Source organism: Pseudomonas sp. GM30 (assembly GCF_000282275.2).
In the GTDB taxonomy this organism is placed as follows: Bacteria; Pseudomonadota; Gammaproteobacteria; order Pseudomonadales; family Pseudomonadaceae; genus Aquipseudomonas.
In genome coordinates, this window is the sequence record NZ_AKJP02000030.1 from 1 (window position 1) to 323978 (window position 323978).

The 323978-nt window shown below is 60.5% G+C and carries 309 protein-coding genes, 10 tRNA genes and 3 pseudogenes; 158 read left to right on the forward strand and 164 right to left on the reverse strand.

The window, feature by feature from the left end:
- Positions 1–91 precede the first annotated feature (91 nt).
- Positions 92–167: transfer RNA gene (locus PMI25_RS23455), tRNA-Asn, on the reverse strand.
- A 219-nt stretch (positions 168–386) separates the two neighbouring features.
- Here PMI25_RS23455 and PMI25_RS23460 point away from each other — a divergent pair.
- Positions 387–617, forward strand: coding sequence for a hypothetical protein (locus PMI25_RS23460; RefSeq protein ID WP_007969215.1), 231 nt, complete (start codon positions 387–389; stop codon positions 615–617).
- On the opposite strand, the gene PMI25_RS23465 is transcribed toward PMI25_RS23460, so the two are convergent.
- Together PMI25_RS23465 and PMI25_RS23470 are read right to left on the reverse strand one after the other, a co-directional pair.
- Entirely contained in the window at positions 614–814 is a 201-nt protein-coding gene (locus PMI25_RS23465; RefSeq protein ID WP_007969217.1) for a hypothetical protein, read from the reverse strand. The genes PMI25_RS23460 and PMI25_RS23465 overlap by 4 nt on opposite strands.
- 225 nt (positions 815–1039) lie before the next feature.
- Entirely contained in the window at positions 1040–2236 is a 1197-nt protein-coding gene (locus PMI25_RS23470; protein WP_007969220.1) for an amino acid aminotransferase, read from the reverse strand.
- A 337-nt stretch (positions 2237–2573) separates the two neighbouring features.
- Here PMI25_RS23470 and uvrB point away from each other — a divergent pair, with 337 nt between their 5' ends.
- Entirely contained in the window at positions 2574–4589 is a 2016-nt protein-coding gene (gene uvrB, locus PMI25_RS23475; RefSeq protein WP_007969222.1) for an excinuclease ABC subunit UvrB, read from the forward strand.
- Between the two features lie 116 nt (positions 4590–4705).
- Here uvrB and PMI25_RS23480 read toward each other — a convergent pair whose 3' ends face one another.
- Entirely contained in the window at positions 4706–6196 is a 1491-nt protein-coding gene (locus PMI25_RS23480) for an MDR family MFS transporter (protein WP_177325742.1), read from the reverse strand.
- A 49-nt stretch (positions 6197–6245) separates the two neighbouring features.
- Positions 6246–7295, reverse strand: coding sequence for an HlyD family secretion protein (locus PMI25_RS23485; RefSeq protein ID WP_007969224.1), 1050 nt, complete (start codon positions 7293–7295; stop codon positions 6246–6248).
- 228 nt (positions 7296–7523) lie between these two features.
- Here PMI25_RS23485 and gltX point away from each other — a divergent pair, with 228 nt between their 5' ends.
- From gltX to PMI25_RS23535, 10 genes are all read left to right on the forward strand, one after another.
- Positions 7524–9005, forward strand: coding sequence for a glutamate--tRNA ligase (gene gltX / locus PMI25_RS23490; RefSeq protein WP_003226448.1), 1482 nt, complete (start codon positions 7524–7526; stop codon positions 9003–9005).
- Positions 9006–9208: 203 nt separating this feature from the next.
- Positions 9209–9284: transfer RNA gene (locus PMI25_RS23495), tRNA-Ala, on the forward strand.
- Positions 9285–9363: 79 nt separating this feature from the next.
- Positions 9364–9439: transfer RNA gene (locus PMI25_RS23500), tRNA-Glu, on the forward strand.
- A 53-nt stretch (positions 9440–9492) separates the two neighbouring features.
- Positions 9493–9568, forward strand: a tRNA-Ala gene (locus PMI25_RS23505).
- Between the two features lie 81 nt (positions 9569–9649).
- Positions 9650–9725: transfer RNA gene (locus PMI25_RS23510), tRNA-Glu, on the forward strand.
- A gap of 181 nt (positions 9726–9906) precedes the next feature.
- The gene (locus tag PMI25_RS23515) at positions 9907–10446 is read left to right on the forward strand and encodes a TetR/AcrR family transcriptional regulator (protein ID WP_007969225.1); all 540 of its coding nucleotides are present in this window, start codon (positions 9907–9909) and stop codon (positions 10444–10446) included.
- A gap of 30 nt (positions 10447–10476) precedes the next feature.
- Positions 10477–11310, forward strand: coding sequence for an alpha/beta fold hydrolase (locus PMI25_RS23520; RefSeq protein ID WP_007969226.1), 834 nt, complete (start codon positions 10477–10479; stop codon positions 11308–11310).
- Between the two features lie 46 nt (positions 11311–11356).
- Complete coding sequence (locus PMI25_RS23525; RefSeq protein WP_007969227.1) at positions 11357–11806, forward strand: acyl-CoA thioesterase; 450 nt, start codon at positions 11357–11359, stop codon at positions 11804–11806.
- A 162-nt stretch (positions 11807–11968) separates the two neighbouring features.
- On the forward strand, positions 11969–12928 hold the full coding sequence (locus tag PMI25_RS23530; protein WP_007969228.1) for a tRNA dihydrouridine synthase: 960 nt from the start codon (positions 11969–11971) through the stop codon (positions 12926–12928).
- A gap of 121 nt (positions 12929–13049) precedes the next feature.
- On the forward strand, positions 13050–13493 hold the full coding sequence (locus tag PMI25_RS23535; RefSeq protein ID WP_007969230.1) for an Hsp20 family protein: 444 nt from the start codon (positions 13050–13052) through the stop codon (positions 13491–13493).
- Positions 13494–13541: 48 nt separating this feature from the next.
- Here PMI25_RS23535 and PMI25_RS23540 read toward each other — a convergent pair whose 3' ends face one another.
- Together PMI25_RS23540 and PMI25_RS23545 are read right to left on the reverse strand one after the other, a co-directional pair.
- Positions 13542–16820 carry a sensor domain-containing protein gene (locus tag PMI25_RS23540; RefSeq protein WP_007969231.1) on the reverse strand — a complete coding sequence of 1093 codons (3279 nt, stop codon included), beginning with the start codon at positions 16818–16820 and terminating at the stop codon, positions 13542–13544.
- A 68-nt stretch (positions 16821–16888) separates the two neighbouring features.
- Positions 16889–17779, reverse strand: coding sequence for a LysR family transcriptional regulator (locus PMI25_RS23545; protein WP_007969232.1), 891 nt, complete (start codon positions 17777–17779; stop codon positions 16889–16891).
- Positions 17780–17920: 141 nt separating this feature from the next.
- Between PMI25_RS23545 and leuC the strand changes: the two genes are divergently transcribed.
- The 23 genes from leuC (at position 17921) to PMI25_RS23660 (ending at position 43103) form a co-directional block, all read left to right on the forward strand.
- Entirely contained in the window at positions 17921–19339 is a 1419-nt protein-coding gene (leuC, locus tag PMI25_RS23550; protein WP_007969233.1) for a 3-isopropylmalate dehydratase large subunit, read from the forward strand.
- A 13-nt stretch (positions 19340–19352) separates the two neighbouring features.
- On the forward strand, positions 19353–19997 hold the full coding sequence (gene leuD, locus PMI25_RS23555) for a 3-isopropylmalate dehydratase small subunit (RefSeq protein ID WP_007969234.1): 645 nt from the start codon (positions 19353–19355) through the stop codon (positions 19995–19997).
- Between the two features lie 145 nt (positions 19998–20142).
- Positions 20143–20910, forward strand: coding sequence for a class I SAM-dependent methyltransferase (locus PMI25_RS23560; protein ID WP_007969235.1), 768 nt, complete (start codon positions 20143–20145; stop codon positions 20908–20910).
- Between the two features lie 55 nt (positions 20911–20965).
- A complete protein-coding gene (gene leuB / locus PMI25_RS23565; protein ID WP_007969236.1) occupies positions 20966–22048 on the forward strand; it encodes a 3-isopropylmalate dehydrogenase in 1083 nt (360 codons plus the stop codon).
- A gap of 66 nt (positions 22049–22114) precedes the next feature.
- Positions 22115–23227, forward strand: coding sequence for an aspartate-semialdehyde dehydrogenase (gene asd / locus PMI25_RS23570; protein WP_003226428.1), 1113 nt, complete (start codon positions 22115–22117; stop codon positions 23225–23227).
- A gap of 247 nt (positions 23228–23474) precedes the next feature.
- Positions 23475–24485 carry an aspartate-semialdehyde dehydrogenase gene (locus PMI25_RS23575; RefSeq protein WP_007962197.1) on the forward strand — a complete coding sequence of 337 codons (1011 nt, stop codon included), beginning with the start codon at positions 23475–23477 and terminating at the stop codon, positions 24483–24485.
- A gap of 209 nt (positions 24486–24694) precedes the next feature.
- Positions 24695–27331: a FimV/HubP family polar landmark protein gene (locus tag PMI25_RS23580; RefSeq protein WP_024164490.1), complete on the forward strand. Its 2637-nt coding sequence runs from the start codon at positions 24695–24697 to the stop codon at positions 27329–27331.
- Positions 27332–27608: 277 nt separating this feature from the next.
- Positions 27609–28433, forward strand: a complete 825-nt coding sequence (gene truA, locus PMI25_RS23585) for a tRNA pseudouridine(38-40) synthase TruA (RefSeq protein ID WP_045122178.1) — start codon at positions 27609–27611, stop codon at positions 28431–28433.
- 65 nt (positions 28434–28498) lie between these two features.
- On the forward strand, positions 28499–29143 hold the full coding sequence (locus PMI25_RS23590; protein WP_007962209.1) for a phosphoribosylanthranilate isomerase: 645 nt from the start codon (positions 28499–28501) through the stop codon (positions 29141–29143).
- A gap of 200 nt (positions 29144–29343) precedes the next feature.
- Positions 29344–30264, forward strand: a complete 921-nt coding sequence (gene accD, locus PMI25_RS23595) for an acetyl-CoA carboxylase, carboxyltransferase subunit beta (protein WP_007962210.1) — start codon at positions 29344–29346, stop codon at positions 30262–30264.
- Complete coding sequence (gene folC, locus PMI25_RS23600) at positions 30261–31568, forward strand: bifunctional tetrahydrofolate synthase/dihydrofolate synthase (protein WP_007962211.1); 1308 nt, start codon at positions 30261–30263, stop codon at positions 31566–31568. The genes accD and folC overlap by 4 nt, the downstream gene beginning before the upstream one ends.
- Positions 31552–32205, forward strand: a complete 654-nt coding sequence (locus tag PMI25_RS23605; protein ID WP_024164491.1) for an SPOR domain-containing protein — start codon at positions 31552–31554, stop codon at positions 32203–32205. Before folC ends, PMI25_RS23605 begins: the two co-directional genes overlap by 17 nt.
- A 98-nt stretch (positions 32206–32303) precedes the next feature.
- Positions 32304–32864 (forward strand): CvpA family protein, encoded by a 561-nt coding sequence (locus tag PMI25_RS23610; protein WP_007961197.1) that lies wholly within the window; start codon positions 32304–32306, stop codon positions 32862–32864.
- Positions 32865–32905: 41 nt separating this feature from the next.
- Complete coding sequence (purF, locus tag PMI25_RS23615; protein WP_003226416.1) at positions 32906–34411, forward strand: amidophosphoribosyltransferase; 1506 nt, start codon at positions 32906–32908, stop codon at positions 34409–34411.
- Between the two features lie 80 nt (positions 34412–34491).
- Positions 34492–35703, forward strand: a complete 1212-nt coding sequence (locus tag PMI25_RS23620) for an O-succinylhomoserine sulfhydrylase (RefSeq protein WP_007961199.1) — start codon at positions 34492–34494, stop codon at positions 35701–35703.
- The gene (locus PMI25_RS23625; protein ID WP_007961201.1) at positions 35700–36476 is read left to right on the forward strand and encodes an SDR family oxidoreductase; all 777 of its coding nucleotides are present in this window, start codon (positions 35700–35702) and stop codon (positions 36474–36476) included. Before PMI25_RS23620 ends, PMI25_RS23625 begins: the two co-directional genes overlap by 4 nt.
- 168 nt (positions 36477–36644) lie before the next feature.
- Positions 36645–36720 (forward strand) — tRNA-Val (locus PMI25_RS23630).
- Positions 36721–36776: 56 nt separating this feature from the next.
- A tRNA-Asp gene (locus PMI25_RS23635) sits at positions 36777–36853 on the forward strand.
- 94 nt (positions 36854–36947) lie between these two features.
- Positions 36948–37024, forward strand: a tRNA-Asp gene (locus PMI25_RS23640).
- 504 nt (positions 37025–37528) lie between these two features.
- Positions 37529–40360 (forward strand): xanthine dehydrogenase family protein molybdopterin-binding subunit, encoded by a 2832-nt coding sequence (locus PMI25_RS23645; RefSeq protein ID WP_007961204.1) that lies wholly within the window; start codon positions 37529–37531, stop codon positions 40358–40360.
- Entirely contained in the window at positions 40353–40892 is a 540-nt protein-coding gene (locus PMI25_RS23650) for a (2Fe-2S)-binding protein (RefSeq protein ID WP_007961206.1), read from the forward strand. The genes PMI25_RS23645 and PMI25_RS23650 overlap by 8 nt, the downstream gene beginning before the upstream one ends.
- A 2-nt stretch (positions 40893–40894) precedes the next feature.
- A complete protein-coding gene (locus PMI25_RS23655; protein ID WP_007961208.1) occupies positions 40895–42130 on the forward strand; it encodes a cytochrome c in 1236 nt (411 codons plus the stop codon).
- 1 nt (position 42131) lies between these two features.
- Positions 42132–43103 (forward strand): XdhC family protein, encoded by a 972-nt coding sequence (locus tag PMI25_RS23660; protein ID WP_007961209.1) that lies wholly within the window; start codon positions 42132–42134, stop codon positions 43101–43103.
- Between the two features lie 147 nt (positions 43104–43250).
- On the opposite strand, the gene PMI25_RS23665 is transcribed toward PMI25_RS23660, so the two are convergent.
- The gene (locus PMI25_RS23665) at positions 43251–44534 is read right to left on the reverse strand and encodes an NAD(P)/FAD-dependent oxidoreductase (RefSeq protein WP_007961210.1); all 1284 of its coding nucleotides are present in this window, start codon (positions 44532–44534) and stop codon (positions 43251–43253) included.
- A gap of 185 nt (positions 44535–44719) precedes the next feature.
- Here PMI25_RS23665 and PMI25_RS23670 point away from each other — a divergent pair.
- The 3 genes from PMI25_RS23670 (at position 44720) to PMI25_RS23675 (ending at position 45758) form a co-directional block, all read left to right on the forward strand.
- Positions 44720–44796, forward strand: a tRNA-Val gene (locus tag PMI25_RS23670).
- Between the two features lie 205 nt (positions 44797–45001).
- Positions 45002–45265: a hypothetical protein gene (locus tag PMI25_RS29240; RefSeq protein ID WP_150113667.1), complete on the forward strand. Its 264-nt coding sequence runs from the start codon at positions 45002–45004 to the stop codon at positions 45263–45265.
- Between the two features lie 37 nt (positions 45266–45302).
- Positions 45303–45758 carry a DUF2214 family protein gene (locus PMI25_RS23675; protein WP_007961211.1) on the forward strand — a complete coding sequence of 152 codons (456 nt, stop codon included), beginning with the start codon at positions 45303–45305 and terminating at the stop codon, positions 45756–45758.
- Positions 45759–45982: 224 nt separating this feature from the next.
- Here the strand turns inward: PMI25_RS23675 and csrA are convergent, their stop codons facing one another.
- Complete coding sequence (gene csrA, locus PMI25_RS23680) at positions 45983–46177, reverse strand: carbon storage regulator CsrA (RefSeq protein ID WP_003179932.1); 195 nt, start codon at positions 46175–46177, stop codon at positions 45983–45985.
- A 250-nt stretch (positions 46178–46427) separates the two neighbouring features.
- On the opposite strand from csrA, the gene PMI25_RS23685 reads away from it, so the two are divergent.
- Positions 46428–46796: an SPOR domain-containing protein gene (locus PMI25_RS23685; protein ID WP_007961212.1), complete on the forward strand. Its 369-nt coding sequence runs from the start codon at positions 46428–46430 to the stop codon at positions 46794–46796.
- A gap of 86 nt (positions 46797–46882) precedes the next feature.
- On the forward strand, positions 46883–47794 hold the full coding sequence (locus PMI25_RS23690; RefSeq protein WP_007961214.1) for a siderophore-interacting protein: 912 nt from the start codon (positions 46883–46885) through the stop codon (positions 47792–47794).
- A gap of 54 nt (positions 47795–47848) precedes the next feature.
- On the opposite strand, the gene PMI25_RS23695 is transcribed toward PMI25_RS23690, so the two are convergent.
- The 3 genes from PMI25_RS23695 to PMI25_RS23705 all read right to left on the reverse strand — a co-directional run bounded on the left by PMI25_RS23695 (position 47849) and on the right by PMI25_RS23705 (position 50100).
- Positions 47849–48538, reverse strand: a complete 690-nt coding sequence (locus PMI25_RS23695) for an endonuclease (protein WP_007961223.1) — start codon at positions 48536–48538, stop codon at positions 47849–47851.
- 4 nt (positions 48539–48542) lie between these two features.
- Complete coding sequence (locus PMI25_RS23700; RefSeq protein WP_371917862.1) at positions 48543–48812, reverse strand: DUF1654 domain-containing protein; 270 nt, start codon at positions 48810–48812, stop codon at positions 48543–48545.
- Between the two features lie 199 nt (positions 48813–49011).
- The gene (locus PMI25_RS23705) at positions 49012–50100 is read right to left on the reverse strand and encodes an asparaginase (protein ID WP_007961231.1); all 1089 of its coding nucleotides are present in this window, start codon (positions 50098–50100) and stop codon (positions 49012–49014) included.
- 349 nt (positions 50101–50449) lie between these two features.
- Between PMI25_RS23705 and PMI25_RS23710 the strand changes: the two genes are divergently transcribed.
- The 8 genes from PMI25_RS23710 to PMI25_RS23745 all read left to right on the forward strand — a co-directional run bounded on the left by PMI25_RS23710 (position 50450) and on the right by PMI25_RS23745 (position 58089).
- Positions 50450–50905: a hypothetical protein gene (locus PMI25_RS23710; protein WP_007961233.1), complete on the forward strand. Its 456-nt coding sequence runs from the start codon at positions 50450–50452 to the stop codon at positions 50903–50905.
- 201 nt (positions 50906–51106) lie between these two features.
- Positions 51107–52063, forward strand: a complete 957-nt coding sequence (locus PMI25_RS23715) for a sugar ABC transporter substrate-binding protein (protein WP_007961235.1) — start codon at positions 51107–51109, stop codon at positions 52061–52063.
- 58 nt (positions 52064–52121) lie between these two features.
- On the forward strand, positions 52122–53675 hold the full coding sequence (locus PMI25_RS23720; protein WP_007961237.1) for a sugar ABC transporter ATP-binding protein: 1554 nt from the start codon (positions 52122–52124) through the stop codon (positions 53673–53675).
- Positions 53672–54649, forward strand: coding sequence for an ABC transporter permease (locus PMI25_RS23725; protein WP_007961238.1), 978 nt, complete (start codon positions 53672–53674; stop codon positions 54647–54649). Before PMI25_RS23720 ends, PMI25_RS23725 begins: the two co-directional genes overlap by 4 nt.
- 3 nt (positions 54650–54652) lie before the next feature.
- The gene (locus tag PMI25_RS23730) at positions 54653–55672 is read left to right on the forward strand and encodes a LacI family DNA-binding transcriptional regulator (RefSeq protein WP_007961240.1); all 1020 of its coding nucleotides are present in this window, start codon (positions 54653–54655) and stop codon (positions 55670–55672) included.
- 24 nt (positions 55673–55696) lie between these two features.
- Positions 55697–56614: a ribokinase gene (gene rbsK, locus PMI25_RS23735; RefSeq protein WP_007961241.1), complete on the forward strand. Its 918-nt coding sequence runs from the start codon at positions 55697–55699 to the stop codon at positions 56612–56614.
- Positions 56611–57015, forward strand: a complete 405-nt coding sequence (gene rbsD / locus PMI25_RS23740) for a D-ribose pyranase (protein ID WP_007961243.1) — start codon at positions 56611–56613, stop codon at positions 57013–57015. The genes rbsK and rbsD overlap by 4 nt, the downstream gene beginning before the upstream one ends.
- Before the next feature lie 45 nt (positions 57016–57060).
- On the forward strand, positions 57061–58089 hold the full coding sequence (locus tag PMI25_RS23745; RefSeq protein WP_007961245.1) for a nucleoside hydrolase: 1029 nt from the start codon (positions 57061–57063) through the stop codon (positions 58087–58089).
- Between the two features lie 33 nt (positions 58090–58122).
- On the opposite strand, the gene PMI25_RS23750 is transcribed toward PMI25_RS23745, so the two are convergent.
- A complete protein-coding gene (locus PMI25_RS23750) occupies positions 58123–58335 on the reverse strand; it encodes a hypothetical protein (protein ID WP_007961246.1) in 213 nt (70 codons plus the stop codon).
- A 132-nt stretch (positions 58336–58467) separates the two neighbouring features.
- On the opposite strand from PMI25_RS23750, the gene PMI25_RS23755 reads away from it, so the two are divergent.
- Positions 58468–58773 carry a hypothetical protein gene (locus PMI25_RS23755; RefSeq protein ID WP_007961247.1) on the forward strand — a complete coding sequence of 102 codons (306 nt, stop codon included), beginning with the start codon at positions 58468–58470 and terminating at the stop codon, positions 58771–58773.
- A gap of 168 nt (positions 58774–58941) precedes the next feature.
- Positions 58942–59259 (forward strand): I78 family peptidase inhibitor, encoded by a 318-nt coding sequence (locus PMI25_RS23760; RefSeq protein ID WP_007961248.1) that lies wholly within the window; start codon positions 58942–58944, stop codon positions 59257–59259.
- A gap of 72 nt (positions 59260–59331) precedes the next feature.
- On the opposite strand, the gene PMI25_RS23765 is transcribed toward PMI25_RS23760, so the two are convergent.
- Both PMI25_RS23765 and PMI25_RS23770 read right to left on the reverse strand, forming a co-directional pair.
- Positions 59332–59544, reverse strand: coding sequence for a cold-shock protein (locus tag PMI25_RS23765; protein ID WP_003179963.1), 213 nt, complete (start codon positions 59542–59544; stop codon positions 59332–59334).
- Between the two features lie 292 nt (positions 59545–59836).
- Positions 59837–60136, reverse strand: coding sequence for a hypothetical protein (locus PMI25_RS23770; RefSeq protein ID WP_007961249.1), 300 nt, complete (start codon positions 60134–60136; stop codon positions 59837–59839).
- Between the two features lie 382 nt (positions 60137–60518).
- Between PMI25_RS23770 and thrS the strand changes: the two genes are divergently transcribed.
- The 10 genes from thrS (at position 60519) to PMI25_RS27735 (ending at position 69385) form a co-directional block, all read left to right on the forward strand.
- On the forward strand, positions 60519–62441 hold the full coding sequence (gene thrS, locus PMI25_RS23775; protein ID WP_007961251.1) for a threonine--tRNA ligase: 1923 nt from the start codon (positions 60519–60521) through the stop codon (positions 62439–62441).
- Positions 62441–62992 (forward strand): translation initiation factor IF-3, encoded by a 552-nt coding sequence (infC, locus tag PMI25_RS23780; protein WP_170929410.1) that lies wholly within the window; start codon positions 62441–62443, stop codon positions 62990–62992. Before thrS ends, infC begins: the two co-directional genes overlap by 1 nt.
- 60 nt (positions 62993–63052) lie before the next feature.
- Positions 63053–63247, forward strand: a complete 195-nt coding sequence (gene rpmI, locus PMI25_RS23785; RefSeq protein WP_002553160.1) for a 50S ribosomal protein L35 — start codon at positions 63053–63055, stop codon at positions 63245–63247.
- A gap of 28 nt (positions 63248–63275) precedes the next feature.
- Entirely contained in the window at positions 63276–63632 is a 357-nt protein-coding gene (gene rplT, locus PMI25_RS23790; protein ID WP_002553161.1) for a 50S ribosomal protein L20, read from the forward strand.
- Between the two features lie 109 nt (positions 63633–63741).
- A complete protein-coding gene (gene pheS / locus PMI25_RS23795; RefSeq protein ID WP_003226365.1) occupies positions 63742–64758 on the forward strand; it encodes a phenylalanine--tRNA ligase subunit alpha in 1017 nt (338 codons plus the stop codon).
- A gap of 26 nt (positions 64759–64784) precedes the next feature.
- Entirely contained in the window at positions 64785–67163 is a 2379-nt protein-coding gene (gene pheT / locus PMI25_RS23800; RefSeq protein ID WP_007961255.1) for a phenylalanine--tRNA ligase subunit beta, read from the forward strand.
- Between the two features lie 3 nt (positions 67164–67166).
- A complete protein-coding gene (gene ihfA / locus PMI25_RS23805) occupies positions 67167–67469 on the forward strand; it encodes an integration host factor subunit alpha (protein WP_002553164.1) in 303 nt (100 codons plus the stop codon).
- The gene (locus PMI25_RS23810) at positions 67450–67806 is read left to right on the forward strand and encodes a MerR family transcriptional regulator (protein WP_003179985.1); all 357 of its coding nucleotides are present in this window, start codon (positions 67450–67452) and stop codon (positions 67804–67806) included. The genes ihfA and PMI25_RS23810 overlap by 20 nt, the downstream gene beginning before the upstream one ends.
- Before the next feature lie 87 nt (positions 67807–67893).
- Positions 67894–67970: transfer RNA gene (locus PMI25_RS23815), tRNA-Pro, on the forward strand.
- A gap of 353 nt (positions 67971–68323) precedes the next feature.
- Positions 68324–69385 (forward strand): acyltransferase family protein, encoded by a 1062-nt coding sequence (locus PMI25_RS27735; RefSeq protein WP_007961257.1) that lies wholly within the window; start codon positions 68324–68326, stop codon positions 69383–69385.
- A gap of 70 nt (positions 69386–69455) precedes the next feature.
- Here PMI25_RS27735 and PMI25_RS23825 read toward each other — a convergent pair whose 3' ends face one another.
- Together PMI25_RS23825 and PMI25_RS23830 are read right to left on the reverse strand one after the other, a co-directional pair.
- Positions 69456–69659 (reverse strand): hypothetical protein, encoded by a 204-nt coding sequence (locus PMI25_RS23825; RefSeq protein WP_045122186.1) that lies wholly within the window; start codon positions 69657–69659, stop codon positions 69456–69458.
- Between the two features lie 70 nt (positions 69660–69729).
- Positions 69730–70005 (reverse strand): hypothetical protein, encoded by a 276-nt coding sequence (locus PMI25_RS23830; RefSeq protein ID WP_007961259.1) that lies wholly within the window; start codon positions 70003–70005, stop codon positions 69730–69732.
- Positions 70006–70172: 167 nt separating this feature from the next.
- Between PMI25_RS23830 and PMI25_RS23835 the strand changes: the two genes are divergently transcribed.
- The gene (locus PMI25_RS23835; protein ID WP_007961262.1) at positions 70173–70502 is read left to right on the forward strand and encodes a hypothetical protein; all 330 of its coding nucleotides are present in this window, start codon (positions 70173–70175) and stop codon (positions 70500–70502) included.
- Positions 70503–70559: 57 nt separating this feature from the next.
- On the opposite strand, the gene PMI25_RS23840 is transcribed toward PMI25_RS23835, so the two are convergent.
- A complete protein-coding gene (locus PMI25_RS23840) occupies positions 70560–70973 on the reverse strand; it encodes a VOC family protein (protein WP_007961264.1) in 414 nt (137 codons plus the stop codon).
- Positions 70974–71174: 201 nt separating this feature from the next.
- On the opposite strand from PMI25_RS23840, the gene PMI25_RS23845 reads away from it, so the two are divergent.
- Positions 71175–72986 (forward strand): ABC transporter ATP-binding protein, encoded by a 1812-nt coding sequence (locus PMI25_RS23845; RefSeq protein WP_007961266.1) that lies wholly within the window; start codon positions 71175–71177, stop codon positions 72984–72986.
- Here PMI25_RS23845 and PMI25_RS23850 read toward each other — a convergent pair.
- Both PMI25_RS23850 and PMI25_RS23855 read right to left on the reverse strand, forming a co-directional pair.
- A complete protein-coding gene (locus tag PMI25_RS23850) occupies positions 72983–73927 on the reverse strand; it encodes an alpha/beta hydrolase (RefSeq protein ID WP_007961267.1) in 945 nt (314 codons plus the stop codon). The genes PMI25_RS23845 and PMI25_RS23850 overlap by 4 nt on opposite strands.
- Before the next feature lie 109 nt (positions 73928–74036).
- Entirely contained in the window at positions 74037–75035 is a 999-nt protein-coding gene (locus tag PMI25_RS23855) for an NAD(P)H-quinone oxidoreductase (protein ID WP_007961269.1), read from the reverse strand.
- Between the two features lie 173 nt (positions 75036–75208).
- Here PMI25_RS23855 and PMI25_RS23860 point away from each other — a divergent pair, with 173 nt between their 5' ends.
- Together PMI25_RS23860 and PMI25_RS23865 are read left to right on the forward strand one after the other, a co-directional pair.
- The gene (locus PMI25_RS23860; RefSeq protein WP_007961270.1) at positions 75209–76084 is read left to right on the forward strand and encodes a LysR family transcriptional regulator; all 876 of its coding nucleotides are present in this window, start codon (positions 75209–75211) and stop codon (positions 76082–76084) included.
- 180 nt (positions 76085–76264) lie between these two features.
- The gene (locus PMI25_RS23865; protein WP_238547099.1) at positions 76265–76750 is read left to right on the forward strand and encodes a hypothetical protein; all 486 of its coding nucleotides are present in this window, start codon (positions 76265–76267) and stop codon (positions 76748–76750) included.
- Positions 76751–76799: 49 nt separating this feature from the next.
- Here the strand turns inward: PMI25_RS23865 and PMI25_RS23870 are convergent, their stop codons facing one another.
- Positions 76800–77522 carry a pirin family protein gene (locus PMI25_RS23870; protein WP_007961274.1) on the reverse strand — a complete coding sequence of 241 codons (723 nt, stop codon included), beginning with the start codon at positions 77520–77522 and terminating at the stop codon, positions 76800–76802.
- Between the two features lie 212 nt (positions 77523–77734).
- Between PMI25_RS23870 and PMI25_RS23875 the strand changes: the two genes are divergently transcribed.
- Positions 77735–78685, forward strand: coding sequence for a GlxA family transcriptional regulator (locus PMI25_RS23875; protein WP_007961276.1), 951 nt, complete (start codon positions 77735–77737; stop codon positions 78683–78685).
- A 160-nt stretch (positions 78686–78845) separates the two neighbouring features.
- Entirely contained in the window at positions 78846–80303 is a 1458-nt protein-coding gene (locus PMI25_RS23880) for an ATP-binding protein (RefSeq protein ID WP_007961279.1), read from the forward strand.
- Here the strand turns inward: PMI25_RS23880 and PMI25_RS23885 are convergent.
- Together PMI25_RS23885 and PMI25_RS23890 are read right to left on the reverse strand one after the other, a co-directional pair.
- The gene (locus PMI25_RS23885; protein ID WP_007961280.1) at positions 80259–83075 is read right to left on the reverse strand and encodes an ATP-binding protein; all 2817 of its coding nucleotides are present in this window, start codon (positions 83073–83075) and stop codon (positions 80259–80261) included. The genes PMI25_RS23880 and PMI25_RS23885 overlap by 45 nt on opposite strands.
- Positions 83076–83209: 134 nt before the next feature.
- Entirely contained in the window at positions 83210–83641 is a 432-nt protein-coding gene (locus PMI25_RS23890) for a helix-turn-helix domain-containing protein (protein ID WP_007961281.1), read from the reverse strand.
- A 181-nt stretch (positions 83642–83822) separates the two neighbouring features.
- Here PMI25_RS23890 and PMI25_RS23895 point away from each other — a divergent pair, with 181 nt between their 5' ends.
- From PMI25_RS23895 to ycaC, 5 genes are all read left to right on the forward strand, one after another.
- Positions 83823–84746: a LysR family transcriptional regulator gene (locus PMI25_RS23895; protein ID WP_007961282.1), complete on the forward strand. Its 924-nt coding sequence runs from the start codon at positions 83823–83825 to the stop codon at positions 84744–84746.
- 201 nt (positions 84747–84947) lie between these two features.
- Positions 84948–85364: a DoxX family protein gene (locus PMI25_RS23900; RefSeq protein ID WP_007961283.1), complete on the forward strand. Its 417-nt coding sequence runs from the start codon at positions 84948–84950 to the stop codon at positions 85362–85364.
- Entirely contained in the window at positions 85357–85983 is a 627-nt protein-coding gene (locus tag PMI25_RS23905; protein WP_007961284.1) for an antibiotic biosynthesis monooxygenase, read from the forward strand. Before PMI25_RS23900 ends, PMI25_RS23905 begins: the two co-directional genes overlap by 8 nt.
- Before the next feature lie 30 nt (positions 85984–86013).
- Positions 86014–87852, forward strand: a complete 1839-nt coding sequence (locus PMI25_RS23910) for an amidohydrolase (protein ID WP_007961285.1) — start codon at positions 86014–86016, stop codon at positions 87850–87852.
- A gap of 66 nt (positions 87853–87918) precedes the next feature.
- Positions 87919–88542 (forward strand): isochorismate family cysteine hydrolase YcaC, encoded by a 624-nt coding sequence (gene ycaC / locus PMI25_RS23915; protein WP_007961287.1) that lies wholly within the window; start codon positions 87919–87921, stop codon positions 88540–88542.
- Between the two features lie 199 nt (positions 88543–88741).
- Here ycaC and PMI25_RS23920 read toward each other — a convergent pair whose 3' ends face one another.
- Together PMI25_RS23920 and PMI25_RS23925 are read right to left on the reverse strand one after the other, a co-directional pair.
- On the reverse strand, positions 88742–90169 hold the full coding sequence (locus PMI25_RS23920; RefSeq protein WP_007961289.1) for a mechanosensitive ion channel domain-containing protein: 1428 nt from the start codon (positions 90167–90169) through the stop codon (positions 88742–88744).
- Between the two features lie 177 nt (positions 90170–90346).
- Positions 90347–91363: an alpha/beta hydrolase gene (locus tag PMI25_RS23925; protein WP_007961291.1), complete on the reverse strand. Its 1017-nt coding sequence runs from the start codon at positions 91361–91363 to the stop codon at positions 90347–90349.
- 129 nt (positions 91364–91492) lie between these two features.
- Here PMI25_RS23925 and PMI25_RS23930 point away from each other — a divergent pair, with 129 nt between their 5' ends.
- Complete coding sequence (locus PMI25_RS23930) at positions 91493–92380, forward strand: LysR family transcriptional regulator (protein WP_007961294.1); 888 nt, start codon at positions 91493–91495, stop codon at positions 92378–92380.
- Between the two features lie 200 nt (positions 92381–92580).
- Positions 92581–93387, forward strand: a complete 807-nt coding sequence (locus PMI25_RS23935; RefSeq protein ID WP_007961296.1) for a class I SAM-dependent methyltransferase — start codon at positions 92581–92583, stop codon at positions 93385–93387.
- 115 nt (positions 93388–93502) lie between these two features.
- Here the strand turns inward: PMI25_RS23935 and PMI25_RS23940 are convergent, their stop codons facing one another.
- The 18 genes from PMI25_RS23940 to PMI25_RS24025 form a co-directional block, all read right to left on the reverse strand.
- Positions 93503–93703 (reverse strand): hypothetical protein, encoded by a 201-nt coding sequence (locus PMI25_RS23940; RefSeq protein ID WP_007961298.1) that lies wholly within the window; start codon positions 93701–93703, stop codon positions 93503–93505.
- 261 nt (positions 93704–93964) lie between these two features.
- A complete protein-coding gene (locus PMI25_RS23945; protein ID WP_007961300.1) occupies positions 93965–94657 on the reverse strand; it encodes a GNAT family N-acetyltransferase in 693 nt (230 codons plus the stop codon).
- A 104-nt stretch (positions 94658–94761) separates the two neighbouring features.
- Positions 94762–95562, reverse strand: coding sequence for a ChbG/HpnK family deacetylase (locus PMI25_RS23950; protein ID WP_007961302.1), 801 nt, complete (start codon positions 95560–95562; stop codon positions 94762–94764).
- On the reverse strand, positions 95534–96718 hold the full coding sequence (locus tag PMI25_RS23955) for a GNAT family N-acetyltransferase (RefSeq protein WP_007961303.1): 1185 nt from the start codon (positions 96716–96718) through the stop codon (positions 95534–95536). Before PMI25_RS23955 ends, PMI25_RS23950 begins: the two co-directional genes overlap by 29 nt.
- 4 nt (positions 96719–96722) lie before the next feature.
- Positions 96723–97412, reverse strand: a complete 690-nt coding sequence (locus PMI25_RS23960; protein WP_007961305.1) for a GNAT family N-acetyltransferase — start codon at positions 97410–97412, stop codon at positions 96723–96725.
- Positions 97413–97588: 176 nt separating this feature from the next.
- Positions 97589–99508 carry a hypothetical protein gene (locus PMI25_RS23965; protein ID WP_007961307.1) on the reverse strand — a complete coding sequence of 640 codons (1920 nt, stop codon included), beginning with the start codon at positions 99506–99508 and terminating at the stop codon, positions 97589–97591.
- Complete coding sequence (locus PMI25_RS23970; RefSeq protein ID WP_007961315.1) at positions 99505–100809, reverse strand: lipopolysaccharide biosynthesis protein; 1305 nt, start codon at positions 100807–100809, stop codon at positions 99505–99507. Before PMI25_RS23970 ends, PMI25_RS23965 begins: the two co-directional genes overlap by 4 nt.
- On the reverse strand, positions 100806–101807 hold the full coding sequence (locus PMI25_RS23975; protein WP_007961316.1) for a polysaccharide deacetylase family protein: 1002 nt from the start codon (positions 101805–101807) through the stop codon (positions 100806–100808). Before PMI25_RS23975 ends, PMI25_RS23970 begins: the two co-directional genes overlap by 4 nt.
- Positions 101808–101820: 13 nt before the next feature.
- On the reverse strand, positions 101821–102957 hold the full coding sequence (locus PMI25_RS23980) for a glycosyltransferase family 2 protein (RefSeq protein ID WP_007961318.1): 1137 nt from the start codon (positions 102955–102957) through the stop codon (positions 101821–101823).
- Positions 102950–103918: a glycosyltransferase gene (locus PMI25_RS23985; RefSeq protein WP_007961320.1), complete on the reverse strand. Its 969-nt coding sequence runs from the start codon at positions 103916–103918 to the stop codon at positions 102950–102952. Before PMI25_RS23985 ends, PMI25_RS23980 begins: the two co-directional genes overlap by 8 nt.
- Positions 103915–105285, reverse strand: coding sequence for an O-antigen ligase family protein (locus PMI25_RS23990; RefSeq protein WP_007961322.1), 1371 nt, complete (start codon positions 105283–105285; stop codon positions 103915–103917). The genes PMI25_RS23985 and PMI25_RS23990 overlap by 4 nt, the downstream gene beginning before the upstream one ends.
- Positions 105282–106373: a glycosyltransferase family 4 protein gene (locus tag PMI25_RS23995; protein ID WP_007961324.1), complete on the reverse strand. Its 1092-nt coding sequence runs from the start codon at positions 106371–106373 to the stop codon at positions 105282–105284. Before PMI25_RS23995 ends, PMI25_RS23990 begins: the two co-directional genes overlap by 4 nt.
- A complete protein-coding gene (locus PMI25_RS24000) occupies positions 106370–107962 on the reverse strand; it encodes a GumC family protein (RefSeq protein ID WP_007961331.1) in 1593 nt (530 codons plus the stop codon). Before PMI25_RS24000 ends, PMI25_RS23995 begins: the two co-directional genes overlap by 4 nt.
- 17 nt (positions 107963–107979) lie before the next feature.
- A complete protein-coding gene (locus tag PMI25_RS24005; protein WP_007961333.1) occupies positions 107980–109005 on the reverse strand; it encodes a polysaccharide biosynthesis/export family protein in 1026 nt (341 codons plus the stop codon).
- Between the two features lie 21 nt (positions 109006–109026).
- Positions 109027–109674, reverse strand: coding sequence for a CpsD/CapB family tyrosine-protein kinase (locus PMI25_RS24010; protein ID WP_007961335.1), 648 nt, complete (start codon positions 109672–109674; stop codon positions 109027–109029).
- Positions 109674–110420, reverse strand: coding sequence for a sugar transferase (locus PMI25_RS24015; RefSeq protein ID WP_007961338.1), 747 nt, complete (start codon positions 110418–110420; stop codon positions 109674–109676). Before PMI25_RS24015 ends, PMI25_RS24010 begins: the two co-directional genes overlap by 1 nt.
- 18 nt (positions 110421–110438) lie before the next feature.
- Positions 110439–111476, reverse strand: a complete 1038-nt coding sequence (locus PMI25_RS24020; protein ID WP_007961340.1) for an NAD-dependent epimerase — start codon at positions 111474–111476, stop codon at positions 110439–110441.
- A complete protein-coding gene (locus PMI25_RS24025) occupies positions 111473–112825 on the reverse strand; it encodes a UDP-glucose dehydrogenase family protein (RefSeq protein WP_007961342.1) in 1353 nt (450 codons plus the stop codon). The genes PMI25_RS24020 and PMI25_RS24025 overlap by 4 nt, the downstream gene beginning before the upstream one ends.
- A 389-nt stretch (positions 112826–113214) precedes the next feature.
- On the opposite strand from PMI25_RS24025, the gene PMI25_RS24030 reads away from it, so the two are divergent.
- The 7 genes from PMI25_RS24030 (at position 113215) to PMI25_RS24060 (ending at position 120563) form a co-directional block, all read left to right on the forward strand.
- Entirely contained in the window at positions 113215–114912 is a 1698-nt protein-coding gene (locus PMI25_RS24030; protein WP_007961344.1) for a sulfatase-like hydrolase/transferase, read from the forward strand.
- A 195-nt stretch (positions 114913–115107) separates the two neighbouring features.
- Positions 115108–115761, forward strand: coding sequence for an ABC transporter ATP-binding protein (locus tag PMI25_RS24035; protein ID WP_007961352.1), 654 nt, complete (start codon positions 115108–115110; stop codon positions 115759–115761).
- Complete coding sequence (locus PMI25_RS24040; protein ID WP_007961354.1) at positions 115758–118229, forward strand: ABC transporter permease; 2472 nt, start codon at positions 115758–115760, stop codon at positions 118227–118229. Before PMI25_RS24035 ends, PMI25_RS24040 begins: the two co-directional genes overlap by 4 nt.
- Positions 118219–119289: a lipocalin-like domain-containing protein gene (locus PMI25_RS24045; protein WP_007961356.1), complete on the forward strand. Its 1071-nt coding sequence runs from the start codon at positions 118219–118221 to the stop codon at positions 119287–119289. Before PMI25_RS24040 ends, PMI25_RS24045 begins: the two co-directional genes overlap by 11 nt.
- A gap of 167 nt (positions 119290–119456) precedes the next feature.
- On the forward strand, positions 119457–119699 hold the full coding sequence (locus PMI25_RS24050) for a hypothetical protein (protein WP_007961359.1): 243 nt from the start codon (positions 119457–119459) through the stop codon (positions 119697–119699).
- 11 nt (positions 119700–119710) lie between these two features.
- Positions 119711–119893, forward strand: a complete 183-nt coding sequence (locus PMI25_RS24055) for a hypothetical protein (RefSeq protein ID WP_007961361.1) — start codon at positions 119711–119713, stop codon at positions 119891–119893.
- Between the two features lie 85 nt (positions 119894–119978).
- Positions 119979–120563, forward strand: coding sequence for a hypothetical protein (locus PMI25_RS24060; protein WP_007961363.1), 585 nt, complete (start codon positions 119979–119981; stop codon positions 120561–120563).
- 329 nt (positions 120564–120892) lie between these two features.
- Here the strand turns inward: PMI25_RS24060 and PMI25_RS24065 are convergent, their stop codons facing one another.
- Complete coding sequence (locus PMI25_RS24065) at positions 120893–121699, reverse strand: glycosyltransferase family 2 protein (RefSeq protein WP_007961365.1); 807 nt, start codon at positions 121697–121699, stop codon at positions 120893–120895.
- Between the two features lie 215 nt (positions 121700–121914).
- Between PMI25_RS24065 and PMI25_RS24070 the strand changes: the two genes are divergently transcribed.
- Complete coding sequence (locus tag PMI25_RS24070; RefSeq protein WP_007961367.1) at positions 121915–122727, forward strand: VanW family protein; 813 nt, start codon at positions 121915–121917, stop codon at positions 122725–122727.
- A 38-nt stretch (positions 122728–122765) separates the two neighbouring features.
- Here the strand turns inward: PMI25_RS24070 and PMI25_RS24075 are convergent, their stop codons facing one another.
- The 15 genes from PMI25_RS24075 to PMI25_RS24140 form a co-directional block, all read right to left on the reverse strand.
- Positions 122766–123263: a hypothetical protein gene (locus tag PMI25_RS24075; RefSeq protein WP_007961369.1), complete on the reverse strand. Its 498-nt coding sequence runs from the start codon at positions 123261–123263 to the stop codon at positions 122766–122768.
- A gap of 203 nt (positions 123264–123466) precedes the next feature.
- Positions 123467–123853 carry an Imm50 family immunity protein gene (locus tag PMI25_RS30025; protein WP_081755233.1) on the reverse strand — a complete coding sequence of 129 codons (387 nt, stop codon included), beginning with the start codon at positions 123851–123853 and terminating at the stop codon, positions 123467–123469.
- A gap of 265 nt (positions 123854–124118) precedes the next feature.
- Positions 124119–124589: a hypothetical protein gene (locus PMI25_RS24085; RefSeq protein ID WP_045122180.1), complete on the reverse strand. Its 471-nt coding sequence runs from the start codon at positions 124587–124589 to the stop codon at positions 124119–124121.
- 305 nt (positions 124590–124894) lie between these two features.
- The gene (locus PMI25_RS29260; RefSeq protein ID WP_150113670.1) at positions 124895–125251 is read right to left on the reverse strand and encodes a hypothetical protein; all 357 of its coding nucleotides are present in this window, start codon (positions 125249–125251) and stop codon (positions 124895–124897) included.
- A 462-nt stretch (positions 125252–125713) separates the two neighbouring features.
- Complete coding sequence (locus PMI25_RS24090; protein ID WP_007961371.1) at positions 125714–126022, reverse strand: hypothetical protein; 309 nt, start codon at positions 126020–126022, stop codon at positions 125714–125716.
- Positions 126023–126025: 3 nt separating this feature from the next.
- Entirely contained in the window at positions 126026–130678 is a 4653-nt protein-coding gene (locus PMI25_RS24095) for an RHS repeat-associated core domain-containing protein (protein WP_007961372.1), read from the reverse strand.
- On the reverse strand, positions 130678–131415 hold the full coding sequence (locus PMI25_RS24100; protein ID WP_007961373.1) for a DUF4123 domain-containing protein: 738 nt from the start codon (positions 131413–131415) through the stop codon (positions 130678–130680). The genes PMI25_RS24095 and PMI25_RS24100 overlap by 1 nt, the downstream gene beginning before the upstream one ends.
- A complete protein-coding gene (tssI, locus tag PMI25_RS24105; RefSeq protein WP_024164493.1) occupies positions 131405–133447 on the reverse strand; it encodes a type VI secretion system Vgr family protein in 2043 nt (680 codons plus the stop codon). The genes PMI25_RS24100 and tssI overlap by 11 nt, the downstream gene beginning before the upstream one ends.
- A 135-nt stretch (positions 133448–133582) precedes the next feature.
- Complete coding sequence (locus PMI25_RS24110) at positions 133583–134098, reverse strand: Hcp family type VI secretion system effector (protein ID WP_003226246.1); 516 nt, start codon at positions 134096–134098, stop codon at positions 133583–133585.
- 457 nt (positions 134099–134555) lie between these two features.
- A complete protein-coding gene (gene hglS / locus PMI25_RS24115) occupies positions 134556–135944 on the reverse strand; it encodes a 2-oxoadipate dioxygenase/decarboxylase HglS (protein WP_007968893.1) in 1389 nt (462 codons plus the stop codon).
- 88 nt (positions 135945–136032) lie between these two features.
- Positions 136033–137253, reverse strand: a complete 1221-nt coding sequence (gene glcF, locus PMI25_RS24120; RefSeq protein WP_007968895.1) for a glycolate oxidase subunit GlcF — start codon at positions 137251–137253, stop codon at positions 136033–136035.
- 2 nt (positions 137254–137255) lie between these two features.
- The gene (gene glcE, locus PMI25_RS24125; RefSeq protein WP_007968899.1) at positions 137256–138305 is read right to left on the reverse strand and encodes a glycolate oxidase subunit GlcE; all 1050 of its coding nucleotides are present in this window, start codon (positions 138303–138305) and stop codon (positions 137256–137258) included.
- Positions 138305–139804, reverse strand: coding sequence for a glycolate oxidase subunit GlcD (gene glcD, locus PMI25_RS24130; protein ID WP_007968900.1), 1500 nt, complete (start codon positions 139802–139804; stop codon positions 138305–138307). The genes glcE and glcD overlap by 1 nt, the downstream gene beginning before the upstream one ends.
- A 184-nt stretch (positions 139805–139988) precedes the next feature.
- Positions 139989–140915, reverse strand: a complete 927-nt coding sequence (locus PMI25_RS24135) for an alpha/beta fold hydrolase (protein ID WP_007968901.1) — start codon at positions 140913–140915, stop codon at positions 139989–139991.
- Between the two features lie 21 nt (positions 140916–140936).
- A complete protein-coding gene (locus tag PMI25_RS24140) occupies positions 140937–142388 on the reverse strand; it encodes a flavin-containing monooxygenase (protein ID WP_007968902.1) in 1452 nt (483 codons plus the stop codon).
- A gap of 283 nt (positions 142389–142671) precedes the next feature.
- On the opposite strand from PMI25_RS24140, the gene PMI25_RS24145 reads away from it, so the two are divergent.
- Both PMI25_RS24145 and PMI25_RS24150 read left to right on the forward strand, forming a co-directional pair.
- Positions 142672–143745 (forward strand): diguanylate cyclase, encoded by a 1074-nt coding sequence (locus PMI25_RS24145; protein WP_007968903.1) that lies wholly within the window; start codon positions 142672–142674, stop codon positions 143743–143745.
- Positions 143746–143952: 207 nt separating this feature from the next.
- Positions 143953–145188: a M20/M25/M40 family metallo-hydrolase gene (locus tag PMI25_RS24150; RefSeq protein WP_007968904.1), complete on the forward strand. Its 1236-nt coding sequence runs from the start codon at positions 143953–143955 to the stop codon at positions 145186–145188.
- 552 nt (positions 145189–145740) lie between these two features.
- On the opposite strand, the gene PMI25_RS24155 is transcribed toward PMI25_RS24150, so the two are convergent.
- The 8 genes from PMI25_RS24155 to PMI25_RS24190 form a co-directional block, all read right to left on the reverse strand.
- Complete coding sequence (locus PMI25_RS24155) at positions 145741–146610, reverse strand: isocitrate lyase/PEP mutase family protein (RefSeq protein WP_007968750.1); 870 nt, start codon at positions 146608–146610, stop codon at positions 145741–145743.
- Positions 146611–146795: 185 nt separating this feature from the next.
- Positions 146796–147830 carry an arginine N-succinyltransferase gene (astA, locus tag PMI25_RS24160; RefSeq protein WP_007968752.1) on the reverse strand — a complete coding sequence of 345 codons (1035 nt, stop codon included), beginning with the start codon at positions 147828–147830 and terminating at the stop codon, positions 146796–146798.
- A gap of 61 nt (positions 147831–147891) precedes the next feature.
- Positions 147892–148908: an arginine N-succinyltransferase gene (locus tag PMI25_RS24165; protein ID WP_007968754.1), complete on the reverse strand. Its 1017-nt coding sequence runs from the start codon at positions 148906–148908 to the stop codon at positions 147892–147894.
- Between the two features lie 119 nt (positions 148909–149027).
- Complete coding sequence (locus PMI25_RS24170; protein WP_007968756.1) at positions 149028–150377, reverse strand: APC family permease; 1350 nt, start codon at positions 150375–150377, stop codon at positions 149028–149030.
- A gap of 85 nt (positions 150378–150462) precedes the next feature.
- Positions 150463–151215 carry an N-formylglutamate amidohydrolase gene (locus tag PMI25_RS24175; RefSeq protein ID WP_007968758.1) on the reverse strand — a complete coding sequence of 251 codons (753 nt, stop codon included), beginning with the start codon at positions 151213–151215 and terminating at the stop codon, positions 150463–150465.
- Positions 151199–152530, reverse strand: a complete 1332-nt coding sequence (locus tag PMI25_RS24180) for a glutamine synthetase (RefSeq protein WP_007968760.1) — start codon at positions 152528–152530, stop codon at positions 151199–151201. Before PMI25_RS24180 ends, PMI25_RS24175 begins: the two co-directional genes overlap by 17 nt.
- Positions 152527–153171 (reverse strand): isochorismatase family cysteine hydrolase, encoded by a 645-nt coding sequence (locus tag PMI25_RS24185; protein ID WP_007968761.1) that lies wholly within the window; start codon positions 153169–153171, stop codon positions 152527–152529. Before PMI25_RS24185 ends, PMI25_RS24180 begins: the two co-directional genes overlap by 4 nt.
- Positions 153172–153173: 2 nt before the next feature.
- Complete coding sequence (locus tag PMI25_RS24190; RefSeq protein WP_007968763.1) at positions 153174–154028, reverse strand: MurR/RpiR family transcriptional regulator; 855 nt, start codon at positions 154026–154028, stop codon at positions 153174–153176.
- A gap of 315 nt (positions 154029–154343) precedes the next feature.
- Here PMI25_RS24190 and PMI25_RS24195 point away from each other — a divergent pair, with 315 nt between their 5' ends.
- Both PMI25_RS24195 and cobF read left to right on the forward strand, forming a co-directional pair.
- Positions 154344–154934: a histidine phosphatase family protein gene (locus PMI25_RS24195; protein WP_177325740.1), complete on the forward strand. Its 591-nt coding sequence runs from the start codon at positions 154344–154346 to the stop codon at positions 154932–154934.
- Positions 154934–155689 (forward strand): precorrin-6A synthase (deacetylating), encoded by a 756-nt coding sequence (cobF, locus tag PMI25_RS24200; protein WP_007968767.1) that lies wholly within the window; start codon positions 154934–154936, stop codon positions 155687–155689. Before PMI25_RS24195 ends, cobF begins: the two co-directional genes overlap by 1 nt.
- A gap of 107 nt (positions 155690–155796) precedes the next feature.
- Here cobF and ftrA read toward each other — a convergent pair whose 3' ends face one another.
- On the reverse strand, positions 155797–156771 hold the full coding sequence (gene ftrA / locus PMI25_RS24205; protein ID WP_007968769.1) for a transcriptional regulator FtrA: 975 nt from the start codon (positions 156769–156771) through the stop codon (positions 155797–155799).
- 102 nt (positions 156772–156873) lie between these two features.
- On the opposite strand from ftrA, the gene PMI25_RS24210 reads away from it, so the two are divergent.
- The 4 genes from PMI25_RS24210 (at position 156874) to PMI25_RS24225 (ending at position 160545) form a co-directional block, all read left to right on the forward strand.
- Positions 156874–157302 (forward strand): rhodanese-like domain-containing protein, encoded by a 429-nt coding sequence (locus PMI25_RS24210; RefSeq protein WP_007968771.1) that lies wholly within the window; start codon positions 156874–156876, stop codon positions 157300–157302.
- A 246-nt stretch (positions 157303–157548) separates the two neighbouring features.
- On the forward strand, positions 157549–158328 hold the full coding sequence (locus tag PMI25_RS24215) for an ABC transporter substrate-binding protein (protein WP_007968774.1): 780 nt from the start codon (positions 157549–157551) through the stop codon (positions 158326–158328).
- A gap of 211 nt (positions 158329–158539) precedes the next feature.
- Complete coding sequence (locus PMI25_RS24220; protein ID WP_007968776.1) at positions 158540–159652, forward strand: succinylglutamate desuccinylase/aspartoacylase family protein; 1113 nt, start codon at positions 158540–158542, stop codon at positions 159650–159652.
- 176 nt (positions 159653–159828) lie between these two features.
- Entirely contained in the window at positions 159829–160545 is a 717-nt protein-coding gene (locus PMI25_RS24225) for an alpha/beta hydrolase (protein WP_007968777.1), read from the forward strand.
- 3 nt (positions 160546–160548) lie between these two features.
- On the opposite strand, the gene PMI25_RS24230 is transcribed toward PMI25_RS24225, so the two are convergent.
- Both PMI25_RS24230 and PMI25_RS24235 read right to left on the reverse strand, forming a co-directional pair.
- Positions 160549–161115 carry a hypothetical protein gene (locus PMI25_RS24230; RefSeq protein WP_007968780.1) on the reverse strand — a complete coding sequence of 189 codons (567 nt, stop codon included), beginning with the start codon at positions 161113–161115 and terminating at the stop codon, positions 160549–160551.
- Positions 161116–161323: 208 nt separating this feature from the next.
- On the reverse strand, positions 161324–162106 hold the full coding sequence (locus tag PMI25_RS24235; RefSeq protein ID WP_007968781.1) for a hypothetical protein: 783 nt from the start codon (positions 162104–162106) through the stop codon (positions 161324–161326).
- Positions 162107–162238: 132 nt separating this feature from the next.
- Here PMI25_RS24235 and PMI25_RS24240 point away from each other — a divergent pair, with 132 nt between their 5' ends.
- Both PMI25_RS24240 and PMI25_RS24245 read left to right on the forward strand, forming a co-directional pair.
- Entirely contained in the window at positions 162239–162775 is a 537-nt protein-coding gene (locus PMI25_RS24240; RefSeq protein WP_007968783.1) for a chalcone isomerase family protein, read from the forward strand.
- A 71-nt stretch (positions 162776–162846) separates the two neighbouring features.
- Positions 162847–164166: an Nramp family divalent metal transporter gene (locus PMI25_RS24245; protein WP_045122190.1), complete on the forward strand. Its 1320-nt coding sequence runs from the start codon at positions 162847–162849 to the stop codon at positions 164164–164166.
- A gap of 194 nt (positions 164167–164360) precedes the next feature.
- Here the strand turns inward: PMI25_RS24245 and PMI25_RS24250 are convergent, their stop codons facing one another.
- The 3 genes from PMI25_RS24250 to PMI25_RS24260 are packed head-to-tail and all read right to left on the reverse strand — an operon-like array spanning position 164361 to position 166942.
- Positions 164361–165542, reverse strand: a complete 1182-nt coding sequence (locus PMI25_RS24250; RefSeq protein WP_007968788.1) for an acetyl-CoA C-acetyltransferase — start codon at positions 165540–165542, stop codon at positions 164361–164363.
- An 11-nt stretch (positions 165543–165553) separates the two neighbouring features.
- On the reverse strand, positions 165554–166219 hold the full coding sequence (locus tag PMI25_RS24255) for a CoA transferase subunit B (protein WP_003226176.1): 666 nt from the start codon (positions 166217–166219) through the stop codon (positions 165554–165556).
- Positions 166220–166243: 24 nt separating this feature from the next.
- Positions 166244–166942 (reverse strand): CoA transferase subunit A, encoded by a 699-nt coding sequence (locus PMI25_RS24260; RefSeq protein ID WP_003226174.1) that lies wholly within the window; start codon positions 166940–166942, stop codon positions 166244–166246.
- A gap of 150 nt (positions 166943–167092) precedes the next feature.
- On the opposite strand from PMI25_RS24260, the gene PMI25_RS24265 reads away from it, so the two are divergent.
- On the forward strand, positions 167093–167968 hold the full coding sequence (locus PMI25_RS24265) for a LysR family transcriptional regulator (RefSeq protein ID WP_007968791.1): 876 nt from the start codon (positions 167093–167095) through the stop codon (positions 167966–167968).
- 124 nt (positions 167969–168092) lie between these two features.
- On the opposite strand, the gene PMI25_RS24270 is transcribed toward PMI25_RS24265, so the two are convergent.
- From PMI25_RS24270 to PMI25_RS24285, 4 genes are all read right to left on the reverse strand, one after another.
- Positions 168093–168935 carry an NAD-dependent protein deacetylase gene (locus PMI25_RS24270; protein ID WP_007962402.1) on the reverse strand — a complete coding sequence of 281 codons (843 nt, stop codon included), beginning with the start codon at positions 168933–168935 and terminating at the stop codon, positions 168093–168095.
- 153 nt (positions 168936–169088) lie between these two features.
- Positions 169089–170135 (reverse strand): class I SAM-dependent methyltransferase, encoded by a 1047-nt coding sequence (locus PMI25_RS24275; protein ID WP_007962403.1) that lies wholly within the window; start codon positions 170133–170135, stop codon positions 169089–169091.
- A gap of 195 nt (positions 170136–170330) precedes the next feature.
- Entirely contained in the window at positions 170331–171632 is a 1302-nt protein-coding gene (locus tag PMI25_RS24280; RefSeq protein ID WP_007962405.1) for an ATP-binding protein, read from the reverse strand.
- Positions 171629–172369, reverse strand: a complete 741-nt coding sequence (locus tag PMI25_RS24285; RefSeq protein ID WP_007962407.1) for a response regulator — start codon at positions 172367–172369, stop codon at positions 171629–171631. The genes PMI25_RS24280 and PMI25_RS24285 overlap by 4 nt, the downstream gene beginning before the upstream one ends.
- A 298-nt stretch (positions 172370–172667) precedes the next feature.
- Here PMI25_RS24285 and PMI25_RS24290 point away from each other — a divergent pair, with 298 nt between their 5' ends.
- On the forward strand, positions 172668–172931 hold the full coding sequence (locus PMI25_RS24290; protein WP_007962410.1) for a DUF2790 domain-containing protein: 264 nt from the start codon (positions 172668–172670) through the stop codon (positions 172929–172931).
- A gap of 43 nt (positions 172932–172974) precedes the next feature.
- Here the strand turns inward: PMI25_RS24290 and PMI25_RS24295 are convergent, their stop codons facing one another.
- Complete coding sequence (locus tag PMI25_RS24295) at positions 172975–173436, reverse strand: GNAT family N-acetyltransferase (RefSeq protein WP_007962414.1); 462 nt, start codon at positions 173434–173436, stop codon at positions 172975–172977.
- Positions 173437–173664: 228 nt separating this feature from the next.
- On the opposite strand from PMI25_RS24295, the gene PMI25_RS24300 reads away from it, so the two are divergent.
- Positions 173665–173937 (forward strand): DUF4242 domain-containing protein, encoded by a 273-nt coding sequence (locus PMI25_RS24300; RefSeq protein ID WP_007962415.1) that lies wholly within the window; start codon positions 173665–173667, stop codon positions 173935–173937.
- Positions 173938–173967: 30 nt separating this feature from the next.
- Entirely contained in the window at positions 173968–174780 is an 813-nt protein-coding gene (locus tag PMI25_RS24305) for a class I SAM-dependent methyltransferase (protein ID WP_007962416.1), read from the forward strand.
- Between the two features lie 120 nt (positions 174781–174900).
- Here the strand turns inward: PMI25_RS24305 and PMI25_RS24310 are convergent.
- Together PMI25_RS24310 and pcsA are read right to left on the reverse strand one after the other, a co-directional pair.
- Positions 174901–175476: pseudogene (locus PMI25_RS24310) on the reverse strand (EF-Tu/IF-2/RF-3 family GTPase); the annotation flags it as partial.
- A 246-nt stretch (positions 175477–175722) separates the two neighbouring features.
- Entirely contained in the window at positions 175723–176445 is a 723-nt protein-coding gene (gene pcsA, locus PMI25_RS24315) for a phosphatidylcholine synthase (protein ID WP_007962418.1), read from the reverse strand.
- A 250-nt stretch (positions 176446–176695) separates the two neighbouring features.
- On the opposite strand from pcsA, the gene PMI25_RS24320 reads away from it, so the two are divergent.
- The 4 genes from PMI25_RS24320 (at position 176696) to ligD (ending at position 182608) form a co-directional block, all read left to right on the forward strand.
- Positions 176696–177463, forward strand: a complete 768-nt coding sequence (locus tag PMI25_RS24320; protein ID WP_007962419.1) for a tellurite resistance TerB family protein — start codon at positions 176696–176698, stop codon at positions 177461–177463.
- 165 nt (positions 177464–177628) lie between these two features.
- Positions 177629–179008: an iron-containing redox enzyme family protein gene (locus tag PMI25_RS24325; RefSeq protein ID WP_007962420.1), complete on the forward strand. Its 1380-nt coding sequence runs from the start codon at positions 177629–177631 to the stop codon at positions 179006–179008.
- Between the two features lie 10 nt (positions 179009–179018).
- Positions 179019–179972, forward strand: a complete 954-nt coding sequence (locus tag PMI25_RS24330; protein WP_007962421.1) for a methyltransferase — start codon at positions 179019–179021, stop codon at positions 179970–179972.
- Positions 179973–179989: 17 nt separating this feature from the next.
- The gene (gene ligD / locus PMI25_RS24335; RefSeq protein ID WP_007962422.1) at positions 179990–182608 is read left to right on the forward strand and encodes a DNA ligase D; all 2619 of its coding nucleotides are present in this window, start codon (positions 179990–179992) and stop codon (positions 182606–182608) included.
- On the opposite strand, the gene PMI25_RS24340 is transcribed toward ligD, so the two are convergent.
- Both PMI25_RS24340 and PMI25_RS24345 read right to left on the reverse strand, forming a co-directional pair.
- The gene (locus tag PMI25_RS24340; protein ID WP_007962424.1) at positions 182609–183031 is read right to left on the reverse strand and encodes a hypothetical protein; all 423 of its coding nucleotides are present in this window, start codon (positions 183029–183031) and stop codon (positions 182609–182611) included.
- Positions 183032–183099: 68 nt separating this feature from the next.
- Positions 183100–183414: a DUF2388 domain-containing protein gene (locus PMI25_RS24345; RefSeq protein WP_007962425.1), complete on the reverse strand. Its 315-nt coding sequence runs from the start codon at positions 183412–183414 to the stop codon at positions 183100–183102.
- 189 nt (positions 183415–183603) lie between these two features.
- Between PMI25_RS24345 and PMI25_RS30030 the strand changes: the two are divergent.
- The 3 genes and pseudogenes from PMI25_RS30030 to mqo form a co-directional block, all read left to right on the forward strand.
- Positions 183604–184359: pseudogene (locus PMI25_RS30030) on the forward strand (MCP four helix bundle domain-containing protein); the annotation flags it as partial.
- A gap of 132 nt (positions 184360–184491) precedes the next feature.
- On the forward strand, positions 184492–185217 hold the full coding sequence (locus PMI25_RS30035; RefSeq protein WP_443200894.1) for a methyl-accepting chemotaxis protein: 726 nt from the start codon (positions 184492–184494) through the stop codon (positions 185215–185217).
- Positions 185218–185663: 446 nt separating this feature from the next.
- Positions 185664–187310 carry a malate dehydrogenase (quinone) gene (gene mqo / locus PMI25_RS24355; RefSeq protein WP_007962427.1) on the forward strand — a complete coding sequence of 549 codons (1647 nt, stop codon included), beginning with the start codon at positions 185664–185666 and terminating at the stop codon, positions 187308–187310.
- Positions 187311–187380: 70 nt separating this feature from the next.
- On the opposite strand, the gene PMI25_RS24360 is transcribed toward mqo, so the two are convergent.
- A complete protein-coding gene (locus tag PMI25_RS24360) occupies positions 187381–187812 on the reverse strand; it encodes a nuclear transport factor 2 family protein (RefSeq protein WP_007962428.1) in 432 nt (143 codons plus the stop codon).
- A 184-nt stretch (positions 187813–187996) separates the two neighbouring features.
- Between PMI25_RS24360 and PMI25_RS29520 the strand changes: the two genes are divergently transcribed.
- Both PMI25_RS29520 and PMI25_RS24365 read left to right on the forward strand, forming a co-directional pair.
- Complete coding sequence (locus PMI25_RS29520) at positions 187997–188164, forward strand: hypothetical protein (protein ID WP_007962429.1); 168 nt, start codon at positions 187997–187999, stop codon at positions 188162–188164.
- A gap of 88 nt (positions 188165–188252) precedes the next feature.
- On the forward strand, positions 188253–188699 hold the full coding sequence (locus tag PMI25_RS24365) for an NUDIX hydrolase (RefSeq protein WP_007962430.1): 447 nt from the start codon (positions 188253–188255) through the stop codon (positions 188697–188699).
- Positions 188700–188883: 184 nt separating this feature from the next.
- Here PMI25_RS24365 and PMI25_RS24370 read toward each other — a convergent pair whose 3' ends face one another.
- Positions 188884–189750: a CAP domain-containing protein gene (locus PMI25_RS24370; protein WP_007962431.1), complete on the reverse strand. Its 867-nt coding sequence runs from the start codon at positions 189748–189750 to the stop codon at positions 188884–188886.
- 349 nt (positions 189751–190099) lie between these two features.
- Complete coding sequence (locus tag PMI25_RS24375) at positions 190100–190873, reverse strand: alpha/beta hydrolase (RefSeq protein WP_045122182.1); 774 nt, start codon at positions 190871–190873, stop codon at positions 190100–190102.
- A gap of 112 nt (positions 190874–190985) precedes the next feature.
- Here PMI25_RS24375 and PMI25_RS24380 point away from each other — a divergent pair, with 112 nt between their 5' ends.
- On the forward strand, positions 190986–191945 hold the full coding sequence (locus PMI25_RS24380) for an aldo/keto reductase (protein ID WP_007962435.1): 960 nt from the start codon (positions 190986–190988) through the stop codon (positions 191943–191945).
- A gap of 359 nt (positions 191946–192304) precedes the next feature.
- Here PMI25_RS24380 and PMI25_RS24385 read toward each other — a convergent pair whose 3' ends face one another.
- Entirely contained in the window at positions 192305–193198 is an 894-nt protein-coding gene (locus tag PMI25_RS24385; RefSeq protein WP_007962439.1) for a LysR family transcriptional regulator, read from the reverse strand.
- Between the two features lie 97 nt (positions 193199–193295).
- On the opposite strand from PMI25_RS24385, the gene PMI25_RS24390 reads away from it, so the two are divergent.
- Entirely contained in the window at positions 193296–193772 is a 477-nt protein-coding gene (locus PMI25_RS24390) for a (R)-mandelonitrile lyase (protein ID WP_007962440.1), read from the forward strand.
- Between the two features lie 94 nt (positions 193773–193866).
- Here PMI25_RS24390 and paoC read toward each other — a convergent pair whose 3' ends face one another.
- The 4 genes from paoC to PMI25_RS24410 all read right to left on the reverse strand — a co-directional run bounded on the left by paoC (position 193867) and on the right by PMI25_RS24410 (position 199666).
- Positions 193867–196062: an aldehyde oxidoreductase molybdenum-binding subunit PaoC gene (gene paoC, locus PMI25_RS24395; protein WP_007962441.1), complete on the reverse strand. Its 2196-nt coding sequence runs from the start codon at positions 196060–196062 to the stop codon at positions 193867–193869.
- Positions 196059–197015 carry an FAD binding domain-containing protein gene (locus tag PMI25_RS24400; protein ID WP_007962442.1) on the reverse strand — a complete coding sequence of 319 codons (957 nt, stop codon included), beginning with the start codon at positions 197013–197015 and terminating at the stop codon, positions 196059–196061. Before PMI25_RS24400 ends, paoC begins: the two co-directional genes overlap by 4 nt.
- Positions 197012–197635, reverse strand: coding sequence for an aldehyde dehydrogenase iron-sulfur subunit PaoA (gene paoA / locus PMI25_RS24405; RefSeq protein WP_007962443.1), 624 nt, complete (start codon positions 197633–197635; stop codon positions 197012–197014). Before paoA ends, PMI25_RS24400 begins: the two co-directional genes overlap by 4 nt.
- A gap of 276 nt (positions 197636–197911) precedes the next feature.
- On the reverse strand, positions 197912–199666 hold the full coding sequence (locus PMI25_RS24410) for an L-lactate permease (protein WP_007962445.1): 1755 nt from the start codon (positions 199664–199666) through the stop codon (positions 197912–197914).
- 241 nt (positions 199667–199907) lie between these two features.
- Here PMI25_RS24410 and PMI25_RS28315 point away from each other — a divergent pair, with 241 nt between their 5' ends.
- Positions 199908–200114, forward strand: a complete 207-nt coding sequence (locus PMI25_RS28315) for a hypothetical protein (protein ID WP_081755234.1) — start codon at positions 199908–199910, stop codon at positions 200112–200114.
- 45 nt (positions 200115–200159) lie between these two features.
- Here PMI25_RS28315 and PMI25_RS24415 read toward each other — a convergent pair whose 3' ends face one another.
- Positions 200160–200432: a hypothetical protein gene (locus PMI25_RS24415; RefSeq protein WP_007962447.1), complete on the reverse strand. Its 273-nt coding sequence runs from the start codon at positions 200430–200432 to the stop codon at positions 200160–200162.
- A gap of 312 nt (positions 200433–200744) precedes the next feature.
- Between PMI25_RS24415 and PMI25_RS24420 the strand changes: the two genes are divergently transcribed.
- Entirely contained in the window at positions 200745–201824 is a 1080-nt protein-coding gene (locus PMI25_RS24420) for a hypothetical protein (protein WP_007962448.1), read from the forward strand.
- A gap of 2 nt (positions 201825–201826) precedes the next feature.
- The gene (locus tag PMI25_RS24425) at positions 201827–202180 is read left to right on the forward strand and encodes a DUF1428 domain-containing protein (protein ID WP_007962449.1); all 354 of its coding nucleotides are present in this window, start codon (positions 201827–201829) and stop codon (positions 202178–202180) included.
- Positions 202181–202430: 250 nt separating this feature from the next.
- On the opposite strand, the gene PMI25_RS24430 is transcribed toward PMI25_RS24425, so the two are convergent.
- Complete coding sequence (locus tag PMI25_RS24430) at positions 202431–202625, reverse strand: hypothetical protein (protein ID WP_007962450.1); 195 nt, start codon at positions 202623–202625, stop codon at positions 202431–202433.
- 105 nt (positions 202626–202730) lie between these two features.
- On the opposite strand from PMI25_RS24430, the gene thpR reads away from it, so the two are divergent.
- On the forward strand, positions 202731–203270 hold the full coding sequence (thpR, locus tag PMI25_RS24435; RefSeq protein ID WP_007962452.1) for an RNA 2',3'-cyclic phosphodiesterase: 540 nt from the start codon (positions 202731–202733) through the stop codon (positions 203268–203270).
- A gap of 248 nt (positions 203271–203518) precedes the next feature.
- Here thpR and PMI25_RS24440 read toward each other — a convergent pair whose 3' ends face one another.
- From PMI25_RS24440 to PMI25_RS24460, 5 genes are all read right to left on the reverse strand, one after another.
- Positions 203519–204616: a polyamine ABC transporter substrate-binding protein gene (locus tag PMI25_RS24440; protein ID WP_007962454.1), complete on the reverse strand. Its 1098-nt coding sequence runs from the start codon at positions 204614–204616 to the stop codon at positions 203519–203521.
- A 222-nt stretch (positions 204617–204838) separates the two neighbouring features.
- On the reverse strand, positions 204839–205714 hold the full coding sequence (locus PMI25_RS24445) for an ABC transporter permease subunit (protein WP_007962456.1): 876 nt from the start codon (positions 205712–205714) through the stop codon (positions 204839–204841).
- Positions 205711–206592, reverse strand: coding sequence for an ABC transporter permease subunit (locus tag PMI25_RS24450; protein ID WP_371260449.1), 882 nt, complete (start codon positions 206590–206592; stop codon positions 205711–205713). Before PMI25_RS24450 ends, PMI25_RS24445 begins: the two co-directional genes overlap by 4 nt.
- Before the next feature lie 29 nt (positions 206593–206621).
- Complete coding sequence (gene potA, locus PMI25_RS24455) at positions 206622–207764, reverse strand: polyamine ABC transporter ATP-binding protein (protein ID WP_007962457.1); 1143 nt, start codon at positions 207762–207764, stop codon at positions 206622–206624.
- A 367-nt stretch (positions 207765–208131) separates the two neighbouring features.
- Positions 208132–208893 (reverse strand): gamma-glutamyl-gamma-aminobutyrate hydrolase family protein, encoded by a 762-nt coding sequence (locus tag PMI25_RS24460; protein ID WP_007962458.1) that lies wholly within the window; start codon positions 208891–208893, stop codon positions 208132–208134.
- Positions 208894–209175: 282 nt separating this feature from the next.
- On the opposite strand from PMI25_RS24460, the gene PMI25_RS24465 reads away from it, so the two are divergent.
- From PMI25_RS24465 to PMI25_RS24485, 5 genes are all read left to right on the forward strand, one after another.
- Positions 209176–210552, forward strand: coding sequence for a glutamine synthetase family protein (locus PMI25_RS24465; RefSeq protein WP_007962459.1), 1377 nt, complete (start codon positions 209176–209178; stop codon positions 210550–210552).
- A gap of 163 nt (positions 210553–210715) precedes the next feature.
- Positions 210716–212206: an aldehyde dehydrogenase gene (locus tag PMI25_RS24470; RefSeq protein WP_007962460.1), complete on the forward strand. Its 1491-nt coding sequence runs from the start codon at positions 210716–210718 to the stop codon at positions 212204–212206.
- Positions 212207–212257: 51 nt separating this feature from the next.
- Positions 212258–213541 (forward strand): NAD(P)/FAD-dependent oxidoreductase, encoded by a 1284-nt coding sequence (locus PMI25_RS24475; protein WP_007962461.1) that lies wholly within the window; start codon positions 212258–212260, stop codon positions 213539–213541.
- A 360-nt stretch (positions 213542–213901) separates the two neighbouring features.
- Entirely contained in the window at positions 213902–214450 is a 549-nt protein-coding gene (locus PMI25_RS24480) for a cupin domain-containing protein (RefSeq protein WP_003226097.1), read from the forward strand.
- A gap of 313 nt (positions 214451–214763) precedes the next feature.
- Positions 214764–215048 (forward strand): hypothetical protein, encoded by a 285-nt coding sequence (locus tag PMI25_RS24485; protein ID WP_007962462.1) that lies wholly within the window; start codon positions 214764–214766, stop codon positions 215046–215048.
- A 77-nt stretch (positions 215049–215125) separates the two neighbouring features.
- Here the strand turns inward: PMI25_RS24485 and PMI25_RS24490 are convergent, their stop codons facing one another.
- Positions 215126–215557: a hypothetical protein gene (locus PMI25_RS24490; RefSeq protein ID WP_007962464.1), complete on the reverse strand. Its 432-nt coding sequence runs from the start codon at positions 215555–215557 to the stop codon at positions 215126–215128.
- A gap of 166 nt (positions 215558–215723) precedes the next feature.
- Here PMI25_RS24490 and PMI25_RS24495 point away from each other — a divergent pair, with 166 nt between their 5' ends.
- From PMI25_RS24495 to PMI25_RS24505, 3 genes are all read left to right on the forward strand, one after another.
- A complete protein-coding gene (locus PMI25_RS24495; RefSeq protein WP_007962465.1) occupies positions 215724–216113 on the forward strand; it encodes a hypothetical protein in 390 nt (129 codons plus the stop codon).
- A 15-nt stretch (positions 216114–216128) separates the two neighbouring features.
- Positions 216129–216551, forward strand: coding sequence for an HD domain-containing protein (locus tag PMI25_RS24500; RefSeq protein ID WP_007962466.1), 423 nt, complete (start codon positions 216129–216131; stop codon positions 216549–216551).
- Positions 216552–216693: 142 nt separating this feature from the next.
- A complete protein-coding gene (locus tag PMI25_RS24505; RefSeq protein WP_007964905.1) occupies positions 216694–217713 on the forward strand; it encodes an AbrB family transcriptional regulator in 1020 nt (339 codons plus the stop codon).
- Positions 217714–217872: 159 nt separating this feature from the next.
- On the opposite strand, the gene PMI25_RS24510 is transcribed toward PMI25_RS24505, so the two are convergent.
- Positions 217873–218649 (reverse strand): NAD(P)H-dependent oxidoreductase, encoded by a 777-nt coding sequence (locus tag PMI25_RS24510; protein ID WP_007964904.1) that lies wholly within the window; start codon positions 218647–218649, stop codon positions 217873–217875.
- Between the two features lie 84 nt (positions 218650–218733).
- Between PMI25_RS24510 and PMI25_RS24515 the strand changes: the two genes are divergently transcribed.
- Together PMI25_RS24515 and PMI25_RS24520 are read left to right on the forward strand one after the other, a co-directional pair.
- Complete coding sequence (locus PMI25_RS24515) at positions 218734–219627, forward strand: LysR family transcriptional regulator (RefSeq protein ID WP_007964903.1); 894 nt, start codon at positions 218734–218736, stop codon at positions 219625–219627.
- A gap of 252 nt (positions 219628–219879) precedes the next feature.
- Entirely contained in the window at positions 219880–220665 is a 786-nt protein-coding gene (locus PMI25_RS24520; protein WP_007964902.1) for a DeoR/GlpR family DNA-binding transcription regulator, read from the forward strand.
- 105 nt (positions 220666–220770) lie between these two features.
- On the opposite strand, the gene PMI25_RS24525 is transcribed toward PMI25_RS24520, so the two are convergent.
- The 8 genes from PMI25_RS24525 to PMI25_RS24560 all read right to left on the reverse strand — a co-directional run bounded on the left by PMI25_RS24525 (position 220771) and on the right by PMI25_RS24560 (position 228751).
- On the reverse strand, positions 220771–222054 hold the full coding sequence (locus PMI25_RS24525; RefSeq protein WP_007964901.1) for an NAD(P)/FAD-dependent oxidoreductase: 1284 nt from the start codon (positions 222052–222054) through the stop codon (positions 220771–220773).
- A gap of 148 nt (positions 222055–222202) precedes the next feature.
- Complete coding sequence (locus PMI25_RS24530) at positions 222203–223567, reverse strand: glutamine synthetase family protein (protein WP_007964900.1); 1365 nt, start codon at positions 223565–223567, stop codon at positions 222203–222205.
- 499 nt (positions 223568–224066) lie between these two features.
- Entirely contained in the window at positions 224067–225410 is a 1344-nt protein-coding gene (gene chrA / locus PMI25_RS24535; RefSeq protein WP_007964899.1) for a chromate efflux transporter, read from the reverse strand.
- A gap of 188 nt (positions 225411–225598) precedes the next feature.
- Complete coding sequence (gene moaE / locus PMI25_RS24540) at positions 225599–226060, reverse strand: molybdopterin synthase catalytic subunit MoaE (protein WP_007964898.1); 462 nt, start codon at positions 226058–226060, stop codon at positions 225599–225601.
- Between the two features lie 2 nt (positions 226061–226062).
- Entirely contained in the window at positions 226063–226314 is a 252-nt protein-coding gene (locus PMI25_RS24545; protein WP_007964896.1) for a MoaD/ThiS family protein, read from the reverse strand.
- Positions 226305–226796, reverse strand: a complete 492-nt coding sequence (gene moaC / locus PMI25_RS24550) for a cyclic pyranopterin monophosphate synthase MoaC (RefSeq protein WP_007964893.1) — start codon at positions 226794–226796, stop codon at positions 226305–226307. Before moaC ends, PMI25_RS24545 begins: the two co-directional genes overlap by 10 nt.
- Positions 226793–227638 (reverse strand): formate dehydrogenase accessory sulfurtransferase FdhD, encoded by an 846-nt coding sequence (fdhD, locus tag PMI25_RS24555; RefSeq protein WP_007964891.1) that lies wholly within the window; start codon positions 227636–227638, stop codon positions 226793–226795. The genes moaC and fdhD overlap by 4 nt, the downstream gene beginning before the upstream one ends.
- 219 nt (positions 227639–227857) lie before the next feature.
- Complete coding sequence (locus PMI25_RS24560; RefSeq protein ID WP_007964889.1) at positions 227858–228751, reverse strand: LysR family transcriptional regulator; 894 nt, start codon at positions 228749–228751, stop codon at positions 227858–227860.
- Between the two features lie 285 nt (positions 228752–229036).
- Here PMI25_RS24560 and moaB point away from each other — a divergent pair, with 285 nt between their 5' ends.
- Positions 229037–229576, forward strand: coding sequence for a molybdenum cofactor biosynthesis protein B (moaB, locus tag PMI25_RS24565; RefSeq protein WP_007964888.1), 540 nt, complete (start codon positions 229037–229039; stop codon positions 229574–229576).
- Positions 229573–230778, forward strand: coding sequence for a molybdopterin molybdotransferase MoeA (locus PMI25_RS24570; RefSeq protein ID WP_007964887.1), 1206 nt, complete (start codon positions 229573–229575; stop codon positions 230776–230778). The genes moaB and PMI25_RS24570 overlap by 4 nt, the downstream gene beginning before the upstream one ends.
- Before the next feature lie 139 nt (positions 230779–230917).
- Here PMI25_RS24570 and PMI25_RS24575 read toward each other — a convergent pair whose 3' ends face one another.
- Entirely contained in the window at positions 230918–231817 is a 900-nt protein-coding gene (locus PMI25_RS24575) for a bestrophin family protein (RefSeq protein ID WP_007964886.1), read from the reverse strand.
- A gap of 36 nt (positions 231818–231853) precedes the next feature.
- A complete protein-coding gene (gene moaA, locus PMI25_RS24580; RefSeq protein ID WP_007964884.1) occupies positions 231854–232852 on the reverse strand; it encodes a GTP 3',8-cyclase MoaA in 999 nt (332 codons plus the stop codon).
- A 357-nt stretch (positions 232853–233209) separates the two neighbouring features.
- Here moaA and PMI25_RS24585 point away from each other — a divergent pair, with 357 nt between their 5' ends.
- From PMI25_RS24585 to PMI25_RS28320, 4 genes are all read left to right on the forward strand, one after another.
- Complete coding sequence (locus PMI25_RS24585) at positions 233210–235534, forward strand: FdhF/YdeP family oxidoreductase (protein ID WP_007964881.1); 2325 nt, start codon at positions 233210–233212, stop codon at positions 235532–235534.
- 106 nt (positions 235535–235640) lie between these two features.
- On the forward strand, positions 235641–237044 hold the full coding sequence (locus tag PMI25_RS24590; protein ID WP_007964879.1) for a cytochrome ubiquinol oxidase subunit I: 1404 nt from the start codon (positions 235641–235643) through the stop codon (positions 237042–237044).
- Between the two features lie 3 nt (positions 237045–237047).
- A complete protein-coding gene (gene cydB, locus PMI25_RS24595; protein WP_007964876.1) occupies positions 237048–238064 on the forward strand; it encodes a cytochrome d ubiquinol oxidase subunit II in 1017 nt (338 codons plus the stop codon).
- Positions 238051–238206, forward strand: coding sequence for a DUF2474 family protein (locus PMI25_RS28320; protein WP_007964874.1), 156 nt, complete (start codon positions 238051–238053; stop codon positions 238204–238206). Before cydB ends, PMI25_RS28320 begins: the two co-directional genes overlap by 14 nt.
- A 184-nt stretch (positions 238207–238390) precedes the next feature.
- Here the strand turns inward: PMI25_RS28320 and PMI25_RS24600 are convergent, their stop codons facing one another.
- The 3 genes from PMI25_RS24600 to PMI25_RS24610 all read right to left on the reverse strand — a co-directional run bounded on the left by PMI25_RS24600 (position 238391) and on the right by PMI25_RS24610 (position 240544).
- The gene (locus tag PMI25_RS24600) at positions 238391–239716 is read right to left on the reverse strand and encodes an OprD family porin (RefSeq protein WP_007964872.1); all 1326 of its coding nucleotides are present in this window, start codon (positions 239714–239716) and stop codon (positions 238391–238393) included.
- Between the two features lie 173 nt (positions 239717–239889).
- On the reverse strand, positions 239890–240204 hold the full coding sequence (locus PMI25_RS24605; protein ID WP_007964870.1) for a helix-turn-helix domain-containing protein: 315 nt from the start codon (positions 240202–240204) through the stop codon (positions 239890–239892).
- A complete protein-coding gene (locus tag PMI25_RS24610; RefSeq protein ID WP_007964869.1) occupies positions 240194–240544 on the reverse strand; it encodes a toxin in 351 nt (116 codons plus the stop codon). The genes PMI25_RS24605 and PMI25_RS24610 overlap by 11 nt, the downstream gene beginning before the upstream one ends.
- 369 nt (positions 240545–240913) lie before the next feature.
- Here PMI25_RS24610 and PMI25_RS24615 point away from each other — a divergent pair, with 369 nt between their 5' ends.
- Positions 240914–241378, forward strand: a complete 465-nt coding sequence (locus PMI25_RS24615) for a GNAT family N-acetyltransferase (protein WP_007964867.1) — start codon at positions 240914–240916, stop codon at positions 241376–241378.
- Between the two features lie 191 nt (positions 241379–241569).
- Here PMI25_RS24615 and nuoN read toward each other — a convergent pair whose 3' ends face one another.
- The 22 genes from nuoN to PMI25_RS24725 all read right to left on the reverse strand — a co-directional run bounded on the left by nuoN (position 241570) and on the right by PMI25_RS24725 (position 267792).
- Complete coding sequence (gene nuoN, locus PMI25_RS24620) at positions 241570–243033, reverse strand: NADH-quinone oxidoreductase subunit NuoN (protein ID WP_007964865.1); 1464 nt, start codon at positions 243031–243033, stop codon at positions 241570–241572.
- A 7-nt stretch (positions 243034–243040) separates the two neighbouring features.
- On the reverse strand, positions 243041–244573 hold the full coding sequence (gene nuoM, locus PMI25_RS24625; RefSeq protein WP_007964863.1) for an NADH-quinone oxidoreductase subunit M: 1533 nt from the start codon (positions 244571–244573) through the stop codon (positions 243041–243043).
- Positions 244574–244612: 39 nt separating this feature from the next.
- Positions 244613–246466, reverse strand: a complete 1854-nt coding sequence (gene nuoL / locus PMI25_RS24630) for an NADH-quinone oxidoreductase subunit L (protein WP_007964862.1) — start codon at positions 246464–246466, stop codon at positions 244613–244615.
- The gene (gene nuoK / locus PMI25_RS24635) at positions 246463–246771 is read right to left on the reverse strand and encodes an NADH-quinone oxidoreductase subunit NuoK (protein ID WP_003180046.1); all 309 of its coding nucleotides are present in this window, start codon (positions 246769–246771) and stop codon (positions 246463–246465) included. The genes nuoL and nuoK overlap by 4 nt, the downstream gene beginning before the upstream one ends.
- A 3-nt stretch (positions 246772–246774) precedes the next feature.
- The gene (nuoJ, locus tag PMI25_RS24640) at positions 246775–247275 is read right to left on the reverse strand and encodes an NADH-quinone oxidoreductase subunit J (protein ID WP_003223793.1); all 501 of its coding nucleotides are present in this window, start codon (positions 247273–247275) and stop codon (positions 246775–246777) included.
- A 9-nt stretch (positions 247276–247284) separates the two neighbouring features.
- Positions 247285–247833 carry an NADH-quinone oxidoreductase subunit NuoI gene (nuoI, locus tag PMI25_RS24645; protein WP_003223795.1) on the reverse strand — a complete coding sequence of 183 codons (549 nt, stop codon included), beginning with the start codon at positions 247831–247833 and terminating at the stop codon, positions 247285–247287.
- 11 nt (positions 247834–247844) lie between these two features.
- On the reverse strand, positions 247845–248852 hold the full coding sequence (gene nuoH / locus PMI25_RS24650; RefSeq protein ID WP_007964859.1) for an NADH-quinone oxidoreductase subunit NuoH: 1008 nt from the start codon (positions 248850–248852) through the stop codon (positions 247845–247847).
- Positions 248849–251563, reverse strand: coding sequence for an NADH-quinone oxidoreductase subunit NuoG (nuoG, locus tag PMI25_RS24655; protein ID WP_007964856.1), 2715 nt, complete (start codon positions 251561–251563; stop codon positions 248849–248851). The genes nuoH and nuoG overlap by 4 nt, the downstream gene beginning before the upstream one ends.
- Before the next feature lie 136 nt (positions 251564–251699).
- Positions 251700–253055: an NADH-quinone oxidoreductase subunit NuoF gene (gene nuoF, locus PMI25_RS24660; protein ID WP_007964854.1), complete on the reverse strand. Its 1356-nt coding sequence runs from the start codon at positions 253053–253055 to the stop codon at positions 251700–251702.
- Positions 253052–253549, reverse strand: a complete 498-nt coding sequence (gene nuoE, locus PMI25_RS24665) for an NADH-quinone oxidoreductase subunit NuoE (protein WP_003223804.1) — start codon at positions 253547–253549, stop codon at positions 253052–253054. The genes nuoF and nuoE overlap by 4 nt, the downstream gene beginning before the upstream one ends.
- 2 nt (positions 253550–253551) lie before the next feature.
- Complete coding sequence (gene nuoC, locus PMI25_RS24670) at positions 253552–255336, reverse strand: NADH-quinone oxidoreductase subunit C/D (protein ID WP_007964852.1); 1785 nt, start codon at positions 255334–255336, stop codon at positions 253552–253554.
- 69 nt (positions 255337–255405) lie between these two features.
- Complete coding sequence (locus PMI25_RS24675) at positions 255406–256080, reverse strand: NuoB/complex I 20 kDa subunit family protein (RefSeq protein WP_003223809.1); 675 nt, start codon at positions 256078–256080, stop codon at positions 255406–255408.
- A gap of 10 nt (positions 256081–256090) precedes the next feature.
- Positions 256091–256504: an NADH-quinone oxidoreductase subunit A gene (locus tag PMI25_RS24680; RefSeq protein ID WP_003223812.1), complete on the reverse strand. Its 414-nt coding sequence runs from the start codon at positions 256502–256504 to the stop codon at positions 256091–256093.
- Positions 256505–257147: 643 nt separating this feature from the next.
- Positions 257148–258473: an isocitrate lyase gene (gene aceA / locus PMI25_RS24685; protein ID WP_003223815.1), complete on the reverse strand. Its 1326-nt coding sequence runs from the start codon at positions 258471–258473 to the stop codon at positions 257148–257150.
- A 474-nt stretch (positions 258474–258947) separates the two neighbouring features.
- The gene (locus PMI25_RS24690) at positions 258948–259685 is read right to left on the reverse strand and encodes a secretin N-terminal domain-containing protein (RefSeq protein WP_007964850.1); all 738 of its coding nucleotides are present in this window, start codon (positions 259683–259685) and stop codon (positions 258948–258950) included.
- Between the two features lie 262 nt (positions 259686–259947).
- Complete coding sequence (locus PMI25_RS24695) at positions 259948–260373, reverse strand: GNAT family N-acetyltransferase (protein ID WP_007964849.1); 426 nt, start codon at positions 260371–260373, stop codon at positions 259948–259950.
- Entirely contained in the window at positions 260366–261538 is a 1173-nt protein-coding gene (locus PMI25_RS24700) for a ribosomal protein uL16 3-hydroxylase (protein ID WP_007964848.1), read from the reverse strand. The genes PMI25_RS24695 and PMI25_RS24700 overlap by 8 nt, the downstream gene beginning before the upstream one ends.
- 86 nt (positions 261539–261624) lie before the next feature.
- Positions 261625–262995 (reverse strand): adenylosuccinate lyase, encoded by a 1371-nt coding sequence (gene purB, locus PMI25_RS24705; RefSeq protein WP_007964847.1) that lies wholly within the window; start codon positions 262993–262995, stop codon positions 261625–261627.
- Between the two features lie 127 nt (positions 262996–263122).
- A complete protein-coding gene (hflD, locus tag PMI25_RS24710) occupies positions 263123–263746 on the reverse strand; it encodes a high frequency lysogenization protein HflD (RefSeq protein ID WP_003223824.1) in 624 nt (207 codons plus the stop codon).
- Positions 263743–264867, reverse strand: coding sequence for a tRNA 2-thiouridine(34) synthase MnmA (gene mnmA / locus PMI25_RS24715; protein ID WP_007951446.1), 1125 nt, complete (start codon positions 264865–264867; stop codon positions 263743–263745). Before mnmA ends, hflD begins: the two co-directional genes overlap by 4 nt.
- 59 nt (positions 264868–264926) lie before the next feature.
- The gene (locus tag PMI25_RS24720) at positions 264927–265373 is read right to left on the reverse strand and encodes an NUDIX hydrolase (protein WP_007964846.1); all 447 of its coding nucleotides are present in this window, start codon (positions 265371–265373) and stop codon (positions 264927–264929) included.
- Between the two features lie 193 nt (positions 265374–265566).
- Positions 265567–267792 (reverse strand): NADP-dependent isocitrate dehydrogenase, encoded by a 2226-nt coding sequence (locus tag PMI25_RS24725; protein ID WP_007964845.1) that lies wholly within the window; start codon positions 267790–267792, stop codon positions 265567–265569.
- Positions 267793–268273: 481 nt separating this feature from the next.
- On the opposite strand from PMI25_RS24725, the gene icd reads away from it, so the two are divergent.
- Positions 268274–269530 carry an NADP-dependent isocitrate dehydrogenase gene (gene icd, locus PMI25_RS24730; RefSeq protein ID WP_007964844.1) on the forward strand — a complete coding sequence of 419 codons (1257 nt, stop codon included), beginning with the start codon at positions 268274–268276 and terminating at the stop codon, positions 269528–269530.
- 62 nt (positions 269531–269592) lie between these two features.
- On the opposite strand, the gene PMI25_RS24735 is transcribed toward icd, so the two are convergent.
- Positions 269593–269874, reverse strand: a complete 282-nt coding sequence (locus PMI25_RS24735; RefSeq protein ID WP_007964843.1) for a cold shock domain-containing protein — start codon at positions 269872–269874, stop codon at positions 269593–269595.
- Positions 269875–270098: 224 nt separating this feature from the next.
- Here PMI25_RS24735 and clpS point away from each other — a divergent pair, with 224 nt between their 5' ends.
- The gene (gene clpS, locus PMI25_RS24740) at positions 270099–270482 is read left to right on the forward strand and encodes an ATP-dependent Clp protease adapter ClpS (RefSeq protein ID WP_027614670.1); all 384 of its coding nucleotides are present in this window, start codon (positions 270099–270101) and stop codon (positions 270480–270482) included.
- 30 nt (positions 270483–270512) lie between these two features.
- Complete coding sequence (gene clpA, locus PMI25_RS24745; RefSeq protein WP_007964841.1) at positions 270513–272783, forward strand: ATP-dependent Clp protease ATP-binding subunit ClpA; 2271 nt, start codon at positions 270513–270515, stop codon at positions 272781–272783.
- Between the two features lie 1029 nt (positions 272784–273812).
- Here the strand turns inward: clpA and infA are convergent.
- From infA to trxB, 4 genes are all read right to left on the reverse strand, one after another.
- Positions 273813–274031 carry a translation initiation factor IF-1 gene (gene infA, locus PMI25_RS24750; protein ID WP_002553999.1) on the reverse strand — a complete coding sequence of 73 codons (219 nt, stop codon included), beginning with the start codon at positions 274029–274031 and terminating at the stop codon, positions 273813–273815.
- Positions 274032–274143: 112 nt separating this feature from the next.
- On the reverse strand, positions 274144–274851 hold the full coding sequence (locus PMI25_RS24755) for an arginyltransferase (RefSeq protein WP_007966617.1): 708 nt from the start codon (positions 274849–274851) through the stop codon (positions 274144–274146).
- 57 nt (positions 274852–274908) lie between these two features.
- The gene (aat, locus tag PMI25_RS24760; RefSeq protein WP_045122183.1) at positions 274909–275589 is read right to left on the reverse strand and encodes a leucyl/phenylalanyl-tRNA--protein transferase; all 681 of its coding nucleotides are present in this window, start codon (positions 275587–275589) and stop codon (positions 274909–274911) included.
- A gap of 62 nt (positions 275590–275651) precedes the next feature.
- Positions 275652–276611, reverse strand: coding sequence for a thioredoxin-disulfide reductase (gene trxB / locus PMI25_RS24765; protein ID WP_007966614.1), 960 nt, complete (start codon positions 276609–276611; stop codon positions 275652–275654).
- Positions 276612–276920: 309 nt separating this feature from the next.
- Here trxB and PMI25_RS24770 point away from each other — a divergent pair, with 309 nt between their 5' ends.
- The 6 genes from PMI25_RS24770 (at position 276921) to cysG (ending at position 284596) form a co-directional block, all read left to right on the forward strand.
- Positions 276921–279329 carry a DNA translocase FtsK gene (locus PMI25_RS24770; protein WP_081755236.1) on the forward strand — a complete coding sequence of 803 codons (2409 nt, stop codon included), beginning with the start codon at positions 276921–276923 and terminating at the stop codon, positions 279327–279329.
- A 67-nt stretch (positions 279330–279396) separates the two neighbouring features.
- Entirely contained in the window at positions 279397–280017 is a 621-nt protein-coding gene (gene lolA / locus PMI25_RS24775; RefSeq protein WP_007966612.1) for an outer membrane lipoprotein chaperone LolA, read from the forward strand.
- Between the two features lie 191 nt (positions 280018–280208).
- Positions 280209–281531 (forward strand): replication-associated recombination protein A, encoded by a 1323-nt coding sequence (locus PMI25_RS24780; RefSeq protein ID WP_003223849.1) that lies wholly within the window; start codon positions 280209–280211, stop codon positions 281529–281531.
- Positions 281531–281905 carry a fluoride efflux transporter CrcB gene (gene crcB / locus PMI25_RS24785; RefSeq protein WP_007966609.1) on the forward strand — a complete coding sequence of 125 codons (375 nt, stop codon included), beginning with the start codon at positions 281531–281533 and terminating at the stop codon, positions 281903–281905. The genes PMI25_RS24780 and crcB overlap by 1 nt, the downstream gene beginning before the upstream one ends.
- A gap of 15 nt (positions 281906–281920) precedes the next feature.
- A complete protein-coding gene (serS, locus tag PMI25_RS24790; protein ID WP_007966608.1) occupies positions 281921–283201 on the forward strand; it encodes a serine--tRNA ligase in 1281 nt (426 codons plus the stop codon).
- Positions 283202–284596 carry a siroheme synthase CysG gene (gene cysG / locus PMI25_RS24795; RefSeq protein WP_007966606.1) on the forward strand — a complete coding sequence of 465 codons (1395 nt, stop codon included), beginning with the start codon at positions 283202–283204 and terminating at the stop codon, positions 284594–284596.
- A gap of 116 nt (positions 284597–284712) precedes the next feature.
- Here the strand turns inward: cysG and PMI25_RS24800 are convergent, their stop codons facing one another.
- The 8 genes from PMI25_RS24800 to PMI25_RS24840 all read right to left on the reverse strand — a co-directional run bounded on the left by PMI25_RS24800 (position 284713) and on the right by PMI25_RS24840 (position 289477).
- Positions 284713–285714: a glutathione S-transferase family protein gene (locus tag PMI25_RS24800; RefSeq protein ID WP_007966605.1), complete on the reverse strand. Its 1002-nt coding sequence runs from the start codon at positions 285712–285714 to the stop codon at positions 284713–284715.
- A 91-nt stretch (positions 285715–285805) separates the two neighbouring features.
- Positions 285806–286807, reverse strand: coding sequence for a glycosyl transferase family protein (locus tag PMI25_RS24805; protein WP_007966603.1), 1002 nt, complete (start codon positions 286805–286807; stop codon positions 285806–285808).
- Positions 286804–287139 carry a TusE/DsrC/DsvC family sulfur relay protein gene (locus tag PMI25_RS24810; protein ID WP_007966601.1) on the reverse strand — a complete coding sequence of 112 codons (336 nt, stop codon included), beginning with the start codon at positions 287137–287139 and terminating at the stop codon, positions 286804–286806. Before PMI25_RS24810 ends, PMI25_RS24805 begins: the two co-directional genes overlap by 4 nt.
- The gene (gene tusB, locus PMI25_RS24815) at positions 287136–287429 is read right to left on the reverse strand and encodes a sulfurtransferase complex subunit TusB (RefSeq protein WP_007966599.1); all 294 of its coding nucleotides are present in this window, start codon (positions 287427–287429) and stop codon (positions 287136–287138) included. Before tusB ends, PMI25_RS24810 begins: the two co-directional genes overlap by 4 nt.
- Positions 287429–287785 carry a sulfurtransferase complex subunit TusC gene (tusC, locus tag PMI25_RS24820; protein ID WP_007966597.1) on the reverse strand — a complete coding sequence of 119 codons (357 nt, stop codon included), beginning with the start codon at positions 287783–287785 and terminating at the stop codon, positions 287429–287431. The genes tusB and tusC overlap by 1 nt, the downstream gene beginning before the upstream one ends.
- A gap of 1 nt (position 287786) precedes the next feature.
- On the reverse strand, positions 287787–288179 hold the full coding sequence (gene tusD / locus PMI25_RS24825) for a sulfurtransferase complex subunit TusD (protein ID WP_007966595.1): 393 nt from the start codon (positions 288177–288179) through the stop codon (positions 287787–287789).
- A 238-nt stretch (positions 288180–288417) separates the two neighbouring features.
- Complete coding sequence (locus PMI25_RS24835; protein WP_007966593.1) at positions 288418–289122, reverse strand: YoaK family protein; 705 nt, start codon at positions 289120–289122, stop codon at positions 288418–288420.
- Between the two features lie 25 nt (positions 289123–289147).
- Entirely contained in the window at positions 289148–289477 is a 330-nt protein-coding gene (locus PMI25_RS24840) for a DUF6388 family protein (protein ID WP_007966592.1), read from the reverse strand.
- Positions 289478–289611: 134 nt separating this feature from the next.
- Here PMI25_RS24840 and PMI25_RS24845 point away from each other — a divergent pair, with 134 nt between their 5' ends.
- Complete coding sequence (locus PMI25_RS24845) at positions 289612–289962, forward strand: hypothetical protein (protein ID WP_007966590.1); 351 nt, start codon at positions 289612–289614, stop codon at positions 289960–289962.
- Positions 289963–290072: 110 nt separating this feature from the next.
- On the opposite strand, the gene PMI25_RS24850 is transcribed toward PMI25_RS24845, so the two are convergent.
- Positions 290073–290498, reverse strand: coding sequence for a GNAT family N-acetyltransferase (locus PMI25_RS24850; RefSeq protein ID WP_007966588.1), 426 nt, complete (start codon positions 290496–290498; stop codon positions 290073–290075).
- Between the two features lie 147 nt (positions 290499–290645).
- On the opposite strand from PMI25_RS24850, the gene PMI25_RS24855 reads away from it, so the two are divergent.
- The 4 genes and pseudogenes from PMI25_RS24855 (at position 290646) to PMI25_RS24870 (ending at position 293728) form a co-directional block, all read left to right on the forward strand.
- Entirely contained in the window at positions 290646–291083 is a 438-nt protein-coding gene (locus PMI25_RS24855) for a hemerythrin domain-containing protein (protein ID WP_007966586.1), read from the forward strand.
- Between the two features lie 223 nt (positions 291084–291306).
- Positions 291307–291942 carry a lytic polysaccharide monooxygenase auxiliary activity family 9 protein gene (locus PMI25_RS24860; protein WP_007966584.1) on the forward strand — a complete coding sequence of 212 codons (636 nt, stop codon included), beginning with the start codon at positions 291307–291309 and terminating at the stop codon, positions 291940–291942.
- A gap of 40 nt (positions 291943–291982) precedes the next feature.
- A pseudogene (locus PMI25_RS24865) lies at positions 291983–293005 on the forward strand (chitinase); the annotation flags it as partial.
- A gap of 132 nt (positions 293006–293137) precedes the next feature.
- On the forward strand, positions 293138–293728 hold the full coding sequence (locus tag PMI25_RS24870; RefSeq protein ID WP_007966580.1) for an NUDIX domain-containing protein: 591 nt from the start codon (positions 293138–293140) through the stop codon (positions 293726–293728).
- Positions 293729–293855: 127 nt separating this feature from the next.
- Here PMI25_RS24870 and PMI25_RS24875 read toward each other — a convergent pair whose 3' ends face one another.
- On the reverse strand, positions 293856–294371 hold the full coding sequence (locus tag PMI25_RS24875) for a methylated-DNA--[protein]-cysteine S-methyltransferase (protein ID WP_007966578.1): 516 nt from the start codon (positions 294369–294371) through the stop codon (positions 293856–293858).
- 150 nt (positions 294372–294521) lie between these two features.
- On the opposite strand from PMI25_RS24875, the gene ggt reads away from it, so the two are divergent.
- The 3 genes from ggt (at position 294522) to PMI25_RS24890 (ending at position 298115) form a co-directional block, all read left to right on the forward strand.
- Positions 294522–296249: a gamma-glutamyltransferase gene (ggt, locus tag PMI25_RS24880; protein WP_007966577.1), complete on the forward strand. Its 1728-nt coding sequence runs from the start codon at positions 294522–294524 to the stop codon at positions 296247–296249.
- A 67-nt stretch (positions 296250–296316) separates the two neighbouring features.
- Positions 296317–296850, forward strand: coding sequence for a cysteine hydrolase family protein (locus PMI25_RS24885; protein WP_007966575.1), 534 nt, complete (start codon positions 296317–296319; stop codon positions 296848–296850).
- 251 nt (positions 296851–297101) lie between these two features.
- Entirely contained in the window at positions 297102–298115 is a 1014-nt protein-coding gene (locus PMI25_RS24890; protein ID WP_007966572.1) for a lysozyme inhibitor LprI family protein, read from the forward strand.
- Positions 298116–298119: 4 nt separating this feature from the next.
- Here PMI25_RS24890 and PMI25_RS24895 read toward each other — a convergent pair whose 3' ends face one another.
- Complete coding sequence (locus PMI25_RS24895; protein WP_007966570.1) at positions 298120–298761, reverse strand: TetR/AcrR family transcriptional regulator; 642 nt, start codon at positions 298759–298761, stop codon at positions 298120–298122.
- Positions 298762–298904: 143 nt separating this feature from the next.
- Between PMI25_RS24895 and PMI25_RS24900 the strand changes: the two genes are divergently transcribed.
- Together PMI25_RS24900 and PMI25_RS24905 are read left to right on the forward strand one after the other, a co-directional pair.
- Entirely contained in the window at positions 298905–299363 is a 459-nt protein-coding gene (locus tag PMI25_RS24900; protein ID WP_007966568.1) for a GNAT family N-acetyltransferase, read from the forward strand.
- Between the two features lie 126 nt (positions 299364–299489).
- Positions 299490–300125: a hypothetical protein gene (locus PMI25_RS24905; RefSeq protein ID WP_007966566.1), complete on the forward strand. Its 636-nt coding sequence runs from the start codon at positions 299490–299492 to the stop codon at positions 300123–300125.
- A gap of 41 nt (positions 300126–300166) precedes the next feature.
- Here PMI25_RS24905 and PMI25_RS24910 read toward each other — a convergent pair whose 3' ends face one another.
- Both PMI25_RS24910 and PMI25_RS24915 read right to left on the reverse strand, forming a co-directional pair.
- Positions 300167–300712 carry a hypothetical protein gene (locus PMI25_RS24910; RefSeq protein ID WP_007966565.1) on the reverse strand — a complete coding sequence of 182 codons (546 nt, stop codon included), beginning with the start codon at positions 300710–300712 and terminating at the stop codon, positions 300167–300169.
- Positions 300713–300795: 83 nt separating this feature from the next.
- Entirely contained in the window at positions 300796–301086 is a 291-nt protein-coding gene (locus PMI25_RS24915) for a DUF7693 family protein (RefSeq protein ID WP_007966562.1), read from the reverse strand.
- A gap of 157 nt (positions 301087–301243) precedes the next feature.
- On the opposite strand from PMI25_RS24915, the gene PMI25_RS24920 reads away from it, so the two are divergent.
- Positions 301244–302689, forward strand: coding sequence for a SulP family inorganic anion transporter (locus PMI25_RS24920; protein WP_007966559.1), 1446 nt, complete (start codon positions 301244–301246; stop codon positions 302687–302689).
- Positions 302690–302793: 104 nt separating this feature from the next.
- On the opposite strand, the gene PMI25_RS24925 is transcribed toward PMI25_RS24920, so the two are convergent.
- On the reverse strand, positions 302794–303687 hold the full coding sequence (locus PMI25_RS24925) for a DMT family transporter (RefSeq protein WP_024164494.1): 894 nt from the start codon (positions 303685–303687) through the stop codon (positions 302794–302796).
- Between the two features lie 93 nt (positions 303688–303780).
- Between PMI25_RS24925 and PMI25_RS24930 the strand changes: the two genes are divergently transcribed.
- Positions 303781–305112 carry an aminotransferase-like domain-containing protein gene (locus PMI25_RS24930; RefSeq protein WP_007962182.1) on the forward strand — a complete coding sequence of 444 codons (1332 nt, stop codon included), beginning with the start codon at positions 303781–303783 and terminating at the stop codon, positions 305110–305112.
- Positions 305113–305273: 161 nt separating this feature from the next.
- Positions 305274–305660 (forward strand): c-type cytochrome, encoded by a 387-nt coding sequence (locus tag PMI25_RS24935; RefSeq protein WP_007962183.1) that lies wholly within the window; start codon positions 305274–305276, stop codon positions 305658–305660.
- Here PMI25_RS24935 and PMI25_RS24940 read toward each other — a convergent pair.
- Positions 305657–306541: a LysR substrate-binding domain-containing protein gene (locus tag PMI25_RS24940; protein ID WP_024164495.1), complete on the reverse strand. Its 885-nt coding sequence runs from the start codon at positions 306539–306541 to the stop codon at positions 305657–305659. The genes PMI25_RS24935 and PMI25_RS24940 overlap by 4 nt on opposite strands.
- 160 nt (positions 306542–306701) lie before the next feature.
- Between PMI25_RS24940 and PMI25_RS24945 the strand changes: the two genes are divergently transcribed.
- Positions 306702–308003 (forward strand): NAD(P)/FAD-dependent oxidoreductase, encoded by a 1302-nt coding sequence (locus PMI25_RS24945; protein ID WP_007969698.1) that lies wholly within the window; start codon positions 306702–306704, stop codon positions 308001–308003.
- A gap of 51 nt (positions 308004–308054) precedes the next feature.
- Positions 308055–309140: a polyamine ABC transporter substrate-binding protein gene (locus tag PMI25_RS24950; protein ID WP_007969700.1), complete on the forward strand. Its 1086-nt coding sequence runs from the start codon at positions 308055–308057 to the stop codon at positions 309138–309140.
- Between the two features lie 23 nt (positions 309141–309163).
- On the opposite strand, the gene PMI25_RS24955 is transcribed toward PMI25_RS24950, so the two are convergent.
- The 3 genes from PMI25_RS24955 to PMI25_RS24965 all read right to left on the reverse strand — a co-directional run bounded on the left by PMI25_RS24955 (position 309164) and on the right by PMI25_RS24965 (position 312092).
- The gene (locus PMI25_RS24955) at positions 309164–310807 is read right to left on the reverse strand and encodes a sensor domain-containing diguanylate cyclase (protein ID WP_007969701.1); all 1644 of its coding nucleotides are present in this window, start codon (positions 310805–310807) and stop codon (positions 309164–309166) included.
- A 228-nt stretch (positions 310808–311035) separates the two neighbouring features.
- Entirely contained in the window at positions 311036–311398 is a 363-nt protein-coding gene (locus PMI25_RS24960; RefSeq protein WP_024164496.1) for a hypothetical protein, read from the reverse strand.
- 124 nt (positions 311399–311522) lie between these two features.
- Positions 311523–312092: a chorismate mutase gene (locus tag PMI25_RS24965; RefSeq protein WP_007965932.1), complete on the reverse strand. Its 570-nt coding sequence runs from the start codon at positions 312090–312092 to the stop codon at positions 311523–311525.
- Positions 312093–312218: 126 nt separating this feature from the next.
- On the opposite strand from PMI25_RS24965, the gene PMI25_RS24970 reads away from it, so the two are divergent.
- Complete coding sequence (locus PMI25_RS24970) at positions 312219–313577, forward strand: MATE family efflux transporter (protein WP_007965933.1); 1359 nt, start codon at positions 312219–312221, stop codon at positions 313575–313577.
- Positions 313578–313675: 98 nt separating this feature from the next.
- Positions 313676–314236, forward strand: a complete 561-nt coding sequence (locus PMI25_RS24975) for a YceI family protein (protein ID WP_007965934.1) — start codon at positions 313676–313678, stop codon at positions 314234–314236.
- Positions 314237–314251: 15 nt separating this feature from the next.
- Here the strand turns inward: PMI25_RS24975 and PMI25_RS24980 are convergent, their stop codons facing one another.
- A complete protein-coding gene (locus PMI25_RS24980) occupies positions 314252–314464 on the reverse strand; it encodes a YXWGXW repeat-containing protein (RefSeq protein WP_007965935.1) in 213 nt (70 codons plus the stop codon).
- A 41-nt stretch (positions 314465–314505) separates the two neighbouring features.
- On the reverse strand, positions 314506–314829 hold the full coding sequence (locus PMI25_RS24985; protein WP_007965936.1) for a YXWGXW repeat-containing protein: 324 nt from the start codon (positions 314827–314829) through the stop codon (positions 314506–314508).
- Between the two features lie 243 nt (positions 314830–315072).
- On the opposite strand from PMI25_RS24985, the gene PMI25_RS24990 reads away from it, so the two are divergent.
- Complete coding sequence (locus PMI25_RS24990; protein ID WP_007965937.1) at positions 315073–315759, forward strand: GNAT family N-acetyltransferase; 687 nt, start codon at positions 315073–315075, stop codon at positions 315757–315759.
- A gap of 192 nt (positions 315760–315951) precedes the next feature.
- Here PMI25_RS24990 and PMI25_RS24995 read toward each other — a convergent pair whose 3' ends face one another.
- Entirely contained in the window at positions 315952–316590 is a 639-nt protein-coding gene (locus tag PMI25_RS24995) for a TetR/AcrR family transcriptional regulator (protein ID WP_045122185.1), read from the reverse strand.
- 86 nt (positions 316591–316676) lie between these two features.
- Between PMI25_RS24995 and PMI25_RS25000 the strand changes: the two genes are divergently transcribed.
- Complete coding sequence (locus PMI25_RS25000) at positions 316677–317264, forward strand: NAD(P)H-dependent oxidoreductase (protein WP_007965939.1); 588 nt, start codon at positions 316677–316679, stop codon at positions 317262–317264.
- Positions 317265–317355: 91 nt separating this feature from the next.
- On the opposite strand, the gene PMI25_RS25005 is transcribed toward PMI25_RS25000, so the two are convergent.
- Both PMI25_RS25005 and PMI25_RS25010 read right to left on the reverse strand, forming a co-directional pair.
- On the reverse strand, positions 317356–318474 hold the full coding sequence (locus tag PMI25_RS25005) for a DmpA family aminopeptidase (protein ID WP_007965940.1): 1119 nt from the start codon (positions 318472–318474) through the stop codon (positions 317356–317358).
- A gap of 164 nt (positions 318475–318638) precedes the next feature.
- The gene (locus PMI25_RS25010; protein WP_007965942.1) at positions 318639–319754 is read right to left on the reverse strand and encodes an extracellular solute-binding protein; all 1116 of its coding nucleotides are present in this window, start codon (positions 319752–319754) and stop codon (positions 318639–318641) included.
- Between the two features lie 111 nt (positions 319755–319865).
- Between PMI25_RS25010 and PMI25_RS25015 the strand changes: the two genes are divergently transcribed.
- Entirely contained in the window at positions 319866–320645 is a 780-nt protein-coding gene (locus PMI25_RS25015) for a helix-turn-helix transcriptional regulator (protein ID WP_007965944.1), read from the forward strand.
- A 131-nt stretch (positions 320646–320776) separates the two neighbouring features.
- Here the strand turns inward: PMI25_RS25015 and PMI25_RS25020 are convergent, their stop codons facing one another.
- Positions 320777–321718 carry a class I SAM-dependent methyltransferase gene (locus PMI25_RS25020; protein WP_007965946.1) on the reverse strand — a complete coding sequence of 314 codons (942 nt, stop codon included), beginning with the start codon at positions 321716–321718 and terminating at the stop codon, positions 320777–320779.
- A gap of 199 nt (positions 321719–321917) precedes the next feature.
- On the opposite strand from PMI25_RS25020, the gene PMI25_RS25025 reads away from it, so the two are divergent.
- Complete coding sequence (locus PMI25_RS25025; RefSeq protein WP_007965948.1) at positions 321918–322331, forward strand: response regulator; 414 nt, start codon at positions 321918–321920, stop codon at positions 322329–322331.
- Between the two features lie 79 nt (positions 322332–322410).
- Positions 322411–323079 carry an HAD-IA family hydrolase gene (locus PMI25_RS25030; RefSeq protein ID WP_007965950.1) on the forward strand — a complete coding sequence of 223 codons (669 nt, stop codon included), beginning with the start codon at positions 322411–322413 and terminating at the stop codon, positions 323077–323079.
- Between the two features lie 111 nt (positions 323080–323190).
- On the opposite strand, the gene PMI25_RS25035 is transcribed toward PMI25_RS25030, so the two are convergent.
- Positions 323191–323850: a methyltransferase family protein gene (locus tag PMI25_RS25035; RefSeq protein ID WP_007968989.1), complete on the reverse strand. Its 660-nt coding sequence runs from the start codon at positions 323848–323850 to the stop codon at positions 323191–323193.
- Between the last annotated feature and the right edge of the window lie 128 nt (positions 323851–323978).

Genomic DNA, 323978 nt, shown 5'->3' on the forward strand with positions numbered 1-323978 from the left:
AAGGCTGCGATCCTTTGATCTTTTGATCTTTTGACTTTTCGAACGCCCACAAAAAAGCCCCTGAATCTTTCAATTCAGGGGCTTTGCTATTTGGCTCCACAACCTGGACTCGAACCAGGGACCCAATGATTAACAGTCATTTGCTCTACCAACTGAGCTATTGCGGAATTGGTGCGTATGTTACTGATTCAAAAAGAGAAGTCAAGCATCGGGTGTAAAATTTCTGCTGTCAGCAGGACGGACGGTGATTTGTCAGCGATTGGCGATTACCAGAACCGCCTCACAGGTCTACCATGGCTGCCCGGAAGTGGTCACACGCGCTGCCGGCCATTCGCCGAAAAGGTACGCGCCATGAAGCCTGCAATCCGCAACAACGAGGTGCTCGCATGAGCATCGCGCAAATCAGTCTGCCCAAGGGCGTTGGCCCCCACGCCGAGAAACTCTTCGACGCAATCACTCAGGCCGGCACGGCTGAGGAACTCAATCGCGCTGGCGGTAAAGCCGAAGGTTTCGTGCTCGGCCTGGAAAGCACCAAGGCGATCAAAAGCCAGATTGCCGAATCGCTCTACGTCGCCTATGACGATGCCGCGAGTCAGCGCGCGAGCGAACTGGCTTAACTGCCGAAGGTAATCGTTCCGAGCAGCAATTTGGCGTACGCTGCGGTGGCCGCCAGTTGCACCAGCCACAGGGCGAGACCGCCGAGAAACACCCCGGCGGCGACTTGCAGCACCAGGTTTTTTTCGCGTTTGGCCGTAGTGCGCGGAATGAAATCATCCAGGTCGTCACGGTCGGCGCGCAGGTTGTCGTTTTTCATTTGGGTTCTCACAGAATTCTTGGATAAACACAAAACTCTGTAGGCCTTCGCCTGCTCGCGATAGCGTCTTGTCAGCCGAAGCATCATTGCTTGACCCACCGCTATTGCGAGCAGGCTCACTCCTACAGGTTGATTTGTGTGCAGTCTAGAGGGTGTGGACATCATTCCGGGACAAATAAAAAACGGGAAGCCCCAAGGCTTCCCGTTTTTCATTGCCAGGCGAAATCAGATGACCTGAACGATCGCATCCGTTACCGCTTTGATGTTGCTCTGGTTCAGTGCCGCGACGCAGATGCGGCCGGTGTCCAGGGCGTAGATGCCGAACTCGTTGCGCAGGCGGTGCACCTGTTCGGTGGTCAGGCCGGAGTAGGAGAACATGCCGCGCTGACGGCCGACGAAGCTGAAGTCACGCTGCGGGGCTTTTTCGGCCAGCAGGGCGACCATCTGCTCGCGCATGCCGCGAATGCGCAGGCGCATTTCTGCCAGTTCGGCTTCCCACTGGGCGCGCAGTTCCGGGCTGTTCAACACGGCGGCGACGATGCTGGCACCGTGAGTTGGCGGGTTGGAGTAGTTGGTGCGGATCACACGCTTGACCTGCGACAGCACGCGCGCGCTTTCTTCTTTCGATTCGCTGACGATCGACAGGGCACCAACGCGCTCGCCGTACAGCGAGAACGACTTGGAGAACGAGCTCGAAACGAAGAAGGTCAGGCCCGATTCAGCGAACAGACGCACGGCTGCGGCGTCTTCATCGATGCCGTCGCCGAAACCCTGGTAAGCCATGTCGAGGAACGGCACGTGACCTTTGGCCTTGACCACGTCCAGCACGTTTTTCCAGTCGGCCGGGGTCAGGTCGACGCCGGTCGGGTTGTGGCAGCAGGCGTGCAGCACAACAATCGAGCCGTTCGGCAGGGCGTTAAGGTCGTCGAGCATGCCGGCACGGTTCACGTCGTGGGTGGCGGCGTCATAGTAACGGTAGTTCTGCACCGGGAAGCCAGCGGTTTTGAACAGCGCGCGGTGGTTTTCCCAGCTCGGGTCGCTGATCGCCACGACGGCGTTCGGCAGCAGTTGCTTGAGGAAGTCGGCACCGATTTTCAGCGCGCCGGTACCGCCGACGGCCTGAGTGGTGACGATGCGACCGGCAGCGATCAGCGGCGAGTCGTTACCGAACAGCAGCTTTTGCACCGCCTGGTCGTAGGCGGCGATGCCGTCGATCGGCAGGTAGCCACGGGAGGCGTGCTGAGCAGCGCGAATGGTTTCGGCTTCGATCACCGCGCGCAGCAGGGGAATTCGCCCCTCTTCGTTGCAGTAAACACCTACACCCAGGTTGACCTTGGTGGTCCGGGTATCGGCGTTGAATGCTTCGTTGAGGCCCAGGATTGGATCGCGGGGTGCCATTTCGACAGCGGAGAACAGGCTCATTATTACGGCGGCTCTGAATGGAGAGTGGAGGGACGTGTCGCGCTCCAGCCGAATGCACTAGAGCGGTGCACAAACGGGGAGCTAGTATAGAGGCCATCACTGAGCAATGGCGACAGGCGATTCAGCTTTTCAGGCAAGTTTTTCCGATTATTTCTTGACCGTTAGTCGATTGACTCTGTCAGAGACTTTACCGGATGTAGGACGTTTGCCTTGAAAGGCGAGGCAATCGGCTCCACATTGAGCACAATCTTCGTTTTTCCTTGGGCGACAACGGTCGTTTGCGGTCATCCCCGCGGCTCGGCTGTTTTCTGCGCGAGCCGCGATCCCAGAGGTGTGTATGTCCGAATTCCAGCTAGTCACCCGCTTCGAGCCCGCCGGCGATCAGCCAGAAGCGATCCGCCAATTGGTCGAGGGCATCGAAGCCGGGCTGGCGCACCAGACGCTGCTCGGTGTGACCGGCTCGGGCAAGACCTTCAGCATCGCCAATGTCATCTCGCAGGTACAGCGCCCGACGCTGGTGCTGGCGCCAAACAAGACCCTCGCCGCGCAACTGTATGGCGAGTTCAAGGCGTTCTTCCCGAACAACGCGGTCGAGTATTTCGTTTCCTACTACGACTACTACCAGCCCGAAGCCTATGTGCCGTCGTCCGACACCTTCATCGAGAAGGACGCGTCGATCAACGACCACATCGAACAGATGCGCCTGTCCGCGACCAAAGCGTTGCTCGAACGCAAGGACGCGATCATCGTCACCACGGTGTCGTGCATCTACGGTCTCGGTAGCCCGGAAACCTATTTGAAGATGGTGCTGCACGTCGATCGCGGCGACAAACTCGATCAGCGCGCCTTGCTGCGGCGTCTGGCCGACCTGCAATACACCCGCAACGACATGGATTTTGCCCGGGCGACGTTCCGCGTGCGCGGCGACGTGATCGACATCTATCCGGCGGAATCCGATCTGGAAGCGATCCGCATCGAGCTGTTCGATGACGAAGTCGAAAGCATCTCCGCGTTCGACCCGCTGACCGGCGAAGTCATCCGCAAAATGCCGCGCTTCACCTTCTACCCGAAGAGTCACTACGTGACACCGCGCGAGACCCTGCTCGACGCCATCGAACACATCAAAGTCGAATTGCAGGAACGTCTCGAATACCTGCGCAGCAACAACAAACTGGTGGAAGCCCAGCGTCTGGAGCAGCGCACCCGTTTCGATCTGGAAATGATCCTCGAACTGGGTTACTGCAACGGCATCGAAAACTACTCGCGCTACCTGTCCGGACGTCCGGCCGGTGCCGCGCCGCCAACGCTGTATGACTATCTGCCGGCCGACGCCTTGCTGGTGATCGACGAATCCCACGTCAGCGTGCCGCAAGTCGGCGCGATGTATAAGGGCGACCGTTCGCGTAAAGAAACCCTGGTCGAATATGGCTTCCGCTTGCCGTCGGCGCTGGACAACCGGCCAATGCGTTTTGACGAGTGGGAAGGGGTCAGCCCGCAGACCATTTTCGTCTCGGCGACGCCGGGCAATTACGAGGCCGAACACGCCGGGCGCGTGGTCGAGCAAGTGGTGCGTCCGACCGGTCTGGTCGACCCGCAGGTTGAAGTGCGTCCGGCGCTGACTCAGGTCGACGATTTGCTCTCGGAAATCACCAAGCGCGTGGCGGTCGAGGAGCGGGTGCTGGTCACCACGCTGACCAAACGCATGGCCGAAGACCTCACCGATTACCTCGCCGACCACGGCGTGCGCGTGCGTTACTTGCACTCGGACATCGACACCGTCGAACGGGTCGAGATCATCCGCGACCTGCGTCTGGGCACCTTCGATGTGCTGGTGGGGATCAACCTGCTGCGTGAAGGTCTGGACATGCCGGAAGTGTCGCTGGTGGCGATTCTCGACGCGGACAAGGAGGGCTTCTTGCGTTCCGAGCGCTCACTGATCCAGACCATTGGCCGGGCCGCGCGGAACCTCAATGGCCGGGCGATTCTCTACGCCGACCGGATTACCGGCTCGATGGAGCGGGCGATTGGCGAGACCGAGCGTCGTCGCGACAAGCAGATCGCCTTCAACCTGGAAAACGGCATCACCCCGAAGGGCGTGTTCAAAGACGTCGCCGACATCATGGAAGGCGCCACTGTACCTGGCTCGCGCAGCAAGAAGCGCAAGGGCATGGCCAAGGCCGCCGAAGAAAACGCCAAGTACGAAGCCGAACTGCGTTCGCCAAGCGAAATCACCAAACGCATTCGCGCGCTGGAAGAGAAGATGTACCAGTTGGCGCGGGATCTGGAATTTGAGGCAGCGGCGCAGATGCGCGATGAGATTGCCAAGTTGCGTGAGCGGCTTTTGGCTGTCTGAAGATTTGCAGTGTTTGGTCGGACCTCTTCGCGAGCAAGCTCGCTCCCACATTGGAATTGTGTCGTTCACAAAACCCCTGTGGGAGCGAGCTTGCTCGCGAATGGGGCGACTCGCTCTTAATGAGATTCCCCAGCCTTCAGCCCTTGAGGCAATTTCCTGGTCAACAAGATCGCCAGCATGCTGACCCCCAGTGCAATCCCGACAAAGTGAAACGCATCGTTGTAGGCCATGATCAGCGCCTGCTGATGCACGATCTCACTCAACTTGCCGAGCGCCGCCGTGTCACTGCCAAAGCGGTCGGTCATCGACGCCAGCCGCTCGGCTACCTGCGGATTGGTCGGCACCACCGCTTCACGCAAATAATCGAAGTAAGTCTTGGTCCGAGCATCCAATAGCGTGGCGAGCAGGGCGATGCCGATCGCGCCGCCGAGGTTGCGCAGGATGTTGAACAGGCTCGACGCCGACCCCGCGTCCTGCGGCAGGATGTATGCGGTGGCGATCAGCGAAATGGTCACCATGATCAGCGGCTGACCCAGCGCCCGGATGATCTGGATCTGATTGAACTGCGGCCCGGCGAAATCCGGGTTGAGCACCCCCGACGAAAAACTCGCCAGCCCGAACAGCCCGAAGCCCAGGGTGCACAGCCACTTCGGCGAGACGAATTTCATCAGCTTGGGCACCAGCGGGATCAGGAACAGCTGCGGCACGCCCATCCACATGATCACTTCGCCGATCTGCAGGGCGTTGTAGTTCTGGATCTGCGCCAGGTACAGCGGCAGCAGATAAATCGAGCCATACAGCCCGACGCCCATGCCGAGGCTGGAAATGCTCGACAAACCGAAGTTGCGATTGCGCAGGATGCCGAGGTTGATCAGCGGGTTGGGTTTGGAAATCTGCACGATGACGAAGGTGATCAGGCTGAGCAGGGCAATGCTGCCCAAGGTCACGATCAGGTTTGATTCGAGCCAGTCCTTGCGATGGCCTTCTTCGAGAAATACCTGTAGGCAACCGAGGCCGACACCGAGGGTGAGAATCCCGGTGTAGTCGGTGCTTTTCAGCAGTTCCCAGTGCGCTTCCTTCTTCTCCAGCCCGTACATCAGCCCGGCGATCATGATCAGCCCCGGCGGAATGTTGATGTAGAAGATGTATTCCCAGCCCCAGTTTTCCGTGAGCCAGCCGCCGAGGGTCGGGCCGATGGACGGGGCGAAGGTCGCGGTCATGGCGAACATCGCCATGCCCTTGGCGCGATGGTGTTCGGGGAGTTTGATCAGGGTCAGGGTGAACGCCAGCGGAATCAGCGCGCCGCCGGTGAAGCCCTGCATGGCGCGAAAGACGATCATGCTTTCGAGGCTCCAGGCCATCGAACACAGCAAGGACGAAATCAGAAAACCCAGGGAAACCCACACCGCCAGCCGACGCGCCGAGAGCAGCTGCACCAGCCATGCGGTCAGCGGGATCATGATGATTTCCGCGACCAGATACGACGTGGAAATCCACGAGCCTTCTTCCAGCGTCGCCGACAGCGCGCCCTGAATGTCCTTGAGTGAAGAGTTGGTGATCTGGATATCGAGCACCGCCATGAAGGCGCCGAGCATCACGCTCATCACCGCGATCCAGTCCCGCCGGGTCGGTTCGCCGACCGGGCGGATCAGCGAATCACCGGCCATTGTCTGGGGCGTCTTTGATGTTCACGGTGGCGGTGACCGACATGCCTGGGCGAATCTTGCCGTGCAGCGGGTTGTCGGCATTGAAGGTGAGTTTCACCGGAATCCGCTGCACGACTTTGGTGAAGTTGCCGGTGGCGTTGTCCGGCGGCAGCAGGCTGAACTGTGCGCCCGAGGCGGCGAACAGGCTGTCGACCCGCGCTTCGATCGGCGTGTCGCTGTAGGCATCGAAGGTCAGCTCGGCTTTTTGTCCGGGCTGCATGTGGCCGATCTGGGTTTCTTTGAAGTTGGCCTGCACCCAGATGTCTTCGTCCGGGACGATCGACAGCAGATACGCGCCGGCCTGCACCACCTGACCGTTGCGCGCGGCACGCTGGCCGACCAGGCCGCTGATCGGTGCGTGGATTTCGCTGCGGGTCAGGTTGAGCTCGGCTTGCGCCAGATCGGCGCGGGCGTTGGCGATCTGTGCGTCGAGGCGTTTGATCTCGGCCGTCAGTGCGTTGACCTGCTGGCGCTGGCTCTGCGCATCGGCCTGGGCCTTGGCCACTTGCGAGCGGGCAATGTGGGCGTCAGCGGAGAGGGTGGTCACCCGTTCTTCGGAAACGTAACCGGGTTTGCGCAAGGTTTCGGCTCGCGACAAATCCATCTGCGAACGGCCAAGCGTGGCCTGGGTGGTCGCCACTTGCGCGTCGCTGGCGGCGATCAGGCTCGATTGTTGGGTCAATTTGCTTTGTGCCTGCAAACGCTCGGCTTCGCGGGTGGCGAGGGCGGCATTGGCGCGGTCGACGGCGAGGCGGAAATCATTGGGTTCAAGGCGCACCAGCAACTGGCCTTTTTCCACGTGCTGGTTGTCCTGCACCAACACTTCGTCGATGCGCGCGCTCAACTGGCTGGAGACGCGGGTGATCTCGCCCTGGACATAGGCGTTATCGGTGCTTTCATAAAAACGGCCCTTGAAAAACCAGTGGGCGAAGAAGCCCCCGGCAATCAACAGAACCAGGAGCAGGAAAATAAACAGGCGACGCTTGAGTTGGGCAGGCATGGGCAAACTGTAGTCGAGGAATTGTAAGGAAAGTTATCTGCGGCTGAATCTGGCATACCGCCGATAAACGGTAAATGCCAATGGCTGATATTCGGCCCGTCACCACGGTCTATGGGCGTTCCAGCCGCAAACTTGGCTTAAATGCCCTGCCCGCTGGAGCGGGGCGGGTGTCGCCTGTTACCATTCGCCGCTTGATTGTTTTGCTTTTCATTCTTTTCGAGACATGCCATGACCACCGTCCGCACTCGCATCGCGCCATCGCCTACCGGGGACCCCCACGTAGGTACCGCTTACATCGCATTGTTCAACTACTGCTTTGCCAAGCAGCATGGCGGTGAGTTCATCCTGCGCATCGAAGACACCGACCAGTTGCGTTCGACCCGCGAGTCGGAACAGCAGATCTTCGACGCCCTGCGCTGGCTGGGTATCGACTGGAGCGAAGGCCCGGACGTCGGCGGCCCGCACGGCCCGTACCGGCAGAGCGAGCGTGGCGATATCTATCAGAAGTATTGCCAGCAACTGGTCGACATGGGCCACGCGTTCCCGTGCTTCTGCACTGCTGAAGAGCTGGATCAGATGCGCGCCGAGCAGATGGCGCGCGGCGAAACCCCGCGTTATGACGGCCGCGCACTGTTGCTGTCGAAGGAAGAGGTCGCCGCTCGTCTGGCCGCCGGCGAACCGCACGTGATCCGCATGAAAGTGCCGACCGAAGGCGTCTGCGTGGTGCCGGACATGCTGCGTGGCGATGTCGAGATCCCGTGGGATCGCATGGACATGCAAGTGCTGATGAAGACCGACGGCCTGCCGACGTACTTCCTCGCCAACGTGGTCGACGACCACCTGATGGGCATCACCCACGTGCTGCGTGGCGAAGAATGGCTGCCATCGGCACCGAAACTGATTCTGCTGTACGAATACTTCGGCTGGGAACAACCGGAGCTGTGCTACATGCCGCTGCTGCGTAACCCGGACAAGAGCAAGCTGTCCAAGCGCAAGAACCCGACCTCGGTGACTTTCTACGAGCGCATGGGCTTCATGCCGGAGGCTATGCTCAACTACCTCGGTCGCATGGGCTGGTCGATGCCCGACGAGCGCGAGAAGTTCTCGCTGCAGGAAATGGTCGACAACTTCGACCTCAAGCGTGTGTCCCTCGGCGGGCCGATCTTCGACATCGAGAAACTGTCGTGGCTCAACGGCCAGTGGTTGCGAGATCTGCCGGTGGAAGAATTCGCCGCGCGAGTGCAAAAGTGGGCGTTCAACTCCGAATACATGATGAAGATCGCGCCGCTGGTTCAGGGCCGCGTTGAAACCTTCAGCCAGGTTGCACCGCTGGGCGGCTTCTTCTTTGCCGGTGGCGTAAACCCGGATGCCAAGCTGTTCGAATCGAAAAAGCTTTCCGGTGATCAGGTGCGTCAGTTGATGCAATTGATCCTGTGGAAGCTGGAAAGCCTGCGTCAGTGGGAGAAGGACAGCATCACTGCGACGATTCAGGCGGTGGTCGAGTCCCTTGAACTGAAGCTGCGCGATGCGATGCCATTGATGTTTGCCGCGATTACCGGGCAGGCCAGTTCGGTGTCGGTGCTCGATGCGATGGAAATCCTCGGTCCGGACCTGACTCGTTTCCGTCTGCGCCAGGCGATCGACCTACTGGGCGGCGTGTCGAAGAAAGAAAACAAAGAGTGGGAAAAGCTGCTGGGCGCGATTGCCTGAGCACGTCTGACTCTGCGGTAACCGCCGAAGGCCGGGATCGTTTGATTCCGGCCTTCGGCGTTTTTCCCCCGGATTTTCGGGGGGAGGGCGGTAAGTGATTGTTATGCCGACAAAAAACTTTGAAATTTTTCAAAAATAAGTTTGACAGGCTTTCGATACGCCCTTAAGATTCGCCCCGTCCTCAGCGATGACATCAACGATGAGGGGCTATAGCTCAGCTGGGAGAGCGCTTGCATGGCATGCAAGAGGTCGACGGTTCGATCCCGTCTAGCTCCACCAATTTACACTTCGAAGCCTGGCCACACCGGCTCCGAAGCGATCAACACTCAGCGTTGATCAGTTGTATAGAAGGGTTTGCGTCCCCTTCGTCTAGTGGCCTAGGACACCGCCCTTTCACGGCGGTAACAGGGGTTCGAGTCCCCTAGGGGACGCCAGTTTTACAGAAGTGATGTTGCAAGATGTCACTCCGCCGCGAGGCGAAAAATCCGGGGCTATAGCTCAGCTGGGAGAGCGCCTGCATGGCATGCAGGAGGTCAGCGGTTCGATCCCGCTTAGCTCCACCAATTTTACAGTTCAAGGTCTGGCCACACCGGCCTTGAATCAGATCAGATCTCAGCACTGATCAGCTGTATAGAAGGGTTTGTGTCCCCTTCGTCTAGTGGCCTAGGACACCGCCCTTTCACGGCGGTAACAGGGGTTCGAGTCCCCTAGGGGACGCCACGATTACCCGCTCTGCGGGATTTATAAGGGTCATTCAATTATTGAATGGCCCTTTTGTTTGTCTGGCGTTTGGCCAATTCTCCTTTTTCCTTACACTGTGCTTCAGACCAGCGGTCATATCCTCGACTTGCGGAATATTATTATGCGAATAATATTCTAGTCGTAATATTCGGAGGCAACGATGAACGATAAAAAAGCTCAAACCCGCGAACGCATCCTCAAGGCTGCCAGCGCCGCACTCATGCAGCGTGGCCCGGCGGATCCCAGCGTGGGCGAAGTGATGGGCGCCGCCGGCCTGACCGTCGGTGGTTTCTACGCGCACTTCGAAAGCAAGGACGCGATGATGCTCGAGGCGTTCAAGCAACTGCTCAGCCGGCGGCGCGACCTGATTGCCGACATGGACTCCGAGCTGACCGGTGAAGAGCGTCGCGCCCTGGTTGCTGCGTTCTATCTGTCGCGCAAACACCGTGATTCCAGCGACGCCGCATGTCCGATTCCGGCGTCCATTGGCGAATTGGGGCGTCTGCCGGAATCCTTCCGCATCGCGCTGAACGAACACCTGGAACTGATGATCGCGCAGTTGGCGTCCAGCCCCGAGGACACCGACAAAGCGTTGGCCGATGTGGCGTTGATGGTGGGTGGTCTGGCGCTGGCAAGAGCGCTGGGCCCGGGCGATTTATCCGATCGATTGCTGCGCGCCGCCAAGTCGGCGGTGCGTTGACCTGAAGGCAACAGGCCTTGGGAGAGAGCGATGAACACGTTGAAGTGGGTTCGTGGCGTTAATGGCACCTTGGGCTGGATTGCACCAAAGCAGGTAGCGAGCAAAATGCGCACAGCGTTCATGACGCCGCGCGCGCTGCCGCTGCGAGATTGGGAGTTGCCATTGCTGGCGAGTTCCGAGCGGATTACCCTGCGCTTCGGCCTGTCGGCGCTGCGCTGGGGGCAGGGCCCGGCGGTGTTGCTGATGCACGGCTGGGAGGGGCGGCCCACCCAGTTTGCAGCGTTGATCACCGCACTGGTCGAGGCCGGTTACACGGTCGTTGCCCTCGATGGTCCGGCCCATGGTCGTTCACCGGGGCGTGAAGCCAACGTCGTGCTGTTCGCTCGCGCCATGCTTGAGGCCGCAGCCGAGCTGCCACCGCTTCAAGCCGTCATCGGCCACTCCATGGGCGGCGCCAGTGCCATGCTCGCGGTGCAACTGGGCCTGCGCACAGAAACCCTGGTCAGCATCGCTGCTCCCGCGCGGATTCTCGGCGTACTGCGCGGTTTCGCTCGCTACGTCGGCATGCCGCCGCGGGCGCGCTCGGCATTCATCCGCCAGGTCGAGCAGGACGTCGGCATGCGCGCCGCGACCCTTGATGTCGCGCACTATCAGCTGGATATGCCGGGCCTGATCGTGCATGCCGAGGACGATACCTTCGTCTCGGTCAAGGAATCGCAATTGATCCACGAATCCTGGTTCGACAGCCGCCTGATGCGCCTGGAGAGCGGCGGCCACCAGCGGGTGCTGGCTGACCCTCGGGTGGTTGATGGTGTGTTATCACTGTTGGCGGGGCGCAGCCTTCAAGCGCGGCAATCGGCCTGACATCCGTTACACTGCCCCGGTTGAATAATCTGACCGGGAGTGGGGCATGGGCTGGGATCGGGCAACGCCGTTCACCATTGATCTGCAAGTAGGCGCCGAAGACATCGACGGGCTGGGCCACGCGAACAACGCGGTGTACGTGACCTGGCTCGAACGCTGCGCCTGGCGCCACTCGCAGCGTCTGGGGCTGGATCTGGTCGAGTACCGGCGTCTGGATCGGGCGATGGCCGTCGTGCGTCACGAAATCGATTATCTGGCGGCGGCCTACGAAGGTGATGAGCTGCAACTGGCGACCTGGATCGTCGATTGGGACCAGCGCCTGAAAATGACCCGGCACTTCCAGCTGATCCGCCCGAGCGACAACGCCACCCTGCTGCGTGCCCAGACCACCTTCGTCTGCATCGAACTGTCCAGCGGCAAGCCCAAGCGCATGCCGGCGGAGTTCATCGAGGGTTACGGCCCGGCAATCCAAAGTTCAGAAACAACTCAAATCTAAACTGTAGGAGTGAGCCTGCTCGCGATAGCGGTGTGTCAGTCAGCATCCATCTATCTGACCCACCGTTATCGCGAGCAGGCTCACTCCTACAAGGGATCTGCGGTTTCTTGCGATATCCAGTAAACTGCCGCACGTTTTTTCTTCCTGAGTAGTGTTTTCCCCATGCAAATTGCCCTGGCGCCCATGGAGGGGTTGGTCGACGACATCCTGCGCGACGTGCTGACCCGCGTTGGCGGCATCGACTGGTGCGTGACCGAGTTCATTCGGATCAACGATCAGTTGCTCACCCCGGCTTACTTCCACAAGTTCGGCCCGGAGCTGCTCAACGGCGCCCGCACCCGTGCCGGCGTGCCGCTGCGCGTGCAATTGCTCGGCTCTGATCCGGTGTGCCTGGCGGAAAACGCCGCACTGGCCTGCGAGCTCGGCTCGCAAGTCATCGATCTGAACTTCGGCTGCCCGGCCAAAACCGTCAACAAGTCCCGGGGCGGGGCGGTGCTGCTCAAGGAGCCGGAGCTGCTCAACTCCATCGTCGAGCACGTGCGCCGCGCCGTGCCGGCACACATCCCGGTCACCGCGAAGATGCGCCTGGGTTTCGACAGCCCGGATGGCTCGCTGGTCTGCGCCACCGCGCTGGCCGAGGGCGGCGCCGAGCACATCGTGGTGCATGCCCGGACCAAGGTTGATGGCTACAAGCCGCCGGCGCATTGGGAGTGGATCCCGCGGGTGCAGGACGTGGTCAAGGTGCCGGTGTTCGCCAATGGCGATATCTGGAGCGTCGAAGACTGGCGCCGTTGCCGCGAGATCAGCGGCGTCGAAGACATCATGCTCGGGCGCGGCCTGGTGTCACGTCCCGATCTGGCGAAACAGATCGCTGCCGCACGGGCCGGCGAAGACGTGGTCGAGATGACCTGGGCCGAGTTGCTGCCGCTGATTCAGGACTTCTGGCTGCAAGCCAAGGCGCAGATGACTGCACGCCAATCGCCCGGTCGCTTGAAGCAATGGCTGGCGATGCTGACGCGCAATTATCCCGAAGCCACCGAGCTGTTTACCGTGCTGCGTCGCGAGACAGAGCCGTATCAAGTCTCGCGTTTACTGGGTTTGCCGGTTGCCGAAGCAGCCTGAAAAAAATCTGCAAATAATCTCTTGAAATCATTTTGGCGGCCCCTATCTAAGGGGTACGCGATGCCGAATTCGGGTCGCGGAGACACAAAAACTTGCTGATTGTTTTCAGGAGATTTGAACCATGAGTACTGCATTTTCCCTGGCACCACTGTTCCGTTCCTCGGTGGGTTTCGACCGTTTCAACGACCTGTTCGAAACCGCGTTGCGCAACGAGCCAGGCAGCACCTACCCACCCTACAACGTGGAAAAACACGGTGACGATCAATACCGCATCGTCGTAGCGGCCGCCGGTTTCCAGGAGGAAGACCTGGAGCTGCAAGTCGAGAAGGGTGTGCTGACCATCAGTGGCGGCAAGCGTGATGCCAACGAAGGCGTGACCTTCCTGCATCAAGGCATTGCCCAGCGGGCTTTCAAGCTGTCCTTCCGCCTGGCCGATCACATCGAAATCAAGGCCGCCGATCTGAGCAACGGTCTGCTGAGCATCGACCTGTTGCGCGTGATCCCGGAAGAAGCGAAAGCCAAGCGCATCCCGATCAACGGAGCGCAGAAGCCGGTTCTGCAATAAGGCCGAGCAAGAAAAAAGGGCGCCACTGGCGCCCTTTTTTTGTGCCCGTCATTCGAGCATCTTTTTCAGCTCATCCAGTGCCACCGGCCGACTGTGCAGGTAACCCTGATACAAATGGCAGCCCAGCCCCTGCAGGAACGCCAGTTGCTCCGGTGTCTCCACGCCTTCGGCAATCACTTCCAGTTCCAGGCTGCGGGCCATGGCGACGATGGCGCGGATGATTTCGGCGTCGTTGGGATCGGTGGTCGCGTCGCGGATGAACGACTGGTCGATTTTCAGGGTGTCGACCGGCAGGCGCTTGAGGTAGGTCAGCGATGAATAGCCGGTGCCGAAATCGTCCATGGCGAAGCTCACGCCGAGTTTTTTCAGACGCCGCATTTTGATGATGGTGTCATCCAGGTTCTGGATGACGATGCCTTCGGTGATCTCCAGTTTCAGCAGCGAGCAGGGCAGGCCGTGGCTGATCATGCTGTGTTCGATGCGTTCGACGAAGTCGTTCTGGCGGAATTGTCGTGGGCTGATGTTCACGCACAGGCTGAAGTTGAGCGGATCGACCAGTTTCAGCGCGATCAATTGTTTGAACGCCTCGCAGGCCTCGTCGAGGATCCAGGTGCCGACCTCCAGAATCAGGCCGCTGTCTTCCAGCACCTTGATGAACTCAGTGGGCGATTGCGCGCCGAGTTCCGGGTGATTCCAGCGCACCAGCGCCTCGGCGCCAATGATGCGGTTGTCCTGCGCATCGACCTGCGGCTGGTAATGCACGTTGAACTCGCCGCGCGACAACGCCAGGCGCAGATCGGTCTCCATGCGCAGCCGTTCGCTGGCCGCTTTCTGCATGGTGTTGTGGTACATCTGCGTGGTGTTGCGCCCGGAATCCTTGGCCCGGTACAGGGCGATGTCGGCGCGTTTGAGCAGGTCGGTCGGGGTCGAGCCGTGATCGGGAATCAGTGCCACGCCGATGCTCGGTGTCACCTGCAGGCGCTGGCCGTCGAGGAACATCGGCTCCGAGAGCAGCTCGCGAATGGTGTCGGCCAGTTCCCGCACTTGTGCGCTGACCTCGTTGCGCGTGCCTTCGAGGCCACTGAGCAGCACCACGAACTCATCGCCGCCGAGACGCGCCACCGTGTCCTCCATGCGCACGCTGGCTTCGAGTCGCGCGGTGATGATTTTCAGCACCGTGTCGCCGACCGGGTGGCCCAGCGAGTCGTTGATGTGCTTGAAGTGGTCAAGGTCGAGGAACAGCAGCGCACCGCGCAGGTTGTGGCGCTTGAGCAGGGCGATCTGCTGGCTCAGGCGATCCATCAGCAAGGCGCGGTTGGGCAGATTGGTCAGCGGATCGTGATAGGCCAGATGGCGGATCTGCGCTTCGGCGTTTTTCAGCAGGCTCACATCCCGGGCGGTCAGCAGCAGGCACGCGGTTTCGTTGAGGGTGATCGGTTCGATCGACACTTCCACCGTCAGCAGTTCGCCGCGTTTGTTGCGCCCGAGCATTTCCTGATGGTGCACGCGGCCCTTGATCTGCAGTTCGGCAAGCAGCGCCGAGCGTTGTTTCTCTTCGGCCCAGATGCCGATCTGGTACACGGTCTTGCCCACCACTTCTTCGGCACGATAGCCGGTGAGGCGGCAGAAACCGTCGTTGACTTCCAGATAGCGCCCGGTGTCACGTTCGGTGATGGTGATCGCGTCGGGGCTGGAGTGAAACGCCTTGGCGAATTTCTCTTCGCTGGCCTTGAGTGCGGCTTCGGAGCGCTGTTGCTGGGTGATGTCGCGCAAGGTGGTGACGATGCACGGCTGATTGCCGACGCTGATCTGCCGGCTGGAAATCACGCAGGTCAACGACTGGCCGTCCTTGTGCTGGACGATGATTGCCACATTGCTCAGGCCCTGTTCGCGGATCACCCGCTCGATGCGTTGCAGGCTTTTTGCCGAAGCATCCCACAGGCCGATGTCTTCAGCGGTGCGGCCGATCACGTCGGCAGCGCTCCAGCCGAAGGTCTGGGTGAAGCTGTTGTTGATTTCGATGAACTCGCCGCTGTCCTGGCGGGTGACGCAGATCGGGTCGGGGCTGACCTGGAACAGGGTGGCAAATTTCTCTTCCGAGGCGACCAGACGCTGCTCGCGTTCGACCTGATCGGTGATGTCCAGCAGGGTTCCGGCCATGCGCAGCGGCGCGCCGTTTTCGTCACGGTAGAGGCGGGCGCGGCTTTCCAGATAACGCGAACTGCCATCCGCCAGCTGCACGCGATAAGTCAGTTGATAGTTGCCCGCCGGGCCTTCACGCAGGCTGCGGTAGGCGTCGCGCATGCTGTCGCGCTCCTCGCCGGGCACGCCTTCGAAGAACTCCTCGAACGATTCGTGAAACGGAATCGGCTCCAGCCCGTGCAATTGCGCGGCCCGCGCCGAGCCGTAGAGCATGCCGCTGGGGATGTGCCAGTCCCAGGTGCCGAGTTGCGCCGAGTCCAGCGCCAGATCAAGGCGTTCCTGGCTGTCTTTCAAGGCGTGTTCGGCGACTTTGCGTTCGGTGGTGTCGAGAAACGTGCTGAGCAGATACGGCTGGCCTTCGAGTTCGACCTTTTGCGCACTGAGGATACCGTCATGAATCTGCCCGTTGCTGGCGCGGAACTGCACTTCCATGCTGATCAATTCGCCTTTGGCCTTGGTCTTTTTCACCAGCTCTGCGCGTTGCTCGGGGTGTACCCACAGGCCCAGTTCCAGTGTGGTGCGGCCAATGGCGCTCTGCACCGGCCAGCCGAACAGGCTTTCGAAATACTGGTTGGCCTCGCTGATCAGGCCGTCTTCCTGGCGCGTCAGCAGCACCATGTTCGGGCACAGGTGAAAGAGTGTGGCGAAACGTTTCTCCGAACTGCTCAGGGCCTGTTCGCGCTGGCGCTGGTGGGTGATTTCGCGAATCACCCCGATCATTCGGGGACGGCCGTGTTTGTCCGGCAGCAGGCTGCCGCTGATTTCCAGCCAGTGCAGGCTGCCGTCGGGCCAGCGGATGCGGTGGTGCATCGCCTGTTCCAGCGGGGCGCCGGCAATCACCGCGTGGAAGGCGCGCACGGTTTTCGCCCGGTCCTCGGGCGGCAGCAGGTCGAGATATTCCAGATCCTGGGGCAGCGGTTGCCGAGGATCGAAGCCGAACAGCGCCTGGGTGCCCCGAGACCAGCTGATCTGCCCGCGCTCGATGTCCCAATACCAGGCGCCGAGCCGGGCGCCGTTGAGTGCGGCGAGCAATTGCGGCGCACTCTCCCAGCTCTGCTCGGAACGTCGCGGATCAATGGCCTGAATACGCGGCATCGGCGGAATTCGGTCAACAGATTTCGGCATTGTTAACGGGCCTTGAGCTGATGGTGGCGTTAGGCACAGGGACAGCGGCTCTATAGGAGTAGCACAAGTTAGCCTGGAGTCCCTGGCAGATCGATTTGCGCATCCAGCAAGGCCATGAAAGCCCTTGCCGCATTCGACAGCGTCCGTTCGGTGTGCACGATATAGCCTAGCTGGCGACTGAGCTGTATGCCCGGCAAAGGTATGCGCGCGACCTGTTCATCGAGCATGGTGCGTGGCAGAACACTCCAGGCCAGACCAATGGAGACCATCATCTTGATGGTTTCCAGGTAGTTGGTGCTCATGGCGATGTTCGGCGTCAGCCCCTGGGCCTCGAATAAGCGTTGGACAATATGGTGGGTAAAGGTGTTGCCTCCGGGAAAAACCGCCGGATGGCCGGCAATGTCCGCCAGGCTCACGGCGCCATTGCTGATCAGCGAATGCTCCGGTGCCACCACGAAGTCCAGCGGGTCGTCCCACACGGGCGTGGCTTTGACCAGCGTGTGCGGCTCCGGCGCCAGGGTGATCACGGCCAGTTCTGCACGGCCATGGAGGATTTCTTCGTAGGCCACTTCCGAATCGAGGAACTGAATATCCAGCGCCACTTGTGGGTAGCGACGGGTGAATTCCCTCAAGAGTGGCGGCAGGCGGTGCAGGCCGATGTGGTGACTGGTGGCCAGGGTCAGCCGGCCGCTGACTTCGCCGGTCAGGTTGGTCAGGGCGCGGCGGGTGTCGTCCAGCACGTTGAGAATCTGGTAGGCCCGGGGCAGCAGGGCGCGTCCAGCCTCGGTCAGGCCGACTTCACGACCGAGTCGGTCGAACAGTCGCACCTTCAATTGTTGCTCCAGTCCGGCGATGCGTTTGCTGATCGCCGGTTGCGTCAGATGCAGGCGTTCCCCGGCGCCGGAGAAGCTGCCGGTCTCGGCGATGGCGATAAAAGCGTTGAGGTTGGCCAGATCCATGAATCGTATTCCAGTTGGTTATCCAAAGCATAAAAAATATGAATTTGAGTTATTTAATCTAACCCCATAGGATCGGCCTCACAAGCCAAAGGGTTATTGATAAGCCCAGGGCATAGAAACAAGCTGATGAGGAACCGTCTGATGGCCGGCAAAACGCTCTACGACAAGCTCTGGGATTCGCATTTGGTCAAACAGCGCGACGATGGCTCTGCGCTGATCTACATCGATCGTCACATCATCCACGAAGTGACCTCGCCGCAAGCCTTCGAAGGCCTGCGTCTGGCCGGGCGCAAGCCGTGGCGCATCGATGCCAACATCGCGACCCCGGACCACAACGTACCGACCACGCCGGAGCGCAAGGGCGGCATCGCAGCCATTGCCGACCAGGTCTCGCGTTTGCAGGTTCAGACCCTCGATGACAACTGTGATGAGTACGGCATTGTCGAGTTCAAGATGAACGACATCCGTCAGGGCATCGTCCACGTGATCAGCCCGGAGCAGGGCGCAACCTTGCCGGGCATGACCGTGGTCTGCGGCGACTCGCACACCTCGACCCACGGCGCTTTCGGTGCCTTGGCACACGGGATCGGCACTTCCGAAGTCGAGCATGTGCTCGCCACCCAGTGCCTGGTCGCAAAGAAAATGAAGAACATGATGGTGCGCGTGGAAGGCCAGTTGCCGTTCGGCGTGACCGCCAAGGACATCGTCCTCGCGGTGATCGGCAAGATCGGCACCGCCGGCGGTAACGGCCATGCCATCGAATTCGCCGGCAGCGCGATTCGCGACCTGTCCGTCGAAGGCCGCATGACCATCTGCAACATGTCCATCGAGGCCGGCGCCCGCGTGGGGCTGGTGGCAGCGGATGAAAAGACCGTCGAGTACGTCAAGGGCCGTCCGTTCGCGCCAAAAGGCGCGCAGTGGGATCAGGCGGTTGAAGCCTGGAAAGACCTGGTCTCCGACGCAGACGCCACGTTCGACACCGTAGTCGAACTCGACGCCGCGCAGATCAAGCCGCAAGTCAGCTGGGGCACTTCGCCTGAAATGGTCCTGGCCGTTGATCAGAACGTGCCGGATCCGGCCAAAGAGATGGATCTGGTCAAGCGCGACTCGATCGTCCGCGCCTTGAAATACATGGGTTTGAGCGCCAATCAGGCGATCACCGACATCCAGCTGGATCGCGTGTTCATCGGCTCCTGCACCAACTCGCGCATCGAAGACTTGCGCGCTGCGGCCGTGATCGCCAAGGGCCGCAAGGTCGCTTCGACGATCAAGCAGGCCATCGTGGTGCCGGGTTCGGGTCTGGTGAAGGCGCAGGCGGAGGCCGAAGGTCTGGACAAGATCTTCCTCGAAGCCGGTTTCGAATGGCGTGAGCCGGGTTGCTCGATGTGCCTGGCGATGAACCCGGACCGTTTGGAGTCCGGCGAGCATTGCGCCTCGACCTCCAACCGTAACTTCGAAGGCCGTCAGGGCGCCGGTGGTCGTACCCACCTCGTGAGCCCGGCCATGGCCGCTGCGGCGGCGGTGAACGGTCGTTTCATCGACGTTCGTGAATTGATCTGAAGGAGAGCGCAGCATGAAAGCTTTTACCCAGCACACTGGTCTTGTCGCGCCTCTGGATCGTGCCAACGTCGACACCGACCAGATCATCCCGAAGCAGTTTTTGAAGTCGATCAAGCGTACCGGTTTCGGTCCGAACCTGTTCGACGAGTGGCGTTACCTGGATGTCGGCCAGCCGTATCAGGACAACTCCAAGCGCCCGTTGAACAAGGAGTTCGTGCTCAACGCCGAGCGTTATCAAGGCGCCAGCGTATTGCTGGCCCGCGAGAACTTCGGTTGCGGCTCCAGCCGTGAACACGCGCCATGGGCACTGGAAGAATACGGTTTCCGCAGCATCATCGCGCCGAGCTACGCCGACATCTTCTTCAACAACAGCTTCAAGAACGGCTTGCTGCCGATCATCCTGAGCGACGCTGAAGTCGATGAATTGTTCAAGCAGGTCGAGGCCGAGCCGGGCTATCAATTGCAGATCGATCTGCACGAGCAGACCGTGACCAGCCCGAACGGCAAGGTGTACCGCTTCGAGATCGACGCGTTCCGCAAGCATTGCCTGCTCAATGGGCTGGACGATATCGGCCTGACCTTGCAGGACGGTGATGCGATTGCCGCGTTCGAGGCCAAGCATCGTGTGAGTCAGCCGTGGTTGTTCCGCGATGCGTAATGATTCGAAGCTGATGTAGTCAGAGCTGGCCCCATCGCTGGCAAGCCAGCTCCCACAGGTATTTGCGGTGTTCACAAAACCTGTGGGAGCTGGCTTGCCAGCGATGAGGCCGGAACAGGCATCCCAAGATCAAAAGGAAGTCCCCATGACCAGCACCGCCCAGCACACCCAGGTTGTACAAAAGCAATTCGGTGAACAGGCCGCCGCCTACCTGAGCAGCGCCGTTCACGCGCAAGGCACCGAATTCGCGCTGCTACAGGCTGAGCTGGCAGGGCAGAGCGATGCCCGGGTGCTGGATCTGGGTTGTGGCGCCGGTCATGTGAGTTTTCATGTGGCGCCGCTGGTCAAGGAAGTGGTGGCTTACGACCTGTCGCAGCAAATGCTCGACGTGGTCGCTGCTGCGGCTGTGGATCGTGGGTTTGCCAACATCTCCACGGTCAACGGCGCCGCCGAGCGCCTGCCGTTTGCCGATGGCGAATTCGATTTCGTGTTCAGCCGTTATTCGGCGCACCATTGGAGCGACCTCGCAGTGGCCCTGCGTGAAGTGCGCCGGGTGCTGAAACCGGGTGGTGTGGCAGCGTTCATCGACGTGTTGTCACCGGGCAGCCCATTGTTCGACACCTATCTGCAAAGCGTTGAAGTGCTGCGCGACACCAGCCACGTGCGTGACTATTCCGCCGGCGAGTGGCTGCGTCAGGTCAGCGAGGCCGGGCTGCATACCCGCAGCACCACCCGTCAGCGCCTGCGTCTGGAATACAGCAGTTGGGTCGAGCGCATGCGCACGCCCGAGGTGATGCGTGCGGCGATCCGCCAGTTGCAGCAGTCGATGGGCAACGAAGTGCGCGAATATTTTGAGATTGATGCCGATGGCTCGTTCAGTACAGATGTGATTGTGCTGATGGCCGAACGATAAGAATTTTTCCCGGCGCGCCCGTTATAAGCGTACCGATTGAAGACACGAGGAAAGCATGAGCAAGCAGATTCTGATTCTCCCAGGTGACGGTATTGGTCCGGAAATCATGGCCGAAGCGGTCAAGGTGCTGGAGCTGGCCAACGACAAGTACAGCCTGGGCTTCGAGCTGAGCCATGACGTGATCGGTGGTGCCGCCATCGACAAGCACGGCGTGCCGCTGGCCGACGAAACCCTCGAGCGTGCCCGTGCTGCCGACGCAGTCCTGCTGGGCGCCGTGGGCGGCCCGAAATGGGACACCATCGAGCGTGACATCCGCCCTGAGCGCGGTCTGCTGAAGATCCGTGCGCAACTGGGCCTGTTCGGCAACCTGCGTCCGGCGATCCTCTACCCGCAACTGGCCGACGCTTCGAGCCTGAAGCCGGAAATTGTTGCCGGTCTGGATATCCTGATCGTCCGTGAGCTGACCGGCGGCATCTACTTCGGCGCGCCACGCGGCACCCGTACTCTGGACAACGGCGAGCGTCAGTCCTACGACACCCTGCCATACAGCGAGAGTGAAATCCGCCGCATTGCCCGCGTCGGTTTCGACATGGCCATGGTTCGCGGCAAGAAGCTGTGCTCGGTGGACAAGGCCAACGTGCTGGCGTCCAGCCAACTGTGGCGTGAAGTGGTCGAGCAGGTTGCCAAGGATTACCCTGAAGTCGAACTGAGCCACATGTACGTCGACAACGCCGCCATGCAACTGGTGCGCGCACCGAAGCAGTTCGACGTGATCGTCACCGACAACATGTTCGGCGACATCCTCTCCGACGAAGCGTCGATGCTCACCGGCTCCATCGGCATGCTGCCGTCGGCCTCGCTGGATTCGAACAACAAGGGCATGTACGAGCCTTGCCACGGTTCGGCGCCGGACATCGCCGGCAAAGGCATTGCCAACCCGTTGGCGACCATTCTGTCGGTGTCGATGATGCTGCGTTACAGCTTCAATCTGCACGATGCGGCCGATGCCATCGAGAAAGCCGTCAGCGTGGTGCTGGATCAAGGTCTGCGTACCGGTGATATCCATTCGGCCGGTTGCACTAAAGTCGGAACGCAGGAAATGGGTGACGCAGTAGTCGCCGCGCTGCGGAATCTGTAATCTCTCGGGCCCGCTGCGAAATTCAATACAAAGCAGCGGCCCACTTTTCAAGAAGGTGTAGTTGCGATGAAACGTGTAGGTCTGATCGGTTGGCGCGGCATGGTCGGTTCCGTGCTCATGCAGCGGATGCTGGAAGAGCAGGATTTCGATCTTATCGAGCCGGTGTTTTTCACCACTTCCAATGTCGGTGGCCAAGGCCCGTCCGTGGGTAAGGACATTGCTCCGCTCAAGGACGCTTACAGCATTGAAGAGCTGAAAACCCTCGACGTGATCCTGACCTGCCAGGGCGGCGACTACACCAGCGAAGTGTTCCCGAAGCTGCGCGAGGCCGGCTGGCAGGGTTACTGGATCGACGCGGCTTCCAGCCTGCGCATGAACGATGATGCGGTGATCATTCTCGACCCGGTCAACCGCAAGGTCATCGACCAGCAGCTGGACGCGGGCACCAAGAACTACATCGGCGGCAATTGCACCGTCAGCCTGATGCTGATGGGTCTGGGCGGTCTGTTCGAAGCCGGTCTGGTCGAGTGGATGAGTGCCATGACTTATCAGGCGGCCTCCGGTGCCGGTGCGCAGAACATGCGTGAACTGATCAAGCAGATGGGCGCGACTCACGCCGCTGTCGCCGATCAACTGGCCGACCCGGCCAGCGCGATCCTCGACATCGACCGTCGCGTGGCCGAAGCCATGCGCAGCGACGCGTACCCGACTGAAAACTTCGGCGTACCGCTGGCCGGCAGCCTGATCCCGTGGATCGACAAGGAACTGCCGAACGGCCAGAGCCGCGAAGAGTGGAAGGCCCAGGCCGAGACCAACAAGATCCTCGGTCGCTTCAAGAGCCCGATCCCGGTCGATGGCATCTGCGTGCGCATCGGCGCCATGCGCTGCCACAGCCAGGCACTGACCATCAAGCTGAACAAAGACGTGCCGATCGCCGATATCGAAGGGCTGATCAGCCAGCACAACCCTTGGGTCAAACTGGTGCCGAACAACCGCGACATCAGCATGCAGGAGCTGAGCCCGACCAAGGTTACCGGCACCCTGAACGTACCGGTAGGTCGTCTGCGCAAGCTGAACATGGGGTCGCAATTCGTCGGTGCCTTCACCGTCGGCGATCAGTTGCTATGGGGCGCGGCCGAACCGCTGCGCCGTATGCTGCGGATTTTGCTGGAGCGTTGATCGCTTGATGCAATGAAAGAACCCGTGCCTTGTGAGAGGTGCGGGTTTTTTTATGCCTCAGGTTTCCCGTTGTCTGTTCTGACGCCTTCGCGAGCAAGCTCGCTCCCACATTAGAAATGCATTCCCCTGTGGGAGCGAGCTTGCTCGCGAAGGGGCCGGTACAGGCGCTACAAATTCCGACAGAAATTGCCTGCATGCCAGTCACCCGGTAAAGTGCCGCTCCCCCCGTTTCGCCAGAGGTAGAACCATGACCCAGACCCTAGATATTGCCGTAATCGGCGCCACCGGTACTGTCGGCGAAACCCTCGTACAGATTCTCGAAGAACGCGACTTCCCGGTTGGTAACCTGCATCTGCTCGCCAGCAGCGAATCCGCCGGCAGCTCGGTGCTGTTTCGCAACAAGAACGTGCGCGTGCGTGAAGTTGACGAGTTCGATTTCAGCAAGGTCAAACTGGTGTTCTTCGCCGCAGGCGCTGCCGTTTCCCTGAGCTACGCGGCGCGTGCTCATGCCGCCGGTTGCTCGCTGATCGATCTGTCCGGCGCATTGCCGGCCGAGCAGGCGCCGCAAGTGGTGCCGGAAGCCAATGCCGAGGTCATTGCCGGTCTGAAAGCGCCGTTCCAGGTCAGCAGCCCAAGCCCGTCGGCGACGACGCTGGCGGTGGTGCTGGCACCGTTGCTTGAGCTGATCGAGCTGCAATACGTCAACGTCACCGCCAATCTGGCCGTGTCCGCGCAAGGTCGCGAAGCTGTGACCGAGCTGGCGCGACAGACCGCCGAGTTGCTGAACATGCGTCCGCTGGAGCCGACCTTCTTCGACCGGCAGATGGCCTTCAACCTGCTGGCCCAGGTCGGCATGCCCGACGCTCAGGGCCACACGCTGCTGGAAAAACGCCTGGTGCGCGAGTTGCGTCAGGTACTGAAGCAGCCTTTATTAAAGATTTCCGCCACTTGCGTTCAAGCCCCGGTGTTTTTTGGCGATAGCTATAGCGTGACCTTGCAGTCAGCGAGCGCGGTCGACCTGGCAAAAGTCAACGCGGCCCTTGAAGACGCACCCGGTATCGAGCTGGTCGAAGCCGGCGATTATCCGACCGCAGTGGGTGACGCGGTGGGGCAGGACGTTGTCTATGTCGGTCGGGTGCGCAACGGCGTTGACGACATGGCGGAACTTAATCTGTGGCTGACGTCAGATAACGTACGCAAAGGCGCAGCCCTGAATGCTGTGCAGGTCGCTGAATTGTTGATAAAAGACCTGCTGTAAAAGATACTTGGCAACAATTTGTCGACTGATTCTAGGTGAGCGCTATGCTTGCTCGGAGCACTCGATAACGTGTCACCCTCCGGGACTTTCCGGGGCATCAAAGAAATGATCGCGCGCGGCAGTCTGTCGTCGTCGCGCGCAATGCCTTACGGCAGCGGCAATCAACATCTTCTCGCTGGCCGAGGAACGTTCAAACAAAGGATGAGGCTATGGTTCAAGTTCGCAAACTGGTGTTAGCAATAGCGGCCGCCTCGGCGCTGTCCTCCGGTATGGCGCATGCCCTCGGGCTCGGGGAGCTGACCCTGAAGTCGACCCTGAACCAGCCGCTGGTGGCCGAGATCGAGTTGCTCGACGTCAAGGATCTCACCGCTGCCGAAGTGGTGCCGAGCCTGGCTTCACCCGAAGATTTCGCCAAGGCCGGCGTTGATCGCCAGGCCTTCCTCAATGACCTGACGTTCACTCCGGTGCTCAACGCCAACGGCAAAAGCGTGCTGCGCGTGACGTCGAGCAAGCCGCTGTCGGAACCGATGGTGAAATTCCTCGTGCAGGTGATGTGGCCCAACGGCCGTCTGCTGCGCGATTACAGCGTGCTGCTGGATCCGTCGAAGTTCTCGCCGCAGACCGCTGATGCCGCCGCACAACCGGCGCCGTCGCAGACCATCACCGCACCGACCACCGGCGCCACGCACCCGTCGCAATACACCACCACGCCGCGCGACACCCTGTGGGAAATCGCCGCGAAGGCGCGCACCGGCGGTTCCGTGCAGCAGACCATGCTCGCGATTCAGGCACTCAACCCGGATGCGTTCATCGACGGCAACATCAACCGGCTGAAAACCGGTCAGGTGCTGCGTCTGCCGGACTCGGTGGAAAGCACCGCGCTGCCGCAGTCCAAAGCCATTGCCGAAGTTGCGGCGCAGAACGAAGCCTGGCGTCAGGGCCGTCGTTATGTGGCCAAGCCTGGCACTGGTCAGCAGCAGCTCGACGCGACCAAGCGTGGCAGCAGCAATGTCGGCGCCGGGCAGAACGCCAAGGACAACCTGAGTCTGGTCTCTGCCGAAAACGCCAAGGGTCGTGGCAAAGGCCCGGCCGGCGATGCCAAGGCCTTGAGCAACAAGCTGGCGGTCACTCAGGAAAGCCTCGACACGACCCGTCGTGACAACGAGGAACTGAAAAGCCGCATGGCCGATCTGCAAAGTCAGCTGGACAAGCTGCAACGCCTGATCGAGCTGAAGAACAACCAATTGGCGAAGATGCAGGCAGAAGGCCCGGGCACCGCGCCAGCCGCCACCGCTGCGGTGCCGGCGATCACTGCCGAACTGGCTGCAACTCCTCCAGCCACTCCGGCAGAAGCGGCACCCACGCCAGAGTCGGCGATTGCCCCTCCGGTCGATACGCCTGCCGAGACGCCTGTCGTCGCGCCTAAGCCGGTTGTCGACGAAGACAAAACCTTCAACGAGCTGCTGACCAATCCGATCCTGCTGGGTCTGATCGGTGGCGGTGCGGTGGTGCTGCTGCTTCTTCTGTTGCTGCTGGCCCGTCGCCGCAAAGCCCAGCAGGAGGCCGAGAAACACCTGCGCATGGCTCGTGCGCTGGCGGAAGAGCAAGAGTTCTCCGCCGAGCAGGATCTGCCGGAAAGCAGCTTCGAAGGTCTGGAAACCCCTGCCGCCAGCGTCAAGCTCAACACCCCAGCACCTGCGCCAGCGCCTGCTGCGGTCGTGGCGCCGGTGGTGATGGCTGAGCCGATTGCCGCGCCATTGGTCGCGCCATCCGCCGAGCGTTCCGATGACGTGCTGGACAAGGCGCAGTCGCACATCAATGCCGGCCGCCTGAATCAGGCCGCAGCGTTGCTGGAAGAGGGCGTCAGCCTTGAGCCACAACGCAGTGATCTGCGTCTGAAACTGATGGAAGTCTACGGCCAGCAGGGCGACCGTGATGCATTCGTCGGTCAGGAGCGTCAGCTGGTGGCCAACGGCGATAACTTCGCCAAGGTCGAAGAGCTGAAAAAACGCTTCCCGGCCATGGCGGTCGTCGCTGTCGCGGGTCTGGCCGCGGCGGCAGCCGCCGCCGAGCTCGATGCGCAATACGTCAAGGAGCTGCTGCTCGACGAGCCGGAGGCGCCTGCACCTGAGCCTGCGGCAGACGACCTCGACAGCGCGTTCGACCTGAGCCTGGACGATCTCGACAACATCACCCCGGTTGAACCTGCCCCTGTCGTCGCACCTGAAGCGCCGGTGGAGCTGGATGAATTCCCGGCCGACGACGATCTGAGCTTCGAATCGGTGCTGCAACAGCAGACCGAGATCAAAGACAATCTCGACGACCTGTCGGACTTCGACCTCGATCTGGACCTGGGTGCCGAGCCTGCGCCAGCCCCGGGGGCGGATCTGGCGGATGATGATTTCCTGCTGGACCTGGACGAGGGCGTGAAAGACCTGTCGCCGGTCGAGCCTGCAGTGGTGAACGAAGCGCCACAGGACGATCTGGAGCTGCCGGCGGATTTCGATCTGTCCCTGGCCGACGAAATGGACAGCAACCCCGCAGCCGAGCCTGACGCATTCGCAGCGGAACTGAATGACGTCAACGCCGAGCTGGATCGCCTGTCGCAGAGCATCGCCGAGCCGACCTTCACCGAAGCCGATGCGGCCTTGGGTGATGATCTGGGTGAAGACGACTTCGATTTCCTCGCCGGCACCGACGAAGCTGCAACCAAACTCGATCTGGCCCAGGCCTACATCGACATGGGCGACAGCGACGGCGCACGCGACATCCTCAATGAAGTGTTGACCGAGGGTGACGAAAAGCAGCGTGGCGAAGCCAAGGAAATGCTTTCGCACCTGGCTTGATTCGGCGTCAGCAGTAAACAGAACGGCAGCCCATCGAGGCTGCCGTTTTTGTTTGGGCTGGATTTTGTAGCGGCAATGCTATCGCCATCGCTGGCAAGCCAGCTCCCACAGGTATTGCATGCGCTGCAGAAACTGTGGGAGCTGGCTTGCCAGCGATGGGGCCGGATCGGTCAACACAGAACTGACTGGCATCCCCGACTCACAGCCTTATAATGCCCGCCTTTGTACCTCAGCAGGCTGTCCCACCTTGGCAAACATAGATAACCCGGTCGCCGAAATGGCGCCTGAAGGCTTTTACCGCGTGGCACTGGGCCTCGAGTACAAAGGCTCGCGCTACAGCGGCTGGCAGCGTCAGTTGACGGGTGTCGCAACCGTGCAGGAAGAGCTTGAAAAAGCCTTGTCGAAAGTCGCCAATTCGCCGGTCTCCCTGCAATGCGCCGGTCGTACCGATGCCGGGGTGCATGCCTGCGGGCAGGTGGTGCATTTCGACACGCAGGTCGATCGTTCGCTGAAAGCCTGGGTGATGGGCGCCAACATCAATCTGCCCCACGACATCAGTGTCAGTTGGGCGCGGGTGATGCCGGCGCATTTTCATGCGCGGTTCAAAGCCATCGCCCGGCGTTATCGCTATGTCATCTACAACGATCAGATTCGTCCGGCGCATCTCAACGAAGAAATCACCTGGAACCACCGCCCACTCGACGTCGAGCGCATGGCGCAAGCTGCGCAATACCTGATTGGCACCCACGATTTCAGTGCGTTCCGCGCCGGCCAGTGTCAGGCCAAGTCGCCGATCAAGAAGATGCATCATCTGCGCGTGACCCGTCACGGCAAGATGATCGTGCTCGATATCCGTGCCAATGCATTCCTGCACCACATGGTGCGCAACATTGCCGGCGTGCTGATGACGATTGGCGCCGGCGAGCGCCCGGTGGAGTGGATGAAGGAAGTTCTTGAAAGCCGCGAGCGCCGCTCCGGTGGTGTCACAGCGCATCCGTACGGGCTGTACCTGGTGCAGGTCGAGTATCACGATGAGTTTCCGTTGCCTGAGCGTTTTATCGGGCCACATTTCCTTACGGGTTTCTCGGGCCTTGACGGCTGACGCCCTCGGAAGCTTTTGTTACCATCCGGGACTTTCCCGGTGTTTACCCTGAGGTTTTTATCGACATGTCGGCCGTTCGCAGCAAGATTTGCGGGATCACCCGCTTAGAAGATGCGTTGGCAGCGGTCGAAGCCGGGGCCGATGCGATCGGTTTCGTTTTTTACGCCAAGAGTCCACGGGCGGTAAGCGTGCAGCAGGCGAGGGCGATCATCCGCGCCTTGCCGCCGTTTGTGACCACCGTTGGCCTGTTCGTCAACGCCAGCCGCTGTGAGTTGGGGGAAATCCTCGATGCCGTGCCGCTGGATCTGTTGCAGTTTCATGGCGACGAGACCGCTGAAGACTGCGAAGGCTGGCATCGTCCGTACATCAAGGCGTTGCGGGTCAAGGCTGGCGACGACATTGCCGCCGCCGTCGATGCCTATCCGAGTGCCAGTGGCGTGCTGCTCGACACCTATGTCGAAGGCGTGCCTGGGGGAACCGGTGAGGCGTTCGACTGGTCATTGATTCCGCAGCAGTTGAGCAAGCCGCTGATCTTGGCCGGTGGGCTGACGCCGGAAAACGTCGCCGACGCCGTGGCCCGGGTCAAACCGTACGCCGTCGATGTCAGTGGTGGGGTAGAGGCGAGCAAGGGCATCAAGGATCATGCGAAGATCCGCGCGTTCATCAATGCCGTACGTAGCAGCTCGCAGGGAGCGTCTACTTCGATGTGACGGCTGGCGAACTGCCGCCGTCCATCAATGCACTTGCACAAAGCAGGCGAGGCTGAGGGTTTCTGGAGTTGCACGCAGGTCATGTTTCGCGCTGACCGCGGCGTTCCACCGACCATCGCCACACACATGAATTTAGCTGAAGGGCATACGCGGGGCTGCGAACCAGAGCGTTCGGGCCGCCGGTACTGGAGAAAGAAAGCATGAGCAACTGGTTAGTAGACAAACTGATCCCTTCGATCATGCGTTCGGAGGTCAAGAAGAGCTCGGTGCCTGAAGGTCTGTGGCACAAATGCCCGTCCTGCGAGGCTGTGCTGTATCGCCCTGAGCTGGAAAAGACCCTGGACGTTTGCCCCAAGTGCAACCACCACATGCGCATCGGTGCACGGGCACGCATCGATATCTTCCTGGACGCCGAAGGTCGCAACGAACTGGGTGCCGATCTGGAGCCGGTTGACCGTCTGAAATTCCGCGACGGCAAGAAGTACAAGGACCGTCTGGTCGCTGCACAGAAGCAGACCGGCGAAAAAGACGCACTGATCTCGGTCAGTGGCACCCTGCTGGGCATGCCGGTGGTGGTATCGGCGTTCGAATTCAACTTCATGGGCGGTTCCATGGGCGCCATCGTCGGTGAGCGCTTCGTGCGCGCCGCCAACTACGCCCTGGAAAACCGTTGCCCGATGATCTGCTTCGCCGCTTCCGGCGGTGCGCGCATGCAGGAAGCGCTGATCTCGCTGATGCAGATGGCCAAGACGTCGGCTGTGCTGGCGCGTCTGCGTGAAGAAGGCATTCCGTTCATCTCGGTGCTGACCGATCCGGTCTACGGCGGCGTTTCCGCCAGCCTGGCGATGCTCGGCGACGTGATCGTCGGTGAGCCGAAAGCCCTGATCGGCTTCGCCGGCCCGCGCGTGATCGAGCAGACCGTGCGGGAAAAACTGCCGGAAGGCTTCCAGCGCAGCGAGTTCCTGCTGGAGCATGGCGCGATCGACCTGATCATCGATCGTCGTGAACTGCGTCCACGCCTGGGCAATCTGCTGGCGCAACTGACCGGCCAGCCGACACCGACCTACGTCGCCGCGCCTGTCGAGCCAATCATTGTTCCACCGGTGCCTGCCAACGTATGACCGAGCGCACCCTTGGCGAGTGGCTCGCCTACCTTGAACAGTTGCATCCATCGGCCATCGACATGGGGCTGGAGCGTTCGCAACAGGTAGCGTCCCGCATGGGACTGGGCCAGCCGGCGCCTCGGGTGATTACGGTCACCGGCACCAACGGCAAGGGTTCGACCTGCGCATTCGTGGCTTCATTGCTGCGCGCGCAGGGCCTGAGCGTGGGTGTCTACAATTCTCCGCACCTGCTGCGTTACAACGAGCGGGTGCAGCTCAATGGCGTCGAAGCCACTGATGCGCAACTGTGCGAAGCCTTCGCTGCGGTGGAGGCCGGGCGCGGCGACACTTCCCTGACTTACTTCGAAATGGGCACCCTGGCGGCGTTCTGGCTGTTTCAACAGGCAAAACTTGACGCTGTGGTGCTGGAAGTCGGGCTGGGGGGGCGTCTGGACACGGTCAATGTGGTGGACGCCGATATCGCGCTGGTCACCAGCATTGGCGTCGATCATGCCGAATACCTGGGCAATACCCGCGAATCCGTGGCCTTCGAGAAGGCCGGGATTTTCCGTCAGGGCAAGCCCGCCTTGTGCGGCGATCTGAATCCTCCGCAACCGTTGCTCGACAAGGCCCGTGAACTGGCGTGCCCGTTGTCTCTGCGTGGGCGCGACTTCGATCTGGGAATCACCGATCACCACTGGCAGTGGCGCGGCACTGACGCGCAAGGTCAGCCTGTCGAGTTGCATGATTTGCCACTGCTCGACCTGCCGATGGAAAATGCGGCGCTGGCATTGCAGGCGTATCTGCTGCTCGGTTTGCCGTGGAATCGGTCGCAAATTGTTGCTGCCTTGCAGGCCACGCGTGTGATCGGGCGTCTGGATCGCCGTTCGTTCGAGTTCAATGGCAAGCGCCTGAACCTGCTGCTGGACGTGGGGCATAACCCGCACGCAGCGCAGTATCTGGCGCGGCGTCTGGCCAGTCGGCCGCCGGTGGGCAAGCGTCTGGCGGTGTTCGGCCTGTTGGCGGACAAGGATCTGGATGGTGTTGTCGGCGAATTGAATGCTAGTGTCCAGCACTGGGCGGTAGCGCCGCTGGATTCGCCGCGCGCACGTCCGGTCAGTGAATTACACGCGGCATTGCAGAACCTTGGCGCGTCCGTCACGTCCTATGACAGTGTCGCGGCGGCGCTGGAAGGGCAGTGCGCGATCGCAACCAGCGACGATGAGATTCTGTTGTTCGGATCATTTTATTGTGTCGCCGAGGCCCTTGAATGGCTGGCCCGGCGCTCCACGGAGGAAGCGGCAAATGGCTTTGCTGGATAAAGCGTACAAGCAGCGCATGGTTGGCGCCCTGGTGCTGGTGGCACTGGCGGTGATTTTCCTGCCGATGCTGTTTTCCCGCCAGGACGAGCAACGTCAAGTGACGGTCGAGGCGCCCGCCGCGCCGCAGGCGCCTGCTGTGCCGCAAGTACAGCTTGAACCGGTGGCCGTGCCCGAGCCGCAAACGCTGCCGCAAGAACCGGTGCTGAGCGATGATGAGGTGGACGAGCAATCGGCGCCGGCGATGCCGATTGCACCGGCTCCAGCGCCTGCTCCTGTCGCCAAGCCGGTTGCTCCGGCGCCGGCGCCAGCGGCCAAGCCGACAACGGCACCGGCTCAGCCGATCGCTGCGGCCCCGACCAAGCCTGACACCACGCAAAGCCGTGTCGACGCCAACGGTCTGTCGGTCAGCTGGTCGGTGCAGTTGGCCAGTCTGTCGAGTCGCGCCAGCGCTGAAAGCCTGCAGAAAACTCTGCGCAGTCAGGGTTACAACGCTTACATTCGTTCCGCCGACGGCAAGAATCGGGTGTTCGTCGGCCCGCTGATCGAGCGTGCCGAGGCCGATCGTCTGCGCGATCTGTTGAGTCGTCAGCAGAACCTCAAGGGTTTTGTCGTGCGCTTCCAGCCCGAGCGCGGCTAGGATCTATCGATTCGATTGAAATGCACTGAAAATCGCAGCTTACCGACAGCGGTGCGCTCTGCTAAAATGCGCCGCCTTATCCGTCTGTAGGCTGCACTGTGCCATTTACCCTGGTTGACTGGGCGATCGTTGCAATCATCGCCATCTCCGCTTTGATCAGTTTGAGCCGCGGCTTCGTCAAGGAAGCATTATCGCTGGTGACCTGGATCATTGCAGGAGCGGTTGCCTGGATGTTCGGTGGCTCATTGTCCGAGTACCTCGCCGGATATATCGAAACCCCATCGGCTCGCGTGATCGCGGGCTGTGCCATCATGTTTGTCGCCACGCTGATCGTGGGCGCAATGATCAATTATCTTATCGGCGAGTTGGTGCGCGTGACCGGATTGTCCGGCACCGACCGATTCCTGGGCATGGCCTTCGGCGCAGCGCGTGGCGTGTTGCTGGTGGTCGTGGCAGTCGGGCTGTTGAGCCTGGGGCCGGTACAGCAGGACGGGTGGTGGAAAGAATCACAGCTCGTGCCAAAGTTTCTATTGGTCGCCGACTGGTCCAAAAACCTGATTCTCGGGTGGAGCAGTCAGTGGCTTGCCAGCGGAATCAGCGTACCCGCTGATATTCCGTTCAAGGAGCAACTCTTGCCGTCGGCCAAAACGCCTCAGTGAGTGTTGTTCAGTTCAGATCCATTAAGTAGGGGTTGCGTCGCATGTGTGGCATCGTCGGTATCGTCGGTAAGTCGAACGTCAATCAGGCGCTGTATGACGCGCTAACCGTGCTCCAGCACCGCGGCCAGGACGCTGCCGGTATCGTGACCAGCCATGATGGCCGGTTGTTCCTGCGCAAGGACAATGGCCTGGTGCGTGACGTGTTTCAGCAGCGTCACATGCAGCGCCTGGTCGGCCACATGGGGATCGGCCACGTCCGTTACCCGACCGCCGGCAGCTCGACCTCGGCCGAAGCGCAGCCGTTCTACGTCAACTCGCCTTACGGCATCACCCTGGCGCACAACGGCAACCTGACCAACGTCGAACAGTTGGCCAAGGAGATCTACGAATCCGACCTGCGTCACGTCAACACCAGTTCCGACTCGGAAGTGCTGCTCAACGTGTTCGCCCATGAGCTGGCCCAGCGCGGCAAGCTGCAACCGACCGAAGAAGACGTGTTTGCCGCCGTAACCGACGTGCACAACCGTTGCGTCGGCGGTTATGCGGTGGTGGCGATGATCACCGGTTACGGCATCGTCGGTTTCCGTGACCCGCACGGCATCCGTCCGATCGTGTTCGGCCAGCGTCACACCGACGAAGGCGTCGAGTACATGATCGCTTCCGAAAGCGTCTCGCTGGACGTGCTCGGTTTCACCCTGATCCGCGATCTGGCGCCGGGCGAAGCGGTCTACATCACCGAAGACGGCAAGCTGCACACCCGTCAGTGCGCAACCAACCCGTCGCTGACCCCGTGCATTTTCGAACACGTCTACCTGGCGCGTCCGGATTCGATCATCGACGGCGTGTCGGTGTACAAGGCGCGTCTGCGCATGGGCGAAAAACTCGCCGAGAAGATCCTGCGCGAGCGTCCGGAACACGACATCGACGTGGTCATCCCGATTCCGGACACCAGCCGCACCGCCGCGCTGGAGCTGGCGAACCACCTGGGCGTGAAATTCCGCGAAGGCTTCGTCAAGAACCGTTATATCGGCCGGACCTTCATCATGCCGGGCCAGGCGGCGCGCAAGAAGTCAGTTCGCCAGAAGCTCAACGCCATCGAACTGGAATTCCGCGGCAAGAACGTGATGCTGGTCGACGACTCGATCGTGCGCGGCACCACCTGCAAGCAGATCATCCAGATGGCCCGCGAAGCCGGCGCGAAAAACGTCTACTTCTGCTCGGCGGCCCCGGCCGTGCGCTTCCCGAACGTTTACGGCATCGACATGCCGAGCGCTCACGAACTGATCGCCCACAATCGTTCGACTCAGGACGTGGCGGATCTGATCGGCGCTGACTGGCTGATCTACCAGGACCTGCCTGACTTGATCGAAGCGGTGGGTGGCGGCAAGATCAAGATCGAGAACTTCGACTGCGCGGTGTTCGACGGCAAGTACGTCACCGGCGACGTCGACGAGGCTTACCTGGACAAGATCGAGCAGGCACGCAACGATGCCTCCAAGGTCAAGACCCAGGCGGTCAGTGCGATCATCGATCTGTACAACAACTGAGTTTCTACCGGCCCTGAGGGGCCGGTTTTGTATCTGGCAAAAGACTTTCATTTATTCAGAACAGGGCAAGGAGTGACAGCATGAGTCAGGAATGGGATGCCGGTCGGCTGGACAGCGACCTCGAAGGCGTAGCGTTCGATACCCTGGCCGTACGTGCCGGTCAGCACCGTACGCCGGAAGGCGAGCACGGTGATCCGATGTTCTTCACTTCCAGCTACGTGTTCCGCACCGCTGCCGACGCGGCTGCGCGGTTTGCCGGGGAAGTGCCGGGCAACGTGTACTCGCGCTACACCAACCCGACCGTGCGTGCGTTCGAAGAGCGCATCGCTGCGCTGGAAGGCGCCGAGCAAGCGGTCGCTACCGCTACGGGCATGGCCGCGATCATGGCGGTGGTGATGAGCCTGTGCAGTGCCGGCGATCACGTGCTGGTGTCGCGCAGCGTGTTCGGTTCGACCATCAGCCTGTTCGAGAAGTACTTCAAGCGTTTCGGTGTGCAAGTCGACTACGTGCCGCTGGCCGATCTGTCGGGTTGGGATGCGGCAATCAAGCCGAACACCAAGCTGCTGTTCGTCGAGTCGCCGTCCAACCCGCTGGCCGAGCTGGTCGACATCACCGCGCTGGCAGAAATCGCTCACGCCAAAGGCGCGATGCTGGTGGTCGACAACTGCTTCTGCACGCCTGCCTTGCAGCAGCCGCTGAAACTCGGTGCGGACATTGTCGTGCACTCGGCAACCAAGTTCATCGACGGCCAGGGCCGCTGCATGGGCGGTGTGGTGGCCGGTCGTAGCGAACAGATGAAAGAAGTCGTCGGCTTCCTGCGCACCGCCGGGCCGACCCTGAGCCCGTTCAACGCGTGGATTTTCCTCAAAGGTCTGGAAACCCTGAACCTGCGGATGAAGGCGCACTGCGCCAACGCCCAGCAATTGGCCGAATGGCTGGAGCAGCAGGACGGTATCGAGAAAGTCCATTACGCCGGTCTCAAGAGCCATCCGCAGCACGACCTGGCCCAGCGTCAGCAGAAGGGCTTCGGTGCGGTGGTGAGTTTCGAGGTCAGGGGCGGCAAAGAGGGCGCGTGGCGCTTTATCGATGCCACTCGCTTGATTTCGATTACCGCCAATCTCGGTGACAGCAAAACCACCATCACCCATCCAAGCACCACCTCCCATGGCCGTCTGGCGCCGCAGGAGCGTGAAGCAGCAGGGATTCGTGACAGCCTGATCCGCATCGCGGTCGGTCTGGAGGACGTGGCGGATCTGCAGGCCGATCTGTCGCGCGGTCTGGCGGCGTTGTGATCGAGTTGTCTACGCCGACCGCAGGCACCCATGGCCGCGTGGCGCTGGTTACCGGCGCTGCGCGCGGTATCGGTCTGGGCATTGCGGCCTGGCTGATCAGCGAAGGCTGGCAAGTGGTGCTGACCGATCTGGATCGCGCGCGTGGTTCGAAAGTGGCGAAGGTGCTGGGCGAGAATGCCTGGTTCATTGCCATGGACGTTGCTGATGAGGGGCAGGTCGCGCTGGGTGTCGCCGAGGTGTTGGGGCAGTTCGGTCGCCTGGATGCGCTGGTGTGCAATGCGGCGGTGGCCGATCCGCACAACATCACCCTGGAAAGTCTCGATCTGGCCTACTGGAATCGGGTGCTGGCGGTGAACCTCAGCGGGCCGATGCTGCTGGCCAAGCACTGTGCGCCGTATCTGCGCGCGCACAACGGTTCGATCGTCAATCTGGCCTCGACCCGTGCTCGGCAATCGGAGGCCGATTCCGAGGCGTATGCGGCGAGCAAGGGCGGGTTGTTGGCGCTTACGCATGCGTTGGCGATCAGCCTTGGGCCGGAGATTCGCGTTAATGCGGTCAGCCCTGGCTGGATCGATGCCCGTGATCCTTCTGCGCGTCGAGCCGAGCCTTTGGCCGATGCCGATCATGCGCAGCATCCGGCGGGCAGGGTAGGGACGGTCGAAGACGTTGCGGCGATGGTGGCGTGGCTGCTGTCGCGCAATGCCGGGTTTGTGACCGGGCAGGAATTTGTCGTGGATGGCGGCATGACCAAGAAGATGATTTACACGGACTAAGAAGCGAAGCCGCAAACCTGTAGGAGTGAGCCTGCTCGCGATAGCGGTTTCAGGGTTGTTGCTTTCTTCAGGGAATGAAGCAATTTTGTCTTTTTCAGAAAAACTTCAATCCTGCTATTGACTTAGGTTCGCTACCTGCGTAAATTTCGCGGCCTCGGAGATGCAAACGGGTGATTAGCTCAGCTGGGAGAGCGTCTGCCTTACAAGCAGAATGTCGGCGGTTCGATCCCGTCATCACCCACCACTCCCCGAGAGACTTGCGAAAGCAAGAGCGTAGGCTGAAAGTGCCTGCACCGACGCGCAGCGGTAGTTCAGTCGGTTAGAATACCGGCCTGTCACGCCGGGGGTCGCGGGTTCGAGTCCCGTCCGCTGCGCCATATTTTACGAGTCAGGCAATGTCTGGTTCGCGATTGCAAAGCACCGAAGCTTTCAATCAAAAAGAGTTACTTGAGCGCAAGCTCAAAGCGATACGCAGCGGTAGTTCAGTCGGTTAGAATACCGGCCTGTCACGCCGGGGGTCGCGGGTTCGAGTCCCGTCCGCTGCGCCATATCTGTTTCAAGGACCACTGAACGCCTTGAAACTCCGAAAGCAACCGCTGGTTGGTTCGGAATCGATAACAAAGACCCTGGTCGAAAGACCGGGGTTTTTTGTGTCTGAAATTTGACCCTCTCTCCCTTCATTACCCAGCCCTGCACAAATCCCTGTAGGAGCTGCGGCACGCTGCGATCTTTTGATTTTGATCGTAGAAGCAGGAGCAAAAGATCGCAGCCTCGTTTCACTCGACAGCTCCTACATGGAGTAGGCAACCGCATTCGAATAGGTATGGCGGATTGATCTCATGCGGTGCCACGTCGCATTGATTTTTTGATTCTTTAGTCAAATTTTTGTAACTGGTTGTTTGCTGCGAGCCCAGAAACCTTTAAAGTTAACCTTTCGGTCAGCTTTGCACTGTCAACACGCCCTTTGTTTAGCCAAAAAGGGCTTCTGCAAGACTCGAGATTCCCAGTAGATAACCAGAAGGGCGGACACATAACCGCCCAGAGGATGATTCATGTCCAACCGTGATATATCCCGGCGCTCGTTCCTCCAGGGCGGGCTGGTGGCGGGTGTGAGCGTCACGCTCACGCCACTCAGCAGTCAGGCGCTGGCTGCCTTGATGGAAAACAGCGTAACCGTGCCGTCCGAGAAGTGGCTCGGCAACAACGGCAAGGCACGCCAGCGTAACGATGCCCTGTCCAAAGTCTGCGGCAGCAAAGTCTTTGCCCGCGACATTCGCTCCAAGGACATGCCGGGCTGGCCTGAACAGCAAGGCCACGCCATGCTGCTGAAAACCATCAAGGCCGACCGTATCTACGCCGGCTACGATCTGTCGTGGCTCGGTGCCGACTTGCAGCCTGACCGCATCGTCACCGCAGCTGACCTGGACAAGGACGGTATCGTCTTCCCCGAAGAACACGCGCCAGACCCATTGCTGCCGGAAGGCAAAGTGCCGATGTTCATCGGCCACCCGGTGGCGATCCTGATCTGGAACGATTTCGAGCGTTTCCGTCAGGCCAAGAACAAACTCAAATTCAACGACAAGGCGATTCGTTACGGTGCACAAGTGCCGTACTACGAAGGCGACCCCTATGGCAGCTTCCGCTACGTGCGCGTGGGTGGCCCGACCTCGGCCGACGAAGACGAATTCGCCAGCCTGAAAGACTCGATCCTGTTCCCGATGCTGAAAAACCGGCGTCCGGTGTGGAATTCCCAGCCGAACCTGCACGGCAACCTGACCGAGCGCGGTCTGTTCTACGCTGACCGCATGAAGCAGCAGATCGACACACCGCCGGACAACTGGCTGGTGTTCGATGAGCGCTACAAGACCCCGTCGATCGAACCGGCCGCCATGGAGCCGGACAACGGCAACGGCTGGTACGACCCGAAAACCAAGACCCTGCACTTCGTGGTCGCCACCCAGTGCCCGCTGGAAGCGGCGACCGAGACCGCGAAAATGATCGCGCCGTCGCGCTTCGGCCTGGACAACCTGAACATGCACCCGGGTTACACCGTGGGCTACGGTTCCAAAGACCATAACATCTTCGTCTACTACGCGGCCCTCGCTGCGCTGTATGGCGCCGGTGTGCCGATCCGTCTGGCCAACGACCGCTACGAGCAGTTCCAGAGCGGCATCAAGCGCCACCCGTTCGATATCCGCTATCAACTGGCGGTGGACAAGAACGACTACAGCTTCAAGATTTTCCGCGCAGAAATGAGCGTCGATGGCGGCGGTCGCATCAACTACAGCCCGTCAGTGGCGGCGGTGGGTGCCACGGCGGCGCAGTCGATCTACTACATGCCGCAGAACGATCTGCAGGTCACTGCTTACCACTCGCGTGGCGTTGAAGCGGGTTCGATGCGCGGTTACGGCACCCTGCAAAGCATGGCCTCGACCGAAATGATGGTCGACGAAATCGCCAACCGCCTTGGTGTTGACGCGATTGATCTGCGTCGCAAGAACGCCTTGCGTTCGGGCATGAAAAACACCCAGGGTGCGATCCCGGCCGGCGCTCTGCGACTGCACGAAATTCTCGACAAGGCCTCGGTGCACGAAGTCTGGAAAAATCGCGACGCGATCAAGAAACAGCGCGAAGCCGCCGACCCGGACAACTGGTATGGCGTCGGTTTTGCCATTTGCCAGAAAGACTTCGGCACTGGCTCCGAAGCGCCGATGGCCAGCATCGAATTCACCGCTGAAGGGCGCATCACCCTGCGCCACATCGGTATCGAAATTGGCACCGGCATGTCCACTTCGCAAGCACTGGTCGTCGCCGATTTCCTCGGCAGCCCGGCGCATGACGTGAAGACTGGCGAAACCGAATGGAAGGAAATGCAGCTGATCACCAGCGGCAACCCTTACATCATGAGCCAGGCCGAGCAGGACAACCTGCTGCGCAACCCGCGTTGGGTTGGCAAGCTGGCCTCCGCTTCGTCCGCGACCAACTCGGCTTACTACTTCAGCCACGCCACCCGTGAAGCGGCGCGCGTGCTATTCAACAACGGCTTGTGGCCGGCGGCCATGGAAATCTGGCGGCAGGGCCCTTACGGCGGTCAAGCCAACCCTTATGTGGTGCGTCGTGAAGATGCGCATTGGGTCGACGGCAAACTCACTGCCAACGGTATGCAGCCGCTGACTTTCGAAGAGCTGGCCAAGCGCGCTCACGAACGTGGTCTGGTCACCGGCGCCACCGTTCACGCGTTCAACCGCTGGAGCTGGGCCGAGGCCGAATACAGCATCGACGGCGTGCGCGAGCGTCTGCCGCTCGACGGTCTGGCCGTGAAGTACGGCGATGGCGCGCCAAAGGCGAAGAAAGCGCTGATGAACACGGCGGGTTTCCACCTGCTGGATCGCCAGAACATCAACTACCCGGTTGTTCAGTTGAACAACGCCGCGGTGACTTACTACAGCCCGGTCGCGACGCTGGTGGAATTGAAGGTCAACAAAGGTTCGGCGCAAGTCGAAGTGCTCAACCACCATTCGTGGGTCGAGTGCGGTCGGGTGCTGGTCGAAGAACTGGTCAAGGGCCAGCTCGAAGGCGGGATCGCCATGGGCATCGGTCACGCGCTGATGGAAGAGATGCCGCTGTATGAAGGCGGGCCGGGGGAGGGTGACTGGAACTTCAACCGTTATCGCCTGCCGATGGCCCGCCACGTGGCGGTGTGGAAGCAGACTGCGGAGATTCTGCCGCCGCTGTCGCCAAGCGATCCGTCCAAAGGCATCGCCGAAGTGGTGATGATCCCGGTGGTCGGTGCCATCGGTAACGCCGTGGCGCACGCCATCGGTAAACGTGTTCGCGATCTGCCAATCACTGCTGCGCGCATCAAGGAGGCCCTCAATGGCTAACCGTCCGCTTCAACTGACCCTCAATGGTCAATCCGTCGGCCCGGTGGACATCCCTGATGACCTGCCGATGATCGATTACCTGCACGAATACAAGAACCTCACCGGCTCGCGCCTGGGCTGCGGCCAGGGCATCTGCCACGCCTGCGTGGTGATCGTCGACAACCCGGACGGCACCAGCGAAGAAGTGCGCACCTGCATCACCGGCGCGCATTACTTCGAGGGCAAGAAAGTGCGCACCATCGAAGCCCACGCCAAGCGCGATGAGAGCGGTCAGGTCACTGAGCTGAACCCGATCCAGCAGCGCTTCGTCGACGAATTCGCCTTCCAGTGCAGCTACTGCGCACCGGGCTTCGTCAACGCCGCGACGGTGCTGGTGGAGAAGCTGCAGCGCCAGCCGATCGCCAAAAGCAAACTGGAACAGGTCATCGAGGACAGCCTCGGCCATCACGTCTGCCGTTGCACCGGGTACGTGCGTTACTACAATGCCACCCGCAACGTGCTGACCGATCTCGGCCTGGTCAAGGAGGGTTGAGCATGAAGCATCTACTGATCCGCCTGACCCTGGCGGTCGGGCTGGCTGCGCCGCTGTTGTCGGCCCATGCCGACGATCAGGTCAAGCGCGGCGAATACCTCGCCCGCGCCGCCGACTGCATGGCGTGCCACACCGCGCCGGGCGGCGCGCCGTTTGCCGGCGGGCTGCCGATCGTCTCGCCGTTCGGCACGATCTACGGCACCAACATCACCCCGAGCAAAGAGCACGGCATCGGCCAATACAGCGATGACGAGTTCTTCGCTGCGCTGACTGAGGGCAAGCGTCGCGACGGCGCCAATCTGTACCCGGCGATGCCTTACACCTCGTATCACTTGATGCCTCGGGAAGATTCGGACGCGATTCATGCGTACCTGAAAACCATCGAGCCGATCGAGCGCGCCGCGCCGGTCACCAGTTTGAGCTTTCCGTTCAACGTGCGTCCGGGCCTGATCGCCTGGAACTTGATGTACGGCAAGGCCCTGAAGCTGGAGCCGGTCGAAGGCAAAAGCGAGGCCTGGAAACGCGGCCAGTACATGGTCGAAGTGCTCGGTCACTGCGGCGAATGCCACACGCCACGCGGCCTGCCGGGCGCGATGCAACTGGACAAGCGCCTGACCGGCGGCATCCTCAACGGTTATCTGGCTCCGAGCCTGCTCGCCACCGATCTGGCGGCGCGCGGCTGGAATCAGCAGGACCTGAGCACGTTCCTCAAGCACGGCATGAGCGCGCAGGGCACGATGTTCAACGAGATGTTCCCGGTGTTCCACAACAGCACCCAAGGCCTGAACGATCAGGATTTGGCGGCGATGGCGACCTTCCTGCTCGGCGACAAGCCGCCAGCGGCAAAAGAGCTGAGCGAAGTGCCAGTGGAAAAACTCAGTGCCAGTGCGCAACGCGGCCGTCAGGAATATTTGAACGTCTGCGCCGGTTGCCACGCTGCCGGCGGCGAAGGCAAACCGCACATCGCCGTAGCCATGCGCGGCAACACCACGCTGCGTCTGGAAGATCCGCGCAACCTGGTGCGGGTGATCGAGGACGGTATCGGCGAGCAGAAATTCGCCGGGTTCGAACACATGCAGCCGATGCCGGGTTTTGCTGACAAGCTCAGCGCAGAACAGCTGACCGATCTGCTGAATTACCTGCGTCAAGGCTGGGGCGGTCAATCGGCGGAGCTGGCAGTCAGCGACGTGCAGAAACTGCAGGCTGACGCTCCGGCCATCGAGCACAAGGCGCACTGACATGCAGCATCTCGATCTACAGGTTGTGCGGCGGGCACTGGAGTGGTCGGTAGCGGGGCAGCGCATTTGGCTCTGCACTGTGCTGACCACCTACGGCTCGGCGCCGCGTGCGCCGGGTTCGCTGCTGGCGGTGAACGATAGCGGCCAGTGGATCGGGTCGCTGTCCGGTGGCTGTGTTGAGGAAGACTTTCTCGAGCGCGTGGCTGAGGGCGCGTTTCTCGATGCGGTCAGCGTCGTGCGTTATGGCGAAGGTGATGATCCGCGCTCGCGGGTCAGCCTTCCCTGTGGCGGAATTCTCGACGTGCTGGTTGAGAAATTTGACGCCGATTGCGAGGTGCAGGCGCATCTGCGTGAGCTGGAATCGGCGTTGCTTGGTCAGCGCCGTTTGATTCGCGAAGTTGATCTGGCCAGTGGTGCGCGCAGTCTGTTCGCTGATCGCGAGCAGGGTGCGCGCATCGAGCGCGAGATTGATCGGGTGCGGATTCGCGTCGGTGCCGCTCAGCGCTTGCTGCTGGCGGGTTACTCCAGCGTGGCGCAGGCCTGTGCCGAGTTTGCGGTGGGTCTTGGTTTCGAAGTGATTCTCTGCGATCCGCGCGATGAAGTGCTCGAAGGCGTGGTGCTCAACGGCGTGGAGATTCGTCGACAGTTGCCGTCGGTGTTCATCGCCGATGGCGGTTGTCATCGCGATACCGCAGTGGTGGCGTTGACCCACGACCCGCGTATCGATGATCTGGCGATGATGGAAGCGGTGCGCACCGAGGCGTTTTACATCGGCGTCATGGGCTCGCAGCAGACTTCGCAGAAGCGCTTCGAGCGCTTGCGCAGGATTGGTGGGCTGGGGGAGGTCGAGCTGGCGCGGATTCATGCGCCGATCGGGCTTAACCTGGGCAGCAAGACACCGGCGGAGATCGCCTTGGCGGTGCTGGCGGATATCTTGCGGATCCGTAGTGGAATTGCCCGAGACCAGCTCTGATCTGAATTCTGCAAATATTTGTGGCGAGGGAGCTTGCTCCCGCTGGACTGCGCAGCAGGCCTTCTTTCTAGATAAAAGAGGGGCCGCTGCGCGACCCGGCGGGAGCAAGCTCCCTCGCCACAGTTGTTTGTCAGTCAAGAAAACTGATCAGAAACCCAGTTTGTCACGCAGTCCGTAATACCACGCACCCAACGCCGCAAACGGCGTACGCAACATCTGTCCGCCCGGGAACGGGTAGTGCGGCAAATCGGCAAACGCATCAAAACGTTCAGCCTGACCGCGCAACGCCTCGGCCAGTACCTTGCCGGCCAGATGCGTGTAAGTCACGCCGTGGCCGCTGCAGCCTTGCGAATAGTAGATGTTATCGCCCAGGCGCCCAACCTGCGGCAGGCGCGACAGGGTCAGCAGGAAGTTGCCCGTCCACGCGTAGTCGATCTTCACGTCCTTCAGTTGCGGGAACGCCTTGAGCATTTTCGGGCGGATGATCGCTTCGATGTTCGCCGGATCTCGCGCCCCGTAAACCACACCACCACCGAAGATCAGGCGCTTGTCGCCGGTCAGTCGGTAGTAGTCGAGCAGGTAGTTGCAGTCTTCGACGCAGTAATCCTGCGGCAACAGAGTTTTCGCCAGCTCATCGCTCAATGGTTCGGTGGTGATGACCTGAGTGCCGCACGGCATCGATTTGGCCGCCAGTTCCGGCACCAGATTGCCGAGGTAGGCGTTGCCGGCGACGATGATGAACTTGGCCCTGACCTTGCCCTGCGGCGTGTGCACCACCGGGTTGGCGCCGCGCTCGATGCGCACGGCTGGCGATTGCTCATAGATGGTGCCGCCGAGGGACTCGACCGCAGCGGCTTCACCGAGCGCCAGGTTCAGCGGATGAATGTGGCCGCCGCTCATGTCGAGCATGCCGCCGACGTATTGATCGCAGGCCACCACTTCGCGAATGCGGCGCTGATCGAGCAGTTCCAGTTGGGTGTGGCCGAAGCGCTCCCACAGGCGCTTCTGCGATTCCAGGTGACCCATCTGTTTGGCGGAGAGGGCGGCGAACACGCCGCCGTCCTTCAGGTCGCACTGGATGTTGTACTTGGCCACGCGCTCACGAATGATCCGGCCGCCTTCGAAGGCCATCTGCCCGAGCAGTTGCGCCTGCTTCGGGCCAACCGTGCGTTCGATGACATCGATGTCGCGGCTATAGCTGTTGACGATCTGCCCGCCATTACGCCCCGACGCACCGAAGCCGACCTTGGCCGCTTCCAGCACCGTCACGCGAAAACCGTTCTCCAAGAGAAACAACGCCGACGACAGCCCGGTATACCCGGCGCCGATCACACAGACATCCGTCTCCACATCATCCTGCAGGGCCGGACGTGGCGGTGCGGCATTGGCCGACGCAGCGTAATAAGACTCTGGGTAAGGGGTGTTCGCCATCCTGCAGCCTCTGTTTAATATATTTTACGAGTACGCCGATCCTACCCGAGTTGAAAAACCTCCGCCAGCCACCGGAAAAATCTTCTTCACCGGCCCGAAATTAAATATTTTGCATATTCATAGGGTTAGGTGAAAAAAAAGGTGTTGACACCCCTCCGGAATTCCGTAGAATGCCGCCTCACAGCAGGCACGTAGCTCAGTTGGTTAGAGCACCACCTTGACATGGTGGGGGTCGTTGGTTCGAGTCCAATCGCGCCTACCAAACAAAATCCGCTCTGCTGGGCGGTCTAGAAGGGCTCACCGAAAGGTGGGCCCTTTTTTGTTGTCTGCGATTTGCCGGAGCCGTGGTTCAGGCGCTTGCCTCGGTATCTTCAGATCGTTCGTTACCCTGGGTGCTTAGCGTGTTTCGAAATAACACGAACTGCTGATATGGCGTTCTGTTCTCTTATTGGATCCGTCGAAAAAGTGTGGATATTGAACGGGTTACCCGCATTTTTAACCGACCGGTTATCAAAAAAATGTTGTTGCTGATCGTGAACTTCAGTAACATCTGCCCCGCGTTCACCACCACGGTTTATGCATTTTTAAATCCCAAGCTTCCATCAGCTGCTTGGGATTTTTTTTGCCTGCGATTTGGCGGATTCCCCGCTCTGTCTCCTTGCTTCCTGCGCGAAGCTTTCCAGTCCCACAGTTGTGTGCGGGCGAAACCGGTTTTTTTCGACTACTACTGACTGGCGTTTTCCAGGGCTTTCTCAAAGGAGTTCGTCGATGCTGGTTCACTGGTTGCTTGCCGCTATTCATCTATTGGCTTTTGCCTTGGGCTTCTGGGCTGTGTTGACCCGTGGCACGGCGTTCAGTCGTCTGGCTGCTGGCGTCGGTGAGGCGAAGCGAGTACTGCTTGCGGATAATCTGTGGGGGATTGCCGCGCTGACTCTGCTGATCACTGGCGGTATGCGTGCTTTTGGCGGATTTGAAAAGGGCACTGACTACTATCTGCATCAGCCGCTGTTCCATTTGAAGATGACGTTGTTCGTGCTGATTCTTCTGGCAGAGCTGGCGCCGATGATCACGTTGGTCAAATGGCGGATAGCATTGGCGCGGGGCAAGGCGTTCGATATCGGGCGTGCAAAGCTGTATGCACGGATCAGTCACGTCGAGGCGCTGCTGTTGGTATTGATGGTGATTGCAGCCACCGGCATGGCGCGCGGCGTGACCTTCGGCTAGCAGGGAGCAATTCTCTGTGTTCTCTCGGAAATGTCTGACAGCCAGGCTTGGCAGTCGCAGGTAGTATCGCGCTGCAGGAGAGGGGGCGGGAGCGCATGAAGCGGAGAGAGGGATGTGTCAGGCGCCGTGCCCAGCGGACTGGGGAGCGGATGGCAGTACGGCGCGTGAATCTTTAGCCAGTCTTGCGCGAAGGCAAACGGACTGGCTACTGACGGCGGGGTGGCTCAGGGCGTTTGTGGCTTGTCCGGGGCGGTCAGGCCAGCCTGAATGCGCTGATAGATCTCTTCACGGTGCACGGCGACGTTTTTCGGGGCGTTGATGCCGATACGGACTTGCTGACCGCTTACGCCGAGGATGGTGATCGTAATGTCATCACCAATATTTATGCTTTCACCGACTTTGCGGGTGAGTATCAGCATGGTCTTCTCCTTGATTGCTTTGTAGGGCACCTGATTCAGACAGTGCAGAGGTCGGTGGTACGTATAGATTAGTGCGAAGTCTCACGGTTTGGGTGCCTCTTTCTGACGCGCAGATGCGGCATTAATTCCCAGGGCGTAACTATACAGAGGCTGCAATCATCAATCTCGTTGTTTTGTGCCCATTTTGCGGGCCTCGCCAAGTATTTATGAATGTTAAGATCGCCGCTTTGTGATTTTCGAGGAAAGCGTTGTGCGCAAACTGGTCTGGATGGTCGCGGCACTGGCATTGGCGGGATGTGGTGAAGGCAAAAGTGTAGACGTGCAGAAGCCGAAAACGGCAGTCGCGGCCGCACCTGCGGCGGCGTCCGCCCCGCAATGGGACCTCGAAGTACGCGGTGAAACACCTCAGGCTGTCAGTGACCTGAGTGGCTGGTTGATCGAGCATGCGTTCGTGCCGACCGTGATCAAGGACACCGGCGGCAAGACCCGGATCCTGATTGGCCCGTTCAACTCTCAGGCCGAGGCGCAAGCACGCAAAGTAGAGGTGGATGCGGCATTGGTGAAAGCCAAAAAGCAGAACGTCGAATCGGTGCTTGTCGAGCATCCGCTCGCGCCGTAAGTAGTACTTTCAGCGGAGCGGCCTAAAGGACATCGCAGGCGATTCGTCTTATACGAGTCAATCACGATTTCTCGAAGGAGCTCCGCATGGCCTCCGCCGCTCCCTACAAACTCTTCAATGCGGTTCTGCACCGCAAGACGCTGTTGAGTCCGCACATGATGCGGATCACGCTCGCCGACCCTTCGATAGGTGGCATGGCCACCTGGGCGCCGGATCAGCGGGTCAAACTGTTCTTTCCTGCTGAGGATGGATCGCCTGCAAGTCTTGCGCAGGAGGAGGGCTGGTACGCGCGTTTTCGTTCGATGCTGGCGAGCCGGCGGCCAGCAATGCGCACCTACACCATTCGTCATTTGCGCGCCGATCAGGGCGAGGTCGACATCGATTTTGTCCTGCATGGCGAGACCGGTCCCGCATCGCGCTGGGCGCTGCGTGCGCAGCCGGGAGCGTCGATGCAGATTCTTGCTCCCGACAGTAATTTCTCGGCACAGGACGCCGGAGGGTTCGAATGGAAACCGCCGCAGCTGCTCAAGGAGGTTTTGCTGGTGGCGGATGCCACGGCGTTACCGGCCGCCATGGGTATTCTTGACGAGTTGGCGGCCATGGCTGAACCGCCTCAGACTCGGGCGTACTTTGAAGTAGACAGCGCGTCAGACATGCTCTCGGTGCCGGATTGGCCTGGGCTGTCGGTGCAGTGGCTGGTTCGCGATCAGGCGCCAGAAGTAGTGGCTGGAGCGCTGATGGTAGAGGCGGTGCAACAGGCTTTCCTGCCGGCAGAGGATTCCTCGGTCGGGCAAGCCGCCGAACTCGCCGAAGTCGATATCGACAAAGACATCCTCTGGGAGATCGCCAACACGGCTCCTGAAGGATTTTATGCCTGGATTGCCGGAGAAAGCGCGGCAGTCATGCGTCTGCGCAAATACCTGATCAAGGAGTGCGGTATCCCCCGCGAGTCACTCAATCTGATGGGCTACTGGCGCTACAACAAGGCTGGCAGCTAAAAATAAAAAAGGCCTCGAACATCACGTTCGAGGCCTTTTCTTTTGGCTGAAGAATCAGCCGCAGGCTTTGAGGTTTACCGGGCCGACAAATTCATTGCCGCGCCCCATCACGCACGCCACGCTCTGATTGCGTTGACGTTCCCAGTCCTGCACCGGGTAAGTCTTGTCCCACGCTTCGTACAACTGCCGATCCTGTTTCGACAGGCGCAATCCGTACTGCTTGCTCATGTAGAAATAGGTGCGCGCGATCATGCCGCGAATCGACGGGCGCGGCATGACCTTCTTGGCCTTGAAGTCGACCTGAGTCAGGCACGAGCCGTACTGCCCGGATTGCACCGGTAGCCAGCCATAACTGAAATTGCTGCGATCACCGTTGACCTCGCCAATGCTTGGCACCAGGTTGTGCAGGTCGGCTTCGGCTTTCTGATAGCTCGGGTCATAGCGGGTGCAGTTCTTGCGCCCGCCCGATTGCCAGCATTGACGCTGGTGACCGAACTCCCACGCCGGGACGATGTGCTCCCATTCGATGCGCGAGGCGCGCTTGGCATTTTTGCGCGGCACGTAACCGCATGCCTTCAAGTCCACCTTGTTGCCGGTGTACTTGCACCCGCAGTAAAACTCGGTGGACTGCGGTGCATAGAGTTTCCAGGCGACTTTCTTGGCCTCGGTAAAAGTACGGGGCGCGCCCGCCTGGGCGCCACAGGCGATGAACAACAACAGCAAAGCAAAACAGCGGACACTCATTGAATCAATCTTCCTTCGGCACAACCCAAAAAATCTGCACGCCGCCATCGTCGCGATAGGCGAGGGTGACGTTGTCGTTCTCGTCGATTTCCTCGAGCAGTTGCTCCCATGCATCCACAGGCTCGTCCGGCAGACGGAAGATCAAGGCGGCTTTGGCTTTTTGTGCGGTAGGGGAATTGATGATTTTCTGAACGCGCATGCCCATGCGTTCGTAAGCGTCAGGAGCATCAGGAGAGGTGGCCACGAGGTTATCCTTATTAAGCTGTACGGGCATACAGTATTTAACTGTAAGCATTTTCGCAACTGCTTAAAATTCAAGAAAATCCTCTGACAGCGCTTTTCCGATTTTGGTGTAAGTCGGGTCGATTATTTTGTGCGAAAAAGTCGCGCATGGCGTAGGTGGCAGCACCACCCGCCGTGCGGGCGAGTGGTGAGCAGGTTGCCCGAAACGGAAAGGCTCAGGCGAAGGTCAATCAATATTCCCAGAACATCCGTTGCAGCTCTTTGCTGTCGTTGGTTTTGGTCAGGGCGACCATGACCAGGATGCGGGCCTTCTGCGGATTCAGGTCGTGAGCGACCACCCAGTCGTACTTGTCGTCAGGCTGCTCGGCGTTACGCAGGACGAAACCGCCGGCGTTGACGTGGGACGAACGGATGATCTGCACGCCGTCTTTACGCAGGGCTTGCAGGCTCGGTACTACGCGCGAAGACACCGAACCGTTGCCGGTACCCGCGTGGATGACGGCTTTGGCGCCGGCCTGGGCCAGGGCCTTGTAGGCGGTGTCGTCGACGTTGCCGTAGGAGTAGGCGATTTCTACGTCAGGCAGGCTTTTGATGTTCTTGATGTCGAATTCCGAATCCATGGTGTGACGCTTGGCTGGCAAGCGGAACCAGTAGGATTTGCCTTCAACCACCATGCCCAGCGGACCCCAAGGGCTTTTGAACGCCTCGGTCTTGATGTTGATCATTTTGCTGACGTCGCGACCGGACTGGATCTCGTCGTTCATGGTCACCAGCACGCCTTTGCCGTGCGCTTCTTTGCTGCTGGCCACGGCGACGGCGTTGTACAGGTTGAGCATGCCGTCCGCCGACATGGCGGTGCCCGGACGCATCGAGCCGACCACGATGATCGGCTTGTCGGTCTTCTCGACCAGGTTCAGGAAGTACGCGGTTTCTTCCAGGGTATCGGTACCGTGGGTGATGACGATGCCATCGACGTCCTTGCTGTCGGCCAGTTCCGAGACACGCCGACCCAGTTGCAGCAAGTTGTCGTTGGTGATGCTTTCCGAAGCGATCTGCATGACTTGTTCGCCACGCACGTTCGCCAGTTTGCTCAGTTCGGGGATGCCGGCGATCAGCTGTTCAATCCCGACTTTGGCCGCTTGATAGGTGGCGCTGTTGGCTGCATTGGCGCCGGCACCGGCAATAGTGCCGCCCGTGGCAAGCACTACGACGTTGGCGAGTTTGGTCTGGGTTTCGACTTCTTTTGCCTGAAGAGCGGTAGGCAGGAGCAGGAGGAGGGCCAAAGCGCCCGGAACCAAGGTGTTGAAAGCAGATTTCATTATTTTTCTCTCTAGTAGTGAGACGGTGCTGATGCAGGTTCATCTAGATGCGCCCCGAGCCGATCTGAATGCCCGGGGTGCAGGCTAGGGAGCAGGATCTATACCAGCGCTACTTTGCTTTAGAGAAATGTTTAACTTCATGATTTACATCAAGATTTTATGAATTGTCCATCGATGCGGCGAATGATGTGGCCGGGTTTCCGAACAAAGGAAGTTTTCGCGTTCGGTTCACCGAAAGGGACTACGCCTCCTGTCGAACGAAACGTCTTGTCGGTTTCAGGTTTTCTGCTAAAGAAACCCGTGAGCAAGCCGATGGCTGTTGAAGGAAACGTTCATTTAGGGAGTTCACATGTCACTGACGATCGGTTTTTCCAATCCCGGCTCAGTCACCATCGGCGGTAAAACCGCAGCGACAATCAATGCAATGAGCCAAGCGGAAGCGGACGCGTCCGACAAGGCGCTTGGCGTTGAAAAAGAACCGAGCAATCAGGTCCGAACCGGTGGTCCCGCGCAAGAAGCCAGCCAGGCGGATAGCGCTGACAGCGGCGATAATCTGAGCGTCACCGTGAAAATGTTGCTCAAGCGCATGCAGGAATTGCAGAAGCAACTGCAGGAGCAGCAACAGCAACTGGCGGCGGCTCAGGCTGCGAGCTATCCGACACCGGAGGCCAAGTCGCAGGCGGTCATGTCCGTCCAGGGACAGATTGCGCAAACCAGCGGAGAGCTGATGCAAGTGGCGGCGGCGCTGGTCAAGGAAATGACCAAGGATTCCACCAGCGGCAACCTGGTCAGCACTACGGCGTAAGCAGCAAGGGGCGAATCAGATGATTCGCCCCGCAACTCAACGACGATTTCTGATTGTTGACAAATGGCGGCGGGATTCGCATAGTTCGGTCTACGCAAACGTTTGCGCGGCTTCTCCGGTGCATCATTATCCGAAAGACGGCGCTGAAGCTTACGCCAGCGCGAGCGTTGCTCACAATAATCATAAGATCGGAGTGAACCCATGAAGCTGCCATTCGCTGGACGTCTTCTTGCTGTCGCTATGCTGGCTGCCGCAGCCGCCGCACTACCTGTCTCTTCGGCCTTCGCCGAGTCCCCGGAAAAACCCAAAGTTGCACTGGTCATGAAATCCCTGGCCAACGAATTCTTCCTGACCATGGAAGACGGCGCCAAGGCCTATCAAAAAGAACACTCCGCCGACTTCGACCTGATCTCCAACGGCATCAAGGACGAGACCGATACCGCTGGCCAGACCCGTATCGTCGAGCAGATGATTCTGGCCAAGGTCAACGCGCTGGTCATCGCCCCGTCCGATTCCAAAGCCATGGTGCCGGTGATCAAGAAAGCCGTCGATGCCGGCATCACCGTGATCAACATCGACAATCAGCTCGATCCGCAGATCGTCAAAAGCAAGAACATCAGCGTGCCCTTCGTAGGCCCGGACAACCGCAAAGGTGCGCGTCTGGTCGGCGAATATCTGGCCAAGCAACTGAAGGCCGGTGACCAAGTCGGCATCATCGAAGGCGTGTCCACCACCACCAACGCCCAGCAACGCACCGCAGGCTTCAAGGATGCGATGGACGCGGCACAGATCAAAGTTGTTTCTTTGCAATCCGGTGACTGGGAGATCGACAAGGGCAACAAGGTTGCTGCTTCGATTCTCAGCGAATACCCGGATGTAAAGGCGCTGCTGGCGGGTAACGACAGCATGGCCGTTGGCGCTGTTTCCGCTGTGCGTGCTGCCGGCAAGGCGGGCAAGGTACAAGTGGTCGGTTACGACAACATCAATGCGATCAAGCCGATGCTCAAGGATGGTCGTGTGCTGGCGACGGCCGATCAGTTCGCTGCCAAGCAAGCCGTGTTCGGTATCGAGACCGCGCTGAAAATCCTCAAGGGCGAAAAAGTCGACAGCGGCGTCAATGGCGTGATCGAAACGCCAGTCGAGCTGGTCACCAAGTAAGTCTTCCGGCGACACAACGGCGCTCGTCCGTCCGGGCGAGCGCATGGAGAATTTTTTTATGTCAGTTTCCGCCCCGAACGCTGTCCTCTCGGTCAGCGGTATCGGTAAGACCTATGCGCAGCCGGTGCTCACGGGCATCGACTTGACGTTGATGCGCGGTGAAGTGCTGGCGCTGACCGGTGAGAATGGCGCCGGTAAAAGTACGCTGTCGAAGATCATTGGTGGTCTGGTTACGCCTACCACCGGTCAGATGCAATTCCAGGGCAAGGACTACCGTCCGGGCAGTCGCACCCAGGCCGAAGAGCTTGGCGTGCGCATGGTCATGCAAGAACTCAACCTGCTGCCGACCCTGTCGGTGGCGGAAAACCTGTTTCTCGACAACCTGCCGAGCAATGGTGGCTGGATCAGTCGCAAGCAATTGCGCAAAGCCGCGATCGAAGCCATGGCGCAGGTCGGTCTCGATGCCATTGACCCGGACACTCTGGTGGGTGAACTGGGGATCGGGCACCAGCAAATGGTCGAGATCGCACGCAACCTGATCGGCGATTGCCATGTGCTGATCCTCGATGAGCCGACTGCGATGCTCACCGCCCGCGAGGTGGAAATGCTCTTCGAGCAGATCACCCGCCTGCAGGCGCGTGGCGTCTCGATCATCTATATCTCGCACCGCCTCGAAGAGCTGGCGCGCGTCGCGCAACGCATTGCTGTGCTGCGCGACGGCAATCTGGTCTGCGTCGAACCGATGGTCAACTACAACAGTGAGCAACTGGTCACCTTGATGGTCGGTCGCGAACTGGGCGAACACATCGACATGGGCCCACGCAAGATCGGCGCCCCGGCACTGACGGTCAAGGGCCTGAGCCGTTCCGACAAGGTGCGCGATGTTTCCTTCGAAGTGCGTGCCGGCGAGATCTTCGGGATTTCCGGGCTGATCGGGGCAGGGCGCACGGAATTGCTGCGACTGATCTTCGGCGCCGATCTGGCCGACAGCGGCACGATTGCGCTGGGTTCGCCGGCGCAGGTGGTCAGTGTGCGTTCGCCGGTGGATGCAGTGAACCATGGCATTGCCTTGATCACCGAAGACCGAAAAGGTGAAGGCCTGCTGCTCAGTCAGTCGATCAGCGCCAACATCGCCCTGGGCAACATGCCGGAGATTTCCAGGGCAGGAATCGTCAATGCCAGCGACGAAATTTCCCTGGCGCAGCGTCAGATCGACGCCATGCGTATCCGCAGTTCCAGTCCCACTCAACTAGTGTCGGAATTGTCCGGCGGCAACCAGCAGAAAGTGGTGATCGGCCGCTGGCTGGAGCGTGATTGCTCGGTGCTGTTGTTCGACGAACCGACCCGCGGCATCGACGTCGGTGCCAAGTTCGATATCTACGCCTTGCTGGGCGAGTTGACGCGTCAGGGCAAGGCGCTGGTAGTGGTGTCCAGTGACCTGCGCGAACTGATGCTGATCTGCGACCGGATCGGTGTGCTGTCGGCAGGGCGTTTGATCGATACCTTCGAGCGCGACAGCTGGACCCAGGATGATTTGCTTGCCGCCGCGTTCGCCGGCTACCAAAAACGTGATGCGTTGCTCAATGAAGCGGCGCCTAGGGATCTCCCATGAAAACTGCATCTTCCGCCGGCAAACGTAGTGGCAATTTCTACGGTCTGGGCACCTATCTGGGCCTGGCCGGCGCCCTGTTGGCGATGGTGGCGCTGTTCTCGATGATGAGCAGCCACTTTCTGTCTTATGACACTTTCAGCACGCTGGCCAACCAGATCCCCGATCTGATGGTGCTGGCGGTGGGCATGACCTTTGTACTGATCATCGGCGGCATCGACCTGTCGGTCGGTTCGGTGCTGGCACTTGCCGCCTCGACAGTCAGCGTGGCGATTCTCGGCTGGGGCTGGAGCGTGTTGCCGGCCGCGTTGCTGGGTATGGCGGTGGCGGCACTGGCGGGTACGGTGACCGGTTCGATCACTGTGGCGTGGCGCATTCCGTCGTTCATCGTTTCGCTCGGTGTGCTGGAAATGGCCCGTGGCCTGGCGTATCAGATGACCGGTTCGCGCACCGCGTACATTGGTGATTCGTTCGCCTGGCTGTCGAACCCGATCGCGTTCGGTATCTCGCCGTCGTTCATCATTGCCTTGCTGGTGATCTTCATCGCGCAAGCGGTGCTGACCCGCACCGTGTTCGGTCGTTACCTGATCGGTATCGGCACCAACGAAGAGGCGGTGCGTCTGGCCGGGATCAATCCAAAACCGTACAAGATTCTGGTGTTCAGCCTGATGGGGCTACTCGCGGGGATCGCCGCGCTGTTCCAGATTTCCCGTCTGGAAGCGGCGGATCCGAATGCTGGCTCCGGCCTGGAGCTGCAAGTGATTGCCGCTGTGGTTATCGGTGGTACCAGCCTGATGGGTGGCCGTGGTTCGGTGATCAGTACCTTCTTTGGTGTGCTGATCATTTCGGTACTGGCCGCCGGTCTGGCGCAGATCGGGGCGACCGAGCCAACCAAGCGCATTATCACCGGTGCGGTGATTGTCATCGCGGTGGTACTCGATACCTATCGCAGCCAACGCGCCAGTCGACGGGGCTGACAGATGGCAACGATCAAGGATGTGGCGGCGCTCGCGGGAATTTCCTACACCACGGTTTCTCACGTGGTGAACAAGACGCGCCCGGTCAGTCAGGAAGTGCGGTTGAAGGTCGAGGCGGCCATCAAAAGCCTCGACTACGTGCCGAGTGCGGTGGCGCGTTCGCTGAAAGCCAAGACCACTGCGACCATTGGCTTATTGGTACCGAACAGCCTCAACCCGTATTTTGCCGAGTTGGCGCGGGGCATCGAGGATTACTGCGAGCGTAACGGCTACTGCGTGATCCTCTGCAACTCTGACGACAATCCGGAAAAACAGCGCAGCTATTTGCGCGTGCTGCTGGAGAAGCGCATTGACGGTCTGATCGTCGCCTCTGCGGGTGGCGACATCGGGCTCGCGCAAGGGCTGGCCGGGGTGAAAACGCCGATGGTCATCGTCGACCGCGGGCTGGATGGCGTCGACGCCGATCTGGTGCGCATCGACCACGAATATGGCGCTTATCTGGCGACGCGGCACCTGTTGGAGCTGGGCCATCGGGACATCGCCACCATCGGTGGTCCGTCGAGCACCAGCGTGGCGCAAATGCGTCAGGCCGGTTTTTGTCGGGCGCTGCAGGAGGCGGGCATCAAGGTACGGGCCGAGCGCATGCTGGAAAGCGATTTCACCAGCACCGGTGGTTACAGCGCGGCAGCGATCCTGCTTGAAAGCAATCCGCCGAGTGCGATCTTCGCCGGTAACGACATGATCGGTATCGGTGTACTGCGCGCGGCGGCCGAGCGCAATGTGCGCGTGCCAAGCGAGCTGTCGGTGATCGGCTTCGATGACATCCAGATGAGTCGCTACGTGTACCCGGCGCTGACCACCGTTGGCCAGTCGATCCTGCAGTTGGGTGAGATGGCGGCCGAAGTGTTGCTGCGAAGGATTGCTACCCCGAGTCTGGCCACCGATCAACGGATCGTGACCCCGAGTATTGTCTTGCGCGAATCGACTGCGCCGCTGTCCGGCGTGTTTACCGAGTACCGCTGAAACCGAATTGACGAGTAGCGATGTATGCCAGCAAATGTAGTGGTAATAGGCAGCCTGAACATGGACCTGGTGACCCGGGCGCCACGGCTGCCCAAGGGCGGAGAAACGCTGATCGGTCATTCCTTTGCCACCGTGTCCGGCGGCAAGGGCGCCAATCAGGCTGTCGCTGCTGCGCGCCTCGGGGCGCAGGTGGCAATGGTCGGCTGTGTTGGCAACGATGACTACGGCGTGCAATTGCGCGACGCATTGCTGGCCGAGCAGATCGATTGTCAGGCGGTGAGCACGGTCGAAGATTCCAGTGGCGTGGCGCTGATTGTGGTCGATGACAACAGTCAGAACGCCATTGTGATCGTTGCCGGCGCCAACGGTGCAATGACCCCGGCGGTGATCGACCGCTTTGATGCAGTGCTGCAGGCGGCCGACGTGATTATCTGCCAGCTCGAGATCCCGGATGCAACGGTAGGGCATGCGCTCAAGCGTGCACGTGCGTTGGGCAAGACGGTGATCCTCAATCCGGCGCCGGCCAGTCGTCCGCTACCGGCAGACTGGTTTGCCGCCATCGACTACCTGATCCCCAACGAAAGTGAAGCATCCGCGTTGAGCGGGTTGCCGGTCGATTCGCTGCAAAGCGCAGAAAGCGCTGCCAACCAGTTGATCGCAATGGGCGCGGGCAAGGTCATCATTACCCTCGGTGCGCAAGGTTCACTGTTTGCCAATGGCAAAGGTTTCGAGCACTTCCCGGCGCCAAAGGTGCAGGCGGTCGATACCACCGCCGCGGGCGATACCTTCGTCGGCGGGTTTGCCGCGGCGCTCGCCAGTGGCAAATCCGAGGCCGAGGCGATCCGGTACGGGCAAATCGCTGCAGCGCTGTCTGTGACCCGGGCCGGCGCACAACCTTCCATTCCAACCATGTCCGACGTACAGGCGTTCAAACCCGCATGAAAAAGACTCCTCTGCTCAACGTCGCGTTGTCGCGTCTGATCGCCTCCCTGGGCCATGGTGACATGGTGGTTATCGGTGACGCCGGACTGCCGGTGCCACCGGGTGTTGAATTGATTGATCTGGCGCTGACCCACGGCGTTCCGGATTTTGTCAGTACCCTGAAAGTCGTGCTCAGCGAGATGCAGGTGGAAAGCCATGTGCTGGCCAACGAAATTCTCGACAAGCAGCCGACCGCCCTGGTCGCGCTGGACGAGCTGCAGGAAGAGGGTGCCCTCGGTCGGCGCGATCTGCTGACGCATGAGCAATTCAAGGTTCTCAGCCGACAGGCGCGGGCGATTGTTCGTACAGGCGAATGTCAGCCGTACTGCAACGTCGTGCTGGTAGCCGGCGTTACGTTTTAACCGGGTTTTCGACCCTTACATTTTCATCAGCACAAGGAATGCGCCATGCACCGCTATGCTCAAAAACTGCATCAATTGCTTCGGAGTCTGCTGCTTTTGTCTTTTATCTCCGCCACCGGCGCTCAGGCCGCTGAAAAGATCGACCTGATCATCGACACCGACCCAGGTGCCGACGACGTGGTCGCTTTGCTGTTCGCCCTGGCTTCGCCGGACGAACTGAACATTCGTGCACTGACTACCGTGGCCGGCAACGTGCGCCTCGACAAGACTTCGCGTAACGCGCGTCTGGCCCGCGAGTGGGCAGGGCGCGAAGACGTTCCGGTGTATGCCGGTGCACCAAAGCCACTGATGCGCACGCCGATCTATGCCGAGAACATCCATGGCAAGGAAGGCCTGTCGGGTGTCACTGTGCATGAGCCGAAAAAGGGCCTGGCCGAAGGCAATGCAGTCAACTACCTGATCGACACCCTGAAAAAAGCCAAGCCGCACAGCATCACCATCGCCATGCTTGGCCCACAGACCAACCTGGCGCTGGCGCTGATCCAGGAGCCGGAGATCGTTAACGGCATCAAGGAAGTGGTGGTCATGGGTGGTGCGCACTTCAATGGCGGCAACATCACCCCGGTGGCCGAGTTCAACCTGTTTGCCGACCCGCAAGCGGCAGAAGTGGTGCTCAAGAGTGGCGTGAAACTGACCTACCTGCCACTGGACGTGACTCACAAGATCCTCACCAGCGACGCACGCCTGAAGCAGATTGCCGCGCTGAACAACAACGCAAGCAAGATTGTTGGCGACATCCTCAACGAGTACATCAAGGGCGACATGGAGCATTACGGCATCCCGGGTGGCCCGGTACATGATGCTACCGTCATTGCGTACCTGCTCAAGCCTGAGCTGTTCACCGGTCGCTCGGTCAACGTTGAGGTGGATAGTCGCGAAGGTCCGACTTTCGGCCAGACCATCGTTGACTGGTATGACGGTCTGAAGGCGCCGAAGAACGCCTTCTGGGTGGAAAATGGGGATGCTCAAGGCTTCTTCGATCTGCTAACCGAGCGTCTGAAGCGCTTGAAGTAAGGCTGTGACCCGCAGGTGCCAGCCTGCGGGTTTTTATTTTCTCTCGGTGTCCTGCGTGCTCTCGTCGTCATGCTGGTACCGCTCGAACACTTGGGCGATAAACGTTTGTGCGCCCTGGGTTCCCATCGTCTTGACCAGCAAGTCGATACTGATCAAAGCCAACTCTTCCGGACTGCCCGGGCTATACGAACTGTGCCCTTTAGGCCAAAGAACCTTGATATCGGCGTTGATGCTTACGGTGCTCATGAGTGCGCTCGAAAAGTCGGGAATGTCTGCGTCCGAGTTAACCACTTTGGCGGGCGTTTGGCACTGCGACTTAGGCATGAGCGCGTCGCTATGCGACACTTGGTCTTTTCTGGCTGATCCAAGGAATGTGCTGTGCAGATCGATTTGAACACCCCCGACGGCCTCACACTCGACGCTGTGCGCCAGTTGCTGGCGTCGGCCAGCGATGATGTGCACACGCAGCTGCGTGTGACCAAGGGTGGGATTGCCTATATTTCTTCCGGTGTGACCGGCGGTCAGGATATTGATGGCCTGCTGTTTCGCCTGGAGACCTGGGCCAAGGGCTCGGGGTATGTCGGCAATGTCGCGGCCAGTGATGAAGTCTGGGTGATGCAGATTTTCAACGCGCTGAAAGACAATTGGCCGAATCCACCGCTCGATTACATCGACGTCTATTGAGCTTCGTTAATATTCGGTGACGATTGCGTGAGGATGCGATGCGCGCACTTCAGGCAGACTCAGCGCTTTTCTGGATCGTGGGGCAGGGTGACAGCACTGGTTGTGAAACCAAACGCCGAATTGGCGGTCGCACGATCTCAGCTTAACCATTTGAAAGAAGGAGGCTTCATGCCTTTGAAGTTCGCGTCTCTGGGTGCACTTATGGCCGTTGCCATGTTGGCCGGTTGCAGCACAACCTCCAGCGAGTCGGCAAAGGATCCTGTGGCGACCGATGCCGGTCATAGCCGCTGTGAAGCAAAGGCAGCGGAATTTGCCATCGGTAAAAAGGCTTCGCCGGAACTGCTCGATCAGGCTCGTGCCAAGGCTGGCGCGCAAAACGCCCGCTTCCTCAAGCCAACCGACATGATCACTCTGGAGTACCGTTCCGATCGCTTGAATCTGAACACCGACAACAACCTGGTGGTCACCCGCGTCAACTGCGGCTGATCACACAGCGCTTTTGTTGCAGGCATAAAAAACCCCGTCACATGGACGGGGTTTTTTTAGTGCGCCGGGAAATTACTCTGGGCGAACTTGTGCAGCTTGCATACCCTTTTGGCCTTTCTCAGCCACGAAGGAGACGGTCTGGCCTTCTTTCAGGCTTTTGAAACCGTCGGATTCGATAGCTTTGAAGTGTACGAACAGGTCGTCACCGCCACCTTGAGGAGTGATGAAGCCGAAGCCTTTTTCATCGTTGAACCATTTAACGGTGCCGGTTTGGCGATTAGACATGGTGTATCTCCAAGAAACATATATTTTCAGTAGTACTGTGCTGCTCAGGCCAACTGGGCACACCGGAGTATCATAGTCGAAATGTTCGCTTTGGTAGCCCCCCGGACGTGCTGTTTGCTTTCATATTGCATCGATTTCAACCTCTGAAATGTCTGCAAGCCCCGGTTTCAGTGGCTTTCAGCCGAATGAAGAGGGTGTAAAAAAAGCTATAAAACCTGCGTAAATTATCGATTTCGGGGTCTTTTTGGCGGTTTTCAGCCTGCTGGACGCCCGAAAAAACATTCGTCAGCGTTTATTTCTGTACTCGGCAAACCGAGATTTCTTTCAGTGCGCGCTGACCCAATTCTGTAGTCGGCGGCGTTTTTGGATCCATGAGTTGGGAGATTTCTTCGGTTGTGAACTTCTTCTCTAGAACATCAGCGCCGCACGCGCAGTGCTTGTTCGCTTCAGCCGGGTTGACGCTTTTGCTGGCTGCGCTGGTGCAGTCGCTCATGTACTTGGCTTTGACGCCAGCAGGCCAGGCTGCGTTAGCGCTCAATGGCAGCAACAAGGCCAGAGGGGCGGCGAAAGCAAAAAGTCGGATGAGGCGCATGTCGGAAACTCCTTGGGTTGATATCGGCGACGATTCTCAGCCTATTTGAGGCAAAGCGTATATCCCAAGTTCACTTCGCGCCGCAAAAATGCGCAAATCAGCAACACCTCAATTCGATGACGTCGATGACCACTCATCTGTGCTAGCATGCCGGGCTCAAGCGTTCTCAGGCTCCGGATGGCCTTCAGCCCCGGCAGCGGTCAGCGTGCGAAAAATTCTGATTTGAATCCCAGTCACTCTGGTTCGGTTTTCCGGTTGGCCGCAAGGCTCCTGCCGCTGTAAGGCAGGCGTTCGTCATTGAATGGCCTGGATCGGATCTTGTACTGGCTCATCCCAACCCACGTGACCTTTGGTAGGGGTCACCACTAGGAGAGGAGGCGCCATGCCAACTATTACTCTTCCCGACGGCAGTCAACGTTCATTCGATCACCCGGTTTCCGTAGCCGAGGTCGCCGCATCCATTGGTGCAGGCCTGGCCAAGGCCACCGTGGCCGGCAAGGTCAACGGCAAGCTGGTCGACGCCTGCGACATCATCGACAGCGACGCGACGCTGCAAATCATCACGCCAAAGGATGAAGAGGGGCTGGAGATCATTCGCCACTCTTGCGCGCACCTGGTTGGCCACGCGGTCAAGCAACTGTACCCGACTGCGAAGATGGTCATCGGGCCGGTCATCGACGAAGGCTTCTATTACGACATCGCCTTCGAGCGTCCTTTTACGCCGGACGACATGGCCGCCATCGAACAGCGCATGCATCAGCTGATCGACAAGGATTACGACGTCATCAAGAAAGTCACTCCGCGTGCCGAAGTGATCGAAGTGTTCAAGGCCCGCGGCGAAGACTACAAGCTGCGTCTGGTCGAAGACATGCCGAACGAGCAGGCCATGGGCCTGTACTACCACGAAGAATACGTCGACATGTGCCGTGGTCCGCACGTGCCGAACACCCGCTTCCTGAAATCCTTCAAGCTGACCAAGTTGTCCGGCGCCTACTGGCGCGGTGATGCCAAGAACGAGCAACTGCAGCGCGTTTACGGTACTGCCTGGGCTGACAAGAAGCAGCTGGCGGCTTACATCCAGCGCATCGAAGAAGCGGAAAAACGCGATCACCGCAAGATCGGCAAGCGCCTGGGCCTGTTCCACACCCAGGAAGAAGCGCCGGGCATGGTGTTCTGGCACCCGAACGGCTGGACCCTGTATCAGGTGCTCGAGCAGTACATGCGCAAGGTGCAGCGCGACAACGGCTACCTCGAGATCAAGACCCCGCAAGTGGTCGATCGCAGCCTGTGGGAGAAATCCGGGCACTGGGCCAACTACGCCGACAACATGTTCACCACCGAGTCGGAAAGCCGCGACTACGCCATCAAGCCGATGAACTGCCCGTGCCATGTGCAGGTGTTCAACCAGGGCCTGAAGAGCTACCGCGAGCTGCCGATGCGTCTGGCCGAGTTCGGTGCTTGCCACCGTAACGAGCCATCGGGTGCGCTGCACGGCATCATGCGTGTACGTGCGTTCACTCAGGACGATGCCCACATTTTCTGCACCGAAGAGCAGATGCAGGCCGAATCCGCGGCGTTCATCAAGCTGACCATGGACGTTTACCGCGATTTCGGCTTCACCGACGTCGAGATGAAACTGTCCACTCGTCCGGAAAAGCGCGTGGGTTCCGACGAACTGTGGGATCGCGCCGAAGCGGCACTGGCTGCAGCCCTCGATTCTGCGGGTCTGCCGTATGATCTGCAGCCGGGTGAAGGTGCGTTCTACGGTCCGAAAATCGAGTTCTCGCTGAAAGATTGCCTCGGTCGCGTCTGGCAGTGTGGTACCTTGCAGCTCGATTTCAACCTGCCAGTCCGTCTCGGCGCCGAATACGTCTCCGAAGACAACAGCCGCAAGCACCCAGTGATGCTGCACCGGGCGATCCTCGGTTCGTTCGAGCGTTTCGTCGGGATTTTGATCGAGCATTACGAAGGTGCATTCCCTGCGTGGCTCGCGCCAACCCAGGCAGTGATCATGAATATCACTGATAAACAGGCAGATTTCGTCGCTCAGGTTGAAAAAACTCTCAACGAAAGCGGATTTCGTGCCAAGTCCGACTTGAGAAATGAAAAGATCGGCTTTAAAATCCGCGAGCATACTTTGCTCAAGGTTCCCTATCTTTTGGTTATCGGAGATAAGGAAGTCGAGATGCAGACTGTCGCTGTGCGTACTCGTGAAGGTGCTGACCTGGGCTCGATGCCCGTCGCCCAGTTCGCTGAGTTTCTCGCGCAAGCGGTTTCCCGGCGTGGTCGCCCAGATTCGGAGTAATTATTATTAAGCGTGAAATGAGACAAGATAAACGAGCTGCACCGAAAGCCCCGATCAACGAGAATATCTCGGCACGCGAGGTTCGGTTAATTGGCGCTGATGGCGAGCAGATTGGCATCGTCTCGATTGATGAAGCGCTTCGTATTGCTGAAGAAGCAAAGCTTGATCTGGTTGAAATCTCTGCTGACGCAGTCCCACCGGTTTGCCGGGTGATGGACTACGGCAAATCGATCTTCGAAAAGAAGAAGCAGATTGCAGCAGCGAAGAAAAACCAGAAGCAGATTCAGGTAAAAGAAATCAAGTTTCGTCCAGGGACGGAGGAAGGGGATTACCAGGTAAAACTGCGCAACCTGGTACGTTTCCTGAGTGACGGGGACAGGGCCAAGGTATCCTTGCGATTCCGCGGCCGTGAGATGGCCCACCAGGAGCTGGGGATGGAACTCCTCAAGCGGGTTGAAGCTGACCTGCTCGAGTACGGTTCGGTCGAACAGCATCCTAAGATGGAAGGACGCCAGCTGATCATGGTCATCGCCCCGAAAAAGAAGAAGTAATCAACAGGGCACGGCAGGCCTTCTGATTATGTTTATCAACTGAATGCGGAGTATCCGAACATGCCAAAAATGAAAACCAAAAGTGGTGCTGCTAAGCGGTTTCTGAAAACTGCTAACGGTATCAAGCACAAGCACGCTTTCAAGAGCCACATCCTGACCAAAATGTCGACCAAGCGTAAGCGTCAACTGCGCGGTAGCAGCTTGCTGCATCCGTCTGACGTGGCAAAAGTCGAGCGCATGCTGCGCCTTCGTTAATTTTAGTCAAGAATAGAGGAAGTAACTCATGGCTCGTGTAAAGCGTGGCGTCATTGCCCGTAAGCGTCACAAAAAAATTCTGAAACTTGCTAAAGGCTACTACGGCGCACGCTCCCGCGTATTCCGTGTTGCCAAGCAAGCGGTAATCAAGGCAGGCCAATACGCCTACCGTGACCGTCGTCAGAAAAAACGTCAGTTCCGCGCTCTGTGGATCGCTCGTATCAACGCTGGTGCTCGTGTTAACGGTCTGTCCTACAGCCGTTTCATCGCTGGCCTGAAAAAAGCGTCCATCGAGATCGACCGTAAGGTTCTGGCTGATCTGGCAGTGAACGAAAAAGCGGCGTTTGCTGCGATTGTCGAGAAAGCTAAAGCCACCTTGGCTTAAGTACCCCCGACAGTCACCCGGCCTCACCTCTGTGGGGCCAGGTGTTAAACGTCATAAATAGGGGAAGAGCCTTCAAGCTCTTCCCCTATTTTGTATCTGGAGTCTGTACATGGAAAACCTGGATGCGCTGGTCTCTCAAGCTCTAGAGGCTGTGCAAAGCGCTGAAGATATCAATGCCCTGGAGCAAATCCGGGTTCAATACCTTGGCAAAAAGGGTGAATTGACTCAGGTGATGAAGACCCTGGGGAATTTGCCGGCAGAAGAGCGTCCGCAAGTCGGCGCCCTGATCAACGTTGCCAAGGAACGTGTCACAGGCGTTCTCAATGCGCGCATGGCTCTGTTTGAAGAAGCCGAACTGGCTGCCAAACTGTCTGCCGAATCCATTGATGTGACGTTGCCGGGCCGTGGCCAGACCTCCGGTGGTCTGCATCCGGTGACCCGGACTCTGGAACGAGTCGAGCAGTTCTTCACCCGCATCGGCTACGGCATCGCCGAAGGCCCTGAGGTCGAAGACGACTATCACAACTTCGAAGCGCTCAACATCCCAGGCCATCACCCGGCCCGGTCGATGCATGACACCTTCTATTTCAACGCGAACATGTTGCTGCGCACCCATACCTCACCGGTACAGGTCCGCACCATGGAGTCCAAGCAACCACCGATCCGCATCGTCTGCCCAGGTCGTGTGTATCGCAGCGACTCCGATATCACCCACTCGCCGATGTTCCACCAGGTCGAAGGCCTGCTGGTCGATCGCGACATCAATTTCGCCGATCTCAAAGGCACCATCGAAGAATTCCTGCGGGTGTTCTTCGAGAAAGAGCTGGCCGTACGTTTCCGTCCTTCGTACTTCCCGTTCACCGAGCCATCCGCTGAAGTCGACATGGAATGCGTGATGTGCAGCGGTAAAGGCTGCCGCGTCTGCAAGCAGACCGGCTGGCTGGAAGTCATGGGCTGCGGCATGGTTCACCCGAACGTGCTGCGCATGTCCGGCATCGATCCGGAAGAGTTCTCCGGCTTTGCCTTCGGCATGGGCGTCGAACGTCTGGCAATGCTCCGTTACGGCGTGAACGACTTGCGTCTGTTCTTCGACAACGACTTGCGGTTCCTCGCGCAATTTCGCTAGTCGTAACGAATTCTTAGGAGAGCAGGATGAAATTCAGTGAACAATGGCTGCGTGGCTGGGTTAGCCCGCAGGTAAGTCGCGACGAGCTGGTTGCTCGTCTGTCGATGGCAGGTCTGGAGGTCGATAGCGTGACCCCGGCCGCCGGTGTATTCAGCGGCGTGGTCGTGGGCGAGGTGCTGAGCACCGAGCAGCACCCTGATGCCGACAAGTTGCGTGTGTGCCAGGTCAGCAATGGCGCGGAAACCTTCCAGGTCGTGTGCGGTGCGCCTAACGTGCGTCCGGGCCTGAAGATTCCGTTCGCCATGATCGGTGCCGAACTGCCGGGCGACTTCAAGATAAAGAAGGCCAAGCTGCGCGGCGTCGAATCCAACGGCATGCTGTGCTCGCAAGCCGAGCTGCAGGTCGGTGAAGGCAATGACGGTCTGATGGAGCTGCCGGCCGACGCACCAGTGGGCGAAGATTTCCGTGTGTATCTGGATCTGGAAGACGCCAGCATCGAGGTCGACCTGACCCCGAACCGTGGCGACTGCCTGTCGCTGGCCGGTCTGGCCCGTGAGGTTGGCGCTCTGTACGCCGTTCCGGTCACCCGTCCGGTGGTCATGACCATTCCGGCTGTGCACGACGAAGTGCGTCCGGTCGAAGTGCTGGCGCCTGCCGCTTGCCCGCGTTATCTGGGTCGTGTCATCCGTAACGTTGATCTGTCCAAACCAACCCCGCTGTGGATGGTTGAACGTCTGCGCCGCGCCGATGTGCGCAGCATCGACGCTGCGGTCGATATCACCAACTATGTGATGCTCGAACTGGGCCAGCCGCTGCACGCCTTCGATCTCGCCGAAATCAATGGCGGCATCCGTGTGCGCATGGCGGAAGAGGGCGAGAAACTGGTGCTGCTCGACGGTCAGGAAGTCAGCCTGCGTAGCGATACGCTGGTGATCGCCGACCACACCCGCGCTCTGGCGATTGCCGGCGTGATGGGTGGCGAGCACAGCGGTGTGTCCGCAACCACTCGCGACGTTTTCCTGGAGAGTGCGTTCTTCGACCAGATCGCTGTGGCTGGCAAGGCTCGTTCCTACGGCCTGCACACCGACGCTTCGCACCGTTACGAGCGTGGCGTGGACTGGCAACTGGCCCGTGAAGCCATGGAGCGCGCCACCGGCCTGCTGCTGGAAATCACCGGTGGTGAAGCCGGCCCGATCATCGAGACCGTCAGCGAGCAACATCTGCCGTCGATCGCGCCGATCACCCTGCGTGCGCAGCGCATCACCCAGATGCTGGGGATGGAAATGGATTCGGCGCAGGTCGAGCGTCTGCTCAGCGCGCTGGGTCTGAAGATTTCCGCTGACGGAGCAGGGCAGTGGCGCGTAGAAGTGCCAAGCCATCGCTTCGACATCAGCCTGGAAGTCGATCTGATCGAAGAGCTGGCGCGTCTGTATGGCTACAACCGTCTGCCGGTTCGCTACCCGCAAGCGCGTTTGGCCCCACAGGCCAAGGCTGAAGCGCGCAGCGAACTGCCTGAACTGCGCCGTCTGTTGGTTGCCCGTGGTTATCAGGAAGCGATCACTTACAGCTTCATCGATCCGAAACAGTTCGAACTGTTCAACCCGGGCGTCGAGCCGCTGTTGCTGGCCAACCCGATCTCCAATGACATGGCGGCCATGCGTTCTTCGCTGTGGCCGGGTCTGGTCAAAGCGTTGCAGCACAACCTGAACCGTCAGCAGGATCGCGTGCGTCTGTTCGAAAGCGGTCTGCGCTTCGTCGGTCAGCTGGAAGGTCTGAAGCAAGAGCCGATGCTGTCGGGTGTGGTTTGCGGCAGCCGTCTGCCGGAGGGCTGGGCACAGGGTCGCGACACCGTCGATTTCTTCGATGTGAAAGCTGACGTTGAAGCGGTGCTGGGCTTTGCCGGTGCGCTGGATACCTTCACTTTCGCTCCGGGCAAACACCCGGCGCTGCACCCGGGTCAAACCGCGCGCATTGAACGTGACGGGCGTGAAGTCGGCTTTATCGGTGCAATCCACCCTGAGCTGTCCAAGGCTCTGGGGCTGGATCGTCCGGTCTTCGTCTTCGAGCTGGTTCTGGCTGAAGTCGCTTCCGGAAAAATGCCGCAATTCCATGAGTTGTCGCGTTTTCCTGAAGTGCGTCGTGACCTCGCACTGATCGCGCACAAAGACGTCGCGGCCTCGGCTGTATTGGACGTAATCCGTGAAAATGCAGGCGAATGGCTCACGGATCTCAGGTTGTTTGACGTGTATCAGGGTAAAGGCATTGATCCTGATAGAAAAAGCCTTGCAGTTGGCTTGACCTGGCAGCATCCATCGCGCACTCTTAATGACGATGAGGTGAATTCGACGACGCAAAATATCCTCACCTCGCTCGAACAAAGGTTGAACGCCACGTTAAGGAAGTGACGTATGGGGGCTTTGACGAAAGCTGAGATGGCGGAACGTCTGTATGAAGAGCTGGGCCTGAACAAGCGGGAAGCCAAGGAATTGGTTGAACTGTTTTTCGAGGAAATCAGGCACGCTCTTGAAGACAACGAGCAAGTCAAATTGTCCGGTTTCGGCAATTTCGACCTTCGGGACAAACGCCAGCGGCCTGGCCGCAACCCGAAAACGGGGGAAGAAATCCCGATCACGGCTCGCCGTGTGGTCACCTTTCGTCCAGGGCAGAAGTTGAAGGCCCGAGTTGAGGCTTATGCTGGAACCAAGTCATAACGACGAACTACCCGTCATCCCGGGCAAACGCTACTTCACCATTGGTGAAGTCAGCGAGCTGTGTGCGGTAAAGCCACACGTGCTGCGCTACTGGGAGCAGGAGTTTCCTCAACTCAACCCCGTCAAACGCCGCGGAAACCGCCGGTATTATCAGCGCCAGGACGTGCTGATGATCCGGCAGATCCGTGCGCTTCTTTACGATCAGGGGTTCACCATCGGCGGCGCACGCTTGCGTTTGTCCGGCGATGAAGCCAAAGACGACACCACCCAATACAAGCAAATGATCCGCCAGATGATCGCTGAGCTTGAAGATGTACTGGTGGTGCTCAAGAAATAAAAAGCTGCGTTTGAATACTTCCAGTTTTCAAAAGCTTGCGATATATTCTTGAGCGCTCTTCGAGACGAAGGGCGGTTTCAAACCAGTCGGGGCGTAGCGCAGTCCGGTAGCGCACTAGCATGGGGTGCTAGGGGTCGAGTGTTCGAATCACTCCGTCCCGACCATTATTCCTGATTAAAATCAGACACTTAAGCCGATCATCTAGATCGGCTTTTTTGTGCCTGCGCAAAACCCACGCAAGACTACCCGGTGATTTCGCTGATGTTGAGGTCTGGAACGCACCCGGCCACGCGAGTAGTGACCGGTGATGCTGCCGTTCTCATGACCAGCCTTGAACCATTCGAATGCCTCTGTCGGCTCACCCTGATGCAGGATCATCTGCTCGGAGGGTCTTCCGGCCTGGTCGAGTCCCGCCATTCCTGGGGCAAGTCCGGCGTCAGCACCACCGGGGGGCCAATAGTTGGAGGATATATACGGTTGTGGATATGATTGCGCGCAATAAAAAAAGGATCAGGGAATGAAATTCTACAACCTCCAGGCCATGCGCGGCGTTGCGGCTTGCATGGTCTTTCTAATTCATCTGCTCAGCACCAAGCACGGCTTGGGCGCCGACTGGTTTCTTTTCAAATGGTGGTGGGTGGGCCCGGCTGGCGTGGATCTGTTCTTCGTCATATCGGGCTTCATCATCTGCTACACGGCGGCGAAGGCCGGGCGGGAGGATGTTGCCCCAATCACGGCAGCAACTCGCTTCGGCATTAAACGCCTGTTCCGGGTGTACCCCGTCTACTGGATCGTATTGGCAGTATCCTTTGCCCTGGCGCCATACGTGCAGACTGCTGACCCAGGCATGGCAGCCGAACGCGTTTGGCGGCTGGTGACGCTGGCCACCACGAACAACAACCGTGTGGTACTGGCCTGGACACTTTGTTACGAGCTGTTCTTCTATCTGGTGCTGGCGCTGATCATCCTGATTCGGCCCAAGCAGGTGTATGAGCTGGTGCTTGGATGGATCGCTTTACAGATCGGCCTGACCATCTGGGCCAGTGGCGGCGGCTTGCAAATGTTCAACTACGTGCCACTGAGCCCGCTGATTCTTGAGTTCGGCGCTGGATGCATTCTGGCCTTCATGGTGGATCGTGGTGTAAAGGCGTATGGCTGGCAATCCCTGGTGGCTGGCGTGGCGCTGTTTTGCGTTGCGGTCTGGGCTCACTCTCAAAATGGTAACTGGGCACCTTGGTGGCGCTCGCTGTACTTCACTATCCCTTGCGCGCTGATCGTTTATGGCGCCATCGCCATCGAAATATCCAGCGGTGTGACACTACCGGCCTGGTTGCAGAAAGTGGGCGACTCTTCCTACTCGATCTACATCTGGCACCAACTGGTGCTGGCGATATTGCTCAAGCTGACCGAAATATCAGGCCTTTTTGATATGTTGCCCGGCCTGCTGATCTTGTTCATCTGGGGCGTGATCGCCCTGGCTTTTGGGTTCCTGAGCTATCAGGTGATCGAGAAACCAAGCCAGAACTGGATCCACCACGTGATGAAGCGCCCAGAGCGCAGAGAGCTTTCTCACATTTAGGCTGGATAGGCCCGCTGCTGAGCGGGCCTTTTCATGCGCGTGAGTTTTGAGCGCAGCCAGCGGCCACGGCTCAATGCAGAACCCTGCGGCTCTCGCCAATCCTGATCCGGTCCAGCGCCCGGTTCAATGCGTCCAGTGCATCTAGAAGCGCCTTTGCTTCTGCCTCTCGGCCATCGCCCCATAAACGTTCCGCCATTTTGTTCAGGGCCTGGATCGAGCGTTCGATGTCAGCGGCAGTCGCTGGTGTCTGGGGTTGCGCTTCTTTACTGGGCATACAGTCATTCATCTGCAGGGTATTGGCAATTCCCGGCATGATCGGTGTTCACTGCCTTTCAATCCAGTGGTTACTGTTTCGGCTTGCTTTGAATATCTTCTGAGTCGCTGGAGGTTGCCGCGTCTTTCTCGGTTTCTTTCGATTCTGCACCCGAATTCGAACCCGAGGCTTCTTCACCTTTCTTGTTGGCTTTTTCTTCGTTGGATTCCGCCTTGTTGCTGGACTGATTCACGCCCGGGATGGCAGTGGGCGGGGCGGCTGATCCTGCTTTCTCGCTTGCCAGAGTCAAGCCAGAGCCAGCCAGCATCAGGCATGCAAGCGTCAGGGTTGCGATCTTCTTGTTCATTTTTTCGGCCTTGCGCTGAGGGGTGTACCGCATTGGAGGCGTCAGTCACGCCAAGGTGCTGGCGGTTGGACGAACGGTTGTCTCTGCGCAAATGCGGCAAATTGCTGGCCCCCAGGTTTTTCCTTACCGGGCAAAATCGCCTTTTTTCAAAAGGTTAGGTTGGCTATATGCGGACGATTGTCATAACCGTTGCAACGCTTTCCCTGGCTGCCTTCGCTTCGGCCATTGAAGCGAGGGAGTTGAGCAAGAGTCACCGGTTCGCCTGTACCTGGGGCTCGGACATCGCTGCCGGGGCGCAGCAGTCGAAACTGTCGGGGATCTCGTTGTATGGCGCGCGCAAGCAGTTGCAGGTACGCAAGTTCCAGCAGCCGTGGATGCGCATGACGGCGATGGGGATTACCGAGCAGACCTACAACAGTACGTCGAAGCTCAAGCCGGCGGCGGTCAAACAAACCTATTACGAACAATGCGTGCGGCATGAGCTGGCCCAGCGATAAACCAAAAAGCCCAACCTGAAGCGGTTGGGCTTTTTCATGCCGGACGAAACGTCGGCGCTACTTGTCTGTCTCGCAATTGACCATCCACGACACGCCAAAGCGATCGACCAGCATACCGAAGCGGGCGGCCCAGAACGTCGCTTCCAGCGGCATGTCGACGCGACCGTCCTTGGCCAGCGCATTGAATACCCGCTCGGCTTCGGCAACGCTGTCGACGTTAAGCGATATTGAACAACCGCTCATGCCGCCGGTTGGCCGGTCGGGCGTGGTGTCCGAGGCCATGATCATCTGGGCGCCGACTTTCAGGCAGGTGTGGATCACTAGATGATGATGCTCTTTCGGTACGTGTTCGGCGGCGGGTGTTTCGCCGAAGGTCATGATTGCTTCGAGTTTTCCTTGCAGCGCTTGCTCATAAAAGGTGAAGGCTTCACGGCAGTTGCCGTTGAAGATCAGGTAGGGATTGATTCGCATGATGGCGTTCCTGGCAGTAGGCGCGGAGAGAGGCGATGTTCGCCAGGTTCCGCGAAAGGCGGTTAAACCATAGCAAAGCATTGGACGCCGCAACGGCCAGAGTTTTTCCAGATGTTTTTCTTCTGAAAACGCCGCGCTTCAGCACGGATAAAACCTGCGGAGTACCATGGCACCTGTATGACCTTTCGAGCTTAATCTGCCATGCCTTTGATTTCCCGCTTCCACGCTTTGTTTGATCAGGCCCGGCGCGCCTTGCTGTTGGTCTGGGCGACTTCACGCGGGTTATTTCTGGGCCTGGTGCTGGCGACCCTGATAGCGGGTGTCCTGCCGGCGCTGGCCGCATGGCTGGGTCAGCGCATCGTCGATGCGGTGGTGACGGCGATGCAGTTGCACGCGCAACAGGGCGATGCAGCGCTGTGGCCGGTGTTGCGTTACGTGCTGATGGAAGCGGGGGTGTTAGCGCTGTTGTCCGGTACACAACGGGCGTTGTCGGTGCAGCAGTCGCTGTTGCGGGTGCAGTTGGGGCAAAAGGTCAACACGCTGATTCTGCAAAAGGCGCAGACCCTGTCGCTGGTGCAGTTCGAGAATTCCGAGTTCTACGACAAACTGGTGCGCGTACGCCGCGAAGCCTCGACCCGGCCGCTGGCGTTGGTGATGAATTCGCTGGGGTTGATCCAGAACCTGATCATGCTGATCAGCTTCGCTGTGCTGCTGGTGCATTTTTCGCCGTGGGCACTGCTGTTGCTGGTGATCGGCGCGTTGCCGGTGTTCTTTGCCGAGGCGCATTTCTCCGGCGACGCTTTCCGCCTGTTCACCCGCCGGGCCCCGGAGAGTCGGCAGCAAAATTACATCGAAACCTTGCTGTCCCATGAGGCCTACATCAAAGAGGTCAAGCTGTTCGGCTTTGCGCCGTTGCTGCTGCAGCGTTATCGGGACACTTTTGCCAAGCTCTACGCCGAGGATCGGCGCCTGACATTGCGTCGTGATGGCTGGGGTTTCGGTCTCGGCTTGCTCGGTACAGGGGCGTTCTATCTGGCTTATGCCTGGGTGGTGATCGATGCGGTGCACGGCAATATCAGTCTCGGTCAGATGACCATGTACCTGGTGTTGTTCAAGCAGGGGCAGAGTGCGGTCAGCAGCAGTCTGAGCGCGATCAGCGGCCTGTACGAAGATGGTTTGTATCTGTCGAATCTGTACGAATATCTGGCCGAACCGGTTCTGGCCGATTCCGGCCATCTCACCGCCGGCGCGCAACCGGGCGATGGCCTGCGCTTTGAAAACGTCGGTTTCCGTTATCCTGGGGCCAGCCGTTCTGCACTGGAAGGCATCGACCTGCACCTGGTGCCGGGCAAGAGTGTGGCGCTGGTGGGGGAGAACGGCTCAGGCAAGACCACGCTGATCAAATTGCTGACCCGCCTGTATCGGCCCGATCAGGGTCGGATTCTACTTGATGGCAGCGATTTGCAGGATTGGGATGAGAACACGTTGCGGCGGCGCATCGGGGTGATTTTTCAGGACTACATTCGCTATCAGTTCACCGTGGGCGAAAACATCGGCGTGGGCGATACCTCGGCGTTCAACGATGAAGCGCGCTGGCACGCTGCGGCGGCCGAGGGCATGGCCGCGCCGTTCATTGAAGGCCTCGACCGTGGCTATGCAACGCAGCTGGGCCGATGGTTCGCTGGCGGTCAGGAGTTATCGGGCGGGCAATGGCAGAAGATTGCCTTGTCCCGGGCTTACATGCGCCGCGATGCCGACATCCTGATTCTCGACGAACCGACCTCGGCGCTGGATCCGGCAGCGGAAGCGGCAGTGTTCGAGCATTTCAGCCAGCACACCGAAGGGCGCATGACCCTGCTGATTTCCCATCGTTTTTCCAGTGTGCGCAACGCCGATCAGATCATGGTGCTGGAAGGCGGACGGATACTCGAGCAGGGCGGTCACGACAGCCTGATCGCCGCCAATGGACACTACGCCAAACTGTTCGATCTGCAGGCTCGCGGCTATCGCTAGGAGTCCTGCGCGCTGCGCACCAGCGCGGGGCCGGCCACGCGCGGCGCGGGTTTGCTCTGCATCAGCGCGTCGATCGCCTTGCGATAATTCTGCCCGCCCAGCGCCATGCTGTTGTTGTGGGTGGCTCCTGGCACCAAGAGCAGTCGCTTTGGTTGTTGGGCGGCGTTGAACAGCTGCTCGCTGAAGCGCGGCGGCACGAACGCGTCGGCCATGCCGTGCACCACCAGCAGTGGCATGTGAATTTCGGCGATCTTGTCGATGGAGTCGAATTTCTGCGATAGCAGCCAGCGCACCGGCAGCGAAGTGTTGGCCACGGCGGCGGCCACATCGGCGAGAGAGGTGAACGTCGACTCGATCACCAGGCCTTTGACCGGCAGCGGGGTATGGTCCCGAGCAGCGTCCTGGCCGAGTTCGGCGGCCAGATCAATCGCCACGGCACCGCCCAGGGAATGACCGTAGATCAGGCGTTTGCTCGGGTCGGGCTGCAGCAGTTTGAAGCGTTCCCACGCTACACGGGCATCTTCGTACACGCTGCTTTCTGAAGGCAGGTCACCCTTGCTCTGGCCGAAACCACGGTAGTCGATGGCCAGTACCGAGTAGCCGGCCGCGCGCAACTGCTCGATGCGGAACAGCTGTCCGGTGAGGTTCCAGCGCACGCCGTGCAGATAGAGAATCGCTGGAGCGTTTGGCCGTTCTGCGGGCCACCACCAGGCATGAATATTCTGCCCGGCCTTGAAGCGCTTGGGCTGCAAGTCGAGTTCCTGCACGCTGCCCGGCAAGCCGTGATACCAGCCGGCCGTGCCCGGTTCGATGCGAAACAGCAGTTTGCGCTCGGTGTGTTCGAGCACCGCACAACTCGTCGGCACGCCAATGATCAGCGCAGCCATGCAGGCGAACGCCAGACGGCGACGACGCAAACGGGTCATGAAGGACAGGAACATTAAACGGTTCACCACAGCGCAGACAAAGAAGGCTTTTTACCAGAAGGCTCGGTCTGCGCGTGACTTTTTCGACCACCGTGCGCCCTTAACGATTACAAAATGCTGCGGCTCAATTCACCCGCAGGACGATTTTGCCGATGTGGTCGCCACCTTCCATGCGCGCATGCGCCTGGGCCGCATCGTTCAGCGAATAAACCTTGTCGATGATCGGCAAGCAGCGTCCGGCGGTCAGCGCCGGCCACACGTGTTCGCGCAATTGCTCGGCAATTTCGGCTTTTTCCTCTGCGGTGCGCGCTCGCAGCAACGAGCCAGTGATCACCGCACGCTTGGCCATGATCGCCAGCAGGTCGATGTCGTTGGCTTTGCCGCCACCGAGAAAACCCAGCATCACCAATCGGCCATCCATCGCCAGCGCGCTGACATTCCCGTTGAGGTATGAGGCGCCCATGATGTCGAGGATCGCGTTAACGCCTTGGCCAGCCGTTTTTTCGGCGATGACCCTGGCGAAATCCTGCTCGCGATAATTGATTGGCTGCCCACCCAGTTTGCTGATTGCCGCGCATTTATCGACGCTGCCGGCGGTGGCAAAGGCTTCGATGCCGAACTCGCGGCAGAGCATCAGCGCGGTGGTGCCGATGCCGCTGGTGCCGCCGTGAATCAGCACGCGCTGACCGCGCTGAGCGTCGCCGAGGCCGAACAGGTTGGCCCACACGGTAAAGAAGGTTTCCGGGATAGCGGCGGCCTGCACCCAATCCAGTCCTTCGGGGATCGGCAGGGTTTGCCCGGCGGGGACGCTGCAATATTCGGCGTAACCGCCACCGTTGGTCAGTGCGCAGACCTTGTCCCCCAGTGCAAACTGACTGACACCGGCACCCAGCGCCACCACTTCGCCGGCCACTTCCAGACCGGGGATCGGGTTCATGCCCGGCTTCATCGGATACTTGCCGGCCCGTTGCAGGGCATCGGGACGATTGATCCCGGCAGCATGCACGCAGATCAGCACTTCACCGGCTGCAGCGACGGGCAGGGGCACGTGTTTGGCCTGCAAGACTTCGGGGCCACCGGGTTGAGTGATTTCGATACGGGTCATTTCGCTGGGCAGTGTCATATCCGGTCCTGTTGCGTAGGAGGTCTGTAGGTGGGAGTTCAAAGGGGGAGCATTGATTCCCTGCAAAAACAGTCAAGGCTTGAGAACAGTGGTGAGGATATCGGCTATTGTTGCCGCTTTAACGCAGCGATTTGGCGGCATAGTGATGCACATTTGCATCGGCAGGAGATCAGATGAATTGGGATGACGCTCGGGTGTTTCTCGCCGTCTGTCGCGAGTCGACACTGCGCGGGGCCGCGCGAGTGTTGAATGTGGATCAAGCCACCGTCGGGCGGCGGATCACTGCGCTGGAAAAGTCCCTCGGCGCGACGCTGTTCCTGCGCACTTCCGAGGGCTATGCGCTGACTGCAGTAGGCGAAGCGGCGCACAGGTCGGTGGAGAAAATGGAACACTCGGCGCTTGAGCTTGAGCGGCAGATTCAGGGCCTGGATGATCGCCTGACCGGCACGGTGCGGGTCAGCACCACCGATTCGCTGGCCATCGATTTCCTGATCCCGGCCATCGCCCGCCTGCACGAACTGCATCCGGACGTGCGCGTGCAACTGGACGCTTCCACGCAGATCCTCAGTCTGGCCAAGCGCGAGGCGGATATCGCCGTACGCAACACCCGGCCCGACAATCCGGACCTGATCGCCCGGCGAATCGCGCGCTGGCCAACCGGGTTATTCGCTTCAAAGGCTTACGTCGACGCCAATGGCGAACCCGAGCCCGGCAGTGCTTTCGCCGGGCATGACCTGGTGGTTTATCAACCGTATCTGCAGAGCAAACGGGACCTGAACCTGGTGGGGGAGCCGATAAGTCGCGGGCGAATCGTCGCCAGCCTCGGTTCCAGCCTGTTGATGCGGCGCTCGATTGCGGCGGGTATTGGTGTAGGAGAAATTCCGGTGTACATGGGCGAGCGCGACGGTCTGGTCAGGCTCTGGCGACAGCGTACCCGCCCGCAACCGTACGAAGTGTGGTTGGTGACCCATGCGGATCTGCGCCATACGGCGCGGGTGAGGGCGGTGATCGAGCAGATCGTCGAAGTGTTTGCGTCGGAAAACGAGTAAGGCGCGTTTTCGAGGCGAACTCACAAGGTCTGACGAAATGGCCTACGCCGGACGCAGAATTCGCTGGCTTGTAGGCCGAAGGACCGGGGGCTATCGTTGCCAAAGGCTGGTGCGAGGCCGCACGCTTGCACTGGAGTGACATACCACGGACGGTATCGGTAGCCCGATAAAGGTGTCGAATTGGAAGCCAGGGAATTCAGTCATTTTCAAAGCAGTGACATAACGGGTAACGGTCAGAGTACGCAAGTCATGGGCGCCATCAGTCGAGAAGAATTCAATGCCAGGATCGAGACCATCGAGACACGAATGGATGCTCGACTGGACGCTGTATCAATGAAAATTGACGGGTTTTTATCTGTTCAGGGAGAACGGGACAAAACTCAAGTCGAACGAGACAAACGCTACGACTTGATTACGCAAGAGATGCGCAGAATTGCCGACGGCGCGCAGGATGCAGCAAGGCAGGGCGCCACCGTCAAGGCCAACGTCTGGGCAGCAACGGCCGTCCAGTTACTTGGAATAGTCGCCATCGTCGTTGGGGCCTATTACGCCAATCAAGCCAACATGTACGTAGCTATACAAACCACCTTCGCGGCGGTCCAGGCGGGCAAGGATGCCCACACGCCCAAATCGCCGGAATTGCCTACGCCACTGCCACCGCAATAAAAAACGGCCTTCACATGAAGGCCGTTTTTGCAGGCGTTAAACCCGTGCCTTATGGCATTTGCGGCAACTCCTGCGGCCGCAGATCGAACACCAGCACTTCGGCATCCACGCCATTGCTCAGGGTCAGTGCCTGTTCTTCACGAACTCGCACGCCGTCACCTTCCTGCAGTTGCACGCCGTTGAGCTCTACGCTGCCACGCGCCACATGCACGTAGGCATAACGATTGGCCGGCAGTTTCAGCGTCGCGCTTTCCTGGCCGTCGAACAGGCCGGCGTAGACACGCGCGTCCTGACGTACTTTCAGCGAGCCATCAGCGCCGTCCGGCGAGATGATCAGTTGCAGGCGACCGCGTTTTTTCTGCGCACTGAAGTGCTCTTGCTGGTAGCGCGGCTTGGCGCCGGCCACTTCCGGCACGATCCAGATCTGCAGAAAGTGCACCGGCCGGGTGGCCGAATGGTTGAATTCGCTGTGGGCCACGCCACTGCCGGCGCTCATCAGTTGCACGTCACCGGGGCGGATCACCGAACCGGTGCCCAAGGTGTCTTTATGCTCCAGCGCGCCTTCAAGCACGTAGGAAAAGATCTCCATGTCACGATGCGGATGCTGGCCGAAACCCTTGCCGGCCGCCACGCGGTCATCGTTGATCACCAGCAGGTCGGAAAAACCCTGTTCACGCGGGTCGCGGTAGCTGGCAAAGGAAAAGGTGTGGAAGGATTTCAACCAGCCATGATTGGCGAGGCCGCGGTCGGAAGCTTTGCGAAGGGTCAGCATGATGAATTCTCCTTGCAGGACGTTGATTCGTCCGAGTGAGGAGAAGGTTACTGTTAATCGTTTGGGGCAATAAGTAGGTGGAAATTGAAATACTGTCCTGCTCAGGTTGACAGTTTTGCGGAGTCGATCACGCATTCTTTTCGCCGCTCTCTACGCACTTGGCCATAATGCGAGGCTTGCTTCCTTTTCCTTGATTTCAGTGATGTTCACCCATGAAAACCGTGGCAATGGTGCTGTTTCCCGACTTTCTTCTGCTCGACATGGCCGGCCCCATGGAGGTGTTTTCGGTCGCCAATCGCTACTTGAAAGCCGAAGATCACTACCAACTGATCACCTTGGGTACCGAACGCGGGATGCTGCGGGCTTCCAATGGCGTACAGGTACAGACCGACTCTCATATCGACGACCCGGCCCAGGCCTTCGACCTGCTGCTGGTACCGGGTGGACCGGGCGCCTATAACGAAAAACATCCGGCGCTGCTCGCCTGGTTGCAACGCTCGGTGGGGCAGGCCGGTTGCTACGGCTCGATCTGCACCGGGGCTTTTGTGCTCGGGCATGCCGGGCTGCTCGACGGTTATCGCGTGACCACCCACTGGAATTACACCGAGCGGCTGATCAAGGCGTTCCCCGAGGCGCGGGTGGAGACCGATCAGATTTACACCGAAGACCGCAATCTGATCACTTCGGGAGGCGTGACCGCCGGCATCGATCTGGCGTTGGCCGTGGTTGCCCGGGATCACGGGAAAAGAGTCGCCCAGGACGTGGCCAAGGTCCTGCTGGTGGTGATGAAACGGCAGGGCGGGCAAGCGCAGTTCAGTCCGTTGATGGCCGCGGTGGCACCACAGGAAACCGCGATCACCCGGGTGCAGAACCATGTCTTGGAACACCTCGACGAAGCGTTTACGGTCGAGCGCATGGCGGGGCTGGCGAACATGAGCACCCGGCACTTTGCGCGGCTGTTCGCGCGGGATGTGAACATGACGCCGATGGAGTTTCTGCAAAACGCCCGCATTGATTGCGCGCGTAATCTGCTGGAAACCACCGAGCTGCCGTTGAAGACCGTGGCCTACAAAAGTGGTTTCGGCAGTGTACGCCACATGCGTTTTCTGTTCGCTGAAAAGCTCGGTCTGACCCCGGCACAATACCGCGAGCAGTTCAGCTAGAGCGGTTGTGTCCGTGCGGTGCATCCGGATGTCCGTGTTGCGCCCCGTACGGAGGTTGTGCCGTCACCTGCAGCTGCCAAGATAAACGGCAACGCTTGGAAGGGAGAAGTGCTGGACGCCGAGGGCATGCTGCCCGCGCGCGCTGGCGCTGGAAAACGGCATGCACAGCCACAACGACTTACCCGCTGCATCGGTGTTGTATTTTGGGCCATACGCCTTTCATCTGCGCCAACGGTTGATCCTCGACGGGGATCGACAGTTGCGCATGGGCGGGCGCGCCCTCGATCTTTTGCAGGTGCTGGTCGAACACGCCGGTCGCGTGGTGCGCAAGGAACAGTTGATCGCCTGGGTGTGGCCGGACAGTGTGGTTGAAGAGATCAACTTGCGGGTGCACATCGCCGCGTTGCGCCGGGCGTTGGGCGATGGTGAGAACGGCCAGTGCTATATCGTCAACGTGCCGCAGTGTGGTTATAGCTTTATCGCCCCGGTGCACGGCGACAGCGTCGCGCAAGTGGTGTTCGAAACCCTGCAGGCGCCGCAACACAACCTGCCCGCACGCTTGACCCCGGTCATCGGCCGCGATTCGCTGGTCGGCAGTCTGGTGCGACAACTGCCGCTGTGTCGCCTGATGACGCTGACGGGCCCGGCCGGCATCGGCAAATCCACGGTGGCGCTGCGGGTGGCCGAGTTGCTGTTGCAGCATTACCGCGACGGTGTCTGGTACATCGACCTGTCCATTGCCGAGGATGCGCCTTCGTTGCTCGACTACCTGCTGCACACCCTCGACACCTCGTTCGAGACGTTAGCCTCGCGTCATGCCTTGCTGGTGCTGGATAACGGCGAGCGGCGTCGTGAATCGTGCCGGGCGCTGGTGGAGCGGTTGCTGCTGGCGGCGCCGCGACTGGCGCTACTGGTCACCAGCCGTGAACCGCTGCAGGCCAATCTCGAAACCCTGCAACCGATTGCGTCATTGACCTTCCCCAAGGCGTCGGTGCCAACCAGTGTCGACGAGCTCATGGGCTATTCGGCGGTGCAATTGCTGATCAGCCGCGCGCGTGCCCGGCAGCACGATTTCAGCCTGCGCGAGCAGGATCTGCACACCGTGTGCGCGATCTGTCGGCGGCTGGACGGTTTACCGCTGGCCATCGAACTGGCGGCGGCGCAGATCGATGCGCTGGCGCTGGTGGGGTTGCAAGCGCAGCTGGACAACGGCCTGCGCCTGCTCAGTCATGGCCGACGCACCGCGATGCCCCGGCATCAATCCATGAGCGCAGCGCTGGACTGGAGCTATCAGGATCTGCGCCCCTGTGAACGCCGGGTATTGCAGCGCCTGTCGGTATTCAAGATGGCCTTCACCGAGGAAGCCGCGCTGCGGGTCATTGACGGCGTGCATCTGCAGGCGGTGATCGAACGCCTGGCCACCAAATCATGGTTGACGATCGAGCGGGGTGGCGACTCGCTGCGCTACCGCATGCTCAACACCCTTCGCTGTTATGTCCGCGAACAGTGGGAAACCAGCGCTGAACGGGTGGATAACCTGCAGCGCCTTGTCCGGTACAACGGGCGCAATCGATCAGGCGCGGGCGGACAACTGGTCACGCAACGCCTCGAGCAATAAGCGCACGTTGCGCAGGTCGGGGGTGGCGTAACCTTCGGTGAAGCGCTGATAGATCGGGGTCAGCAGCTCCAGTGCCTGGCGGTGGCGTGATTGACGCTGCCACAGTCGGGCCAAAGATGTGGCGCTGCGTAGCTCCCAGGCCAGCGCGCCTTGAGAGCGGGCGATCGCGAGAGCGTTTTGCAGGAGATGTTCTGCCTGCTCGCTGAGGCGTCCCTGTGGACAATCCGCCTCACTCGCCAATAACCGCTCAGCCTCGGCCCGCAACACCTCGGCCGTGCTCCAACCTGCCGCGCCACTGCGCGCCCGCTCCAGCAACGCGTCATCGATATGGCGAGCGTCGAGCGTGACCATCAGCTCCTTGATCAGCCCGTTATCCGCCGGAGCGTCGGGCTGGGCCAGGCGCTCATCGATCACCTGCGCATAGTGCCGTCCCCAGCGATAGAACAGCAGCACCGAGTGCTTCTGGGCCTGCTCCAGCAACAGCTGCAACAGTTCACGGGCAGTCTTGGTATCGCCGTTGTAATGGGCGATCAGACAGCTGGCCAGCGCCAGGGTGTAGCAGATCGAAGTGCCGTGGTTGATCTGCACGGCGATGTCCAGCGCTTGCCGAGCGGTGCGCCATGCCTGTTCCGCAAAGCCCTGCAGCCACAAAACACGGGCGAGAATGGTCAGCGAAGCCACGCTTTGGTCGTACTGCACGCCGAAACCGTGGGTGAAGCGGTTGCGGTAGCCACTGTGGGCCATGCGCTGGATCACTTGCTCGGCACTGACCCGAGCTTGCGGCTGGTCGCCGGCAAAGTGCAGGGCGAGGACGCGCAAGCGGTGAATGCTCAATGACAGCAGTGGGTCGCCGTGGCCGCCGAGACGGTCGAACTGTTCGCTTTGCAGCAATGCCGCCTGGTAATGCCCGCAACTGAGATTGACCGCCAAATGCCCGGAAATAGCGCGCAATTGCCCGGCGATATCGTGGTGCTGTTGCGCCAGTGCATTGGCCTGGGTGAACGCCTTGATGGTCTCCGGCGAACCGCCCCAGGTGTGGTAGCAGGCGCTGCCGAGTGCCAGTTGCAGAGCAATCTCCAGGCGCGGGCAGGGTTGTTCGGCGCTTTCAAGCAGGGTCAACGCCTGGTGCACATGAGCGCCATATTCCTTGAGCAATGACAGCTCTTGCCACAGCGCGGCCGACGCCGCCGTCAGGCGGATGCCGAGATGGCGCGAGCCGTTGCCGTGCAAGCTCCAGTCGAGGGCAGCGCGCAGATCTTCCAGACTTCGGGCATAGCGCTCGATCCACTTCACGGTCGGGGTGCTTTCCCACTCGGTCCGCGCCTGCTCCATCAGGGCCAGACAACGCTCGGCATGACGTTCGCGAAGGGTTTCACGTTCGCCGCTGTGTTCGAGTTTTTCCAGTGCGTAATGGCGGGTAGTGTCGAGCAGGCGATAAAACACTTCTTCATCGCCGACATCCACATTCAGCAGCGATTTAGCCACCAGTTGCGTGATCGACGCGAGTACCTGGGTGGGGTCGATGTGCTGACCGACGATCACCGCCGCGGCCGATGTCAGGCTGAAGCTGCCGCGAAACACCCCGAGGCGGCGCAGGCAAGTCTGCTCGCAAGGGGTGAGCAGGTTGAAACTCCAGTCCAGCGTGGCGTGTAGCGTCTGGTGTCGCGCATGGCGCTGGTGATTGCCCGCCGCCAGTGGGTGCAGCTGATCCTGCCATTGCTGCAGCAAGCCGCTCAGGCCGAGACTTTCGACCTGTGCTGCCGCCAGTTCCAGGGCCAGCGGAATACCGTCCAGACGCCGGCAGATCTCCATGACCAGCGGTAAGTCGGCGTCGCTCAATTCAAAGTGTTCATGGGCGACCATCGCCCGTTCGACAAACAGTTGCAGGGCGGCAAAAGCCATCGCCTGTTCGCGATCGAGAACACTCGTCGCAGGCGGGCAGTCGAGGGATTCCAGACGCTGCACGAACTCGCCTTCAGCGCGCAGGCTTTCGCGGCTGGTGGCCAGGATGTGCACCTGCGGCGCCCCGCGCAGGAGGCTCTCGACGAGCAGTGCCACGGCATCGATCAGGTGTTCGCAGTTGTCGATGACCAGCAGCATCTGGCGCTCGCGCAAATGGTTGATCACCCCTGCCAGCGGATCGCCGTCGTGCACTGCCAGATCCAGCAGGGTAGCCAGTTGCGAACCGATCAGCGCCGGGTCGTTGAGCGGCGCCAGATCCAGCAGGCGGATGCCGTCGCGATAGCGTCCGAGCAACTGCTCGGCGACGCGCAGGGCGACGGTGGTCTTGCCGATTCCACCGGGGCCGACCAGAGTGATGCAGCGCTGTCGCGGCAGTTGCTGCATCAAGCTGTCGACCAGCGGCTGGCGACCGATCATCCGGGTGTGGCGCAGCGGCAAGTTGTGGCGACCGGGAGCCGCCTCCAGCGGCCGCTGTCCGTTGGCTTGCACCGTCAGCGGGGCAACGAAACTGTAGCCGCGCTGGGCCACGGTGACGATATAGCGCTGGCCGGCCTGACCGTCGCCCAGCGCCTTGCGCAGGGCGGCCATGTGCACCCGCAGATTGATGTCCTCGACGACACTGTCCGGCCATACACCGGCGAGCAGTTGTTGCTTGCTCACCACTTCCCCGGCATGCGCCAGCAACATCAGCAGAATATCCATGGCGCGCCGACCCAGACGCAGCGGCTGGTCACCTTCCATGACCAGCCGCTGCCCGGTGTAGATCCGATAGGGGCCGAAGCCGATGGCCTGATTCGGGGAAAGACTCAACAGCACACTCCTGCGGTGATGCGGCAATCCTGGCAAATGGACGCTGCGTGAAGATGCAGATCGTCGGGTGCAAGGTATCGCAGCATATTCCTCAGGTTTAGCCATCAGTGCAACGCCAGGCGCCTGCGTACCGCTCAAAAGGTCATGGACCGGGTCCGGGTGTCCTTGTTTTCACGCATGACCTGACAGCGCCAGGCGAATGGATTGATCCCTTCGCTGCGAGTAAACATGTGACAGAAATGTGCCTGATCGCAGAAGCCGCATTCCAGGCTGATCTGCGTCAGGCTCAGGCCTGTGTGGCGGATCAGCAGCTTGGCGCGGGCGATGCGCTGTTCGCGGATCCAGTCCTGGGGTGCCTGGCCGGTGCTGGCCTTGAACGCCCGGGAGAAATGGCTGCGTGACAGCGAGCAGGCGCGTGCCAGCTCGGCCACTTCCAGGCTTTCTCCGAGGCGTTCGAGGATCAGTTGTTTGACCTGCCGCTCCCGTTGCGGGCTGAGGCCGCCGATGAGCGGCTTGCGGGTTTCGGTGGCAGGGGCGAGGGCGACTGATTGCTGTAAAAGAGCCATGGCCAAAGTCCGTGTCGTGGGGGCAAAAACAACGCTGCGCAGAGGCCTTCATTGTTAAGACGGGAGAGGCAGGCTGACGAGTTAATCGTTGTTAATTCGCAGGCCTGACCCGGATGCAAACCGCCGTTGATCGGGTAAAGTGCTCAGCACTTGCGACTGGTCAGTGAAGGAATTGCAGCCTATGAACCGTAACGATCTGCGTCGCGTCGACATGAACCTGCTGGTGATTTTCGAAGCGCTGATGTTCGAAAAGAACCTGACCCGCGTCGCCGAAAAACTGTTCATGGGCCAACCGGCAGTCAGCGCCGCGCTGGGGCGTTTGCGCGACCTGTTCGATGATCCGTTGCTGCTGCGCAACGGTCGCAGCATGGAGCCGACCGCCCGCGCGCTGGCGATTCTGCAGGAGCTGCAACCGGCGATGGATGTGATCTCCGGCGCGGTCAGCCGGGCCAAGGAGTTCGACCCGGCCAGCAGTTGCGACGTGTTCCGCATCGGCCTGTCGGATGACGCCGAGTTCGGTCTGTTTCCGCCGCTGCTGCGACAGCTTCAGCAGGAAGCACCGGGGATTGTCGTGGTGGTGCGCCGTGCCAATTATCTGTTGATGCCGGCGCTGCTGGCGTCCGGGGAAATCTCGGTCGGCGTCAGTTACACCACCGATCTGCCGGCCAACGCCAAGCGCAAAAAACTGCGCGACATTCCCTGCAAAGTGCTGCGAGGTGATGATCGCCCGGGGCCGCTGACGCTGGACGAATACTGCGAGCGCCCGCACGCCATGGTCTCGTTCTCCGGCGACCTGAGCGGCAACATCGACCTGGATCTGGCCAAGGTTGGCCGGCGTCGGCGCGTGGTGCTCGGCGTGCCGCAGTTCAGCGGTTTGCGTGCGTTGCTCGCCGGCACTGAAATGATTGCCACCGTGCCGGACTATGCCGCGTGTGCGCTGGTCGAAGGCTGCGCCTTGCGCGCTGAAGATCCACCGTTCCCGATCGACGCCGCCCAGCTGTCGATGGCCTGGAGCGGGGTGCACGACAACGACCCGGCGGAGCGCTGGCTGCGCTCGCGAATCAGCCAGTTCATGGCGGCGCCGCTGGAGATCCCGCCTGCTTGAACACACCGCAAAACCCCTGTAGGAGTGAGCCTGCTCGCGAAGATACCTCCATAGTCACCATTGTTGGCGCCTGACACACCGCATCGCGAGCAGGCTCACTCCTACAGAAGTCCGGATGGCCTGAAAGAGAGCACATCCATTCAATTTTCTGCCGCCCGCACCGAGCATGATTCAACCCGATAAGGATTAAAGGGTAGGGTCATGAGCGCATCACCACGCGATGAACAGGCACAGGATATCGGTCTGCTGTTTCTGCGGGTCAGCGGTGGACTGTTCCTGCTGTGGGTCCACGGTTTGCCCAAGCTGCTGGACTTCAACGCGCAATTGCAGCAGATCGAAGACCCGTTCCACCTCGGCGCGCACCTCACGCTCTGTCTGGCGATTTTCGCTGAAGTCCTCTGTCCGCTACTGATCGTCGCCGGGGTGCTGGCGCGATTGGCCTGCTTGCCTATTCTTTTTGTTCTGCTGGTGGCGCTGCTGGTCGTGCATCCGCAATGGAGTGTGGCTGAGGGGCAATTCGGCTGGTTGTTGTTGATCCTGTTCGCCACTGTGTTTATCGCTGGGCCGGGACGCCTGGCGCTCAATGTTCGTCTGCCCGGAGTGTTGCGTTATGCCTGAAGCCCTGAGTCCAAAAGCACCGGGGGTCGGTGAAACCGTGACCCTGATCGTCAAGCACCGGGTCAAGGCCGGATTCGAACAGCCTTACGAGGCCTGGTTGCGCAACATCGTCAGGGTCGCCGGACAGCGCGACGGCCACCTCGGGGTCGACGTGGTGCGCGGCAAACTGGCCGGTCTCGACACCTACACCTGCGTCCTGCGCTTTTGCTCCACCGAGGCCATGCAGCTGTGGCTGGAATCGCCGCAGCGCCAGGCGCTGGTGGATGAAGCGGCGCCGATGCTCGCCGATGGCGACCAGACTGAGGTCGCACCGGTCAACGAATTCTGGTTTGCGCCGCTGGCCGATGCCGCGAAGCCGCCGCCGCGCTGGAAGCAAGCGGTGATCACCCTGTTGGTGATCCTGCCGCACACGCTGCTGGTGCCACTGATCTGGGGGCCGCTGCTCAAGCTGCATCCGCTGCTTTCCAACTACGTGGTCGCCACGTTCCTGATCACCCTGACCATCGTCCTGTCGGTGGTGTACGTGTTCATGCCGCGCGTAACCCGGTTGTTCGCACCGTGGCTGGAGGCCGGTCAGGCCCATGCCCACCTCGAACCGGCGAAACAGCCGTCACGCTGACACCCATTCATCTACTCGAAAGGAACTGCGATGAACGCCGATCTGATTCTGTTCAATGGCCAATTTCATACCGTAGACCGCAGCAAGCCGCTGGCCAGTGCGGTGGCGATCAAGGACGGCCGCTTTGTCGTCGTTGGTAACGACACTCAGGCCATGGCCCTGCGTGGTTCGGCCACGCAAGTGATCGACCTGCACGGGCGCTGCGTGATCCCCGGCCTCAACGACTCGCACCTGCACCTGATCCGTGGCGGCCTCAACTACAATCTCGAACTGCGTTGGGAAGGCGTGCCGTCGCTGGCCGATGCACTGCGCATGCTCAAGGAACAGGCCGACCGTACGCCGACTCCGCAATGGGTGCGTGTGGTCGGTGGCTGGAACGAATTCCAGTTCGCCGAAAAACGCATGCCGACCCTTGAAGAACTCAACCAGGCGGCGCCGGACACCCCGGTGTTCGTTCTGCACCTGTACGACCGCGCGCTGCTCAACCGCGCCGCACTGCGCGTCGCCGGTTACACCCGCGACACGCCGAACCCGCCGGGCGGCGAGATCGTGCGTGATGCCAACGGCAACCCGACCGGCATGCTGGTGGCAAAACCCAACGCGATGATTCTGTACTCGACGCTGGCCAAGGGGCCGAAGCTGCCGCTGGAATATCAGGTCAACTCGACCCGCCAGTTCATGCGCGAACTCAATCGCCTCGGCCTGACCAGCGCGATCGATGCCGGCGGGGGGTTCCAGAACTATCCCGACGACTATCAGGTGATCGAGCAACTGGCCAAGGACGACCAGTTGACCGTGCGCATCGCCTACAACCTGTTCACCCAGAAGCCGAAAGAAGAACTGACCGATTTCCAGAACTGGACCGGCAGCGTCAAGTTGCACCAGGGCGACGATTACCTGCGGCACAACGGCGCCGGCGAGATGCTGGTGTTCTCTGCGGCCGACTTCGAAGACTTCCTCGAACCGCGCCCGGACCTGCCGCAGACCATGGAGCAGGAGCTGGAACCGGTGGTGCGCCATCTGGTCGAGCAGCGCTGGCCGTTCCGTTTGCACGCCACGTACAACGAGTCGATCAGCCGCATGCTCGACGTGTTCGAGAAGGTCAATCGCGACATTCCGTTCAACGGTCTGCCGTGGTTCTTCGACCACGCCGAAACCATCACCCCGCAGAACATCGAGCGGGTGAGGGCGCTGGGCGGTGGCATCGCGATTCAGGATCGCATGGCGTTCCAGGGCGAATACTTCGTCGACCGCTACGGCGCGAAAGCCGCCGAAGCCACGCCACCGATCAAACGCATGCTCGCCGAAGGAGTGCCGGTGGGTGCCGGCACCGATGCCACGCGGGTGTCCAGCTACAACCCGTGGACCTCGCTGTACTGGATGGTCAGCGGCCGCACCGTCGGCGGTCTGGCGTTGTACGAGGAAGGACTGCCACGCACCACTGCGCTGGAACTGTTCACCCACGGCAGCGCCTGGTTTTCCTCCGAGCAGGGCAACAAGGGCCAGATCAAGGTCGGGCAACTGGCGGACCTGGCGGCGCTGAGCGCGGACTTCTTCCACGTCGAGGAAGAAGCGATCAAGTGGATCGAGTCGGTGCTGACCGTGGTCGGCGGCAAGATCGTCTACGCCGCCGGCGATTTCGAAGACCTCGGCCCACGCTCGATCCCCGTGCTGCCGGACTGGTCGCCGGTGGTCAAGGTGCCGGGCCACTGGCGTTCGAACTCGCCTTTGCAGGCGCAAGTGCACCAGTGCGTCGGTGCCTGCGCGGTGCACGCGCACAGCCATGAAAAAGCCCGACTGTCGACCGCACCGGTCAGCGACTTCGCCGGTTTCTGGGGCGCGTTCGGCTGTTCCTGTTTCGCTTTCTGATCCCTACAAAAAAGCGCCGGCCAACCGGCACGGCGCTTCCTGCAACATCCATCCAAGGAGTTTCCCATGAGCGTTCCCTACAAGCGTCTGAACAAAGATGATGCGGTCGTGCTGCTGGTCGATCACCAGACCGGTCTGATCTCGCTGGTGCAGGACTTCACCCCCAACGAGTTCAAGAACAACGTGCTGGCGCTGGGCGACATCGCCAAGTTCTTCAAGCTGCCGACCATCCTCACCACCAGCTTCGACGCCGGCCCCAACGGCCCGATCGTGCCTGAGCTGCGCGAGCAATTCCCCGATGCCCCGTTCATTCAGCGCCCGGGCCAGATCAATGCGTGGGACAACGAAGACTTCGTCAAAGCGATCAAGGCCACCGGCCGCAAGCAACTGATCATCGCCGGTGTGGTGACGGACGTGTGCGTGGCATTCCCGACCCTGTCGGCCATTGCCGAGGGTTTTGAAGTGTTCGTGGTCACCGACTCGTCCGGCACCTTCAACACCACCGTGCAACAAGCGGCGTGGGCGCGGATGTCGGCTGCCGGTGCACACCTGCTGAACTGGTTCTCGGTGGCGTGCGAGCTGCAAGGTGACTGGCGCAACGACATGGAAGGCCTGGCGCATCTGCTGTCCGAACGCCTGCCGAACTATCGCAATCTGATCAACAGCTACACAAAGTTCACTGCCAAGTAATTGCTTGAACTGAAAGTGCCCGCTTGATTGCGGGCATTTTCATGTGCAGTAAAAAGTGGCGCAATCCACCATCCTCTGTGGCGAGGGAGCTTGCTCCCGCTGGGCTGCGCAGCAGTCCCCGAAATCTTGTGAGCGCTGCGCACTCAAGCGGGAGTAAGCTCCCTCGCCACAAGGTTCGGCGTTCACCTGTTTGACAGGGCTAGCGCTTTTGCAGCCAACCCAGAAAACCACCCTTGCGCACCGCCACCGGTTTGGCCATCAACGCCAGTCGGCTGTTCTGCTGTCGCACGGCCTGCAATTTGTTCAACGCCTGGCCGACTTCGCTGCGCTGTTCCATGCACTGGCGGGTCAGGGCTTTGTCGAGGCGGTAGATGATGCTTGATGTCAGTGCGGTGAACGTCGCTTGCGACGGCGTATCGGCGAGGATGCTCTGTTCGCCCATGACCTCGCTCGGCCCCATGCGTCCGGCCTCGGTCTGGCCGTTGCCGTCGGGCACGGTCGCACTGATCACACCAGTGGCGATGACAAACAGACTGTCGGGCACTTCATCCAGATCCAGCACCACCTGACCGGCCGCGTACTGCTGCGCGACCATCGATTCGGCGAGGCGATCACGTTCTTCATGGCTCAGCGAGCGGAAAACTTTCACTTCATCGAGCAACGCCCGGGCGCGGGTCGAGGGTTCGATCACGCCATCAGGGTGCCGGGAAATACCTGCCGCTTCGAGATGCCGGTGGGCGAGGTCGAACAGTTGATTGCGCACTTCGCCTTTCTTGCCCAGTTCACTGATGAAGCCGCTGGCAACGTATTCGGACATCTCTTCACCGGCCTCTTTCAACACGGCTTTGGGCGGCGGATTGAGCAGCAGGCTGCTGCTGCCCTGCAAGGTGCGGTCGAGGGCGTCGAGCACCCGTCGTGGGCGAATGTGATTCGGCACCTTGATGCTGATCGAGACCCCGTGCAGGTTGCTCGGGCGACTGAGATTGACGATCTTTGCCTTGGCCGCCACCGAGTTCGGCACCACGGCCAGCGTGCCGCTGCTGGTCAGCAAGTGCGTGGCGCGCCAGTCGATGTCGATGACCTTGCCCTCGACACCGTCGATCACCACGAAATCGTCGACCTGATACGGCTTGGTGGTGTTGAGCACGATCCCCGAGAACACGTCGCTCAAGGTGCTTTGCAGCGCCAGACCGACGACGATCGCCACCACTCCGGAAGTCGCCAGCAAGCCTTTGACCGGCAGCTCCAGCACATAGCCGGCGGCCGCGACGATCGCCGCCAGAAACACCAGCGCGCCGATCACGTCCTGCAACAGCCGACCGCTGTGGCCGATGCGCCGCATCAGGATCAGGCCGATCACCTCGGTGAGCACCCGCGCAGCGTACAGCCACCAGACAATCCCCAGCACCGTCGCGCCCAGTTGCATCACCCGGTCATCGGCGAACAGCGGCGCCTGCAACGGGCTGATCTCGGCGTTGATGATCAATGCGCTGAACGCCAGAAACAGCGCCAGGCGAATGCCGACTCTCGGTGCGCGATGCTTGAACGGGGCGAGGTGCCAGAGCAACGCGTCGAGCAGCAGCAGGGCGGCGCTCCAGGACAATGGGTGGGTGAGGAGGAAGGACATGATGTGCTCCACGATGATGAGCGCTGTTGTGGCGAGGGAGCTTGCTCCCGCTTGAGTGCGCAGCACTCACAAAAACTTGGGGCCGCTGCGCAGCCCAGCGGGAGCAAGCTCCCTCGCCACAGAATGTGGTCGGGCGAAAAACTCGCCACACCGTCAGGTGTGGCGAGGGAGGGGACCTCACTTCAGATGCGTCTTCAGCTCCGCCGCGGCCTGGCGCATGGCCGCTTTCACTTCGGGAATCTGACTCAGCGGATTGAGCAAGCCAAAGTCATGAATCATCCCGTTGTAGCGCACCGAGGTCACCGCCACCCCGGCCGCATCCAGATGCCGCGCGTAGCCTTCGCCTTCATCACGCAACACGTCGAATTCGGCGGTTTGTATCAGCGCGGCAGGCAGGCCCTTGAGCTGTTCGCTGCTGGCGTTGAGCGGCGAGGCGTGGATCTGCGCACGCTCGGCCGGGTTGGTGGTGTAGTTATCCCAGAACCACTGCATCATGCCTTTGGTGAGGAAATGGCCCTCGGCAAACTGCTGGTACGACGCATCGTCGAACTGCGCGTTGGTCACTGGCCACATCAGCAGTTGGAAGCGCAGGGCCGGGGTTTGCTGTTCCTTGGCCATCAGCGCCACGACCGCCGCCATGTTGCCGCCGACGCTGTTGCCGGCCACCGCCAGACGCTTGCCGTCGACGCCAATGTCCTTGCCATGCTCAGCCACCCATTTGGTCGCCGCATAGGCCTGGTTGATCGCTGTCGGGTACTGTGCTTCCGGCGACGGCGTGTAATCGACGTACACCGCGACCGCTCCAGAGCCGACCACCAGATCGCGAATCAGGCGCTGGTGGGTCGGGTAATCGCCCAACACCCAACCGCCGCCGTGGAAGAACATGAACACCGGCAATTCACCTTTGACCTTGGCCGGCCGCACCACTTTGAGGTTGATCGTCTGGCCATCGACCTTGATTGCCTTGTCGCTGACTTCAACTCCGGACAGGTCGACTTGTACCGACGCTTGCGCACCGGTCAGCACCGCACGAGCATCCTTCGGGCTCAGTTGTTCCAGCGGTTTGCCGCCGCCGGCGGCGAGGGCTTCGAGGAAGGCCTGGGTGTTGTGTTCGACACCCGGGCTGCCGGCGGCGAATGCGTTGCCGATGGACAGGGCGAGGAGGGATGCGGTCAGGGTTTTTTTGATGTTCATGCTCAATTCCATTTTCGAAAGTTATTGGTGTTATGTCGGGCTGTTTTCAAACCGTGAACACAGATTAATGAGCTGTCGAAAAGTGAAAAAGCGGCTATAAAGCGTTTGACTGTCTACCAGAGAGTGACAATGAACCCGTTCGAAGACATGCGTATTTTTTGCCAGGTCATGGACTCCGGCAGCTTCACCGCTGCGGCCGATCAGTTGGGCCTGTCCAAGCAGTTCGTCAGCCGCCGTTTGATGCAGCTCGAAGAGCGCCTCGGTGTGCGCTTGTTGAACCGCTCCACCCGACGCCTCGACGTCACGCCACTGGGCCAGAGCTACTACGAGTCGGCGCTGCGTCTGCTGGGCGAAGTCGAACAGGTCGAGCAGGGCATCGCCGGGCAGACCGCCGAGCCGCGCGGGACGATTCGCGTCAGTGCACCGCTGTCGTTTGCCGTGGCGCATCTGGGGTGTCTGCTGCCGCTGTTCCTGCAGCGCTATCGCGATGTCACCGTGGAAGTGGATTTGAGCGACCGCCCGGTGGACCTGCTGGGCGAAGGTTATGACTTGGCGCTGCGCATCGGCGTGCTGGAAGACTCGACGTTGATCGCCCGACGCATCGCCGCCATCGAACGGGTGTATTGTGCAAGCCCCGCGTATCTGGCCGAACGCGGCACACCGCTCAATCCCGAAGACCTGCACAGCCACGATTGCCTGCCGTATGGCCACGGTCGTTCGGTGCAATGGCGCTTCAACGCGGGGCAGGGCAAGCCGCTGCTGGTCAACGTCACCGGGCGCATGCGCGTGAACAATGGCGAGCTGCTGCGTGATGCGGCGGTGCAGGGGATGGGGATTACCTATCTGCCGACGTTCATCGTTGGCGCGGCGCTGAAGGACGGGCGACTGGTGCCAGTGCTCGACGACTACCGCCCCGAACCGCTGACCCTGTCGGCGGTGTACCCGCAGCATCGCCAGGCCTCGCGCCCGGTGCAGGCACTGGTCGAATTCCTGCGCGAACGCCTGAATCAGATGTAAGCGCTTCGAACTGTAGGAGCGAGCTTGCTCGCGAAAGCGTTGGTTCAGGCAATGAAGATGTTGGCCGAACCGACGCCTTCGCGAGCAAGCTCGCTCCCACAGTGGAACGGCGGTGTGGCTTACAAAGTCGCAACAACCGTCCTGATCGGGCTGTTCTAGACTCGGAGCCGCTCAATCACGAGCATCGCCCGGAGTGCGCCATGGAAGTGCCCGACAATAAAACCGCCATCGACAGCAATCGACAGGCGTGGAACGATTCTGCTCGCCATCATCGTGAATCGGCGGAATGGCAAGCGCTGTTGAACGACGTATCAAAGGCTGATTTCTCCTGCCTCGACGACACCTTGCGTGGCGTGCTGGAGCAGGTCGGCGTCGACGGTAAAGCGCTGATTCAGCTCGGTTGCAACAACGGCCGCGAAAGCCTGTCGCTGTACGCCCTCGGTGCGCGCAGTGTGGTCGGCGTCGATCAATCGGAAGCGTTTCTCGAACAGGCCCGCGAGTTGAACCAGCGCTCGCCACACCACGCCGAATTCATCGAAAGCGATATCCATCACCTGCCGGCCGCACTGCACAACCGCTTCGACGTGGCACTGATCACCATCGGCGTGCTGAACTGGATGCCCGACATCGGCGAGTTCTTTCGCCATGTCGCGCTGACCCTCAAACCGGGCGGCAAACTGGTGATCTACGAAACCCATCCGTTTCTGGAAATGGTCGACCCCGACGCCGAAGACCCGTACCGCCTCGCCAGCTCCTACTTCCGCGCCGAGCCATTCGTGCAGGAAGAACCGATCGTCTACGTCGGCAAGGTCGAGCAGCTGGCTGCCAAGTCCTACTGGTTCGTGCACACCCTCGGCGCCATTTTCAGCGGTGCCATCGCCGCCGGCCTGAACATCGCGCATTTCAGGGAATATGCACATTCGAACCGGGAAGAGGTGTACGACCAGTACCTGAATCAGCCAGCGCAGATGCCGCTGTGCTTTACCCTTGTCGCCAGCAAGGCCTGAAGCTTTCCATCGCTGCAACCGGCCTCATCGCTGGCAAGCCAGACTCCCACAGGTTTTTGGGTCTTGCACAACACCCTGTGGGAGCTGGCTTGCCAGCGAAGGCGTCGATAAGGTCTCAAGTCTGGCTGAAAGAATCTGAACCAACTTTGCCCGTTTGACCCTTCTGAATGTTCGAGCAAGCCTCTGCCACATAGCCGATGGCTCGAAGCAACTCTTCATCGTCGTCATCGCTTAGCACTTGTTTCAGATATTCACGAATGGCCGCGACATCTACGAGTAATGACGGCAACTCCAGGCTGATGAGTTTGTGGCTCAACGTTCTGCTCCCTTGTGTTTTTGCGCCAATTTACTTGATCACGCCATTGGCAACAGTCAGGCATAGCCTTTAGGTCAGGAGGGCGATTCTTTTTCGGGTGTGGGCAAAGTCCTGTGTTACGCACAAAACATAGCGAACAGCTACCTGCCTCATCGCGAGCAGGCTCACTCCTACATTTGATCGGTGTCGTACACAAATCCACTGTAGGAGCGAGCCTGCTCGCGAAGGCGGCCAAATGGCCGCCACACCTCTAACGATTGATCAAGCCTGCGCCGTCGCACTCACCACCGGCCGCCCGGGTTTGCGCAGGGGTTCCAGGCGTGAGCCGTCGTAGCGGGTTTCGCGGTAGAAGCGCCAGCGGCCGAACAGGCCGTAGACGTGGGTGACGCGGCCCTGTTCGTGGTAGCCCATGCGGATGTGCAGTTTCAGTGCCGGGATGTTGTGGGTTTCGCAGACGTCGACGACTTTGTCGCAGCCTTGGGCGGCCATCGCTTCCCACAGCGCGACTTGCACGTCCACCGACAGGCTGGTGCCGAAATACGGCCGGGCCATTTCGCCGCCGAACTCGAAGAACTCGCCCGGTTTGACCGGGAACCAGCAGCCGTAATAGTGACGATCGTGATAGTCACGAATACTGCCCCAGATGAACGCCACCGCGTGGCCGTCGGCATCCAGGTACATGTGCCCGGTGTGGCCTTCGGCGGCGAGTTCGGCCATGGTCTCGACGCGGTCGCCGAAGTGTTTGGCGAAGGCGCCAGTGTTGAGCTGGGTGATATCGACTTTGCGCAAACCTTCGTACGGACGCAGCTTGTGCGGTGGCACCGGGGAGACCAGATCGCGCTCCATCCACAGCAGTTCCCAGTGGAAGAACACGTAGCGTTTCCACAGGGTGGCGAAGAGACGGCCGAGGCCTTTTTGACGAATGCGTTCGCGCAGTTTTTCGATAACACTCATGTTGCCCTCCGTGGCCGAGGCCCGGTGTGGTGGATGTTGCTTTTGTGGGTATAGATCACACCTGCAACGCCGTTTCGAAGTGCCATCTTCGAAAGTATTGCAAGTTATGTAGGTCGATCGAGTGCCGCGGCACCGCGTAGAAAATCCTTGTTCAGATCGGCGTAGGAAACCCGTGGAACGCCCGGCAGCCGCTGCTCTAGCACGCGGCTCAGGGATTCTCCGGGATTGAGGTAGGCATCCCCGAAATCGCTCCCGTGCTGATTGGGGTGGGCAACGATTTCCAGTACACCGTCGGTCGGCGCGGGATCGTTGCGCAGGTCTACCGGGGTACACACATAGTCCGCCGTCGCTGCGGCCAGACGCTGCAAACGCCAGTTGAGCAGACCTTTGAACACACGTTTGGGCAGGCTGAGGTTCTGCCCCAGGTTGCGCGCCAGACGAATCGGCACGCCTTGCTGAGCGGCAAACCGCGCGACGATTTCACCGATCGGCCAGATGTTGTGTACGTGCTGATGCGAGTCGATATGGCTCGGTCGCACGCCATGCTCGACGCAGCGCTGCCACTGCGCCTGCAACTCTTCACGCACCGCTTCGCGATCTTCGCGACCGAGCCAAACGCTGTGCCGTGGCAGGCTCAGGTCGAACACGCCGTGGCTATCGCAGAAGGTGCGACTGCGCAGGATTGAGCTGCTCAGCGGCCGCCCGTAGGTCAGGTTGAAATGCAACCCGACCCGACCTTGCAGCGACGGATGCCGGGCCATCGCGCAGGCTGCTTCGAACGCTGGCATGTTGGCCATGGCCGTGGCCGAGCTAATGACCCCGGCCTGAAACGCGGCGAAGATCGTCGCGTTTTCGTTCGGGCTCAAACCGAAATCGTCAGCGTTGACTATGACTTGGCGAGGCATGATCGCCCTCCGTGGTGATGGCGACAGGTGTGGACACAGGGGCAGGTTTGGCCGCGCGTCGCGCCCGCCATTGCTGCACTGATGGTTTGATTCGCTGCCAGAGCCGCAAGCCAAGCCCCAACAGGATCCCGCTGGGGCGCCAGGAATAGAAACTCCAGCGCCAGTGTTCCAGTTGTCCGGTCATGCGTTCGTGCAGTTGGTGGCTGGAGTTTTCCAGGCTGACCCGCGAGGCATCGATCCAGCGCCAATGCTCGTCCAGCCCCCAGCGAATCCATTCCTCCAGCAGCACCCGGCCGCTGCCCAGATCGGCGTATTGCGGCAGGAACGCGAGGTTGTAATCGTAGAGTCGGCCCTGCTCCAGCAAGCCGAGGCGATAGCTGATGCAACGCCCGTTGAGTTCCAGCGTCACCACCCGCACCAGGCCCTGGCCGGCGAGGGCGGTGAAGGCGCGTTCGATCCATTGCCGACTGCGTTCGCTGGCAAAGATCCCCACGCCTTCGTCGCCTTTCCAGCTCACCGCTTCGACTTCGCTGATCGCCTGCAACAGTGGACCCATGCTCAGCGCATCGGGGCTGATGCGCCGCACCTGGGCGCCACACGCGGCAATTCGTTTGCGTGCGCGTCGCAGCTTGTAGCGTGGGTCGCCGGAGACCTCCTGATGATCGGCGTCGCTGATCAGATGCACCGGCACCCGGCAACTGAGGCGGCGTTCGCCCGCAGAACTGTGAGCCATCCATGCGGTGAGGGCGCTTTCCTCACCCGCCGGCTCGGACAATTCGTTGAGCTGCAGTAGCGCGTGCGGCAGCTGTCGGCGGATCAGGCGCAAGGCTTCGCGCATGTCTTCGCCCTTGAGTAATGACAGCAGCGCCAGCCGGTCCGCCAACGGATAGCCCAAGTGATGCAGCATGCGGAATGGCACGCCGGCAAAACGCTCGCGGCCCGCCACCAGTGGCAGACACAAGCGCAATTCGTCCGCATCCCAACCGAGCAGGATGTGCAGGCGCTCACCCGCGCCCAGTGCCTGCTCCGCCGCGCACAACCAGCCCAGGTGGTTGAACGGTGTGTGATCCGTCACCCGCAGGCGCAGCGCTTCATAGGCGGCTGCCGGGAAGTCGGCCGCGCACAGTGAAGTGCGCCATTCGAATCGCGCCGTCATGGGCTCAGGCCGCCGTGGCTGTGACAGGTGGACGGGACGGTTTGCGCAGCGCATCCAGTCGCGAACCGCTGTAGCGGGTTTCGCGGTAGAAGCGCCAGCGCCCGAACAGGGTGTAGACGTTCATGATCCGGCCTTGCTCGGTGTATCCCATGCGCAGGTGCAGCTTGAGCGCCGGGATGTTGTGGAACTCGCAGACGTCCACCACCTTGTCGCAGCCTTGGGCGGCCATGGCTTTCCACAGTTCCAGTTGCAGGTCCACCGACAGTTCGCTGCCCCAGTAGGCACGGGTCAGTTCGCCGCCGAATTCGAAGAACTCGCCGGGTTTCACCGGGAACAGGCAGCCGTAGTAATGCCGGTCGAAATAGTCCCGCGCGCTGCCCCAGATGAACGCCACGGCATCGCCCTGATCGTCCAGGTGCATGTGCCCGGTGTGGCCTTCGTTGGCCAGCTCGGCCATGGTCCCGACGCGGTCGCCGAAGTAGCGGGCGAAGGCGCTGGCGTTGTCGGCGGTGATCTTCACCACCCGCAGTGGCGGATACGGTTTGAGGCTGTGCGGTGGTACCGGACTGACCAGATCGCGCTCCATCCACAGCAATTCCTGATGGAAAAACACGTAGTGCTTCCACGCCTTGGCGAGGGTGGCGCGCAGGCCTTTTTGTTTGATGTGCTGGCTGAGTTTGCTGACGGTACCCATGTTCTGTACTCCGGCGATATCGCAGGGCGAACGACTGTGGCGAGGGAGCTTGCTCCCGCTCGGCTGCGCAGCAGTCGCCAATGGGGGCGCAAGTATTGGGGCCGCTTCGCAGCCCGGCGGGAGCAAGCTCCCTCGCCACAATTTTGTTTTCGCCATGCATTGTCTGAAATTGGGGTTCATGACGCGCTCCAGCTCAGGGCGAACAGGGTTTCCCCCGGCAACTCGAAGCTGACGCGTCCGTCGCGGCAGGCAAACGGCGCGTCGCGGCTGCGGTTGTCTGCGCCGAAGTAACGCAACGCGCCGCTGTTCAGCGGGCATCTGGCGCCGCTCAGGTCGACACGCTGCAACCGCGTGCCTTTGTTCACGCCGAGCAGGCCACGCTGGTCGTCACCGGCCATCGCCAGCACATCGACTTCAAACGCATCGTTCTCCAGCCACAGTACTTGGTGCAGCCAATGCTGAGCGATGAACTGCTGGGCCAGACCCACCGGTTTCAGCTCGAAACGCTCAGCGCCCAAAACCCGGATCATGCCCTTGGGGTACTGCGGCTCGTCGGCGGCCTGAAACCAGTTGAGCATCGTCAGCAAGCCGTCCTGCGAAGCGTTGATCACCACCGAGGCCCACCACAGCGAGGCGTAGTGGGTTTCCTGATCGTAGGGGCTGAGGCTGGAGCCGCTGGACATATTGGTCTGATCCAGCAGCAAGGCCTTGCGCGGCTGGCCGTGGCCATCGAGGCCGACCAGTTCGGCGGCGCGGCGCACGCTGTCGCGGTAGACCCGGGTGGCGAGCAGGTCGCGGATCATCCATTCGTGCCACGCCAGTGCGTCGATCTGCTCGGCGGATTCGCCGAGCAGGCGCCGCGCCCAGTCGATGCCGCGCTTGTCTGCCGCGTTATCGGCAAACGGCCCGTTGACCAGCCGTGAACTGGCCGGCATGGCGATGCGCACCCCGGCCCTGGCATTCGCCGGATCACTGCGCACCTGTCTGGCCATGCTGGCGAAAATCGCCCGGTATTGTTCGAAGCTCGAATAGTTGAGGTTCGGCTCATCAGCAAAACCGATGTAGTGCGTGCCTTTACCGCCCAAGGCGCGGGTACCGGCCAGCCACGCGTCGAGCCCGCCATTGCTTTGCACGTCGGCGCGCAGATCGGCCTGACGCTGGCTGCCGGCGAGCAGGGTGATGTCCTGACGGATGCCGAAGCGCTCCTGATAAGCCTGGCGGAACGCGTCTTCGAAGTGCGGATTCTTCGCCGTGACATCGACAAAACTGTAGTAGCTGGCGGCGGTGGGTTTCAGCGCATCCAGCACCGCATGGCTGGCGGCGGGCGGCATCACGTAGGGGAGGGCGATGCCCAGATCCGGGGTGCGGCCAAGGATTTTGTCGTGCAGGGTCAGGTGGATCTGGCCGGTCTCTTCGCGCACAGGTTTGAGTTGCTGCGGAGTTTGCGCAAACCGATTGGCCGTGCCGTCGAGCCAGAACGCCGCTTTGCCGCTGCCTTGCAGACGCAGGCGCCAGACCTGTTCGCGCTCGCTGACCGGCAACGCCAGTTGATCGAACTGCCAATAGGCGCGATAGGGTTTGAGCGTTAACGTCAGTGGCTTATCGTCGCCGAACCGTTGCGCTTGCAGAGCGTTCACTCCGCCATGGAACTTGCCGGCGAGCACCGCGTGTTCCCCCGGCGCCACCTTGAAATACAACTCGTCGCCGTTCTGCGTCTGCGCGCTGAAATGCACCTTGGCCGGCTCGAACAGCGCTACCGTGTGCTCATCGTGTTCGACCCGATAATTGCGGAAGCTGTAGCCGGGAATTTCCAGACGATAACTGGCGGCGCTCGGCAACAACGGCCAGCTCTGGCTGCCACGGGTTTCGCTGGTCTTGATCCAGCGCTCGCCCTGCAACTTGCCCCGGCCATCGAGTAGGTACAGATGCTCTTCGTTGGCGTCGGCCTGCCACGCCGGGGTCCAGCGCACCGTCACGCTGTCCGGGCGATCGGTTTGCAGGTACAGGCTGCCGTCGCGGATCTCGCCCCAGCGCATCGACGCGGCAAAGGCGTCCAGCGACAGGCCGAGACCGAGCAGCAGGACCAGGCGTTTCATGCGGCCTTCCGTTGCAGCATCTGCCACAGCGGCGCGATGTCGCTGGGCAGGATGATCAGGGTTTGCCAGAACGCCACGCCGCTCAAACGGCAGTACAACACCAGCATCGCCACCGTCACGGCCAGATAGGCAATCGACGAAGCCGCTGCTGCGCCGACGATGCCGTAATCCGGAATCAACACCAGGTTCAGCGCCAGATTGAGCAGGGCGCCGAGGCCCATCAGCAACGACACAGTGCCGGGGCGGTTTTTTCCCAGCAGGTCCAGGCGCAGGATGCTCGCGTAGCACAGGCCGAGCAGCCCCGGCAGCAAGGCGAGCAGCGCCGGATACGCCGGTTGGTAGGCGATGCCGAACAGGGTGACGATCAGCCAGTTGCCGATCACTGCCATGCTCAGGCATGCGCCGAGCATCACCGTGGCGGTCAGGCGCAGGGCCAGCGGAGTGACCTTGTCCATGCCTTCGTCCTGTTGCAGTAGGCGTTTCATCAGCGGCGTGGTCACTGCTTCCGGCACGATCAGCAGCAGTTCGGCGGCGGCGCTGGCCATCGCGTAATGACCCAGCGCGGTGCTGCCGAGCAGGGCGCCGATGAACAGGTAATCCGAGCGCAGAATCACTTGCTGGAACAGCAGGTCCGGATGGCTGCGGGCGCTGTAGCGCAGCAGTTCGTTCTGGCTGGCGCGATCCCACTGCAACTGCAGCGGTTGTGCGCGTTTCAGCCAGACCCAACCGGCCAGCACCACCAGGCTGATCCCGGCCAGCCAACTGATCAGCGCCGCTTCCAGCGCCGCGCTTTTCCACATCCAGAACAGCGCGAGAAACAGCAGCAGTGGCGCCAGTGATTCGGTCAGGCGCAAGGCGTTGAACGCGACCACGCCGCCGGAGGCGTTGTGCAGAGTCAGCAGGCCGCTTTTCAGCACCGTCAGCGGCACCGCCAGCAGCAACAGCCACGCCAGCAGACCGAGCTGCACGGTGACATCCAGTTCACTGCCGAACTCGCGCACCAGCGCCACCACCAGCAGGGTCAGCAGACCGGCGAGCAGGCAACCGAACACCAGCACCTGACTCAGCAGCAGGCCCATGGGCCGTTGTTTGGCGGCCTGATAGCCCACGGCCGAGTTCAAACCGCCACTGGTGGCGGCGCTGATCAGATCGGGCAAGGTGCTGAGCAGCGCGAACAACCCGCGTTCACTGGGGCCGAGGATCCGCGCCAGCAACACGTTGCGCAGCAAACGCAGGGCGATCATCGCCAGTTTGGTGCCCATGCTCAGCGCCAGGTGCTTGAGGTAATGGCTGCGGCTCATGGCCGGTTTCCGCGAAAGATGCGCCACGACAACAACTCGGGATTGCGCGCGGTGCGCTGGCTGACGCCGAAGCGCGGCAGGTTCAGTGGGTCACCTTCGCCGCGATAGATGCCGGTGCCGGTGCCCAGGGCGAACGGGTAATCGTGCGCGGCAATCTGCTTGCGCACGCGCTCGTCGTTGTTGCCGTTGGGGTAGCAATACACTGGCAGCGGCCGGTTGCAGCCGTTGTACAAGGCATCGCGGCTGCGGCTGATTTCTTCGCTCAGGCGCACATCGTCCAGTTCAGTGAGGATCGCGTGGCTGGCGCCGTGCGGGCCGAAACGCACCAGCCCGGAAGCTTCCATCGCGCGCACCTGATGCCAGTCCAGCGCTTGGGGCTGCGCTTCGGGCGGACATTCGTCGGTGAGGCGTTCGAGCATCGCCGGTTCAAGGGTTTTCAGGCCTTGCAGGTAATGCAGCAGCGACAGGCTGCGGCGGTCGACGTCGATGTCGTCGACCAGCACCGGCACCGGGTGATGAATCGCGTGCAGGCATTCGATCAAGTGCATGCGGGCCTTTTCGCCGTGGCTGCCCCACAGGGTTTCGCCGAGGGTTTCCCACCAGAAGCGCTGACGGCTGCCGATGAAATCGGTGGAGAGAAAAATACTCGCCGGCACCTGGTGTTTTTGCAGCAGCGGGAACGCATTGACCGCGTTGTCGCGCCAGCCGTCGTCGAAGGTCAGCGCCACCCGTGGGCGTTCGCTGCGCAGGGAAGTGGGCGTCAGGATGTCCATCAGCGGCACGCAATCGAAGTGCCGGCGTAGCCACACCAGCAGGTGTTCGAAGGCTTTCGGCCCGACACACAGCTCATTGCGGTGCGGCAGGTCGGCGGCGCGGTCGTTGGCCAGCACCCGGTGCAACATCAGGATCACTCCGGCACCGTGCAACTGGTTTCGTCCCACGGAGGAGTTGAGGTAAAGCCAGCCACTGGTGCGTTTTATCAGTTGTTTGATCGCCATGGCTTCGCTCCTCTCAACGGTTTTGTTCAGGGTTCCACTGGGCGTAACGGTGGCCGCGCAGGAACTGCCACAGGCCGATGCTCATGCCTGCCAGTGTCACCAGCAGGAAAGCCGCCAGGCGGAACGGTTTGGGTAACCGGTGTTGTGAATCCAGCAGTCCGGCAATCGCCACGGCGTAGCCGAACAGTTGGGCGATCAGGGCCAGTCGATAGAAACCGTGGTCGTCCCACAGCCAGAAATTGCTCAGCAGCAACGGCAGCAGGAGGATCGGTGCCAGGCGCCGGATCAGCTTGTGGCTGATCAGCGCAATCGAATACAGGCCATGTTTGAGTGGGTTGAGCAGCTCACTGCGCTGGGCGAGGCTTTGCAGGCCACCGACGGTGACGCGTTGACGGCGGCGGAACTGTTTGTCCGCTTCGTCGACACCGTGGTCGATCACTTGCGCCTCGGGCACGTACACAATGCGCTTGAACGCCACCGGTGCACAGGTGCTGAGAAAGAAGTCGTCGTTGACCTCCGCCGGCACGCTCTGGAACAGCTCGCGGCGCAGGGCGAGCAGGGCGCCGTCGGCCGAGACCATGCAACCGGTGCGGTTCTCGACCCGGCGCAGCCAGCCTTCGTAATGCCGGTACAGGCTATCGCCGACGCTCAAGCCGCCGCCGGTCACCGGAATCACCATGTGCCCGGCGCAGGCGCCGACGCTCGGGTCACTCAGCGGAGCGAGCAGGTAGCCGAGGGTTTCTCGCGACCATTGGTTGTCGGCGTCGGTGAACACCAGAATATCGCCAGTCGCCAGCGCCACGCCGGCATTCAGCGTCGCGGCTTTGCCCTGGCGCGGCAGGTCGAGCACGGTGATGCGCGCATCGACCACCTTGTGCGCGCAGGCCACGGTGTCGTCAGTGGAGCCGTCGCTGGCAAGGATGATCTGCAGCGTCGCCGGCTGATAATCCTGTGCCAGCAGCGTGCGCAACTTGTGCTCGATGTGCCGCGCCTCGTTGTGCGCGGCGATCACGATGCTGATGTTCAGCGGCGGTGCCGGGCTGTGGCGCCAGGCCGGGAACAGCGGCGCCAGCACGGTCAGCAGCAGCGGGTAACCCAGATAGGCGTACGCCGGCAGCAGCAGGCACAGCCAGAAAATGAATTCAGCCACGGGCAGGCCTCCTGGCGTTCCAATGACACAGACTGAGAATGAACGCCGCCCCGGCCAGGTGCAGACGCAGCCAGTGCAGGCCCCACAGTTGCAGGGTCAGGCCGATGTCGTGGTGTTTGATACTCTGCCGCACGCTCAGCACCAGCCCCGGCAGGAGGGTCAACGCGACCATGAACGCGGCGTGATGCGGGAAGCCGTCGAGCAACGCTGAAATCGCCAGAAAATCGAGAATCCACACCGCAATCGACAGCAGCGGAAAGCGCAGCAAGCGCAGGCTGAAACCGTGAGTGCGCAGCAGTTGCAGATGACTGCCCTGACGCCACATTTCCTTGCCCATCCACTCGCGCCAGTTCATCTCGTAGCCCCAGTGCAGGGCGACGTTGTTGTTGATCGAGAGCAATACGGCGCCGTTGTCGCGCAGGCGCAGAGTGAATTCCTTGTCTTCGCCAGTGCGCAGGTGTTCGTTGAAGCCACCGACCTTCTCGAACCAGCGCCGGCGCATCAGCAGGTTGGAGCTGGGCAGCCAGTCCACCGGGTGCGATGCCTGACTCGACGGGCGCAGCGTGCGCCGCTGCCAGGCAGCGGCGTACCACGGCGCGGCAGCGGGGGTGTGCAGGTCGAGACCGAAGACGTCGGCCTGACCCTCGGCTTGCAGTTCGAACAAGGGCTTGAGCCAGTCTTCGGGCATTTCGACGTCGGCATCGATAAACGCGATCCACTCGCCGCTTGCCAGCAGCGCGCCGCGATTGCGCAGCGCACCAATCAGCAGGCCTGGCAGCACCAGCACTTGCGCGCCGAACTGGCGGGCGATGTGCGGGCCGTCGTCGCTCGAACCGTTGTCGACCACGATCAACTCGCAGTCGACATCGGCCGCATGTGCGGCTTTTTGAGCCGCCAGCAGCGTGCGGCCGATGTGCCGGGCCTCGTTGTACATCGGGATGATGATGCTGATCCGGCTCATGTTCTGGCCTCGGTCAGTGGCGCCTGTTCGGCCTTGAGGCGCAGCACACTGGTCAGCGCGAGCATGATCCACAGGTATTTCTGGTTCGGTGCGCTGAGGAACATCAGGAACAGGGTCAGCGACAGGAAGCTCACCCCGAGGTGGGTCATCAGGTCCGCCTGTTGCCAGTCGCGCCGCAGCATCCACGCGGCGCGCGCGCGGATCAGGTTGTACAGGCCGAGACCGAGCATGCCGACAAACAGCAGGCCGGCGGGAATCCCCAGTTCACTGAAGATTTCCAGGTAGGTGTTGTGGGCACGGCGGTACAGGTCGCCGATCTTGCGGTTGGCGGAAAACGCCTTGGCGTAGCCAGTGGTCGCGTAGTGCAACGGGAAGGTGCCGGGGCCGGAGCCAAGCAGCGGGTTCTCGCGGATCATCTGCCCGCCGACCACGATGTACGAGGCGCGGCGGCCGAGGGATTCGTCATCGTGGCCCTTGGCCCCGGCGCTCAACACGCTCAGGGACTGAATGCGCGCGAGGTAACCGGCGGGCATTGCGTAGATCGCCAGCGGAATCACGATGGCCGCGCCGAGCATGGCAAAGCCCAGGTGCCGTGGACGAATGCGGGTCAGTTGCGTGCGGTAGTGCCAGCAGCCGATCAACAGACTCAAGGCCACCACCACCAGCCCCGAGCGCGACTCGGTCTTGGTCATGCCGCCCAGCAGCAACAGGCAGCAAGCGCCCCAGAACAACCGATGCAGCAGATTCGGCCCGCGAATCACCAGCAGCAGCGCCAGCGGAATGGCGAAGGCGATCAGCAGCGCGAAGGCGTTGGGGTCTTCCAGCAGCCCGGCGGCACGCCCCTGATCCTGGAATTTGGTCGAGAACATCGCCATGGCACAGGTGGCGCTGACACTCAGGGTCACCAGACGGGCGAACAGGTCGAGGTTCAGTTCGCGGCCGATCAGCAGGGTGATGACAAACAGGATCAGGCCGACGCTCAGTTCACGCAGATGCCCCAGCGACATGCCCAAGTCATCGGTGTTGAGCAGACTGAGGAAATACAGCACCAGAAACCACAGCAGAAACCGCCAGATATTGCTGCGCAGACGCTCGGACGGAATCTGGTGCATGGCCAGTTGCAGCATCAGGATCACTGCCAGCGAAGCGCCGATCAGTTTGCTTCCGGACAGCGCGCTGTCCTTGAAGAAACCCTCGAACGGCACCAGCGCGGCAATGCCCAGCAGGCCCCAGGTCGGCTTGCGATACAACACCGTGAAACCCACCAGACCAATGACCGCGCCGGGTGCCAGAAACGGATAGGGGCTGGCGAGCAGACCGATGCAGACCATGCCGAGCAGCGTGACGATCGAGAGCGGGAAAATCATGCGCGTGCCTCCCGTGCCGTGCGGATGTACAGCTGCGACCAGCGTTCGGCCAGGGCCTTGAGGTCGTAGCGATCCTGTTGCGTACGCTTTGCGTTGTCGCACAAATGCCGGGCCAGCTTCGGCTCGCTCAGCAGGTTGTCGAGCTGACGGGCGAGGTCGGCGCTGTCGGCGGGTGTCGCCAGCAGACCGTTATGTCGGTGCTCGAGCACATCGGGAATGCCACCGACGGCGAACGCCACCACCGGTACGCCGGCCTGCATCGCTTCAAGCAGAATCATCGGTGTGCCTTCGGTGCGTGAGCTGATCACCAGCGCATCCAGTTGCTGCCACCACGGCTGCATGGCGGTCTGGTAACCGGGCAGACGAATCCGCTGGGTCAGATCGGCGGCGTCGATTCGCGCTTGCAGCACTTCGCGCTCCGGGCCGTCGCCGAGCATCACTGCATCCAGTTGCGGATGCTGGTGACACAGCGGAATCAGCGCATCGAGAAACAGGTCCGGGCCTTTCTCGCTGCTCAGGCGTCCGACGTAACCGGCCAGCCAGCGCTGGCTGTCAGTGGTGCTGATCAGCGCGTCGGCGGCGGGCAATCCGTTGGGAATCACCTGGAGTTTTTCCGCCTGCACGCTGGCCTGACGATGCAGCACAGCGATGCTTTCGGCCACGCACACCACCCGATCCACCGACGCGGTGCGGCACAACTGCAGACTCAACCAGGTGTAGAACTTCTGTTTGCGGCTGCGCGGGGTGAAGCCGTGTTGAGTAATGACCAGCGGCAAACGCAACAGCGTCGCCGCGACCCAACCGAACAACAGCCCTTTGAAATTGTGCGTGTTGATCAGCGGCCGTTCGCTGCGCCGGGCCCGCAGGTGGCGCAACAACTCGCCGAGCCCGGAGCAGCCACGGCAGTCCACCCCGGCCGCGCGAAAGCGCGCGATCAACGCCGGCGGTGCATCGAGGAACAGCACCTGGTGCTGCCCCGGTGTCGCCAGGCAGTGATCGAGCAACATGCGCTCGGCCCCATAGAAGCCGCCGCTGCTGAGCAAATGAATGATCGGCAGCGCGGCATTCGGGGTGGAGGGCGTGTTCAATTGCGCACCCAGTGCACGAAGCTTGGCACGGTCCAGTTCTTGTGCGGATTGCTCGGCAGCACGTTCTCGTCGTTGATCACCAGCAACACTGGCAGGCCCAGTTCGTGGGTGATTTGCGCCGGATGCTTGAAGCGGTGATCGAAGAACTCACGCACATAGACCAGGGCAATCGCCAGCAGCAGGCCGGTGAACAGTCCGAACGGGATGATCAGCAGCGGTTTGGGGAACGCTGGCTCTGTCGGCTCGAACGGCGGGCTGAGCACCTTGGCGTTCGACAGGTCATCGTTGAGCGAACCGGCGGTGCTGCTTTCGGCAAAGCGCTGAGCGTAGGTCGAAAACGCCGTGTGCAGTGCGTCGATTTCCGTGTCCATCTGCCGCAGCTTGCTCTGGGTCTGCTGCAAGGTGTGGATGCGGTTCTTGAACTCGGCGATGCGCGCGGTTTTCTGATCGATCACCTGTTGCACCACGGCCAGGTCGTTGGTGCGTTCCTGAATGCGGTTGCTCACCACTTTGAGGAACTGCTGGCGGGTGCGGGCAATCTGCTCGCGGGTCAGCAGCATCGGCTCACTGCCGGGCTGGAACACCGCGAGGTCATTCATGTAGCGGCTGACCTGGGTGGTCAGTTGCTCGCCCAACTGTTTGATTTCCCGATCCTCGAACGCCACGTTATCGACGGTGGTGGTGAAGGTGAAGGGGAAGGTGTAATCGTTGAGCTTGTTGCTGCTGGCAGCGGTCAGCGCGGTTTTCAGGTATTCGAGCCAGCGCTGGCTCTGTAGCAGACGATCCTGGTACAGGTTCAGGGCTTGCTCTTCGGTGTTGATCGCGTTCAGGCGGAAGGTGATTTCTTCCTTCGGATCGGACGAAGCAACACTTTCCAGCAGCGCTTGCCGATTGCCTTCCAGCCCGTCGAGTCGCACCTGATACAGGTGCTTCTTGGTTTCGTAGAAAGACTGCGGCAGGTCGATCGATTGCAGCGCTTGACGGCTACCCAGATAGTTTTGCAGCAGGGTGGCGACGAACGTCGTGCCCTGATGCGGATCGGGGAAGCTGTAGACGATCGAGATCACGTTGGAACCGGGCAGGGTCTCGATCTTCAGGCTGTTGATCGCATCTTGCGTGAGGCCGTCGAGCACGGTGTCACGCACCGGATCGGTTTGCAGCCCGAGCATGTTGCGCAGCGGATTGATCAGGTACTGCCGCAGCGGCGACGTGACATACCGGCGGAACGGTTCGCTCACCAGTTTGGCGAACACGCCCACCGGCGGGTTGTACTCGCCCTTGTCGCGCAGCTCGCTGATGGTCTGGCGGATCAGCGCCGGCGACCGGAGGATGTTGCTTTCGGTTTCCATGTCCGCCAGCGACGGCGGAATGAAGGTGGCGTTATCGACCGTCAGTGACGTGGTGGCGTCACCCTGGGAGAGTTTTTTCGACTGCACGATCACCTGGGCGGTGATATCGAAGCTCTGTTTGAGCACCAGCGGCAGTAGCAACGCGATGACTGCAAAGATCAGGAAGACCCGTTTCACCAATTGCTTGTTGGCGAAGAAGATCCTGAAGAACTCATGCAGGTAGTTTTCCTTTGGATTCATGATCGGTCACCTGAGAGTCAGTTGTTGTTACTGTCTTTGTTGTCGACGCGGTAGCCGAAGCTGAAGCCCACGCCCTGGAACAGCACCACGTCGGCCAGTTGCCTGGCGAGTTCACCGGCGCTGGCCAGTTTGGTTTTCGGCACGAACAGCATGTCGTCCGGTTGCAGGTAGGCGATCTGCGACGCATCGCCCGACAGGGCTTTTTCCACGTCGTAGTGCACGGCCTGCACCTGGTTGCCGTTGCGCCGCATGATCACCACCGAGTCCAGCCGCGCCTTGACGTTGGTGCCGCGCGCCAGGGTCAGCGCTTCAAGCACCGACACCGGACGGCGGATCGGGTAGGAACCCGGTTGGCCGACTTCGCCGAGCACGTAGATCTCGTTGCCGGCGGTGGACTTGAGCATCACATCGACGCTCATCCGCCCCGGCAATTGCGCATATTTCTGGTTAAGGAAGGTTTCCAGTTGATTGATGGTCATGCCTTGCAGCGGCACGGCGCCGATTTCCGGAAAACTCGCATAACCGTCATTGCCCACGGTGATCTCGCGGCTCATGCCGGTGGCCGGGTGATTCAAGGCGCTTTTCAGGTTCTGCTCATTGGTCAGCGGGCTGATGACTTGCACCGTCAGCTGATTACGGTTGGGCTGGAACAGTTGTTTGCGCTGGTAGGCACGCTGGATTTCATCGCGCGCCTCATCGGCGGTCAGGCCGGCGATTTTCACCGAGGTGTTGGCGCCCGGCAGGTTGATCGTGCCGTCAGGCAGCACCAACTGGTTGCCGTTGAGCTGGCTGGCGGCGGTGAAGTTCAGGCCGATCTGGTCACCCGACTGCACGCGGTAGGCGTCCGAACCGCTGGTGCTGATGTGGAAGATCACATCCAGCACGTCTTGCGGGCGCAGGGTCTGTTCGACCTTCGGCATGTCGGTGGCCTGGGCGTTGGCCGGGGTGGCGGTGAGAATGTTCACCGGCATGTTCTGGGTTTCGGAGTTGCTGGAGCAGCCTGCAAGCGGCAGCATCAGCAGAACAAGTATCTTGGCGTTCATGGCGTCATCCTTCGCGTTTGCTTACAGGTTTTTGTAGAGCCACTTGGGCATGTAGTACTTGCGCCGGTTGAACACGCTACCGACCACTTTTGCCCCGGCCTGGGTCAGGCGTTGCACGGCGGCCTGGGCGACTTCCCAGCGGGTGTCCTCGGCGCGCACCACGAACACCACGCCGTCGACCTGAGTGGCGAGCACCAGCGTGTCGGCGGCGGAATACACCGCGTCGCCGTCGATCACCACGAAGCGATACTGGGTGCCAAGTCGGTCGAGCAGCGGGCTCAGGCGCTCGGCGGTCAGGTGTTCCAGGGTGCGGATCGGCCGGCCATTGGGCAGCACATGAAAAGGCAGGCTCGAGACCTGCACCACGCAGTCCTGCAACAGCGGCGGGTTGTCCGGGTTGAACAGCAGGTCGCGCAGGCCGCGCTCCTTGCCCAGGTTCAATTGCTGCGTGAGGTTGCCTGCCGACTGGCTGGCATCGACCAGCAGCACCTGGCCGCTGCTCATCTGCGCCAGTTGGCTGGCCAGCGCCAGCGCGCTGGTGGTGGTGCCCGCGCCGGGGTTGGCGGCGGTCAGGAACAGGATCCGCAGATCCAGATCCAGCACGGTCGAAATCAGGTTCGATTCGCTGGGGTTGGCAATGCTCAGGCTTTTGTTGGTTGAACCGTCCATTAGCTTGCTCCGTGGCCGCTGAATACTTTGAAGGGGGTTTTCAACAAGATCTTCAGATCAAGCAAAAGGCTTTGCTCGGCGATATAGCTGAGGTCCAACTCAACGCGCTGGTCGAAGTCGATGTTGCTGCGCCCGGAGATCTGCCACAGGCCGGTCATGCCGGGGTAGATGCTCAGGCGCGCGAGGTGACTGTCCTTGTAGCGGTAGGCGTTGAACGAGGTCGGCCGCGGGCCGACCAGGCGCATGTCACCGCTCACCACGTTGAACAGGTTGGGCAGTTCGTCGAGGCTGGTGCGCCGCAGGAAACCGCCGATGCCGGTGATGCGTGGATCCTTGTCGATCTTGAAATCGATGGCGTCAACCCCGTGCTTGTTGAGGTGGCGCAGCGATTCCTTCAATTCTTCGGCGTTGCAGACCATGGTGCGGAACTTGTACATGCCGAAGGCGCGACCGCGATAACCGGTGCGTTTCTGCACGAACATCACCGGCCCCGGGCTGGTGAATTTGATCGCCAGTGCCAGGCCCAGCAGCAGCGGCGAGAACACCACCAGCAGCACCAGCGCGCCGAAGCAGGCCAGCACCCGGTTGGTGCGCGACAGGGTCCATGGCCGGCCACCGTCACGGCCGGTCAGCCAGCCACGGCCCTGCCGGTGGATGGCGCTATCGAGGCGCATTCGGTGCTCGGGATCCATGCGCTTGTCGCGGCGCATCTGATTGATCGGTACACCTTGTTCATGTCCAGTCATGGGGTCCTCCGCTGATGTTCAGCCGCGAGCGGCGCGTGGGCGACAGGCAGTGGGGTAGTAGTCGCGAAACCAGGCGATGAACCGCCCCAGTCCTTCATCCAGCTCGATCCGGGGCTGGAACCCGGTGGCCTGGGCCAGATCATCGGTCTCGGCACAGGTGTTGAGCACATCGCCCGGTTGCAGGGGCAAGAGCTCGACAATGGCTTTCTGGCCGAGGTGTTTTTCCATCAGCGCCAGATAGGTTTTCAGCTCCACCGGGTGGTGGCCGCCGATGTTGAACAGGCACCACGGCGCCATGCTGCTGCCCGCGTCGGGATGTTCACGATCCCACTCCGGGTGGCTGTGCGGCGGATGATCGGTGAGCCGGGCGATGCTTTCGACGATGTCGTCGATGTAAGTGAAGTCGCGCTGGTGCTCGCCGTAGTTGAACAGCTTCAGCGGCGTGCCTTCGGTGATCGCGCGGGCGAACTGGATCGGCGACATGTCTGGCCGGCCCCATGGCCCGTAAACGGTGAAAAAGCGCAAGCCGGTGCTGGGAATGCCGAACAGGTGGCTATAACTGTGGGCCATCAGCTCGTTGGCTTTTTTGGTCGCGGCGTACAGCGACAGCGGGTGATTCACCCCGTCATGCACCGAATACGGCGTGTGCTGGTTGGCGCCATACACCGAGCTCGACGAGGCGTAAATCAGGTGCTCCACCGGATGGTGGCGGCAGCCTTCGAGAATGTTCAGGAAACCGCAGAGGTTACTGTCGAGGTAGGCCTTCGGATTTTCCAGCGAGTAACGCACCCCGGCCTGCGCCGCGAGGTGGATCACCACTTGCGGTTGCTCGCGGACAAACAGCGCTTCAATGGCGGCGGCATCGGCCAGATCAATCCGCGCCAGCGGGAAATGCCCGACCTGATCACGTACCCATTGCACCCGATCGTGTTTGAGCTGCGGGTCGTAGTAGCCGTTGAAGTTATCCAGGCCGACCACCGCATGCCCGTCGCGCATCAGCCGCAACACACAATGGGCGCCAATGAAGCCGGCTGCGCCGGTGACCAGGATTTTCATGGGCGCAATCCTTCCGGAGCGATGTGGCGCAGGCCGATGCCGCTGTAATGCAGGCCGGCGGCGGCCACGTGTTCCGGGTTGTAGAGGTTGCGACCGTCGACAATCACCTTCGAGCGCAGCTTGCTCGCCAGCAGTTCGAAATCCACCACGCGAAAATTCTTCCACTCGGTGCAGATCACCAGCGCATCGGCATCTTCCAGGGTGTCGTCGCGGGTGGCGCACAGGTGCAGGTCGTTGCGATAGCCGTACAGGCGCCGGCATTCGGACATGGCTTCCGGATCGTAGGCCTGCACGCTGGCGCCTTCGGCCCACAGCGCGTCCATCAGATAGCGGCTGGGGGCTTCGCGCATGTCATCGGTATTGGGTTTGAACGCCAGCCCCCAAATCGCGATCGACTTGCCGGCCAGACCTTGCGGAAATTGCGCCTTGAGTTTGCCGAAGAGGATGTGCCGCTGGCTGTCGTTGACGTCGGTGACGCTGCGCAGCAGTTTCAGCGGCATGCCGTTGTGTTCGGCGGTGTGCAGCAGGGCACGCAGATCCTTGGGGAAGCACGAGCCGCCAAAACCGCAACCGGGATAGATGAAGTGATAGCCGATGCGCGGATCGGAGCCGATGCCTTTGCGTACCGCTTCAATGTCGGCGCCGAGCAGTTCGGTGAGGTTGGCCAGTTCATTCATGAAGCTGATGCGCGTGGCGAGCATTGCGTTGGCCGCATACTTGGTCAGTTCGGCGCTGCGGTTGTCCATGAACATCAGTTTTTCGCGGTTGCGGCAGAACGGCGCGTACAACTCGCTCATCTGCTCACGGGCGGCTTCATCGCGGGTGCCGACGATGATCCGGTCCGGGCGCATGCAATCGGCGAGGGCGCTGCCTTCCTTGAGGAATTCGGGGTTGGACACCACGCGGACCTTGAGGCTGCTGCGGCCACGGCGCTGCAACTCTTCAGTGGCCTTGGCGGCGACCTGATCCGCCGTACCGACCGGCACCGTGGACTTGATGATCAGGGTGCGATCAGCCTCCATGTGCGAAGCGATCTCACGGGCGACGTTGAGCACGTGGGTCAGGTCGGCGGAGCCGTCTTCATCGGCCGGCGTGCCCACGGCGATGAAAATCAGCTCGGCATGCTCCACCGCGTCGCTGGCCTGGGTGCTAAAGAGCAAGCGGCCGGCCTTGATGTTTTCTTCAAGGGTGCTGGAAAGACCTGGCTCACTTATAGGTGGCACAGCTTGTTGCAGTTGCTTGATCTTGTTGGGGTCAATATCGACACATAAAACCCGATGCCCTACATCTGCAAGTGCGGCGGCTTGAATTAATCCGACATAGCCGGTGCCAAATACGCTCACGTCCATCTGCGCACCCTCGATAGAGCAAAAAGAAGAAGTTCGGAAGAAGACTGTAAAAGGGGTATAGCGCAGCGTTTGGAAAGCGTGTCAGCAAAATGACATGTTGCACCTGTATAACACTTGAGCGTTTTTTGGCGATTGGCCATCAAGTCATTGCTGCGATTGGATTTGTTGTTTTTCTGCAGATTTGTTCAGATTTAAAATAAGCGATAAACGGTTGTAAGCCGCTAATTTAAGGGCTTGCAGCGTTCGGTGTGTGTCAGATTTGAGTCACCGGTTTTTTGACGCTTTCTGAAGAAAACAGTCAATTCTTGCGCTTTGATGGCTGGGTGCTAGTGTCAGGTTCTGACCGACAAACCTTTGACTCCCTGCCGTTTTGCACGAGCGGTATCGCCATGTTCAGATATGCCAAAGAAGTACTTTTAATTGTTTATTTGCTGCTTTATTCCGAATATTACATTGACCGGTTAAATGCTATCGGCGTCGGTTTTGCTGTACTTCTTTTTGGCGCGATGTTTTTGGCGCTTACTTTAGCGTTATATCTAACGGCTTATATTCGTCAGGCTCTCATTCGCCACTTGTTCGCAATAACACTGTTTGTCTCGGCGGTGTTTTTCGATGTGTATACCCGGGTCACCGCGGATTACCTGAGCTACAGCAGTTTTGTCTCGCTGGTGTACTCCGGCGGCTTCATCCAGGAAGCCGCCTACCAGTATCGCGACGCGATCATTCATGGCGCGCTCAGTGGGCTTTTATTGCTGTTCGGGGTCGGGCTCAAGCCGCGCCATGCGCTGGCGGTGCCCAATGCAGTGCGGGTGGCGGCGCCAGTGTGTGGCGTGTTGCTGTTGAGCGCGGTGCTGTTCCTGCGGGCGGGCGAGGGCGCGCGTGGTTTGCCGATCATGTACACGCCGCTGGCCTATCTGAACCTGTTCGCCTATGAAGCACTGCACAACACGGTCGGCCCGCGCGAGCCGGTGACGCTGGCGCGCAATGCAGTGGCGGTCAATCACGACATCGTGCTGATCATCGATGAAAGCATTTCCGGCAATTACCTGGACATCAACGCGCCGTTCGGAGTGCACAGCAACCTTAATCAGGCGCATCCGGGCGTCGACATCTTCAATTACGGCTACGCCGCGTCGATTGCCAATTGCAGCGCCGACACCAACGTCACCCTGCGCTACGGCGGCACCCGTGCCGATTACATGCGGATCAACAGCACGCTGCCGTCGATCTGGCAGTACGCGAAAAAGGCCGGGTTGCGCACGGTGTACATCGACGCTCAGCGCACTGCCGGCAATCTGCAGAACCTGATGACCGACACCGAGAAAAAGGACATCGACGAGTTCGTCCAGTTTGACCAGACCAGCGTGCGTGATCGCGACATGGCCGCCGCCGCCAAGCTGATCGAACTGCTCAACGACGATCAGCCGGAGCTGGTGGTGATCAACAAGGTCGGCGCGCATTTCCCGGTGCACGACAAATACCCGGACGCGTTCATGGCCTATCGGCCGACGCTGCCGCGCGGGCAGTTCACCGAAGTGGCGGATACCGGCAAACGCGATGGTTTCAACGGCCAGCCGGATGACTGGGTGCTGTACCGCAACGCTTACAAGAACACGGTGTTATGGAACGTCGGCGAGTTCTTCGCCCGGGTGTTTGCCCAGGCCAATTTGCACAATGCACTGCTGATCTACACCTCCGATCACGGCCAGGACCTGCATGAACGCGGTAACCCCGGGCTCAATACCCACTGCGGCGGCGATCCGGTGGAGGAAGAAGGACTGGTGCCGCTGGTGGTGATTCAGGGCGATCAACTGCACGGCCCGGACTGGGCGCAAGCGCTGCCGACGAACAAGGACCGCTCCAGCCACTACAACATTTTTCCGACGCTGCTGCAGTTGATGGGTTATGACCTGGCGGGAGTCGAGGCGCTGTACGGCAAACCGTTGACGCTGCCGACGGCGGACGACTTCACCTTCAACTACCGCTTCAATGCACGGCTGGGCGCCAAGCCTGAGTGGAAGCACATTGATCTGAAAACCATTGTGACGCCGGGGGAGGCTGCGACCAGTGTGGCGACCGGGGATTGAGATTTGTGTTGGATTCACTGCCCTCATCGCTGGCAAGCCAGCTCCCACAGTGTTTGATGGTGAAGCTGATATTTGTGGACAACCTCAATCCCTGTGGGAGCTGGCTTGTCAGCGATGGGGCCAGTGCAAACAGCACTGATCTGCTCAGGCCGCAATCCGCTATCCTTGCCCCACATTGACCCAACGGATGGCGGCATGCTTCAGGTTCAAGGCGTGTTCAAAAGTTACCTCACTCCCCAAGGCTCGCTTGCGGTGCTGCAAGGCGTCGACCTGACGCTCGAACCCGGCAGCAGTCTGGCGCTGATGGGCGAATCGGGCAGTGGCAAAAGCACCTTGCTGCATCTGATCGCCGGCCTGGACAAGCCTGATCGCGGCAGCATCCACAGCGGCGAGCATCGGCTGGAGCAGATGAACGAGGCGCAACTGGCCAATTGGCGCCGCACGGAAATCGGTCTGGTGTTCCAGCAGTTCAACCTGATCGGCAGCCTGCGGGTCGAGGATAATCTGGCGTTTCAGGCACGTCTGGCCGGGCGCCATGAACCGCGCTGGCAGGCGCATCTGGTGCAGCGTCTGGGCTTGGGCGATTTGCTCAAGCGTTATCCCGAACAGTTGTCGGGTGGCCAGCAGCAGCGGGTCGCGCTGGGTCGGGCCTTGGCATCACGGCCGAAATTGCTGCTGGCCGACGAACCCACCGGCAGCCTCGACGAAGCCACCAGTGATGAAGTGCTGCGCCTATTGCTCGAGTTGCTCGACGATACGCCGACCACGCTGCTGATGGTCACGCACAGCCCGCGCGTGGCGGCGCGACTGGCGCAGCGGGTGGTGTTGTCCAATGGCCGCCTGACGTGAACGTGTTCTGGCAAACCCTGCGTGCGCTGCTCAGCCACTGGCGGCGGCATCCGGTGCAGTTTTTCAGTGTGCTGACCGGGTTGTGGCTGGCCACCAGTCTGCTGACCGGGGTCGAGGCACTGAACAGTCAGGCCCGCGACAGTTACGCCCGGGCGAGCCAGATGATTGGCGGCGAACCACAGGCCAGCCTCGGCACGCCCAATGGCGCGACGTTTCCCCAACAATGGTTCGTTGATCTGCGCCGTGCAGGCTGGCCGGTTTCCCCGCTGCTTCAGGGCCGGCTCGTACTCAAGGATCACCCGGATCAGCGCCTGCAACTGATGGGCATCGAGCCGGTGTCACTGCCGGCGGATGCCGCGGTGGCCGGGCAAGCGATGCCGATCGAACGCATCGGCGCGTTCTTCTCGCCGCCGGGCAGCACCTGGATTTCACCGGAAACCCTGCACGCCTTGGGCCTGAGCGAAGGCGCCACGCCGCAGACCGCCAGCGGCCAGGCGCTGCCGCCGCTGCACGCGCAAAAGGACATGGCACCGGGCGTGTTGCTGGTCGACATCGGTGTCGCGCAAACCGTGCTCGAACAGCCCGGGCAACTGTCACGTTTGCTACTGGCGAAGGATTTTCATGCCGAGCTGCCGGCCGCATTCAATGGCCGGCTGCAGCTCAAAAGCAGCGCCGAGGAAAACAATCTGGCGCGCCTGACCGAGAGCTTTCACCTCAATCTCGATGCCTTGGGATTTCTGTCGTTCGTGGTCGGGCTGTTCATCGTGCACGCGGCCATCGGCCTGGCGCTGGAGCAGCGTCGTGGCCTGCTGCGCACGTTGCGCGCCTGCGGGGTCAGTGCGCGGATGCTGATCGGCAGCCTGATCGTCGAGTTGGGCGTGCTGGCTCTGGTTGGCGGGGTGTTCGGGGTCATCAGCGGTTACTGGCTGGCGAGCGTGTTGCTGCCGGATGTCGCCGCCAGCCTGCGCGGTCTGTACGGCGCGGAAGTGGCGGGGCAGTTGCGCCTGAGTCCATGGTGGTGGTTCAGCGGTATTGGCTTGAGCCTGTTCGGTGCGTTGCTGGCCGGTGCCAACAGTCTGCTGCGTGCGGCTCGTTTGCCGCTGTTGGCGGTGGCAGATCCGCAGGCCTGGCATCAGCAACATGCGCGCTGGTTGCGCCGTCAGGGTTGGCTGGCGGCGCTACTGGGCTTGATTGCGCTGCTGGCGTTGCTGTTCGGCGACAGCCTGAGCAGTGGTTTTGTGTTGATGGCCGGGTTGCTGCTCGGTGCCGCGCTGGCGTTGCCGGTGGTGCTCAGCGCAGTGCTTACTCCTTTGCTCGGGCGCAGCCGTTCGGTACTCGGGCAGTGGTTTCTCGCCGATTGCCGCCAGCAACTGCCAGCGCTGAGTCTGGCATTGATGGCGTTGTTGCTCGCACTGGCGGCCAACATCGGCGCTGGCAGCATGACCGCCGGTTTTCGCCAGACCTTCGACGACTGGCTCGAACAACGCCTCAGTGCCGAGCTGTACCTCAACCCGGTGAATCCGGCGCAGTCGCGCGAAATGTACGCCTGGTTGAAACAACAGCCGACTATCAGCGCGGTGCTGCCCAACTGGCAGGTAACGGTGACCCTGCAGGGCTGGCCGGCGGATGTGTTCGGGGTGATCGATCATCCGCACTATCGCCAGCACTGGCCGTTGCTCGAGGCGATTGCCGGTGATCCGTGGGCGCATCTGGCAACGGACGACGCGGTGATGCTCAGCGAACAACTGGCACGGCGCCTGAAGGTACGTGCAGGGGATCACCTGACCCTGCCGACACCCGCAGGGACATGGTCGCCGCGCATCGTCGGAATCTACGCCGACTACGGCAATCCCAAGGGACACGTGCTGGTCAACAGCAATCATCTGCTGCGGCTATGGCCGTCGCTGACACCGAACCGTTTCAACCTGCGCATCGCGCCGCCCGATATCCCGCCGTTTTTGTCTGCGCTGCAGACGCGCTTTCAGCTCGATGACAGTCGCATCGTCGATCAGGCGCGGCTCAAGGGTTGGTCGGTGCAGGTTTTCGAACGCACTTTCGCCGCCACCGCCGCGTTGAACAGTCTGACCCTGGCGGTGGCCGGTGTGGCGCTGTTCATCAGCCTGCTGACCCAGAGCCAGAGCCGCCTCGGACAACTGGCGCCGCTGTGGGCCTTGGGCGTGACGCGCCGCCAGTTGATGCTGCTCAACCTCGGTCAGACCTGGCTGCTGGCGGTGTTGACGCTGGTGCTGGCGTTGCCGTTGGGGATCGCGTTGGCCTGGTGTCTGGACGCGGTGATCAATGTGCAGGCATTCGGCTGGCGTTTGCCGTTGCGGGTTTTCCCGCTGCAATTGCTGCAGTTGCTCGGGCTGGCGCTGCTGGCGACGCTGTTGGCCTCGGCGTGGCCGCTGTATTCGTTGTACCGCACGCGACCGGCGGATCTGCTGAGGACGTTTGCTCATGAGGATTAACCGGGTTGGGCTTCTGTTCGCGCTGCTGCTGTTGGCCGGTTGCGATCAGCCTGTGCCTGAGCAGAAGGGCTTCGCCGGGCTCGGCGATCAGGCCGCGCAGTTCACACCGGTGGTGCCGGGGCGGGTGTTCAGCTTCCCGGCAGATCACGGCGCACATGATGGTTTTCGTATCGAGTGGTGGTATGTCACCGCCAATCTCAAGGATCAGCAGGGCCACGACTTCGGTGTGCAATGGACGCTGTTTCGCAGTGCGTTAAAGCCTGCGGCAGAGCAGCCGGGCTGGGGCAATCAGACGATCTGGCTCGGGCATGCCGCGGTGACGTCGGCCACCGCGCACCATGCCGCCGAGCGCTATGCCCGGGGCGGAGTGGGGCAGGCCGGGGTGAACGTGGCGCCGTTCGAGGCGTGGATCGATGATTGGCGCTTCGCCAGCCAGGCGCAGGATCCGCTGACCGATCTGCAACTCAGCGCCCGCGACAAAGCCTTCAGCTATCAACTGCACCTCACCTCCAGTCGGCCGCTGGTTTTGCAGGGTGACAACGGTTTCAGCCGCAAATCCGAACAGGGCCAGGCCTCGTATTACTACAGTCAGCCGTTTTTTCGGGCCAGCGGCACCCTGCAAATCGACGGCCAGACCTACACCGTCAGCGGCCCGGCGTGGCTGGATCGTGAATGGAGCAGCCAGCCGTTGGCGGCCAATCAGACCGGGTGGGACTGGTTTTCCCTGCACCTGGACAACGGCGAATCGCTGATGCTGTTTCGCACCCGCCAGACCGATGGTGCGCCGTTTCTGACCGGCACCTGGATCAACGCCAACGGCCAGACCGAAACCTTGAAGGGCGAGCAGATCAAACTCACCCCCCAGGACACCGCCAAAGTCGCCGGACGCCAGATGCCGGTGCGCTGGTCGATCAGCATTCCCGACAAACACCTCGACATCAGCCTCGACGCGCTCAATCCCGACGCCTGGATGAACCTGCGCATCCCGTACTGGGAAGGGCCGGTGCGAATCAGCGGCAGCCTCGGCGGGCGCGGCTATCTGGAAATGACCGGGTACTGACTGCTGACTGCCATTCATGTAGGAGCTGCCGCAGGCTGCGATCTTTTGCTCCTGTTTGTAAAAATCAAAGTCAAAAGATCGCAGCCTTCGGCAGTTCCTACAGGGATTGGGTTGAACTCCGTTTCGTCGCGCAGCCTCTACAACGTAATACCTGCGGAGGATTGACCATGAGCGACGACCTGCAACCCCCAGACCTCACCACCTGGCAGCGCCTGTTCGACGATCAGACCTACTGGCAGCAATCCCCCGATGCTCACTATTTCGACCTGCAACGCATCGCCGACGACCTGCTCGGCCAGGGCGCGATCGATCTGGAGCAGTGGCAGATCCTGCGTGCCAAGGCTGATGACTTGCACAAGGATTCACCCGCCGTGAACGTCGCCAATGAACTGGATGACCCTGAAGCCTGAGGAGCCCCGCCATGAAACCCGTATCCCCCAGCGAACACCCCGACGAACCTCGGCCACCGGGAGAAACCGAGCGCGACAACGACGCCCTGCGCCCGACTGACCCCAAACAGCGCAAGGACAGCGGCAAGGGCACCGCCAGTGGCGAATCCACCGCGCAGGAGACCGCCGCGGCAGAAACGAAAGCCAAGCCCTGAACAGCGTCTATGCTCAGTGGCACATTCGGCGCCAAACACACGTTGGCGCCGGTTGCTGCCATTCATTACAGGGAAAGTACCGCTTATGAAGCTCCACGCTCTGGCCAAGGCCATCACCCTCGCAACCGTTCTGTCCGCCACCAGCTTCGGCGTAATGGCGGCCGATATACCGCTGTCTGCCACCGTCGAGGCCGATCAGGTCACCACCAAAGTGCTGGCCGTCGATGCGGCCAACCATCAGGTCGTGCTGGAAGGCGCCGAAGGTCGTCAGGTTCACGTTCAGCTCAGCGACAAGGCGAAAAACCTCGCCAACCTCCAGGTCGGCGATCTGGTAAAAGTCGAAGTGCAGCGCTCGGTGGCGGCTTACCTCGATACCGATGTGGATAAAGGTCTGCCTGGTACCGTCGAGCGTAGCGGCGAACTGCGCAAGGCGCCGGGCAGCGAAAACCCGGGCGGGGAGGCTTACCGGCAGATTCAGGTGCAACTGAAAATCACCAAAATTGATTTGAAGAATAATCAGGTGACCCTGGAAAACCCTCAAGGTAAGTCGAAAATCCTCGATGTCAAAAAGCCTGAAATTCAGGCCAAGCTGAAAGATCTGAAAGTCGGGCAGAGCGTAGTTGTCACTTATACCGATGTATTAAAAGTGACCAGTCAGCATGAAAGCTGAGTATTAACTCTACAAGATGATTGTTCCTGTACAGATTATTGTATGAGAACAATCATCTGAAATGAGCTGAGCCGTGCTTTGAAAGTTTCAAGAAAGGATTTCGTCGATAAATATCTATTAACTTCTTCGTACATAAAATTTACCTTTGTGTATGACGACATATCCGCCAACTTCTATTAAAATCCTTCCCGTTCGCCCAGTGTCAGGGCTCTTTACCGGTGCATGGATTGCCAGGCCATTACACTGGGCGAACACCTCTTCGGAGCGAATGTATACAATTTCAGATAAAAAAAGGGCGACTTTGCAGTCGCCCTTTTTTGTGTTCGCGATTATACCGACGCCTGACCCGCAAAGCGTTTGAGAGTGGCTTCATACATCTTGGTGCGGCGGTGGTTTTTGCCGTACGTGCCGGCAGCGGCGACGGTTCCTGCCTGGATGTGATCCAGATAGCGGAAAATCTTGCGCGGTGACAGCAGCTTGATGACGTAGCCCAGAGCGACCATTCGATCCTGCAGGGTATAACCGGGAACTCGGTCATCCATGCAAAAGTGCAGTCCATGGGATTTCATCAACTTGGCGTTCCACAAGGTGCAAAAACTTTTGAGATGAGTTTCCCGATAAGGTTTCGGCTCTTTACTGCGCAAACCCAACGCAGTTTTCACCCGGCGAATATAGTGTTTGCAAAACCGCGAAGTAAGTCGCCAGGTATCTCTGACAATCCCTCGGTTTATTTGCTCGACACACCCGACTGCGGCGATTTCCGCAGACTTTGTACACTCACGCAGCATCATCGCGAAGACTTCCTTGTCGTAGACAAAGGTGTCGGTGTGCAGCAGAAACAGATAGTCGGTTTCAACTTTCCCCAGCGCCAGATCCAGCGCCTTGCCATGGGCAATATGTCCCGCTTCTTTACCGAGGGAGGGGCGCTCGATCAGATTGATCCAGTCCAGCGAGCGCAAGTAATCCAGGCTGGCATCCGCCGAATCATTGTCCACCACCCAAACCGGAATGCGCTGTTCCTGGACATGCTGGCGCAACAACTCCAGGCACATCCGGGTGATGTCCGGGGTTTTGTAATTTACCAATACAAGACTGAAATTCGACTGCGTAACGGCTGGTAAATCAAACTGGCTCATTCGGGAAGCTCATCCGCGGTTGATCGGCGACAGGTGTCTCTCGGGCCGGGATGCTAGCGACGCAAGCTTAGTTGAAGCTTAATTTGCCGTTCAGGAAGTGAGGCGAGGTGTGTCGAGTCAAGACATCTCGCGCACGACGCAAGCCGGCCCACAGGCTAAACTGCGCGCCCCTCAGATGCTTCAAGGAAGAAACGGCACCTGCCGTCGCCCCACGGATGAAACCTCTTTCCCTCTACCACCCGGCCCTGTACTGGCTGCGCGTGTGGCAAAAAAGACTGTTCCGCCAGATCGCCTGGCGCTGCTCCAGCAAACGCTACGCAACCCTTGTTGCCGGCGCTGATCGCCTGCCATTCCGCTACCTCAAACACACCTCGAAACTCATCCGCAAACTCGGTGACTCCGACCTCGCCCTGCAACACAACAAAGTCATCAACCTCAAACTCGCCGTCGCCGCCATCGACGGCCTCATCATCGCCCCCGGCGAACACTTCTCCTTCTGCCGCCTCGTCGGCCGCCCAACCCGCAAACGCGGCTACGTCGAAGGCATGGAACTGTCCTTCGGCGAAGCACGACGTGGTATCGGCGGCGGAATCTGCCAACTGAGCAACCTGATCCACTGGATGGCGATTCACTCACCGCTGGTCGTGGTCGAGCGCTCCAACCACAGCTTCGATCCATTCCCGGATGAGGGGCGGGTGCTGCCATTCGGCTCTGGCGCGGCGATTTTCTACAACTACGTTGATCTGGTACTGCACAACCCGACGGATCGGAGTTTTCAGTTGAAGTTGAATGTGGGGGAGACGCAGTTGGAGGGGGAATTGTTGTGCGATCGGGTGCGGGAGTATCGGTATCACGTGTTTCAGGAAGGGCACCGGTTTGTGCGCGAGGGCGAGCGGGTGTATCGGGAGAATGAAATCTGGCGGGAAGTGCGGGAGAAGGGGCAGGTGGGGGAGTTGGTGGAGAGGGGGAGATTGTATCGGAATCGGGTGGTGGTTAAGTATGAGGTGATGGACGAGTTGATCGGGTAGGGCGCACAAATAGCTACGATGATATTGGCGCCCACTGATCAGTTTCTGAAATAGAGCTCATCCAGTTGGCGTTTGCGTATGGATAGATACTCTTCCCATACTGTGGGGAAGTCTTCATCTTTGGTCAGCGGGAAGGTCAGATAGATGTACCTTCCAACCACACTGATGTATTGCCTCACACGCTTGAAGGCGGGCTGTTCGTAAGCTGCCACGCTTTCGTCATAGGCGTCATGGTAGTGATGGATGCTCACTCGGTGCGGGGCGATCATGCACCGCGAGAAATCGACCACCCAGCAGCTGTCAACTGCTGTGCTCAAATAACCGTAGACACCGTCGCTGGATAGACGAATGCACGAATTAGCCTGGGTGCCGTCGTCATCGTTGACCAAAATGATCTTGTCCGCGAAGTAATTGATATTTCTGCCGTCAGGTCCTTGCAGGAGCAAGCTCCAGCCTTCGGCTCCCATGCGGAACTCACCGTTGTTTTCGAAGGTGGCGGTCCAGTTATTGGTGAGTGTGATTTGATGTTTATTCATGGGTGCTCATGTAAACCGAAGGGCCGCAAAGTAATGGGTATAGTTTCTGCCTAAAACCAAGGAGCTCACGAGACAGATTTATGAAAGCGTTTAGGTTGTAAGATAATCACATCTATGTAATAAGAAACTGTGATCTGTTCCCGACATCGTCGGTAGTGTCTGAATGCACTACTGTCTATAAAAGTGTCAGTGAGCGCATTGCGCTACACTGCGCCGTCATTATTGTATGCCGTAATATTGGCTATGCTAATATTTTTTGCTTGGCATGTGGCTATACAGTTATTTTCAAATTCAATTGTGACTTTGTAGTCTGAGGATTTTCCCTCGATTGTTAAGGTGGTGGTGCCGCTGAAGTTGAAATTCTCTACATTAAAATTTTCTATGTCTACTATGTAGAGCTGAAACGCATACTCGTTGTAATTCTTTGCCAGCCACTTTTTAGGGGCTGCTTGCTCTATTTTGCTGGATAATTTTATGCATATAGAGTTTCCGTCCAGCATTACGTATGACGTACGCATGCTTGAGGGGGAATATGTTTCTCCGAAAATAGACGTCCACTGCTTTTTGTTCGATACTGATGATATCCACATTCTAAATTGCTCGAAATATGTAGTGGGCTTTACCAGGTGCTTTGCCTGTTCTAGAGTTTTTAATTGGTCGTTGATTGAAGTGGTAAGAGGGCGACCGATCGATTTTTAATCCCTTTTAAATCGAGAGGAAAGCGAACCGCTAAATAAATCTGTCCCCTTAACCCACTAATTTAATGCGGTATTTATGGGAATAGAAGAATTTTAGATTTTGAATTGTTTTAAATATCTATCCTCAGCTATGCCGAAGTCGTGATCTGCAGGTTTCTCAAAGCTGTTCAAGACTAAGAGTGCATCCCTTGAGTCTTAATCGTTTAATTTCCTCATCAAATGTGTACTTTGGCAGATCCTTGTTTTTTAAATCATATTGCTGCCTAAGCAGACGAAATGGTTTTCCTATATTTTTCTTGCTTCTCTCGTCAAGACTTTCGATTAGGTCGTAACTATTGCTCGATAAAAAGGCTATTTTGTTTTTGAGTGTGTAGTAGGCGCTTATATTGGAGAATAATCCTTCGGCATCTGAATAATCTTCCTTTAAATATTTTGCATAATCTTCAAATATCGATGTAAGTAAGTTTTGTGCGGCTTTCTGGTTCTTTAAAACGCTGCACATTTCCTGCCAGTTGCTAATAAAAAGATGGTCTCTCCAGTCTGAGCCTCGAGCAAAATATTGTCCATTTCCTTTAAAGAAATCAGATATTTCGTGAAGGTCTAAAGCAGTTTCAAAAGTGGTCTTCATTGAAGCTTTTCCCAGTCATCGAAATTTTGCAATGAAAAAGGGGCCGGATTTATTTTCTGAAAAGAAGGCCAAAGGGAGGGCGTTCAATCCCTTTTGATCAAAAAGTGGCAAGCTGAAGCAGTATAGGTATGCTCAGTTTTTTGGTGAGTGATTTCACCAGAAATAGAAATCCATTATTTTTTATAAATTGAAAGCGTTTATGTGTTTATGTCATTCAGTTATGTTGAGTTGCTATTTTTATCGAATAAAGAGTGGTTTTTTCGATTTCTTTGAGTTGAGTATTAAATATGGATTTGTAGTTTTTATCAATTTATATATTTCTGGAAAAATTCAGAAGTAAAAAACAATCCGGTATCATGTTTTATTGCTGATTGATTAAGCTTTAAGATTTTGTTTATTATTTCAGTGTTGGTGGTTTTTAATGCTTCTTGGAATATGTTGAGGGATGTTTGTAATTCTGAGATTCCTTGTATTTTTTCGTCTTCGTACTCGTCTATAAGTATTCCTAGTGTTGAGTTAATTTTTTCAATTGCTCCGGTCTTTACAAGGGTTGAGAATTCATCTTCGGAAAGAAAAATTTCTTCCAGATCTCCCGGTAAACATGCATCAAAGTCTAATCGATTCATTGCTTCCACGGTTACTGGCACTGAAATTGTTTTCACTTCTATGGTTCCTTGTTAAAGTGCGTAACTTCGTTGTATTCGCTTTGCGATCTGCCTGCTTGCTTTCCGTTCGGAAGCGTTTTGTTGCTAGGTACAATTAAGTCAAGGTTCAGATATTTACGTTTTCCGGGAAGTGAGGGGTCGTAAACTCTAAAATAGTTTCCATTCATGTCTTCTACTACTTCTACTCCGTCTTGAGGGTTTTTGTATATTTTCTTACTCTAAACAGTTTGCTAATTATAAGGTTGTTGCCGGCGAATTTTTCAGCAGCATTATTTAAATTTGCTTTAGAAAAAGGAAGCGGATTTATTTTCTGAAAAGGGGCCAAAGGAGAGCTTCAGTCTCTTTTGATCAAAAAGTGGCAAGCTCGAAATAAATCCGCCACCATTTTCGTTGTCCCATTTTCGTTTTTGTGATTTTTCTAAGGGATTTTTAAGTTTTTGAATAGTTAATTTCTATTCGTTATTCTGTTTGTACTTTTTTCAAAGTATTTTTGATTGCATTTTTCAGCTCGGTCCAGTCTTTTGCTTTTTCGCTATGGATGGGCTCTTCCCAGTTGTAATTTGAGATTAATGATACTTTGAATGCGCCGTGTTCACTAAACTCCGGATACCAACCAATATCAATTATTTGCTGGAAAGGAAGAGTGGCTTGAAATAGATCTTCTTTGAGTTCATCCAATATGATGGATATATCAGCGGACTGATCCAGCTGAGAAATATCATCGAATGTTACAGTTCCACCTAGTTTTTCTATTTCTGTAATAAGCATGTTTTATTTCTTCTTTTTCGTGAGTTTTTTAAATGCATCTTCGGAAATTGGATGTCCATGAATTGTATTTGCACTGAGCTCAACCCTCATGAATCGAGTTTCTTTTCCATCGTTTGCGCCGATTGTTCGTCCCATGTCGATCACTTTCCAAGGTTTCCCGTTGTTAACCTCTTGGCCATGCTCAAAAGCATGTCGTTCTAAAGCTTCAATGTCTGTGCCTGGTGCATACTTGGCTGCTCCGCCATTTGCTGTTGACTTTACAACCGATGGCCAAGGAGCCTTGGGAGCTACGTGTTTATTTCCGTGGTTGGTCCATTGAACATCTGGAGATTTTGGTGCTCCGTCATCCACGTTTGCTTTACGTGAGGGATCTTCTATTTTTCCGGGCTTGCAGTTTGGTCCTCCGGGGCAATCGGAACTCAATCCCAGTGGGTCGATCCATCCAGTAGGGTTAGGCACGTACTGATAGTTGTTCAACCCACCCGCGAGCTTGATCGGATCCGGCGTCAAAAACCGCCCAGTGCCCGGATTGTAGTAGCGGTGCCGGTTGTAATGTAACCCCGTCTCGGCATCGAAGTACTGACCTTGGAAGCGCAGCGGATTATCAATCTCGCTGACGTCCAGCGCGGCGAGGTTACCGTAGGCGCGGTACTTCGCCGACCACATGATCTCGCCGCTGTAATCTGTGAGTTCTTGCGGCGTGCCGAGGTGATCAAGCTGATAGTAGAACGGCGTAGCTTTGCGTGGACCTTCGCCGTCGAGCATTGCCAGAGGGCGGAAGCTGCCAGGTTCGTAAATGTAGCTGCGGTAGCGGTTTTCCGCGCTTTCAGCGATCAATCGTTCGCCTTGCCACAGAAACTCGGTAGTGTGGCCGTCGACGGTTTTTTCGATACGGCGACCAAAGGCGTCGTATTTGTAGGATGCGGTACTGCCGCCCGGCAGGCTGACGCCGATGAGGCGGTGCTGGCAGTCGTAGCGGTATTCGGTGACGAGTTTCTGGCCGGCACCACGGCGTTCGCGGATCAGGTTGCCGTAGGCATCGTAGTCGTAATGGCGGTCGCCCTGCATCAGCAGGCGGTTGCCTTTGACGTTGGCCAGGTTCGCTGTGCCTTCGTTGTTTTGACCCAGCAGGTTACCGGCCGGATCATGGGCGAAGCTTTCCGGTGTGGCGCCGCGCACGCTGATGAGTCGGTCGAGCGGGTCGTAGTGGTAGCTGCGCTTGCCTTTGCGGCTGTCATCGATACCGGCGAGATTGCCGTTGGCGTCGTAGTTGTATCGACGCTGAAACAGGTTCTTGTCTCGCTGGCCGACTGTGTGGGCTTGCAAGCGACCCTGCTCATCGTACTGGTATTGGCTGAGCAGCAGACCTTGTTGGCGTTGCTGTTCGCGTCCGGCGCTGAACTGGTGAGCGGTCAGGCGAGAGCCATTGAGGTCGATGCTGCTCAGACGTCCGCCGGGCAGGTGACGGTAGTCAAGTTTGCTGCCATCGGGCAGGCGGCAGTGGTTCAGTTGGCCGACGCTGTCATATTCGTAACGTGTGGTGCCCCAGCCTTGGTGTTCAGTGATCAGGCGATCTTGCACATCGTATTCGTAGGCGAGTGGCCAATTGCCGTCGTCGACATTTACCAGACGACCCAGTCCGTCGTAGCTGTAGTGAATCTCTTCGCCATCGGCGAGGATTTTTACCAACAGGCGGCCAGAAGCATCGCGCTGGTATTCGGTAACGAGTTCGCTGCCGTCATCGCCGAATTCGGTTTTCTTGACCAACTGGCTGTTGAGGTCGTACTCGTAGGCAGTGCGACGACCGTCGAAGCCGGTTTCCTGTTGGATCAGGCCGTTGGCGTAGTAGTCGAGGTGATATTGCTCGCCGCGCTCGTTCTCTATTTCGGTAAGCAGCAGTCCCGCATTGTCGTAGCGGTAGCGCAGTTGGCTGCCGTCCGGATTGATGCGACGACTGACAAGATGCAGGTTGTCAGCATATTCGTACTGGGTAATGCGCCCAAGTTCGTCTCGCTCGGCGGTGACGCGACCATACGGGTTATAGGTGAAGGCACGGCTGGCGCCACCGGGTAGGATCACCTGAATCAGACGGTCAACGGCATCCCATTGGTATTGAGTAATGGCGCCCGTTTCATCTTGGCGAGTGATTTGCCGCCCAAGTGCATCGTAACGGTATTTACGTTTCCCACCATCCGGTAACTGCTCTTCAAGCAATTCGCCGAGGTTGTTCCAACCTAACCTATGGCGGCTGCCATCCTGGTTTAGAATCTCTAAAAGACGACCTTGATCATCGTAAGAGTAATACGTTGAATTACCGTCGGGATCAATTTGTTGAGTGATATCACCTTGTTTGTTTCGTATATATTTCCAGATTGCATCGCCACGACGAACTTCGGACACAAAGCCGAATTTGTAGTCGTAAAGTGTAGGTGTATCCTCTGGCGGAATTACTGCTTCCAATCGACCCGCGTCGTTGTACTGGTATTCCGTGATTGCGCCTAATGGATTCTTTTCGGCAACAAGACGGCCCTTTTCGTCGTAGATGTTGCTGTGTTCCGCTCCACCCGGTTCGACTTTGCTGATGAGTCTGGCGTGATCGTCATGAGTGTAGATTTCCTCACTGCCATCAGCGTTAGTAACAGTGACGCTTCCATTATCGTCCCAAGTATAGCGGGCATCCATCTGTGTAAAGTTTGCCCAATGATGGATGCATCGAGAGGATTTTCCTTCGTTTTCCCATTCCCAGAAGAAGCTCGCACCACCAGCTAGTTGCCTTTCGAGAATTACGTTTTGGTGGTTATAGGAATAAAGCTCACTTTCACCCGCGGCGTTTTTCGCTTCTACGAGGCGACTGTGCTCGTCGTATCGATAAGTGACAAGTGTTTGAATGGTGGCCCAAGCATCTTCCAGGTTGTCTGCAGGGATGAACTGCTGATAATCGACAGATACAATATGCTTGCGATCATAGCGAATTAATAATGCTCGTCCCGCACCGTTATCTACACGTTTGATTCGTCCATGAATATCGCGAGTAATATGAAGCCGATTACGATACCGGTCAGTAATTGCAATAAGTGTTGCGCCTTCGCTGTTGTACCTGAAGTGATAGAACAGCGGGCGCTCGCCTGCCTGGGTCAGAATGAGTTCAGATGGATCATCACCAATAAAGATAGCCGCTTTTGCTAGGCTATTGGTTATTGCTGACCGTTGTTCGCTAGGAAGCGGAAGGTTGGTGATGCGATTTTCATGATCTGTCCAGACAATCCCGTCGTCATTCACTTGGACTCGCTGCGCAAGAGCGTGACTCCACCCGTAGCCTAGTCCACAGTCTACTTCTGCTGCGCTAGTACGATATAGGCGGGTCCACTCGAATGGAAACAGTCCATTTAACTGGCCGTCAGTAAGCGTTAGCAGTTCCTCCCCTGTAACCATCGATACTGGGCAGCCGTTAACACAAGTTTCCCTGGTGCAGGCGACGTTTTTATCGTCGTGGTTGGTTGACTGTTTTGATTTGTCATCAACATGCTCTGAACTGCCAACTTTTGCATGGTCTTGTCGGTCCCAGCCAAGTTTGACCTTGCCCTTTTCAAAAGTCCCAGCGATCGCCCTTGTAGCGAGTTTTTTGTAGTGCTCGATCGCTTCCATGAACTTTTTAACAATACTGAATATGGATTTTACAAACCCAGAGACAGCTTCGATAACTCTTGCACCGTAGTTAACCAAGCGCACGCCGAGATAGGCAATACCTGAGCCCTCTGCAGCGAACGTGAGAACGATCGCCAGAAGAATATCTATTAAAATAGTTACGATGGCGCTGGATATTTGTTCTGCGGTTTTTCCGGATGTTACGCTGGGAGGGAGTTGTAGTAGCCAGATTCCTGACGCCTTCAGAATAAGAAAAAGTGCCGCTTGGTCGCTGGCTAGCAACATCAGCTTTTCCATCATCGCTGGTGTTTCTTTCGCTAGTCTCAACAAATCGCTCGCGCTTTCTCCCAATTCCTTTGCGAATTGTTTCGGATCCTTCAGGATCTCAAAGATTCGCTTAATGCCGTCAAATGCTGCCTTGATCGCCTCCCAACTTCCAATGAGCGTTCCCTTCATCTGGGCGAGGTAGGGGGAGGCAAGTGTTTCCTTCGGCCAAAGTGGTCTGTATTTTCTCCATTCTAAGTCGAGCCAGTCTTTTAACTGTGCGGTGAACCCGTCGTAGGAGCTAAATAGCTGATTTAGCTGATTTTTTGTTACTGAGCTTTGTACCCGAACGAAGTATTTTTTTCCTGGTACGCCCTTGTAAACACCTTTTCCATCAGCATCGAGAGTGATAGAAGTTGCTGTGCCGCCTTCTTTGGGAGTGACCTCGACCGTTATATTGCCAACGGGAATGTCGTTGACGGAGACAAACTTACTTTCGATCAGCAGTCTGCCATCCTTGGGGCACTGTGCAACCGTGGATTCGAACTCATCGTCTTTCACACTGACAGTAGCGTTCGCGCTCCCGAGCTTGATGGATCTGCTCAACCCAAAAAATGCTGGTCTATCGAGAAATTGAGGCCCCTTGTCCAGCCATTCCGCATATTTGCTTTCAGTCAGTTCTCGGTAGTCCTTCAAACTGTCCGGGAAGGTAGAGAGTTGTTTATCAACAAAGGCAACGCGATCCATCAGCCTTGCTCCAGAATCAGGTGGTTTAACAGTGCTTCTTTAAGGTTTTTCGGCGCATCCGGGCGGCGCACGAAACGGCTGACTTTCAGCTTCAGGTTGTTCTCAGGCCAAGCGTTGTAAATATCCGGGCGGTCTTCTTCCAGCCACTGCATCAGGTTGCTGATCAGTGTCGTCGGGTTGTCCTTGGCTAAGCCATCCAGCAAATCCTTCGGCACCTCCCACCACGGCCAATCCTTCACCTTCGGCAACACCCGTGTCCCAACCTCCAGCGTCTGACCATTAATCAGATACCGCTCAAACATCGGCATTACTTCCCCAGCCTTCTCCCCAAGCCCCTTCAGAATCGGGTAAATATGCCGCCCATCCCAGAAGCGGAAAAACACCTCAGTCCCGTCCGGCATCTTCACCTGCGTCAGGCTGCGTAGATGCTCGAACACGTCGTTCGGTTCGGCGCGTGAGACCGCCAGCCAGCCCCAGTCGAGGGCGTCGGTTTCGGCGATCCACGGCAGGAATGCCGAGTTGGGTTTGAGTTCGGTGACGTAGGGCATCACCGGTTGCCAGGTGGAGTAGGGCGTGCCGCCCCAGATTGGCAGGAGTTGGGCGGTGGGTTCGGTCAGGTACAGGGTTTTCAGCGCGTCGGCATCGCTCGCTGCGCTGACGATCAGGTACAGGCGCTCGCCACTCTGCAGCGGCTGTTGTGCCAGCCAGTCCTTGGGTGTCAGTCGATCAGATGGCACAGGCACCTGCCTTGCATTTTTCGCATTCTTCACAGAACGGCGCGTTACGTTTGAGGGTGTTGATCTGGGCCGGGGTCAGGACCTGGCCGGCCTTGTCGGCGTCGGCCTGTTTCAGCACGCCGGGCATCAGCGGGGCGGCGGGAGTGCCGCTGCCGGGGCTGCCGCCGGAGTTGATGTTGATCGTCGGGCCGCTCATGGTCACGCCGCCGGCGTCGATCTTGATGAAGCTGCCGCCGCCGACCAGCGTCAGCTCGGCGCCGGCTTCGAGCACGACTTTCATGCCGCTGCTGAGGTGGATTTCCTGGCCGGCATCAATGAATTGGCCGGTGCCGATCTTGATGTGCTGGTTCACGCCCACGGTCAGGTGGTCGTTGGCGCGGGCTTCGACTTTGCGGTCGGCGTAGACGGTGTGGTGTTCCTCGGCTTTGAATTCCGTGTAGCTGTTCTGCTCGACGGTGTCGTGGCGTTCGTTGCCGACGCGGATCTTCTGGTCGTGCTCGATGTTCTCGTCCCAGTCACGCTGGGCGTGGAGGAAGATCTGCTCCTGACCTTTCTTGTCTTCGATGCGCAGTTCGTTGTAACCGCTGCCGCCCATGGAACTCAGGGTCTTGAAGGTGCTGCGGGTCTTGTTTGCCGGCAGATCGTACGGGACGGTGTTTTCCTTGTGGTACAGGCAGCCGCTGATCAGTGGTTGATCGGGGTCGCCTTCAAGGAAGGTGACCAGCACTTCCATGCCGATGCGCGGGATGGCGATGCCGCCGTATTGGGCGCCGGCCCAGGCGCTGGAGACGCGCAGCCAGCAACTGGTTTTGTCGTCGGCCTGGCCTTCGCGATCCCAATGGAACTGGACTTTGACGCGGCCGTACTGGTCGCAGTGGATCTCTTCACCTTTGGGGCCGGTGACCACGGCGCTCTGGCTGCCGAGGATGCGCGGTTTCGGGTGGCGCAGCGGTGGACGGTTGGGCACGTCCCATGGCGTGGCCTGAAAGCGGTTGCGGTAGCCTTGATGGAAATCGTCTTTGAGGGCGGTGCTGTCGCTGGTCACCGATTCTTCCAGCACTTGCGGCTGCTTGCCTTCGTGCAGCACTTCGGTCAGCAGCCACAGGTCGTTCCACTTGGCCTTCGAGTGTTCGGTCAGGGCGAGGAAATGGCCGCTGACCAGCAGCGGCTGATCGCTCTTGCCTTCGGCGAGCTGGAAGTCGCTGCGGTGGCGTTCGAGGGCACGTTTGGCCAGGTGTTTGCCGCGCTCACGGTCGATGAAACGGCCCGGGTAGTCGTAGTCTTCGAGGTCGGGCAGGGCGTCGCCACGGTTTTCGCTTTCCAGGGTCAGGCGTGGTTTTTCAAAGTCGTAATCGCGGCGCGTGGTACGGCTAGTGCGGGTTTCCAGACGCAGGTCGAAACGCTTGATCACCGGGTTGCTGGCGACCATGCCGGAGTCTTGCTGGTAGGCCACAGGCTGGAGTTTCGGGAACACTGTCTGGTCATCGCCGAAGACCAGCTTGTGCGCCGTGGCGCTGTGCTGGAAGTGATAGTGAATACCTTCTTCCTCGCACAGGCGCTGGATGAAATGCAGGTCCGATTCATCGTATTGCACGCAGTAGATGCGCTCGGGATAGATCGAACCGGTCTTGAATTCGTAGGCGTTGCTTTGAATGCCGTGCTCTTCGAGAACCATGCCGATGATTTTCGGCACCGTGAGGTTCTGGAAGATGCGTTGGTTGACGCGGTGCGCCAGGTACGACAGTTGCGGGCGCAGGGTCACCGAATAACGCGTCAGGCGCTTGCCGGAATCGCCTTGCGCGGCGCGGTAGATCTGGCCGTGGATGCCGCTGCCATCGGGCGACAGCTGCAGGAAGGCCGGTTTGTGCAGCAGGGTTTCGAGGTCCAGCGACGGCTGCTCACTGACCAGCTCCACCTCAAAGACAAAAGGCTGGCTGATGGCTTCCCGGCCGGTCAGGGTGAATACCTGAAAATCGGCGGAGAGCCCTTCGATGGTCAGGGCAAAGTGGGTTTCATTGGCCGGCGCGAACATCCCTTGTTCCTCGTGCTGTACAGCGGCGCTCGTCGACGGCCGCAAAAAAAGCGGCTCAACGTACGCGAAATTCTGGAGGGGCGTAAACAACATCGACCAGCAGGGCTGGTCGATGCTTGTAACGATCAGCCGTAATTAAACGACTGGAGCACGCCAGTCATCGGAACCCGAAGTACCGGATACTTCGTGGGTCCAGGTGATTTTGCGGTAGGTGAACTGCACTTCTTCCAGGTGGGTGAAGTGCGAGTTGCCTGGATCCTGGCAGTTGTGCATTTTATTGTTGATGGCGACGATGATCGCGTCTTCCAGTTTGGTGGTGTAGTAGTGCTCTTGAGTACCTTGAGCAGAAGTACGGTACCACTGGATTACGATTTCGCTCATACGCTCGCCGGAGGTCAGAGCAGCTTGCAGCAGAGGCGAAGCCTTGTCGTAGACCTTGGTGATGATCACTGGCTTGTGCACGCGCTGACCGGTTGGCTGACCGGATTGTGGGTCACGCGGGATGATTACGTCGTGGCTGAAAGCCTGAACCATGACCTGGTCTTCGTGGCCTTCCTGGTAAGTGTTGCCAACGGAGTCGGCGGTGAAGGCGCCGGCAGTGATCAGGCCTTGTTTTTCGCCGGTAACCGACATGTACGCTGGTGTTGCCATGGGGTGCTCTCCTTGCGGATAAATTTAGGGTGCCCGGGAGGCGAAATCGCCCGGTGGGTGCCTGACTGTTATCAAGGAGCGTGCCAGGTTTGTCGAAGGTCCCGGCAACCGGGGGTGAAGTGGCTCTAGGCTGCGGTTTCGCCGATGTTTATTGCTGAATCGAGAGGGAAAGTGCGCAACTTCTTGCGCAGTACTGCGCAAGAAGTTGCGCACTTGGCTGTGAGCCACGCCAGTCAAGGCCTGCAGCGAGATGATCAGGTTTTTTTGCTGAACAAGTGCGCAAGAAGTTGCGCAGTAAGGCCAAGTGCCAGCGTCGAGCGTTTCGCGTTGTTGTCACGATTGCGCTAGAGGCAGCATTTGATTCTGTGGCGAGGGAGCTTGCTCCCGCTGGAGTGCGCAGCGCTCCCAAAACGAGGGCCGCTTCGCAGCCCAGCGGGAGCAAGCTCCCTCGCCACAGTCAGAACAGTTTCAGGTCCAAAACCTGGGCACACTCCTCAATTGAACGCCGCTGCGTCTCGGCATACAACCCCAATTCATTAATGGTCGCACGCCCCAGCGCCTGTTCAAACGCCTGGCGGTTCGAGTGTTCGCTATAGTGCGTCTGCGCGGCATCCCCAAGGTTCGACTGAAAAATCCCCGCCGCACTCACCGGCAGGAAATCTTCGTACACCAACGGTTCAGCTTTCACATGGCCCTCGCGGAGCAAATCCTCCAGCGATGCCGACTTAAGGCTACCCGCCGCCAAGCCTTTTTCCGTAGGGAAATACCGAAAGTACGCCAGCTCCTGTGCGCGCATGCCCTCGACGCTGTCAGGAAATTCGCCAAAGTGCTGAGTCATCAGCGCGTTGTAGCGTGCGGCGTTGCCTTCGTTGGGGAAGTCGCCGAGTTCATCGCGTGCTGCATTCAGCAAGCGGTCATACAGCGCCCGACCCTTGGGCGTCAGCGCCGCGCCACGTTGTTCGATCTCGCCGAAGCGCGCGCTGTGGCTGCCTTGAGTGCCAATCTGGTCAGTGAAGGCAATCGGCTCGTCGAGCGCCTTGAAACTGGTCTGGCGCAGCAGGATCGGACATTGCCGGCGCGGTGGCCCTTCGATTACCGCTTTCGGGGTGATGCCGTGCACCGGCATTTGCGCCTGAACCCTGTCGATGTCCAGCGTGCGCGGGGTCAGGTGATTGATGTGCGGGCCTTTGAACGCCACCACATCGGCGATCAGACGGTGCTGAGCGCTGAGGGTCTGGTACTGCGCGGCGGTGACGGTTGCGCTGTGATGCCAGCGAAAGGTTTCCAGTGCCTGCAGGACAAATTCCTCCGCTTCATCCTCATTCAGCCCACCGGCTGACTCAGCCTGCTCGATCAGACGCAATGCCGCAGGGGTGAAGATCGAACGCTGATTCAGTACCGATTCGGCAAACGCCCGCAGTTCGGGATCCTCGATCAGTTCCAGGCGCAGCAACGAGGTGAACACCCGAAACGGACTGACCTGCAGCGCCGCTTCATGCACCGCGCGAAACGCCGTGGAGTGCACCGGCACGCCCGCCGGGGTCAGGTCGTAATAACCCACCGGTTGCATGCCCATCACCGCGAACAAACGGGCGAGGGTCGCCAGCTCTGTAGCCGTGCCGACGCGGATGGCGCCGTGGCGCTCCATGTCCAGGCGCGCGATTTCACCGGTGCTGTCGAGCTGCCGTGCGATGTCCGGCTGAGCGGCCAGCACTTCGCGGTTGGTCTGTTCCACCAACTCCATCAGCGCGCCGTACAACGGCACTTCTTCGCGGTACATGTCGGACATCGCTCTGGAGAAGCGCTGGCGGATCAGGTCGGGGCTGACGAAAGGCTGCACGGTCATGAAAAAAATTCCTGCCACGGTCACGTAATGGATGGAGGAAAAGATCGCAGCCTTCGCTGGCGGCGGCAAACGAAGAATCCTACGAACTTCATTCTGCCAACGACTGATCCACCAGTTCGATCCAGTGCAGAACTTGCGTGCGTCCGGCGCCGGCCAGATGATTCTGGCAGCCGATGTTGGAGGTGACGATCAAGTCTGGACGATCGCTTTCCAAGGCGTTGAGGCGGTTGTCGCGCAGTTGCCGGGCGAGGGTCGGTTGGGTCAGCGAATAGGTGCCGGCCGAACCACAGCACAGATGCCCGTCCGGCACCGCCGTGAGGTTAAAACCCAGGCGGGTCAGCAGCGCCTCCACCGCGCCGCCCAGTTTCAGCGCATGTTGCAGGGTGCAGGGGCAATGCACGGCGATCCGCCGCTGGCTGGCAGCACACACTGTCTCCAGGGGTTCCTGCGCGAGAATCTGCACCAGATCCAGCGTCCGTTCGCTGATCTGCCGCGCCTTGTCGGCGTAGCGCGGATCCTTTGCCAGCAGATGCCCATAATCCTTGATGAACGCGCCGCAACCGCTGGCCGTCTGCACGATCGCTTCGGCACCGTTTTCCAGGTGTGGCCACCAGGCGTCGATGTTTTGCCGGGCGCGGTCGAGGCCTTTGGCCTGGGCGTCGAGGTGATAGTCCAAGGCACCACAACAACCGGCCTCGGCCACCGGCGTGACGCTGATCCCCAACCGATCGAGCACCCGCGCCGTTGCATCATTGGTGTTCGGCGACAGGCCCGGTTGCACGCAGCCTTCGAGCAGCAACACCCGACGCGCATGGCGCGGGGCAGGGCGTGTACCGGACGCTGGCGAGCGCTGCGGCAATTTGCTTTCGAACATTCGCGGCAGCAAGGGGCGGAACGTTGTACCAACGCGCAGCAAACCCTTGAACACGCCGGGATTTGGCGCCAGTGCGCGCAAGCCCTCGCGCAGCAGGCGTTGGGCGGCAGGGCGCGGCACGGCCTTGTCGACCACTGCCCGGCCGATGTCGAGCAGGTTGTGATAATCGACGCCGGAAGGGCAGGTGGTTTCGCAATTGCGGCAGGACAGGCAGCGATCCAGATGCAGTTGTGTCTGCTCGGTAGCGGGTGCGCCTTCTAGCACTTGCTTGATCAGATAGATGCGTCCGCGCGGCCCGTCGAGTTCATCGCCGAGCAATTGATACGTTGGGCAGGTGGCGTTGCAGAACCCGCAATGCACGCAGGTGCGGAGGATTTTTTCCGCCTCGGCGGCACGCGGCAGTTGTCGGGCTTGTTCGCTGAGGGTGGTTTGCATGGCTAGAACTCCGCGTACATCCGGCCGGGGTTGAACAGCCCTTGCGGGTCGAGTTGCGCCTTGAGTTGCCGGTGATAACGCATGAGCGCCGGGGCTAGCGGCTGGAACGGCGTGTCGCTGGCGCCATGGGTAAAGCAGGTGGCGTGGCCGCCGAGTTCCTGAGCAAGAATCTGGATGTGCTCGTGATCGGACTTCAGCCAGCGTTGCGCGCCGGCCCAGTCGATCAGTTGCTGGCCGGGCAAATCCTGTGGCCCGAGATTGTTCGGCAGCGACAGGCGCCACAGCGGCAGGCCCTCATCGAAAAAGCTCAGGCGTTGCTCGTTCAAGTCACGCCAGAACGTCGAATCCAGTGGGTCGCCGCCAAGCCGTTGATGCGCGGCGGTGACCGAGCCTTCGCCGCCCTCAAGGCGCAGATACAGGCTTTGCCCGTCATGACAGGCGCCGCTGATCGGCAACGGTTGCTGGCCCCATTCGGCCAACCTGGCCAGCGCCCGCGCGCAATCGATATCGAGGCGGATGCTCAGGCATTGACGCGGTTTCGGCAGGACTTTCAGCGAAACTTCGGTCAGCACGCCGAGGCAACCGAAACTGCCGGTCAACAGGCGCGACAGGTCGTAGCCGGCGACGTTTTTCATCACTTCGCCACCGAAGCGCAAGTGCTCGCCGAGACCGGTGATGACCCGGGTGCCGAGGACAAAATCGCGCACCGAACCGGACCATGGCCGCCGTGGCCCGGACAGTCCGCTGGCGATCATCCCGCCGACAGTGGCGCCTTCACCGAAGGCCGGCGGCTCGCACGGCAGCATCTGCCCGGCCGCGTCGAGCGCCGCGAGCAGCTCGCGCAACGGCGTGCCGGCGCGCACGCTGACCACCAGCTCGGTCGGTTCATAGCGCACGATGCCGCGATGCGCGCGGACGTCGAGCACTTCACCGGCCACTTCGCGGCCGAGAAACGCCTTGCTGTTGCCGCCCTGGATTTTCAGCGGCGTGGCGTTGGCCCGGGCCTGGTTGACCTGCTCGAGCAGCGCGCCGCTGGCGTCGACGTCAACCATCAGAAACGCTCCAGTTCGGGGAATGGCAGTTGCCCGGCATGAATGTGCATCGCGCCGAATTCGGCGCAGCGATGCAGGGTCGGGATGTTCTTGCCGGGGTTGAGCAGGCCTTGCGGGTCGAACGCGGCTTTGACCGCGTGGAACAGGCTCAGCTCAGCGCTGTTGAACTGCGCGCACATCTGATTGATTTTCTCGCGGCCGACCCCGTGTTCACCGGTGATGCTGCCGCCAACCTGCACGCACAGTTCGAGAATCTTCCCGCCTAACGCTTCGGCGCGATGCAGTTCGCCGGGCTGGTTGGCGTCGAACAGAATCAGCGGGTGCATGTTGCCGTCGCCGGCATGAAACACGTTGGCCACGCGCAAGCCGTATTCGGCGCCGAGGCGGGCGATGCCGTGCAACACGCCGGGCAATTCGCGGCGCGGGATGGTGCCGTCCATGCAGTAGTAATCCGGCGACAAGCGACCAATGGCCGGAAAGGCGTTTTTGCGCCCGGCCCAGAAGCGCACACGCTCGGCTTCATCGCGGGCCTGCCGCACTTCGCTGGCGCCGGCCTGAAGCATGACCTCGCGCACCCGCAGGCAATCGTCGTGGACATCGGCTTCGACGCCATCGAGTTCGCACAGCAGGATCGCCTCGGCATCCACCGGGTAACCGGCGTGGATGAAGTCTTCAGCGGCGCGGATCGCCAGGTTGTCCATCATCTCCAGGCCGCCGGGAATGATCCCCGCGGCGATGATGTCGGCCACGGCGCGGCCCGCCTTTTCCACCGAGTCGAAACTGGCCAGCAAGACTTTGGCGAGCTGCGGTTTGGGCAGCAATTTGACCGTGACTTCGGTGATGATCCCCAGCAGACCTTCGGAGCCGGTAAACAGCGCAAGCAGATCGAAACCCGGCGCATCGAGCGCCTCGCTGCCCAGCGTCAGGCGTTCGCCTTCGATGGTCAGCACTTCGATTTTCAGCAGATTGTGCACGGTCAGACCGTACTTGAGGCAATGCACGCCACCGGCGTTTTCCGCGACGTTGCCGCCGATCGAGCAGGCAATCTGCGACGACGGATCCGGCGCGTAATACAGGCCGTACGGCGCAGCGGCCTGGGAGATCGCCAGATTGCGCACCCCGGGCTGAACCCGCGCGGTACGGGCCGCCGGGTCGATGTGCAGGATGTTGTTGAAGCGCGCCATCACCAGCAGCAGGCCTTTTTCCAGCGGCAGCGCGCCGCCCGACAACCCGGTGCCGGCACCACGGGCCACCACCGGTACGTTGTGTTGATGGCAGAGCTTGAGCAGGGGTTGTACCTGATCGAGTCGCCGGGGCAGGGCCACCAGCATCGGCGTGGTGCGATAGGCCGACAGACCGTCGCATTCGTACGGCTTGAGTTCGTCTTCGCGCCAGAGCAGGTCGAGATCCGGGAGGGCGCGCTGCAGGGTTTTCAGCAGCTCGGCCTTGTTCACTTCCGGTAGCGGACCGTCGAGGCGTTCGTCGTAGAGAATGTTCATTTCGACCTTCCGAACCTATGCCGCCAAGAGAGCTTTTTGTGGCGAGGGAGCTTGCTCCCGCTGGGCTGCGCAGCAGACCTGAGATCGATGCCGTGTCGAGACAGGCTAGTCGCATTCGCAGGATCAAGGCCGCTTCGTGCCCCAGCGGGAGCAAGCTCCCTCGCCACAATGACTGCTGTGGGTTTCATCGCTGATTACCCAGAAACTCCCGATACAACCGCGCGGTATTCCCCGGTTGTTCGACCATCGGCATGTGTCCGACACCGTCCCACACTTCGACCCGCAAATTGGCGATGCCCTTGCTCCACACCGGCACGCTGCTGACGTCGATCAAGCGGTCCTTGCGCCCCCACAGCAGTAGCGCCGGGCATTTGATCTCGGCCAGTTTCGGCTCCATGGGTGGGCTGGCGCGAAAGTCGCGGAAGATCTCTTCCAGTTCGTCACGCTGGCGTTCGTATCGCTGGGCGATGGCGTCCAGCACCAGCCCGGGCACCCACGGTGGCGAGGCCATGGTCATCGCGTAAAACTGGCGGAATTCCTCCCGGGAGTTGATCAGGAACGGGTTATGCCCACGGGCCAGATGGCGCTCCATGTCGCTGGCCTGCGGAGCAGTGACGCCGGCCGGGTCGATCAGCGCCACCGAGGCAATCCGCTCCGGATAAGTCGCTGCCAGCCATGCCGCGATGTAGCCACCCATCGAGTTGCCAATCACATGCACTTTCTCCACGCCGCAGACATCGAGCAACTGGATCATGCGCTTGGCCTGCAGCGCAATGTCGTAGCCGCCACCGGCCTTGAACCCGGTTTCCCCATGGCCGGCGATGTCCGGAATGATCACCCGGTACTGGCGGACAAAGTGCCTGGCGAAGCGCAGCCACAGGTTTTTTTCGGCGCTGAAGCCGTGCAGCATCAGAATCGCGCTGGCCGCCTCATAAGGGCCTCCTTGCCAGGTCGACACCGTCATTTCGGCAATCGGCACCTCGATTTTGTGCAACTTGTATAACTTGGCCTCAAGCGCCGTGCTCAGGTCATACAGCCAATGCCCGACCGCCGGGTAACTCAACCAGCTCCAGGCCACGAAAACCGCGAGAGCGACAAACAGCACAAGCATCGACGTCTTCCTTTTACGTGTTCAGGACAGAATGTGGTCAGCCGGTTTCAGCGCCCGGGTCAACCGGTAGTAGCTGAAACTGAAGCCCGGAAATATCGCGATCACATGACCGCTCTTGCTCTGATACCAACTGTGACAGCCGCCGGACTTCCACACCGTGCGTTCCATCTCACGGTGGATCATTGCAGTGTAGGTACGTTCCGCTTCGGGGCGCACTTCGATACTGCGCAGGCCTTTTGACTGCAGGGTGTGGATGCAGTCGAGGATGTAGTTCATCTGCGCTTCGATGATGAACAGTGCCGAGGTATGGCCGATGCCGGTGTTCGGGCCGGTGACGATAAACAGGTTGGGAAAGTCCGGCAGGCTGGTGCCCAGATAAGCGCGCGGGTACTGCGCCCAGACGTCCTTGAGTTGCACGCCGTGCTTGCCGGTCACCGGGTAGGAGACCACGCCGTCGGTGGCGTCATAGCCGGTCGACCAGACAATCAAATCGACGTCGATGTGCTGGCCGTCCGTGGTGGTGATCCCGGTTTCATCGATTTCGGCGATGCCTTGTTCGCGGCTGTGCAGCGTGACATTGGGCCGGGTCAGCGCCGGGTAATAGGTGCTGGAGAGCAGGATGCGCTTGCAGCCGATGGTGAAGTCCGGGGTGAGTTTTACGCGCAGTACCGGGTCCGGCACTTGTTGCTTGAGAAAACGCAGCGCCTGACGCTGAACCAGGTGAATTGCCGGTTTCGAATATTTGAAGGCGATCACCCGGGTTTCGAATTGCCAGTAGAGCAGCCAGCGCAGCAGCTTGTACGCCGGTTTGACACCCAGCAGCCAGCGCTGGAAAGGCCCGAACGTGCGATCGGCACGCGGCAGCACCCAATGTGGCGTGCGCTGGAACACGTGCAATTGCTCGACCTCGGCGGCAATCGCCGGAATCACCTGCGCGGCACTGGCGCCGCTGCCGACGATGGCCACGCGTTTACCGCGGTAGTCGTAGCTGTGATCCCAATTGTTGGTATGAAAAGTCTTGCCTTCAAAGCGATCCAGGCCGGGGAAGGAGGGGATCACCGGTTGGCTCAACGGCCCGGAGGCGTTGATCACGAACTGCGCGTAGAAAATCCCTTTGCTGGAGTGCACCGCCCAGCGCTTTTCGACGTCGTCCCATTCGATGCGTTCGACGTTGGTTTGCAGCTCCACGCGCTCGCGCAGGCCGAAGCGCTCGATGACGTGTTCGGTGTAGCGATGCAGTTCGGCCTGGGCGGCGAACATCTGTGTCCAGGGAAATGGCGCAAACGACAACGAGTAAAGCGGCGACGGCACATCCACCGCCGCACCGGGGTAGGTGTTCTGGCACCAGGTGCCGCCGAAAAAATCCCTTCTTTCCAGCAAGAGAAAATCGTCGATCCCGGCCTTGAGCAAGTTGACCGCCGCGCATTGGCCGCCAAATCCGCTGCCGATGATCAACACTCGGTAGGTCTGCATGGGCCTCCTTCTTATAGTCGTTTTTCCGTTTTCGTCCTTTCAGGTATAGCTAAAAATTTGCCGGGTGGGAGCGGGTTTGCTCCGGGCTACGTTCCGACGAAAGCGGAGTGTCAGACACAGGGATGTCTACTGGACGACCGCTTTCGCGAGCAAGCCCGCTCCCACAGTGGGATAAGTGGAGGCGGGTGGCTGGCCGGCGATAGCTATTTAACGGCTGCCTGTTAGACTTCCAGCACATCCGTCTGAGGGTGTGCGCAGGTTCCGTTGAGTGGTCGAGGCCCTTATGCGAAACAAGGGGGGAAAGGGACTTTCATTGGCCAGGAGGCTTTATACATCGCGAACCCTCGGGCTGGTGCTGGGGCTGTTGTGCGTGAGCGCGGCGATGTACCCGCTCGATCCGCCGCTGTGGGTCTGGGCGTTGATGCTGTTCAATGGCCTGCTCTGGCCACACCTGGCGTTTCAATGGGCCCGTCGTGCCAGCGTTCCTTACCATGCGGAACACCGCAATCTGTTGGTTGACGCCTTTATGGGCGGCTTCTGGGTCGCCGCCATGCACTTCAATCCATTGCCCAGTGCCACCACCGTTTCGATGATGGCGATGAATAATGTCGCCATCGGCGGTTTGCGTTTTCTCGCCGCAGGCCTGGCGGCGCAGATCCTCGGTATCGGCGTCGGCCTGGTGGTTTTCGCCCCGGCGTTCATCCCGCAAACTTCGCCTCTGCAGCTGTATGCGTGTCTGCCGTTGCTGATGCTGTACCCGCTGGCGCTGGGCTGGATCTGCTTTCGCCAGGCCTACACGCTGGGTCTGCACAAGCGTGAACTGCTGGCGCTGAGCCGCACCGACAGCCTTACCGGGCTGCTCAACCACGGCGCGTGGAAGGATCAACTGGAAATCGCCTTTCAACGTTGCCGCCGGCAGAAGCAGGGCGCAGCGATCGCGTTGATCGACATCGATCACTTCAAGGCGATCAACGACACCTACGGGCATGTGGCGGGTGACATCGTGCTGCGCCAGTTGAGCAAAATGCTCAAGCAGAACCTGCGCGCTGCGGACGTCGCCGGGCGCTATGGCGGCGACGAGTTTTGCGTGATCCTGCCCGACCTGCCGCTGTTCAATGCCGCGCAGGCGATGGAGGCCTTGCGCGAACGTTTTGCCACCCTGGGTTACGAGCAGAACCCGGCGCTCAAGGTCAGCCTGAGCATTGGTCTGGCGGCTTACGAACCGGCGCACGGCGATGCGACCCGTTGGCTCAATGATGCGGATCAGGCGCTGTATGAGGCCAAGGCGAGCGGGCGCAATCGGGTGATCTGCAACAGTGATGATCTGCCGAAGCAGGAACTGCTCGATTCGGTCTGACTGCTCACCACAATTCCCTGTGGGAGCGGGCTTGCTCGCGAAGGCATTCTGTCAGTGGCATTGATGTCGGCTGACACTTCGCTTTCGCGAGCAGGCTCGCTCCCACAGGTGTTCGGTGTCGGCGGCTCAGGTGTCGCATCCGCTATAGAGCCTTGCGTCGATGTAAGGTACGGTTCAATCCCCCCGACGCGAAACAAGGATCGATTCATGACGTTCTCATTTTCCCGCTCGCTGCTGGCCGCCAGTCTCGGCCTGTCCCTCGCCCTAAGTTCCGCCGGCGCCTTCGCCGAACCGCACAAGCAAGTGCTGGCCGACGCCGAGCAGTATCAACCCGAAGCCCTGAAACTGCTGGAACGGCTGGTCAACATCGACTCCGGTTCCGGTTATGAACCGGGCCTGAAACAAGTCAGCGAGATCGCCATCGATGAGCTGAAAAAGCTCGGCGCCACCATCGAACTGGTGCCCAATACCCCGGAAAAATCCAATCATGTGCTGGCCACCTTCAAAGGCACTGGCAAGGCAAAAATCCTTTTGATGGCGCACATGGACACGGTGTTCAAGGAAGGTTCCGCCGCCGAGCGCCCGTTTCACATCAAGGACGGTCGCGCCTACGGGCCGGGGGTGATGGACGACAAGGGCGGCATCGTCGCCGGGATCTACGCGCTGAAGATTCTGAAGAATCTGGACTTCAAGGACTACGCGCAAATCACCTTCCTGCTCGACGCCAGCGAAGAAACCGGTTCGGACGTCGCCACCGACCTGATCAAGAAAACCGCCAAGGCCCACGACGTGACCCTCAACCTCGAACCGGGGCGTCCGGCCGATGGCTTGGTGGTGTGGCGCAAGGGCAGCGCGACGGCGCTGGTCGAAGTCAAAGGCAAGGCTGCACACGCCGGGGTCGCGCCGGAACTGGGGCGTAACGCGGCGATGGAAGCGGCGCACCAGATTCTGCAATTGGGCAAACTCGGCGACGAAGCGAAGAAAACCACCATCAACTTCACCGTGCTCCAGGCCGGTGACCGCACCAACGTGATCCCGGATCACGCCACCGCCAAGGCTGACGTACGTGCGGCGGTGCCGGAAGAGTTCGACCGGATCGAGAAAGACTTGGCGCGAGTGTCGCAGGACAAGCTGATCGCCGAAACCGAAGTTACCACCAGCCTCAAACGCGGGCTGCCACCCATGCCACAAACGGCGGAGTCGGATCGCTTGATGGCCATGGCGCAAGGGATTTACGGCGAAATCGGCCGCAAGCTGACCGAAGAGGGCAGCGGTGGTGCGGCGGATGCCAGCCTGTCAGCCGGCGTGGGCACGCCGACGCTGGACGGTTTCGGGATTGTCGGCGGCAATATTCATACGCCGGAAGAATACGCCGAAGTGGCGAGCGTGACGCCGCGGATTTATCTGTTGTCGCGGATGATCATGGAGCTGGCCAAGCGCTGACTCCCTCGGATTGGCGGTGCTGCAACTGACGCCTTCGCGAGCAAGCTCGCTCCCACAATGGATCTGTGCCGAACACCAATGCTGTGTTCACTGAAGATCCACTGGGGGAGCGAGCTTGCTCGCGAAGGCGGCGGGTCAGGCTAAATGGATGTTGAATGTGCCGACGTCATCGCGAGCAGGCTCACTCCTACATGGGATCTGTGCCGAACACCAATGCTGTGTTCACTGAAGACCCACTGTGGGAGCGAGCTTGCTCGCGAAGGCGGCGGGTCAGGCTAAATGGGTGTTGAATGTGCCGACATCATCGCGAGCAGGCTCACTCCTACATGGGATCTGTGTTCAACACCATTGCTGTGTTCACTGAAGATCCACTGTGGGAGCGAGCTTGCTCGCGAAGGCGGCGGGTCAGGCTAAATGGATGTTGAATGTGCCGACGTCATCGCGAGCAGGCTCACTCCTACATGGGATCTGTGTTCAACACCAATACTGTGTTCACTGAAGATCCACTGTGGGAGCGAGCCTGCTCGCGAAGAGGCCAGTCCTGACCGCAGCTTATTCCTTGACGCTCATGTATTCCTTCGCCCAGAGAATGTAATCCTCAGGCTGGGTATAGGTGTGCGTCAGTTCGGTGGCGCTCAGGTCCGAGGCCTGGGTGAAGATCTGGCGTTGTTCGCGCAGGCTGTCGTAGGTGGCCTTGATCGCCGCGAAGTACGCGCCATGGCCGTCGATGGTCACGCGTACGCCGAGTTCGGCCAGGCGCTTGTCGTCGCGCAGCGCAGGGTTGCCGTAGGTGACCAGCATCAGCGGCACCGTCAGGTGTTCGGCGATTTGCTCGAGCTGATCGAAGTCCTGCACCCCGACCATGCAGATGCCATCGGCACCAGCGGCCTGGTATTGCTTGGTGCGGCTGATGATTTCCTGATTCGGCAGGATCCCGGCGTTGGTGCGGGCGATGATTGCCATTTCCGAATCGACCCGGGCTTCCAGCGCCGCGCGGATCTTGCCGACGCCTTCAGCGACCGAAATCAGGTCTGTGGATTTGCGGCCGAATTGCGCCGGCAGCAGGGTGTCTTCGATGGTCAGGGCGGCGACGCCGGCGCGTTCCAGTTCAACGATGGTGCGCATCACGTTGAGGGCGTTGCCGTAGCCGTGGTCGGCGTCGGCGATCACTGGCAGTTGGGCGACGCGGCCGATGCGGGTGGCCTGTTCGGCGAACTCGCTGAGGGTGATCAGGGCAAAGTCGGGGGCGCCGAGCACCTGCAATGAGGCCACGGAGCCGCCGAGGATCCCCACTTCAAAACCCAGGTCGGCGGCAATGCGCGCGGACATCGGGTCGAACACCGAGGCGGTGTGGTAGCAGGTGTCGGAAGCCAGCAATTGACGGAAGTTACGGCGCAAATCTTGATGGGAAAGCCTGGTCATACGAGTTCCACCAATACAAAGGAATGGAACGGCTTGAGCAAAGGTGTCAACGCCGAAGAATGAAAAGGCTATCACGCGAATGGGTCAAGGTTCATGACGAATTTGCGAGTGAGGCGTTGATGAAGGATCCAGCGGCTGAAAGGTTTCATCGGCAGTCAGCGGATTTTCACTGGCAAAACCGCGGATCAGGCGGCTACCGCCTGTTGCTGTTGCCTGGGCAGCAGCACCGCGCGTACCGAATTGCCCGGTTGCAACTGCAAGCGCTTGGCGGTGAGGCGATCGACCACCAGGCTATTGCCGACCAGACGACCGGGGGCCACGGTGATGCGGCAGTTCTCCAGGCGCCGGTTATGGATCAGCCACAACGGTGCCTGATCGTCCGGTGTGCCGAGGCTCAGGGTCAGCGCCAGGCTGTCGCGCACGGTACGAATGCTGCCGATCGGCGCCTCGATCACCGGGCCACCGTCGAAGATGTCGATGTAGCCCTTATGCGTGAAGCCTTCTGCACGCAGGATCTTCAGCGCCGGTTCGGTGTTGGGGTGCGGCTGGCCGATGACGGCTTGTGCCTGCTCGGTGAGCATGCAGGTGTACAACGGCTGGCGCGGCATCAGCTCAGCGATGAACGACTTGTTGCCCAGCCCCGACAAGTGGTCGGCATGGCTGAAGTCCATCTTGAAAAAGTGTCGGCCCAGGCTGTCCCAGAACGGCGAGCAGCCGAGTTCATCGGCACTGCCACGCAGTTCGGCAATCATCTTTTCGCCAAACAACTGCGGGAATTCGGCCACGAACAGCAGGCGCCCCAACGACAGGAGCCGACCATTGCTGCCTTGGCGGTGTTGCGGGTGCAGGAACAGCGAACACAGCTCCGACTGGCCGGTCAGTTCATTGTTGAGAAACAGTGTGGGGATCTGCCGCGAAATGCCGAGATCCGGTGCCGAACTCACAGTCAGACCGACCCGGTAGTTGTACCACGGCTCGCGCAGGCCTACTGCGCCGGTCAGGGCGCTGACACCGACCACCCGCAGGTCGTCGTCTTCGAGCACGAACAGATAATCGGCGTCGGCCCGTTCAACCTGTTCGGCGAACGCGCGCTGAGCCCAGCGCACCCGGTGGGCGAGGCGATCCTCATTGGCCGGCAGGGTCGTAAACCCCGGACCGGCCTGTTGCACCAGGGTCATCAGCGCTGGCAGGTCGCTGACTTTGACCGGACGGACGATCATGCGGGAACTCCTTGTACGCGCCTGTTCGGGCACTGTCGTTGGGTAGGCAACCGGGCGCGGTTCACAGGGCTGTCAGCCTGACCGTGCTGCCATCGGTGACTTTCAGCGCCGCGCACAGTGCCGGCGTCAGCGACAGCGGTTGATCGGGCTGGTAGTCCAGTTCGGCGACGATGGCCCGGAATCCGTGCAGGGCGTCGTTGCTCAGCAGGTAATGGCCACGGGCGTCGATCTGCGCTTGCTGGCGGACGGTGACGGTCTGGCTGCGGGCGATCGAACGGATGTTCGCGGTGCGCGCATACAGGGTCGGACCGGCGTCGAACAGGTCGATGTAGCTGTTGGTTTCAAAGCCTTCGCGTTCGAGGATGTCGAAGGCTTCCTGGCCGTCCGGGTGAATCCGGCCAATGCATTCCTGCGCTGCCAGAGGCAGCATCGGTACGTAAATCGGGTATTGCGGCATCAGTTCGGCGAGAAACGTGCGGCTTTGCAGACCGCACAGGCGCTCGGCCTCGACGTAGGGCAGATCGAAGAAGTGCTTGCCCAGTGCGTCCCAGAACGGCGAATGACCGTTCTCATCGCTGTAGCCGACGATCTCGGTGATCACCGCCTCGGCGAAACGTTGTGCATGAGCGGCGATGAACAGCAGCCGCGCCCGTGACAGCAATTCGGAAAAGGCGCTGCGCACCAACGCGTTGTCGATGTGAAAACCGCGCAGCAGGGTGTGGTCGTTGAGGTCGTGACACAACGACAGCGCCGGCACCCCGTGTTCAATGTTCAACTCCCGCGAGGCACTGGTGAAGTGGCGGTTGCGCAGGCTGTAGAACGGTTCGTTGAAACCGGCAGTAGCGAGGATCTCCGAGCAGCCGACCAGCCGCTGAGTGTCGAGGTCTTCCAGCACGAAGAAGTAGTTCTCCGGGCCTTGCGCCTGAATGTCGCTGGCGAACGAGGCGCAGGAGCCGGCGATTTTATCCCGCAGGCGCTCGCTGTCATCCGGCAGCGACGTGACGCCGACCAGGCTGTCGCGGGCCAGCTGCTGCAATTGCGGCAGGTCGGTTGTCTCGACTGGGCGTAAGACCAGCATGGATGCACTCCTGTATCAAAGGGTCCGGTGATCCCCACCGAACCTGACTATCACTGTCGGTTGCCACGCTTTAAAGCGGCGGTCGCCTGATTTGTTGTCAGACGCCGCTCTTTTTCTTGTCAGCCATTGCTCGGGTCAGGCAGCGCGGTGCTGGCGCCGAGCTTGTTCAGGAAGAACAGATACACCAGACCCAGTGCGATCCAGATCAGGCCGAGTTTCTGCGCATCGACGCCCATGTTGTACATGATGGCGGCGACGATGATGAAGCCGATCACCGGGCAGATCAGATGGCGCACGACCTGACCGGACTTCTGCCGACGCCAGTAGTAGTTGATCACTGTCAGGTGCAGCAGCATGAAACCGCTGAGGGCACCGAAGTTGACCAGCGAGGTCAGGGTGTCGACCGAATTGATGAACAGGTAGCAGATCACCAGCGACAGCACCGCCACCAGATAAATGCTCAGGTACGGGGTGTTGTGCTTCGGGTGCACCTTGGCCAGCACTTTCGGCAACTTGCCATCGCGAGCCATGCCGAACAGCAGGCGCGACACCGCGGCCTGCGAGGTGATCGCCACGGCGACGCCCCAGGCCAACGCGGTCGCCACGCCGGTTAATGTCGCCAGCCAGTTGCCGGCAGCGATTTCGGCGATTTCATAGAACGCGGTGTCGGCGGACTTGAAGCCCATGCCGGCGGCCAGATCGGTGGCGATCCAGGTCTGCACGACGAAAATCACCCCCATCACCACCAGAGTGATCAGCGCTGCGCGGCCGACGCTTTTGCCCGGATCGCCCTTGATTTCTTCGGCGAGGGTCGAGATCGCATCGAAGCCAAGGAACGACAGCACCGCAATCGACACCGCTTGCATCAGCAGGGCGAAGTTGAACGTTTCCGGGTGATACAGGGGCGCCAGGGTCAGCTCGCCGTTGCCGCCGCCGTTGTGCAGGGCGTTCCAGGCGTAGAACAGGAAGATTCCCAGTACCACCAGCTGTGCCAGCAGGAAGATGATGTTCATCCGCGCGGTGAAGGTGATCCCGCGCAGGTTGACGAACGTCGCGCTGACCAGGAACGCCAGAATGAAGCCGACCTTCGGAATGTCCGGGTACAGATGGTTCAGCGCCATCGCCGCGTAGACGTACAGCAGCGGTGGAATCAGCAGGTAGTCGAGCAGCATCAGCCAGCCGGCGATGAAACCGACGTGTTGATTGAGGCCGCGTTGCGCGTAGGAATACACCGAGCCTGCGATCGGAAACGCCTTGGCCATGCTGCCATAGCTCAGCGCGGTGAACAGCATCGCCACCATGCCGATGATGTAGGCCAGCGGCACCATCCCGGGTGCCTCGGCATTCACGTAGCCATACACGCCAAACGGGGCGATGGGGATCATGAAGATCATCCCGTACACCACCAGATCGGTCAGCGTCAGGCTACGTTTCAACTCCTGTTTGTAGCCGAACTCTTCTATTTCCATGAAGCGCAACTCCTTGTCAGCCTATCCAGCGTTTTAGTTGTTATGTCGATCCATCGTTACAGCGTCAGCAGTCTTGCAGCATTCTTTACAGCAGCGGCGCCAGGCGCCCGGCCCACAACGATACCGCTTCGGGGCTGCGCAGCAGGTCGTTGCGCACCTCGATCAACACCGATTCCAGCCCCCGGGCATCGCCGTGCACCGGCACGGTCATGTCGCCCAGCGGGTCAACCCGGTACGGCTGGTTGCCCGCGACTTTCAGCGGGTGCTGACCGAGGCCATCGATCACCCGTTGCGCATAGGCGCTGGCCTGACCAAACAGCACGCCGACTTCCAGCGGGCGCGGCTGGCCGTAATACACCGGGGTAAAACTGTGAATCCCGACTACCCGTACTGCCTGGCCTTGCGCAACGCGCTGGTCGATCAGGGTCTGCAGCCGGGCGTGAAACGGTTTGAACAGGGTCTGGCGCCGGTATTCGCGAGTGGCTTCGTCCAGCTCGCGGTTACCCGGCACCTGATAAATCTCGCTCTGCGCCGGAATGCTGTCGGGGGCATGTCGGGGCCGATTGAGGTCGATCAGCAGCCGTGAATAGTTGGCGCTCAACAGTGTCGCGCCGAGTGTCTCCGAGAGCTTTTCAGCCAGTTGCAGCGCGCCGATGTCCCAGGCGATGTGCTCGCGCGCGGCCGCATCGTCCAGGCCCAGATTGTTCAGGGCCTCGGGGATGTAGCGGCTGGCGTGCTCGCACACCAGGATCACCGGATGCGATGAATCTTCGCGGCTCAGGTTGTAGACCGGGCGGGTGTACAACCCCAGCTCGGCGGATTCAGTACAGGCGTGCATAGTGCTCACACAGGTCAGCGGGCGAGAGCTGTTCCGTCAGCGCCAGTTCCTCGGTTTTAAGGGCGTGGTAAGTGTCGAGCAGCGGCTTGGGCAGCCATTGATTGAAGGCTGCACTGTCACGCAGGCAATCCAGCGCCTGGGCCAGCGAGGCGGGCAGGGCAACGATGCCCCGAGCCTTGCGTTGCTCGTCGTTGAGTGAATCGGGAATTTCATCGGTGATCGCGTTCAGCGCCAGACGCTGTTCGATGCCCAGCCGTCCGGCGATCAGCAGCGCGGCCATTGCCAGATGCGGCGAGGCGGTGGCGTCCATGGCGCGGAATTCCAGGTTGTACTGCGCCGCCACGGATTTGCCGCCCAGGCTCACGGTCGGGCAAATGCGCAGCGCCGCTTCCCGGTTCTGCTGCCCCAGACAGGCGTACGACGCGCTCCAGTGGTGCGGCTGTAAACGCTCATACGACACCGGCGTCGGTGCGGTGAACGCACACAGCGCCGGCAGGTAATGCAGGATCCCTGCGGCCCAATGCTGGCCGAGGGTCGACAGACCGTTGCTGGTGCCGGCGTCGTAAAGCAGCGGCAGACCTTGCAGGTCGAGCAGGCTGACGTGCAGGTGCACACCGTTGCACACCGCGTCGGCCTTGGTTTTCGGCGCGAAGCTGACGTCGACGCCCATTTGCCGGGCGATTTCGCGGGTGATCTCGCGCACGTTGACCGCACGATCCGCCGCCGCCACGCCGAGGGTCGGCCGGCAGGTGATTTCGTATTGGTGCTTGCCGTATTCGGGCAGGAACATTTCCGGCTCGACACCGCCGGCGCGCAGGGCGCTGAGCAGCCAGCCGCCGAATTCGGCACCCTGACGCTGGGCTTCGAGGGAGAATGCCAGGTGTTCGGCGAATCCGGCGTGCAGGTTGAATTCGTGTTCGAACGCCGCGTTGACCTGCAAGCCGAGGTCGTCGCGATAGCGCTCGATTTCATCGCGCAGCAGCGTGCGCGGGCAGGTGCTCCACGGCTGGCCATCGGTCTCGCGGATGTCGCCATGGATGAAGTCCAGCGCCGGTGCTGCGGCGTCCGGGCCGTTGCCGACGGTGACGCGACTGGCCAGATCAGGAATCAGCCGCAAATCGCCGTATGCGCCCCACGGGTTGGTCGAGGCGATGATGTCCTGGGGCGTCAACGCGCTGTTGGCCGGGACCCAGCCGCACCCGGCGGCTTGATAATGCTCCAGCTGATCGGTGGGAAACGAGCGGCCACGGGTAATGCCGATCAGGTCGGTGGTGACGATGGTGGTCATCGGCAACGGCGTCAGGCGCTCGCTCATGGACGCATCTCCTGCAAGCGGCCGAGCACGGTTTGCGTGTCAGTGATCCAGCAGTAGCCTTTGATCGCGTTCAGGCAGGCGTCATGCCGCGCCGGGGTGTAGGTGGCGCAGGCGTCTTCGACCAGTGTTACCAGATAGCCGCGGTCGGCGGCATCCCGCACGGCCATGTCGACGCACTGATCGGTGACGATGCCGGCAATGATCAGGTGGCGGGTTTCGAGGTTGCGCAGCACGTAATCGATGTTGGTCGAGTTGAACACCCCGGACGAGGTTTTCGGCAGGACGATCTCGTTTTCCACCGGGGTCAGGTCGTCGATGATCCGCGCCTGGGTGCTGCCCTTGGGCAGGTGCATGTCCGACAGTTTGTGATCCAGCGAGCGGTCGCGACCGTCGGCGGTCAGGCTTTCGATAATCGTGTGCAGCACGTTCTGCCGCGCTTCGCGAAAGGCACTGAGCAAACGGCGCTGGTTGGGCACCACCTGCATGTGCGCGCGGGTCAGGAAATACTCGGCGTCCGGGCCGTTCAGGTGCGGGTCGAACTGCGGTTCGAGCCAGGCACGCTGCATGTCCACCAGCAGCAACGCGGTGTGGTCGGTGACGAACGGCAAATCCCGCGGCGAGCGGTGGGGAAGACTGAACATCCTTATTTATCCTCCAGCAGATGGGTGTTGAAGTCGTTGCGCAGGGCGTCGATGCCTTCCAGGCGATCGGCCAGATCGGGGCTGCGCAGGGTCAGGCAGGCAATCAGCGCCTCGACCTGGGCCAGCGCCGGCACCATGGTGTCGAACGGCGAGGCCGATTCCACCGGAGCACTGATGATCAGGTCCGCGAGTTCGCGAAGCGGCGAGGCATAGATGTCGGTGAATAACACCACCCGCGCGTTGTTGTTCTTCGCCGCCGAGGCCACCCGCAGGGCCTGGGACTGGTAGCGCCGATAGTCAAACAGCAGCACCACGTCCTGGCGTTGCAGATCGAACAGGCGGTCGGGCAGTTGCGCGTTGTCTTCCAGGGCAAAGCAGCCGGGTCGCAGCAGGCGCAAGTGATTGAGCAGGTAGTTGGCCATCAGGCTGCTGAAGCGCCCGCCGAAGCAGTAGATCTGGTGCCGGGTGTCGAGCAGCCAGTCGAGCAGAATGCGCACGTCTTCAGGTTGCGTCAGGGCTTGGGTTTCCACCATCAGCCGTTGGCTGTCGGCCAGATAATGGCCCCAGGCATCGTCCTTGTTCAGGTGCGAACGGGGCTGCAACAGGGTGCGCGGCGAACGCAGGCGGTGATCCATGTCGCTGAGCAGGGCGTCCTGAAACTCGGCATAACCGCCGAATCCGAGCTTCTTCACCAGCCGTACGATGGTCGGATCACTGACGCCAGCGTGTTCGGCCAGACGCGCCATCGGACCCAGGCCATTGCGTGGATACTGGTCGAGCAGGGCGCGAATCACTTTGCGCTCAGACGGCGTCAGCTCCAGGCCGGGATCGGTGATCAAGTCTCTGAGAGGCGGCATCCGGGCTCCTGCTGGATGAAGGGGAAGGGTGTTGAATTCGTTTCATAATCCGTTAAAACAGTATTTATGTAACTCAGGTTACATGTCTAGTGAATTTTTAGCGGTAGCGATTCAGCGTTTAAATAACCTGAGAGCCATGTGCAACAAGGCCTACACAGTTGTCGCCGATCCTTGTAGTCCATTGCCCATCGGCGTGTCAGACATTGCCGTTTTTTCGCCTTCAACATGTCAGACCAGAAATTCCCGGGATCCCCTGCAGCGCCCGGTTTACGGCACAATTGCCGCAAGACCGGCCGTTTGCCGCCGATTTACCGGATGTCCATCGAGTGCAATACCGTGCAATCCACCCGTTTGACTTTGATTTGCCACGCTCGAACCGTCGCACAGAAATTGTCGCGTTTTCCTACGAACGAGCCTGTTGAACATCTGCCATTGGCGCCCGGTGCGTTGGCCACACAATTCGCCAGCGCCAACCGTGTGTTGTGCGGGCCGGAATTGCGCACCCGCCAGACTGCCGAGTGGTTCGGTGCGGCGCCGCAAGTGGACGAAGCGCTGCGCGATTGCGATTGGGGGCGCTGGCACGGGCAAGCGATCAAGGATCTGCAACGGCGCGAGGCCGAGGCTTTGCAGGCGTGGATCAGTGATCCGCAGGCGGCACCCCATCGTGGCGAGTCGGTGATGCAATTGGGCGAACGTGTGGCGGCATGGCTGACCAGTCTGCAAGGTGCGCCGGGGCATATCGTCGCCATCACCCATCCGTTTGTGGTGCGCGCAGCATTGCTGCAGGTGGTGCAGGGCGCAGCGTTCAACGCGATTGATGTTGAACCGTTGTCAGTCGTTGAACTGCGGTTCAACGGCATCTGGCGGCTACGCTTGGCGGGTATCGATCTTGCGAGAGCACTGTAATGAAACGACTGCTGGTCATCGGCATCGGCGCCGGAAACCCCGACTACATCACGATGCAGGCGGTGAAGGCACTCAATCAGGTGGACGTGTTCTTTCTGATGGACAAAGGCCCGAGCAAGGACAAACTGATCGATCTGCGGCGCGACATCTGTGCGCGCTACATCACCGATCCTGCGTATCGCTTCGTCGAAGCCCACAGCCCGGAGCGCGAACGCGGCGAAGTGGACTACACCCGCGCGGTCGATGATCTGAATCGCGCCAAGCAAGAAACCTTCGAACAACTGATCAATGAAGAATTGGCTGACGAGCAGTGCGGCGGATTCCTCGTGTGGGGCGACCCGGCGCTGTACGACAGCACCGTTCGTATCCTGCAGGCGATTCTCGCGTCGGGCCGCTGTGCTTTCGAGTTTGAAGTGATCCCCGGGATAACCAGCGTTCAGGCGTTGGCGGCGCAGCATAAAGTGCCGTTGAACAGCATTGGCCGGTCAGTCGAAATCACCACGGGCCGGCGTCTGGCGGCGGGGCAGGTGAGTGACACGGACAGCCTGGTGGTGATGCTCGATGCGGAAAATTCCTACCACCATGTGGCGGATCAGCAGACCGAGATTTACTGGGGCGCTTACCTCGGCACGCCGGATGAGATTCTGATCAGCGGCAAGCTCAAGGATGTTGCGGATCAAATCGAGCGCACGCGCAAAGCGGCGCGGGCCGAGCATGGGTGGATCATGGATACCTATTTGTTGCGCAAGCCGTAGGTTTTTTGTGGCTGGACTGGCCTCTTCGCGAGCAAGCTCGCTCCCACAGGGGTGCCCATTTCAAATATGGGAGCGAGCTTGCTCGCGAAGGGGTCATCACAGTCAACTCAAGAAATGGCTTTGACCCCACGCCCAAACCGCTCCCGATACACCGACGGCGGCACCCCGACCACGCTGCGAAACGCCACGCGAAAACTTTCCACCGAGCGATAACCGCAGCGCTGGGCGATCTGCTCGGTGTTGTACACGCTGCTCTCCAGCAACTCCCGCGCCCGGGCCAGTCGCTCGTGTTGCAGCCACGCCTTGGGCGATTGCCCGCTGGCCTCGGTGAAACGGCGCAAAAAGGTGCGCTCGCTCATCGCCGCTTCGCTGGCCAGATCGCGCACTTCCAGTGGTTGGTGCAAGCGCTCGCGGGCCCACTGCATCACCCGCGACAAGTCGTTGCGCGGTGTCGCGCTGACTGGCATGGGGATGAACTGCGCCTGACCGCCGGTGCGTTGCGGCGACATCACCAGGCGCCGGGCCACTGAATTGGCGACCTGGGTGCCAAAGTCCCGCGCCAGCAGATGCAGGCAGGCATCGATCCCGGCGGCGCTGCCCGCCGAGGTGATCAACTGGCCGGAGTCGACGTAAAGCACATCCGGATCCACCGCAATCGTCGGGAAGCGCCGCGCCAGTTCCTCGGTGTAGCGCCAGTGCGTGGTCGCGCCGTGACCGTCGAGCAAGCCACTGGCGGCCAGCACAAACACCCCGGAGCAGATCGACAGCAACCGCGCACCCTGGGCGTGGGCCTGTCGCAAGGCGTCGATCAATGCCGGCGGCACCGGGGCCGCGCGGTCGCGCCAACCGGGAATGATGATGGTGCGCGCCTGCGCCAACAGCTCCAGACCGCCGTCGGCCAGTACGTGAATCCCGCCCATGGCGCGCATCGGCCCTTGATCGACGGCGACGATGCGGTGCTCGTACCACGGGAAATCGAACTCCGGCCGGGGCAGGCCGAAAATCTCCACGGCGATGCCGAACTCGAAGGTACAGAGGCCGTCGTAGGCCAGAATCGCAACCAATCCAGGTGAGTCAGGCATTTGGCGGAAAATTCCCGGTGAGTGTCTTGCGCGCCACTGTAGCGCCAAGTGTCGGCCCGATAAAGTCTGCTCACACCTCAACTGACGTAGGAGTTAAACAGCATGACCAGCCTGGTTCGCGATATTCCTGCCGCACCGTCGGCCATTGCCCTGATGCATTTCAGCAACCGTCTGACGTTTGAAACCGATTGTTCTGACGTCTTCAGCAGCCAGGAGGCCGGTGAAGTCGATTTTGTCCTGGTCGATGTGCGCGGTCGTTTGGCGTTCGAGCGCGGTCACGTGCCGGGCGCGATCAACATTCCGACCCGCTCGCTGACCGCCGAAGGCCTGGCGGAGTATTCGACGAGCACGTTGTTCGTGGTCTATTGCGCCGGCCCGCACTGCAACGGCGCCAACAAGGCTGCGGTGAAACTGGCGGCGTTGGGTTACCCGGTCAAGGAGATGATTGGCGGTGTGACTGGCTGGCTGGATGAGGGGTTTTCGCTCAGCGTCGAACAGCCCGCCAAAACCCCCATTGCCTGCGAATGCTGACAGTTTTTTCAGCCATTTCCTGAGCAGAATCGGAGTTTGTCCTACAGCCTTTGCACCATGTCGGCGCAGCGTTGATCCCGGTCAACGCGTGCGCCGGTTTTCTGTAAGTATTTGTCGCCTAAACACAATTTGCCCTGTGCGCGCCGCCATAGACTGCCGGCCACGTCGGTTTTTGCCGCTAATTGGCCATGACCGAACGCCCAATCGAAAGCTGCCAATAAAAGCCTCCGCACACAGGAGTAATAAATGAAGAAGCTAGTGATGTTCGGTGCCCTGGCACTGTCGATGTTGTCCCTGACCGCTGTGGCCGAAGACGCCAAACCGATTCGTCTGGGGATTGAAGCCGCTTACCCGCCATTCTCGATGAAAACCGCTGACGGCAAACTCACCGGGTTCGACGTCGATATCGGCGATGCCCTGTGCAAACAGATGGACGTCAAATGCGTGTGGGTCGAGCAGGAATTCGATGGCCTGATCCCGGCACTCAAAGTGAAGAAGATCGACGCGATCCTGTCCTCGATGACCATCACCGACGACCGCAAGAAAAACGTCGATTTCACCATCAAGTACTACCACACCCCGGCGCGCTTCGTGATGAAGGAAGGCTCGGGCATCACTGATCCGCTGACCCAGCTCAAGGGCAAGAAGGTCGGCGTGCTGCGCGCCAGTACCCACGACCGTTATGCCACCGACATGGCCAAGGACGCCGGGTTTGAAGTGGTGCGCTACGGCTCGCAACAGGAAGCCAACCTGGATATGAAATCCGGTCGTCTCGACGCGATGCTGGCCGACTCGGTCAACCTCAGCGACGGTTTCCTGAAGACCGACGCCGGTAAAGGCTTCGAATTCGTCGGCCCGACCTACGAAGACGCCAAGTACTTCGGTGGCGGTGCCGGCATCGCCGTGCGCAAGGGCGATACCGAGCTGGCCGAGAAATTCAACAAGGCCATCACCGAAATCCGCGCCAATGGCGAGTACAAGAAAGTCCAGGACAAGTACTTCGACTTTGACGTGTACGGCCATTAATACGCTGTAGAAAAAAGTGGTCCCGTTTGCGCGGTGGCCACTTTTTTTGTGCTCTCTTTCTACTGATGGAGATTCACTGTGGGAGCGAGCTTGCTCGCGAATGCGGTTTAACATTCAACATCTTTATTGACTGTCAGATTGCATTCGCGAGCAAGCTCGCTCCCACAGGGATCTCATCGATCCAGATCTACCAGACTGCAGGAGTTTTCCCATGCAACGCATCGACCATGTCCTGCCCTGGAGCCATCTGGGCAGCGAACGTTCCCTCAGCGTCTTCCGTTACGGCGCCGGCAGTCGCAAGGTGTACATCCAGGCCAGTCTGCACGCCGACGAGCTGCCGGGCATGCGCACCGCGTGGGAACTCAAGCAGCGCCTCAGCGAACTGGAACAGCAGGGTCGCCTGCAAGGGGTGATCGAGCTGGTGCCGGTGGCCAATCCGATCGGCCTCGACCAGCATCTGCAAGGCAGTCACATGGGGCGCTTCGAGCTGGGCAGCGGGAAGAATTTCAACCGCTCGTTCGTTGAACTCAGCGCGCCAGTGGCGGCGCGAATCGGCGAGCGGCTGGGCAGTGATGCCGAAGCCAATATCGCGCTGATCCGCCAGACCATGGGTCAGGTGCTCGACGAACTGCCGGCCCCGGCCTCGCAACTGGAAGCGCTGCACCGCTTGCTGCTGCGCCATGCCTGCGACGCCGACATCACCCTTGATCTGCATTGCGATTTCGACGCGGCGATTCACATTTATGCATTGCCGCAACACTGGCCGCGCTGGCAATCACTGGCGGCGCGCCTGAAGGCTGGCGTGGCCTTGCTGTGTGAAGACTCCGGCGGCAGTTCGTTCGACGAATCGTGCTCGTCGCCGTGGCTGCGTCTGGCGCGGGCGTTCCCGAACGCGGCGATTCCTCCGGCGAATCTTGCCACCACCCTGGAACTGGGCAGCATGGGCGACACCCGGGTTGATCAGGCGCAGGCCAATTGTGAAGCGATTCTCGGCTTTCTCGCCGAGCAGGGTTTCATCAGCGGCGAATGGCCGGCGGCACCGCAGGAATGCTGTGAAGGCATGCCGTTCGAAGGCACCGAATATCTGTTCGCCCCGCACCATGGCGTGGTCAGTTTCCTGCGCAATGCCGGGGAATGGGTGGAGAAGGGCGATGCGTTGTTCGAGGTGGTGGATCCGTTGAATGACCGCCTCACCACCGTGCGCGCCGGCACCAGCGGCGTGCTGTTTGCGATTGATCGTGGGCGTTACACCCAACCGGGGATCTGGCAGGCCAAGGTGGCAGGGCGTGAGCCGATTCGGGTGGGCAAGCTGATCAACGACTGACAGATCTTCGGTGTTTTTGCTGGCCTCATCGCTGGCAAGCCAGCTCCCACAGTGATCGGTGGTGCTCACAAAACCTGTGGGAGCTGGCTTGCCAGCGATGGCGGCATCCGCGACACCACACCTTTCAGACAATGTTAGGCTGTCTCCGAACCCGACACTCCGCGAAGGAAGGCTTTATGTTGAAGGCGTTTGCTCTGTTGACCCTCCTGGCGTCCAGCGCCGTTCACGCGCAAACCACGCTGCAAAGCGATTTGCCACTGAACTACATCGAACAGGTTCACCCGGACGCGAACACCCGGCCGCTGGTGATTTTCCTGCACGGTTACGGCAGTAACGAAGCCGATCTGATCGGTATGAAGTTCCAGTTGCCGGCGCAGTACAACTACCTGTCGGTGCAGGCACCGCTGGCGCTGGGCGAAGGGCGTTTCCAGTGGTTTCGCAAGAAAGGCGAAGGTGCCTACAACGGCGAGACCGATGATCTGCAGGCCAGCGGCCAGAAGTTGCGGGCGTTTGTCGCGCAGGCGGCGCAGAAATATCACACCAGCCCGGACAAGGTGTACCTGATCGGTTTCAGCCAGGGCGCGATGATGACCTACGAGGTCGGCTTGCGTCCGCCGGTGACGGTCGGCGGCATTGCGGCGTTGAGCGGACGGCTGTTGCCGGTGTTGAAAGCCGAACTCAAGGCGCAGCAGCAACCGTTGCCCCTGCACATCTTCATCGGCCATGGCACCGCCGATGATCGAGTGCCGTACCACGACGGCACCGAGGCCGATGCGCTGCTGCAGAAACTCGCCTACACCCCCGAGTTTCACGCCTATCCCGGCGTCGGCCACAGCATCAGCACGGCCGAGCTGCGCGACTTGAATGCCTGGCTGCAGCAGCTCAACCCGTGACGATCACTTGTCCTTGAGGATGGTTTTCACCAGCGCATCGTGACCGCTCTTGTCGCTGGCCCGGGAAATCACCTGGACCAGCGCCATGCGCTTGCCGGACGCGGCGAGCAGGGTGGTGTTCAGAGTCTGGCCGCCGCCCTGGGTGGCAGTGCTGTCGACCTGACGCACACCGAGGCCGCTGCTTTTCTGGGTCAGGCTTTTTTCGCTGAGCTTGTTGAAATCGGGCAGGGCCTTGCGCTGGTCATCGATGAAACTCGCCAGGCTGCCATCGAGAAATTCGTTGTCGTTGTCCTTGACGCTGGTGCCCCCGGCGATCTGGTTTTCCGCGGCGATGACCACGGTTTTGGTCGCCTGATTGGTATACATCGTGCCTTTGGCACCAGTCGGCCCGGCCGGCAGCGGGTCGGCGGTAAAACCTTTGGGCAGGACGAAGGTGAACTTGCCGTCGAGCATCGACACGCTATTGGTCGCCGCTTTTTCCTTGGCCTTGGCGGCCTGGGCATTGATGGCGCCGAGGCCGGCGACCGCCGCCAGCAACAGGACGACGGCTTTCTTGCTGAACAATGACATGTAAATCTCCGGAGGGGGGTTGGTCGCGCCAGGGCGGCGATGATCCCACGGAGCGTGCCTGGCATTCCAGCGCGGTTTGTCGAACATTTGTGGCGAGGGAGCTTGTCGGATCGCCGCACCGTCCCGCTCGGCTGCGCAGCAGTCGTAAAAATCATAGGGGCGCTGCGCACGCCCGCGGGAGCAAGCTCCCTTGCCACAGTGAATTGCGTCAGCCTTGGGGTTGTGGGCTTTTGGCTGGCGCTGGGCGGGCCAGCAGTTTGCGGGTAACGCCGAGCATCGCCACCGACACCGCGACACCGGCGATGAATCCGCTGAGGCCCAGGGTTGGCAGGGTCAGCGCCGACACCAGGCAAAATGCCGAGAACGAGTACATGCCGATCGCCGTCGCCCGCAGCAATGCCGCGGTAAACGCCGGGCCACGAGTCTGCTGAGAGAACACCGCCATCACACTGCCCAGTACCGGAAACACCGCGAGCAGACCGCTCCAGCGCTCGCCGACGGTGCTGGCGAGCAGGGTCACCAGCACCGTCAGCGCCGCCCCGGCAATCATGCGCCAGAGCAGTTTGTCCGACTTCGGTGCCGGGCCGTTCAGCACCGGCTGCACGTTGGGGAACAGGTACGGCGCGGCGAGCAGGGCAGTGGCTGCCGCCGCGACCGAGAACGTCAGTGACGACGGAAGCAGCGACAACACCAGCGCCAGTCCCGCCCACACCGACAGTGACGCCGTCAGCGCCAACGGCCAGTTCGCCCGCTGTGCCACCTGCGCATAGGTGACGCAGAACGCAATCATGGCAAACATCGCCGACAGCGCCGCGACCGCCGATTCCGCTGCAAATTGCGGCCCCTGTTCGATGGCGAGGAAAAACAGGATCGGCCCGACCACCACCGGCAGCCCCGACAGCCAACCGGCCACGCTCGGCCCCCAGCGCTTGCCAGCGAGGGAAATCAGCAGCAGAAATCCGGGGATCAGCAGTAATTTGAGGATCAGCACGCGGGAGGCCTCCGGGGATGGAATGGCCAAGGTAACCGATTGCTGCATTGATCGACAATTTTTGTATACAAAGTGTGCGAGTGATATCCGCTATGCTCTGAAGATCAGGGGTTTACCGGAGTCGATGCCGCAATGAGCAAACCATCGAAGTTGCTGCGTGGGTGCTGTGGCATCGGCTTGTGGGCGTTGTTACTCACGCCGACCTGGGCCAATTGGCAGGACGCCGTGCCCGGCGCGCAAATCATCGGCACCGGCGATTTCAGTGTGTTCGGCTTCGACGTCTACAACGCCCGGTTGTGGAGCGCGGCACGCCCGTTGTCCACCGAACAGCCCTTCGCTCTGGAGCTGATCTATCGGCGCAAGATCTCCCGCGATGATCTGGTGCAGGCCAGTGTCGATGAAATCAAACGGCTGGCAGGCTCGGGAGTCAGTCCGGCACAACTGGCCGCGTGGCAAGGGCAAATGGAGCAATCGTTCGTCGATGTGCAGGCCGGCACGCGGATCACGGGCGTGTATCTGCCGGGGCAGGGCGCGCGGTTTTTTGTCGGTCAGCAGTTGCAGCATGAAATCGATGATCCGCAATTTGCCCGGGCGTTTTTCGATATCTGGCTGGATCCGCGTACGCGCAATCCCGAACTGCGTGAGCAACTGTTGGGCATGAGCCGATAGAGTTTTTGTTCTTCAAGGCGCTGACTGAAACCTCTAAGCTGCGTCTTTCGAACTTGTTTCTGGATGTGTGCGTGAAATTCAGCTTACCCAAAATCGCCACCGCGCCGTTCTGCCCGCCGGAAGTGGCCGGCAGTGTCGCGGTGGATCCGAACGCTTCGTTCTTCAAACGCGTGCTGCGTTTTGCCGGGCCTGGCTTGCTGGTGTCGATCGGCTACATGGATCCGGGCAACTGGGCGACCGCGATCGAGGCCGGTTCGCGTTTTGGTTACAGCCTGCTGTTTGTGGTGTTGCTCGCAAGTCTGGCGGGGATGGTCGTGCAGTGCCTGTGTTCGCGTCTGGGCATCGCCACCGGCCGCGATCTGGCGCAATTGTCCCGCGACCGCTACAGCACCCCGACCGCGCGCCTGCAATGGGTGCTGGCGGAAATCTCGATCATCGCCACCGACCTGGCCGAAGTGCTCGGCTGCGCACTGGCGTTTCACTTGTTGCTTGGTTGCTCGCTGACCTTCGGCATTGCCCTGACCGCCTTCGACACGCTGCTGGTGCTGGCCCTGCAGAACCGTGGCTTCCGCCGGCTGGAGGCGATCATGCTGGTGCTGGTGGCGACCATCGGCGTGTGTTTCTTCGTCGAACTGGTGCTGATCAAACCCTATTGGCCGGACGTGTTCGCCGGATTCAAACCATCACTCTCGGCCATCAGCGATGCCGCGCCGCTGTATCTGGCGATCGGCATCCTTGGCGCCACGGTGATGCCGCACAACCTCTACCTGCATACCTCGATCGTGCAGACGCGGATGATCGGCACGGATCTGGCGAGCAAGCAGGACGCGGTGAATCTGGCGCGCATCGACACCATCGGTTCGCTGGCGCTGGCGCTGCTGGTCAACGCGGCGATCCTGATTCTGGCGGCGGCTGCGTTTCACCAGTCCGGGCATACCGACGTGGTCGACATTCAGGACGCCTATCACCTGCTCGACCCGTTGGTCGGTGGCGCGCTGGCCAGTGTGCTGTTCGGCGTGGCGTTGCTGGCGTCGGGGCAGAGCTCGACGTTCACCGGGACCATCGCCGGGCAGGTGATCATGGAGGGTTACCTGAACCTGCGGATTCCCTGCTGGCAGCGGCGTTTGATCACCCGTGGGCTGGCGCTGATCCCGGCGTTCATCGGCGTGTGGCTGATGGGCGACAACGCGGTGGGCAAGTTGCTGGTGTTGAGTCAGGTGGTGTTGAGCCTGCAACTGCCGTTTGCGTTGTACCCGCTGATCCGCATGACCAGTGACAAGCAATTGATGGGACCGTTTGTGAATCGGCTGCCGACCCGGCTGTTGGCGTGGGGATTGTTTGCGGTGATCAGTGGGGCGAATGCGTGGTTGATTCTGCAGATGGTGGTGTGATTTCAAAGCACCCTGTGGCGAGGGGATTTATCCCCGATCCAGTGCGAAGCGCTGGCAAAGATGTGTGTCGAGGCAATAAAAACTGGGGCTGCTGCGCATCCCATCGGGGATAAATCCCCTCGCCACAAAAGCGATGAAACCAGACAGCGAGCGGATGTCGTGGATCCGTCCGCCGCCTGTATTGCTCCTTTGGGTTAAGCGCGTTCCAGCGCCAGCGCCACACCTTGACCGCCGCCGATGCACAGGGTCGCCAGACCTTTCTTCGCATCACGCTTGATCATTTCGTGCAGCAGCGTCACCAGCACGCGGCAGCCCGACGCACCGATCGGGTGTCCTAGGGCGATGGCGCCGCCGTTGACGTTGACCTTGTCCAGATCCCATTGCAGGTCCTTGGCCACGGCCAGCGATTGCGCGGCGAACGCTTCGTTGGCTTCGATCAGGTCCAGTTGACCGATATTCCAGCCCGCCTTGTCCAGGCAGCGACGGGTGGCCGACACCGGGCCAATGCCCATGATCGCCGGGTCCACGCCTGCGTTGGCATACGCGGCGATTTTTGCCAGCACCGGCAGGCCCAGGGCCTTGGCTTTCTCGGCGCTCATCAGGATGACGGCGGCGGCGCCATCGTTCAGCGACGAAGCATTGCCGGCGGTGACGCTGCCGTCCTTCTTGAACGCCGGACGCAGTTTCGCCAGCGATTCGGCGGTGGTGTCGCCACGTGGTTGTTCGTCGACCTTGAACGCGACCGGGTCACCTTTGCGCTGCGGGATCAGAATCGGGGTGATCTCATCGACAAAGCGTCCGGCCTCAATGGCCGCAGCGGCTTTGCGCTGCGAGGCGGCGGCGAAGGCGTCCTGCTGTTCGCGGCTGATCGCATATTTATCGACCAGATTCTCGGCAGTGATGCCCATGTGGTAATCGTTGAACGCATCCCACAGGCCATCGCTGATCATGGTGTCGACGATTTGCGCGTGACCCATGCGCAGACCGGTGCGTGCGCCCGGCATCACATAGTTGGACAGGCTCATGTTCTCCTGACCGCCGGCGATGATCACCTCGGCATCGCCGCAACGGATCGCTTGCGCGCCCAGGTGCAGGGCTTTCAGGCCCGAGCCGCAGACCTTGTTCAGGGTCATGGCCGGCACGGCGTGGGGCAGGCCGGCCTTGATCGCGGCCTGACGCGCCGGGTTCTGGCCGGCGCCGGCCGTCAGCACCTGGCCCATGATCACTTCATCGACCTGCGCACCGTCCAGACCGGTCTGTTCGAGCAACTGGCGAATCACCGCAGCGCCCAGATCCACTGCGGACACGCTGGCCAGCGAACCCTGGAAACTGCCGATCGCGGTGCGGGTGGCGGCAACAATTACGACGTCTTGCATTTTCGAATTCCTCACTGGGCAGCGAACTGCATTTCCGGTACGTGATCCGGGACGATCAGTTTACCAGCGGTTTTGGCGACGATTTCCTCGACGCTGACGCCAGGTGCGCGTTCCTTGAGGACAAAAGCGCCATTTTCGATTTCCAGGTAGGCGAGGTCGGTCAGCACACGCTTGATGCAACCGGCGCCGGTCAGAGGCAGGCTGCACTTGGCCAACAGTTTGGACTCACCGTCTTTGGAGGCGTGGGTCATGATCACGATGATGTTGTCGGCGCCGGCCACCAGATCCATCGCGCCGCCCATGCCCTTGACCAGTTTGCCGGGAATCATCCACGAAGCGATGTTGCCTTCGACGTCGACTTCGAACGCGCCGAGCACGGTCAGGTCGACATGCCCGCCGCGAATCATTGCGAAGGATTCGGCGGAGTTGAAAATCGATGCGCCGATGCGCGCGGTGACGGTCTGTTTGCCGGCGTTGATCATGTCGGCATCGATCGTGTCCTCAGTCGGAAACGGGCCCATGCCGAGCAGGCCGTTTTCCGATTGCAGCATGACTTCCATGCCTTCGGGAATGTAGTTGGCGACCAGGGTCGGAATGCCGATGCCGAGGTTCACGTAGTAGCCGTCCTGCATTTCGCGGGCGACGCGCTGAGCCATTTGTTCGCGGGTAAGTGCCATGTTGTTATTCTCCGTCAGCCTGAATTATTTGCGGATGGTGCGCTGTTCGATGCGCTTTTCGAACGTGCCGCAAATGACCCGGTCGACGTAGATGCCAGGGGTGTGGATCTGCGACGGATCCAGCTCGCCGGGCTCGACGATTTCTTCGACTTCCACCACGGTGATCTTGCCGGCGGTGGCGGCCAGCGGGTTGAAGTTCTGCGCGGTGTGACGGTAGATGACGTTGCCGAAATGGTCGGCTTTCCAGCCTTTGACGATGGCGAAGTCGCCGGTGATGGACTCTTCCATCAGGTACTTGCGCCCATTGAATTCACGCACTTCCTTGCCTTCGGCGACCGGGGTGCCGACGCCGGTGGCGGTGAAGAAGGCCGGGATGCCGGCACCGCCTGCGCGCATTTTCTCGGCGAGGGTGCCTTGCGGGGTCAGGATGACTTCAATGTCGCCCTTGAGCAGTTGCTCTTCGAACAGTTTGTTTTCGCCGACGTAGGAGGCAATCACCTTGCTGATCTGGCGGTCGGTCAGCAGCACACCGAGGCCGAAACCGTCGACGCCGCAGTTGTTGGAAACCACGGTGAGGTCGCGGGTGCCCTTGCGCTTGATCTCGGCGATCAGGTTTTCCGGGATGCCGCACAGGCCGAAGCCGCCGGCGATCACGGTCATGCCGTCTTCGAGACCGGCCAGAGCTTCCTCGTAGGAACTCACGCGCTTGTCGAAACCTGCCATATGCACCTCTTTTATTGTTGGTCGGGCGGCTGGCTAGCCGAATGACTGGAGTGTCGCGCTGGAGGATATATTTGTTAAGTTGATTTTTAAGGTTGATTGATTGATAAAGCTCAACAATTGACTGATTGCAGATACGGAAGCATAGCGCTCATGACCATCAAACAGATCCGTGCTTTCCTCGCTGTGGCCCAGAGCCTGAGCTTCGCCGTGGCCTGTGAGCGCTTGCACCTGTCGCAATCGGCGCTGAGCCTGACCATCAAGGCGCTGGAGGAGGGCCTCGGCGGGCGGCTGTTCAGTCGCAACACGCGCAACGTGGCACTGACTGCCGAGGGCGAATCGTTGCTGCCGCTGGCCCGGCGTCTGATCGCCGACTGGGACAACGCTGAAGACGAAATGCGTCAGCGCTTCAGCCTGCAACGCGGGCGGGTGACGCTGGCGGCGATGCCGTCGTTTGCCGGCAACCTGCTGCCGCCGATCCTCAAGACCTTTCGCGCGCGCTATCCGAACGTCAATGTCACGGTAAACGACGTGATCAACGAGCAAGTGCTGGAAATGGTTCGCGACCGCCAGGTGGAATTGGGTGTGGCATTCGAACCGATGCAAAACACCTCGCTGACGTTTACCCCGCTGTACATCGATCGCTTTGTCGCGGTGGTGCCGCAGGATTCCACGTTGGCCGGGCGCACGGAGATCGACTGGCAGACCCTGCTGCAGGAACCGTTCATCACCCTGCAACGGCCGTCGACAGTGCGGGTGATGCTCGAAGAGCACTTGCAGGCCCGGGGCATGAAACTGCCGGTGGAATTTGAAAGCCATCAACTGGCAACCGTCGGGCGCATGGTCGCCAGCGGGCTGGGGGTGAGTGCGGTGCCAGCGTTGTGTGCCGAACAGATGCTGGAGCTGGGCGCGCATTGCCTGACGTTGAATGATTCGGTTGAGCGGGCGATTGGTGTGCTGACTGAGCCGGGCAATGAACTGTCGGCGGCGGCGCAGGCACTGTTCGACATCCTCAAAGCCGAACACTGAACCCTGAACTGCGGCCCCATCCCTGTAGGAGCTGCCGCAGGCTGCGATCTTTTGACTTTGATTTTAAAAAAACAAAGATCAAAAGATCGCAGCCTGCGGCAGCTCCTACAGGGGATTTTTGGGTTCAGGTGGTCAGGCGTTGCACCAGCAACGGCAGCAGTTGTTCGCATGACGCCTCGATCTTCAGATCCAGCAGATCATCGGCGCGGGTCTTGCCCAGATTGATTGCCAGCAACGGCTTGCCCCGATCGGCAATCACCCGGCACAGACGAAACGCCGAATACGCCATCAGCGACGAACCCACCACCAGCAAGCCCTCGGCACTTTCCGCTGCGGCCATGGCCCGCGCTGCTGTCGGCTGGGCCACGTTCTCGCCGAAGAACACCACGTCCGGTTTCATCCGCTCACCGGCGCAGTAGGGGCATTGTGGAGTCTGAAAACGCGCTTCGAAGGCCGGATCGAGCAGGGTATCGCCGTCCGGCGCCTGCACCGCATCGACCCCGGCCAGATAGGGATTCTGCTCGACCATCCGCTGCTGAATGTCGTCACGCGCGCTGCGCTGGCCGCAGTCCAGGCACACCACCCGGTGCAGGCTGCCGTGCAATTCGATCACGTCCTGGCTCCCGGCCTGATCGTGCAGGGTGTCGACGTTCTGCGTGATCAAGGCGCTGATCAGACCCCGGCGCTGCAAATCGGCCAGTGCCTGATGCGCGGCATTGGGCCGCGCCTGACGCACCCGCGGCCAGCCAAGCATGGCCCGTGCCCAATAGCGACGACGGGATTCCGGAGCGGCGAGAAATTCCTGATACATCATCGGCTGTCGGCCACGGCGTACACCCTCACTGTCGCGGTAATCCGGGATGCCCGACGGCGTGCTGATGCCCGCGCCAGTCAGCACCACAAAGCCGCCATCGGCCATGGCCTGGTACAGAGTGTCGAAGTGTTCGCGGATCGGGCTGTCGAGCATGGTCAGCACTCCGGGGAGGACGATGCCCGCAGGTTAGCATTAACCCTGTGGCGAGGGAGCTTGCTCCCGCTGGACTGCGCAGCAGGCCTGTTTTCAGGGTCGCTTCGCAAACCGACGGGAGCAAGCTCCCTCGCCACAGGTGCCAACGGTGGTTTATTTGCGCGCCTCCAGAATCAGATTGAACGGCGTCTGCGTCGCCCGGCGGAAGTGCTTGAACCCGGCCTCGGCAAACACCTTGCGCAAACGCATTTCACCGGCCTGCGCACCCAGCCCCAGGCCAACTTCCTGGGACAGCGAATTCGGCGTGCAGATAAAGGTCGAGGCCGCGTAAAACAGGCGTCCGACCGGGGTGATGTTGTCGTCCAGCGCGTCGTTGGCAAACGGCTCGACCAGCAGCACCGTGCCGTCGTCCTTCAATGATTTGAATGCATGCCGGGCGGCGCCGACCGGGTCGCCCATGTCGTGCAGGCAGTCGAAGTAACAGATCAGGTCATAGTCGTCATCGGGGTAGCTTTTGGCATTGCTCTGGAAGAATTTCGCCCGGCTGCTGACGCCTCCTTCTTCGGCGCGCTGGGTGGCGACGGTGATCGACGGCGCGTGGTAATCGAAGCCGACGAAGCGCGAGTTGGGAAACGCCTGAGCCATGATCACCGTCGAGGCACCGTGGCCGCAGCCGATGTCGGCGACTTTGGCGCCTTTTTCGAGTTTGGCGACCACACCTTCCAGCGCCGGCAGCCATTCCGCGATCAAGTGACCTTTATAGCCGGGACGAAAGAAGCGTTCGGTACCGCTGAACATGCACGGATGGTGATCGCCCCAGGGCAGGGCGCCGTTGCCGCGCATGGCTTTGACCAGTTTGTCCTTGTCATGGAAAAACGAGGCCACCACGCCGAGCCCGCCGGCGACGTACACCGGCGAATCCTCGACCGCCAGCGCCAGCGCCTGTTCTTCCGGCAAACGAAACTGGCCATCGTGATGTTCCATGTAGCCGGACGCGACATGCGCGCTGAGCCATTCGCGGACCAGGCGCGGGTTGCAGGTGGTTTTTTCGGCGAGGGCTTGCGGGGTGATTGGCTGACTGTCGGCCATCGCCCGGTACAGCCCGAGTTCTTCGCCAACGATGACGTTCGCCAGCATCGCGGCGCCGCCCATGTCGTTGACCAGTTTGCCCATGAATGCGTTGAGTCGTGTTTCGTCCATCACGAGTGCTCCTGATACAGGATCACCGTCCGGTGGCAAAACGTTGTCGAGGCATGGGCCGCAGGGCGGTGGTCACAAAAGTGGGCAGGGCACAGCTGACGTCGTCCTGCATTCCCCCTCGACCGGGTAATGAATCAGTCTAGTCGGGCTGGGACAAGATGCAGCGTTTGTCCCATGCAGATTCCAGTGTGGGGATCAGCGCAGTGGCAGTTTCAGCTCCGCACACAGGCCTCCGCCCTCGCGGTTGCTCAGGGTCAGCGAGCCACCGAGGGCCATGGCCAGTTGCTGGGCGATGGCCAGGCCCAGGCCGGTGCCGCCGGTGCTGCGGTTGCGCGAGTTTTCCACCCGGTAGAACGGCTGCATGACCTGTTGCAACTCGGCTTCGGCAATGCCTGGCCCGCGATCGAGGATTTTGATGCAAAGACCGTCGTCGATATCGACCTGCAACTGCGCGGCACCGGCGAATTTCAGTGCGTTGTCGGTCAGGTTCACCAGCACCCGGCGCAGGGCCTGGGGACGGGTATCGATCACCGCCACGCTCTTGCCGCTCAGTTGCACGTCCTGGCCCATGTCCTGATAGTCGAACACCAGGCTGTCGAGGAACGAGTCGAGGTCGATGCGCCGGCTTTCCTCGGTCGAGCCGTGGATGCTGCGGGCATACGCTACGCCCTCGCGCACCAGATGTTCCATCTCGCCGAGGTCATTCCACAGTTTGTCTTTCTCGACCGAGTCGTCCATGAGCTCTGCGCGCAGCTTCATGCGGGTGATCGGGGTTTGCAGGTCATGGGAAATCGCTGCCAGCAGTTGCATGCGCTCCTTCAGGTATGCAGCGATGCGCGCCTGCATCGCGTTGAAGGCCCGTGCGGCGTAGGCCACTTCGGTCGGACCGCGTTCGTCGAGCATTACCGGGTGTGCGTTGGGGTCGAGGCTTTCCACGGCGTTGGCGAGCCGCGCGAGGGGGCGGATCGCGATGCGCACCGCCAGCCAGGTGCAGGCGATCAACAGCGCCAGTTGCCCGAGCAGTACCCCCGGCAGCCACGGCGACAGCGGCGGCATGGCCGGACGCACATCGATGGTCAGCGGGCTGCCGTCGCTGAGGCGCAAATGGGCCTGGAAGTGTTTTTTCTCCGCGGGAAAACGGCTGAAGGACAGCGGATGGGCGCCACCGATCGCACTGCTGATCGAGGTCGCGGCCACCGGGACCTCCTCGGCGTCGAGGGGGTCGCCGGGGTCGCCGTTGTCCAACCGATAATCGTAATTGGTGCGAGCCAGTCGTGGCAGCCAGGCGGGGCGCTCCTGCGCGGGCAAGCGGTCAAGGATCGCAACCGACGTCGAAACGTCGTTTTGCATATTGCTGAGCATGGTGCTTCTGGCGCTTTGGAAACGCTCGTAATACTGCGCGCCAAACGACAGGGCCTGGGCCAGGATCAGTCCGACCAGAAAGATCAGCGACAACCGCGAAGCCAGGGTGCGTGGCCAATGCAGCTTGAGACTCATGCCGAGGCTCCGAGGATCTCCACCGGCAGCGAGAACACATAACCCTCGCTGCGCACGGTCTTGATGTAGGCCGGTTCACGCGCATCATCGAGCAGGCGCTGGCGCAAACGGCTGACCAGCAGATCAATCGAACGGTCGAACAGATCGGCCTCGCGGCCCTGGGTCAGGTTGAGCAATTGATCACGGCTGAGCACCCGCTGCGGATGATCGAGAAACACCCGCAGCAAACGATATTCGGCGCCACTGAGGGCGACCAGCGTGCCGTCCTTGTCCAGCAGATGCCGGGCCGAGGTGTCCAGTTGCCAACGGCCGAAGGCCAGCAAGCGGCCGCTTTCGCTGACCACCAGATTCGGCGGCAGCATCCGTGTGCGCCGCAGCACGGCGTTGATTCGCGCCAGCAATTCACGGGCGGCGAACGGCTTGGTCAGGTAATCGTCGGCGCCCATTTCCAGGCCGATGATGCGGTCGGTTTCATCGTTGCGCGCCGTGAGCATCAGCACCGGCGTGGCCTTGTGTTTGCCCACGCGCAATTCGCGGCACAGCTGCAGGCCATCGTCGCCGGGCATCATGATGTCGAGCACAATCAGGTCGACGGTGTTGGCTTCGAGAAAACTGCGCATCTGCCGACCATCGGCGACCACGGTGGTGCGCAGGCCGTTCTTCTTCAGGTAATTGCCGACCAGCTCGCGGATCTCGCGGTCGTCGTCGACGATGAGAATGTGATCGACATGTTCCATCGGTGCAGAACCTCTATCAAAGGGCAATGCCGTGCAGTCTATCGAGCCTGCGCCGGCTTGCCTGCCCGGGTTTGTATTGCAGTGTATCTGGCGTAATGGCGGATACACACACACATGCAAAAACGCGATTTTTTCAGGGTTTTGTATCGCTGTGTATCTCCGGGCGGCGGGGATACACAGCGATTGATAACGGGCGTTTCCTGACATAGACGCGATACCTCACGCGCCTCAAATAGGCTCCATCGAGGCCTGCACAGCTTGCCTCGGCTCAACCCATACAAGCCTTGAGGAAACCACCATGACGCACAAAACCGTTGTCGCCGCCTGCCTGTTCGCCGCCCTGAACATCTGCACCCTGTCGGCCCGGGCCGAAGCCGATGTCAGCCCGCACACCTACACCTACGGCACGCACCTGGACATTCAGAAAGTGCTGTCGATGACCGAGGACAACGCGGTGACCTGCGGCGTTGTCGATGCGCGCATGACGTACCTGGATTCGGCCGGAAAAACCCAGGTGCTGGATTACCGCAAATTCGCCGACGGCTGCAACAACCAGAACTGAGTGCTCAGATGCATCGACAGTCACCGCCGCACACATCAATGGCTCACAGGTCGCGCACCATGAGCCATTGCTCGTTGTCCCACGCGTGAAAGCGCTCCAGCACTGTCCAGCCGCGTTTGGCGTAATAGTCCTGCTTGCTCTGGGTGTGCAGATAGAAACGTGCGAAGCCACGCTGTTTCGCCGCCTGGCTGATGCCGTCGATCAACCGTTCTGCCAGCCCTTGGCCGCGAGCTTCCGGGCGGACAAACACACATGCCAGCCACGGGCCGAGATCCGGACGCAGGGCCAGGTCCGCCCGGGCCAGTGCCGCACCGCCGAGCAGACGTTCGCCGTCCAGCGCAATCAGGCATGACCAGTCGCCATTGCTCTGGCCGGCAGCGAACTCGCGTTGCCATTCGGCCAAGGGTTGCTCGGCATATTCGTAGGCGAACTGGCGGTGAATCCACGCAGCGTAAGTGTCGCTGTGCTGTGGGTGATCGACGAGCCATTCAAGACGCAGGGACATGATGGAATCCATTCACGGAACACGGGAAGGCATAAAAGCCGATTGCCCCATGCAATGGCAATCTCGGAGTGTCTCGAGGCCTTTACAAAAAATCGCCACTCATCGGCCAGGCCGCGGTTTTCCGGGCTCTTCGGACGATTGGCAGGGACGCCATCGACCCTCGGCGCGATAGTGGATGAGCAGGGCCACTGCCGGCCCTGTCACTGATAAAAAGAACGCGAGGTTGCCATGCCGAAATTCGTGATTGAACGCGAGATTCCAGGGGCCGGAAAGCTGTCGCCGCAAGAACTTCAAGCCGTATCGCAAACCTCCTGCCAGGTGTTGCGTGAACTCGGGCCACAGGTGCAGTGGCTGCAGAGTTACGTCACCGCCGACAAAATCTATTGCGTCTACATCGCCCCTGACGAAGAGCAGGTGCGCGAGCACGCCAGGCTGGGTGGATTCCCGGCCAACAGTGTGGCGCGGGTGATGACGGTCATTGACCCGACCACGGCCGAGTGAAGCCCTCCAACCTGCTGCGGAGCACGATTGATGAGTACCCCCATTGATCTGACGGGTCTGAAAGAGCGCCAGAAAGTCGCGTGGGCCAGCGGCGATTACGCGGTGATCGGTACCACCTTGCAGATCGTCGGCGAAAACCTCGCCGAGGCCTGCGACCTGCACTGCGACGAGGAGGTGCTGGATGTCGCGGCTGGTAACGGTAATGCGACTCTGGCGGCGGCGCGACGTGGTTGTCAGGTGACCTCGACCGACTATGTCGCGGCGCTGCTGGAGCGGGGACAGGATCGGGCGCGGGCCGAGCATCTGGAGGTGATTTTTCAGGTCGCCGATGCCGAAGCATTGCCGTTTGCCGATGAGAGTTACGATGTGGTGCTGTCGACCTTCGGCGTGATGTTCGCCCCGGATCAGGCCACTGCAGCTGCAGAACTGGCGCGGGTCTGCCGAAGGGGCGGGCGCATCGGTCTGGCGAACTGGACACCGGAAGGCTTCGTCGGCCAGATGTTCAAGGTTCTCGGACGCCACGTCCCGCCCCCCGCCGTGGCCCAGCCGCCGTCGAACTGGGGCACTGAAGCGTGGTTGCACAGCCACTTCAATGAGCGCGAGTTTCTGCTGCAGGTCACCCGCCGCACCTTCAATTTTCGCTATCGCTCGGCGGCGCATTTCATCGACATTTTCCGCCATTGGTACGGGCCGGTGCACAAGGCCTTTGCGGCATTGCCACCGGAAAGCGCGCAGGCGCTGGAGAGTGATCTGGCGGATCTGCTGACCCGCTCGAACCGCGTGGGAGAGAAGTCGCTGGTGGTGCCGAGCGAGTATCTGGAGGTGGTCATCAGCAAACGCTGAATGGCGGAACACCGCCAAACCCTGTGGGAGCGAGCTTGCTCGCGAAGGCGGTGCGGCAGCCGAATATTGCTCTGCTGATACACCGCCATCGAGAACAGGCGCAAGCCTGCAGAAAACGTTTCACTCTATGATTTCGGTCACTACGCCCGAGCCGACTGTTCGCCCGCCTTCATGGATCGCGAAACGCAGACCTTGCTCCATTGCGATTGGCTCGGTCAGTGCAACGTTGAGTGTCACATTGTCCCCCGGCATTACCATTTCGACGCCATCAGGCAATTCGATCGATCCGGTTACATCAGCCGTACGGAAATAGAACCGAGGGCGATAACCCCTATAGAACGGTGTATCGCGACCACCCACATCCTTGGTCAGCACATAAATTTTTGCGCTGAATGTTTTGTGCGCCTGAATCGTTCCAGGTTTGGCCAAGACCTGGCCGCGTACAACATCTTCACGATTGATTCCACGCAGTAATATGCCTACGTTGTCGCCGGCATTCCCTTCATCAAGCAATTTGCTGAACAGTTCGATCCCGACACAGACAGTTTTTTTAGTTGCACTTAAGCCTACGATCTCTATCTCTTCATTAACTTTGATACGGCCTCGTTCAATTCGACCGGTCACCGTAATTCCTCTGCCAGTAATTGAAGAAACATTTTCGATCGGCATGAGAAATGGTTGATCCATGATTTTCACTCCTTTGAGTAGTGCGCCTGCGCAAGGTTAACCGGCAAGGAGTTATGAGGCTGCGCGCAAAATCAGAAGGTGTGAACTGTCAGAGTTGACAGGTTACAGGGGCAGGGAAGTGTGGATCACGCGTGATTGAATTTCTGGAGGCGTTGCTGGCGATAGTCGTTTCACAGTCGAGCACATTATGAACTGACCAGGACTATCGCGAGCAGGCTCACTCCTACAGGGGAAGGGGGGTTGGCAGGTCTGGCGCTATTTCAGGTGCGACCGATCAAACCACTCCTGCGCCGTACGCCAGATGCAGATCCCCAGAAAGTACGCCGACGCCAGCAACCACAAACCCATCACCAGCGGATTGATCACCGGGTGATTGAGTACCAGCGACAGGCTGCACAGCAGCCAGATTGCCGTCACCGCGATGTTGATCGGCATGAACCGGCGTACGCGGAACGGGTGCAGGAACTTCATGCGGGTCACGGTCAGCAGCGCCAGACCGATAATGGTCAAAAAGGTGATCCACGGCCCTGGATCGATGATGTACAGGCACAGGGCAACCACGTTCCACGCGGCGGGGAAGCCGACGAAGTAGTTGTCCTTGCTCTTCATGTTGACGTTGCAGAAACAGAACAGCGACGACACCAGAATCAGCGACACGCTCAGCAGCAGGGTGTAGTCGGGCAGGGGAATGTAGCGATAGATGAACAGCGCCGGGATGAACACGTAGGTCAGATAGTCGATGACCAGATCGAGGATCGAACCGTCGAAACTCGGCAGTACCGACTGCACATTGACCTTGCGCGCCAGTGCGCCGTCGAGACCGTCGACGATTAGCGCCACGCCCAGCCACATCAGGCAGTGGGTCGGCTGGTTCTCCAGCAGGGCGAGGGTCGCCAGAAAGGCTGTGACCACGCCGGTCGCGGTAAAACCATGGGCGCCCCATGCTTTGAGCCTGGCGATGTGTACGGTCGATATCACAGGGGCGTTCTCCAGAAAAATGAAGCATGCCGGGTATCACCCTCGGGCAAAGGGCGCCGGCAAACCGGGTCGGGGTTGCAGCTATCGACCGGTTTGGCCGGGTTAAGGTTCACCACCTTTGAATCTTAGCTGCCCGCACAAAAAATACCTCGGCGAAATCTGCCAGCGTCAGCCAAACGGTGCTGGCGCGCCGGCGTTGGCGGTCTATTGTTGCCTGACGCATTTATTGCCAATGGCTGAGGACGAGATCATGAACACCAGCGATTTGCTTGAACAACTGCTACGGGGTCAGGCCTCGGCGGGACAACAAGGTGCTGGTTCGGCCGGCGCTGGGCTGGGTGGATTGGGCGGTTTGCTAGGCGGTCTGTTGGGTGGCGGTGCAGGCCCCGGCGGCAGTGCGGTGCAGTCCGGAGGGCTGGGCGGTTTGGGCGGTTTGCTCGGTGGCCTGCTCGGCGGCAGTAGCGGTGGTGGCTTGGGCGGCGCGCTGGGTGGGGCACTCGGTGGCGGCGGAACACAAAGTCGTTCCGGCGGCACCAATTATGCGGCGCTGGCCTCATTGGGAATGATGGCGTTCCAGGCGTATCAGGCCTGGCAACGTAGTCAGGCCTCGGCGGCGCCACAACAGATCCCGCAAACGGCCAATCTGCTCGCCGGGCCCGAAGTCGAGGAACACAGTCATGCTGTGCTGCGGGCGCTGATCGCGGCGGCCAAGGCTGATGGTGAGATCGATGACCGGGAACGGCAGATGATCAATGGTGAAATCAGCAAACACACCGACGATCCGCAATTGCAGCAGTGGTTTGACACTGAAGTTGCGAAACCACTGGTCGCTGATGAAGTCGCCCAAGCCGCCCACGGCGACCCGGCCATGGCCGCCGAAATGTACCTGGTCAGCGTGATCCTGGTCGACGACCAGCAGGACGCCGAACGCAACTACCTGGATGAACTGGCTGCCGCGCTGCAGATCGACCCGCAGTTGCAGGTGCATCTGGAGGCTCAGGCCAAAGGTCAGGCCTGAAGCAACGTCAAAAATCGCGGTCTCGGGCAGCCCGTGCCGGGACCGCGATGCTCCGTCCGTCAGGGCAATTTTCATGTCGATTGAATTTTTCTCCGTAGCGGTTGCTCTGCTGATGTAGAGGCGTGAAACAACGCCCTGACCGGCCAACCGAACGAGAACACTGACATGACTGCCCTGACCCCTCTGCATGCGCCGAGCGCGCGGCAACAGCCCATCACTGCCGACGGTGACCTGCGGCGTATTTATGAGGCACTGTTGCTTGAGGATGCGCCTGAAACCCTCGCGCTGGATTTTCTCGCCGAGCAGTTGCAACGTGCCGCGCTGTTGCCCGAAGAACTTCCGCAGGATCCGTCGGCGTGGCAAAACTGGGTCGCCGGGCACTGCACGGAAGTTGCCCGCCAGTACGCCGATTACCTGCAACAGCGTCAGGCCGGCGGACCGCGTCAGTTCTTCAGCAACAAAGCCCATGCGCTGTACTTTCTGCAGGCTGTGGCACCGACCAAACTGGTCGATGGCGCGTGGCTGTACGGCTTGTTGTCGCAATGGCGCGACCCGCGTTTCGATGGGTTGCTGTGTACTTATCTGGAAGAACTGGGCGACGGTAATCCGGCGCAAAACCACGTGGTGATCTACCGCAAATTGCTCGCCGAACACGGCCTGCAGGACGCCAGCACCATCGCTGACGAGCGCTATCTGCAAGGCGCGCTGCAACTGGCGCTCGGCGCCTGTGGCGAAAGCTTGTTGCCGGAGGTGATTGGCTACAACCTCGGCTACGAACAATTGCCGCTGCACTTGCTGATCAGTGCCTATGAACTCAGCGAGTTGGGCATCGATCCGTACTACTTCACCTTGCATGTGACCATCGATAATGCCAGCACCGGCCATGCGCAAAAAGCCGTCCAGTCGGTGCTCGACCTGCTGCCGCTGGAAGCTGATCGCGACGAATTTCTGCGCCGGGTATCGCTAGGCTATCGACTCAACGACCTGGGGCAGGGCAGCCGCGCGATCATCGAAGGTTTCAACCTAGAGCAGGAAGTGCTGGCGATGCTCGAACGCAAGCGCCCGTTCGGTCAGCACATGCACTCCGACTACTGCCGCTTCGAAGGCAAAACCGTCAATCAGTGGCTGGCCACTCCCGAACAATTGCCTGGTTTCCTGCAGGCAATGCAAGACAAGGGCTGGATCAAACGCAACGAAGATCCGCAGGCCAGCCGTTTCTGGCAGTTGATCGACGGCGACGGCGCGGCAATGTTCGGCGTGTTCAGCCCCTATGAAAAGCAGCTGCTGCACGACTGGATCGCGGGTGACTGGACACCGGCCGAGCAACGCAAAGCACCACGTCGCAGCCGTCAGGTCGCCACCCCGGACGCCGCCGTGCCCGAACACGATCCCGATGTGCAGCGCCTGACATCAGCGCTGCAAGGTCAGGACGGACACGCGCAAATGGCCACGTTGATCCCGTGGCTGGCACCGGCCCGCCATGCTCACCCGGCGGGGCTGCTGGCGACACGTCGCTTCATCGAACTCAAATCCAGTCTGCGCTAAGGAAATCTCCATGAATCAGGAAGAACAACTGTCCGCCGATGACCTGACGCTGCTGCAGCTCGGCCGGCGCTTGCAGGCCGACGGCTACCGTTTCATCACGCCGACGCCCCTGACCCATCAGCGGGTCAATCAGCGTGACGAAGGGCAGGTGGCCGATACCCTGCGCGACGTGTTCGGCTGGTCGCGCCCGTTTGAACCGGGGTTACTGTCCGCCGATGAACAGCGGCAATTGCAGGAGGCCCAAGTGATTGACGTCTACGACGGCCGCTTGAAGAGCCGGGTGCGCTGGTCGAGCCTGGATGACTTGTTGTTCGTGCATTCCGGCTTTCCCACCGATGCCGCCGATTCGGTGTTTTTCGGCCCGGACACCTACCGTTTTGCGCAACTGATTCACGCGCATCTGCAACAAAGCTTTGCGCCGATTCAGCGCGCGGTGGATATCGGTTGCGGTGCCGGCGTTGGCGCGATTCTGATTGCCCGCGCACGGCGTGAAGCGCAGGTGCTGGCGGTGGACATCAATCCCGCCGCGCTGCGCCTGACCGCGATCAATGCGGCATTGGCCGAGGTTGCCAATGTCGAGGTGCAGGCCAGTGATGTACTGCAGGGCACCGAAGGCAACTTCGACCTGATTGTCGCTAACCCGCCGTATATGGCTGATCCGGCCGGGCGTGCCTATCGGCATGGCGGTGGCTCGCTCGGCGCCGGGCTGTCGCTGCGCATCGTCGAGCAGGCGCTCAATCGGCTGGCGCCCGGTGGCTCGTTGCTGCTCTACACCGGCGTGGCGATGGTCGATGGCCGCGATCCGTTTTTCGACACCGTGGTGCCGCGCCTGGATTCGACGCGATTCGGCTGGACCTATCGCGAACTGGATCCCGACGTGTTCGGTGAAGAGTTGTTGAACCCCGGTTACCAGCGCGTGGACCGGATCGCCGTGGTCGCGCTGACCGTGACCCGCATTGGCTGACACAAGGCAGGTGCGCCATGACCAGGAACCTTGACGACTACAACCGCATGCGTGACTTTTCCGCGACGTCGGAACCCGCCGCGGTCAGGCGCCGTGGCCGCAGCAAGGCCACTGAGCATGCGCTGCAGTTTTGCATCCAGAAGCACGACGCTTCGCACCTGCATTACGACTTTCGCCTCGAACTCGATGGTGCGCTGAAAAGCTGGGCGGTGCCCAAGGGGCCGTCGCTCGACCCCAAGGTCAAACGCCTGGCGGTGCATGTCGAAGACCATCCGCTGGATTACGCGACGTTCGAGGGCAGCATTCCTGAAGGTCACTACGGCGCCGGCGATGTGATCGTCTGGGATCGTGGCGTGTGGATTCCGCAAGAGGATCCGGCCAAGGCTTACGCCAAGGGCAAACTCAAGTTCGAGCTGCAAGGCGAAAAGCTCTCCGGGATGTGGAATCTGGTGCGCACGCACATGCCGGGCAAGAAGGAAAACTGGTTTCTGATCAAACATCAGGACAGCGCCGCGCGCCCGCAAGACGACTACGATGTGCTCAGCGCGGAGCCGCACAGCGTGCTCAGCGAACGCACCCTGATCAGCAAACCCAAGCTCGCCGCCGAGCAAGTCAAGCCGGTGAAAAAGGCCCCGGCCAAACCGCGCAAAGCGGCGTCCGGGACGCTCACCGGTGCGCGCAAGGCCAAACTGCCGGCGCAGCTCAAGCCGGAACTGGCGACGCTGGTCGACAGCGCACCGGAAGGGCAGTGGAGCTACGAGATCAAGTTCGATGGCTACCGGATCCTGGCGCGCATCGATCACGATCAGGTGCAACTGTTCACCCGCAACGGTCACGACTGGACACACAAGCTGCCGCAACAGGCGCAAGCCCTGGCCGAGTTGGGACTGGAATCGGCATGGCTGGACGGCGAAGTGGTGGTCACCAACGAGCAGGGTGTACCGGACTTTCAGGCGCTGCAAAACGCTTTCGAAGCCGGGCGCAGCGCCAGCATCATGTACTACCTGTTCGACATGCCGTATCTCAACGGCGTCGACCTGCGCGAAGTGCCGGTCGAGGAGCGTCGCGCGGCGTTGTCCACGGTACTCGGCGGGCATGAGCAGCCGTCGCTGCGCTTCTCCGAAGCCTTCGATGAAACCGCGGACGCACTGCTCAACAGCGCCTGCCAGATGCAGATGGAAGGGTTGATCGGCAAACGTCTCGGCTCACCTTACGTGTCGCGGCGCAGCAGCGACTGGATCAAGCTCAAGTGCAAGCATCGGCAGGAATTCGTGGTCGTCGGCTATACCGATCCGAAAGGCGCGCGCAGTGCCTTCGGCGCGTTGTTGTTGGGTCTGCACGATCGCGACAGTGGCGAGTTGCGCTATGCCGGCAAGGTCGGCACCGGTTTCAACGAAACCACACTGAAAAGCATCCTGGCCCAGCTCAAGCCGTTGCAGGTCAAGAAGGCGGCGGTGGTCAATCCGCCGAGCGGCTTCGAGGCCAAAGGCGTGCACTGGCTCAAACCGAATCTGTTGGCAGAAGTGGCGTTCGCCGAAATGACCAAGGATGGCTCGGTACGTCACGCCGTATTCCATGGTCTGCGCAATGACAAACCGGCCAGGTCGATTACCGAGGAGCGCGCGAAACCCGTGAAGACTTCAGCGAAAGCCACCCCGTCGAAAAAAGCTGCCTCGTCGAAGAAAACAGCAGAATCAAAGAAAGCCACTGAGCCGAAGAAAGCCGAAGCGGCGCCGTCCCAGCTGGGTCTCGCCAGCGGCAAAGTGCGCATCACCCACCCCGACCGGGTGATCGATGCGGTCAGCGGCACCACCAAGATGCAATTGGCCGAGTATTACGCCAGCGTCGCCGAGTGGATTCTGCCGCAGCTCAAGGATCGCCCGGTCGCACTGGTGCGGGCACCGGATGGCATCGCCGGCGAACTGTTTTTCCAGAAAAACGCCGAGCGCCTGGCGATTCCCGGCATCACCACGCTGGACAAGGACGTCACCGGCCAACCGGTGATGCTGATCAACAACGCTGAAGCCTTGATCGGCGCAGTGCAGATGAGCACGGTCGAATTGCACACCTGGAACGCCACCACGGTCGATCTGGACAAGCCTGACCGTTTCGTCCTCGACCTTGACCCGGACCCTGCGCTGCCGTGGAAAAGCATGGTCGAAGCCACCGCGCTGACGCTGACAGTGCTGGATGAACTGGGGCTCAAAGCCTTTCTCAAGACCAGTGGCGGCAAGGGTATTCACCTGGTGGTGCCGTTGACCCGCAAGCATGGCTGGGACGAGGTCAAGGACTTCAGCCATGCGATCGTCAGCCATATGGCCAAGCTGTTGCCGGAACGCTTTTCCGCGGTGTCCGGGCCGAAAAACCGTGTCGGGCGGATCTTTATCGATTACCTGCGCAACGGTCTGGGCGCCACCACCATTTGTGCCTATGCGGCGCGCACCCGTGAGGGACTGCCAGTGTCAGTACCGCTGTTTCGTGAAGAGGTGGCCGAGATCAAGGGCGGCAATCAGTGGAACATCAGCAATGTCCATGAGCGTCTGAACGAGGTCGGCGACGAGCCGTGGGCCGACCTGAAGAAAACCCGCCAGAGCATCACCGCAGAGATGCGCAAGCGGGTTGGCATGAAGAGATGATCAGGTGTCGCGCAGCAAGTCGTGGGCGTTGAGTAGTTCGAAAGCGATTTCTGGATGGTTGTTCAGCCCCCGGCGAATGGCCGCCGGGATCGACTTGCGTGTCTTGCGGCACAGCCCCGGCAGGTCTTCGATCTGAATCTCGATGCCGAGCATGCTGCGCACCTCATGAAACCCCGGAGCGATTTCCACGCGCAGGCCCAATTGCTCGTGCATGCGCTGTTGCAGATGCCGCAAATCCGCGAGGTCTTTGAGTTGTTCCAGACGGGCGAGGAGGATTTTTTCCTGCTCGCGGGTCAGGCGCAGAATGCGCAGATCCGTGCCCGGCGCTTCCAGCAACGCGTCGCGCCCGCAATCGCAGGCGCCGGGCGGGCAGGGTGAGCGCAAAGGCGCAGGAGGCGCAAGAGTCGTCATGGCCCCCATCATAGAGGCCGTCAGACGGTTTTGCCTATGCGCCCTCAGCTGCCGTCCATCGGCCGCTGCGTCCCTGGCAACTACTGATTCAGGCCTTCGTAATGCACCAGAATCGCATTGGCGAGGTCTTCATCGCTGGCATTGAGGCCGGGGTTGTCGTGTCGCACCTGTTGCAGCACCGACTCCAGATAAACCCCACGGATGGCCCCGCCGCTGGCGACGAACGCTGACAGGTCGTCGCGCGCCGGGATCACCATTTTGTGATCCTTGAAGGTCGAGTACAGCGACGCGGAAACGCCCGCCGAGGTGGCGACATCGCCAGCATCGACGCGGGCCAGCGCCGAGCCGACAGGGAGGCAGAGCAGGAGAGAAGAAATGAGCACTAACTTGCGCATGACGATGTTCCTCCACAAGCGCGAAGCAAAAAGGAAGGACTACATAATCTCAGAGGTGCGACCTTTGCCGGAGTTCCGTTTGAACACGCGGATACTTGTTGAAACGCTCTGAAGCGGCACATCTGCACAAATAAGCTTAACTGAAATCCTGAAAGGCGCATTCGGCGCGCCTCAGGGGAGGAACCCACGGTGTCGATCAAATTGCGTTTGCTGCTGCTGATTGCAACCAGTCTGTTGACGGCGCTGATCGTGAGTCTGGTCAGCTATGTGGGGAATACGCGCATGTCCGCAGCGGTGAACGACAACGCGGTGAGCATGACCGCGCTGCGCAATCACATGGAAGCCGACATGATGCACGATGCACTGCGAGCCGACGTGTATTCGGCGATGCTGGTGGGCCTGGGCAAAAGTACCGGCACGGCAGCCGAAGTGCGTGATTCGATCAACGAACACGCCACGCATTTTCGCGAAGTGCTGGAAGAAAACCTCAAATTGCCGGTCAACCCGACGATCAAGTCTGCGCTGGAACACGTCAAGCCCAGCCTGGATACCTACATCGCGGCGGCTGAACGCATCGTCGGCCTGGCATTGGACAACCCGGACAGCGCGCAACGGGAGCTGGGCACGTTCAATGCGGCCTTCAGTCAGCTCGAAGAGCAGATGGCGGCCCTCAGCGAACTGATCGAAAGCAACACCCGTAATACCAGCCAGGCGACCGAAAGCGCCATTCGCAACGCCAACATCGCCCTCGGCGTGGTGTTGCTCGCCAGTCTGCTGCTGTTATTGGCGCAAGGGCGCTGGGTGACCCGCAGCATCATGGGGCCGCTGAAATCCGCCAACTATATTGCGCAAAGCATCGCCCACGGCAATCTCAGCGAGCCGATCAGCGAACCGCGCGGCAAGGATGAGGCCAGCACGCTCATCCGCAGTCTGGCGACCATGCAGCGCGACCTGCGCAACATGATCGACGTCGTTCGGCGCAATGCCCATGGGGTCAGCGGCATGAGCGAGCAACTGAGCCACGGCTGCCATCAGGTCGCCGACAGCAGTCAGCAGCAAAGCGCCGCCGCCGGCACCATGGCCGCCGCCGCAAGCCAGATGACCGCCAGTATCGAGGAAATCACTCGTCATGCCGAACGCGCGCTGGGCATGGCCAATCAGGCCGAATCGCTGGCCAAGAGCGGCGGGCAGGTGATCCATCAGGTGGTCAGCGACATGGACGACATCGCCCGCTCGGCGCAACAGTCGGCGCAGGTGATCCGTACGCTGGATCAGGAATCCGAAGGCATCTTCAACATCATTCAGGTGATCAAGAGCATTGCCGACCAGACCAACCTGCTGGCACTCAACGCGGCCATCGAAGCGGCGCGGGCCGGCGAGCAGGGCAGAGGCTTTGCCGTGGTTGCCGACGAAGTGCGCAGCCTGGCGGCACGCACCAGCGCCTCAACCCAGGAAATCGCTGCGATGGTCGCACGCATCCAGCACAGTACCCGCGAAGCGGTCAGCAGCATGGAAGCCGGCGTGGCCCAGGTCGACAAGGGCATGGCGGTCACCGCTGAAGTCGAACGGGCGATTCGCGAAATCCTCGACGCCACCCTCAGCACCACGCAACTGGTCAACGACATCACCCGCACCATTGGCGAGCAAAGTCATGCCAGCAACGAAATCGCCCATCAGGTGGAAATGATCGCCGGGATGTCCGAGGGCAACAGCAAAGTGATCGGGCAGACGGCCAATACTACCGATGAGCTGTCAAGCCTGGCGGGGGCGCTGGCGCAATCGGTGGATCGGTTTCGGTTGTAGTGCCGCCATCGCGAGCTGCCCATTCCCTGTAGGATTGAGCCTGCTCGCGATGGGGCCAGTCCAGCAACCACAGGTTTGCGGATCATGTTCAGCCCAAACCGGCCGATAACGCCCACAGCGGAAAAAGACTCTCAAGTCGGGAACAGACGCGCGGGTTTGCCCTGACGTGATATTCTTCGCGCCAACTTGGTTTGACCTTATTCAGTTTGCTTGCCGTTTGGCAGGCTGACGGAATCCCTGTCGCTCAAGTAGCTGAAGCCAATAATGATAAAAAGTCAGTTCAGAAGGGACATTAACTGAGGTCGATGCGGTACGTCGGCCTTGTGTGCCCACCCGTCAAAATTGCAGTGTGAAGGTGTCCGCGACCCTGGCCTGAGTGTCGCGACAAAAGGCCCTCATACCCACAACAGCGGCGGGCGGAAGGCGTTTTATCATAGGTGCAACGGATGTTTAAGAAAGTGAACACAGCCTTGCTCGGGCTGGCTTTGGCGATGGGGATGTCGTCCGCCAATGCTGCAGAAGCAAAGAAAGTCGACGTTCTGCTGATCGGCGGCGGCATCATGAGCACCACCCTGGGTGTGTGGATCAATGAGCTGGAACCGAGCTGGTCGATGGAAATGGTCGAACGTCTCGATGGCGTCGCCCTGGAAAGCTCCAACGGCTGGAACAACGCCGGTACTGGTCACTCCGCCCTGGCTGAGCTGAACTACACCCCGGAAGACGACAAAGGCAACGTGACGATCCCGAAAGCCGTCGAGATCAACGAAGCGTTCCAGGTCTCCCGTCAGTTCTGGGCCTGGCAGGTTCAGCAAGGCGTTCTGAAGAACCCTCGCTCGTTCATCAACACCACGCCGCACATGAGCTTCGTGTGGGGTGATGACAACATCAAGTTCCTGAAAAAGCGCTACGAAGCCCTGCAAGCGAGCCCGCTGTTCGCCGGCATGCAGTACTCCGAAGACCCGGCTGTGATCAAGAAGTGGGTCCCGCTGATGATGGAAGGGCGTGACCCGAACCAGAAAATCGCGGCCACCTGGAGCCCGCTGGGCACCGACATGAACTTCGGCGAAATCACCCGCCAGTTCGCCGGTTACCTGCAGACCAAGCCTAACTTCGACCTGAAGCTGTCGAGTGAAGTCGAAGACATCACCAAGAACGCCGACGGCACCTGGCGCGTCAGCTACAAAAACCTGAAAGACGGCACCAAGACCGAAACCGACGCCAAGTTCGTGTTCATCGGCGCGGGTGGCGGCGCTCTGCACCTGCTGCAGAAGTCGGGCATTCCTGAAGCCAAGGAATACGCTGGCTTCCCCGTTGGCGGCTCGTTCCTGGTGACCGATAACCCGGCCATCGCCGAGCAGCACCTGGCCAAGGCCTACGGTAAGGCTTCGGTTGGCGCACCACCGATGTCGGTTCCGCACCTGGACACCCGTGTTCTGGACGGCAAGCGCGTCATCCTGTTTGGCCCGTTCGCGACCTTCAGCACCAAGTTCCTCAAAGAAGGCTCGTACCTGGACCTGCTGACCAGCACCACCACCCACAACATCTGGCCGATGACCAAGGTCGGCATCAAGGAATACCCGCTGGTCGAGTACCTGGCCGGTCAACTGATGCTGTCGGATGAAGACCGTCTGAACGCGCTGAAGGAATACTTCCCGAACGCCAAAGCCGAAGACTGGCGCCTGTGGCAGGCCGGCCAACGCGTGCAAATCATCAAGCGTGATGAAGCCGCTGGCGGCGTGCTGAAACTGGGCACCGAAATCGTTGCTGCACAAGACGGCTCCATCGCCGGCCTGCTGGGCGCATCGCCAGGCGCGTCGACCGCTGCACCGATCATGCTGAGCGTGCTGCAGAAAGTCTTCAAAGACAAAGTCGCCACCCCTGAGTGGCAAGCCAAGCTGCACCAGATCGTGCCAAGCTACGGCACCCAGCTGAACAACGATCCGGCCAAAGTGGCACAAGAGTGGGCGTACACCGCCAAGATCCTCGAACTGCCAACCCCTCCGGTGATTGGTCAGGCTGCTGCTCCGGCCGCACCTGCAGCTGAAAAAGCTGAAGCACCGAAGGAAAATGCTGCACGTGACATGGCGCTGTAACTAGACGCCAGATACGCAAAAGCCCACTGAACCGGTAATGGTCAGTGGGCTTTTTTTGGGGCGCCTGATCCTACTGTGGTTTCGCGCTTGCCAGGTAGGCGCCAAGCCGCCGCCCCATCTCTTCGCCGAGAGCCTGCAATCCGCTCAATGGCCGCACCATCACCTCGAACTCGACAATTTTCCCGCTCTCATCAAAGCGAATCATGTCGATGCCTTTCAACTCTTTCGTCCCTACCCTGGCACTGAACTCCAGCACCACATTCAAGCCATCGGCAGTCACCAGTTCACGGTGGTATCTGAAATCTTCAAATACGTTGAACACGGTGTTGAGGATCATCGTCACCACTGACGCGCCGGGGTAAGGCGAGTGGGCCATGGGCGAGCGGAATACCGCGTTCGGGTCGAGCAGTTCGGGCAAGGCCTTGAGATTGCCGGTGCGGATCATCTCGTGCCAGCGCTTCAGGGATTCGGCGGCGTTGGGGTGCAGGTTCAGTTCGGACATTGACCACTCCTGGGTTGTTTTTGTTCTTCACGCGACGGCAATCACTCTAGTTCAAAGCGGCGGATTACGAACCTTCGTGTGCCGATCTGAATACCGGGCTATGGGCAGAGCGGATCAGATGGGCATCTGATCCGTATATTTCTGTTGGATCTGCCTCTGTTTCCGGTTCAGTCAGGCGATCAAAATGGCCCTGCAGTCCGGTCACCTGCGGCAGTCCTTCATCCCGAAGCGCCCGGTGCACCGCAAGCTCGGTATTGAGGAGAGCAGCATGAACAAGATGGCGATTTTCCTGGGTGGGTTTCTGACGTTGACCATTCTGATCGGAATGCTCGCGACGATCTCTCCGGTCTGAGGTGACCTGCTGCATTAGGCGTCCACAGATGTGCAGCGCGAATCGTGGTTAAATTCTGCGCCTCACATCTGTAAACGGACCTCATCCCATGGACGAACGACGTATTCGCGCGCTCGCAATCTGTGTTTTTCACCATAACGGCAAAATTCTGGTCAACGAATTTCGTGACCCGGTCAGCCAGCAAATCTGTTTTCGGCCTGTTGGCGGTGGTATCGAATTCGGCGAGACCAGTGCCGAGGCTATTGTGCGTGAAGTCCAGGAGGAGCTGGGCCTGTCCATGTCCGACTTACGACTGCTCGGCACACTTGAAAGTCTGTTCGTCTACAACGGCAAACCGGGGCATGAGATTGTCCAGGTCTACGATGCGACGTTTGCCGATCCTCGCACGTATGAACGTGCGCAAATTCATGGCCATGAAAGCGACGGGGCTCCCTTCATCATCCGTTGGCATGACAGTGCAAGTTTCAGCGAGCACGGGTCATTGGTTCCAAAGGGATTGCATGAGCTGCTGAAGAGCGCCGGATTGCTTGTTTGAGATCCGGCGAAGGTCTCGATTTCATACTTTTCCGATTACAAATAGTGCGGCGGCCCGAGTGATTGATGTTGTCCGTACCGACCCCTTCGCGAGTAGGCTCGCTCCCACATTGGGTCCGGTTTACGCTGAACCAATGTGGGAGCGAGCTTGCTCGCGAAGGGGCCAGCCGCATCAACCCCGAAAATCAAGGCGCACCAAACACCATCGTCCAGTAAACCCCTTCATCACTGCGCGCCTCACTGGCGAATCCGGCACCGACCTGAGTGAACATCGGGTTCATCAGGTTGGCGCAATGCCCGGGGCTGGCCAGCCATCCAGCCATCGCCTTGCCCGGTGAACTCTGGCCGGCGGCGATGTTTTCGCCGATCTGCCGCCCCCGATAACCCGCCGCCCGGGCGCGATCCGCCGGGAGGTCGCCGTCCGGGTCGCGGTGGGCGAAGTAGTTGCCGTAGGCCATGGCCTTGCTGTGTCCTTGCGCGGCGGCGCCCAGCGCGGGGTTCCAGCTCAGCGGACGGGCGGCGGCGAAGCGTTGGCGTCCGCACATCCGTGGGCGTGCACGGGCAGCGTTGACCTCGGCGAGCAGCGCCTTGCCGACGCTGCGGTTGTCGCCGACACGGCTGTCGAGCACCGGTTGCGCCAACACCACTTGCCATTCACCGCGCGAATGGCTGACGCCGATGTCGGCGTACTGGGCGTCGAGCAGCGCGCTGCAGTGGCGGTCTTGCAACTGTTCGAAGGCTTCCTCGGCGTCCCCGGCACCGATAATGCGGATACTGCGCACTGCCACCGCCGAATACCCCGAGGACTTCAAGGTCTCGCGCAAGCCACCGCCGTAGCCATAGCCGATCGGCAGCACCAGATTCGATTTCAGCGCCAGTGGTGCCAGGCGCTGGACCGGGCGGCGTTCGCAGCGTTGCGGGTGGGCGCGGTAGTCGTTGATCGCGGCCACCAATTGTCGGTCTTCGCTGGCGTGGGCGGTCTCGGTGAACAGTGGGGCAAGGATCAGCAGGCACAGCGAAACGAAGCGTGATGAGCGAACGGCATGGCGCATGGGACGGCAGGCTCTGGGAAAAGGACAGTGCTGAAGTGGGCAGTCGCGAATTGCGGCGCCACTAGGACTGGGCTTTTCGGACTTGGTTCATGCTGGCCACCTGGCTTTTTTGCGGGGCTGATGCGGGGCAGGCGAGCCGGATTTTGTGCTGTCTGCACTGACCCCTTCGCGAGCAAGCTCGCTCCCACAGGGGATCGCATTTTAAAAAGGAGGGCAGGGCAATCCTGGATTGGGGTTGTCTGCACTGGCGTCTTCGCGAGCAGGCTCGCTTCCACCTTTGCAATGCGTTCGTCTGTGGGAGCGAGCCTGCTCGCGAAGGGGCCAGTCCAGACAATGCAATAAACAGCCATCAGCGATGAAGCACTTCCTGCATCCACCGCAGATACTGCACCCGCTCGGAAATCGAGTTGTGCCCCGAATCCGGCACCACCCGCAGGGTCGCCACGCCTTTGGGGAAACTCTCCAGCAGCCGCTGTGTGCTGGCCCGTGGAATCACCTCGTCATCGCTGGCCGCCAGCAGCAAGGTCGGTACGCGAACGTGCGCGGCGTAGCGGCCCGATTCGAAACGATCCCGGAGCAGCCACTTCACCGGCACCCACGGGTATTGCCGGACGGCGAGTTCTTCGAGGCTGTTGTACGGCGTTACCAGAATCAGCTGTGTCGCCGGGCGCTGACTGGCCAATCGCACCGCCACCCCCGATCCCAGGCTGCGTCCGATCACGGCGATCTGCGGATGGCTGGCGTACACCTGATCGAACAACGCCAGCGCATCTTCGGCAATCGCTTCTTCGGAGGGTGAACCACCACTGCCGCCGAACCCCCGGTAGTTGAGCAAAAACACCGCGTAATCGGGAAAGGCCTCACTGAACGACGGCAGATTGCGCGACACGTCCTCGGCATTGCCGCCGAAGTAGATCAGCGCTTTCGGCCCGGCATGCTCGCGAACGGTCACCCAGACATCTGCATCCGGCATCGCCAGTTTCATCCGGGAATCCGGCGCGGTAACGGCGTTGCCGGATTGGGGAAAGTAGATCAGCGAGCGCTGAAAAATGAACAGCGCTGCGCACAGCAACAGGTAGAGGGCGATGAGCAAGGCGACGAGTGACATCAGCGTTCTGGACATTCGGCTAACTTTAACGGGGCGCGGGTGTTCGCTGTCGCAGTGTAGTCCAGCGCAGCGGACGGGCAGGCGTCGCACACAACGTGCAACAGATTCACGCAGCAGGGGAACCAGCATGAGCCACACTGAGGGTTGCTCCCGTCGCCGATTGCTCACGCTGGCTGCCGGGGTTTCGGCGGTCTTCACCTTCGACCGGGCGCTGGCCACCGCCACGCCGCCGACTGCCACTACGCCGAGCCAGGCAGGAGACCAGACCATGCAGACCCGCGCCATCCCTTCAAGCTCCGAGCGGCTGCCCATGGTGGGCCTGGGCACGTATCGCGGCTTCGACGTCGCGCCCGGCGACACCGCCTACAAGCAATTGCCGGCAGTGCTCGACGAGCTGTTCAAAAAGGGCGGCACGCTGATCGACAGCTCACCGATGTACGGCCGCGCCGAGCAAACCACTGGCGAGTTGTTGTCGATCCACGAACCACGCTCGCCGGCCTTTCTGGCGACCAAGGTGTGGACACGCGGGCGCCAGGAGGGCATCGCGCAGATGGAGCAATCCTTCAGCCTGCTGCGCACCGAACGCATCGACCTGATGCAGATCCACAACCTGCTGGACTGGCAAACCCATCTGCCAACCCTGCGCGAGTGGAAAGCCCAGGGCCGCATCCGCTACATCGGCATCACCCATTACACGCCGTCGGCCTACGATGAAGTCGAAGCTGCACTCAAGGCCGAACAGCTCGACTTTTTGCAGATCAACTACGCCCTCGACGACCGTGGCGTGGAAAAACGCATTCTGCCGCTGTGCCGCGAGCGCGGGGTGGCGGTGATCTGCAATCGGCCGTTTGGTGGAGGCGGGTTGCTCGCGCGGCTCAAGGGCAAGCCGCTGCCGGCGTGGGTGTCAGACGTGCAGGTCAACAGCTGGGCACAACTGGCGCTGAAGTTTCTACTGTCGCACCCAGCGGTGACCTGCGTGATTCCCGGCACCGGCAATCCGCGTTACATGGCCGACAACGCCGGGGCCGGATTCGGGCCGATGCTCACCGATGCGCAGCGGCATCAGTTGATTGCGCTGTTGGGCTGATCCATCTGTGACAGATCAAGGCTTTAACGCGCAGCTTTATCGCGAACGCGTCTGAAAGACTGTCAGGTCTGACAGTTGGAAGGGCGACCTCAGCACATGATCATGCAGATTCACTGGCTTGAATAAAGCAGGCAGATCATGAACGCTTCAGCCAACAGGCTCGTCGGTCGCGTTGCGGTATGCTTTCTGTTGATGTCATTGGGCGCTTACGCCGCGAGTGCCGAATACATCTGTCTTGGAATGCAGCGCGGGCAAAATACTACTGTCACCGCCAGCTCTCTGGAGGCCGCGAACAAAAAGGCGAAAGCCCAGTGGGGGGCGGCGGGTTGCTATAAAAATGATAGGTCCCGTCAGGTTTTTCACCCGCGATACCGCAACGCCTCCACCAACAGCGCAAACGCGGGCGCGGCTTGGCGTCGGCTCGGGTAGTACAGGTGGTAACCGGCAAACGTCGGGCACCAGTCTGCCAGCACTTGCACCAGGCTCCCGTCGGCGAGATACGGCGCGACGATGTTTTCCGGGATGTAACTCAGACCAAAACCGTCGAGTGCGGCGTCGAGCAGCGGGTAGACGCCGTTCAGGGTGACTTGCCCGGCCACCCGCACCTTGAGGTTTTCGTCACCCTTCTCGAATTCCCAGGTGTAGAGCCCGCCGTTGGTGGGCAGGCGCAGGTTGTTGCAGGCATGGTCAGTCAAATCTCTTGGTGTTACCGGGCGAGTGCGGTTGGCGAAGTAGGCCGGGGAGCCGACCACCGCCATGCGCATGTCCGGACCAATGCGCGTGGCGATCATGCCTTGGGCCACGTCTTCGCCCAGGCGTATGCCGGCGTCGAAGCCTTGTCCGGCGATGTCGACGAAACCGTAATCGCAGATCACCTCGACGGCGATGTCCGGGTATTGGGGCAGAAATTCCTTGAGCACCGGGCGCAGCAGCCAGTTCAGCGAATGATCGGTGGCACTGATGCGGATCCGGCCGGCCGGAGTTTCGCGCAGGTTGCTCAGGGCCGCCAGTTCCTGTTCGATCTCTTCGAAGCGCGGGCCGATGGTTTGCAGTAAATGTTCGCCGGCCTCGGTAGGGGAGACGCTGCGGGTGGTGCGGGTCAGCAGGCGCAGGCCCAGACGCGCTTCAAGGGCGCGAATGGTATGGCTGAGCGCCGATTGCGAGACGCCGAGTCTGGCTGCCGCTTTGGTGAAACTGCGCTCGCGGGCCACCGCGAGGAAGGCGAGCAGGTCACTGGCGTTTTCTCGAAGCATTAATGAGTGTCCTGCATAAGTTTTTTTGAATTCTAGTCGATTATCTGAAGAGTTCGGCTCGGTAAAGTGCGGCTATTGATCACCGGAGACCATCGCCATGAATCCGATTGCCGCTTCTGCACTGACCCTGTCCTTACTTGCGGGTGAGGCCCAGGCCAACGAATCCCCGCGCGTCATTGTTACTCCCAACGGCTCGCAACCCTCGGCCCAAGGCCCGGCAGACTGGTTCACTGGCACTGTGCGTGTTGACGCGCCGTTCAAGGGCAGCGATGCCGCGCGTGTCAGCGGCGCAACGGTGACCTTCGAGCCCGGCGCACGTACGGCGTGGCATACCCATCCGTTGGGTCAGACGCTGATCGTCACCGCCGGTTCAGGTTTTGTGCAGGAGTGGGGTCAGCCGGTTCGGCAGATCCGCCCTGGCGATACGGTGTGGATTGCGCCGCAGGTGAAGCACTGGCATGGCGCCGCGCCGACCACGGCGATGACGCACATTGCGATTGCCGAGGTGCTGGAGGGTGAAGTGGTGGAGTGGATGGAGCAGGTGAGTGCGGCACAATACCCAAGATCGGAGTAACTTCCGCATCCTCGACACCTAGCACCCCATGCTAGTGCGCTACCGAAGCCCTCACCCCATATCGATTGGGGAGAGGGCTTGAATGTGCAGATGACTAGATCATCGGCGGCAAGGAAGAGAGAATCTTGTCCAGCGTAATCGGATACTCACGCACCCGCGCCCCGGTGGCGTTGTAGATCGCATTCGCCACCGCCGCACTCACGCCGCAAATTCCCAGTTCACCCACACCCTTGGCTTTCATCGGCGATGAAATCGGGTCGGTCTCATCGAGGAAAATCACTTCCTGATGCGGGATGTCGGCGTGTACCGGCACCTCGTATCCGGCCAGGTCGTGATTGACGAAGAAGCCCAGCCGTTTGTCCACCGCCAGCTCTTCCATCAATGCGGCGCCGACGCCCATGGTCATCGCGCCGATCACCTGGCTGCGTGCGGCTTTCGGGTTGAGAATCCGTCCCGCCGCGCACACCGCCAGCATGCGCCGCACGCGGACTTCGCCGGTCGCTGCATCCACCGCAACTTCAACGAAATGCGCGCCGAAAGTCGACTGCTGATACTGCTTGGCGAGGTCGGCGAATTCGATGCTGTCCTCGGCCTCGACCACGCCATCTTTTGCTGCATCACGCAGCGGCAGGGCCTTGCCGCCAGCGCGCACCTGACCGTCGGCGAACTCGACGTCACCACCGCTCATGCCCAGCTTCGTCGCCACCGCTTCACGCAGTTTCATGCACGCGGCATACACCCCGGCAGTCGAGCAATTGCCGCCGAACTGGCCGCCGGAGCCGGACGACACCGGGAAGTTCGAATCGCCCAGATGCACCGCCACATCCGCCAGAGGTACGCCCATCATCTCGGCCGCGGTCTGGGCGATGATGGTGTAGCTGCCGGTGCCGATGTCGGTCATGTCGGTTTCCACCGTGACCTTGCCGTCGCGCTCCAGCCGCACCCGCGCGCCGGATTTCAGCAGCAAATTGTTGCGAAACGCGGCGGCGACGCCCATACCGATCAGCCAGCGACCCTCACGACGACTGCCGGGTGTGGCGTTGCGCTGGTTCCAGCCGAATTTCTCGGCACCGGTCTGCAAGCACTCGATCAGGCGCCGCTGGGAGAACGGACGCTCGGTTTTCACCGGATCGACCTGGGTGTCATTGAGGATGCGGAACTGCACCGGGTCGAGCTTGAGCTGCTCGGCCATTTCGTCCATGGCGATCTCCAGCGCCATCAACCCCGGCGCTTCACCCGGCGCGCGCATGGAGTTGCCTTCGGGCAGATCCAGTGGCGCCCGGCGCATGGTCACCCGGCGGTTTTCCCCGGCATAAAGCAACTGGCTCGGCTGCGCGGCGACTTCGACCTTGCCGTCCTTGAGGTTGCCCGACCAGCCTTCGTGAGCGATGGCGCTGAGCTTGCCGTCCGCCGTCGCGCCCATCCGAATGCGCTGGATCGTGGCCGGGCGGTGGGTGGTGTTGTTGGCCATTTGCGGGCGGGCGAGGGCGACTTTCACCGGGCGGTTGGCCAGGCGCGCACCGAGGGCGGCGAGGATCGCGTCGGCGCGAATGAACAGTTTGCCGCCGAAGCCGCCGCCAATGTAAGGCGAGATCAGGCGCACGTTTTCCTTGGGCAGGCCGAGGGTGGTGGCGACGTCGCCGACGCTCCAGGCGATCATCTGGTTGGAGGTCCACAACGTCAGATGATCACCTTTCCACGCGGCCAGGGTCGCGTGCGGCTCCATCATCGCGTGGGACTGGTCCGGGGTGGTGTAGGTCTGGTCGAACTGCACCGGCGCGGCGGCGAAGGCCTTGTCGAAATCGCCGTGGGTGACGTCAGGCAACTCGTCGTCTTCGACACCCTGGTCGCGCACGTTGGCCAGCTCGAACTCGCCTTTGGCCGCGACGTAATCGACCTTGACCAATTGCGCTGCGGCACGGGCCTGTTCGAAGGTTTCGGCGACCACCAGCGCCACGGCCTGGTGATAGTGCTGCACCTCTGGCCCGGCCAGCAGCGGTGCCGCGTTGTATTTGCCCTTGCCGAGCTTGCCGGCATTGGCGGCGGTGACGATTGCAAGCACGCCGGGCGCGGCTTCGGCGGCGTTCAGATCGATGTGGCTGATGCGGCCCTTGGCGATGGCCGAGCCGACCATGAAACCGTAAGCCTGATTCGCCACGGCCTCGTGCTGCTCGTAGGCATATGGCGCCTGACCGCTGGTTTTCAGCGGGCCTTCGATGCGGTCGGTGGGTTTGCCGACGACCTTGAGCTGGTCAATCGGGTTGGTGGTGGCGGGCGTGTCGAACTTCATGCTTCATCCCTCGCTTGCGCCAACACCGAGCCGAGCGTGCGCTCGACCAGGGTCAGTTTGAATTGGTTGTCGTGGGTCGGCGTGGCGCCGTCGAGCAAGCGTTCGCTGACGGCTTCTGCGCCTTTGGGCAGCAACGCGTCGGCGTCTTCGACCCGCCACGGTTTCGGCGCAATGCCACCGACCGCCACACGGCCGCTGCCGTCCTTTTGCAGGATCAGACCGACCGACACCAGCGCGAAGGCATACGACGAGCGATCGCGCACCTTGTGGTAAATGTGCGTGCCACCGACTGGCGCGGGCAGGGTCACCGCCGTAATGAACTCGCCGGCAGTCAGGCTGGTTTCGACATTGGGTGTGTTGCCCGGCAATTGATGGAAATCGGCGATGGCAATGCTGCGCGTGCTGCCATCGGGTTTGACCGTTTCTATCTGCGCATCGAGGGCGCGCATCGCAATCGCCATGTCGCTGGGATGGGTGGCGATGCACGCATCGCTGACGCCGATCAGCCCCAGTTGCCGACTGACTCCGCCAATCGCCGCGCAACCACTGCCGGGCTGGCGTTTGTTGCAGGCCTGATTGAGGTCATAGAAATACGGGCAACGAGTGCGTTGCAGCAGGTTGCCGGCGGTGCTCGCCATGTTGCGCAACTGGCCGGAAGCGCCGGCGAGCAGGGCGCGGGAGAGCAACGCGTAATCCTTGCGCACGCGGCTGTCGGCGGCCAGATCGGTGTTGCGCACCAGCGCGCCGATGCGCAACCCGCCTTCCTGCGTGGCTTCGATCTGATCAAGCCCCAGGTGGTTGACGTCGATCAGGTGCAGCGGGGTTTCGATGTCGAGTTTCATCAGGTCCAGCAGGTTGGTGCCGCCGGCGATGAACTTCGCGCCTTCGACCTGCGCCGCCAGCGTGGCGGCTGCGGCGGGGGAGTCGGCGCGGCTGTAATTGAACGCTCTCATGCTGGCACCTGCGCGACTTCAGTGATGGCTTCGATGATGTTGGAGTAGGCGCCGCAGCGGCAGATGTTGCCGCTCATGCGTTCCTGGAATTCGCTGGCAATCAGTTGCGGCGCTTCGGTCAGGCTCGGGCTGGCGTGGCTGGGAATGCCCTCGCGAATTTCTTTGAGCACTGCCACTGCCGAACAGATCTGCCCCGGCGTGCAATAGCCGCACTGGTAGCCGTCATGCTTGATGAATGCGGCCTGCATCGGGTGCAGCGTGTCGGGCATGCCGAGGCCTTCGATGGTGGTGATTTCACTGCCTTCGTGCATGACCGCCAGCGTCAGGCAGGAATTGATCCGCCGGCCGTCGGCGATCACCGTGCAGGCGCCGCACTGGCCGTGGTCGCAGCCTTTTTTGCTGCCGGTCAGGTGCAAGTGTTCGCGCAGGGCATCGAGCAGGGTGGTGCGGTTGTCGACCTCAAGGGCTTGGGGTTTACCGTTGACGTTGATCGTCAGTTTGGCCATGGCGGGTTGCTCCAGACTGGCCGCGTAGGCCTTGAGGCTGATGAAGGGGGGCATTGCAAACGCGGCGGCGGTCACCGCGCCGAGGATCAGGAATCTTCGTCGGGAAATCGTCATGCTTCGATTCCTCTCTGGCTTAATCAGGACGGCAGGGATTGAAGGGCCCATAGGGGCGCGCCGGCATGTTTGCCGGTCTCGTTCTTGGAATGACCTGCGAGGAGGGGAAAAGGTTTTTGCGGATTTGCGCTATAGAGTTATGCGTATGGCTCATCAATTGGCTGGCGATGATTAACCTTGTGGGAGCTGGCTTGCCAGCGATGAGGTCGTGTCAGTCAGCATTGCCTGAATGACACACCGCCATCGCGGGCAAGCCCGCTCCCACAGGGATTGTGTTTAATGCCCGCCAACCACCATGTGCGTGAACGGCGCCACATACGCCTGCAGGGTGACAAGCCCGCCCACCAGCACCGCCAGCACGATCGAGTGGAAGAACACGTAGCGCAGAATCTCGCCCTCATGCCCATACCAGCGAGTGGCGGTGGAGGCGACCACGATCGATTGCGCATCGACCATTTTTCCCATGACCCCGCCGGAGCTGTTGGCCGCTGCCATCAGCACCGGGCTGATGCCCAGCTGTTCCGAGGTCACCCGTTGCAGCCCGCCGAACAGTACGTTCGAGGCCGTGTCCGAGCCAGTCAATGCCACGCCGAGCCAGCCGAGCAGGGTGCCAAACATCGGGTAAAACACTCCCGTCGCGGCAAACGCCAGACCCATGGTGGCGTCCAGTCCGGAATAACGCGTGAGAAACCCCAGCGCCAGCATCGCGGCAATGGTGATCAGCGAAAACCGCACCACCCAAAGCGTGCGCAGGTATTGCTTGATCAACTGCGGAATCGAATAGCCCATCAGCAGCCCACCGACAATCGCCGCCAGCAGGATGCCGCTGCCGGTGGCAGTGAACCAGGTGAACTTGTAGATCGCTTCCTCGGCTTTCGGCGCCGGCACCACCGGTGGGACTTTCTGCACTTGCAGGTGCAGGGTGGTGAAGGTCAGCGCCGGCGAGAAAATCGGGTTGGCCTCGCTCAACGGCTTGCCTTGCGGATCGAGCTTCACCGAATGCGTCACCGGGTCCAGCGCCGGGCGCACGTCGAAGATGTTCTTGAAGCCCTGGGTGCCCCAGGCAAACACGAACACGGTGAGGATGATCCACGGCATCCACGCACGCATCACCGCCGGGCGCGCCTGATCGCTGAAGGCGGCGCTGGCGGTGACTGTTTCTTCCTCGACCCTGGAGTTGTCGACCCGCCCGGACAGGGCGGCCGAGGTGTACACCGTCGCCGGTTTCCAGACCCGCAGAAACAGGGTCAGGCAGGCCATGGAAATCAGCGCGGCGATCACGTCCACCAGCATCGGCCCGTGATAGTTCGACACGAGGAATTGCGGCACGGCGAAGCTGACTCCGGCCACCAGAATCGCCGGCCAGATCTCCAGCATCTTGCGCCACCCGGCAAACGCCCAGATCAGCCAGAACGGCACCAGCACCGAGAAAAACGGCAACTGCCGACCGACCATCATCGACAGCTCCATCTCGTCCAGCCCGGTGACCTTGGCCAGGGTGATGATTGGCGTGCCGAGGGCGCCGAACGCCACCGGGGCGGTGTTGGCAATCAGCGCCAGACCCGAGGCGGCCAACGGCGAAAAACCGAGGCCGATCAGAATCGCCCCGGTCACCGCCACCGGCGTACCGAACCCGGCCGCGCCTTCGAAAAATGCACCGAAGCAGAACGCGATCAACAGCAACTGCAAACGCCGGTCATCGGTGATCCGCGCCAGAGAATCCTGCAGCACTTTGAACGAGCCGTTCTCGGTGGTCAGGCGGTGCAGAAAGATGATGTTGAGCACGATCCAGCCGATCGGCAGCAAACCATTGGCGGCGCCGAACAGCGCCGCCGAACCGGCCATGCTCGCCGGCATGCCAAAGGCGAAGATCGAAATCAGCAACGCTGAAGCAAGGGCGAGCAACGCAGCCAGATGCGCCTTGACGTGAAAGAACGCCAGCGCCGCGAGCATCACCACCACCGGCACCGCGGCCATGAGCGTGGAGATCAACGGGTTGCCGAACGGGTCGTAAATTTGCTGCCAGACCATGGTCCACCTCTGCTTGTTGTTATCGAGGCGCAGATCCGTTGCGTGGGAGTCGCTAAGCAGCAGTATAGGTGGCATTTCGCCGCTGCCCGGATGCAGGCGGCGGGCCGATCAACGGTCGTGCCCGGGCAGTGAATCAAAGTCCGTTTGTCCGGTCGTATCAGCGGCTGCGCGCACTGCGTCCTGAAGGCGCGGGCAGTGACAGCCGTTCCGTGGTCAAGACCTTGGTGTTAGGGAAGTTTGAATGAAGCGTGCAACAACCTTGCTGTTGACGATATCCGCCGCTGTTTTGCTGGCTGGCTGTGTGGCGGATTTTGATGATGATCATCGCCACGGACGACATTACGACCGTGATCATGGGCGCTATGACGACCACGACCGACGTTGGGATGACCGCGACGATGGTCGTCGCGACGGGCGTCGTTACTATCGTGATCGCGACGATGACTGAGTAGGAATCAAAAGGGCGTTCCCGCAACGGGAACGCCCTCGGTGATTAAAAATGAGCGCTCGCCCGGACGCTGGTTTGCGCAGGCGCGGTGGCCTCGAGATCCAGCAAATGGGTGGCGAGTATGTCGCTCAGAAAGCGGAACTGATCGTTGATGCCGACCACTTCATTGCTGAAGTGATTGCTTGCGGCGGGCATCAGCACATCGTCGAAATCTTCGTTGAACAGCAGCACTTGGGACTTGCGCGAGACGACCTGCTGGTCGTAGTAGTTGCTGCCGAACACCGGGAAGCTCACGGAGAGGGTGATGGTGCGAATCATGATGGTTACTCCTCGTTGCGTCTCGGATGGGTGAATCGTGCCTTCGCCGGGCGGCGGGCGGAAGGCAAACGTGGCGATGGTGAATATCGATGGCGTTGATGGTTGATGTTCCCCCCGGTGGGAGCGGGCTTGCTCGCGAATGCGTCGTTTCAGTCGACATGGTTGTTGCCTGATACACCGTTTTCGCGAGCAAGCTCGCTCCCACAAGGGGATGGCATTTCAAAGTGGGACCAGTCGGCCACAACCGACAAGCGGCCCAATACCCGCACCTATACTCAAATCTGTTTTCCTCCATTCAAGGACCTCACCACCGTGAACCTGCGTGCGCTGGTCGTCGCCGCACTGTGTCTGCTGGCTGGCTGCGCCACCTCGGCCAAGGCCCCGGTGGCGCCGTCGGCCGTGGTGGTGTCACCCGCCACCTGGCAGCAGATCGACCGCGACATCCTCAGCGCCTCGCAGCAATCCACCGAGCAAGTCAAAGTATTTGCCCGTGGCTCGATGGAACATTGGCGTACTCGCGTCTATCAGCAAACTGAAGAAAATTTCATTCCGTGGTTCAGCAGCTACTGGACCCAGGAATGGCTGTCGATGAAGGTCAGCTGGTACACCATCAGTGCCGGCGGCGAGCAGGATGCGTCGGCCAAGCGCCTGGCGAGCTATCTGCTTGAGCAATATCAGGAAAGAGTGCTGGCGCCGGTGGCGGTGGAGATCGATCCGGACGCGATCCTCGGGCAGGCCACGGCGTTCTATGCGCAACTGATGGCCCAGCAGATGCCGCTCATCGCCCAGCGCTATGGCGTGCCGGTTGCGCAACTCAACGGACAGCTGCAGAAGGTTCCGGCCATCGCCCTCGGGCCGCCGCCGGCGCGTGATGCTTCGCTGTATCAGGTCATCAGCACCGAGCCGCTGAACACCTTGCCGGCGTATGCCGCGCTGATCGACAAGATCCACACCGAGGGCGGCAGCAAGGGCATCGCCTCGACCGACGCCGGCATGGCGCCTGTGGCCAAGCGCGCCAGCCAGCGGATGGAAGCGGAAATGGCCCCGCGCGGTGCCGCCAGTGCCGTGGCGGCCGCAGCGGGCAAGTTGGTCGGCGGGGTGATCTCGATCGGCGTGGCGGGCATCCGCGCGATCATCCAGGCCAACGACCGGCCCGACAGCGAAGCGCTGATTCGCAGCAGCCTGGGCAGCACCTTCGACAAGGCCTGGGCGAAACTGCTGCAGAACCCGACCACCGGGGTCATGGCCGGTACGTTGCATATTGCCGGGCAAGTCGAGGGCAGCCTTGGTGGTACAGAGCAACCGTCGGTCGGGCTGGGTGTGAATCGTGTCGAATGGCAGCCGCCGCAATCGACTACCCGGCAGATCGAACCCAACGTACAAGGAGAATGAACATGTCTTACATCGATATCTTTGTCGCGCCTGTGCCGAATGCCAACCGCGAGCAGTACAAAAAACATTGTGAGATCGCAGAGAAACTGTTCAAGGAATACGGAGCGAAGGAGGTGGTGCAGTGCTGGGGCGATGACGTGCCGGAGGGCAAAGTCACGTCATTTCCGATGGCGGTAAAACTCAAGGAGGGCGAGACGGTTTCGGCCGGCTGGCTGATCTGGCCCGACAAGGCCACCCGCGATGCCGGCATGGCGAAAATGATGGAAGACCCGCGCATGCAACCGGACGTCAACCCGATGGGGTTTGATGGTCAGCGCATGATCTTTGGGGGCTTCAAGAACCTTCTTCAATCCTGAAACCCACCCGATTCCGTGTGGGAGTGAGCCTGCTCGCGATGGCGTCAGCACAGCCAATATCTCCATTGCTGACCCACCGCTTTCGCGAGCAAGCTCGCTCCCACCCTGGAGCTGTGGTGTGCGCACGATTGTCGTCATCCTGCGAAACCCTGTGGGAGCGGGCTTGCCCGCGAAGAGGTCGGTACAGCCAATATCTTCATGGCTGACCCACCGCCATCGCGAGCAGGCTCACTCCTACAGGAAATTGTGGTCACTCTGCAGAGGGGGTGATCCGGCAGCCTTTGCGGTTGCGGATTTGTTCTTCCGTCGGCCGTTCGCGGACGAATTCGAAACGCGGTTCACCCTCGCTGTAATGCACCAGCCAGCCCCATTCCAGTTCGGTTTCATCTTGCCCGGGGCTGGGTGGCCTGGCCCACCACGGTTCTTTGCTGAGGATCTCGCGCATGGCGGTCTCCGGTTCGATGGCAATCCTTGAACTATAGCCGGGTGTCGCCAGTCGTCAGAGAAGGCTGTGTAGAATCGGCTGATCGATGAGCGAAGGAGCAGGGCCATGACCGATGATGCGCGCAGGGATGAACCGTTCAAGCGACTGTTTTTCGCCCTCGACTGTGCGCCACCGCAGCGCAAGGCCATAGCCCAATGGCGCGGCGATCTGGGCCTGCGCACTGGTAAACCGGTGCCGGCGGATAACTTTCATCTGACGCTGTTGTTCCTCGGCGCCGTGCCGCTGGCGCGGATCCATGAGGTCTGCGAGGCCGCCGGCAAGGTGCGTACGCCGGGTGAGCCGTTGCGGATTGCGCTGGATCGGCTGCAGGTCTGGCATCGCGCCGGGATTCTGTCTTTGGCGCCGGAGCAGGCCCCGCCGGCCTTGTTGCGTCTGGTGTATGCGCTGGAGCAGGCAATGCTGCCGTTCGGTTTCGAAGAATCACCACGCGAGTTTCGCCCGCACCTGACCTTGGCTCGGGACTATCGGGCAGAAGAGCCGGAATCCACCACGCCGCCGGAATTCTTCCTGCGTGCCGAGCGCTTCGCCCTGTTCGAATCGCACAAGGGCCGCTACCGGATTCTGCAGGATTGGCCACTGATCTGAGCCACAAAAAAAGGCGCCCGAGGGCGCCTGAAATTCACCTGAGCCGAGGGAGCCAGGTGAGGCCGTTCATTGCAGGGTGCAGCGGTGGTAAGGCGCTGCGTGAACGGGAAACCAATGATTCTGCGAGTGAACACCGCCCCTGTGGGAGCGAGCTTGCTCGCGAAGGCGTCGGCTCATTCAACATCTGTGTGGCTTGACGCACCGCTTTCGCGAGCAAGCTCGCTCCCACATTTGGATCTGCGCTTGGCCTATTTACCGAGCTTCACCCGGGTCCAGCCGCGGGTCATGATCCGCTGGGTGGCAATCGGCTGATCCGGCACCGCATACAACGTCGCCATTACCGCCTGCGACGGATACGAACCCGGATCGTTGCGGATCGCTTCGTCCACCAGCGGCGTGGCGGCCGCGTTGGCGTTGCTGTAACCGTTGCTGTTGGTGATCTCGGCGATGATGTCGGGGCGCATCAGGAAGTTCATGAACAGGTAGGCGTTGTCGACGTTCGCCGCATCACGCGGGATGGCGACCATGTCGTAGAAGCTGCCGGCACCTTCCTTCGGAATGCTGTAGTCGATCTGCACCTTGTTACCGGCCTCCACCGCGCGGGCCTTGGCCTGCAGCACGTCACCGGAGTAACCGACCGCCACGCAGATATTGCCGTTGGCCAGGTCCGAGATGTACTTCGAGGAATGGAAGTACGCCACGTACGGGCGGATCTTCATGAACAGCGCTTCGGCTTCGAGGATGTGCGCCTTGTCCTTGTCGTTCACCGGGTAGCCCAGGTAGTGCAGGGCGGCCGGAATCATTTCGGTCGGCGAATCGAGGAAGCTGATGCCGCAGGCTTTGAGCTTCTCGGCGTTCTCCGGTTTGAACAGCAGGTCCCAGGAGTTGGTCGGGGCGTTGGCGCCGAGCACTTCCTTGACCTTGTCCGGGTTGTAGCCGATGCCGATCGAGCCCCACATGTACGGGAACGCGTGGGCGTTGTCCGGATCACTGGCGGCGGCGTTTTTCAACAGCACCGGGTTGAGATTCTTCCAGTTCGACAGCTTGGATTTGTCGAGCGGCTGATAGACCCCGGCCTTGATCTGCTTGGCCAGGAAACTGTTGGACGGCACGACGATGTCGTAGCCGGATTTACCCGCCAGCAAACGCGCCTCGAGGGTCTCGTTGCTGTCGAACACGTCGTAGGTCACGCGGATGCCGGTCTCGTCTTCGAACTTCTTGACGGTGTCCGGCGCGATGTAATCGGACCAGTTGTAAACACGCAGCACCTTGTCGTTGGCCTGGACGCCCGTGGCGATTGCGCCCATTAAGGACAGTGTCAGCAGAGTCCTGCCAAACATTTTCATCGGTGAAACTCCATTCTTTTTATTCAAAAACACACATCGGGTGTACGTAAAACCTGTGGCGAGGGAGCTTGCTGTGGTGAGTGTATTTATCCCCGATGGGTCGCGAAGCGGCCCCAAGCCAGGCACTTGCGGTGTAACAGGGACACCGCATGCAATGGTTTGGCGACTGCTTCGCAGCCGATCGGGGATGAATCCCCTCACCACAGTGTTCATCGTTGTTGCTTAGGCGGTGGCGGCGCGTTGCGGCTGCTGCCACGCCTCATTCGCCGTCTGATCCATCGCTTCCTGAATCGCTTTCTTGCGGCTGGCTTCTGCCTTGCGGCCGAAGTACCAGACGAGGAAAGTCACCAGCGACACCGCCAGCAGAATCAGGCTCGCAACAGCGTTGATCTCAGGCTTCACGCCCAGACGCACCGCCGAGAACACCTCCATCGGCAGCGTGGTCGAACCCGGGCCGGAGACGAAGCTCGCCAGCACCAGATCGTCCAGCGACAGGGCGAACGACATCATCCCGCCAGCTGCCAGCGACGGCGCGATCATCGGAATGGTGATCAGGAAAAACACCTTGAACGGCTTGGCCCCCAGATCCATCGCGGCTTCTTCGATCGACAGATCCAGTTCACGCAGGCGGGCGGAGACTACCACCGCCACATAGGCTGCACAAAACGTGGTGTGAGCGATCCAGATGGTGACGATGCCACGCTCCTGCGGCCAGCCGATCAACTGCGCCATCGCCACGAACAGCAGCAACAGCGACAGACCGGTAATCACCTCAGGCATTACCAGCGGCGCCGTCACCAGACCACCGAACAGCGTACGCCCCTTGAAGCGTGTCACGCGGGTCAGCACGAAGGCGGCGAGGGTGCCCAGCGCGACCGCGGCAATCGCGGTGTAGCAGGCGATTTCCAGCGAGCGCACCACCGAGCCCATCAGTTGCGTGTTGTCGAGCAGGCCGACGTACCACTTCACCGACCAGCCGCCCCACACCGTCACCAGTTTCGAGGCGTTGAACGAGTAGATCACCAGAATCAGCATCGGCAGATAAATGAACATCAGGCCGAAGATCAACATGAACTTGGAAAAACCGAAGCGTTTCATCCCCGTGCCTCCATCTCTTTGGCCTGGCTGCGGTTGAACAGCAGAATCGGCACAATCAGGATCAACAGCATCACCACCGCCAGGGCAGACGCCACCGGCCAGTCGCGGTTATTGAAGAACTCTTGCCACAGCACGCGACCGATCATCAGCGTCTCCGGGCCACCCAGCAGTTCCGGAATCACGAACTCGCCGACCACCGGAATGAACACCAGCATGCAGCCGGCAATGATGCCGTTCTTGGCCAGCGGCACGGTGATTTTCCAGAAGTTGTTGAAGTTGCTCGAACCCAGATCCGACGCCGCTTCCAACAGGCTGCCATCGTGCTTCACCAGGTTGGCGTACAACGGCAGCACCATGAATGGCAGGTAGGCATACACCACGCCGATATACACCGCGGTGTTGGTGTTGAGGATCTCGATCGGGTGATCGGTCAGCCCCGTCCACATCAGAAACGCATTGAGCAGACCGTTGTTGCTGAGGATGCCCATCCACGCGTAAACGCGGATCAGGATCGCGGTCCAGGTCGGCATCATGATCAACAGCAGCAGGACGTTTTGCGCTTCCTTGCTCGCTTTGGTGATCGCGTAGGCCATCGGGAAACCGATCACCAGGCACATCATCGTGCTCAGTGCCGCGACCTTCAGCGAACCGAGGTAGGCCGACAGGTACAGCTCGTCTTCGCCGAGCATGGTGTAGTTGCCGATGTTGAGCATCAGCTGGAATTTCTGTTCGGCGTAGGTGTAGATCTCCGAGTACGGCGGGATCGACAGCGCGGCTTCCGAGAAGCTGATCTTCATCACCAGGAAGAACGGCAGCATGAAGAACAGGAACAGCCAGATGAACGGGATGCCGATGACGAACTTTCGCCCGCTGGGCACCAGGCGCAGGAATTGCTGATTGAAGGTTCTCATGAGCGCAGTACCACGCCGCTGTCGTCTTCCCACCAGACGTAGACCTTGTCGTCCCAGGTCGGACGCGCGCCACGGCGTTCGGCGTTGGCCATGAACGACTGGACGATCTTGCCGCCGGGCAGCTCGACGTAGAACACCGAGTGGCCGCCGAGGTAGGCGATGTCATGCACCTTGCCTTCGGACCAGTTGTAGCGGACTTCGGGTTTGATGGTGCTGACGAGCATTTTTTCCGGACGGATCGCGTAGGTGATCGACTTGTCCTGCACCGAAGTGCTGACGCCGTGACCGACATAGATCTTCTGCTGCAGGTCCGGGCTGTGGATGATCGCGTGACCCTCAAGGTCTTCCACCACGGTGCCGTCGAAAGCGTTCACGTTGCCGATGAATTCGCAAACCATGCGGCTGACCGGCGCTTCATAGATGTCCACCGGGCTGCCGATCTGGGCGATCCAGCCGAGGTGCATGATCGCGATGCGCTCAGCCATGGTCATGGCTTCTTCCTGGTCGTGGGTCACCATCACGCAGGTCACGCCAACGCGCTCGATGATCTCCACCAGTTCCAGCTGCATCTGTGAGCGCAGTTTTTTATCCAGTGCGCCCATCGGTTCGTCGAGCAGCAACAGCTTCGGACGTTTCGCCAGGGAGCGGGCGAGGGCAACGCGCTGGCGCTGACCGCCGGACAACTGATGGGGTTTGCGCTTGGCGTATTGGGTCATGTGCACCAGGCGCAGCATCTCTTCGACGCGGGCGTCGATTTCGCTGGCCGGCAAACGGTCCTGCTTGAGGCCGAAGGCAATGTTCTGCGCCACAGTCATGTGCGGGAACAGCGCGTAGGACTGGAACATCATGTTGATCGGCCGCTCGTACGGCGGCATGTCGGTGATGTCCACACCGTCGAGCAGAATCCGCCCTTCAGTCGGCCGTTCGAAACCGGCGAGCATGCGCAGCAGGGTCGATTTGCCCGAACCGGAGCCACCGAGCAGGGCAAAGATTTCGCCCTGATGGATCTCCAGGGACACATCGTCCACAGCCGTGGTTTCGTCGAACTTCTTGGTGACACGATCGACTTTCACCAGAACCTTTTTCGGTTGCTGGTGGCCTTCAAGTGCCTTCCGGTAAGTGCTGGAGGCGTTTGCCATGTGAAACTCCCAACAGGTTTCGTTCGCTCGGCCAACGTGGCCGGGCTTAAGTGGATTGCAAGCCTGCAGGTGCATTCCCGGTTGGATCACATCCCCCTGTGGGAGCGAGCTTGCTCGCGAAGACGTCGTGTCAGCCGACATCGTTGTTACCTGACACACCGCTTTCGCGAGCAAGCTCGCTCCCACAGGGTTTTGCATTGATCTGACGGTCTTGCTCCTGCCATCCGGCTTGGTCGGCGCCGCCGTCCTGGCTGCCTGGGTCGTACTTGTTGTTATTACGGTTGTTGTTTTCACGGATGACGGATGCGCACGCGCGCCGCCGCCGACCCCGTGGGGGCAGTAAACAGTTTTGAAATCCTGGGTGGTGTCAGCGCTGGTTGCGTCGCGCCGCCCGTTGCCGGCAAGCCGCGCCGAACGCCTGGAAAATCTTCAGGTAGTTCGGGTTGTCCAGCACCTGCCATTCCGGGTGCCATTGCACGCCAAGGGCAAAGGTCGGGCTGTGCTCGACCGAGATCGCCTCGATCAGGCCATCCGGCGCCACGGCTTCGGCACGCAGGCCGGGCGCGAGGCGGTCGATGCCCTGACTGTGAATCGAGTTGACCTGGAACTCGCCCGGCAACGCCAGCGCTTCGAACACGCCACCGGCCAGCACCGTGACGGCATGCGCCGGTGCGTATTGCACGGCTACGTCCGGGCTGTCGGCTTCGCGGTGATCGAGCATGCCCGGCAACTCATGCACCTTCTGGTGCAGGCTGCCGCCGAAGGCCACGTTCATTTCCTGGAAGCCACGGCAGATGCCGAGTACCGGAACGCCCGCCGCAATGGCTGCACGCAATAAAGGAAGGGTAGTGGCGTCCCGCGCCGGATCGTGATCCGTACCGGGTTCGCTGGCCGGACCTTGATAGTGGAAGGGCTCCACGTTCGAGGGTGAGCCGGTCAGCAACAGACCGTCGAGTTGACCGAGCAGGTCTTCGATTTCAGTCAGTTTGCCAAGGGAAGGAATGACCACTGGAAGACCCTGAGCGCCAACGCTGACAGCACGTACGTACTTGTCGCCGCTGATGTGATAAGGGTGCAGGCCAATCTGTTTGACGCACGCAGTAACGCCGATCAATGGCTTGAATGCCATTTTTATTCACCTCGAAGTTTGACACTTGAACGAGCTTTTCCGGAGCTTAGCCTCGTTGATTTTAATTAACAACTGCCATGTAAAAAATTCTAAACGCCGTTCATCAAATCTTCATGATTCCAGGCCTTGTGGCGCCTGCATTGGCACGCAAGTGTTAAAAAAAGCCTGAAAAATAAACGCTGAGCGGCTACGTGTTCGCTATTGACTTCACTTTGCCTTTCGGATTGACTGGCTCGGCGAAACAGCGGTGAACATAATAATTAACAGCTAAATAGGTGCATCATGTCGGTCCCTCTGCGTGCCGTTCAACTCAACGAAGCAAACGCATTCCTTAAGAAACATCCTGAGGTTTTGTACGTCGACCTTCTGATTGCAGACATGAACGGTGTGGTGCGCGGCAAGCGCATCGAGCGCACCAGTCTTCACAAGGTTTACGAGAAAGGCATCAATCTGCCGGCCTCGCTCTTCGCTCTCGACATCAATGGCTCCACGGTGGAAAGCACCGGCCTGGGTCTGGACATCGGCGACGCCGACCGCATCTGCTACCCGATCCCGGGGACTCTGAGCATCGAGCCGTGGCAGAAGCGCCCGACCGCACAACTGTTGATGACCATGCACGAACTGGAAGGCGAGCCGTTCTTCGCCGACCCGCGTGAAGTGCTGGCCAACGTCGTGCGCAAATTCGACGAACTGGGCCTGACCATCTGCGCCGCGTTCGAACTTGAGTTCTATCTGATCGACCAGGACAACGTGAACGGCCGTCCGCAGTCGCCACGTTCGCCGGTGTCCGGCAAGCGTCCGGTGTCGACTCAGGTGTACCTGATCGACGATCTCGACGAATACGTCGACTGCCTGCAAGACATTCTCGAAGGCGCGAAAGAGCAGGGCATCCCGGCTGACGCGATCGTCAAGGAAAGCGCCCCGGCGCAATTCGAAGTCAACCTGCATCACGTCTCCGACCCGATCAAGGCCTGCGACTACGCCGTTCTGCTCAAGCGTCTGGTGAAGAACATCGCCTATGACCACGAGATGGACACCACCTTCATGGCCAAGCCGTATCCGGGCCAGGCGGGCAACGGTCTGCACGTACACATTTCGATCCTGGACAAAGAAGGCAACAACATCTTCGCCAGCGAGGATCCCGAGCAGAACGCCGCGCTGCGACACGCGATCGGCGGTGTGCTGGAGACCCTGCCTGCGCAAATGGCGTTCCTCTGCCCGAACGTCAACTCGTACCGCCGCTTCGGCGCGCAGTTCTACGTGCCGAACTCGCCGAGCTGGGGCATCGACAACCGCACCGTTGCAGTCCGTGTGCCGACCGGTTCGGCCGACGCCGTGCGCATCGAACATCGCGTGGCCGGTGCCGACGCCAACCCGTACCTGCTGATGGCTTCGGTGCTGGCCGGCATTCACCACGGCCTGACCAACCGCATCGAGCCAGGCGCGCCAGTTGAAGGCAACAGCTACGAGCAGAACGAACAGAGCCTGCCGAACAACCTGCGTGATGCACTGCGCGAGCTGGACGACAGCGAAGTCATGGCCAAGTACATCGACCCGATGTACATCGACGTGTTCGTCGCGTGCAAGGAAAGCGAGTTGGCCGAGTTCGAGAACTCGATTTCCGACCTTGAGTACAACTGGTATCTGCATACCGTCTGACGCTCAAGCACGATCTCGCTAACACCGCAAAACCTGTGGGAGCGGGCTTGCCCGCGAAGAGGCCATCACCTTCAACATTGAAGGTGACTGACCCACCGTATTCGCGAGCAAGCTCGCTCCCACAGGGATATCGGTCACTAATTTTCCTGTGTGAGTCACCCCCATGACCATGACCCGCAACGACTGGGAACAACGCTTCCAGTCCCTGACCATCGAATCCCGCGCGTTCATCAACGGTGAATACCGCCCTGCGATCAGTGGCGATACCTTCGAGTGCCTGAGCCCTGTCGATGGCCGTTTCCTCGCCTCCGTGGCCAGCACCGATGAGGCCGACGCCAACCTTGCCGTCGAAGCCGCACGCCAGTCGTTCAACTCCGGCGTGTGGGCGCACAAAGCCCCGGCCGAGCGCAAACGCATCCTGATCCGCTTCGCCGATCTGATCCTGCAACACCAGGAAGAACTGGCGCTGCTGGAAACCCTCGACATGGGCAAACCGATCAGCGACTCGATGAGCATCGACATCCCGGCGACCGCCAACGCGATCCGCTGGAGTGCCGAAGCGATCGACAAGATCTACGACGAAGTCGCCGCCACCCCGCACGACCAACTCGGTCTGGTGACCCGCGAGCCATCCGGCGTAGTCGCTGCGATCGTGCCGTGGAACTTCCCGCTGATCATGGCCAGCTGGAAATTCGCTCCGGCGCTGGCAGCGGGCAACTCGTTCATCCTCAAGCCTTCGGAAAAATCGCCGCTGACCGCGATCCGCATCGCGCAGCTTGGACTGGACGCGGGCATCCCGAAAGGCGTGTTCAACGTGCTGCCGGGCTTCGGCCACACCGTCGGCAAGGCGCTGGCGCTGCACATGGACGTCGACGTGCTGGCCTTCACCGGCTCCACGGCGATTGCCAAGCAACTGATGATTTATGCCGGCCAAAGCAACATGAAACGCGTCTGGCTCGAAGCGGGGGGCAAGAGCCCGAACGTGGTGTTTGCCGACGCCCCGGACTTGCGCGCGGCAGCCCAGGCTGCGGCCGGCGCCATCGCTTTCAACCAGGGCGAAGTGTGCACCGCCGGTTCGCGCCTGCTGGTCGAACGTTCGATCCGCGAGCAATTCATTCCGCTGCTGGTGGAAGCGCTGCAAGCGTGGAAACCGGGGCATGCACTTGATCCTGCGACCACCGTCGGCGCGGTGGTCGATCAGCGTCAACTGGACAATGTGCTGCGCTACATCAGCATCGGCCGCGAGCAGGGCGCCGAGCTGATTGCCGGTGGCCGACGCACCCTCGAAGAAACCGGCGGCACTTACATCGAGCCGACGATTTTCGACGGCGTGACCAACGCCATGACCATCGCCAAGGAAGAAATCTTCGGCCCGGTGCTGTCGCTGATCACCTTCGACACCGTTGAAGAGGCGCTGCAGATCGCCAACGACAGCATCTTCGGCCTCGCCGCGGGTGTCTGGACCAGCAACCTGAGCAAGGCGCACACCTTCGCCCGTGGCCTGCGGGCCGGCAGCGTGTGGGTCAACCAGTACGACGGCGGCGACATGACCGCACCGTTCGGCGGCTTCAAACAGTCGGGCAACGGTCGCGACAAATCGCTGCACGCGTTCGACAAGTACACCGGGCTGAAAGCGACCTGGATCAAGCTCTGATTTTCTACAGCGGCGGTCGCTCCTGATGAGCGACCCTCGGAGAACAATAAAATGAAGCAACAACACGTCAACAGCTACTACGCCGCCACCCGCAACGAAGTCATCGACTTCCCGACCCTTGAAGAGTCGGTCGAGTGCGACGTCTGCATCATCGGCGCCGGCTACACCGGCCTGTCCTCGGCGCTGTTTCTGAGCGAGGCCGGTTATAAAGTCACGGTGCTGGAAGCGGCGAAAGTCGGCTACGGCGCCAGCGGTCGCAACGGCGGGCAACTGGTCAACTCCTACAGTCGCGACGTCGATGTGATCGAAGAACGCTACGGCGACAAGACGGCAGAAATCCTCGGCAGCATGATCTTCGAAGGCGCCGACATCATCCGTTCGCGCATCAAGGAATACGACATCAAATGCGACTACCGCCCGGGCGGCATCTTCGCAGCGATGAACAAGAAACAACTCAACGGTCTGGTTGAGCAGAAGCGCAGCTGGGAACGTTACGGCAACAAAAACCTGAAGATGCTCGACGCCGCTGACATTCGTCGCGAAGTCGGCTCCGATGCCTATGTTGGCGGCCTGCTGGACCTGCAGGGCGGTCACGTGCATCCGCTGAACCTGGCCCTCGGTGAAGCCGCGGCCATCGTGCGTCTGGGCGGCAAGATTTACGAGCAATCGGCTGCGGTGGAAATCAAATACGGCGAGCCGAACGTGGTGCGCACCGCCAAAGGCCAGGTGCGCGCCAAGTACCTGCTGATCGCCGGCAACGCCTACCTGCCGCAAGGTCTGGACAACCGCGTGACCGCGAAAAGCATGCCGTGCGGCTCGCAGATCGTCGTCACCGAGCCACTGACCGAGAAGCAGGCGCGCAGCCTGATCACCAACAACTACTGCGTCGAAGACTGCAACTATCTGCTGGATTACTACCGCCTGACGGCCGACAACCGTCTGCTGTACGGCGGCGGCGTGGTCTACGGTGCACGGGAACCGGACGACATCGAACAACTGATCCGGCCGAAGATCCTCAAGACCTTTCCGCAGCTCAAGGACGTGAAAATCGACTACCGCTGGACCGGCAACTTCCTGCTGACCATGTCACGCATGCCGCAATTCGGCCGCATCGAGAAAAACGCCTACTACATGCAGGGCTACAGCGGCCACGGCGTCACCTGCTCGCACCTGGCCGGCAAACTGATCTCGGAAATGATCCGCGGCGACGCCGAACGCTTCGACGCCTTCGCCTCGCTGCCACACATGCCAATGATCGGCGGCCGCACCTTCTCCGCCCCATTGACCGCCCTCGGCGCCGTCTACTACTCGCTGCGCGACCGTTTCGGCATCTAAGTTACCTCCCCGGCGGCGGTCCCGCACAGGCGCCGCCGGTTTTTTCACATGACCGGCAACACCACAAACCCTGTGGGAGCGAGCTTGCTCGCGAAAGCGGCCTATCAGCAAAAGGGACGTTGAATGTGCCGCCCATTCGCGAGCAAGCTCGCTCCCACAGGCCTTGTGCCTGACCCGCAATTACCCCCAGCAGGCTCATTTCACCCACCGTCCATCGAACCTGCTGAGCAACATCTGCAAACGTGATTTAATAGCCGCCTTTCACGGTTCCGGGACACGGGAGCAACGTGATCCGCGCCCTCGGCGCGTCACCCGCCACCCACCCCCATCGCCCTTAAGTCGTTCTCACATAAGGCTGTCATGGATACGGGTTCTCGACTCAAACTAGTACGCGAAAGCTACAAACTCTCCCAGCGCGAGCTGGCCCGGCGTAGCGGCGTGACCAATGCCACCATCTCCCTGATCGAACAGAATCGCGTGAGTCCTTCCGTCAGCTCGCTGAAAAAGCTGCTCGAAGGCATCCCGATGTCCCTGGCCGACTTCTTCACCTTCGACCAGCCCCCGCGCGAACACCAATACGTGTTCCGCGCCAACGAACAACCCGATCTGGGCCGCCACGGCCTGCGCCTGCTGCTCATTGGCGCCTCCGTCCCCAGTCGCCAGATGCGCTTGCTTCGCGAGCAATACGCACCGGGTGCGAGCTCCGGGGAAGAGCCGATTGTGCATGCGGAAGGCGAGGAGTGTGGGTTGGTGACGCGTGGCACGGTGGAGTTGACGGTGGACGGGCAGGTGAGCGTGTTGAATGCCGGGGATGGGTATTATTTTCCGACGACGCTGCCGCATAAGTTCCGGAATATTGGGGCGGATGAGGCGGAGATTATTAGTGCGAATACGCCGGCGAACTTCTGATCGCTGTTTGGATTAGGTGTACGTTGTAAATGAATCCGACCCTGTGGCGAGGGAGCTTGCTCCCGCTCGGCGACGCAGTCGGCGTAATTCGTGGCGTCCGGGGTATATAGGAGAAACGGATTATCCGGTTATGGGGCCGCTTCGCAGCCCAGCGGGAGCAAGCTCCCTCGCCACATGAAGTGTTTTCCTACGAAGTTTTCGGATGTCGATATTGCTCGGGTGTTTCAGGCGATAACCATTCGTCCGACACACCGCACCTTCGCCGCGCACCTTCTTCCAATGCTGTAACTCACCACGCAAAGGAAGAGCCACCATGCTGAACCATAAAATCGCGGTGTTTACCCTCGCAGCGTTGCTGTCCGGCAGTTCGCTGTACGCGATCGCGGCCGGCGAGACGCCGACCCCGACGGCGAACGACGGCAACAGCCAGACTCGCGACCCGGCGTCTCCAGCCACCAATGCCGACCCGGATGCCAATTCGCTGCCCAAGGGTGGTGATGGTGGCAAGACCGACAATGGGCCGGTGCCTTCTGCCTCCAAGCCCAGCCCTGCGGGTCAACCGACCGGTAGCAGCAGTGGGGGTAACGGCGGTGGTTAACGGATGTCGCGCACTTAAAAGCCCGGTCTTTAGAGCCGGGCTTTTCTTTGCCTGTCGCAAACACAGATATCAAACGCTTACTTTGCCTTCCATTGCCCGCCACCATTCTCACAATCAATTCGCGCTTGAGCCAGATGCTCCGCGTCGTAGTAATACGTGGTCACTTGGGCGTTATCGGGGATGTTCAGCGCCTTGGCGTTTTTGTCTTTGCTGGTGGAGTGCGGGTTGGCCAGGGATTCCTGGGTGATCGTGGCGATACACGTGGCCTGATAGTGGTCGGCACAGTGCTCGACCTTGGTTTTCGTACTGCTGAGCATGTCTTTGCTTTCATTGCTGCACGACCAGTCGATGGAACTGACGGGCATGCCTTCGTATTCGTAGCAGCTGTGGGTTTCCACCGCTGGCACCGAGGCGCTGGAGGATTGGGTCTGAACGTCGCAGCCCTCGGCCATGACGCAGGTGGGGATGACGGCGAAGGTGGCGATCAGAAGCAGGAAGCGAGTGTTCATCGGGGTTTCCTCTTCAGGGGCGCCGGGTCTGATCGAAGCTTTTGGCGCTTTATAGTTTCGAGATGGCGTGGAGGAGGGAGGTTCCATCGGGTTTTTGATTTGCTCCCGTGGCACACACTGCGAAACAATCGGAAACATTCAGCGCCCAAGGATTGGAACATTGCCCATGATCGAAATCGGCAGCCGCAATAACGCGCTCCCCTCGCAACACCCATTCCACGACATCTATCTGTTTCACATTGACCCTGCAAAGCCAGACACGCCTTTCTGTTTCGAGCAGTCGATGTCCGGCGGGCACATGGAACACGGCGGTGCGCGATGGTTGGCGCTGAATGAGCTGGATGCTTGGCCGGGCAAGTGGCGTGAACACCTGAGGAAGGCTGACTGCGCGTGGGTTGCCGAGTTGATCGATGCCCATCCAAATGCCGATCAGTTCACCGTAGTCTCGCTGATTCTTCAACGTCATTCCGGGCCTGCGAAGCCAACCGGACGGCTTGAAGCGATCCGCAACTGGCTCAAACGCAACATCCACGTTGGCGGCCGCTATGGCGTTTAAACCACGGAGACTTCCATGACCCAGACCCTCGAACGCGCTATCGCCATCGCTGCCACGGCCCACGCCGGGCAGGTCGACAAGGGCGGTGCGCCGTACATTCTGCATCCGTTGAAAGTCATGTTGCGCATGAGTTCGCTGGAAGAGCGCATCGTCGCCGTGTTGCACGACGTGGTCGAGGATTGCGGCATCAGCCTCGATGATTTGCGCAAGGAAGGTTTCAGTGAAGAGGTGCTGAGCGCTATCGAATCCGTGACCAAAATGCCGGGCGAATCCTACGAGGATTTCGTCGAGCGCGCGGCGCAGAACCCGATTGGCCGGGTGGTGAAACTGGCGGATCTGGAAGAGAACAGCGACCTGTCGCGGATTACCTCGCCAAGTTGGGAGGATCTGGAACGGGTCGAGAAGTATCGGCGGGCGATTGGGCGGTTGCGCACGTAAAAACGAATACCCCCCTGTAGGAGCTGCCGCAGGCTGCGATCTTTTGACTTTGATTTTCTAAAGGCAAGATCAAAAGATCGCAGCCTGCGGCAGCTCCTACAGGGGAGTGGAATATCTCGGGGAAATAGCCAGGAAGGCGAATATGAAATCCATTCTGTGTTTGTTGATCGCGGCCGCTGTTGGCGCTGCGTTGCAGGTTAGCGGTGTCCCTCATGGCTTGTTGCTGGGGGCGATTCTTGTCACCGCATTGGTCACCACGCGCAGCGGTTTTGCCCCGGCAACCCCTCATGGCCTGGGCTACATCCAGGTCACGCTGGGCATCGCCACCGGGCTGATGTTCGAAGCGTGGGACAGTGCGACGGCTTCGGCGATGTTGCCAAGCCTTGGCGTGTTGCTGCTGTGTCTGACGGTGCAGATCGCCCTCGCCGGATGGTGGCTGACTCGCGGCGCAGGCTGGAATCGCACCGATGCGCTGCTGGCGGTGTATCCCGGTGCATTGGCGGCGGTGTTCGATTTGCTGGAGTCGGAAAAGGCCTCAAGCAAAGTCATCATCGTGCACCTGATGCGCTTGCTGTTGATCACGGTGCTGGTGAGTTTTTTGATTCCCGGGCAGGCCTCGGTGGCGGTGGTTGAAAGCGCTCCGTTGAGCACGGGCATGGCACTGACCGTGTTGGCGCTGATCGGCTTGAGCATCGTCATCGGGCGCTTGCTGTTGGTGATCGGCGTGCCGGCGCCGTTCATGTTGACGGCGATTCTGCTGACTGCGGTGTTTGTGAAATCGGGATGGCTGCATGGCTTTCACATGCCGGACTGGAGCCTGAACCTGGCGGCGCTGATTCTCGGCGTGCGGATCGGCTCGCGCTTTCAGGGACTCGGCCTTGCGGAGCTGGGCCGGCATGGCCGCACGGCGCTGGTGTCGGTGGGACTGATGGTTGTGGTCGCGGCGGCGTTTGCCGAAGTGGCGGCGCGCTGGCTGAACAGTGATCCGCTGTCGCTGTGGCTGGCGTACATGCCAGGGGCGATCGAGACGATTGCGATTGTCGCGTTTGCCGGCGGGCTGAATGTGGTGTTCATCCTGACTCACCATCTGGCGCGGATGGTGCTGTTGCATTTTGCGCCGGCGTTGCTGGTGCAGGTGCGGCGGGTGCGGGAGGAAGTCTAAGCACATCCCCCTGTGGCGAGGGAGCTTGCTCCCGCCGGGCTGCGAAGCGGCCCAAAACCCCGATGCCACGGTGTTTCAGGTGCACCGAAATCGCAGGTTTTGCGACGACTGCGTCGCCGAGCGGGAGCAAGCTCCCTCGCCACAAAGGTTCAGTGATCTTTACCGAGTGTGTGCGGCGAAGCCTTCCTCACCGGGGGCGACATCGTCCTTGAGCGTCAACGCCGGAATCTCGTAATCCCCGGCATTCTGCTGCCGATACGCGATCGGCCGCGTGCTCCACAACTCATCCAGACGCGTGCCGAGCGCCTCGCAGGTCTCGGCAAACCGCGCTTGATCCATGCGGCTGGCGCGGTACACCAGGAAGGGCGGCACCACGTCGAAACCGGGGTAGAACAACACGCCGTGCTGAATCGGAAACAGCAAATCATCAATCGGCCCATTGATTCCGCGTGGGCTGTAGTGAGAATCCCAGCCTCCGGTGGTGACCAGCAGCATCGCGCGTTTGCCTTTCATCTTGCCTTCGCCGTAGCGCTCGCCCCAGCGCGCATCGGAATGTTCGCCGACACCGTAGGCAAACCCGTAGGCGTACACGCGCTCGACCCAGCCCTTGAGGATCGCCGGCATGGTGAACCACCACAGCGGAAACTGCAGGATCAGTGCGTCGGCCCACAGCAGTTTATCCTGCTCGCGGGCGATGTCGGCGGACTGCCGGCCCTGTTGGTAAGCCAGTTTTGAATCGATCGAGGCGTGGAAGGGGCGGCTCTCATCGCGACCGGGGGCGTCATCGGCGTCGATCGTGGTTTTCCAGTTCATCGCATACAGGTCGGAAACCTGCACGGTGTGGCCGGCGGCTTGCAGACGCTGGACGGTAAAGTCCCTGAGCGAGCCGTTGAGCGAAGTGGGTTCGGGGTGGGCGTAGACCAGTAGCACATTCATGTGGCAACTCCTTGGTTGAATGCAGGCAGGATCAATCCTTGATCGGTATATTGGAAATGAATGTCTGATATGTCAGGTATAGCCATGAATAATTTACGACGTCTGGATATCAACTTGCTGTTGACCCTAGACGTGTTGTTGGCAGAACACAACGTAACCCGCGCCGCAGAGCGGTTGAGCCTGTCGCAGCCGTCGGTCAGTGTGCACTTGGCCAAGCTGCGTGAGATCTTCGGCGACCCGCTGTTGCTGCCCGGACCACGGGGCATGCGCCCGACGGCGCGGGCCGATGAACTGCGCGAACCGTTGCGCGAGGCGCTGGAAGCACTGGAGCGGGCAGTCGCGCCGGCCAGTGCTTTCGATCCGGTGCAGGCCCGCCACATCTGGAAAGTCGCGGCGACCGATTACGGCGAGTCGACGGTGGTGCTGCCCGCGCTCAGCGGTTTGCGCACTCAAGCACCCGGCACCCGGCTGGCGGTGCTCGACCTGATGCCGGCGCAGCTAGTGAAGCAGGCGGAGCAGGGCGTGTTTGACCTGGCGCTGCACATCACCGAAGAGGCGCCGCTGGATCTGCATCAGCGGGCGCTGTTCACCGAGCATTACGTGTTGGCCGGTCGCGTCGGGCATCCGGGGTTGAAGCGTAAGCCGACTCGCGAACAATTCTGCGCGCTGGAACACGTGATGGTGTCGCGTGAGGGCGGGGGCTTTTTCGGGGTGACCGACAAGGCGCTGGCCGAGGTTGGCTTGTCACGCAAGGTGGTGCTGTCGGTGCCGCACTTTCTGATGGTGATGTCGGTACTCGCCAGTACCGATCTGGTGGCGATGCTGCCGTCACGGCTGGTGCGCGGCAACCCGGCGTTGCAGGTGGTCGATGCGCCATTGCAGGTGCCGGGCTACGAAATGGCGATGTTCTGGGGCGAGCGCGCGCATCGCGATCCGGCACACAAATGGTTGCGTGAGCATCTCGCGGCATCGGTGTGACCTATCAGGCGTGACCCAAGGCAATCGCAAAAGACACCACGATCATGCAAGCAAACGCAAAATTGAGATTCATCAGCTGTTCATCCTGAGCCTTTTTAAAGTGAGGCCATTCTGAACAGACGCACTGCAAAGAAAAAATTCGGCATGTTGATTCCAATGATCGAAACAATTGATACCGGCCGGTTTGTGTTTGCCCGAGGCTTTCGCTAGTCTCGGCAAAACCTGCAACTACAAGCATAAACAGGCAAAACCATGCACGATCATTCGATCACCGAACTGCCGTCCCTGCGTCGGCAGAAAATCCTCCTGATCCTCGAACGCGACGGCAAGGTCATGGCCTGCGAGTTGAGCCAGCACTTCGCCGTGTCCGAAGACACCATCCGCCGTGATCTCGCCGAACTGGACCACGCCGGCCTGGTGCAGCGGGTGCATGGCGGAGCGCTGCCAAGGCCCAAGGACAGTGGCAAGGATTACTTCACCCGGCTGGAAGAGACTGACGAGGTGAAAGTGCGGCTGGCGCAACGGGCGGCGCGAGAGGTCGAGGACGGGCAGATTGTGCTGTTCGATTCCGGTTCGACCGCGTTGCAGGTGGCGCGCTCGTTGCGGGCGGACATCCAGATCACTGCGGTGACCGCCGCGCCGATGACGGCCATCGCTCTGTCCGAGTACAAGGGCGTGAAAGTGATTCTGGCCGGTGGGCAACTGAACCCGCGCACGATGTCGGCCGGTGGGCACGAGGCGGTGCGCATGCTGGCCGGGATAAAGGCGGATCTGGCGTTTACCGGTGTCTGTGCGATTCACCCGGAAGTGGGTATCACCTCGTTGCATTTCGATGAAGTGCCGGTGAAACAGGCGCTTCTCGACAGCGCGACGCGGGTGATTGCGGTGACCACGGCGGACAAGCTGGGGGCGGTGGAGCCGTTTGTGGTGGCCGCGTGCACGCGCCTGCATACGCTGATTACCGAGCGGCATCTGGCGTCGGGGAGTGTCGAGGATTATCGGCGGTTGGGGATTGTGGTGGAGCAGTTACCTGATTGAGATTTTGCGTTGCGGCTGACGGCCTCATCGCGAGCAGGCTCACTCCTACAGTTGGACCGCGTTTCCCTTGTAGGAGTGAGCCTGCTCGCGATAGGGCCGGTGCGATCAACGCAACTTTTCAAGCATCTGGTAATACCACATCCCCGCCGCCAGCAACGGATTGCCCAGCAAATCCCCCATCGGCACGCGAATGTGCTGGCACTGCGCAAAGGTGTCGAACTGTTCCAGCTGCCCGGTGATCGCGCGGCTCATGATTTCGCCCATGATGTGCGTCGTCGCGATGCCGTGTCCCGAGTAGCCCTGGCAATACCAGACGTTATCCGAAAGCTTGCCCAGTTGCGGGATGCGGTTGATCACGATGCCCATCGCGCAGCTCCACTGGTAGTCGATCTGCACCCCTTTAAGCGCGGGGAAGGTCTGCTCGATGCACGGGCGCAGTTCGGCGGCGATGTCCCGTGAATCTTTGCCGCTGTAGTTCGCACCGCCGCCGAACAGCAGACGTCCGTCGGCCGTGAGGCGGTAGTAGTCGAGGACGAAACGGCAGTCGTACACCGCGAGGTCTTCGGGGTTGATCTGCCGCGCCAGATCACCCAGCGGCGCGGTAGTGACGATGCCGCCCATGGCCGGGAAAATCTTGCCCTTGAGCTGGCCCGGTTCGAGCTTGTGATAGACGTCGCCGGCGAGCATCACCTGATTGGCGTCGATCTGGCCGTGGGCGGTGCGCACGCCTGGGGTTTTGCCGTGAATGATTTCCAGCACTTCACTGTTTTCGAAGATCAGCGCACCAAGACTTTCCGCCGCCCGCGCTTCGCCGATGCACAGGTTGAGTGGGTGCAGGTGCATGTTGCGGGTGTTCTTGATCGCGCCGTGGTAGAGGTCGCTTTGCAGCAGGTCGCGTACCTGACTGCGGTCGAGCAGACTGACTTCATCACCCAGGCCGCGGCGCACGGCTTCCTCGTAATCCTGGCGCAAACCGTCCATGTGGCTCGGCTTGTAGGCGGCGTGCAGGTGGCCATGTTTGAGGTCGCACTGGATGCCATATTTCGCCACGCGTTCTTGGATGATTTGATGCCCGCGCCAGCGCAGGTGCCAGATGAAATCGTCGACTTCATCACCGAGTTTCGGGCGCATCTGTTTGCGCATTGCGCCGTCGCCGGAAAGGCTGCCGGTGACTTGTCCGCCATTGCGCCCAGTGGCGCCCCAGCCGATCTTGTTGCTCTCGACGATGGCGACTTTCAGGCCTTTTTCGGCGAGTTCGACGGCGGTGGCAACGCCGGTGAAACCGCCGCCGATGATCACCACATCGACTTGATGTCGGCCTTGCAGGGTCGGGTAGTCGGTGTCCTGGTTGAGGGTGGCGGTGTAGTAGGAATTGCAGCGTTGAGTCATGTCGGTGTCCACACAAATTCTTCGGTTGTACGCGGTCCCCTGTAGGAGTGAGCCTGCTCGCGATGAGGCCATGTCAGACACATTATTGCCGACTGACACACCGCGATCGCGAGCAGGCTCACTCCTACAGGGGTTAGGGGGTGAGGCTTCAGGCTTCGGTCAGATACCAACGCCAATCCTGCTCACCCACCTCGGCCATGAACTGCCGGTACTCGGCACGTTTCACCGCCAGATACACCCCGAGAAATGCCTGGCCCAGGGCATCCCGCGCCCACACCGAGTTTTCCAGCGCCTGCAGCGAGGTCAGCCAATCGGTCGGCAGCAACTCCTTGGCCTGCGCATAGCCGTTGCCCTCGACCGGCGCGCCCGGATCCAGATCCTCGCGGATGCCACGATGGATCCCGGCAAGGATCGCTGCCGCCGCCAGATACGGGTTGGCATCGGCGCCGCAGATCCGGTGTTCAATGTGCCGGGTATTGGCCGGGCCGCCCGGTACGCGCAGGCTGACGGTGCGGTTGTCGACACCCCAGGTCGGCGCCAATGGCGCGTAGCTGTTGGCCTGGAAGCGCCGGTAGGAGTTGGCGTTGGGGCAGAACAGCAGCAGCGTATCGAGCAGTGAAGCGAGCATGCCGCCAATCGCCGTACGCAGCAGCGGGGTGCCCGCCGGCTCCTCGGCGGCAAACAGATTGCGCCCCTCGCCATCGGCAAGGCTGACGTGCATGTGCATGCCGGTGCCGGCCAGATCATCAAACGGCTTGGCCATGAATGTCGCCTGCATGCCGTGCTTGTGTGCCACGGCTTTGACCAGACGTTTGTAGCGCACCGCCTGATCCATCGCGAGCAACGCGTCGCCGTGTTCGAGGGTGATTTCCACCTGGCCCGGGGCGTATTCCGAGATCGCCGTGCGTGCCGGAATGCCGTGCAGTTTGCAGGCGCTGTAGAGGTCGGCGAGGAACGGTTCGATCTGCTCCAGTTCACGCAAACCGTAGACCTGCGTGTGTCGCGGTCGGCCACCATCGGCGTCCAGCGCCGGTTGCGGACGGCCGTTGTGATCGCGTCTGGCGTCGAGCAGATAGAACTCCAGCTCGCAGGCCATGACCGGGTGATAACCCTCGGCTTTGAGGCCGTCGATCACCTTGATCAGCAGATGGCGCGGGTCGGCGATGCTCGCCGGCATTCCCTCGGTCGGGTGCATGCTGACCTGCACCGCCGCGGTCGGAATCTGCCGCCACGGCAAACGCACCAGACTGCCTTCGAGCGGGTAGGCGCGGCAGTCGATGTCGCCGACGTCCCACACCAGCCCCGAGTTTTCCACGTCTTCGCCCTGCACGGTCAGGCCGAGAATGGTGCTGGGCAGCGGGCGACCGCTTTCGTATACAGCGAGCAGTTCCTCGCGGTGCAACAGCTTGCCACGCGGCACGCCGTTGGCGTCGAGGATGAACAGCTCGATCATGTCGATATCGGGGTTCTGTTCAAGGAACAGGCGTGCGTCTTCGATGGCTGCGAATTTCATGGTCAATCACTCACGATGGCGCCGTATGGGCGCGCAGAATCGGGCCGGGCGCAGCTATAGCGTCTCGGCAGGAATCAAATGGAGATCAGTCAGACGTGACACAAACCTGTGGTGAGGGGATTTATCCCCGATGGGACGCGAAGCGGCCCCAAAAAATAGGACTGCTGCGCAGTCCATCGGGGATGAATCCCCTCACCACAATGGATCTTTTCTGGCTGACAGAAATCAGCAATCGATATCCGGCGGGCGTGCGGAGTGACGCAGCTTGGAACGGCGCAGGGCCATGGGGAGATTGACGATGCGATTCATGCGCGGCCCCTGTGACAGAGGGCGCACACAGCGGAGACGTTCAACCTTTCTGGTTGTTGTGGTGACGTACTCATAACGCGTGTTTCCGTTGGCGGAAAACGTCGGTGGCGGGCTGGCCCCGTCTACCGGTGTGCCCGGATAGTAAGGGGGAATTCGCGGGCGTGTAAACGGGAGATTCGCAGGCCAGGGTTCAGCGCAGCAGGTGCAAGCCCAGCCCGCCGAGGGCGCAAACGATCAACACTTCAATCACGCCGCGTTTGAAAATGAACAGCGCCAACGCCGCCAGCAGCGCCAGCCCGATCGAAAAAAGATCCGCGTGCCCGGCAAAACCGCTCGGCCAGAACACGTGATAAGCGAAGAAACACGCCAGGTTGAGAATCACCCCGACCACCGCTGCGGTGATCGCAGTCAACGGTGCGTTGAACTTCAGTTCGTTGTGCGTTGATTCCACCAGCGGCCCGCCGGCGAGGATGAACAGGAACGAGGGCAGGAAGGTGAACCAGGTCACCAGCGTCGCCGCCAATGCGCCGGCGGCGAACGCATGTTCCGCGCCGAATGCCGGTTGCACGTAGCCACCGATGAAACCGACAAACGCCACCACCATGATCAGCGGCCCGGGCGTGGTTTCGCCGAGGGCGAGGCCGTCGATCATCTGCGTCGGCGTCAGCCAGCCGTAATGCCCGACCGCGCCCTGATAGACATACGGCAACACCGCGTAAGCGCCACCGAAGGTCAGCAGCGCAGCCTTGGTGAAGAACCAGCCCATTTGCGTCAACGTACCGTCCCAGCCGAACAGTGCGGTCAGCAACGCCATCGGTAAACACCACAGTGCCGCGCCAACCAGCAGCAGACGCCACAGCTTCGGCAGACTGAAGCGCGCATGTTCAGGTGTTGGTGTGTCGTCATCGATCAGCGCCGGGCCGAAGGATGTGCCGCTACTGCGCTGGCCGCTATTGTTAAAGCGCTGCGGCGCCAGTCGCCCGCCGGCATAGCCGATCAACGCGGCGCCGAGCACAATCAGCGGGAACGGCAGATTGAAGGCAAAAATCGCCACGAATGACGCCCCGGCGATCGCCCACAGCCAACTGTTTTTCAGCGCTCGCGAGCCGATGCGATGCGCCGCGTGCAAGACAATCGCGGTCACCGCTGGTTTGATCCCGTAGAAGATCCCGGCCACCACCGGCACATCGCCAAATGCGATGTACACCCACGACAGCGCAATCAGGATGACCAGCGACGGCAGCACGAACAGCGCTCCGGCAATCACCCCGCCCCAGGTGCGATGCAACAGCCAGCCAATGTAGGTCGCCAGTTGCTGTGCCTCGGGGCCGGGCAGCAACATGCAGTAGTTGAGTGCATGCAGAAAGCGTCGCTCGGAGATCCAGCGTCGGCGCTCGACCAGTTCCTGATGCATGATCGCGATCTGCCCGGCCGGGCCACCGAAACCGATGCAGCCGAGTTTCAGCCAGAAGCGCCAGGCCTGGCGCAGGGTCACGGGAGCCGGTTTGGGCAAATCTTCAGGTGAGGTGTTCAAACGCGGCTCCTGCGGTGGCGGCTGTCGGAGCCGCTATCTAATCAGGTTTTTGTGAAAAAGTGCTATCGGTCAGCTGACCCTGTGGCGAGGGAGCTTGCTCCCGCCGGGCTGCGAAGCAGTCCCGCTTTGTTGAAGCCGCATGGCGCCCCAGCGTGACGGTGCGACGATTGCCAAGCTCCCTCGCAGGATCAGGCATGCGCCAGACTCCAGCGCAGCGCCGCATTCTGGTCACTCTCCCGCGCCTCGACCCAGTGCGAACCCTGCGCCGTGCTCTCACGCTTCCAGAACGGCGCACGGGTCTTGAGCACGTCCATGATGAACGCGCAGGCTTCAAAGGCCATGTGCCGGTGCTTGCTGCTGACGCCGACAAACACGATCGGCTCGCTGACCGCCAACGCACCGACCCGATGCACAATCTCCACCCCCAGCAGCGGCCAGCGCTGGCGCGCTTCTTCGGCGATCTGTTCGAGGGCCTTTTCAGTCATGCCCGGATAGTGCTCGAGAAACAGCTCGTTCACGCTCTGGCCAATATTCAGATCACGCACATAACCGATGAAATTCACCACCGCGCCGACCCGTGGATTGCGCGCATGCAGTTCGGCGGTCAACTGGCCGACGTCGAAGCTTTTGTACTGCACTCGAACCGTCATGTTCAGCCTCCGGTGACCGGTGGAAAAAACGCGATCTCGTCGAAGTCTTCGATGACCACGCTCAGTTGGCACAGCTCCTGATTCAACGCACACATCAGGTTGCCGGCGCCGAGTACTTCGCGCCATTCCTCACCGCGCGCCATGAGCATCTGCCGCACATCCTCGATGCTGCGCAGGTTGTCGCTCAGGGGGATTTTTTCCCCGCCCAGATTCAGGCGATCACGGTAGCTGGCGAAGTAGTTGATCAGGAGCATTGCGCATCCTCCCATTGAAAGTGTCCGGAGCGGCCGCCCTGTTTGCTCAGCAGGCGGATGTCGCTGATGACCATGGCCCGGTCCACCGCTTTGCACATGTCATAGATCGTCAGCGCCGCGACACTGGCGGCGGTCAGGGCTTCGAGTTCGACGCCGGTCTGGCCGGTGAGGCGACAGGTGCTGGTGATCTGCACGCGGTCCGGTTCGCAGGCCTTGAGTTCAACGTGAATCGAGCTGAGCAGCAGCGCATGGCACAGCGGGATCAGCTCGTGAGTGCGCTTGGCCGCCTGAATCCCGGCGATGCGTGCCACGGCGAAAACGTCGCCCTTGGGGTGACCGTTGGCCTGGATCATCTGCAGCGTTTCCGGGCGCATCTGCACCCAGGCCTGCGCCGTGGCTTCGCGGCGGGTCGCGGCTTTGTCGCTGACGTCGACCATGTTGGCGCGGCCCTGATCGTCGAGGTGGGTGAGGGTGTTGCTCATGGCGATGGCTCCTGGATCGGGCTGTAGATTCGGGGGGCGTTGCGGTGCGGCACGTGGATCAGATTGAGCCGATGCTTGAGCGCCCAACGTACGGTCAACGCGGTGGGGGCGGACAGGCTGACAAGGGTGCCGAGGCGGGCGCGCACGGCTTTGTGGATCAACTCCAGGCTGCAACGGCTGGTGACCACCACGAAGCCCTGGCGCGCATCGACGTCAGCGATTTGCATCGCGCCAATCAGCTTGTCGAGGGCGTTGTGCCGGCCGATGTCTTCGCGGCATAGCAGCGCTTCACCGCTGGCATCGAAGTACAGCGCCGCGTGCAGGGCGCCGCTGCTGCGAGCCAGTTGCTGAGCCTGTTCGATGCGTTGGCGGATGCCGTCGAAATGCGCGGCCGGCGGCAGGGCGCAGGGTTGCAGAATCTGCAGTTGCGGCAACGCCTGCTCCAGCGCCTCGACGCCACAAATGCCGCAGCCGCTGGTGCCAGCCATTTGCCGACGATGATCTTTCAGCGCCCAGAACGCGCGGCTGGAAATCTGCACGTCAGCCTGACAGGCCTGATCGAAATGGCTCAGGCGGATGTCGTAGATCTCGTCAACGCTGTCGATAATCGCGTTGCTCAGGGCGAAGCCCCGGATGAAGTCTTCGAGGTTGCCGGGCGAGACCATCATCACCGCCTGGCTCAGGCCATTGAAGGTGATCGCCAGAGCGATTTCCGCGGCCAGGGCGACGTGCGAGAGCGGGGCCTGCGGCAGGTATTCGCGAAACGCCACCTGTGACGGTTGCGGCGCGGGGGCGTTGGGTTCGGTGTTGGATTCGGTGGTAGTTTCGACGTGGCAGAGCATCTTGAAAAGTCCCGAAGCGCTGAAGTGAGTTCAGGCTACGGGCGTGGTGAAAGTGCGTCCAATCGCTTGTTCTGATGCGGTGATCGGGCGGATCTATCACCACAGCCTCCCGTGTAGGAGCTGCCGAAGGCTGCGATCTTTTGATCTTGATCTTAAAAACCAAAATCAAGATCAAAAGATCGCAGCCTTCGGCAGCTCCTACAGGGGTGTGTATCTGGTTTAAATTGCCTCAACCCCAAACATCTTTCGCGCCTCGGCAAAACACTTTTCGGCAATCGCCGAACGCGGTTCGGTCTTGCGCATGATCAGCCCCAGCGGCGCGAGCACGCTGGCATCCGGCAGTTGCATGAACGACAGGTGTTCGATCGGCTCTTCCAGCCCGCTGTCCAGCGGCATGATCGAGCAGCAGAAGCCTTGGTGAATCGCCTGCAGCAACTGATACGTCGAATCGCTTTCCATGATCGGCTGCGGATTCAGCCCGCGACTGCGGAAACTCAGGTCGATGGATTTGCGGTAATGCATGCCGGTGGTGATCATCCCCAGCGGCAGTTCGGCGGCGTCTTCCCAGCTCATTTCCGAGCCTTCGAAATGGAAGTGGCGGTTGTCATAAAGCAGCCCGACGCGGGTTTCGCCGATCTCGAAAAAATCGAAATAGTTCGGGTTGACGTGGTCGAGGTAGCACACGCCCAGGTCCAGTTGGTTGTTGCCAAGGCCGGCGATGATCTCGTCGGAACTCCCCGACGACAGACTGAATTTCAGCTCGGGATAGGTTCCGGACAAACCCTGAATGTAATTGACCGGATTGAAATTGCTCAGCGGCACCAGACCCAGGCGCAAGCTACCGACCAGTTGCCCGCGGCACGCCGCCGCTTCGGCGAACAGACCGTCATGCGCTGCCAGCAGGGTGCGCGCCCAGGCCAGTACCCGTTCGCCGGCCTGAGTGAAACCTTCAAAGCGCTGACCGCGATTGACCAGCACCAGATCCAGCTCATCTTCCAGGTTGCGCAGGCGCATCGACAGGGTCGGCTGGGTGATGTGGCAGCGGGCGGCGGCCTGGCCGAAGTGTCGGGTTTCGTCCAGTGCGATCAGGAACTTGAGTTGTTTGATGTCCACGAAGGCACCTGCTGGTTGAGAAATTGGATTGAGTATTGACGCAGATGCGCGCAGCGCACGAAAAACGCGAGGTGCGACGATCTCACCTGCCTGTATCTGCGTCCAATCGGAAGAATTGAAAAGCCTATCGATCAGCTCTATCGCCCATGGTTTCAAAGGCTTCGGCCGAGGTCAACGGCACCGATAGAGCAGCTCGATAATGTGGTTGGCCAGAGTGATTAGACAGTACTCATAAGTGGCACTTAGGCTGCCCGGCAATGAGATCAACTATTGTCGGAGATTTCCATGAGTGCGAAAGCGGATGCCCTGTTTGTCCCCCTGAACATTGCCGTACTGACCGTCAGCGATACTCGCGATTATGCGAGCGACACGTCCGGCCAATTGCTGGTCAGCCGATTGCTGGAGGCCGGTCATACCCTGAGCGAACGCAACCTGCTCAAGGATGACCTGTACAAGATCCGCGCCCAGGTCGCGCAGTGGATTGCCGACGACAGCATTCAGGTGGTGCTGATCACCGGCGGCACCGGCTTCACCGGACGCGACAGCACGCCGGAAGCGGTGGCTTGTCTGCTCGACAAGCAGATCGATGGGTTTGGTGAGTTGTTCCGCGCCATTTCGATTCTCGACATCGGCACCTCGACCGTGCAAAGCCGCGCGCTGGCCGGGCTGTCCAACGGCACGCTGGTGTGCTGCCTGCCGGGCTCGACCGGCGCCTGCCGCACCGCGTGGGAAGGCATCCTCGCCGAGCAACTGGATAACCGTCATCGCCCGTGCAACTTCGTGCCGCACCTCAAATCAGTCGCCGCCTGCGGGCCGCGCGGATGAGCAAGGCAGGATTGATGCCGGTCGAGGACGCCCTCGATCAGTTGCTCGGCATGGCCCATGAGCAACGTCTGGCCGACAGCGAATTACTGCCGCTCGACGAGGCACGTGGGCGGGTGCTGGCCAGTGATCTGGTGGCGACGCTCGACCTGCCGCCATGGCCGAACAGTGCCATGGACGGTTATGCCTTGAACCTGGCCGATCTGCATCGCCAGCCGTTGAAGGTGTCGCAGAAGGTCTACGCCGGCCAGGCGCCGGACGCGCTATTGCCCGGTACCTGCGCGCGGATCTTTACCGGCGCGCCACTGCCGCCGGGCGCCACCTGCGTCGAGATGCAGGAGAACGTCGAAGTGCTGGAGGACGGTCGCGTGCGTTTTTTGCAGCCGCTGAAAGCTGGGCAGAACATTCGTGCGCAGGGTCAGGAAAACCGCGTCGGCGACATCCTGCTGCGTGCCGGCAAACGCCTTGGGCCGTTCGAACTGGCGGTCGCCGCCGGGCAGGGGCTGGCACAGTTGCACGTGGTGCGTCGCCCGCGTGTGGCGCTGTTGTCGACCGGTGACGAACTGGTCGAACCGGGTCTGCCGCTGCGTCCCGGCAGCATCTACAACAGCAATCGTGTGCTGCTTGGCCACTGGCTGAAGGAACTGGGCTGCGAGGTGATCGACGCCGGGATCCTCCCGGATCGTCCGGCGCAGACGCGGCTCAAGCTTGAGCAACTGCAAGTGGCGGCTGACCTGATCCTGACCACCGGCGGGGTGTCTGCCGGCGATGCCGATTGCCTCGGGCAGGTGCTGCGCGAGGACGGCAAACCATTGCTGTGGAAACTGGCGATCAAGCCAGGCAAACCGTTGACCGTGGGCCATTTCGGCACGGTGCCGGTGATTGGCCTGCCGGGCAATCCGACTTCGGCGCTGGTGACCTTCGGTTTGCTGGCACGGCCGTATCTGCTGCGCATTCAGGGCGTGGAAGAGGTCATGCCGTTGAGCTTTACGGTGAACGCCGGGTTCGCCTGGAACAAGGCGGGCAGTCGTCGAGAGTATCTGCGGGTGCGGCTGGAGGCGGGGCGCGCGGTGTTGTATCCGAACCAGAGTTCCGGCGTTTTGCTCGGAGCGACCTGGGCCGATGGGCTGGCGGAAGTGCCGGAAAACAGCACCCACGGCATTGGCGATCCGCTGCGTTTCATACCCTTCAGCGAACTCTTCTGACCCCGACACAAATCAGAACTGTGGGAGCGAGCCTGCTCGCGATGACGGCGGCACAGTCAATATCTTCACTGACTGGTCAGCCGCTATCGCGAGCAGGCTCACTCCTACAGAGGGTATTTGTGTGGTCAGGAGAGTGGGATCAGCTCAGGACATAGTCCACCGGCAACAACATCGGTGGCAGATCGGTCTCACCCAGTTCGCTGAGAATATCGCGCTCGATGGTGCGCACCAGCGAGTCGGTCGCCAAATCGTTTTCGTCGCGGCCGAACGGGTCTTCCAGTTCATCGGCAATCGCATCCAGACCAAAGAACGTGTAGCTGACAATCGCCGTGAACAGCGGGGTCAGCCAGCCCAGCGGTTCGGCCATGGCGAACGGCAGCAGGATGCAGAACAGGTAGATCGTGCGGTGCAGCAGCAAGGTGTAGGGGAAGGGCAGCGGGGTGTTCTTGATCCGCTCGCACACCGCTTGCGCCTGAGTCAGGCTGGTCAGGTGATTCGCCAGTAGCATGTAGCGCCACTCAGTCAGTTCACCGCTTTGATGCAGGTCGGAGCACTGCTGGCCGACCTGTTGCAGAATCCGTCCGCTGTAGTCCGGCACCCGCGCATCGTGTTGCGGGGTGATCCACTTGCTGCTGGCCGCCGCTTCGCTTTCCCGGCGCAACCGTGCATTCAGTGAGTGGGCAAACCCGCAGAGGTTGAGCAGTAACGGCTTGCGTTGCACCGACTCACGGATGACATGGGTTTCGCGAATCACCGAACGAATGTGCACGATCACCTCGCCCCAGGCCTTGCGTGCTTCATACCAGCGGTCGTAGCAGGCGTTGTTGCGAAAATTCATGAAGATCGACAGCGACAGCCCGAGCAGGGTGAACGGCGTGGCGTTGACCTTGGTGAAGTTGCTCGGGTGAAGGATTTCCATCAGCACGATGGCCGAGGCGAGCAGGGTGACCATCAGGGTGCGCAGGGCGATGCGTTTGGCGATCGAACCCTTGAGGGTGAAGAGGATGGCGAACTGGTTGACCTTGGGTCTGACGATCATGCTGGGCGATCCCGGTTAAGCATGGAAATTGGCGGATCAACCGCCGGTCATGTTCATGAAACGAACCACTTGCACATCGTCGTTCACTTCAAAGTTGTGTCGATACGGCTTGAGCTTCATGGCTTGGATAATGGCTTTCTCCAGACGTTCCGGTTGCCCCGGATGAGCGCGCAGCACGGCTTTGAGATCCACCGAATGCTCGTTACCCAGACACAGTAGCAGGCGCCCCTCGACAGTCAGCCGCACCCGGTTGCAAGTACCGCAGAAATTGTGGCTGTGCGGCGAGATAAAGCCCAGACGAATGTCCGGCGCCTCGGCCAGCCGCCAGTAGCGCGACGGGCCTTGGGTCGACTCGGCGGAGTCGATCAGGGTGTAGCGTTCGGCGATTTTTTCGCGCACCTGGGCGCTGGAGAAAAACGACTCGGCGCGGCTGTGTTCACTGATGATTCCCAGCGGCATTTCCTCGATGAAGGAGACGTCGAGCTGGCGGTCGATGGCGAAGCTCACCAGATCGTTGATCTCCTGGTCGTTGCGCCCCTGCATCACCACCACGTTGAGTTTTGTTCGGGTGAAACCGGCCTTGCGCGCGGCATCGATGCCGTTGATCACCTGCGCCAGATCACCGGTGCGGGTCATTTGCCGGAAGCGCTCCGGGTCGAGGCTGTCGAGGCTGATGTTCAGGCGCTTGACCCCGGCGTCGAACAGCGGCGCGGCGAGTTTGCCCAACTGCGAGCCATTGGTGGTCATGCACAGCTCACGCAGGCCGGGCAGGGCGGCGATCTGCTCGCACAACTTGACCACGCCCGGACGGATCAGCGGCTCGCCACCGGTCAGGCGAATCTTGCGCGTGCCCAGCGCCACGAAGCTCTGCGCCAGTTGATAGATCTCCTCCAGGGTCAGCACTTGCTGGCGCGGCAGAAACTGCATGTCCTCGGCCATGCAATAGACGCAGCGGAAGTCGCAGCGGTCGGTGACCGACATGCGCAGATAGTCGACGCGGCGGTTGTAACCATCGATCAAGACACGCTCTGACATGACAGCCTCGCAAGAGTGATAAGTCCGCATTTACGGACCAGGTTGCCGCAGGTTATGGGCAAGTTAAGAGCACGTCCAATCACTGTTTATGAACGCTTGATTGAGCGCGTCGATGATCAATTATTTTTTCTCGAAAGTTGCCGCTTTAGTTTTGCAAGGCCCCGTAAACAAAGGGTTTTTCCTCGTGATAGAGGGTTTCGATAATGTGGTCATAAATAGCGATTAGACAATGTTTTGTAACGGTTCATATCCTTGCTCCGGCAACTGAAACGACCACTTTATTGCTGTGCAAAGTCGGCCGTCGCTGTTTAACCAAGATCAGGTTCATGCCTGTGTGCATCGTCATGGAGATGTCCCATGTCACAAGTCGACCGTTACAAACCTTACAAGGGTGCCGCTGCCGGTTGGGGGGCTGTGATCAGCCTGACCAAAAGCTGGCTGGGCAGTGAAAACGCCCTGAAAAACATCCGCGCCATGCTCAAGACCAACCAGAACGGCGGTTTCGACTGCCCGGGCTGTGCGTGGGGTGAAGCGCCCGGTGCGAGCATGCTCAAGTTTTGCGAGAACGGCGCCAAAGCGGTGAACTGGGAGGCCACCGGGCGCTTGGTCGATCCGGCGTTCTTCAACAAGTACACGGTATCGAGCCTGGCCGAGCAGAGCGACTACTGGCTGGAATATCAGGGCCGTCTGACCCATCCGATGCGTTACGACGCGCGGGTCGACCGCTATGTGGAAACCACCTGGGAAGATGCGTTCGCGTTGATCGCCGAACACCTCAAGGGTCTGAAATCGCCGCACGAGGCCGAGTTCTATACCTCGGGCCGGGCCAGCAACGAAGCGGCGTTTCTCTATCAGTTGTTCGTCCGCGCCTACGGCACCAACAACTTCCCGGACTGTTCGAACATGTGCCACGAAGCCAGTGCGGTGAGCATGGGCGAGACGCTCGGCGTCGGTAAAGGCACCGTGGTCTACGAGGATCTGCACCACGCCGACGCGATTTTCGTCATCGGCCAGAACCCCGGCACCAACCACCCACGGATGCTCGAACCGCTGCGTGAAGCGGTGAAACGCGGCGCGCAAGTGGTGTGCATCAACCCGCTGAAAGAGCGTGGCCTGGAACGTTTCCAGAACCCGCAGAACCCGCTCGAGATGCTCAGCAACGGCTGGGAAGCGACCAACACCGCGTACTTCCGCCCGGCGCTGGGTGGCGACATGGCAATGATTCGCGGCATGGTCAAATTCCTTCTGCAGTGGGAGCGTGAAGCCCAGGCCAGCGGCGGCGAACCGGTGTTCGACCATGCATTTATCGCCGAGCACACCTCGGGTCTGGACAGTTATCTGGCGGAGGTTGACGCCACGACTTGGGAGCACATTCTCGAGCAGTCCGGCGTGCCGTTGCACGACATCGAACTGGCCGCGCGCATGTATGGCCGCGCCAAAAGCGTGATCATGTGCTGGGCCATGGGCCTGACCCAACACGTGCACTCGGTGCCGACCCTGCAGGAAGTCATCAACCTGCAACTGCTGCGCGGCAACGTTGGCCGGCCGGGCGCGGGGCTGTCGCCGGTGCGCGGTCACAGCAACGTGCAGGGCGACCGCACCATGGGCATCAACGAACTGGCGCCGAAGGAGCTGATGGACGCCCTGGAAAAACGCTTCAACTTCAAAGTGCCGCGCATGCACGGCCACAACACCGTCATGGCGATCGGTGCGATGGAGCGGGGCGAGGCCAAGGTGTTTATCGGTCTGGGCGGCAACTTCGCTCAAGCCACGCCGGACACCCCGCGCACTCACGAGGCGATGCGCAAACTCGACCTGACCGTGCACATTTCGACCAAGCTCAACCGCAGCCATCTGGTCACCGGTCGCGACGCGTTGATCCTGCCGTGCCTCGGTCGCACCGACATCGACATCCAGGCCGAAGGCCCGCAAGGCGTGACCGTGGAAGACACCTTCAGCATGGTGCATTTGTCGTTCGGTCAACTGAAACCGAAGTCGGCGCATTTGAAATCCGAGCCGGCGATCATTGCCGGAATCGCCGCCGCCACGTTGGGCAAACACCCGATCGATTGGGAGTGGGCGGTGGGCGACTACGGGCGCATCCGCAACCTGATCGGCGACGTGATTCCGGGCTTCGAGAACTTCAACGAGAAGCTGTTGATCCCGGGTGGCTTCCACCTCGGCAACGATGCCTCGGACCGGGTCTGGAACACCGAGTCCGGCAAGGCCCAGTTCACCCCGTGCGTGCTGCCGGAACACCTGATCAGCGAGGGCGTGCGCAAGCTGTCGGTCAAGCCGGATCTGATCCTGCAGACCATGCGTTCCCACGATCAGTACAACACCACGCTGTACGGCCTCGATGACCGTTATCGCGGGGTCTACGGCATGCGCGACGTGATCTTCGCCAACGAACAGGACATCCAGCGACTCGGTTTCGAACCGGGGCAGAAGGTCGATCTGGTGGCGCTGTGGGATGACGAGCGCGAGCGGCGGGTCAGCGGTTTCACCCTGATCGCCTACGACATTCCGCCCGGTCAGGCGGCGGCGTATTACCCGGAAACCAACCCGCTGGTACCGCTGGAAAGCTACGGCGACCGGACCTACACGCCGACCTCGAAATTCGTCGCGATTCGCCTCGAAGCGGCCAAGGTCAGCAACCTGATCCCGTCGTCGCTGGCCTGACCCGCTACTTATAAAAATACTGGCAATTTGACTGGCTGCAGGCGTTCGCGCCTGGCGGTGGCCCGGCGACGTGCTGCCGCTTTTCAGCCTGGATGAGGACATCATCATGCTCAACCTGGAGGCACTGGACCTGGCGCGAATTCAATTCGCGTTCACGGTTTCGTTCCACATTATCTTCCCGGCGATCACCATCGGCCTGGCGAGTTTCCTCGCGGTACTCGAAGGTCTGTGGCTGAAAACCCGTGACGACACTTACCGCGATCTTTACCACTTCTGGTCAAAAATATTCGCCGTCAACTTCGGCATGGGCGTGGTCTCGGGGCTGGTCATGGCGTACCAGTTCGGCACCAACTGGAGCGGCTTTTCCGACTTTGCCGGGAGCATCACCGGGCCGTTGCTGACCTATGAGGTACTGACCGCATTTTTCCTTGAGGCCGGTTTTCTCGGGGTCATGCTGTTCGGCTGGAACCGTGTCGGCCGTGGCTTGCACTTCTTTGCCACGGTGATGGTCGCTATCGGCACGCTGATTTCAACCTTCTGGATTCTCGCCTCCAACAGCTGGATGCAGACCCCGCAGGGCTTCGAAATCGTCGACGGGCGGGTGATGCCGCTGGACTGGCTGGCGATCGTGTTCAACCCGTCGTTCCCGTTCCGGCTGGCGCACATGGCGATTGCCGCGTTCGTCGCCACGGCCTTCTTCGTGGGCTCGTCGGCGGCCTGGCATTTGCTGCGCGGCAACAACACCGCGCCGGTGCGCCGGATGTTTTCCATGGCGTTGTGGATGGCGCTGATCGTGGCGCCGATTCAGGCGGTGGTCGGTGACGCCCATGGCTTGAACACCCTGGAGCATCAACCGGCAAAAATCGCTGCAATCGAAGGCCACTGGGAAAACGCCGACAGCGGCCCGACGCCGCTGGTGCTGTTCGGCATCCCCGACATGCAGGCGGAGAAGACCAAGTACGCGCTGGAAATCCCGTACCTCGGCAGCGTGATCCTGACCCACAGCCTCGACAAGCAGATCCCGGCGCTCAAGAGCTTCCCGAAAGAAGACCGGCCGAACTCGACCATCATCTTCTGGAGCTTCCGCGTGATGGCCGGGCTGGGCATGTTGATGATCCTCGTCGGTGTGCTCGGTCTGGCGCTGCGCCGTGGCGGCAGGCTCTATCAGCATCGCGGCTTCCAGCGTCTGGTGTTGCTGATGGGGCCGAGCGGGTTGATCGCGTTGCTGGCTGGCTGGATCACCACCGAAGTCGGGCGCCAGCCGTGGGTGGTTTACGGCCTGATGCGCACCCATGACGCCGCGTCGCACCACTCGGTGGCGCAGATGAGCACCTCGCTGCTGCTGTTCGTGGTGATCTACTGCTCGGTGTTCACCGTGGGCATCGGCTACATGATGAAACTGGTGCGCAAGGGCCCGCAGCCGCACCACGAACATCCGCCGGCGGGCGAAGAATTGCAGACTCCGCGCCGGCCCATTTCGGCGGCTACCGCCCCTCTGAAGGAGCATTGAGTCATGGGTATTCAAGGTATCGATCTCTCGTTGATCTGGGGGGTGATCATTGCCTTCGGGGTGATGATGTACGTGATCATGGACGGCTTCGATCTGGGCCTGGGGATCCTGTTTCCGCTGATCCCCGATGAGCAGGAACGCGACGTGATGATGAACACCGTCGCCCCGGTGTGGGACGGCAACGAAACCTGGCTGGTGCTCGGTGGCGCGGCGCTGTATGGCGCGTTTCCACTGGCCTACGGGGTGATTCTGGAGGCGCTGTACCTGCCGCTGATCCTGATGCTCTGCGGGCTGATTTTCCGAGGCGTGGCGTTCGAGTTTCGCTTCAAGTCGTCGCCGCAAAAGCGTCACTGGTGGGACAAGGCGTTTATCGGTGGTTCGCTGCTGGCGACGTTCTCCCAAGGTGTGGCGATCGGCGCGTACGTATCGGGCATTCCCGTGGTGAATCGGCAGTTTGCCGGTGGCGGCCTGGACTGGCTGGCGCCGTTCCCGCTGGTGTGTGGCGTCGGTCTGGTGGTGGCGTATGCGATGCTGGGCAGCACTTGGCTGCTGGTCAAGACCGAAGGCATGCTCGAGTCGCGGATGCGTCTGTTCACCCGTCCGCTGGCGTGGTTGCTGACGGCGATGGTGGTGGTGATTGGTGCGTGGACGCTGAAGTTGCACCCGGAGCTGGCCACTCGCTGGTCGACCAGCGGACACCTGATGGTATTCGCCGGGTTGGTGGCGCTGGCGCTGCTGGCGTTGTTCGGGTTGTTGCGCACCTTGCGTCAGCGTCACACCCACTGGCCGTTCGTGTTCACTCTGGTGCTGATGCTGCTCGGTTACATCGGTCTGGCGCTGAGCATCTGGCCGAACATCATCCCGCCATCGGTGAGCCTGTGGGCAGCGGCATCACCGCCGTCGAGCCAGTTGTTCGCCTTGATCGGCGCTCTGTTCATCCTGCCGGTGATCCTGATGTACACCTTCTGGAGCTACTACGTATTCCGCGGCAAAGTGAGGATTGGCGATGGCTACCATTGATTCGCGTGAGGTCAGATCCTCCCGCTGGTACAAGCGTCTGGGCTGGTTGTTGCTGATCTGGCTCGGCAGTGTGGTATCGCTCGCGGTGGTGGCGAGTGTGCTGAAACTGGCGATGTATGCAGCGGGAATGAGGACCCACTGATCTGAAAAACCGGAGCCTTGGCTCCGGTTTTTTTGTGCCCGGCGTTCTGCAATCGCTGATCAAACCTGTGGCAGCGGCGTGAAATCGGCAGACATAAAAAAGGCGTCCCGAAGGACGCCAAAAAATTCACCTCTGACCAAAGGAGCAAGGAGCTTCTAAAGGTGAATGGTATTGCTCGGGAAACTCAGAGAATTGCCAGCGGGTATTCGACGATCACCCGCACCTCATCCAGGTCCGACTCGAACGCCGTGGCACGGGTGGTGGCCTGGCGCAAGCGCAGCGACAGGTCTTTCATCGAACCGCTCTGCACCACGTATTTGACTTCGACGTCGCGCTCCCAGCGTTTCTGGTCGCTCAGCGGATTGCCTTCGGCATCGCGGCGCATGTACACGGCGTTGGCGTTGGAATAGTCGGCGTCGGTGCCGCGCGCGTAACGGGTCATGAACGACAGACCGGGTACGCCGTAAGGGCTCATATCGAGGTCGTAACGCACCATCCACGAACGCTCTTTCGGCGAGTTGAAGTCGCTGTACTGGATCGAGTTGTCGAGGAAGATCGAGTCCGACTGGCGCAGGTAATCGAAGTCGTCGTTGCCGTTGTTGCGCTGGTGGGAGAGGGCGACGGAGTGCGCGCCGAGTTTCACGCCGACGCGGCCGCTCCAGATGTTGTTGTCGAACTGGCCGAGCAGTTGTTTGCCTTCGTCGACCGCTTTGTAATAGTTCAGGCCGCCGAACAGCGACAGCTCGTCCGACAATGGATAGGTCCAGGCGGTGCCCGCGTAATACTGGTTCCAGGCGTCCTTGAGTCGGCTGGAGTACAGGCTGAAACTGAGGTTCTTGTTCAGCACATAATCGCCGCCGCCGTAAGCGATCCACGGCGAATTGACTGGACCTGCGTAGAACGTGGCGAAGTTTTCGCGCATGTCGCTGGACACTGGCTGGCTCATCGCATGCAGGCGTCCGCCCTGAATCGACAGACCGTCGATGCTGGTGCTGCTCGCCGTCACGCCGCGAAAGCTCTCCGGCAGCAGTCGCGAGTCACCGGCGGCCACCACCGGGTTGGCCGGGAACACATCACCGACCTTGATCACCGTGTCGAAGGCCCGCACTTTGGCGGCGCCACCGACCTTGGTGTATTCATCCCGCGCCTGGCCGTCACGGTTGACCGGCAGTACATCGAACGAACTGCGCCCACCGTTGCGCCCGTCACCGGTGTCGAGTTTCAAGCCAAGCAGGGCAAACGCATCGACACCGACCCCGACGGTGCCTTGAGTGAAACCGGATTCGAACTTGCTGATCACTGCATGCGCCCAGGCTTCGGAGTAACCGTTGCCAGTGGGGCTGGACTGGCCATTGCGATGATCACGATTGAAGTAGAAGTTGCGGTTGAGCACGGTCAGGCTGCTGCCTTCGACAAAGCCCTCAGGCTTGTCTTCTGCAAACACCATGGACGGCCCTGAGCCGACCACCACCGCTAAAGCGGCCATCGATATTTTTGTAGGGTTAACCATCAAACACTCCTTGGGTTCGGCAGAACGGGAACGTGCGTCGGCGTGGTTTTATTGTTCGGCGGGGCAGGGCCCGCCGGCATTGGTCGCCGGGTCACATCGTTGCAAGCTGCGGATAACGCCAAGGTGATGGGGGAATTACAATTTCGTCATGTGGCTGGAATGAAAACCCTGTATCAGGTCAGGGCTGCGAGTTGTTCGATTGTCTGTGGAAAACGCTCGACCAGACGGATCAGCGTTGTGGCCTGAGCATTGGGCGTTGCTCGTCCTTGCTCCCAGTTTTCGAGCGTTCGCGTGTTGGTGCGTAGATACATTGCGAATACTGACCGGGAGAGATTAAGTTGCTGACGGATGGCTACCACTTCCTCAGCAGTGATCGGCATCAGTTTTGGCAGCTGAACCTTGTGGGTACGCAAGGTGATTTTGCCTTGGCGTTCATCGGCCAGTGCTTCCAGTCCATCCATCAGTTCGGAAAAAATGTCACGTTTCATAGTGGCTTCTCGCGTTGAGTTCTCTATCCAGCGTTTTTCTGAAAAGTTTTTTCTGGGCAGGCGTCAAATCGTCCTGCTCGTTTTTGTTGTAGACGGTAAAGAGCCAGAACTGATCGAAGCCTGACCACCAGTAATAAATCACTCGTAATCCGCTGCGCTTGCCTTTCCCTCTTCGTTGGTCGCTAAAGCGAATTTTACGAAGCCCGCCTGTGTCCTCGATGAGATCGCCCGCTTCCGGATTTTTCAGCAACTCCAGTTGAAAGCTGCGAAACAGATCGTCATCCAGATAGTCGTCTCGGTGCTTCTGAAATACAGGCAATTCGATAAATAGAGCATCCATGTTCTGTACGTTACCTACGTATAGTGTTGTCTCGATAATCGAATCGGTCAAGGCTTCCTGGCCTTGCTTTTCGTCCCTTTTTCAAAGGTAGACTCCGGTCGTAAAAACACCTGTAGGACGAATCGACGAGTGTGGTGAGAACGTTCGATTGAGTAGCGAGGAGGCTTAGCAATTGACGTGTAAGAACAATCCGCAGCACTATCACCCCATGACTGTCCAACCTCGAATGACCATGATGTGCTCCTCCATGACCGCTTCCGGCGGGCCATGAGGTCATACGTTTTTGTCATTTGACGTGTACCCAAAGCCCCGCCAGCAATGGACGGGGCTTTTTCATTGCCCGTCCGCACATGGCTCATGGAGAGAGAAATGTTCGACATCAGAAGAGCGACCCCGGACGATGCCCGGATAGCGTTCGACATTCGGCGACAGGCCATTCGACATCAATGTATCGGTGCCTATAGCGAGCGACAGATGCTCGAGTGGACCAAGGGTTGCGCTGAGGACGGTTACGACACGCTGATGCAAAAGCATTTCTATCTGGGCTGCATTGAGGGTGAACCCGTGGCAACCGGCATGCTCGATCTGGAGCACCGTGAAATCGGCGCGATCTTCATTCGCCCGGATTTCATGCAGCGTGGGCTGGGCAAGCGTGTTCTGTTCTTTCTCGAAGATTTGGCGCGGGATCTCGGACTGACCGAGGTGTGCCTGGACGCAACATTGAATGCGGTCGACTTTTATCGTCGCTGCGGTTATGTCGGGGAGGAGAGTGCGGTTTATCAATCACCTTCGGGTCTGCAACTGGCCTGCGTGCCGATGGTGAAGAAACTGTGATGCCATTGTGGCGAGGGAGCTTGCTCCCGCTGGGCTGCGGAGCAGGCCCCGCTTCTCAGCTGAACAGCGGGGCCGCTTCGCGTCCCAGCGGGAGCAAGCTCCCTCGCCACAGGTTATTTGTTGCTACATGGAATCCATAAAACAAAAACGGCACCCGAAGGTGCCGTTTCCGTTTCCAGCCAGCCGAGCAATCAGCCCGCCAGACCCGCCTGCTGAACCAGAGTCAGCAATGGCTGCGGGTACACACCGAGGAAGAACGCAACCAGAGCGATGGCCAGCAGCATTACGCCGCCTGCCTTCTGTTCCCAGTGCAGCTGGGCGTCGTGGCGGCGCAGGTTCGGTTCGATCAGGTACAGGGTGACCATCACGCGCAGGTAGTAGAACACGCCGATGGCGCTGCCCAGTACTAAGGAACCGACCAGCCACCATTGGTGCGACTCGACACCGGTGGCGATGATGTAGAACTTGCCGATGAAGCCAGCGGTCAGCGGGATACCGGCCAGCGACAGCATCATCACGGTCAGTACGGCGGTCAGGTACGGACGGCGCCAGAACAGGCCGCGGTACTCGTACAGCGCATCGGCGTCGCGACCGTTGTATGGCGAGGACATCAGGGTGATCACGCCGAACGCGCCAAGGCTGGTGATCACGTAGGTGACCAGGTACACGCCGATGGCTTCCACCGCCAGACCCTTGCTCGCCACCAAAGCGATCAGCAGGTAGCCGAAGTGCGCGATGGACGAGTAACCGAGCAGACGCTTGAGGTTGCTCTGGGTCAGGGCCAGCAGGTTACCGAACAGGATCGAGGCGACGGCGATCACGCTCAGCACGTCGCTCAGCACGCCACTGCTCGCGGCAGGGGAGATCTGGAACAGACGCACCATCACCGCGAACACGGCAACCTTAGACGCCGTGGCGAGGAACGCGGCGACCGGCGCCGGAGCACCTTCGTACACGTCCGGCGTCCACAGGTGAAACGGAACCAGCGACAGTTTGAACGCCAGACCGATCAGCATCATGCCCAGGCCCAGCTGAGCCAGCGAGCTCGGCAGGTTGGTGGTGGCCAGTGCCTGACCGATACCGTTGAAGCTCAGGGTGCCGGCGTCAGCGTAGAGCAGCGCCATACCGAACAACAGGAACGCGGAACCGGCGGCCGACAGCACCATGTACTTGATGCCGGCTTCCAGCGAACGCTTGTTGAAGAAGGCGTAAGCCACCAGACCGTAGACCGGCACCGACAGCAGCTCCAGACCGATGAACAAACCGGCCAGGTGCTGCGCGCTGACCAGAACCAGACCACCGGCGGCGGCCATCAGGATCAGCAGGTACAGTTCTTCACGGTTGCCCGGGTAACCCGAACCGCCATCGCCGAGGTAGGCGTGGGCGAGGGTCACACAGGCGAGGGTGGCGACCAGGATCAGCGCCATGTACAGGCAGGCGAAGGTGTCGATCTGCAGCAATGGGGTCACGGCCAGAGGCGCGACTTTCAGGGCTGGCAGGATCGACAGCAAGGCCAGGTTCAGACCGGCGACCGAGATCAGGAAGGTCTGCGAGTGGTTGCGGCGCCAGGCGATTGCCAGCATCACCACGATAATGGTGAGGCTGGTGATCAACAGTGGCGCAAGCGCAATAAAGTGTTGAATCGTGAATTCCATAGCGCTCTTACCGGGCCGAAGCGAGTTGAGTGAAGGCGGTGCCGAGCCACTGCTGCACGCCATGCATCGTGGCGGCGGAAGTGTCGAGGAACGGTTGCGGGTAGACGCCGAGGTAAACCAGCAGCACCGCAAGGCCCAGCACCATGATCAGTTCGCGACCGTCCATGCCATGCAGGATCGAATCCGATTTCGACGGACCGAAGTAGGCACGGTGAATCATGATCAGCGAGTAGACCGAACCGAACACCAGACCGGAGGTGGCAATCGCGGTGATCCATGGCGCACTGGCGAAGGTGCCGATCAGGATCAGGAACTCGCCGACGAAGTTACCGGTACCCGGCAGCCCCAGCGAGGCGGCTGCAAAGAACAGGCTGATCGCCGGCAGGTAAGCGATACGCGACCACAGACCGCCCATCTCACGCATGTCCCGAGTGTGCAGACGCTCGTACAGCTGACCGCTGAGGATAAACAGGGCCGCGGCCGACAGACCGTGCGCGAGCATCTGGATCACGGCACCCTGCAGCGCCAGTTGGCTGCCGGAGTAGATGCCGATCAACACGAAGCCCATGTGGGAAACGGACGAGAAGGCGATCAGACGCTTGATGTCGGTTTGCGCGAAAGCGAGGAACGCACCGTAGAAGATCCCGATCAGACCGAGGGTCATGGCGATCGGCGCGAATTCGGCCGAGGCGTTCGGGAACAGCGGCAGGGCGAAACGCAGCAGACCGTAGGCGGCGGTTTTCAGCAGGATACCGGCGAGGTCGACGGAACCGGCAGTCGGCGCCTGGGCGTGGGCATCAGGCAGCCACGAGTGGAACGGTACGACTGGCAGCTTGACCGCGAAGGCGATGAAGAAGCCGAGCATCAGGATGTACTCGGTGGTCATCGACATCTTGGTCTTCAACAGGTCGGCGTAGTTGAAGGTAATCACGCCGGTGTTGTTGAAGTTGACCAGCACCAGACCGAGGATCGCCACCAGCATGATCAGGCCGGAAGCCTGAGTGAAGATGAAGAACTTGGTCGCTGCGTAGATCCGGGTTTTCTTGCCGTCCGAAGAACTGTGACCCCAGAGCGCGATGAGGAAGTACATCGGCACCAGCATCATTTCCCAGAAGAAGAAGAACATGAACAGGTCGAGGGCGAGGAACACGCCAACAACACCGCCCAGGATCCACATCAGGTTCAGGTGGAAGAAGCCAACGTGACGCTGGATCTCTTTCCACGAGCAGAGTACCGAGAGGATACCCAGCAGACCGGTCAGCAGGATCATCAACAGCGACAGGCCGTCGAGGGCCAGGTGCACGTTGATGCCGAAGCGCTGGATCCAGACGTGCTTGAACTCAAGCGCCCAGGTTGGATCGGCGCCAGGCGCCGGAGCAAATGAATAGTCACCGTGGGCCCACAGCCAGAGGCCGAGGGCGAGTTCCAGGGTCATGGTCAACAGCGCAATCCAGCGGGGGAGGGTAGCGCCGAAGCGCTCACCCATCCAGCACAGCAGGCCGCCGATGAAGGGGATCAGGATTAGCCAAGGCAGAATCATGACGGGCTCGTTTCCTTTCGCAAATTCGCAAGGTTCATATCAGACCGCTACCAGCACGATGGCGCCGATTACCAGCACGGCACCAGCAGCCATCGAGGCGGCATACCAACGCAGTTGACCGGTCTCGGTGCGGCTCAGGGCGGTGTGACCACCCTTGGCCATACGCGGGATCAGACCGATGGTCTGGTCGAGCGGGTCTCTGCGCAGTACATGGCTGATCGCAAGGTACGGCTTGACGAACAGTTTGTCGTAGATCCAGTCGAAGCCCCAGGCAGCGAACCACCAGGCCGAAAGGAAACGGCCGATGCCGCTGTTGGCGATCGCGGTCACGAAGCGACGCTTGCCGAGGAACAGCAGGGCCGCCAGCAGGATACCGGCCAGAGCAATGGCGCCCGAGGCGATTTCCAGACTGTGCTTGGCTTCGCCACCGGCATGGCCAACGCTTTCAGGCAGTACGCCGTGCAGCGGCGGAACGATCATGGCGCCGACGAAGGTCGACAGCACGATCAGCACCGACAGTGGCAGCCAGTGCGAGATGCCGTGACCGGCGTGGGCTTCGGTCTTGGCTTCACCGTGGAACGTGATGAAGATCAGGCGGAAGGTGTACAGCGAGGTCATGAACGCGCCGACCAGACCGGCGTAGAGCAGACCGTGGTTGCCGCTGGCGAACGCTTCCCAGAGGATTTCGTCCTTGGAGTAGAAACCGGCGGTGACCAGAGGCAGGGCGGCCAGTGCAGCACCACCGACGATGAAGCTGGCGTAGGCCAGTGGCAGTTTTTTCCACAGACCGCCCATCTTGAAGATGTTCTGCTCGTGGTGGCAGGCAACGATCACCGCACCGGAAGCAAGGAACAGCAGGGCCTTGAAGAAGGCGTGGGTCATCAGGTGGAAAATCGCGCCATCCCAGGCGCCAACGCCCAGCGCCAGGAACATGTAGCCGATCTGGCTCATGGTCGAGTAGGCGAGGATACGTTTGATGTCGGTCTGTACCAGAGCGGCGAAACCTGCGAGAACCAGCGTCACACCACCGACGATGCCGACCAGGTGCAGGATTTCCGGCGCCAGGGTGAACAGACCGTGGGTACGGGCGATCAGGTAGACACCGGCGGTCACCATGGTCGCGGCGTGGATCAGTGCCGACACCGGGGTCGGACCTGCCATCGCGTCCGCGAGCCAGGTCTGCAGTGGCAGTTGCGCCGATTTACCGACCGCACCACCCAGCAGCATCAGGGTCGCCAGGGTGATCCAGAAGTCGCCGACCTGGAATTTCTGCGGTGCCAGCACCAGCAGTTCCTGGATGTTCAGCGTGCCCACTTGCTGGAACAGGATGAACAGGCCGATGGCCATGAACACGTCGCCGATCCGGGTCACGATGAAGGCCTTGAGTGCGGCGTTACCGTTGTTGCGGTTGCTGTAGTAGAAACCGATCAACAGGTACGAGCACAGGCCCACGCCTTCCCAGCCGAAGTACAGGAACAACAGGTTATCGCCGAGGACCAGGAACAGCATGCTGGCGATAAACAGGTTGGTGTACGAGAAGAAGCGCGAGTAACCCGCTTCGCCGCGCATGTACCAGGACGCGAACAGGTGGATCAGGAAACCGACACCCACCACCACGCCGAGCATGGTGATCGACAGGCCGTCGATGTAGAGGGCGAAGTCAGGCTTGAAGCCTTCGACCGCCATCCACTTCCACAGCACCAGGGTGTAGTGACCGCCCTCGGGAGGCGCGACGTTGAATTGCCAGATGACGTAGGCGGCGACAATCGCCGACAGGCCGATGGAACCCACGCCGATCAGCGCCGAGAGGTTTTCCGACCAGCGTCCACGGGAGAACGACAGCAGCAGGAAACCGATCAGAGGGAATACGAAAGTCAGAAAGATTAGGTTCATCCGCGCATCTCACTGGCAGCGTCGATATCGAGCGTGTGGAAGCGGCGATACAGTTGCAGCAGGATCGCCAGGCCAATACTGGCCTCGGCGGCTGCCAGGCTGATCACCAGGATGAACATGATCTGTCCATCCGGTTGCGCCCAGCGGGCGCCCGCAACGATGAAGGCCAGGGCAGAGGCGTTCATCATCACTTCCAGACTCATCAACACGAACAAAATGTTGCGGCGGACCATCAGGCCGACCAGACCAAGGCAGAACAGGATGCCGGCAACGGCCAATCCATGTTCGAGAGGGATAGCAGGCATGTCTTACTCCTTCGCCTCGTTACGGCCCAAATGGAACGCCGTGACGGCTGCGGCGAGCAGCAGCATCGAGGCGAGTTCGACCACCAGCAGATACGGACCGAACAGGCTGACGCCCACGGCTTTTGCATCGACGGTGGTGTGGCCGATGGCCTGACCGCTCTGGTGAGCGAACAGCACATACAGCAGTTCGGCCAGCAGCAGGGCGGCGAGAATCACCGGCCCTGCCCAGATACCGGGCTTGAGCCAGGTGCGTTCCTGCTGAACCGAGGCGGGACCCAGGTTCAGCATCATCACCACGAACACGAACAGCACCATGATGGCGCCGGCGTAGGCGATCACTTCCAGCACGCCGGCGAACGGTGCGCCGAGGGCGAAGAAGGTCATGGCCACGGCGATCAACGAGATGATCAGGTAGAGCAGGGCGTGCACAGGGTTGGTGTTGGTGACCACACGTAGCGTGGACACCACCGCGATACCCGATGCGAAATAGAAAGCGAATTCCATCGTTCTTCCTTAAGGCAGCAAGCTCTTCACGTTGATCGGTTCGGCTTCGTTCTGTGCGGAGCCTTTCGGCTTGCCAGCGATTGCCATACCTGCAACACGATAGAAGTTGTAATCAGGGTTTTTGCCGGGGCCGGAGATCAAAAGATCTTCTTTCTCGTACACCAGGTCCTGACGTTTGAACTCGGCCATCTCGAAATCCGGGGTCAGCTGGATTGCGGTGGTCGGACAGGCTTCCTCGCAGAGACCGCAGAAAATGCAGCGCGAGAAGTTGATACGGAAGAAGTCCGGGTACCAGCGACCGTCTTCGGTTTCAGCTTTCTGCAGCGAGATGCAACCTACTGGGCACGCCACGGCGCACAGGTTGCAGGCTACGCAACGCTCTTCGCCATCGGGGTCACGGGTCAGGACGATGCGACCACGGTAGCGTGGCGGCAGGTAGACCGGCTCTTCCGGGTATTGCAGGGTGTCGCGCTTGCGAAAGCCATGGCCGAAGACCATGACCAGGCTGCGCAACTGGGTACCGGTACCCTTAACGATGTCGCCAATATATTTGAACATGGGTCAAATCCTCACTGAACCGCAACCGCAGGTGTGTTCCACAACACAACCGCAGCGGTTATCAGCAAATTGATCAGGGTCAGTGGCAGGCAGAATTTCCAGCTGAAATCCATCACCTGGTCATAACGCGGACGCGGGATGGATGCGCGCAGCAGGATGAACAGCATGATGAAGAACGCGGTCTTCAGTGCGAACCAGACGAAGGACAGTTGCGGCAGGATGCCGAACGGACCGTGCCAGCCACCGAAGAACAGGGTGACCAGCAGCGCCGAGATCAGGATGATGCCGATGTATTCACCGACGAAGAACATGCCCCATTTCATACCGGCGTATTCAATGTGGTAACCGTCGGCCAGTTCCTGTTCCGCTTCCGGCTGGTCGAACGGGTGACGGTGAGTCACGGCGACGCCAGCGATGAAGAAGGTACAGAAGCCGAAGAACTGCGGAATGATGAACCACAGGTTCTGCGCCTGGTACTCGACGATGTCGCGCATGTTGAACGAGCCGACCTGCACCACGATGCCCATCAGGGCCAGGCCCATGAACACTTCGTAGGACACGGTCTGCGCCGAGGCCCGCAAGCTGCCGAGCAGGGCGAACTTGTTGTTACTCGACCAGCCGGCGAACAGCACCGCGTAGACCGACAGACCGGCCATGGCGAAGAAGAACAGCAGGCCGATGTTCAGATCCGCGACGCCCCAGGTCGGGGTGATCGGGATGATCGCAAACGCGATCAGTAGGGCGGACATGGCCACCACCGGTGCCAGGGTGAAGATCACCTTGTCGGCAAACGGCGGGGTCCAGTCTTCCTTGAAGAACATCTTCAGCATGTCGGCGGCGATCTGGAACATGCCGAACGGGCCAACGCGGTTCGGACCGTAACGGTCCTGCCACCAGCCCAGCAGGCGACGTTCGACAAAGCTGAGCAACGCGCCTGCGACCACAACGGCCAGCAGAATCACGATGGCTTTGATGACCGTCAGGATCACATCGATCACTTCAGGGGTGAACCAGGTCATTGCGCTGCCTCCTGCAGACCGTCGACGGACACGCCGGCGAATGCCGGTGGAATGCCGGCGATGCCCGCAGGCAAGGCCACCAGACCAGCGCCCAGTTCTTCATTGATGCGCAGCGGCAGACGCAGGGTCTGGCCGGCCACGTTCAGGCTCAGCAGGGCACCGTCGTTGACGCCCAGGCGATCCGCTTCGGATTTGGCCAAAGCCACGTATGGAGCCGGGATGCGTTCCTGCACCGGCGCGGCTTTCGACGAGTTTTCGTCGCTGCCGAACAGGTGATAGAACGGCACGGCCTGCCAGGTGCCCGGCGCCGGGTTGAATGCGCGCGGAGCGGCTGCGAACCAGTTCAGCGAATCACCGGTGCTTTCGATCAGGCGGGTGCCCGGGTCGCCAGCACGCAGGTGACCACCGACTTCGTCCTGGAACTTGTTCCACGCTTGTGGCGAGTTCCAGCCCGGCGACCAGGCGAATGGCACTTGCTGACGCGGTTCGGTCGAGCCCGAGTAACCTTCCATGGAGAAGGCGAACGCGGTGTCTTTGTCCTGCGGGGTGCGCGGTTCGTGAACGCTGATGTCGGCGCGCATCGCGGTGCGACCGGAATAACGCAGCGGCTCACGCGCCAGTTTCAGACCCTTGATGCGGAACGCGGCGGATGGAGCGGCATCGACGATGCGCGCCAGTTGCTCGGTGCTCGACGCCACGGCAGCGGTGACGTGGTCGAGTTGCGTCCAGTCGATCGGCTGATTCAGCAGGGTCGAGCGCAGGGCGTGCAGCCAGCGCCAGCCTTCGTGAACCAGGATGCTTGCGTCCATGTATTGCGGATCGAAAACCTGGAAGAAACGCTGGGCGCGGCCTTCCTGGCTGACCAGCGTACCGTCGCCTTCAGCGAAGCTCGCCGCTGGCAGCACCAGTTGCGCGCGGTCGGTGGTGGCGGTTTTCTGGTGGTCGGCAACGATTACTACTTTCGCAGCGTTCAGCGCGGCATCGACCTTGGCTTTCGAGGTGCGGGTGTACAGATCGTTTTCCAGCACGACGATGGCGTCGGCCTTGCCATCGATCACGGCTTGCAGCGCCGCGTCGACCGATTCGCCACCGAGCATGGCCAGGCCAAGGCTGTTGGCTTCCGGCACGATCAGGCTGATCGAACCGTTCTTCTCGCGCAGCTTCAGGGCTTTGGCGATGTTCGCCGCCGCTTCGATCAAGGCTTTGGAACCCAGCGAAGTACCGGCGATGATCAGCGGACGTTTGGCCGCGAGCAGGGCGTCAGCGATACGCTGAGCCAGTTCCAGTGCTTCGGCGTCCAGACCTTCGACGGCAGGGGCGCTGGCGTCCAGGGCGTGAGCCACGGCGAAACCAAGGCGCGCCAGATCGTCCGGAGCTGCGTGAACGCATTCTTCAGCAATGTCGTCGAGCTTGGTTTCGGCCAGGCTGGCGATGAACAGCGGGTTCAGTTCGTGCTGACCGATGTTCTTCACTGCGGCGTCGAGCCACGGCTGCACGCGCATGGCTTCGGCCATGTCTTCGGCCTTGCCTTTTACCGACTGACGCAGGGCCAGGGCCATACGGGCGGCAGTCTGGGTCAGGTCTTCACCGAGGACGAACACGGCGTCGTGGTCTTCGATGTCGCGCATGTTCGGCACGGGCAGCGGGCTGTCTTTGAGCACTTGCAGAACCAGACGGATGCGCTCCAGCTCAGAGGCTTCGATACCGGAGTAGAAGTGCTCGGCGCCGACCAGTTCGCGCAACGCGTAGTTGCTTTCGAGGCTGGCGCGTGGCGAACCAATACCGACGATGTTGCGCCCGCGCAGCAGATCGGCCGCCTTGTCCAGCGCCTGATCCAGGCCCAGCTTGGTGCCGTCGGCCAGCATTGGCTGACGTGGACGGTCGGTGCGGTTGACGTAGCCATAACCGAAACGGCCACGGTCGCACAGGAAGTACTGGTTCACCGAACCGTTGAAACGGTTTTCGATGCGACGCAGTTCGCCATAACGCTCGCCCGGGGAGATGTTGCAACCGCTGGAGCAGCCATGGCAGATGCTCGGCGAGAACTGCATGTCCCATTTACGGTTGTAGCGCTCGGAGTGAGTCTTGTCGGTGAACACACCGGTCGGGCAGACCTCGGTGAGGTTGCCGGAGAACTCGCTTTCGAGGGTGCCGTCTTCAACGCGACCGAAGTACACGTTGTCGTGGGCGCCGAACACACCGAGGTCGGTGCCGCCGGCGTAGTCCTTGTAGAAACGCACGCAGCGGTAGCAGGCGATGCAGCGGTTCATTTCGTGGGAAATGAACGGGCCGAGTTGCTGGTTCTGGTGGGTGCGTTTGGTGAAGCGATAACGGCGCTCGTTGTGGCCGGTCATCACCGTCATGTCTTGCAGGTGGCAGTGACCGCCTTCTTCGCACACAGGGCAGTCGTGCGGGTGGTTGGTCATCAGCCATTCGACAACACTGGCGCGGAACGCCTTGGATTCTTCATCGTCGATGGAGATCCAGGTGTTGTCGGTGGCAGGGGTCATGCAGGACATGACGATGCGACCACGGGTGTCGTTCTCGTCGGTGTACTGCTTGACCGCGCACTGGCGGCAGGCCCCGACGCTACCAAGCGCGGGGTGCCAGCAGAAATAAGGGATGTCGAGGCCCAGCGACAGACATGCCTGTAACAGGTTGTCTGCCCCGTCGACTTCGAGCGCTTTGCCGTCTACGTGGATAGTGGCCATGGTTCAAAGGTCTTCGTTGGCCCGGTGTCAGCGGGCGTGGCTAATGGAATCTTGTTATCCGTCCGAATCCAGTCAGCCCCGAAAGGCGTCATCGGACGAAAGGCGAAGGGCACGGACCCTTCGCCTTTTTAAGCGTTTACGCGCCGATTACGATCGGCCTTGCCAGAGGCGGGACGGCGGCGCTTACAGGCGCGATACCGGCTTCGAACTCTGGACGGAAGTATTTGATGGCACTGCCCAACGGCTCCACGGCACCCGGTGCGTGAGCACAGAAGGTCTTGCCTGGGCCGAGGAAGCCGACCAGACCCAGCAGGGTCTCGATGTCGCCTGGCTGACCGCGGCCTTCTTCGATGGCCATCAAGAGCTTGACGCTCCATGGCAAGCCATCACGGCACGGGGTGCAGAAGCCACAGGACTCGCGGGCGAAGAACTGCTCCATGTTGCGCAGCAAGGAAACCATGTTGACGCTGTCGTCCACCGCCATCGCCAGGCCGGTACCCATCCGGGTGCCCACTTTGGCGATGCCGCCGGCATACATTTGCGCGTCGAGGTGTTCCGGCAACAGGAAACCGGTACCGGCGCCACCTGGCTGCCAGGCCTTGAGCTTGTAACCGTCGCGCATGCCGCCGGCGTAGTCTTCGAACAATTCGCGACCGGTGACGCCGAATGGCAGTTCCCACAGGCCCGGATTCTTGACCTTGCCGGAGAAGCCCATGAGCTTGGTGCCCATGTCTTCGCTGCCTTCGCGGGCCAACGATTTGTACCAGTCAACGCCGTCGGCAATGATCGCCGGCACGTTGCACAGGGTTTCAACGTTGTTCACGCAGGTCGGCTTGCCCCACACGCCGACGGCGGCAGGGAAGGGCGGCTTGGAGCGCGGGTTGGCGCGGCGGCCTTCGAGGGAGTTGATCAGTGCGGTTTCTTCACCGCAGATGTAACGCCCGGCGCCGGTGTGGACGAACAGTTCGAAGTCGAAACCGCTGCCCAGAATGTTTTTACCCAGCAGGCCCGCAGCCTTGGCTTCTTCCACGGCACGATTCAAGTGCTTGGCGGCGGTGGTGTACTCGCCACGCAGGAAGATGTAGCCACGGTAGGTTTTCAGCGCGCGGGCACTGATCAGCATGCCTTCGATCAGCAGATGGGGCAGTTGCTCCATCAGCATGCGGTCTTTCCAGGTGTTCGGCTCCATTTCATCTGCGTTGCACAGCAGGTAGCGGATGTTGATGGATTCGTCCTTGGGCATCAGGCCCCACTTCACACCAGTGGGGAAGCCTGCACCGCCACGACCTTTGAGGCCGGCGTCTTTCACGGTCTGGACGATGTCGTCCTGAGCCATGTCGGCGAAGGCTTTGCGCGCAGCAGCGTAACCGTTCTTGGCCTGGTATTCGTCGAGCCACACGGCTTCGCCGTCGTCACGCAGACGCCAGGTCAGCGGGTGAGTCTCGGCCGAACGCTTGATGCGGTTGGCGGGACCGAAAGATGTCAGGGTCATACGTAGCCCTCGAGCAGTTTGGCCACGCCGGCAGGCTGCACGTCGCCAAAGGTGTCGTCGTCGATCATCAGCGCCGGTGCCTTGTCGCAGTTGCCGAGGCAGCAGACAGGCAGCAGGGTGAAACGACCGTCGGCGGTGGTCTGACCCAGGCCGATGCCCAGATTGTTCTGGATCTCGCTGACCACCGACTCGTGGCCGCCGATGTAGCAGACCATGCTGTCGCAGACGCGGATGATGTGGCGGCCGACCGGCTGGCGGAAGATCTGGCTGTAGAACGTCGCCACGCCTTCAACGTCGCTGGCCGGGATGCCGAGGATTTCGCCGATCGCGTACAGGGCGCCATCCGGCACCCAGCCGCGTTCTTTCTGAACGATTTTCAGGGCTTCGATCGACGCCGCACGCGGGTCTTCGTAGTGATGCAGCTCGTGCTCGATGGCCGAGCGCTCGGTTTCACTCAAGGTGAAACGGTCTGTCTGGATAAGCGTGCTGTTCATGCTTAGCGGTCCACGTCGGCCATAACGAAGTCGATACTACCCAGGTACGCAATCAAGTCCGCGACCATGCTGCCTTTGATCACCGAAGGGATCTGTTGCAGGTGCGGGAAGCTCGGAGTACGGATCCGGGTACGGTAGCTCATGGTGCCGCCGTCGCTCGTCAGGTAATAACTGTTGATGCCCTTGGTCGCTTCGATCATCTGGAAGGATTCGTTGGCCGGCATGACCGGGCCCCACGAAACTTGCAGGAAGTGCGTGATCAGGGTTTCGATGTGCTGCAGCGTGCGCTCTTTCGGCGGCGGCGTGGTCAGCGGGTGATCCGCCTTGTACGGGCCTTCCGGCATGTTGCGCAGGCACTGGTCGATGATCTTGATGCTCTGGCGCATCTCCTCGACGCGGACCATGCAGCGATCGTAGGCATCGCCGTTGGCGGCCAGCGGTACTTCGAATTCGAAGTTCTCGTAGCCGGAGTATGGACGCGCTTTACGCAGGTCGAAGTCGCAACCGGTCGAACGCAGGCCGGCACCGGTGACGCCCCATTCCAGAGCCTCTTTGGTGTTGTACTGCGCGACGCCGATGGTACGGCCCTTGAGGATGCTGTTCTGCAGGGCAGCCTTGGTGTATTCGTCGAGGCGTTTTGGCAGCCATTCAACGAAGTCTTTCACCAGTTTGTCCCAGCCGCGCGGCAGGTCGTGGGCAACGCCACCGATGCGGTACCAGGCCGGGTGCAGGCGGAAACCGGTGATGGCTTCGATCACCGTGTACGCCTTCTGGCGGTCGGTGAAGGTGAAGAACACCGGGGTCATGGCGCCGACGTCCTGGATGTAGGTACCCAGGAACAGCAGGTGGCTGGTGATCCGGAAGAACTCGGCCATCATGATGCGGATGACGTCGACCTTCTCTGGCACTTTAATGCCGGCCAGCTTCTCGACCGAGAGCACGTACGGCAGGTTGTTCATCACGCCGCCGAGGTAATCGATACGGTCGGTGTACGGGATGAAGCTGTGCCAGGACTGACGCTCGGCCATCTTCTCGGCGCCACGGTGGTGGTAACCGATGTCCGGCACGCAGTCGACGATCTCTTCACCATCGAGTTGCAGAATGATGCGGAACGCACCGTGGGCCGAAGGGTGGTTCGGGCCGAGGTTGAGGAACATGTAGTCCTCGTTGGCCCCGGAACGCTTCATGCCCCAGTCTTCAGGACGGAAGCGCGCGGCCTCTTCCTCAAGCTGCTGCTTGGCGAGGTTGAGGCTGAACGGATCGAATTCGGTGGCGCGCGCCGGGAAGTCCTTGCGCAGCGGGTGACCTTCCCAGGTCGGCGGCATCATGATGCGCGACAGGTGCGGGTGGCCTTTGAAGTCGATGCCGTACATGTCCCAGACTTCACGCTCGTACCAGTTGGCGTTCGGCCAGATGCTGGTGACGGTCGGCAAGCTCAGGTCGCTTTCGGACAAGGCGACTTTGATCATCACGTCACTATTACGCTCAAGCGACATGAGGTGATAGAACACGGTGAAATCGGCGCCCGATGGCAGCCCTTGACGCTTGGTGCGCAGACGCTCGTCCACGCCGTGCAGGTCATAGAGCATGACGTACGGCTTGGGCAGGTTGCGCAGGAAGGTCAGGACTTCGACGAGTCTGGCGCGCGCCACCCACAGCACCGGCATGCCGGTGCGGGTCGACTGAGCGGTGAACGCTTCGGCGCCAAAACGGTTGTTCAATTCGACGACCACATCCTGGTCGTCTGCCTTATAAGGCGGGATGTACAGAGCGCTGCCTGTAGTCATGGTTATTTTTTCGCTTTCGGTCAACGTAAAGAATGAAGCCAGCTTCTCGTTTCTTTGAAACAGACTGGATCAGACTTCGTCAGGGCTGCGCAGATTGGTGACTGCGATTCGCTGTTCGCGGCGCTGTTCCTTTTGCGAAGGCATGTCGGCGCGATAAACGCCTTGGTCGCCAACGACCCAGGAAAGCGGACGACGCTCCTGTCCAATCGATTCCTGCAACAGCATCAAGCCTTGAAGGAATGCTTCTGGACGAGGCGGGCAGCCAGGTACGTAGACGTCCACGGGCAGGAACTTGTCCACCCCTTGAACCACGGAGTAGATGTCGTACATGCCACCGGAGTTGGCGCACGAACCCATGGAGATAACCCACTTAGGCTCGAGCATCTGCTCGTAGAGACGCTGAATGATCGGCGCCATCTTGATGAAGCAGGTACCGGCGATAACCATGAAGTCGGCCTGACGCGGTGATGCCCGGATTACTTCGGCGCCAAAGCGCGCGATGTCGTGGGGCGCCGTGAAGGCGGTGGTCATTTCCACGTAGCAGCACGAAAGGCCGAAGTTGTACGGCCACAGGGAGTTTTTACGCCCCCAGTTGACCGCGCCACTCAGCACGTCTTCGAGCTTGCCCATGAAAATGTTTTTGTGGACTTGATCCTCTAACGGATCGGAAACGGTTTCCCGTTCGCCGATCGGATATTGCTCGTTAGGAGCATCGGGGTCGATTCTGGTGAGATTGTATTGCATTGCCAAAGCCTCATTGTTTCAGCTTCGCCTGCCGCTTGCGACGAGCTTCCGGAGCCCAGTCAAGGGCGCCCACTCGGAACAGGTAGACAAGACCTGCCAACAGAATTGCTATGAAAACGAGAGCTTCGACGAATCCGGTCCAGCCGCTTTCGCGGACGGACACAGACCATGCAAAGAGAAAGAGGGCTTCGATATCGAAGATCACGAACAGCATCGCGACCAGATAGAATTTGGCTGAGAGCCGCAAGCGGGCGCCACCTGTAGGTAGCATGCCGGACTCGAACGGTTCGTTTTTGCTGCGGCCCCAGGCTTTTGACCCGAGGAGGCTGGAGACGCCAAGCATGAAGGCACACAGGCCGACGACACCCAGAAGGAAAATGGCAAAGCCCCAGTTGTGGGCCATGAGTCCTGTCGCTTCGGGCATGCTGGTAATCCTTAACAGAGAGCAAAGGTCTCTGAGCTTGATAAAGAAATAGGCAGTGACGATATGTCGCAGCAATCAATCGCGCTGATTTTATGGCTAAACACCCGGCAAGTAAAATTCCTATAGCGAAATTATTTATTGGAATAAGGACATAGCGCACCTCCACTGCCCTGTAGCCCGTGCGTGGCGGGCATTAGCCGGGTTTCGATGAATTATGTTTTGTAGGAAATGTAACGAACATAGTTGCTGCTAAATGATAATTAATATCGTTTGGAGTGGTTTTGTAACTGTCTAGCGGTGCAGTAATCAGGAAGTTGTCTTATATGCCCGTTACTGCAAGTAGCGGTGGCGCCAGTTTTAGCTGATTTTTCTGACGTGTGTACCGCTCTGGATCAATGTTTTTGTCCGGGCGACGTCGATCCCTGTAGGAGTGAGCCTGCTCGCGATAGCGGTTTGTCAGCTAGCACATGCATTGACTGACCCACCGCTATCGCGAGCAGGCTCACTCCTACAGGGGGGGGTGTGGTGTTTGGGGAATAGGTGGGTAAAAAAAACGCCCCGAACCAGTCGGGGCGTCAGTCTTGCGGCTTTGCGGTTAGCTTTCTATACGATCCGCAAAGGCCGTTTGCTCAGCGAAGCCGAATCAGTGGAACTGTTCTTCTTCGGTCGAACCGGTCAGCGCGGTTACCGAGGACGAGCCGCCCTGGATCACGGTGGTCATGTCGTCAAAGTAGCCGGTGCCCACTTCCTGCTGGTGAGCCACGAAGGTGTAACCCTTGGCGGCGTCAGCGAATTCCTGCTCCTGCAGCTTCACGTAAGCGGTCATGTCGTTGCGGGCGTAGTCGTGCGCCAGGTTGAACATGCTGTGCCACATGTTGTGAATGCCGGCCAGGGTGATGAACTGGTGCTTGTAGCCCATGGCGGACAGTTCGCGCTGGAACTTGGCGATGGTCGCGTCGTCCAGGTTTTTCTTCCAGTTGAAGGAAGGCGAGCAGTTGTACGACAGCAGTTGGTCCGGGTATTCCTTCTTGATCGCTTCAGCGAAGCGACGGGCTTCTTCCAGATCCGGCTTGGCGGTTTCGCACCAGATCAGGTCAGCGTAAGGCGCGTAAGCCAGGCCACGGGCGATTGCCTGGTCCAGACCGGCACGTACCTTGTAGAAGCCTTCCTGAGTACGTTCGCCAGTCACGAACGGCTGGTCGTACGGGTCGCAGTCCGAAGTCAGCAGGTCAGCGGCGTTGGCGTCGGTGCGGGCCAGGATGATGGTCGGCGTACCGGCAACGTCTGCAGCCAAGCGAGCAGCGGTCAGCTTCTGTACCGCTTCCTGAGTCGGAACCAGTACCTTGCCGCCCATGTGGCCGCATTTCTTAACGGAAGCCAGTTGGTCTTCGAAGTGCACGCCGGCGGCGCCTGCTTCGATCATGCTCTTCATCAGCTCGTAGGCGTTCAGTACGCCGCCGAAACCGGCTTCGGCGTCAGCCACGATTGGCGCGAAGTAGTCGATGTAGCCTTCGTCGCCCGGGTTCTTGCCGGCTTTCCACTGGATCTGGTCGGCACGACGGAACGAGTTGTTGATGCGCTTGACCACGGTTGGCACCGAGTCCACCGGGTACAGCGACTGGTCCGGGTACATCGATTCTGCGGAGTTGTTGTCCGCAGCCACCTGCCAGCCCGACAGGTAGATCGCCTGGATACCGGCCTTGACCTGCTGAACAGCCTGGCCACCGGTCAGGGCGCCCATGCAGTTGACGAAATCTTTCTCTGGGCGGAAGGACGGCTTGGCACCCTGGGTCACCAGGTTCCACAGCTTCTCGGCGCCCATTTTCGCAAAGGTGTGCTCAGGTTGAACCGAGCCACGCAGACGGACGACGTCAGCAGCGGAGTAAGTGCGAGTCACGCCTTTCCAGCGCGGGTTTTCAGCCCAGTCTTTTTCAAGGGCTGCAATTTGCTGTTCGCGTGTCAGTGCCATGGAGATAAACCTCGTCGCGTCTTTATGAAAAGTTGTTCTGCGGTGGAAAATTCCTGCGCTCGCTGACCAGAAGCTTAGGTGGTCAAGTCGGGTTCGGCGGGGTAGGCGACGGGATGAACGATGGGCTCGAGGGGAAGTGAGCAGGTAGTGGCGGACTGCGGGGCGCATGCGGGCGTCGTGGGCCTTTATACGGTCTGCAGCGTGAAGCCGGGTTACCTAATTACGCTTCCGTCCCTCGGGACAACTTCGTTCCAGTCGGCAACCTCGTCAAACACACCTTGTGGGCGGTACAGACACGAAGCGGTTCGCGGGGTAGGTGCGAACATCGCTTCGAAGGCCCTTGCCAGGGCCTCTGATTAGCGGGAGCGAGGCCATCATGCCTTCGCTTTTTTGGCTCGTCAAACGTTTTGTAGTGCTTTTTTTCAAGCACTACATCTTTCGTCTAATACGACTAATCAGTCAGTTTTCGGTGCTTTAGTCCAGGGCGTCGACTTTCACCCGTAACGTCATGTCATCCCGGCCTTGAGTCGAGTAGCTGCGGCTTTGGCTCTGTTTGTCGGCCTGGGTCTCACGGTTTATGCCGGCGAGGGTGATCCATTCGCCCAAGCGTCCGCTGACCGTTGTGTCGGTACTTTGCACGTTCACTACATCGGGACGTTCCTGGCTCATGCGGTCACGGTTGGTACTGATTGCCAGGTGAACGATGTCGCCGGTGACGCTAGCCGTGACATAGAAACCCTGGGTGACGTTGCGGTATTGGGTCTGGCTGCTGTAATCGCCGTAAGAGTTGCTCTGGCTGCTGGTGATCGGCACGCTCTGGCCGACCTGGATCAGCGCCGGCGCGCCCTCGCTGGCCTGAATCTGCTGGATGCCTCCGTCACGGCTGGCGGTGCTGTAATTGATGATCCGGGTTTGTTGGTCGCCGGTGTTCTGCTGGTTGTTTTCGTTGGTGTCGACGGTGATCAGCAGGCGCTTGGGCGCAGTGTCGAGCTGGGTGATCAGTGCTTTGACTTCCTGAATCTTGTCCGGCTCGGCCTTGATGATCAGTTGGTTGCCATAGGCGCTGACCTGGCCGTCCTTGCCGATAAAGTCTTGCGCCATCGGCAACATGTCGGTGCTGGTGCGGTACTTGAGAGGTACGATTTCTGTGGCTGCCATCACCGACAGGCTGCAGCCGAGCAGCAGGGTGGTGAGCAGGGTGCGTAGGGACATGTCCGTTATCTCCGCTTTCGAAAGACTTGATATTGCCAGTTTGTCGGCCCGGGGTGGGGCAAGTTGAATCGTAGACAGCAAAACGCCCCGGCATCCGAAGATGGCGGGGCGTTTTGTGATGTGCTCAAGGGCCTTTGTGGTGAGGGGACTCATCCCCGATGGGGCGCGGAGCGGCCCCAAAAAACCTTGGGCCTGCTTCGCAGTCCATCGGGGATAAATCCCCTCACCACAGGGTCTCCAAAGATCACAAGATCTTTGCCGATCAGGCCGAATGCCGAACCATATCGACATGCGGAATCCCGGCTTCGAGGAATTCCTCGCTGACCAGGCTGAAGCCCAGGCGCTCATAGAACGCCGTGGCCTGCACTTGCGCGCTGAGCATCTGCTCTTTCAGGCCACGGGCTTCGGCTTCGGCGATCACCGCTTGCATCAGCGCATCGCCCACCTTCATCCCGCGCCAGTCCTTCAGTACCGACACCCGGCCAATGTGCCCGTCGGGCAGCAGGCGGGCGGTGCCGATCGGAAAGTCGCCTTCGAACGCCAGAAAATGCACGGCGGTCGCGTCATCGGCGTCCCATTCAAGCTCGGGTGGCACCGATTGTTCGGCGATGAACACCGTTTCACGAATGCGCCGGATCTCGGCGTTGTCCTTTTGCCAGTCTGCGACACGTACGCGAATCTTATTCATCGGCAAATCCCAGGCTGCCCTGTTTGACCAGCTCGCACAGCAGGCCGCGACCGTCTTCGTCGTTCAGCCATTCGCCGAGGTTGTCGACGTGCAGCGCATCGGCGGCGCAGATCATCTTCAGCAGCTCGCGCAGCTTGCCCGGCAAGTAACGGCTCTGGCCGCTGGCGAACAGCAGCAGATCGTCATCGACTTCCGACCAGGCCAGGCGTGCACTCGGGTTGCGGATCAGCACCGCGCCGTCCTGCAGAGCGTTGAGGAAGTCGTCTTCTTCAACGTCTTCCGGGCCAACCACCAGTTCCGGGTAGCGCGGCTCGGTCATGTACTGGCCGAACCAGGTCAGCAGCAGGCGCTCGTCGCTCATGTGCTCGGCGAGCAGGCTTTTCAGGCGGCCGAGTGCGTCGTGATGGATCTGATGCGGATCATCGCTGACCGGTTTTGCATCGGCATCGGTGTAGCGCTCTTCGTCAGTCAGGAACTGGCTGAGGAAATCGGTGAAGTGAGTCAGCACTTCCGAGGCGCTCGGGGCACGGAAGCCGACCGAGTAGGTCATGCAGTTGTCGACGGCGACACCGCAATGGGCCAGACGCGGCGGCAGGTAGAGCATGTCGCCCGGCTCCAACACCCACTCTTCGGTCTCGTGGAATTCGGCGAGGATGCGCAGGTCCGCGTGTTGCAGCAGCGGGCTCTCGGAGTCGCACATCTGGCCGATCTTCCAGTTGCGCTGGCCGTGGCCTTGCAGCAGGAACACGTCGTAGTTGTCGAAGTGCGGACCGACGCTGCCACCCGGGGCGGCGAAGCTGATCATCACGTCGTCGACGCGCCAGCTCGGCAGGAAGCGGAAGTTTTCCAGCAGTTCGCTGACTTCCGGAACGAATTGATCAACGGCCTGAACGAGCAGAGTCCACTCTTTTTCCGGCAGTTTGCTGAATTCGTCTTCGGCGAACGGGCCGCGACGCAGCTCCCAAGGACGCTCGCCGTGCTCGATCACCAGGCGCGACTCGACCTCTTCTTCCAGGGCCAGGCCGGCCAGTTCGTCGGCGTCGATCGGGCTTTCGAAGTCAGGGATGGCCTGACGGATCAGCAGTGGCTTTTTCTGCCAGTAATCGCGCATGAATTCGCGCGCCGTAAGACCGCCCAGAAGTTGAAGAGGAGTATCAGGATTCATGTGTAACCTATTGAAAAAAATCATTTTTCAGACGGGAATAAAAACGCCCGGCGCGGCCGGGCGTCTCAAACGGGTCAAGCGGTGAATCAGATCCGTTTTGCTTGCGCTACAGCGTTGCCGATGTAGTTGGCCGGGGTCAGCTGTTTCAGCTCGGCTTTCGCTTCGGCTGGCATGTCCAGGCCGTCGATGAAAGTCTGCAGCGCTTCAGGGCTGATGCCCTTGCCGCGGGTCAGTTCTTTCAGCTTCTCGTACGGGTTTTCGATGTTGTAGCGGCGCATCACGGTCTGGATCGGCTCAGCCAATACTTCCCAGCAAGCGTCGAGGTCAGCGGCAATCTTCTGCTCGTTGAGCTCCAGTTTGCTGATGCCTTTGAGGCTGGCTTCGTAGGCGATCACGCTGTGAGCGAAGCCCACGCCGAGGTTGCGCAATACGGTGGAGTCGGTCAGGTCGCGCTGCCAGCGGGAGATCGGCAGTTTGCTCGCCAGGTGCTGGAACAGTGCGTTGGCGATGCCCAGGTTGCCTTCGGAGTTTTCGAAGTCGATCGGGTTGACCTTGTGCGGCATGGTCGAGGAACCGATTTCGCCGGCGATGGTGCGCTGCTTGAAGTAACCCAGGGAGATGTAGCCCCAGATGTCACGGTCGAAGTCGATCAGGATGGTGTTGAAGCGCGCGATCGCGTCGAACAGCTCGGCGATGTAGTCGTGCGGTTCGATCTGCGTGGTGTATGGGTTGAAACCCAGGCCCAGTTCGTCTTCGATGAAGGCGCGGGCGTTGGCTTCCCAGTCGATCTGCGGGTAAGCCGACAGGTGCGCATTGTAGTTGCCTACGGCGCCGTTGATCTTGCCCAGCAGCGGCACGGCAGCGATTTGAGCGATCTGACGCTCGAGACGGTAAACCACGTTCGCCAGCTCTTTACCCAAGGTAGTCGGGGAGGCCGGTTGACCGTGGGTGCGCGACAGCATCGGCACGTCGGCGAAACGGATCGCCAGTTCACGGATCGCGTTGGCGGTCTGGCGCATCAGCGGCAGCATCACGTCGTCACGGCCTTCGCGCAGCATCAGGGCGTGGGACAGGTTGTTGATGTCTTCGCTGGTGCAGGCAAAGTGGATGAACTCGCTGACCTTGGCCAGCTCCGGCAGTTTGGCCGCCTGCTCCTTGAGCAGGTATTCGATCGCCTTGACGTCGTGGTTGGTGGTGCGCTCGATCTCTTTGACGCGCTCGGCGTGTTCCAGCGAGAAGTTTTCAGCCAGTTCATTGAGAACGGCGTTGGCCTCGGCGGAGAAGGCTGGCACTTCCGGGATACCGGCGTGGGCGGCCAGGCGCTGGAGCCAGCGCACTTCAACCAGGACGCGGGCACGGATCAGGCCGTACTCGCTGAAAATCGGGCGCAGGGCCTGGGTTTTGCCGGCGTAGCGGCCGTCAACAGGGGAAACCGCAGTGAGCGAAGAGAGCTGCATGGGGTGTTCTCGGACAGTCGGGCAACGAAATGGGGCGCGTATCATACATGAAAAAATCCGCCGGTCCGTTGCCAACTGACCGGCGTATTACGCGCTACAGACTACAAAGCTTTTATGGCGCGACGATTTACTCGCTACGCATCAACGGATACAGCTCTTTGAGCAGCTTGCGCCGGCTGATCACCAACTGCCAGCGGTGGCCGCCGAGCTGTCGCCACAGGCGTGCCGAACGGATGCCGGCCAGCAGCAGGGCGCGGATTTTCGAGGCGTTGCTCGGTTGCTGCAGGTTGCGCATGTCGCCATGCACCTGAATCCGCTGGCGCAGGGTGCTCAGGGTGTCCTGATACAGCGCGCCGCAAGCAGCAATCACGTTTTCGTGAGCCGGGCCGAAGTGTTCGACCTGCGACTGGATCTGCGGCAGGCGCTTGCCTATGGTGTCGAGCATGTCGTCACGCTTGGCCAATTGACGTTCGAGGCCGAGCATCGACAGGGCATAGCGCAGCGGCTCGCGCTGCAGGGTGCTCGGGTCGCGCTCCAGAGCGCCGATCAATGCCCGATAACCTTCGCGCAGATTGAGGTCGTCGCCGCCGTACACATCCAGAGTGTCCTTCGGGTCGCGTACCAGCAGGCTGCCGAGCATGCAGCTCAGGCCGGCCTCGCTGGTCTGGCCGGTCTTGGCGATGCGGTCGACCAGCACGGCGGCGAGAAACACCCCGCCCAGCGCCGTCAGTTGCTCCTGAGTCGGGCTCATGCCTGGCCGCTCCACGGCTCGGCGACTTCGATCACGCCGCCACCGAGGCAGATTTCACCGTCGTAGAACACCACGGACTGGCCCGGGGTCACCGCACGCTGCGGTTCGTCGAACACGGCGCGGTAGCCAGTGGCGGTTTTTTCCAGGGTGCAGGCCTGATCGCTCTGGCGATAACGCACTTTGGCGGTCAGGCGCAGCGGCTGGCTCAGGTCGATCGGGTTGACCCAATAGATTTCCGAAGCGAGCAGGGCGCTGGAAAACAGCCACGGATGGTTGTTGCCCTGGCCGACGATCAGCTCGTTGGTGTCCAGATCCTTGCGCAGCACGTACCACGGCTCGTCGCCGGCGTCTTTCAGGCCGCCAATGCCCAGGCCCTGACGCTGACCGATGGTGTGGTACATCAAGCCGTGGTGACGGCCGATGACTTCGCCTTCGGTGGTCTTGATCTCACCCGGTTGCGCCGGCAGGTATTGCTTGAGGAAATCGCTGAAACGACGCTCGCCGATAAAGCAGATCCCGGTGGAATCCTTCTTCTTGGCGGTCGCCAGCTCGTATTTCTCGGCAATGGCGCGCACTTCGGGCTTTTCCAGTTCACCGACCGGGAACAGGGTCTTGGCGATCTGTTCGCCGCCGACGGCGTGCAGGAAGTAGCTCTGGTCCTTGTTCGGGTCGAGGCCCTTGAGCAGTTCGGTGCGGCCATCGATGTCACGACGGCGCACGTAGTGGCCGGTGGCGATCAGGTCGGCGCCCAGCATCATGGCGTAGTCGAGGAACGCCTTGAACTTGATCTCGCGGTTGCACAGGATGTCCGGGTTCGGCGTGCGCCCGGCCTTGTATTCGGCGAGGAAGTGCTCGAACACGTTGTCCCAGTACTCGGCGGCGAAGTTGGCGGTGTGCAGCTTGATGCCGATCTTGTCGCACACGGCCTGGGCATCCGCCAGGTCGTCCATGGCGGTGCAGTATTCCGTTCCGTCGTCTTCTTCCCAGTTCTTCATGAACAGGCCTTCCACCTCGTAACCCTGCTCGATCAGCAGGAGAGCGGAAACGGAAGAGTCCACGCCGCCGGACATGCCGACAATGACGCGCTTCTTGGATGTGTCAGAAGGGGCTGGATCACGCATAGGGATTCAATGAGTGTCTTGAAAAAGGACGCGATTCTAGCAGGCTCACGGCCTCAAGGCTAAAGAGAAGGGCGGATCAGTTCGAGACTGAAGTGATGGCCGGCCAGATAATCGTCGATGCAGCGGATGATCAGCTCGCTGCGCCAGTTGTCGCGCTGAGCGATTAATTCGCTGCGGGTCAACCACTTGGCGCCGACGATGCCGTCGTCCAATTGATAGTCCGGGTGATGTTTCACCGCTTTGGCGCTGAAGCACACGCGTTGATACGTCACGCCGTTGCTCGGCGCGGTATACAGATAAATGCCGATCACGCCGGTGGGTTCGACGTCCCAGCCGGTTTCCTCGAGGGTTTCGCGGATGGCGGCGTCGATCAGGGTTTCGTTCGGGTCGAGATGGCCGGCCGGCTGATTGAGCACATTACGCCCGGCCTTGTGCTCTTCGACCATCAGGAAGCGGCCGTTGTCTTCGACGATGGTGGCGACGGTGATGTGGGGGAGCCATTCCATAAATCTTCCTCAATCTATTGGTTAAACCCCAATCCCTGTGGGAGCGAGCTTGCTCGCGAAAGCGGCGGGTCAGTCAATGAAGATGTTGAATGATAAACCGCATTCGCGAGCAAGCTCGCTCCCACAAAGGGGGGGATCCTGAAAACACAAACCCCGGCACACGGCCGGGGTTTGTGATGTTCCCTTTACAAGCTTAAACCAGCGCAGCAATCGCCGCGTTGAAGGTTGCGCTTGGGCGCATGGCCTTGCTGATCAGCTCGGCGTCGGCGTGGTAGTAACCGCCGATGTCCACTGGCTTGCCCTGCACGGCGTTGAGTTCGGCAACGATGGTCGCCTCGTTCTCGGTCAGGGTTTTGGCCAGGGTCGCGAACTGCGCTTGCAGTGCCGCGTCTTCGGTCTGGGCGGCCAGGGCCTGAGCCCAGTACAGCGCCAGGTAGAAGTGGCTGCCGCGGTTGTCGATGTTGCCGACTTTGCGCGATGGCGACTTGTTGTTGTCGAGGAACTGGCCGGTGGCCTGATCCAGGGTTTTCGACAGAACCAGCGCTTTCGGGTTGTTGTAGTTCACACCCAAATGCTCGAGGGACGCTGCCAGCGCGAGGAATTCGCCCAGCGAATCCCAGCGCAGGAAGTTCTCTTCAACCAGTTGCTGCACGTGCTTCGGCGCCGAACCGCCGGCGCCGGTTTCGAACAGACCACCGCCGTTCATCAGCGGCACGATCGACAGCATCTTGGCGCTGGTGCCCAGTTCCATGATCGGGAACAGGTCGGTCAGGTAGTCGCGCAGTACGTTGCCGGTCACCGAAATGGTGTCCTTGCCTTCGCGGGTGCGCTGCAGGGTGTACTTCATGGCATCGACCGGCGCCATGATCTGGATGTCCAGACCGCTGGTGTCGTGATCCTTCAGGTAAGCCTGAACCTTCTCGATCACTACGCCGTCGTGGGCGCGCATCGGGTCCAGCCAGAAGATCGCCGGGGTGCTGCTGGCGCGAGCACGGTTGACGGCCAGTTTGACCCAGTCCTGGATCGGCGCGTCTTTGGTCTGGCACATGCGGAAGATGTCGCCGGCTTCTACAGCCTGTTCCATCAGCAGGTTGCCCTTGCTGTCGGTGACGCGAACCACGCCGTCAGCCTTGATCTGGAAGGTCTTGTCGTGCGAGCCGTACTCTTCGGCTTTCTTCGCCATCAGGCCAACGTTTGGCACGCTGCCCATGGTGGTCGGATCGAACGCGCCATTGGCTTTGCAATCTTCGATCACAGCCTGGTAGATGGTTGCGTAGCAACGATCCGGGATCACAGCCTTGGTGTCGTGTAGCTGACCGTCGGTGCCCCACATCTTGCCGGAGTCGCGGATCATTGCTGGCATCGAGGCGTCGACGATGACGTCGCTCGGCACGTGCAGGTTGGTGATGCCTTTGTCGGAGTTGACCATCGCCAGCGACGGACGCGCGGCGTAGACCGCTGCGATGTCAGCTTCGATCTGTGCTTGCTGCTCGGCCGGCAGGGCCTTGATGCGCGCGTACAGGTCGCCGATGCCGTTGTTCAGGTTGAAGCCGATCTGGGCCAGCACGTCAGCGTGCTTGGTCAGGGCGTCTTTATAGAACTCGGCAACGATCTGGCCGAACATGATCGGGTCGGAGACCTTCATCATGGTTGCTTTCAGGTGCACCGAGAGCAGCACGCCTTGCGCTTTGGCGCTGTCGATTTCAGCAGCGATGAACGCGCGCAGGGCGTTTTTGCTCATCACGGCGCAGTCGAGGATCTCGCCGGCCTGAACGCTGGTTTTTTCTTTCAGGACAGTGGCGGTGCCGTCTTTGGCGATCAGCTCGATTTTCACAGCGTCAGCGGCGTCGATCAGGGCGGCTTTTTCGCTGCCGTAGAAATCGCCGGTGCTCATGTGAGCCACGTGGGACTTGGAGTCTTTGGCCCAGGCGCCCATTTTGTGCGGGTGCTTGCGCGCGTAGTTCTTGACCGACAGCGGAGCGCGGCGGTCGGAGTTGCCTTCACGCAGAACCGGGTTCACGGCGCTGCCCTTGACCTTGTCGTAACGCGCCTTGGCTTCTTTTTCGGCGTCGTTGGTCACGGTTTCCGGGTAGTCCGGCAGGTTGTAACCCTGGGCTTGCAGTTCTTTGATCGCTGCTTGCAGCTGAGGCACCGAAGCACTGATGTTCGGCAGCTTGATGATGTTGGCTTCAGGCGTAACGGCCAGGTCGCCCAGTTCGGCGAGGTGGTCGGCTACGGCTTTGTCGCCCAGTTGCTCGGGGAAGCTGGCCAGGATGCGTGCTGCAAGAGAGATATCGCGGGTTTCCACGGCGATATCGGCCGAGGCGGTGTAAGCCTCGATGATCGGCAGCAGGGAATAGGTGGCGAGGGCTGGAGCTTCGTCGGTGAAGGTATAGATGATCTTCGAGCGGGTGGGCATATTCGGATTAACTCTCTCTTCTTTGCTAAAGCGTGCGCAGAAACTCGAGGGGCGCCGGGTAAGCGCGTTCGTTCAAAGTCATCCATGAACCGAATGTCGAGATTCTTCGCGGTGATGTTGGGTGCATCAGTAGAGCGTCAAGCAGTCGGACTGCGGTAACAACCCGACCAATCAGGCGGAAAGTCTCGTGCTAGAGAGGCCAGCCGTCGTGACCCTTTGGTCAGCGGGCGGCATTATACATAGGTAGCTGGCAATCTGCCGATGGTTCATATGCAACGATTCTCGTCCATTGGTCTAAAGGTCGCAGGGGCGGGTGGGGCGTAGAGTCGCTGCGAATGCTTGAGTTTGGCGCTTTTCCCTTTGCTTTCAGGCTTGTACGAAACCAGATGTGCCCGCGCCGTGAACAGAGGGTTTGCGTGTTGATTTAACTGGGTTACGCTCGAACCAAGCCAGATGTTCAATCCAAACAATGGAGTTCAGCATGGGTTACAAGAAGATTCAGGTTCCAGCCGTCGGCGACAAAATCACCGTCAATGCAGACCATTCTCTCAATGTTCCTGATAACCCGATCATCCCCTTCATCGAAGGTGACGGCATTGGCGTCGACGTCAGCCCGGTGATGATCAAAGTGGTTGATGCTGCCGTGGCCAAGGCCTACGGGGGCAAGCGCAAGATTTCCTGGATGGAGGTTTATGCTGGCGAAAAAGCGACTCAGGTCTATGACCAGGACACCTGGCTGCCCCAGGAAACCCTGGACGCCGTCAAAGATTACGTGGTCTCTATCAAAGGCCCGCTGACCACCCCGGTCGGTGGTGGCATCCGCTCCCTCAACGTCGCCCTGCGCCAGCAACTCGATCTTTATGTGTGCCTGCGTCCCGTGGTGTGGTTCGAAGGTGTGCCGAGCCCCGTGAAAAAGCCTGGCGACGTCGACATGGTGATCTTCCGCGAGAACTCCGAAGACATTTATGCCGGTATCGAATGGAAGGCCGGCTCCCCTGAGGCCACCAAGGTCATCAAGTTTCTGAAAGAAGAAATGGGCGTCACCAAGATCCGTTTCGACCAGGATTGCGGTATCGGCATCAAACCTGTTTCCAGGGAAGGCACCAAGCGTCTGGTGCGCAAGGCCCTGCAATACGTGGTGGACAACGACCGCAAGTCGCTGACCATCGTGCACAAGGGCAACATCATGAAATTCACCGAAGGTGCCTTCAAGGACTGGGGCTACGAGGTGGCGAAGGAAGAATTCGGCGCCGAACTGCTCGATGGCGGCCCATGGATGAAGTTCAAGAACCCGAAAACCGGCCGTGAAGTCATCGTCAAGGACGCCATTGCCGACGCCATGCTCCAGCAGATCCTGCTGCGTCCGGCCGAGTACGACGTGATCGCCACGCTGAACCTCAACGGCGACTACCTCTCCGACGCCCTGGCGGCGGAAGTGGGCGGTATCGGTATCGCGCCGGGCGCCAACCTGTCCGACACCGTGGCCATGTTCGAGGCGACCCACGGTACCGCGCCGAAGTACGCCGGCAAGGACCAGGTCAACCCGGGCTCGGTGATCCTGTCGGCCGAGATGATGTTGCGTCATCTGGGCTGGACCGAAGCGGCTGACCTGATTATCAAGGGCACCAACGGCGCCATCAAGGCCAAGACCGTGACCTATGACTTCGAGCGTCTGATGGAAGGTGCCACGCTGGTGTCTTCTTCGGGCTTCGGTGAGGCGATCATCAAGCACATGTAAGCCATGCAGGTACAAAAAAAACCGCCTTCGGGCGGTTTTTTCATGACCGGGTGACGGTTGAGTCAGCCTGATACCGTTTCTGTATGAGGGGCATGCGTAGCCGCTTCGCCTGCCACGGTTGCCGCTTTGATCTTTACCGCGTGCAGGCCTTTGGGCCCCTGGACGATGTCGAAACTGACGACCTGCCCGGCCTTGAGAGTTTTATACCCGTCCATCTCAATGGCCGAATAATGCGCAAAGAAATCGACCTCTTTGCCGTCCTCGTCACGTCCTTCCCGGGCATCGGTATTGATGAAGCCGAATCCCTTGGCATTGTTGAACCACTTGACCTTGCCGACAGCCATGCTCAAATCCCTCTGCAACAGACTCCATCGCTGGAGTATCATCCAGGACATCCGCAATCTAATCCGTTAAAAGGATTGACTCCGCGGATCTTTTTTACCCACTGTGGGCTCTATTGGTTGTAACACCGTTTTCCCGATAGTCAAGGTGACCGGGCAGTCGGAGTTGAAAAGGTGTACAGCCGCCCCCACCACTGTATTTGCACAACTGACGAACCTTTCTTTCCATGCATGCAATCAGCCAGATTCGACTAACATTCAATCAGGATCGCCCGCTTCTCCAAAAGGATCATCCAGAGGAGCACGACGACGATTCGGCAGGCGTTGCTGTTCAGGAAGCAAAGCCTGCGTTACAGGCGCCGCCGATGTACAAGGTGGTTTTGTTCAATGATGACTACACACCGATGGATTTCGTCGTCGAAGTGCTCGAGGTGTTTTTTAACCTGAATCGCGAGCTGGCGACCAAGGTCATGCTGGCCGTTCACACAGAAGGACGGGCAGTATGTGGAGTGTTTACCCGCGACATCGCCGAGACAAAGGCCATGCAGGTCAACCAGTACGCCAGGGAAAGCCAGCATCCGCTACTCTGTGAAATCGAGAAGGACGGTTAATCGCCGACCACTTGGGTATGAGGTGAAGCTATGTTAAACCGCGAGCTCGAAGTCACCCTCAATCTTGCCTTCAAGGAGGCTCGTTCGAAGCGTCATGAATTCATGACCGTCGAACACCTGCTGCTGGCCCTATTGGACAATGAGGCTGCCGCCACCGTATTGCGTGCCTGCGGCGCAAACCTCGACAAACTCAAGCACGACCTGCAGGAGTTCATCGACTCCACCACGCCACTGATCCCCGTCCATGACGAAGATCGCGAAACCCAGCCAACCCTGGGCTTCCAGCGTGTACTGCAACGTGCTGTCTTCCATGTGCAGAGCTCGGGCAAACGCGAAGTAACCGGCGCCAACGTGCTGGTTGCAATCTTCAGTGAGCAAGAGAGTCAGGCCGTATTCCTGCTGAAACAGCAGAGCGTTGCGCGCATTGATGTCGTCAATTACATCGCCCACGGCATTTCCAAAGTGCCAGGGCACGGCGATCACTCTGAAGGTGAACAAGATATGCAGGACGACGAGGGCGGTGAGTCTTCTTCTTCAGGCAATCCGCTGGATGCTTATGCCAGCAATCTCAACGAACTCGCGCGCCAGGGCCGGATCGATCCGCTGGTCGGCCGCGAATCGGAAGTCGAGCGTGTCGCGCAGATTCTCGCGCGCCGGCGCAAGAACAATCCGCTGCTGGTGGGCGAGGCAGGCGTGGGTAAAACTGCAATTGCCGAAGGCTTGGCCAAGCGCATTGTCGACAACCAGGTGCCGGATCTGCTGGCCAACAGCGTCGTCTATTCGCTCGACCTCGGCGCTCTGCTCGCAGGCACCAAGTATCGCGGTGATTTCGAGAAGCGCTTCAAGGCGTTGCTCAATGAACTGAAAAAACGTCCGCAGGCGATCCTGTTCATCGACGAGATCCACACCATCATCGGTGCGGGCGCTGCGTCCGGTGGTGTGATGGATGCCTCGAACCTGCTCAAGCCGCTGCTGTCGTCTGGCGACATTCGCTGCATCGGCTCGACCACGTTCCAGGAATTCCGTGGCATCTTCGAGAAGGATCGTGCGCTGGCACGACGCTTCCAGAAGGTCGATGTCGTCGAGCCGTCGGTGGAAGACACCATCGGTATCCTGCGCGGCCTGAAAGGGCGTTTCGAACAGCACCACAACATCGAATACAGCGATGAGTCGTTGCGCGCCGCTGCTGAACTGGCATCGCGCTACATCAATGACCGGCATATGCCGGACAAGGCCATCGACGTAATCGACGAAGCGGGTGCCTACCAGCGCCTGCAACCGGTCGAAATGCGCGTCAAGCGCATCGAAGTGCCGCAGGTTGAAGACATCGTGGCGAAGATTGCGCGGATTCCGCCGAAACACGTCACCAGCTCCGACAAGGAACTGCTGCGCAACCTGGAGCGTGACCTGAAGCTGACGGTATTTGGTCAGGATGCGGCGATCGATTCGCTGTCCACCGCGATCAAGCTGTCCCGTGCCGGGCTCAAGTCGCCTGACAAGCCAGTCGGTTCGTTCCTGTTCGCCGGTCCTACTGGTGTCGGTAAAACCGAGGCGGCGCGGCAACTGGCCAAGGCGTTGGGTATCGAACTGGTGCGCTTCGACATGTCCGAGTACATGGAGCGCCACACCGTATCGCGTCTGATCGGTGCGCCTCCAGGCTATGTCGGTTTTGATCAGGGCGGTCTGTTGACCGAGGCGATCACCAAGCAGCCGCACTGCGTGTTGCTGCTCGATGAAATCGAGAAGGCGCATCCGGAAGTCTTCAACCTGCTGCTGCAGGTAATGGACCACGGCACGCTCACCGATAACAACGGGCGCAAGGCGGATTTCCGCAACGTGATCGTGATCATGACCACCAACGCCGGTGCCGAAACCGCGGCGCGGGCTTCGATCGGTTTCACTCATCAGGACCACTCGTCCGATGCGATGGAAGTGATCAAGAAGAGCTTCACGCCGGAGTTCCGTAACCGTCTGGACACCATTATCCAGTTTGGTCGCCTCAGCCATGAGGTCATCAAAAGCGTGGTGGACAAGTTCCTTACCGAACTGCAGGCGCAGCTGGAAGACAAGCGTGTGTTGCTGGAGGTTACCGATGCGGCGCGCAGTTGGCTGGCGGCCGGTGGTTATGACTCGGCGATGGGCGCACGTCCGATGGCGCGTCTGATCCAGGACAAGATCAAGCGTCCGCTGGCGGAGGAGATTCTGTTTGGCGAACTGGCCGAGCATGGCGGTGTGGTGCACATCGACATCAAGGATGGTGAGCTGACGTTTGACTTCGAGACTACGGCGGAGATGGCCTGACGGTTGTTGGTCTGTTGTAAAGCAAAAGGCGCCTTCGGGCGCCTTTTTTGTTGTCTTATGGTTTTGGGTGTATATCCGTTGCTGCGGGTGTAGCTGATTAGGGTTCCGCCCTTACGGCGGGTCACTTTTGGCAAACGCCCGGAATGCCGGCCCAGCCAAAAGTAACCAAAAGGTCTGTGCCCTGACGTTCGGCCCTCGCCTAGGCTCGGGTTCCTTCGCTGCGGGATTCATCCGGGGGGCAGCGCCTACGGTTTGCTTCGCTGCACCTCCTCTCGCTGTGTTTGGCTGCGCCAAACGGTCGCTACGCTCCCACCCCCGGATAAACCCCTCCACTCAGCCTGCCGACGGGCCTTGAGATCAAAAGCGGTACTCGAGCTAACGCTCATTGTGTTGAGTGGGGCGGCTTCGCCGCATGGGGTGCACGCAATCTGTACTGTAGGAGCCAGCCTGCTGGCGATGGCGGCCTACGAGCCGACCAGTCTCTAACTCAATTCACTCAGTCCAAATGTGGGAGCTGGCTTGCCAGCGATGGCGGCCTGTCAGCCGACCAATTTCTTAATGAATGTACCCAATCCCATGTAGGAACTGCCGAAGGCTGTGATCTTTTGATCTGCTTTGGCTCTGGCTCCGGTTTTTGATGTGGCTTTTGATCTTCAGCCCCTTCGGCAGGCCGAGCGAAGGTGTCCATCAGGGGGGTAGGCGCGCAGCGCCATGCGGCGAAGCCGCATCCATCGAGAGGAGGTGCAGCGAAGCAAACCGTAGGCGATGCCCCCGGATGGACACCGTAGCGAGGGAACACTGAGCCTAAGCGAAGTGCCGTACGCCGGGGCAAAGCCTTTTGGGTTACCTTTTCGCTGGGCCGGCACTCCGGCGTCTGGAAAAGGTGACTCGCTGTAAGAGCGAAACCATAGGAGGCCGTTACCGCAGCAACGGATATACACCCAAAACCCAGGCCCAAACCCAAACCAAACCCAAATCGCAGACAAACAAAAACGCCCGGCATAAACCGGGCGTCTTGTATTGACTTGATTAACGAGCGCGGTAAGTAATGCGCCCTTTGCTCAAGTCATAGGGCGTCAGCTCGACGCGCACTTTGTCACCGGTAAGAATACGAATGTAGTTCTTGCGCATCTTGCCGGAGATATGCGCGGTTACGACGTGCCCATTTTCCAACTCCACACGAAACATGGTGTTGGGCAGGGTGTCGACGACAGTGCCTTCCATTTCGAAGCTGTCTTCTTTCGACATGCAGTAAAGCCCTCGGTGTCCAATGAATGGCCCGGTGCAACTGCGCCAGGCAAAAGCGGCGTGCATTGTGCCCGAAAAAGGGGGTTCAAGCCAAGGGGTTTACGGCTTGCGATCAGTTCAGGATCACCCAGCGCTGATTAATCAGCAATTCGATGGGGCGATATTGGGTCTTGTAGTTCATCTTTTTGCAGTTCTTGATCCAATAACCGAGATACACCGCTTCCAGTGCCAGGCGCTGGCTTTCGGCGATTTGCCACAAAATCGCGAAGCGCCCCAGGCTGCGGCGCTCTTCGTCAGGTTCGTAAAAGGTATAGACCGCCGACAAGCCGTTGGGCAGCAGATCGGTCACCGCGACGGCGAGTAACCGTCCGTCGAGACGAAACTCGTAGAAGCGCGAAAAGGGCAGGTCGCGCACCAGAAAGGTCGAAAACTGGTCACGACTAGGCGGGTACATGTCGCCGTCGGCATGCCGCTGTTCGATATAGCGCTGGTACAGATCGAAATATTCTTCGCTGAAGTGCGGTTTTACCGGGCGTACCTGCAGATCGGCGTTGCGTTTGAAAATGCGTTTCTGCTGGCGGTTGGGGCTGAACTGCGCCACCGGGATGCGTGCAGGCACGCACGCATTGCAATTCTGGCAATGGGGCCGATACAGATGATCGCCGCTGCGACGAAAACCCATTTCCGACAGGTCTGCGTAGACGTGCACATCCATGGGCTGACTCGGGTCGAGAAACAGCGTCGTCGCCTGCTCCTCGGGCAGATAACTGCAGGAATGAGGCTGAGTGGCATAAAACTTCAAACGCGCCAACTCGGTCATGATCAACCCTCGGGATAAGCTGGTGAATTAAGTGTAAGCCACGCGCGCAAAAGTCGCTCAGCAAACCCAGGTGGCACGACTGGGTTGATCCAGGTGGCGAGCCAGATAGTCGGCGAATTCCTGGCGAGGGATCGCCCGGGCGCCGAGGCTGTGCAGATGATCGGTCGGCATCTGGCAGTCGATCAGGACAAATCCGGCGTCTTTCAGATGCTGCACCAGCGTGGCAAAGCCATATTTGGAGGCGTTGTCGGCGCGGCTGAACATCGATTCGCCGAAAAACAGCTGACCCATCGCCAGGCCATACAGGCCGCCGACCAGTTGGCCCTGATCCCAGACCTCGACCGAGTGGGCGAAACCGCGGCGGTGCAGTTCGAGGTAGGCGTCCTGCATGGCTTCGGTGATCCATGTGCCGTCGGCGTAGTCCCGTGGTGCGGCGCAGGCACGAATCACGGCGTCGAAATCCTGATCGAAGGTCACCTGGTAGCGTTGCTTGCGCAGCAGTTTGCCGAGGCTGCGCGAGACATGCAGTTCGTCGGGAAACAGCACGGTGCGCGGGTCCGGCGACCACCAGAGGATCGGCTGACCTTCGGAAAACCATGGAAAACAGCCGTGCCGGTAGGCCTGCACCAGACGATCGGCGGACAGGTCGCCACCGGCAGCCAGCAATCCATTGGGATCGCGCATGGCCTTATCCAGGGGCGGGAAAGTCAGGGAATTGCGTTGTAACCAAGTCAGCATGGCGTCCAGGCTTGCAGAAGGGGAGGGCGGTGCGGGCGTAAGGCCCGCGCTGAAGTGTGCCGTTAAATGACAGGAATGTCGTCCAGATACTTCTCCGCGTCCAGTGCCGCCATGCAACCGGCGCCGGCCGAGGTCACGGCCTGGCGGTAGACGTGGTCGGCCACATCGCCGGCAGCGAAGACGCCGGGGATCTCGGTGGAGGTGGCGTCGCCGTCGCTACCGCCTTTCACCTGCAGATAGCCGTCGCGCATTGGCAATTGGCCCTGAAACAGGTCGGTGTTGGGTTTGTGGCCGATGGCGATGAACACGCCGGCCAGGGCCAGTTCGCGGGTCTGCCCGGTGTGGCTGTCGCGCAGACGGGCGCCGGTCACGCCGCTGGCGTCGCCCAGTATTTCGTCGAGATTCTGGTTCCAGTGCAGGCGAACGTTGCCATTGGCGGCTTTTTCGAACAGCTTGTCCTGGAGAATTTTCTCCGAGCGCAACTTGTCGCGACGGTGGATCAGATGCACCTCTCTGGCGATGTTCGACAGGTACAGCGCCTCCTCGACCGCGGTGTTGCCGCCACCCACCACGGCGACTACCTGATTGCGATAGAAGAAGCCGTCACAGGTCGCGCAAGCCGAAACCCCTTTGCCGGCGAAGGCTTCTTCCGAGGGCAGGCCCAGATATTGCGCTGAGGCGCCGGTGGCGATGATCAGCGCGTCGCAGGTGTAAGTGCCGCTGTCGCCAATGAGTTCGAACGGGCGCTGCTGCAACTTGGCGGTGTGGATGTGGTCGTAAACGATCTCTGTGGCAAAGCGCTCGGCGTGTTTTTGCATGCGCTCCATCAGCACCGGGCCGGTCAGGCCTTCGACGTCGCCGGGCCAGTTGTCGACTTCGACGGTGGTGGTGAGCTGACCACCGGCCTGCAGCCCGGTAATCACCACCGGTTTGAGGTTGGCCCGGGCGGCGTACACGGCGGCGCTGTAACCGGCAGGGCCGGAGCCGAGAATGATCAGGCGTGAATGCTTCGCTGCGTTCATCAAATACACCTCATAAGCCTTTGTCACAAAAGACAATGCATGCTCAAATTGAACCGCAGGATTTGTGGCAATGGCTATGCTCTGCTATGGGTTTTGAAGCATGGCATCAGCCGCACAAACCCGTACAATGCCGGGCTGTTACAGAATATTTGTAGGGCGCTGTGTTTATGGCTGTGTTTATAAAAGCTGCGGCACAGTGTTAAAAGTAGTCTCAGATGCGCCGGTTCACTTTTTTACCTGCCTGGATTGGGCAGTTTTTTATCGTCATTCAATAGATGGACGCGCCCCGGGCGCAGGAAAAGAAGCGTTTTGAAGAAATCCACCGCAGCACCAAAAACAGTCGTTCCGCTCTGGCGCCAGCAATTGCACTACCGGCTCAAGGAAGGTGCATTGATCGCCATCGGTGCCTTGTGCCTGTTCCTGATGATGGCCTTGCTGACCTACGGCAAGGATGATCCCGGCTGGAGCCACAACAGCAAGATCGACGACGTGCAGAACTTCGGCGGCCCGGCCGGTTCCTACAGCGCAGACATCCTGTTCATGGTGCTGGGTTACTTCGCGTACATCTTCCCGCTGCTGCTGGCGGTCAAGGCCTATCAGATCTTCCGTCAACGTCACGAGCCGTGGCAGTGGAGCGGCTGGCTGTTCTCATGGCGCCTGATCGGTCTGGTGTTCCTGGTGCTGTCGGGCGCCGCGCTGGCGCATATTCATTTTCATGCCGCCACCGGTTTGCCGGCGGGAGCGGGCGGGGCGCTGGGCGAAAGCCTTGGTGATCTGGCGCGCAACGCGCTGAATATCCAGGGCAGCACGCTGTTGTTCATTGCGCTGTTCCTGTTCGGCCTGACCGTGTTTACCGATCTGTCGTGGTTCAAGGTAATGGACGTGACCGGCAAGATCACTCTGGACCTGTTCGAATTGTTCCAGGGCGCGGTCAACCGCTGGTGGTCGGCGCGTACCGAGCGCAAGCAACTGGTTGCGCAACTGCGTGAAGTCGATGACCGCGTCCACGATGTGGTGGCGCCGACCGTCACCGACAAGCGTGAACAGGCCAAAGTCAAAGAGCGCCTGATCGAGCGTGAGCAGGCCCTGAGCAAGCACATGTCCGATCGCGAGAAGCAGGTGCCGCCGGTCATTGCCCCGGCTCCGGTCAAGGCGCCAGAACCAAGCAAGCGCGTGCAGAAAGAGAAGCAGGCGCCGTTGTTCGTCGACAGCGCCGTGGAAGGCACCTTGCCGCCGATCTCGATTCTCGATCCTGCGGAAAAGAAACAACTCAATTATTCGCCGGAATCCCTGGCTGCGGTCGGCCACTTGCTGGAGATCAAGCTCAAGGAGTTCGGCGTCGAAGTCACCGTGGACTCGATTCATCCTGGCCCGGTGATTACCCGTTACGAAATCCAGCCTGCCGCCGGCGTCAAAGTCAGCCGCATTGCCAACCTGGCGAAAGACCTTGCACGTTCGCTGGCCGTGACCAGTGTACGGGTGGTCGAGGTGATTCCGGGCAAGACCACGGTCGGTATCGAGATTCCCAACGAAGACCGGCAGATCGTGCGTTTCTCCGAAGTGCTGTCGACCCCCGAGTACGACAACTTCAAATCGCCGGTCACCCTGGCCCTGGGCCACGACATCGGCGGCAAACCGGTCATCACCGACCTGGCGAAGATGCCGCACCTGCTGGTGGCTGGTACCACCGGTTCCGGTAAGTCGGTGGGGGTGAACGCGATGATCCTGTCGATCCTGTTCAAATCCGGCCCGGACGACGCCAAGCTGATCATGATCGACCCGAAAATGCTCGAACTGTCGATCTACGAAGGCATTCCGCACCTGTTGTGCCCGGTAGTGACCGACATGAAGGACGCCGCCAACGCCCTGCGCTGGAGCGTTGCGGAGATGGAACGTCGCTACAAGCTGATGGCGAAGATGGGGGTGCGTAACCTGTCCGGCTTCAACGCCAAGGTCAAGGAAGCGCAGGATGCCGGCGAGCCGTTGAGCGATCCGCTGTACAAGCGCGAAAGCATTCACGACGAAGCGCCGCTGCTGCAGAAGCTGCCGACCATCGTTGTGGTGGTCGACGAATTCGCCGACATGATGATGATCGTCGGCAAGAAGGTTGAAGAGCTGATTGCGCGTATTGCGCAAAAGGCGCGTGCCGCCGGCATTCACTTGATCCTCGCGACCCAGCGGCCATCGGTGGACGTGATCACCGGTCTGATCAAGGCCAACATTCCGACGCGTATGGCGTTCCAGGTGTCGAGCAAGATCGACTCGCGGACCATCATCGATCAGGGCGGCGCCGAGCAACTGCTCGGTCACGGTGACATGCTCTACATGCCACCGGGCACCAGCCTGCCAATCCGGGTGCACGGCGCGTTCGTTTCCGACGATGAAGTACACCGCGTGGTGGAAGCCTGGAAACTGCGTGGCGCACCGGAATACAACGATGACATCCTCAACGGTGTCGAAGAGGCGGGCAGCGGCTTTGAAGGCAGCAGCGGTGGCGGCGACGGTGATGATCCGGAGACCGACGCGCTGTATGACGAAGCCGTGCAGTTCGTCCTGGAAAGCCGCCGGGCGTCGATTTCCGCGGTACAGCGCAAGCTGAAGATCGGTTACAACCGCGCTGCGCGCATGATCGAAGCCATGGAAATGGCCGGGGTCGTCACCTCGATGAACACCAACGGTTCGCGTGAAGTTCTGGCCCCGGGGCCGGTTCGCGACTGACTGCAAAAGCAAAAGGCGGGACAATGATGTGCCGCCGCTCTCCCAACGAGTATTCAAGAGGACTCCCATGCGTCTTATCCGCATGCTGTTGCCAGTACTGGCGCTGACCACGTTCACGGCCCACGCCGACGACAAGGACGTGGCGCGTCTGACCCAACTGCTGGAAACATCGAAAACCCTGACCGCGAACTTCTCGCAGCTGACCCTCGACGGCAGCGGCACGCAGTTGCAGGAAACTCGCGGTGATATGGTTCTGCAGCGTCCGGGCCTGTTCTACTGGCACACCGAAGCGCCAAACGAGCAGACCATGGTCTCTGATGGCAAGAAGGTCACCCTGTGGGACCCGGATCTGGAACAAGCCACCATCAAGAAGCTCGACGAGCGTTTGACCCAGACCCCGGCGCTGCTGCTGTCCGGTGACGTGTCGAAGATCAGCCAGAGCTTCGAGATCAGCGCGAAAGAGGCGGGCGGCGTGATCGACTTCACCCTCAAGCCGAAAACCAAGGACACCCTGTTCGACAGCCTGCGCCTGTCGTTCCGTAACGGCCTGGTCAATGACATGCAACTGATCGACAGCGTCGGCCAGCGCACCAACATCCTGTTCACTGGGGTCAAGGCCAACGAAGCGGTGTCGGCGTCGAAGTTCAAGTTCGACATCCCGAAGGGTGCGGACGTCATTCAGGAATAAACCCCGGATCCCGGGTCGGGCTCTTGTGGCTTGGAGCCTTTGTGGCGAGGGAGCTTGCTCCCGCTGGGGCGCGAAGCGGCCCCGCTCTTGAATCAAAAGCGGGGACTGCTACGCAGTCCAGCGGGAGCAAGCTCCCTCGCCACAGGTGTTCCAACAGGCTTTAAGACAATCAGAGGTTTCAACGCTACGTGATGGATCTGTTTCGCAGTGCACCGATTGCCCAGCCACTGGCCGCGCGTTTGCGCGCGACCAATCTGGATGAGTACGTCGGTCAGGAGCACGTGCTCGCTCGCGGCAAGCCTCTGCGTGAGGCGCTGGAGCAGGGTGCCCTGCATTCGATGATCTTCTGGGGCCCGCCGGGGGTGGGCAAGACCACCCTGGCGCGATTGCTCGCGGAAGTCTCGGATGCGCACTTCGAGACGGTCTCGGCGGTACTCGCCGGGGTCAAGGAGATCCGTCAGGCCGTTGAAATCGCCAAGCAGCAGGCCGGGCAGTACGGCAAGCGCACGATCCTGTTCGTCGATGAAGTGCACCGCTTCAACAAATCGCAGCAGGATGCCTTCCTGCCCTATGTCGAGGACGGTACGCTGATTTTCATCGGCGCCACCACCGAAAACCCTTCGTTTGAATTGAACAACGCGCTGCTGTCGCGGGCCCGCGTCTATGTGCTGAAAAGCCTCGACGAAACGGCGCTGCGCAAACTGGTGCACCGCGCGCTCACCGAAGAGCGCGGGCTGGGCAAGCGCAACCTGACCCTCAGTGATGAAGGCTTCCAGATGCTGCTGTCGGCCGCCGATGGCGATGGCCGGCGCCTGCTCAATCTGCTGGAGAACGCCTCGGACCTGGCCGAAGACAACAGCGAGATGGGCACCGAGCTGCTGCAAAGCCTGCTCGGCGACACCCGGCGGCGCTTCGACAAGGGCGGCGAAGCGTTCTACGACCAGATCTCGGCGCTGCACAAGTCAGTGCGCGGCTCCAACCCCGATGGCGCGCTGTACTGGTTCGCGCGGATGATCGATGGCGGCTGCGATCCGTTGTACCTGGCGCGGCGCGTGGTGCGCATGGCCAGCGAAGACATCGGCAACGCTGACCCGCGCGCGCTGAGCCTGTGCCTGGCGGCGTGGGAAGTGCAGGAGCGTCTTGGCAGCCCCGAAGGCGAACTGGCGGTGGCTCAGGCCATCACCTATCTGGCCTGCGCGCCAAAAAGCAACGCGGTGTACATGGGTTTCAAGACCGCGCTGCGCGCCGCTGCCGAGTACGGTTCGCTGGAAGTGCCGCTGCACTTGCGCAATGCACCGACCAAGCTGATGAAGCAACTGGGCTATGGCGACGAATACCGTTACGCCCACGACGAACCGGATGCCTATGCCGCTGGCGAAGATTATTTCCCGGAAGAACTCGAGCCGATCCCGTTCTATCAACCGGTGCCTCGTGGCCTGGAATTGAAGATCGGCGAGAAGCTCAACCACCTCGCGCAACTTGACCGTTTAAGCCCAAGGCAGCGGAGAAAATAGTGCTTCCATTGATCGTTGCGGTCTCCGTCGGCGGGATTGCCGGCACGCTGTTGCGCTTCGCCACCGGCAATTGGGTCAGTGCCAATTGGCCGCGGCACTTCTATACCGCGACGCTGGCCGTTAATATCGTGGGCTGTCTGCTGATTGGCGTGTTGTACGGCCTGTTTTTGATACGCCCGGAGGTGCCGATCGAGGTGCGCGCCGGGTTGATGGTCGGCTTCCTCGGGGGGCTGACGACTTTTTCATCCTTTTCACTGGATACGGTGCGCCTGCTGGAAAGCGGGCAAGTGCCGCTGGCCCTGGGCTATGCGGCGATCAGCGTATTCGGCGGGCTGCTCGCGACGTGGGCCGGCCTGTCCTTGACCAAACTTTGATAACGAGAAACCGACATGCTCGATTCCAAACTGTTACGTAGCAACCTTCAGGACGTAGCGGACCGCCTGGCTTCCCGTGGCTTTGCCCTGGATACCGCGCGCATCGAAGCGCTGGAAGAACAGCGCAAGACCGTCCAGACCCGCACCGAAGCACTGCAGGCTGAGCGTAACGCGCGTTCCAAATCCATCGGTCAGGCCAAGCAGCGCGGCGAAGACATCGCGCCGCTGATGGCGGACGTCGAGCGCATGGCGGGCGAGCTGAGTGCCGGTAAAGTCGAGCTGGACGCGATCCAGACCGAGCTGGACTCGATCCTGCTGGGTATCCCCAACCTGCCGCACGAATCGGTACCGGTCGGCAAGGACGAAGACGACAACGTCGAAGTGCGCCGCTGGGGCACGCCGACGCAGTTCGATTTCGAAGTGAAAGACCACGTTGCACTGGGCGAGAAGTTCGGCTGGCTGGATTTCGAAACCGCCGCCAAGCTGTCCGGCGCACGTTTCGCCCTGCTGCGCGGCCCGATTGCCCGTCTGCACCGCGCACTGGCGCAGTTCATGATCAACCTGCACGTCAACGAGCATGGCTACGAAGAGGCTTACACGCCTTATCTGGTTCAGGCCCCGGCGCTGCAAGGCACCGGTCAGCTGCCGAAGTTCGAAGAAGACCTGTTCAAGATCGCTCGCGAAGGCGAAGCCGATCTGTACCTGATCCCGACCGCCGAAGTGTCGCTGACCAACATTGTGGCCGGTGAAATCGTCGACTCGAAACTGCTGCCGATCAAGTTCGTCGCGCACACCCCGTGCTTCCGCAGCGAAGCCGGTGCGTCGGGTCGCGACACCCGCGGCATGATCCGTCAGCACCAGTTCGACAAGGTTGAAATGGTCCAGATCGTCGAGCCGTCGACTTCGATGCAAGCGCTGGAAGGCCTGACTGCCAACGCCGAAAAAGTCCTGCAACTGCTGGGTCTGCCTTACCGCACCCTGGCGCTGTGCACCGGCGACATGGGCTTCAGCGCCGTGAAGACCTACGACCTCGAAGTGTGGATTCCGAGCCAGGACAAGTACCGCGAAATTTCCTCGTGCTCCAACTGCGGCGATTTCCAGGCCCGTCGTATGCAAGCGCGTTTCCGCAACCCGGAAACCGGCAAGCCTGAGCTGGTGCACACCCTCAACGGTTCCGGTCTGGCTGTCGGTCGTACCCTGGTTGCCGTGCTGGAAAACTACCAGCAGGCCGACGGTTCGATCCGCGTGCCGGACGTGCTGAAGCCGTACATGGGTGGCCTTGAGGTCATCGGCTAAATGAAATATCTGCCGCTGTTTCACAACCTGCGCGGCAGTCGTGTGTTGGTTGTCGGTGGGGGGGAAATTGCCTTGCGCAAATCCCGCCTGCTGGCCGATGCCGGTGCGCTGCTGCGGGTGGTCGCACCTGAAATCGAAGCGCAACTGCGCGAACTGGTCAGCGCCAGCGGTGGCGAATGTCTGCTGCGTGGTTACGTGGAAACGGACCTGGACGGTTGCGGGCTGATCATCGCCGCTACCGACGATGAAACGCTCAACGCTCAGGTCTCCAGCGATGCCCATCGGCGTTGCGTGCCGGTCAATGTGGTCGATGCGCCGCATCTGTGCAGCGTGATCTTCCCGGCGATCGTCGACCGTTCGCCGCTGATCATTGCGGTGTCCAGCGGTGGCGATGCGCCGGTGTTGGCGCGGCTGATTCGCGCCAAGATCGAAACCTGGATTCCTTCGACCTACGGCCAGTTGGCCGGTCTTGCCGCGCGTTTCCGCAATCAGGTGAAAAACCTGTTTCCGGACGTGCAGCAGCGCCGTGGTTTCTGGGAAGACGTGTTTCAGGGCCCGATTGCCGATCGACAACTGGCCGGGCAGGGCACTGAAGCCGAGCGTCTGTTGCAGGCCAAGATCGATGGCGAGGCGACCGTTACCAATGGTGAGGTGTATCTGGTGGGCGCGGGACCCGGTGATCCGGACCTGCTGACCTTCCGCGCCTTGCGCCTGATGCAGCAAGCCGATGTGGTGCTGTACGACCGCTTGGTCGCGCCGGCGATTCTCGAATTGTGCCGTCGCGATGCCGAACGCATTTACGTCGGCAAGCGTCGCTCTGATCATGCGGTGCCACAGGATCAGATCAACCAGCAACTGGTGGATCTGGCCAAGGCCGGCAAACGCGTGGTGCGCTTGAAGGGCGGTGATCCGTTCATCTTCGGCCGTGGCGGTGAAGAGATCGAAGAGCTGGCGGCCCACGGGATTCCGTTCCAGGTGGTGCCGGGGATCACGGCGGCCAGCGGTTGCGCGGCGTATGCCGGGATTCCGCTGACCCATCGCGATTACGCGCAGTCGGTGCGCTTCGTCACCGGTCACCTGAAGGACGGGTCCACCGATCTGCCGTGGGCCGACCTCGTCGCCCCGGCGCAGACGCTGGTGTTCTATATGGGGCTGGTGGGCTTGCCGGTGATCTGCGAGCAGTTGATCAGGCACGGTCGCAGCGCGGACACCCCGGCGGCATTGATTCAGCAGGGCACCACGGTCAATCAGCGGGTCTTCACGGGTACGCTGGCCGATTTGCCGCGCCTGGTGGCGGAGCATGAAGTGCATGCGCCGACGCTGGTGATCGTCGGCGAAGTGGTGCAGCTGCGCGAGAAGCTGGCGTGGTTCGAAGGGGCTCAGGCGCAAGTCTGAAACCTCGTCGCCCTCATTCGCGAGCAAGCTCGCTCCCACATCAGATTTGTGAACGACACAGATTCAATGTGGGAGCGAGCTTGCTCGCGAAGAGGCCCTCAAAAACGCTGAAACAATTAACCCCTTTGCCAAACTCCTTTCCCGCCCAACCGCGCCCGATCATGGGCCACGGTGAAGTCCTGCTCAGGCCCCTTCGGCACCACACCGGTCGGATTGATGGTCTTGTGGCTACCGTAGTAATGATTCTTGATGTGCTGAAAATCCACCGTCTCGCCAATCCCCGGCCACTGATACAGCTCTCGCAGCCAGTTCGACAGGTTCGGGTAATCGGCAATCCGCCGCAGATTGCACTTGAAGTGCCCGTGGTACACCGCATCGAAGCGAATCAGCGTGGTGAACAGTCGCACATCGGCCTCGGTCAGGTACTCGCCAGTCAAGTAGCGGTTGGCGTCCAGCACCCGCTCCAGATGATCCAGCTCTGCAAACACCTCATCGAACGCCTCTTCATAAGCCTGTTGCGAGGTGGCGAAGCCGGCGCGATACACGCCGTTGTTCACCGCCGGATAAATCCGCTCGTTCAATGCATCGATCTCACCGCGTAATGGCGCCGGGTAGAAGTCCAGCTCGTTACCGGTCAGGCCATCGAAGGCGCTGTTGAACATGCGGATGATTTCCGCCGATTCATTGCTGACGATGCGCTTGAGCTTCTTGTCCCACAGCACCGGCACGGTGACGCGGCCGGTGTAGTCCCGCGCGTCGGCGGTGTAGCGCTGATGCATGAAGTCGAAGTGGTCGAGCTTATCGCCAGTCGAGCCAAGCGTCTTGTCGAAGGTCCAGCCGTTTTCCAGCATCAGCCAGCTGACCACGGACACGTCGATCAGGCTTTCCAGGCCTTTGAGCTTGCGCAGGATCAGCGTGCGGTGTGCCCACGGGCAGGCGAGGGAGACATAGAGGTGATAGCGCCCGGCCTCGGCGGCAAAACCACCATCACCGCTCGGCCCGGGCTGGCCGTCAGTGGTGACCCAGTTACGGCGTTGCGCCTGTTCGCGCTGGAACGCGCCGTCCTTGCTGCTTTCGTACCACTTGTCCTGCCAGTGGCCATCGACGAGTAAACCCATGATCAAGACTCCTGAATCCAATAAGCGTTGGAGCCGAGTCTATTCCGATGAGTTCGAACAAAAAGCGCAAAGATCGGGCGTCTATGATCGGTTATATCGATTTGTTGCGTGCGGCCCAGTATTGCTCGGCGGTTTCGAACGCTTGCTCGCGGCTTTGACCGAGGCCACGCAGGGCCAGGGCCATGGTCGAGATCAGGGCCATTTGCGGATAGCTGTCGACCACCTCGCCGCGCCACACCGCTTTCAGATGTTCAACGTCCAGCGTGGCCGGTTTGACGTGGCGCTGGCTCGACAGTTGTGGCCATTCTTCATCCCAGCTCTCGCCGCCCTTGGTGCCATAGAGATGGCTGTCGGCATCCGGGTTGATCTCGATCTCGCCGCCGTCGCCCTTGACCACGATCGCCGTGTCGCCGAGCAAACCGCTGGCCTCGCGATGCACCGCTTGATAGCCCGGGTGGAAGATACTTTGCAGACCACAACGGGCGCGCAGTGGATTGAGGATGCGTGCCAGCGAATGGATCGGCGAGCGCAGGCCCATGGTGTTGCGCAGGTCGATCATCTTCTGCAACTGCGGCGCCCAGTCCATCAGCGGCATGAACGCCAGACCGCCGTTGTCCAGTGCGCTGCCGACCTGCTGCCAGGTGCGGCACAGCGGAATGTTCAGCTCGCCAAGCAATTGTTCGGTGTACAGCCGCCCGGCGGTGTGCGCGCCGCCGCCGTGCATGAAGATTCGCACGCCGTTTTGCGCCAGGCACTTGGCCGACAGCAGATACCACGGCAGATGACGTTTCTTGCCGGCGTAGGTCGGCCAGTCCAGATCGACGTTCAGCGTTGGTGCCTGCAAGCGCTCGCGCAAGGCTTCGGTGAAACCGGCCATTTCCTCGGCGCTTTCTTCCTTGTGCCGCAGCAGCATCAGAAAGGCCCCGAGCTGGGTGTCTTCGACTTTGTCGTCGAGCACCATGCCCATGGCTTCCCGGGCTTCTTCACGGGTCAGGTCGCGGGCGCCGCGTTTGCCTTTGCCGAGGATTCGCACGAATTGGGCGAACGGGTGCTCGGCGGGCGTTTCGAGGGTCAGCGCTGGAAAATCGGTCATAAACAGTTCGTCGGTTTGGGCAGGCCCGCCAGTTTCGCGGCGAGTTTGGCGGGGGTGCCTTTGAACAGTCGGTTCAGGTGCAGGCTGTTGCCTTTGTCCGCGCCGAGTTTGAGTGCGGTGTACTTGATCAGCGGGCGCGTGGCCGGTGACAACTGGAACTCGGCGTAGAAGCTGCGCAGCAGTTCGAGGACTTCCCAGTGTTCGGCAGTCAGTTCGATCTCTTCAGCGGCGGCGAGGGCGCTGGCGACGTCATGGGACCAGTCGTCGAGGTCGACCAGAAAGCCGTCCTTGTCCAGTTCGATGGCGCGGGCGCCGACAGTCATCGAGTTCATAGCCAACTGTTGACCTTGTCGTGGTGGATCGACAGTTCGACGAACGCCGGGTAATCGATGGCTTCAGCCCAGTCGGGAGCAACGATGGCGCGGGCCAGCAGGTCTTCGGCGAGGGCGAATAGCTTGACTCGGCGTGCGTTCAACGTAGCGAATGGCGCAGTGCCCGGTTGCAGGGCGTAGACTGCATCGCCGGATAACAGCAACGCGTCAGCAGCGCCGATCACGCGCAGGCAACTGCTCAGGCGCTCGTCGCCGAACGGGGAATGAGACAACACATGCAAAGTCGACATCAGAGGGTGATCACCTGGTCGTAACGGTCAATGAGGGCGGTGATTTCGCTGGCGCCGAGTGGCTGCGCTTCGTCCAGCGACAGCGTGCTCAGGCCACGGGCGCTGGCGCTGTCGGTGCAGTAGAACAGTTCTTCAACGCCGAACATCGGCAGCGCCTGCAGGTTGGCGCTGAGGTCTTTCTGTTGCAGGGCCTTGGCGTTCTGCCCGGCGGCCAGTTGCAACACGCCGTCATCGAGAAACAGCAGGCCGATCGGCAGATCGAACGCGCCGCCGGCCAGTACGATGTCCAGCGCTTCGCGGGCGCCGGGGCCGGACCACGGCGACTGGCGGCTGATGATCAACAGGGATCTGGCCATCTCACGCGCCTCCGAAACAGATCAGGCGATCGGCGTCCTGCACCGCATCGTGCAACTGGCCGAGGCCGGACAATTCCCACGGCGCGCTGACCGCGACCGCCTCACGCTGGTAGCGCCTGGCTTCTTCGTCATTCAGTGCGCCACGGCGCAAGGCGGCGGCGATGCACACCACGCCGTCCAGTTGCTGCTCGCTGATGAATGTGCGCCACTGTTTGGGCAGGTCCAGTTCGTCCTGCGGGGTGACCACCGCGTCCGAGGCGTTGTACACGCCGTCCTGATAGAAAAACAGCCGGACAATCTCATGCCCGCCGGCCAGCGCAGACTGCGCAAACAGCAGGGCGCGGCGCGAGGAGGGCGCATGGGCGGCGGAAAACAGCGCGATGGCGAACTTCATGACGGACTCGATCAGCAAAACTGCGGCCATGATAAAGCTTTATCGAGGCAGCCGCGAAACCCAAGTTGTACACACCGATTGCGCGGGAATAACTGTCCGCCTGCAGCTACCGGTCACAGCGCAAATCCATGTAGGAGCTGCGGCACGCTGCGATCTTTTGATCTTTACAAGCAAGATCAAGAGATCGCAGCCTCGTTTCACTCGTCAGCTCCTACAGGGGATTTGAGTGAAGCCTCAATCAGCGGGGCATATAGCCTAGTTGCCAACGACGCGGAATCGTCAGCGACAGCACGCCCAGCGCCGCCGCCAGCAAGCCGCTGGCGAACAATGCCCGAAGCCCGAAATGCTGTTCCAGCACCGCGCCGAGAATTGCGCCGATGAACATCCCGCTCCACGGCACCAGTTGCACCCGCCAGCCGTTCCGGCGTTCGCCGAGCATCCAGCGCCCCAGTCCACGGCCGAAGCGCGACAGCGCTCCGGTCACGTAGGTCAGGCCGACCGGCAGACCGTTCACTTCCTCGACCGCCGCATTGAGCATGCCCATCGCGATGATCGCCGCCAGCAGCGCCGGCAGTTGCGTGTCATATGGCCAGGCCGCCGCCAGGCAGAGCAGGGTGGCGATGCACAGTAACAAGGGCAATGTGCGCCGCCCACCGAGGCGCCCGATCACGATCCCCAAGGCGTTACCGATCACGAAGGTGACGACGAGGATGATCAGGCGCAAGGTCAGTCCGAGGTCGCCGTCACTGATCGCCACCGCCAGCCGCGTGGTGTTGCCGCTCATGAACGAAACGAAATCGCCGCTGGCCATGAAGCCGATCGCGTCGGTCATGCCGGCCAGCACTGACAGGCTGGCGACCAGCGCCAGACCGATGCGGCCGCGCCATTTCTGCCGGTGCAGATGCCCGGAAGTGGCGCGGTGAGTCGAAGTGGAGGGCAGCATCGGCGACGATATCCTTCAGCGGCGGTTACGGTTCCAACCCATAAAGATCGCAGTAATCCGCCCAGCTCATGTGCGCCATTTCCGCCACCTCACGGTGTACCTCCATGCGCTGGGCCTGATAGTCCTCGGGCGTTGCCGCCGTAAGAAGCAAGGTCAGTTCCCAAGCGAACAGGCCTTGATTCTCCGCCTCGGCCTCGAAGGCTTCGTGCAGGCGTTCTTCACGGTACTGTGCCGGGGTTTCGCCCTTGGCCTGAGCCAGCAGCGGGTTGAGATGATCGAGGGTTTCGCGCAGTTCGGGGCGTGCGTCGAGAAACAGTTTCAGGGCTTGTTCATGTCGCTGGTCGGTGGGCGCCATGTAGGTTCCTTGTGAGGCTGATGACCCTAGGGTGCCGGAGCGGCCGGTGTGTGTCGCGCTATAAATGCAGTAAAGCAGAACGATTTTGCCTGTTGCGGTGATACAGTCCGCTTTTTTCTGAATGAGCGAATGCAATGCGAATTCTGATGGTAGCGCTGGCCGCGAGCGTGCTGGCCGGTTGCGCGGGTTCGGTGATGGACGATTCTCGCACCAAAGCCCCGTACAAGGTTCTGACCTCGGACAAGCCCGAGAAAGTCGTGGCTCAGTGCGTGCAATTCGCCTGGCAGGACGAAGCGGTATTTGGCGTGGATGCCGGCGCGTATCTGCAACCGGGCAAGAAGGGTGGCTCGACCGTGTACACGCGCTCGGCGGAGTCGTTTGTCGATGTGACCAGCGATGCGTCGGGCACGGTGCTCAACTACTACGCGCAGAAGGATGATTTTGTTGCCAAGCGCCGATTGGCGGGGTTGGCGACCTGTCTTTGATATTGCGCTGAAGCGGCTGCCGTCTTCGCCAGCAGGCTGGCTCCCACACTGGATTTGTGTTCGCCACCGATCCTGTAGGAGTGAGCCTGCTCGCGATAGGGCCAGTGAATTCAACCGATCAAGCGCTTCTGGAAATAATGCCGACTATGCCCCGGCGGGTAGTCGACAATCTCGCCAAACTGGCTGAATCCCAGCTTCTCGTAGAACGCCGGCGCCTGAAAATCGAAGGTGTCCAGCCAGATGCCCAGGCAGTTCTTCTCTCTGGCCAGATTTTCCGCCATGGCCATCAATTCCGAACCGATGCGTTGCCCGCGACCCTGTTCCGGTACGCACAGCAATTCAATGTACATCCAGGTAAAAATCACCCGGCCATACAAACCGCCGAGTATCGCGTCGTGTTCATCGCGCACCAGCAGGGCGAAGGGCTCCGACTTGGAGCCGCCGGTCTGGGCGTCGTTATAGGCAATCAAAGGCTCGAGGATGGCCTTGCGCTGTTCTTCCGTAGGGCTCTGCGACAGCTCGATTCGCAACGTCATGTGCAACTTCCTTGTGAGATGAACCGCCAGCCTATCCTGTGCAAGGAGCATCTTCCAAGTCCTTGCTCATCCCGTTGGAACCGCCGCTGTCGCGCCGGGGTCTAGCCTTTACAGCGTCATTCCGAACGCGGTTGATGAGGATCCCCCATGAACATTTTCGAAGCCCTTCGCGAAAGCCACGACCGCCAGCGCAATTACGCCAAAGCCCTGGTCGAAACCAGCGGCGACACCCCGGAGCGGGTTGAGGCCTACAAGCAGCTCAAGTCCGAACTCCAGGCCCATGAAACCGCCGAAGAACGCCACTTCTATATCCCGTTGATGGAGTTCGACAACGGCGTCGACCTCAGCCGTCACGCCATCTCCGAACACCATGAAATGGACGAGATGATGGAAGAGCTGGACGAGACAGAAATGTCCAGCCCGGCCTGGCTGGCCACCGCGAAAAAACTCTCGGACAAGGTCCACCACCATCTGAAGGAAGAAGAGCAGAAGTTCTTCCAGATGGCTGGCAAGCTGCTCAACGAAAAGCAGAAAGAGCAACTCGCAGGGCAATATGAAAAGGAATACCAGGCACAACTGGAGTGAGGGGATGATTGCAGGTTTTTGCTGTGCCGGCGTGTAGGCCTTTAGCCATGCGTCAGGTGAGCGTTGTCGCAAATGACTGTATATTCATCCAGTATTTTCGGGGTTTTCCGCTTGAGCCGTCGATGGCCTGCGACAAAACCGCCGATGGACAAAAAATCCACCTCCGTTAGCTTGAAGGCCTCTCCTCGGACAGGAGAGTTCTTAAATCAACGGAGTGAAAAACATGAACCAACCACAAGCTCAAACCCAACTGCGACACGGTCGCGTCACCTCTCCAGCCAGCCGCGGTGCGGTAGCCATCGAGCAAGGATTGCTCGGTGCCTGGCAGGTCAACGAAATGGAAGGCGGCAAGAACTTCCCGGCGCTGATCGCAGGGCCTTTTCCTGCGCCGTATGGCAGCGACAGTGACAGCGTCACGCCGCCCGCCGACGGTTACATCCTCAGCGGTGGCAAGACCGATGCCCGTGACTGCGTGAACTTCACCGACGAGGAAATGAGCAAAAAGCTCAACCGTCCGTTCAGTTGGCCACTGCTCAGTGTCACCCCGGGCCAGACGCTGGAAGTGAAATGGGAATACACCGCGCCGCACACCACCCGCGGCTACCGCTGGATGATCACCAAGGATGGCTGGGATCCGAAGCAACGTATTTCCCGTGCGCAGCTCGAAGCGCAGCCTTTCGCCGAAGACTTCTACACTCAGGTGCCGTATTACAACTATCCGGGTGAACTGAAGGCCAAGGTCAATCATTCGGTGAAATTGCCGGCCAACAAAAAGGGCCGTCACGTCATCGTGCTGATGTGGATCGTCGCCAACACCGGTAACGCGTTCTATCAGGCGTTCGACGTCGACTTCAAATAACGGCGTTACGCTCAACCCACAGGTTCTGAAGGATTAGAACATGTCAAATATCGACTTCACACTCGTGCAAAACCAGGCGGCTGACGCGGCTTCGCTGATGCCGAGCATCGCCGGCAAAAAAATACTCATGGGCTTCTGGCACAACTGGCCGGCGGGTCCGAGTGACGGCTACCGTCAGGGCCGTTTCGCCGAAATCGCTCTGGAAGCGGTGCCCAAAGAGTACAACGTGGTCGCCGTGGCGTTCATGAAGGGCAGCGGAATTCCGACCTTCAAGCCCTACAACGTCTCCGATGCCGAGTTCCGGCGTCAGGTCGGCGTGCTCAACAGCCAGGGGCGGGCGGTGCTGCTGTCCCTGGGTGGCGCCGATGCGCACATCGAGTTGCGGGCCGGACAGGAGCAACCACTGGCCAATGAAATCATTCGTCTGGTGGAAACTTATGGCTTCGATGGGCTGGACATCGATCTTGAACAGAGCGCGATTGATTTCGCGGCCAACAAGACCGTGCTGCCGGCCGCGCTGAAACTGGTCAAGGATCACTACGCAGGCCAGGGCAAGCACTTCATCATCAGCATGGCCCCGGAGTTTCCGTACCTGACCACCAACGGCAAATACGTCGGTTACCTGCAGGCGCTGGAAGGCTATTACGACTTCATCGCGCCGCAGTTCTACAACCAGGGCGGCGACGGGGTCTGGGTGCCGGAAGCCAATAATGGCAATGGCGCTTGGATCGCGCAGAACAACGATGCGCTGAAAGAGGACTTCCTCTATTACCTGACCGAAAGTCTGGTGACCGGCACCCGGGGTTTCAGCAAAATCCCGGCGGACAAATTCGTCATCGGCCTGCCGGCCAACGTCGATGCGGCCGCCACCGGTTATGTGATCGACAGCACCGCGGTGGGCAATGCGCTCAAGCGTCTGGCGATCAAAGGGCTGCCGATCAAGGGGCTGATGACCTGGTCGGTGAACTGGGACAACGGCGTCAGCAAGGATCGCGTGCCGTACAATTGGGAGTTCAGCCGGCGTTATGGGCCGCTGATTCATGGCGCCCGAACAGCGGAGCAGGAAACGGACGACGCGTTGTCGCGCCTCGCCCGTTAACCGCAAATAAAGAAGCCCGGTAGCGCTGCCGGGCTTTTTTTGTGCGCGCGATTAATCGACTATGGGCGTTTTCCGATGACACAAGGATCAGGCTTCATGACCAAGACAGCCGAGCGGGTCAACATTGTCGACACTGAGGTGTTGTCCCACGACTGGTACCTGTTGAAGAAGATCACCTTCGACTACCTGCGCAACAACGGCGACTGGCAGCGGCAGACCCGCGAAGTCTACGACCGTGGCAATGGTGCGGCGATCCTGTTGTTCAACCGCGTACAGCGCACGGTGGTGCTGACCCGCCAATTCCGCCTGCCGGTGTTCGTCAACGGTCACGATGGATTGCTGATCGAAGTAGCGGCGGGACTGCTGGAAGGTGCGGCGCCGGAACAGCGGATTCGCGACGAGGCCGAAGAAGAAACCGGCTACCGCGTGCACGACGTGAAGAAGGTATTCGAGGCTTACATGAGCCCCGGTTCGGTGACCGAAAAGCTGCACTTCTTTATTGCCGAGTACGACGCGAAGTCGAAGGTCAGCGAGGGTGGCGGATTGGAAGAGGAAACCGAAGAGCTGGAAGTGCTCGAGTGGGGCTTCGATGAAGCACTCGCGGCGTTCCAGCGTGGCGAGATCTGCGATGCCAAGACCATCATGCTGTTGCAGTACGCAGCAATGAATAACCTTTTCAACACCTGATTCAGCGTCAATCCATTGTGGCGAGGGAGCTTGCTCCCGCTGGGCTGCGCAGCGGCCCCAGGTTTTTGCCAGTGCTACGCACTGGAGCGGGAGCAAGCTCCCTCGCCACACGATGGCATTTGCAGGGTTAAAACAGGTCGCCTGTTCTACCGACATCAGACCATTCACCACCCTCCAGCACCAGCAACCGCTCTTTGGCCTCAAGCCCACCCGCAAACCCGGTCAATTTCCCCGACGCACCAATCACCCGATGACACGGCGCCACAATCGAAATCGGATTGCGCCCATTCGCCGCTCCCACCGCGCGCACGGCTGTCGGATTGCCGATCTGCTCGGCGATCTGGCTGTAAGTGCGGGTTTCGCCAAACGGAATGGTCAGCAACGCCGCCCAGACCTTTTTCTGAAAATCGGTGCCGACAAAATCCAGCTCCAGTTCGAAGCGATCACGGCCGCCGGCAAAATATTCTTCGAGCTGCTGTGCGGTTTTGCGCAGTACCGGATTGTCCGGTTCCTCTGTCATCGGTCCCAGGCGCACGCGATTGGGTTTGTCGTTTTCCCAGAGGATGGCCGCCAGTCGCAAGCCGTTCGCGACCAGCTTCAATTCGCCGACCGGCGAGGGCAGGGTGATGAACGTGTAGGCCATGGGCAAAACTCCGGATCGGCGCGGCAAAGGCGTCCAGCATACTGCCTGAGCGGGGAGGCGCAAATCGTAATAGCGACCATACTGCTAGGTGCTTTTGCAGCGTTCCCCTCTGTTCTGCACAGAATCCAATAACAAAAAAGAGATCTACTCATGAAGTACGAACCTTTGGCCAAAACGCTGATCGCGACTTCACTGGCACTGAGCTGCCTGATGGCCCACGCCGCTTCGGTGGCCCCGGTGGCCGCCGAGAACGGCATGGTGGTCACCGCCCAACACCTGGCCTCCCATGTCGGCGTCGATGTGTTGAAAAACGGCGGCAATGCGGTGGATGCAGCGGTCGCTGTGGGCTATGCGCTGGCGGTGGTGTATCCCGCGGCTGGCAACCTCGGCGGTGGCGGTTTCATGACCATTCAACTGGCGGACGGGCGCAAGACCTTTCTCGACTTCCGCGAAAAAGCCCCGCTGGCGGCGACTGCCAACATGTACCTGGACAAGGACGGCAACGTCGTTCCCGATCTGAGCACCCGTGGTCACCTCGCCGTGGCGGTGCCGGGCACCGTGTCGGGTATGGAGCTGGCGCTGAGCAAGTACGGCACCAAACCGCGCAAGGACATGATCGCCCCGGCGATCAAACTGGCTGAAGACGGCTTCGAGCTGGAGCAGGGCGACGTCGATCTGCTGGACTACGCCACCGATGTGTTCAAGAAGGACATGCGTGATTCCGGCTCGATCTTCCTGCACAACGGCGAACCGATGCAGGTCGGGCAGAAACTGGTGCAGAAGGATCTGGCGAAAACCCTGCGCACCATTTCGGAAAAAGGCGCCGACGGCTTCTATAAAGGCTGGGTGGCCGACGCCATCGTCACGTCCAGTCAGGCCAACAAGGGCATCATTACCCAGGCCGACCTCGACAAATACAAGACCCGCGAGCTGGCGCCGGTTGAGTGCGATTACCGTGGCTACCACGTGGTCTCGGCGCCACCGCCAAGCTCCGGCGGGGTGGTGATCTGCGAGATCATGAACATCCTCGAAGGCTATCCGATGAAGGATCTGGGCTTCCATTCGGCCCAGGGCATGCACTACCAGATCGAAGCGATGCGCCACGCTTACGTGGACCGCAACAGCTATCTGGGCGATCCGGATTTTGTGAAGAATCCGATCGAACATCTGCTGGACAAGAACTACGCGACCAAACTGCGTAACGCGATCCAGCCACAGAAGGCTGGCATCTCCGCCGAACTGAAACCCGGCGTCGCCCCGCATGAAGGCAACAACACCACGCACTATTCGATCGTCGACAAATGGGGCAATGCAGTGTCGGTGACTTACACCCTCAACGACTGGTTCGGCGCCGGCGTGATGGCGAGCAAGACCGGGGTGATCCTCAACGACGAGATGGACGACTTCACCTCCAAGGTCGGCGTGCCGAACATGTACGGTCTGGTGCAGGGCGAGGCCAATGCCATCGCCCCGGGCAAAACCCCGCTGTCGTCGATGAGCCCGACCATCGTCACCAAGGATGGCAAAGTGGTCATGGTGGTCGGCACCCCGGGTGGCAGCCGCATCATCACTGCGACCTTGTTGACCATGCTCAATGTCATCGATTACGGCATGGGCTTGCAAGAGGCGGTCGACGCGCCGCGTTTCCACCAGCAATGGATGCCTGAAGAAACCAACCTCGAAGCCTTCGCGGCCAGCCCGGATACGAAGAAGATTCTCGAGAGCTGGGGCCACAAGTTCGCCGGGCCGCAGGACGCCAACCACATCGCCGCGATCCTGGTCGGCGCGCCGTCGCTGGGCGGTAAACCGGTGGGCAAGAACCGTTTCTACGGGGCCAACGATCCACGGCGCAATACCGGGTTGTCACTGGGCTATTGAGAGGCGTAAAAAGGGGGCGGGCTCAGGCCCGGCCCCTGTCTTGAGTATCGATCAAGGAAGACCCATCATGTCTAGCGCATTGCTGATCATCGACGTCCAACAGGCTCTCTGCTCGGGCGAATACCAGTGCTTCGACATTCGCCGCGTCATCGATACCATCAACCAGCTCAGCACTCGCGCGCGCACGGCCGGTGTGCCGGTGGTGCTGATTCAGCATGAAGAAAAGGACAGCCCGCTGGCCCATGGTGCCGAAGGCTGGCAACTGGCCGAAAGCCTGCTGACTGAAACGCAGGACCTGCGCGTACGCAAAACCACCCGGGATTCGTTCTACCAGACTGATCTGCGAAAACTGCTGCCCGGAGAAGACTTCGAACGTCTGATCATTTGCGGCCTGCAGACCGACTACTGCGTCAACGCCACCGTGCGCAGGGCGCATGAACTGGGCTACGACGTGGTGCTCGTCGCGGACGCTCACTCCACCGTCGACAACGGCAACATGAGCGCCGAAGACATCATCGCCGAACACAACAAGGATCTGGCGCACCTGACCGGCGCTACCGGTCGCATCGACGTTAAACCTGCAGCCGGGATCATTTTCTGAGGCCCGAAAATTCCTCTGTCGGTCTTACTGGCCTCATCGCTGGCAAGCCAGCGATGGCGGCGAACCTGTCAATGAAAATGCCAGCTATGCCGACCCAATCGCCAGCAGGCTGGCTCCCGCAGTGATTGGTGGTATTCACAGATTTCATGTACAGCAAAAAATCCCTGTGGGAGCGGGCTTGCTCGCGAAGACGGCAGCACTGACAACACTTCACTGGCATAATCCCGCGCCCCGAAGAATGGAATCTGTCGATGTTGTCTTTCAAACTCCGCCATGCTTTTCCGCTGGCGTGCCTTATGTTTATTCCAGCTGTACACGCCAGCAGTTTCGATTGCGCCAGCGCTGCCAGCCCGACTGAGAAAACCATCTGCACTGATCCCTACATCTCAAGCCTTGATGAAAAGCTGGGTGTGCTGTGGCCGCAGACGTTGGCAAAAGTGGCTGATCCTAAAGCGCTCAAGGCGGATCAGCGGCAATGGCTGAAGAGTCGAAACGGCTGCGCCCAACAGATAGCCTGTCTGCGTCGGGAGTATCTGATGCGAGTTGCCGAACTCGATTACGCGTCCAGGCCTTTCAATTGGGACGCTACGTGGCAGCTGATTCCCACAGGCCCGGCGACAGCTTCAGAAATTACAACCAAACGGCGTGACTCGGCGCATATCACGTTCGACATTTCGGCACAGGAGGGCGGCAACTCTGGCGATCTAAGCGGTGTCGCCTTGTTGAAGGGGAAACAGGCCGATTACGCCGAAGGACAATGTGCGCTGCGTTTTACTGCGATCAACGGGATACTCAATGTATCGCAGGACGGTGCGGATGCCGACTGTGGCGGGGGAATGGGTGTCTTTTACGCGGGTCGTTATGTGGGTTCCGATCAGCCTTTGAAGCTTGATTACGACTTGCTCAGCCTCGGGTTGGCCCGTTCGCTGGAGGAAGACCAAACATTGCGCTCGCTACTCAAGGCGGATTATCAATCGCTGGTAGAGTTTTCTGGCTCGATGATGACAGGCGATCCCAGTGTCGATGTGCCGGGTAGTCAGATCGTCGAGATGTGGATGCGAGGTCTGGGCGCTACCGCCATGTTCATGAGCACGCCTGATAGCCGGTTTTGGGTCATGGTGATGGCCTACGATGGTCAGGGAAAACCTCATGTCCGTTACTACAGCAACGCGCCGCAATGGAAGACGCGTTTACCCGACGTCATGCAGGCCTGGTATCAGCGCAGGTCGGGTGAAACAACGCTGCCGCTGGATTTCATGCCCTGACTATTCAAGTCGCAAACAAAACCCCACGAATCTCCCCAACCCGCGGTGCCACGACGCCCTCCAGCACCATCCGCGTAATCGTCTCTGCTGCCGTCTCATAGTCCTCATCCTGCGGCACTGCGCGTCCGGTGATGCAGCCCATCTGCCAGCCGATGTTGGTGTAGGTGCGGGTTGCCGACCAGATGAACAGCATCAGGTGCTCCGGATCCACCGGCGCCAGCAAGCCGCGCTCGATCCAGCTGCGCAGGCAGTCGACATTGCGTCGGGCTTCGGCGTGCAGCAGGTCGCGGCATTCGTCCGGTAGCTGACGGCCACCGAGCAATAGCTCACCGCTGAACACCTTGGCGATGGCTGGGTGTTCGCGGGTGATGCGGATGCGCGCGGCGACGTAGGCGCGCAGGCCAATCATGGGGTCGTCGCTTTCGCGCAGTGCCGCCGAGGCTTCCAGCAGCGGTTCGACGAACTCCAGCAAAACCTTGGAATAGAGGTTTTCCTTGGTCTGGAAGTAGTAATACAGATTGGCCTTGGGCACGCCGGCACGGGCGGCGATGTCGCGGGTCTGGGTGGCGTCGAAGCCGTTGGCGGCAAACTCTTCGCTGGCGGCGGCGAGGATCAGTTGTTCGTTGCGTACGCGGATGGCACTCATGGGAACACGATGTAAATGGTTGGCATGGGCAGATACTGACAAATTCGGCTTCGCAATATACAAAACTATATAGCGGTGAGGCCAGCTAACTCGCTTGAGAGCGCTATGCTGATTCGATCATCAAAAAAACCGGGGGAGGGAACATGGCCATCAAGGCACTGCGCGCTACGGCGGATGATTTGGAGCCGGTGGCAAAACTGTTTGACGCCTATCGCGGTTTCTATCAGCAACCGTCCAACCTTGAGCAATCCCGCGCCTTTATCGCCGAGCGCATGGCCGGCAACGAGTCGGCTATTTTCCTCGCACTGGATGAAAACGCCGAAGCGCTGGGTTTCGTGCAGTTGTACCCGACGTTTTCTTCGATAGATGCCCATCGCACCTGGTTGCTCAGCGACCTGTTCACCGCACCTGCCGCCCGTGGTCGTGGCATCGGCCGGTTGCTGATGAACACGGCGCGGGACTTTGCCCTGCAGACCGGCGCCAAGGGGCTAGTGCTGGAAACCGCCACCGACAACTTCACTGCACAAGGTTTGTACGAGTCGCTGGGTTATGTGCGCGACACGGGTTACTACACCTACATGCTCGACTTGCGTCAGGACTGACTGACTTTTTGTGTAAATTTCCCGATTCAGTCTTTCCTCAAGCCACTGCTCTCTCTAGAATCCGCCCGGCTTCCGCAATGGAGGCTCTTTGATATCACCTGGCTTGATTCACATAGGGAAGACAACATGCAATTCGGGAAAATCGTGGCGCTGAGCCTGGTGCTCGCGCTGGGCGGTTGTGCCAGTTTCACCAAAGACGAAGTCGCGCCGGTCAAGCTGCCATCGATGGCCAGCTACGCCAACAAGCCCAATGTCTATGTGGATTTCGACTTCTATCAGGGTGAGCCGAAAAGCGCTTCGGCCGTAGAACTGCCGCAGGCGCGAGATCAGCTCAAGCCAGAGCTGCAAAAGATTCTGAGCGATTCGGGTCTGTTCGGCCGTGTCACCCTGGACGAGTTCCAGAAGCAACCGGGCGACTACAGCCTGCGTCTGAAAATGTACAACCATCCGCCGAATGCCGGTTCGATGGTGCTGGCCTTCATCAGTGGTTTCAGCCTGATGGTGATCCCGGCGTACGGCACCGATCAGTACACCATGAGCCTGGAAGCCGTGGACGGCACAGGCCAGGCCCTGACCACCGCAAGCAACCATGATGCGGTCGGAACCTGGTTCGGCATCTGGTTCATTCCGATGATGGGCAACACCCCGAAGGCCGCGATCAACGACACCTTCGCCCGTCAGGTCAATGCGCTGCTCAAGCAGATGATCGACAACAACACCTTGAAATACTCGGCACTCGAGACCCGTACTCCACGGGCCTGATGCCAAAAAAAAGAGCCGCAATCGCGGCTCTTTTTTTGCCCTTACTTCAGGGCCTGGATGAACTGCGGATCGCTGTACAGTTCCTTCAACAGATCGCGCAGCATCGGGTTATAGGCGTTGACCGCATTCGGAATCGCAATGAAACCGAAAAAGCTGCTGCTCCACTGACTGCTGACATTCTTGGTCGCGTCGTAGACCACATTCTGGCCGTTGAGCAGGGTGAAGCGTGCCGCGAGTTGGCCGTCGCCGGTGCCCATGCCGGCCGACAGATTGTTCTTCACCACCAGCACCTTCAGCTGACGCTGGGCCTGTGGATCAAGCAGGCCGGCCTTGCGCAGTTCCTCGGTAATCGCGTCCTGGATATGCGCCGGGATGCTGCCGGACGGCGAGCGCACCGGATTGGCCCGCACGGTCAGCGAACCTTCGCCGGACTCGGCCGTCACCTGTGGATTGCTGACCGCATGCAGGGGTGGGGTCTGCTTGAGCTTCTGGACGTTTTCGAAGCTCGGCTCATAGCGGGTCATGGTCATGCCACAACCTTGCAGCAGCACTGCCAGCATCGGGATCAACAACAGAGACTTTTTCACGGCGTTTCCTTGCGTGAGGAATAGGGGGGGCGAATTATGGGCAGAGTGCTATCATTGGGCAACACACTTCGCCCGGGAAACGCTCAGCGCTTCAACAGATTTTCGATTTGCGCCAGTTCCCAGGTACTGAGCAGGCTCACCGGGTCGGTGCCATAGCGGGTGTTGAAATGCCACTCGCGGCCATCCGGGCAGCGGCAGTGTTCGCAGTGATGCAGGCGCTCACCCTCAAAATCCAGCAACAGGCGCCAGCCTTCGATATCGGCCGCAACCCGTGCAATGTCGGCGCACGTATCGTCCCTGTTGAACATTCGCACACCCAGCGCAGCCTCGCGCAAGCGCTGGCAAACGTCGCGGGCGGTCAGCAATGCAGTCATGGTCGTACTCGGTGGATGCAGGACGCGCCAGCATAAAGGTCGCTTCGTCGGGTGTCAGCGATCGCTGGCTCTAGCCCGGACATTTCCGTAACATCCGCAACCCTCCTTTTCGCGAACACCCTCGGCCACGCTCGCTGGCCGATCAGTCAGGTAAGCCATGAAACCGAAACGTCTGCGCGCCGATGTCCTGGCCGGACTCACCACCTCGTTTGCCCTGTTGCCCGAATGCATTGCGTTTGCGCTGGTGGCGCATCTCAACCCGCTGATGGGCCTGTACGGGGCCTTCATCATTTGTACGCTGACCGCGTTGTTCGGCGGCCGGCCGGGAATGGTTTCCGGGGCGGCGGGTTCGATGGCGGTGGTGATCGTCGCGCTGGTGGTGCAACACGGCGTGCAGTATCTGCTGGCGACGGTGTTGCTCGGCGGTCTGATCATGATGGCGTTCGGCTTGTTGCGCCTGGGCAAACTGGTGCGCATGGTGCCGCATCCGGTGATGCTCGGCTTCGTCAACGGCCTGGCGATCATCATTGCGCTGGCGCAACTGGAGCATTTCAAGAGTGGCGAACACTGGCTCAGCGGCACGCCGCTGTACCTGATGACCGGGCTGGTACTGCTGACCATGGCCATCGTCTACATTCTGCCGCGCCTGACCCGCGCGGTGCCGCCGGCACTGGTGGCGATCCTCGGCGTGGGCCTGCTGGTCTACCTGTTCGGTCTGCCGACGCGCACCCTTGGCGACATGGCGCACATCGCCGGCGGTCTGCCGACCTTTGCCTTGCCGGATATCCCGTGGACGCTGGAAACCCTGCGCATCATCGCTCCGTACGCGATTCTGATGGCGCTGGTGGGCCTGCTGGAAACCCTGCTGACCCTGAACCTCACCGATGAAATCACCGAAACCCGTGGCTACCCGGATCGCGAATGCGTGGCGTTGGGTGCGGCGAACGTGGTCTCCGGCGCATTTGGCGGTATGGGCGGTTGCGCGATGATCGGCCAGACCGTGATCAACCTCAGCTCCGGCGGTCGCGGGCGTTTGTCCGGGGTGGTGGCGGGGGTGTTGATTCTGCTGTTCATCCTGTTTCTGTCGCCACTGATCGAGCGTATTCCGCTGGCGGCGCTGGTTGGAGTGATGTTCGTGGTCTCACAGCAGACCTTCGCCTGGGCCTCGTTGCGGGTGTTGAACAAAGTGCCGCTCAACGACGTGTTGGTGATCATCGCCGTAACCACCATCACCGTGTTCACCGACCTGGCCACCGCCGTGCTCTGCGGGATCATCATCGCCGCACTCAATTTCGCCTGGCAGCAGGCCCGCGAGTTGTACGCCGATGATCACCTGGAAGCCGACGGCAGCAAGCTCTACCGCCTGCACGGCACGCTGTTCTTCGCCTCGACCACGCCATTTCTCAACCAGTTCGACCCGGCCAATGACCCGGCCCGGGTGACGCTGGATTGCCGGCATTTAAGCTTCGTTGACTATTCGGCGATTGCTGCACTGAAGACCTTGCGCGAGCGATACGCCAAGGCCGGGAAAGAGTTGCAGGTGTTTCATTTGTCTGAGCGCTGCAAGAAGCTGCTCAAGCGCGCGGGCGTCGAACACCACTGATCCCCTGTAGGAGCTGCCGCAGGCTGCGATTTTTTGATCTTGATCTTTTAAAAAACAAGATCAAAAGATCGCAGCCTGCGGCAGCTCCTACAGGGGCGGTGGGGTTATCTGGCGAATTTCTTTGCGCCGGCTACGCAGAGGATGACGCCCAGCGTCACCACCAGCATGCCGACACTGACCTGTTCATGCAGTAACGTCGCCGCCAGCGCCAGGCCGAAAAACGGCTGCAGCAATTGCAGTTGACCGACCGCCGCGATCCCGCCTTGGGCCAGGCCGCGATACCAGAACACAAAGCCGATCAGCATGCTGAACAGCGCCACGTAGGCCAGGCACATCCAGGCCGACAGGCTGACGTGGCTGAACGTGGCGGGCGCCAGCCACAGGCTGAGCAATGCCATCACCGGCAGCGACAACACCAGCGCCCAGCAGATCACCTGCCAGCCGCCGAGCACGCGCGACAGTTTCGCGCCTTCGGCATATCCCAGACCGCAGGCGAGAATCGCCGCGAGCATCAGCAGATCACCGGTGGGCGAAGCGGTCAGGCCCTGTGACAGGGCGAAGCCAACGACCAATCCGCTGCCGAGAATCGAGAACACCCAGAACACCGGTCGCGGACGCTCGCCGCCACGCAGCACGGCAAAAATCGCCGTCGCCAGGGGCAGCAATCCGACAAACACAATCGAATGCGCTGACGTCACGTGTTGCAGCGCCAACGCCGTCAGCAGTGGAAAGCCCAGTACCACGCCCAACGCCACAATCAATAACGACCACCATTGATCGCGTGCCGGGCGCTGTTCGCGAAACAGCCACAACAGAATGACCGCCAACACGCCGGCAATGGCCGCGCGCGCCACGGTGAGAAACACCGGATCGAATTCCAGCACCGCCAGACGCGTGGCCGGTAGCGATCCACTGAAGATCACCACGCCGATAAAGCCATTGATCCAGCCGCTGGTTTTTTCCAGCGCCGGGTTAACCGGGTCCGAAGTCCGTTCCATACAAGGTCACACTCAAAAAAAGGTGGGTTGCTTTCGAGCCATCCTGGGGCCGAGAATCAGCACAATCAAATAATTGTCATGGATACATCCAGTATGCCGCGCTCGCGCTACAAGACCCTCGTTGACGCCTACGCCGCGGACATTCGCGCGGGGCGTCTGGCGCCGGGAACCCGACTGCCGACTCACCGGGAACTGGCGGCCAGTGCTGGGCTGGCATTGGTCACCGCGTCGCGGGTGTACGCCGAACTTGAGGCGATGGGGCTGGTCAGCGGCGAAACCGGGCGCGGGACGTTTGTGCGCGAAACCTCGTTGGCGCCGGGGCAGGGCATCGACCAGAAAGACGTGGCGGTCGGCATGATCGATCTGAATTTCAATTACCCGTCGCTGCCCGGTCAGGCCGACCTGTTACGCACGGCGCTACGCCAGTTGGCACTGTCGGGCGATCTGGAAGCCTTGCTGCGTTACCAACCCCACGCCGGGCGCCAGCATGAGCGCGCCTCGATTGCGCAGCATTTGCAGGCTCGCGGAGTGCAGGTCGATGCCGGGCAAGTGCTGATCGTCAACGGAGCCCAGCAAGGGTTGGCGGTGACGCTGATGGCCTTGCTCAAACCCGGGGATGTGATTGCGGCGGATGCGCTGACGTATTCCGGCTTCAAGGTGCTGGCCGAAGCGCTGCATCTGGAGGTGGTGGCGATCCCGCCCGGTGATCACGGGCCGGATCTGGCAGCGCTGGAAAAACTGTGCCGCAGCCGTTCGGTGCGTGCGATTTACAGCATGCCGACGCTGCACAATCCATTGGGTTGGGTGACGCCGATCGAACAGCGCGAGCAATTGGTCGCGCTTGTCCGCCGCCATGATCTGACGCTCATCGAAGACGCGGCCTACGCCTTTCTGGTGGAAAACCCACCGCGTACCCTGATTGATTTGGCGCCGGAGCGCACGGTGTATGTCTCGGGCCTGTCGAAGAACATTGCGACTGGCCTGCGCGTCGGGTTCATTGCCGCACCGCTGCACGCGGTGCCGGCGCTGGAGCGGATCATCCGCGCCACCACCTGGAACACCCCCGGCGTGATGACCGCGATGGCTTGCGGCTGGCTCGACGATGGCACCGTGACCCTGCTGGAACAACAAAAACGCGACGACGCCAAGGCTCGGCAAATGCTCGCCGCCGAGTTGCTGCAAGGGCTGACTTGCATCGGTCATCCATCCTCCTATTTCCTGTGGCTGCCGCTGCCGGAGGACGTGCGCGCCGATCAGATTGTCGTGGAGTTGATGCGCGAGCAGATTTCGGTGACCACCGCCGAGCCGTTCGCGGTGTCAGCGCATGTGCCGCATGCGATTCGGCTCGCGTTGGGGTCGGTGCCGATGGATGTCCTGCGTCAGGCATTGATTACCGTCAGCAAGGTCATCGGCGCTTATCTGTAAAAAACACCTGCTGTGAAAAAACCTGTGGCGAGGGAGCTTGCTCCCGCTGGGTGCGAAGCGCCCCCTACGATGAGCCTGCTGCACAGGCCAGCGGGACCAAGCCCCCTCGCCACAAAGTGATAGCCTTGCCTCATTTGCATCACACCGTTCTGGAACGCCCGATGAAAAACACCGCTGCATTGCTTCTTGTCTTGACCGCCACCGCCGTTTTGTTCAGCTCGACCACCCACGCCGCAGGCGATCCCGCCGCCGGCGAAAAGATCTTTCCGCGGCTGTGCGGCGGCTGCCATCAGGTCGGCCCGGATGCGCGACCGGGGTTCGGCCCGCAACTCAACGGCATCATTGGCCGACCCGCCGGGACCTCGGCCAATTACGTGTATTCCGACGCAATGAAAAACTCCGGCAAGACCTGGGATCGCGACACGCTGACCGCGTATCTGAAAGATCCAAAGGGCGTGGTGCCGGGCACGCGGATGATTTTCTGGGGTCTGAGTGACGAAGAGAAGATCGATAATTTGTTGGCGTATCTGCAGCAATTCGCCAACTAAAGAATTTTCTCGGCCTGCCCGGCGAACCACTGCGTGACCACCGCGCACGCCGGGTTTGATGCCGCTGCCGGCTGCAGGCACAACGCGTAAATTCCGCCCGTCTTCAGCGGTGGTCCGAAAGGCACCACCAGCACCCCACGCTCGATGGACTCAGCCGCGAGCGTCATGTCGGTCACCGCCACGCCGAGGCCTCGTGCCGCCGCATCCAGTGCCAGCTCATCGAGGTTGAACGGAATGTGCCGGTAACTTTCCAGCGGCTTGCCGCCGTTGGCCGTCAGCCATTCAATCCAGGCCTGGCGATCGGCAGAGCGATGCAGCAAGGCGAACCCCAGCAAGTCTTCGACCGAGCGCGGCGCGTTCGCCAGATTGGGCGAACAGACGGGCACCAGCGTTTCCTCGAACAGCGTCAGGCAATCCGCGTCATTGTTTGGCTGCGGCAAGTAAAGAATGTAGGCGTCGCTGTCACTGGCCGGTTCCACAACCTCGGTGGCGACGGTTTCGATCGCCAGCGAGACCTCGGGGTGGCGGAGATAGAAGTCACTGAGTTTGGGCAGCAGCCAGCGCACCGCCAGTGACACATGCATACGAATGCGGAACGGGCGTTGCTGCGGGACCAGGCGGTCCTCAAGGGTTTTCAGTTGATCGAGGATGCTGATGGCGCTGGCCAGTACCTGTTCACCTTCCGGGGTCAGGCGCAGGCTGCGGCTGGTCCTGATGAACAGCGCGACATTGAAGTGACTTTCCAGTTGCTGGATCTGCCGGCTCACCGCGCTTTGGGTCAGGCACAGCTGTTGCGCGGCCTGGGTGAAGCTGGCGCAACGGGCGACTTCTACCAGCGTCTGCATGGCCTGCAGGGAGGGCACGTGGCGGATTTTATCCATGCGTTTTCCGAATGGCTCGATGATTTTATAACGTTGGTTGGGCAGGCCGAGACCTTATAGATTTTAGCTCTGGCGGCGAACCTTGTGCTTTTTCCATGCGATTCACGCATGAGCAAAGGTGAAAGGCAAGCCGTGCAACGACAGTCGAATGAGGTCAGCAATGGAAAACGTATGTGGCTGGATCGCCCAGGCCGGCAGCTCGCCGCAGCGCGGTCGCCTGAGCGGTGCGCAGAAAGCCGATTGGCTAGTGATCGGCGCTGGCATCACCGGCCTCAGCGCCGCGCACAACCTGGCACAGATGCACCCGCAGGCACGCATTGTTGTGGTTGACCGCCAGCGTGCGGCGCAGGGCGCTTCGGCGCGCAACTCTGGGTTTGTCGTGGCCCACGAACATCCGGCCGACAGTGAATTGATCGGGGCGCCAGGCTTTGCCGGGTTCGAAATCGACACGGCGATTTCCCGTGCCGCCAGCGATGCGGTGCGCCAGGCCATCGCGCAACATGCCATCGACTGCGACTTTCGCGACAACGGTTATTTCTTCGCTGTCAGCGACGCCGCCAAGCTCAGCCATGTCGACGCCAAACTGGCGACCTTGCGCGCCCTCGGTGCCCGCGCAGAATTCCTCCAGAGCGATGCGCTGGCGCAGAAACTCGGCACTCGGCACTACGCGGCGGGGATCTGGTGCGGCAACGGCAATGCGCTGTTGCAACCGGGCAAATACGTGAAGGGTCTGCTCAATGCGCTGCCGGGCAATATCAGCGTTTACGAGCACGCCGACATCAGTGGTCTGGAGCGCATCAGCCACGGCCGGCTGCGGGCCAACGCCGTGGGTGGCAGCGTCGAAGCCAAGCGGGTGCTGGTGTGTCTGAACGCATTCATTCCCCGGGTCGGCATTCATGACAGTGGCACTTTCCCGATGGAACTCAGCGCCAGTCTCACCCGGCCGCTCAGCGATCAGGAATTTCAGGCGATCGGCGCCGTCGAGCCGTGGGGCGTGCTCTCGACCCGGCCGCTGGGCGCCACGGTGCGGCTGACCCCGGACCGGCGGGTGATGATCCGCAACACCGCCGAATACCGTACGCGCGATTTGTCAGAAAGCGAACGGGTGCAGCGCCGCGAACATCATGTGCGCGGTCTGCAACGACGCTTTCCGTTTCTCGGCGCGCAAGACATCCAGTACACCTGGACCGGTCATTTGAGCGCGACTCGCAGCGGTCAGGCGTTTTTTCAGAAGGTGGAAGAGGGCGTGTTTGCCGTCGCCGGTTGCAACGGTTCCGGGGTGGCGCGCGGCACGCTGTGGGGACGCTTGTTGGCGGAACTGGCGTCGGGCGTCGATTCACCGTTGCTGCAATCGGTGATGCAACGCGCCGAACCCGGTTGGTTGCCACCGCGACCTTTTTTCGACATCGGTGCCATGCTGCGCATGCGCGTGGAGGCAGTCCGGGCCAGAACAGAAATCTGAAGTTTCGCCTACCGCACAACAACAAAAGCCACTCAATACAGGTGACAGACCATGCGCATCCACCCACTTTCCCTGGCAGTCCTGCTCGCGGCCAGCACGGCCGCTTGTGCCGACGAAACCGTGAACATCTCCAACTGGAACAGCTACATCGCCCCGGACACTCTGGCCAATTTCACCCAGGCCACCGGGATCAAGACCACCTACGACATTCACGACAGCAACGAAGTGCTGGAATCGAAGTTGATGACCGGCAACACCGGTTATGACGTGGTCAGTCCGTCGAACCATTTTCTGTCGCGACTGATCAAGGCTGGAGCGATTCAGAAACTTGACCGCTCGCAGCTGCCGAACTGGAAAAACCTCGACCCGGTGCTGCTGCAAAAACTTGAAGTGAACGATCCCGGCAACCAATACGGCTACCCCTACATGTGGGGTACCGCCGGCATCGGTTACAACGTTGAGAAGATCAAAGCGATTTTCGGCAACACCGATATCACCCAGTCATGGGACTTTTTCTTCAACGAAGAAAACATCAAGAAGCTCAGTCAGTGCGGTGTGGCGTTTATCGACAACCCGACCCAGGTGCTGCCGATCACGCTCAACTACCTGCACTTGCCAGCACACAGTCATGAACCGGCGGATTACAAACAAGCCGAACAGCAATTGCTGAAGATTCGCCCGTACATTCAGTACTTCCATGCTTCGAAGTACATCAGCGACCTCGCTAACGGCAATGTCTGCGCGGTGATCGGCTTCAATGGTGACATCGTTCAGGCCGCCGCCAGCGCCAGGGACGCGAAGAACGGCATCAATATCGCCTATTCGATTCCTAAAGAAGGCACGACCCTGTGGTTCGACATGGTGGTCATGCCCAAAAGCGCGCCGCACGAAAAGAACGGCTACGCCTACATGAACTACCTGCTTGACCCCAAAGTGGTGGCCAACATCAGCAACAGCATTCACTACGCCAATCCCAATGCGGCAGCGGAGCAGTACCTCAACGCGGACGTGAAACAGGATCCGGCGATCTACCCGCCCAAGGATGTGATGCAACGGCTGTTCACCGTGGAAGAGCTGCCGGCAGCGATTGCGCGGTTGTCGACGCGGTTGTGGACCAGGTTGAAGACCAATACCTGATCCTGCGCGGGAGCAATTGGCGATCAGGCGATTTGATTACGGCCCGCCGCTTTCGCCTGATACAGCTGCTGATCGGCACGTTTGATCGGCATCGTGTGGCTGTTGTCCGCCGGATCGGCCAGAGCGACGCCAATGCTCACGGTGACTTGTCCGATGTTGGGGAAGTGCGCCTGGGCCACGGCGGCACGGATTTTCTCAGCGACCACCTCTGGCGTATCAGGCTGGGCAACTTCCGGCAGCAGCACGGCAAATTCCTCGCCGCCGTAACGGGCGACGAAATCGGTGGCACGCACGCTGACCTGAATGAGTTGCGCCAACTGTAGCAGCACGTCGTCGCCGATTGCGTGGCCGTAGGTGTCGTTGACGCGTTTGAAGTGATCGGCGTCGATCAGCAGCAGCGCAAACGGTCGCCCGGTGCGGCGGAACAGCAGACTGTATTCGCTGAGTTTCTCGTCGAAACGGCGGCGGTTATAGACGCCGGTCAGGGCATCGTGGGTCGCCAGGTTCAACAGTTCGGCATTGGCCTGCATCAAGGCGGCGGTGCGCTGGGCGACGGTGGCTTCCAGCGAGGCGTTGGCTTCCTGCAGTTCGCGCTCCTTGGCCAGCAGCGACCGGGTCATGGCGTCGATCGACTGCCCAAGCTGGGCGATTTCCCGCACCGGGTGCTGCAGCGGAAAGTGTACGCCGGGCTGCTGGTTCTGCACCTGTTTGGCCGAGTGCGCGAGTTGCTCGATCGGCCGGCTCAGGTACTGCGCCAGGTAATACGCCACCAGCCCGAACGCCACGGCGGCGGCTACCCCCAGCAGCAACAATTTATAGAGCAGCAGGCGCGCTGGCTCCAGAGCGGTGTCCAGTGGCTGGCGCACGGCAATCGACCAGGACAGCGCGGTACTCGAAGGCGTCGGTACGGTGACCATGCTGGTCAGGTAACCGTTGCCGACCGACCAGCCCGGCAACTTCGGATCATTCACCGCCAGTTGCTGGCCCATCAGGGCTTCCGGGTACAGCACCTTGCCGTCGTGATCGATGATCAGCGCTTCGATATCCGGCGATGCATTTTTATGCGAGAACGCTGCCGACTCGACAATGCGCGTGACCCAGTTCCAGTGCGCGTGCGCCCCCAGCACGCCAATCACCTGACCGTCGGCGTTGCGGATCGGCGCGGCGAAGTCGATGAAACGCAGCGGTTCGCCGTTGGGTGTTCGCGGTAGCAGTTTGGCCAGCAACACCGCTTCGTGCGGATCACCGGTGTACTCACCGCGCAGGCCAGCCTGGAACCATGGCCGCTGCTGCACCGATTGCCCGACCAGCAGATCATTGACCGCTTGATGCACATTGCCATCGGCATCGGTCACGCCCATCCAGGCATACTCGGCACGGGCCTGGGTGCGCAGTTGCATCGATTTGAGAATCGCCGGGTTGTCGAGATCGCCGCGTTCCAGATGCGGCGCACGGCTGAGCAGGTAGACCTCCAGCTGGCGCTCGCGCAACTGGTCACCGAGCAACGTCGCCGCCGAACGCGCGGTATTGAGCAGGGCATTGCCGCTGGCCTGTTTCATCTGTTCGGTGGCGATATGCCCGACATAGAAGCCGACGCTCACCAGGGTCAGCAGGGACAAACCGGCGAACCAGAGGGTCAGGTGGCTTCGCAGACTGGCTTTGAGCATGGGCAGGCAAATTCTGTTTGGAAGTTGTGGCCGCATGGTATGCGCATTAAGCGTCGGGCTGCCAGTCGGTCGCTTCGGTTAAGCATCGTCGGAAGTTTCCCCGGATGCTCTATAGGGCAAGATCCTTTCTGACGCTGATTGTTGAAAAGAACCACGCCTGCAAACGATGAAATGAAAAAGCCCGGCTGATCAGGCCGGGCTTTCTTTGACTGCTTCAAAACCGTTGTTTCATGCGTTGCGGCTTTCGATCAGACGATCCGAGCCACCTTCGGCCACGCGGCGTTCTTGCAAACGATCCGAGCCACCTTCGGCCACGCGGCGTTCTTGCAAACGATCCGAGCCACCTTCAGCCACGCGACGTTCTTGCAAACGATCCGAGCCACCTTCGGCAACGCGACGTTCCAGCAGACGATCCGAGCCACCTTCAGCCACGCGGCGTTCTTGCAAACGATCCGAGCCACCTTCGGCCAAACGGCTTTCAATCAACTTGTCCGAGCCGCCTTCAGCGACCAAGGTGTGAACGGGTGTTGCTGCAAAAGCGTTAACTGCGAGAACCGAGAAAGCGATGCCGAGGATGGTTTGGCGTTTCATGATCGTGTGCTCCGGGGTGTATTGGGTTGGTATGGAGCCGATGTTACGCCGCGGATTTTTTATGAGAACTTCATTGACGTGATGGTGACTATCGACGCCAGCGATGTGTGCCGCAACGGCTGATCTAGAGCTTCTGTGCCCGAATGCACAGCTCTCCGGTGGCGCGGATCAGGGCCAGATCATGCAGTGCGTCGTGGGCCATGCCCTGCCGCGCCTTGGCCAGCCAGACCGGGCAATTCGGGTCGCGGCGATGCGGCGCGAAGTCGGCGTACTGGCGCAGCAGGCGGGTTTGCAACTCGTCCAGGCGTGGGCGAATCTGCTTCGCCAGATCCGGTCGCGGGGTGTCCGGCGCCACACCGGCCGCTTGCCATTGCGCGAGCAATCCGTACTGCACCAGTTTGTTCGCCTCCATTTGCGCGGCGATCAACTGGGCTACGTCTTCGGGGTCGAGCTGGTGTTCGGTCGCCAGGGTGCGGGCATTGGCGATGACCTGGGCTTCGCGTGGGCTGTCCTGAATCGGCTTGCCGCTGTCCCATTTGGTCAGCGCCACCAGGTCGCCGATATTCAGGCGTTCGTTCAAGGTTGTCAGCAACGAACGCAACGATTGGGCGGGGGCAGGGGCCTCGGCCGCGCCGGCAATGTGACTGAAAACCACCAGCAGGGAACAGGTCAGGGCATTTCGCAAAGGGGTCATGGGCAGGCGCGTTCCACGGAAAATAGTGCCGACATTTAAGCCTTGAGCGGAGGTGATGTCGACCGACTTTAACCCGCCCATCTAGCGTAATATCCCTCGCATCTCCCACCCCGAGACCGATCCTCAATGCAAACCCCCGCCATCAGCAAACCCCTCTGGCAAACCTACCTGCTGTTCCTCGCGCCGATGGTGCTGTCCAACTTCCTGCAATCGATGTCGGGCACGGTCAACAGCATTTACATTGGGCAGATGCTCGGTACGCAAGCGCTGGCGGCGGTGTCGGGGATGTTTCCGGTGATCTTTTTCTTTATCGCGCTGGTGATCGGCCTGGGCGCGGGCGCCGGGGTGTTGATCGGCCAGGCGTGGGGCGCGCGCGAGGCACATACGGTCAAGGCGATCGCCGGGGCAACGCTGTTGCTGGGGGTGTTGATCGGTTTGCTGGCGGCGGTACTCGGCAGCGTGTTTGCGCGTCAGGCATTGCAAGGGTTAGGAACGCCGGCGGATGTACTGGACGACGCAGTGGCGTATGCGCATGTGATGATGTGGATTCTGCCGTCGATGCTGGTGTTTGTGCTGTTCACGCAATTGCTGCGCGGGGTCAGCGACACCGTGTCGCCACTGTTGGCGCTGATCGTGTCGACCTCGGTCGGGCTGGCGCTGACCCCGGCGCTGATCCGTGGCTGGTTCGGTTTGCCCCAGCTGGGCATTCAGAGTGCCGCTTTCGCCGGGCTTGCCGGTAACCTGTCGGCGATGGCGTGGCTGGCCTGGCGGCTGATTCGCAAGCGCCATCCGCTGGCGCCGGATCGTGAGTTTTTCGCGGCGCTGCGGCTGGACGGCGCAATTCTCGGCAAGGTGTTGCGCATCGGCCTGCCGACCGGAGTGCAGATGATCGTGTTGTCGCTGTCGGAGCTGGTGATCCTGGCGCTGGTCAACCAGCACGGTTCGCAGGCGACGGCGGCCTATGGCGCGGTGACGCAGATCGTCAACTACGTGCAGTTTCCGGCGCTGTCGATTGCCATCACCGCCTCGATCCTCGGCGCCCAGGCTATTGGTGCCGGGCAACTGCAGCGTCTGGGAGCAATCCTGCGCACCGGGCTGTTGATCAACGTGTGCCTGACCGGCGGTTTGATCGTGCTCGGCTACCTGTTGTCGCACTGGCTGCTGGGGTTGTTCCTGACCGAAGACTCGACCCGGGCGATGGCTGAGCACTTGCTGCACATCATGTTGTGGAGCCTGTTGGTGTTCGGCTTTCAGGCGATCATCGGCGGCATCATGCGCGCCAGCGGTACGGTGCTGGTGCCGGTCATTATTGCGATTGTCTGCGTGGTCGGCGTGCAGTTGCCGGCGGCTTACTGGCTGGATGGTCAGTATGGTTTGCAGGGTGTGTGGATGGCGTTTCCGGTGGCGTATCTGGGCATGCTGGTATTGCAGACGCTGTATTACAAGCTGGTCTGGCAGCATCAGAAGATCGAGCGACTGGTCTGAGACTGAGCCACACCGGCAGACAAATGACATGGCGCAACCGTGGGTTGTTTGCTTAAGTCAATCGAGGCCTAGAAGGTTTGCCCTGTCCGGAGAATCCCATGCGTGCCCGATTCACCGCTGTGGCAGTGTTTACCAGCCTGTTCGTCATGACCTGCACGCATGCCGCTGAATACAACCGCGTCAACACTACCGCCAGCAAGATCAGCTTCATTTACAAGCAATTTGGCAATCAGGTTTATGGCACCTTCGGCAAATTCGACGCGACGCTGCGGTTCGACAGCGACAACCTCGCCAGCGCCCACACCACGTTGCACATCGACCTCAACAGCATCGACGCCGGCAGCGAGGACGCCAACACCGAGCTGGTGAAGCCGGCGTGGTTCGATACCCAGCGCTTTCCAGTGGCGGTATTTGAATCCAGCCGTTTCAGCCGGGTGACGGACGATCACTATCTGATCGCCGGACGTCTGACCCTCAAGGGCATCACCCGCGAAGTGCAGGTGCCGGTCGAGCTGAAACCGGACAGCGCGATCGGCATTTTCGACGGCGAACTGGTCCTCAAGCGTGACCAGTTCGGGCTCGGTGCGGAGGAGTGGGCGGACACCGTGGTGTCCAACGACATCGCGATCAAGTTCAAGGTGGTGGCGCCACAGCAGTGACGCCACCGCTGGCGATCAATACGCGCGCCAGTGCCCCGGCACCCAGCGCCATTCGTTGCCGCCCCAGCGGTAATGCCCGGCGACCCAGTGATAGCCCGGCGCAGGCATCACCGGTACGACTTCCACCGGCGGCGGTGGCCGGTGCGGCCGGGCGGGGGCGACGACGCAACCGGACAGGGTGATGGCCACCAGTGCGGCGGCGAGCAAGGCTTTAACGGTTCTGGACATGAGCTGTTCCTGATAGATGAGATGTGCAGGGATCCGGCCAATCAGCGCACCCAGCGCCCTTCAACCCAGAACCAGTTCGGCCCGCGTGCCTGCCAGTGGCCGGGCCGCCAGTGGGCGCCGTGACGCACCGGTTGCCAGTGCCCAGGCATCCACACATAACCGCGTCCTTCCCAGCGCCAGTGTCCCTGGTCCCAGACATAACCGGGACGCGGCCCGGGCATCACTTCCATGCGCATCGGCGGCGGGGCTTGCTGAACAATCACCACCTGCTGGGCAAACACCGGCGCACTGGCCAATGCGGCCAGTGTCATCGGCACCAGCAGCAGGGTCTTGCGCCATTTGAACAGTGAACGCAACACGCTCATGACAGCTCCTCAAGGCCTGCGTAAAAAAGAGAACGCAGTTGAAGAATTGGACGCCAGATCGGCAAAAGATCCGCTGTGCAGCAGATGAAATTTTCTCCACTTTCCTGTAGGAGCTGCCGCAGGCTGCGATCTTTTGATCTTGCTTCTAAAAAGCCAAAAGATCGCAGCCTGCGGCAGCTCCTACACAGAGCAGGTGGCGGGACGGGGTATGATGTCGCGGTTTTCTGCCGGAGTTCAGCTGTCATGCCACGCATCACCCACTACAAAACCCCATGCCCCGAAAGCGTCAACAGCCAGATTCTGCAACTGGTGGTCGATTACCTGACCGACATCAGCGCGGTCGGTCTCGGCCCGAGCAATCTGCTGTACAACGTCTATCAGTATGCGGTCGGTTATGAGGTGCATCTGTATCTGGAAGCGCTGAACGGCGAGAAGGGCACCGAGGTGGAATTGCTGGTGGCGACGGCCGAGGACGACCCGGAGCAGGTCACCGGTTTCCTGTTGTACCTGCCGGTGCAAGGCGATTGGGAGGCCTGCAGCGTCGCCTATATGGCGGTACGCGAAGGGCATCGGCGACAGGGTGTGGCGCGGGCGATGATCGGCGAGATGGTCAGCCGTTATCCGCATGCCGAACTGACCTGCAGTGTCGGCAAGGTGCCGTACTTCGAGGCGCTGGGCTTCGAAGTGATCGGCGCGCGCGAAACCCAGGTGCTGATGAGCACCCGGCATTACCGCAGCAACGGCCTGCGCGGCTTTATCGACACCACGCCGATCTATCGCTCGCTGGAAGTGCAGCAGATCCACACCTACCTGCTGCAAAAAAATGGCAAGCGCGCGATGCTCGATGCCGAGAAACAGCGCGACCGGCACCTGGATCAAACAACCCGGCACGTCGAAGAGTTTGTCCGTCAGCGCCTGACGCTGCACTGATCCCGGTGCAAAAAACAGACAAAAAAAGAGCCTCAAGGCTCTTTGATGGGGAGAAGTAGAGCCCACGAGGCTCAAGCTGCGCATGAAACAAGGAACGGGCTTGATTTGGGGTTCAGAACACCCGTTCCCTACGCAGTCGCTCAGGAGTGAAGCGCCTGCGTACCTTCATCATGGGAACGCGCAGGGGCTGACTCAAGTACCGCTAGTCGCACGGGCGGCGGCCCGTTCCACCATCGCGATGATGGTGGCGAACAATTCGTCCTTTGCTTGCTCGGCACTGATTTCAGCGCTGGCGGCGGCATTCGACAACGCCTCGGCGGCACCGAGCATGGCGCGCAAACCGGCTTGGGTGATTTCACCGCCAGCCGCCAGCGGTTGCAGCACGCTGCGGCACTTTTCGAGGAAGATCACTTCGTAATCGCGCTTGATTTTCTCCAGTTCCGGCGTGCTGCCCAACGCTGCAATCACCCCCGGAATCTCATTGCCCTGCAACAGCACACAATCCACGTACGCGGTGGCGATCACCGTCGCGGTATCGATCAGTGTCGGTGGGCAATTATCGATGGCCGCGTCCATCACTGCGGTCTGGCGCGTATCGAAATCCCGGTAAAGCGCCGCGAGCAGGCCCGAGCGGGTGGTGAAGTGGTCGTAGACCACCGGTTTGGTCACCCCGGCCTTCTCCGCCAGATAACCCAAAGTCAGCGCATCGGTGCCCTCGGCGCGAATGATCTGCCAGGCAACATCGAGCAACTGGCGATTGCGATCTTCGCGCGACAGACGACGGCGCGGTTGGGCAGGGGAATCGGCTTCGGTCATTTCAGTGGTTGACATCGTTAATATACCAAACGTAACTTACTGTTCGTAACTTACCAAGAGTACATAGCCCTTGGTCAGCGCAAACTTACAGGAGAATTCCCATGCATGCATTGATTGTTGTGGCGCATCACGAGCCGCGTTCGCTGACCCACAGCGTGGCGACGCAGATTGCCCAAGGCTTGACCCGGGCCGATTCGGCCAACACCCATGAGATCGCCGATCTGTACGCGGAGGGGTTTCAGCCGGTGTTCGGCGCGGCGGATTTCGCCGTGCATCACCGTGAAGCGCAGCCACCTGCCGACGTGCTGGCGGAACAGGCACGGATTGATCGAGCCGACGCGCTGGTGCTGGTGTTCCCGGTGTACTGGTGGTCGATGCCGGCATTGCTCAAGGGCTGGATCGACCGGGTGTTCAGCAATGGCTGGGCGTTTGATTTCGCTGGCGACCTCAAGCATGTGAAGAAGCTGCAGCGCCTGCGCGTGCATCTGGTCGGCCTCGCCGGCGCGGATGAGCGCGCCTACGAGCGTCACGGTTATGGGCCGGCGATGAAGGCGCAGATCGAGCACGGGATTTTCGATTACTGCGGGGCGACGGTGGTCAGTTCGACGCTGATGGTGGAATCGGAAGTGCGTGATCCACAGGAACATCTGCAGACGGCACAGCACATCGGCGCCCAGATGTTCACCTGAGTCGCACCCCTGTAGGAGCTGCCGAAGGCTGCGATCTGTTGATTTTTGAAAGCAAGATCAAAAGATCGCAGCGTGCCGCAGCCCCTACAGGTCAGCGGGCGCCGGGCCAGCCGGACTTGGCGAGGGCGGCGAGCAGCGTTTCTGAATCCAGCCCCGGCACCGCATGCCCGTTGCCCTCGGTGCTCTCGCTGGCGAGCAGGGCATTGATGATCGCTTCTTCCACCGCTTCGGTGGCGGCGAGGAACAGCTCACTGATGTGGTCGTTGTTGACCATGCGCAAGCTGTCGCAGGTCGGCGCGCCTTTGCCTTCGTAGGCGGCGGGCGGGATGTGTTGGTTGCCGGTGGCGAACGCGATGAAGATGTCGCCGCTGTGGTCTTCGTTACCACCGCCGCTGCGCGCCAGACCGAGGCTGGCGCGCTGTGCCAGGCGCGTGCATTGATGCGGCAGCAGTGGCGCATCGGTGGCAAGGCAGACCACGATCGAACCCATGCCCGGATGCGGCAGCGCAGCACGCAGGAACGGCGAATTGACCTGCTCCATGTAGCGACCCACCGGATAACCGTCGACCCGCAACTCGCTGCGAATGCCGTGGTTGGCCTGGACAATTGCACCCACCGTCCAGCCGCCCTGAGCGCTGCTCAAACGGCGTGACGCGCTGCCGATTCCGCCCTTGAATTCATGGCAGATCATGCCGCTGCCGCCACCTACCGCGCCTTCTTCAACGGCGCCGTCATGCGCGGCACTCAGCGCTTCGGCAACATGCTCGGGCTTGACGTGAAAACCGTTGATGTCGTTGAGCAGACCATCGAAGGTTTCCAGTACCACCGGCATGTTCCAGTAGAGGCGCCCGTCGTCCGGTTGCTGTTGGCGATCCAGCGCAATCAACGCATCGCGCACCACGCCGAGGCTGTGGGTATTGGTGAAGGCGATGGGACTGGTCAGCAGCCCGGCTTCACGAATCCACTCAAGGCCGGTGGCGTCGCCATTGCCGTTGAGCACGTGCACCCCGGCGAAACACGGTTGCTGATTGGTCGAGCCACGGCGCGGTTCGATCACGGTCACGCCGGTGCAGATATCGCGCCCGGCCGCGCTGCGGCCACGCACGTTACTGTGGCCGACGCGCACGCCGGGGACGTCGGTGATGGCGTTGAGCGGGCCGGGTTGCAGCTGGCCGATGCGGATGTTGAGGTCACGGGCACGGGGTTTCATGGTTTGTCTCTCTATAAGCAAGGCAGAAATGAATGAGCGGGGCTGAACACAAAACCCTGTGGGAGCGTGGCTTGCCCGCGAATGCGGTGTGTCATTCAAAGGAGATGTTGACTGACCCGACGCATTCGCGAGCAAGCTCGCTCCCACAGGGAAATGTGTTGGGCTTACTGGCCGTTCTTGACCTTGCTCCACACCCGCGTGCGCACCCGCTCGATGGCTTTGGGCAGCGGTTCAAGGGTGTACAAGGTCGCCATCGCCGCCGCGGACGGATACACCGCCGGGTTATTCCGCGTGGCCGCAGCCACCAGCGGCGTCGCGGCGCGGTTGCCATTGGGGTACGACAGGTGATCACTGACCGGCGCGATCACTTCCGGGCGCAGCAGGTAGTCGATGAACGCCAGACCCTGAGTGCGGTTCGGCGCATCCTTGAGCAGCACCAGCGTGTCGAACCACACTGGCGCGCCTTCCTTGGGCAGGCTGTAGGCGATTTTCACGCCATTGTTGGCTTGCTCGGCATTGGTTTTGGCTTCGAGCATCGCCCCGGACCAACCGACCGCCACGCAGATGTTGCCGTTGGACAGGTCACTGATGAATTTCGACGAGTTGAAGTAGGCAATGTGCGGGCGCAGTTTGAGCAGCAACGCTTCGGCTTTCTGATAGTCCTCGGGATTGGTGCTGTTGGGCGGTAGCCCGAGGTAGTGCAAGGCCACCGGGAGCATTTCCGACGGCGAGTCGAGCATCGCTACCCCGCACTGGCCGAGCTTGGCGAGGTTCTCTTCCTTGAACACCAGATCCCACGAATCCAGCGGCGCCTTGTCGCCGAGCGCGGCACGCACCTTGTCGACGTTGTAGCCGATGCCGTTGGTGCCCCACAGATACGGCACGGCGTATTGATTGCCGGGGTCGTTGTGGGCCAGTTTGCTCAGCAGGTCGTTGTCCAGATTGTTCCAGCCCGGCAATTGATCGCGGGGCAGCGGGGCGAGGGCGCCGGCCTTGATCAGCGTCGGCAGGCTGTAGTTGCTCGCCACCACCACGTCGTAACCGCTGCGGCTGGTCAGCAATTTACCTTCGAGCACCTCGGCGCTGTCGAAGGTGTCGTAAACCGGCTGAATGCCGCTGTCGCGCTTGAAGTCGGCCAGGGTGGTGGGGCCGATGTAGTCGTACCAGTTGTAGACGTGCACGCTCGGCGCATCCGCGGCACTGGCGGCGAATGTGACGGCAAAACAGGCGAGCAGGCCAAGGTTGATGCCCCGGTTGATATAGCCACGACGACAACGCATGATGCGGCACTCCTGGCCTGCGGCAGGCCGGTGATTGACAGGAGTGCTCAGCCTATCGGGGCGGGCACGCCTGACCCATTCCCATCATGGGTTACTCAAAAGGGGTAGAGCGTGGACGCGTTGTTGCAGGAGTTGCCGGTGCATCAGAGTCTGGCGCGAGTGTTCGCCGCCGTCGGCCAGGACGCTTTCTGGCGCGCGCTGGTGGACACGCTGCGGCTGCTGGTGCCGCTGGACAACGCGCTGGTGGCACTGATGAAGGCGGGGCAGGCACCGCGATTGCTGATCGACTTCGACAGCAAGGGCCGCGCCGATGAGCAGGAGGAACTGGCCAGCTACAGCGCCGGCATGTACCTGCTCGATCCGTTCTACCAGACCGCCTCGACCGGCATTGCCGACGGCTTGCACAGCCTGGCCTCGGTGGCGCCGGACCAGTTCCTGCACAGCGAGTATTACCAGAGCTATTTTCGTTCGGTGGTCGGTGAGGACGAATTGCAGTTCATGATCAACGTCGAGGGCGGCGTACTGGGCCTGTCACTCGGGCGCGCGTCGGCTTTCGATCTGGCCGAGCAGGGTCGTCTGCTGTGCGCGCGCGACTGGGTGCTGGCAGCGATGCGTCGCCATGTGCAGCTGTTGCCGCCGCAAGGCGCTGGCACCGAGCCGGTGGCGGGGGATCTGGCGACGCTGCTTGATCGCTTCAATGCGCGCCTGACTACCCGTGAAGTCGACACCGCGCGCCTGATCCTGCAGGGCTTCTCTAGCAAGGCCATCGCCCAGCAGATGGGCATCTCGCCGGAGACGGTGAAGGTGCATCGGCGCAATCTTTATCACAAGCTCAATGTGAACGGGCATGGCGAGTTGTTCGCGCTGGTGTTGCGTCCACCCGCCTCCTGATCCACCAAACACCTGTGGGAGCTGGCTTGCCAGCGATGAGGGCGGCACAGCTGACATCCTCGTGACCTGAAACACCGCCATCGCTGGCAAGCCAGCTCCCACAGGATCAGCGGTGTTGATGGGATGTCAGGTCAGTCGACGCGTTTGAACACCAACGCCTTCAAACCACTTTCAGGATCAACATCCACAAACTCCGGCGGATTCTCCAGCCGTTGCTCAAAGCGCAGACTCGGCGCCTCTTGCGTCACGCCATCAATCAGAAAGTCCGAACCAAACGACGGATCATTCATGCACGCCAGCACCGTGCCGTCCGCCGTGAGCAATTCCGGCAAACGGCGCAGCACGCGCTGGTAGTCCTTGGTCAGCAGAAAACTGCCTTTCTGGAACGACGGCGGGTCGATGATCACCAGGTCGTACGGGCCGCTGTTGATCACCTTGCCCCAGGATTTGAACAGGTCGTGGCCAAGGAAGCTCACCTTGCTCAGGTCATGCCCATTCAGGCGGTGATTGTCGCGACCACGGCTCAGGGCCGCGCGGGACATGTCGAGGTTGACCACATGGCTGGCACCGCCTTCGATCGCCGCCACGGAAAACCCGCAGGTGTAGGCGAACAGGTTCAGCACGCGTTTGCCCGCCGCTTGTTCACGCACCCAGTTGCGCCCGTAACGCATGTCGAGAAACAGCCCGGCGTTCTGTTTGCGGCCCAGATCGACGCGGTACTGCAAGCCGCCCTCGACGATGCTCATCTCGTCGATTTCGTTGCCCAGCAACCATTCGGCGGTGCTTTGTGGCAAATACCGATGTTGCAGCAGCAAGGTGTGTGCGCCGCACTGTTGCCATTCGGCTGAGGTGCTGAGGTCGAGCAGCAATTGCTTGAGCGCTTCGAGTTGCTCCGGCAGCGGCTCCTTGAACAGCGAGACCAGCACCACGCCTTGCAGCCAGTCCACCGTCAACTGTTCCAGCCCTGGCCAGCAACGTCCGCGGCCATGGAACAGGCGACGGGTTTCGCTCGGTGCCGCGGCGAGTGCCGGCAACAGATAGGCTCGGAGTGTGGCGAGGGCTTCAGGGTTCATCAGTCACGGTCGGCAAGCAAAAGGGCCGGCATTTTAACCACAAAAACCGTCTGACGAACGCCCGTCGGCGCAGGCTGATCAGGACTGTTAAGAAAAGACCTGTATCAAAAATGAATTTATGCAGGGCGCGCTGCTCATACCAGATAAGCAGCGGATTCAAGCCGCTAAGTCGTTAATGCAATTCAGGGAGTGCCAGTTCATGAGTCCAACACCGACACCGAGCGCGCTCCTTCCTGGCGGGTTGATTCTGGTGGTTGAGGACGACCCGTTGATTCTGGAGTTTCTCTGCGAAATTCTTCAGGAGGAAGGTTTCAAGGTCGAGCCGCAAACCAGTGCGGATGCAGCCAAGCTGTATCTGGAAAAGCATGCGTCGGATGTCGCGTTGCTGCTGACCGATATCACCATGCCCGGTGAAATCAACGGGGCAGGGCTTGCCAACCTGGTCGGCGAGCGCTGGCCGGACAAACCGGTGATGGTCATGTCCGGTTATGAAACCCCGGAGACTTCCGGGGTCAAGCACCCGGTGGCGTTCATCAAGAAGCCCTGGGCCATCGGCCAGTTGCTCGACTGTGTCGACAGCGCGTTCAAGTCCAAGGCCGCGCGTCTGCACTGAGCCATTCGGGACGAATGGCCGGGCAAAAATGCTACATTGCCCGGCCAATCCGCCCAGTTCTGTCAAAGGATGCGACCTTTTGTCTGCTCACGATAACGTCTTCGACCGCGCGTTCGGCGCGTTCCTGTTCGACATGGACGGCACCGTCCTCAATTCCATCGCCGCTGCCGAGCGGGTCTGGGCCGCGTGGGCCGAGCGCCACGGGGTTGATGTCGAGAGCTTCCTGCCGACCATTCACGGTGCTCGCGCCATCGACACCATCCGCCGCCTGAACCTGCCGGGGGTAGACGCCGAGGCGCAAGCGGCGTTTATCGCGCAGGCGGAAATCGACGACGTGGAAGGGATCGTGCAGATTCCCGGGGCGGCGGCGTTTCTCGATGCCTTGCCAAAGGTGCGCTGGGCGATGGTGACTTCGGCACCACGGGATCTGGCGTTGCGGCGGATGGCGGCGGCGGGAATTGCCGAGCCTGCAGTGATGATCACGGCTGAGGATGTGACCGCTGGCAAGCCTGATCCGGCGGGTTACCGTCTGGCGGCGAAACGCCTCGGGCTTGAGCCTGCCGATTGTCTGATCTTTGAAGACGCCACTGTCGGTATCCAGGCCGCTGAAGCTGCCGGAGCAGCGCTGATGATCATCACCACCACCCACCAGCATCCGCTCGAAACCCGCCACGCGACTACCGACAGCTATGAGTCGCTAAGCGTCACCGTCGATAGCCAAAACCAACTGCGCCTGCAAAAAACCTGAACCAACACCGTCCCTGTAGGAGCTGCCGCAGGCTGCGATCTTTTGATTTTATTTTTCAAGATCAAAAGATCGTCCGATCGCGGCCCGAACCTTCGGCAGCTCCTACAGGGGTTAGTAGATGCCAGGCAGAAGCCGCCAGCTACGTGCGCAATAAGCCTCGTACTCCGCACCAAACTGCCCGCGCAGCAGCGCCTCTTCCGAGTGAATACGCGCGACCAGCGGGATCAACGTCAGCGCCGCCAGCATCAACCCGACGCTGGAACGAAACGCCAGCGCCCAGCCCACGGCATTGACCACCAGCCCCAGATAACTCGGATTGCGCAGGCGCGTGTAGATGCCGTCGGTGACCAGTCGATGCCCCGGCTGAATCGCCACCAAACCGCTGAACCGCCGGCCCAGCACAAACACCGGCCACAGCCGCAACGCGCCACCGACGATAAACAGCAACGCGCCGAGCCAGCGCACGCCTTCGCCGCCGAAAGTCCAGAAGTCGATGCGGTCGCAGTACGCCGGGAGAAAACCGCTGAGCAGACCAATCACCGCGAACGCCGGTATTACCCAGCGATTGGCCCGATCCTCGCGCTCGCCCGAACTCATGTTCACGTCGGTGAACAGCGACGCCAGCACCATCAGCACCGTGGCCAGCGCCACCAGCACCAGCGCCCCATGCGAAAAGAACACCGCCGGCCCGCCAATGCCCCACACCGCCAGCCCCAGATAGGCAAGGGTGGCCAGCACCGCGACCACGGTCATTTGCGCAGACATTTTCATGGGCACCTCACGGCACATTGCTGATCTGCTCAGTGTAGATCCGCGGCCACCTCCCTGTAGGAGCTGCCGCAGGCTGCGATCTTTTGACAAAGGGCGGGGCCGAACCGAAATCGGGAATCCCCCCCAGA

What these genes read in the sequence shown, in the direction of transcription:
- PMI25_RS23460 (WP_007969215.1), top strand. Translation starts at nt 387, where the DNA reads ATGAGCATCGCGCAAATCAGTCTGCCCAAGGGCGTTGGCCCCCACGCC.
- PMI25_RS23465 (WP_007969217.1), bottom strand. Translation starts at nt 814, where the DNA reads ATGAAAAACGACAACCTGCGCGCCGACCGTGACGACCTGGATGATTTC.
- PMI25_RS23470 (WP_007969220.1), bottom strand. Translation starts at nt 2,236, where the DNA reads ATGAGCCTGTTCTCCGCTGTCGAAATGGCACCCCGCGATCCAATCCTG.
- uvrB (WP_007969222.1), top strand. Translation starts at nt 2,574, where the DNA reads ATGTCCGAATTCCAGCTAGTCACCCGCTTCGAGCCCGCCGGCGATCAG.
- PMI25_RS23485 (WP_007969224.1), bottom strand. Translation starts at nt 7,295, where the DNA reads ATGCCTGCCCAACTCAAGCGTCGCCTGTTTATTTTCCTGCTCCTGGTT.
- gltX (WP_003226448.1), top strand. Translation starts at nt 7,524, where the DNA reads ATGACCACCGTCCGCACTCGCATCGCGCCATCGCCTACCGGGGACCCC.
- PMI25_RS23515 (WP_007969225.1), top strand. Translation starts at nt 9,907, where the DNA reads ATGAACGATAAAAAAGCTCAAACCCGCGAACGCATCCTCAAGGCTGCC.
- PMI25_RS23520 (WP_007969226.1), top strand. Translation starts at nt 10,477, where the DNA reads ATGAACACGTTGAAGTGGGTTCGTGGCGTTAATGGCACCTTGGGCTGG.
- PMI25_RS23525 (WP_007969227.1), top strand. Translation starts at nt 11,357, where the DNA reads ATGGGCTGGGATCGGGCAACGCCGTTCACCATTGATCTGCAAGTAGGC.
- PMI25_RS23530 (WP_007969228.1), top strand. Translation starts at nt 11,969, where the DNA reads ATGCAAATTGCCCTGGCGCCCATGGAGGGGTTGGTCGACGACATCCTG.
- PMI25_RS23535 (WP_007969230.1), top strand. Translation starts at nt 13,050, where the DNA reads ATGAGTACTGCATTTTCCCTGGCACCACTGTTCCGTTCCTCGGTGGGT.
- PMI25_RS23540 (WP_007969231.1), bottom strand. Translation starts at nt 16,820, where the DNA reads ATGCCGAAATCTGTTGACCGAATTCCGCCGATGCCGCGTATTCAGGCC.
- PMI25_RS23545 (WP_007969232.1), bottom strand. Translation starts at nt 17,779, where the DNA reads ATGGATCTGGCCAACCTCAACGCTTTTATCGCCATCGCCGAGACCGGC.
- leuC (WP_007969233.1), top strand. Translation starts at nt 17,921, where the DNA reads ATGGCCGGCAAAACGCTCTACGACAAGCTCTGGGATTCGCATTTGGTC.
- leuD (WP_007969234.1), top strand. Translation starts at nt 19,353, where the DNA reads ATGAAAGCTTTTACCCAGCACACTGGTCTTGTCGCGCCTCTGGATCGT.
- PMI25_RS23560 (WP_007969235.1), top strand. Translation starts at nt 20,143, where the DNA reads ATGACCAGCACCGCCCAGCACACCCAGGTTGTACAAAAGCAATTCGGT.
- leuB (WP_007969236.1), top strand. Translation starts at nt 20,966, where the DNA reads ATGAGCAAGCAGATTCTGATTCTCCCAGGTGACGGTATTGGTCCGGAA.
- asd (WP_003226428.1), top strand. Translation starts at nt 22,115, where the DNA reads ATGAAACGTGTAGGTCTGATCGGTTGGCGCGGCATGGTCGGTTCCGTG.
- PMI25_RS23575 (WP_007962197.1), top strand. Translation starts at nt 23,475, where the DNA reads ATGACCCAGACCCTAGATATTGCCGTAATCGGCGCCACCGGTACTGTC.
- PMI25_RS23580 (WP_024164490.1), top strand. Translation starts at nt 24,695, where the DNA reads ATGGTTCAAGTTCGCAAACTGGTGTTAGCAATAGCGGCCGCCTCGGCG.
- truA (WP_045122178.1), top strand. Translation starts at nt 27,609, where the DNA reads ATGGCGCCTGAAGGCTTTTACCGCGTGGCACTGGGCCTCGAGTACAAA.
- PMI25_RS23590 (WP_007962209.1), top strand. Translation starts at nt 28,499, where the DNA reads ATGTCGGCCGTTCGCAGCAAGATTTGCGGGATCACCCGCTTAGAAGAT.
- accD (WP_007962210.1), top strand. Translation starts at nt 29,344, where the DNA reads ATGAGCAACTGGTTAGTAGACAAACTGATCCCTTCGATCATGCGTTCG.
- folC (WP_007962211.1), top strand. Translation starts at nt 30,261, where the DNA reads ATGACCGAGCGCACCCTTGGCGAGTGGCTCGCCTACCTTGAACAGTTG.
- PMI25_RS23605 (WP_024164491.1), top strand. Translation starts at nt 31,552, where the DNA reads ATGGCTTTGCTGGATAAAGCGTACAAGCAGCGCATGGTTGGCGCCCTG.
- purF (WP_003226416.1), top strand. Translation starts at nt 32,906, where the DNA reads ATGTGTGGCATCGTCGGTATCGTCGGTAAGTCGAACGTCAATCAGGCG.
- PMI25_RS23620 (WP_007961199.1), top strand. Translation starts at nt 34,492, where the DNA reads ATGAGTCAGGAATGGGATGCCGGTCGGCTGGACAGCGACCTCGAAGGC.
- PMI25_RS23645 (WP_007961204.1), top strand. Translation starts at nt 37,529, where the DNA reads ATGTCCAACCGTGATATATCCCGGCGCTCGTTCCTCCAGGGCGGGCTG.
- PMI25_RS23650 (WP_007961206.1), top strand. Translation starts at nt 40,353, where the DNA reads ATGGCTAACCGTCCGCTTCAACTGACCCTCAATGGTCAATCCGTCGGC.
- PMI25_RS23655 (WP_007961208.1), top strand. Translation starts at nt 40,895, where the DNA reads ATGAAGCATCTACTGATCCGCCTGACCCTGGCGGTCGGGCTGGCTGCG.
- PMI25_RS23660 (WP_007961209.1), top strand. Translation starts at nt 42,132, where the DNA reads ATGCAGCATCTCGATCTACAGGTTGTGCGGCGGGCACTGGAGTGGTCG.
- PMI25_RS23665 (WP_007961210.1), bottom strand. Translation starts at nt 44,534, where the DNA reads ATGGCGAACACCCCTTACCCAGAGTCTTATTACGCTGCGTCGGCCAAT.
- PMI25_RS23675 (WP_007961211.1), top strand. Translation starts at nt 45,303, where the DNA reads ATGCTGGTTCACTGGTTGCTTGCCGCTATTCATCTATTGGCTTTTGCC.
- csrA (WP_003179932.1), bottom strand. Translation starts at nt 46,177, where the DNA reads ATGCTGATACTCACCCGCAAAGTCGGTGAAAGCATAAATATTGGTGAT.
- PMI25_RS23690 (WP_007961214.1), top strand. Translation starts at nt 46,883, where the DNA reads ATGGCCTCCGCCGCTCCCTACAAACTCTTCAATGCGGTTCTGCACCGC.
- PMI25_RS23695 (WP_007961223.1), bottom strand. Translation starts at nt 48,538, where the DNA reads ATGAGTGTCCGCTGTTTTGCTTTGCTGTTGTTGTTCATCGCCTGTGGC.
- PMI25_RS23700 (WP_371917862.1), bottom strand. Translation starts at nt 48,812, where the DNA reads ATGCCCGTACAGCTTAATAAGGATAACCTCGTGGCCACCTCTCCTGAT.
- PMI25_RS23705 (WP_007961231.1), bottom strand. Translation starts at nt 50,100, where the DNA reads ATGAAATCTGCTTTCAACACCTTGGTTCCGGGCGCTTTGGCCCTCCTC.
- PMI25_RS23710 (WP_007961233.1), top strand. Translation starts at nt 50,450, where the DNA reads ATGTCACTGACGATCGGTTTTTCCAATCCCGGCTCAGTCACCATCGGC.
- PMI25_RS23715 (WP_007961235.1), top strand. Translation starts at nt 51,107, where the DNA reads ATGAAGCTGCCATTCGCTGGACGTCTTCTTGCTGTCGCTATGCTGGCT.
- PMI25_RS23720 (WP_007961237.1), top strand. Translation starts at nt 52,122, where the DNA reads ATGTCAGTTTCCGCCCCGAACGCTGTCCTCTCGGTCAGCGGTATCGGT.
- PMI25_RS23725 (WP_007961238.1), top strand. Translation starts at nt 53,672, where the DNA reads ATGAAAACTGCATCTTCCGCCGGCAAACGTAGTGGCAATTTCTACGGT.
- PMI25_RS23730 (WP_007961240.1), top strand. Translation starts at nt 54,653, where the DNA reads ATGGCAACGATCAAGGATGTGGCGGCGCTCGCGGGAATTTCCTACACC.
- rbsK (WP_007961241.1), top strand. Translation starts at nt 55,697, where the DNA reads ATGCCAGCAAATGTAGTGGTAATAGGCAGCCTGAACATGGACCTGGTG.
- rbsD (WP_007961243.1), top strand. Translation starts at nt 56,611, where the DNA reads ATGAAAAAGACTCCTCTGCTCAACGTCGCGTTGTCGCGTCTGATCGCC.
- PMI25_RS23745 (WP_007961245.1), top strand. Translation starts at nt 57,061, where the DNA reads ATGCACCGCTATGCTCAAAAACTGCATCAATTGCTTCGGAGTCTGCTG.
- PMI25_RS23750 (WP_007961246.1), bottom strand. Translation starts at nt 58,335, where the DNA reads ATGAGCACCGTAAGCATCAACGCCGATATCAAGGTTCTTTGGCCTAAA.
- PMI25_RS23760 (WP_007961248.1), top strand. Translation starts at nt 58,942, where the DNA reads ATGCCTTTGAAGTTCGCGTCTCTGGGTGCACTTATGGCCGTTGCCATG.
- PMI25_RS23765 (WP_003179963.1), bottom strand. Translation starts at nt 59,544, where the DNA reads ATGTCTAATCGCCAAACCGGCACCGTTAAATGGTTCAACGATGAAAAA.
- PMI25_RS23770 (WP_007961249.1), bottom strand. Translation starts at nt 60,136, where the DNA reads ATGCGCCTCATCCGACTTTTTGCTTTCGCCGCCCCTCTGGCCTTGTTG.
- thrS (WP_007961251.1), top strand. Translation starts at nt 60,519, where the DNA reads ATGCCAACTATTACTCTTCCCGACGGCAGTCAACGTTCATTCGATCAC.
- rpmI (WP_002553160.1), top strand. Translation starts at nt 63,053, where the DNA reads ATGCCAAAAATGAAAACCAAAAGTGGTGCTGCTAAGCGGTTTCTGAAA.
- rplT (WP_002553161.1), top strand. Translation starts at nt 63,276, where the DNA reads ATGGCTCGTGTAAAGCGTGGCGTCATTGCCCGTAAGCGTCACAAAAAA.
- pheS (WP_003226365.1), top strand. Translation starts at nt 63,742, where the DNA reads ATGGAAAACCTGGATGCGCTGGTCTCTCAAGCTCTAGAGGCTGTGCAA.
- pheT (WP_007961255.1), top strand. Translation starts at nt 64,785, where the DNA reads ATGAAATTCAGTGAACAATGGCTGCGTGGCTGGGTTAGCCCGCAGGTA.
- ihfA (WP_002553164.1), top strand. Translation starts at nt 67,167, where the DNA reads ATGGGGGCTTTGACGAAAGCTGAGATGGCGGAACGTCTGTATGAAGAG.
- PMI25_RS23810 (WP_003179985.1), top strand. Translation starts at nt 67,450, where the DNA reads ATGCTGGAACCAAGTCATAACGACGAACTACCCGTCATCCCGGGCAAA.
- PMI25_RS27735 (WP_007961257.1), top strand. Translation starts at nt 68,324, where the DNA reads ATGAAATTCTACAACCTCCAGGCCATGCGCGGCGTTGCGGCTTGCATG.
- PMI25_RS23825 (WP_045122186.1), bottom strand. Translation starts at nt 69,659, where the DNA reads ATGCCCAGTAAAGAAGCGCAACCCCAGACACCAGCGACTGCCGCTGAC.
- PMI25_RS23830 (WP_007961259.1), bottom strand. Translation starts at nt 70,005, where the DNA reads ATGAACAAGAAGATCGCAACCCTGACGCTTGCATGCCTGATGCTGGCT.
- PMI25_RS23835 (WP_007961262.1), top strand. Translation starts at nt 70,173, where the DNA reads ATGCGGACGATTGTCATAACCGTTGCAACGCTTTCCCTGGCTGCCTTC.
- PMI25_RS23840 (WP_007961264.1), bottom strand. Translation starts at nt 70,973, where the DNA reads ATGCGAATCAATCCCTACCTGATCTTCAACGGCAACTGCCGTGAAGCC.
- PMI25_RS23845 (WP_007961266.1), top strand. Translation starts at nt 71,175, where the DNA reads ATGCCTTTGATTTCCCGCTTCCACGCTTTGTTTGATCAGGCCCGGCGC.
- PMI25_RS23850 (WP_007961267.1), bottom strand. Translation starts at nt 73,927, where the DNA reads ATGTTCCTGTCCTTCATGACCCGTTTGCGTCGTCGCCGTCTGGCGTTC.
- PMI25_RS23855 (WP_007961269.1), bottom strand. Translation starts at nt 75,035, where the DNA reads ATGACACTGCCCAGCGAAATGACCCGTATCGAAATCACTCAACCCGGT.
- PMI25_RS23860 (WP_007961270.1), top strand. Translation starts at nt 75,209, where the DNA reads ATGAATTGGGATGACGCTCGGGTGTTTCTCGCCGTCTGTCGCGAGTCG.
- PMI25_RS23870 (WP_007961274.1), bottom strand. Translation starts at nt 77,522, where the DNA reads ATGCTGACCCTTCGCAAAGCTTCCGACCGCGGCCTCGCCAATCATGGC.
- PMI25_RS23875 (WP_007961276.1), top strand. Translation starts at nt 77,735, where the DNA reads ATGAAAACCGTGGCAATGGTGCTGTTTCCCGACTTTCTTCTGCTCGAC.
- PMI25_RS23880 (WP_007961279.1), top strand. Translation starts at nt 78,846, where the DNA reads ATGCACAGCCACAACGACTTACCCGCTGCATCGGTGTTGTATTTTGGG.
- PMI25_RS23890 (WP_007961281.1), bottom strand. Translation starts at nt 83,641, where the DNA reads ATGGCTCTTTTACAGCAATCAGTCGCCCTCGCCCCTGCCACCGAAACC.
- PMI25_RS23895 (WP_007961282.1), top strand. Translation starts at nt 83,823, where the DNA reads ATGAACCGTAACGATCTGCGTCGCGTCGACATGAACCTGCTGGTGATT.
- PMI25_RS23900 (WP_007961283.1), top strand. Translation starts at nt 84,948, where the DNA reads ATGAGCGCATCACCACGCGATGAACAGGCACAGGATATCGGTCTGCTG.
- PMI25_RS23905 (WP_007961284.1), top strand. Translation starts at nt 85,357, where the DNA reads ATGCCTGAAGCCCTGAGTCCAAAAGCACCGGGGGTCGGTGAAACCGTG.
- PMI25_RS23910 (WP_007961285.1), top strand. Translation starts at nt 86,014, where the DNA reads ATGAACGCCGATCTGATTCTGTTCAATGGCCAATTTCATACCGTAGAC.
- ycaC (WP_007961287.1), top strand. Translation starts at nt 87,919, where the DNA reads ATGAGCGTTCCCTACAAGCGTCTGAACAAAGATGATGCGGTCGTGCTG.
- PMI25_RS23920 (WP_007961289.1), bottom strand. Translation starts at nt 90,169, where the DNA reads ATGTCCTTCCTCCTCACCCACCCATTGTCCTGGAGCGCCGCCCTGCTG.
- PMI25_RS23925 (WP_007961291.1), bottom strand. Translation starts at nt 91,363, where the DNA reads ATGAACATCAAAAAAACCCTGACCGCATCCCTCCTCGCCCTGTCCATC.
- PMI25_RS23930 (WP_007961294.1), top strand. Translation starts at nt 91,493, where the DNA reads ATGAACCCGTTCGAAGACATGCGTATTTTTTGCCAGGTCATGGACTCC.
- PMI25_RS23935 (WP_007961296.1), top strand. Translation starts at nt 92,581, where the DNA reads ATGGAAGTGCCCGACAATAAAACCGCCATCGACAGCAATCGACAGGCG.
- PMI25_RS23945 (WP_007961300.1), bottom strand. Translation starts at nt 94,657, where the DNA reads ATGAGTGTTATCGAAAAACTGCGCGAACGCATTCGTCAAAAAGGCCTC.
- PMI25_RS23950 (WP_007961302.1), bottom strand. Translation starts at nt 95,562, where the DNA reads ATGCCTCGCCAAGTCATAGTCAACGCTGACGATTTCGGTTTGAGCCCG.
- PMI25_RS23955 (WP_007961303.1), bottom strand. Translation starts at nt 96,718, where the DNA reads ATGACGGCGCGATTCGAATGGCGCACTTCACTGTGCGCGGCCGACTTC.
- PMI25_RS23960 (WP_007961305.1), bottom strand. Translation starts at nt 97,412, where the DNA reads ATGGGTACCGTCAGCAAACTCAGCCAGCACATCAAACAAAAAGGCCTG.
- PMI25_RS23965 (WP_007961307.1), bottom strand. Translation starts at nt 99,508, where the DNA reads ATGAAACGCCTGGTCCTGCTGCTCGGTCTCGGCCTGTCGCTGGACGCC.
- PMI25_RS23970 (WP_007961315.1), bottom strand. Translation starts at nt 100,809, where the DNA reads ATGAGCCGCAGCCATTACCTCAAGCACCTGGCGCTGAGCATGGGCACC.
- PMI25_RS23975 (WP_007961316.1), bottom strand. Translation starts at nt 101,807, where the DNA reads ATGGCGATCAAACAACTGATAAAACGCACCAGTGGCTGGCTTTACCTC.
- PMI25_RS23985 (WP_007961320.1), bottom strand. Translation starts at nt 103,918, where the DNA reads ATGAGCCGGATCAGCATCATCATCCCGATGTACAACGAGGCCCGGCAC.
- PMI25_RS23990 (WP_007961322.1), bottom strand. Translation starts at nt 105,285, where the DNA reads ATGATTTTCCCGCTCTCGATCGTCACGCTGCTCGGCATGGTCTGCATC.
- PMI25_RS24000 (WP_007961331.1), bottom strand. Translation starts at nt 107,962, where the DNA reads ATGAATCCAAAGGAAAACTACCTGCATGAGTTCTTCAGGATCTTCTTC.
- PMI25_RS24005 (WP_007961333.1), bottom strand. Translation starts at nt 109,005, where the DNA reads ATGAACGCCAAGATACTTGTTCTGCTGATGCTGCCGCTTGCAGGCTGC.
- PMI25_RS24010 (WP_007961335.1), bottom strand. Translation starts at nt 109,674, where the DNA reads ATGGACGGTTCAACCAACAAAAGCCTGAGCATTGCCAACCCCAGCGAA.
- PMI25_RS24015 (WP_007961338.1), bottom strand. Translation starts at nt 110,420, where the DNA reads ATGACTGGACATGAACAAGGTGTACCGATCAATCAGATGCGCCGCGAC.
- PMI25_RS24020 (WP_007961340.1), bottom strand. Translation starts at nt 111,476, where the DNA reads ATGAAAATCCTGGTCACCGGCGCAGCCGGCTTCATTGGCGCCCATTGT.
- PMI25_RS24025 (WP_007961342.1), bottom strand. Translation starts at nt 112,825, where the DNA reads ATGGACGTGAGCGTATTTGGCACCGGCTATGTCGGATTAATTCAAGCC.
- PMI25_RS24030 (WP_007961344.1), top strand. Translation starts at nt 113,215, where the DNA reads ATGTTCAGATATGCCAAAGAAGTACTTTTAATTGTTTATTTGCTGCTT.
- PMI25_RS24035 (WP_007961352.1), top strand. Translation starts at nt 115,108, where the DNA reads ATGCTTCAGGTTCAAGGCGTGTTCAAAAGTTACCTCACTCCCCAAGGC.
- PMI25_RS24045 (WP_007961356.1), top strand. Translation starts at nt 118,219, where the DNA reads ATGAGGATTAACCGGGTTGGGCTTCTGTTCGCGCTGCTGCTGTTGGCC.
- PMI25_RS24050 (WP_007961359.1), top strand. Translation starts at nt 119,457, where the DNA reads ATGAGCGACGACCTGCAACCCCCAGACCTCACCACCTGGCAGCGCCTG.
- PMI25_RS24055 (WP_007961361.1), top strand. Translation starts at nt 119,711, where the DNA reads ATGAAACCCGTATCCCCCAGCGAACACCCCGACGAACCTCGGCCACCG.
- PMI25_RS24060 (WP_007961363.1), top strand. Translation starts at nt 119,979, where the DNA reads ATGAAGCTCCACGCTCTGGCCAAGGCCATCACCCTCGCAACCGTTCTG.
- PMI25_RS24065 (WP_007961365.1), bottom strand. Translation starts at nt 121,699, where the DNA reads ATGAGCCAGTTTGATTTACCAGCCGTTACGCAGTCGAATTTCAGTCTT.
- PMI25_RS24070 (WP_007961367.1), top strand. Translation starts at nt 121,915, where the DNA reads ATGAAACCTCTTTCCCTCTACCACCCGGCCCTGTACTGGCTGCGCGTG.
- PMI25_RS24075 (WP_007961369.1), bottom strand. Translation starts at nt 123,263, where the DNA reads ATGAATAAACATCAAATCACACTCACCAATAACTGGACCGCCACCTTC.
- PMI25_RS30025 (WP_081755233.1), bottom strand. Translation starts at nt 123,853, where the DNA reads ATGTGGATATCATCAGTATCGAACAAAAAGCAGTGGACGTCTATTTTC.
- PMI25_RS24085 (WP_045122180.1), bottom strand. Translation starts at nt 124,589, where the DNA reads ATGAAGACCACTTTTGAAACTGCTTTAGACCTTCACGAAATATCTGAT.
- PMI25_RS24090 (WP_007961371.1), bottom strand. Translation starts at nt 126,022, where the DNA reads ATGCTTATTACAGAAATAGAAAAACTAGGTGGAACTGTAACATTCGAT.
- PMI25_RS24095 (WP_007961372.1), bottom strand. Translation starts at nt 130,678, where the DNA reads ATGGATCGCGTTGCCTTTGTTGATAAACAACTCTCTACCTTCCCGGAC.
- tssI (WP_024164493.1), bottom strand. Translation starts at nt 133,447, where the DNA reads ATGTTCGCGCCGGCCAATGAAACCCACTTTGCCCTGACCATCGAAGGG.
- PMI25_RS24110 (WP_003226246.1), bottom strand. Translation starts at nt 134,098, where the DNA reads ATGGCAACACCAGCGTACATGTCGGTTACCGGCGAAAAACAAGGCCTG.
- hglS (WP_007968893.1), bottom strand. Translation starts at nt 135,944, where the DNA reads ATGACCGTGCAGCCTTTCGTCAGCCCCGACCTGATCCGCCAGCGCTTC.
- glcF (WP_007968895.1), bottom strand. Translation starts at nt 137,253, where the DNA reads ATGCAAACCACCCTCAGCGAACAAGCCCGACAACTGCCGCGTGCCGCC.
- glcE (WP_007968899.1), bottom strand. Translation starts at nt 138,305, where the DNA reads ATGGTTGACGTCGACGCCAGCGGCGCGCTGCTCGAGCAGGTCAACCAG.
- glcD (WP_007968900.1), bottom strand. Translation starts at nt 139,804, where the DNA reads ATGAACATTCTCTACGACGAACGCCTCGACGGTCCGCTACCGGAAGTG.
- PMI25_RS24135 (WP_007968901.1), bottom strand. Translation starts at nt 140,915, where the DNA reads ATGCTTGTGCTGTTTGTCGCTCTCGCGGTTTTCGTGGCCTGGAGCTGG.
- PMI25_RS24140 (WP_007968902.1), bottom strand. Translation starts at nt 142,388, where the DNA reads ATGCAGACCTACCGAGTGTTGATCATCGGCAGCGGATTTGGCGGCCAA.
- PMI25_RS24145 (WP_007968903.1), top strand. Translation starts at nt 142,672, where the DNA reads ATGCGAAACAAGGGGGGAAAGGGACTTTCATTGGCCAGGAGGCTTTAT.
- PMI25_RS24150 (WP_007968904.1), top strand. Translation starts at nt 143,953, where the DNA reads ATGACGTTCTCATTTTCCCGCTCGCTGCTGGCCGCCAGTCTCGGCCTG.
- PMI25_RS24155 (WP_007968750.1), bottom strand. Translation starts at nt 146,610, where the DNA reads ATGACCAGGCTTTCCCATCAAGATTTGCGCCGTAACTTCCGTCAATTG.
- astA (WP_007968752.1), bottom strand. Translation starts at nt 147,830, where the DNA reads ATGATCGTCCGTCCGGTCAAAGTCAGCGACCTGCCAGCGCTGATGACC.
- PMI25_RS24165 (WP_007968754.1), bottom strand. Translation starts at nt 148,908, where the DNA reads ATGCTGGTCTTACGCCCAGTCGAGACAACCGACCTGCCGCAATTGCAG.
- PMI25_RS24170 (WP_007968756.1), bottom strand. Translation starts at nt 150,377, where the DNA reads ATGGAAATAGAAGAGTTCGGCTACAAACAGGAGTTGAAACGTAGCCTG.
- PMI25_RS24175 (WP_007968758.1), bottom strand. Translation starts at nt 151,215, where the DNA reads ATGCACGCCTGTACTGAATCCGCCGAGCTGGGGTTGTACACCCGCCCG.
- PMI25_RS24180 (WP_007968760.1), bottom strand. Translation starts at nt 152,530, where the DNA reads ATGAGCGAGCGCCTGACGCCGTTGCCGATGACCACCATCGTCACCACC.
- PMI25_RS24185 (WP_007968761.1), bottom strand. Translation starts at nt 153,171, where the DNA reads ATGTTCAGTCTTCCCCACCGCTCGCCGCGGGATTTGCCGTTCGTCACC.
- PMI25_RS24190 (WP_007968763.1), bottom strand. Translation starts at nt 154,028, where the DNA reads ATGCCGCCTCTCAGAGACTTGATCACCGATCCCGGCCTGGAGCTGACG.
- PMI25_RS24195 (WP_177325740.1), top strand. Translation starts at nt 154,344, where the DNA reads ATGTCCATCGAGTGCAATACCGTGCAATCCACCCGTTTGACTTTGATT.
- cobF (WP_007968767.1), top strand. Translation starts at nt 154,934, where the DNA reads ATGAAACGACTGCTGGTCATCGGCATCGGCGCCGGAAACCCCGACTAC.
- ftrA (WP_007968769.1), bottom strand. Translation starts at nt 156,771, where the DNA reads ATGCCTGACTCACCTGGATTGGTTGCGATTCTGGCCTACGACGGCCTC.
- PMI25_RS24210 (WP_007968771.1), top strand. Translation starts at nt 156,874, where the DNA reads ATGACCAGCCTGGTTCGCGATATTCCTGCCGCACCGTCGGCCATTGCC.
- PMI25_RS24215 (WP_007968774.1), top strand. Translation starts at nt 157,549, where the DNA reads ATGAAGAAGCTAGTGATGTTCGGTGCCCTGGCACTGTCGATGTTGTCC.
- PMI25_RS24220 (WP_007968776.1), top strand. Translation starts at nt 158,540, where the DNA reads ATGCAACGCATCGACCATGTCCTGCCCTGGAGCCATCTGGGCAGCGAA.
- PMI25_RS24225 (WP_007968777.1), top strand. Translation starts at nt 159,829, where the DNA reads ATGTTGAAGGCGTTTGCTCTGTTGACCCTCCTGGCGTCCAGCGCCGTT.
- PMI25_RS24230 (WP_007968780.1), bottom strand. Translation starts at nt 161,115, where the DNA reads ATGTCATTGTTCAGCAAGAAAGCCGTCGTCCTGTTGCTGGCGGCGGTC.
- PMI25_RS24240 (WP_007968783.1), top strand. Translation starts at nt 162,239, where the DNA reads ATGAGCAAACCATCGAAGTTGCTGCGTGGGTGCTGTGGCATCGGCTTG.
- PMI25_RS24250 (WP_007968788.1), bottom strand. Translation starts at nt 165,542, where the DNA reads ATGCAAGACGTCGTAATTGTTGCCGCCACCCGCACCGCGATCGGCAGT.
- PMI25_RS24255 (WP_003226176.1), bottom strand. Translation starts at nt 166,219, where the DNA reads ATGGCACTTACCCGCGAACAAATGGCTCAGCGCGTCGCCCGCGAAATG.
- PMI25_RS24260 (WP_003226174.1), bottom strand. Translation starts at nt 166,942, where the DNA reads ATGGCAGGTTTCGACAAGCGCGTGAGTTCCTACGAGGAAGCTCTGGCC.
- PMI25_RS24265 (WP_007968791.1), top strand. Translation starts at nt 167,093, where the DNA reads ATGACCATCAAACAGATCCGTGCTTTCCTCGCTGTGGCCCAGAGCCTG.
- PMI25_RS24270 (WP_007962402.1), bottom strand. Translation starts at nt 168,935, where the DNA reads ATGCTCGACAGCCCGATCCGCGAACACTTCGACACTCTGTACCAGGCC.
- PMI25_RS24275 (WP_007962403.1), bottom strand. Translation starts at nt 170,135, where the DNA reads ATGGACGAAACACGACTCAACGCATTCATGGGCAAACTGGTCAACGAC.
- PMI25_RS24280 (WP_007962405.1), bottom strand. Translation starts at nt 171,632, where the DNA reads ATGAGTCTCAAGCTGCATTGGCCACGCACCCTGGCTTCGCGGTTGTCG.
- PMI25_RS24285 (WP_007962407.1), bottom strand. Translation starts at nt 172,369, where the DNA reads ATGGAACATGTCGATCACATTCTCATCGTCGACGACGACCGCGAGATC.
- PMI25_RS24290 (WP_007962410.1), top strand. Translation starts at nt 172,668, where the DNA reads ATGACGCACAAAACCGTTGTCGCCGCCTGCCTGTTCGCCGCCCTGAAC.
- PMI25_RS24295 (WP_007962414.1), bottom strand. Translation starts at nt 173,436, where the DNA reads ATGTCCCTGCGTCTTGAATGGCTCGTCGATCACCCACAGCACAGCGAC.
- PMI25_RS24300 (WP_007962415.1), top strand. Translation starts at nt 173,665, where the DNA reads ATGCCGAAATTCGTGATTGAACGCGAGATTCCAGGGGCCGGAAAGCTG.
- PMI25_RS24305 (WP_007962416.1), top strand. Translation starts at nt 173,968, where the DNA reads ATGAGTACCCCCATTGATCTGACGGGTCTGAAAGAGCGCCAGAAAGTC.
- PMI25_RS24320 (WP_007962419.1), top strand. Translation starts at nt 176,696, where the DNA reads ATGAACACCAGCGATTTGCTTGAACAACTGCTACGGGGTCAGGCCTCG.
- PMI25_RS24325 (WP_007962420.1), top strand. Translation starts at nt 177,629, where the DNA reads ATGACTGCCCTGACCCCTCTGCATGCGCCGAGCGCGCGGCAACAGCCC.
- PMI25_RS24330 (WP_007962421.1), top strand. Translation starts at nt 179,019, where the DNA reads ATGAATCAGGAAGAACAACTGTCCGCCGATGACCTGACGCTGCTGCAG.
- ligD (WP_007962422.1), top strand. Translation starts at nt 179,990, where the DNA reads ATGACCAGGAACCTTGACGACTACAACCGCATGCGTGACTTTTCCGCG.
- PMI25_RS24340 (WP_007962424.1), bottom strand. Translation starts at nt 183,031, where the DNA reads ATGATGGGGGCCATGACGACTCTTGCGCCTCCTGCGCCTTTGCGCTCA.
- PMI25_RS24345 (WP_007962425.1), bottom strand. Translation starts at nt 183,414, where the DNA reads ATGCGCAAGTTAGTGCTCATTTCTTCTCTCCTGCTCTGCCTCCCTGTC.
- PMI25_RS30035 (WP_443200894.1), top strand. Translation starts at nt 184,492, where the DNA reads ATGGCCGCCGCCGCAAGCCAGATGACCGCCAGTATCGAGGAAATCACT.
- mqo (WP_007962427.1), top strand. Translation starts at nt 185,664, where the DNA reads ATGTTTAAGAAAGTGAACACAGCCTTGCTCGGGCTGGCTTTGGCGATG.
- PMI25_RS24360 (WP_007962428.1), bottom strand. Translation starts at nt 187,812, where the DNA reads ATGTCCGAACTGAACCTGCACCCCAACGCCGCCGAATCCCTGAAGCGC.
- PMI25_RS29520 (WP_007962429.1), top strand. Translation starts at nt 187,997, where the DNA reads ATGGCCCTGCAGTCCGGTCACCTGCGGCAGTCCTTCATCCCGAAGCGC.
- PMI25_RS24365 (WP_007962430.1), top strand. Translation starts at nt 188,253, where the DNA reads ATGGACGAACGACGTATTCGCGCGCTCGCAATCTGTGTTTTTCACCAT.
- PMI25_RS24370 (WP_007962431.1), bottom strand. Translation starts at nt 189,750, where the DNA reads ATGCGCCATGCCGTTCGCTCATCACGCTTCGTTTCGCTGTGCCTGCTG.
- PMI25_RS24375 (WP_045122182.1), bottom strand. Translation starts at nt 190,873, where the DNA reads ATGTCCAGAACGCTGATGTCACTCGTCGCCTTGCTCATCGCCCTCTAC.
- PMI25_RS24380 (WP_007962435.1), top strand. Translation starts at nt 190,986, where the DNA reads ATGAGCCACACTGAGGGTTGCTCCCGTCGCCGATTGCTCACGCTGGCT.
- PMI25_RS24385 (WP_007962439.1), bottom strand. Translation starts at nt 193,198, where the DNA reads ATGCTTCGAGAAAACGCCAGTGACCTGCTCGCCTTCCTCGCGGTGGCC.
- PMI25_RS24390 (WP_007962440.1), top strand. Translation starts at nt 193,296, where the DNA reads ATGAATCCGATTGCCGCTTCTGCACTGACCCTGTCCTTACTTGCGGGT.
- paoC (WP_007962441.1), bottom strand. Translation starts at nt 196,062, where the DNA reads ATGAAGTTCGACACGCCCGCCACCACCAACCCGATTGACCAGCTCAAG.
- PMI25_RS24400 (WP_007962442.1), bottom strand. Translation starts at nt 197,015, where the DNA reads ATGAGAGCGTTCAATTACAGCCGCGCCGACTCCCCCGCCGCAGCCGCC.
- paoA (WP_007962443.1), bottom strand. Translation starts at nt 197,635, where the DNA reads ATGACGATTTCCCGACGAAGATTCCTGATCCTCGGCGCGGTGACCGCC.
- PMI25_RS24410 (WP_007962445.1), bottom strand. Translation starts at nt 199,666, where the DNA reads ATGGTCTGGCAGCAAATTTACGACCCGTTCGGCAACCCGTTGATCTCC.
- PMI25_RS28315 (WP_081755234.1), top strand. Translation starts at nt 199,908, where the DNA reads ATGAAGCGTGCAACAACCTTGCTGTTGACGATATCCGCCGCTGTTTTG.
- PMI25_RS24415 (WP_007962447.1), bottom strand. Translation starts at nt 200,432, where the DNA reads ATGATTCGCACCATCACCCTCTCCGTGAGCTTCCCGGTGTTCGGCAGC.
- PMI25_RS24425 (WP_007962449.1), top strand. Translation starts at nt 201,827, where the DNA reads ATGTCTTACATCGATATCTTTGTCGCGCCTGTGCCGAATGCCAACCGC.
- PMI25_RS24430 (WP_007962450.1), bottom strand. Translation starts at nt 202,625, where the DNA reads ATGCGCGAGATCCTCAGCAAAGAACCGTGGTGGGCCAGGCCACCCAGC.
- thpR (WP_007962452.1), top strand. Translation starts at nt 202,731, where the DNA reads ATGACCGATGATGCGCGCAGGGATGAACCGTTCAAGCGACTGTTTTTC.
- PMI25_RS24440 (WP_007962454.1), bottom strand. Translation starts at nt 204,616, where the DNA reads ATGAAAATGTTTGGCAGGACTCTGCTGACACTGTCCTTAATGGGCGCA.
- PMI25_RS24445 (WP_007962456.1), bottom strand. Translation starts at nt 205,714, where the DNA reads ATGAAACGCTTCGGTTTTTCCAAGTTCATGTTGATCTTCGGCCTGATG.
- potA (WP_007962457.1), bottom strand. Translation starts at nt 207,764, where the DNA reads ATGGCAAACGCCTCCAGCACTTACCGGAAGGCACTTGAAGGCCACCAG.
- PMI25_RS24460 (WP_007962458.1), bottom strand. Translation starts at nt 208,893, where the DNA reads ATGGCATTCAAGCCATTGATCGGCGTTACTGCGTGCGTCAAACAGATT.
- PMI25_RS24465 (WP_007962459.1), top strand. Translation starts at nt 209,176, where the DNA reads ATGTCGGTCCCTCTGCGTGCCGTTCAACTCAACGAAGCAAACGCATTC.
- PMI25_RS24470 (WP_007962460.1), top strand. Translation starts at nt 210,716, where the DNA reads ATGACCATGACCCGCAACGACTGGGAACAACGCTTCCAGTCCCTGACC.
- PMI25_RS24475 (WP_007962461.1), top strand. Translation starts at nt 212,258, where the DNA reads ATGAAGCAACAACACGTCAACAGCTACTACGCCGCCACCCGCAACGAA.
- PMI25_RS24480 (WP_003226097.1), top strand. Translation starts at nt 213,902, where the DNA reads ATGGATACGGGTTCTCGACTCAAACTAGTACGCGAAAGCTACAAACTC.
- PMI25_RS24485 (WP_007962462.1), top strand. Translation starts at nt 214,764, where the DNA reads ATGCTGAACCATAAAATCGCGGTGTTTACCCTCGCAGCGTTGCTGTCC.
- PMI25_RS24490 (WP_007962464.1), bottom strand. Translation starts at nt 215,557, where the DNA reads ATGAACACTCGCTTCCTGCTTCTGATCGCCACCTTCGCCGTCATCCCC.
- PMI25_RS24495 (WP_007962465.1), top strand. Translation starts at nt 215,724, where the DNA reads ATGATCGAAATCGGCAGCCGCAATAACGCGCTCCCCTCGCAACACCCA.
- PMI25_RS24500 (WP_007962466.1), top strand. Translation starts at nt 216,129, where the DNA reads ATGACCCAGACCCTCGAACGCGCTATCGCCATCGCTGCCACGGCCCAC.
- PMI25_RS24505 (WP_007964905.1), top strand. Translation starts at nt 216,694, where the DNA reads ATGAAATCCATTCTGTGTTTGTTGATCGCGGCCGCTGTTGGCGCTGCG.
- PMI25_RS24510 (WP_007964904.1), bottom strand. Translation starts at nt 218,649, where the DNA reads ATGAATGTGCTACTGGTCTACGCCCACCCCGAACCCACTTCGCTCAAC.
- PMI25_RS24515 (WP_007964903.1), top strand. Translation starts at nt 218,734, where the DNA reads ATGAATAATTTACGACGTCTGGATATCAACTTGCTGTTGACCCTAGAC.
- PMI25_RS24520 (WP_007964902.1), top strand. Translation starts at nt 219,880, where the DNA reads ATGCACGATCATTCGATCACCGAACTGCCGTCCCTGCGTCGGCAGAAA.
- PMI25_RS24525 (WP_007964901.1), bottom strand. Translation starts at nt 222,054, where the DNA reads ATGACTCAACGCTGCAATTCCTACTACACCGCCACCCTCAACCAGGAC.
- PMI25_RS24530 (WP_007964900.1), bottom strand. Translation starts at nt 223,567, where the DNA reads ATGAAATTCGCAGCCATCGAAGACGCACGCCTGTTCCTTGAACAGAAC.
- moaE (WP_007964898.1), bottom strand. Translation starts at nt 226,060, where the DNA reads ATGACGGTTCGAGTGCAGTACAAAAGCTTCGACGTCGGCCAGTTGACC.
- PMI25_RS24545 (WP_007964896.1), bottom strand. Translation starts at nt 226,314, where the DNA reads ATGCTCCTGATCAACTACTTCGCCAGCTACCGTGATCGCCTGAATCTG.
- moaC (WP_007964893.1), bottom strand. Translation starts at nt 226,796, where the DNA reads ATGAGCAACACCCTCACCCACCTCGACGATCAGGGCCGCGCCAACATG.
- fdhD (WP_007964891.1), bottom strand. Translation starts at nt 227,638, where the DNA reads ATGCTCTGCCACGTCGAAACTACCACCGAATCCAACACCGAACCCAAC.
- moaB (WP_007964888.1), top strand. Translation starts at nt 229,037, where the DNA reads ATGAGTGCGAAAGCGGATGCCCTGTTTGTCCCCCTGAACATTGCCGTA.
- PMI25_RS24570 (WP_007964887.1), top strand. Translation starts at nt 229,573, where the DNA reads ATGAGCAAGGCAGGATTGATGCCGGTCGAGGACGCCCTCGATCAGTTG.
- PMI25_RS24575 (WP_007964886.1), bottom strand. Translation starts at nt 231,817, where the DNA reads ATGATCGTCAGACCCAAGGTCAACCAGTTCGCCATCCTCTTCACCCTC.
- moaA (WP_007964884.1), bottom strand. Translation starts at nt 232,852, where the DNA reads ATGTCAGAGCGTGTCTTGATCGATGGTTACAACCGCCGCGTCGACTAT.
- PMI25_RS24585 (WP_007964881.1), top strand. Translation starts at nt 233,210, where the DNA reads ATGTCACAAGTCGACCGTTACAAACCTTACAAGGGTGCCGCTGCCGGT.
- PMI25_RS24590 (WP_007964879.1), top strand. Translation starts at nt 235,641, where the DNA reads ATGCTCAACCTGGAGGCACTGGACCTGGCGCGAATTCAATTCGCGTTC.
- cydB (WP_007964876.1), top strand. Translation starts at nt 237,048, where the DNA reads ATGGGTATTCAAGGTATCGATCTCTCGTTGATCTGGGGGGTGATCATT.
- PMI25_RS28320 (WP_007964874.1), top strand. Translation starts at nt 238,051, where the DNA reads ATGGCTACCATTGATTCGCGTGAGGTCAGATCCTCCCGCTGGTACAAG.
- PMI25_RS24600 (WP_007964872.1), bottom strand. Translation starts at nt 239,716, where the DNA reads ATGGTTAACCCTACAAAAATATCGATGGCCGCTTTAGCGGTGGTGGTC.
- PMI25_RS24605 (WP_007964870.1), bottom strand. Translation starts at nt 240,204, where the DNA reads ATGAAACGTGACATTTTTTCCGAACTGATGGATGGACTGGAAGCACTG.
- PMI25_RS24610 (WP_007964869.1), bottom strand. Translation starts at nt 240,544, where the DNA reads ATGGATGCTCTATTTATCGAATTGCCTGTATTTCAGAAGCACCGAGAC.
- PMI25_RS24615 (WP_007964867.1), top strand. Translation starts at nt 240,914, where the DNA reads ATGTTCGACATCAGAAGAGCGACCCCGGACGATGCCCGGATAGCGTTC.
- nuoN (WP_007964865.1), bottom strand. Translation starts at nt 243,033, where the DNA reads ATGGAATTCACGATTCAACACTTTATTGCGCTTGCGCCACTGTTGATC.
- nuoM (WP_007964863.1), bottom strand. Translation starts at nt 244,573, where the DNA reads ATGATTCTGCCTTGGCTAATCCTGATCCCCTTCATCGGCGGCCTGCTG.
- nuoL (WP_007964862.1), bottom strand. Translation starts at nt 246,466, where the DNA reads ATGAACCTAATCTTTCTGACTTTCGTATTCCCTCTGATCGGTTTCCTG.
- nuoK (WP_003180046.1), bottom strand. Translation starts at nt 246,771, where the DNA reads ATGCCTGCTATCCCTCTCGAACATGGATTGGCCGTTGCCGGCATCCTG.
- nuoJ (WP_003223793.1), bottom strand. Translation starts at nt 247,275, where the DNA reads ATGGAATTCGCTTTCTATTTCGCATCGGGTATCGCGGTGGTGTCCACG.
- nuoI (WP_003223795.1), bottom strand. Translation starts at nt 247,833, where the DNA reads ATGTTCAAATATATTGGCGACATCGTTAAGGGTACCGGTACCCAGTTG.
- nuoH (WP_007964859.1), bottom strand. Translation starts at nt 248,852, where the DNA reads ATGACCTGGTTCACCCCTGAAGTGATCGATGTGATCCTGACGGTCATC.
- nuoG (WP_007964856.1), bottom strand. Translation starts at nt 251,563, where the DNA reads ATGGCCACTATCCACGTAGACGGCAAAGCGCTCGAAGTCGACGGGGCA.
- nuoF (WP_007964854.1), bottom strand. Translation starts at nt 253,055, where the DNA reads ATGACCCTGACATCTTTCGGTCCCGCCAACCGCATCAAGCGTTCGGCC.
- nuoE (WP_003223804.1), bottom strand. Translation starts at nt 253,549, where the DNA reads ATGAACAGCACGCTTATCCAGACAGACCGTTTCACCTTGAGTGAAACC.
- nuoC (WP_007964852.1), bottom strand. Translation starts at nt 255,336, where the DNA reads ATGACTACAGGCAGCGCTCTGTACATCCCGCCTTATAAGGCAGACGAC.
- PMI25_RS24675 (WP_003223809.1), bottom strand. Translation starts at nt 256,080, where the DNA reads ATGCAATACAATCTCACCAGAATCGACCCCGATGCTCCTAACGAGCAA.
- PMI25_RS24680 (WP_003223812.1), bottom strand. Translation starts at nt 256,504, where the DNA reads ATGCCCGAAGCGACAGGACTCATGGCCCACAACTGGGGCTTTGCCATT.
- aceA (WP_003223815.1), bottom strand. Translation starts at nt 258,473, where the DNA reads ATGGCACTGACACGCGAACAGCAAATTGCAGCCCTTGAAAAAGACTGG.
- PMI25_RS24690 (WP_007964850.1), bottom strand. Translation starts at nt 259,685, where the DNA reads ATGTCCCTACGCACCCTGCTCACCACCCTGCTGCTCGGCTGCAGCCTG.
- PMI25_RS24695 (WP_007964849.1), bottom strand. Translation starts at nt 260,373, where the DNA reads ATGAATAAGATTCGCGTACGTGTCGCAGACTGGCAAAAGGACAACGCC.
- PMI25_RS24700 (WP_007964848.1), bottom strand. Translation starts at nt 261,538, where the DNA reads ATGAATCCTGATACTCCTCTTCAACTTCTGGGCGGTCTTACGGCGCGC.
- purB (WP_007964847.1), bottom strand. Translation starts at nt 262,995, where the DNA reads ATGCAGCTCTCTTCGCTCACTGCGGTTTCCCCTGTTGACGGCCGCTAC.
- hflD (WP_003223824.1), bottom strand. Translation starts at nt 263,746, where the DNA reads ATGAGCCCGACTCAGGAGCAACTGACGGCGCTGGGCGGGGTGTTTCTC.
- mnmA (WP_007951446.1), bottom strand. Translation starts at nt 264,867, where the DNA reads ATGCGTGATCCAGCCCCTTCTGACACATCCAAGAAGCGCGTCATTGTC.
- PMI25_RS24720 (WP_007964846.1), bottom strand. Translation starts at nt 265,373, where the DNA reads ATGGAATGGCTCCCCCACATCACCGTCGCCACCATCGTCGAAGACAAC.
- PMI25_RS24725 (WP_007964845.1), bottom strand. Translation starts at nt 267,792, where the DNA reads ATGCCCACCCGCTCGAAGATCATCTATACCTTCACCGACGAAGCTCCA.
- icd (WP_007964844.1), top strand. Translation starts at nt 268,274, where the DNA reads ATGGGTTACAAGAAGATTCAGGTTCCAGCCGTCGGCGACAAAATCACC.
- PMI25_RS24735 (WP_007964843.1), bottom strand. Translation starts at nt 269,874, where the DNA reads ATGGCTGTCGGCAAGGTCAAGTGGTTCAACAATGCCAAGGGATTCGGC.
- clpS (WP_027614670.1), top strand. Translation starts at nt 270,099, where the DNA reads ATGCATGCAATCAGCCAGATTCGACTAACATTCAATCAGGATCGCCCG.
- clpA (WP_007964841.1), top strand. Translation starts at nt 270,513, where the DNA reads ATGTTAAACCGCGAGCTCGAAGTCACCCTCAATCTTGCCTTCAAGGAG.
- infA (WP_002553999.1), bottom strand. Translation starts at nt 274,031, where the DNA reads ATGTCGAAAGAAGACAGCTTCGAAATGGAAGGCACTGTCGTCGACACC.
- PMI25_RS24755 (WP_007966617.1), bottom strand. Translation starts at nt 274,851, where the DNA reads ATGACCGAGTTGGCGCGTTTGAAGTTTTATGCCACTCAGCCTCATTCC.
- aat (WP_045122183.1), bottom strand. Translation starts at nt 275,589, where the DNA reads ATGCTGACTTGGTTACAACGCAATTCCCTGACTTTCCCGCCCCTGGAT.
- trxB (WP_007966614.1), bottom strand. Translation starts at nt 276,611, where the DNA reads ATGAACGCAGCGAAGCATTCACGCCTGATCATTCTCGGCTCCGGCCCT.
- lolA (WP_007966612.1), top strand. Translation starts at nt 279,397, where the DNA reads ATGCGTCTTATCCGCATGCTGTTGCCAGTACTGGCGCTGACCACGTTC.
- PMI25_RS24780 (WP_003223849.1), top strand. Translation starts at nt 280,209, where the DNA reads ATGGATCTGTTTCGCAGTGCACCGATTGCCCAGCCACTGGCCGCGCGT.
- serS (WP_007966608.1), top strand. Translation starts at nt 281,921, where the DNA reads ATGCTCGATTCCAAACTGTTACGTAGCAACCTTCAGGACGTAGCGGAC.
- cysG (WP_007966606.1), top strand. Translation starts at nt 283,202, where the DNA reads ATGAAATATCTGCCGCTGTTTCACAACCTGCGCGGCAGTCGTGTGTTG.
- PMI25_RS24800 (WP_007966605.1), bottom strand. Translation starts at nt 285,714, where the DNA reads ATGGGTTTACTCGTCGATGGCCACTGGCAGGACAAGTGGTACGAAAGC.
- PMI25_RS24805 (WP_007966603.1), bottom strand. Translation starts at nt 286,807, where the DNA reads ATGACCGATTTTCCAGCGCTGACCCTCGAAACGCCCGCCGAGCACCCG.
- PMI25_RS24810 (WP_007966601.1), bottom strand. Translation starts at nt 287,139, where the DNA reads ATGAACTCGATGACTGTCGGCGCCCGCGCCATCGAACTGGACAAGGAC.
- tusB (WP_007966599.1), bottom strand. Translation starts at nt 287,429, where the DNA reads ATGTCGACTTTGCATGTGTTGTCTCATTCCCCGTTCGGCGACGAGCGC.
- tusC (WP_007966597.1), bottom strand. Translation starts at nt 287,785, where the DNA reads ATGGCCAGATCCCTGTTGATCATCAGCCGCCAGTCGCCGTGGTCCGGC.
- tusD (WP_007966595.1), bottom strand. Translation starts at nt 288,179, where the DNA reads ATGAAGTTCGCCATCGCGCTGTTTTCCGCCGCCCATGCGCCCTCCTCG.
- PMI25_RS24835 (WP_007966593.1), bottom strand. Translation starts at nt 289,122, where the DNA reads ATGCTGCCCTCCACTTCGACTCACCGCGCCACTTCCGGGCATCTGCAC.
- PMI25_RS24840 (WP_007966592.1), bottom strand. Translation starts at nt 289,477, where the DNA reads ATGGCGCCCACCGACCAGCGACATGAACAAGCCCTGAAACTGTTTCTC.
- PMI25_RS24845 (WP_007966590.1), top strand. Translation starts at nt 289,612, where the DNA reads ATGCGAATTCTGATGGTAGCGCTGGCCGCGAGCGTGCTGGCCGGTTGC.
- PMI25_RS24850 (WP_007966588.1), bottom strand. Translation starts at nt 290,498, where the DNA reads ATGACGTTGCGAATCGAGCTGTCGCAGAGCCCTACGGAAGAACAGCGC.
- PMI25_RS24855 (WP_007966586.1), top strand. Translation starts at nt 290,646, where the DNA reads ATGAACATTTTCGAAGCCCTTCGCGAAAGCCACGACCGCCAGCGCAAT.
- PMI25_RS24860 (WP_007966584.1), top strand. Translation starts at nt 291,307, where the DNA reads ATGAACCAACCACAAGCTCAAACCCAACTGCGACACGGTCGCGTCACC.
- PMI25_RS24870 (WP_007966580.1), top strand. Translation starts at nt 293,138, where the DNA reads ATGACCAAGACAGCCGAGCGGGTCAACATTGTCGACACTGAGGTGTTG.
- PMI25_RS24875 (WP_007966578.1), bottom strand. Translation starts at nt 294,371, where the DNA reads ATGGCCTACACGTTCATCACCCTGCCCTCGCCGGTCGGCGAATTGAAG.
- ggt (WP_007966577.1), top strand. Translation starts at nt 294,522, where the DNA reads ATGAAGTACGAACCTTTGGCCAAAACGCTGATCGCGACTTCACTGGCA.
- PMI25_RS24885 (WP_007966575.1), top strand. Translation starts at nt 296,317, where the DNA reads ATGTCTAGCGCATTGCTGATCATCGACGTCCAACAGGCTCTCTGCTCG.
- PMI25_RS24890 (WP_007966572.1), top strand. Translation starts at nt 297,102, where the DNA reads ATGTTGTCTTTCAAACTCCGCCATGCTTTTCCGCTGGCGTGCCTTATG.
- PMI25_RS24895 (WP_007966570.1), bottom strand. Translation starts at nt 298,761, where the DNA reads ATGAGTGCCATCCGCGTACGCAACGAACAACTGATCCTCGCCGCCGCC.
- PMI25_RS24900 (WP_007966568.1), top strand. Translation starts at nt 298,905, where the DNA reads ATGGCCATCAAGGCACTGCGCGCTACGGCGGATGATTTGGAGCCGGTG.
- PMI25_RS24905 (WP_007966566.1), top strand. Translation starts at nt 299,490, where the DNA reads ATGCAATTCGGGAAAATCGTGGCGCTGAGCCTGGTGCTCGCGCTGGGC.
- PMI25_RS24915 (WP_007966562.1), bottom strand. Translation starts at nt 301,086, where the DNA reads ATGACTGCATTGCTGACCGCCCGCGACGTTTGCCAGCGCTTGCGCGAG.
- PMI25_RS24920 (WP_007966559.1), top strand. Translation starts at nt 301,244, where the DNA reads ATGAAACCGAAACGTCTGCGCGCCGATGTCCTGGCCGGACTCACCACC.
- PMI25_RS24925 (WP_024164494.1), bottom strand. Translation starts at nt 303,687, where the DNA reads ATGGAACGGACTTCGGACCCGGTTAACCCGGCGCTGGAAAAAACCAGC.
- PMI25_RS24930 (WP_007962182.1), top strand. Translation starts at nt 303,781, where the DNA reads ATGCCGCGCTCGCGCTACAAGACCCTCGTTGACGCCTACGCCGCGGAC.
- PMI25_RS24935 (WP_007962183.1), top strand. Translation starts at nt 305,274, where the DNA reads ATGAAAAACACCGCTGCATTGCTTCTTGTCTTGACCGCCACCGCCGTT.
- PMI25_RS24940 (WP_024164495.1), bottom strand. Translation starts at nt 306,541, where the DNA reads ATGGATAAAATCCGCCACGTGCCCTCCCTGCAGGCCATGCAGACGCTG.
- PMI25_RS24945 (WP_007969698.1), top strand. Translation starts at nt 306,702, where the DNA reads ATGGAAAACGTATGTGGCTGGATCGCCCAGGCCGGCAGCTCGCCGCAG.
- PMI25_RS24950 (WP_007969700.1), top strand. Translation starts at nt 308,055, where the DNA reads ATGCGCATCCACCCACTTTCCCTGGCAGTCCTGCTCGCGGCCAGCACG.
- PMI25_RS24955 (WP_007969701.1), bottom strand. Translation starts at nt 310,807, where the DNA reads ATGCTCAAAGCCAGTCTGCGAAGCCACCTGACCCTCTGGTTCGCCGGT.
- PMI25_RS24960 (WP_024164496.1), bottom strand. Translation starts at nt 311,398, where the DNA reads ATGAAACGCCAAACCATCCTCGGCATCGCTTTCTCGGTTCTCGCAGTT.
- PMI25_RS24965 (WP_007965932.1), bottom strand. Translation starts at nt 312,092, where the DNA reads ATGACCCCTTTGCGAAATGCCCTGACCTGTTCCCTGCTGGTGGTTTTC.
- PMI25_RS24970 (WP_007965933.1), top strand. Translation starts at nt 312,219, where the DNA reads ATGCAAACCCCCGCCATCAGCAAACCCCTCTGGCAAACCTACCTGCTG.
- PMI25_RS24975 (WP_007965934.1), top strand. Translation starts at nt 313,676, where the DNA reads ATGCGTGCCCGATTCACCGCTGTGGCAGTGTTTACCAGCCTGTTCGTC.
- PMI25_RS24980 (WP_007965935.1), bottom strand. Translation starts at nt 314,464, where the DNA reads ATGTCCAGAACCGTTAAAGCCTTGCTCGCCGCCGCACTGGTGGCCATC.
- PMI25_RS24985 (WP_007965936.1), bottom strand. Translation starts at nt 314,829, where the DNA reads ATGAGCGTGTTGCGTTCACTGTTCAAATGGCGCAAGACCCTGCTGCTG.
- PMI25_RS24990 (WP_007965937.1), top strand. Translation starts at nt 315,073, where the DNA reads ATGCCACGCATCACCCACTACAAAACCCCATGCCCCGAAAGCGTCAAC.
- PMI25_RS24995 (WP_045122185.1), bottom strand. Translation starts at nt 316,590, where the DNA reads ATGTCAACCACTGAAATGACCGAAGCCGATTCCCCTGCCCAACCGCGC.
- PMI25_RS25000 (WP_007965939.1), top strand. Translation starts at nt 316,677, where the DNA reads ATGCATGCATTGATTGTTGTGGCGCATCACGAGCCGCGTTCGCTGACC.
- PMI25_RS25005 (WP_007965940.1), bottom strand. Translation starts at nt 318,474, where the DNA reads ATGAAACCCCGTGCCCGTGACCTCAACATCCGCATCGGCCAGCTGCAA.
- PMI25_RS25010 (WP_007965942.1), bottom strand. Translation starts at nt 319,754, where the DNA reads ATGCGTTGTCGTCGTGGCTATATCAACCGGGGCATCAACCTTGGCCTG.
- PMI25_RS25020 (WP_007965946.1), bottom strand. Translation starts at nt 321,718, where the DNA reads ATGAACCCTGAAGCCCTCGCCACACTCCGAGCCTATCTGTTGCCGGCA.
- PMI25_RS25025 (WP_007965948.1), top strand. Translation starts at nt 321,918, where the DNA reads ATGAGTCCAACACCGACACCGAGCGCGCTCCTTCCTGGCGGGTTGATT.
- PMI25_RS25035 (WP_007968989.1), bottom strand. Translation starts at nt 323,850, where the DNA reads ATGAAAATGTCTGCGCAAATGACCGTGGTCGCGGTGCTGGCCACCCTT.